The organism is Serratia sp. LS-1 (genome assembly GCF_003719595.1).
In the GTDB taxonomy this organism is placed as follows: Bacteria; Pseudomonadota; Gammaproteobacteria; order Enterobacterales; family Enterobacteriaceae; genus Serratia; species Serratia ureilytica.
Genome location: NZ_CP033504.1, coordinates 511959 through 965864, shown reverse-complemented (window position 1 = coordinate 965864; position 453906 = coordinate 511959). Strand labels below are relative to the sequence as shown.

Annotated in this window: 442 protein-coding genes, 12 tRNA genes, 4 other RNA genes, 2 pseudogenes and 2 riboswitches (2 of these 462 running past the window's edge); of the genes and pseudogenes, 225 read left to right on the top strand and 235 right to left on the bottom strand. The window is 60.3% G+C overall.

The window, feature by feature from the left end:
• From EDY99_RS04740 to galU, 5 genes are all read right to left on the bottom strand, one after another.
• Positions 1 to 449: the 5' end (the start) of a polysaccharide biosynthesis tyrosine autokinase gene (locus EDY99_RS04740; RefSeq protein WP_089196806.1), read on the bottom strand. Its footprint begins 1741 nt before the window's first position; 449 of the gene's 2190 nt are visible here — the first part of the coding sequence; its start codon is at positions 447 to 449; its stop codon lies off the left edge, out of view.
• A 16-nt stretch (positions 450 to 465) separates the two neighbouring features.
• On the bottom strand, positions 466 to 900 hold the full coding sequence (locus tag EDY99_RS04735; RefSeq protein ID WP_101453337.1) for a protein tyrosine phosphatase: 435 nt from the start codon (positions 898 to 900) through the stop codon (positions 466 to 468).
• A gap of 15 nt (positions 901 to 915) precedes the next feature.
• Positions 916 to 2049 (bottom strand): polysaccharide export protein, encoded by a 1134-nt coding sequence (locus EDY99_RS04730; RefSeq protein WP_101453515.1) that lies wholly within the window; start codon positions 2047 to 2049, stop codon positions 916 to 918.
• A gap of 297 nt (positions 2050 to 2346) precedes the next feature.
• A complete protein-coding gene (locus EDY99_RS04725) occupies positions 2347 to 3240 on the bottom strand; it encodes a sugar phosphate nucleotidyltransferase (protein WP_033644230.1) in 894 nt (297 codons plus the stop codon).
• Positions 3241 to 3280: 40 nt separating this feature from the next.
• Positions 3281 to 4180 (bottom strand): UTP--glucose-1-phosphate uridylyltransferase GalU, encoded by a 900-nt coding sequence (gene galU, locus EDY99_RS04720; protein WP_101453338.1) that lies wholly within the window; start codon positions 4178 to 4180, stop codon positions 3281 to 3283.
• A gap of 644 nt (positions 4181 to 4824) precedes the next feature.
• Here galU and EDY99_RS04715 point away from each other — a divergent pair.
• Positions 4825 to 6408: a TerC family protein gene (locus tag EDY99_RS04715; protein ID WP_033642457.1), complete on the top strand. Its 1584-nt coding sequence runs from the start codon at positions 4825 to 4827 to the stop codon at positions 6406 to 6408.
• Between the two features lie 31 nt (positions 6409 to 6439).
• Here EDY99_RS04715 and dcuC read toward each other — a convergent pair whose 3' ends face one another.
• The 4 genes from dcuC to udk form a co-directional block, all read right to left on the bottom strand.
• Complete coding sequence (dcuC, locus tag EDY99_RS04710) at positions 6440 to 7792, bottom strand: anaerobic C4-dicarboxylate transporter DcuC (RefSeq protein ID WP_101453339.1); 1353 nt, start codon at positions 7790 to 7792, stop codon at positions 6440 to 6442.
• A gap of 172 nt (positions 7793 to 7964) precedes the next feature.
• Positions 7965 to 9797, bottom strand: a complete 1833-nt coding sequence (asmA, locus tag EDY99_RS04705) for an outer membrane assembly protein AsmA (RefSeq protein ID WP_046686709.1) — start codon at positions 9795 to 9797, stop codon at positions 7965 to 7967.
• A 44-nt stretch (positions 9798 to 9841) separates the two neighbouring features.
• Positions 9842 to 10423, bottom strand: a complete 582-nt coding sequence (gene dcd / locus EDY99_RS04700) for a dCTP deaminase (protein WP_019454407.1) — start codon at positions 10421 to 10423, stop codon at positions 9842 to 9844.
• 125 nt (positions 10424 to 10548) lie between these two features.
• Entirely contained in the window at positions 10549 to 11190 is a 642-nt protein-coding gene (gene udk, locus EDY99_RS04695) for a uridine kinase (RefSeq protein ID WP_033642454.1), read from the bottom strand.
• A gap of 232 nt (positions 11191 to 11422) precedes the next feature.
• Between udk and EDY99_RS04690 the strand changes: the two genes are divergently transcribed.
• Complete coding sequence (locus tag EDY99_RS04690) at positions 11423 to 12052, top strand: phosphatase PAP2 family protein (protein WP_101453341.1); 630 nt, start codon at positions 11423 to 11425, stop codon at positions 12050 to 12052.
• 45 nt (positions 12053 to 12097) lie between these two features.
• Here EDY99_RS04690 and apbC read toward each other — a convergent pair whose 3' ends face one another.
• A complete protein-coding gene (apbC, locus tag EDY99_RS04685; RefSeq protein WP_033650602.1) occupies positions 12098 to 13210 on the bottom strand; it encodes an iron-sulfur cluster carrier protein ApbC in 1113 nt (370 codons plus the stop codon).
• Positions 13211 to 13369: 159 nt separating this feature from the next.
• Here apbC and metG point away from each other — a divergent pair, with 159 nt between their 5' ends.
• From metG to sanA, 10 genes are all read left to right on the top strand, one after another.
• The gene (gene metG, locus EDY99_RS04680; RefSeq protein ID WP_046686707.1) at positions 13370 to 15397 is read left to right on the top strand and encodes a methionine--tRNA ligase; all 2028 of its coding nucleotides are present in this window, start codon (positions 13370 to 13372) and stop codon (positions 15395 to 15397) included.
• Positions 15398 to 15625: 228 nt separating this feature from the next.
• Positions 15626 to 16693 (top strand): sugar ABC transporter substrate-binding protein, encoded by a 1068-nt coding sequence (locus EDY99_RS04675; RefSeq protein ID WP_033642450.1) that lies wholly within the window; start codon positions 15626 to 15628, stop codon positions 16691 to 16693.
• Positions 16694 to 16824: 131 nt separating this feature from the next.
• Positions 16825 to 18039 carry an MFS transporter gene (locus EDY99_RS04670; protein ID WP_101453344.1) on the top strand — a complete coding sequence of 405 codons (1215 nt, stop codon included), beginning with the start codon at positions 16825 to 16827 and terminating at the stop codon, positions 18037 to 18039.
• A gap of 138 nt (positions 18040 to 18177) precedes the next feature.
• Complete coding sequence (locus EDY99_RS04665; RefSeq protein WP_033642448.1) at positions 18178 to 18585, top strand: CidA/LrgA family protein; 408 nt, start codon at positions 18178 to 18180, stop codon at positions 18583 to 18585.
• A complete protein-coding gene (locus tag EDY99_RS04660) occupies positions 18582 to 19277 on the top strand; it encodes a CidB/LrgB family autolysis modulator (RefSeq protein ID WP_033642447.1) in 696 nt (231 codons plus the stop codon). Before EDY99_RS04665 ends, EDY99_RS04660 begins: the two co-directional genes overlap by 4 nt.
• Before the next feature lie 137 nt (positions 19278 to 19414).
• Entirely contained in the window at positions 19415 to 20299 is an 885-nt protein-coding gene (cdd, locus tag EDY99_RS04655) for a cytidine deaminase (RefSeq protein WP_033650596.1), read from the top strand.
• A gap of 221 nt (positions 20300 to 20520) precedes the next feature.
• On the top strand, positions 20521 to 22218 hold the full coding sequence (locus EDY99_RS04650) for an NAD-dependent malic enzyme (RefSeq protein WP_004938945.1): 1698 nt from the start codon (positions 20521 to 20523) through the stop codon (positions 22216 to 22218).
• Positions 22219 to 22717: 499 nt separating this feature from the next.
• Positions 22718 to 24157, top strand: coding sequence for a lipopolysaccharide biosynthesis protein (locus EDY99_RS04645; protein ID WP_101453345.1), 1440 nt, complete (start codon positions 22718 to 22720; stop codon positions 24155 to 24157).
• Positions 24158 to 24352: 195 nt separating this feature from the next.
• Positions 24353 to 25294: a glycosyltransferase gene (locus tag EDY99_RS04640; RefSeq protein WP_089196797.1), complete on the top strand. Its 942-nt coding sequence runs from the start codon at positions 24353 to 24355 to the stop codon at positions 25292 to 25294.
• Between the two features lie 233 nt (positions 25295 to 25527).
• Positions 25528 to 26271 carry an outer membrane permeability protein SanA gene (sanA, locus tag EDY99_RS04635; RefSeq protein WP_004938948.1) on the top strand — a complete coding sequence of 248 codons (744 nt, stop codon included), beginning with the start codon at positions 25528 to 25530 and terminating at the stop codon, positions 26269 to 26271.
• A 919-nt stretch (positions 26272 to 27190) separates the two neighbouring features.
• Here sanA and mglC read toward each other — a convergent pair.
• The 7 genes from mglC to EDY99_RS04600 form a co-directional block, all read right to left on the bottom strand.
• Positions 27191 to 28201, bottom strand: coding sequence for a galactose/methyl galactoside ABC transporter permease MglC (gene mglC / locus EDY99_RS04630; protein WP_033642445.1), 1011 nt, complete (start codon positions 28199 to 28201; stop codon positions 27191 to 27193).
• An 11-nt stretch (positions 28202 to 28212) separates the two neighbouring features.
• Positions 28213 to 29721, bottom strand: coding sequence for a galactose/methyl galactoside ABC transporter ATP-binding protein MglA (gene mglA, locus EDY99_RS04625; protein ID WP_004938959.1), 1509 nt, complete (start codon positions 29719 to 29721; stop codon positions 28213 to 28215).
• Between the two features lie 99 nt (positions 29722 to 29820).
• Complete coding sequence (mglB, locus tag EDY99_RS04620) at positions 29821 to 30813, bottom strand: galactose/glucose ABC transporter substrate-binding protein MglB (RefSeq protein WP_033650594.1); 993 nt, start codon at positions 30811 to 30813, stop codon at positions 29821 to 29823.
• A 265-nt stretch (positions 30814 to 31078) separates the two neighbouring features.
• Positions 31079 to 32116, bottom strand: a complete 1038-nt coding sequence (galS, locus tag EDY99_RS04615; RefSeq protein ID WP_096242082.1) for an HTH-type transcriptional regulator GalS — start codon at positions 32114 to 32116, stop codon at positions 31079 to 31081.
• 127 nt (positions 32117 to 32243) lie between these two features.
• Positions 32244 to 33416: a DUF418 domain-containing protein YeiB gene (yeiB, locus tag EDY99_RS04610; RefSeq protein ID WP_123061510.1), complete on the bottom strand. Its 1173-nt coding sequence runs from the start codon at positions 33414 to 33416 to the stop codon at positions 32244 to 32246.
• 79 nt (positions 33417 to 33495) lie between these two features.
• Positions 33496 to 34161 (bottom strand): GTP cyclohydrolase I FolE, encoded by a 666-nt coding sequence (folE, locus tag EDY99_RS04605; protein WP_004938969.1) that lies wholly within the window; start codon positions 34159 to 34161, stop codon positions 33496 to 33498.
• 244 nt (positions 34162 to 34405) lie between these two features.
• Positions 34406 to 35563 carry a YbfB/YjiJ family MFS transporter gene (locus EDY99_RS04600; RefSeq protein WP_123061509.1) on the bottom strand — a complete coding sequence of 386 codons (1158 nt, stop codon included), beginning with the start codon at positions 35561 to 35563 and terminating at the stop codon, positions 34406 to 34408.
• 105 nt (positions 35564 to 35668) lie between these two features.
• Between EDY99_RS04600 and EDY99_RS04595 the strand changes: the two genes are divergently transcribed.
• The 3 genes from EDY99_RS04595 to fghA are packed head-to-tail and all read left to right on the top strand — an operon-like array spanning position 35669 to position 38601.
• Positions 35669 to 36589 carry a LysR family transcriptional regulator gene (locus EDY99_RS04595; RefSeq protein ID WP_033654969.1) on the top strand — a complete coding sequence of 307 codons (921 nt, stop codon included), beginning with the start codon at positions 35669 to 35671 and terminating at the stop codon, positions 36587 to 36589.
• A gap of 30 nt (positions 36590 to 36619) precedes the next feature.
• Positions 36620 to 37744 (top strand): S-(hydroxymethyl)glutathione dehydrogenase/class III alcohol dehydrogenase, encoded by a 1125-nt coding sequence (locus EDY99_RS04590; RefSeq protein ID WP_160880177.1) that lies wholly within the window; start codon positions 36620 to 36622, stop codon positions 37742 to 37744.
• A gap of 14 nt (positions 37745 to 37758) precedes the next feature.
• Positions 37759 to 38601 (top strand): S-formylglutathione hydrolase, encoded by an 843-nt coding sequence (gene fghA, locus EDY99_RS04585; protein WP_015377214.1) that lies wholly within the window; start codon positions 37759 to 37761, stop codon positions 38599 to 38601.
• 142 nt (positions 38602 to 38743) lie between these two features.
• On the opposite strand, the gene gsiD is transcribed toward fghA, so the two are convergent.
• From gsiD to EDY99_RS04555, 6 genes are all read right to left on the bottom strand, one after another.
• Positions 38744 to 39652, bottom strand: a complete 909-nt coding sequence (gene gsiD, locus EDY99_RS04580) for a glutathione ABC transporter permease GsiD (protein ID WP_172428001.1) — start codon at positions 39650 to 39652, stop codon at positions 38744 to 38746.
• A 9-nt stretch (positions 39653 to 39661) separates the two neighbouring features.
• The gene (gene gsiC / locus EDY99_RS04575) at positions 39662 to 40582 is read right to left on the bottom strand and encodes a glutathione ABC transporter permease GsiC (protein WP_019454429.1); all 921 of its coding nucleotides are present in this window, start codon (positions 40580 to 40582) and stop codon (positions 39662 to 39664) included.
• Between the two features lie 52 nt (positions 40583 to 40634).
• On the bottom strand, positions 40635 to 42170 hold the full coding sequence (gene gsiB, locus EDY99_RS04570; protein WP_123061508.1) for a glutathione ABC transporter substrate-binding protein GsiB: 1536 nt from the start codon (positions 42168 to 42170) through the stop codon (positions 40635 to 40637).
• Positions 42171 to 42193: 23 nt separating this feature from the next.
• Entirely contained in the window at positions 42194 to 44068 is a 1875-nt protein-coding gene (locus tag EDY99_RS04565) for a dipeptide ABC transporter ATP-binding protein (protein ID WP_096242079.1), read from the bottom strand.
• A 19-nt stretch (positions 44069 to 44087) separates the two neighbouring features.
• Positions 44088 to 45044: an isoaspartyl peptidase/L-asparaginase family protein gene (locus EDY99_RS04560; RefSeq protein ID WP_123061507.1), complete on the bottom strand. Its 957-nt coding sequence runs from the start codon at positions 45042 to 45044 to the stop codon at positions 44088 to 44090.
• 358 nt (positions 45045 to 45402) lie between these two features.
• Positions 45403 to 45939 carry a DUF924 family protein gene (locus EDY99_RS04555; protein WP_033650589.1) on the bottom strand — a complete coding sequence of 179 codons (537 nt, stop codon included), beginning with the start codon at positions 45937 to 45939 and terminating at the stop codon, positions 45403 to 45405.
• Positions 45940 to 46096: 157 nt separating this feature from the next.
• On the opposite strand from EDY99_RS04555, the gene moeA reads away from it, so the two are divergent.
• A complete protein-coding gene (moeA, locus tag EDY99_RS04550; protein ID WP_089194461.1) occupies positions 46097 to 47335 on the top strand; it encodes a molybdopterin molybdotransferase MoeA in 1239 nt (412 codons plus the stop codon).
• A 2-nt stretch (positions 47336 to 47337) separates the two neighbouring features.
• Positions 47338 to 48093 (top strand): molybdopterin-synthase adenylyltransferase MoeB, encoded by a 756-nt coding sequence (gene moeB / locus EDY99_RS04545; protein WP_033650587.1) that lies wholly within the window; start codon positions 47338 to 47340, stop codon positions 48091 to 48093.
• A 51-nt stretch (positions 48094 to 48144) separates the two neighbouring features.
• Here the strand turns inward: moeB and EDY99_RS04540 are convergent, their stop codons facing one another.
• Entirely contained in the window at positions 48145 to 49737 is a 1593-nt protein-coding gene (locus EDY99_RS04540; protein WP_089194460.1) for an ABC-F family ATPase, read from the bottom strand.
• A 180-nt stretch (positions 49738 to 49917) separates the two neighbouring features.
• Between EDY99_RS04540 and EDY99_RS04535 the strand changes: the two genes are divergently transcribed.
• From EDY99_RS04535 to EDY99_RS24485, 3 genes are all read left to right on the top strand, one after another.
• Complete coding sequence (locus tag EDY99_RS04535) at positions 49918 to 50562, top strand: hypothetical protein (protein WP_047728163.1); 645 nt, start codon at positions 49918 to 49920, stop codon at positions 50560 to 50562.
• Entirely contained in the window at positions 50559 to 50774 is a 216-nt protein-coding gene (locus tag EDY99_RS04530; RefSeq protein ID WP_060659743.1) for a hypothetical protein, read from the top strand. Before EDY99_RS04535 ends, EDY99_RS04530 begins: the two co-directional genes overlap by 4 nt.
• Before the next feature lie 692 nt (positions 50775 to 51466).
• Positions 51467 to 52375, top strand: a complete 909-nt coding sequence (locus tag EDY99_RS24485) for a hypothetical protein (protein ID WP_139120320.1) — start codon at positions 51467 to 51469, stop codon at positions 52373 to 52375.
• Between the two features lie 245 nt (positions 52376 to 52620).
• Here the strand turns inward: EDY99_RS24485 and EDY99_RS04520 are convergent, their stop codons facing one another.
• Both EDY99_RS04520 and EDY99_RS04515 read right to left on the bottom strand, forming a co-directional pair.
• The gene (locus EDY99_RS04520) at positions 52621 to 54102 is read right to left on the bottom strand and encodes a hypothetical protein (protein ID WP_206358724.1); all 1482 of its coding nucleotides are present in this window, start codon (positions 54100 to 54102) and stop codon (positions 52621 to 52623) included.
• Between the two features lie 344 nt (positions 54103 to 54446).
• Positions 54447 to 54674 (bottom strand): tautomerase family protein, encoded by a 228-nt coding sequence (locus tag EDY99_RS04515; RefSeq protein ID WP_033650586.1) that lies wholly within the window; start codon positions 54672 to 54674, stop codon positions 54447 to 54449.
• A 63-nt stretch (positions 54675 to 54737) separates the two neighbouring features.
• On the opposite strand from EDY99_RS04515, the gene EDY99_RS04510 reads away from it, so the two are divergent.
• Positions 54738 to 55205 (top strand): helix-turn-helix domain-containing protein, encoded by a 468-nt coding sequence (locus EDY99_RS04510; RefSeq protein ID WP_060659744.1) that lies wholly within the window; start codon positions 54738 to 54740, stop codon positions 55203 to 55205.
• A gap of 58 nt (positions 55206 to 55263) precedes the next feature.
• Positions 55264 to 55695 (top strand): hypothetical protein, encoded by a 432-nt coding sequence (locus EDY99_RS04505; RefSeq protein ID WP_033637706.1) that lies wholly within the window; start codon positions 55264 to 55266, stop codon positions 55693 to 55695.
• Here EDY99_RS04505 and cynR read toward each other — a convergent pair.
• Positions 55619 to 56569 (bottom strand): transcriptional regulator CynR, encoded by a 951-nt coding sequence (gene cynR, locus EDY99_RS04500; protein ID WP_123061505.1) that lies wholly within the window; start codon positions 56567 to 56569, stop codon positions 55619 to 55621. The two genes, EDY99_RS04505 and cynR, sit on opposite strands and share 77 nt — an antisense overlap.
• Positions 56570 to 56680: 111 nt before the next feature.
• Here cynR and EDY99_RS04495 point away from each other — a divergent pair, with 111 nt between their 5' ends.
• From EDY99_RS04495 to EDY99_RS04480, 4 genes are all read left to right on the top strand, one after another.
• Positions 56681 to 57334 carry a carbonic anhydrase gene (locus EDY99_RS04495; protein WP_123061504.1) on the top strand — a complete coding sequence of 218 codons (654 nt, stop codon included), beginning with the start codon at positions 56681 to 56683 and terminating at the stop codon, positions 57332 to 57334.
• Between the two features lie 19 nt (positions 57335 to 57353).
• A complete protein-coding gene (gene cynS / locus EDY99_RS04490; protein WP_033650583.1) occupies positions 57354 to 57824 on the top strand; it encodes a cyanase in 471 nt (156 codons plus the stop codon).
• 233 nt (positions 57825 to 58057) lie between these two features.
• The gene (locus EDY99_RS04485) at positions 58058 to 58315 is read left to right on the top strand and encodes a YjhX family toxin (RefSeq protein WP_004939031.1); all 258 of its coding nucleotides are present in this window, start codon (positions 58058 to 58060) and stop codon (positions 58313 to 58315) included.
• A 62-nt stretch (positions 58316 to 58377) separates the two neighbouring features.
• Positions 58378 to 58884 carry a GNAT family N-acetyltransferase gene (locus tag EDY99_RS04480; RefSeq protein WP_123061503.1) on the top strand — a complete coding sequence of 169 codons (507 nt, stop codon included), beginning with the start codon at positions 58378 to 58380 and terminating at the stop codon, positions 58882 to 58884.
• 32 nt (positions 58885 to 58916) lie between these two features.
• On the opposite strand, the gene EDY99_RS04475 is transcribed toward EDY99_RS04480, so the two are convergent.
• Together EDY99_RS04475 and EDY99_RS04470 are read right to left on the bottom strand one after the other, a co-directional pair.
• Positions 58917 to 59414 carry an ATP-binding protein gene (locus tag EDY99_RS04475; RefSeq protein WP_123061502.1) on the bottom strand — a complete coding sequence of 166 codons (498 nt, stop codon included), beginning with the start codon at positions 59412 to 59414 and terminating at the stop codon, positions 58917 to 58919.
• A gap of 169 nt (positions 59415 to 59583) precedes the next feature.
• The gene (locus EDY99_RS04470; RefSeq protein ID WP_103101879.1) at positions 59584 to 60480 is read right to left on the bottom strand and encodes a LysR family transcriptional regulator; all 897 of its coding nucleotides are present in this window, start codon (positions 60478 to 60480) and stop codon (positions 59584 to 59586) included.
• A 132-nt stretch (positions 60481 to 60612) separates the two neighbouring features.
• Between EDY99_RS04470 and EDY99_RS04465 the strand changes: the two genes are divergently transcribed.
• Positions 60613 to 61344, top strand: a complete 732-nt coding sequence (locus EDY99_RS04465; protein WP_123061501.1) for an isochorismatase family protein — start codon at positions 60613 to 60615, stop codon at positions 61342 to 61344.
• A gap of 35 nt (positions 61345 to 61379) precedes the next feature.
• Here the strand turns inward: EDY99_RS04465 and EDY99_RS04460 are convergent, their stop codons facing one another.
• The gene (locus EDY99_RS04460; RefSeq protein ID WP_060440380.1) at positions 61380 to 61727 is read right to left on the bottom strand and encodes an antibiotic biosynthesis monooxygenase; all 348 of its coding nucleotides are present in this window, start codon (positions 61725 to 61727) and stop codon (positions 61380 to 61382) included.
• A 175-nt stretch (positions 61728 to 61902) separates the two neighbouring features.
• Here EDY99_RS04460 and EDY99_RS04455 point away from each other — a divergent pair, with 175 nt between their 5' ends.
• The 5 genes from EDY99_RS04455 (at position 61903) to EDY99_RS04435 (ending at position 67632) form a co-directional block, all read left to right on the top strand.
• The gene (locus EDY99_RS04455; RefSeq protein WP_047572153.1) at positions 61903 to 62586 is read left to right on the top strand and encodes a helix-turn-helix transcriptional regulator; all 684 of its coding nucleotides are present in this window, start codon (positions 61903 to 61905) and stop codon (positions 62584 to 62586) included.
• Positions 62587 to 62660: 74 nt separating this feature from the next.
• The gene (locus tag EDY99_RS04450) at positions 62661 to 63368 is read left to right on the top strand and encodes a glutathione S-transferase N-terminal domain-containing protein (RefSeq protein WP_033642416.1); all 708 of its coding nucleotides are present in this window, start codon (positions 62661 to 62663) and stop codon (positions 63366 to 63368) included.
• A 131-nt stretch (positions 63369 to 63499) separates the two neighbouring features.
• On the top strand, positions 63500 to 64927 hold the full coding sequence (phoA, locus tag EDY99_RS04445) for an alkaline phosphatase (RefSeq protein ID WP_116286514.1): 1428 nt from the start codon (positions 63500 to 63502) through the stop codon (positions 64925 to 64927).
• Between the two features lie 460 nt (positions 64928 to 65387).
• The gene (locus tag EDY99_RS04440; protein ID WP_096242074.1) at positions 65388 to 66968 is read left to right on the top strand and encodes a malate:quinone oxidoreductase; all 1581 of its coding nucleotides are present in this window, start codon (positions 65388 to 65390) and stop codon (positions 66966 to 66968) included.
• A 205-nt stretch (positions 66969 to 67173) separates the two neighbouring features.
• A complete protein-coding gene (locus EDY99_RS04435; protein WP_046686691.1) occupies positions 67174 to 67632 on the top strand; it encodes a helix-turn-helix domain-containing protein in 459 nt (152 codons plus the stop codon).
• A 74-nt stretch (positions 67633 to 67706) separates the two neighbouring features.
• Here EDY99_RS04435 and EDY99_RS04430 read toward each other — a convergent pair whose 3' ends face one another.
• The 4 genes from EDY99_RS04430 to EDY99_RS04415 form a co-directional block, all read right to left on the bottom strand.
• A complete protein-coding gene (locus EDY99_RS04430; protein WP_033642412.1) occupies positions 67707 to 68747 on the bottom strand; it encodes a fimbrial protein in 1041 nt (346 codons plus the stop codon).
• An 11-nt stretch (positions 68748 to 68758) separates the two neighbouring features.
• Positions 68759 to 71374, bottom strand: a complete 2616-nt coding sequence (locus EDY99_RS04425; protein WP_123061500.1) for a fimbria/pilus outer membrane usher protein — start codon at positions 71372 to 71374, stop codon at positions 68759 to 68761.
• Positions 71375 to 71401: 27 nt separating this feature from the next.
• Positions 71402 to 72085: a molecular chaperone gene (locus tag EDY99_RS04420; protein ID WP_123061499.1), complete on the bottom strand. Its 684-nt coding sequence runs from the start codon at positions 72083 to 72085 to the stop codon at positions 71402 to 71404.
• Between the two features lie 66 nt (positions 72086 to 72151).
• On the bottom strand, positions 72152 to 72679 hold the full coding sequence (locus EDY99_RS04415; protein WP_004939088.1) for a fimbrial protein: 528 nt from the start codon (positions 72677 to 72679) through the stop codon (positions 72152 to 72154).
• A gap of 514 nt (positions 72680 to 73193) precedes the next feature.
• On the opposite strand from EDY99_RS04415, the gene EDY99_RS04410 reads away from it, so the two are divergent.
• The 3 genes from EDY99_RS04410 to EDY99_RS04400 all read left to right on the top strand — a co-directional run bounded on the left by EDY99_RS04410 (position 73194) and on the right by EDY99_RS04400 (position 76332).
• Entirely contained in the window at positions 73194 to 73910 is a 717-nt protein-coding gene (locus tag EDY99_RS04410) for an EAL domain-containing protein (RefSeq protein WP_016928483.1), read from the top strand.
• Positions 73911 to 73931: 21 nt separating this feature from the next.
• Entirely contained in the window at positions 73932 to 74522 is a 591-nt protein-coding gene (locus tag EDY99_RS04405) for a LuxR family transcriptional regulator (protein WP_004939094.1), read from the top strand.
• A 184-nt stretch (positions 74523 to 74706) separates the two neighbouring features.
• On the top strand, positions 74707 to 76332 hold the full coding sequence (locus EDY99_RS04400; RefSeq protein WP_004939096.1) for an FMN-binding glutamate synthase family protein: 1626 nt from the start codon (positions 74707 to 74709) through the stop codon (positions 76330 to 76332).
• Between the two features lie 109 nt (positions 76333 to 76441).
• Here the strand turns inward: EDY99_RS04400 and betA are convergent, their stop codons facing one another.
• The 3 genes from betA to betI all read right to left on the bottom strand — a co-directional run bounded on the left by betA (position 76442) and on the right by betI (position 80336).
• Entirely contained in the window at positions 76442 to 78109 is a 1668-nt protein-coding gene (gene betA, locus EDY99_RS04395; protein ID WP_004939099.1) for a choline dehydrogenase, read from the bottom strand.
• A 137-nt stretch (positions 78110 to 78246) separates the two neighbouring features.
• Positions 78247 to 79719, bottom strand: a complete 1473-nt coding sequence (gene betB / locus EDY99_RS04390; RefSeq protein ID WP_016928486.1) for a betaine-aldehyde dehydrogenase — start codon at positions 79717 to 79719, stop codon at positions 78247 to 78249.
• A 14-nt stretch (positions 79720 to 79733) separates the two neighbouring features.
• The gene (betI, locus tag EDY99_RS04385; protein ID WP_033642409.1) at positions 79734 to 80336 is read right to left on the bottom strand and encodes a transcriptional regulator BetI; all 603 of its coding nucleotides are present in this window, start codon (positions 80334 to 80336) and stop codon (positions 79734 to 79736) included.
• A gap of 400 nt (positions 80337 to 80736) precedes the next feature.
• On the opposite strand from betI, the gene EDY99_RS04380 reads away from it, so the two are divergent.
• Positions 80737 to 82776: a choline transporter gene (locus EDY99_RS04380; protein WP_004939112.1), complete on the top strand. Its 2040-nt coding sequence runs from the start codon at positions 80737 to 80739 to the stop codon at positions 82774 to 82776.
• A 44-nt stretch (positions 82777 to 82820) separates the two neighbouring features.
• On the opposite strand, the gene EDY99_RS04375 is transcribed toward EDY99_RS04380, so the two are convergent.
• The 4 genes from EDY99_RS04375 to EDY99_RS04360 form a co-directional block, all read right to left on the bottom strand.
• Positions 82821 to 83291 carry a YkgB family protein gene (locus EDY99_RS04375; protein WP_004939115.1) on the bottom strand — a complete coding sequence of 157 codons (471 nt, stop codon included), beginning with the start codon at positions 83289 to 83291 and terminating at the stop codon, positions 82821 to 82823.
• A gap of 64 nt (positions 83292 to 83355) precedes the next feature.
• Complete coding sequence (locus tag EDY99_RS04370; RefSeq protein ID WP_033637682.1) at positions 83356 to 83646, bottom strand: pentapeptide MXKDX repeat protein; 291 nt, start codon at positions 83644 to 83646, stop codon at positions 83356 to 83358.
• Positions 83647 to 83705: 59 nt separating this feature from the next.
• A complete protein-coding gene (locus tag EDY99_RS04365; RefSeq protein WP_103101880.1) occupies positions 83706 to 84482 on the bottom strand; it encodes a molybdopterin-dependent oxidoreductase in 777 nt (258 codons plus the stop codon).
• 10 nt (positions 84483 to 84492) lie between these two features.
• On the bottom strand, positions 84493 to 85104 hold the full coding sequence (locus EDY99_RS04360; RefSeq protein WP_047572162.1) for a cytochrome b/b6 domain-containing protein: 612 nt from the start codon (positions 85102 to 85104) through the stop codon (positions 84493 to 84495).
• Between the two features lie 151 nt (positions 85105 to 85255).
• Between EDY99_RS04360 and EDY99_RS04355 the strand changes: the two genes are divergently transcribed.
• Both EDY99_RS04355 and EDY99_RS04350 read left to right on the top strand, forming a co-directional pair.
• Complete coding sequence (locus tag EDY99_RS04355; protein ID WP_016928494.1) at positions 85256 to 85969, top strand: response regulator transcription factor; 714 nt, start codon at positions 85256 to 85258, stop codon at positions 85967 to 85969.
• 3 nt (positions 85970 to 85972) lie between these two features.
• Complete coding sequence (locus EDY99_RS04350; RefSeq protein WP_123061498.1) at positions 85973 to 87439, top strand: ATP-binding protein; 1467 nt, start codon at positions 85973 to 85975, stop codon at positions 87437 to 87439.
• Positions 87440 to 87452: 13 nt separating this feature from the next.
• Here EDY99_RS04350 and EDY99_RS04345 read toward each other — a convergent pair whose 3' ends face one another.
• Both EDY99_RS04345 and EDY99_RS04340 read right to left on the bottom strand, forming a co-directional pair.
• Complete coding sequence (locus EDY99_RS04345) at positions 87453 to 88871, bottom strand: heavy metal sensor histidine kinase (RefSeq protein ID WP_122017029.1); 1419 nt, start codon at positions 88869 to 88871, stop codon at positions 87453 to 87455.
• Positions 88868 to 89539 (bottom strand): heavy metal response regulator transcription factor, encoded by a 672-nt coding sequence (locus EDY99_RS04340; protein ID WP_047025026.1) that lies wholly within the window; start codon positions 89537 to 89539, stop codon positions 88868 to 88870. Before EDY99_RS04340 ends, EDY99_RS04345 begins: the two co-directional genes overlap by 4 nt.
• A gap of 140 nt (positions 89540 to 89679) precedes the next feature.
• Here EDY99_RS04340 and EDY99_RS04335 point away from each other — a divergent pair, with 140 nt between their 5' ends.
• The 4 genes from EDY99_RS04335 to EDY99_RS04320 all read left to right on the top strand — a co-directional run bounded on the left by EDY99_RS04335 (position 89680) and on the right by EDY99_RS04320 (position 92335).
• Entirely contained in the window at positions 89680 to 90306 is a 627-nt protein-coding gene (locus EDY99_RS04335; RefSeq protein WP_046686683.1) for a hypothetical protein, read from the top strand.
• 13 nt (positions 90307 to 90319) lie between these two features.
• Positions 90320 to 90925 (top strand): cytochrome b/b6 domain-containing protein, encoded by a 606-nt coding sequence (locus EDY99_RS04330; protein ID WP_123061497.1) that lies wholly within the window; start codon positions 90320 to 90322, stop codon positions 90923 to 90925.
• Positions 90918 to 91685: a molybdopterin-dependent oxidoreductase gene (locus EDY99_RS04325; RefSeq protein ID WP_033650565.1), complete on the top strand. Its 768-nt coding sequence runs from the start codon at positions 90918 to 90920 to the stop codon at positions 91683 to 91685. Before EDY99_RS04330 ends, EDY99_RS04325 begins: the two co-directional genes overlap by 8 nt.
• A 122-nt stretch (positions 91686 to 91807) precedes the next feature.
• Positions 91808 to 92335 carry a hypothetical protein gene (locus EDY99_RS04320; RefSeq protein ID WP_101453356.1) on the top strand — a complete coding sequence of 176 codons (528 nt, stop codon included), beginning with the start codon at positions 91808 to 91810 and terminating at the stop codon, positions 92333 to 92335.
• A gap of 149 nt (positions 92336 to 92484) precedes the next feature.
• Here EDY99_RS04320 and ygbI read toward each other — a convergent pair whose 3' ends face one another.
• A complete protein-coding gene (gene ygbI, locus EDY99_RS04315) occupies positions 92485 to 93261 on the bottom strand; it encodes a DNA-binding transcriptional repressor YgbI (protein ID WP_033642400.1) in 777 nt (258 codons plus the stop codon).
• 283 nt (positions 93262 to 93544) lie between these two features.
• Here ygbI and ltnD point away from each other — a divergent pair, with 283 nt between their 5' ends.
• The 6 genes from ltnD to EDY99_RS04285 all read left to right on the top strand — a co-directional run bounded on the left by ltnD (position 93545) and on the right by EDY99_RS04285 (position 99198).
• Positions 93545 to 94459 carry an L-threonate dehydrogenase gene (gene ltnD, locus EDY99_RS04310; RefSeq protein ID WP_033642399.1) on the top strand — a complete coding sequence of 305 codons (915 nt, stop codon included), beginning with the start codon at positions 93545 to 93547 and terminating at the stop codon, positions 94457 to 94459.
• Entirely contained in the window at positions 94459 to 95718 is a 1260-nt protein-coding gene (otnK, locus tag EDY99_RS04305) for a 3-oxo-tetronate kinase (protein WP_123061496.1), read from the top strand. The genes ltnD and otnK overlap by 1 nt, the downstream gene beginning before the upstream one ends.
• Positions 95715 to 96347 (top strand): aldolase, encoded by a 633-nt coding sequence (locus tag EDY99_RS04300; protein ID WP_089191378.1) that lies wholly within the window; start codon positions 95715 to 95717, stop codon positions 96345 to 96347. The genes otnK and EDY99_RS04300 overlap by 4 nt, the downstream gene beginning before the upstream one ends.
• Positions 96348 to 96350: 3 nt before the next feature.
• Positions 96351 to 97127, top strand: coding sequence for a 2-oxo-tetronate isomerase (gene otnI, locus EDY99_RS04295; RefSeq protein WP_089191377.1), 777 nt, complete (start codon positions 96351 to 96353; stop codon positions 97125 to 97127).
• 106 nt (positions 97128 to 97233) lie between these two features.
• Positions 97234 to 98604: a GntP family transporter gene (locus EDY99_RS04290; protein ID WP_033642396.1), complete on the top strand. Its 1371-nt coding sequence runs from the start codon at positions 97234 to 97236 to the stop codon at positions 98602 to 98604.
• A 63-nt stretch (positions 98605 to 98667) separates the two neighbouring features.
• Positions 98668 to 99198: a GNAT family N-acetyltransferase gene (locus EDY99_RS04285; protein WP_033650561.1), complete on the top strand. Its 531-nt coding sequence runs from the start codon at positions 98668 to 98670 to the stop codon at positions 99196 to 99198.
• A 4-nt stretch (positions 99199 to 99202) separates the two neighbouring features.
• Here EDY99_RS04285 and EDY99_RS04280 read toward each other — a convergent pair whose 3' ends face one another.
• Entirely contained in the window at positions 99203 to 100075 is an 873-nt protein-coding gene (locus EDY99_RS04280; protein ID WP_123061495.1) for a LysR family transcriptional regulator, read from the bottom strand.
• Between the two features lie 91 nt (positions 100076 to 100166).
• Here EDY99_RS04280 and EDY99_RS04275 point away from each other — a divergent pair, with 91 nt between their 5' ends.
• On the top strand, positions 100167 to 101150 hold the full coding sequence (locus tag EDY99_RS04275) for a nitrilase family protein (RefSeq protein ID WP_046686678.1): 984 nt from the start codon (positions 100167 to 100169) through the stop codon (positions 101148 to 101150).
• A gap of 85 nt (positions 101151 to 101235) precedes the next feature.
• Here the strand turns inward: EDY99_RS04275 and ompX are convergent, their stop codons facing one another.
• Positions 101236 to 101754: an outer membrane protein OmpX gene (gene ompX, locus EDY99_RS04270; RefSeq protein WP_019454480.1), complete on the bottom strand. Its 519-nt coding sequence runs from the start codon at positions 101752 to 101754 to the stop codon at positions 101236 to 101238.
• A 400-nt stretch (positions 101755 to 102154) separates the two neighbouring features.
• Between ompX and rhtA the strand changes: the two genes are divergently transcribed.
• Together rhtA and nanQ are read left to right on the top strand one after the other, a co-directional pair.
• Positions 102155 to 103042 carry a threonine/homoserine exporter RhtA gene (gene rhtA / locus EDY99_RS04265; protein WP_033650558.1) on the top strand — a complete coding sequence of 296 codons (888 nt, stop codon included), beginning with the start codon at positions 102155 to 102157 and terminating at the stop codon, positions 103040 to 103042.
• Between the two features lie 132 nt (positions 103043 to 103174).
• A complete protein-coding gene (nanQ, locus tag EDY99_RS04260) occupies positions 103175 to 103642 on the top strand; it encodes an N-acetylneuraminate anomerase (protein ID WP_033642391.1) in 468 nt (155 codons plus the stop codon).
• Here the strand turns inward: nanQ and EDY99_RS04255 are convergent.
• Positions 103624 to 104175: a shikimate kinase gene (locus tag EDY99_RS04255; protein WP_123061494.1), complete on the bottom strand. Its 552-nt coding sequence runs from the start codon at positions 104173 to 104175 to the stop codon at positions 103624 to 103626. The two genes, nanQ and EDY99_RS04255, sit on opposite strands and share 19 nt — an antisense overlap.
• Before the next feature lie 357 nt (positions 104176 to 104532).
• On the opposite strand from EDY99_RS04255, the gene dps reads away from it, so the two are divergent.
• The 6 genes from dps (at position 104533) to ybiO (ending at position 110384) form a co-directional block, all read left to right on the top strand.
• Positions 104533 to 105036, top strand: a complete 504-nt coding sequence (gene dps, locus EDY99_RS04250) for a DNA starvation/stationary phase protection protein Dps (protein ID WP_016928514.1) — start codon at positions 104533 to 104535, stop codon at positions 105034 to 105036.
• A gap of 142 nt (positions 105037 to 105178) precedes the next feature.
• Positions 105179 to 105445: a DksA/TraR family C4-type zinc finger protein gene (locus EDY99_RS04245; protein WP_033650555.1), complete on the top strand. Its 267-nt coding sequence runs from the start codon at positions 105179 to 105181 to the stop codon at positions 105443 to 105445.
• 339 nt (positions 105446 to 105784) lie between these two features.
• The gene (glnH, locus tag EDY99_RS04240) at positions 105785 to 106528 is read left to right on the top strand and encodes a glutamine ABC transporter substrate-binding protein GlnH (protein ID WP_016928516.1); all 744 of its coding nucleotides are present in this window, start codon (positions 105785 to 105787) and stop codon (positions 106526 to 106528) included.
• A gap of 103 nt (positions 106529 to 106631) precedes the next feature.
• Positions 106632 to 107291, top strand: a complete 660-nt coding sequence (glnP, locus tag EDY99_RS04235; RefSeq protein ID WP_004939229.1) for a glutamine ABC transporter permease GlnP — start codon at positions 106632 to 106634, stop codon at positions 107289 to 107291.
• On the top strand, positions 107288 to 108010 hold the full coding sequence (gene glnQ / locus EDY99_RS04230) for a glutamine ABC transporter ATP-binding protein GlnQ (protein WP_004939230.1): 723 nt from the start codon (positions 107288 to 107290) through the stop codon (positions 108008 to 108010). The genes glnP and glnQ overlap by 4 nt, the downstream gene beginning before the upstream one ends.
• Before the next feature lie 154 nt (positions 108011 to 108164).
• Positions 108165 to 110384, top strand: coding sequence for a mechanosensitive channel protein (gene ybiO, locus EDY99_RS04225; protein ID WP_069100746.1), 2220 nt, complete (start codon positions 108165 to 108167; stop codon positions 110382 to 110384).
• Positions 110385 to 110386: 2 nt separating this feature from the next.
• On the opposite strand, the gene EDY99_RS04220 is transcribed toward ybiO, so the two are convergent.
• The 5 genes from EDY99_RS04220 to rlmF form a co-directional block, all read right to left on the bottom strand.
• On the bottom strand, positions 110387 to 111397 hold the full coding sequence (locus EDY99_RS04220; RefSeq protein ID WP_089196784.1) for a S9 family peptidase: 1011 nt from the start codon (positions 111395 to 111397) through the stop codon (positions 110387 to 110389).
• Positions 111385 to 112023 (bottom strand): N-acetyltransferase, encoded by a 639-nt coding sequence (locus tag EDY99_RS04215; protein WP_101453361.1) that lies wholly within the window; start codon positions 112021 to 112023, stop codon positions 111385 to 111387. Before EDY99_RS04215 ends, EDY99_RS04220 begins: the two co-directional genes overlap by 13 nt.
• An 11-nt stretch (positions 112024 to 112034) precedes the next feature.
• A complete protein-coding gene (locus EDY99_RS04210) occupies positions 112035 to 112604 on the bottom strand; it encodes a TetR/AcrR family transcriptional regulator (protein WP_033642384.1) in 570 nt (189 codons plus the stop codon).
• Between the two features lie 182 nt (positions 112605 to 112786).
• Positions 112787 to 114091 (bottom strand): PAS domain-containing methyl-accepting chemotaxis protein, encoded by a 1305-nt coding sequence (locus EDY99_RS04205; protein WP_033642383.1) that lies wholly within the window; start codon positions 114089 to 114091, stop codon positions 112787 to 112789.
• 295 nt (positions 114092 to 114386) lie between these two features.
• Complete coding sequence (rlmF, locus tag EDY99_RS04200; RefSeq protein WP_176588932.1) at positions 114387 to 115352, bottom strand: 23S rRNA (adenine(1618)-N(6))-methyltransferase RlmF; 966 nt, start codon at positions 115350 to 115352, stop codon at positions 114387 to 114389.
• 118 nt (positions 115353 to 115470) lie between these two features.
• On the opposite strand from rlmF, the gene EDY99_RS04195 reads away from it, so the two are divergent.
• Positions 115471 to 116100, top strand: a complete 630-nt coding sequence (locus tag EDY99_RS04195) for a flavin reductase family protein (RefSeq protein WP_033642382.1) — start codon at positions 115471 to 115473, stop codon at positions 116098 to 116100.
• Between the two features lie 166 nt (positions 116101 to 116266).
• Positions 116267 to 116527 (top strand): YdgH/BhsA/McbA-like domain containing protein, encoded by a 261-nt coding sequence (locus EDY99_RS04190; protein WP_015377148.1) that lies wholly within the window; start codon positions 116267 to 116269, stop codon positions 116525 to 116527.
• 67 nt (positions 116528 to 116594) lie between these two features.
• On the opposite strand, the gene EDY99_RS04185 is transcribed toward EDY99_RS04190, so the two are convergent.
• The gene (locus tag EDY99_RS04185) at positions 116595 to 117011 is read right to left on the bottom strand and encodes a putative T6SS immunity periplasmic lipoprotein (RefSeq protein ID WP_123061493.1); all 417 of its coding nucleotides are present in this window, start codon (positions 117009 to 117011) and stop codon (positions 116595 to 116597) included.
• Positions 117012 to 117275: 264 nt separating this feature from the next.
• Here EDY99_RS04185 and EDY99_RS04180 point away from each other — a divergent pair, with 264 nt between their 5' ends.
• Positions 117276 to 117911 (top strand): carbonic anhydrase, encoded by a 636-nt coding sequence (locus EDY99_RS04180; RefSeq protein WP_004939270.1) that lies wholly within the window; start codon positions 117276 to 117278, stop codon positions 117909 to 117911.
• Positions 117912 to 117973: 62 nt separating this feature from the next.
• Here the strand turns inward: EDY99_RS04180 and EDY99_RS04175 are convergent, their stop codons facing one another.
• The 4 genes from EDY99_RS04175 to EDY99_RS04160 are packed head-to-tail and all read right to left on the bottom strand — an operon-like array spanning position 117974 to position 122986.
• The gene (locus EDY99_RS04175) at positions 117974 to 119830 is read right to left on the bottom strand and encodes a M3 family metallopeptidase (protein ID WP_123061492.1); all 1857 of its coding nucleotides are present in this window, start codon (positions 119828 to 119830) and stop codon (positions 117974 to 117976) included.
• A 46-nt stretch (positions 119831 to 119876) separates the two neighbouring features.
• A complete protein-coding gene (gene ybiB, locus EDY99_RS04170) occupies positions 119877 to 120836 on the bottom strand; it encodes a DNA-binding protein YbiB (protein ID WP_123061491.1) in 960 nt (319 codons plus the stop codon).
• Between the two features lie 38 nt (positions 120837 to 120874).
• Positions 120875 to 121504, bottom strand: coding sequence for an FMN-binding negative transcriptional regulator (locus EDY99_RS04165; protein WP_123061490.1), 630 nt, complete (start codon positions 121502 to 121504; stop codon positions 120875 to 120877).
• A gap of 57 nt (positions 121505 to 121561) precedes the next feature.
• Positions 121562 to 122986: an MFS transporter gene (locus EDY99_RS04160; RefSeq protein WP_123061489.1), complete on the bottom strand. Its 1425-nt coding sequence runs from the start codon at positions 122984 to 122986 to the stop codon at positions 121562 to 121564.
• A gap of 99 nt (positions 122987 to 123085) precedes the next feature.
• On the opposite strand from EDY99_RS04160, the gene EDY99_RS04155 reads away from it, so the two are divergent.
• A complete protein-coding gene (locus tag EDY99_RS04155; RefSeq protein WP_123061488.1) occupies positions 123086 to 123925 on the top strand; it encodes a helix-turn-helix transcriptional regulator in 840 nt (279 codons plus the stop codon).
• On the opposite strand, the gene EDY99_RS04150 is transcribed toward EDY99_RS04155, so the two are convergent.
• The 4 genes from EDY99_RS04150 to prpB all read right to left on the bottom strand — a co-directional run bounded on the left by EDY99_RS04150 (position 123922) and on the right by prpB (position 128220).
• Positions 123922 to 124551, bottom strand: coding sequence for a LysE family translocator (locus tag EDY99_RS04150; protein ID WP_123061487.1), 630 nt, complete (start codon positions 124549 to 124551; stop codon positions 123922 to 123924). The genes EDY99_RS04155 and EDY99_RS04150 overlap by 4 nt on opposite strands.
• A gap of 79 nt (positions 124552 to 124630) precedes the next feature.
• On the bottom strand, positions 124631 to 126082 hold the full coding sequence (locus tag EDY99_RS04145; RefSeq protein WP_123062158.1) for a bifunctional 2-methylcitrate dehydratase/aconitate hydratase: 1452 nt from the start codon (positions 126080 to 126082) through the stop codon (positions 124631 to 124633).
• Between the two features lie 50 nt (positions 126083 to 126132).
• Positions 126133 to 127296 (bottom strand): 2-methylcitrate synthase, encoded by a 1164-nt coding sequence (prpC, locus tag EDY99_RS04140; RefSeq protein ID WP_089194445.1) that lies wholly within the window; start codon positions 127294 to 127296, stop codon positions 126133 to 126135.
• 33 nt (positions 127297 to 127329) lie between these two features.
• Positions 127330 to 128220, bottom strand: a complete 891-nt coding sequence (gene prpB, locus EDY99_RS04135) for a methylisocitrate lyase (RefSeq protein WP_043137053.1) — start codon at positions 128218 to 128220, stop codon at positions 127330 to 127332.
• 244 nt (positions 128221 to 128464) lie between these two features.
• On the opposite strand from prpB, the gene prpR reads away from it, so the two are divergent.
• A complete protein-coding gene (prpR, locus tag EDY99_RS04130; protein ID WP_123061486.1) occupies positions 128465 to 130066 on the top strand; it encodes a propionate catabolism operon regulatory protein PrpR in 1602 nt (533 codons plus the stop codon).
• 3 nt (positions 130067 to 130069) lie between these two features.
• Here the strand turns inward: prpR and EDY99_RS04125 are convergent, their stop codons facing one another.
• The gene (locus tag EDY99_RS04125; protein ID WP_033642373.1) at positions 130070 to 130978 is read right to left on the bottom strand and encodes a DMT family transporter; all 909 of its coding nucleotides are present in this window, start codon (positions 130976 to 130978) and stop codon (positions 130070 to 130072) included.
• 136 nt (positions 130979 to 131114) lie between these two features.
• On the opposite strand from EDY99_RS04125, the gene EDY99_RS04120 reads away from it, so the two are divergent.
• Positions 131115 to 131549 (top strand): Lrp/AsnC family transcriptional regulator, encoded by a 435-nt coding sequence (locus EDY99_RS04120; RefSeq protein WP_042783967.1) that lies wholly within the window; start codon positions 131115 to 131117, stop codon positions 131547 to 131549.
• On the opposite strand, the gene dinG is transcribed toward EDY99_RS04120, so the two are convergent.
• From dinG to EDY99_RS04100, 4 genes are all read right to left on the bottom strand, one after another.
• Positions 131550 to 133748 carry an ATP-dependent DNA helicase DinG gene (gene dinG, locus EDY99_RS04115; RefSeq protein WP_033642371.1) on the bottom strand — a complete coding sequence of 733 codons (2199 nt, stop codon included), beginning with the start codon at positions 133746 to 133748 and terminating at the stop codon, positions 131550 to 131552.
• A 66-nt stretch (positions 133749 to 133814) separates the two neighbouring features.
• Positions 133815 to 134207: a tautomerase family protein gene (locus tag EDY99_RS04110; protein WP_123061485.1), complete on the bottom strand. Its 393-nt coding sequence runs from the start codon at positions 134205 to 134207 to the stop codon at positions 133815 to 133817.
• The gene (locus EDY99_RS04105) at positions 134197 to 134529 is read right to left on the bottom strand and encodes a carboxymuconolactone decarboxylase family protein (RefSeq protein WP_033640942.1); all 333 of its coding nucleotides are present in this window, start codon (positions 134527 to 134529) and stop codon (positions 134197 to 134199) included. The genes EDY99_RS04110 and EDY99_RS04105 overlap by 11 nt, the downstream gene beginning before the upstream one ends.
• 124 nt (positions 134530 to 134653) lie before the next feature.
• On the bottom strand, positions 134654 to 135310 hold the full coding sequence (locus tag EDY99_RS04100; protein ID WP_033642370.1) for a glutathione S-transferase family protein: 657 nt from the start codon (positions 135308 to 135310) through the stop codon (positions 134654 to 134656).
• Positions 135311 to 135550: 240 nt separating this feature from the next.
• Here EDY99_RS04100 and ompC point away from each other — a divergent pair, with 240 nt between their 5' ends.
• From ompC to EDY99_RS04085, 3 genes are all read left to right on the top strand, one after another.
• The gene (gene ompC, locus EDY99_RS04095; protein WP_033637639.1) at positions 135551 to 136648 is read left to right on the top strand and encodes a porin OmpC; all 1098 of its coding nucleotides are present in this window, start codon (positions 135551 to 135553) and stop codon (positions 136646 to 136648) included.
• Between the two features lie 179 nt (positions 136649 to 136827).
• The gene (locus EDY99_RS04090) at positions 136828 to 137676 is read left to right on the top strand and encodes a GNAT family N-acetyltransferase (protein WP_123061484.1); all 849 of its coding nucleotides are present in this window, start codon (positions 136828 to 136830) and stop codon (positions 137674 to 137676) included.
• Positions 137677 to 137691: 15 nt separating this feature from the next.
• A complete protein-coding gene (locus tag EDY99_RS04085; RefSeq protein WP_123061483.1) occupies positions 137692 to 138522 on the top strand; it encodes a 5'-nucleotidase, lipoprotein e(P4) family in 831 nt (276 codons plus the stop codon).
• Positions 138523 to 138525: 3 nt separating this feature from the next.
• On the opposite strand, the gene EDY99_RS04080 is transcribed toward EDY99_RS04085, so the two are convergent.
• From EDY99_RS04080 to EDY99_RS04055, 6 genes are all read right to left on the bottom strand, one after another.
• Positions 138526 to 139044, bottom strand: a complete 519-nt coding sequence (locus EDY99_RS04080) for a GNAT family N-acetyltransferase (protein ID WP_089194439.1) — start codon at positions 139042 to 139044, stop codon at positions 138526 to 138528.
• A gap of 2 nt (positions 139045 to 139046) precedes the next feature.
• Positions 139047 to 139616, bottom strand: coding sequence for a helix-turn-helix domain-containing protein (locus tag EDY99_RS04075; RefSeq protein ID WP_033642366.1), 570 nt, complete (start codon positions 139614 to 139616; stop codon positions 139047 to 139049).
• Between the two features lie 69 nt (positions 139617 to 139685).
• On the bottom strand, positions 139686 to 139997 hold the full coding sequence (locus EDY99_RS04070; RefSeq protein WP_123061482.1) for an AzlD domain-containing protein: 312 nt from the start codon (positions 139995 to 139997) through the stop codon (positions 139686 to 139688).
• Positions 139994 to 140704, bottom strand: a complete 711-nt coding sequence (locus EDY99_RS04065; RefSeq protein ID WP_087762164.1) for an AzlC family ABC transporter permease — start codon at positions 140702 to 140704, stop codon at positions 139994 to 139996. The genes EDY99_RS04070 and EDY99_RS04065 overlap by 4 nt, the downstream gene beginning before the upstream one ends.
• A gap of 71 nt (positions 140705 to 140775) precedes the next feature.
• Positions 140776 to 141624: an AraC family transcriptional regulator gene (locus tag EDY99_RS04060; protein WP_049200955.1), complete on the bottom strand. Its 849-nt coding sequence runs from the start codon at positions 141622 to 141624 to the stop codon at positions 140776 to 140778.
• A 30-nt stretch (positions 141625 to 141654) separates the two neighbouring features.
• Positions 141655 to 143109 (bottom strand): MFS transporter, encoded by a 1455-nt coding sequence (locus EDY99_RS04055; RefSeq protein WP_123061481.1) that lies wholly within the window; start codon positions 143107 to 143109, stop codon positions 141655 to 141657.
• A gap of 103 nt (positions 143110 to 143212) precedes the next feature.
• On the opposite strand from EDY99_RS04055, the gene EDY99_RS04050 reads away from it, so the two are divergent.
• From EDY99_RS04050 to EDY99_RS24480, 4 genes are all read left to right on the top strand, one after another.
• Positions 143213 to 143866, top strand: a complete 654-nt coding sequence (locus EDY99_RS04050; RefSeq protein ID WP_033642364.1) for a metalloregulator ArsR/SmtB family transcription factor — start codon at positions 143213 to 143215, stop codon at positions 143864 to 143866.
• Between the two features lie 177 nt (positions 143867 to 144043).
• Complete coding sequence (locus EDY99_RS04045; RefSeq protein WP_123061480.1) at positions 144044 to 144538, top strand: DUF2878 domain-containing protein; 495 nt, start codon at positions 144044 to 144046, stop codon at positions 144536 to 144538.
• A gap of 108 nt (positions 144539 to 144646) precedes the next feature.
• Positions 144647 to 145570 (top strand): drug/metabolite exporter YedA, encoded by a 924-nt coding sequence (yedA, locus tag EDY99_RS04040; RefSeq protein ID WP_122137158.1) that lies wholly within the window; start codon positions 144647 to 144649, stop codon positions 145568 to 145570.
• A 103-nt stretch (positions 145571 to 145673) separates the two neighbouring features.
• Positions 145674 to 145850: a hypothetical protein gene (locus EDY99_RS24480; protein WP_162997235.1), complete on the top strand. Its 177-nt coding sequence runs from the start codon at positions 145674 to 145676 to the stop codon at positions 145848 to 145850.
• Here EDY99_RS24480 and EDY99_RS04035 read toward each other — a convergent pair.
• Positions 145838 to 146749, bottom strand: coding sequence for a LysR family transcriptional regulator (locus tag EDY99_RS04035; protein WP_033642361.1), 912 nt, complete (start codon positions 146747 to 146749; stop codon positions 145838 to 145840). The two genes, EDY99_RS24480 and EDY99_RS04035, sit on opposite strands and share 13 nt — an antisense overlap.
• 98 nt (positions 146750 to 146847) lie before the next feature.
• Between EDY99_RS04035 and EDY99_RS04030 the strand changes: the two genes are divergently transcribed.
• From EDY99_RS04030 to EDY99_RS04020, 3 genes are all read left to right on the top strand, one after another.
• Positions 146848 to 147177, top strand: a complete 330-nt coding sequence (locus tag EDY99_RS04030; RefSeq protein ID WP_046686656.1) for a DUF6516 family protein — start codon at positions 146848 to 146850, stop codon at positions 147175 to 147177.
• Positions 147178 to 147211: 34 nt separating this feature from the next.
• A complete protein-coding gene (locus EDY99_RS04025; protein WP_004939357.1) occupies positions 147212 to 147592 on the top strand; it encodes a MarR family transcriptional regulator in 381 nt (126 codons plus the stop codon).
• Positions 147593 to 147697: 105 nt separating this feature from the next.
• Complete coding sequence (locus EDY99_RS04020; RefSeq protein WP_046686655.1) at positions 147698 to 148417, top strand: SDR family oxidoreductase; 720 nt, start codon at positions 147698 to 147700, stop codon at positions 148415 to 148417.
• A gap of 6 nt (positions 148418 to 148423) precedes the next feature.
• Here EDY99_RS04020 and EDY99_RS04015 read toward each other — a convergent pair whose 3' ends face one another.
• The 8 genes from EDY99_RS04015 to EDY99_RS03980 all read right to left on the bottom strand — a co-directional run bounded on the left by EDY99_RS04015 (position 148424) and on the right by EDY99_RS03980 (position 156404).
• A complete protein-coding gene (locus tag EDY99_RS04015; RefSeq protein WP_080273377.1) occupies positions 148424 to 149185 on the bottom strand; it encodes a phosphate/phosphite/phosphonate ABC transporter substrate-binding protein in 762 nt (253 codons plus the stop codon).
• A 28-nt stretch (positions 149186 to 149213) separates the two neighbouring features.
• Positions 149214 to 149987 (bottom strand): ABC transporter permease, encoded by a 774-nt coding sequence (locus tag EDY99_RS04010; protein ID WP_046896907.1) that lies wholly within the window; start codon positions 149985 to 149987, stop codon positions 149214 to 149216.
• Positions 149984 to 150919, bottom strand: coding sequence for an ABC transporter ATP-binding protein (locus EDY99_RS04005; RefSeq protein WP_123061479.1), 936 nt, complete (start codon positions 150917 to 150919; stop codon positions 149984 to 149986). Before EDY99_RS04005 ends, EDY99_RS04010 begins: the two co-directional genes overlap by 4 nt.
• Positions 150916 to 152076, bottom strand: coding sequence for an ABC transporter permease (locus EDY99_RS04000; RefSeq protein ID WP_101453372.1), 1161 nt, complete (start codon positions 152074 to 152076; stop codon positions 150916 to 150918). Before EDY99_RS04000 ends, EDY99_RS04005 begins: the two co-directional genes overlap by 4 nt.
• A gap of 61 nt (positions 152077 to 152137) precedes the next feature.
• Positions 152138 to 153067, bottom strand: a complete 930-nt coding sequence (locus tag EDY99_RS03995) for an ABC transporter substrate-binding protein (RefSeq protein ID WP_033650522.1) — start codon at positions 153065 to 153067, stop codon at positions 152138 to 152140.
• Positions 153068 to 153080: 13 nt separating this feature from the next.
• The gene (locus EDY99_RS03990; protein WP_117187672.1) at positions 153081 to 154139 is read right to left on the bottom strand and encodes a fatty acid desaturase; all 1059 of its coding nucleotides are present in this window, start codon (positions 154137 to 154139) and stop codon (positions 153081 to 153083) included.
• A gap of 937 nt (positions 154140 to 155076) precedes the next feature.
• Complete coding sequence (locus tag EDY99_RS03985) at positions 155077 to 155451, bottom strand: cell envelope integrity TolA C-terminal domain-containing protein (RefSeq protein WP_123061478.1); 375 nt, start codon at positions 155449 to 155451, stop codon at positions 155077 to 155079.
• A gap of 41 nt (positions 155452 to 155492) precedes the next feature.
• Entirely contained in the window at positions 155493 to 156404 is a 912-nt protein-coding gene (locus EDY99_RS03980) for a LysR substrate-binding domain-containing protein (RefSeq protein ID WP_042783950.1), read from the bottom strand.
• A 140-nt stretch (positions 156405 to 156544) separates the two neighbouring features.
• On the opposite strand from EDY99_RS03980, the gene EDY99_RS03975 reads away from it, so the two are divergent.
• The 3 genes from EDY99_RS03975 to EDY99_RS03965 are packed head-to-tail and all read left to right on the top strand — an operon-like array spanning position 156545 to position 159676.
• Positions 156545 to 157189: a hydrolase gene (locus tag EDY99_RS03975; protein WP_004939390.1), complete on the top strand. Its 645-nt coding sequence runs from the start codon at positions 156545 to 156547 to the stop codon at positions 157187 to 157189.
• A gap of 48 nt (positions 157190 to 157237) precedes the next feature.
• Positions 157238 to 157783 (top strand): antibiotic biosynthesis monooxygenase, encoded by a 546-nt coding sequence (locus EDY99_RS03970; protein WP_033642349.1) that lies wholly within the window; start codon positions 157238 to 157240, stop codon positions 157781 to 157783.
• A 21-nt stretch (positions 157784 to 157804) separates the two neighbouring features.
• On the top strand, positions 157805 to 159676 hold the full coding sequence (locus EDY99_RS03965; RefSeq protein WP_033642348.1) for an amidohydrolase: 1872 nt from the start codon (positions 157805 to 157807) through the stop codon (positions 159674 to 159676).
• A gap of 101 nt (positions 159677 to 159777) precedes the next feature.
• Here EDY99_RS03965 and EDY99_RS03960 read toward each other — a convergent pair whose 3' ends face one another.
• The 3 genes from EDY99_RS03960 to EDY99_RS03950 all read right to left on the bottom strand — a co-directional run bounded on the left by EDY99_RS03960 (position 159778) and on the right by EDY99_RS03950 (position 161952).
• A complete protein-coding gene (locus tag EDY99_RS03960) occupies positions 159778 to 160908 on the bottom strand; it encodes a Gfo/Idh/MocA family protein (RefSeq protein WP_033642347.1) in 1131 nt (376 codons plus the stop codon).
• 228 nt (positions 160909 to 161136) lie between these two features.
• A complete protein-coding gene (locus tag EDY99_RS03955; RefSeq protein ID WP_123061477.1) occupies positions 161137 to 161760 on the bottom strand; it encodes a glutathione S-transferase family protein in 624 nt (207 codons plus the stop codon).
• Positions 161761 to 161769: 9 nt separating this feature from the next.
• Positions 161770 to 161952 carry a DUF1127 domain-containing protein gene (locus EDY99_RS03950; protein WP_123061476.1) on the bottom strand — a complete coding sequence of 61 codons (183 nt, stop codon included), beginning with the start codon at positions 161950 to 161952 and terminating at the stop codon, positions 161770 to 161772.
• A gap of 179 nt (positions 161953 to 162131) precedes the next feature.
• On the opposite strand from EDY99_RS03950, the gene EDY99_RS03945 reads away from it, so the two are divergent.
• The 3 genes from EDY99_RS03945 (at position 162132) to EDY99_RS03935 (ending at position 165337) form a co-directional block, all read left to right on the top strand.
• Entirely contained in the window at positions 162132 to 163568 is a 1437-nt protein-coding gene (locus EDY99_RS03945; protein WP_089194428.1) for a PLP-dependent aminotransferase family protein, read from the top strand.
• An 81-nt stretch (positions 163569 to 163649) separates the two neighbouring features.
• Positions 163650 to 164675, top strand: coding sequence for an AraC family transcriptional regulator (locus EDY99_RS03940; protein WP_033642344.1), 1026 nt, complete (start codon positions 163650 to 163652; stop codon positions 164673 to 164675).
• Positions 164672 to 165337: an epimerase gene (locus EDY99_RS03935; RefSeq protein ID WP_046686650.1), complete on the top strand. Its 666-nt coding sequence runs from the start codon at positions 164672 to 164674 to the stop codon at positions 165335 to 165337. The genes EDY99_RS03940 and EDY99_RS03935 overlap by 4 nt, the downstream gene beginning before the upstream one ends.
• Positions 165338 to 165347: 10 nt before the next feature.
• Here the strand turns inward: EDY99_RS03935 and EDY99_RS03930 are convergent, their stop codons facing one another.
• Entirely contained in the window at positions 165348 to 165770 is a 423-nt protein-coding gene (locus EDY99_RS03930; protein ID WP_033642342.1) for an NUDIX hydrolase, read from the bottom strand.
• 107 nt (positions 165771 to 165877) lie between these two features.
• Between EDY99_RS03930 and sseA the strand changes: the two genes are divergently transcribed.
• Positions 165878 to 166723: a 3-mercaptopyruvate sulfurtransferase gene (gene sseA / locus EDY99_RS03925; protein ID WP_033652690.1), complete on the top strand. Its 846-nt coding sequence runs from the start codon at positions 165878 to 165880 to the stop codon at positions 166721 to 166723.
• Here sseA and EDY99_RS03920 read toward each other — a convergent pair.
• The gene (locus EDY99_RS03920) at positions 166720 to 167589 is read right to left on the bottom strand and encodes a LysR substrate-binding domain-containing protein (protein WP_033642340.1); all 870 of its coding nucleotides are present in this window, start codon (positions 167587 to 167589) and stop codon (positions 166720 to 166722) included. The genes sseA and EDY99_RS03920 overlap by 4 nt on opposite strands.
• Before the next feature lie 280 nt (positions 167590 to 167869).
• Between EDY99_RS03920 and EDY99_RS03915 the strand changes: the two genes are divergently transcribed.
• The 4 genes from EDY99_RS03915 to EDY99_RS03900 all read left to right on the top strand — a co-directional run bounded on the left by EDY99_RS03915 (position 167870) and on the right by EDY99_RS03900 (position 170278).
• Complete coding sequence (locus tag EDY99_RS03915) at positions 167870 to 169105, top strand: FAD-dependent oxidoreductase (RefSeq protein ID WP_033652678.1); 1236 nt, start codon at positions 167870 to 167872, stop codon at positions 169103 to 169105.
• Between the two features lie 68 nt (positions 169106 to 169173).
• On the top strand, positions 169174 to 169434 hold the full coding sequence (locus EDY99_RS03910; RefSeq protein ID WP_016928576.1) for a type II toxin-antitoxin system Phd/YefM family antitoxin: 261 nt from the start codon (positions 169174 to 169176) through the stop codon (positions 169432 to 169434).
• Positions 169394 to 169741 (top strand): type II toxin-antitoxin system RelE/ParE family toxin, encoded by a 348-nt coding sequence (locus tag EDY99_RS03905; protein ID WP_080273376.1) that lies wholly within the window; start codon positions 169394 to 169396, stop codon positions 169739 to 169741. Before EDY99_RS03910 ends, EDY99_RS03905 begins: the two co-directional genes overlap by 41 nt.
• A gap of 24 nt (positions 169742 to 169765) precedes the next feature.
• Positions 169766 to 170278 carry a GNAT family N-acetyltransferase gene (locus tag EDY99_RS03900; RefSeq protein WP_033642337.1) on the top strand — a complete coding sequence of 171 codons (513 nt, stop codon included), beginning with the start codon at positions 169766 to 169768 and terminating at the stop codon, positions 170276 to 170278.
• A 22-nt stretch (positions 170279 to 170300) separates the two neighbouring features.
• On the opposite strand, the gene EDY99_RS03895 is transcribed toward EDY99_RS03900, so the two are convergent.
• Positions 170301 to 170813, bottom strand: coding sequence for a DUF2165 family protein (locus EDY99_RS03895; RefSeq protein WP_033642336.1), 513 nt, complete (start codon positions 170811 to 170813; stop codon positions 170301 to 170303).
• A gap of 134 nt (positions 170814 to 170947) precedes the next feature.
• Here EDY99_RS03895 and EDY99_RS03890 point away from each other — a divergent pair, with 134 nt between their 5' ends.
• On the top strand, positions 170948 to 171211 hold the full coding sequence (locus EDY99_RS03890; RefSeq protein ID WP_004939442.1) for a type II toxin-antitoxin system ParD family antitoxin: 264 nt from the start codon (positions 170948 to 170950) through the stop codon (positions 171209 to 171211).
• Positions 171196 to 171495 carry a type II toxin-antitoxin system RelE/ParE family toxin gene (locus tag EDY99_RS03885; protein WP_033642335.1) on the top strand — a complete coding sequence of 100 codons (300 nt, stop codon included), beginning with the start codon at positions 171196 to 171198 and terminating at the stop codon, positions 171493 to 171495. Before EDY99_RS03890 ends, EDY99_RS03885 begins: the two co-directional genes overlap by 16 nt.
• Positions 171496 to 171502: 7 nt before the next feature.
• On the opposite strand, the gene urtE is transcribed toward EDY99_RS03885, so the two are convergent.
• The 15 genes from urtE to trpS form a co-directional block, all read right to left on the bottom strand.
• Positions 171503 to 172201, bottom strand: a complete 699-nt coding sequence (gene urtE, locus EDY99_RS03880) for an urea ABC transporter ATP-binding subunit UrtE (protein ID WP_033642334.1) — start codon at positions 172199 to 172201, stop codon at positions 171503 to 171505.
• A 12-nt stretch (positions 172202 to 172213) separates the two neighbouring features.
• A complete protein-coding gene (urtD, locus tag EDY99_RS03875) occupies positions 172214 to 173020 on the bottom strand; it encodes an urea ABC transporter ATP-binding protein UrtD (RefSeq protein WP_015377102.1) in 807 nt (268 codons plus the stop codon).
• A complete protein-coding gene (urtC, locus tag EDY99_RS03870) occupies positions 173017 to 174093 on the bottom strand; it encodes an urea ABC transporter permease subunit UrtC (RefSeq protein ID WP_033642333.1) in 1077 nt (358 codons plus the stop codon). The genes urtD and urtC overlap by 4 nt, the downstream gene beginning before the upstream one ends.
• A complete protein-coding gene (gene urtB / locus EDY99_RS03865; RefSeq protein ID WP_123061475.1) occupies positions 174093 to 175673 on the bottom strand; it encodes an urea ABC transporter permease subunit UrtB in 1581 nt (526 codons plus the stop codon). The genes urtC and urtB overlap by 1 nt, the downstream gene beginning before the upstream one ends.
• 56 nt (positions 175674 to 175729) lie before the next feature.
• A complete protein-coding gene (urtA, locus tag EDY99_RS03860; RefSeq protein WP_025302020.1) occupies positions 175730 to 176998 on the bottom strand; it encodes an urea ABC transporter substrate-binding protein in 1269 nt (422 codons plus the stop codon).
• Positions 176999 to 177033: 35 nt separating this feature from the next.
• A complete protein-coding gene (locus EDY99_RS03855) occupies positions 177034 to 177744 on the bottom strand; it encodes a GntR family transcriptional regulator (protein ID WP_033644224.1) in 711 nt (236 codons plus the stop codon).
• A 14-nt stretch (positions 177745 to 177758) separates the two neighbouring features.
• Positions 177759 to 181379 (bottom strand): urea carboxylase, encoded by a 3621-nt coding sequence (gene uca / locus EDY99_RS03850; protein ID WP_123062157.1) that lies wholly within the window; start codon positions 181377 to 181379, stop codon positions 177759 to 177761.
• Between the two features lie 2 nt (positions 181380 to 181381).
• Positions 181382 to 183211: an allophanate hydrolase gene (gene atzF / locus EDY99_RS03845; protein ID WP_123061474.1), complete on the bottom strand. Its 1830-nt coding sequence runs from the start codon at positions 183209 to 183211 to the stop codon at positions 181382 to 181384.
• Positions 183212 to 183464: 253 nt separating this feature from the next.
• Positions 183465 to 186608: a right-handed parallel beta-helix repeat-containing protein gene (locus tag EDY99_RS03840; RefSeq protein WP_046686642.1), complete on the bottom strand. Its 3144-nt coding sequence runs from the start codon at positions 186606 to 186608 to the stop codon at positions 183465 to 183467.
• A gap of 191 nt (positions 186609 to 186799) precedes the next feature.
• Positions 186800 to 187264, bottom strand: a complete 465-nt coding sequence (locus EDY99_RS03835) for a DUF1456 family protein (protein WP_089196763.1) — start codon at positions 187262 to 187264, stop codon at positions 186800 to 186802.
• Between the two features lie 231 nt (positions 187265 to 187495).
• Positions 187496 to 188395, bottom strand: coding sequence for a phosphonate ABC transporter, permease protein PhnE (gene phnE / locus EDY99_RS03830; RefSeq protein WP_033642327.1), 900 nt, complete (start codon positions 188393 to 188395; stop codon positions 187496 to 187498).
• Complete coding sequence (phnE, locus tag EDY99_RS03825; RefSeq protein ID WP_021503954.1) at positions 188392 to 189255, bottom strand: phosphonate ABC transporter, permease protein PhnE; 864 nt, start codon at positions 189253 to 189255, stop codon at positions 188392 to 188394. Before phnE (EDY99_RS03825) ends, phnE (EDY99_RS03830) begins: the two co-directional genes overlap by 4 nt.
• 78 nt (positions 189256 to 189333) lie before the next feature.
• Positions 189334 to 190266: a phosphonate ABC transporter substrate-binding protein gene (gene phnD / locus EDY99_RS03820; protein ID WP_004939482.1), complete on the bottom strand. Its 933-nt coding sequence runs from the start codon at positions 190264 to 190266 to the stop codon at positions 189334 to 189336.
• Between the two features lie 41 nt (positions 190267 to 190307).
• Positions 190308 to 191141, bottom strand: a complete 834-nt coding sequence (gene phnC / locus EDY99_RS03815; RefSeq protein WP_019454697.1) for a phosphonate ABC transporter ATP-binding protein — start codon at positions 191139 to 191141, stop codon at positions 190308 to 190310.
• Positions 191142 to 191258: 117 nt separating this feature from the next.
• The gene (gene trpS, locus EDY99_RS03810; protein ID WP_046686640.1) at positions 191259 to 192266 is read right to left on the bottom strand and encodes a tryptophan--tRNA ligase; all 1008 of its coding nucleotides are present in this window, start codon (positions 192264 to 192266) and stop codon (positions 191259 to 191261) included.
• A 290-nt stretch (positions 192267 to 192556) separates the two neighbouring features.
• Between trpS and EDY99_RS03805 the strand changes: the two genes are divergently transcribed.
• On the top strand, positions 192557 to 193432 hold the full coding sequence (locus EDY99_RS03805) for an NAD(P)-dependent oxidoreductase (protein WP_033642322.1): 876 nt from the start codon (positions 192557 to 192559) through the stop codon (positions 193430 to 193432).
• 32 nt (positions 193433 to 193464) lie between these two features.
• On the opposite strand, the gene EDY99_RS03800 is transcribed toward EDY99_RS03805, so the two are convergent.
• From EDY99_RS03800 to EDY99_RS03790, 3 genes are all read right to left on the bottom strand, one after another.
• A complete protein-coding gene (locus EDY99_RS03800) occupies positions 193465 to 193992 on the bottom strand; it encodes a cysteine hydrolase family protein (RefSeq protein WP_042783932.1) in 528 nt (175 codons plus the stop codon).
• A 34-nt stretch (positions 193993 to 194026) separates the two neighbouring features.
• Positions 194027 to 195130 (bottom strand): suppressor of fused domain protein, encoded by a 1104-nt coding sequence (locus tag EDY99_RS03795; RefSeq protein ID WP_033652667.1) that lies wholly within the window; start codon positions 195128 to 195130, stop codon positions 194027 to 194029.
• Between the two features lie 163 nt (positions 195131 to 195293).
• Positions 195294 to 196166 carry an oxygenase MpaB family protein gene (locus EDY99_RS03790; protein WP_123061473.1) on the bottom strand — a complete coding sequence of 291 codons (873 nt, stop codon included), beginning with the start codon at positions 196164 to 196166 and terminating at the stop codon, positions 195294 to 195296.
• Between the two features lie 242 nt (positions 196167 to 196408).
• On the opposite strand from EDY99_RS03790, the gene EDY99_RS03785 reads away from it, so the two are divergent.
• The 4 genes from EDY99_RS03785 to EDY99_RS03770 all read left to right on the top strand — a co-directional run bounded on the left by EDY99_RS03785 (position 196409) and on the right by EDY99_RS03770 (position 199643).
• Positions 196409 to 196852, top strand: a complete 444-nt coding sequence (locus EDY99_RS03785; RefSeq protein ID WP_033642318.1) for an acetyltransferase — start codon at positions 196409 to 196411, stop codon at positions 196850 to 196852.
• Positions 196853 to 197118: 266 nt separating this feature from the next.
• Complete coding sequence (locus EDY99_RS03780; protein ID WP_033642317.1) at positions 197119 to 198144, top strand: methionine ABC transporter ATP-binding protein; 1026 nt, start codon at positions 197119 to 197121, stop codon at positions 198142 to 198144.
• Entirely contained in the window at positions 198137 to 198805 is a 669-nt protein-coding gene (locus EDY99_RS03775; protein WP_033642316.1) for a methionine ABC transporter permease, read from the top strand. Before EDY99_RS03780 ends, EDY99_RS03775 begins: the two co-directional genes overlap by 8 nt.
• A gap of 19 nt (positions 198806 to 198824) precedes the next feature.
• Positions 198825 to 199643: a MetQ/NlpA family ABC transporter substrate-binding protein gene (locus EDY99_RS03770; protein WP_033652662.1), complete on the top strand. Its 819-nt coding sequence runs from the start codon at positions 198825 to 198827 to the stop codon at positions 199641 to 199643.
• A 738-nt stretch (positions 199644 to 200381) separates the two neighbouring features.
• On the opposite strand, the gene EDY99_RS03765 is transcribed toward EDY99_RS03770, so the two are convergent.
• Entirely contained in the window at positions 200382 to 201026 is a 645-nt protein-coding gene (locus tag EDY99_RS03765) for a TetR/AcrR family transcriptional regulator (protein ID WP_033642313.1), read from the bottom strand.
• A gap of 176 nt (positions 201027 to 201202) precedes the next feature.
• Between EDY99_RS03765 and EDY99_RS03760 the strand changes: the two genes are divergently transcribed.
• The 3 genes from EDY99_RS03760 to dapF all read left to right on the top strand — a co-directional run bounded on the left by EDY99_RS03760 (position 201203) and on the right by dapF (position 202900).
• The gene (locus EDY99_RS03760) at positions 201203 to 201460 is read left to right on the top strand and encodes a DUF1471 domain-containing protein (protein WP_033642312.1); all 258 of its coding nucleotides are present in this window, start codon (positions 201203 to 201205) and stop codon (positions 201458 to 201460) included.
• A 193-nt stretch (positions 201461 to 201653) separates the two neighbouring features.
• On the top strand, positions 201654 to 201911 hold the full coding sequence (locus tag EDY99_RS03755) for a YdgH/BhsA/McbA-like domain containing protein (RefSeq protein WP_042783929.1): 258 nt from the start codon (positions 201654 to 201656) through the stop codon (positions 201909 to 201911).
• Between the two features lie 113 nt (positions 201912 to 202024).
• A complete protein-coding gene (gene dapF, locus EDY99_RS03750; protein ID WP_069100137.1) occupies positions 202025 to 202900 on the top strand; it encodes a diaminopimelate epimerase in 876 nt (291 codons plus the stop codon).
• Here the strand turns inward: dapF and EDY99_RS03745 are convergent.
• Both EDY99_RS03745 and EDY99_RS03740 read right to left on the bottom strand, forming a co-directional pair.
• The gene (locus tag EDY99_RS03745; protein WP_123061472.1) at positions 202875 to 204173 is read right to left on the bottom strand and encodes an SLC13 family permease; all 1299 of its coding nucleotides are present in this window, start codon (positions 204171 to 204173) and stop codon (positions 202875 to 202877) included. The two genes, dapF and EDY99_RS03745, sit on opposite strands and share 26 nt — an antisense overlap.
• Positions 204174 to 204258: 85 nt before the next feature.
• Entirely contained in the window at positions 204259 to 205164 is a 906-nt protein-coding gene (locus EDY99_RS03740) for a helix-turn-helix domain-containing GNAT family N-acetyltransferase (protein WP_123061471.1), read from the bottom strand.
• Positions 205165 to 205645: 481 nt separating this feature from the next.
• Here EDY99_RS03740 and EDY99_RS03735 point away from each other — a divergent pair, with 481 nt between their 5' ends.
• From EDY99_RS03735 to EDY99_RS03715, 5 genes are all read left to right on the top strand, one after another.
• Positions 205646 to 206317, top strand: a complete 672-nt coding sequence (locus tag EDY99_RS03735; protein WP_033642307.1) for a CsgG/HfaB family protein — start codon at positions 205646 to 205648, stop codon at positions 206315 to 206317.
• 18 nt (positions 206318 to 206335) lie between these two features.
• Positions 206336 to 206692 carry a DUF4810 domain-containing protein gene (locus EDY99_RS03730; protein ID WP_046686634.1) on the top strand — a complete coding sequence of 119 codons (357 nt, stop codon included), beginning with the start codon at positions 206336 to 206338 and terminating at the stop codon, positions 206690 to 206692.
• The gene (locus EDY99_RS03725) at positions 206689 to 207345 is read left to right on the top strand and encodes a DUF799 domain-containing protein (RefSeq protein WP_103101869.1); all 657 of its coding nucleotides are present in this window, start codon (positions 206689 to 206691) and stop codon (positions 207343 to 207345) included. The genes EDY99_RS03730 and EDY99_RS03725 overlap by 4 nt, the downstream gene beginning before the upstream one ends.
• Before the next feature lie 112 nt (positions 207346 to 207457).
• Positions 207458 to 208948, top strand: coding sequence for an alpha-amylase (gene amyA, locus EDY99_RS03720; RefSeq protein WP_033642305.1), 1491 nt, complete (start codon positions 207458 to 207460; stop codon positions 208946 to 208948).
• Between the two features lie 120 nt (positions 208949 to 209068).
• The gene (locus tag EDY99_RS03715; RefSeq protein ID WP_033642304.1) at positions 209069 to 209917 is read left to right on the top strand and encodes a PA4780 family RIO1-like protein kinase; all 849 of its coding nucleotides are present in this window, start codon (positions 209069 to 209071) and stop codon (positions 209915 to 209917) included.
• 8 nt (positions 209918 to 209925) lie between these two features.
• Here the strand turns inward: EDY99_RS03715 and EDY99_RS03710 are convergent, their stop codons facing one another.
• Positions 209926 to 210144: a hypothetical protein gene (locus tag EDY99_RS03710; RefSeq protein ID WP_033642303.1), complete on the bottom strand. Its 219-nt coding sequence runs from the start codon at positions 210142 to 210144 to the stop codon at positions 209926 to 209928.
• A gap of 69 nt (positions 210145 to 210213) precedes the next feature.
• Here EDY99_RS03710 and EDY99_RS03705 point away from each other — a divergent pair, with 69 nt between their 5' ends.
• Positions 210214 to 211041, top strand: a complete 828-nt coding sequence (locus EDY99_RS03705) for an AraC family transcriptional regulator (protein WP_101453389.1) — start codon at positions 210214 to 210216, stop codon at positions 211039 to 211041.
• On the opposite strand, the gene EDY99_RS03700 is transcribed toward EDY99_RS03705, so the two are convergent.
• From EDY99_RS03700 to lsrG, 3 genes are all read right to left on the bottom strand, one after another.
• Positions 211017 to 211610, bottom strand: coding sequence for a LysE family translocator (locus EDY99_RS03700; RefSeq protein WP_033642301.1), 594 nt, complete (start codon positions 211608 to 211610; stop codon positions 211017 to 211019). The two genes, EDY99_RS03705 and EDY99_RS03700, sit on opposite strands and share 25 nt — an antisense overlap.
• A gap of 82 nt (positions 211611 to 211692) precedes the next feature.
• A complete protein-coding gene (locus EDY99_RS03695; RefSeq protein ID WP_033642300.1) occupies positions 211693 to 212598 on the bottom strand; it encodes an EamA family transporter in 906 nt (301 codons plus the stop codon).
• 87 nt (positions 212599 to 212685) lie between these two features.
• Complete coding sequence (gene lsrG, locus EDY99_RS03690; RefSeq protein WP_033642299.1) at positions 212686 to 212979, bottom strand: (4S)-4-hydroxy-5-phosphonooxypentane-2,3-dione isomerase; 294 nt, start codon at positions 212977 to 212979, stop codon at positions 212686 to 212688.
• 193 nt (positions 212980 to 213172) lie between these two features.
• Between lsrG and lsrK the strand changes: the two genes are divergently transcribed.
• From lsrK to EDY99_RS03655, 7 genes are all read left to right on the top strand, one after another.
• A complete protein-coding gene (gene lsrK / locus EDY99_RS03685) occupies positions 213173 to 214738 on the top strand; it encodes an autoinducer-2 kinase (protein ID WP_164489255.1) in 1566 nt (521 codons plus the stop codon).
• Positions 214739 to 214957: 219 nt separating this feature from the next.
• Positions 214958 to 216142, top strand: coding sequence for an MFS transporter (locus EDY99_RS03680; RefSeq protein WP_033652404.1), 1185 nt, complete (start codon positions 214958 to 214960; stop codon positions 216140 to 216142).
• Between the two features lie 59 nt (positions 216143 to 216201).
• A complete protein-coding gene (locus EDY99_RS03675) occupies positions 216202 to 217095 on the top strand; it encodes a LysR family transcriptional regulator (RefSeq protein WP_033652403.1) in 894 nt (297 codons plus the stop codon).
• A 56-nt stretch (positions 217096 to 217151) separates the two neighbouring features.
• The gene (locus tag EDY99_RS03670) at positions 217152 to 217613 is read left to right on the top strand and encodes a GNAT family N-acetyltransferase (protein ID WP_033652401.1); all 462 of its coding nucleotides are present in this window, start codon (positions 217152 to 217154) and stop codon (positions 217611 to 217613) included.
• Between the two features lie 54 nt (positions 217614 to 217667).
• A complete protein-coding gene (yajD, locus tag EDY99_RS03665; protein ID WP_004939576.1) occupies positions 217668 to 218009 on the top strand; it encodes an HNH nuclease YajD in 342 nt (113 codons plus the stop codon).
• 271 nt (positions 218010 to 218280) lie between these two features.
• Complete coding sequence (locus EDY99_RS03660) at positions 218281 to 218916, top strand: AAA family ATPase (RefSeq protein WP_033642295.1); 636 nt, start codon at positions 218281 to 218283, stop codon at positions 218914 to 218916.
• Positions 218913 to 219215, top strand: coding sequence for a hypothetical protein (locus EDY99_RS03655; RefSeq protein ID WP_033642294.1), 303 nt, complete (start codon positions 218913 to 218915; stop codon positions 219213 to 219215). Before EDY99_RS03660 ends, EDY99_RS03655 begins: the two co-directional genes overlap by 4 nt.
• A 38-nt stretch (positions 219216 to 219253) precedes the next feature.
• Here EDY99_RS03655 and EDY99_RS03650 read toward each other — a convergent pair whose 3' ends face one another.
• The 5 genes from EDY99_RS03650 to EDY99_RS03630 form a co-directional block, all read right to left on the bottom strand.
• Positions 219254 to 221497: a molybdopterin cofactor-binding domain-containing protein gene (locus EDY99_RS03650; protein ID WP_123061470.1), complete on the bottom strand. Its 2244-nt coding sequence runs from the start codon at positions 221495 to 221497 to the stop codon at positions 219254 to 219256.
• Positions 221498 to 221499: 2 nt separating this feature from the next.
• Positions 221500 to 221952, bottom strand: a complete 453-nt coding sequence (locus EDY99_RS03645; protein WP_033642292.1) for a (2Fe-2S)-binding protein — start codon at positions 221950 to 221952, stop codon at positions 221500 to 221502.
• A 16-nt stretch (positions 221953 to 221968) separates the two neighbouring features.
• The gene (locus EDY99_RS03640; protein ID WP_123061469.1) at positions 221969 to 223300 is read right to left on the bottom strand and encodes a cytochrome c; all 1332 of its coding nucleotides are present in this window, start codon (positions 223298 to 223300) and stop codon (positions 221969 to 221971) included.
• On the bottom strand, positions 223297 to 223821 hold the full coding sequence (locus tag EDY99_RS03635) for a MarR family winged helix-turn-helix transcriptional regulator (RefSeq protein ID WP_080273375.1): 525 nt from the start codon (positions 223819 to 223821) through the stop codon (positions 223297 to 223299). The genes EDY99_RS03640 and EDY99_RS03635 overlap by 4 nt, the downstream gene beginning before the upstream one ends.
• Before the next feature lie 168 nt (positions 223822 to 223989).
• Positions 223990 to 224745, bottom strand: a complete 756-nt coding sequence (locus EDY99_RS03630; RefSeq protein ID WP_033642291.1) for a CDP-diacylglycerol diphosphatase — start codon at positions 224743 to 224745, stop codon at positions 223990 to 223992.
• A gap of 238 nt (positions 224746 to 224983) precedes the next feature.
• On the opposite strand from EDY99_RS03630, the gene EDY99_RS03625 reads away from it, so the two are divergent.
• Positions 224984 to 225784: an alpha/beta fold hydrolase gene (locus tag EDY99_RS03625; RefSeq protein WP_080280887.1), complete on the top strand. Its 801-nt coding sequence runs from the start codon at positions 224984 to 224986 to the stop codon at positions 225782 to 225784.
• Positions 225785 to 225825: 41 nt separating this feature from the next.
• Here the strand turns inward: EDY99_RS03625 and EDY99_RS03620 are convergent, their stop codons facing one another.
• The 3 genes from EDY99_RS03620 to EDY99_RS24470 are packed head-to-tail and all read right to left on the bottom strand — an operon-like array spanning position 225826 to position 227900.
• A complete protein-coding gene (locus tag EDY99_RS03620; protein WP_164489254.1) occupies positions 225826 to 226428 on the bottom strand; it encodes a LuxR C-terminal-related transcriptional regulator in 603 nt (200 codons plus the stop codon).
• The gene (locus EDY99_RS24475) at positions 226425 to 227711 is read right to left on the bottom strand and encodes an O-antigen ligase (protein WP_164489253.1); all 1287 of its coding nucleotides are present in this window, start codon (positions 227709 to 227711) and stop codon (positions 226425 to 226427) included. Before EDY99_RS24475 ends, EDY99_RS03620 begins: the two co-directional genes overlap by 4 nt.
• Before the next feature lie 36 nt (positions 227712 to 227747).
• Positions 227748 to 227900, bottom strand: a complete 153-nt coding sequence (locus EDY99_RS24470) for a hypothetical protein (RefSeq protein WP_154219866.1) — start codon at positions 227898 to 227900, stop codon at positions 227748 to 227750.
• Positions 227901 to 228263: 363 nt separating this feature from the next.
• On the opposite strand from EDY99_RS24470, the gene EDY99_RS03615 reads away from it, so the two are divergent.
• On the top strand, positions 228264 to 229067 hold the full coding sequence (locus EDY99_RS03615; protein WP_052133738.1) for a winged helix-turn-helix domain-containing protein: 804 nt from the start codon (positions 228264 to 228266) through the stop codon (positions 229065 to 229067).
• Positions 229064 to 229579 carry a hypothetical protein gene (locus EDY99_RS03610; protein WP_047572247.1) on the top strand — a complete coding sequence of 172 codons (516 nt, stop codon included), beginning with the start codon at positions 229064 to 229066 and terminating at the stop codon, positions 229577 to 229579. The genes EDY99_RS03615 and EDY99_RS03610 overlap by 4 nt, the downstream gene beginning before the upstream one ends.
• Before the next feature lie 55 nt (positions 229580 to 229634).
• Here the strand turns inward: EDY99_RS03610 and EDY99_RS03605 are convergent, their stop codons facing one another.
• From EDY99_RS03605 to EDY99_RS03595, 3 genes are all read right to left on the bottom strand, one after another.
• Positions 229635 to 230558: a PEP phosphonomutase gene (locus EDY99_RS03605; protein ID WP_042783918.1), complete on the bottom strand. Its 924-nt coding sequence runs from the start codon at positions 230556 to 230558 to the stop codon at positions 229635 to 229637.
• Between the two features lie 75 nt (positions 230559 to 230633).
• Positions 230634 to 232931, bottom strand: a complete 2298-nt coding sequence (gene bglX / locus EDY99_RS03600) for a beta-glucosidase BglX (protein WP_047572248.1) — start codon at positions 232929 to 232931, stop codon at positions 230634 to 230636.
• Between the two features lie 112 nt (positions 232932 to 233043).
• On the bottom strand, positions 233044 to 233964 hold the full coding sequence (locus tag EDY99_RS03595) for a LysR substrate-binding domain-containing protein (protein WP_047572250.1): 921 nt from the start codon (positions 233962 to 233964) through the stop codon (positions 233044 to 233046).
• A gap of 118 nt (positions 233965 to 234082) precedes the next feature.
• Here EDY99_RS03595 and EDY99_RS03590 point away from each other — a divergent pair, with 118 nt between their 5' ends.
• Positions 234083 to 235237: a pyridoxal phosphate-dependent aminotransferase gene (locus EDY99_RS03590; RefSeq protein ID WP_123061467.1), complete on the top strand. Its 1155-nt coding sequence runs from the start codon at positions 234083 to 234085 to the stop codon at positions 235235 to 235237.
• 34 nt (positions 235238 to 235271) lie between these two features.
• Positions 235272 to 236051, top strand: coding sequence for an ABC transporter substrate-binding protein (locus tag EDY99_RS03585; RefSeq protein WP_033633826.1), 780 nt, complete (start codon positions 235272 to 235274; stop codon positions 236049 to 236051).
• A gap of 34 nt (positions 236052 to 236085) precedes the next feature.
• On the opposite strand, the gene ddlA is transcribed toward EDY99_RS03585, so the two are convergent.
• Positions 236086 to 237189, bottom strand: coding sequence for a D-alanine--D-alanine ligase (ddlA, locus tag EDY99_RS03580; protein ID WP_015377061.1), 1104 nt, complete (start codon positions 237187 to 237189; stop codon positions 236086 to 236088).
• Positions 237190 to 237357: 168 nt separating this feature from the next.
• On the opposite strand from ddlA, the gene EDY99_RS03575 reads away from it, so the two are divergent.
• The 5 genes from EDY99_RS03575 (at position 237358) to EDY99_RS03555 (ending at position 242359) form a co-directional block, all read left to right on the top strand.
• The gene (locus tag EDY99_RS03575) at positions 237358 to 237561 is read left to right on the top strand and encodes a ParD-like family protein (RefSeq protein WP_006324220.1); all 204 of its coding nucleotides are present in this window, start codon (positions 237358 to 237360) and stop codon (positions 237559 to 237561) included.
• A complete protein-coding gene (map, locus tag EDY99_RS03570) occupies positions 237558 to 238352 on the top strand; it encodes a type I methionyl aminopeptidase (protein ID WP_033642282.1) in 795 nt (264 codons plus the stop codon). The genes EDY99_RS03575 and map overlap by 4 nt, the downstream gene beginning before the upstream one ends.
• Positions 238353 to 238478: 126 nt before the next feature.
• On the top strand, positions 238479 to 240185 hold the full coding sequence (gene dld, locus EDY99_RS03565) for a D-lactate dehydrogenase (RefSeq protein ID WP_033642281.1): 1707 nt from the start codon (positions 238479 to 238481) through the stop codon (positions 240183 to 240185).
• A 219-nt stretch (positions 240186 to 240404) separates the two neighbouring features.
• Complete coding sequence (locus EDY99_RS03560) at positions 240405 to 240830, top strand: PAS domain-containing protein (RefSeq protein ID WP_089194411.1); 426 nt, start codon at positions 240405 to 240407, stop codon at positions 240828 to 240830.
• Positions 240831 to 240835: 5 nt separating this feature from the next.
• Positions 240836 to 242359, top strand: coding sequence for a sulfite reductase flavoprotein subunit alpha (locus tag EDY99_RS03555; protein WP_123061466.1), 1524 nt, complete (start codon positions 240836 to 240838; stop codon positions 242357 to 242359).
• A gap of 13 nt (positions 242360 to 242372) precedes the next feature.
• On the opposite strand, the gene EDY99_RS03550 is transcribed toward EDY99_RS03555, so the two are convergent.
• From EDY99_RS03550 to EDY99_RS03540, 3 genes are read right to left on the bottom strand one after another with little or no spacing between them, the layout of a single operon-like run.
• A complete protein-coding gene (locus tag EDY99_RS03550) occupies positions 242373 to 243380 on the bottom strand; it encodes an iron ABC transporter permease (RefSeq protein ID WP_033652390.1) in 1008 nt (335 codons plus the stop codon).
• Positions 243377 to 244333: an ABC transporter substrate-binding protein gene (locus EDY99_RS03545; RefSeq protein ID WP_096242031.1), complete on the bottom strand. Its 957-nt coding sequence runs from the start codon at positions 244331 to 244333 to the stop codon at positions 243377 to 243379. The genes EDY99_RS03550 and EDY99_RS03545 overlap by 4 nt, the downstream gene beginning before the upstream one ends.
• Before the next feature lie 16 nt (positions 244334 to 244349).
• Complete coding sequence (locus tag EDY99_RS03540) at positions 244350 to 245132, bottom strand: ABC transporter ATP-binding protein (RefSeq protein WP_180995579.1); 783 nt, start codon at positions 245130 to 245132, stop codon at positions 244350 to 244352.
• 546 nt (positions 245133 to 245678) lie between these two features.
• On the opposite strand from EDY99_RS03540, the gene EDY99_RS03535 reads away from it, so the two are divergent.
• Positions 245679 to 246530 carry a DMT family transporter gene (locus tag EDY99_RS03535; RefSeq protein WP_033642276.1) on the top strand — a complete coding sequence of 284 codons (852 nt, stop codon included), beginning with the start codon at positions 245679 to 245681 and terminating at the stop codon, positions 246528 to 246530.
• A gap of 62 nt (positions 246531 to 246592) precedes the next feature.
• Here EDY99_RS03535 and EDY99_RS03530 read toward each other — a convergent pair whose 3' ends face one another.
• Positions 246593 to 247183, bottom strand: coding sequence for a Yip1 family protein (locus tag EDY99_RS03530; RefSeq protein ID WP_019453944.1), 591 nt, complete (start codon positions 247181 to 247183; stop codon positions 246593 to 246595).
• A gap of 204 nt (positions 247184 to 247387) precedes the next feature.
• Between EDY99_RS03530 and EDY99_RS03525 the strand changes: the two genes are divergently transcribed.
• From EDY99_RS03525 to EDY99_RS03505, 5 genes are all read left to right on the top strand, one after another.
• Positions 247388 to 247855, top strand: coding sequence for an acyltransferase (locus tag EDY99_RS03525; RefSeq protein WP_033642275.1), 468 nt, complete (start codon positions 247388 to 247390; stop codon positions 247853 to 247855).
• Entirely contained in the window at positions 247855 to 248397 is a 543-nt protein-coding gene (locus EDY99_RS03520; protein ID WP_033642274.1) for a GNAT family N-acetyltransferase, read from the top strand. The genes EDY99_RS03525 and EDY99_RS03520 overlap by 1 nt, the downstream gene beginning before the upstream one ends.
• A 104-nt stretch (positions 248398 to 248501) precedes the next feature.
• Complete coding sequence (locus EDY99_RS03515) at positions 248502 to 249353, top strand: DUF1460 domain-containing protein (protein ID WP_033642273.1); 852 nt, start codon at positions 248502 to 248504, stop codon at positions 249351 to 249353.
• A gap of 130 nt (positions 249354 to 249483) precedes the next feature.
• Entirely contained in the window at positions 249484 to 250296 is an 813-nt protein-coding gene (locus EDY99_RS03510) for a MetQ/NlpA family lipoprotein (RefSeq protein WP_033642272.1), read from the top strand.
• Positions 250297 to 250450: 154 nt separating this feature from the next.
• A complete protein-coding gene (locus tag EDY99_RS03505) occupies positions 250451 to 250993 on the top strand; it encodes a GNAT family N-acetyltransferase (RefSeq protein WP_072055787.1) in 543 nt (180 codons plus the stop codon).
• 229 nt (positions 250994 to 251222) lie between these two features.
• On the opposite strand, the gene EDY99_RS03500 is transcribed toward EDY99_RS03505, so the two are convergent.
• The 3 genes from EDY99_RS03500 to EDY99_RS03490 form a co-directional block, all read right to left on the bottom strand.
• Positions 251223 to 252143 (bottom strand): DUF808 domain-containing protein, encoded by a 921-nt coding sequence (locus EDY99_RS03500; RefSeq protein WP_047572268.1) that lies wholly within the window; start codon positions 252141 to 252143, stop codon positions 251223 to 251225.
• Between the two features lie 120 nt (positions 252144 to 252263).
• Positions 252264 to 253229, bottom strand: a complete 966-nt coding sequence (locus EDY99_RS03495; RefSeq protein ID WP_230079615.1) for an alpha/beta fold hydrolase — start codon at positions 253227 to 253229, stop codon at positions 252264 to 252266.
• 83 nt (positions 253230 to 253312) lie between these two features.
• Positions 253313 to 253717, bottom strand: coding sequence for a VOC family protein (locus EDY99_RS03490; RefSeq protein ID WP_033652382.1), 405 nt, complete (start codon positions 253715 to 253717; stop codon positions 253313 to 253315).
• 76 nt (positions 253718 to 253793) lie between these two features.
• Here EDY99_RS03490 and EDY99_RS03485 point away from each other — a divergent pair, with 76 nt between their 5' ends.
• Entirely contained in the window at positions 253794 to 254249 is a 456-nt protein-coding gene (locus tag EDY99_RS03485) for a GNAT family N-acetyltransferase (RefSeq protein WP_046686614.1), read from the top strand.
• Positions 254250 to 254283: 34 nt separating this feature from the next.
• Here EDY99_RS03485 and pbpG read toward each other — a convergent pair whose 3' ends face one another.
• The 3 genes from pbpG to EDY99_RS03470 all read right to left on the bottom strand — a co-directional run bounded on the left by pbpG (position 254284) and on the right by EDY99_RS03470 (position 257458).
• The gene (gene pbpG / locus EDY99_RS03480) at positions 254284 to 255213 is read right to left on the bottom strand and encodes a D-alanyl-D-alanine endopeptidase (RefSeq protein ID WP_033652380.1); all 930 of its coding nucleotides are present in this window, start codon (positions 255211 to 255213) and stop codon (positions 254284 to 254286) included.
• Positions 255214 to 255364: 151 nt separating this feature from the next.
• Entirely contained in the window at positions 255365 to 256468 is a 1104-nt protein-coding gene (locus EDY99_RS03475) for an adenosylhomocysteinase (protein ID WP_033642267.1), read from the bottom strand.
• A gap of 45 nt (positions 256469 to 256513) precedes the next feature.
• The gene (locus EDY99_RS03470; protein ID WP_033642266.1) at positions 256514 to 257458 is read right to left on the bottom strand and encodes a GlxA family transcriptional regulator; all 945 of its coding nucleotides are present in this window, start codon (positions 257456 to 257458) and stop codon (positions 256514 to 256516) included.
• Positions 257459 to 257549: 91 nt separating this feature from the next.
• Between EDY99_RS03470 and EDY99_RS03465 the strand changes: the two genes are divergently transcribed.
• A complete protein-coding gene (locus tag EDY99_RS03465) occupies positions 257550 to 258227 on the top strand; it encodes a DJ-1/PfpI family protein (RefSeq protein WP_033642265.1) in 678 nt (225 codons plus the stop codon).
• A gap of 50 nt (positions 258228 to 258277) precedes the next feature.
• Complete coding sequence (locus tag EDY99_RS03460) at positions 258278 to 258841, top strand: DedA family protein (RefSeq protein WP_015377041.1); 564 nt, start codon at positions 258278 to 258280, stop codon at positions 258839 to 258841.
• Between the two features lie 16 nt (positions 258842 to 258857).
• Here EDY99_RS03460 and EDY99_RS03455 read toward each other — a convergent pair whose 3' ends face one another.
• The gene (locus tag EDY99_RS03455; RefSeq protein ID WP_033642264.1) at positions 258858 to 259751 is read right to left on the bottom strand and encodes a LysR family transcriptional regulator; all 894 of its coding nucleotides are present in this window, start codon (positions 259749 to 259751) and stop codon (positions 258858 to 258860) included.
• A 112-nt stretch (positions 259752 to 259863) separates the two neighbouring features.
• Between EDY99_RS03455 and EDY99_RS03450 the strand changes: the two genes are divergently transcribed.
• Positions 259864 to 260301, top strand: coding sequence for a PACE efflux transporter (locus tag EDY99_RS03450; RefSeq protein WP_033642263.1), 438 nt, complete (start codon positions 259864 to 259866; stop codon positions 260299 to 260301).
• 432 nt (positions 260302 to 260733) lie between these two features.
• The gene (gene ansP / locus EDY99_RS03445) at positions 260734 to 262200 is read left to right on the top strand and encodes an L-asparagine permease (RefSeq protein WP_033642262.1); all 1467 of its coding nucleotides are present in this window, start codon (positions 260734 to 260736) and stop codon (positions 262198 to 262200) included.
• Positions 262201 to 262237: 37 nt separating this feature from the next.
• Here ansP and EDY99_RS03440 read toward each other — a convergent pair whose 3' ends face one another.
• The gene (locus tag EDY99_RS03440) at positions 262238 to 263017 is read right to left on the bottom strand and encodes a 2OG-Fe(II) oxygenase (protein WP_060659808.1); all 780 of its coding nucleotides are present in this window, start codon (positions 263015 to 263017) and stop codon (positions 262238 to 262240) included.
• A gap of 117 nt (positions 263018 to 263134) precedes the next feature.
• Here EDY99_RS03440 and EDY99_RS03435 point away from each other — a divergent pair, with 117 nt between their 5' ends.
• Together EDY99_RS03435 and EDY99_RS03430 are read left to right on the top strand one after the other, a co-directional pair.
• Positions 263135 to 264034, top strand: coding sequence for a LysR substrate-binding domain-containing protein (locus EDY99_RS03435; RefSeq protein WP_123061465.1), 900 nt, complete (start codon positions 263135 to 263137; stop codon positions 264032 to 264034).
• A 200-nt stretch (positions 264035 to 264234) separates the two neighbouring features.
• A complete protein-coding gene (locus EDY99_RS03430) occupies positions 264235 to 266055 on the top strand; it encodes a hypothetical protein (RefSeq protein ID WP_047572275.1) in 1821 nt (606 codons plus the stop codon).
• A 31-nt stretch (positions 266056 to 266086) separates the two neighbouring features.
• Here EDY99_RS03430 and EDY99_RS24465 read toward each other — a convergent pair whose 3' ends face one another.
• Both EDY99_RS24465 and EDY99_RS03425 read right to left on the bottom strand, forming a co-directional pair.
• Positions 266087 to 266230, bottom strand: coding sequence for a hypothetical protein (locus EDY99_RS24465; protein WP_154219865.1), 144 nt, complete (start codon positions 266228 to 266230; stop codon positions 266087 to 266089).
• A 66-nt stretch (positions 266231 to 266296) separates the two neighbouring features.
• Complete coding sequence (locus tag EDY99_RS03425) at positions 266297 to 267148, bottom strand: ATP-grasp fold amidoligase family protein (RefSeq protein WP_046686608.1); 852 nt, start codon at positions 267146 to 267148, stop codon at positions 266297 to 266299.
• 155 nt (positions 267149 to 267303) lie between these two features.
• Between EDY99_RS03425 and EDY99_RS03420 the strand changes: the two genes are divergently transcribed.
• The 9 genes from EDY99_RS03420 to EDY99_RS03380 all read left to right on the top strand — a co-directional run bounded on the left by EDY99_RS03420 (position 267304) and on the right by EDY99_RS03380 (position 277875).
• Positions 267304 to 268593 carry an oligosaccharide flippase family protein gene (locus EDY99_RS03420; RefSeq protein WP_033642257.1) on the top strand — a complete coding sequence of 430 codons (1290 nt, stop codon included), beginning with the start codon at positions 267304 to 267306 and terminating at the stop codon, positions 268591 to 268593.
• Positions 268594 to 268682: 89 nt separating this feature from the next.
• Positions 268683 to 269447, top strand: coding sequence for an arylamine N-acetyltransferase (locus tag EDY99_RS03415; protein ID WP_046686606.1), 765 nt, complete (start codon positions 268683 to 268685; stop codon positions 269445 to 269447).
• A gap of 123 nt (positions 269448 to 269570) precedes the next feature.
• Entirely contained in the window at positions 269571 to 270200 is a 630-nt protein-coding gene (locus EDY99_RS03410) for a response regulator transcription factor (RefSeq protein WP_033642255.1), read from the top strand.
• The gene (locus EDY99_RS03405) at positions 270200 to 271741 is read left to right on the top strand and encodes an MASE1 domain-containing protein (RefSeq protein ID WP_060659811.1); all 1542 of its coding nucleotides are present in this window, start codon (positions 270200 to 270202) and stop codon (positions 271739 to 271741) included. Before EDY99_RS03410 ends, EDY99_RS03405 begins: the two co-directional genes overlap by 1 nt.
• A 60-nt stretch (positions 271742 to 271801) precedes the next feature.
• Entirely contained in the window at positions 271802 to 273130 is a 1329-nt protein-coding gene (gene uhpC / locus EDY99_RS03400; protein WP_226772964.1) for an MFS transporter family glucose-6-phosphate receptor UhpC, read from the top strand.
• On the top strand, positions 273127 to 274158 hold the full coding sequence (locus tag EDY99_RS03395) for an ABC transporter substrate-binding protein (RefSeq protein ID WP_033642252.1): 1032 nt from the start codon (positions 273127 to 273129) through the stop codon (positions 274156 to 274158). Before uhpC ends, EDY99_RS03395 begins: the two co-directional genes overlap by 4 nt.
• Positions 274159 to 274225: 67 nt before the next feature.
• Positions 274226 to 276304 (top strand): iron ABC transporter permease, encoded by a 2079-nt coding sequence (locus EDY99_RS03390; RefSeq protein WP_123061464.1) that lies wholly within the window; start codon positions 274226 to 274228, stop codon positions 276302 to 276304.
• Between the two features lie 11 nt (positions 276305 to 276315).
• Positions 276316 to 277362, top strand: a complete 1047-nt coding sequence (gene fbpC / locus EDY99_RS03385) for a ferric ABC transporter ATP-binding protein (RefSeq protein ID WP_033642250.1) — start codon at positions 276316 to 276318, stop codon at positions 277360 to 277362.
• A gap of 246 nt (positions 277363 to 277608) precedes the next feature.
• Entirely contained in the window at positions 277609 to 277875 is a 267-nt protein-coding gene (locus tag EDY99_RS03380; protein ID WP_033642249.1) for a hypothetical protein, read from the top strand.
• Positions 277876 to 277916: 41 nt separating this feature from the next.
• On the opposite strand, the gene dusC is transcribed toward EDY99_RS03380, so the two are convergent.
• From dusC to rhlE, 3 genes are all read right to left on the bottom strand, one after another.
• Entirely contained in the window at positions 277917 to 278849 is a 933-nt protein-coding gene (dusC, locus tag EDY99_RS03375) for a tRNA dihydrouridine(16) synthase DusC (protein WP_033652368.1), read from the bottom strand.
• Between the two features lie 84 nt (positions 278850 to 278933).
• Positions 278934 to 279893 carry a D-2-hydroxyacid dehydrogenase family protein gene (locus tag EDY99_RS03370; RefSeq protein ID WP_123061463.1) on the bottom strand — a complete coding sequence of 320 codons (960 nt, stop codon included), beginning with the start codon at positions 279891 to 279893 and terminating at the stop codon, positions 278934 to 278936.
• Between the two features lie 114 nt (positions 279894 to 280007).
• On the bottom strand, positions 280008 to 281363 hold the full coding sequence (gene rhlE, locus EDY99_RS03365) for an ATP-dependent RNA helicase RhlE (RefSeq protein WP_123061462.1): 1356 nt from the start codon (positions 281361 to 281363) through the stop codon (positions 280008 to 280010).
• 297 nt (positions 281364 to 281660) lie between these two features.
• On the opposite strand from rhlE, the gene cecR reads away from it, so the two are divergent.
• Genes cecR through EDY99_RS03340 form a run of 5 tightly spaced genes read left to right on the top strand, consistent with a single transcriptional unit; the run spans position 281661 to position 287379 of the window.
• Complete coding sequence (gene cecR, locus EDY99_RS03360; RefSeq protein WP_123061461.1) at positions 281661 to 282359, top strand: transcriptional regulator CecR; 699 nt, start codon at positions 281661 to 281663, stop codon at positions 282357 to 282359.
• A gap of 18 nt (positions 282360 to 282377) precedes the next feature.
• On the top strand, positions 282378 to 283364 hold the full coding sequence (hlyD, locus tag EDY99_RS03355; RefSeq protein WP_033642244.1) for a secretion protein HlyD: 987 nt from the start codon (positions 282378 to 282380) through the stop codon (positions 283362 to 283364).
• 8 nt (positions 283365 to 283372) lie between these two features.
• Positions 283373 to 285109 carry an ATP-binding cassette domain-containing protein gene (locus EDY99_RS03350; protein ID WP_122016864.1) on the top strand — a complete coding sequence of 579 codons (1737 nt, stop codon included), beginning with the start codon at positions 283373 to 283375 and terminating at the stop codon, positions 285107 to 285109.
• Positions 285106 to 286260 (top strand): ABC transporter permease, encoded by a 1155-nt coding sequence (locus tag EDY99_RS03345; RefSeq protein ID WP_123061460.1) that lies wholly within the window; start codon positions 285106 to 285108, stop codon positions 286258 to 286260. The genes EDY99_RS03350 and EDY99_RS03345 overlap by 4 nt, the downstream gene beginning before the upstream one ends.
• Positions 286261 to 286272: 12 nt before the next feature.
• Positions 286273 to 287379: an ABC transporter permease gene (locus EDY99_RS03340; protein ID WP_033652362.1), complete on the top strand. Its 1107-nt coding sequence runs from the start codon at positions 286273 to 286275 to the stop codon at positions 287377 to 287379.
• Positions 287380 to 287449: 70 nt separating this feature from the next.
• On the opposite strand, the gene EDY99_RS03335 is transcribed toward EDY99_RS03340, so the two are convergent.
• From EDY99_RS03335 to moaA, 6 genes are all read right to left on the bottom strand, one after another.
• Positions 287450 to 288160 carry a Bax inhibitor-1/YccA family protein gene (locus EDY99_RS03335; RefSeq protein WP_004939761.1) on the bottom strand — a complete coding sequence of 237 codons (711 nt, stop codon included), beginning with the start codon at positions 288158 to 288160 and terminating at the stop codon, positions 287450 to 287452.
• A gap of 130 nt (positions 288161 to 288290) precedes the next feature.
• The gene (gene moaE / locus EDY99_RS03330) at positions 288291 to 288758 is read right to left on the bottom strand and encodes a molybdopterin synthase catalytic subunit MoaE (RefSeq protein WP_033642239.1); all 468 of its coding nucleotides are present in this window, start codon (positions 288756 to 288758) and stop codon (positions 288291 to 288293) included.
• A gap of 2 nt (positions 288759 to 288760) precedes the next feature.
• Positions 288761 to 289006, bottom strand: a complete 246-nt coding sequence (gene moaD, locus EDY99_RS03325) for a molybdopterin synthase sulfur carrier subunit (protein ID WP_004939768.1) — start codon at positions 289004 to 289006, stop codon at positions 288761 to 288763.
• On the bottom strand, positions 289003 to 289482 hold the full coding sequence (moaC, locus tag EDY99_RS03320; protein ID WP_025301929.1) for a cyclic pyranopterin monophosphate synthase MoaC: 480 nt from the start codon (positions 289480 to 289482) through the stop codon (positions 289003 to 289005). The genes moaD and moaC overlap by 4 nt, the downstream gene beginning before the upstream one ends.
• Positions 289483 to 289485: 3 nt before the next feature.
• Entirely contained in the window at positions 289486 to 290001 is a 516-nt protein-coding gene (moaB, locus tag EDY99_RS03315) for a molybdenum cofactor biosynthesis protein B (protein ID WP_033642238.1), read from the bottom strand.
• A 24-nt stretch (positions 290002 to 290025) separates the two neighbouring features.
• Positions 290026 to 291012, bottom strand: a complete 987-nt coding sequence (gene moaA / locus EDY99_RS03310; protein ID WP_016928681.1) for a GTP 3',8-cyclase MoaA — start codon at positions 291010 to 291012, stop codon at positions 290026 to 290028.
• Positions 290999 to 291143, bottom strand: a riboswitch (molybdenum cofactor riboswitch). Its footprint overlaps the gene before it by 14 nt.
• A 336-nt stretch (positions 291144 to 291479) precedes the next feature.
• Here moaA and yvcK point away from each other — a divergent pair.
• The gene (gene yvcK, locus EDY99_RS03305) at positions 291480 to 292397 is read left to right on the top strand and encodes a uridine diphosphate-N-acetylglucosamine-binding protein YvcK (protein WP_089196741.1); all 918 of its coding nucleotides are present in this window, start codon (positions 291480 to 291482) and stop codon (positions 292395 to 292397) included.
• Positions 292398 to 292403: 6 nt separating this feature from the next.
• Here yvcK and EDY99_RS03300 read toward each other — a convergent pair whose 3' ends face one another.
• The 3 genes from EDY99_RS03300 to EDY99_RS24885 all read right to left on the bottom strand — a co-directional run bounded on the left by EDY99_RS03300 (position 292404) and on the right by EDY99_RS24885 (position 295443).
• The gene (locus EDY99_RS03300) at positions 292404 to 292670 is read right to left on the bottom strand and encodes a VF530 family DNA-binding protein (RefSeq protein ID WP_004939783.1); all 267 of its coding nucleotides are present in this window, start codon (positions 292668 to 292670) and stop codon (positions 292404 to 292406) included.
• Positions 292671 to 292770: 100 nt separating this feature from the next.
• Complete coding sequence (gene uvrB, locus EDY99_RS03295; RefSeq protein ID WP_033642236.1) at positions 292771 to 294783, bottom strand: excinuclease ABC subunit UvrB; 2013 nt, start codon at positions 294781 to 294783, stop codon at positions 292771 to 292773.
• Between the two features lie 531 nt (positions 294784 to 295314).
• Positions 295315 to 295443, bottom strand: coding sequence for a hypothetical protein (locus EDY99_RS24885; RefSeq protein ID WP_255326645.1), 129 nt, complete (start codon positions 295441 to 295443; stop codon positions 295315 to 295317).
• Between the two features lie 453 nt (positions 295444 to 295896).
• Here EDY99_RS24885 and EDY99_RS03290 point away from each other — a divergent pair, with 453 nt between their 5' ends.
• Both EDY99_RS03290 and EDY99_RS03285 read left to right on the top strand, forming a co-directional pair.
• Positions 295897 to 296607, top strand: a complete 711-nt coding sequence (locus EDY99_RS03290) for an ATP-binding cassette domain-containing protein (protein WP_033642235.1) — start codon at positions 295897 to 295899, stop codon at positions 296605 to 296607.
• A 129-nt stretch (positions 296608 to 296736) separates the two neighbouring features.
• The gene (locus tag EDY99_RS03285; protein WP_047025675.1) at positions 296737 to 298371 is read left to right on the top strand and encodes a hypothetical protein; all 1635 of its coding nucleotides are present in this window, start codon (positions 296737 to 296739) and stop codon (positions 298369 to 298371) included.
• Between the two features lie 53 nt (positions 298372 to 298424).
• On the opposite strand, the gene bioD is transcribed toward EDY99_RS03285, so the two are convergent.
• Genes bioD through bioB form a run of 4 tightly spaced genes read right to left on the bottom strand, consistent with a single transcriptional unit; the run spans position 298425 to position 302037 of the window.
• Positions 298425 to 299105: a dethiobiotin synthase gene (gene bioD / locus EDY99_RS03280; RefSeq protein WP_060659819.1), complete on the bottom strand. Its 681-nt coding sequence runs from the start codon at positions 299103 to 299105 to the stop codon at positions 298425 to 298427.
• Complete coding sequence (gene bioC, locus EDY99_RS03275; protein WP_033652357.1) at positions 299098 to 299865, bottom strand: malonyl-ACP O-methyltransferase BioC; 768 nt, start codon at positions 299863 to 299865, stop codon at positions 299098 to 299100. Before bioC ends, bioD begins: the two co-directional genes overlap by 8 nt.
• Positions 299849 to 301000 carry an 8-amino-7-oxononanoate synthase gene (gene bioF / locus EDY99_RS03270; protein ID WP_060659821.1) on the bottom strand — a complete coding sequence of 384 codons (1152 nt, stop codon included), beginning with the start codon at positions 300998 to 301000 and terminating at the stop codon, positions 299849 to 299851. Before bioF ends, bioC begins: the two co-directional genes overlap by 17 nt.
• Entirely contained in the window at positions 301000 to 302037 is a 1038-nt protein-coding gene (gene bioB, locus EDY99_RS03265; RefSeq protein WP_033652413.1) for a biotin synthase BioB, read from the bottom strand. Before bioB ends, bioF begins: the two co-directional genes overlap by 1 nt.
• Positions 302038 to 302125: 88 nt before the next feature.
• On the opposite strand from bioB, the gene bioA reads away from it, so the two are divergent.
• Positions 302126 to 303400, top strand: a complete 1275-nt coding sequence (gene bioA, locus EDY99_RS03260; protein ID WP_042783879.1) for an adenosylmethionine--8-amino-7-oxononanoate transaminase — start codon at positions 302126 to 302128, stop codon at positions 303398 to 303400.
• Positions 303401 to 303404: 4 nt separating this feature from the next.
• On the opposite strand, the gene EDY99_RS03255 is transcribed toward bioA, so the two are convergent.
• Positions 303405 to 303806 carry a YkvA family protein gene (locus tag EDY99_RS03255; protein WP_047025679.1) on the bottom strand — a complete coding sequence of 134 codons (402 nt, stop codon included), beginning with the start codon at positions 303804 to 303806 and terminating at the stop codon, positions 303405 to 303407.
• Between the two features lie 2 nt (positions 303807 to 303808).
• Positions 303809 to 304084 (bottom strand): metal/formaldehyde-sensitive transcriptional repressor, encoded by a 276-nt coding sequence (locus EDY99_RS03250; RefSeq protein WP_025301915.1) that lies wholly within the window; start codon positions 304082 to 304084, stop codon positions 303809 to 303811.
• Positions 304085 to 304162: 78 nt separating this feature from the next.
• Between EDY99_RS03250 and dmeF the strand changes: the two genes are divergently transcribed.
• Complete coding sequence (gene dmeF / locus EDY99_RS03245) at positions 304163 to 305131, top strand: CDF family Co(II)/Ni(II) efflux transporter DmeF (protein WP_123061459.1); 969 nt, start codon at positions 304163 to 304165, stop codon at positions 305129 to 305131.
• A gap of 32 nt (positions 305132 to 305163) precedes the next feature.
• Positions 305164 to 305646 (top strand): kinase inhibitor, encoded by a 483-nt coding sequence (locus EDY99_RS03240; protein ID WP_042783877.1) that lies wholly within the window; start codon positions 305164 to 305166, stop codon positions 305644 to 305646.
• 64 nt (positions 305647 to 305710) lie between these two features.
• Here the strand turns inward: EDY99_RS03240 and pgl are convergent, their stop codons facing one another.
• Entirely contained in the window at positions 305711 to 306706 is a 996-nt protein-coding gene (gene pgl / locus EDY99_RS03235; RefSeq protein WP_046896812.1) for a 6-phosphogluconolactonase, read from the bottom strand.
• Between the two features lie 178 nt (positions 306707 to 306884).
• On the opposite strand from pgl, the gene EDY99_RS03230 reads away from it, so the two are divergent.
• Complete coding sequence (locus EDY99_RS03230; RefSeq protein WP_033652412.1) at positions 306885 to 307703, top strand: pyridoxal phosphatase; 819 nt, start codon at positions 306885 to 306887, stop codon at positions 307701 to 307703.
• A 31-nt stretch (positions 307704 to 307734) separates the two neighbouring features.
• Here EDY99_RS03230 and modC read toward each other — a convergent pair whose 3' ends face one another.
• The 9 genes from modC to EDY99_RS03185 all read right to left on the bottom strand — a co-directional run bounded on the left by modC (position 307735) and on the right by EDY99_RS03185 (position 316463).
• Complete coding sequence (gene modC / locus EDY99_RS03225; RefSeq protein ID WP_016928697.1) at positions 307735 to 308802, bottom strand: molybdenum ABC transporter ATP-binding protein ModC; 1068 nt, start codon at positions 308800 to 308802, stop codon at positions 307735 to 307737.
• Positions 308803 to 309492 carry a molybdate ABC transporter permease subunit gene (gene modB / locus EDY99_RS03220; protein WP_015377003.1) on the bottom strand — a complete coding sequence of 230 codons (690 nt, stop codon included), beginning with the start codon at positions 309490 to 309492 and terminating at the stop codon, positions 308803 to 308805.
• A complete protein-coding gene (gene modA, locus EDY99_RS03215; protein ID WP_089185634.1) occupies positions 309489 to 310262 on the bottom strand; it encodes a molybdate ABC transporter substrate-binding protein in 774 nt (257 codons plus the stop codon). Before modA ends, modB begins: the two co-directional genes overlap by 4 nt.
• 158 nt (positions 310263 to 310420) lie before the next feature.
• The gene (locus EDY99_RS03210) at positions 310421 to 310570 is read right to left on the bottom strand and encodes an AcrZ family multidrug efflux pump-associated protein (protein ID WP_004939813.1); all 150 of its coding nucleotides are present in this window, start codon (positions 310568 to 310570) and stop codon (positions 310421 to 310423) included.
• A 146-nt stretch (positions 310571 to 310716) separates the two neighbouring features.
• Positions 310717 to 311505: an ABC transporter ATP-binding protein gene (locus EDY99_RS03205; RefSeq protein ID WP_123061458.1), complete on the bottom strand. Its 789-nt coding sequence runs from the start codon at positions 311503 to 311505 to the stop codon at positions 310717 to 310719.
• Entirely contained in the window at positions 311502 to 312527 is a 1026-nt protein-coding gene (locus EDY99_RS03200) for an iron ABC transporter permease (RefSeq protein WP_069100584.1), read from the bottom strand. Before EDY99_RS03200 ends, EDY99_RS03205 begins: the two co-directional genes overlap by 4 nt.
• A gap of 1 nt (position 312528) precedes the next feature.
• Positions 312529 to 313302, bottom strand: coding sequence for a trans-aconitate 2-methyltransferase (locus tag EDY99_RS03195; RefSeq protein WP_123061457.1), 774 nt, complete (start codon positions 313300 to 313302; stop codon positions 312529 to 312531).
• A gap of 1 nt (position 313303) precedes the next feature.
• Positions 313304 to 314299, bottom strand: coding sequence for an ABC transporter substrate-binding protein (locus EDY99_RS03190; protein ID WP_123061456.1), 996 nt, complete (start codon positions 314297 to 314299; stop codon positions 313304 to 313306).
• Between the two features lie 4 nt (positions 314300 to 314303).
• Entirely contained in the window at positions 314304 to 316463 is a 2160-nt protein-coding gene (locus tag EDY99_RS03185) for a TonB-dependent siderophore receptor (RefSeq protein ID WP_123061455.1), read from the bottom strand.
• Positions 316464 to 316652: 189 nt separating this feature from the next.
• Between EDY99_RS03185 and modE the strand changes: the two genes are divergently transcribed.
• From modE to gpmA, 9 genes are all read left to right on the top strand, one after another.
• A complete protein-coding gene (modE, locus tag EDY99_RS03180; RefSeq protein ID WP_123061454.1) occupies positions 316653 to 317444 on the top strand; it encodes a molybdenum-dependent transcriptional regulator in 792 nt (263 codons plus the stop codon).
• Between the two features lie 90 nt (positions 317445 to 317534).
• Positions 317535 to 319022 (top strand): molybdate ABC transporter ATP-binding protein ModF, encoded by a 1488-nt coding sequence (gene modF / locus EDY99_RS03175; RefSeq protein ID WP_123062155.1) that lies wholly within the window; start codon positions 317535 to 317537, stop codon positions 319020 to 319022.
• Between the two features lie 95 nt (positions 319023 to 319117).
• The gene (locus EDY99_RS03170) at positions 319118 to 319690 is read left to right on the top strand and encodes a cysteine hydrolase family protein (protein WP_033642216.1); all 573 of its coding nucleotides are present in this window, start codon (positions 319118 to 319120) and stop codon (positions 319688 to 319690) included.
• 167 nt (positions 319691 to 319857) lie between these two features.
• Positions 319858 to 320676: a CPBP family intramembrane glutamic endopeptidase gene (locus EDY99_RS03165; protein ID WP_123061453.1), complete on the top strand. Its 819-nt coding sequence runs from the start codon at positions 319858 to 319860 to the stop codon at positions 320674 to 320676.
• A gap of 284 nt (positions 320677 to 320960) precedes the next feature.
• Positions 320961 to 322013: a galactose-1-phosphate uridylyltransferase gene (gene galT / locus EDY99_RS03160; protein ID WP_123061452.1), complete on the top strand. Its 1053-nt coding sequence runs from the start codon at positions 320961 to 320963 to the stop codon at positions 322011 to 322013.
• Complete coding sequence (gene galK / locus EDY99_RS03155; RefSeq protein WP_123061451.1) at positions 322010 to 323161, top strand: galactokinase; 1152 nt, start codon at positions 322010 to 322012, stop codon at positions 323159 to 323161. Before galT ends, galK begins: the two co-directional genes overlap by 4 nt.
• Positions 323155 to 324198: a galactose-1-epimerase gene (gene galM / locus EDY99_RS03150; protein ID WP_033642212.1), complete on the top strand. Its 1044-nt coding sequence runs from the start codon at positions 323155 to 323157 to the stop codon at positions 324196 to 324198. The genes galK and galM overlap by 7 nt, the downstream gene beginning before the upstream one ends.
• Before the next feature lie 197 nt (positions 324199 to 324395).
• Positions 324396 to 324743 carry a PsiF family protein gene (locus EDY99_RS03145; RefSeq protein ID WP_033642211.1) on the top strand — a complete coding sequence of 116 codons (348 nt, stop codon included), beginning with the start codon at positions 324396 to 324398 and terminating at the stop codon, positions 324741 to 324743.
• Between the two features lie 216 nt (positions 324744 to 324959).
• Positions 324960 to 325712 carry a 2,3-diphosphoglycerate-dependent phosphoglycerate mutase gene (gene gpmA / locus EDY99_RS03140; RefSeq protein WP_004939834.1) on the top strand — a complete coding sequence of 251 codons (753 nt, stop codon included), beginning with the start codon at positions 324960 to 324962 and terminating at the stop codon, positions 325710 to 325712.
• 46 nt (positions 325713 to 325758) lie between these two features.
• Here the strand turns inward: gpmA and EDY99_RS03135 are convergent, their stop codons facing one another.
• The 3 genes from EDY99_RS03135 to aroG all read right to left on the bottom strand — a co-directional run bounded on the left by EDY99_RS03135 (position 325759) and on the right by aroG (position 329306).
• On the bottom strand, positions 325759 to 326796 hold the full coding sequence (locus EDY99_RS03135) for a M48 family metallopeptidase (RefSeq protein WP_046686585.1): 1038 nt from the start codon (positions 326794 to 326796) through the stop codon (positions 325759 to 325761).
• Positions 326797 to 326803: 7 nt separating this feature from the next.
• A complete protein-coding gene (locus EDY99_RS03130) occupies positions 326804 to 327994 on the bottom strand; it encodes a YjgN family protein (protein ID WP_033642207.1) in 1191 nt (396 codons plus the stop codon).
• A 259-nt stretch (positions 327995 to 328253) separates the two neighbouring features.
• Positions 328254 to 329306 (bottom strand): 3-deoxy-7-phosphoheptulonate synthase AroG, encoded by a 1053-nt coding sequence (gene aroG / locus EDY99_RS03125; protein WP_025301893.1) that lies wholly within the window; start codon positions 329304 to 329306, stop codon positions 328254 to 328256.
• 212 nt (positions 329307 to 329518) lie between these two features.
• On the opposite strand from aroG, the gene EDY99_RS03120 reads away from it, so the two are divergent.
• Genes EDY99_RS03120 through zitB form a run of 3 tightly spaced genes read left to right on the top strand, consistent with a single transcriptional unit; the run spans position 329519 to position 334283 of the window.
• The gene (locus tag EDY99_RS03120; RefSeq protein ID WP_033642206.1) at positions 329519 to 330124 is read left to right on the top strand and encodes a response regulator transcription factor; all 606 of its coding nucleotides are present in this window, start codon (positions 329519 to 329521) and stop codon (positions 330122 to 330124) included.
• On the top strand, positions 330121 to 333321 hold the full coding sequence (locus EDY99_RS03115) for a transporter substrate-binding domain-containing protein (RefSeq protein WP_047572329.1): 3201 nt from the start codon (positions 330121 to 330123) through the stop codon (positions 333319 to 333321). Before EDY99_RS03120 ends, EDY99_RS03115 begins: the two co-directional genes overlap by 4 nt.
• Positions 333321 to 334283: a CDF family zinc transporter ZitB gene (zitB, locus tag EDY99_RS03110; RefSeq protein ID WP_033652340.1), complete on the top strand. Its 963-nt coding sequence runs from the start codon at positions 333321 to 333323 to the stop codon at positions 334281 to 334283. Before EDY99_RS03115 ends, zitB begins: the two co-directional genes overlap by 1 nt.
• 35 nt (positions 334284 to 334318) lie before the next feature.
• On the opposite strand, the gene pnuC is transcribed toward zitB, so the two are convergent.
• The 23 genes from pnuC to cydA form a co-directional block, all read right to left on the bottom strand.
• The gene (gene pnuC, locus EDY99_RS03105; protein ID WP_033652339.1) at positions 334319 to 335044 is read right to left on the bottom strand and encodes a nicotinamide riboside transporter PnuC; all 726 of its coding nucleotides are present in this window, start codon (positions 335042 to 335044) and stop codon (positions 334319 to 334321) included.
• Positions 335045 to 335064: 20 nt separating this feature from the next.
• Entirely contained in the window at positions 335065 to 336126 is a 1062-nt protein-coding gene (gene nadA / locus EDY99_RS03100; protein WP_033642201.1) for a quinolinate synthase NadA, read from the bottom strand.
• Between the two features lie 321 nt (positions 336127 to 336447).
• Positions 336448 to 336570, bottom strand: a non-coding RNA gene (locus EDY99_RS03095) — RtT sRNA.
• 74 nt (positions 336571 to 336644) lie between these two features.
• Positions 336645 to 336769: non-coding RNA, RtT sRNA (locus EDY99_RS03090), on the bottom strand.
• 76 nt (positions 336770 to 336845) lie between these two features.
• Positions 336846 to 336921, bottom strand: a tRNA-Lys gene (locus tag EDY99_RS03085).
• A gap of 6 nt (positions 336922 to 336927) precedes the next feature.
• Positions 336928 to 337003, bottom strand: a tRNA-Val gene (locus tag EDY99_RS03080).
• 45 nt (positions 337004 to 337048) lie between these two features.
• Positions 337049 to 337158, bottom strand: a non-coding RNA gene (locus EDY99_RS03075) — RtT sRNA.
• A gap of 13 nt (positions 337159 to 337171) precedes the next feature.
• A tRNA-Lys gene (locus tag EDY99_RS03070) sits at positions 337172 to 337247 on the bottom strand.
• A 152-nt stretch (positions 337248 to 337399) separates the two neighbouring features.
• Positions 337400 to 337524: non-coding RNA, RtT sRNA (locus tag EDY99_RS03065), on the bottom strand.
• Positions 337525 to 337539: 15 nt separating this feature from the next.
• A tRNA-Lys gene (locus tag EDY99_RS03060) sits at positions 337540 to 337615 on the bottom strand.
• Positions 337616 to 337622: 7 nt separating this feature from the next.
• Positions 337623 to 337698 (bottom strand) — tRNA-Val (locus EDY99_RS03055).
• Positions 337699 to 337727: 29 nt separating this feature from the next.
• Positions 337728 to 337803: transfer RNA gene (locus EDY99_RS03050), tRNA-Lys, on the bottom strand.
• A 178-nt stretch (positions 337804 to 337981) separates the two neighbouring features.
• A complete protein-coding gene (gene cpoB / locus EDY99_RS03045) occupies positions 337982 to 338776 on the bottom strand; it encodes a cell division protein CpoB (RefSeq protein WP_004939852.1) in 795 nt (264 codons plus the stop codon).
• 9 nt (positions 338777 to 338785) lie between these two features.
• A complete protein-coding gene (gene pal, locus EDY99_RS03040) occupies positions 338786 to 339301 on the bottom strand; it encodes a peptidoglycan-associated lipoprotein Pal (protein ID WP_004939853.1) in 516 nt (171 codons plus the stop codon).
• Positions 339302 to 339345: 44 nt separating this feature from the next.
• The gene (tolB, locus tag EDY99_RS03035) at positions 339346 to 340638 is read right to left on the bottom strand and encodes a Tol-Pal system beta propeller repeat protein TolB (RefSeq protein ID WP_004939856.1); all 1293 of its coding nucleotides are present in this window, start codon (positions 340636 to 340638) and stop codon (positions 339346 to 339348) included.
• A 132-nt stretch (positions 340639 to 340770) separates the two neighbouring features.
• Complete coding sequence (gene tolA, locus EDY99_RS03030; RefSeq protein WP_123061450.1) at positions 340771 to 341997, bottom strand: cell envelope integrity protein TolA; 1227 nt, start codon at positions 341995 to 341997, stop codon at positions 340771 to 340773.
• A gap of 81 nt (positions 341998 to 342078) precedes the next feature.
• Positions 342079 to 342507 carry a colicin uptake protein TolR gene (gene tolR / locus EDY99_RS03025; protein WP_004939859.1) on the bottom strand — a complete coding sequence of 143 codons (429 nt, stop codon included), beginning with the start codon at positions 342505 to 342507 and terminating at the stop codon, positions 342079 to 342081.
• A 12-nt stretch (positions 342508 to 342519) separates the two neighbouring features.
• A complete protein-coding gene (tolQ, locus tag EDY99_RS03020) occupies positions 342520 to 343203 on the bottom strand; it encodes a Tol-Pal system protein TolQ (RefSeq protein ID WP_004939862.1) in 684 nt (227 codons plus the stop codon).
• A complete protein-coding gene (ybgC, locus tag EDY99_RS03015; RefSeq protein WP_004939863.1) occupies positions 343200 to 343604 on the bottom strand; it encodes a tol-pal system-associated acyl-CoA thioesterase in 405 nt (134 codons plus the stop codon). The genes tolQ and ybgC overlap by 4 nt, the downstream gene beginning before the upstream one ends.
• Before the next feature lie 130 nt (positions 343605 to 343734).
• Positions 343735 to 344031: a cyd operon protein YbgE gene (ybgE, locus tag EDY99_RS03010; RefSeq protein WP_004939866.1), complete on the bottom strand. Its 297-nt coding sequence runs from the start codon at positions 344029 to 344031 to the stop codon at positions 343735 to 343737.
• The gene (cydX, locus tag EDY99_RS03005; RefSeq protein ID WP_004939868.1) at positions 344031 to 344144 is read right to left on the bottom strand and encodes a cytochrome bd-I oxidase subunit CydX; all 114 of its coding nucleotides are present in this window, start codon (positions 344142 to 344144) and stop codon (positions 344031 to 344033) included. The genes ybgE and cydX overlap by 1 nt, the downstream gene beginning before the upstream one ends.
• Before the next feature lie 17 nt (positions 344145 to 344161).
• Positions 344162 to 345301: a cytochrome d ubiquinol oxidase subunit II gene (gene cydB, locus EDY99_RS03000; RefSeq protein ID WP_015376980.1), complete on the bottom strand. Its 1140-nt coding sequence runs from the start codon at positions 345299 to 345301 to the stop codon at positions 344162 to 344164.
• A gap of 14 nt (positions 345302 to 345315) precedes the next feature.
• Positions 345316 to 346884 carry a cytochrome ubiquinol oxidase subunit I gene (gene cydA, locus EDY99_RS02995; protein WP_004939873.1) on the bottom strand — a complete coding sequence of 523 codons (1569 nt, stop codon included), beginning with the start codon at positions 346882 to 346884 and terminating at the stop codon, positions 345316 to 345318.
• Between the two features lie 684 nt (positions 346885 to 347568).
• On the opposite strand from cydA, the gene EDY99_RS02990 reads away from it, so the two are divergent.
• Positions 347569 to 349467 (top strand): bifunctional UDP-sugar hydrolase/5'-nucleotidase, encoded by a 1899-nt coding sequence (locus tag EDY99_RS02990; RefSeq protein ID WP_123061449.1) that lies wholly within the window; start codon positions 347569 to 347571, stop codon positions 349465 to 349467.
• Positions 349468 to 349539: 72 nt separating this feature from the next.
• Here the strand turns inward: EDY99_RS02990 and sucD are convergent, their stop codons facing one another.
• The 8 genes from sucD to sdhC form a co-directional block, all read right to left on the bottom strand.
• Positions 349540 to 350412 (bottom strand): succinate--CoA ligase subunit alpha, encoded by an 873-nt coding sequence (gene sucD / locus EDY99_RS02985; protein ID WP_004939878.1) that lies wholly within the window; start codon positions 350410 to 350412, stop codon positions 349540 to 349542.
• Positions 350412 to 351578, bottom strand: coding sequence for an ADP-forming succinate--CoA ligase subunit beta (sucC, locus tag EDY99_RS02980; protein ID WP_015376978.1), 1167 nt, complete (start codon positions 351576 to 351578; stop codon positions 350412 to 350414). The genes sucD and sucC overlap by 1 nt, the downstream gene beginning before the upstream one ends.
• 122 nt (positions 351579 to 351700) lie before the next feature.
• On the bottom strand, positions 351701 to 352915 hold the full coding sequence (odhB, locus tag EDY99_RS02975) for a 2-oxoglutarate dehydrogenase complex dihydrolipoyllysine-residue succinyltransferase (protein WP_033642197.1): 1215 nt from the start codon (positions 352913 to 352915) through the stop codon (positions 351701 to 351703).
• Positions 352916 to 352979: 64 nt separating this feature from the next.
• Positions 352980 to 355787 (bottom strand): 2-oxoglutarate dehydrogenase E1 component, encoded by a 2808-nt coding sequence (gene sucA / locus EDY99_RS02970; protein ID WP_033644215.1) that lies wholly within the window; start codon positions 355785 to 355787, stop codon positions 352980 to 352982.
• A 275-nt stretch (positions 355788 to 356062) separates the two neighbouring features.
• Positions 356063 to 356779, bottom strand: a complete 717-nt coding sequence (locus EDY99_RS02965) for a succinate dehydrogenase iron-sulfur subunit (RefSeq protein WP_015376975.1) — start codon at positions 356777 to 356779, stop codon at positions 356063 to 356065.
• 16 nt (positions 356780 to 356795) lie between these two features.
• Entirely contained in the window at positions 356796 to 358562 is a 1767-nt protein-coding gene (sdhA, locus tag EDY99_RS02960) for a succinate dehydrogenase flavoprotein subunit (protein WP_015376974.1), read from the bottom strand.
• The gene (gene sdhD, locus EDY99_RS02955) at positions 358563 to 358910 is read right to left on the bottom strand and encodes a succinate dehydrogenase membrane anchor subunit (protein ID WP_004939891.1); all 348 of its coding nucleotides are present in this window, start codon (positions 358908 to 358910) and stop codon (positions 358563 to 358565) included.
• Complete coding sequence (gene sdhC / locus EDY99_RS02950; protein ID WP_004939893.1) at positions 358904 to 359293, bottom strand: succinate dehydrogenase cytochrome b556 subunit; 390 nt, start codon at positions 359291 to 359293, stop codon at positions 358904 to 358906. Before sdhC ends, sdhD begins: the two co-directional genes overlap by 7 nt.
• 729 nt (positions 359294 to 360022) lie before the next feature.
• On the opposite strand from sdhC, the gene EDY99_RS02945 reads away from it, so the two are divergent.
• Positions 360023 to 361315 carry a citrate synthase gene (locus EDY99_RS02945; protein WP_033642196.1) on the top strand — a complete coding sequence of 431 codons (1293 nt, stop codon included), beginning with the start codon at positions 360023 to 360025 and terminating at the stop codon, positions 361313 to 361315.
• Between the two features lie 58 nt (positions 361316 to 361373).
• Here EDY99_RS02945 and nei read toward each other — a convergent pair whose 3' ends face one another.
• From nei to EDY99_RS02885, 12 genes are all read right to left on the bottom strand, one after another.
• Positions 361374 to 362165 carry an endonuclease VIII gene (gene nei, locus EDY99_RS02940; protein WP_123061448.1) on the bottom strand — a complete coding sequence of 264 codons (792 nt, stop codon included), beginning with the start codon at positions 362163 to 362165 and terminating at the stop codon, positions 361374 to 361376.
• Between the two features lie 54 nt (positions 362166 to 362219).
• On the bottom strand, positions 362220 to 362864 hold the full coding sequence (gene pcp, locus EDY99_RS02935; RefSeq protein WP_016928732.1) for a pyroglutamyl-peptidase I: 645 nt from the start codon (positions 362862 to 362864) through the stop codon (positions 362220 to 362222).
• A gap of 8 nt (positions 362865 to 362872) precedes the next feature.
• Positions 362873 to 363892 carry a DUF979 domain-containing protein gene (locus tag EDY99_RS02930; protein WP_033642193.1) on the bottom strand — a complete coding sequence of 340 codons (1020 nt, stop codon included), beginning with the start codon at positions 363890 to 363892 and terminating at the stop codon, positions 362873 to 362875.
• A complete protein-coding gene (locus EDY99_RS02925) occupies positions 363889 to 364620 on the bottom strand; it encodes a DUF969 domain-containing protein (RefSeq protein WP_016928734.1) in 732 nt (243 codons plus the stop codon). Before EDY99_RS02925 ends, EDY99_RS02930 begins: the two co-directional genes overlap by 4 nt.
• 54 nt (positions 364621 to 364674) lie before the next feature.
• On the bottom strand, positions 364675 to 365415 hold the full coding sequence (gene pxpA / locus EDY99_RS02920) for a 5-oxoprolinase subunit PxpA (protein ID WP_004939906.1): 741 nt from the start codon (positions 365413 to 365415) through the stop codon (positions 364675 to 364677).
• Complete coding sequence (gene pxpC / locus EDY99_RS02915) at positions 365405 to 366337, bottom strand: 5-oxoprolinase subunit PxpC (protein WP_123061447.1); 933 nt, start codon at positions 366335 to 366337, stop codon at positions 365405 to 365407. The genes pxpA and pxpC overlap by 11 nt, the downstream gene beginning before the upstream one ends.
• Positions 366331 to 366987 (bottom strand): 5-oxoprolinase subunit PxpB, encoded by a 657-nt coding sequence (gene pxpB, locus EDY99_RS02910; RefSeq protein ID WP_096242011.1) that lies wholly within the window; start codon positions 366985 to 366987, stop codon positions 366331 to 366333. Before pxpB ends, pxpC begins: the two co-directional genes overlap by 7 nt.
• Before the next feature lie 159 nt (positions 366988 to 367146).
• Positions 367147 to 367890, bottom strand: a complete 744-nt coding sequence (locus tag EDY99_RS02905; protein ID WP_016928738.1) for a type 2 GTP cyclohydrolase I — start codon at positions 367888 to 367890, stop codon at positions 367147 to 367149.
• An 18-nt stretch (positions 367891 to 367908) separates the two neighbouring features.
• Positions 367909 to 368889 (bottom strand): MBL fold metallo-hydrolase, encoded by a 981-nt coding sequence (locus EDY99_RS02900; RefSeq protein WP_123061446.1) that lies wholly within the window; start codon positions 368887 to 368889, stop codon positions 367909 to 367911.
• A gap of 22 nt (positions 368890 to 368911) precedes the next feature.
• Positions 368912 to 370342 (bottom strand): deoxyribodipyrimidine photo-lyase, encoded by a 1431-nt coding sequence (phrB, locus tag EDY99_RS02895; protein ID WP_123061445.1) that lies wholly within the window; start codon positions 370340 to 370342, stop codon positions 368912 to 368914.
• 16 nt (positions 370343 to 370358) lie between these two features.
• The gene (locus tag EDY99_RS02890; RefSeq protein WP_033651168.1) at positions 370359 to 371315 is read right to left on the bottom strand and encodes a DUF523 and DUF1722 domain-containing protein; all 957 of its coding nucleotides are present in this window, start codon (positions 371313 to 371315) and stop codon (positions 370359 to 370361) included.
• Positions 371316 to 371457: 142 nt separating this feature from the next.
• Entirely contained in the window at positions 371458 to 371667 is a 210-nt protein-coding gene (locus tag EDY99_RS02885) for a YbfA family protein (protein ID WP_004939916.1), read from the bottom strand.
• A 441-nt stretch (positions 371668 to 372108) separates the two neighbouring features.
• On the opposite strand from EDY99_RS02885, the gene EDY99_RS02880 reads away from it, so the two are divergent.
• The 6 genes from EDY99_RS02880 (at position 372109) to kdpE (ending at position 380046) form a co-directional block, all read left to right on the top strand.
• On the top strand, positions 372109 to 372198 hold the full coding sequence (locus tag EDY99_RS02880) for a K(+)-transporting ATPase subunit F (RefSeq protein WP_016928742.1): 90 nt from the start codon (positions 372109 to 372111) through the stop codon (positions 372196 to 372198).
• Positions 372198 to 373886, top strand: coding sequence for a potassium-transporting ATPase subunit KdpA (gene kdpA, locus EDY99_RS02875; protein WP_033642186.1), 1689 nt, complete (start codon positions 372198 to 372200; stop codon positions 373884 to 373886). Before EDY99_RS02880 ends, kdpA begins: the two co-directional genes overlap by 1 nt.
• A 26-nt stretch (positions 373887 to 373912) precedes the next feature.
• On the top strand, positions 373913 to 375982 hold the full coding sequence (kdpB, locus tag EDY99_RS02870) for a potassium-transporting ATPase subunit KdpB (protein ID WP_033642184.1): 2070 nt from the start codon (positions 373913 to 373915) through the stop codon (positions 375980 to 375982).
• An 18-nt stretch (positions 375983 to 376000) separates the two neighbouring features.
• Positions 376001 to 376570 (top strand): potassium-transporting ATPase subunit KdpC, encoded by a 570-nt coding sequence (kdpC, locus tag EDY99_RS02865; RefSeq protein ID WP_089197673.1) that lies wholly within the window; start codon positions 376001 to 376003, stop codon positions 376568 to 376570.
• A gap of 73 nt (positions 376571 to 376643) precedes the next feature.
• The gene (kdpD, locus tag EDY99_RS02860; RefSeq protein ID WP_042783854.1) at positions 376644 to 379340 is read left to right on the top strand and encodes a two-component system sensor histidine kinase KdpD; all 2697 of its coding nucleotides are present in this window, start codon (positions 376644 to 376646) and stop codon (positions 379338 to 379340) included.
• Between the two features lie 16 nt (positions 379341 to 379356).
• Positions 379357 to 380046 carry a two-component system response regulator KdpE gene (kdpE, locus tag EDY99_RS02855; RefSeq protein ID WP_033637458.1) on the top strand — a complete coding sequence of 230 codons (690 nt, stop codon included), beginning with the start codon at positions 379357 to 379359 and terminating at the stop codon, positions 380044 to 380046.
• A 27-nt stretch (positions 380047 to 380073) separates the two neighbouring features.
• Here the strand turns inward: kdpE and EDY99_RS02850 are convergent, their stop codons facing one another.
• The 4 genes from EDY99_RS02850 to seqA form a co-directional block, all read right to left on the bottom strand.
• Positions 380074 to 380373, bottom strand: coding sequence for a DUF3861 domain-containing protein (locus EDY99_RS02850; protein WP_033642181.1), 300 nt, complete (start codon positions 380371 to 380373; stop codon positions 380074 to 380076).
• Positions 380373 to 381011: a PadR family transcriptional regulator gene (locus EDY99_RS02845; RefSeq protein WP_033642180.1), complete on the bottom strand. Its 639-nt coding sequence runs from the start codon at positions 381009 to 381011 to the stop codon at positions 380373 to 380375. The genes EDY99_RS02850 and EDY99_RS02845 overlap by 1 nt, the downstream gene beginning before the upstream one ends.
• Before the next feature lie 191 nt (positions 381012 to 381202).
• Entirely contained in the window at positions 381203 to 382846 is a 1644-nt protein-coding gene (gene pgm / locus EDY99_RS02840; RefSeq protein ID WP_047025831.1) for a phosphoglucomutase (alpha-D-glucose-1,6-bisphosphate-dependent), read from the bottom strand.
• A gap of 77 nt (positions 382847 to 382923) precedes the next feature.
• On the bottom strand, positions 382924 to 383466 hold the full coding sequence (gene seqA, locus EDY99_RS02835; protein WP_047025699.1) for a replication initiation negative regulator SeqA: 543 nt from the start codon (positions 383464 to 383466) through the stop codon (positions 382924 to 382926).
• Between the two features lie 224 nt (positions 383467 to 383690).
• On the opposite strand from seqA, the gene ybfF reads away from it, so the two are divergent.
• The 4 genes from ybfF (at position 383691) to fur (ending at position 386588) form a co-directional block, all read left to right on the top strand.
• Entirely contained in the window at positions 383691 to 384464 is a 774-nt protein-coding gene (gene ybfF / locus EDY99_RS02830) for an esterase (protein WP_080273370.1), read from the top strand.
• Between the two features lie 256 nt (positions 384465 to 384720).
• The gene (ybfE, locus tag EDY99_RS02825) at positions 384721 to 385008 is read left to right on the top strand and encodes a LexA regulated protein (RefSeq protein ID WP_004939936.1); all 288 of its coding nucleotides are present in this window, start codon (positions 384721 to 384723) and stop codon (positions 385006 to 385008) included.
• 264 nt (positions 385009 to 385272) lie between these two features.
• Positions 385273 to 385812 (top strand): flavodoxin FldA, encoded by a 540-nt coding sequence (gene fldA / locus EDY99_RS02820; protein ID WP_004939938.1) that lies wholly within the window; start codon positions 385273 to 385275, stop codon positions 385810 to 385812.
• Positions 385813 to 386141: 329 nt separating this feature from the next.
• Positions 386142 to 386588 (top strand): ferric iron uptake transcriptional regulator, encoded by a 447-nt coding sequence (gene fur / locus EDY99_RS02815; RefSeq protein ID WP_019454058.1) that lies wholly within the window; start codon positions 386142 to 386144, stop codon positions 386586 to 386588.
• A 250-nt stretch (positions 386589 to 386838) separates the two neighbouring features.
• Here the strand turns inward: fur and EDY99_RS02810 are convergent, their stop codons facing one another.
• The 5 genes from EDY99_RS02810 to nagE all read right to left on the bottom strand — a co-directional run bounded on the left by EDY99_RS02810 (position 386839) and on the right by nagE (position 395803).
• Positions 386839 to 389496 carry a beta-N-acetylhexosaminidase gene (locus tag EDY99_RS02810; protein WP_047572350.1) on the bottom strand — a complete coding sequence of 886 codons (2658 nt, stop codon included), beginning with the start codon at positions 389494 to 389496 and terminating at the stop codon, positions 386839 to 386841.
• Positions 389497 to 389509: 13 nt separating this feature from the next.
• Positions 389510 to 389836 carry a ChiQ/YbfN family lipoprotein gene (gene chiQ / locus EDY99_RS02805; protein WP_046686572.1) on the bottom strand — a complete coding sequence of 109 codons (327 nt, stop codon included), beginning with the start codon at positions 389834 to 389836 and terminating at the stop codon, positions 389510 to 389512.
• A gap of 45 nt (positions 389837 to 389881) precedes the next feature.
• Entirely contained in the window at positions 389882 to 391285 is a 1404-nt protein-coding gene (locus tag EDY99_RS02800; RefSeq protein WP_033642176.1) for an OprD family outer membrane porin, read from the bottom strand.
• 576 nt (positions 391286 to 391861) lie between these two features.
• Entirely contained in the window at positions 391862 to 393526 is a 1665-nt protein-coding gene (glnS, locus tag EDY99_RS02795) for a glutamine--tRNA ligase (protein WP_033642175.1), read from the bottom strand.
• A gap of 240 nt (positions 393527 to 393766) precedes the next feature.
• Positions 393767 to 395803: an N-acetylglucosamine-specific PTS transporter subunit IIBC gene (gene nagE, locus EDY99_RS02790; protein WP_033642174.1), complete on the bottom strand. Its 2037-nt coding sequence runs from the start codon at positions 395801 to 395803 to the stop codon at positions 393767 to 393769.
• Positions 395804 to 396137: 334 nt separating this feature from the next.
• Here nagE and nagB point away from each other — a divergent pair, with 334 nt between their 5' ends.
• From nagB to EDY99_RS02730, 12 genes are all read left to right on the top strand, one after another.
• A complete protein-coding gene (gene nagB / locus EDY99_RS02785) occupies positions 396138 to 396938 on the top strand; it encodes a glucosamine-6-phosphate deaminase (RefSeq protein ID WP_004939952.1) in 801 nt (266 codons plus the stop codon).
• An 18-nt stretch (positions 396939 to 396956) separates the two neighbouring features.
• Positions 396957 to 398096: an N-acetylglucosamine-6-phosphate deacetylase gene (gene nagA, locus EDY99_RS02780; protein ID WP_033642173.1), complete on the top strand. Its 1140-nt coding sequence runs from the start codon at positions 396957 to 396959 to the stop codon at positions 398094 to 398096.
• Positions 398097 to 398123: 27 nt separating this feature from the next.
• Positions 398124 to 399344: an N-acetylglucosamine repressor gene (locus tag EDY99_RS02775; RefSeq protein ID WP_019454064.1), complete on the top strand. Its 1221-nt coding sequence runs from the start codon at positions 398124 to 398126 to the stop codon at positions 399342 to 399344.
• A 67-nt stretch (positions 399345 to 399411) separates the two neighbouring features.
• Positions 399412 to 400164, top strand: a complete 753-nt coding sequence (locus EDY99_RS02770; RefSeq protein ID WP_004939957.1) for an HAD-IIA family hydrolase — start codon at positions 399412 to 399414, stop codon at positions 400162 to 400164.
• 190 nt (positions 400165 to 400354) lie between these two features.
• The gene (locus tag EDY99_RS02765) at positions 400355 to 401797 is read left to right on the top strand and encodes a glycosyl hydrolase family 18 protein (RefSeq protein WP_033642172.1); all 1443 of its coding nucleotides are present in this window, start codon (positions 400355 to 400357) and stop codon (positions 401795 to 401797) included.
• A 283-nt stretch (positions 401798 to 402080) separates the two neighbouring features.
• Positions 402081 to 403745: an asparagine synthase B gene (asnB, locus tag EDY99_RS02760; protein WP_033642171.1), complete on the top strand. Its 1665-nt coding sequence runs from the start codon at positions 402081 to 402083 to the stop codon at positions 403743 to 403745.
• A 218-nt stretch (positions 403746 to 403963) separates the two neighbouring features.
• Positions 403964 to 404040 (top strand) — tRNA-Met (locus EDY99_RS02755).
• A gap of 16 nt (positions 404041 to 404056) precedes the next feature.
• A tRNA-Leu gene (locus EDY99_RS02750) sits at positions 404057 to 404141 on the top strand.
• 30 nt (positions 404142 to 404171) lie between these two features.
• Positions 404172 to 404246, top strand: a tRNA-Gln gene (locus tag EDY99_RS02745).
• A gap of 44 nt (positions 404247 to 404290) precedes the next feature.
• Positions 404291 to 404365, top strand: a tRNA-Gln gene (locus EDY99_RS02740).
• A 41-nt stretch (positions 404366 to 404406) separates the two neighbouring features.
• Positions 404407 to 404483: transfer RNA gene (locus tag EDY99_RS02735), tRNA-Met, on the top strand.
• Positions 404484 to 404487: 4 nt separating this feature from the next.
• Positions 404488 to 404562: transfer RNA gene (locus EDY99_RS02730), tRNA-Gln, on the top strand.
• Between the two features lie 88 nt (positions 404563 to 404650).
• Here the strand turns inward: EDY99_RS02730 and ubiF are convergent.
• Positions 404651 to 405832, bottom strand: a complete 1182-nt coding sequence (gene ubiF, locus EDY99_RS02725; RefSeq protein ID WP_033642170.1) for a 3-demethoxyubiquinol 3-hydroxylase — start codon at positions 405830 to 405832, stop codon at positions 404651 to 404653.
• 197 nt (positions 405833 to 406029) lie between these two features.
• Between ubiF and miaB the strand changes: the two genes are divergently transcribed.
• From miaB to EDY99_RS02665, 12 genes are all read left to right on the top strand, one after another.
• Positions 406030 to 407454, top strand: coding sequence for a tRNA (N6-isopentenyl adenosine(37)-C2)-methylthiotransferase MiaB (gene miaB / locus EDY99_RS02720; RefSeq protein WP_033642169.1), 1425 nt, complete (start codon positions 406030 to 406032; stop codon positions 407452 to 407454).
• 119 nt (positions 407455 to 407573) lie between these two features.
• The gene (locus tag EDY99_RS02715) at positions 407574 to 407909 is read left to right on the top strand and encodes a zinc ribbon domain-containing protein YjdM (protein WP_004939967.1); all 336 of its coding nucleotides are present in this window, start codon (positions 407574 to 407576) and stop codon (positions 407907 to 407909) included.
• A gap of 258 nt (positions 407910 to 408167) precedes the next feature.
• Positions 408168 to 409199 (top strand): PhoH family protein, encoded by a 1032-nt coding sequence (locus tag EDY99_RS02710; RefSeq protein WP_170853105.1) that lies wholly within the window; start codon positions 408168 to 408170, stop codon positions 409197 to 409199.
• Positions 409196 to 409669, top strand: a complete 474-nt coding sequence (ybeY, locus tag EDY99_RS02705; RefSeq protein WP_004939970.1) for an rRNA maturation RNase YbeY — start codon at positions 409196 to 409198, stop codon at positions 409667 to 409669. The genes EDY99_RS02710 and ybeY overlap by 4 nt, the downstream gene beginning before the upstream one ends.
• Positions 409670 to 409753: 84 nt before the next feature.
• A complete protein-coding gene (gene corC, locus EDY99_RS02700; protein WP_025301851.1) occupies positions 409754 to 410632 on the top strand; it encodes a CNNM family magnesium/cobalt transport protein CorC in 879 nt (292 codons plus the stop codon).
• A gap of 7 nt (positions 410633 to 410639) precedes the next feature.
• Positions 410640 to 412169 carry an apolipoprotein N-acyltransferase gene (lnt, locus tag EDY99_RS02695; RefSeq protein WP_123061444.1) on the top strand — a complete coding sequence of 510 codons (1530 nt, stop codon included), beginning with the start codon at positions 410640 to 410642 and terminating at the stop codon, positions 412167 to 412169.
• A gap of 395 nt (positions 412170 to 412564) precedes the next feature.
• The gene (locus EDY99_RS02690) at positions 412565 to 413461 is read left to right on the top strand and encodes an amino acid ABC transporter substrate-binding protein (RefSeq protein ID WP_033642166.1); all 897 of its coding nucleotides are present in this window, start codon (positions 412565 to 412567) and stop codon (positions 413459 to 413461) included.
• Positions 413462 to 413677: 216 nt separating this feature from the next.
• Positions 413678 to 414418 carry an amino acid ABC transporter permease gene (locus EDY99_RS02685; protein ID WP_004939979.1) on the top strand — a complete coding sequence of 247 codons (741 nt, stop codon included), beginning with the start codon at positions 413678 to 413680 and terminating at the stop codon, positions 414416 to 414418.
• Complete coding sequence (gene gltK / locus EDY99_RS02680) at positions 414418 to 415092, top strand: glutamate/aspartate ABC transporter permease GltK (protein WP_015376945.1); 675 nt, start codon at positions 414418 to 414420, stop codon at positions 415090 to 415092. Before EDY99_RS02685 ends, gltK begins: the two co-directional genes overlap by 1 nt.
• Positions 415092 to 415817: an amino acid ABC transporter ATP-binding protein gene (locus tag EDY99_RS02675; RefSeq protein ID WP_004939983.1), complete on the top strand. Its 726-nt coding sequence runs from the start codon at positions 415092 to 415094 to the stop codon at positions 415815 to 415817. Before gltK ends, EDY99_RS02675 begins: the two co-directional genes overlap by 1 nt.
• A 113-nt stretch (positions 415818 to 415930) precedes the next feature.
• Positions 415931 to 416863: a pyrimidine-specific ribonucleoside hydrolase RihA gene (gene rihA / locus EDY99_RS02670; RefSeq protein ID WP_033642165.1), complete on the top strand. Its 933-nt coding sequence runs from the start codon at positions 415931 to 415933 to the stop codon at positions 416861 to 416863.
• A gap of 147 nt (positions 416864 to 417010) precedes the next feature.
• The gene (locus EDY99_RS02665) at positions 417011 to 417715 is read left to right on the top strand and encodes an FMN-dependent NADH-azoreductase (RefSeq protein ID WP_123061443.1); all 705 of its coding nucleotides are present in this window, start codon (positions 417011 to 417013) and stop codon (positions 417713 to 417715) included.
• Between the two features lie 40 nt (positions 417716 to 417755).
• Here EDY99_RS02665 and EDY99_RS02660 read toward each other — a convergent pair whose 3' ends face one another.
• Positions 417756 to 418238 carry a zinc ribbon-containing protein gene (locus EDY99_RS02660; protein ID WP_025301844.1) on the bottom strand — a complete coding sequence of 161 codons (483 nt, stop codon included), beginning with the start codon at positions 418236 to 418238 and terminating at the stop codon, positions 417756 to 417758.
• A 285-nt stretch (positions 418239 to 418523) separates the two neighbouring features.
• On the opposite strand from EDY99_RS02660, the gene leuS reads away from it, so the two are divergent.
• From leuS to lipA, 13 genes are all read left to right on the top strand, one after another.
• Positions 418524 to 421106 (top strand): leucine--tRNA ligase, encoded by a 2583-nt coding sequence (gene leuS, locus EDY99_RS02655; RefSeq protein ID WP_042783845.1) that lies wholly within the window; start codon positions 418524 to 418526, stop codon positions 421104 to 421106.
• A gap of 14 nt (positions 421107 to 421120) precedes the next feature.
• A complete protein-coding gene (gene lptE / locus EDY99_RS02650; protein WP_049242706.1) occupies positions 421121 to 421681 on the top strand; it encodes an LPS assembly lipoprotein LptE in 561 nt (186 codons plus the stop codon).
• Complete coding sequence (holA, locus tag EDY99_RS02645; protein ID WP_047572366.1) at positions 421678 to 422712, top strand: DNA polymerase III subunit delta; 1035 nt, start codon at positions 421678 to 421680, stop codon at positions 422710 to 422712. The genes lptE and holA overlap by 4 nt, the downstream gene beginning before the upstream one ends.
• The gene (nadD, locus tag EDY99_RS02640) at positions 422702 to 423364 is read left to right on the top strand and encodes a nicotinate-nucleotide adenylyltransferase (RefSeq protein WP_015376938.1); all 663 of its coding nucleotides are present in this window, start codon (positions 422702 to 422704) and stop codon (positions 423362 to 423364) included. Before holA ends, nadD begins: the two co-directional genes overlap by 11 nt.
• Before the next feature lie 194 nt (positions 423365 to 423558).
• On the top strand, positions 423559 to 423876 hold the full coding sequence (rsfS, locus tag EDY99_RS02635) for a ribosome silencing factor (protein WP_004940001.1): 318 nt from the start codon (positions 423559 to 423561) through the stop codon (positions 423874 to 423876).
• A 3-nt stretch (positions 423877 to 423879) separates the two neighbouring features.
• Positions 423880 to 424350 (top strand): 23S rRNA (pseudouridine(1915)-N(3))-methyltransferase RlmH, encoded by a 471-nt coding sequence (rlmH, locus tag EDY99_RS02630; protein ID WP_004940002.1) that lies wholly within the window; start codon positions 423880 to 423882, stop codon positions 424348 to 424350.
• Between the two features lie 38 nt (positions 424351 to 424388).
• Positions 424389 to 426284, top strand: a complete 1896-nt coding sequence (mrdA, locus tag EDY99_RS02625; protein ID WP_033642160.1) for a peptidoglycan DD-transpeptidase MrdA — start codon at positions 424389 to 424391, stop codon at positions 426282 to 426284.
• An 8-nt stretch (positions 426285 to 426292) separates the two neighbouring features.
• Positions 426293 to 427405, top strand: coding sequence for a peptidoglycan glycosyltransferase MrdB (gene mrdB, locus EDY99_RS02620; RefSeq protein WP_004940006.1), 1113 nt, complete (start codon positions 426293 to 426295; stop codon positions 427403 to 427405).
• A 10-nt stretch (positions 427406 to 427415) separates the two neighbouring features.
• On the top strand, positions 427416 to 428501 hold the full coding sequence (gene rlpA, locus EDY99_RS02615; protein ID WP_033642159.1) for an endolytic peptidoglycan transglycosylase RlpA: 1086 nt from the start codon (positions 427416 to 427418) through the stop codon (positions 428499 to 428501).
• Positions 428502 to 428681: 180 nt separating this feature from the next.
• Positions 428682 to 429893, top strand: coding sequence for a D-alanyl-D-alanine carboxypeptidase DacA (gene dacA / locus EDY99_RS02610; protein WP_004940010.1), 1212 nt, complete (start codon positions 428682 to 428684; stop codon positions 429891 to 429893).
• A gap of 104 nt (positions 429894 to 429997) precedes the next feature.
• Positions 429998 to 430264, top strand: coding sequence for a DUF493 family protein YbeD (gene ybeD / locus EDY99_RS02605; RefSeq protein ID WP_004940012.1), 267 nt, complete (start codon positions 429998 to 430000; stop codon positions 430262 to 430264).
• 134 nt (positions 430265 to 430398) lie between these two features.
• The gene (gene lipB, locus EDY99_RS02600; RefSeq protein WP_033651147.1) at positions 430399 to 431067 is read left to right on the top strand and encodes a lipoyl(octanoyl) transferase LipB; all 669 of its coding nucleotides are present in this window, start codon (positions 430399 to 430401) and stop codon (positions 431065 to 431067) included.
• Complete coding sequence (gene lipA / locus EDY99_RS02595) at positions 431060 to 432025, top strand: lipoyl synthase (RefSeq protein WP_004940018.1); 966 nt, start codon at positions 431060 to 431062, stop codon at positions 432023 to 432025. Before lipB ends, lipA begins: the two co-directional genes overlap by 8 nt.
• A gap of 93 nt (positions 432026 to 432118) precedes the next feature.
• Here lipA and tatA read toward each other — a convergent pair whose 3' ends face one another.
• Positions 432119 to 432334, bottom strand: a complete 216-nt coding sequence (tatA, locus tag EDY99_RS02590; protein WP_004940019.1) for a Sec-independent protein translocase subunit TatA — start codon at positions 432332 to 432334, stop codon at positions 432119 to 432121.
• 218 nt (positions 432335 to 432552) lie between these two features.
• On the opposite strand from tatA, the gene EDY99_RS02585 reads away from it, so the two are divergent.
• Positions 432553 to 433620 (top strand): diguanylate cyclase, encoded by a 1068-nt coding sequence (locus EDY99_RS02585; protein ID WP_123061442.1) that lies wholly within the window; start codon positions 432553 to 432555, stop codon positions 433618 to 433620.
• 1 nt (position 433621) lies between these two features.
• Here EDY99_RS02585 and EDY99_RS02580 read toward each other — a convergent pair whose 3' ends face one another.
• The gene (locus EDY99_RS02580) at positions 433622 to 434050 is read right to left on the bottom strand and encodes a GNAT family N-acetyltransferase (RefSeq protein WP_033651145.1); all 429 of its coding nucleotides are present in this window, start codon (positions 434048 to 434050) and stop codon (positions 433622 to 433624) included.
• 83 nt (positions 434051 to 434133) lie between these two features.
• A riboswitch (Fluoride riboswitch) is annotated at positions 434134 to 434196 on the top strand.
• 78 nt (positions 434197 to 434274) lie between these two features.
• On the opposite strand from EDY99_RS02580, the gene crcB reads away from it, so the two are divergent.
• The 3 genes from crcB to EDY99_RS02565 all read left to right on the top strand — a co-directional run bounded on the left by crcB (position 434275) and on the right by EDY99_RS02565 (position 436741).
• Positions 434275 to 434658, top strand: a complete 384-nt coding sequence (crcB, locus tag EDY99_RS02575; protein WP_004940022.1) for a fluoride efflux transporter CrcB — start codon at positions 434275 to 434277, stop codon at positions 434656 to 434658.
• A 289-nt stretch (positions 434659 to 434947) separates the two neighbouring features.
• On the top strand, positions 434948 to 435544 hold the full coding sequence (locus EDY99_RS02570; RefSeq protein ID WP_033642155.1) for a TetR/AcrR family transcriptional regulator: 597 nt from the start codon (positions 434948 to 434950) through the stop codon (positions 435542 to 435544).
• Positions 435545 to 435550: 6 nt separating this feature from the next.
• Positions 435551 to 436741 (top strand): multidrug effflux MFS transporter, encoded by a 1191-nt coding sequence (locus EDY99_RS02565; protein ID WP_089194379.1) that lies wholly within the window; start codon positions 435551 to 435553, stop codon positions 436739 to 436741.
• 57 nt (positions 436742 to 436798) lie between these two features.
• On the opposite strand, the gene cspE is transcribed toward EDY99_RS02565, so the two are convergent.
• Positions 436799 to 437008 carry a transcription antiterminator/RNA stability regulator CspE gene (cspE, locus tag EDY99_RS02560; RefSeq protein WP_004940030.1) on the bottom strand — a complete coding sequence of 70 codons (210 nt, stop codon included), beginning with the start codon at positions 437006 to 437008 and terminating at the stop codon, positions 436799 to 436801.
• A 345-nt stretch (positions 437009 to 437353) separates the two neighbouring features.
• Between cspE and EDY99_RS02555 the strand changes: the two genes are divergently transcribed.
• The 6 genes from EDY99_RS02555 (at position 437354) to EDY99_RS02530 (ending at position 443270) form a co-directional block, all read left to right on the top strand.
• Entirely contained in the window at positions 437354 to 438517 is a 1164-nt protein-coding gene (locus EDY99_RS02555) for a M20 peptidase aminoacylase family protein (RefSeq protein WP_033651144.1), read from the top strand.
• Between the two features lie 188 nt (positions 438518 to 438705).
• The gene (locus EDY99_RS02550) at positions 438706 to 440031 is read left to right on the top strand and encodes an LLM class flavin-dependent oxidoreductase (RefSeq protein WP_042783837.1); all 1326 of its coding nucleotides are present in this window, start codon (positions 438706 to 438708) and stop codon (positions 440029 to 440031) included.
• 26 nt (positions 440032 to 440057) lie between these two features.
• Complete coding sequence (locus tag EDY99_RS02545; RefSeq protein WP_123061441.1) at positions 440058 to 440978, top strand: ABC transporter substrate-binding protein; 921 nt, start codon at positions 440058 to 440060, stop codon at positions 440976 to 440978.
• Positions 440979 to 440987: 9 nt separating this feature from the next.
• Complete coding sequence (locus tag EDY99_RS02540; protein WP_033642150.1) at positions 440988 to 441515, top strand: GNAT family N-acetyltransferase; 528 nt, start codon at positions 440988 to 440990, stop codon at positions 441513 to 441515.
• A 30-nt stretch (positions 441516 to 441545) separates the two neighbouring features.
• Positions 441546 to 442433 (top strand): amino acid ABC transporter permease, encoded by an 888-nt coding sequence (locus tag EDY99_RS02535; protein ID WP_004940038.1) that lies wholly within the window; start codon positions 441546 to 441548, stop codon positions 442431 to 442433.
• A 9-nt stretch (positions 442434 to 442442) separates the two neighbouring features.
• Positions 442443 to 443270, top strand: a complete 828-nt coding sequence (locus EDY99_RS02530; RefSeq protein WP_015376924.1) for an amino acid ABC transporter ATP-binding protein — start codon at positions 442443 to 442445, stop codon at positions 443268 to 443270.
• 36 nt (positions 443271 to 443306) lie between these two features.
• On the opposite strand, the gene EDY99_RS02525 is transcribed toward EDY99_RS02530, so the two are convergent.
• Positions 443307 to 443816, bottom strand: coding sequence for a VOC family protein (locus EDY99_RS02525; RefSeq protein WP_015376923.1), 510 nt, complete (start codon positions 443814 to 443816; stop codon positions 443307 to 443309).
• A 167-nt stretch (positions 443817 to 443983) separates the two neighbouring features.
• Between EDY99_RS02525 and EDY99_RS02520 the strand changes: the two genes are divergently transcribed.
• Both EDY99_RS02520 and EDY99_RS24745 read left to right on the top strand, forming a co-directional pair.
• A complete protein-coding gene (locus EDY99_RS02520; protein WP_004940042.1) occupies positions 443984 to 444463 on the top strand; it encodes a cold-shock protein in 480 nt (159 codons plus the stop codon).
• 81 nt (positions 444464 to 444544) lie between these two features.
• Entirely contained in the window at positions 444545 to 444706 is a 162-nt protein-coding gene (locus EDY99_RS24745; protein ID WP_015376921.1) for a YnfU family zinc-binding protein, read from the top strand.
• A 6-nt stretch (positions 444707 to 444712) separates the two neighbouring features.
• Here the strand turns inward: EDY99_RS24745 and EDY99_RS02515 are convergent, their stop codons facing one another.
• The 7 genes and pseudogenes from EDY99_RS02515 to EDY99_RS02490 form a co-directional block, all read right to left on the bottom strand.
• Positions 444713 to 446173 carry a GGDEF domain-containing protein gene (locus EDY99_RS02515; RefSeq protein WP_169539422.1) on the bottom strand — a complete coding sequence of 487 codons (1461 nt, stop codon included), beginning with the start codon at positions 446171 to 446173 and terminating at the stop codon, positions 444713 to 444715.
• A gap of 591 nt (positions 446174 to 446764) precedes the next feature.
• Positions 446765 to 447316, bottom strand: a complete 552-nt coding sequence (locus EDY99_RS02510) for a flavodoxin family protein (RefSeq protein WP_123061440.1) — start codon at positions 447314 to 447316, stop codon at positions 446765 to 446767.
• A 326-nt stretch (positions 447317 to 447642) separates the two neighbouring features.
• Entirely contained in the window at positions 447643 to 449175 is a 1533-nt protein-coding gene (locus EDY99_RS02505) for a glycosyltransferase family 39 protein (protein ID WP_069100253.1), read from the bottom strand.
• 125 nt (positions 449176 to 449300) lie between these two features.
• On the bottom strand, positions 449301 to 449444 hold the full coding sequence (locus tag EDY99_RS24460) for a hypothetical protein (protein WP_162837200.1): 144 nt from the start codon (positions 449442 to 449444) through the stop codon (positions 449301 to 449303).
• Positions 449445 to 449636: 192 nt separating this feature from the next.
• Positions 449637 to 450491 (bottom strand): annotated as a pseudogene (puuE, locus tag EDY99_RS02500) (allantoinase PuuE); the annotation flags it as partial.
• A pseudogene (locus EDY99_RS02495) lies at positions 450460 to 451327 on the bottom strand (aspartate/glutamate racemase family protein); the annotation flags it as partial. The pseudogenes EDY99_RS02495 and puuE, both read right to left, overlap by 32 nt.
• Positions 451327 to 452043, bottom strand: coding sequence for a GntR family transcriptional regulator (locus EDY99_RS02490; protein WP_033651130.1), 717 nt, complete (start codon positions 452041 to 452043; stop codon positions 451327 to 451329). The gene EDY99_RS02490 and the pseudogene EDY99_RS02495, both read right to left, overlap by 1 nt.
• Before the next feature lie 133 nt (positions 452044 to 452176).
• On the opposite strand from EDY99_RS02490, the gene EDY99_RS02485 reads away from it, so the two are divergent.
• Positions 452177 to 453673, top strand: a complete 1497-nt coding sequence (locus EDY99_RS02485) for an NCS1 family nucleobase:cation symporter-1 (RefSeq protein ID WP_033642144.1) — start codon at positions 452177 to 452179, stop codon at positions 453671 to 453673.
• A 177-nt stretch (positions 453674 to 453850) separates the two neighbouring features.
• On the opposite strand, the gene EDY99_RS02480 is transcribed toward EDY99_RS02485, so the two are convergent.
• Positions 453851 to 453906, bottom strand: the 3' portion of a protein-coding gene (locus EDY99_RS02480) for an O-antigen ligase (protein ID WP_123061439.1). Its footprint extends 1192 nt past the window's final position; the window shows 56 of its 1248 coding nt (coding positions 1193-1248); its start codon lies beyond the right edge, outside the window; its stop codon occupies positions 453851 to 453853.

The following is a 453906-nucleotide window of genomic DNA, read 5'->3' as shown; positions in this document are numbered from 1 at the left end:
TTAGCATTTTCGTTGGCAGGCAAATAGAGTCGGCTAATGTCTAATTTACCGGCTTTTTCTCCATTTAAACGAGACCAACCTTTGCCAAAGACAGGGAAATAATCTTGTTCTACGCTCGCCTGCAAGTTCAATTCATCGACTGCTTTCCCCAAAATCATTCGTGATTGCAATAAAGCAATTTCTGGCGCAGATTGAGGCTGGCTATCTGGCAAAATTTGACTGAGGCTATTTAAAATCGCATTTCCCTGCTTCTGTTCAACTTGAAGCATTGCATCAGCGCGATAAATGGGTGTAGAGAAAAGGCTATACAGAACACCGAGCGATAAAAGAAAAGACGTGACTGTAACAATCAACCATCTATTATCAATTAGTTCTCCGACAAGGCGCCCCATATCGATACTTTCTGATTTCTCGGTTCCCGAATGAGTTACTTTAATTTTTTCTGACATTGGTAATCCTGAATAGCTATCGGCTTAAGGCGTCAGCCCATTTTTTGGCTGATTCATCAAGAAGCTTAAATACAAATTCGAAAGCCTCATGGCTTTGGCGATAAGGGTCAGCAATTTCACGCTGGCCTAGCCAATGGCCAAATAACATGGTTTTCCCCCTAACCTCAGGGACCAATCGGCATACGGCATCAATATGCCCCTTTTCCATTACAAGAATCAGGTCATACTCACGGCACAGAGATGAGGTAAGCTGCTTCCCCTGGTGCCCATCCAAAGAAAGCCCATGACGTTGAGCAATATCGGCGGCTGTCGCATCCGCAGGTTTATCCACTAAGGCCCCAAGCCCTGCGGAGGTTATTTTTTTATCTGGCAACATTTTTTTTAGCAACCGCTCCCCCGTGGGGGAACGGCATATGTTACCTACACAAACCACTAAAATTGAATCAAACATTTTAGTTAGCCTCAACTACCAGTTATGGATACGCTGAGTACCTTCGGTAAGACTGTTATAACCAGAGATAGTCGGCAGCAATTGAGTGACTACGCGGTTCCAGCGTGCGAGCGGTGCAGTAGTGACATAAACAATATCGTAAGGTTGCAACTGGAATTCTGTCCCCATAACCATTGCCGTGGCATCCGAGGCATTTAGCTGATAGATATTCGCGAGTTTTTTACCTTCAGCACCACGCAGCGGACGAATAACAAATACCCCCGTCGCATCGGCAAAGTTCTGATCCATACCTTCCGCATTGCCGAGCGCTTCAGTCAAGGTCATACCGCTTCGATCCATTTTCAAGGTGGCTTGCTTTTTAACCTCACCCATAACGAAAACTTTCAGATCGTCATTTCGCGGAACGTAGAGGATATCACCAGGGTAAAGCAGATGGTTTTGTGTCAAATCCCCACGTTGCATCAACGCCTGCAGAGAAATACGCTGTTCTCTGCCATTGTGCGTTAACACCACGTTACGCCAATCCGCATTTTCGGAGAGCCCACCCGCGGCATTGATCGCATCCATAATAGTCAATGGCACGTTCGTAATAGGTTGCTGACCAGATTTGGCGACTTCACCAGTGACATAAGTTTTTTGCGAGCGGAAAGCGGCAATGCTGACATCAACCTGCGGGCTTTCGATATATTGCGCCAACCTGTTGGCAATTTCGATCCGAACCTGCGCCATGGTCTTGCCGACAACTTTCACTTTGCCGATATAAGGATAAAAAATGGTTCCATCGGAATTCACCCAGTTACCGGTATCACTGGCACTGCGATATTGCCCAGCAGGTGTAGTTAACTCAGGGTGGTCCCAAACCGTGACCATTAAAACATCGCCGATACCGATTCGGTATTCATAGTTCTGCAATTCACGCTCAAGTGAAGCGTTAGTTTGTGCAACAACAGGTTTGGGTCGCATTTTTTCAACCAAGCCTGGTGTCATTGGGTAAATATTAACCAGCTCATCGAGATCAAAATCGCTATCTTGCTGTTTTACGACGTCTTTACCACTGGTTGAAAGATGAGAGCCCGGCACGATAGTACAGCCGCTGACCACACTGATAGATACCAGAAGCGGTATCAGTTTCCATTGTTTTTTTGCCATCGAGTTATCATCACTTTCAAAGTAAAAAATGCATGTAATGCCAAGTCCCAGGCCAACCATGGCGCCTACCGCGGCACTCAGCGAAATGAGTTATCAATGCTCCCATGAGTACATCCTAAAACGCACTTTCATTGAGCAAGTGTTGAATTCAGATTTGTTAGACTGAAAGCCTAGGAGCATTATTGCATAGTTCTTAAATAAAAAGAGCAGCATAAGCACCGTCGTTTTTGCCTAAACATAGCAGAGGCCGGTCGGATATCGCTCCAGACCAGCCATCATGAGAGTAATTGATAAACACTACAGAGAGAGTTGTTCAGCCCACTCACGGAAGGCCTTACCCTGCGTTGGATGACGCAAGCCATATGTCACGAATGCCCGCAAGTAACCCATCTTTTCACCGCAGTTAAACGACTCGCCAACCAACTCTGTGGCTTCTACCGTCTGATGTTTCAACAATTCGGCAATCGCGTCCGTCAACTGAATGCGTCCCCAGGCACCCGGCTCGGTTTTTTCCAAAATGGGCCAGATAGTGGCTGAAAGCACGTAGCGCCCAACGGCTGAATAGTTGGACTTCAGTTGAACATCGCTGTCCGGTTTTTCGATAATCGCGGTAATGGGTGAAGATTCGCCAGGCTGCAACACATTGTTCTGGCACGCCACAACGGAGTAATTGCGCAAAACGCGCTCATCCACAGGCTGTATCAGCACCTGGCTCAATCCCGTCTCTTCAAAGCGGGAAATGAGATGCGCCAGGTTATCTTTTTTCAGATCGGCTTTAGCATCGTCAAGCAACACATCCGGCAACAGCACCACGAAAGGAGAGTCTCCGATCAATGGCTTGGCGCAAAGTACCGCATGACCCAGCCCTTTAGGTTGCCCTTGCCGAATATGCATCAACGTTACGCCTTTCGGCGTTATCGATTGGACTTCATCCAACAACTGGCGCTTAACGCGAGCCTCAAGCATCGCTTCCAATTCAAAGGACGTATCGAAATGGTTTTCTATTGCATTTTTAGATGAATGCGTAACCAGAATGATCTCTTTGATACCTGCCGCTACGCACTCATTAACAATGTATTGAATCAAAGGCTTATCGACGATCGGCAACATCTCTTTAGGAATCGCTTTAGTCGCCGGTAGCATATGCATACCCAAGCCAGCGACAGGAATGACAGCTTTCAACTTCGTCATGCTCGTCCTCTTCAATCTTGTGAACGTACTCAGCCACATGTTAGTTGTTATTCAAGGCCAGCTTCAACCATCGCGAGAAATCTTCACCTTCTGTGGCATGGCGTAGACCGTATTGCACAAAGGCCTTCATATAACCCAGTTTATCGCCGCAGTCGTGTGATTTACCGCTCATATGGAAGGCTTCCACTACTTGCTCATCCATCAGCATGGCGATAGCGTCGGTCAACTGGATCTCATCGCCCGCGCCTGGAGGCGTCTTCTCGAGCAGCGGCCAAATAGCAGCGGAAAGCACGTAGCGCCCCACAACCGCCAGGTTAGATGGCGCTTCCTCGCGTGCGGGTTTTTCCACCACTGCCGACATCGGCGCACTTTCGCCTGCAACCAGTGCTACTCCCGCACAATCCACTACGCCATATTTTGACACATCCTGCTCTGGTACCGGTTCAACCATGATTTGGCTGCACCCTGTAGCCTCAAAGCGTTGGATCATTTTAGCCAGGTTTTCTGTACGAAGATCCGCGGTTGCATCATCCAACAACACATCTGGCAACAAGACGACAAAAGGGGAATCCCCTACCATGGGTTTCGCGCACAATACCGCATGCCCAAGCCCTTTCGCTTGCCCCTGACGCACCTGCATCACGGTCACATCCGGCGGGCAAATATTTTGCACTTCAGCCAGCAGCTGGCGTTTTACACGCGCTTCCAGCACGGCTTCCAACTCGAAAGAAGTGTCAAAATGGTTTTCAATCGCATTTTTCGAAGAGTGGGTAACCAGCACGATATCCTTAATGCCGGCAGCGACACACTCACCGACAATATATTGGATAAGTGGCTTATCGACCACCGGCAACATTTCTTTAGGGATCGCCTTGGTTGCCGGCAACATACGAGTTCCTAAACCCGCCACTGGGATCACAGCTTTCAGTCTTTTCTGCATTTCCACTTCCACAAGCAATTAGCTGATTTATATAGTATAAATCACACATTTTAGGCAAAGCATGGCAACGCAAACTATTCGAGCAGACACGCTACCGCCCTTGGCTTATAGCTGCCAAAACGCTGTTATGAAAAATTCCTGCACGCAATCCAATGAACGCTAAGCACGCTTCTGTGCATGACAAAGAGCTCGCATCACACGTTGGTATTTCGCAGCTTGAAGAACAACGAGAATCTATGCCCTTATAACCAAAAAACGCGAGTTATCTTCGCTTATATGGCTAAGATTCTTATACTATTGACTTGCTGATACAAGCCTTAGATACCCGTGGCTAGGTGTTTTCAGAATAAGACTACTAACGCGCTGGAGCTATGCAAATAATAACATAAGAAGCCTATTTCAATACGTTGATATTATTGAATTTTAAAGCATGTGTCTTTTATGAACAACCCAGTTAGCGTTCTCATACACAGTTTCTCCGTGATGCCAAGTACACCTGAATGTGCTTTGAATTATTAGGTGTTTTTTCTACCTAAATAACCTGTTTCCAACCATCTCCCCGGATTAGAGTTGAATTTTGCCGCCTCAGCGCCCATCATTCCCGTGCGGCATAAGCCGTAGAACTTACAGGTGAAATTGGGCGTATGGAATGGATCGCTGATCCAACAATTTGGGCCGGCCTGGCCACATTGGTCGTGCTGGAAATCGTTCTGGGTATAGACAACCTTGTCTTCATCGCCATTCTGGCGGATAAACTACCAAAACAACAAAGAGATAAGGCTCGTGTCGTCGGTCTGTTGCTGGCGCTGGTGATGCGTCTGGCGTTGCTCGCCTCCATCTCGTGGCTGGCGACGCTGACCAAACCGATGTTCATCGTCGCAGAACACCCCTTCAGCGGCCGCGATCTGATCATGCTGGTCGGCGGCATATTCCTGCTGTTCAAAGCCACCATGGAGCTGAACGAGCGGCTGGAGGGCAAGGATGAAGAGCAGCATGGCACACGCAAAGGCGCGCGTTTCTGGCCGGTGGTGGCGCAGATCGTGGTGCTGGATGCCGTCTTCTCGCTCGACTCGGTGATCACCGCGGTCGGCATGGTCGACCACCTGGCGGTGATGATGATCGCGGTCTGTATCGCCATCGGCCTGATGCTACTGGCCAGCAAACCGCTGACGCGCTTCGTCAACGCTCACCCGACTATCGTCATTCTGTGCCTGAGCTTCCTGCTGATGATCGGTTTCAGCCTGGTGGCGGAGGGCTTCGGCTACCACATTCCGAAAGGCTATCTCTACGCGGCGATCGGCTTCTCGGTGATGATCGAAGCATTGAACCAACTGGCGCAGTTCAACCGCCGTCGTTTCCTGTCGAAGGTGCGGCCGCTGCGCGAGCGTACCGCCGAGGCGGTGCTGCGCATGCTGAGCGGCAAACATGAAGAAGCCGAGGTCGACAGTCATTCCGCCAATCTGCTGGCCGACAGCGACAGCGAAAACGGCGAGATCTTCAATCAGCAAGAGCGGCGCATGATCGAACGCGTGCTGGGCATGGCGCAGCGCACGGTCAGCAGCATCATGACCTCGCGTCACGACGTCGAATACCTTGAGCTGAACGATCCGCAGGAGAAGCTGACGCAATTGCTGGAGCGCAATCAACACACGCGCATCGTGGTGGTAGAAAGCAGCGCCAGCGATGAGCCGTTGGGCGTTATCCACACTATCGACGTCCTCAAACAGCAGCTGGCGCAGGCGCCGCTGGATCTGCGCGCGCTGATACGCCAACCGTTGATCTTCCCGGAGCAGCTCACACTGTTGAGCGCCCTTGAGCAATTCCGCCAGGCACAGACGCACTTTGCGTTTGTGGTCGATGAGTTCGGTTCCGTCGAAGGCATCGTCACCCTGACGGACGTGATGGAAACCATCGCCGGCAACCTGCCGGAGGCCGGCGAAGAGGTGGATGCACGCCACGACATTCAGCAAAACGAGGATGGCAGTTGGACCGCCAACGGCTATATGCCGCTGGAAGATCTGGTGTTGTACCTGCCGATGCCGCTGGAAGAAAAGCGTGAATACCACACGCTGGCGGGGCTGCTGATGGAACACAGCCAGCGCGTGCCGCAAGAAGGCGAACAAATCACGATCGGTGACTACCTGTTTGAGCCGTTGGAGGTCAACAGCCACCGTATCCTGAAAGTGAAGATCACCCCGCCTCCCCCACCGGAGGACTACGAGGTTTAACATTGAGGCCGGGCATTGCCCGGCCTTGGTTTTACTGGGGAACCAGCAACTCCGTCGCCACGATCACCACCACCAGCCCGACAATCACCGGCACCGAAGTGCGCTTCACCACGTCGAACGGTGAGATTTTCGCCATGCCGGAGACCGCCACCACCACGCCGGAGACCGGCGACAGCGTGCGGCCGAGATTAGACGCCTGCAGCATCGGGATCACCAGATAAGCCGGGTTAACGCCCATTTGAGCCGCCAGTTTCGGGATCAGTTCGACAAACGCATAGAACGGCGCATTGCCGGAGCCGGTGGTCATGGCCGCCAGCATGGTGATCACCACCAGCACCAACATCATGATCAAACCGCCGGTGCCGAACGACTGCGCCAGCCCGATCAACCCGCTGATAAAGCCGACAGTGCTCAACCCTTGCGCGAAGACCCCGGCGGCCACCAACAGCATGACCACGCTGGCGAATGCGTCCGCCATGCCGCGATAAGCCACTTCCAGGCCGCTGAATACCTGTTTCGCGCTGAAACTGCGCACGAACTCAATCAATGCCGCCAACAGTATGCACCCCACCAGCACGGTAATGATGTGCAGCTCAGGTCCCCATTTGCCGTCGAAAATCAGCACGCCGAGGATCGGTGTAAACGGCAATATCGCGTAAAATCCCGGCGCATGGGTTTTGATTTCGCTGACGTCCATGATGTGATGCTGTTCATTGTTCTTTCTGTCGAGATAACGCTGCCAGAAAAAATGCGCCACAGCCATGCAGACAATGGCGGCAATCGAGATAGGCAGCGTGGTTTTGAACGCGAAGTCCACCAGCGGCATCTCCGCCGCTTTGGCCGCCAGCACCACGTCGCCGGAGGTCGGTGCCAGAATAATCGCCGCCGGCGAAGCGCAAATGGCAGCCGCCGCGCCGCGGCTGATGCCCACGTTCACCATCAACGGGAACAGCGTCGCCATCAGCAGCACGCCGAGGCCAGTGGCGGAAGAGACCGCCAGCGACATCAGGCAAGCGACAAAATACGCCGCCACCATCAGCAGATAAGGCGAATTGATCATCTGCAACGGGCGTGAGGCCAGCTTGACCACCACGTCGTTGGCGCCGATATGCGTCATGTAGGCGGCAAAGCCGCACAGCATCATGATCATCATGCCGAGATCGCCGCCGCGGCTCATCAGCAAAATCTTGACGTATTCGATCATGTCGGTCGCGCGCCAGCCGGTTGAGGCGGCGCCTGACGGCAACAGCGTTTTCCCCATCAGGGCGCTGATGCCGAGCAGCAGCAACCCTCCCACCAACAAGACGCCGGTAGCGGAATATCCCTTGATAATGTAACGGCCCACGCCCGCCGCGACCGCGGCGCCAATAAGGAGCTCTATCATGTTTCCTCAACTCGTCATTTTTCGCGCTCAAGCGCACAGTAATAGCAAAACTGGCCCTTACTCTGCACAAACTGAGCAGAGGTCTTCATGACCTTCATCAAGGTAACGGAGAGAAATTATCGCGGGAACCTCGATATTGACGCGGGCCACACTGTGGCCCGCATCGGAGGGATTACAGCTTGTCGAGCAGCTTTTTCAGATCCTGACCTTCGCGCGAATCCTTGTTCTTTTCAGCCCATTTGTTCAGCGCATCTTTAGCCCGATCCTGCAGCGTTTTACGCAACACCTGATCGACCTGCAGTTGATAGTTGAGCTGTTGCCACGGCCCATAGACCCGCAGCGGGATCGGCGTTTTTTGCAGTTGCTCGATCAGCTCGCCGCGCCCTTGCCATCCGCCGGTGACGCGCACGTTAAGCGCCATATCGCACTGTTTGCCCGGCATATCGATGCTGCCGGCGCCGGTCAGCGCCAGCAAAGGAGAATCCGCCGTCAGACCGCTGAGCTTGATCGTGCCCTGATTCAGACTGGCCTGCGCCGAGACGTTTTTGACCTCGGTATAACGCTGATAGCTGTCTTGCCCGCGCACGCTGTTATCGTTGCGCGCCACAGCCTGCTGGATCAGCTGCTGAATGTTCAGGCCATGCAGCTGCGCATCCTGCATCGCCAGCTGCGCCGTACCGCGCCAGCGGCGCTCAAATGACTGTGAAGAGAGGCGATCGCCGGTCAAATCCCCTTTCATGCTGAATTTGCCGGTCAACATCTGAGGCATGTCGAAGGCTTTGAGCACCGTGCCCAGTTCAACCTGGTTCAGCGCCGGCTGCACGCTGATCACCGGTTTATTGCCGCGCGCGTCCAGCGAGCCCGGCAAGGAGAAATCACCGCCGGCCAATTGTCCGGCGAGTTTATGCAGCGTCAGCAGTCCGCGTTGGTTGTCCGCCACGACGGCCAACTGAGTGACGTTCATACCGCGATAGGTCAACTGCGCGGCCTGCAGATTCAACTGCGCATTGAAATCGCGCAGCGCCTCTAAATTCTGCTGCCGATCGTCAACCTGGCTGGCGATCACCGGCGCGGAAGTCACAGCGGGTTGTTCGGCGGTATTGGTGCTGGATTGCCAGCCGGAGAGCGCATCGAGATCGAGGTTAGCCGAATTGAGGTTCACCACATAGCCGGGCACCGCCCCCAGCGTGGCGCTGATATCGCCGGTCAATTGGCTGTTATTGGCACTGACGCTCAGCTGGCTGACGGCAATCTGCGCCGGCGTCTGCTGATAGACCACCTGCGCATTGCCCTCTCCCTGAATACCGCCGTTCGGAATATCCGCACCCGCCAGTTGATAATTGAACTGGGTGACTTTGGCGCCAATCTGGCGAGGGAACTGCTGCAAGTCGACATCGGCCGCCATGCTGAAGGTCAGGTCGCGCTGATCGCGATTGACCCGGCTGGAAAGTTCCAGCTGCGCCTGTCGCGTCTGCGTTTGTTGCAGGGTGAGATTGATATCCCGGACATTAATTTGCTCATTGTCGGCGCGCTGCCAAATCAGCAGACTGTCCACGACCCGCAGATTATCGATATCGAACTTCCAGGCCGCATCTGCCGCGTCTGTGCCAGTGCCGGCCGGCGCGATCGGGGCATCCATCTGCGAATGCTCTTCGCTATCGGGCGTGAGGAGAATGACGGCGTTTTTCAGCATCACCTGTTTCACAAACAGCTGATGCGACAGCAGAGGCAACAGTTTGACATCGAGGCGCATATTTTCCGCGCTCACTACCGGCGCTTTCGCGCCCGGCGCGGTCAGCGTCATGCGCCCGGCCAAAATGCTGAGCTGCGGCCAGATATGCCAGCGCAGGTCGCCTTCGAGCGTCAGCTGATAGCCGCTCTTCTGCTCGACCTTTTTGACCATGTAACCGCGAAAATCATTCGGATTGACCAGCAGTACCAGCGCGGACATCCCCGCCACCACAACCACCAGTAAAATCGCCAATGTCGTCAGTAATCTTCTCATGCCACCCTCTTGTCAGCGCCACACCGACGGTGCATCCCGCGCCGTTAGTCCTTGTCGATTCGACTGGCTACTGCGCCCTGCTGATCGCGATATTTTGCGTCCTGCCGGCTGTTGTATGGCCGGGCCGCCGGGCCGGACAACGGTTCAAAGCTCAAGGCCCCGATCAGCATGCCCGGCCGCAGCGCCAGCGGCAGCTTGCCGGAGTTGTAAAATTCCAGCACGATGCGTCCGTGCCAGCCCGGATCGATACGGTGCGCAGTGACGTGCACCATCAACCCGAGGCGCGCCAGAGAAGAACGGCCATCGAGCCACCCCACCAGATCGTCCGGCAGCGTCACGGATTCGAACGTCACCGCCAGGGCCAGCTCGCCGGGATGAAGGAAAAACGCCTCGCCTTCCGGCAGGACAATCTCGTCGCTCATCACGCGATCCAACGCAGCGCTGACTTCGTCTTTCGGCCCGCTGAGATCGATAAAAGGCGCGGTATGGCCGCTGAATACGCGGAACTGGTTGCCCAAACGGACATCTACTGTGGCCCCGTTGATGCGTTCGAGCGGCGGACGTGGGGAAATCACCAGTTTCTCGCTATCCAGCCAGGCTTCTATATCGCGGTCGCACAGTCTCATGTCTCTCTTCTCCATCAAAACGCGTAACTAAACAAAAATTGCCACACAACGGGCGAAAGGTCTACGCCGGGGTGCAAATAGTTGGCCGCCGGCCGGAAATACACATTTCCGGCCATTAAGCGGCATTATTCAAAGAATTGGCTGATTTTGGCTTTCAGAATATCGATCGCGATGCGGTTTTTGCCGCCGCGCGGGACGATGATATCGGCGTATTGTTTGGAAGGTTCGATAAACTGCAGGAACATCGGGCGCACGGTCTTCTGGTATTGCGCCATCACCGAATCCATCGAGCGGCCGCGCTCGTTGACATCGCGCTTCATGCGGCGCATCAGGCAGATATCCAGCGGCGTGTCGACGAAGATCGAGAAATTCATCTCCTGGCGCAAGCGGATATCCGTCAGCAGCAAGATCCCTTCCAGAATAATGACTTTTTTAGGTTTCAGGTGGACGGTTTCTTTCTTGCGCGTGTGCTCGGTGTAGCTGTACAGCGGCAGTTCGATCGCTTTGCCGGCCTTCAGCATCTGCAAATGCTGGAACAGCAGGTTGTGATCCATGGCGCTCGGGTGGTCATAGTTGGTTTTGACCCGTTCTTCCATGGTCAGGTGACTCTGGTCTTTATAGTAACTGTCTTCTGGAATAACGCCGATGTGCTCATCGCCGACCTGCTCGCGGAGTTCGCGGTACAACGTGCTGGCAATAAGGCTTTTTCCGGAGGCAGATGCGCCAGCTATACCAATAATGACGCACTGATGCGGATTGTCAGTCATAAAATTAAAGACCTGATTTCGTAATGTGAAGGGAGGGAACTAAAACGCGACAATTATAGGGAGTCGTCGGGGTTTGCGCCACTGTATATTGCGCGACGGCGGGCGAATTCAGGCGATCGCGCCCTACCGGCGATATGACATTTTAAGAATCTCACGGCTAGGGCAATGCCCCGCAACAGGTTACACTCCTGCGCTGACTTAGGGACCCCGTAGTCTTTCATCGGAGAATGATGTGCTGGATTGGTATTTTTTGACTTTTTTCGGCGACAGCATGCTGCTGCTGCCCTGCGCGCTGATTCTGTTTTTGTTGCTGATCGTGTTTTCCGCCACCCGCGTTGCAGGCTGGCAATGGGCGCTGATTTTCGGTTTCACCGGCGGGCTGGTCTGCCTGTCCAAGTTGGCCTTTATGGGCTGGGGCATTGGTAGCGCAAGTTATGACTTCACCGGATTCAGCGGCCATTCGGCCCTCGCGGCAAGCATCTGGCCGCCATTGCTTTGGACGTTGACCGGTCGCTTTTCCCACCCCATTCGTAGCATCGCTTTACTGACCGGGTGGATATTGCCTTTAACCATCGGCGTGTCGCGCCTGGAAATCCGCGTGCATTCGGTATCCGAAGTCATCAGCGGGCTGATTTTAGGCTACCTGGCCAGCGCGCTGTTTTTATGGCTGCAGCGAGGGAAAGCGCGACCACAGCTTGCCTGGCCGCATTTGGTCATCGCGCTGGCCTTGCCGTTGGCGCTGATGGGGCAGCGGCAGCCGGCCCCCACTCAGGGATTGCTGGAACATATCGCCAAAACGCTGGCGCAGATCGAACGCCCTTATACCCGTGCCGACCTGCACAAGCCTACCCCTACCCCATAAAAAAACCCGGCGTTTAAGCCGGGTTCTTGCATTGCGATAGGCTGATTACAGCGCGCGGAACGCAATCTCCGTCGGGATCGCCTCGCCCTGCCAATACATCTGCGCAGCCACGCGGCCGGCCAATTGACGATACATGTCGGCGAATTCGCTGTCCGGGCGGCTGATCACCGTCGGCGTACCGCGATCCAGATCTTCACGCAGCGAGATATGCAGCGGCATCTGCCCCAGCAGACGGCTGTTATATTTCTGCACCAGCTTCTCGGCGCCGCCGGTGCCAAAGATCGGCTCATGGTGGCCGCAGTTGCTGCAGATATGCACGCTCATGTTCTCGACAATGCCCAGTACCGGCACATGCACTTTCTCGAACATTACGATGCCTTTGGCGGCATCCAACAAGGCGATATCCTGCGGCGTGGTGACCACCAGCGCGCCGGTCACCGGAATGTTCTGCGACAGCGTCAGTTGGATGTCACCGGTGCCCGGCGGCATGTCCAGCACCAGGTAATCCAGATCCGGCCACAGCGTATCCTGCAGCAGCTGCATCAACGCCTTGCTGGCCATCGGGCCGCGCCACACCATGGCGTTGTCGTCGGTCACCAGATAACCGATGGAGTTGGTCGCCAGCCCGTGCGCCATGATCGGCGCCATATGCTGACCGTCCGGCGAGGTCGGCCGCTCGTGTTCGGTGCCCAGCATATTGGGGATCGACGGGCCGTAAATGTCGGCGTCCAGAATGCCGACCTTGGCCCCTTCGGCGGCCAGCGCCAGCGCCAGGTTGACGGCGGTGCTGGATTTCCCCACTCCGCCTTTGCCGGAGCTGACGGCGATGATGTTGCGCACGCCTTTGATCCCGGCCTGCGCGTTGGCGCGCTTCAGCGTCGTGATATCGTGTTTCAGCTTCCAATCGATGGCGCCGGCGCCGGTCACGCGCAGCAGCTCAGGGCCGACGCTCGCCTGCAGCGCTTCAAAGCCGCTCTGCCAGGCAAAGGGCATCGTCAGTTCGATATGCAGTACATCGTCCAGCAACGCGCAGTGATGGATAGCCTTCAATGCGGTCAGGTTGTTTTTCAACGTCGGGTGTTCAAAGGCGGCCAGTACACCGGTCACCAGGGCGCGCAGAACTTCGGGGTTGGTCTGCTCAGGGGATTTTGCGTTCATCCCGGCTCCTTGATTTTGAATGGGTAGCTTCCGGCTAAGCATACCAGAACTGCGCGGCGGCTGGCGCGTATAACCTGTAAGAAACCGCCCTAGCAGCGAAGGGCGCGATCGGTTAACATCGAAGGCCCTTTTATTCATTACAGAAAGCAAGTTCTCACTATGGCTCAAGTCGCGAAAAAATTATTGGTGACGTGCGCGCTACCGTACGCAAATGGTTCCATCCATCTCGGCCACATGCTCGAGCACATCCAGGCGGATATCTGGGTGCGTTACCAACGAATGCGCGGCCACGAAGTGCATTTCATCTGCGCGGACGACGCGCACGGCACGCCGATCATGCTGAAAGCGCAGCAACTGGGCGTTAAACCGGAAGAAATGATCGCGGAGATGAGCCAGGAGCACCAACAGGATTTCGCCGGCTTTGGCATCAGCTATGACAACTATCATTCGACCCATAGCGATGAAAACCGTGAGCTGTCCACCCTGATTTACAGCCGCTTGAAAGAAAACGGGTTTATCAAGAACCGCACCATTTCTCAGCTGTACGATCCAGAGAAAGGCATGTTCCTGCCGGATCGTTTCGTGAAAGGCACCTGCCCGAAATGCAAATCGCCAGACCAGTACGGCGACAACTGCGAAGTGTGCGGCGCCACCTACAGCCCGACGGAACTGATCGATCCGAAGTCCGTGGTTTCCGGCGCGACGCCGGTGATGCGCGACTCCGAGCACTTCTTCTTCGACCTGCCGGCCTTCAGCGAAATGCTGCAGGCGTGGACGCGCTCCGGCGCGCTGCAGGAGCAGGTAGCGAACAAGATGCAGGAGTGGTTCGAATCCGGCCTGCAGCAGTGGGACATCTCCCGCGATGCGCCTTACTTCGGCTTCGAAATCCCGGATGCGCCGGGCAAATACTTCTACGTCTGGCTGGACGCGCCGATCGGCTACATGGGCTCCTTCAAGAACCTGTGCGACAAGCGCGGCGATCTGGACTTCGACGAGTTCTGGCGCAAAGACTCCACCACCGAGCTGTACCACTTTATCGGCAAGGACATCGTCTACTTCCACAGCCTGTTCTGGCCGGCGATGCTGGAAGGCAGCCAGTTCCGCAAACCGAGCAACCTGTTCGTGCACGGTTACGTGACGGTGAACGGCGCCAAGATGTCCAAGTCGCGCGGCACCTTCATCAAGGCCGGCACCTACCTGCAGCACCTCGACGCCGACTGCCTGCGCTATTACTACGCCGCCAAGCTCTCTTCACGCATTGACGACATCGATCTCAATCTGGAAGACTTCGTGCAGCGCGTCAACGCCGACATCGTCAACAAGGTGGTGAACCTGGCTTCGCGCAACGCCGGCTTTATCAACAAGCGCTTCGGCGGCAAGCTGGCCGACACCCTGGCCGATCCGGCGCTGTACCAGACCTTCGTCGACGCGGCACAGAGCATCGCCGAAGCCTACGCCGCCCGCGAGTTCAGCCGCGCAATCCGCGAAATCATGGCGCTGGCCGATCTGGCCAACCGCTATGTGGATGAGCAGGCGCCGTGGGTGGTGGCGAAGGAAGAAGGCCGCGACGCCGATCTGCAGGCCATCTGCTCGATGGGCATCAACCTGTTCCGCGTGCTGATGACTTACCTTAAGCCGGTGCTGCCTTCGCTGACCGAACGCGCCGAAGCGTTCCTCAACGCCGAGCTGAGCTGGGACGCGATCCCGCAGCCGCTGCTGGGCCATCAGGTGAACGCGTTCAAAGCGCTGTTCAACCGCATCGATCTGGACAAGGTCAACGAGATGGTCAGCGCCTCGAAAGAAGACATGGCCGCCGCCAAGCCGGTGACCGGCCCGCTGGCTGACGATCCAATCCAGGAAACCATCACCTTCGACGACTTCGCCAAGGTCGACATGCGTATCGCCCTGATCAAGAGCGCCGACTTTGTCGAGGGCTCCGACAAGCTGCTGAAGCTGCAGCTGGATCTGGGCGGCGAATCGCGCCAAATCTTCTCCGGCATTCGCTCCGCTTACCCGGACCCGAAAGCGCTGGAAGGCCGTCTGACCATCATGGTCGCCAACCTGGCGCCGCGTAAAATGCGCTTCGGCGTGTCAGAAGGCATGGTGATGGCGGCAGGCCCTGGCGGGAAAGAGATCTTCCTGCTGAGCCCGGACAGCGGCGCGCAGCCTGGCATGCAGGTCAAGTAATCGCGCAGATGCGCGGCGTAGGGAGGGTCGAGCTTGCTCGGCCCTTTTTTTTTTATTGCCCCAACCCCCACGTTATAAGCATGAAGAAAAAGTCATAACCGCCCTGATTCCCCTGCCCGCCGCATCCGGCTATGATGCTCCGAAACCCAAAATAGACGTCCAGACAGAAAGACTGCTATAACAGACCTTCACCGGGATCGTTTCCCTGCTTTTTTGGAGCCTATAATAATGAAAAACCTCAAGACTTCGCTGCTCGCCCTCAGTCTGTTGTCCGCCCTGCCGCTGCAGGCGGCGGAAAACGCCACCGTACCCGCCGCCATCGCTCAGCATCAGGGGCCGGTGCGCATCGCGGTGATCCGCAACCTCGGATCCGACGACAACACCACGCAATTTTTGGCGGGCGCCATTCAGGAAGGGCGCAAGCTGGGCTTTAAGGTGGATACCTTCCTCAGCAATGGCGACGACGCGCGCTTCCAGGACTTCGTCAATCAGGCTATCAGCCAGAAATATGACGGCATCATTCTCTCGCAGGGGCGAGCCCCCTATTCCACCGACCTGGTCAAGCGCATCGCGGCGGCCGGCATCGCCGTCGCGGCTTTCGATACCGACGTCAGCGGCAGCGTTCCCGGCGTCACCGTCTCGCAGCAGGACGACGCTTCACTGGCCAATGCCTCCTTCGGCCAACTGGTGAAGGATTTCAACGGCCAGGCCAATATTGTCAAACTGTGGGTGGCCGGCTTCCCGCCGATGGAACGCCGTCAGGCCGCTTATCAGCAGTTGCTGAAACAGCATCCGGGCATTCATGAGCTGGAATCGATCGGCGCGGTCTCATCCGACGTGCAGGGCGATACCGCCAATAAGGTGGGCGCGGTGCTGGCGAAATACCCGAAAGGCAAGATCGACGCCATCTGGGGCACGTGGGACGCCTTTACCCAAGGAGCTTACAAGGCGTTGAAAGAGAACGGCCGCACCGAAATCAAGCTGTACAGCATCGATATCTCCAATCAGGATTTACAGCTGATGCGCGAGGCCGGCAGCCCGTGGCAGGTCAGCGTGGCGGTGGATCCGAAGCTGATCGGCGCGGTCAACCTGCGCCTGGTGGCCAACAAGATCGCCGGGGAAAGCACGCCGGACAACTATCAGTTCAAAGCGGCGATCATTCCGCAGGCGCTGCTGCTGGCGCAACCGGGGCCGGTCAACGTCGCCGGCCTGGCGAAGATCATCCCCGGCTGGGGCAGCAGCAGCGATTTCGTTCAGCCGTGGTTCGCCACGCTGCAGGCCGAACACGGTAAATAATGCTGTTTTTCACGAGGCTGCCGACGCAGCCTCTGTTTTTCAGATAAATATCGGCAGCCCCCTTCCGTCCCCGCCAAAATGCGCTATGTTATCTGCATCGCCCAATAACTGTATGCATAAACAGGTTTCAAATGAAGGGATTCCCCTCGCTGATCAACGTACTGCTGGCCAGTTCGCTGGTGTTGACCATCGGCCGCGGCGTCACGCTGCCGTTCATCACCATCTACCTCACCGAGCACTTCCAGCTGTTGCCGAAAAGCGTGGGCGTGATCCTGGGCGTCAGCCTCACCCTCGGCATCATCGCCAGCCTGTACGGCGGTTATCTGGTGGACAAATTCAGCAAAAACCGCCTGATCCTGCTGTCGATTTTATTGTTCGCGCTGAGTTTCTTCGCCATTCCCTGGATCCCGCGTCCCGGCGGCGTGATCGTGGTGCTGGCGATCCTGCATACCTGTTATTCGGTGCTGAGCATCACCATTAAGGCCTGTTTCGCCGATTGGCTGCCGGTCGAGCAGCGCATCAAGGCTTTCTCAATCAACTACACGCTGGTCAACGTCGGCTGGGCGATCGGCTCTGCGCTCGGCGTTCTGGTGGCCGGGCTGAGTCCGCTGCTGCCGTTCTACCTGTCAGGCGGCCTGGCGCTGGCGACGGTGACGGCGCTGAGCCTGCGCTTGCGCGGTGGTGAACAGCGCCCGGCACCCAGCGCCGCCGCACCGGCCGCGCTGGCCAATTTCCGCCAAACGCTGGCCATCTTGCGCAGCGATCGGCGGCTGATCTACTTCACCCTCGGCAGCACGCTGGGCGCGGTGGTGTTCGGCCAGTTCACGGGTTATTTGTCGCAGTACCTGATCACCGTCTCCAGCGCCGAGTTCGCCTACAAAATCATCGGGTTGGTGATGATCGTCAACGCCGGTATCGTCATCGCCCTGCAATACCTGCTCAGCCGCGGCATGCGCCAGGAAAATATGCTGCGCTGGCTGGCGCTGGGCACGCTGTTTTTCATCGTCGGGCTGCTCGGTTTTATGGTGGCCGGCCAGGCGATCTGGCTATGGCTGGCGGCGATGGCGGTGTTTACCTTAGGCGAGATCATCGTTATCCCGGTGGAATACATGTTCATCGACTTTATCGCGCCGCCGCACCTGAAAGGCAGCTACTATGGCGTACAGAACCTCAGCGCATTGGGCGGCGCCATCAACCCGGTGCTGTGCGGGGTCATGCTCAGCTACGCCGCGCCGCCGCTGATGTTCGTGATGCTGATCGCCGCCGCGCTGCTCAGCCTGCTGTTTTTCTTCCTCGGCCATCGTTTGGCGGAACGTTCTGCGGCAACGGCCGAAGACGCGCGCTGACCCTGCCTGCAACTCTCAAAGCAGGATGTCAACCCGCCGATCGCGCATGGCAGGCATAGCGAGAATTCATAGTGCGATCTGTGGCGTGGCTCACAGTTTAATTGTATGATGAATGCATCGGTTAAACGGGAAAAAACAATGGCCAACGTGCTCACACTGTGCTGGAAATACCTCAGGGCCCTGCTCCTCATCTACCTGTGTCTGTTCGTCGGCAACGCAGTGGCGGCGCTGCTGCCGTTCGCCATTCCCGGCAGCATCATCGGCATGCTCTTGCTGTTCGCGCTGCTCTCCACCCAGATCCTGCCGGCCAAATGGGTTAAACCCGGCTGTCATTTGCTGATCCGCTACATGGTGCTGCTGTTCGTGCCGATCGGCGTCGGCGTGATGAAATATTACGACCAGATCGTCGCGCATCTGGGCCCGCTGGTCATTTCTTGCCTGATCAGCACGCTGATGGTGCTGGTGGTGGTCGGCTATACCTCACACTATTTTCACCGCGAGCGCCGCATTGCCGGCAAGCCCGACGACACGGAGGGCAACTCATGATCCACGAAATCTGGTGGTCGCTGCCGCTGACGCTGGCGGTCTATTTCGCCGCGCGCTGGCTGGCGCGCAAGTTGAACATGCCGCTGCTCAATCCGCTGCTGGTTTCCATGGCGGTGATCATCCCACTGCTGCTGCTCAGCGGCATTTCCTATGAGCGCTACTTCCAGGGCAGCAGGATCCTCAACGATCTGCTGCAGCCGGCGGTCGTCGCGCTGGCCTTCCCGCTGTATGAGCAGTTGCACCAAATCCGCGCGCGCTGGAAGTCGATTATCACGGTGTGCTTCATCGGCAGCCTGACCGCCATGATCAGCGGCGGCGCCATCGCCCTGTGGTTGGGCGCCACGCCGGAAATCGCCGCCTCTATCTTGCCGAAATCGGTCACTACGCCGATCGCGATGGCCGTCGCGGACTCGCTCGGCGGCATTCCGGCGATCAGCGCGGTTTGCGTTATTTTCGTCGGCATCCTCGGCGCCGTGTTCGGCCACACGCTGTTCAACCTGTTGAAAATCACGACGCCCTCGGCGCGTGGCCTGGCGATGGGCACGGCTTCCCACGCGCTGGGCACCGCGCGCTGCGCGGAGATGGACTATCAGGAGGGCGCCTTCGGCTCGCTGGCGCTGGTGATCTGCGGCATCATCACCTCGCTGCTGGCGCCATTTGTGTTTCCGGTGCTGTTGCATCTGTTCGGTTGATCAGGGTGAAACTTGCGATACATCTCGCATTTACGCCTTTTATTGCATTGATTTCATCATTTAAGAGATATTGATCACACTTTAATGTGTCTGGCCTGCCTAGAATGTGATCCCGTTAACCTGTAGAGAGACCTTCCATGCATCCGCGTTTTCACACCGCTTTCAGCGCACTGCCCGCGACACTGCAATCCGCCCTGCAGCCCTATCTGGACGCGTCCGACTTTCCGGCGATGTTCACGGCCGAGCAAGCGGCGGCGATCCGCTCAGGCTGCGGGTTGGACGATGACGCGCTGGCATTCGCGCTGCTGCCGCTGGCGGCGGCCTGCTCGTTAACCCCGATATCGCATTTCCACGTCGGCGCCATCGCGCGCGGGCAAAGCGGCAATCTCTATTTCGGCGCCAATATGGAATTCAGCGGCGCGCCGCTGCAGCAATCCGTACATGCGGAACAAAGCGCAGTGACTCACGCCTGGCTGCGCGGCGAAAAAGCGCTGGCCTCGATCACCGTCAACTATACGCCGTGCGGCCACTGCCGCCAGTTTATGAATGAGCTGAACAGCGGCGGCGCGCTGCAAATCCGTTTGCCTGGCCGCGCGCCGGCCACGCTGGCGGACTATCTGCCGGACGCCTTCGGCCCGAAAGATCTGGATGTCGCTTCACTGCTCATGGACGAGGTCAATCACGGGCATCAACTGCCGCTGAACGATGCGCTGACGCAAGCGGCGCTGGCGGCGGCCAACCGGAGCCACGCGCCGTACAGCAACGCCCACAGCGGCGTGGCGCTGGAAACGGCAGACGGCAGCCTCTACGCCGGCCGGTATGCGGAAAACGCCGCTTTTAACCCGAGTCTGCCGCCGCTGCAGGCTGCGCTGATCCTGCTGAACCTCTCCGGCGGCGACTGCCGGGCTATCCGTCGCGCCGTCCTGGCCGAACCGCAGGACGCGAGCATCAGCCAGTGGGATGCCACCCGCGTCACTCTGGCGGCGCTGGGTTGCCAAAACGTCAGCCGCGCCGCCTTCTAAGCGCACGACGGCGGGGCCATCCGGTTCCGCCGTTAACAGCACCGCCCGCCAAATACAATGCCCCGACGCCGCCAGAGACACTTTCTTTAGTTAAAAAATCATTTGATTGTCGATAATTACGCCAACCTGGTTCATCATCGGGCAACAAATGCTGTACATCTTCTCTTTATCTTTTAGGATCGTCGGCAATACAGTTATCTGATACGTGAAGAGTAAAACTGATGGAACTAGAATACGAAAGCAAACGCCCGCTCTATATCCCTTACGCCGGCCCGATTCTGCTGGAATTTCCGCTGCTGAACAAAGGCAGCGCTTTCACCGAGGAAGAACGTAGCCACTTCAACCTGCACGGCCTGCTGCCGGAAGCGGTGGAGACCATCGAAGAACAGGTGGAACGCGCCTACCGTCAGTATCAGGATTTCAAGAACGATAACGATAAGCACATCTACCTGCGCAACATCCAGGACACCAACGAAACCCTGTTCTATCGCCTGCTGGACTCGCACCTGAGCGAGATGATGCCAATCATCTACACCCCGACCGTCGGCGAGGCCTGTGAGCACTTCTCCGATATCTACCGCCGCGCGCGCGGGCTGTTCATCTCCTACCCGAACCGCGATCGCATCGATGACATGCTGCAAAACGCCACCAAGCAGAACGTCAAGGTGATCGTGGTGACCGACGGCGAACGCATTCTCGGCCTGGGCGACCAGGGCATCGGCGGCATGGGCATTCCCATCGGCAAGCTGTCGCTGTATACCGCCTGCGGCGGCATCAGTCCGGCCTATACCCTGCCGGTAGTGTTGGACGTCGGCACCAACAACCCGCAGCGCCTCAACGATCCGCTGTACATGGGCTGGCGCCATCCGCGCATCTCCGGCGAGGAATACCACGCCTTCGTCGAAGAGTTTATTCAGGCGGTCAAACGCCGCTGGCCGAACGTGCTGCTGCAGTTCGAAGACTTCGCGCAGAACAACGCCACCCCGCTGCTGAACCGCTACCGCGACGAGATCTGCTGCTTTAACGACGACATCCAGGGCACCGCCGCGGTCACCCTCGGCAGCCTGATCGCCGCCAGCCGCGCCGCCGGCAGCCAGCTGCGCGATCAGACCGTCACCTTCCTCGGCGCCGGTTCCGCCGGCTGCGGCATCGCCGAGCAGATCATCGCGCAGATGAAGTCCGAGGGGTTGAGCGAAGACGAAGCGCGCGCCCGCGTATTCATGGTTGACCGTTTCGGCCTGCTGACCGACAAACTGCCGAACCTGCTCGACTTCCAGAGCAAGCTGGTGCAGAAGAGCGACAACCTGGCCGGTTGGGAAACCGCCAGCGACGCCATCTCGCTGCTGGACGTGGTGCGCAACGCCAAGCCGACCATTCTGATCGGCGTTTCCGGCCAGCCAGGGCTGTTTACCGAAGAGCTGATCCGCGAGATGCACAAGCACTGCGAACGTCCTATCGTGATGCCGCTGTCCAACCCGACCTCGCGCGTGGAAGCCCGTCCGGAAGACATCATCAACTGGACCGACGGCGCCGCCCTGGTCGCGACCGGCAGCCCGTTTGCGCCGGTAAGCTACAAAGAGCAGCTGTACCCGATCGCCCAGTGCAACAACTCCTACATCTTCCCGGGCATCGGTTTGGGCGTGCTGGCCTCCGGCGCCACCCGCGTCACCGACGCCATGCTGATGGCCGCCAGCCGCGCGCTGGCGGATTGTTCGCCGCTGGCGACCGACGGCCACGGCGCGCTGCTGCCGAATATCGACGATATTCAGGGCGTATCCAAGTGCATCGCCATGGAAGTGGGCAAAGCGGCGCAGCTGCAGGGTGTGGCGATCGTCACCTCCGAAGACGCACTGTCGAAAGCCATCGAGCACAACTTCTGGCGGCCGCAGTACCGCAGCTATAAGCGCACCTCGTTCTGAATTATCCAGGCCTATCGTAGCCTTCCCTGCGTCTGCAACGATAGGCCTGAAATTTTCTTAGCCATAGCGGTCCGGCCAGGACTTTCTTATCAAGGCACATTGCACGAATACCGAGGTAGTGATTGCCACAATCCACCAATCACTACCCTTCTGTGTACCGAGCATTAAGGCTGCAATGCTGGCGACCTCATGGCTATGGATACATTTTCACCACCTTACAAGCAAACTTCACGACTCGATTCTGAAGTCGCCCTTCGCCAATCTCAACCTATTCTGATAATGCTCTCTGCTCCTATAGAATCCTTGAAAAATGTGACTTGCTATGTCTAAATACCCCATAAATTATTTTTTAGGGCATACTATTTTGAAAAATAAAACAGTACTTATCATCTTGAAGAGATTTCGTATTTTCAATTAATTTTTTATTGGCGGGGCACTTTTTTATTGTTTTTTAATATGAACATTATTTTCAGGGTTTGAATTAGCATTAAGGTTTTTTATGAGCGCATTAAGTAATGCAAAGTGGGTAACTCTGTCACAAATGGGTAAGGTTTTCACCCAGTTAATGAGCATGCTCGTTCTGGCAAGGCTGATTCCCCCCGGGGAATTCGGTTTAATGGCCATGGCTTATGTCGTGATTAACTTTTCCCTTTTGATCAGGGATTTGGGCACCTCTGCGGCCATCATTCAACATCGTGATTTAAAGAACAGCACAATTAACGCTATTTTTGGTCTCAACATTACAATGGGGACAATCATAGCCATTGTAATTGTAATTTTCTCACCGCTAATTGCACATTTATTTAAAGAACCACGATTAGTCGAGGTATTGCTTCTCTTGTCCATTTCATTTCCTATTGCCAGTAGCGGTTCTACCCACCTGGCGTTATTGGAAAGAAATTCAAAGTTTATGACAACTTCTTTGATTGAGTTGTCCGCAGGTATTATTTCTCTCATCGCTGCGATTATACTTGCATATATGGGGGCTGGCGTATATAGTCTTGTCGTATCAAACTTACTGACGGCAATTATATCAACAACCCTACTTTGGATAAAAAGCGATTGGCGACCAAGCCTAAAGAAAATTTTTAACAGAGAAGAGTTGAAATTAATTTTCTCCTTTAGCGGTAATCTTACACTATTCAATTTTGTCAATTACTTCTCCAGAAATGCCGACAGCATGCTTATTGGTCGTTATATGAGTGCTAGTGTTCTCGGCTCTTATTCTCTGGCTTACAGAATCATGCTATTTCCACTTCAAAACCTAACTTTCATTGCGTCCCGCTCACTGTTCCCTATAATGAGTCGTCAGCAAGACAATGAAGCAGAAGTCAAAAAGCTGTTTCTGAAATCAATCGATGTAATTACATTCCTTGTTTTTCCTCTGATGGTAGGTCTGGCAACGCTAAGAGAACCGTTCTTTAATATTGTTTTCGGACCAGAGTGGGCATTGAGTGCCACAATTATGCTCTGGTTGGCACCGACAGGAATTGTTCAGTCTCTGACCAGTTCTACCGGTGCAGTTTTAATGTCTAAAGGGCGCGCAGGGATATTGTTGATGTTAGGTTTCCTTGGCTCTTTCCTACTATTAAGTGCATTCATCATCGGTGTACAATACGACATTATTACACTCACTATGCTGTATTTCGTTGCTAACGTAATAAACTTCATTCCGGCAATGTCTATCACAATGCGGCTATTAGGGGGTAACCTGTTTGAGGTTATTGTCAGACTCATTGGACCAGGAATTTGTTCAGGGATCATGTTTGCAGCACTCTACTGGCTGTTACACCTCTCCCACTTAAACATTGAGATAAATAGCATATTTTCATTGATTTGCGTATCATTGTTTGGTGCAGTTATATACTTCGTCACATCAATATTTTTCTTACGCGATAGAATTAATTATTTCAAAAAGGCTGTACTAAAAAAAGTATAAACTCACAGGGCCGGGGAACAACTCCCGGCCCTGTTGACGACAGAAAGTAGAATTGGCCAGTCATCTCATTATAACAAATGCGTCATTAATTCTCGGATCTTCCCCACAAATTTTAATCAATGCGTTTTTTTTGTTTAAAAAAATTTCTAATCGTGTTAGTCTAATTAAAACTAATCCCGATTGAGTTTAATCAATATGAACCCTAAAGTTAGCATTATTATAGCGAGCTATAATACAGACAAATACATTGTTGAGTGTGTGAACTCTGCGCTTGGGCAGGATTACGAAAACATTGAAGTCATCGTTGTCAATGATGGATCAACTGATACCACTGAAGAGTTATTATCCGAACTTGCTCACAATAACGCTAAACTGAAAATTTTGACGCAAAAAAACCAGGGACAGTCAGTCGCCAGGAACAATGGGCTAACACTGGCTACAGGCGAGTTCGTCATTTTTCTCGATAGTGATGATGCCATTGATAACTCATTGATATCAAAATGTATCTCGGCACTTAATGCGACTAAGAGCGATATTGTTTTCTTTAATGGTGAAAGTTTTTACGATAGTGCAGATGATGAGCTTACGGCAGGTTTTGCTCCTAAGTACATTAGAAATACCCGCTTGTGTGAAGAGGCGATGGATAGCCATACTTTTTTCAAAAGGTCATGGAAATTAAATAACTATACGGTAAGCCCGTGCATGTTCATTTCCAGAACGCAACTTGTAAAGGATAATCCTTTTTATCCGGGCATCGTGCATGAAGATAATTTATTTACTACTAAGATCCTTCTATCACAGAAATCCAAAATTATTTGTATAAACGATATTCTTTACAGAAGACGTATACGCCCTAATTCAGTCATGACATCAAAGAAGAGCGAACGAAATGCGATTGGTTATTTAACTGTGGCGAAAAAAATGACCGCACTGCGCTCTCAAACGGATGATGAATTGAACGCTTGCTTAAATAGTTTTATTTCTCATTGTGTTAGCTCATCACTCAATGATGCTAAGGCCTGCTTCAAACGTTTACCTAAAGAGCTGAAGAAAGAGTATCTGGAAGTCATCAAAGATATTGGTTTGATGAATGTCAGGAAAAAAACCTTAGCCAAGTTTATTTTATCTTACTTTTAAAACATCACTAAAAGTTAACCCTGAGCGCTGAGTTTCAGGTTTTTTTTTCATTTTTATCTACCAACTCCGTCTGTGTGTCCCCCTTTCAACCAGAGCCGATCAATTTTTTTCAGCCCGAACCGCCGAAAAATGCGGCGACGCGCGTGCTTCAGGCGGTTCGCGTCTTGCGTCGGTCGGTCAGGTAAAGTAGCCTTGATCCATCTTTTTCAGCCCGGCGCGCGTAAGGCAACAACATGTGGAAACGCCTGATAATCAGCCTGTTCATCATCATTGCGGTGTTGATGGGCTCGGCTATTGCGCTCGATCGCTGGATCAGCTGGAAAACCGCGCCTTACGTCTACGACGAACTGCAGGAATTGCCGCATCGCCAGGTCGGCGTAGTGCTCGGCACCGCCAAGTATTATCGCACCGGCGTGATCAACCAGTATTACCGTTACCGCATTCAGGGAGCGATCAACGCCTATAACAGCGGCAAGGTAAAATACCTGCTGCTGAGCGGCGACAATGCCCAGCAAAGCTATAACGAACCGATGACCATGCGCCGCGATCTGATCGCCGCCGGCGTGGCGCCGAGCGATATCGTGCTGGATTACGCCGGCTTCCGCACCCTGGATTCCATCGTGCGCACCCGCAAGGTGTTCGACACCAACGATTTCATCATCATCACCCAGCGCTTCCACTGCGAGCGCGCGCTGTTTATCGCCCTGCACATGGGCATTCAGGCGCAGTGTTACGCGGTGCCGTCGCCAAAGGACATGATGACGGTGCGCGCCCGCGAGATCTTCGCCCGTCTGGGCGCGCTGACCGATCTGTACATCCTCAAGCGCGAGCCGCGCTTCCTCGGCCCGCTGATCCCGATCTCCGCCATGCACACCGTGCCGGAAGACGCCCAGGGTTATCCCGCCGTCTCGCCGGAACAGTTGGTGGAGCTGGAGCACAAGCTGAAAGAAGAGAAGCAGAAAGCCAAACAGCCTTGACGCGGCAAACGCCCAAAAAAGCCGGAAAAATAGGCCTAATGCCGGTCACTTAAGCGTGACTGGTATTTTTTATCCAGTCTCTTTACGTGACGTGCAGGATGAATTGCCGTAAATCCCCCGAATTTCTCTGTTACTACAATGAACGGCAATTGGAGGGGCCGAAGGCGCGGCCCCTCCACCCGCGCCCTTGCTTAACACCGTCTGTCCGCTGTGCGGAAATTACTCGGCCCACCCTGGGCCTCGCCCCTTCGGGGCCGCTGCAAGCAGCGTTCAAATCTGCTCCCGGCAGATTTGTCCTCGCCGCGTCTGCATTGTCGGGCGGGTCGGCTGCGACAAACGTCCCTGTTAGTCTCGCCTCAACCGGCCTTCCCTGGCCGGTTGCCCCTGACAACGCCGTCTTGCTCGGCAGCCGGTGATGCGCGCCTAAGGTCAACACCCGAGCTGGCAGCTACCGGGCAACCTGTCCCTTATGAGGTTATGACAGAGAAGCGAAATCGGAGATGAGCACGGTATTGGACGCCCTTGAAGACGCCGAACGCAGGCATAGTGCATTAGGAGAAACCGCCATGGACGGCGGTTTCAGGTGAGACAGGCAGGGACGCCTGTCGCAACCGGCCTCAATGCGCTATGGCGGAGAGAGGACAAATCTGCCTGGAGCAGATTTGAACGCTGCTTGCAGCGGCCCCGAAGGGGCGAAGCCCAGGGATGGGCTGAGTAACGTTGGCAAAGCCAACCGTCTGATAGGGCAAAGGCGCGGGTTGCCAGGGGCCGCGCCTTCGGCCCCTGGCTCGGTCGAGGTGCTGGAGCCTCATGATGCACCTCTCATTTATCGACCGAAAACGACTCGAGTACTTCAAAAAAACGCTAACTGACCAGCATTAGGCAATAGGCCGGCCTTGTCGTCTGTGCTGCGGTAGCTCTACTTCTTCTTGGCGTATTTCAACGAGTCCAGCGCCACAGCGAAGATGATGATGCTGCCCTTGATGATGTACTGCCAGTACGGGTTGATGCCGATATAGGTCAGGCCGTAGTTGATGACGGTAAAGATGATCACCCCGGTCACCACACCCCACACCGTACCCACCCCGCCGGCAAACGAGACGCCCCCCACCACGCAGGCGGCGATGGCGTCCAGCTCATACATAAAGCCGAGGTTGTTGGTGGCGCTGCCGATGCGCCCCGCTTCCAGCAAGCCGCCGAAGGCATAGAACACGCCGGACAGCGCATAGATCATGATCAGGTTCAGCGGCACGTTGACGCCGGACACTTTGGCCGCTTCCGGGTTGCCGCCGATGGCGAAGATGTTCTTGCCGAAGCGGGTCTTGGTCCACAGGATCCAGACGAAAATGATGGCAATCAGCGCATAGAAGGTGATGTACGACAGCTTGAAGTCGCCGAAGCGCAAGAAGCCCTGGGCAAAGGTGGAGAACTTCGGATCGAAGCCGGCGACCGGCGACGCGCCGACCGAATCGTAATACAGCGAGTTGATGCCGTAGACGATGATCATGGTGCCCAACGTGGTGATGAACGGCGTCACGTTGAGGTAGGCGATAATCAGGCCGTTAACCAGGCCGATCACCGCGCCGACCGCACACACCAGCAGGATGACCACGGGAATCGACCAGGTTTCCATGTGCGGGAACACTTTGTTGACGTTATCCATCGACTGCAGCAGCGTGGCCGCCACCACCGCCGCCAGCCCCACCTGCCGCCCGGCGGACAGGTCGGTGCCCTGGGTCACGATCAGCCCCGCCACGCCCAGCGCGATGATGATGCGCACCGAAGACTGCGTCAGGATATTGCTCAGGTTCATCAGGCTGAGGAAAGTGGGGTCCTGAATGATGATGATGGCCAACAACACCAGCAACACCACGTAAATGCCGCCTTCCTTGAAATAGGTAAATAAGGTTTTTTTATTTAGCGCGTTCATAATTCGAATCCTTAAAGGTGCAGGGAGGCGAGACGTAAGATTTCATTCTGCGAGGTCTGCTTGGTATTAACGATGCCCGCAACCTGGCCGTTGCTCATCACCAAAATGCGGTCGGTGATCCCCAAAAGCTCCGGCATTTCGGACGAGACGATAATGATCCCCTTGCCCTTCTTCGCCAGCTCGGTCATCAGCTGATAGATCTCGAACTTGGCGCCCACGTCGATGCCGCGCGTCGGTTCATCCAGCATCAGGATCTCCGGCTGCGTCAGTAGCCAGCGGCCGATGATCACCTTCTGCTGATTGCCGCCGGACAGCGAGCCGATATGGGTGTGATGCCCCGGCGTTTTCACCCGCATGGCGTCGATCACCCACTGGGTGTCACTCTTCATCCGCGCGTTGTCCAGCAGGCCGAGCTTGTTTTTATAATTGCGGATGTTGGAGATCAGCGAGTTGAAACCCACGTCGAGGTAGGCGTAAATCCCAGTGGATCGCCGCTCTTCGGTCACCAGCGCGAAACCGTGGTTAATCGCTTCGTTGGCGCTGTGGTTGTCGATCGCCTTGCCGTGCAGCTTGATAGTGCCCGCCACCTTCTCGCGAATGCCGAACAGCGTCTCGACGATGTCGGTGCGTTTGGCGCCCACCAGCCCGGCGATGCCGAGGATCTCGCCCTGGTGCAGATCGAAGGACACATCGCGGATCGAAGGCTGCCGCAGCGACGTCAGGTTCTTCACCTCGAGGATCACCTCACCCGGCGTGTTCTGCCTGTCGGGGAAACGCTGGCTCAGCGAGCGGCCGACCATCATGGCGATGATCTTGTCCATATCCAGCCCTTCCAGCGGCTGGGTGGCGATCCACTGGCCGTCGCGCAGCACCGTTATCTCGTCACACAGCTGGAAGATCTCTTCCATCTTGTGCGAGATATAGACGATGCCGCAGCCGCGCTCTTTCAGCTTGCGGATGATGGTGAACAGGTGATTGACCTCTTTCTCCGTCAACGAAGAGGTCGGTTCGTCCATGATGACGATCTTGGCGTCATAGGAAAACGCTTTGGCGATCTCGATCATCTGCATCTGCGACACCGACAGGTTGCCCACCTTTTCGCGCGGGTTGATGTCGATATCCAGCTCGTCGAAGATCGCCTGAGTGTCTTTGAACATCTTGTCCTGATCGACGAACAGGCCTTTGGTCGGGTAGCGTCCCAGCCACATGTTGTCCATCACGGTGCGCTGCAGCACCAGGTTCAGCTCCTGATGCACCATGGAAACGCCGTGCTCCAGCGCTTCCTTCGAGCTCTTGAAGTCGATTTCCCGGCCCTGAAATACAATGCTGCCGCTGTCTTTTTTGTAAATGCCGAACAGGCATTTCAACAACGTCGATTTCCCCGCGCCGTTCTCTCCCATCAGGGCGTGAATGGAGTGCGGACGGACGCGTAAATTGACATTGTCCAAGGCTTTGACGCCGGGAAATGACTTACAAATATCCGTCATTTCCAGCAAAAATTCGCGTGAGCTATCGGCCATAAATACACCTGGCTTAACGATCTTGCAGTCGTAAACATCCCCGCCGGCGGTATCCCTGGTGTTGGCGCCGCAGACGGGGTCTTAGCGGGATCTCAATTCTTATTTAATGAACTGAGACAGGTTGTCTTTATCTACGCCGACGTAAGGGATACGCACGACTTTATTTTCGATTTTATATTGGGTGCCTTCGGTGGCCGGTTTGCCCGCCGCCAGGTTTTTCGCCAGCTCGAAGGTGGCCTTCGCCTGATTGTCGGCGTCATTCAGCACCGTGCCCGCCATCGCGCCGGATTTCACCAGCGCCAGCGCTTCAGGCAGCGCATCCACGCCGAACACCGGAATACTGGTCTTGTTGTGCGCTTTCAGCGCTTCCACCGCGCCCATCGCCATGGCGTCGTTGTTGGCGATCACCACTTCGATCTTGTTGGCGTTCGGGCCGGAGAGCCAGGCGTCCATCTTGTCTTTCGCCTGCGCGGTATCCCACATCGCGGTATCCAACTGCAGCTGTTGGGTCTTGATGCCTTTCTCGTTCAGCGTTTTCACCACGTAGGTGGTGCGCGCTTCGGCATCCGGGTGGCCCGGCTCGCCCTTCAGCAGCACGAATTGGATCTGGCCGTCTTTGTTCAGATCCCAGGCCGGATTGGCTTTCCAGTGTTTGGCGATCAGTTCGCCCTGGATCACGCCGGACTCTTTGGAATCGGTGCCGACGTAATACGCCTTGTCATAGCTGTCCAGCGCTTTGCGGGAAGGTTCTTTGTTGTAGAACACCACCGGGATATCGTTTGCGCGCGCCTTATCGATAACCACCGGCGCCGCGGCCGGGTCGACCAGGTTGATCGCCAGCGCTTTCACGCCCTTGGCCAGCAGCACGTCGATCTGATCGTTCTGTTTGGACTGATCGTTCTGCGAGTCATTCATCAACAGGGTAACGTCCGGTGAAGCCTTGGCGTCTTTCTCGATCGCTTTGCGCACCACCGACATGAAGTTGTCGTCGTATTTGTAAATCGTGACGCCAATACGGGTATCAGCATGGGCTGCGGCGCCAAACATCATGGCAGCGGCCATGGCGGCCAGGGTGAAAACCTTCTTATTCATTGTCAATCTCCGGTTCTGTGTAGGGTATTACTCGTCTTTGAGCCAATGGTCACCGGCAGTGCGCGCACCCCAGGCCAGGCGATTTCCACTCAACACCTGTCGTCCGTGGATCTTGTTATTTCCGAGAAATGCTGTGTCAGCGCGAGATAAACGGTTACAGCGGCAAGGGCCTTTGCGCCTGAAAACGCCTAGAGCATAGACGGCGTGATGTTAATATTCTGTGAATTTTCTCACAGTTTGAAAACGGTTACACAAGATTAAATCGTCAGAGAGTGACCGTCGCCTCACTTTGCCAGGGGGCGACAGAATGGCGCCGCACCAGCGTCGGCATGAACAGATGGCTCGCCTGCGGCTCCGCCAGGCCTGCTGCGCCCTGTAATGCCAGCTCGGTCGCCAACGTGGCCATCGAAACGATCGGGTAACGCACCGTGGTGAGTTTGGGGCTGGTGTAGCGCGCGATGGGAATGTCGTCGAAGCCGATCAGCGAAAAATGCTGCGGCACCGTGATACCGTTTTCTTTCAGCACCGCCATGGCGCCGGCGGCCATGGCGTCGTTGTAGGCAAACACCGCGCTCAGCTGTAAGTTGCGCCCCAGCAGCTCGACCATCGCCGCCTCGCCGCCCTGCAGATCCGGCGAACCGTACGCGCGCCAGCTGTCGGGCTTCGCCAGCCCGGCGGCGGCCATCGCCTGCGCATAGCCTTGCTGACGCAGCGGCCCGTCTTCGATCGGGTGATTGGAGCCCAGATAACCGATGCGCCGATGGCCCTGCGAGAGCAGAAGACGCATCGCCATGTCAGCGCCGCAGACATTGTCCAGCCCAACGCAGCGCGGCTCATAGCCGGGGATAATCCGATTGATCAGCACCATGCCCGGCACCTGCTCCAGAAAGCCGATCAGTTCGGCGTCGCTCAAGGCTTTGGCGTGAACAATCAGGGCGTTACAGCGCTGACGGATCAGCACTTCGATCGCATGGCGCTCTTTGTCCGCCTGATGATAACTGTTGCCGATCAGCAGATACTTGTGGTGTTTCTGCGCCACCGTGTCTACCGCTTTCACCAGCGCGCCGAAGAACGGATCGGACACGTCCATCACCACCACGCCCAGCGTATCGCTGCTTTGGGTCGCCAGCGCCTGTGCATTGGCGTTGGGGCGGTAGCCCAGTTCCGCCACCGCCTGCAGCACCTGTTCGCGCGTCTCTTTGCTGGTCAGCGCGCTGTGATTGAGCACGCGAGACACGGTCGCCACGGAGACGCCGGCGCGTTTCGCCACGTCGCGAATAGTGATCGGATGAACTGGAGGCATGCGGGATCCTGAAATCGGGGTAGTGGCCGGTGGCGCTATCCTACCCCGATTGACCCGCAGCGCTGCGTGAATTACGTCACAGGAAAGAAAACGTTTACATACATTTTTTTAACCTGCCGATGGGCGCTCACTTCAGCGCTTTGGATTCCGTTTCACCGGCGGCCATCTGCGTCAATTTGCGCCACAGCCATTCCATCGGCCCCTGTTCGAAGTAACGCAGCCACAGTGCGGAAAAGACCAGGTTGACCCACCAGACCAGCGGCACAAACGCCAACAGCTGCAGCCGGTCGAACTGCTCATAGAGGCCAAAGCGATAAAACAGCGTAGTGCAGATCAGCGTTTGCAACAGGTAGTTGCTCAGCGCCATGCGCCCCACCTGGCTCAGCCAGTGGGCGATGCGCAGGCGCGACAGCGCGGGCCAGAAACCGTAACACAGCGCCAGATAGCCCAGCGCCTGCAGCGGCGCGCCCAGCTCGCGCGGCACCTGCAGCAGGAAACCGCTCCAGCGATAGTCCCAGTGCACCTGCCATTGCAGCACCACCGCCGGCAGTTGGATCAGCACGGACAGCGGCAATAGCCACGCCGCCTGCCGCAGGTAATAGCCGGAGGAATAGCTGCCGCGCAGCCAGCCGCTGCGCATTAGCCCGGCGCCGAACAGCATCAGCCCCGCCAGCTCCCAGCCATACTGCGCGCCGATGGCCAGCAGGCTGGACGAGAGCAGATCGGCGCGGCTGCGCCAGGCTTCGAAACCGCCCTGCAGCTTCCAGAACTTCTCGTACTGCAACTCCGCCACGCCCGGCTGCCAGAAGCTGCCCGGTTCACCGTGCGAGACAAAACCGAGCAGCAGCAGCACCGCCACGCCGATCAGGTAGAGCACCACGCCGGTTTTCAGCAGTTGGAATGTGTCTTTGGCTTCGCGGATCATGCGCCAGCACACCAGGCCGATCAGCCCGTAGGCCAGCAGAATGTCGCCGTCCCACAGGAAGATGGCGTGCGCGAGGCCGAACAGCACCAGCCATGACAGCCGCGCGCGGATCCAGCTTTTGCCGCGTCGCAGCAGCATTTGCAGCCCGGCGCCGAACAGCAGTGCGAACATCGCCAGGAACTTGGCCTGGGCGAAGAGATCCAGCAGCGCCCAGGTCCAGGCGTCGCGCGATGACGGCATCCCCAGATAGGCCGGATTGAGGTAGGCGGCCTTCGGCAAGCCGAAGGCGCTGATGTTCAGCAATAAGATGCCGAGGATGGCGATGCCGCGCACGCAGTCCAGCGTGGCGATGCGCGGCAGAGGATGACTGTTCATTTTTTATCGCTGTCTTCCGCTCATGAAAAAGGCGCCCGCAGGCGCCTGTTGTCGTTTTGCGAGTCGCCCCGCAACGCCATCACCCCTGGTGATGGCGCACCGCGCGCAGGAACTCCTGGCGGGTATTTTGGCTGGACTTGAACAGCCCCCCCAACGAGGTGGTGGTGGTGGCGCTGGTCGCGTCGCGAATGCCGCGCGCTTTGACACAATAATGGACCGCATCGATCGATACCGCCACGTTATTGGTGCCGAGCAGGGTCTGCAGCGCGACCAGGATCTGCTGGGTCAGGCGCTCTTGCACCTGCGGGCGCTGGGAGAAGAACTGCACAATGCGGTTGATCTTCGACAGACCGATCACCGAGTCTTTCGGGATATAGGCCACGGTGGCCTTGCCGTCAATGGTGACGAAGTGGTGTTCACAGGTGCTGGTCAGCGTGATATCGCGCACCGTCACCATCTCATCCACCTTCATTTTGTTCTCGATGACGGTGATTTTCGGGAAGTTGGCGTAGTCCAGACCGGAGAAGATCTCGTCGACATACATTTTGGCGATGCGATGCGGCGTTTCCGCCAGGCTGTCGTCAGACAGATCGAGATTCAGCAGCTGCATGATTTCGGTCATGTGCTCTTTGATGCGACGCTTGCGCGTTTCGCGATCCAGCACTTCCCCGCGCAGCGGTGTCTCCAGACCACGCTCTTCCAGTGCAGCATGCACCAGCGCGGCTTCTTTACTTAATGATGTCATGTATTTGTTCTCCTGCGGACGGAACCCGCCGGCGGCCTGATAGGGCGTGCGGCCGGCGAATTGCTTGCTCTCGTGACGGCAGAGTTTTCGTGGTGGATAACGTGAACCCGGTCAAGATTTTGCCCCCACTGTAGATGAGAGCGCGGCGATTATCCAGTGATAGTGCTTCATCCAGAGGTGAAATCTTCGCATTTAGCACAATCAGGCCGGCTGCGGGTCTCCACGCTTTTTGTATGGATTTTAATCACCGAGTCGCCGTTTTTTGCGCCAACCGCCGCGCCGGGGTATTCACCGCCAGCCCTCCGGCCACCAACAGCGCTATCACCGCCACATACAGCGCCGGTTCCAACCGATGGGTCAAGGCGGTCGACAGCGCCGACAGCATCGGTCCAACCAGCTGGCCGATCGCATAACCGGTGGTCAGCAATCCGGCCATGTAGCGCGCATGGCGCGGCGCCAGTTCACGGCCGTGCTGCAGGGCAAGCTGCACCACGCAGAGGAAACCGCCGCCGGTCAGCAACGCCCCGAGCGCCAGGCCGGCCACGCCCGGCACCACTTCGGCGCTCAGTACGCCGAGCGCCTGTACCCACAGCGTGATCGCCAACCGGGTTTGGGTAGTCAGCCGATGGCGGGTCACAATGCCGATAACGATCCCCAGCACCGCCGCGCCGCCGAACACCGGCCAGACGAACTGTGCGAACAGGCTGTCGGGAAAACGCGCCGCCGCCATCTGCGACAAGAAGGTCGCCGGCAGGATATAGCCGAAGCCGGCCAGGCTGTAGCTCCACACCAGACGCTTGAGCGCCGGCGTCAGCAGCAGCGGCTCCGGGGCCACGTCCGGGCGATGCAGCTCGCCGCTGCGCGGCAGAAAGGCGCTAATCCCCCCGACCAGCACCAGCGCCAGCCCGCCATACACCAGCCAGGCCTGCGCCGCCGTCAGCCCCAGCGCGTTGATGCCCACCGCCAGCATGCCGCTGAGGAAGATGCCGGCGCCCGGCCCGGCGAACACCGCCGCGCTCAGCGCCGGCCGGCCGTAGTGCGCCAACCGCTCGTTGGTCCAGGCCGCCACCAGCACCATCGCCCAGCCGCTGGCCCAGCCGATGACGAAGCGCAGCGCGCCGTGGGTCCATTCATCCTGCGCCAACGCCGACAGCAGCGTCAGCGCCATCGCACCCCATACGCCCAGCCACAGGCGCCGCTCGACGTGGCGCGTGGCGCGCATCGCGTCGTAGGCGCCGCACAGGTATCCCAAATAGTTGATCGCCGCCACCAGCGCAGCGCCGGTCAGGCTGAACTGGTGGTCAGCGATCATCAGTGGCACCTGAGGGGTGAAAGCGAAGCGGCCAATGCCCATCGCCACGATCAGCGCGGCAAACCCGCTCAAGGCAATACGTAAAGCCATACCGGTATCCAAAAGGTTAAAAGAAAGTTGCCAGTATCATGCCGCAGTATTAAAATCACAAAAACTGAATAATAGTTATCAAGTTCATCACGAAACGAGAATATTATGGATCTGACTCAGCTTCGCATGTTCTGCTGCGTAGCGGAAACCGGCTCGGTCGCCCGCGCCGCCGAGCAGCTGCACCGCGTGCCGTCGAATCTGACCACCCGGCTGCGCCAGCTCGAGCAGGAGCTGGGCGCCGATCTGTTTATCCGCGAAAAACAGCGCCTGCGCCTGTCGCCGATGGGCCATAACTTTCTGTGCTACGCCAATCGCATCCTGGCGCTGAGCGACGAGGCGATGAGCATCACCCATGCCGGCGAACCGGCGGGCAACTTTGCTCTCGGCTCGATGGAGAGCACCGCCGCCACCCGCCTGCCCTCGCTGCTGGCAGCTTACCACCAGCGTTTCTCGCAGGTGTCTCTGTCGCTGACTACCGGCACCTCCGGCGAAATCGCCGATCGGGTGCGCGCCGGCACGCTGGCGGCAGCGCTGGTCGACGGCCCGGTGCCCTATGACGAGCTAAACGGCTGCATCGCCTATCCTGAACATATGGTGGTGATCTCCTGTCTCGATCACGCGCCGATCCACAGCGCCAAAGACGCCAACGGCGAAACGCTGTTCGCCTTTCGCGCCAGCTGTTCCTACCGCCTGCGGCTGGAGGCCTGGTTCAAGCGCGAAGGCGCGCGGCCGGGGCAGATCATGGAGATCCAGTCCTATCACGCCATGCTGGCCTGCGTCGCCAGCGGCGCCGGGCTGGCGATGATCCCGCATTCGGTGCTCAGCCTGCTGCCGGGCCATGAGCGGGTTCGGGTTCACCCCCTGCCGCCGGACGTGGCCGACACCGCCACCTGGCTGCTGTGGCGCCGCGACGCGTTCGGGCCGAACGTGCGCGCGCTGAAAGAATTGATTATTGAACAGACGGAAACCGCCGCTGTTGATGAAAGCACCCCCAACGATTTATCAGACGTTGTCGATATCGCCTGATTTAAAAAGAAAACCACTGAGGAGACTATGATGGAGATGATCAAAACCCGCGCCGCCGTTGCCTGGGGCCCGAACCAGCCGCTGAAGATCGAAGAAGTCGAGCTGATGCCACCGCAAAAAGGCGAAGTGCTGGTGCGGATCGTCGCCACCGGCGTTTGTCACACCGACGCCTACACCCTGTCCGGCAAAGATCCGGAAGGCGTGTTCCCGGCGATCCTCGGCCACGAGGGCGGCGGCGTGGTGGAAGCGGTCGGTGAAGGCGTCACCAGCGTGGCGGTCGGCGATCACGTGATCCCGCTCTACACCCCGGAGTGCGGCGAGTGCAAATTCTGTAAATCCGGCAAGACCAACCTGTGCCAGGCGATCCGCTCCACTCAGGGCAAAGGCCTGATGCCGGACGGCACCACCCGCTTTTTCAAGGACGGCAAGCCGATCTTCCACTACATGGGCACCTCCACCTTCTCCGAATACACCGTGGTGCCGGAAATTTCACTGGCGAAAATCAACAAGGAAGCGCCGCTGGAGGAAGTGTGCCTGCTGGGCTGCGGCGTCACTACCGGCATGGGCGCGGTGATGAACACCGCCAAAGTGCAACCGGGCGACACCGTGGCGATCTTCGGCCTGGGCGGCATCGGCCTGTCGGCGATCATCGGCGCGCAGATGGCCGGCGCGGGCCGCATCATCGGCATCGACATCAACACCAGCAAGTTCGATCTGGCGCGCAAGCTGGGCGCTACCGATCTGATCAACCCGAAAGACTATGACAAACCGATTCAGGAGGTGATCGTCGAGCTGACCGACGGCGGCGTCGACTTTTCCTTCGAGTGCATCGGCAACGTCAACGTGATGCGTTCCGCGCTGGAGTGCTGCCACAAGGGCTGGGGTGAATCGGTGATCATCGGCGTCGCGGGCGCCGGCGAAGAGATCTCGACCCGGCCGTTCCAGCTGGTCACCGGCCGCGTCTGGCGCGGTTCGGCATTCGGCGGCGTCAAGGGCCGTTCGCAGCTGCCGGGCATCGTCGAGCGCTATCTGGACGGCGAATTCGCGCTGAACGACTTTATCACCCACACCATGGGGCTGGAGCAGATCAACGAAGCGTTCGATTTGATGCACGAAGGCAAATCGATCCGTTCCGTCATCCACTTCGACAAATAAGCCAGGAGGCAGAGATGACGTTGTCATTGGAACTTCTCGAAGAGCACCGCATGTTCGGCGGCTGGCAACAGCGTTACCGCCACGCGGCGCAGAGCCTGAATTGCAACATGACATTCAGCATCTACCTGCCGCCGCCGCGCGATGACAACCCGCCGCCGGTGTTGTACTGGCTGTCGGGGCTGACCTGCAACGACGAGAACTTCACGTTGAAAGCCGGCGCGCAGCGCATCGCCGCCGAGCTGGGCCTGGTGCTGGTGATGCCGGATACCAGCCCGCGCGGCGACGAGGTGCCGAACGACGAAGGCTACGATCTGGGCCAGGGTGCCGGGTTCTACCTGAACGCCACCCAGGCGCCGTGGGATCGTCACTTCCGCATGTACGACTACATCAGCGCCGAACTGCCGGCGCTGATCGAACAGCACTTCAGCGTCAGCGATCGTCAGTCGATCTTCGGCCACTCGATGGGCGGCCACGGCGCGCTGATGATGGCGTTTCGCAATCCGCAGCGCTTCCGCTCGGTATCAGCCTTCGCGCCGATCGTCAACCCGTGCCAGGTGCCGTGGGGCCGCAAGGCGTTCACCGCCTATCTGGGCAGCGACGAGAGCCAGTGGCTGCAGTACGACAGCTGCCATCTGCTGGCCAGCGGCGCGGAAAAAATGCCGGTCCTTATCGATCAGGGCGATGACGACCAGTTCCTGGCCGATCAGCTGCAGCCGGCGCGGCTGGCCGAACTGGCGCGCCAGCGCGACTGGCCGCTGACGCTGCGCATTCAGCCGGGGTACGATCACAGCTACTTCACCATCGCCACCTTCGTGGAAGATCACCTGCGTTTCCACGCCGAGCACCTGTTCCGCTGATAAAAAAATCCGGGCGGTTTAACCGCCCGTATTTCTTCAAAAACCAGCAATCATCTTCGTGCTAACAATACAGCTTATTGAACGGATAATGGCACTGAGACGTCATTTGAGCCCGTTCAAATATGCGCCATACGTTAAACCATCACTCCTTCAATTTCGGATCCAATGCGTCGCGCAATCCGTCGCCCAACAGGTTGAAGGCCAGCACGGTGATGAATATCGCCAGGCTGGGGAAGATCGCCACGTGCGGCGCGATCACCATATCGGCGCGCGCCTCGTTGAGCATCGCCCCCCACTCCGGCGTCGGCGGCTGGGCGCCCAGGCCCAGAAACGACAGGCTGGCGGCGGTGATGATCGAGGTGCCGATGCGCAGGGTGAAATAGACCACGATCGAAGACAGGGTGCCCGGCAGAATGTGCCGCAGGATGATGGTCCAGTCCGAGGCGCCGATGCTGCGCGCCGATTCGATATAGGTCAGGTGCTTCAGCACCAGCGTATTGCCGCGCACCAGGCGGGCGAAGGCCGGAATGCTGAAGATCGCCACCGCGACGATCACGTTGGCCATGCCGCTGCCCATGATCGCCACCACGCCGATCGCCAGCAGAATGCCGGGAAACGCGAACAGCACGTCGCAGACGCGCATGGTGAGGCGATCCCACCAGCCCTCATAGTAACCGGCCAGCAGCCCCAGCAGGGTGCCGATCGCCCCGCCCGCCAGCACCGAGAACACCCCGGCCGCCAGCGAAATACGCGTGCCCATCAGGATGCGGCTGAAGATATCGCGCCCGAGGGAGTCGACGCCCAGCCAATGCATCAGCGAAGGCCCCTCATTCAGCCGGTCGTAATCGAAGTAATTTTCCGCATCGAACGGCGCCAGATAAGGCGCCAGCAGCGCCGCCGCAATCAGCAGCAGCACCAACAGGCCGGCGACCAGCGCCGCCCGCTGGCGGCGAAAACGCCGCCAAAATTCGCCCCACGGCGTGCGTACCGCGTTAGGGTCGATAAGCGGCATCGCCTTCAATGCGGCGCTGCGCCGCCAATGCTTAATCATGCCGCGTCCTCATTGGTAACGAATCGCCGGGTTGATCGCCGCGTACAGCATATCCACCAGCAGGTTGATCAGGATGAACTCCAGCGAGAACAACAGCACCTCGGCCTGGATCACCGGGTAATCGCGCATCTCCACCGAGTCCACTAGCAAGCGCCCCAGCCCCGGCCAGTTGAACACCTTCTCCACCACGATCGAACCGCCGAGCAGGAAACCGAACTGCAGCCCCATCATGGTCACCACCGGGATCATCGCGTTGCGCAGGCCGTGCTTCATCACCACCACGCTTTCCCGCACGCCCTTGGCGCGCGCGGTGCGCATGTAGTCCTCCTGCAACACCTCGACGAACGAAGCGCGGGTGAAGCGCGCCATCACCGCCGCCACCGCCGCCCCCAGGGTTACCGAAGGCAGAATGTAGTGCCGCCAGCTGTCGGCGCCCACCGTCGGCAGCCACCCCAGCTCGACCGAGAACACCTGCATCAACAGCATGCCGAGCGCAAAGGCCGGGAACGAGATCCCCGACACCGCCAGGGTCATGCCGAGACGATCCGGCCAACGGTTACGCCACACCGCCGACACTACCCCGATCGCCAAACCGAACGCCACCGCCCACAGCATGCTGGCGACGGTCAGCCAGAAGGTCGGCATAAAACGCGAGGCGATCTCTTCGCTCACCGGGCGTTTGGACACCATAGAGATGCCGAAGTCGCCCCGCAGCGCGTTGACGAAGAAGTGCGCAAACTGCTGCGGCAGCGGCTTATCCAGCCCCAGATCCTTGCGCACCAGCTGCACCACCGCCTCGTCGGCCTCCGGCCCCGCCGCCAGCCGCGCCGGATCGCCCGGCAGCAGGTGGACGAACAGGAACACCAGCACCGCCACAATCAACAGCGTCGGGATCAGGCCCAGCAGTCGTTTCAGAAAATAATTGAGCATCTCATTCCTTCCCCCGCCCGCCGCCGTCTGGCCGCAGGCGGGGATGGGCGCCTTATTTCAGATCGGCGTTATCAAAGTTGAACGAGGTATCCGGCATCACGTAGAAGCCGCTCAGCTGTTTGCTGTTGGCCGACAACAGACGTTCGGTCGCCAGGAAGATCCAGGGCGCGTCGGCCCAGATGCGATCCTGCGCGTCCTGATACAATTTCTGCTTCTCGGCGCGATCGGTGGTCGCCAGCGCGTCGGTCAGATCCTTGTCCACCTGCGGGTTGCTGTAGAACGCAGTGTTGAACTGCTTCGGCGGCGCCGCCTGGGTAGAGAACAGCGGCGACAGCGCCCAGTCCGCTTCCCCGGTCGAGGCCGACCAGCCGGTGTAGAACAGCCGCACGCCGGTGTCTTTCACCCCGACGCTCTCCACCTGCGCCGCGCGCTGCCCGGCATCCATCGCCGTCACCGTCACTTTCACCCCCACCTGCGCCAGTTGCTGTTGGGTGAACTGCAGCACTTTCTGCGCGGTGCTGTGGTTGTGGGACGACCACAGCGTGGTGGTGAAGCCGTTCGGGTAGCCGGCCTCTTTCAGCAGCTCGCGCGCCTTGGCCGGATCGTACGGCCACGGTTTATAGCGGGCGGCGAAGTCGATGGCCGGCGGCACCGGGCCTTCCGCCGGCACCGCGTAACCGGCGAACGCCACCTTGATCAGCGCGTCCTTATTGATGGCGTAGTTCAGCGCCTGGCGCACCTTCGGGTTGTCGAACGGCTTTTGGGTGACGTTCATGCTGATGTAACGCTGCAGAATGGACGGCGCGGCCACCACGTCCAGCTTGGCGTTGCCTTCCAGCACCTTGGCCTGCTCGTAAGGGATCGGGAAGGCGAAGGTCGCCTCGCCAGTCTGCAGCATCGCCGCGCGGGTGTTGTTATCCACCACCGGGCGCCAGGTGATGCTGTCGAGCTTCGGCAGCCCCGGCTGCCAGTAGCCGTCGAACTTCTTCACCTTGACGAAGTCGGTCTGGTTCCAGGTCACGAACTGATACGGCCCGGTGCCCACCGGGTGGAAACCGATCTCTTTGCCGTATTGCTTCAGCGCCGCCGGCGAGATGATCGCCGCCGCCGGGTGCGCCAGATTGTTGACGAACGCCGAGAACGGCGCCTTCAGCACGATCTTCACCGTATTGGCGTCCACCGCTTCGGTTTTGTCGATCATCTTGAACAGGTTGTAGCGCTTGAGGTGGCTGTCCGGGTTGCTGGCGCGATCGAGGTTGGCCTTCACCGCTTCGGCGTTGAACGCGGTGCCGTCGTGGAATTTAATGCCCTGGCGCAGTTTGACGGTATAGGTCAGGCCGTCTTTGCTGACCTCATAGCTTTCCGCCAGCACGTTCACCAGCTTCATGTCCTTGTCGAAGCCGAACAGCCCCTGATAGAAAGACTTGGCCACCGCCTGCGACAGCGTGTCGTTGGCGTCGTAAGGATCGAGGGTGGTGAAGTTGGAAGCCACGGCGATCACCGCGTCCTTCGCTGCCCAGACAGGGCTAGTTCCCGCCGCCAGCAGTACGGCGGCCAACAGCGCATTGCGTTTGAATGTGTGCTTCATGTCGCTTGTCTCTCCTGAGGTCTTTAAAAAGCACCGGCGATCGGGTGGCGGGCGACAAAGTGCCCGGCGCCAACCTGCACCAGCGGTGCGGTAACGGGTTCATCGCCCAGCGCGCGCACTGGGCTGGGGATCTCATCAGCCGGCAGCGGCTGCCGTTTGTGGGCGTGAGCGGGATCGGCCACCGGCACCGCCGCCATCAGCTTGCGGGTATAGGGGTGCTGCGGGTTGTCGAACACCGCCTGCCGCGGGCCGATCTCGACAATTTGCCCGAGGTACATCACCGCTACCCGGTGGCTGATGCGCTCCACCACCGCCATGTCGTGTGAAATAAACAGAAAAGCGATGCCGAACTCGCGCTGCAGATCGAGCAGCAGATTGACGATCTGCGCCTGAATCGATACGTCCAGCGCCGAGACCGCCTCGTCGGCGATCACCACTTTCGGGTTCAGCGCCAGCGCGCGCGCGATGCAGATGCGCTGGCGTTGGCCGCCGGAAAATTCGTGCGGATAGCGGCGCGCATGCTCCGGCTGCAGACCGACGCGTTCCAGTAGCCAGGCCACCCGCCTTTCCGCCTCACGGCCGCGCATCACGTTGTGCACCAACAGCGGCTCCATGATGGAGAAACCGACCGTCAGGCGCGGATCGAGCGAGGCGTAAGGATCTTGAAAGATGAACTGAATATCGCGCCGCAGGTGCTGCAGCGCCGGCCCCTTCAACCGATCGATTCGCCGCCCGGCGAAGGTGATGGTGCCGCTCTGGCTGTCCACCAGCTTCAGCAAAGAGCGCCCGGTGGTGGACTTGCCGCAGCCGGACTCGCCCACCAGCCCCAGCGTCTCGCCGGGGTAAAGATCGAAACTGACGTTTTCTACCGCGTGCACCCGGCGAGTGACCCGATTGAACAACCCGCCGCGCAGATCAAAACGCGTGACCAGATGCTCTACCCGCAGGATCGGCGCAGCGTCTGGCGGCACAGTATCCTGCGGCGCTTCATCGCCCTCGCCATCCGGCAGCGGAAACTTCGCCGGCAGCGGCCGATCGGCCATCGCCCCCAGCTTCGGCACTGCCGCCAGCAGCGCCCGGGTATAGGCATGTTGCGGCGCGGCAAACAGCTCGCGCACCCGATTTTGTTCCACCTGCTCACCGCGGCGCATCACCAGCACCCGATCGGCGATCTCCGCCACCACGCCCATGTCGTGAGTGATGAAGATCACCCCCATCTGCATCTCCTGTTGCAGCACGCGGATCAGCTGCAGGATCTGCGCCTGAATGGTGACGTCGAGGGCGGTGGTGGGCTCATCGGCAATCAACAGCGCCGGCTTGCAGGAGAGCGCCATGGCGATCATCACCCGCTGGCGCATACCGCCGGAAAGCTGATGCGGGTAGCGCCCCAATACCTCTTTAGCCTCCGGAATACGCACCAGATCGAGCATGCGCAGCGCCTCCTGGCGCGCGCTGCGGTGGTCCATGTCCTGATGCAAACGCAGCGATTCGGCGATCTGCTCGCCGACCGGAAATACCGGATTGAGCGAGGTCATCGGCTCCTGGAAGATCATCGCCATGTCGGCGCCGCGAACCGTGCGCAGCGTGTGCTGCGAGGCGCGCGCCAAATCGAGCAGCGCGCCGTCGCGCCGGCGCAGCGTCATAGCGCCGCTGACGATACGCCCGCCGCCCTGCTCCACCAGCCGCATCAGCCCCAGCGAAGTGACCGATTTGCCGGAGCCGGACTCGCCGACGATCGCCAGCGTCTCGCCGCGATCGAGATCGAACGACAGGTTGCGCACCGCGTCTACGGCGCCGTCCGCTTGAGGAAAGCTGATGCTCAGATCGCGCACCGTCAGCACCCGCTGCGGCGGCAATGACAGCCCGTCGCCGGCGGGCCGGAATGAAACGTCGGTCATACACCCTCCCGGTGAACGCTTAGCGATAAATCCCGACGGACGGCGCATCGCCGACATAGCCAAAACCGCGGTACATCCCCTCGCTGTTGAACGGCAGCGCGATATTGCCGTGGCGATCGACGGCGATCATGCCGCCGCTGCCGCCCAGCGCCGGAAGCTTCTCCATCACCACCCGATCGCTGGCCTCTTGCAGGCTGAGCCCGCCGTATTCGATCAGGGCGGAGACGTCATAGGCCGCCACGCCGCGCATGAAGATTTCACCGGTGCCGGTGCTGGAGACCGCCACGGTGGCGTTGTTGGCATAGCAGCCGGCGCCGATAATCGGCGTGTCGCCTACCCGCCCGGCCTGCTTGTTGGTCATGCCGCCGGTGGAGGTGGCGGCGGCGAGATTGCCCAGCGCATCCAGCGCCACCGCGCCGACGGTGCCGAATTTGCGATCGGGATCGAGCGGCTCGCCGGCCTGCGCCGCACCGTCGTGATCGAGCAATACCCGGCCCTGCTCCGCCTGGGCCCGGTGCAGCTGATCGAAACGTTCCTGAGTAAAGAAGAAATCGGGGGTGACCAGTTCCAGGCCGTGGGCCGCGGCAAACTTCTCGGCGCCTTCGGCGGCAAACAGCACGTGTTCGCTGTTTTCCAGCACCGCGCGCGCCGCCAGCACCGGGTTGCGGATGCGGCTGACGCCGGCGACGGCGCCGGCATCGCAGGTGCGGCCGTCCATCACGCAGGCGTCCAGCTCGTGGGTGCCCTGATGGGTGAACACCGATCCTTTACCGGCGTTGAACAGCGGGCACTCTTCGAGCAGCCGCACCGCTTCGGTCACCGCGTCCAGCGCGCTGCCGCCCTGTGCCAATATCGCCTGACCGGCGGCCACGATCTCGGACAGCGCCTGAATATACTGCCGTTCCTTTTCCGCACTCAGCGCCGCCCGGGTAATTGCGCCCGCGCCGCCATGAATGGCAATCACTGGTTTGCTCATTTGCCTGACACCCTGTGTTAATCCCGCCGTAGCACAGCGAATAAGCTGAGCGCGGTATCATTATTATTCAGTCTTTTTTCGATGCTATTTAGCCCGACTGTGGAAGTACAGCATAACGTCCATGCCCCACTTTTAGCGTAGCGCGCTTAGACCGTTTCGCACCTTGAAATAGCTTATTGGAATAAAAACAGCAGGTTATAAAAAGCAGCAAACCGCTGAGAGTGCGGCTAGGATTATTGGTAATTTCGCGAGAGGAAATAGCGGCATGGGGTCATGAAATAAACGTTCACGCTGAATAATCATTATTTCGACGCCCGGCCTGCCGTTTTTTTCCCGGCCGGGCGAAGATACTCCGCGATTAAAAACCGGAACCGGGTTGCTGTAAAAAGGCCTCTTCTTCCGGCGTGCTGATGCGCCCCAATATCGCATTGCGATGCGGGTAACGGCCGAAACGATCGATGATCGCCTTATGACGCAGTTCGAATTCCAGCTGATCGCCGTTATTGAGCTCGGTATACAACACCAGCGCCTGTTGGTGAATCAGCGGCGATTCCGAATGCATGAACGGCAGATAAAGGAAGCCGCGCTGCTCGCGGCTCAGCCGTTCGCACTCGCCGCTGCGGATCGCCTCCTGCGCCAGAATCAACGCCATGCCGTCGCAGGCGAACGACTGCGGCGTGCCGCGGAACAGGTTGCGGCTGAACTGATCGAGCACGATCACCTCCGCCAGCCGCCCTTCGATGGTGTCGCGCCAGTGAGCCAGCTCTCCCGCCGCCGCCGCCCGCCAGATTTCGCCGAAGCGGCTGTGCAGCAGACGATCGAAATCATCGTCCTTTTTGAACCACATCACCGGTTCGATCTCGTCGAACCAGAACTCGATAACCTGTTTATGCATCATGATCCTCCTCTGTTTTACGCAGTTTATACCCGATCGCCCCAGCGCCGCAGTGCGAAAGATGGCGGGCATAACCCGTTCTCCCCCCCGGCGTTCTCTGCCATAATACCCGCACTTTGTCGCTATCATTGCGCACCCTGATTACGGAGTTCCCCTTATGGATCATTGCCATACTTCCGATCTCATCTCCCTGGAGCAAGCGCTGGAAAAAATGCTCGGGCAGATCGCCCCGCTGCAACAGACCGAATCCGTCGCCCTGACCGCCGCCGCCGGCCGCATCACCGCCGCGCCGGTGGTCTCGCCCCTCGACGTGCCGCCGTTCGCCAACTCGGCGATGGACGGCTATGCGGTGCGCCTCGCCGATCTGGCGGCCAATGCGCCGCTGCCGGTCGCCGGGAAAGCCTTCGCCGGCGCGCCGTTCGACGGTGAATGGCCGGCCAACAGCTGCGTGCGCATCATGACCGGCGCGCCGATCCCGGCCGGGGCGGACGCGGTGATCATGCAAGAGCAGGCCGAAGTGAGCGACCAGGGCGTGCGTTTTACCGCCCCGGTAGAAGCCGGCCAGAATATCCGTTTGGCGGGTGAAGACATTCGCCAAGGCGCCAGCGTGTTGCCGGCCGGCGTGAAGCTGGGCGCCGCGCAGCTGCCGCTGCTGGCCTCGCTCGGGGTCGCCGAAGTGCAGGTGATGCGTAAGCTGAAGGTGGCGGTGTTCTCCACCGGCGACGAACTGCAGCCGGTCGGCCAGCCGCTGCAGGCGGGCCAGATCTATGACACCAACCGCTTCGCGGTGCGCCTGATGCTGGAGCAGCTGGGCTGCGACGTGCTCGATCTCGGCATTATCCGCGACGATCGCGATGCGCTGCGCGCCGCCTTCGAACAAGCGGACAGCCAGGCCGACGTAGTGATCAGCAGCGGCGGCGTCTCGGTCGGCGAAGCCGACTACACCAAACAGATGCTCGACGAGCTGGGCCAGGTCAGCTTCTGGAAGCTGGCGATCAAACCCGGCAAACCGTTCGCCTTCGGCAAACTGGGCCACGCCTGGTTCTGCGGCCTGCCGGGCAACCCGGTTTCCGCCGCCCTGACCTTCTACCAACTGGTGCAACCGCTGCTGGCGAAGCTGGCCGGCCACAGCGACTGGCGCCTGCCGCCGCGCTTGCGCGCGCGGGCGCTGACGCCGCTGAAGAAATCGCCGGGCCGCCTCGATTTTCAGCGCGGCGTGTTCAGCAGCAACGCCGCGGGCGAACTGGAGGTGAGCACCACCGGCCACCAGGGCTCGCACGTCTTCAGCTCCTACAGCCAGGGCAACTGTTTCATCGTGCTGGAGCGCGAACGCGGTTCGGTGGCGGCGGGTGAAACGGTGGAGATTGAGCCTTTCAACGCCCTGCTGAGGAGCTGAACATGTTGCCGGAATTGACCGACGCCGAAGCGCTGCGCTACAACCGCCAGATCGTGCTGCGCGGCTTTGACTTCGACGGCCAGGAGAAGCTGAAGGCCGCCCGCGTGCTGATCGCCGGGCTGGGCGGGCTGGGCTGCGCCGCCGCGCCTTATCTGGCGGCAGCCGGGGTCGGCCATCTGGTGCTGGTGGATTTCGACACCGTCTCGCTCTCCAATCTGCAGCGCCAGATCCTGCACCGCGACGATCGCATCGGCCAGAGCAAAGTCGCCTCCGCCAGGCAGGAACTGAGCGCCATCAATCCGCATATCCGCATCGACGCCATCGACGGTCGTCTGGAAGACGATGCGGTTGCAGCAGAGATCGCCGCCTGCGATCTGGTGCTGGACTGCACCGATAATGTGGCGGCGCGCGACGCGCTGAACCGCCTGTGCCACGCGCAGCAGAGGCCGCTGGTTTCCGGCGCGGCGATCCGCATGGAGGGCCAGCTCAGCGTGTTCACCTATCAGCCGGGCGAGCCCTGCTACCGCTGCCTGAGCCGGTTGTTCGGCGACAGCGCCCTCACCTGCGTCGAAGCGGGCGTGATGGCGCCGCTGGTCGGCACTATCGGCACCCTGCAGGCGATGGAAGCCATCAAGCTGTTGGCCGACTATGGTCAACCGCTGCGCGGCAAGCTGTTGATGTTCGATGCAATGAGCATGCAGTTCCGCGAGATGAAACTGCCGAAGGATCCGCACTGCGAGGTGTGCGGCGGGGCATGACGGATAAAAAAAGGGCGGGATAATTCCCGCCCTGATGCGTTACCGCAAGGGTTACACGATGCCCTGGCTGCGCAGATAGTCTTCGTAGTTGCCGGTAAAGTCGATCACCTTGTTCGGGGTGATTTCCAGAATCCGGGTCGCCAGCGAGCTGACGAACTCACGGTCGTGGGAGACGAAGATCAGCGTGCCTTCGTACATCTCCAGCGCCATGTTCAGCGATTCGATGGATTCCATATCCAGGTGGTTGGTCGGTTCGTCCATCACCAGAATATTCGGGCGCTGCATCATCAGCTTGCCGAACAGCATGCGGCCTTTTTCACCACCGGACAGCACCTTCACTTTCTTCTTGATGTCGTCCTGGCTGAACAGCAAACGGCCCAGCACGCTGCGCACCGCCTGCTCGTCGTCTTTTTCCTGCTTCCACTGGCTCATCCAGTCGAACACGGTCAGGGTGTCGTCGAACTCGTATTCGTGATCCTGCGCGTAGTAACCGATACGGGCGTTTTCCGACCACTTGACGGTGCCGCTGTCCGGCTGTGCGTCGCCCACCAGCGTTTTCAGCAGGGTGGTTTTACCGATGCCGTTGGCGCCCAGCACCGCGACCTTCTCGCCCACTTCCACCATCAGGTTCAGCTTGCTGAACAGCGGGCCGTCATCGAAGCCCTTGGTGAGCGCTTCCACTTCCAGCGCGTTACGGAACAGCTTCTTGTCCTGCTCGAAGCGGATGAACGGGTTCTGGCGGCTGGAAGCTTTCACCTCTTCCAGCTGGATCTTGTCGATCTGGCGAGCGCGCGAGGTGGCCTGCTTGGATTTGGAGGCGTTGGCGCTGAAGCGGCTGACGAACGATTGCAGCTCATTGATCTGCGCCTTCTTCTTGGCGTTGTCCGCCAGCAGACGCTCGCGCGCCTGGGTGGCGGCGGTCATGTATTCGTCGTAGTTGCCCGGGTAAACGCGCAGTTCGCCGTAGTCCAGATCCGCCATGTGGGTGCAGACCATGTTCAGGAAGTGACGGTCGTGCGAGATGATGATCATGGTGCTGTTGCGCTCGTTGAGCACGTTTTCCAGCCAGCGAATGGTGTCGATGTCCAGGTTGTTGGTCGGTTCGTCGAGCAGCAGGATTTCCGGATCGGAGAACAGCGCCTGCGCCAGCAACACGCGCAGCTTCCAGCCCGGCGCGATTTCGCTCATCGGGCCATAGTGCTGCTCAACCGGAATACCCACGCCGAGCAACAGTTCGCCGGCGCGCGCTTCGGCGCTGTAGCCGTCCATTTCGCCGTAGGCCACTTCCAGATCGGCCACTTTATAGCCGTCTTCTTCGCTCATCTCCGCCAATGCGTAGATGCGGTCGCGCTCTTCCTTCACCGCCCACAGTTCGGTGTGGCCCATGATCACGGTATCCAGCACGCTGTACTGCTCAAAGGCGAACTGATCCTGACGCAGTTTACCCAGGCGCTCGTTCGGATCGAGGAACACGTTGCCGCCGCTCGGTGCCAGATCGCCGCCGAGGATTTTCATAAAGGTGGACTTGCCGCAGCCGTTGGCGCCGATCAGGCCGTAACGGTTGCCGCCGCCGAATTTGACAGAGATGTTTTCAAACAACGGCTTACTGCCGAACTGCATGGTGATGTTGTTAGTGCTTAACACAGCGCTCGCTCTTTATACATAGGGAATGTGATTTGGCGCGCATTATGCCACAACGGGGTGCAGAGATCGCGGGAAGTTTCGGTGACATTTTGAGCGGCGAGTTCACACCGTTTGCCGGTGGGCATTGGCTTGCGTACAAGAAGTCTGCTAGATTCGCGCTTCATATTGAAAAGGATTTCTATGAAAAGCGCAAAGCAGATAGCCAACGACATGGCGGATGCCATAAACATTGACAGCAATTTAGTGCGCGGGTTTGCACAAGGTTTTATCAGCGTACCGGTCGATTTCTACTACCTGGGCTACGACTATATTGATACTGAAAACAGATGGTTAAACTCGCAAGATAAAGAGCGATTTATCAGACTCATCAAGTCAGGCCTAGCCAATAAAGCGAGCATCGAAAAAGTGGCTCATATCTTCATCGAAAACTTCGCCAGTAAGGTCAAGTTTGAAGATGTTAAGGACATGACCATAAGAACATCAGGCAAACTCATCGGCAAATTCGCATTTAATCAGTTAGCCACCGCAAACATGGGATATATATTCTCTAAACAAATCATTCCACGACTTGTCTCGGGTGTTGCCGTTGGCTCAATTCTCACCGCAGGGGCAAGCATATCGCGCTCTGTCTATACATCACGCGACTTGAGGGCAAGAAACTCGCGGATGTATGATCAACTCAGACGCCTGGGAAACCTCGATCTGCTGTACTTTCTGTTAGAAAACAAAGTCCGACCATTCGAGGATGCCGTCTCGGTTTGGGAAAGAGATCGAAAGAAATTCAACCAAATTTGTCAGTACTTTTTTGCAAAGGTTAACGTATGAAGAACTTTATGCTGGCGGCTTTATCCAGAATTATTCAGGGCATTGGATGCGGCGTTGTGGCCCTCTCGCTGTTAGCCATTGCCTGGTTCATGTTTTACTCCGACGACCATTTGAAGTATCTGTGGGTTGCGATATCAATAGTGGGAGTTTTCTTAGGGTATGTCATTTTTAGATTTGCAGTTAAAAAAGTGTACGATGAAAGCCCTGAGTGAACGGTGTAATTTAAATTAAATAAGGACAGTTATCATATTGCTTTTAACGCTGATTACTGCCCCTCTAGCCGATGAGCTGTAATTAATTCAGCTACATTCTGCACGCAAACTACTATTTCTTTCGACGTATGTACCCCTGATAATCGGATGAGTCAAAGCTACCAAAGTCGCGGAAACCATTGAAATCTATCTGTGTACCATTGTTATAAAAAGGGGGGGGGCTAATGGGTTGCTTCTTGTTGCACTCATATTGGTTGTAATACTCGCCAAGGGACTTGCGGATAGCATGCCAAAATTTATGCAGAAAATACTAATTAAATAGGAAAGCGCATTTACTAAAAACAATCAAACAAATTGATATGGTTATTAATAATAAAAATTGTAACTAATGGCATGACCAGTGTTCTGATAAACAACAGACATGATGCTTGTTAGATGAAAAATTAAATTTAAATCAAATTTGGTCTACGTGTTAGAGAGTTACGCAATGAGCATGTCTGGTCACAGGAAGAGTTCGTTGATAAGTGTGAACCAGATCGCAATTATATAAGTGGGATTGAGCATCGGGTTAGGAATCTTACCTTAGAAGTGATAAATTTACTTTCTATCATTTTGTCCATAACAATAAAAGATTTTTTGATTCATTTTAAAATCACACTAGTGGAAAATGAAATTAATTTGAGGAATATTTTATGAAACAGCAATCTCTTTCCATTACACCTATAGCAATAAAAGAAGTAGATAATATTAGCATGGGCATTCTCCCAAATGGAGAAACATTCTTATCTCTTCAAGGGCTAGCTAGATTTTGTGGTATGGCTCCGAGCTCAATAATTCAATTAGCACAAGACTGGGAAAAAGGAGAAGCTCAAGGGCGCCAAAGAGGAAGGCAATTAGAAGAGCTAATAAAAGAATGGACGGAAACTGAACAAGCCCCAGATAGTTTATATGTACAATTGAGTAGTAATAACTCCATAACAGGGACTATTCACGCTGTTCCAGAACAAATCGTTATGGCCATAACCGACTATTATGCTCACTTTGCACAAGTAAAAAAAGATGAAGCCATAATAAATTATCGAAAAGCAGCCAAATTTGGCTTACGCAAATATATATATGAGCGCCTAAGTTATAAAGAAACAGACGCCATATCAAAGAGCTGGTCATTATTTCAAGAGCGAATCTTATTAAATGAGACTCCACGTGGGTATTTCACGATGTTTGATGAGGCAACAGCGATAATAGCCTCACTAATAAGAAACAACATTATTGTAGATGATTCAATTATGCCAGATGGTAGTTTAGGAAGCCATTGGGGGCGTTATTGGAGAGCAAATTCCCTCTCAGAAAAATATGGGGAACAAATAAAAATAAGACATAACTTTCCTGAATCTTATAGGCAGTTAGACCCGGAAATAAATGCATACCCTCACAGTGCACTTTCAGAATTTAGAGGATGGTTTGAAGACGTGTATTTACCTGAAAAATATCCTGAGTATGTGAGAAGAAAAGTCAAGGATGGAAAAATAATGCTTGAGTCTATCCCAGTCTTACTATCAGCAGTAATGCCTCCCGAGGTTTCTGAAAAAAGATTACGTTAGAAGTCAAATGTCAGAGCTCATTATCGTTATATATGGGCTCTGACAATTCCATACGGACAATATATGAGATTAATCAACCCATACCTCTCAGAAGGATAATAAAAAGATCGTTTTAACACATTTAGCTTTGTTAACTTAGCAACTAAACTAGTAGTCATACCCACTGATTAAAAATAGATTTTGGCTCATTGTATGAATAATTAGCCTCTGAAAAGGTCGGTGTTATAGAAGTCCGGTTGAACCTATCAAGCATCCTTTATATCTTTATCATGGTGACTAATGACTATTGTAACTGAACCTAGAACATCAAACGCTTGATGGTGTCCATAGAAACCTTTTTCCTCTGAATAAAATATATGACTGATATCTGAAAATGAGTTAATATCTACTGGATTATTTGCGTTTGGATTATGAAACATTATCAATCCCTCAGACCAAGACTCTTCATAATCTGGATCGTCAACATCTTTTGAGAATGGTATAGGATAAATGGCGTCTGGATCCGGATTATACAAATACCCATTCCTTATCATCTTAACACCATTGCTCCCCAGCCCTGCCAGTTTACCCATTCTATTAAATTTTGGTATTGTCGCTTGATTACTAAACAATACAGCACTTATATTTTCAGCATGTTCCTGGTAAAAAAAACCTGAAGGGATTTCTTTGCCATCCCATACATGTTTTTCAACTTTCTCTAACGTAGCTTTTCCACCAACAATACGATTTCTTATTCCGTATAAATAATCAGAAAGCGCAGTTCTAGACCAAGTCATTGCATTATCATTGTGATAATCATGAATCGCCAATATAAGAGGGTTACCAGAGACATGCTCTTTCTCCCAATATTTCTTACATAACTTACTATACAAAGGGCTTCCAAATTTTATCGGCATGAAATTGTCAAGACGCTCTTGAATTTCTTCATGACTTTGAGGCGCCGGTAAATCTGGTCGCTGTGAGTTAGTTGATGGGTTAGCCGTCACGGCTTCAATGAAATACTTCTTACCAAAATCATTAACTTCGAAATCAGGTGCAGCATGATTATTTTCAATGGCAAGCCCTGCATTATGAATATACATATGCAAATAAAGCTCCCAAAGTTTCGCCTGGAAGTTTACCGATTGAAATTCTCGCTCATAGTGACCATCATTATCAATAAATGAATTGACAATTTCAGAAATAATATTTCTTGCAGCTTCAAACCTAATTTCATTTTTTAATATCTTATAGCCTCTATGCTGCTCACTTTCTGGTATAACATCTGTGAATAAATTAAACCCAACATCTACCTCATCATTTTGCGGATACACATCCTTGATGTTACCCTTATAACTTTCGGAAATTTTTAATGCTAGAGCTTTTCTTGCCTCTATTGCTGTCCGATAAAACCCAGAACAAATATCAATGCAACGGAATAGCTTCCTTGCATCCCTACCCAGTATGATAAAACCATAATCCTCATCAGTTACATCCATTATCACAACACCAAGCAACTTATTATCAAATAATGAGTACCATTCAACTTCATGAGCAGTAAATCTGACTAGTGGCATTCGACAATAGCAGTAAGCATCAAATTGACGTCTTGTCAGACGTTTTCCGTAAGTAAAAATATCTTTCTTTTTGTTATATTTTTCAATTACCCCCTCTCGCATCTCCCTGGCCCTTTTGCTTCTAGCCTTGAGTTTTTGCTTTCTTTTTTCTTTTTTTGATTTCATTTTCACCAATCACTCCATTGTTAATTTACATTATTATGTTTCTAAATTATGGATTTTTTGTTTCATGAAGTATAACTCATCAATCAAGTAATTGACCAATCAAACATCTTAAAGAATATACTTAATGATACATGATTGTGTCATTGGTTTGTTTTTGTATTGATATGGTTTTTTACATACGAAACAACACTGTGATGTAATTAGTGCTTAACACAGCGCTCGCTCTTTATACATAGGGAATGTGATTTGGCGCGCATTATGCCACAACGGGGTGCAGAGATCGCGGGAAGTTTCGGTGACATTTTGAGCGCCTGCGGCATCCGATCCTTTTCGCAGGCGGCATAGCTGAATTAACGCGGCGGGAACTTCGCGGCAATCATCGCCGCCGTCGGCTGTACGCCGCCCAGGCTCCATTGTTCGGGCGCATGTTCATCGATTCGGACCCAAACCGACTGCCTGAACGCCGGATCGCCTCGCCCTTCTATCTCTACCAGCAGTTCGGTAATGCGGGACAGCAATTCGCTTTTTTGCCGTTCATCCAGCATGCCTTTCACCGTTTGCACATTAACAAATGGCATTATACTCTCCTTGAATATAGTTAAGTCTAAAAACAAGACTTAGATTAGCGAAGGAAAATGCCCATGTCAAAATCTCCCGATCTCCCTACCGTTTCTCTTGCCCTGTGCGGGCTGGCGCAGGCCGCGGATCTGCTTGGCGATCGCTGGACGTTGCTGATCCTGCGCGAGTCATTCTACGGCGTCCGCCGTTTTGAAGAGCTGCGCGAGAATATCGGCGCTTCACGCCAGGCGTTGAGCAACCGTCTGAATGCCATGGTAGAACAAGAACTGTTGGCCAAACGCGCTTACCGGGAGCCGGGCGAGCGCGAACGACATGAATATGTCTTGACGGACAAGGGGCGCAGCCTGGGGCCCATCCTGGTTGCGCTGATGGCGTGGGGCCACCGGCATATTCTGCATGACACCCCCCACGTTCAACTGGTGGATAAACGCAGCGGGCTGCCGGTGCAGCTGGCATTTATCGATGCGCAGGCGCACGTAGTGCCTGAAGACGCGCTGCAAATGTCGGCCGTTGAGCTCCCCCCAGCCTGACTTACCCATTCTGGTCTACGCTTGATACCAGACTGATTTAGGACAAGGATGCTGAACCATGCCACACCTCTATAACACCGCGCTGCTGATCGGCGCCGCGCTGAGCGCCATCGCCGCGCTGCTGCATATCTGGGTGATCGCCGCCGGGCCGCGCGGCTACCGGCTATGCGGCGCCGGCGATCGCTTCATTAAGGCGGCGGAAGCGGGTAAAAAGTTCCCGGCCGTCGTCACCGCCGGTATCGCGCTGGTGCTGTTTATTTGGTCGCTGTATGCGCTTTCCGGCGCGGGCCTGATCGCGCCGCTGCCGCTGCTGCGGCCCGCGCTGTTTATCATTACCTTCATCTACCTGCTGCGCGGCGTCGCCGGCCCCTTCGCCCTGCGCGATACCGGCCGCAGCCAGCGCTTTATCGTCGTCAGCTCGCTGATTTGCCTCGGCTTCGGGCTGGTGCATCTGCTGGGGATGACGCAGCGCTGGGGGGCGTTGGCGTAACGCCCTGTTCCTGCAAGACGGCAATAAACGCCTGCGCGGCGGCGCTGCGGTAAGCGCCTTTGCGCTGCAGCCACACCGCCTGCCGCACCGGCATGGCGTTGGCCAATGCCACTTTTTTCAACTGCCGATTCTCGCGCGCAATGGCGGCCGGCAGCAGCGTGGCGAGCAGCCCGCGCCGCACGATCTCGACGATGGCGCCCAGCGCGTTGGCCTCCACCGCCACCTGCGGCCGAAATCCCAGCTGCGTGCAGTAGCGATCGATAAACTGCCGCGTGGCGAAGTCGCCGCTCAGCAAGGCCAGCGGCAGATGTTGCCACTCCGCCAGCGTCAGCGGCCGACGCCGCGCCGCCAGGGGATGTTCGGCGCCGACCATCAGCTCCAGCGTCTCGCTGAACAACGGCATCGCTTCCACGTCCGCCGACTGCGCCATCTCAAAGGCGATCCCCAGATCCAGCCGATCCTGCGCCAACAGCGCCTCGATCCGCTCTTGCGCCATCTCCTCAATGCTCAGCGTAATCCCCGGGTAACGGCGATAGAACGCATCGATCGTCGGCCCCACCAGATAGGCAGTGAACGTCGGGGTCATCGCCAGCCGCAAATGGCCGCGTGCCAGCGTCGCCACGTCATGGATCGCCCGCGCGCCGGCGTCCAGATCCTGCAGCGCCAGCCGCGCATAGCGCATCCAGGCCTCACCGGCGTCGGTCAGCTGCACCCTTCTGCCGCTGCGATCGAACAGCGGCGCTCCCAGCGCATCCTCCAACTGTTTGATCTGTTGGGAGAGCGTCGGTTGCGAGACGTGCAGCGCTTCGGCGGCGCGGGTGAAATTGCCCTGTTCGGCAACGGCCAGAAAATATCGGATATGTCGCAGCAGCATAGCGCCCCAGCTATTAGTAAAACCTATAGCCAGCATTATAAATGGGTCTTAGACCCTATAGCCAGAAGCGTTCATCATGCCGTCATCGCTTACCCCCCAGGGAGAAAGACAATGAAAGAGGTGATTGAAGGCTTCCTGAAGTTTCAGCGCGAAGCCTTTGTTGAACGCACGGCGCTGTTTCAGCGGCTGGCAACCCGCCAAAATCCGCGCACGCTGTTTATTTCGTGTTCCGACAGCCGCCTGGTGCCGGAGCTGGTCACCCAGCGCGAGCCGGGCGATCTGTTCGTTATCCGCAACGCCGGTAACATCGTGCCGTCTTTCGGCCCCGAACCCGGCGGGGTGACCGCCTCGGTCGAGTACGCCGTCGCCGCGCTGGGCGTGGAAGATATCGTGATCTGCGGCCATTCCGACTGCGGCGCGATGACCGCCATCGCCACCTGCCAGTGTCTGGATCACCTGCCGACTGTCGCCGGCTGGCTGCGTTACGCCGATTCCGCCAAGGCGGTCAATCAGGCTTATCCGCACGCCTGCGACGAAGCGCGGGTCGCGTCGATGGTGCGCGAGAACGTCATCGCCCAGCTCAACAACATCAAAACGCATCCTTCCGTCGCGCTGGCGCTGGATCAGGGCCGCCTGGCGTTGCACGGCTGGGTCTATGACATCGCCAGCGGCGCTATCGAGGCGCTGGACGGTGAAACCCGCCGCTTCGTGCCGCTCGCCATCCATCCCGAGGTGACCGCCACGCCGGCGATCGCCCGTTTTTAAGCCCACAAAAGGAGCCAACATGACACACTCTCTGCACAACGCCGCCCCGCGCGAAGCGCTCACCGACACCATCATGGCCGCCAAGATCCGCCATAACCTGACGTTCGAAGCGCTGGCCGAGGGCACCGGTCTCAGTCTGGCGTTCGTCACCGCCGCACTGCTGGGGCAGCATGCGCTGCCGGAACCGGCGGCGCGCACGGTGGCGGCCAAGCTGGGGCTGGATGAAGAAGCGGTGCAACTGCTGCAAACCATCCCGCTGCGCGGCAGCATTCCCGGCGGCGTGCCGACCGACCCGACCATTTATCGTTTCTATGAAATGCTGCAGGTCTACGGCTCCACGCTGAAAGCGCTGGTGCACGAGCAGTTTGGCGACGGCATCATCAGCGCCATCAACTTCAAGCTGGATATCAAGAAGGTGCCCGATCCGGACGGCGGCGAACGCGCGGTGATCACCCTGGACGGCAAATACCTGCCGACCAAGCCTTTCTGATTGGCCTTGCGCCGGCGGCCCGCGTCGCCGGCAAATTGACAGCCAACCGGCCATTGGCTACATTAACTGCGCTGAAACGCCGCCCTGGCGTTTTTCACTGCCCGAGGCCTGTATGTTGGAGATTGTAACCACCCGATAGTCGCTTCCTTGCCGCATGGCGAGGGACTCTGACGTATCCGACGCGCGTTTGCGCGGGGATGCGCGTATCTGGGGTTATTACAGGATCTCCCAACATGAACATTTCCAAAGCGGAACAACGCGTGCTGCACGTGTTGGCCAAAGGCGGCTATATCGCCTTCACCCGCAACGACGCCGGTCGCGTCACCCACGTTGAATGCTACACCCGCGAAGGGCTCGGCCTGGCCGACTGCTCGCTGGCCGTCTTCACCAAGCTCAAAACCAAACGCCTGATCCTCTCTCGCCAGGGGCGCCCTTATCGCGTCACCTTCGCCGGGCTCAAGGCCGTGCGGGCGCAGCTGGATAACCGTTAATCATCGATACCGGCCGGGCAGGCAGCCCGGTCGGCATAGCCTTATTTAATCAGGATACAACCATGAACATCACGTTACGCCACGAAACGCCGGCCGACGTCGGCGCCATCGCCACCCTCACCGCCGCCGCATTCTTGCATGCCGAGCACAGCAGCCACACCGAGCAGTTTATCGTCAATGCGCTGCGCGCGGCGGGAGCCCTCACCCTGTCGCTGGTCGCCGAACGCAATGGCACACCGATCGGGCACGCGTCCGTCTCGCCGATCGCACTCAGCAACGGCGCCGCCGGGTGGTACGGGCTGGCGCCGGTGTCGGTGCTGCCGGCCTGTCAGGGCCAGGGGATCGGCAGCCGGCTGATCCGCCGGCTGCTGGCCGAGCTGCAGGAACGCGGCGCCGCAGGCTGCGTAGTGCTGGGCGATCCGAACTACTACGGCCGCTTCGGCTTCCAGGCACAAAGCACGCTGACCCTGCCGGGCGTGCCGCAAGACTACTTCCGCGCCGTCGCCTTCCAGGGCGCGCTGCCGTGCGCGGAGGTCACCTTCCACAACGCGTTTAACGCCGAAGCCTAACCCTGTTGCCGGCGCCGTCATGGCGCCGGTTTTCAGTCCCGTTCGCCATAACGCAAGACGGTCATCCCTTCCTCTTCCGCCGGGGGAACAAAATACTGCGCCAGATGCTCAAACTCCGCCTCACTCAGTGTAAACGGGTGCTCGCCGCGCGCGTTTCTCAGCGTTATCCGGCTCAGGCACTGCGCATGGCTGACGTCGAGAAAGTGCAGGCAGTGCACGACGCCGGCCTCCTCCGCCAAGGCTTTGGCCCAGCGCCGCCTGTCCGGCGTATTCATCGGGAAATCGAGCGCCACGGACCAACCGCCGCGCAGCAGCTGAACGAGGTGCCCGCCCAGCGCCCGCCGCAACCGATCGGAACAGCGCGCGTAGTCTTGCAGGTTGGCCATCTCCTGTTCATACAGCGTCGCCAGCCACGCATCTTCACTCAGCAACAGCGTTTGCGGCTGCTGGGCCAAACGCTGCGCCAACGTCGATTTGCCTGCGCCGGCCTTGCCGCACATCAGGTGTAAAACTGCAGGGTAGGTTTTCATGACGTTCTCCGGTCGTTGCCGGAAGGGGATAAAAAAACCCGCCTGCCGGCGGGTTTTTATTGGCGACACACGCGCTATCCCACCCTCTGGAGAAGGGTGATAATAATTTTCGCGAATGGGCGGTAGGATTTTTTCATAGCTAATGAATATGACAACCCGTGCAGCGTTGTCAATTCGCCGTCATCAATCCCTGTTCTCGCACAAACTCGGTGAATAAACTCACTTTCTGCTGCACATGCCGGCGCGTCGGGTAAACCGCGAAGACCTGATGCGCTTCGGCAATCTGTTCAGGGAACAGCCGCACCAGCCTACCGGCGGCGATTTCGGGATCCGCCACGAACGACGGCAGCGAACCGATGCCCAGTCCCGCCACCAGCATGTCCCGCAGCATCAGGCTGTTGTTGGCGATCAATCGGGGAGTGAACGTCACGCTCAGGCTCTCCTCGCCGGCGGTGAACTGCCACTGCCCCGGCCTTTCCGCCAGGGAATAGGCCAGACAGCTGTGACACGGCAAGTCATTCGGCGTTTGCGGCACGCCGTGCTGCGCCAAATAGCCGGGTGCGGCGCAAATTCGCTGGTGCACTTCACCCAGTGCCCGGGCACTGAGGGAAGAATCCGGCAGCCGTCGGCGAATGCGCAAGGAAATGTCGAAACCGGCCGCCACCACGTCCAATACCCTGTCGTCCAGCGTCAGTTCCACCTGCAGCTGCGGGTAGCGTTGCATAAACGGCGGCAGCAGCGGCGACAGCACCGTCAGGCCGAACGAGAGCGGCGCATTGACCCGCAGCGTGCCGGAGACCTGCTGCGCACTGGCTGCAACCGTCTGCTCCAGCGCGTCAAACTCGCCAAGCAACCGACAGGCTTCCTGGTAATAGAGCTGCCCGGCTTCGGTCAGGCTCATGCTGCGGGTGGTGCGCACCAGCAACAATGTCCCCAACCGGTTCTCCAACTGCTTAATCTGCTTGCTCAACGCCGCCGGCGTGATCGCCAAATCCTCCGCCGCCTTATAAAAACTGTTGCGCTCAACCACGCGGCGAAAGGCGCGCATCGTCAGTAACACGTCCACATTATGTCCTATTGGTCAATTATAAATTCAATAAAACACAGATTATTAACCTCAACAACCTCAGTAGACTTTATTCAACCGCTTCCCTGAGTGGGAAGTGAATTTAATCTACTGATAATCATGGAGTTAATAATGAAAAAGACCCTGTTCGCCCTGATACTCGGCCTGAGCGCCGCCGCCGCCCCCGTCGCCGCGTTGGCGCAATCCCCCGCCGCCGACAGCCGCCAGGCGGGTTATGTGCAGCCGCTGACGGCCGAGAACAGTCTGCTGCTGCTGGTCGATCTGCAGGACATGTTCGGCATGACCATTTCCTCTATCGACCAAACCAACCTGGTGAATAACGCCACCGGTATCGCCAAGGCCGCCAAGGTGTTCAACGTGCCGACCATTCTGGCCTCGGCCAACGCCAAAAGCTTCGCCGGGCCGGTATTCCAGCAGGTGACGCAGGCACGTCCGGATCTGCAGGTGTACGATCGCACCGCCATCAACGTCTGGCAGGATCGGCGCGTAGTGGATCTGATTAAACAATCCGGCCGCAAGAAAATCATCATCGGCGGATTGTGGACCGCCAGCTGCGTGATGCTGCCGGCGCTGTCCGCCCTGGGCGAGGGATATGAGGTTTATATTCTGTCGGACGTCACCGGCGACATTACGCCAGACAGCCAAAACAACGCCATGCAGCGCCTGATACAGGCGGGCGCCACGCCCATCAACTGGGTGGCGTTGATGCTGGAATGGCAGCAGGACTGGAGCCGCAAAGCCACGGCGGGAGGCGTATTGCAGATCGCCCGCGACCACGGCGCTGCCTGGGGGATGGGCGCCAGCTACGCCGGGGCGATGAAGGTGGGCAGCGAAGCGAAATAACGGACGAAGAAAGCCCGCCGGCGGCGGGCTTTTTCTCAGGTGCGGTGATAGCCACGGCTATCCTGCGGCGCCTGATCGCGTCTCTCCAACCCGTAGTCCCGCACCACCTCCGCCACCCGCAGCCGATACTGCGCCAGCACCTCGCCACGGCCGCGCGCCTGCGCCGCCCGGTGCTGCTCGAGATTGCGCCACTGCTGCACCGCTGCCTCGTCGCGCCAGAAGGAGAGCGACAGCAGGCGCGCAGGATCGGCCAGGCTTTGAAAGCGCTCGATGGAAATGAATCCGTCGATCTGCGCCAGCAGCGGCTTCAGCTCTGCCGCCAGCGCCAGATAGGTATCACGCTGCCCGTCGGCGGCCTGCAGTTCAAAAATCACGGCGATCATTATCTTCTCCTCTCAACGGTAAAATTACGGTACGTGCGCAGGGTAAGAATGGCGCCACTGCACCGGTTTCAACGCCCGCTCATCAATATCCAGCGAATACGGCCGCACAGCACCAAAGTGCGATGACCACAGGCTAGCAATGGACGCACAGCCATACTTCGTCTAACCTCGAAGTATGTATAACATCGAGATAGAAGATCGTTTAGCGGCGCTGAGCGCCGCCATCGCCGACCGCACCCGGGCGCGCATGCTGTGCCTGTTGATGGACGGGCGCGCCTACACCGCCACCGAGCTCAGCGCGGCGGTCGAGGTCGCTCCGTCTACCGCCAGCGCACATCTGGCGAAGCTGCTGGAGCAGCAGTTGATTGCCTGTGTCAAACAGGGGCGCTATCGCTATTTCCGACTGGCCGGGCAACCGGTGGCCGCAGCGCTGGAAGGCCTGATGGCGCTGGCGGGCGTGCCGCGCCCGTCGGTGAAAAGCCGCACGCCCACCTCGCTGCAATATGCTCGCACCTGCTACGACCATATGGCGGGCGAGGTGGCGGTGAAGCTGCACGATCGGCTGCATGCGCTGAACTGGCTGACCGGCGAGGCAGACTACCGGTTAAGCGACATCGGTCAGGCCGCGCTGGCGCGGCTGGGCGTCGATTGCTCCCCCGCGCCCACCCGCCGCCGCTTCGCCTGCGGCTGCCTGGATTGGAGCGAACGCCGATCTCACCTCGGCGGCGCGCTGGGCGCCGCGCTGTTAGCCGCCTTTATCCAACGCGGCTGGATCCTTCGCCGGCTCGACAGCCGCGAGCTGCAGCTGACCCCCGCCGGTAAAAAAGCGCTGGCCGCGCATTTTGACCTCACGGTGTAACCCGGCGACAGGGTAGTTTTACTGCAATACTCTAGGGGTACGCTTAAGCGACCCCGCCAACCCGAGGAGTTTCCATGCTCGATTCCACCCAATTCCCGATCGTCAAACGCTGGCCGGCTCAGCATCCAGAACGGCTGCAGCTCTACTCTCTGCCGACGCCGAACGGCGTCAAAGTCTCCATCATGCTGGAGGAGATCGGCCTGCCTTATGAAGCGCACCTGATCGACATCGGCAACAACGAAACCTGGACGCCGGAATTCCTGGCGCTGAACCCGAACGGCAAGATCCCGGCGATCATCGATCCCGACGGCCCCGGCGGCCGGCCGCTGCCGCTGTTCGAATCCGGCGCCATTCTGCTCTACCTGGCGGAAAAGAGCGGCCGTTTCCTGCCGCAGGACCCGGCGCAGCGTTACGAAACCATTCAATGGGTGTTCTTCCAGATGGCCGCCGTCGGCCCGATGTTCGGCCAGCTCGGTTTCTTCCATAAATTCGCCGGGCGCGAATATGAAGACAAGCGGCCGCTGGAGCGCTACAAAAACGAATCGAAACGCCTGCTCGGCGTGCTGGAAACGCGACTTGAAGGCCGCGACTGGATCATGGGCGCGGAGTACACCATCGCCGATATCTCGCTGCTGGGTTGGGTGCGCAACCTGATCGGCTTCTATGAGGCGCGCGAACTGGTGGAGTTCGACAGTTTCCCTCGCGTCGCGCAGTGGCTGGAGCGCGGTCTGGCGCGCCCGGCGGTGCAGCGTGGGCTCGCTATCCCGGCGCGCGCGGCCTGATCGTCAAACGGGATGGCCGCCGGGCCGTCCCGCCTTCCGCTGTCATAAAATTGTCATCCCTCTGCTCTACTCTCCTTTCGTAACAATTTGATGTTATTTACATTGTTGTATTACGACAAGGAGCTTACCCCATGCAACCTGCTGTATCCCTGATCGCCGGCGCCGTACTGTCCGCCCTGCTCTGTTCCTCCGCCATCGCGGCGGAAACCTCGGCCAATGCCGATGGCCTGACCGATCGCGCCGCGCGCGGCAACCTCGTCGAACCGGGCGGCGCCCGCCGTCTGGCCGGCGATCAGACCGCCGCGCTGAAGGCGTCGCTGTCGGACAAAACGGCGAAAAACGTGATCCTGCTGATCGGCGACGGCATGGGGGATTCCGAGATCACCGCCGCGCGCAACTACGCCGAAGGCGCAGGCGGTTACTTCAAGGGCATCGACGCCCTGCCGCTGACAGGACAATACACCCATTACTCGCTGGACAGGAAAACCCACAAGCCGGACTACGTGACCGACTCCGCCGCCTCCGCCACCGCCTGGGCCACCGGGGTGAAAACCTATAACGGCGCGCTCGGCGTGGACGTGAACGGCAAGGATCAACCGACGCTGCTGGAGATCGCCAAGGCGGCCGGCAAGGCCACCGGCAACGTCTCCACCGCCGAGTTGCAAGACGCCACGCCGGCGGCGCTGGTCTCGCACGTCATCTCACGCAAGTGCTACGGCCCGGAGGAAACCAGCGAGAAATGCGCCGCTAACGCACTGGAAAACGGCGGCCGCGGCTCCATCACCGAACAACTGCTGAAAACCCGCGCCGACGTCACGCTGGGCGGCGGCGCGAAATCGTTCAACCAGCTGGCGAAAAGCGGCGAATGGCAAGGAAAATCGCTGAAGGACCAGGCGGCGGCGCAGGGTTATCAGTGGGTGAGCAACGCCGACGAACTGCAGGCCGTTACCCTCGCCAACCAGCAAAAACCGCTGCTGGGGCTGTTCGCCGACGGCAATATGCCGGTGCGTTGGCTGGGGCCGAAAGCCAGCTACCACGGCAACCTCGACAAACCGGCAGTGACCTGCGAAAACAACCCGGCGCGCACCGCCGCCACGCCAACGCTGGCGGCGATGACCGAAAAAGCGATCGCGCTGTTGAAAGACAACCCGAACGGCTTCTTCCTGCAGGTCGAGGGCGCGTCGATCGATAAACAGGATCACGCCGCCAACCCGTGCGGGCAGATTGGCGAAACCGTCGATCTGGACGAAGCGGTACAAAAAGCGCTGGCCTTCGCCCGCGCCGACGGCAACACGCTGGTGATCGTCACCGCCGACCACGCGCACGCCAGCCAGATCGTCTCCGCCGACGCCAAAGCGCCGGGCCTGACCCAAAAGCTGACCACCAAGGACGGCGCACCGATGACCCTCAGCTACGGCAACTCTGAAGAGGAATCTCAGGGGCACACCGGCACCCAGCTGCGCGTCGCGGCCTACGGCCCGCACGCCGCCAACGTAGTGGGCCTGACCGATCAGACCGATCTGTTCTTCACCATGCGCGATGCGATGGGCATCAAGTAACCGCCCCCTGAACGATGGCCGCCCGCCACGGCGGCCATTTATTATTGGTTACTGCTAGGTATTTGCAATTTAACCGCAATTATTGTGTGATAACGAAATAACGTCTAATTACGCGACAATTAGCCCCTGAAAATAACGCGGTTATACGGCCTTTCTTCCCTCTCTGTTTATTCCTGCGACAGCAACCGGCCGTTTTTTGCTTATATTCATTTTTTTTAGTTACAAAAGTAGTTTTTAACATTCTCGCAAACAATAATACCCCGCCAGTAACGTGAACCGATCAATTTGCATCCGGACGGCCTGCAATAGTTCACTTTTCGTTAAAAACCCTATTAACAAAAAGGCATTATTGCTGCCTATCGGCTTTCGCCGGGCGGTCGGCTTCATTATTTCCAGGGTAACTCCCGCTAAATTCTTTCACCTGCAATGAGTAGAATTTACACACAAGAGATTTAATTCAATGAGAAAATTACTCGTCCTGATTTTCAGTCTCAGCCTGTTTGGCGTTACGCAACAGGCGGCGGCTGAAGAGAAGAATAAAACCGTCGACGTGGTTCTGATCGGCGGCGGCATCATGAGCGCCACCTTGGGTACCTATCTGCATGAGCTGGAGCCGACCTGGACCATCGACATGTACGAGCGCATGAACGGCGTAGCGGAAGAGAGTTCCAACGGCTGGAACAACGCCGGTACCGGGCACTCCGCCTTCAGCGAAATGAACTACACGCCGGAAAAAGCCGATGGCACCATCGACATCAGCAAGGCGGTGAAGGTCAACGAGTCTTTCGAAATCTCTCGCCAGTTCTGGTCTTATCAGGTGAAAAACAATGTCCTGAAAGATCCGAAATCTTTCATTAACAGCGTGCCGCACATGAGCTTCGTGTGGGGCGACGACAACGTCAACTTCCTGCGTAAACGCTATGCGGCGCTGCAGCACAGCACCCTGTTCCGCGGCATGGAATACTCCGAAGATCCTGCGCAGATCAAGCAGTGGGCGCCACTGGTGATGAACGGCCGCGATCCGGCGCAGAAAATCGCCGCGACCCGCATGCCGCTGGGTACCGACGTCAACTTCGGCGTGATCACCCACCAGCTGGTTGACGCGCTGAGCGCCAGCGACAAGTTCAAGCTGAACCTGAGCCACGAAGTGCGCGACATCAAGCGCAACGCCGACCAGACCTGGAGCGTGACCGTTGCCGATCTGAACCGCGACGGCAAAGAAACCACCGTTAACGCCAAGTTCGTGTTCATCGGCGCAGGCGGCGCGTCCCTGACCCTGCTGCAGAAATCCGGCATCCCTGAAGCCGACGGCTACGGCGGCTTCCCGGTCGGCGGCCAGTTCCTGGTCACCACCAACCCGGCGATCGCCAACCAGCACCTGGCCAAAGTGTATGGCCTGGCCAGCGTAGGTTCACCGCCGATGTCCGTGCCTCACCTGGATACCCGCATGCTGGACGGCAAGCGCGTGCTGTTGTTCGGGCCGTTCGCCACCTTCTCCAGCAAGTTCCTGAAGAACGGTTCACTGTTCGATCTGATGCACTCGCTGAGCACCTCGAACCTGATGCCGATGACCCACGTCGGTCTGGATAACTTCGATCTGGTGAAATACCTGGTCGGCCAGCTGATGATGAACGACGACGACCGCTTCGCCGCGCTGAAAGAGTACTTCCCGGACGCCAAGCAGGAAGACTGGAAGCTGTGGACCGCGGGCCAACGCGTGCAGATCATCAAGAAAGATGCGGATAAAGGCGGCGTGCTGCAGTTCGGCACCGAAGTCGTCAGTTCTGAAGACGGCAGCATCGCCGCTCTGCTGGGCGCTTCGCCGGGTGCTTCTACCGCTGCGCCGATCATGCTGCATCTGATGGAAACCGTGTTCAAAGACAAAGTGGCGACGCCGGAATGGCAGAGCAAGCTGAAAGAGATCATCCCGTCTTACGGCCACAAGCTGAACGGCGATATCGAGATGACCAACAAGATCCGCGGTTACACCAGCAGCGTGCTGGGTCTGAACTACATTGAAGTGAAACCGGAAACTAACTGATTCCCCGTGGTTTCCTGCTGACAAGGCCGCTTTATGCGGCCTTTTTTCTATACCCCTGCCGCTCAAAGAGCATTTTTGGCCACCTATTTACCCCCGGTTTACCCTTGCGTAACGGCGTAGTCACGCCTATTATCAAAGTATATTCTTGGATAATTAAGCTAAGTCACTGTGACCTGAATGTCGTTTTTGCGGGAGAACTAAAACCATGGATCGCGTCAATATCATTCACGATTTACTAGACTGGATTGAAACTCATCTGGACCAACCGCTGCTGCTGGATAACGTCGCCGCCAAGTCAGGCTACTCCAAATGGCACCTGCAGCGCATGTTCCGCAGCACCACCGGCCACGCGCTCGGCAGCTATATCCGCGAGCGGCGCCTGTCGCAGGCGGCGCAGGCGCTGCGCTCCACCCCACGCCCGATCCTGGATATCGCCCTGCAATACCACTTCGATTCTCAGCCGTCGTTCTCGCGCGCCTTCAAGAAACAGTTCGGCAAGACCCCGGCGGTGTATCGCCGCACCACCCGCTGGGACGTCGCGGAGTGGCCGGCGCAGCCGGCGCAGACGCAGACTGAGCAACACCGCGACGCCCCCGCCTTACCGCGCTGGTTTGCCGGCAAACTGCCGGAAGGCGTATGCACCAGCTGGATGGGGCTGCGTTAATCCTCATGGTAAAGGCACAAAAAAGGGTTCAGTTCGCGAGAACTGAACCCTTTCTTTATTGACGAGACACCGAATTATTTGAAGGTGACGTCAATATTCGCCGATGCGCTGAACGGCCCCACTTTCGGGTTGGTGCTCAACCATTTCAGGCTGGCCATAAAGTTCTTTTCAACGATGGTGCCGTTGACCAGGCCCAGATCGACCGGACTGTTCATCATGATCGGCGTATTCGGCGTCGCCGCCTGCGAGATCAAAATCCCGAAACCGCTGTCGCTGGTCGGCAGGATCACGCTGTTATCCTGCAGTGGATAGGTGGTGCTGAAGCTGGCCTGCAGCGTCTCCCCCTGGCAGTCCTGTCCGGTCGTCGGATCGGACATATTGGCGGCCACCGAGAACGGTACCTGTTTCTCGATTTTACCCACCACCGCATTCTGACGCGGGATAGTACCGAAATTCACCGTCGAACCGTTGTTGGCCACCACGGTGATTTTTGGGTTGCAGGAAATAAACTGAATGTTGCCCAGCCCGGAAATGTAGGCGTTAAAGTTACTGTTCGGCGTGCCGTTCAAGCCGCCGACGCCATCAACCTGAAATACCGAGTACGAGTTGTTGTCGTTGATCTTGCCGCCGGCCGGCGGCGCCTTGCCGGTTGCTTTAATGTAGATGGCGTAAGACACGGTTACCGTCAGCGATCTGGCCGGAGACAAACAACGGCTACCCGAACGGCGACATTCCGTGCCGGGACCGACGTCCTGACGTGCGCCTTTAGTCGGTTTGACATCAATCCCCTGATAAGTGACACCCACTTCGATCGAATTATGGATCTGACTCATCCGGGACTGCGGATCCCAGTACAGGTAGGCGTTCTCCCCTTTCGGGTTGTTCCAGTCATCCGTACATTGGAAGGTCGAAGTAAAAGTCTGCGAACGCCACAGCAACGCGCCCGGCGCGGTGTTGGCGGTCGACACCTTGATGGCTTTATCCAGCACGATATCCTGGCGAATGCTGCCGTTCTGCTTACAAGACAGCGCATAGCTGCTCTGAGAAAACGCGCCCAGCGTGACCAGCAGCCCAGCCGCCAACCCGAGATTCTTGTGCTTTAACAAAGAAGACATATCCTTTCCTTTTACGGTTTTCCGCAGGTCAGCGAAAGTTCCTGATAACCCATCAGCTGTTCGGTCGCCGCTTTCAATTCCGGCACCACCAGTGAGCAGCTTTCGCCCGCGTCGTTGCCCCATTTCACCAGCAGGCGATCCCCTGCGGAAGCCCCTGAAATATAAATATCGCCGTTGGTACCGACAGTACCGTTGTTCTTGCCGTCCGCACTGAAGACGTTGGCGCCAATCGGCGGTACGCTGCCGTCGGCCATCTTGCTGTGCACCAACAGGCTTTGGCCCGTGTGCGTTTCAAACTTCACGCGGGTGATTGCGCCGTAAGTCGGCACCACGTCTCGCGCCGCCATCGGGATATCCAGGCCGTTGCCGATATCTTCGGTGCGCAGCGCCACGCGGTTATGACGGTATGGCGACGCCGAGGTCATTACCGCGTAACCGAAGCGGTCGATGGCGACGCCCGGTTGGTTTTCGATGCGAACGCCTTTGGCGTCTTTGGCTTCCACCAGCACAAAGGTGTTCTGCAGCGGCTGGGTCAACGTCACGCCGCCGGAGTGTGCGACGATGCCGCCCGCCACGCCCAACGAAGATTGTTGATAATCTTTGCTGTAGCTGTAACCGGCATTGATGTTCCCCATGCTGCCCTGGTAACCGACGTTGGCCGAGCTGGTTTGGCCCGAATAACGATCATGGCCGCTTTGCACCGCATAGTTCAAGCGGTTGTCATCCAGCGCGGTACCGCTCAGGCCGGCGCTGTAGGTATTGCCGCTCTGCTTGCTGTGGCCGGCGTTGAAGCTGGCGGTCATATCCGACGAATCCTTGCTGAAGAAGCTGAACGGAATCGATACGGTCAGGTTGACGCTGCGATCTTTATAGCCGTAGTTGCTGCGGCTGTCCTGATAGAAGACGCCATAGCTGATATTTTTATAGCTGCTGTTGAAACCGGTCTGAACGGTGCGGTCTTCGCCGGATCCGCCCCAGTAAGACTGGTTGCTGAGGTTGGCGTACAGCGTCGAATTACCGGCGATGCGCTGGTTGACAGACAGCTCAACGCGCTGGCGTTTGTTGTTGAACCGGCTGGTATAATAACTGCGACGGCGCGACTCCGCCCAGTCCGGCACGCCCAGGTTGCGATCGTTTTGATCGTGGTAATCGTTACGGTAATAGCCGTTCTCATAGCGTTCGCGCTCGGCAACCGCATCGGAGAAATCATAATAGCCGGAGGTCGAGTAACGGTAACCGGCAATGCGGAATTCCGTCCCCCAATCGTTGAGCGACTTGGAATACAGGAAACGGAAACTTTCCCCTTGCTTGTCATCGCCGTTCACCAGGTTGGTGTCGGAATAGGACATATCAAAGGAAACGGCCCCCCAGTTCCCCAGGTTTTTACCCAGGCCCACAACCGCTGAACGGTAGTTTTCCGCCACCAGCACGCCGCCGTAAGGCGTGATGTCATACGACATGCCGTGCGACAAGGTACCTTGTACAAACTTGGGCTGATAGCGGCTGGTGCCGTCGTGGTATTTACCGGCGGTCAGCTGATAGTTCCAAATCCCTTCGCGCAGCATGTTCGGCACCGAGGAGAATGGCACGACGAATGAGGTTCTCGAACCGTTGGCTTCGATGACCGTCACATCCAGGTTACCGCTCAAGGTGCTTGGGAAAATGTCCGTCAGCGCAAACGGCCCTGGCGGCACGTTGGTACTGTAAATGGTATAGCCGTTCTGACGCACTTCAACGCGCGCGTTGGTCGTCGCCACACCGCGCACCACCGGCGCATAGCCGCGCTGGCTTTCCGGCAGCATGTCGTCGGCGCTGGACATCTGCACACCGCGGAACTGAATGCTGTCGAAAACATTGTTATTGGTGTTGGTCTGGCCGATCACCAGACGGCTGCGCAGAGAAACGATGTCCGTTTCCGCCCAGCTGGAAATGTTCTTCCAATGCGTACCGGCGCCCGACTGTTGGTTCAACGTCGAGTTGTTGCGCAGGCGCCAATTGCCGATATTGAGGCCGTTGTTGAGACTCAAAAAGTAATAGTCTGAGGTCTTGTCGTTCTGGTTGTTGCCGTAGCGGTTATGAGTGCCGCTAAAGTTATAGTTAACAAAGCCGGCATTGATGCCACGATCGTAAACTTTCGGTGAAATGGCGCCTTGCGGACGCGGGATCAGAAACACCTGCGGCACTTCCAGATCCATACGCTGTACGGCGGCGTCATAGTTCAGCTTGGCGCCGGAGATCTGCTGCGGCAATGCGTAGCATTGCTCGGCACCTGCGGTGGTCAGATCGCCAGGCAGCTTTACGCCGTAATCCTGATAGTCCGCCGCCGTCAGGCACGGGGCGACAGGAGAGTCCTTGGATTCTTTCTTGAACTCGATTTCACGATGATCGATACGCTGCCCGTTGAGATAGATATCAAACGGATATTTACCCGGCAGAATATCATCCCCGCTGGCCAACGACGCCACCTGGGCGATATTGTCATCGCCATGGATGAAGGAAGTGTTGAACTGCTCCTCCGCCATGGCCATATGTGAGAATGAAAAAGGCACAGCAGAAAAATAAATTACACCATTAATCAGCTTCACCAAACGTTTTGGCGCGAGGGTTGTTATTCTTTTGTGTGCCATTTCTTTCATTCCTTGAAGTGCTTCAAATCAATTCAGTGCGACGTTTTTAATCTCGGTGTGACCGCCATAGTCGTTGATATAGGTAAACGACATATTGCTGGCTGATTGCGCCCCCTGAGGCAGGGAAATACGCAGACTGTCGTGTGGCTTGACCATGTCGGCGTTCACTTTCCAGCTTTTACCGCCGCTCTTGAGGTTCAATACGCCCAGCGTGACGAACAGCGGGCCATCGTTGGTCACGACCAAGTTGCCGCCCTGGCGCGTCCATTTCAGCGCTTCTGCCTGCTGCTGCAGGTTGGTTTTCAACGAATCCGGGCGGTAGAACAGCTTGATACGGGTACGGATCGCCACCTGCAGCACGTTATCTTGCTTAGGCGTTGGCGGAATTTCCTGTACGTTAACCCAGAGCAGAGATTCTCTGTCCTGCGGCAAACCGCTGCCGGAATAAATAAAACGCAAAATGGCGTCTTTCTTGGCAGCCAGCTTCAAAATGGTTGGTGTCACCACGATCGGCAAATTCTTAGGCATCTGGCTTGCGTCGCCAGTATCCAGCCAGGTTTGCACCATGTAGGTATCGTCGCTGTCATTGCTGATTGAGAGCGATGCGGATTTACTTGCACTGTTATAGATGACACGCGTCGCATCAACCTGAATGCCGGCAAAGGCATTAACAGAGAATGCGAATAAAATACCAGTCAGAATTTTTTTCATCGGAATGTCTCAACTCTCAAAATTTAGCCATCCTTGGCCAATAACTCTATCTATCCTGCCAGCGAATTATTTGTATTCGATGGTGAAGGTAGCGTTAGAGTTTGCCTGACCGGCAGTTACCAGATCCTGGAAGGATTTGTAACGAGCGCGCAGGTTGAAAGTCGCAGCGCCTGGGTTATCGCCATCAGCAGCAACAGTTACGGTAGCTGGGGTAGCCACTTCCTGAGAGATTGGCAGAGTAGAACCGTTGTTATCCAGAATTTCAACGCCAACGCCAGTTGCGCCGCCAGTTACAGCCAACAGCTCTGGGTGGCCAGCTGGAGTGTTACCGTCGAAACGCAGGGTGTAGTTACCCGCTTCACATTTCTCCAGGCTAATATCGAAAGCTTTAGCACCGCTGGTAGAACCGGCAGTTGGGAAAGCGGTGGTAGGATATTTACCCAGGTAAACTTCTTTATTCTGGTCTTTATCAACAACTTTACAGGTGGACTGTACAATTTCACCGGTGAATTTAACGTTGCCGTTTGCTGCCATTGCGTTGGAAGCAGTTGCAGACAATACCAGGGCAGCCAAAGGCAATAATACTTTTTTCATTTCCAGCTCCATAGAACAATAAAATAATCGATTCAGTGGCGGGCTTATATATATATTGCCGCCACTGAGCATACACTCAGCGATAGCACTCCCTTGCTGAAAAGGAGCGTTGCCTCGATGAACTCATTGCCGGACGAAATATAGACTAAGCATATTCTTAATGTTAAATCGTTTAAAACATTCATAAGCCCCCTCTTGATAGGAATAAACTATCGGCGGATACCTATCGATCGATGTTGACGATTCATATGAATAGGAATAATCTGTGTTTGGGAAAGCTGCAGAGTTCAACATTTTGCGTTAAGGCCTGAAAATCAGAATATTATCCCGAATATTTACATTTAGTAACAGATTGCGACGTTTGGACTTTGGCACGAATTCCGCGTTAAATGGTCTGTCGACACGTTTCGGCCATCCTGACGCTTTAAATAAGAAATTTACCAAAAAATACGGAGTAACTTTCTTTTTAATCATTTAAAATCAACAAGTTAAATATCAATCCAAGGATTGGGAAATGAGCGGTTCTTTCAGAGAGAAAAATAACGGCATTAATTATGTTTTCCAGCCAATGTTCGCGAAATCGGGACAATTGCTGGCCGTTGAATGCCTGTCTCGCTTTACGTTTAATAGCGAATATGCCCATTTTTCTCCTGAACAGTTCTTTCGCCATGCCGACAGCGCTACCCGGATTGAGATTTTGATGGATCAGATAAATCTGATCGATAAATACAAACACTGGTTTCATGAAAACCAAGTGATAGCCACTTTGAATGTTGACGATTATTCCCTGCAATCGCTGGCGAATACTCACTTTGCCGAAAGAATTAATGCCCTGCGCTGTATTCATTTTGAGATCAGCGAGAATTCAACCCGGCTGGTGAAAGATCGCGTGCACGGCGATCCGTCATTGAATAGTTATTCATTTTGGCTCGATGATTTTGGTTCTGGCTATGCGGGTTTTTCCGCGTTGTACAACAGCCAGTTCCGCTTCGTTAAGCTCGATCGTTTTCTGCTTTGGGACTTTATGAAAAAGTCCGGCGGCGAGGGCTTGATGCGCGCGTTACTGCGCTTCTTTTACCTTAATCATTACAAGGTAATTATCGAAGGAGTTGAAACTCCCGAACACAAGAAATGGCTGGATGAAATGCCATATTACGCACTGCAGGGAAAGCTGTGGAAGGAATCCAGCATCAAGGATTTGAACTCGCTTCTTACAGCTGAATACTTTTAACTCGGTATTGGTGTTTGCCCTATGTCTAAAAACAACGTTCTTGTGATTAGTGAGTGTAAGTACAGCTATGTTGGCCTGTCGGTGCTGTTGAAGAAACACTACGGCGCGTACGATATCCGCCTGTTTTCCGATTTCATGCACGGCGGCGCCAAAGCGGAAAAGATCACCAAGCACGATATCGCGCTGATTTTCACCTCGCAAAACCTGGAGCAGAGCGTCAACGTGATCGAAAGCCTGGTGTCCCTGCACCAGCAGTACAACAGCAAAACGCGCCTGTTGGTGTTCTATGACGACGAGCGCGTGGTGAAACTGCTGTCGATCCTGGGGATTTCCGTCGAGTTGGTCTCCACCCGCATTCCGCTTTATTCGCTGCAGGAAAAAATCCAGCGGCTGCTGGAAAGCAAAGAGCCGGGCGGTATCCGGGTGCAGAAAACCCGCGAGCTAAGCCCGGCGGAAAGCGACGTGATCTTCAATCTGCTGCGCGGCGACAGCCTGCTGCATATCGCGGAAAAACGCGGCACGCACCCGAAAACCATCTTCTCGCAGAAATACAGCGCGATGAAAAAGCTGCGGCTGCGTAGCATGAGCACCATCTTCGTCGCCGGCAAATAACACGCCCTGGTTTGTTGCGCGGTACGCCGCGCGGCAACCCGCCCCCTCGCCGAGTTAAATTAATGTAACAACCGGCGACAAAGCAGCAACAGACACACAACATCCTCTCCTGTTGGCTACGATTTGCACACGGATTATCCGTGAGTCATGTCGTGTGGATTAAAAATAAACATCAGGAGATGTTATGAAGTCGTCCTTATTCAGCCGCTATACCTGCTTTGTGCTGAGCATCTTGCTCACCCTGGTTTTCTTGATCATGATGCACAACCATCCGTGGTTCTGGCTGCCGGCCCTGGCCTGCGGTTGCCTGATGGTGCTGGGTATCTACGATCTCACGCAGCAGCGCCACGCCATTTGCCGCAACTACCCGATCATCGGCCGCCTGCGCTTCTTCTTCGAGTTCATCCGCCCGGAACTGCGCCAGTATTTCCTCGAGCAGGACAATGAAGAAATCCCATTTTCGCGCACCCAGCGCACGTTGGTGTATCGCCGGGCGAAAAACGAGATGGGCGACAAGCCGTTCGGCACCCTGCTGGACGTGTACCAAACCGGCTATGAGTGCATCGGCCACTCCATGCGGCCGGTGGAAGCCGCCGATCCCACCAGTTTTCGCATCACCATCGGCGGCGCCGATTGCCGCCAGCCCTACTCCGCGTCAATCTTCAACATTTCGGCCATGAGCTTCGGCGCGCTCTCCGCCAACGCCATTCGCGCGCTCAACCTCGGCGCGGCCAAAGGCAACTTCTACCACGACACCGGTGAGGGCAGCATCAGCCGCTATCACCGCGAAAACAACGGCGATCTGGTGTGGGAGCTGGGCAGCGGCTATTTCGGCTGCCGCACCGCCGACGGCCATTTCGATCCGCGCCGCTTTGCCGAACAGGCGCAAAGCCCGCAGGTGAAAATGATTGAAATCAAGCTCAGCCAGGGCGCCAAACCGGGCCACGGCGGCATTCTGCCGGCAAAAAAGGTGGATGCGGAAATCGCCGCCACCCGCGGCGTGCCGGAAGGCGTCGATTGCATCTCACCGGCCTCGCACAGCGCCTTCACCACCCCACTGGAAATGATGCAGTTCATCCAGCAGCTGCGCGAGCTGTCAGGCGGCAAACCGGTCGGTTTCAAGCTGTGCATCGGCCACCCGTGGGAGTTCGTCGCCATCGTCAAGGCGATGCTGCACACCCGCATTCTGCCGGACTTCATCGTGGTGGACGGCAAGGAAGGCGGCACCGGCGCCGCCCCGCTCGAACTCTCCAACTATATGGGCATGCCGCTGCGCGAAGGGCTGCTGTTCGTGCATAACACGCTGGTGGGCTGCGGCCTGCGCGACCAAATCAAGATTGGCGCCAGCGGCAAGATCATCAGCGCCTTTGACATCGCCAGCGTGCTGGTGCTCGGCGCCGACTGGGTGAATTCGGCGCGCGGCTTTATGTTCGCCGTCGGCTGCATCCAGTCGCAAAGCTGCCACACCAACCACTGCCCGACCGGCGTCGCGACGCAAGATCCGCTGCGTCAGAAGGCGTTGGTGGTGCCGAACAAGGCGGAGCGCGTCTATCACTTCCATCAAAATACGGTGAAAGCGCTGGCGGACATGCTGGCGGCGGCCGGCGTCAGCCGCCCGGAGCAGCTGACCTCGCACCATATGCTGCGCCGCATCACGCCGACCGAGATCAAGGTGTACGCCGATATCTATTACTACCTGGAGCCGGGCGCGCTGCTGCAGCCGGAGATCAAAAGCGAGTTCTACGCCCGCATGTGGCGCATGGCGACGCCCAACAGTTTCGATCAGGCAATCTCGCTGCCGGCGGCATGATGGAATAAGGAATAAAAAGAGAGTTGCCCCCTCGCCTTGGGGAAGAGCATATGGAGAGGGGTTGCTTGCTACGGCGGCCCTCCCCCTCAACGGCGAGAGGGCGTGTCGGTTACTGCTTGCGCACCGGCGCATCGCCGGCGACGTAGTAGTCGGCGGTGCTGCGCGGCAACGGCGCGCGCTGGCGAATGCGGTCGGCGATCTTTTCGGCGATCATGATGGTGGTGGCGTTCAGGTTGCCGGTAATGATCAGCGGCATAATCGACGCATCCACCACCCGCAATCCTTCCATGCCGTGCACCCGGCCCTGGCCGTCGACCACCGCCATCTCGTCTTCGCCCATCTTGCACGAGCAGGACGGGTGGAAGGCGGTTTCGGCGTGCTCGCGCACGAAGGCGTCCAGCTGCTCGTCGGTCTGCACCTCCGGCCCTGGGCTGATCTCGCGGCCGCGGTATTCGTCCAGGGCAGGCTGCGCCATGATTTCGCGCGTGATGCGGATAGCATCGCGGAACTCCTGCCAATCCTGTTCGGTCGACATGTAGTTGAACAGAATGCTCGGGTGCTGGCGCGGATCCTTCGACTTCACCTGCACCCGGCCGCGGCTCGGCGAACGCATCGAACCGACGTGGGCCTGGAAGCCATGCTCTTTCACCGCGTTGCTGCCGTTATAGTTAATCGCCACCGGCAGGAAGTGATACTGAATGTTCGGCCAGGCAAACTCTGCACGGCTGCGGATGAAACCGCCGGCCTCGAACTGGTTGCTGGCGCCGACGCCGGTGCCGTTGAACAGCCATTCCGCGCCGATTTTCGGCTGATTGAACCATTGCAACGCCGGGTACAGCGACACCGGTTTCTTACAGGCGTACTGCAGATACATCTCCAGGTGGTCCTGCAGGTTCTCTCCGACGCCCGGCAGATCGTGCACCACGTTGATGTCCAGACTTTTCAGCAGCGCCGCCGGGCCGACGCCCGAACGCTGCAGAATTTGCGGCGAGGCGATGGCGCCGGCGCACAGCAGCACTTCGCGGCGCGCTTTGGCATGGGTCAGCTGATTGCTGTCGCCCTGCAGATAGTTAACGCCCACTGCGCGCTTGCCATCGAACACGATGTGGTCGGTCAGCGCATGGGTGACGATCTTCAGGTTCGGCCGTGAACGGGCCTGATCCAGATAACCGCGGGCGGTGCTGGCGCGGCGCCCTTTCGGCGTCACGGTGCGGTCCATCGGGCCGAACCCTTCCTGCTGATAGCCGTTCAGATCGTCGGTGCGCGGATAGCCCGCCTGCACGCCTGCTTCCACCATGGCGTGGAACAGTTCGTTGTTACCGGCCTTCGGCGTGGTGACGCTCACCGGGCCATCGCCGCCGTGGTAATCGTTCGGGCCGATATCGCGCGTTTCCGCCTTGCGGAAATACGGCAGGCAGTCCAGATAGGTCCAGTCTTCCAGACCCGGCGCCTTGGCCCAGTTGTCGAAGTCCATCGCGTTGCCGCGAATGTAACACATGCCGTTGATCAGGGATGAACCGCCCAGCCCTTTGCCGCGGCCGCATTCCATTCGGCGGTTGTTCATGTGCGGCTCAGGATCGGTTTCATACGCCCAGTTATAGCGGCGGCCCTGCAGCGGAAACGCCAGCGCGGCCGGCATCTGGGTACGGAAATCCATCCGGTAATCCGGGCCGCCGGCTTCCAGCAGCAGGACGCTGACGTCGGCGTCCTCGGTCAATCGGGTGGCTAACACGTTGCCGGCTGAACCGGCACCGATAATGATGTAGTCAAATTCCATTCATTATCTCCTTACTTTATAGAGGCCTGGTCAGGCAAAGACGCGAAGCGCGGCTCGGCAACAGGCTGTGTATTTGGGCGCTCTAGAGATTGTCGGCCGCAGCCAACGCGGCTGCGGCTCGAAAGACGACGGGAAGATCAGAATACCGAGGCGTATTCGCCCAGCTCGACCTGCACCGATTTGATCTGGGTGTAGTGTTCCAGCGTCGTCAGGCCGTTCTCGCGGCCGACGCCGGACTGCTTGTAGCCGCCGACCGGCATTTCCGCCGCCGACTCGCCCCAGGTGTTGATCCAGCAAATGCCGGCTTCCAACTGGTGGATCACGCGGTGCGCGCGGGCCAGATCGTGGGTCACCACACCCGCGGCCAGGCCGAAGGTGGTGTCGTTGGCGCGGCGCACCACTTCCTCTTCGCTCTGGTAGCTGAGGATGCTCATCACCGGCCCGAAGATCTCCTCGCGCACGATTTCCATATCGTCGCGGCAGTCGCTGAACACCGTCGGCGCCACATAAGCGCCCTTGCCGAATTCGCCGTGGGTGACGCGTTCGCCGCCGCACAGCAGGCGCGCGCCGCTGTTTTTGCCGCTCTCGATAAAGCGCAGCACCGATTCCATGTGCGCGAAGCTGACCAGCGGCCCGAAGTTGGTTTGCGGATCGGTCGGGTCACCGAGGCGAATGCGCTTCACGCGTTCGAGGATTTTCGCCTCAAACTGCGCCTGCAGCGCCGCCGGCACGAAGACGCGGGTGCCGTTGGTGCACACCTGGCCGGAACTGTAGAAGTTGGCCATCATGGCGATATCGGCGGCGCGATCCAGATCGGCGTCGTCGAAGATAATCAGCGGCGACTTGCCGCCCAGCTCCATGGTGACTTCCTTCAGCGTCGAACCCGACGCGTTGGCCATCACCTTCTTGCCGGTTTTCACCCCGCCGGTGAAAGAGACTTTGGCGATGCCCGGATGGTCGGTCAGGTACTGCCCCACCTCCGCGCCGCTGCCGGTCACCACGTTGAACACGCCGTCCGGCAGGCCGGCTTCGGTGTAGATTTCCGCCAGCTTCAACGCCGTCAATGACGTGACCTCACTCGGCTTGAAGATCATCGCGTTGCCCGCCGCCAGCGCCGGCGCGGACTTCCACAGCGCGATTTGAATCGGGTAGTTCCAGGCGCCGATGCCGGCCACCACGCCCAGCGGCTCGCGGCGGGTGTAGACGAACGAGGTATCGCGCAGCGGGATCTGCTCGCCTTCAATGGCCGGGATCAGGCCGGCGTAGTACTCCAGCACGTCAGCGCCGGTGACGATATCCACCGCGGTGGTTTCCGACATCGCTTTGCCGGTATCCAGCGTTTCCAGCGCCGCCAGTTCATCGTTGCGCTCGCGCAGAATATCCACCGCGCGACGCAGGATGCGCGAACGCGCCATCGCCGTCATCGCCGCCCACACCTTCTGCCCGCTGGCCGCGCTGGCCACCGCACGATCGACGTCTTCAGCGCCGGCGGACTGGACTTCAGCCAGAACTTCGCCGTTCGCCGGGTTAATGGCGTTGAAGGTTTTTCCAGCGGTGCTGTCTACATAGGCGCCATGAATATAGAGCTTCTGCAAGCCAAAACGGGACATAGGATCTCCTTGAGTTATCCTCCGGGCGGCGTTTGCCCCCGGAGTTGGAACGTGATGTATTCGGTCGTGAGCGCCAGCGCCTGCGCCTGATTGAACGCGGAGCCGCGCAGCGCGCTGCGCAGCCACAGCCCATCGATCAGCGCCGCCAGCCCCTTGGCCGCCAACCGCGCCTGCGGCTGCGGCATAACGCGGCGAAACTCGGCGCACAGGTTGGAATAGAGCCGACGGCCGTTCACCTGTTGCAAGCGGTTGAGCTGCGGCTGGTACAGACTGCTGGCCCAAAAGGCCAGCCAGGTCTTCATCGCCGCGCTGTTGATCTGGCTGTCGTCGAAGTTGCCGGCGACGATCGCCTGCAGCCGCGCCGCCGGGCTGTTGTCGGTCAGCGCCTGCAGCCGCAGCTTCACCGCCTCGCCCAGATGGCTGATCAGATAGCGCATCGTGGCTTCCAGCAGGCCGTTCTTATCCTTGAAATAATGGCTGATGATGCCGTTGGAAACGCCGGCCCGCCGCGCGATCTGCGCGATGGTGGCGTCATGCATTCCCACTTCGTTTACCGCGGCGAGCGTGGCATCAATCAACTGCTGCCTTCTGATTGGCTGCATTCCTACCTTTGGCATATTTCGACTCTCACAAAACCGACTTCGGCCTTATCTCAGCGGGCAAATTTCACTGCCGTTTCGCCCGTGATTCAGGTCATCATGAGGACTATTAAACTTTTTTTTGATTGAACGTTCAATAAAAATTGCATATATTTTATTGCCGCCTGGTTAAAAAAATGTATTTTCTGGTTGTGGAACTGGCTGATTTTTGTGAGGTAATTAACGAATCTGACCAAAATCAGTGGCTGTAAGCGGTTCCCGCCGCGAAGCGCTCCGGTGCTTCATAAGCAGGCGAAAGCGGCATCGTTCAGGCCATTCCCATGGGGATGGCCGCCGCCTTCATTCGCCCGTTTTCCGGATGCGCCAACGCGCCCCAGAATGCGGAGCGGCACGATTTTACTCAGTTCAGAGGATGACGATGACAACACGCGAAACCTCCTCCAAACCGCAGCAGGACCGCCTCAACCCTGTGGTTTTCTTCACCTCGGCGGGGCTGATCCTGGCCTTCTCGCTGATGACCATCTTTTTCACCGACTTCTCCGGGCAGTGGATCACCCGCACGCTGAATTGGGTGTCGACCACCTTCGGTTGGTACTACCTGCTGGCGGCGACGCTGTACATCGTGTTCGTGGTATTTATCGCCGCCTCGCGCTTCGGTTCCATCAAGCTCGGGCCGGAACAGTCCAAACCGGAGTTCAGCCTGATGAGTTGGGCGGCGATGCTGTTCGCCGCCGGCATCGGCATCGATCTGATGTTCTTCTCGGTCGCCGAGCCGGTGACCCAGTACATGATGCCGCCGGAAGGCGACGCGCAAACGCTGGAGGCCGCCCGCCAGGCGATGGTCTGGACGCTGTTCCACTACGGCCTGACCGGCTGGTCGATGTATGCGCTGATGGGCATCGCCCTCGGCTACTTCAGCTATCGCTACAATCTGCCGCTGACCATTCGCTCGGCGCTGTACCCGATCTTCGGTAAACGCATCAACGGCCCGATCGGCCACAGCGTGGACATCGCCGCGGTGCTCGGCACCATCTTCGGCATCGCCACCACGCTGGGCATTGGCGTGGTGCAGCTCAACTACGGCCTCAAGGTGCTGTTCGAGATCCCGGAAAACCTGACGGTGCAGGGCTCGCTGATCCTGCTGTCGGTGATCATGGCCACCATCTCGGTCACCTCGGGGGTCAACAAGGGCATCCGCATCCTGTCCGAGCTGAACGTGCTGCTGGCGCTGGGCCTGATCCTGTTCGTGCTGTTCTTCGGCGACACCGAGTTCCTGCTCAACGCGCTGGTGCTTAACGTCGGCGATTACGTCAACCGCTTTATGGGCATGACGCTCAACAGCTTCGCCTTCGATCGGCCGGTGGAGTGGATGAACAACTGGACGCTGTTCTTCTGGGCCTGGTGGGTGGCGTGGTCGCCGTTCGTCGGCCTGTTCCTGGCGCGCATCTCGCGCGGGCGCACCATTCGCCAGTTCGTGGTCGGCACGCTGATCATTCCGTTCGTGTTCACCCTGCTGTGGCTGTCTATCTTCGGCAACAGCGCGCTGTACCAGATCATCCACGGCAACGCCGAGTTCGCGCAGGAAGTGATGCAGTTCCCGGAGCGCGGCTTCTACAGCCTACTGGCGCAATACCCCGGCTTCACCTTCAGCGCCTCGGTGGCCACCATCACCGGCCTGCTGTTCTACGTCACCTCGGCGGACTCCGGCTCGCTGGTGCTGGGTAACTTCACCTCGCGCCTGGCCGACATCAATAATGATGCGCCGAACTGGCTACGGATTTTCTGGTCGGTGGCCATCGGCCTGCTGACCATCGGCATGCTGATGACCGACGGCGTGCCGGCGCTGCAGAAAACCACGGTGATCATGGGCCTGCCGTTCAGCTTCGTGATCTTCTTCGTGATGGCCGGGCTGTACAAATCGCTGCGGGTGGAGGACTACCGCAAGGCCAGCGCGCTCAGCACCCTGGCGCCGGTGCCGGTCTCCAGCCACGACGTGCTCAACTGGAAACAGCGTCTGTCGCGGGTGATGAACTACCCGGGCACGCAGTACACGCAGAAAATGTTGGATAAGGTTTGCCGTCCGGCGATGCAGGACGTGGCGCGCGAGCTGGAGTTGCGCGGCGCGAAAGTGGAGTTCAGCGAAGTGCCGCCGACCGAAGACGAACGCCTGAACCACCTGGAGCTGCTGGTGCACCTGGGCGAGGAACAGAACTTTATCTATCAGATCTGGCCGATGCGCTACTCGGTGCCGGGCTTCACCTACCGTGCCCGCTCCGGCAAGTCGCACTACTACCGGCTGGAAACCTTCCTGATGGAAGGCACCCAGGGCAACGACCTGATGGACTACAGCAAGGAACAGGTGATTGGCGATATTCTCGACCAGTACGAGAAGCACCTGAACTTCCTGCACATTCATCGCGAAGCGCCGGGGGGCACCCTGACCTTCCCGGATATGTGACGGCCGAGAAATATCCAGAGGGCGTAGCCAGGCTACGCCCTTTTTTATGCCTGCTCGGCCGGCAAATCGGCCTTCAGCAGCACCAGGGAGCCGGCCAGCAACACCAGATCCTTGATTAAAAAGCTGGTGGCCCCGGCCATGGCGGGAAAACCGCCGGCGGAGGGCTCCCAGGCGCCCGGCGTGGAAAAGATCAGCGTCAGCGTGGTCAGGTAGGTCACCGTCGATCCGATCGCCCCCAGCAAACCCAGACGCCGCGACCAGAACCCCGCCAGCAGCAGTAAACCGAAGCTCCATTCGGCGACGCCCAATGCATAACTGGCGCCGCGAATGCCGAACGCCTGATGCATCCAGCTCAGCAGCGGGCTGTTGCCGATCAGCGGCACCAGCCCCTGCGCCTCGTAATCAAACCATTTGGCGTAGCCGAAGGCGGCGAAGATCACCACCAGCGCCGCGCGCATAAAGATAACGTCCCCGTTCGAGCGCCGAAAGCGCCGCAGCCATGTCGCCAACATCATCCTCTCTCCTTATGTTGCCCGCAGCCGCCGCGGTTTGCCGCTTGCGGCCGCGGGGTGAGGCGGCTTAGTGCCCCATCGCATCCTTTTTCATCTCGTCTTTCTTCATGCCGTCTTTGGCCATACCGTCTTTCGCCATGCCATCCTTCTTCATGGCGTCTTTGCCCATTTTGTCTTTCTTCATGCAGTCCTTGCCCATGCACTCTTTCTTCATCCCATCTTTCGCCATGCCGTCGTGCGACATCTGGCTCATGCCGTCCTTTTTCATCGCGTCTTTACTCATGCCGTCCGCGGCGTTGGCGCCGGCCACGCCCAGCATCAGCGCGCTGCACATCATCATTGCGAATAACTTTTTCATGGTATTTCCTTCCGTCATGTCAAAGGCACCGGAGTGCCGGAGAATGGCCGGCGGCCGCCTCAGCTGCCGCCAAACCAGTTGTAACCCTGGTCTTCCCAGTAACCGCCCGGGAAGCGGTTGGTGACCTCGATCACCTGAATGTGCTTCGGATTCTTGTAGCCCAGCTTGGTCGGCATGCGCAGCTTCATCGGATAGCCGTACTTGCGCGGCAAGGTCTGGCCATCGTAGGTCAGCGCGATAATCGTCTGCGGATGCAGCGCGGTGGCCATGTCGATACTGGTGTAATAGTCGTCGGCGCATTTAAAGCTAACGTAGCGGGCGCTCAGATCCGCGCCGATTACCTTAAGAAAGTTGGCGAACGGCACGCCGCCCCACTTGCCGATGGCGCTCCAACCCTCGACGCAAATATGACGCGTCACCTGGCTAACCTGCGCCATCCGATGCAGCTGCGGCAGGCTCCAGGCGCGCTTGTCCTGCACCAACCCCGCCACTTCCAGCCGATAGTCGTCGCCGTTGATGTCGGGCGCGTCCTCCTCGGCGTAAAAGGCGTTGAACGGGAATGGCCGGGTGATCATCGACTCCGGGTAGACCGGCGCCAGGCGATCGCTGTTGAACAGCCAGCCCTGCACCCGATCGTTGAGGCGCGAAATGCGGCTCAGCGCCTGCTCGACGTTGGCGTTGCCGCTGAGATCGCAGCCGGTAAGCATAGCGATACCGCCCAGCGTCAGGCCGTTGCGCAGAAAGCGGCGGCGGGACGACGCGGTCAACAAGCGCTGCGCTTCTTTGACGATCGCCTGCCCTTCAACGATCGTCATGATCTGTTTATCCTTTTTCATCGTGAACTCCTTAACGTCCGCGCAGCATGGCCAGCAGCGTGCGGGGCACCAGCGCCACCATCACCAGATGGATCGCGACGAAGGCCACCAGCGCCGACATGGCGAAAAAGTGGATATAGCGCGCCGCCTCATAGCCGCCGAGCAGCGTGCGCAGCAGCGGAAACTGCACCGATTTCCACAGCACCAGTCCGGACAGCGCGCTCAGCACTCCGAGAACCATCACCGACAGATAGGCCACGCGCTGTACCATGTTGTAGTGGCGCAGGTCGGCGTGCTGCAGCCTGCCGCGCAACGCCGCGCCGACATCGGCGAGAAACTGCTTCGGGCTGAGCGGCCAATATTTGCGTTTGAAGCGCCCGCTGGCGAGGTTCAACAGCAGGTAACACAGCCCGTTGACGCCAAACAGCCACATGCCGGCGAAGTGCCACTGCAGCGCGCCGCCCAGCCAGCCGCCGAGCGTCAGCTCGTTGAAAAAGCTGAAGTTGAACAGCGGCGAAGCGTTGTAGATGCGCCAACCGCTGGTCACCATGATCAGCATCGCCAGCGCATTCAGCCAATGCGTTAACCGCAGCCACAGCGGATGTACGGTCTGTCGTTGTTCCGGGGTGAGAGTGAGGCTCATAACGATTCCTGCCAGCTAACGATGCGATGCACCGAGTATTCCCCGGATTTGTTCCCCAAGACCTCACGCAAAGTTAAATAAAATGTGATAACTCCGCCGGTGGCGGTTGTGTAGACTTCAGAGAGAATCGGGCTAATCAGCGGTAATGAGAATGGACAAGCCAAAACGAATTTTGATCGTCGAGGACGACGGCGACATCGCCGAGCTGCTGCAGCTGCATCTGCGTGACGAGGGTTACGCCATCAGCCACGCCGCCGACGGCAATCAGGGCATGGCGATGCTGGAACAGGGCGGCTGGGACGCCTTGATCCTCGATCTGATGCTGCCGGGCGTAGACGGATTGGAGATTTGCCGCCGGGCGCGCACCATGACGCGCTACACGCCGATCATCATCACCAGCGCGCGCTCCAGCGAGGTGCACCGCGTGCTGGGGCTGGAGCTGGGCGCCGACGACTATCTGGCCAAACCCTTTTCCATGCTGGAGCTGGTGGCGCGGGTCAAGGCGCTGTTTCGCCGCCAGGAAGCGATGAGCCGCAACCTGCGCATGGACGCCGGCGCGCTCAGCTTCAACGATCTGACCATCGATCCCATCGCCCGCGAAGTGCGCCTGCACCAACAGCCGATCGAGCTGACGCCGCGCGAATTCGACCTGCTGTACTTTTTCGCCCGCCACCCGGGCCAGGTGTTCTCGCGCCTCAGCCTGTTGAATCAGGTCTGGGGCTATCAGCACGAGGGGTATGAGCACACCGTCAACACCCATATCAACCGGCTGCGCATCAAGATCGAGCGCAACCCGGCAGAACCCGAGCGCATCCTCACGGTGTGGGGCATGGGCTATAAATTCGCGGCCGCGCCGCAAGAGTGAGCCATGAAAAACCTTACGTTAGCGCAACGCCTCACGATTATCTTCGCGCTGCTGATCGTCATCGGCTGCGCCTTTTCCGGCTGGATGCAGGTGCGCAGCAATACCCAGTACAGCCAGGCGGTGATCCAGCGCCTGTCCGGCAACCTGGCGCAGCATATCGCCGACAGCAATCCGCTGCTGGGGGTGAACGGGCCGGATCCGCAGGCGGTGCATACCCTGTTCGATCAGCTGATGGCGGTGAACCCCAGCGTTGAGGTTTATCTGCTCGACAACCAGGGCGCAATCATCGGCAACGCCGCGCCGGCCGGGCATCTGAAGCGGCAGCGGGTCGCGCTGGCGCCGCTGCAGGCGCTGCTCGATGGCGCGCAGATGCCGGTGTATGGCGACGATCCGCGCAGCGCGGACGGACGCAAGGTGTTCAGCGTTGCGCCGCTGAAGGTCGACGGCCGGGTCGAGGGCTATCTGTATGTGGTCTTGCTCGGTGAAGAGTACACGGCGTTGGCCAGCAACGCCCAGTTCAACTCGGCGGCCAGAATGGCGCTGTGGACCTCCGGGGTGATGGTGCTGTTCAGCCTGCTGGCCGGCGGTTTCGCGTTCTACTGGGTCACTCGCCCCATCCGGCGCCTGACCCGTCAGGTCAATGCGCTGGACAGCGGCGGCATTGAGGCAGTGCAGGCCTACGCGGCGCTACCGGCGGTGCCGGCCGGGCGCGACGAGGTCAGCCAGCTGCAACAGGCCTTCCACCGCATGGCGCAGCGCCTCGCCGAACAGTGGCAAACGCTGGCGCAGCAGGATCGGCTGCGGCGCGAATTCATCGCCAACGTCTCACACGATCTGCGCACTCCGCTCACCTCGCTGCACGGCTATCTGGAAACGCTGTCGGTCAAGGCCGCCACCCTAAGCGACACCGAGCGGCGGCGCTATCTGGAGATCGCGCTGGCGCAGAGCCGCAAGGTGGGCAAGCTGGCGCAGGAGTTGTTCGAACTGGCGCGGCTGGAATATGGCGTGGTGAAACCGCAGAAAGAACCCTTCTCCCTCAGCGAGCTGCTGCAGGACGTGTTCCAGAAGTTCGAGCTGGCGGCGGAGGCGCGCAACCAGCGGCTGCACGCCGACATCGCCCCCGGCGTGCCGCCGGTGTTCGCCGATCTCAGCATGATTGAGCGGGTGCTGACCAACCTGTTGGACAACGCCATTCGCCATACGCCGCCCGGCGGCGACATCGGCGTGCGGCTGTGGCGGCAGGAAGACCAGGTGATGGTGCAGGTCAGCGACAGCGGCCCCGGCATTCCGCAGACGCTGCGCGCCGATCTGTTCGTGCGGCCGTCTATCCTGAGCGGCGCCCGACGCCCCGCCGGCGGGCTGGGGTTAATGATCGTGCGGCGCATTCTGCAACTGCACGACAGCGACATTCAGCTGATCGAACAACCACAAAGCGGCGCCTGCTTCCGCTTTGCCATTCCGCCGCGTTAATCCGGCATATCGGTTATTGCGCTAGCGGGAACCGCAGGCTGAAAATGAGGCTGGCGACAGGCGCGCGCTCGATACATTCGGCGCGCACCTCACCGCCGTGCAGCGTCATGATGGCGCGCACGATGGACAGCCCGAGGCCGCTGGCGTGGCTGCCGGCGCTGCGCGCGGGATCGGCGCGGTAGAAACGATCGAACAGCTTTTCCAGATGCGCCGGCGCGATCGGCGGCCCCTGATTGATGACCTGCACCCACCAGGCATCGGCGCGCCGTTCAGCCCGCAACACGATCAGGCTGTTTTCGTCGGCATAACGCACCGCGTTGGCCACCAGGTTGCTCAGCGCCCGCTGGAACAACATCGCGTCCGCCTTCAGCTCTCCTTCCCCTTCGCAGCTCAGCGCGATGCCGCGTTCTTCCGCCAGCCCTTCGAAATAATCCGCCACCCGCCGCAGCTCGGCCGCCACCTCCAGACGACTGTAGTTCAGCGCAGACTGCGCCTCACCGGCGCGCGCCAGAAACAGGATGTTTTCCACCATGCGCGAAATACGCTCCAGCTCGTCCATATTGTTCGACAATAGGGTTTCGTACTCCTCCACGCTGCGGGGTTGATACAGCGCCACCTGACACTGGCCCATCAACGCGCCCACCGGCGTGCGGATCTCATGGGCCAGATCGGCGGAAAACTGCGTCAGCCGCTGATAGCCTTCATTCAACCGATCGAGCATCGCATTGAACGACCGGGTCAGCTGCTGCAACTCCTTCGGCGCCCCCTGTTCGCTGAGGCGAGTGGACAATGTATTGGGCGCGATCTCGGACGCCTGCGCCGCCATGCGCCATAGCGGCTTCAATCCCCGGCGCATGACCCCATAGCCCAGCAGCGCAATCAGCAGGAAAGCCACAATGACCGCCGCGACAATGCGCCACAGGTAACGCGCCAGCATCTTCTGCTCGTTGACCATCACGTGCGCGGCGGAGATCTGCAGCAAACTGCCGTCTTCCAGACGCACCATCGCCGATGCCGCGCGCAGCGGCACCCCCTGCGCCGTTTCCCCGCCGCGCACGGCGGCCAGCGTCTGCGCCTGTTCGGGCGGCGTCGGCGCGATCGGCGGCAGGGCCACCCTGGCCGGATTCACATTGATGAGCGGTTTTTGCCCCGGAATTTGGAAAATCAACACGTCCTGTTCATTGCCCAGCATATTTTCGAACAGGCCGTTATTGGCGGTCAGGCGCGCCAAAGGAAAGCGCTGCCCCAGTAAATGGCGGAAATACTCTACGCGCCCGGTCACCTGCAGATCGCTGCGGAGCGTCATTTCCTGGCGCATCGCGCCGAACAGATACCAGCCCGCCCCGCTCACCACGCAGGCGGCCACCAGCGCGAACAGCATGGCGGTACGCAGCGTCAGCGACACCGGCCGACGTGAAGCGCGGGCGTTCACGAGCGCGGCTCGCAAACATAGCCGATGCCGCGCACGCTGTGGATCAGCTTGACGTCGAACGGCCGGTCGATTTTGGCGCGCAGGCGTTTGATGGCCACGTCAACCACATTGGTGTCGCTGTCGAAATTCATGTCCCACACCTGAGAGGCGATCTGCGTGCGCGACAGCACTTCGCCTTCGCGCCGCACCAGCAGATGCAGCAGCATGAATTCTTTATTGGTCAACGGGATCACCTGATCCTGGCGCACCGCCCGGCGGCGCAATACGTCCAACTGCAGATCGGCGATGGCGTAATGATCGGCTTCGCGCGCCGGCCCGCGGCGCAGCAAGGTGCGCAAACGCAGCACCAGCTCGGTAAAGGAAAACGGTTTGATAAGATAGTCGTCCGCGCCCAGCTCCAGACCGTGGATGCGATCCTGCACGCCATCGCGGGCGGTGAGAAACAGGATCGGCACGTCGCTTTTCTTGCGCAATACCTCGATGATCTGCCAGCCATCCAGCCCCGGCAGCATGACATCGAGCACGATCGCATCGTAGTCCTGCTCCAACGCGCGAAACAGCCCGTCGGTGCCGTTGCGCGCCAAATCGACGCTGTAGCCCGCTTCCCCCAGCCCTTTCTTCAGGTAATCCCCTGTGCCGATATCGTCTTCAACTACCAGTATTCGCATGCTCGCCACCTCGTTACGTCTGCAAAAATACTAGCAGCTTCGGCGGACAAACTTGATGACATTAATGTCATCAAACGGCCATGGCGCTGACCCAGTAGGTCAACCATGCTTAACCGGCAAACTCATTTCAGGAGAACGTTATGATTACCCGTCATCGTATAGCCGGTTTACTGTTGTCCACGTTACTGCTTTCCAGCGGATTGGCCGCCGCCGCCCAAACGCCGGGCAAGGTGATTGCGCCGCTGCGCGGCACCATCACGCAAGTTGCCGACGGCAATCTGCAGCTGACCGACCGCAAGGGCGAGACACTCAGCGTCAAGCTGAACGATCAAACTAAAGTGCTCAGCGTTTCCAAAGCCACGCTGGACGATATCAAACCGGACAGCTTTATCGGCACCGCCGCCGTGCCGCAGCCGGACGGCACGCTCAAGGCACTGGAAGTGCACGTGTTCGCCGCCAGCCTGCGCGGCACCGGCGAAGGGCATTCGGCCTGGGAATCCGCCGACGGCAAAGTGGATACCATGACTAACGGCACCGTCGGTAAACTGGTGAAATCCAACGGCCGCACCCTGACCGTCACTTACGGTAACCAGCAGAAAACCGTCGTCGTGCCGGAAGACGTGCCGATCGTGACGCTGGATCCGGGCGATCTGAGCCTGCTGAAACCGGGCGTGCACATTGTGCTGTTCTCCGCCGTCAACGATAAGGGCGAACGCATCGCCACCCGCATTTCCGCCGGCAAAGACGGCACCGTGCCGCCGATGTAACCGGAGGAATGCCATGAAGACCAACGCGTCGCCGCCGGTGCATCGCTGGCCGGTTCGAATCACTCATTGGATCAACCTGTTCGCCATGGTGTGCATGTTCATGAGCGGTTGGGAAATCTACAACGCCTCGCCGCTGTTCGATTTCCGCTTTCCGCCGCAGATGACGCTCGGCGGTTGGCTGGGCGGCGCGATTGGTTGGCATTTGGCGGTGATGTGGCTATTGGCGCTCAACGCCGTCTGCTATCTGCTGTGGAGCCTGTTCAGCGGCCATTTTCGCCACGATCTGTTGCCGCTTCGCGCCGACGCGCTGCGGCAGGATATCTGGCTGGCGATGACGCTGCGCCTGCGCCACCGGCATGGCCGCTACAACGCCATTCAGAAACTGATGTACCTCGGCGTACTGGCGCTCGGCCTATTACTGGTGCTGTCTGGCCTGGCGATTTGGAAACCGGTTCAGCTGCAGGGATTGGTCGCGCTGTTTGGCGGCTTCGACTTCGCGCGCTACGTGCATTTCTTCGCCATGGCCGGCATCGGCCTGTTTGTGGTGATCCACGTATTTATGGTGGCTGTCGTGCCTAAAACCCTGTGGGCGATGATAACGGGTGGCAAACATGAATGAGAAAAAACAGCGGGCAACCGCGCCGACGCTGGAACCGGACCAAAAAAAGCAGCTGGTCAATCTGCAACGCCGGCTGATGTTGCGCTCCGGGCTGACGCTGGGCGGCATCGCCATGCTGACCGGGTGTAATCTGCAAGACGGCGATCGGGTGGATAAGGTGCTGTGGGCCATGTCGCGCTGGAACGACCGGGTGCAGGCCTGGCTGTTCAGCGGCCAGCGGTTGGCGCAAACTTACCGGCCGGACCAGATCACTCACCCTTTCCCCTTTAACGCATTTTACCCGGAATACAACGTCCCCGAGATCGATCTCGCCGGCTACCGGCTTGAGGTCGCGGGGAAAGTGGAGAAAAAAGCGCCCTGGACGCTGGAACAGCTGCAGCGGCTGCCACAGCAAAGTCAGATCACGCGTCTGATCTGCATTGAGGGCTGGAGCGCCATTGGTCAATGGGGCGGCGTGCCGCTGCGCACCTTTCTGCAGCACGTCGGCGCGGATCTGAATGCCGGTTACGTCGGCTTCAAATGCGCCGATCGCTACTACGCCAGCCTCGACATGGCCACCGCGCTGCACCCGCAGACCATCCTGGCGTTGGATTTCGGCGGCAAGGCGCTGCCGGCGGACTACGGCTACCCGCTGCGGCTACGCGTGCCGACCAAGCTGGGGTTCAAAAACGCCAAACATATCGCCGCGATCTTCGTCAGCGACGTCAATCCGGGCGGCTATTGGGAGGATCAGGGCTACAACTGGTTCAGCGGCATTTAGTTTTGCGCGGCGCTGCGCACAACCTTCATCGGCGGCTGGAGGATCGTCTCCGCCGCGGTTAATAATCTGTTCGTCACAAAGGGGATAACTATAGGAAAAATAATAGTAAAAAGGATTTTATCATGGATATTGATGTGAGGGAGTCACACACTGGAATAGCAGACACATACAGATATCAGATTGCCGTCAGAAAAGGTGATGGTAAATCGGCCATCTATCATTTGGATTTCAAGAGAATTGGGCAAAACATGCACCATTGGTTTGCCCCAGTGTATGTGGACACTGCTATCCTCAATAATGCTTTCTCTCTGGAATTTTATGATGTTAAGGCGTTGAGCGACGTAAACAGGCATCGGCGCTCAGCTTTCGATACCTATACTGCAATGCATTATACCCTTCTCCAACGCGAACGCTTATTCGTTGTTGGCATCGGGGAAACTCTTCTCAAGTTTGCCTATCAGTATCATGCCAGGATCATCTTAAGTGCACCGTTAAGGCCAGCATTAGCTAAAATTTATGATTTTTTGTTGAAAAAATACGCGCACAAAGGGCATTATTTATACAAAATAGAGTTTATAAAGGACGGCCTCTATGTCATCGAAATCCCACGTAGCCCCCATAGCATCCCATACTTGCCAACAGCACGTTAAGGAACAGCGCCTGAAAGAGATGCAAGCCTTCCACGAAGAGTGGTGGGAACAAAGGCGCCGCGAATGGCGTGAACGCGGCGGCGTTGAAGCCAGTGAACCGCCCGCACGTAGCATCGATACCGAACTTTCATCCTGATTCCGGTTCGTTCTTATTCTTCTTCTTCTTTTTCCGCCGTCAGCAATGCAATCCCCGCTTGCTCAATGGCCTCCCGCGCGGCGGCGGGCAACCCCTCATCGGTAATGATGGCGTCAAAGGCGGCGATCGGCAGCGCCAGATAGGTGGCGACTTTGCCGTATTTGGACGTATCGCTGAGCAGAATGCGGCGGCGGCTGGCCTCGACGATGGCCTTCTTCACCATCACCTTATCTTCGTTCGGCGTCGACAGGCCGCGCATGCTCCACGAAGAGGCGGAGATGAACGCCAGATCGATAAACAGACCGCGCAGCGCCTGCGCCGCCGCCTCGCCGACGCAGGAGCGGTTTTCCCGGCACACGGTGCCGCCGGTGTGGATGATTCGGCACTGGCTATGCTCTATCAGAAACCCGGCGATGACAAAGTCGTTGGTCACCACCGTCAAATCGTCACGTTCTCCGATCTGTTTCGCCAGCGCCAGCGTGGTGGTGCCAGCATCCAGATAGATACAGCTATTGGCGGGAATTTGCCGCGCCGCCAGCCGACCGATGGCGATTTTCTGCCGGCCGAACATCCCCTCTTTGGTCTGGTGAGAAGGTTCGCTCGCCACCCGTTCCGGCGCCTGCACACCGCCCGAGACCGACTGCACCGCCCCCTGCTCTTCCAGCTTTTGCACGTCACGGCGGATCGTCATATGTGACACCCCCAGCCGTTCGGTCAGCTCGGCGATGCTGACGACGCCGCGTTCGGATACCAGCGCAAGAATTTGTTGATGGCGTTCTACAGGTATCACGGTTCCCTCTCGTTGCTGCGGTGATAATAATTGTGATTTTACGTCAATTTTCGTTCGCCGATAGCCCTTATTTCTCGCAGCGTGACGGCCAGCGCAGTTAGGCCAGCCAAACATAAACTTATTTAAAAACATAATAGTAATGTTGATTTAGGCCAGAAATCGCACGAAAAATCCGTTTCACGCATTGTTAATTATTGTGATAACGATCGCGGATAATCGACCGACAAGCGCTTACATTTAACACAACAAAACAAATTATCACTAAAATTAACAGGAGTGCAGTATGACACACCCAGGGAATTATGCCGTTTGCGTCATCGGGCTGGGGGCGATGGGCATGGGCGCCGCGCGTTCATGCCTCCGCGCCGGATTGACCACCTACGGCGCCGATCTCAATCCGCAGGCGCTGGCGGCGCTGCAACAGGCCGGCGCGAAACAAACGGCCCCCAGCGCGCGCGACTTCGCCGCCGAGCTGGACGCCGTGTTGCTGCTGGTGGTAAACGCCGCGCAGGTGAAGCAAATCCTGTTCGGCGAGCAAGGCCTGGCGCCGCAGCTCAAGCCGGGCACGGCGGTGATGGTGTCTTCGACCATTTCCGCCGATGACGCCAAACAGATCGAGCAACGGCTGCTGGACTACGGCCTGGCGATGCTGGACGCGCCGGTTTCCGGCGGGGCGGCCAAGGCGGAAGAAGGCCAAATGACGGTGATGGCCGCTGGCGCCGACGCCACCTTCGCGCGCCTGCAACCCGTGCTGGACGCCATCGCCGGCAAGGTTTACCGCATCGGCGAAACCATCGGCCTGGGCGCGACGGTAAAAATCATCCACCAGCTGTTGGCCGGGGTGCACATCGCCGCCGGGGCGGAAGCCATGGCGCTGGCCGCTCGCGCCAACATCCCGCTGGACGTCATGTATGACGTCGTCACCCACGCCGCCGGCAACTCCTGGATGTTCGAAAATCGCATGCGCCACGTGGTCGACGGCGACTATACGCCCAAATCGGCGGTGGATATCTTCGTCAAGGATCTGGGGCTGGTGGCGGATACCGCCAAGGCGCTGCATTTCCCGCTGCCGCTGGCCTCCACCGCCTTCACCATGTTTACCGCCGCCAGCAACGCCGGCTACGGTAAAGAAGATGACAGCGCGGTAATCAAAATCTTTGCCGGCATCGATCTGCCGCAGAAAAAGGAGACGCTCTGATGCAGCTCGGCGTAATCGCGGATGATTTTACCGGCGCGACCGACATCGCCAGTTTTCTGGTGCAAAACGGCCTGCCGACGGTGCAGTTGAACGGTGTGCCGCAGGACGAAACGCCGGTCGGTGCTCAGGCGGTCGTCATCAGCCTGAAATCGCGCTCCTGCCCGGCAGAACAGGCGATCGAACAGGCATTGCAAGCGCTGACCTGGCTGCAAAAACAGGGCTGCCGCCAGTTCTACTTCAAATACTGCTCCACCTTCGACAGCACCGCACAGGGCAATATCGGCCCGGTGACCGACGCCCTGCTCGCCGCGCTGGGGGAAAATTTCACGGTTGTTTCCCCGGCGCTGCCGGTAAACGGCCGCACGGTCTATCAGGGCTACCTGTTCGTCGGGGAACAGCTGCTGTCTGAGTCCGGCATGCGTCATCACCCAGTCACGCCGATGACCGACAGCAACCTGCTTCGCCTGATGGAATCCCAGGCCGCCGGACGCTGTGGGCTGGTGACGGCGGCGGAAATGGATCGCGGCGCCGAGGCAGTCAGCGAGAAGCTGCAGCAATTGGCGCAGGAAGGCGTGCGCTACGCGGTGCTGGACACGCTCAACGAACGGCATCTGCTTACCCAGGGCGAAGCGTTGAAAACGATGAAGCTGGTGACCGGCGGTTCGGGCCTGGCGATCGGCCTGGCGCGGCAATGGGCGCAGAACGGCGAACGTTCGGCAGAGGCGGCCGGCGCGCCGCAGGGGGAAAAGGCGGCGGTGCTGTCTGGCTCCTGCTCCGTCATGACTAACCGGCAGGTGGCGCACTATCGCGAACGCGCGGCGGCGCAGGCCATCGATATCGACCGTTGCTTCGATCCCCAGACGCGCGCCGCCTACGCCGTCGAGTTGGCGCACTGGGCGCAGCGCCATGCCGGAGAAACGCTTGCCCCGCTGATCTACGCCACTGCATCGCCGGAGTCGCTGCAGCAAACGCAACAACGGCATGGCGCCGCCGCCAGCGAGGCGGTGGAAGCCTTGTTCGCCGAGCTGGTGGTGCAACTGCGCCAGTTGGGATTCAGCCGCTTTATCGTCGCCGGCGGCGAAACCTCCGGCGTGGTCACGCAGGCGCTGGGTATTCGCGGCTTCCATATCGGCCCCAGCATTTCCCCCGGCGTTCCCTGGGTGCGTGCCAGCGATCGAGCCATTTCCCTGGCGCTGAAATCGGGTAATTTTGGCGATGAAGCCTTCTTCGCGCGCGCGCAAACGGAGTTCCCGGTATGAGCATGACGATTGAACAGCAGGCGCGTGAAGAGATGGTGCGCCTGGGCGCCTCGTTTTTCCAACGCGGCTACGCCACCGGCTCCGCCGGCAACCTCTCGCTGTTGCTGCCGGACGGCGCGCTGCTGGCGACGCCGACCGGCTCCTGTCTCGGCGAGCTGCAGGCCGATCGCCTGTCTAAAGTGAGCCTGAACGGCGACTGGCTCTCCGGCGACAAACCGTCGAAAGAGATCAGCTTTCATCGGGCGCTCTATCTGAACAACCCCGAATGCAAAGCGGTCGTGCACTTGCATTGCACCTACCTCACGGCGCTCTCTTGCCTGCAGGGGCTGGACGCCGACAACGCCATCAAACCGTTCACCCCCTATGTGGTGATGCGCGTCGGCAAGGTGCCGGTGGTGCCTTACTACCGGCCCGGCGACGAAAGGCTGGCACAGGATCTGGCCCGCCTGGCGCCGACCCACCGCGCCTTTTTGCTGGCTAACCACGGGCCGGTGGTGACGGGTAAAGACCTGCGAGCGGCGGCGGACAATACCGAAGAGATGGAAGATGCGGCTCGGCTGATCTTCACCCTCGGCGATCGTCCGATCCGCTATTTGACCGCTGATGAAATTGCCGAATTACGGAGCTGAACCATGCCTAAATTTGCCGCCAATTTGTCGATGATGTTTACCGAGGTGCCGTTCCTCGATCGCTTTGCCGCCGCTGCCGCACAGGGCTTCAGCGCGGTGGAATTCCTGTTCCCTTACGAGCATCCCGCCGATCTGTTGGCCGAGAAACTGCGCGAACACGGCCTGCAACAGGTGCTGTTCAACACCGCGCCCGGCGATGCCGCCGCCGGCGAATGGGGGCTGGCGGCGCTGCCGGGCCGCGAGCGGGATGCGCGCGCCGATATCGATCGCGCGCTGGCCTATGCCATCGCCCTTTCCTGCCCCTGCGTGCACCTGATGGCCGGCGTGGTGCCCGCGGGCGCGGATCGACGGCGTTATCTCGACACCTTTATCGCCAATGCGCGCTATGCCGCCGACGCTTTTGCGCCGCACGGCGTCAAGGTGCTGCTCGAGGCGCTCAGCCCGCCGGTCAAACCCAACTACCTGTTCGCCAGTCAGCATCAGGCGGCGGAAGCGGTGGCGGCGATCGAAAGACCGAACGTGTTCATCCAGTTCGATTTTTTTCACGCGCAGTTGGTGGACGGCAATATCAGCGGGCTGCTGGAGACGCTGGCCGGGCGCTACGCGCATATCCAGATAGCCTCGGTGCCGGATCGTCATGAGCCCGACGAAGGCGAACTGAATTACCCGTGGCTGTTCGACAAGCTGGATGCGCTCGGCTATCAGGGCTGGATCGGTTGCGAATACCGCCCGCGCGGCGACACCGCCGCCGGGCTCGGCTGGCTGAAGCCTTACCGCTAAAGCCGCACGCCGACACCAGGAAATCGATTTTATAACAATGAAACGCACCCGTATCGCCACGCGGCGATCGCGGTGCCCAACGCTTACCCAACGAAAGGCTTTTTTCATGTCTACCTCTCTGCTGTTGCTGATTGCCGTACTCGGCGTGGTGCTGCTGTTATTGATGGTGATTAAGGCGAAGGTGCAACCCTTTGTCGCGCTGTTGGTGGTCAGTTTGCTGGTGGCGCTGGCCAGCGGCATTCCGACCGGCGAAGTGATGAAAGTGATGACCGCCGGAATGGGCGGCGTGCTCGGCTCGGTGACCATCATCATCGGTCTGGGGGCGATGCTCGGCCGCATGATCGAACAATCGGGCGGCGCCGAGTCGCTGGCGCAGCGTTTCAGCCAGGGTCTGGGGCCGAAACATACCGTCGCGGCGCTGACCCTCGCCGCGTTTATTCTCGGCATTCCGGTGTTCTTCGACGTCGGCTTTATCATTCTGGCGCCGATTATCTATGGCTTCGCCAAGGTCGCCAAAGTGTCGCCGCTCAAGTTCGGCCTGCCGATGGCCGGCGTGATGTTGACGGTACACGTCGCGCTGCCGCCGCACCCCGGCCCGGTCGCCGCCGCCGGCTTGCTCAACGCCGACATCGGCTGGCTGACCATTATCGGCCTCGCGATCTGTATTCCGGTCGGCGTTATCGGCTATTTCGCCGCCAACTACCTCAACCGCAAAACCTATCCGTTATCGATAGAGGTGCTGGAACAGCTGCAGCTGGCGGCGCCGGAGCCGCGTCCGGAAGATCACGCGCCGCTCAGCGATCGCATCAACCCGCCCGGCGCCGGCCTGGTGGCGGCGCTGATCGTCATCCCGATCGCCATCATCATGCTCGGCACCGTCTCCGCCACCCTGCTGCCGGCCGGCTCGGCGCTGCGCGACGCGCTGTCGCTGCTGGGCTCGCCGGCGGTGGCGCTGATGATCGCCCTGCTGTTGGCCTTCTATTTCCTGGCGCTGCGCCGCGGCTGGAGCCTGCAACACGCCGGCGACGTGATGGGGGCCGCGCTGCCGACCGCCGCGGTGGTGATCCTGGTAACCGGCGCGGGCGGCGTGTTCGGCAAGGTGCTGGTGGAGTCCGGCGTCGGCAAGGCGCTGGCGGAAGTGCTGACGGCCATCGGCCTGCCGCTGGTGCCCGCCGCGTTTATCATTTCGCTGGCGCTGCGCGCCTCGCAGGGTTCCGCCACCGTGGCGATCCTGACCACCGGCGGCCTGTTGTCGGAAGCGGTCAGCGGCTTGAATCAGCTGCAGCTGGTGCTGGTAACCCTGGCGACCTGTTTCGGCGGGCTCGGGCTTTCGCACGTCAACGACTCCGGTTTTTGGATCGTCACGCGCTATCTGGGGCTGTCGGTGGCCGATGGCCTGAAGACCTGGACGGTGTTGACCACCCTGCTCGGCCTGAGCGGCTTCCTGTTCACCTGGCTGTTGTGGCTGGCGGCGTGATTTCTCTGGCATACTGAACGCCGTTGTTTTTCATCGCCTTTCATCCTGTGCAGGAGCAGCAACATGACCGTAATCAACACCGCGCCCACGCTTATCACCGAACGCCTGCGGCTGGACGCGCACACGCTGGACGACTTCGACTCGCTGGCCGCGCTGTGGGCCGACCCGCTGGTGGTGCGCTATATCGGCGGCACCCCACGCGACCGGGAAGACTCCTGGGGGCGCCTGATGCGCTACGTTGGCCACTGGGCGCTGTTGGGATACGGGTATTGGGCGGTGCGTGACAAGCAGAGCGGCGAGTACCTCGGCAGCATCGGCTTCTCTAACTTCCTGCGCGACATCACCCCGGCGCTCGATGCGCCGGAGATGGGCTGGACGCTGGTGAGTTCGGCGCACGGCAAAGGCTATGCCACCGAGGCGCTGCGGGCGGCGCTGGCCTGGGGGAAAACGCACCTGCCGGGGGAAAAAACCGTCTGCATCATCTCACCTGAAAACCAGGCTTCGCTGGCGTTGGCGAAAAAGGTCGGCTTCAGCGAAAGCCACCGCAGCGAGTACCATCAAAACCCGATCGTGGTGATGCACTGCCCGCTTTGAATGCCTAAGCGCGTTGCACCGCCAACGCCGTCTGAATGAAGTTGTCCCGCAGCGCGTCGGTGCGCTGCGGATCCCAGGCGATACCGACCTGCCACTCCGTCTCCTCGCCGCTCAGAGGTAAAATGTCGATGCCGGCCGGCGCGATATGCGTGATGCTGTGCGGCAGCAGCGCGACGCCGACGCCGGCGGCAACCAACGCCAACAGCGTCTGGATGTCGCCGGCCTGCTGCACCACGTTCGGCGTCAACCGGTGAGCGGCGATAAACCGCAGCGACTGATCGCTCAGCCCGCGCCCGCGTTTAGGGGTCAATTGCAACAGCGGCAGCTGATTGAAACGCGCCATCAGATCGTCGGCGCGCAGCGCCAGTGCGCCCGGCGCGGCCAGCACCAACCTATCGCTCAGCAATGCCACACCGCACAGCGGCGTATTGACCGGCAAGCGCACGAACCCCGCCTGCAACTCTCCCTGCAGCAACAGCTGATACTGCCGCTCCGACGGCAGATCTTCGAGGCCAATCGCCACCTCGGGAAACCGTTGGCGAAAGGCGGCCACCAGCTGCGGCGCCAGATGAAAACTGGACAGGCCAAACCCCAGCGCCAGCCGCCCCGCTTCCCCGAGCGCCACCCGCCGCGCGCGCCGCTGAAACTGGTGATACTGCTCCACCAGCGCCTGCGCCTCCGGGTAAAGCCGCCGCCCGCCGGCAGTGAGCACCGCCCCTTGTCGGCCGCGCTCGAACAGCCGAACGTCAAGCTGGGCTTCCAGCGCCTGAATTTGCTTGCTCAGCGCCGGTTGGCTGATGCACAGCAGGCTCGCCGCCTGCCGATAGTTGCCCTGCTCCGCCAGCGCCACCAGGGCGCGCAGTTGTTTTATATCCATTCCATTAGGTTATCAAATAAGGAATTTAATTGATTATACAGTAATCAATTCGCCTGCTGTAATCAATGCAGACCCCAACCGGAGAGATCCCATGACCACCTCATTACGCGCCGCCACGGTGCAATTCCAGCATCGCGCCAATGACAAGAATTACAACCTGTCGACCATGGAACGCTTTATCGCGGAAGCGGCCGAACAACAGATACAGCTGTTGGCCTTCCCGGAAATGTGCGTCACCGGCTATTGGCACGTGCGCCATCTGTCCGACGCCGAAGTGCGGGCGCTGGCGGAACCGATCGTGAGCAGCCCTTCGCTGGCGCGCATTCGCCCGCTGGCTGAGCGTTACAACATGGCGATTGGCGTCGGGCTGATCGAGCTGGGCGATGACGGCCGGTGTTACAACGCCTATGCCGTTTGTCTGCCGGACGGCGAACTGCATGTGCACCGCAAACTGCATGCCTTCGAGCACCCGGCTATCGCCAGCGGCGACCGCTATACGGTGTTCGATACCCCCTGGGGCGTACGCGTGGGCGTATTAATCTGCTGGGACAATAATCTGGTGGAGAATGTGCGCGCAACGGCGCTGCTGGGCGCGGACGTGCTGATCGCCCCGCACCAGACCGGCGGCACCCATTCGCGCAGCCCGCACGGCATGAAGCCGATCCCGCAGGCGCTGTGGCAGCGGCGCGTGGAAGATCCGCAGGCGATAGAAGCCGCCTTTCGCGGCGAACACGGCCGCGGCTGGCTGATGCGCTGGCTGCCGTCGCGCGCTCACGACAACGGGCTGTTCTTGCTGTTCAGCAACGGCGTGGGCCGAGATGACGATGAAATACGCACCGGCAACGCGATGATCCTCGATCCTTACGGCCGGATCGTGGCGGAGACCTGGGCGGCGGAAGACCGGATGGTCAGCGCCGAGCTCGATCTGACGCTAATCCCGCTCAGCACCGGTCGCCGCTGGATCTACGGGCGGCGCCCCGAGCTGTACGGGTTGTTGACCGAGCCGCAAGGCTACGAGCGCGATGCCCGCAGCGCGCGCTTTTCGACGCAGCCGACGGGGCGCGGCGGTGAATGACAGATAAAAAAAATCCGCCCGGAGGCGGATTTTTTATGGGGCGGCAAACAAGGCCGCAGGTTCATGCCCGCAGGCACGAACACACTTAGAAGCGGTAGCCTACGCCAACGTTCCAGGTGCCAACGTCAACGCTGCGAATGCGGTTCTGCTCGTAACCGACATCCAGGGCAACGTTCTCGATTGGATTGAACTGCAGACCGGCGCCGTAGGTGAAGCCGTAGTCAGCGGTGTCGTGACGAGAAGTGCCGTTCTGAGCGTTGGTAGTGAATTTACCGTAACCCAGGCCAACCAGACCGTAGATGCTCGCCCAGTCATTGATGCGGTATGCTGGACCGGCAGAGATAGAGTTGTACTGAGCTTTGTTATAGAAACCGTCCTGAGAACCGTCCTTTTCCAGGTGGGTAAAGGAACCGATTACGCCCAGTGGGTTGTTGTCGAACTCGTAACGGTATTTCAGGTTGAAACCGTCGGCTTTGTTAGCAACGCCTTGGAAATCACCCTGCGCATAGCCAGCGGATACGGTGCTCTGACCAGCGAATGCGGTACCTGCGCTAACTGCTAATACGCAAGCTGCTACTGCGGAAAGACATGCAATTTTTTTCATAACCACCTCAAACGCGTTTTATTATTAAGTACATCCATTTGTTCATGCTTTGAAAATATAACAAAAATTAGCGTGAAACTCTGCCTTGAAATGAGTGTCTAATGCTTTATATCGTGTAACAGAAGATTTCAAGAACAGTGTATCTTCTTCTTTTCGCTCTATTTTCGGCCGTATTCTACGACTTTCTGTGACAAAAATCACCTATTTAATATCCAGATAATTCTTAAGAAAAAGCGCACTTTTTGACCAAATCCGCCACATCTCATCCGAGGATCGGCGGATTTCACCGCGATGCGCGCTTTTCTCAGACAGATTTTCGCCATTTCATTTACACTGCTCGCATCCCCGTTTCGACCGTTTTCTCAAGGCTGAGGAACGGCGCATAAAAGGCCCGTTAAGGATGTCGTTATCTACTGCCGGCAGAGCGCCCTCCGCGCTGCTGCCCATTTGTCTGTTAATCATCGCCATGGTGTCGATCCAGAGCGGCGCTTCGTTGGCCAAAAGCCTGTTCCCGATCGTGGGCGCGGAAGGCATCACGACGCTGCGTCTTTTCATTGGCACCCTGATTCTGTTCATCATCTTCCGCCCGTGGCGCATGCGCATCGCCGCCGGCAGCCGCTTGCCGCTGTTGATTTACGGCCTGTCGCTCGGCGCGATGAACTACCTGTTCTACCTGTCGTTGCGCACCGTGCCGCTCGGCATCGCCGTGGCGCTGGAGTTTACTGGCCCGCTGGCGGTGGCCATGTTCTCGTCGCGGCGGCCGATTGACTTCCTTTGGGTGGCGTTGGCGATCGCCGGGCTGTGGTTCCTGCTGCCGCTTGGCCACGGCGTAGGCGGAATCGACCCGTTCGGTGCCGCCTGCGCGCTCGGCGCCGGCGCCTGCTGGGCGGTCTATATCATCTTCGGCCAGAAGGCCGGCGGCGATCACGGCCCCGGCACGGTGGCGCTCGGCTCGCTGATCGCCGCGTTGGTGTTCTGCCCGATCGGCGCCTGGCAAACCGGCAGCGTGCTGTTCAACGTTGAGATTCTGCCGATAGCGCTGGCGGTGGCGATCCTCTCCACCGCGCTGCCTTATTCGCTGGAGATCATCGCGCTGCCCAAAATTCCGGCGCGCACCTTCGGCACCTTGATGAGCCTGGAACCGGCGATGGCGGCGTTATCCGGCATGCTGTTCCTCGGCGAACACCTGAGCGGCGTGCAATGGCTGGCGCTGGCGGCGATCATCGCCGCCTCCATGGGCTCCGCCCTCACCATTCGCCCCAAACCTCGCCTCGAAAGCCTTTCCTGATGACCCGACTCGCCTGCAGACCGCAACGTCGGAATGCAGGCGGGTTAACTGTTTTCCTCGTGACAAGTCGGCATACTTCCCCTTAGCCTGTATCGCAGGCTCTTTGGACTTTCGCTCACATGGAGAATAACAGTGATTCACAACAGCCTGTTCAACCCACGCTTCGGCCGCGGACTCGCGCCGGCGCTGGTTTCAACCCTGACCGAATTGCGCCGATGCGACCTGCCAGAACTGGCGCTGGGGCATCACCCGATCGACGGCGACAACATCTTTATGGACGTGATGACGCTGACCACCGCGCCGGCGGCGGAAAAGCGCGCCGAAATGCATCAGGAATACATTGCGCTGCATCTGCTGATCAGCGGTGAAGAGCGCATCGAATACGGTCTGGCGGGCAACGGACATCGCGAACAACCCCACGCGGAAAATAGCGATCTGCTGCTGCTGGACATCAAACGCCACCCGCAAACGCTGCACATGACGCACGGCATGTTCGCCCTCTTTTTCCAGATGGAGCCGCACAAGACCGGCTGCGTGTGGCAGCGGCCACAGCAAATCAAGAAAGCGGTGGTGAGGATCCATCACCGTCTGCTGCTGTGAACCTGCGGCAGCGCCCGTAGAAAATCGGCGGCCTGGCGGGGAGAACGCAGGCGCACGAAACGGCGTCCGGCGTCGGGACGAGCCATCTCCGCCAGGTATTTTCGCCGGTTCTTCGAGTAAGTGCGGATCGTCCAGAGCACGATCGACTCGCGGCTGAAGAAAGAACGGCGGAAGCTTTCCCGATTGCCGGTGCCCGGCCACAGCTCGCTTTTGCCGGCCGCGCGTCGGCACGCGCGGCGCACGGCCTGCCACAGCGTGCGGCCGAAACCGTAGTCCAGCCACAGAATATAATCGACCTCGCGCCACTTGATCGGCTGCGTGCGGCTGTAATTGCCGTCCAGCACCCAGCCATCCCCCGCTTCGGCCAGCGTCTGTTCAAGCCGCACCAGGAACGCGTCATCAGGCGTTCCCTGCCATTCGGGCCGCCAATACAGCCTGTCCATCTCGATATAGGGCACGCCAAGCCGTTCCGCCAGTTGACGTGCCAGGGTGCTTTTACCGCTGCCGCTGGTGCCGACGACGTTAATTTTCATTATTCGCCTATAAAGAGAGAGGATAATTGCCCTACTGTAGCGGCATCAATTACCGCTATCAATATGAATGGATGAGAAATTAACACTACGATAACAAAGCGGATATTTAGCCGAAGCCCGCAGGCGAAAAAATAAAATAACCAGGGTAAATTTTCACAGCCATAAACAATAAATCAGCGAATGATAAATAATTATATTTTTCATGGTGTTGCATTAATTAAAAATTCAACCAGATCCATTATTCGTAGGCTAACCCTATTTGTGCAATAGCCATTTTCGTCCGGCAAAAATAAACAGCCCTGCTATAATTGATCCCGTAACGAAATAGGACAACGACTAATCAAGAGGATATCTGATATGAGTACCGCTAAACTGGTGAAAACGAAATCTTCTGATCTGCTGTATACCCGTAACGATCTGGACGAAAAAATCAAACTGGCCGCCATCAAGGCGCTGAACCATCAGGTCGTGCAATTCATCGATCTTTCGTTGATCACCAAACAGGCGCACTGGAACATGCGTGGCGCGAACTTTATCGCGGTTCATGAAATGCTGGACGGCTTCCGCACCGCCATCATCGAGCACCAGGACACCTTCGCCGAGCGCGTGGTGCAGCTGGGCGGCGTGGCGCTGGGTACCGTACAGGTGGTGAACGATCGCACGCCGCTGAAAAGCTATCCGACCAATATCCACAGCGTGCAAGAACACCTGAAAGCGCTGGCCGATCGCTACGGCGCGGTGGCGAATGACATCCGTAAGGCCATTACCGAAGTGGAAGACGAAGACACCGCCGACATGTTCACCGCCGCCTCGCGCGATCTGGACAAGTTCCTGTGGTTCATCGAATCCAACATCGAATAACGCCGCAGCGCGTTGCAGACCGCCCGTCGTGCCGGGCAGAACAGGCTGGGCTTCGCCCGGCCTGTTTTCTTTTGCGCGGCCGTTGAATTGTGCAAAAAACGGCCCATATTAAACGGTAGGTTTCCCTTGTCAGGAGGTCATGATGGCCAGCGGCTGGGCGGCGGACGGCGCCGTACAAGATCAGATTGATTCTACCGTCGACGATGCGGTGCAGCGCGCGCGTGATGCACTCGGGCATGGCGAGAGCGAACGCTATTGCCAGGAATGCGGAGAACCGATCCCCGAGGCGCGCCGCAAGGCGCTGAAGGGGGTGCGTTTTTGTGTCGCCTGCCAGGCCGAACAAGACAAAAAACACGCGGCCAGCAGCCTGTACAACCGGCGCGGCAGCAAAGACAGCCAGTTGCGCTAGCATTATCTGCTCCCCTTTTTCCCCCTCTCGCAGTCACGCTTGCACCGTCAATGGATCATGAAAGTTAGAGTTAGTTATCAATATTGAAGCAAAAACGTTAAAGAACGGTTGTTTCACAGCCAAAATTTGGTTAATGATAGCCCCGTGCACCAAGATAATTCTTACGCACCATTTCGGTGCCTCATTGTGGTGCATAACCATAACTATTCGCCGTCACGGCACAACATCACGCAGTAACTCTTTGTTTTTATATTAGTTGAAAACATGGCACGATTTTTTCATGGCACCAACTGCAATATAAAAAATGGGTAATCCGCAACCTGTACAGGAATTCCTCTCATGAAGTCGATTTTTAAAGTCTCCCTGGCCGCACTCTCCCTGGCCTTTGCCGTAAGTTCCCACGCAGCAGACAAACTGGTGGTCGCCACCGACACCGCTTTCGTTCCTTTTGAGTTCAAGCAAGGCGACAAATACGTCGGCTTCGACATCGACCTGTGGGCCGCCGTCGCCAAAGAGCTGAAGCTGGACTACACCCTGAAACCGATGGACTTCGGCGGCATCATTCCGGCGCTGCAGACCAAAAACGTCGATCTGGCGCTGGCCGGCATCACCATCACCGATGAGCGCAAGAAAGCCATCGACTTCTCAGACGGTTACTACAAAAGCGGCCTGCTGGTCATGGTCAATGCCGACAACAACAGCGTGAAAGGCATCGACGATCTGAACGGTAAAGTGGTGGCGGTGAAGAGCGGCACCGGCTCGGTGGATTACGCCAAGCAGCACATCAAAACCAAGGATCTGCGTCAGTTCCCGAACATTGACAACGCCTATATGGAACTGGGCACCAAGCGCGCCGACGCGGTGCTGCACGACACGCCAAACATCTTATACTTCATCAAGACGGCCGGCGCCGGCAAGTTCAAAACCGTCGGCGATTCGCTGGAAGCACAGCAGTATGGTATCGCCTTCCCTAAAGGCAGCGATGCGCTGCGCGAGAAGGTGAACGGCGCGCTGAAAACCCTGCGCGAGAACGGCACCTATAACGAAATCTACAAGAAGTGGTTCGGCACCGAACCTAAGTAAGCGGTGAACTTGGCACGCTATTAACTTAAGCACAGGGGGTCGCTTAACCCCCTGCGCTTCGTTGTATCTGATACCCACGTTTGGGATCACCGGGAGAAATATCATGCAGTTCGACTGGAGCGCCATCTGGCCCGCCATTCCTATCTTGTTAGAGGGCGCCAAAATGACCCTGTGGATTTCGGTCCTCGGTCTGATTGGCGGCCTGATCATCGGCCTCGTCGCCGGCTTTGCCCGCACCTACGGCGGATGGATCGCCAACCACATCGCGTTGGTGTTTATCGAAGTGATCCGCGGCACGCCGATCGTGGTGCAGGTGATGTTCATCTACTTCGCCCTGCCGATGGCGTTCACCGATTTGCGCATCGATCCGTTCACCGCGGCGGTGGTGACCATCATGATCAACTCCGGCGCCTACATCGCGGAAATCACCCGCGGCGCGGTGCTGTCTATCCATAACGGTTTCCGCGAAGCCGGGCTGGCGCTCGGCCTGTCGCGCCGCGAAACCATCCGCTACGTCATTATGCCGCTGGCGCTGCGCCGCATGCTGCCGCCGCTGGGCAACCAGTGGATCATCAGCATCAAAGATACCTCGCTGTTCATCGTGATCGGCGTGGCGGAGCTGACCCGTCAGGGTCAGGAAATTATTGCCGGTAACTTCCGCGCGCTGGAAATCTGGAGCGCCGTGGCGGTTATCTACCTGATTATTACTCTGGTGCTGAGCTTCGTGCTGCGTCGTCTGGAAAGAAGGATGAAAATCCTGTGATTGAATTTAAAAACGTCTCCAAGCATTTTGGCCAAACCCAGGTGCTGCACAACATCGATTTGAAGATCGACAAAGGCGAAGTGGTGGTGATCATCGGACCGTCCGGCTCCGGCAAGTCCACCCTGCTGCGCTGCATCAACAAGCTGGAAGAAGTGACCAGCGGCGATCTGATCGTCGATGGCCTGAAAGCCAACGATCCGAAAGTAGACGATCGGTTGATCCGCCAGGAAGCCGGCATGGTATTCCAGCAGTTCTACCTGTTCCCGCACCTGACGGCGCTGGAAAACGTCGCCTTCGGCCCGATCCGCGTGCGCGGCGCGAAGAAGTCCGATGCGGAAAAGCTGGCGCGCGAGCTGCTGGCCAAGGTCGGTCTGGCGGAGCGCGCCCACCACTACCCGTCCGAACTGTCGGGCGGCCAGCAGCAGCGCGTGGCGATCGCGCGCGCGCTGGCGGTGAAGCCGAAAATGATGCTGTTCGACGAGCCGACCTCCGCGCTCGATCCGGAGCTGCGCCACGAAGTACTTAAGGTGATGCAAGACCTGGCCGAGGAAGGCATGACGATGGTTATCGTCACCCACGAAGTCGGCTTTGCCGAAAAAGTGGCGTCGCGCCTGATCTTTATCGACAAGGGCCGGATTGCCGAAGACGGCAACCCGCACGATCTGATCAACCATCCGCCGAGCCCGCGTCTGCAGGAATTCCTGCAGCACGTTTCCTGATCCTGGCGGTTTAACGGCGGGCGCGCCACGCGCCCGCCGCTTTCATTCCGCACGCTCTCCCACGCCCCATCGCGTTTCCTTTCCTACTATATTGATTGTTTTTCATCGTATTGCTCTGACATCCGCCGATCACAGAACGCCAAAGAGAGGAACCATGCCGCCAAACGCAGACTCCCGACGAGGTTCTCATCTGCGAGAACACCTGCTTTTCCTGCTGCTGCTGTTGACCCTGAGCGTCTTCGCACCACCGGCGCTGGCGCAAAATGCGCCGCCTGCGCCCGCCGACAAGAGCGAGCAGCAGAAAGCCGCCTACGCCGCGCTGGCCGATCTGCTGCAAGACGACCAAGCGCGCGCGGAACTCATCGACCACCTGAAACAGACCGCCGGCGACGCTGCGGCCGCCGCGCCGACAACGCCGGAGGAATCGACGCCCGCTACGCTGAGCGACAGCCTGAACTCGCTGGCGCAGGAAGGCATCGGCACCTTTAACCAGAAGCTCGGCGCGCTGCAAAAGCTGATCGATTCCGGCCCGAAGCGCGTTTTCAATCCCGCCGGCTTTTTCCGCGCGCTGGGCTACTTTCTGCTGACGGTGGCGGTCACCTTTGCGCTGTTCCACCTGATCCGCCGGCTGATCGCGCCGCTGTACAAGCGCATGGGCAGTTGGGGGCACAACGCCAGGCTGCAGCGCGGCCCGTGGTATAAGCGCCCCGCCGCCATTCTCGGCGCTTTCGCCATCGATCTGCTGGTGCTGCTGCTGGCGCTGGCGGCAGGCAACCTGTTTGCCCGCCACGTCCACGCCGACAGCGCCACCATTCTGCGGCTGCAGACCCTGTTTCTCAGCGCCTTCGCGGTAATTGAATTTTTCAAGGCGGTGCTGCGGCTGATTTTCGCCCCCAGCTTCGACTATCTGCGCCCGTTCCCCTTCAGCGATCGGAGCGCACGCTATTGGAACACCCGCCTCGCCTGGCTCAGCGGCCTGATCGGCTATGGCCTGATGGTGGTGGTGCCGGTGGTGGCGGTGCAGATCAGCTATTCGGCCGCCGCCGCCGTCAACCTGGTGGTAATGCTGGCGCTGACGCTATACGCCATTTGGCTGATCCTGCACAACCGCAAACCGATACAGCAACAGATCAACCTGCTGGCCGAACGGTCGATGGCGTTTTTCAGCGTGATTCTGCGCGGGCTGGGGCATGTCTGGCACCTGCTGGCGATCGCCTATTTTCTGGTGCTGTTCGTGCTGTCCCAGTTCGACATCGGCAACAGCCTGCGCTTTATGATGAGCGCCACGGTAAAAAGCCTGCTGGTGGTCGGTGTCGGCGCTCTGCTGTCCGGCATGCTGACCCGCTGGATTTTCCGCCGCATTTCGCTGCCGACCGACGTCAATTTGCGCTATCCGATGCTCGAGCGGCGCATCAACTCTTACATCCCCAACGGGTTGAAGATACTGCGGGTGATGGTGGTGCTGGCAGTGACGCTGTTTCTGCTCGATGCCTGGCATCTGATCAACCTGTATCAATGGGCGGGCAGCGAAAATGGCCAGCGGACGCTCGGCGGGCTGGTGCATATTCTGCTGATCCTGTTGATCGCCGTGTTCAGCTGGACGCTGATGGCCAGCATCATCGAGCACCGCCTGGCGCTGGAGCTGAGCAACGGCGTGCGGCCGAGCGCGCGCGAACGCACGCTGCTGACGCTGTTTCGCAACGTGTTGGCTATCGTTATCAGCACCATCACCGTGATGATCGTGCTGTCGCAGGTCGGACTGAACATCGCGCCGCTGCTGGCGGGCGCCGGCGCGCTGGGGCTGGCCATCAGCTTCGGCGCCCAGACGCTGGTGAAAGACGTGATCACCGGCGTGTTCATCCAGTTTGAAAACGGCATGAACACCGGCGAATACGTGACCGTCAGCGGCATCACCGGCACCGTGGAGCGCATGACCATCCGCTCGATCGGCCTGCGCGACGACTACGGCGTCTATCACATCGTGCCGTACTCTTCGATCACCACGTTGGCCAACTATGCGCGTGAGTTCGGGGTATACCGCGCCAATTACACCGTCAGCCGCGACGAGGACATCGATCGGGTCAATGAGGTGCTGCATCAGGCCATCGAGGCGCTGAAGCAGGATGAACAGGTGAAGCATTTCCTGATTGGCGAGCCGGTCTTCAACGGCGTGGTGGCGCTGGGCGATCGCTCGTTCACCACCCGCGTGACGGTGCGCACGCAGGCGCTGAAACAGTGGGTGGTGCAATACGCCCTCGACCGGCTGGTGAAAATCCATTTCGATCGGGCCGGCATCGGCATGCCGCAGCAGGCGATGCAGATTTCCCGCGCGCCGCAGCCGCATGACGAGCAGGCGCCGCCCGCGGCGATCTGAGGTTAGCGCCCGCGCCCGCAGGGCTGAGCGGCCAGGAAGGCCGCCACGTCCTGCCGGTAGGCATCGTATTGCACCGAGCGCGGGGCAAACAGGCCCACCACGTTGATCAGCCACGGATGGCGCGCGAACAGCGGCTTGACCATCACATGATCGGCCTCGTCGATGCGCGTCACCGTCAGCAGCGAGGCTGGGATCGTTTGCCGATACACGCGCTCGGTTTCGTCCGCGTCCACGTTGACGTCGCGCCCGCCCAGGATCAGGTGCACCGGCGTGGCGAAATGCCGCAATCCCGCCGTCGCGTCGCTGGCCATGTTGGCGCGAATAAAGCGCCAGCGGTCGGCGCTCAATGCAGCGGCGGCGCCAGACTCACGGCGGTACTGTTCGTAACCGTCCGGCTGTTCGAGCAATGTTTGGATGTGGCGCCAGTGCGCCTCGCGCGCGGCGATCGACGCTTCATCGTCCCCTGCCGCCGCCATCGCCGCCCGGGTGTTGTAGCGCCCCTGCCGCAGCCAGTTGATCGCCGGCGCCACCGCGAGCGTAAACGCGATGTCGGGGCGCAAACGCGCCACCTCCGGCATCACCCACCCCGCCTGACTGGTGCCCCACAGCCCCACGCAGCGCGCATCGAAGCGCCCGTCCCGCCGGGCCCAGTCGATGATATCGACGGTTTCCCGCGCGCGATCCGCCATGGTCTGATGCAGCCAGTTGCCGCCGGAGCCGCCCACGCCCGGCTTATCGAAGGATAAAACCGCATAGCCCTGCTGCGCCATCGTCTCCCAAATGCCGTAATAGCCTTCGTCGCGGCTGGCGTTGGCCGGTCCATCGCCGTGCACGAACACCACGACGCCGGGCTTCACCGGCGCATGCTCCGGCAGCACCAGCGTGCCGGTCAGCCGATTGCCGCCGGCGGTCACCACGACCGGTTCGGTGACAAAGCGAAAGTCGTTGACGTAAATCACCCAGCCGAGCACCGGCAAGAGCAGCGCCACGAGACACAGCCCTATTCTGCGCACGTCGCCTCCCCGCTGCGTTTCTCCATCAACACCCAATCGGCCTGGCCGAACAGCAAGCCCAGCGAGGCGTAATGTTCTTCGCGCCGCACCTGAAAACCGCAGCGCTGATACAGACGCTGCGCATCGACGTTGCGCCGGCTGACGTGCAGGCTCAGGCGCCGGCCTGCGCCTTGTTCGGCGGCGTAGTCGTTCATCCACTGCAGCAGTCGCCTGCCCACGCCTTTGCCGCGCTGACTCTCGGCCACCGCCAGGTAGGAAAGATACAGCTCATCGGCCGCCGGGGTGTGCTGCAACACCGCAATTTGCAGATACATACGCCAAACGTTCAGCCAGCCATAGCGGCGACACAGCCGCCAAATCGGCAAGGCGTGCGGACGCAGCCCGGCGCGGTTCTCGCCATCGATGGCATTCAGGGCAAAGGCCGCCACCACCTGTTCATCCTGTTTCACCACGAAGCTGCGCTCCCGGCTGCCGCTTTGCTTCCAACTCCACAGCCGATAGAACAGACGCCACTGAAGGTGGGCGCTCAGACGGCGCGCGCGCTGGAATTTGTCGCAGAACGCGGCGTAGATCAACGCCGCCGTTTGCAGGCGGTCAGCGTTGCGATAAGGCTCAATGTGCAACATATCAACCTCGACTAGGGTTGGCGGTAGAGCAGCTGTTCCAACAGCCGCACCGGCGTGATCGCCTCCGGCGAAGGCGACGCGAAGATCGCCTGCCGCCAGGCCTGGCTTTCGATCACGTCCAGCACCAGCTGCGCGAGCGGCAAGGGCGCTATCGCCGGCGCGATCTCGCCGATTTGCTGAGCCTCGGCGATCGTCGTCGCCAGCGCCTCAATCAACTGCCGCTGGTTGGCGCTGAACGGCTCGGCCAATGCCGGGTTACGCGCCACTTCAGCCACAATCTCCGCCGACAGTTGCACATTGTCCGGTTCGGCGACAAAAGCGTGATAGGCGGTGAAAAAGGCCGACAGCGCCTGTTTCGGCCGCTTTTTCTCGGCCCGCAATGCGGCGGCGAACTCGGCGAATACGCCGTTTTCCAGCAGCGCGATCTCGCCGATCAGCGCCTCCTTGCCGGAAAAATGGTTATAGAGGTTGCCCACGCTGACGCCCGCCGCCTGGGCGATATCCCGCATGCTGGTCTGGTGAAATCCCTTATGGGTAAAGCTGTGCAGCGCAGCGTCGACAATCTTTTCTCGGTTTCCCATCGGCAGCTCCCGAAACGGTGAAGGGGCGCTGGGCGCCGTAAATTGACACAAATAAATGAACGAACATTCGTTCACATTTAAGGATAGCATAGGCCGGTAAAATTGAACCGCGGCTCAACGGCGCAGAGATCGGTGGGAAGAGACAAACGCCGCCCCGCTTTCAGGGGCGGCGCCCGGCAAACTCAGTGCAGCGCGTCGCCCTGCTTCACCGACGTAAACGCCTGCATCAGTTTCACGACGTCATGCATGCCGATGTTGACCTGATTGATCACTTCTCCGGCGTCATGGGTCAATGCCACACCGCCGCCGGCCTGTTCCACGCAGGTCGCCATGCCGGCGATCGCCGCCGCCACGCCTTGCTGGATAGACTTGGTCATGCGTTCGATCTCGGTCGCCGCCTTGCGCGACTGTTCCGCCAGCGTGCGCACCTCGTTGGCCACCACCGCAAAACCGCGCCCGTGCTCACCGGCGTGGGCGGCTTCGATGGAGGCGTTAATCGCCAGCAGATTGGTTTGCGAGGCAATTTTACGAATGGCTTCGACGATGGTGCCGATCTGCTGAGAGCACTTGCCAAGCTCGGTGACCACGTCCGACGTTTCGCGCGCCGCCGCTTCGACCTGCTGCATGCCCTTCACCGCCTGCTGCACGATGACCGCGCCCTGCGCCGCCTGCCGGTCGGTATCGAGCGACAGATGATGCGCGTTGCGCACCATCTCTTCTTCATGCTGCTGCTGTTGCATCAGCCGGGTGATGTCCTGGGCGATCTTCACCACTTTCACCACCTGGCCGTCGTTGTCGAGGATCGGGTTATAGCTGGCCTCCAGCCAGACCCGTTCGCCGCGCCGGTTGACGCGCTCAAAACGCCCGGTGATGAACTCGCCGCGCGCCAGGCGCTGCCAATGCCGCCGATAGTCGTCGGAAGCGGCGAACGCCGGTGGGCACAGCACCGCATGCGACTGCCCGCACGCTTCTTCCAGCCGATAGCCCATCAGCGCCAGCATATTGTCGTTGGCGCTGACAATGTCGCCCTGCGGCGTGAAAGAAATCATCGCCATCGAGCGATTCAGCGCCGCCAGCAGGCTGCGGTGTTCCTGCGCCTGGGTCACTCGCTCGGTCACTTCGCTGGCGATCTTGACGATTTCCACCACCTTACCCTGTTTATTCAGCACCGGCGCATAGGTGCCCTGCAGCCACACCGCCTCGCCGTTTTTCGCGATGCGCTTTATCGTGTCCGTGATGGGTTGCCCTTTATTCAGCGTCTCCCAATGTTCGCGATATAACGGGCTGGCGACATAGTTCGGATCGCAGAAAATACGATGATGCCGGCCTATCACATCATCGCGTTGAAATCCGAGCGTGCTGAGAAAGAGATCGTTGGCGCGCAATACCGTACCGTCGGGCGAGAATACAATCATGGGAACGGCGTGTTCTATCGCGCTCAGCTCGGCGCCTTTGTGGGTAGTTAACTGACTGAATTGTAACAGCATAGGGTGTAGTCCTTGTGGCAGATGATCGCGCTTTTCTTATTTTGTCTGGCCACATGCCGCGCCCACACGCAGACGTGCCATCGCGGAAGGAGCGGGCAGCGCCGATCCTTCTGGTTATTGCTCTTAACCGGATTAAATTTATTTATTCAGTAAAGTAATTATTCGAATTTAAATAAACCAACAACCTAAGATTTTTATTATGAATAACTGTATTGAGAATAACGTAAGTGATGAAAATTGAAAGGTAAAATGCGGATTTTTGTCGGCGCCGGCAGGATAACCGGCGCCGGGAAGATTAACGCCAGCGTTCAGCTACCCAGGCGGCCTGTTGCTCGGCGTCATGGAAGGTCCAGGCGACGAAGCGGCTGATCTTCTGCCCTTGCGCCATCTCGATGGTGCGCACCTCGGCCGCCCCCGCCACTTTCAGCGCATGGTAGATGGCCGGCAACGTGGTGTTTTTCGAGATAAGCGAGGTGAACCACAGGCAGTTATTGGCCTTGCTGACGCTCTCTTCCACCATCTTGCGCACAAAGGCTTCTTCGCCGCCTTCGCACCACAGCTCGTTGTTCTTGCCGCCGAAGTTTTGCACCGGCTTGTCGGCCACTTCCCCTTTGCCCAATTTATGCAGCTTGCGGCGGGTGCTGGCGCGCGCTTCCTGCTCGGACGCGTGGAACGGCGGGTTGCACAGGGTCGCGTCGAATTTCTCGGCCGCGCCGATGATGCCGCTAAAAATCAGCTCAGGCTGTTTTTGCAGCCGCAGACGCACGCTGTTGCGCAGCGTCGGGTTCATTTCGACGATCATTTTGGCTGCGTTCAGCGACACCGGATCGATTTCGGAGCCGGTGAAACGCCAGCCGTATTCGCGCAGGCCGACGATCGGGTAAATGCAGTTGGCGCCGACGCCGACGTCGAGGATCGCCACGCCCTTGCCGCGCGGGACCTCGCCGCCGTTGCTGGTCGCCAGCAGATCCGCCAGGTGGTGCAGATAGTCGGCGCGGCCGGGGATCGGCGGGCACAGGTAATCAGCCGGAATATCCCAGTGTTCGATGCCGTAAAAGTGTTGCAGCAACGCACGGTTGAGCATTTTCACCGCCGCCGGATCGGCGAAATCCACCGAGACATCGCCCCAGGCGTTCGGTTTTACGAACGGCGCCAGCGCCGGGCAGCTGGCGATCAGCGCCGGGAAGTCGTAGCGCGAACGATGACGGTTGCGCGGATGCAGGCCGCTTTTCTGCTGCGGGAAGGTTTTCTTTTTTTCCACCGTGACGGGCTCTCTTGAAGGTATTTCCGGCGCGTAAGATAACACATCCGGCCCGGAATGGCGCAGCGGCGGGAAACCCGGCACAATGAAAGCTTCATCGATTGCCACAGGGGCCCCCATGAGCCGTGAATCTCGTTATTATTATGAACCCGCCGCCGGCCACGGCCTGCCGCACGATCCGCTGAACGCCATCGTCGGCCCGCGCCCCATCGGCTGGATCTCTTCCCGCAGCGCCGCCGGCTTGCGTAATCTGGCGCCCTACAGCTTTTTCAACTGCTTCAACTACCGCCCGCCCATCATCGGTTTCGCCAGCACCGGCTGGAAAGACAGCGTGGCGAATATCGTGGAAACCGGCGAGTTCGTCTGGAACCTGGCGACACGCCCGTTGGCGGAAGCGATGAACAACAGTTCCATCAACCTGCCGCGCGGTGAGGACGAATTCGCCTTCGCCGGCGTCACGCCGCTGCCCGGGCGCCGGGTCAAAGCCGAGCGCGTGGCCGAAAGCCCGGTGAACTTCGAATGCCGCCTGACCCAATGCATTCAGTTGCAAACCGCCGCCGGGGAACAGGTGGAGACCTGGCTGGTGTTGGGCGAAGTGGTGGCGGTGCATCTCGATCCGGCGCTGCTGGATGAACACGGCGTTTACCAGACCGCCGCCGCCGAACCGATCCTGCGCGCCGGCGGCCCGAGCGCCTACTACGGCATTTCCGAGCAGCACCGTTTCGATCTGACGCGCCCGACGCGCTGATCGTCTCCCCCGTTTATACAGAAGATGAACGGGGGAATTAACAATCAAAAAATCTGAATAAAACCGTCAACACTCTCCGATTTCATCACGTCTTCTCCTGCGCAATAATCTTCCCATCGAAAGGTACTCCCTTTCTCCCTAATCCGCTTTGACAGGAATGACGAACATGAAAACCATCAAAACTTTTGCTGCTGCTATCGCTCTGGCTACCGTTTCTTTCACCACTTTCGCCGCTGAACACGTCAGCGCGCAGGATGCCGCCCAATTCGAAAAAGCCGGCGTGATCGTCGCCAGCGGCGCAACAGACCTGAGCAGCCTGAAATCCCAGTTGGCCGCCAAAGCCGATGCGGCGGGCGCCAAGGCTTTCACCATCACCTCCACCAGCGGCAATAACCTGATGCACGCCACCGCGGTTATCTACAAATAATCGCCGCCCAGACGTCAAAAAGCCCGCCGGCTATCCCCCCGGCGGGCTTTTTTTATGTTCAAGTACATTAGCGCTGAATGGGTAAGACAGTGAGTTTTTTGCCGTCCGCTTTGTCAGCAACCAATGTAAATTCAGTCCAATATTTGCGCGGTGCCTCATTTGACGCATTGCCGACCGTCGCAATCTCAACCGAATAGCTATGCCCAATCTTGAACCCGTCGAAAGCCTCCGTCAGGCATTCGCCAGGCATGACCGCTATCGGCTGCTGGCCCGGCGCAACCGACGTGGACCATTCCGCCTTCCCTCCGGCCCCCGGTTGATAAATTCCGATGCCCACCAGCTCGCGTTTTCCGTCAATATCGTCCGGCACACTAATGCATACGCGATTGTTTTTAACGCTAACGTTTGCCGGATAGAACCAGGGACGTTCCTGCACACAGCCGCTCAGCAATGCCAGCACCAATAAAAAAGTCAGTTTTTTCATTTCATTGCCTTTGGGTTACGCGGCTCTTGGATGAACAACCGTAACACGGTTTCATAGCGAGTTTTAAATAGATACGACAGCTATTTTCCTATCGTCCGCTTCGTCAGCCCCCACGCGTAAACGAGCCGGAAAATTCTGTCGCCAACAGGCAGAAACCCTGTATTCAATGGGGTTTGCACACACATTTTTTTACCTGCCCATAGCTGGACTAACGGGAGAGGATGATTATCATGTTACGCAGACTACAGATGCAGAGAGCGTTGTATGCAACATATCATTGAAGGTTTCCTCAGTTTCCAGAAAGAGATTTTCCCGCAGCGCAAGGAACTGTTCCGCAGCCTTGCCTCCAGCCAAAATCCCAAAGCGCTGTTTATCTCATGCTCTGACAGCCGTTTAGTGCCCGAGCTGGTCACACAGCAAGAACCTGGGCAGCTTTTCGTTATCCGTAACGCCGGCAACATCGTCCCTTCCTTCGGCCCGGAGCCGGGCGGCGTCTCTGCCACCATCGAGTATGCAGTGGTGGCGTTGGGGGTTACCGATATCGTGATTTGTGGCCACTCGAACTGCGGCGCCATGAAAGCGATAGCCTCCTGCCAGTGCCTCGATCCCATGCCTGCCGTGGCCCACTGGCTGCACTATGCCGATGCGGCAAAAGCGGTGGTCGAGAAGAAAACGTGGAATAGCGAAACAGACAAAGTTAACGCTATGGTCGAAGAGAACGTTATTGCTCAGCTAAATAATATCAAAACCCACCCTTCTGTGGCGGTGGGTCTGCGCAACAGCGGGCTGCGCCTGCACGGCTGGGTGTACGACATCGAAAGCGGCGAAATTCGCACGCTGGATAGAAACACCAAGAGCTTCGTGTCTTTGGCCGATAATCCCGACGTCTATTTCGAATAAAATAGCGTCCGGTTTAGCCATTAAATAAAATCCACGCCGCGGCGTGGATTTTATTATCCGCCTTAAGCCAAGCGCGCCTCTATCGCCGCAGCGAAGTCGCGGCACATCCGTTCGTCACCCTCAGCGTTGTCCGCCAATACCGTCTCGCCATCCACCACCCGGATGTGCGCCTGCAAATCGAAATCTGCCGGCGGCTGCGGGCGCTTGGCCGCGGCGGCCATCGTCTGCTGCGCCTCGTGCCACGCCTGCGCCACCGTCTGGTTGCAGGCCTGCGCCAGAGAGTCCGGATTAAACCCTTCGCCGGTCAGGCTGCGCAGCGTGTCGTCATGGCTGACGCTGTTGCCCGGCAACCAGTAGTGTTGCGCCAGATCCGGGCCGATGGCCGGGTTGTCCGTCAGGTAACCGTCGCGCTGCAGGAAGAAGTGACGGGTTTGCTCCACCGCCATCATCGCCAGCAGATAACCCTGATAGGAACAGGCGGACTCCAGCGACAGCAGGTGCGGGATCGCCAGCGTCGGGCGCGGGCTGCCGCTGATGCCGAGGATCTTTTGCTCGACCTCGCGCGCCAGTGCGGTGATGGCTTCCGGCGTGCGTTGCTCGTCATCCCACTGGTACAGCGCCCACTCGAAGTACGGCACCAGCAGGATGTGGCGCTCGTTGAACGCGCGCATCGGCTGGCGCGCCGCGATGCCGGCTTCGATCAGCGCATCGGGCACCGCTTCGCCGGCGGCGTTTTTCGCATAGCGTTTCAGCCAGTCGGCGTCGTCCAGCAGGCTGTCGCAGAACATCGACTGGGTTTCGGCATAGGCCATCGAGGTCGGCGGGAACTCCTGCGAGAAGCACGGCGCATTCTGGCGAATGTTGGCGAAGTGCGCCGCATGGCCGCCCTCGTGGAACAGCGTGTTGAGCCCATAAGCCCCGCTGCCCACCTGCCCCGGCTGCGCCAGGCTGGTGAAGTTGATGCGCGCCGGCACCCATTCCCCCTGACGTACAAACGGCGGCACCGGGCCGTGCATAAAGCCGTTCTCATACTTGCCTTTGCGCACCAGCAGATCGAGATTCATCTCGGCGCCGCCAAAACCGATGTGCAGACGTTTGAAGCTGTCGACCCAGCGTTCCAGCGAACGAGAAAACGGGAAGTAAGGATCCAGTTGACGGGTGACGTCGCCGGCGCTGGCAAAGCGCACATTCCACGGCTCCAGCGCCTGGCTGCCCTTGTCAGCCGCCAGCTGTTGCAGGCTGCGCGCGTTGGCCTCGCGGGTTTCCCGCTCGAAGCGATCCAGAATGGCGAACAGCTGCTCCGGCGTCATGCGCTCGGTTTTGTTCACCTTATAGTCGAAATAGTTGCGATAGCCCATCTGGCGCGCAAAGCGGTTGCGCAGGCCAATCAGCTCCGGCAGGCCGTTATGCAGCAGCCATTGCTCCAGGTCGCGCAGCGCCTGCTGCGAGCTGCGGCGGTAGTCTTCGTTCGGGTTGGTTGCCTGGTTGGTCAACAGTTCGCCGAGCGAGGCCGCCACCCGCCGCCCGTCGGCGTTCAGGTGCGTGACCTGATAGCCCTTGCGGCGCGAGTAAAGATCGGACTCGGCGTGAATGATCTGATCCAACAGCGCCTGCGCCTGCGGATCTTCGATGGCGTTGCAGTCGAAGAAACGCAGCCAACCTTGCAGGCCGTGGATCAGCGCATCGCGCTGCGCCTCCTGCGGCAGCGCTTCCAATCCGGCCAGCAGGCTGCGGATCTCGGCCAGCCGGCGCGGTTCGGCGACGAAGCGCTTATAGGCGCTTTCCGCGGCGGAAAAGCGCGCCGACACGTCTTCACCGCCGGTGCCCATGTAGTTTTGCCAGAACAGCTCTTCTTTGGCGCGGTGAACGTCGAGGTAATCCTGGTTCAATTGATTGAAGTAATCGAGAGCCTGTTGCATAACCGTCCTTCTCAGCCGATGAGGAAATATCCCAGTATAGCCGCGCTTAGGCCTGACGCAGACGCTGCAGCCCCTGCTCCAGCGTCTCGCTCTCGCCGGCGGCCACCAGGCAACAGGCGACCTGCCGCTGGATGGCCTGCGGGATCGCCACCTCGCCCGCCAGACAGCGTTCAGTCCAGCGCGCGGTGGTTTCAGCGTCTTTCGCCGCCGGCAATGCCGGTGTTTCATCCGGCAAGGTGCGCTCCAGCAGCACCTGCTGTTCGCCGCCGACGATGTGGTGAATTTGCGGGCAGCGCAGCGGGTTGGCGTAGGCCTCGCCTTCCGTGCCGTGCATCAGCAACCCGCGGGCGCCGATCTGGCGGAAAAACGACGCCACCCGGCCAACATACTCCGGATGTGAGACGCTGGCGAGGCGCAACGCATCCTGTTCGCCAAACGGCGTCGCCAGCTTGGCCAGCGTATGGGCGCTGTTGCGCACCCCCATGCGCCAACGCAATCCGAGCTGCCGCGCCAACGGCGCCGACAGCGTGGAAACCGGCATGAATACCGCCTCGCCGTTATCGAGACGCCGCTGGGCGTGAGCGGCCTGTTCCGACCACGGCAGCCCCAGGGCGCGGAAAATCTCGGCGCTGGTCACGCGGGTACTGTCGTCCAGCACGCCATGCACCACCACCGGCAGGCCCACTTTCGCGAGCAGCAGCGCCAGCAGCGGCGTCAGGTTGGCCTGCTTGCGCGCGCCATTGTAGCTCGGCAGCACCACCGGCAATGGCCGCCCCTGCGGCGCCTGCAGCAGCAACACCTGCTGCTGCATCGCCTGGTAGAAGCCCAGCATCTCCTCTTCGGCCTCACCCTTGATGCGCAGCGCGATCAGAATGCCGCCCAGCTCCAGCTCGGGGACCGCCCCGGCCAGCATCGCCTGATACAGCTCAAAGGCGGTCTGCCGATCCAGATCGCGCGCATGATTTTTGCCGCGGCCTATTTCTTTGATAATTTTGGTGTAATCCATCCGAAGGTTCCCTCAGCTCACTCTTCGGTTAGCATACCCTATCCGCGCCGCCGCTCAACCTCCTCAGCCAGCCGCCGCTGCGCGTCATCGCCCTCGCGCAGCCCGGCGATCACCCCGCCGGCGTCGTCGGCGCTGCGGTTTTGGCTCATCTTCCATTTGCCTTCGCGCCGGGTGACGGCGATCTCGATACCGACGATGCCTTTAAGCTGCGCGGCGATGTAGTTGGCCGGCGCATCATCGAGCCGCCAGGGCGCCGGGCGGCGCCCTTCCTGCTGCGCGGTCAGATCGATCAGTTGGCGGCGCAGCCAGGCCGGATCGTCCATCACCGTCGGTACGCCATACAGCTGCACCATGCTGTAATTCCAGGTCGGCACCACCTTGCCGGTCTGGCGCTTGCTCGGGTACCAGCCGGGCGACACATAACCTTCCACGCCCTGAAAAATTACCAGGCATTCCGCCGCGTGCTGCAGCCGCCGCCAGTGCGCGTTGGCGCGCGACAGGTGCGCCCGCAGCCGCAGCTGCCCCTGCTCGACATCAGCCACAAACGGCAGCGGGTCGGCCGTCAATCCGTGCTCGCCGTGGCTGACCAACAGCCCCAGCGGGTGGGCGCGGATCAACGCCAGTTGGGCATCCAGATCGTCTTCGCGAAATGCGGCGGGTTGAAACATCAGTGCGGCTCCTTATCGCTCTCTCATGATGACAACAGTAAAGCACCCGCCGGCGGCCTACTTAAGATCCGCTTTCTGGCTATTTCGAGTGATCCGCTTTAACAACAGCAGGGCCACGCCCATCGCCAACAGATTAAATACCATGGCGCCGGCAAAGGCCTGGGCATAGCGCTCCACCTCGCCGCCGCTCGCCAACAGCGGCACAAAACCGACGCCGCTGACCACGATGCCCAACGCGCCTCCCACCTGCTGCACGGTGGCGACCAGACCCGCCGCCATCCCCGCCTGCCGCTCCTGCGCCAAACCCAGCACCAGATTCAGCAGCGGCGTCATGCTCAGCGCCTGACCGAACCCCAGCACCACCAACCCCGGCAGCAACCGCAGCGGATGCGCCAGCGCCTCACCCCACAGCGCCTGCGCCATCAATAGCGCCAACCCGGCGGCGTAAATCGCCACGCCCACGCTCAGCACGCCGTTGCCCCACCGCTGCGCCAGCCGGGGCGCCAGCATCGACGCCAACATAAAGGCCGCGCTGGCCGGGGCGAACAGGCTGCCCGCCTGAAAAGGCGTCAGCCCCGCCCCCGCCTGCAGCAGCAGCGCGAAACACAAGAAAAACGAGGAAGCGGTGGCATAAATCGCCAGCACCACCGCCATACCCGGCGCGAAACCCGCCTGGCGGAACAGCGCCGGATCGAGCACCGCATCGTCACCGCGCTGCGCCAGACGCCGCTCCCAACGCAGGAAGCCCCACAGCGTCAGCATCGCCAACGCCAACATCGGCGCTATCCACCACGGCCAGCCGCGCGCCGGCCCCTCCAGCAGCGGCAGCAGCAACAGCGACAGGCCGGTCGCCGCCAGCCACAGGCCAACGCCGTCCAGCCGCTGCGCCTGCGCCACCCGCGATTCGGGAATGCACCGCACCGCCCACAGCGCCAGTGCGCCGATCGGCAAATTGATCAAAAAGATCATGCGCCAGCCGCTGCCGAACAGGTTGGCCTCGATGATAAATCCGCCGAGGATCTGGCCGAAGATCGCCGCCAATCCCAACGTCATGCCCAGCCAGGCGAAGGCGCGCCGTCGCTGTTGCGGCGCGTACAGCACCCGCATCAAGGCGTAAATTTGCGGGAACAACAGCGCCGCCGTCGCCCCCTGCAGAATACGCGCGGCGATCAGCAGGCCGAGCGATCCCGCCAGCCCGCACAGCAGAGAGCTCAACGTGAATCCCAGCATGCCGAGGCTGAACAAGCGCCGACGCCCGAAGCGATCGCCCAGGCGCCCACCGGCGATCAACAGTACCCCAAACGCCAGCTCGTAACCGGCGACGATCAAACCAACACCGGCAAAATCGGCGGCGAACTGCCGCTGGATCACCGGCGCCGCCACGTTGACCACAAACAGATCGAACACCGTGACGAAGCCGCCCAACAGCAGTACCGGCAGGCCGGGCAGCCCTCGCCGCTCACCAGATAATGAATGTTCCATACCACCTCCAGAGATTATGATGGCCGCAGTATGGAACAAGGTTTAAACTGTTACTATATAGCCACTTATACTATTACTGACAGCAACAGGACGGCCGCCATGCCCCCACGCACCCTCGAACGCACCCGCCACGAACTGGGGGATTTTCTGCGGCAAAAACGAGAACAACTGTCGCCGGAGGCGGTCGGTTTGCCGAGCGGCAGCCGCCGCCGCACGCCGGGATTGCGGCGCGAGGAGGTCGCAGCGCTGGCCGGCGTCGGCCTCACCTGGTACACCTGGCTGGAGCAAGGCAGGGAAATCAATGCGTCGGTGACGTTTTTGGAAAATCTGGCGCGGGTGCTGCAGCTCGACGCCGCCGGCCGCTACCACCTGTTCTTATTGGCGCATCAGCGCCCGCCGGTGCCGGTTGGGCATCAATGGTGCCAGGTTTCGCCGTTGGTGCGGCGCCTGCTGGACGATTTGACGCTACGGCCGGCCTACGTCATGAACCTGAGTTGGGACATCATCGCCTGGAATCCGGCGGCACAGCGGCTGTTCGCCATCGGCGAGCGCCCGGCGGAAGAGCGCAACATGCTGTGGATGCTGTTTGCCGATCCGCAGCTCAATGAGCGCCTGCTGGAGTGGCAGGCGCAGGCGCCGCAAATCCTGGCCAGCTTCCGCCGCGACTACGCCCGCGCGCCGGAGGATGAGGTGATGCACCAACGGGTACAGGCGCTGGAGCGGGTATCGCCGCCGTTCCGCCAGCTCTGGCGGCAGCACGATATCCACGGGCGCTGTCAGGGGCGGCGCAGCTTCATCGTCCCGGCAATCGGCCCGGTCACCTTTGACCACGCCTCTTTTATCGTCGACGAAGAGAATCACCTGCGGCTGGTGATGTACAGCGCGCTGCCGGGCGAACCGGCCAGCGCGGCGTTTGAAGCGCTGCTGCGCGAGGGTTAACGACGGCTGTCGAAAATGAGTTTGCAGGCCAGCCCGGCAAACACCCCGCTCAGCAGGTAGTTCGGCCAGCGGGCGCTGAAACGGCGGCCGGCGAAGCGGCTTTTCATGCCGCTGACCGCCAGGATCACCCCGCCGTTAATCAGCAACCCCACCAGATTCAGCACCGTCGCCAGCGCCAGCATCTGCACCACCACCGAGCCGGCGTGCGGATCGATAAACTGCGGGAACAGCGCCAGCACGAACAGCGCCATTTTCGGGTTGAGGATGTTGGTGAACAGCCCCTGACGGAAAATGCGCGCCGTCGGCACCGCCAGTAACCCGGAAGAAGCCTGCAAACTGCTGCCGGATCGCAGCGTTTTCCACGCCAGGTAGAGCAGATAGGCGGCGCCCAATATTCTCACCGCGTCGTAAGCCAGCGGCACCGCGACGAACAGTTGCGACAACCCCAGCGCTGCCGCCAGCGCGTGGCAGTAAGTGCCGAGCTGAATGCCCGCCAGCGAAGCGAAACCGGCGCGCCGCCCCTGGCTGACGCTGCGCGAAGCGATCAGCAGCATATCCGGGCCGGGGGTCAGCGCCAGCGCCACGCAGGCACCGGAAAACAACAACAGCGTTGCGGCATCAATCATGAATCACCTGATAAGAAGATGGACGGGAATGGAGCGTCCATCATAGCGACGCCGACGTGGCTTGTCAGCGCCGCTTACCTCAGATCACCCACAAATCGAGATACTCGTTGACCGGCATCTGCGCCAGCCGCTGCCGGTCCAGCGACACCTCGAGAATGCGCTGCTGCTGCAGAGCCGGAAACTGGCGCGCCAGGTTGATTTTGAACTTCTCGATCAACAGCGGGATACCCTCTTCGCGCCGCCGCGCATGGCCGATGGGGTACTCCACAGCCACCTCATCCAGACGGCTGCCGTCGGCGAACTCCACCGTCAGCGCATTGGCTATCGAGCGTTTTTCCGGATCGTGATAATCGCGCGTGAAGGCGGGATCTTCATGGCAATGTATCTTGCTACGCAATGCGTCGATGCGCGGATCCTCGGCCACCCGATCCTCGTAGTCCGCCGCCGTCAACCGCCCGAACAGCAGCGGGATCGCCACCATATACTGAATGCAGTGATCGCGATCCGCCGGGTTATCCAGCGGCCCCTGCTTGTCGATGATGCGCAGGCAGGCCTCGTGGGTGCGGATGCTCACCCTGGCGATGTCGGCGGCGGTTTTGCCGGCGGCCTGCATCTGGCGGTGCAGCGTCATGGCCGCCTCCACGGCGGTCTGGGCATGGAACTCCGCCGGGAACGAAATTTTAAACAGCACGTTCTCCATCACATACGCGCCGTACGGCCGCTGGAAGCGGAAAGGTTTGCCGTTGAACGAGACGTCGTAGAATCCCCAGGTCGGCGCCGTGAGCGCCGAGGGATAGCCCATCTCACCGGTGGCGGCCATCAGCGCCAGCCGCACCGCGCGGGCGGTCGCATCCCCCGCCGCCCAGGATTTGCGGGTGCCGGCGTTCGGCGCGTGGCGGTAGGTGCGCAGCGACTGCCCGTCCACCCACGCCAGCGACACCGCGTTCAGGATCGCCTCGCGGCTCAGGCCGAGCAGCTGCGCCACCACCGCGGTGGACGCCACCTTCACCAGCAACACGTGATCCAACCCTACCCGGTTGAAGGCGTTTTCCAGCGCCAGGCAGCCCTGGATCTCATGCGCCTTGATCATGGCGATCAGCACCTGCCGCATGGTCAGCGGCGCTTTGCCCGCCGCCACCGCCTGGCGAGAGAGCCAATCGGCCACCGCCAGGATCCCGCCCAGGTTGTCCGACGGGTGGCCCCACTCCGCCGCCAGCCAGGTGTCGTTAAAGTCGAGCCAGCGGATCATGGTGCCGATATTGAACGCCGCCTGCACCGGATCCAGCTGGAAACGGGTGCCGGGCACCCGGCTGCCGTTCAGCACCTCGGCGCCCGGCATCACCGGCCCCATCAGTTTCTTGCAGGCCGGGTAGCTCAGCGCCTCCAGCCCGCAGCCGAGGGTATCGAGCAGGCAATAATGGGCGGTGCGGTACGCCGCCGGGGTATCGACGGCCTCTTTCATCACATAATCGACGATATCGACCATTTCGCGATCGAATGGCGGACGGCGGGTATTGGCAGACTCAAGCATCATGATTCCCAAAGGCTCCAGAGTGAAAACGACACGATAACGACCGGCGCTCAGCGCTGATCCAGCGGTACGAAGGCTCGCGCTTCCGGCCCGGTATAGTTGGCGGACGGGCGAATGATTTTGTTGTCCTGCCGTTGCTCGATGATGTGCGCCGACCAGCCGCTGACGCGCGCCATGACGAACAGCGGCGTGAACATTTCGGTGGGCACCCCCAGTTGGTGGTAAGACACCGCCGAGAACCAGTCGAGGTTGGGGAACATGTTTTTGGTGTCGCGCATTACGCTTTCCAGCCGGTCGGCGATGTCATACAGCTTCATCGCACCCGCTTCCTGCGACAGGCGCAGCGCGATCTCTTTGATCACCTGATGGCGCGGATCGGAGACGGTATACACCGGGTGCCCGAAGCCGATCACCACCTCTTTGTTGTCGATGCGGCGGCGAATGTCGGCTTCCGCTTCGTCCGGCGTTTCATAGCGTTGCTGGATCTCCAGCGACACCTCGTTGGCGCCGCCGTGCTTCGGCCCGCGCAGCGCGCCAATGGCGCCGACGATCGCCGAATAGAGATCGGATCCGGTGCCGGCGATCACCCGGCCGGCGAAGGTCGAGGCGTTGAACTCATGCTCGGCGTACAGGATCAATGATGCGTGCATCGCCTGCTCCCAGCTGGCGGAAGGCGCTGCGCCGTGCAGCAGGTGCAGGAAGTGGCCGCCGATGGAATCGTCGTCGGTCTCCGGCTGAATGCGCTCGCCGTTGTGGCTGTAGTGATACCAGTAGAGCAGCATCGATCCCAACGACGCCAGCAGCCGGTCGGCGATGTCGCGCGCGCCGGCCGCGCCGTGCTGCTCTTTTTCCGGCAGCGTGCAGCCGAGGGCCGAAACGCCGGTGCGCATCACGTCCATCGGGTGAGACGCCGCCGGCAGCGCCTCCAGCACCGTGCGCACGCTGGCGGGCAGGCCGCGCAGCGCTTTGAGCCGCTGCTTGTAGGCATGAAGTTCGTCGCGGTTGGGCAACTTGCCGTGGATCAGCAGATGGGCGACCTCTTCAAACTCGCAGTGGCGCGCGAGGTCGAGAATGTCGTAACCGCGGTAGTGCAGATCGTTGCCGCTGCGCCCTACGGAACACAGCGCGGTATTCCCGGCGGGCACGCCGGATAACGCCACGGATTTTTTCGGCTTAACGCCAGTCGGGCTTTGCGGGGGGATCGCTTGGCTCATACTGTCCTCATTTGGCTTCTGCGTGAATGGCGCCTATTCGTCGCGTTGGCGAGCGAACAGAGCGTCGAGTTTCTCTTCGAACAAATAGTAGTTGATGCTTTCATACAGCTCGTTGCGGGTCTGCATGGTGTCGATGACGTTTTTCTGCGTGCCCTCTTCGCGCAGGGCGCGGTACACCCGCTCCGCCGCCCGATTCATCGCCCGGAAGGCCGACAGCGGATACAGCGCCATATCCACCCGGGCGCTGCGCAGCTCCTCGGTAGTGAACAGCGGCGTCGCGCCGAATTCGGTGATGTTGGCGAGGATCGGCACCTGCGTCGCTTCGGCGAAGCGGCGGTACATGCCCAGCTCGGTAATCGCTTCCGGGAACAGCATGTCGGCCCCGGCCGCCACGTAAGCCTGAGCGCGCTCGATGGCCGCCTCCAGCCCCTCCACCGCCAGCGCATCGGTGCGCGCCATGATCACGAAGTCCGGATCGCTGCGCGCATCTACCGCCGCCTTGATGCGATCCACCATCTCTTCGGTGGAGACGATGGCCTTATTGGGCCGATGGCCGCAGCGCTTGGCGCCGACCTGATCTTCGATATGCAGCGCCGCCGCCCCGGCCTTGCTCACCGAGCGCACCGTGCGGGCGACGTTGAACGCCGATGCGCCGAAACCGCTGTCGACATCCACCAGCAGCGGCAGCGGGCAGACATCGGTGATGCGGCGAATATCGGTCAACACATCGTCCAGCGTCGAAATACCCAGGTCCGGCAGCCCCAGCGAACCGGCCGCCACGCCGCCGCCGGAAAGATAGATGGCCTGGAACCCCGCCCGCTGGGCCAGCAGGGCATGGTTGGCGTTGATCGCGCCGGCGATTTGCAGGGGTTTTTCTTTACTCAGGGCCTGACGAAAGGCGAGCCCGGGTGAGCGCAGCGTCATGTCGTTCTCTCCGATTAGCTAGATGGAACAGACAGAGCAAGAGGCGGGCCAGGTTGCACTTTGGCGAGGAAAAAATTAAAAGCGATAAAAATAAGTGAGTTATAAAATTCGCATCGCCATTGGGCAGACCAAGCGATAAAAAACGTTTCAGTTAACGTTTCAATCTCGGTTTCAGTCGGCATATTTGAAACATGACTGAAACAAGGCTACACCTAATGCAGCCACTTCCATTCGGTAACCCACCATGAGCGATCACATCACGCCGTCCCGCACGCCGGACAAACCGGTGATCTGGACCGTCTCCATCACCCGCCTGTTCGATCTGTTCCGGGATATCAGCCTCGAGTTCGACCACCTGGCGACCATCACCCCGATCCATCTCGGCTTCGAGGAGGCGGTGCAGCATATCCGCGCTCGCCTGGCTAGCGAGCCTTGCGACGCCATCATCGCCGCCGGCTCCAACGGCGCTTACCTGAAAAGCCGCCTGTCGGTGCCGGTCATTTTGGTCAAGCCCGGCGGCTTCGATCTGCTGCAGGCGCTGAGCCAGGCGCGCAGAACCGCCGATCGGATCGGCGTCATCACCTACAAAACGCCCCTGCCCGCGCTGCTGGAGTTCCAACAAACCTTCGATCTGCCGCTGGAGCAGCGCAGTTACGTCACCGAAGAGGACGCGCGCGGCCAGATCGCCGAGCTGAAAGCCGCCGGCATTCAGGCGGTGGTCGGCGCCGGCCTCATCAGCGATCTGGCGGAAGAGGCCGGGCTCACCGCCATTTTTCTCTATTCCGCCGCCACCCTGCGCGCCGCCTTCAGCGACGCGCTGGACGTGACGCGCCTGATGCTGGGCGGCGCCAAACGCGGCGGCGACTACGCCGCGCGCGATACCCTGCAGCCGCGCTATGGGCTGAGCGATTTACAGGGCGATTCCCCGCAGATGGAACAGACCCGGCGCACCATCATGCTGTACGCCCGCTCGCCGGCGGCGGTGTTGATCGAAGGCGAAACCGGCACCGGCAAAGAGCTGGCGGCGCAGGCGATCCACCGCGAATACTTTTCCCGGCGCGGCGCGCCGTCCAGGGGCGCGACACCGCCGTTCGTCGCCATCAACTGCGGCGCCATCGCCGAATCGCTGCTGGAGGCGGAGCTGTTCGGCTATGAAGAAGGCGCCTTCACCGGTTCACGGCGCGGCGGCCGACGCGGGCTGCTGGAAACCGCCAACGGCGGCACCCTGTTTCTGGATGAGATCGGCGAAATGCCGCTGCACCTGCAAACCCGGCTGCTGCGGGCGCTGGAAGAAAAAACCATCACTCGGGTCGGCGGGCAACAGCCGGTAAAGGTCGACTTTCGCGTCATCAGCGCCACCCACACCCGCCTGGAGCAGGCGATTCAACAGGGCGATTTTCGCGCCGATCTGTTTTACCGCCTGAGCGCCCTGCGGCTGCAGCTGCCGCCACTGCGGGCGCGCGGCGACGATATCGCGATGCTGGCGGAACACTTTCTGAAACAGTCGCTGGCGGCGCTCGACGTGCCGCTGACAGAGCCGCTGCGCGCCGCCCTGGCCGGGTGTTACGCCGCGCTGGGTCATTACGCCTGGCCCGGTAACCTGCGCGAGCTGCGCAACATGATGGAGCGGGTGGCGCTGATGCTGAGCACCGGCGTCGCGCCGAGCGGCGAGACCCTGCAGTGGCTGCTGCCGGAGCTGGCGACGGTCTCGCCGCCCGATCCGCCGGCGGCGCCCATCTCCGCCCACGAAGCCCTGGCGCGGTGCGGAGGCGACCACGCCGCCGCCGCCCGGTTGCTCGGGATCAGCCGCACCACTTTATGGCGCCGGCTGAAAAAACCGAACTGAGCATCAGCCGGCGCGCCGGCCGTCCGAGGCCGGCAGCAGTCGCGCTCGCCGCTCGCCCAGCAGGTTCATGCCCGCCGCCGCCAGCAGGATGATCGCCGTCCCCAGCAGTTGCCATGCCGACAGCCGGTGGCCAAACGCCAGGCGATCCACCAGCATGGCGGCGATCGGGTAGATGAACGACAGCGAGCCGATCAGGTGAGTCGGCAGCTTCTGCAACGCGCCGTACATCAGCACGTACATCAGGCCGGTATGCAACACGCCGAGCGTCGCCAGCATCCCCCACTGCCCCACGCTGGCCGACGCATGAAAATCCACCAGCGGCAGCAGCATCACCGCCCCCACCGTTACCTGGATCAGCGCAATAAGATGGGGCGGCGTGCCCTTCAGCCGCTTGGCCGCCAGCGCCATCAGGGCGTAGAAAAACGCCGCGCCGAGCGCCAGCGCGATGCCCGCCAGATAATGGCTCTGCTCCCCCGCCTGCCGCGGCTGTGCCAGCACCACCAGCATCATGCCGCCGAACGCCAGCCCCAGCCACAGCAGCTTGCGGGCGGTCAGCCGTTCCCCCAGAAACAGCGCCCCCAGCCCCACCAGCATAAACGGCTGGGTGTTATACACCGCGGTGGCGATGGAGATAGAGGCATAGGAATAGGCGGCGAACAGCAGCAGCCAGTTGATCACCAGCGCGACGCCGCCGGCGATCGCCAGCAGCAGCGTGGCGCGCGTCAGCGCATCGCGGCGCAGCTGGCCCAGCGCGCCGCACACCGCCAGCAGCACCAGCGCCCCCACCGCGCAGCGCCAAAACACCACGTTGACCACCGGCTGGCCGGACATCAGCACAAACCAGCCGATGGAGCCGGAAATCAGCATCGCCGCCGCCATCTCCAGCGAGCCGCGTTTTATCTCTGCATTCATTCTGCGTTCCTCAAAGCTTGCCCAGAGACATAGCTTGCGGCTTCGCAGGGCGGCTTTCCATAGCATAAAAAAGGCAGATATGCTTAACTGCCTTTTTATCGCAGCTACAATCAAGAAAACACCTAACGGAGGCGTTATGGATGATATCGATCGCCAAATCCTGACCATTCTGGCGGAAGATGCGCGCGCATCGTTGAAGACGCTGAGCGCGCAGGTGGGCCTGTCGTCGCCGAGCACGTCGGAAAGACTGCGGCGGCTGGAGGAAAGCGGCGTGATCCAGGGCTATACCCTGAACGTCAATCTGCAGGCGGTGGGTTACGCCTTTCAGTCGCTGGTGCGCATCAAGCCGCTGCCGGGCATGCTGAAGAAGGTCGAACAGCTGATTCAGGCGATCCCGGAAGTGGTCGAATGCGATAAGGTGACCGGCGAAGACTGCTTTATCGTGCGGCTGGTGGCGCACTCGATGGAACAGCTCGACCACACCCTCGATCGGCTGGCCGAGCACGCGCAGAGCAACACCTCGATCGTGAAAACCACGCCGGTCAAGCGCCGCCTGCCGCCGCTGCTCTGATCAACGCCGCCGTTTGCGGGCGAACGGGTTGCCGCGCTTCTTCTCTTTTTTAGCCGCGTCGGCGGCGGATTTCAGCGCCGCCAGATGCGCCTTGTCGGCCTCCGGCACCGCGCGCTGCTCAATCGGGAACACCGGCAACGACGCCAACAGCCGCGAACCGTAGTTTTTGGTCAACAGCCGGCGATCGTAGATCACGATCTCGCCGTAACATTGGTTGCTGCGGATCAGGCGGCCGACCTGCTGGATCAGGTTGAACGAGGCGCTCGGCAGGCTCTGCACTTCGAACGGATAACGCTTCAGCGATTTCAGCCACTCGCCTTCGGTGATGATCACCGGGCTGTCGATCGGCGGGAACGCGATTTTGTGAATATGCACCTGGGTCAGCAGTTCGCCTTTCAGATCCAGCCCTTCGGCGAACGATTGCAGCCCCACCAGCACGCTGGCGACGCCCTTCTCCACCCGCTTGCGGTGCTCTTCCACCAGCCGGTAGCGCGGCTGGTCGCCCTGCACCAGCAGCATCAGCCGCAGATCGGTCACGTAGCTGAGGAAAGTCTGCATCGCCCGGTGGCTGCTGAACAGGATCAGCATGCCTTTGTGCTTGCCGCTCGCCTGCTCGGCGCGGAAAAACCGCGCCATTTCCTCAAGGTGCTCCGCCTCATTGGCGAGCGCCGGTTCGTAGCGCATCTGCGGAATGACAATCTTGCCCTGTTCGACGTGATTGAACGGCGATGAGAGCGTTTCGAAGCGATCGCCGGCCTTCTCGCTCAGCCCGCTCATCTCTTGCAAACGCGCGAAGCTGTTCAGTGAACGCAGCGTGGCCGAGGTGACCACCACGTGCGGCACCTTGCGCCACAGCAGCTTTTCCAGCTGATCGCTGACGCGAATGCCGACGCAGTGCAAATACAGATGGGTGACGTTATCGCGCAGTTCGCGCGTGACCCATTTGGAGATCGGCGCGTTGGACGACTTGTCGAGCGCCGCCAGCCGCCACAGCTTGCTCATCGCCTCCAGATAGCCCAGCGTGCGGCTCATCTGAATGATCGAGCGGTGCAGACGCATGATGTCGTGCTTGCCGGTCTGTTCGGTAAGATCGTTAAGCACGAACTCCGCCAGCCCGCGCAGCGCATCGGTCAGTTTAAACAGCCGCGCGCAGCTCTCCACCATCTCCGCGGGCAGCTCGCCCATTTCAAAACGGTGCTCGGCCGCCACGCTGTCGCCGGGCAGATAGGCGCTGACCTGATGCTCGAAGATCTGCACCAGCTCACGCAGCTCCTCGCAATGGTTCTTCAGCCGTTCGCTGTTGGCCAGCCCCGGCGGATTCTTCGGCCGGTACTGCGTCATGCACTGCTCGACCTGACGGACGATCATGTCCAGCTGCAGGTTGGTCGACAGCGCGGTGATTTCCCCGTCGATCTCCAGCGCATCGCGCGCCACCTCCGGCAAATGGTGGCCTTCGTCCAGCACCAGCAGCAATTCTTTCGGGTTCGGCAGCACCGATTCCGTCTCCAGCGCCGCCATCACCAGCGCGTGGTTGGCCACCACCACGTCGGCGCTCTCGATCTCTTTGCGGGCGATATAAAACGGGCATTCGCGAATGTAATGGCAGTTGCGCCCCAGGCAGTTGGCCTTGTCGGTGCTCAGCTTGGCCCACAGCGGATCGTCGATGCTCTGCTGATAGTGATCGCGCAGCCCGTCCCACTCGAAACGGGCCAACGCCTTGGTCAGTTTCTGGCACAGCGCCTGCTCTTCGCCGCTGGACGGCGCCAGCTCGTCGTCGAGGAACAGCGTCAGATCGCCCTGTTGGCTAACGTCGGTGCTCATCGCCGCCAGGTTGCGCGGGCAGACGTAACGCCCGCGGCCAAAGGCGCCGGTAAATTTCAGATCGGGGATAATCTTCTTCAGCAGCGGCAAATCTTTGCTGTAGATCTGATCCTGCAGCGCCACGTTGGCGGTGCTGACCACCAGCGGCTTGCTCTCCGCCCGCCCGACGGCGATGCCCGGGATCAGGTAAGACAGCGTTTTGCCGACGCCGGTCGGCGCCTCGATCGCCAGATGGCGCGGGTAGTCGCCGGCCAGCGTCTTCGCCACTTCGGCGATCATCTGGCGCTGGGGCGCGCGGGAAATAAAATCCGGTATTTGCTGCTGCAGGGCTTTGTACCACTGGCCAATCTGATCTTTAACTGCGGAGGAGAGCGCCATTCAACTCTTATCTAAACGAAATGATGGCGCTATTGTCCCACAGACCGCCGGCGACGTCAGCCCGAGTTACGCCTGCGGATCGATCATTGAGGCGCGCCCGCCGCCGAACGACCACTCGTCCAACTGGGTGGTGGCGATCACCACCATCACATCCTCGGGGTTCAGCCGCAGGTTCTCCGCCAGCAGCGTCGCCAACCGCCGGTAAAAACGCCGCTTGGTGTCGCTGTCGCGCGGCCGCCCGGCGGTGATGTAAAACAGCACGAAATCCGCGCTGCGCGGCCCGCCGAGATAGTCGCGATCGTAGATAAGCTCGCCGGGGCGGTATTGATCGATCGCCTGAAACCTGTCCGTCGGCGGCACCTCGAAGGCCTCCACCAGCGCCTGATGCAGGCTGTCGGACAAGGTTTGCAGATAGTCGGCGGACTTGCCCTGATGCAGGGCGATGCGGCTAAACGGCATGGGGCGCCTCCGGTTCCAGCTCGCGCAGGCGCGCCACGGCCGACGCCGCCGCGGGCCAGCCGGCGTAGAACGCCAGGTGGGTGATGAGCTCAGCCAGCTGCTGATGCGCCACGCCGTTGCGCTGAGCCAGTTGCAGGTGAAACGGCAGCTGTTCCACGCGGTTAAGCGCCACCAGCGCGGCGACGGTGATCAGGCTGCGTTCGCGCGGGCTCAGCGCCGGCCGCTGCCAAACATCGTCAAACAAGACGCTGTCGCTGAGCTGCGCCAGCTTGGGGGCGATATCGCCGAACGCCTGTTGCCCGGCCTGGGATTTTGATGGCATCACACTCTCCTGTCAGTTGCGGATAGCCTTACGCTACCCGCCAGCGAGGCGAGTGAAAATCGGGATTTTCGGCAGTCTCGGTTCAGAAAAACGGGAGGGTTCCCCGCCGGGCGGCGGGGCGATGTCACGGTTCCAGCGGGGCAACGCCGTCGAAATGGGCGCTCAGCAGCACATTCAGCTCCGGCCGCTGTTCCACCCGTTCGGCAATGGCGTACAGTCGCGGGCAGTGTTGCCGGAACCACGCGCGGCCCGGCCGCCAGTTGCACATCACCGCCACGTACAGATCCAGCGCGCTGAAGCTCTTGCCGAGAAACCACGGGCCAGACGCTCCTGCGGCGGCGTTCAACTGCCGCAATAAACGCTCGCGATAATCCATCACTGCGTTTTTCAGCTGTTCCGCCCCTTCCGTTTTCGGCTGCCAGCGCTGCGGATGGTCGGCATAGGTGAAAGTGGGATAAATCTCCGCGTTGATGAACAACAGCCAGCGCAAAAAGCGCGGCAACAGCGGCGAGCCGCCGGGCGGCGCCAATTCGGCGTGCGGCGCGCGATCGTGCAGCAGCAGGATAATCGCCGCGCTCTCCGTCATCACTTCGTCATCAGGCAGCACCAGAGTGGGGACCTGACCGAGCGGGTTCAACGCCAACAGGCGATCCCGCTCCGGGCCCTCCTGGGTGTAATCCACTTCCTCGTAGCCCCAGGGGAACGCGGTCAGCACCAACGCGGCGGCCACGATGGTCGAGCCACACCCCTGCGTACCGAACAATGTATAAGTATCGTGCATGATTCCTCCGGAAACCGATCAGGCTATCGGTAACTGTAGACCAGCCGCCGACCGTCGGTTGCAGAAAAAATTCACCCTTTGCGCGACTTTTTTAATCGTTCGACATGAAAATGAATTTTTTGTCATAAATAGATCACATTACTACGGTAAAAATTCTCCGCCGCCAACAACCGGACGGCACAGTAAAGCAGCAATGCAACTGATGATAGCGTCTTTTAATCGAATAAAGCAGGGTAACCCATGAAACGTAATCTTCTGGCCGTTATTATTCCGGCACTTTTACTTGCGCAAGCGGCACAGGCAGCAGAAATCTACAATAAAGACGGCAACAAACTCGATTTTTACGGTCGTGTGAAAGCCCTGCATTATTTCTCCGATGATGCCGGCAACGATGGCGATAAAACCTACGTCCGTATCGGCTTTAAAGGCGCGACTCAGATTAACGATATGCTGACCGGTTACGGCCAGTGGGAATATCAGATCGCCGCTAACCATTCTGAATCCGACGGCACCAAAGACACTAAAACGCGTCTGGGCTTCGCCGGTCTGAAATATAAAGACCTTGGTTCTTTCGACTACGGTCGCAACTACGGCATTATTTACGACGTCGGCGCCTGGACGGATATGCTGCCTGAATTCGGCGACGACGCGTACGTCAAAACCGACAACTTCATGAACGGCCGCACCAACGGCGTCGCCACCTACCGCAATAACAACTTCTTCGGTCTGGTCGACGGCCTGAAATTCGCCGTCCAGTATCAGGGCAAGAACGAAAACGACGGCCGCTCCGCCAGCAAGGCTAACGGCGACGGCTGGGGTCTTTCCTCCAGCTATGAAATCATCGACGGCCTGAGCGTGGGCGCCGCCTATGCCTCTTCCAACCGCACCGCCAGTCAGAAAGCGGGCACCTTCGGTAAAGGCGACAAGGCCGATATCTGGGCCGCCGGTCTGAAGTATGACAACAACGATGTCTACCTGGCCGCGACCTACTCGGAAAGCCGCAACATCGCGCCAATTTCCGGCACCGCCACCATCAATAACCGCTCCACTTCCGTCAGCGGCTTCGCCAATAAAGCCGAAGGCCTGGAACTGGTTGCGCAATATCAGTTCGACTTCGGTCTGCGTCCATCGCTGGGCTACGTTCAGCAGAAGGGCAAAGATATTGAAGGCATCGGCGATACCGACCTGGTGAAATATATCGACGTCGGCGCGTACTACTATTTCAACAAGAACATGTCGACCTATGTGGATTATAAAATCAACCAGCTCGACAGCAATAATAAGCTGGGTCTGAAAGACGACAACGTGATTGCCGTCGCCCTGACCTATCAGTTCTGATGTGATGAATGAATAACCACCACTGCAAACTTTAGCGTCACTTGATACCCAGAGTTTTATTTCGCCGGGCGGCTGCGTCCGGCTTTTTTGTTTTTATTTTCCCCGCCGGCGAATGCCCCCGCTTGCCTTGCCAAACAAACGGGTCTACATGTATAGCTTTCCCCCGAGCGGAATCAGCCATGCATAACGACGGTCGGTTTAACTATCACAACGCCGTGCGCTACAGCAGCGACGAACTGGCGAACATCCTCAACCACTGTTTTGAAAACTACATCGTGCGTTTCGTCCTCGACGGGCCGACCTTCGCCGCCCGCTTCGGCGCCGAAGATCTCAGCCTGAACGACAGCCTGATCGTCACCCATCGCAATGAACCGGTGGCGGTGGCGCTGATCGCCCGCCGCGGCCGGCACAGCCGGATCGCGGCCTTTTCCGTACGCCCCGAGATGCGCGGCCAGGGGCTGGGTAAGGCGCTGATGCAGCGGGTAGTAGCGGATGCCCGTCAGCGCGGCGATCATCGGCTGTCGCTGGAAGTGATCGAAGGCAACGACGCCGCGCTGGCGCTGTACCACCGCGCCGGGCTGCGCATCGTGCGCACCCTGACCGGCCATCAGGCGCCGGCGGCCGTGCCGCCAGGCAATGCGGTGCTGCAGGCGGTCGATCCGCTTACCGTCAGCCATCGCCTGACGGCGGAAGGCGCCACCGACCTGCCCTGGCTGATCGCCCCCGAATCGCTGTTCAAACTGCCGGGCAAACCGCGCGCTTATACCCTCGAACGCCAAGCCTACGCCGTGGTGATGCCCGGCGCCGAGCACTGCTGGCTGCGCCTGATCTACGTGCCGCCGCAGCATCGCGGCCAGGGGCATGCCCGCGCCTTGCTGGCCGCTCTGCAAGCGCAGTTCGCCCCTTTGCCGCTGACCGCCAACGTTTTTGTGCCCGAGGTGGCCGCCCCCTTCTTTACGCATCTTGGCTGGCGGCAGGATCCCCTGCGTCAGTTCGAGATGGATATGCTGCTGGACAGTCCACAATAAAAAAGAGAGATAACAATGGCAGGAAAACAGGTACGCACACTCACCCTCGGCGCGGCGATGGGCGTCGCGCTGCTGGCCTTGACCGGTTGCGCGCAGCCGCCGCACGCCGACGCGCAGGCCCAGCAGCGGTTGGCGGATCAATCGGTGCTGGCGGTCAACTGGTTCCAACAGTCCGGCGAATACCAGGCGCTGGCGCATCAGGCGTTCAACAGCGCGCAGCGCGCCTTCGATCAGGCCAGGGCCGCGCCAGGCCGTAAAAAGGCGGTGGTGGTCGATCTGGATGAAACCATGCTGGATAACAGCGCCTACTCCGGCTGGCAGGCGCAGCAGGGCAGACCGTACGACGGCGCCACCTGGGCCAAATGGACGCAGGCCGAACAGGCCGCCGCGGTACCGGGCGCGGTGTCGTTCGCCCGCTACGTTAACACCCATCAGGGGACGATGTTCTACGTGTCGAACCGCAAGCAGAGCGACTACGCCGCCACGGTGGCCAACATGCAGAAGCTCGGTTTCACCGGCCTGTCGGAAAAAACCGTGCTGCTCAGCACCGACACCGCCAATAAGCAGGCGCGCTTCGACGCCATCAAACAAGCCGGCTATGACATCGTGGTGTACGCAGGCGACAACCTGAACGACTTCGGCGCCGCGACTTACCATAAGGACAATGCGCAGCGCCGGGCGTTCGTCAGCGAGAACCAGGGCAAGTTCGGCACCGAATTCATCGTGCTGCCCAACCCGCTGTACGGCGACTGGGAAAGCGGCCTGGCTCGCGACTACAACAAGCTGACGCCGCAACAGAAGCTGCAGGTGCGCCAGCAGGCGATCAAGGCCTGGCGCGGGCGCTAACCCTCACAGCAGTTTGTACATATAGCAGGTGGCCTCCAACGCCCCGCCGTCGCTGGCGCGGGCGTATTGCGGGATGTCGCCCGCCGCCTCGAACCCCAATTGACGGTACAGCCCCTGCGCCGCGCTGCCGCTCAGGGTATCCAGCACCAACAGGCTGCGGCGATGACGCGCCGCCAGCGCCTGCACTTCCTGCATCAACAGCCGGGCGACGCCCTGCCGCCGCGCCTGCGGGTGCACCATCAGCTTGACCACTTCCGCCCGGTGGCGGCCGTTGTCCGGCATCGCCAACAGCAGCTGCACGGTGCCGACCGGCCGGCCGTTCGCGAGCGCCACCAGCATCGCACGCTCTCTCCGCGCGATGGCCGGCAGCACCCCCTGCCAAAACGCCTGCGCCTGCGTCAGCGTAAAGGGCATGACAAAACCGATGCTGGCGCCGTGCGCCACGCTGGCGTGCAGCATTTCGGCCAATTCGGCAATGGCGCTTTGCGCCGCGCCGGCGTCCCACTGTTGCAATTCAATCATGGCTATGGCCTGCAAATAACGAGGGTGTAATGGGCCGGCTCATCGCCGGGGACATGGAAACGGGAGGCGCCGAACAGGCGGTAGCGCAGGCAGTCGCCGGATGATAACCGGAAAACGCGCCCTTCCAGCGTCAACTCCAGCTGCCCGGACAGCAGCCAGAGATGGTGCTCCAGCGCCGGAATCGACGGCAGGTCGTAATCGATCTGCGCGCCGGCATCAAGCCGGGCTTCGATAAATTCAGCCTTATACAACGCAGCGGGGGGAGAAACAGAGCGACGGTGAAAACCGCTGGCGCGATCGACCCACACCGGTTGCTGCTGCGGCCGCAACAGCTCCGGCGGCTCGTCTTCGATCTCGCTCAGCAGGCGCGACATGGTCAACCCATAGGCGGCGCACAGCCGGTTCAGCAACGACGCCGTCGGGCTGGTCTCGGCGCGCTCCACCCGCGAGAGCGTCGCCCGGCTAAGGCCAGTGCGCTGCGCCAGCTCCTCCAGCGACCACGCCCGTTGCTGGCGCAAATCCGCCAGCCGCTGCGCCAACCTCAGGTCGGCATTGTCCAGACCGTTATCCATCGTTCACACTCCGCTTGAAAATCCCATATAAGAGAAATAATCTCAAATTAGAGATATGGCAAGCGAATTTTAAAAAATGCCGCGCAGCGCGATAAATATCAGCAGGCTCAGCAACACCACCGCCAGCATGTTGCGCAGAAAGAACGCCAATATCACCGCAAACACCGCCCCCCACAGGTAAGGGTTATCCGGCGCGGCGCGCAGCTGGTCGCCGCTGAAGGCGATAATCGGCCCGCAAATGGCCGTCAGCACCGCCGGCACGGAAAAGCTCAGCAGGGTTTTGACGCGCGGCGATAACCGCAGTGGCAATCCCGGCGCCAAAAAGCCGTAGCGGTTGAAGAACACCACCAGCCCCATCAAGACTATCGTCAGCCAGATCATCGGCGCCCCCCGCTGCACAGCAGCCCGACCAGCATCGCCGCCACGGTGGCGATCACCAGTGCGCCCGGCGTCTGGAAATAGTGCAACACAATGGAAAGCAGCAGCGCGGTCAGCACGCAGGCCAACACCGGCAGGCTGCGCACCAGCGGCACCACGATGGCGATAAAGGTGGCGGCGATGGAAAAATCCAGCCCATAACCGTCCAGATCCCCGGCGCTGCCGGCGGCTACGATGCCGAGCAGCGTGGAGAGAAACCAGCACAGGTAAAAGGTCAGCCCGGCGCCCAGCGCATACCAGCGGTCGAAACGCGCCGGCGCCTGTTCGCCGGTCAGCGCAAACAGTTCATCGGTGAGCAAGAATCCCAGGGCCAGCCGCCAGCGTAACGGCAGCGGCGCAATGCGCTCCCGCAGCCGCAGCGCATAGAGAAAATGCTGGGCGGTGACGAAAAAGGTCGACAGCAGGATCGCCAGCAGCCCGGCGCCGCCCTTGATCATGCCCATCGCCACCAGCTGCGCCGCCCCGGCGAACACGATAGCCGACATGCCCAGCCCTTGCGCCGGCGTCAGGCCGCTTTGCAGGGCCATCGAGCCCGCCAGTACGCCCCACGGTACCACCGCCAGGCACAGCGGCAAGATCGCCACCCCACCCTGCAGCGCGGGGCGCAGGCGGGCAGACGGCGGCGTGATGAGGGGGATTGAATCAGTCATGGGCTTCTCCTTCGGTTGAAGAAGCCAGCTTACGGCGCAGGCGCACACGGGTATTGCACCCGATTGCCCGGTTATTTCAGCGATTTGACGTAGTCGCCCGGCGTGATGCCCATCGACTTGCGAAAATGGCGGTGGAAATGGCTTTGATCGTGAAAACCGCAGCTCAGCGCGCTGTCCAGCACGCTGCTGCCGGCCTTCAGCATGCCGCGCGCTTTACGCAGCCGCGCCTGAATTTGATAGGCGTGCGGCGGCAGACCGGTGGCCTGCTGAAACTGCCGCAGCAGGTAATAAGGGCTGAGCGCCACTCGCTCCGCCAGCTCCAGCAGCGAAATGTCCGCCTCGGGGAAATCGTCGAGAAAGGCTTTCACCCGCGCCACCTGGCTTTGCGCCCGGCTCTGCGGCGTGGGATCGATGCGGCTTTTGCCGTGCCGCAGCATCAGCCAGGTCAGCGCCGAGAACACCATGGTCTCTTTCATCAGCCGGTTCTCATCGCTGCGCAGCAGGCTGAACGCCATCCGCAGCTGGCCGGCCAGGCCGACGTCGTGCACCACCGGGTTGGGGAAATAAGGCGTCGCGCCGGCGCCGGTTTTCAGATCGCGCGACAAAAACGCCAGCAGCTCCGGCGTCGGGTACATCGCCTGATACGACCATCCCTCTTCGGTGGCGGAGCTGCCGGTGTGGATGTCGTCGGCGTTGACCAGAATGATGCTGCCCAGCGGCGCCACGTGTTCGCCACCGGTGCGGTAGAAACGCTGGGCGCCGTCGTCGATGACGCCCACGCAGAAGCCTTCATGGCTGTGTCGCGAGAAGGTTTGGCGGCGGTAGGTGGCCTGCAGCACTTCCAGCCCGCCGAGATCGTCGACGTGCATGAAATGGGCCTGTTCCCGGGATGCTTTGCGCGCTGCGCCTTCCACCTTCATCTTGCCTACCTCCGCTGAATGAGCGCCATTCTAGCATTCGCGCGAGGGCGGGGTTTGTACAAAATTGCCCGTCTCGGCGGCCGGCGGCGCGATCGCGGCGCAGCGCCAGGCGCTGAATACCGCCAGCAGCGGCGCCAGCGCGAACGCCAGGAACAGCCAACGCGCCGCCGATGCCGCGCCCGCCGCGCCGCCCGGATCGTTCAGCCCCGCCAGGTTGGCGATCATCCCCGCCAGCGCCGCGCCGAATGCGGTGGCGAACAGCTGCACCGTGGTGATCGAGGCGCCGGCGATGTCTTTGTCCGCTTCAGGCGCCACCTGCAAAATGCGCGTCAGCAGATGCGGCCAGCCGAAGCCGATGCCGAATCCCACCAGCGACAACGCGATGACGATCGGGGTCAGCGCCTGCCAGTGACCGTCGGAGGGCGTCGGCATCAGGATCGCCAGCGCCAGCAGGCCCACCAGCACGAACAGCGGCCCGCTGACGATCGCCCGGCGAATGCCCGCCCCGCGCCAGCCGGAGCTGAGGATTTCGGACAACGTCCAGCCGGCGGCCATGGTCGCGGCGATATAGCCGGAGATCAGCGGCGACTGGCCGTGCAGCAACTGCAGGAAATAGGGCACGAAGATTTCGCTGGTCATGCCGATCACCAGCAACGACACCGTAATATAGAGCGCCGCCAACGATGAGCCGCGCCGCAGCGCACCGTGCGGCAACAGGCGCGCGAGCGCGCGCGCCTCGCGCTTCATCAGCCAGGCCATCAGCGCCAGCGAAAGCGCGATGCCCGCCAGGTTGATCCAGACGCTGTGCGCCAGGCTGCCGGCGGACACCACCAGCACCGCCACGGTCAGCAACAGCAGCTGCGCGGTCGGCAGCGGCGCGGCCGCCTGCTGCGCCTGGCCCTTGGGCAGGATCAGGAAGGTAAACGCGGCGTACAGCGCCATGATCGGCAGCAGAATGCCGAAGGCCCAACGCCAGGCGTGCAACTCGGCGAAAATGCCGCCTACCGCCGGGCCGACCAGCGTGGCGATGCCCCACATCGCCGAGATAAGCGCCATGGCGCGCGGCCACAATCGCTGCTCGAACACCAGATTGATCATCGCGTAGGAGAGCGCAAAGATCAGCCCGCCGCCGAACCCCTGCACCGTGCGGCCGATCAGCATCACCGGCATGCTCGGCGCCAGCGCGCACAGCCCCGCTCCGGCGATGAAAAACAGCGAAGCGACCAGATAGGCGTTGCGCGCGCCGTAGCCGCTGAGCAAGCGGGCCGACAGCGCGGAGCCAAGGATCGACGCCACCACGAACAGCGTGGTGTTCCAGGCATAGAGATCCAGACCGCCAATATCCTGCACCACCGAGGGCAGAATGGTGGTGGCGACCAGAATATTGATGGCATGCAGCGCCACGCCAAGCGAGAGCGCGATCGCACTGGCCGCATTTTTGCCAGAGAAAAGGTCGCTCCAGCGGCTATCGTCATGGGTTATCACGGTTGTTGTCCTGTTTTCAGAGGAATGGCATTGAGTTGGTCATGAGATTGCGTTAAATTTAACAAGAGTTATCTTGGAATAAGTTAGGGCGAGGCGGAGAAATATGTCAAGAATAAACTTGGAAAATGGCGGCAGCACCGCACAATCGGTCAGTGACCGCTTGCTGACGCTATTGAAGACCCGCGGCCCGCAGCAAGCCTCAGACGCAGGAAAAGTGCTCGGCACCACCGGTGAAGCGGCCCGCCAGCAGTTCGTCAAGCTGGCGAAAGAGGGGCTGGTCGAAGCGATCGCGGAAACGCGCGGCGTGGGCCGCCCGGTGCAGCTGTGGCATTTGACTGCCGCCGGTAACGCACGCTTTCCGGACACCCATGCGGATCTGACGGTGCAGCTGCTGCGCACCGTGCGTGACAAGCTGGGTGAACAGGCGATCGACCTGCTGATCGAGACCCGTGAGCAGGAAAACCGCATCAACTACAAGCAGGCGATGATCGGCGCCACCGATCTGCGCGAACGCGTGGCGCGTCTCACCGAGATCCGCTGCCGCGAAGGGTATATGGCCGAATGGCGTCAGGAGGAAGACGGCGCCTATCTGCTGGTGGAAAACCACTGCCCGATCTGCGCCGCCGCCACCGTCTGCCAGGGCTTCTGCCGCGCTGAGCTGAGCATCTTCACCGAAGTGCTGCAGGCGCAGGTGGAGCGCGCCGAACACATTCTGGCCGGCTCTCGCCGCTGCGCCTACCGGATTTCTCTCTTGTAACACCGGTTTTTGCCCGCGTTTTCAACCGGTACAGATTATTCTGCTTGTGCACCCCGCACCTTCCCTTCTAAGGTTGAATTATCGAATATTCAGGCAAACAACGGGCCCCGCGCCCGTTCTGACACCTCCGTCGGCGCGCTGCGCACGGCGGCAGAGTAACCCCACGGGAGTTGAACGATGAAGAAGCCGCATGCCGGATTCTGGCTGGCGACGCTGGGGCTGGGCGTCTGCTGGCTGCTGGCGCTGCTGACTCGCGATCGGCTCAACGGCATACTGCTGGCCGGTGCGGCGCTGGCGCTGATCTTTACCCCCGCCGCCCGCCGCAAGGGCGCCGCCCTGGCCGCCTTGGGCGGCATCGGCATGGATGGTCTATGGAGCTACAGCGGCGTGCTGCATTACAGCGGGCAACACGGCCTGCCGCTCTGGAGCATCGCGCTGTGGATCGGCTTCGGCTGCTGGTGGTATTGGCTGTTGGACGTGGTCAGAGCGGCGCCCTGGCCGCTGGCGGTATTGGGCGCCGCCCTCGGCCCCTTCGCCTACGCCGTGTCCTGGAAACTGGACGCCCTGCTGCCCGGCGTGCCGCCGGAGTTCATGCTGCTGCTGCTGGCCATCGGCTGGTCGATTTATCTGCCGGCCGTCAGTTGGCGGCAGTGGAAACAGCAAGGCCATTGAACGGCTTTCGGCCGCCGGAAAAATAATGCCGCAGGCCATTGCTTATCGGTTGCCCGATCGGGTTTACTGAGCGTTCTAATAATAATCATTCCCGCAAAATACAATCCTATGCTTAGCCAACAAAGCCGTAGCGTCCTGCCGTTGATCGGGGCGTTGTTCACGTTATATATCGTTTGGGGTTCCACCTATTTCGTCATTCGTCTGGGCGTCGAACAGTGGCCGCCGCTGATGATGGCCGGGATTCGCTTTCTGATAGCCGGCATCGTACTGTTCAGTTTCCTGGCCTGGCGCGGCCACGCGCTGCCGACGCCGAAGCAATGGCTGGCCGCCGGCGCCATCGGCATTCTGCTGCTGGCGGTGGGCAACGGCCTGGTGACGGTGGCGGAACACCAACACGTGCCGTCCGGCATCGCGGCGGTGATGGTAGCGACGGTGCCGCTGTTCACCCTCTGCTTCAGCCTGCTGTGGGGCATGCGCAACACCAAGCTGGAATGGGCCGGCATCGCGCTCGGGTTGGTGGGCATCGTGCTGCTTAATACCGGCAACAACCTGGTGGGCAATCCGACCGGCGCGCTGCTGATTTTGCTGGCGTCGGCCAGCTGGGCCTTCGGATCGGTGTTGGGATCGCGCATCTCGCTGCCGGCCGGGCCGATGGCCGGCGCGGCGGAGATGCTGGTCGCCGGCGTGGTGTTATTGGCAGCCAGCCAGCTGAGCGGCGAGCGCCTCGTTCAGATGCCGAGCACCGGCGGCTTTCTGGCGCTGGGCTATCTGATCGTCTTCGGTTCGATGCTGGCGATCAGCGCCTATATGTTCTTATTGAAGAACGTGCGCCCGGCGGTCGCCACCAGCTATGCCTACGTCAACCCGGTGGTGGCGGTGCTGCTCGGCATCAGTTTTGCCGGTGAATCGCTGGCGCCGCGCGAGTGGCTGGCGCTGGTGATCATCGTGGCGGCGGTGGTGCTGGTGACGCTGGGAAAATACCTGTTCGCCCGCCCGGCCAACGTACAGGCCATCGACTGCGAACGGCGGTGATCACAAAGGGCGGTCTGCGGGCCGCCGTTAAAAACGATTCTTGTTTCACCCGGCGAAGGGGCTATAATTCCCGCTGTTCCAAGCAACCTGCGAAATTATTCCTATGCTGAAAAAAGCGTTCGTCATCGTCATCGCCCTGTGCGCCTTCGGTTCTCTGGGCGGCGTATTCCTCGCCGGGCTGAACATCTACACCCGTTCCACCACCCCGCACGAAGAAAGCGCGCCTTCCGGGGATACCGCCGCCACGCCGGCGCAAACCGAAACCCTTCAGGCCAAGTGATCGTCCATCCAACGCTGGCAGCGCTGCTGTAAAAAGCGCTGCAGCTGCCTGACGCGTTCCGACACCTGCGAACGATGCGGGCAGACCAGATTGATCGGCACCGCGTCGCTGCGCCATTCCGGCAACAGTTGCACCAGCCGCCCGGCGTGAATGTCGGCCGCCACGTCGATCGCCGACTTGCGCACCACGCCGTGCCCCGCCAGCGCCCAGCGCCGCGCCACCTCGCCGTCATCGGTAAAATAGCTGCCGTTCAGCGGCACTTCGACCCCCTCCTCACCGCGCCACAGCCGCCATTCCACCTGCCGTTTGCCGCTGGGCTGATACACCAGAATGCTGTGCCGAACCAGATCGGCCGGCGTTTGCGGCGCGCCGTGACGCCGCAGGTAATCCGGGCTGGCGCAGATCAACCGCCGATGCTGCGGCAAGATCGGCAGCGCCACCAGCGAAGAGTCGGCCAGCGGCCCGAAGCGCAACGCCACATCCACCGGTTCGCGGAACAGGTCGGCCTGCCGATCGTTGATCAGAAGCTGCAGTTGAATATGCGGATGCTGCAGGCGGAACTCATCCAGCCAGCAGAGCAGCAAATTGCGGCCAAAATCCGACGGCGCGGAAATCTGCAGCACCCCGGACAGCCCCTGATGCTTCTCGCGGATCGCCTGCTCTCCTTCGGCTAACGCGCCCAGCGCCAGGCGCGCGCTGTCGAGATAGCGAGCCCCCTCCTCCGTCAACCTCAGGCTGCGGGTGGAACGCACCAGCAGCCGCGCGCCCAACTGCTGCTCCAGCCTTTTCACCGCAATGCTGGCCGCCGCCGGCGTCATATCCAGCGCGCGCGCCGCGGCGGAAAAACTGCCGCCGTCCACCGTGCGGACAAACACCTCGAGATCGACAAATGAGGTCATGTATTTCCCTTCTTAGAGAGCCGGATTCACGGCGTATCGGATTGACGATAAAACGCCCAATTGTTATGATTAGATCATAATAAATGGAGCTTTGATCAATGGATGAACACAACGGACTGGACTACATCCTTAGCCTGCATGGCACGCGGGTCAATCGTGAGGATGGCTATTGGTGGAAAATCGAGGCTTGGACGGTGACCCAAACGGCCTTTATCCCTCACGGCATCCGTTACAATTTGACCTTGCATGATAACCACAATACCCGGGTTTTTGGCATAGACAACGCGCATACCATTAAAACACCCCGCAAAGGTAAATTTTCGGGCCGCGTCGTTTACGATCACCAACATGACTCCCCGACGGACAAAGGCTCACCATACGAGTTTCATTCCGCCTATCAGTTGGTGGAAGATTTTTTACCCGGATAGACGAAGTCATACGCAAGAGAGAAAACCGAGGTTGATGATGAAAGCACTGATTGGCGTGATGCCTGAAGAACTGATTCGCAAGCGCACACTGGCGATCGCAAAAGGGGAATATCAGCCACAGGAACGTGAGCCCAAAGTGTGGTTTACGTCAATGATTGCGCTGGCCCAGGTGCTCAGCAACGAGAATATTGCCCTGCTGCGTCTGATCGACACTGCCCGCCCCGAGACCATCAGCCAGTTGGCCGAACTGTCGGGGCGCCAGGTCAGCAATCTGTCCACCACGCTGAAAACGCTGAGCGGGCACGGCCTGGTGGCACTGGAAAAACAGGGGCGTTCAGTGAAACCCCGAGCGCTGTTTACCGATTTCGAAATCATCGTGGATCAGAAGCTAAACGCCCGCTTTAGCGCCGCATGATCTTTAAAAAATATTAATAAGAGTTTGTCAGCAAGGCCGATTGTTAGGTGATTTTCAATCAGGAAAGATAGATCCCGTTGAAACTTACTAAAAAGAGGCCTTAACATGACAATTCCTGACTCCCCCCTGAAACGACAAAAGCTGGTGATCCTGGGCGGCACCAGCGGCATTGGCGCCGCGGTGGCCTACGCAGCGGCGGCGCGCGGCGCTGAAGTGGTGCTGGCTTCGCGCCGCCTTCCCCACGCCGGGGAGAAAAACGACGCGCTGCATCTGATGCAGGCCGATCTGACCGATGAAGCGTCGCTGCATGCGCTGTTTGCCGCCGTCGGCGCTTTCGACCATCTGGTGATCACCGCCGGGCCGCTGGTGCAGGCGAAACCGCTGGCGGAGACTGCTTTTGAGCAGGCGCAGGCCGACTTCAACGTCAAATTCTGGGGCAGCTTGCGCGCGGTGCAGGCCGCGCTGCCGACGCTGGCGCCGCAGGGCTCCATCACCCTGACCTCCGGCCAGCTGTCGCGCAAATATCTCGGTGGCCAGTTGGTCAAAACCGCCATCAACGCCGCGCTGGAGGCGGTCGGCAAACAATTGGCGAAGGAACTGGCGCCGCGGCGGGTGAACGTGGTCAGCCCCGGCATTACCGCCACCGAAGCCTACGACGGCATGAGCGCCGCGCAGCGTCAGGCGCTGTTCGAACGCGTGAGCGACAGCCTACCGGTCGGCCGGATCGGCCAGGCGGCCGACGTCGCGGCGGGTTACCTGCTGGCGATGGAGAACGGTTTCGTCACCGGCAGCGTGATCGATATCGACGGCGGCGGCCTGCTGTAACGACGGCTAGAGCGCCGTTACGCCCTGTGCGGCTGCCTGCTGCTCCAGCACGGTGATAATCTGGTAAGCCGAGCGCGGCACCAGGCTGAAATCGCCGATCAGCAGGCGGTCGCTGACCGCCTCATCCAGCATCGCTCGGGCGCCGGCGCGCAGGATGTCCACCTGTTCCGGCGGCGTGCCGGCTGCGGTGATCAGCGGCAAACCCGGCACCGCCGCCGTGCGGCCAATGATTTTCAGCCCCTCCAGCGCCTGCGGCTGCGCGCGGCGCAGCAGTTCCATGCTGATGGAATCGATGGCGGCGATATCCGCCTGCCCGCTGCGGATCAGTTTCAGCGACTGATAATGCGCCCCGGAGGCGATAGCCGCACCGAAGAATTTCCCGTCCTGCGCCAGCGGCGCGATTAGCGCGCGCAAGCCGTTGTAGCCGGACTGGGAATCGGTGCTGTTATACGCCACCGTCCGGCCGCGAAAATCCGCCAGCCGTTCGCCGGAGTCGCCCGCGCGCACCACCAGCCAGCTGCGGTAATTAGGCCCGTCGCACCCTTCCACCCGATAATGATAGGTTCCGATCAGCTGCACCTGCGGCAGGCTGCTGACCAACGGATAACCACAGGTTTGGCTGAGCAAGAGATCCTCGCGCCGCCAATGCTGCGCCAAATCGTCCGGCCAACTGAGCCGTTCCGGCGCCGCCGGCAGCCCCAGCCGCAGCAGCTTGCCGCGCAAGACCTGCCAGAAAGCGTCGGCCTGCTCCCGGCCAACGCCGTACATCGGTAGAGACACCTGCATCATTTCCCCCTTACCCCGCCGGAGTGGCCGCCAGCGTCTGCTGACGCCAGGCGGTGAGATAACGCACCCAACGTTCGAACAGCATATCGGTGATAATAGCCAACAACGCCACAACCGCCGCGCCCTGGATCACATAGGCGGTGTTAAACCCGGTTAGGCCGATGATGATCGGCGAACCGAGCGTTTTGGTACCGACGGTGGAAGCGATGGCCGCCGTGCCGATGTTGATGATCACCGACGTGCGGATCCCGGCGACAATCACCGGCGCCGCCAGCGGCAGTTCAACCCGCCACAGTATTTGCCAGGCGCTCATCCCCACGCCGCGGGCGATCTCGCGCGTGGCGGGCGGCACCGATTCGATGCCCGCCAGCGTGCCCTGCAGGATCGGTAGCAAGCCGTACAGCACCAGCGCGATGATCGCCGGCTGCTCGCTGAAGCCCATCACCGGCACCGCCACCGCCAACACCGCCACCGGCGGGAAGGTCTGCCCCACCGCCACCACCGTTTCCAGCAGCGAACGAAACTCCCGGCCGCCGCGTCGGGTCACGGCGACGCCCGCCGCCACGCCGAGAGCCACCGCAATCAGGCTGGAGATCGCCACCAGCGACAGGTGCGCCCCCACCAGCGCGATAAAGCTGTCCTGCTGATAAATGGGCCGGTCCAGATCGGGGAACCAGGCGGCAAACAGACCGCGCAGATGATCCATACCAAACACCAGCGCCAACAGCAGCGCCAGCGTCCAGGGCAGCGGATCGCGCAGCAGGCGCCAGAGACGCCCGCTCATGACAGCGCCTGCCCGGCGATCAGATCGTGGAAGTGCAGAACCCCCAACGCTTCGCCCCGTTCATCCACCACCGGCAGGCAGTCGCTGCCGCGCGCCACGAACACCGACAGCGCCTCGCGCAGGCTCATGGCAGCGGCGATCGGTTCGCCCCCGGCGACACCGGGCCGCACCCGCTCCGCCACCGTCCCCAGCGACAGCAGCTTGATGCCGCGATCGCTGCGCCCGAAGAAGTCACGCACGAAGTCGTTGGCCGGGGCGGTCAACAGCGTCAGCGGCGTGCCCTGTTGCACCACCCGCCCCTGATCGAGCAGCACCAGGCGATCCGCCAGGTTCAACGCCTCGTCGATGTCGTGCGTCACCAGCACAATGGTGCGGCCCGAGATCTGATGAATGCGGGCGATCTCCGCCTGCAGCGCCGCGCGGGTGACCGGATCCAACGCGCCGAACGGTTCGTCCATCAACAACACCTCGGGATCGGCGGCGAGCGCGCGCGCCACTCCGACCCGCTGCTGCTGCCCGCCGGAAAGCTGGTGCGGGTAGCGACGGCGAAACAGATCCGGTTCCAGGTGCAGCAGCTCCAGCAACTCGGTAACCCGATCGCGAATGCGCGCGCGCGGCCATTTCAGCAGCTGCGGCACGGTGCCGATGTTCTCCTCCACCGTCCAATGTGGAAACAGGCCGATCGATTGGATCGCATAGCCCATGCGCCGCCGCAGATCCTGCGGTTTAAACGACTGGATCTCTTCGCCGGCAAAGAGAATCTTGCCCCGATCGTGTTCGATCAGGCGGTTGATCATTTTTAACGTCGTGGACTTGCCGGAACCCGAGGTGCCGATCAACACGGTGAATTCGCCCTCGGCGATGTGCAGCGTGAGATCGTCCACCGCCGGCTTGCCCTGAAAAATTTTGCTGACTTGCTCAAAGTGAATCATCGGCGCGATACGTCCAGGATTGAAACCCAAAATTTAAACAGCGAATCGACGATGACCGCCATCATGACCACCGGGATCACCCCCAGCAGAACCAGATCCAGCGCGCTGCTGAGCAGCCCCTGAAACACGATGGCGCCAAAGCCGCCGGCGCCGATCAGCGCCGCCACCACCGCCATGCCGACGGTTTGCACCGCCAGGATTCGCACGCCGGTCAGGAACAGCGGCAACGCCAACGGCAGTTGCACGCGCAGGAAGATCTGCCCGCGCGTCAGCCCCATGCCGGTGGCGGATTCAATCACCCCGGCCGGCACGCTCTGCAGCCCCGCCACCACGCTGCGCACCAGCGGCAACAGCGCGTACAGCACCAGCGCCACGATCGCCGGCGCCATGCCGATGCCGCTGACGCCGTGTTCCGCCAGCCAGGGCACCGCCGCCGCCAGCCCCGCCAGCGGCGCGATCAGCAGGCCGAACAGCGCGATGGAAGGCACGGTCTGGATAATGTTCAGCGCGGAAAAGATCGGCCTCTGCCAGCGCTCGGAGCGAAAACACAGCACCCCGAGCGGCACGCCGATCGCCAGCGCCGGCGCCATCGTCGCCAGCAGAATGGTCAGGTGCTGCAGCAGCGCGGCGTCAAACACCTCCTGGCGATTGTGGTACTCCTTCAGCAGCGACAGCTGATCGAGCTGATGGCCGAACAGCAGCAGCGCCGGCGGCACCAGCACCAGCGCGTTGCCGAGCATTCGCCGCAGATGCGACGCGGTGAGACGCGTCATGGCGTCGGCGGCGATCAGCAGGCTCAGCGCCATCGTCAGCCAGGCACCGCTGCCCCAAGAGGTGCGCGCCAGGCGCGATCCCTCCTGCGCCAGGCGTTCGGCGGCCTGTCCGCCGATCCAAAAGACCAGCGTCAGCACCCCGCAGGCGGCCAGCGCCGTCAACAGCGCACGCCCCCGGGTCGGCGGCAACAGGCTGAGGATCGCCAACGCCGCCAGCGGCAACAGCAGCCACAGCGCCGGGCCGTGCAACAGGGAGAATAAGGACAGGCTTTTACCCGACAGCAGACGATTGGGGGCATAACTGAGGAACGGCAGGCCGAAGGCGGCCAGCAGCAACAGCATGAACAGCGTTAACAACACGCGATGTTTTACGGCAATAGTCAAAGAAACTCTCCGGCGCCATCGGTTTTCCCCCTCTCCCGTAGCAAGAGGGGGCACCTCGGCGTTATCCCTTAACAAATCCTTTCTCTTTCAGGTAAGCGGCCGCCACCTGTTTGGCGTCCTGGCCTTCCACTGCGATCTGCGCGTTGAGCTTTTGCAGCGTCGGCCCGTCCAGCGAGGCGAACACCGGCTTCAGCAGTTCAGGCAGATTGGCGTGCGCTTTCAGCGCCGCTTCGCGCACGATCGGCGCCGGCGCGTAGATGGGTTGTACGCCTTTCGGGTCCGCCAGCGTCTGCAACCCCAGCGCCGCCACCGGGCCATCGGTGCCGTAGGCCATCGCCGCGTTGACGCCGGAGGTCTGCTCCGCCGCCGCCTTGATGGTCACCGCCGTGTCGCCGCCGGCCAATGACAGCAGCTGATCCTGATTCAGCTTGAAACCGTAGGCGTTCTGGAACGCCGGCAGCGCATCCGGCCGCTCGATAAACTCCGCCGAGGCCGCCAGCTTGAACTTGCCCCCGCCGTTAATCCACTTGCCGAGATCCGCCAGCGTTTTGAGATGGTTGGCGTCCGCCACGTCCTGCCGAATGGCGATAGTCCAGGTATTGTTGGCCGGCGCCGCGTCCAACCAGACGATTTTGTTTTTGTCGTAGTCGAGCTGCTTCACCTTCTCGAAGCCAGCCTGGGCGTTCTTCCATGCCGGATCTTTCTCATCGGAGAAGAAAAACGCGCCGTTGCCGGTGTACTCCGGGTAAATGTCGATCTCGCCGGAGGTAATGGCGCCGCGCAGCACCTTGGTAGTGCCGAGCTGCAGTTTATTGGTGGTTTTGATGCCGTTGGCTTCCAGCACCTGCACGATGATGTTGCCGAGCAGCGAACCTTCGGTATCGATCTTGGAGCCGACGCGTACCGAGTCGGCCGCCTGCGCCAGGCCGCCGGTGGCCAGCAGAGCCAGCGCGATGGCAAAGGAACGTCCGCGTGATAAGGTGATTGCCATACTTTTCCTCTGGTTATATGTTTTCCGGCTCATGGGCCAGTTCGGTTGGAAAATCCTGAGAAACGCGCTTCCAGCGCGCAATAAAGTTTTTCTTCGGCCGGGCACCGCGTTCCTCCCGCCGTTCGCCGGCGCTCAGCGGATGCACGCCGACGTCGATCGGCGTCAGCGCGTAATCGCGCAGCCACTCGCCGTAGCCTTGCGCGACAAATCCCTGGCTGCGGCGCTGATACGCTTCGCGCTCCGCCAGGTAGACTTCGCGCAGGCCATACCAGGGCAGGCCGGGCAGATCGTGATGCACTAAATGGTAGTTCAGATTGAGAAACAACAGCCGCCACGGCCAGCCCGCCTCATTAATAATAGAACGTGCCTGCGGTGCGTCCACGGCGCGATGCTCAAAAAACGATCTCACCTTGGTCAGCGCCAGCGCCGGATAGCTGATGGCCAACAGGTAAAACGCCGTACCGATACCCTGCGCCTGCAGCCAGTGCAGCAGCGCCGCCAACAACGACAGGTGCACCAGCCACATCGCCCATACGCGCCATGCGCCACCGGCAAGCGCCTTCACCGCCGCGGCCAGGGTCGCGGCAATATCCAGCGCCGGGCCGAGGAGCACCCGGCCGATCAGCGTATTGCGCACCGCGGCCAGCAGCGGCAACAGGCGGGGATAACGCCGCCACTGCGCGGCGCTGAAGTAGTAGCTTTCGGGATCTTCGTGCGGATCGGTCAGGTGTTCATTGCGATGGTGGCGCAGATGCGAATCGCGATACAGCCCATAGGGATACCACACCGCCAGCGGCAACAGGCCGAACAGCTGATTGACGCGCGGCCGGCGCGTCGGATGGCCGTGGATCAGCTCATGCTGCAGCGACATATACCCGGTGGTCAGCAGGATCAGCAGCGGCGTGCCAAGCCACGGGCCCAGCGCCTGCCAATAATGCGCCACGCCAAACCAGCCACCGTACACCGCCGCCATGATCCCCCAGGTGGGCAGTTCCAGCCGCCAGTACCAACGCTGATAAAGCCGCCGGATCCGGTCGCGTTGTTCGGGGTGCAAATAGTGGGCGTGGGACATGCTGCGGCTCGCGGTTGGGGATTTCTCCCCAGTATCCGTGAGCCGCAGTGACGTTCAAAATAACGAAAATGGCAAAGCTAAGTGAAAATTCAGCGGGTTGCGTACGCGTCAAAGCGAAAAAACGGGCCGCGCAGGCGGTGATATCAGTCAGTTAAACCTGACTGGCATTTTTTATCCCATCTTTGTGTGTTTTGTGTAGCCTGAATTGCCGTAAATGTCCCGCATTTATTTGCGGCCAATATGAACGGCAATTGGAGGGGCCGAAGGCGCGGCCCCTCCACCCGCGCCCTTGCTTAACACCGTCTGTCCGCTGTGCGGAAATTACTCGGCCCACCCTTGGCCTCGCCCCTTCGGGGCCGCTGCAAGCAGCGTTCAAATCTGCTCCCGGCAGATTTGTCCTCGCCGCGTCTGCATTGTCGGGCGGGTCGGCTGCGACAAACGTCCCTGTTAGTCTCGCCTCAACCGGCCTTCCCTGGCCGGTTGCCCCTGACTATGCCGTCTTGCTCGGCAGCCGGTGATGCGCGCCTAAGGTCAACACCCGAGCTGGCAGCTACCGGGCAACCTGTCCCTTATGAGGTTATGACAGAGAAGAGAAATCGGAGATGAGCACGGTATTGGACGCCCTTGAAGACGCCGAACGCAGGCATAGCGCATTAGGAGAAACCGCCATGGACGGCGGTTTCAGGTGAGACAGGCAGGGACGCCTGTCGCAACCGGCCTCAATGCGCTATGGCGGAGAGAGGCAGTTGGCAAAGCCAACCGTCTGACAGGGCAAAGGCGCGGGTTGCCAGGGGCCGCGCCTTCGGCCCCTGGCTCGGTCGAGGCGCAGGAGCCTCATGATGCACCTCTCATTTATCGACCGAAAACGTCACGAGTACTTCAAAAAACGCTAACTGACAAGCATTAGCCGCGCAGGCAGCCCGTCGGTCACATCCCTTTAGGGAACGAAATCGAGCACCACGGCGTTGAACAACGCGTATTCAGTGGCGCTGGCCATCGGCGGAAACTGCGCGCGCTGCACCGCCTCGTTGGCCGCCGCGCACAGCGGCGCATCGCCTCTTACGATCTTGCTGCTCGCCAGTTTCCCGTCCGGCCGCAGACGGATGCTGATGGTGCAGCGTTGGCCGCGCGCATGCTCCGGCAAACGCAGCTCGCGGCTCACCGCGTTATGCACCCGCACCGGATAGCTGAGCGGCGCCGCAACCGGCGCCTCGGCCTGCGGCGACGGCAAGGGGGTGCCGGCCTGACGCCCGGCGCCCGCGCCGCAGCCGCTCAACAGTAACAGCGCCAACAGGCTTAGTGTCTTTTTCATTCCCTATGTCCTTATTGGGGATTAATCTTTATCGAGCGCCCTTACTGCGCCGCTGGGTAAGCCTCACCGTCATCCGCGTAACGCTGCAGCCGCTCGCGCCACCACTTGGCCGCCAGGCCGCTGGCGCTTTCCCGCCAGCCGAAGTAGGCGATGTCGCTGCAACGTTCCGATTCGACGCGTTTCGCCACCAGTTCGCCGCTGTTCAGGTAAGGTTCCGCCAAGGCGCGCGGCAGATAGCCGCAGCCCAGCCCGGCCAACTGCGCCTGCAGCTTGGCGTCGAAGCCGAAGACCGTCAGCGTGTCTTGCTCTTCCAGCAGGTTCAGGCTCTGCGGCGCGTTGACGCGCGAGGTATCGCGCACCACCACCGCCCGGTGCTGACGGATCTCATCCTTCGGCAACGGTTCCGGCAGCGCGGCCAGCGGATGCTGCGGCGCGACGGCGAACACGTAATCCAGCTGCCCCAGGCGGCTGAACGCATAGCCCACCCGCGACGGCGGCTCGCAGATGGCGCCGATGATAATGTCGGCGCAGCCGTAAACCAGCGACTCCCAGGAGCCGGCCAGCACCTCGTGGCTGAAGCGCAGCCGGGTATGGTGATGCTGCCGGTAGAACTCTTCTATCAGCGGCAACAAACGGGCAAACGGGAAGGAGGCGTCGATCCCGAGCGTGATCTCGCTTTCCCAGCCGTTTTCGACATAGCGCGCCTGCTGTTCCAGATCCTGCGCCGCGCGCAGCAGCACCCGCCCTTTTTCCAGCATCAGCTTGCCGGTATCGGTGAACTTCGCCCGATGGCCGGAGCGATCGAGCAGGGTGATGTCGAGATCGTTCTCGAGCTTTTGCACCATATAGCTCAGTGCCGAAGGGGTTTTAAACAGTGCGGCGGCCGCGGCGGCGAAAGATCCGTGCCGGTCCAGCGCATCCAAAATCAGCAGCGCTTCCAGGTTTAATCTCATGTTTTCTCCCGTGTATAAAAAAACTCAACAAGTCGGCAAAAATTCTGCGGTATCTTTGAAATCGCCCTCTGCCTACCATGGGTTTTATCGGCGTTACACTCATCAGATGTTCAACCGAAATATCACTGGGAAGGTAAATTATGTCCAAGTTTCAACTGCTTGATAAAGACAACTCCGCACTGATTTTTATCGATCATCAACCGCAAATGGCCTTCGGCGTGGCTAATATTGATCGTCAGCAACTGAAAAACAACGTTGTTGGTTTGGCGAAGGCAGGCAAGATTTTCAACGTTCCTACCCTTTTCACCTCGGTCGAAACCGAAAGCTTCAGCGGCTATATCTGGCCGGAGCTGCTGGCGGTACACCCTGAAATCACCCCGATTGAACGCACCTCGATGAACTCCTGGGAAGACGCGGCCTTCGTCAAAGCCGTGGAAGCCACCGGCCGCAAAAAGCTGGTGATCTCCGCGCTGTGGACCGAAGTGTGCCTGACCTTCCCGGCGCTGATGGCGCTGGAAGCCGGCTATGAAGTGTATGTGGTGACCGACACCTCCGGCGGCACCTCCGTCGATGCGCACGAGCGCTCGATCGATCGCATGGTGCAGGCCGGCGCCGTACCGGTGACCTGGCAGCAGGTGCTGCTGGAGTACCAACGCGACTGGGCGCGCAAAGACACCTACGACGCGGTGATGGCGCTGGTGCGCGAACACAGCGGCGCGTACGGCATGGGCGTCGACTACGCTTACACCATGGTGCACCACGCACCGGCCCGCACGGTGAAATAATTCCCCCTGCCCCGGCCCCGCGCCGGGGTATTTTCAGGAGTCGGTTTTATGGCCCATCCGCAGCATGTCACGCTGGTGATCACCCACCGTTTGGCGCCGGGGAACGAGCAGGCCTATGAGGCCTGGCTGAACCGCATCATGCCGGACGCCGCGGGCTTCACCGGCCATCTGGGCGTCAACATCATCCGCCCATCCGACAGCGAACAGGCCTATACGGTGCTGGTCCGCTTCGACAATGTCGATAATCTCTACCGCTGGCTCAACTCGCCGCTGCGCAAGCAATACATCGAAGAAGTCACTCCGCTGTTGCTGGAGAATGACCATATCGAGATCCGCCCCGGCGCGGAGTTCTGGTTTACCCCGCCCAACCCCGGCGTGCGCCAACCGCCCCAGTGGAAGCAGTTCATCATCACCCTGCTGGTGATCTTCCCTTCCACCAATCTGGTGCCCTGGTTTTGGGGGCTGGCGCTGCCGCAGTTGAACGGCACGCTGCTCGGCCATTTTCTCAATGACGCCACCGTGGTCGCCCTGGTGGTGTACCTGTGGATGCCCATCGTGACTCGCGTTTTTCATCAATGGCTGATCCGCCGCTAGGCGGTTCGCCGGGAGAATGTTATGAACCACCACGCTTCATTGATCCTCACCAACGGCAAATTTCACACCGTTGACCGCCAAAACCTCACCGCGCAGGCGGTCGCCATTCGCGACGGCAAGTTTCTGGCGGTCGGCAGCGAAGGCGAAGTCATGCAACACGCCGGGCCGGAAACCCAGGTGATCGATCTGCACGGCCACACCGCCATTCCGGGCCTGAACGACTCGCACCTGCACCTGATCCGCGGCGGCCTGAACTACAACCTGGAGCTGCGCTGGGAAGGCGTGCCTTCGCTGGCCGACGCGCTGCGCATGTTGAAAGAGCAGGCGCTGCGCACGCCGAGCCCGCAATGGGTGCGGGTGGTCGGCGGCTGGACCGAGTTCCAGTTTGCCGAACGCCGCATGCCGACGCTGGACGAAATCAACCAGGCGGCGCCGGACACGCCGGTATTTATTCTGCATTTATACGATCGCGCGTTGCTCAACCGCGCGGCGCTGAAAGTGGTCGGCTACACCAAAGACACGCCGAACCCGCCGGGCGGCGAGATCCAGCGCGACGCCAACGGCAACCCGACCGGCATGCTGATCGCCAAACCCAACGCCATGATCCTGTACGCCACGCTGGCGAAAGGGCCGAAGCTGCCGTTGGAACAGCAGGTCAACTCCACCCGCCAGTTTATGCGTGAGCTGAACCGCCTCGGCCTCACCAGCGCCATCGACGCCGGCGGCGGTTTCCAGAACTACCCGGAGGATTATCAGGTGATCGCCGAGCTGCACGAGAAAAAGCAGCTGACCATCCGCATCGCCTATAACCTGTTCACCCAGCGGCCGAAGCAGGAACTGGAAGACTTCGAGCTGTGGACCGACATGCTCAAACCGGGCCAGGGCACCGACTTCTATCGCCACAACGGCGCCGGCGAGATGCTGGTGTTTTCCGCCGCCGACTTCGAAGACTTCCTGCAGCCGCGCCCGGATCTGCCGCCGGGCACCGAAGACGAGCTGGAGCGAGTGGTGCGCCATCTGGTTGAGCACCGCTGGCCGTTCCGCCTGCACGCCACCTATGACGAATCCATCAGCCGCATGCTGGACGTGTTCGAGAAGGTGAACCGCGATATTCCGTTCAACGGCCTGCACTGGCTGTTCGACCACGCCGAAACCATTACCGAACGCAATATCGAGCGCGTCAAGGCGCTGGGCGGCGGCATTGCGGTCCAGCACCGCATGGCGTTCCAGGGGGAATATTTCGCCGACCGCTACGGCATCGAAGCCACCAAACATACGCCGCCGGTAGCGAAAATGTTGGCGGCCGAGCTGCCGGTCGGGCTGGGCACCGACGCCACCCGCGTCGCCAGCTACAACCCGTGGACGGCGCTGTACTGGCTGGTCTCCGGCCGCACCGTCGGCGGCATGGCGATGTACGACGACAGCGCCCGGCTGGATCGCGAAACGGCGCTGATGCTGTGGACCCAGGGCAGCGCCTGGTTCTCCACCGAACAGGGCAAGAAAGGCCAGATCAAGGTCGGCCAACTGGCGGATTTGGCGGTGCTGTCGCAGGACTACTTCAGCGTGCCGGAAGAGCAGATCAAAGGCATCGAGTCGGTAATGACGGTGGTGGACGGCAAGGTGGTCTACGCCGCCGGCAGCTTCTCGCCGCTGGCGCCGCCGCCGCTGCCGGTGCTGCCGGAGTGGTCGCCGGTCACCCAGGTGCCGGGCCATTACCGCTCCGCGCCGCCGTCGGCGGCGGCCCGCGTCGGGGTAGTGAGCCAGGCGCACCAATGCTGCGGCCCGTGCGGCGTGCACGCGCACCAGCATGACATCGCGCGCCGCTCCAGCATCCCGGTGTCGGACGAGAATGCCTTCTGGGGCGCGTTCGGCTGTTCGTGTTTCTCGTTCTAAGTTATCAAGCCAGTAACTTATTATAAAATTAATTTAATAAGCTATTAAGCTAACAACATAATAAATTAATGGCGCTGTCCGCGGAGAGCGCCATTTCCTTTTCAATCGCGGTTGATCTCCAGCCAGCGCCGCTGCTCGGCGGAGGCGGCTATCGCGTCCAGCACGCACGACACCTTCCAGCCCTCTTCAAAGTCCGGCCACATGCGATCGCCCGCGGCGATGCCGTTGACCAGATCGCGGATCTCCACCGTCTTCTGATCGTTAAAACCAATGCCGTGCCCAGCGCTGATGCAAAACGCCGCATAGTCCGGGTGCTTCGGCCCCACCAGCAACGTCTTGAACCCCTGCCGCTCCGCCGGTTCATCGTGCCGATACAGCTTCAGTTCGGCCATCCGTTCCTGGGTATAACTCAGCGTGCCTTTGGTGCCGGTAACCACATAGGTCAGCCCCATCTTGCGCCCGCAGGCGATGCGCGACGTTTCGATAGTGCCCATCGCCCCGCCGGCGAAACGCAGCAGCGCACTGGCCTGATCTTCGTTTTCCACCGGATGCATACGCGACGGGTCTTGCGGATCCGGCCGCTGTTTGATCACGGTCTGCATATCGCCAGAGACCGCCACGATATCGCCCACCAGGTAGTGCGCCATATTGACGATGTGCGCCGCCAGATCCCCCAACGCGCCCAGCCCGGCGCTGGCGCGGCGGCAGTGCCAGTCGATCGGCGTGCGCGGGTCGGCCAGGTAATCCTCATTGTGGGTGCCGTAAAAATGCACCACCTCGCCGATTTCGCCGTTGGCGATGATCTCGCGCGCCAGCTGGCTGGTGGGGTTTTTCATGTAGTTGAAACCGACCAGCGTTTTCACCCCCTTGGCGCGGGCGGCCTGCACCATCTCCGCCGCGTCGGCGGCGTCCAGCGCCAGCGGTTTTTCCGAATACACGTGCTTGCCGTGGCGGATCGCCGCCAGCGCCATCTCTTTGTGCAAGAAGTTGGGGGCGCAGATGTCCACCACGTCGATCGCCGGATCGGCCACCAGCTGCCGCCAGTCGCCGGTCGAACGCGCAAAGCCGAACTCGGCCGCGCGCTGCGCCGCCAGCTCGGGCGTCACCTCCGCCAGCATCTCCAGCACCAGATCCCCTTTAAGGGGAAATACCGTGGGGGCCTGCGCATAAGCGATAGCGTGACAACGCCCGATATAGCCGGTGCCGATTAACCCAACGCGTACCTGTTTCATCATCCTCTCCCGTGACCGAAATCTTGCCTGAAACCCGGCGCCCTGAGTGAAACGCGCCAGCTGATAACGGTTTTATATGGAATATAAATTTCAATAACAAGCGCACGGAAAAAGAAAGTTCGGATTCGTGATGTCGTTCATGAAACGTTGACAGGATGATGCAAAAAGGAAAATCCGAACGCGGCGTTGCCGTATCCGGATAAGGTAAAATGAATCATTTATTTCATATTACGGTAAACCGTTGGCACCGTGCTGAACGTAGCCAGGGCGTTGCAGCAGGCGCTGCTGATAGGCCGCCAGCGCCGCATACTCCGGCCGCTCGAACGGCGTCATCAGCCAGCGATTGAACGACAGCCCCAGCACTACGTCCGCCAGCGTGAAGGCGGCGCCGGCGGCGTAAGGGCCGTGCTGCGCCAAATGCGCATCCAGCAAGCCCATCAGCCGATTCCACTCGCGCTCGGCGGCGGCCAGGCTGGCGGCATCCTGGTAATCCGCATGCCCGCGCACGCGCGACATGAACACATAGCGCCAGGCGCCGTTCAGATCGGTGGCCTGCCAGTCCATCCACATCTCCACCGCCGCGCGCGCGCCGGGTTCCTGCGGCAGCAGATCGCGGCGCCCTTCCCGCCCCGCCAGATAGCGGCAAATGGTGTTCGATTCCCACAGCACCCGTGCGCCGTCGATCAGCACCGGCACCAGGCCGTTGGGATTGAGCGCCAAAAACTCGGGTTCCTGCGTGGAGCGAAAGCCGCTGCCCCAGTCTTCCCGTTCCAGCGTCAGCCCCAGCTCATGGCTGGTCCACAGCACCTTGCGCACGTTGATCGATGAGGCTTTGCCCAATAATTTCAGCATCCGCTTTCCTTATTCTCTCCAGAACGGTTTATACCCTTCCCGCCAGGCATCCGCCCGCGTCAGGCCGATATCCGCCAGTTGCCTGTCGTTCAGCAGCAGTAACTCTCTGCGCGTTCTGCGACGCAACAAATACCAACGCCAGCGTGACCAGCCTACCCGTCGCCACGTCGTCATGCCATCAAACAGAGCCATCTTATATTCCCCCTGATGTTTTCGCCTTGTTGTGATGATGCGCGCCGGGCAAAAAACAATACAGATGCACGTTAGCGTTATTTTTTTCATACAGCTGCATACCAAAATGCGCTGAATGGTTTACTTTTGAGGCATCTGTACCGGTTTTTCGGTTACTTTTCCTGATGAGGGATATCTGTATGACACGCTACGCCACGCTGGCCGCCATTCTCAGCCAACGCATTCAGCAAGGGCTGTATCCGGTCGGCCACCGCTTGCCTTCGGTGCGCGCGCTGAGCCTGGAACACGGCGTCAGCATCAGCACGGTGCAACAAGCCTACCGCCTGCTGGAAGAACGGCGCCTGGTGGAAGCGCGACCGAAATCGGGCTACTTCGTGCATGCGCAGCGCACGCAGGCCGAGCTGCCCGCCATGACGGCGCCGACGCAGCGGCCGGTGGACATTTCGCAATGGGAACAGGTGCTGGAACTGGTGCGCACCCGGCCGCGCGAGGGCCTGATCCAACTGGGGCGCGGCATGCCGGACATCGCCGAGCCGACGATGAAACCGCTGATCGTCGCCCTGCGCAACGCCGCCCGTCACGGCGACTTGCGCAGCCTGTATTACGACAGCATCCAGGGCGTGACCGCGCTGCGCGAACAGGTCGCTCGCCTGCTGCTGGATTCCGGCTGCCAAATCGGCGCCGATCAGTTGCTGATCACCACCGGCTGTCAGGAAGCGATCTCCGCCGGGCTGCGCGCCGTTTGCCAACCCGGCGACATCGTGGCGGTCGATTCCCCCTGTTTCCACGGCACCATGCAAACGCTGAAGGGATTGGGCATCAAAGCGCTGGAAATCCCCACCGATCCGCTGACCGGCGTGAGCCTGGCGGCACTGGAGATGGCGCTGGAACAGTGGCCGGTCAAGGCCGTCCTGCTGACGCCCAACTGCAACAACCCGCTGGGCTACATCATGCCCGACGCCCATAAACAGCGGCTGCTGACGCTGGCGCAGCGCCACGACGCGGCGATCATCGAGGATGACGTTTACGGCGACATCGCCTATCACTACCCGCGGCCGCGCACCATCAAATCGTTCGACGAAGATGGCCGCGTGCTGCTGTGCAGCTCGTTTTCCAAAACGTTGGCGCCGGGGCTGCGCGTGGGCTGGATCGCGCCCGGCCGCTATCTGGAGCGGGTGCTGCACATGAAGTTCATCGGCTCCGGCGCCACCGCCACGCAGCCGCAGCTGGCGATCGCCGACTTCATCCGCGGCGGGCACTATCTGAAGCACCTGCGGCGCATGCGCGCCCGCTACCAGCAAAACCGCGACCGCATGACCGATCTGATCCTGAAATACTTCCCGGCCGGCACCCGCGTCAGCCGGCCGCGCGGCGGTTTTATGCTGTGGATCGAACTGGACGAGGCGTTCGACACCCTGCGGCTGAACCGCCATCTTGAACAGCAAGGCGTGCAAATCGCCGTCGGCAGCATTTTTTCCGCCGCCGGCAAGTATCGCAACTGTCTGCGCATCAACTATGCGCCGACGCTGACGACGGAGATCGAACAGGCGGTACAACGGGTCGGCGCCACCATCCAGGCGCTGATGCCGAGCAACAGTTTGGCGCAATCGGATTAAATCTTGACGCGATCGGATTATCGGCGCACGGACAGGCTGTTTTAGAGTAATGCCTTCTCTTACCACTGGCAGGCAACAACCATGAGCAGCGATCAAATTCCGGTTTCCAATGCGTTGGCGGTGCGCCTCGCGGCGCAAGGCGTCGATCTCGAACGGGTCGGTCAGTTGGCCGGCTTGCCCGCCGGGCTGCTCAGCGAGCGGCGCGTAAAAGTGCGGTTGACCACCCACCAGTTCTTCGCCGTCTGGCGCGCCCTCGCCCAACTGAGCGACGATCCCGCCTTTGGTCTGCGGCTGGGCGGCGACGTCGCGCCGGAGCATTACGATATCGCGTCAGTCGCCGCACTGCACTCCGCCACGATGGGCGAGGCCCTGCGTAAAGTCGCGCGCTACAAACGGTTGGTGTGCCCGGAAGAACTGATGCTGGAGGAAGATGGCGACAGCGTTCGGCTGCATACGCGTTGGACGATGATTGAGGACCATACGCCGGAATTGCTGATAGACACCATGTTCGCCTCTATCACCACCCTGTGCCGCCGTGGCACCGGTTTACCGCTGCAGCCCAAGGCGCTTGAAGTGACCCGCCGTCGCGATCCCCACTCACCGCTGCTGCGCCACTTCGGCTGCCCGGTGCGATTCGACGCGCCGCTGGACGTGCTGGTATTTGACCGTGCGCTGATGCAGCAGCCGCTTATCACCCACGACCAGGACATGCTGGCGCTGCTGCTGCCGGAGCTGGAGGCCGAGTTGGCCGAAGCGCGCGCCGAGCAAGACTTGCCCACACAGGTGATGACGATCCTCGGCCGCAGCATGCGCGGCCAGCGCCCCAGCGTCAACAGCGTGGCCGCGGAGCTCTATCTCAGCCCACGCACGCTGCAGCGCCGTCTGCAACGGCACGGCTACAGCTACCAGCAGTTGTTGGACAAAACCCGCCACCGCACCGCCTGCCGCTTGTTGGCGGAGACCGATCTTGAGCCAGGGGAAATCGCCTTTGTGCTGGGATTCGAAGAGCTGAATTCGTTCAGCCGCGCCTTTATTCAGTGGGAAGCGCTGACGCCCAGCCGCTGGCGCATGCAGCGCACCGCCGGCCAGTGGGAGAACAGAGCATGAAAGTGATTATCTTCGGCGCCAGCGGCATGGTGGGCCAGGGCGCGTTGCGGGAATGCCTGCGCGATCCGCGCGTCAGCGAGGTGCTCAGCATCGGCCGTCGTCCGGTGGCGCAGAGCCACGCCAAGCTGCGCCAGCTCTCCCTGCCCGATCTGCGTGATCTGTCGGCGCTGGAGCCGCAGCTCGCCGGCTATGACGCCTGTTTCTTCTGCCTGGGGATTTCGTCCGCCGGCCTGAGCGAAGCCGAATATCGCGCGGTGACTTACGATCTGACGCTGGCCGCCGCCCGCCCGCTGGCGAGGCTGAATCCGACGATGGTCTTCCTCTACGTTTCCGGCGTCGGCACCGACAGCAGCGAACGCGGCCGCAGCATGTGGGCCAGGGTCAAGGGCGCCACCGAAAACGCGCTGCTGGCGCTGCCGTTCCACGCGGTGATGTTCCGCCCCGGCGCCATTGTGCCGCTGCACGGCATTCGCTCCAAAGTCCGCACATACGATCTGATTTATCGGCTGTTCAAGCCGCTGTGGCTCGGCGCATTGCGACTGTTTCCCGCGCAGGTGAGCAGCACCGAACGAATCGGGCTGGCGATGCTGGCGGTGGCGCGCCGGGAAACGGCCTTGCGCATCCTGGAGCCGCCGCAGATCAATCAACTGGCGACGCGCTGAAATACCGTCATCAACCGCGCCGCCGCCAATACTCCGCCACCCGGCGGCGCAGATGCTCGATGCCCTGCGGATGCTCAATAAACTGCGCCACCGGCATCATCCGCCAGCGCTGGCCTTCGTCGCCGAAGCGAATGGCGGCGATCTGCGCCGGGGCGATCTCGCCGGCCATAAACCAGGTCGGCGGGGAGCCGGGCAAAATGCCGGCGTAGCGCCGCCGCCAGACAACCTGGTGTTCGGCGATCGCCACGCCGAACTCTTCCCGCGTTTCCCGCTGCACACACTGCAGCGGCGTTTCGCCGTTTTCCCGCCCGCCGCCGGGCAGATCCCACTGACCGGGCCACGGAATGCCCGGCTTGTCGTCCCGTTGGTAAACCAGCAAGAGACCGTCGCACAGCAGCGCGATCTTGGCCCCGCCAAACGCCTCGTCCGTCATGATTTCTCCGCTCCCGGCCCCATCGCTTTTGACTGAACATCATACTTCATCCCCGCGCGGCCTGGTGTATAGTGAAAATCCGTTTTCACAACAGGCGAACAATGACGATGAACTCTCCGTTTCTGGTGACTCCCCAATGGCTTGCGCAACATATCAACGATGAAAATCTGGTGGTGATCGACGTTCGGATGTCGCCGGTCGGGCTGACGCCGAAAAAAGACATGCTTGCCGAGTTCGAACGCGGCCATATCCCCGGCGCGGTCTATTTTGATATCGACGACGTGGCGGACAAAAACACCGCGCTGCCGCACATGTTGCCGACGGCGGCGGAATTCGCCGCGGCGGCGGGCCAATTGGGCATCAGCGAGCGCGATACCCTGGTGATTTACGATGAGGGCAACCAGTTCTCCGCACCGCGCGGCTGGTGGACTTTCCGCAATTTCGGCGCCGAGCGCGTTTATGTGCTGGATGAAGGGCTGAACGGCTGGACCGCGCTGGGGCAAGCGTTGGAAACCGGCCCGGCGCAGCCTGCCCCGCAGACGTTCAACGCCCGGTTCAACGCCGACGCGGTGGTGGATATGCGGCAAGTGGAGCAAGCGTTAGGCACGCCGGTGCAAATTCTCGACGCGCGCGCCGCGCCGCGCTTTTATGCCGAAGCGCCAGAGCCGCGCCCCGGGCTGCATCGCGGCCATATTCCCGGCAGCATCAACATTCCGTACGGCGAGCTGCTGGAAAACGGCCGCTTCAAATCATTGGAGGCGCTGCGCCAAACCTTCAGCGACAAGGGGGTGGACATCAACGGCCCAATCATCACCAGCTGCGGCTCCGGCGTGACGGCGGCGGTGCTGGCGTTTGGCCTGCTGTCGCTCGGCGCGCCGCAGGTCAAGCTGTATGACGGCGCCTGGAGCGAATGGGGCCAGCTGAGTGGCAAGCAGCCTATCGCCCAAGATTAAGTTTCGATCCGCTCGACCACGATCTGCGCCAGCCGCTGCACGGCGGCCGAAGGCTGATCCTCGGCGCGGTGCAGCACCACGCCGAGTTGGCCGAGAGCGGGCAGCAGATCGGGGGCCAGCGGCGACAGGCCGGGCGGCAAGCCCGCCGCCGTGCGCACCGTAACGCCCAACCCGGCGCTCACCGCCGCCCACACGCCGTTCAGGCTGCGGCTGCTAAAGGCGATGCGCCAGGGTATGCCGGCGCGATCCAGCGCCTGCGTCGCCGCGCTGCGCATCAGACAGGGTGCGTCGAACATCACCAACGGCAGCGGCTCATCCCCTTCTCGCCAGGGCGCCAGCGCGAAGCCGGGCGACGCGATCCAGTGCAACTGCCGCTGCCCCAGCGCCTGATGAAACGGCGTGCTCAGACCGCCATCCCACGCCAGCGACAGATCCAGCTGGCCTTTCAGCACCCAGTCGATCAGCTCGGCATTACGCGCGATGCGCGCCTCGATCCTCACCTTTGGATTGGCGCGCGCGAAGCTGCCCAACACCTGCGGCAGAAACGTCTCGCCGAAATCCTCCTGCAGCCCCAACCGCACCGTGCCCTGCAGATCCAGCCCACGCACCGCGGCGGCGGCTTCGTCATTAAGCTCCAGCAGACGGCGCGCGTAGCCAAGCAGAGTTTCCCCCGTCTCGGTCATCACCATGCCGCGCCCGGCCTTGCGCAGGATCGGCGCGCCAACCTGCTGTTCCAGTTTTTTCAGGTGGGCGCTGACCGCCGACGTCGAACGCCCCAGCCGTTCAGCCGCCTTGGCGAAGCTGCCCAGCTCGACGCCGGTGACGAAGCTGCGCAAATCCTCGAGATCGAACGTTATCCGCCCCATGCTGACCATCCTGATTTTCTGAACCATCAATCAAAATAATACCGATTTTACTGATAAAGATGGCGTGTCACGCGCTCCGGGTCAATGTCTTTCCGGAGAATCCTTATACTCGCGATGCAATACCGTTTTACCCTGCCCGCCGGTTCCGCCCCTCTGTCCGCTCCCTTTGACCACACTGCGCTGCGGGTTGACAGCTCAATGTGATATTGATAATCATTATCAATATTGCATATTCATTTGCGGCTCGCGGGATGCGGGTCGCTCTCCGGGGTCAACCGTCATGTCGTCATCACCAATCACACCTTACGCCACCACCTGCTGCATCGTGGGAGGCGGCCCCGCCGGGCTGATGCTCGGCTATCTGCTGGCGCGGGCGGGGATCGACGTGACGGTGCTGGAGAAGCACGCCGATTTCCTGCGCGATTTTCGCGGTGACACCATTCACCCGTCGACGCTGGAAGTCATGCATCAACTGGGCCTGCTCGACGAGCTGCTGACGCTGCCGCATCAGCGCGCGGAATCTCTGCACGCCGAAGTCGCCGGACGCGACATCAAGCTGGCGGATTTCACCCGCCTGCCGACGCGCTGCAAATTTATCGCCTTTATGCCGCAGTGGGAGTTCCTCAACTTTTTGGCCCAGCAGGCCGCCGCCTTCCCCAACTTCAGGCTGCTGACCTCAACGCAGGTTCACCAGCTGCTGTACGACCGCGGCCAGGTGTGCGGCGTGCTGGCCGACACGCCAGAAGGCCCGATCCGCGTGCGCAGCCAGTTGGTGGTCGGCACCGACGGCCGCAACTCGGTGGTGCGCGAACAGGCGGCGCTCAGCAGCCGATCCTTCGGCGCGCCGCGCGACGTATTGTGGATGAAGCTCAGCAAGCAGCCGGGCGATCCGGCCTGGTCGATGGGCCACACCGGGCCGAAACAGAACTTCATCATGATCGATCGCGGCGACTACTGGCAGTGCGGTTACTCTATCGACAAAGGCAGCTTCGATGCGATCCGCCGCAGCGGGCTGGAGAAATTTTTGCTGCACCTCGCCGAGGTGGCGCCGTTCCAGGACGATCGCCTGCAGGAGATCGTCGAGTGGGATCAGGTCAAACTGCTGAGCATTCGCATCGATCGTCTGGATCGCTGGGCCAAACCGGGAGTGCTGTGCATCGGCGACGCCGCGCACGCCATGTCGCCGATCGGCGGCGTGGGCGTCAACCTGGCGATTCAGGACGCGGTGGCCGCCGCCAACGCCCTGATCCCGCCGCTGCGCCAGCATCGGCTGCAGCTGAAGCATCTGCTGAGCGTGCAGCGCCGGCGCGAATTCCCCACTCGCGCCATCCAGTTTTTGCAGATCAAAATGAGCCAGCGCAAGCCGGGCGAACGCCGCGCGGCGGGCGGCTCGCGCTTGATCGCCCGCGTCGGCAACAGCCGCTGGCTGCCGCGCCTGTTCGGCCGCATCATCGGCCTGGGTTTTCGCCGTGAAACACCGCGGCATCTGTCCAACGAAACCTGCCCGCCGGAATAGCATTGGTGATTTTTTCATCGCGCCGTATAATGGTTAAATCGAACGATTTAATTAACTGGAGCGATTAAATGTACGCACTCACCGCGAACGAGGCCAAAACCCAATTCGGCGATTTGCTGCTCAAGGCGCAGCGTGAACCGGTGCAAATCAATCGCAACGGCAAACCGGTCGCCGTCGTCATGTCTGTAGAAGATTACCAGGCGCTGGAAGATCTCAAATTAAGCGCACTGCAGCAAAAAATCGCGCAGGCTACCGCCGAGGAAGACGCCGGTAAGGCGGTAGACGGCGATGCCTTCTTCAACCGTCTGCTCACCGATGAAACAGACTGAGATACCCGCGTTTCGCCTCACCCCGCAGGCCCAACAAGATCTGCTGGCTATTCGTCATTTCACCATCGAGCACTGGGGCCAAGCGCAATCTCGCCGCTATCTTGAGCAGTTGAGAGAGGTCATGCATCATTTGGCAGATATGCCGGAAGCGGGTAAAGCTCACTTCCACGATCTGGGCGAAGAGATACGCAGTTTTCCTTACGCCAGCCATAGGATCTACTACCGCAACCGCCCTGCCGGCATCACCGTTCTCGCCATTCTGCATCAGGCGATGGTGCCTCACCGCCATCTGGAACAACGGCTGTAATTTTTCTTACTCAAAGGGGCACTGATGTTCACCGTTCGTCAGGCATTGCTGGAAGATTTAACGCAAGTGCGCGATATCGGCATCCGCACCTACCGCGCCCACTTCGGTGAGCTGTGGCGCTACCCGCACGAGCTGGAGGCCTTTCTGGCGGAGGATTTTTCCGTCTCCGCGCTGGAACGGACGCTGCGCGATCCCGACGTGTGCTGGCTGTTGGCCCATGAGGATGACGCCCTCGTCGGCTATGCGCGGGTGAACTTCGACAGCCTGCTGGCACCAACCGAGCACATCGGCGCAGAGCTGCAGAAAATCTATTTTCTGCCGGGCCATGCCGGCAACGGCTATGGCCAGCGCCTGTACGAACAGGTGCAGCAGCGGGCTATCGACCGTCGGCAAAAAACGCTGTGGCTGGAAGTGCTGCAACGCAACACCCGCGCCCAACGTTTTTATCAGCGTCAAGGATTGAGCATTTGTGGCGAGACCTGCTACACCAGCGCCCAGGGCTCGATAGGCATTTGGTATATGAGCAAGGCGCTGTAACCGCGCCCCGCTCCGCCGTCGTTTAGCGCGGCTCCCGCTGCAGCATCAGGAACAGCAAGGCAAACGCATTGGGCGCCAGGTAGATCAGCGCCCCCAGCTGCACCGCCAGCGGATCCTTCTTGGCCTGCCAGGCCATAAACCAGTCGCCGGCGACCACCATAAAGCCGACGCCCCACACCGTTATCGCGCAAAGCGCCCCCAGCATCGCCCAGGCTTTGCCCTTGGCGAAGGCGGCGTAAGGGCCTTTCAATCGCCCGATCATCAGCGCCACGCCCGCCGCCGCGAATAGGCCGGCCAGCGTTTCCAGCGCGGTGATGACCGCCAACCCCAACATGCAGGCCCAGTCGGCGCTGATCGCGCGCCACATCAGCCCCGGCGTTTGATAAGTATCCTGCATGGCGAGCAGTGGCCCCACCGCATTGCGCGCGGTGCCGGCGAAATCCGCCGTATTGTTCAACAGACTGAACAGCCCCCACAGGGCCGGAAACAGGGACAGGACGATGCAACCGAGGCGTGACACAGTGATTTCGTTCATGGTTATCCTTAATGAATAAACGGGTGGCTCCCGTCCTCATGACGGGACCGCTATTGAGATCCTGATAGTTTGACGTGCACAATGTAAGAACTAATCTTACAATGACGCAGCATAGCCGAAAGTGAGGAGGAACAATGGGCAGAACACTAACGGTAGATCTGGGTGACGAACTGCGTAGCTTCGTCGAAGACCTGGTGGCCAGCGGCGATTACCGAACGCCCAGCGAAGTCATCCGCGAATCCGTGCGCACTTTGCGCGAACGTACCGCCGCCTCAAAACTGGAAGAGCTTAGGCGCTTGATCGCCGAAGGAGAGAACAGCGGCGAAGCCGTCGAATGGGATCGTGATGTGTTCATGGAAAGAATACGGAGCAAAGCAAAAGGATGCGCAGGAGAGTAACCGTTCGTCCAAAAGCGTTGGACGATATGGAAGAGATCTATTTTTACGGGTTGGCGCACTTTGGCTTGCAGGTGGCCGAAGATTATCTGCGCCGCCTGCATCAGGCTTTCGATAACCTTAGCCACCACCAACTCGGCAAAAACATCGATGCAATCGGCCCCGGCCTATGGGTATTGCCCGTCGCCAACCACCTGATTTATTCTCGACAGCACAGGCGGGAGGTGAATATCATCAGAGTGCTGCATCATTCCCGCGATCCGCTCAGCCAATCCTTTTTCAGCTGACCCAACGTTAAATCGCCACCAGCCCGCGTACGCCGTCCTGTTCCATAGCGCTGCCGGCGCCGCGCTGCACGATGCTGCCGCGCGACATCACCAGATAGCTGTCCGCCAGGTCGGCGGCGAAGTCATAGAACTGCTCCACCAGCAGGATCGCCATATCGCCCCGCGCCGCCAGCTGTTTGATCACCGCGCCGATCTCCTTGATCACCGAAGGTTGGATCCCTTCCGTCGGTTCGTCGAGGATCAACAGCTGCGGCCGGCAGGCCAGCGCCCGGCCGATCGCCAGCTGCTGTTGCTGCCCGCCGGAAAGATCGCCGCCGCGCCGATCCTTCATTTGCCGCAGCACCGGAAACAGTTCATAGATCGGATCCGGCACCGCGCGCGCGTCGGCGCCGGAAAAACGCGCCAGCCCCATCAGCAGATTTTCCTCCACCGTCAGGCGCGGAAAAATCTCCCGCCCCTGCGGCACATAGGCGATGCCCGCCTGCACCCGCTGATGCGGCTTTTTACCGGTGATGGTTTCGCCCCGCCAACGGACGCTGCCGCTGCGCGCCGGGATCAGCCCCATCAGGCATTTCAGCAGCGTGGTCTTGCCCACGCCATTGCGCCCCAGCAGGCAGGTCACCTCGCCGATGCGCGCCTCGAACGACAGGCCGCGCAGAATGTGGCTGCCGCCGTAATACTGATTCAATTCCTCTACCTGCAGCATGATTACGCCTCCTCAGCGCCCCAGATATACCTCAATCACCCGTTCATCGGCCTGCACCTGCGCCAGCGATCCTTCCGCCAGCACCTGTCCCTGATGCAGCACCGTCACGCGATCGGCAATGGTTTCCACAAACCCCATGTCGTGCTCCACCACCATCAGCGAATGCTTGCCCGCCAGCTCGCGGAACAGTTCGGCGGTGTAGTCGGTTTCAGCGTCGGTCATGCCGGCCGCCGGCTCGTCGAGCAACAGCAGGTGCGGTTCCTGCACCAGCAGCATGCCGATCTCGAGAAACTGTTTCTGCCCGTGGGACAGCAGCCCGGCGGGCCGGTGGCGCTCGTGCCCCAGCCGCAGGGTCTTCAGCATCTCGTCGATGCGGTCTCGCTGTTCGCTGCTTAAACGGGCGCGCAGGCAGGCCCATACCGACTTGCGGGTTTTCTGGGCGATCTCCAGATTTTCGAACACCGTCAGCGCCTCGAACACCGTCGGTTTTTGAAACTTGCGGCCGATGCCGGCATGGGCGATCTGCATCGGCGCCAGCCGGGTCAGATCGACGGTCTGGTCGTAAAACACCCTGCCGCTGTCCGGCCGGGTTTTGCCGGTGATCACATCCATCAGCGTGGTCTTGCCGGCGCCGTTGGGGCCGATCACGCAGCGCAGTTCGCCGACGCCAATGCGCAGCGACAGATCGGTCAGCGCGCGAAAACCGTCGAAGCTGACGTTGACGTTGTCGAGCTGCAACACCGGATCGGTTTGCTGCCGGTATTTGTCCGCCGGCAGCGGATGGGTAAACAGTTCGTCGGTCACTTGCATCGCCTTCATGAGGATTTCCTCCGACGCAGCAGGCCAATCACCCCTTTGGGCAGAAACAACGTGACGACGATAAACATCAGGCCGAGGAAAAACTGCCAGTATTCGGGAATGGCCATGGTGAACCAGCTCTTGGCGCCGTTGACGATGCCGGCGCCGAGCAGCGGCCCCACCAGGGTGCCGCGCCCGCCGAGGGCGACCCAAATGGCGGCCTCGATCGAGTTGGTCGGCGACATTTCGCCGGGGTTGATGATGCCGACCTGCGGCACATAGAGCGCGCCGGCCAGCCCGCACAGCACCGCCGACAGCGTCCAGACGAACAGCTTGAAGCCCTTCGGATCGTAGCCGCAGAAGGTCAGGCGGTTTTCCGCATCGCGCACCGCGGTCAGCACCCGGCCGAACTTGCTGCGCGCCAGCGCAAAGCCGATGGCCAGGCTGGCGGCCAGCAGCAGCACCGTCGCCAGGAACAGCGCCACCCGCGTGCCGGCGGCGGTGATGGGAAAGCCGAGCAGCGTGGTGAAACCGGTAAAGCCGTTATTGCCGCCGAAACCGGTCTCGTTGCGAAAGAACAGCAGCATGCCGGCATAGGTCAGCGCCTGGGTCATGATCGAGAAGTACACCCCTTTGATTTTCGAGCGAAAGGCGAAGTAGCCGAACAGGAAAGCCAACAGGCCCGGCACCAGCACGATCAGGCACAGCGCCCAGGCGAAATGCTGGGTGCCGCTCCAGAACCACGGCAGCTCGTTCCAGGAGAGGAACGCCATAAACGCCGGCAGCCCGTCTCCCGCCGCCTGCCGCATCAGGTACATGCCCATGGCGTAGCCGCCGAGCGCGAAGAACAGCCCGTGGCCGAGCGACAGCAGCCCGGCATAGCCCCACACCAGATCGAGCGCCACCGCCACCACCGCGTAGCACAGGATCTTGCCCGCCAGCGTCAGGGTATAGGTGGACACCGCCAGCGGATGACCCGCCGGCAACAACGTCATGAACGGCATGACCAGCAGCGCCAGCAACGCCAGCCCGCCGATGCTCAACGCCAGCCGGGGCGCTTTCTGCACGCCGGTTACGGTCAATGGTTGGCTCATCAGTCAATCACCCTGCCCTTAAGGGCGAACAGCCCCTGCGGACGCTTTTGAATAAACAGAACGATCAGCACCAGGATCAGGATCTTGCCCAACACGGCGCCGATCTGCGGCTCGAGGATCTTGTTGACGATGCCGAGGCCGAAGGCCGCCGCCACCGTCCCCGCCAGCTGGCCGACGCCGCCGAGCACCACCACCAGGAACGAATCGATGATGTAACCTTGCCCCAGCTCCGGCCCGACGTTGCCCAACTGCGACAGCGCCACCCCGCCAAGCCCGGCGATGCCGGATCCCAACCCGAAGGCCAGCATGTCCACCCGCCCGGTGGGCACGCCGCAGCAGGCCGCCATCGCGCGGTTTTGCGTCACCGCGCGCACGTTCATGCCGAGCCGGGTTTTGTTCAGCAGCAGCCAGGTCAACGCCAGCACCAGCAGCACGAACGCGATCACCGCGATGCGGTTCCACGGCAACACCAGGTTCGGCAACAGCTGCACGCCGCCCGACAGCCACGCCGGGTTGGCGACCTCGACGTTCTGCGCGCCGAACAGCACCCGCACCAGTTGGATCAGCACCAGGCTGATGCCCCAGGTGGCCAGCAGGGTTTCCAGCGGTCGGCCGTACAGGTGGCGGATCACCGTGCGCTCCAGCAGCATACCGATCCCGGCGGTGATGGCGAACGCCACCGGCAGCGCCGCCAGCGGGTAGAGCGCCAGCCACTGCGGCGCAAATTGCTGAAACAACCCCTGCACCAGATAGGCGGAATAGGCGCCGAGCATCAGCATTTCGCCGTGCGCCATATTGATGACGCCGAGCAGGCCGTAGGTGATCGCCAGGCCAAGCGCCGCCAGCAGCAGGATCGAACCGAGCGACAGGCCGCTGAACGCCTGGCCGAGCAGATCGCCGATCATCAGGCGGTGCTGCACGCGCTGCAGGCTGCGCTGCGCCTCGGCGCGCACCGCGGCGTCCGGCTCATTGGCCGCGTCGGTCAAGGCTTGCAGCCGCGCGCGGGTTTCCGGCTCGCCCGATTCCCCCAGCAGCCGCACCGCATTGAAGCGCACCTGCGGGCTGGCGTCGGCCAATTGCAGGTTCGCCAGCGCAATGCTCAGCGCGTCGCGTACCTGCGGGTCTTTCTCCTGCGCCAGCCGCCGGGTCAACAGCGGCAACTGCTCGCCCTGCGCCTCGCGCTGCAGCGCGGTCGCCGCCTGCAGCCGCACCGCCGCGTCCGCGCTAACCAACCGCTGCGCCGACAACGCGTTGGCGATCAGAATGCGCAGCCGGTTGTTCAGCCACACCTTCTTCGGCTCGCCAACCGGGGCCGCCTCACCTTCAAGCGGCAGATAGCGGTCGCCCTGGCGGATAAAGGCGCGTTTCGCCCCGTCGATCACCATGGTTTCCTGCTGCAGCCCCTGCAGCAACGGCAGGCGCGCGGCGTCCGGCTCGGCCGCCCACGCCTGCAGCAGTTTAGCCTGCTGCGCGCGAGTGGCCGCCGCGAACTCATCGGCCGGTCCGGCCTGCGCCAGCAGGGGCCAGACGCACAACAGCCACAGCCCGGCGCGCAGAGAGGATAAAAACGGAGATTGCATCAGCTGCCTCTTCTGTTGGACCGGCGCGCGTCGAGCCGCGCCGGCGCTGAGTGACGTTACTTGCCGCCTTTCACCGGGTAATCCGGTTTTTTGTCGTTGCCGGCGATATAGGGACTCCACGGCTGCGCGCGCACCGGCGCTTCGGTCTGCCACACCACGTTGAACTGGCCGTTGCCCTCGATCTCGCCGATCATCACCGGCTTGTGCAGGTGGTGATTGGTCTTGTCCATAGTCAGCGTGAAGCCCGACGGCGCGGCGAAGGTTTGCCCGGCCATCGCCGCGCGCACCTTATCGACGTCGGTGGTGCCGGCCTTTTCCACTGCCTGCGCCCACATGTGGAGGCCGACGTAGGTGGCCTCCATCGGATCGTTGGTGACCGCAGTGGCGTAATTCGGCAGATTGTGCGCCTTGGCGTAGGCTTTCCACTGGCTGACAAACTGTTTGTTGGTCGGGTTATCCAGCGATTCGAAGTAGTTCCAGGCCGCCAGGTTGCCCACCAGCGGCTTGGTGTCGATGCCGCGCAGCTCTTCCTCGCCGACCGAGAAGGCGATCACCGGCACGTCGGTGGCCTTGACGCCCTGGTTGGCGAGTTCTTTGTAGAACGGCACGTTGGAATCGCCGTTAATGGTGGAAATCACCGCGGTGTTGCCGCCGGCGGCGAACTTCTTGATGTTGGCGACGATGGTCTGGTAATCGCTGTAGCCGAACGGCGTATAGACCTCTTCGATATCCTTGTCCTGCACGCCTTTGCTGTGCAGGAAGGCGCGCAGGATCTTGTTGGTGGTGCGCGGATAGACGTAATCGGTGCCCAACAGGAAGAAGCGCTTGGCGCCGCCGCCGTCCTCGCTCAGCAGGTATTCCACCGCCGGGATCGCCTGCTGGTTCGGCGCCGCGCCGGTGTAGAACACGTTCGGCGACATCTCTTCGCCTTCGTATTGCACCGGATAGAACAGCAGGCCGTTCAGCTCCTCAAACACCGGCAGCACCGACTTGCGCGACACCGAAGTCCAGCAGCCAAACACCGCCGCCACCTTGTCCTGGCTCAGCAGCTGGCGCGCCTTTTCGGCGAACAGCGGCCAGTTGGAGGCCGGATCCACCACCACCGGCTCCAGCTTTTTGCCGAGCACCCCACCTTTGGCGTTGATCTCGTCGATGGTCATCAGCGCCACATCCTTCAGCGGCGTCTCGGAAATCGCCATGGTGCCGGAGAGCGAACTCAGAATGCCGACCTTGATGGTGTCGGCGGCCTGCGCGCTCCAGGCCAGGCCCAGGCCGACAGCGGCGGCGGACAGCGCAAAAGCTTTGATAAAACGACGACGTTGCATAGTTCAAACTCCTGATGTGTATGAAATCAAAATCGTTACGCCGAGCGCGCAGGCTGCTGAGCCCGCGCCTGGTGCAACATGTGCAGCGTTATTTTTCGCACTTCTGCCTTGCTGACGGCGATGTGCTCGCCGAGCAGCGTTTGCGCCGCCCCGCTTTGCCGCTGCAGGATCGCTTGCAAAATGGCGGCGTGCTCGCGGTAGGTGGCGTCCACCCGCGCCTGCTGGGTGAAATCCAGCCGGCGAATGATGCGGATCTTTTCGGTCAGTTCGCGGTGAATGCGCGCCATTTCGCCGTTGCCCGCCGCGGCCACCAACGCCTGATGAAACTGCTCATCGTGCTGCGACACCGCCTTGCCGTCCGCCAGGCGCGGCGCTTCGGTCCAAAAACGGCTCAGCGCCGCCAGCGCGTCCGGCGTTTCCCCGGCCGGGCGTTCGCACAGCCGTTTCACCGCCTCTTGCTCCAGCACGATGCGCAGGTCGTACAGCTCTTCGAAGTAGGCGAAGTCGAACGGCCGCACCTGCCAACCGCTGCGAAACAACACCTCGACATAGCCTTCGCGCTCCAGCCGAAACAGCGCCTGACGCACCGGCGTGCGGCTGGCCGCCATGCGCTGCGCCACGTCGCTTTCGCTGAAGCGATCGCCCGGCAGCAGGCGAAACTCGAAGATGTCGGCCTTGAGCTGCAGATAAATGCGCTCCGCCAACCCTTCCGGGCGCGCCTTGTGCTCTCCGTTGGTGATTTGCATCATCGCTCCTCCGTTCAGACCGCCTTTTCCAGCCATAGCAGGGCGTCGCCCGGCCCGACCGGCCGCCCCTGCCGGCAACTGATGCGTTTAACGATCCCGGCGCGCGGCGCGGTGACCGCCAGCTCCATTTTCATCGCCTCGACCACGATCAGCGGCTGCCCGGCCGCCACCGCCTGCCCCGGTTCCACCAGGATCTTCCACACGCTGCCGTTCAGATCGGCGCTGACCAGATCGCCGTCGATGGCGTCTTCTTCCTCCGGCGGCAACAGCTGCGCCTCGGCCTCGTCGTCATCGCTGCGCCAGCGCGCCACTTCGGCGCTGAACGCCTGCTGCTGGCGATGCTGGAAGTCGGCGATCGCCTCGGCGTTGTCGGCCAGGAAATCGGTGTAGGCGGCGAAGTCGAATTCGCTCTCTTCGATGCGCACCTGCATGCGCCCTTCGCGGAACGCTTCGCGCTGCTCATCCAGTTCTTGCTCGCTGACCGGGTAGAAGCGCACCTGATCGAAGAAGCGCAGCAGCCAGGGCTCACCGGCGGTGAACTGCGGGTTTTTGAGGAATTTGTTCCAGATCGGCAGCGTGCGCCCCACCAGTTGGTAACCGCCCGGCGAGTCCATGCCGTAGATGCACATGTACATGCCGCCGATGCCGACCGTTCCTTCGGCGGTGTGGGTGCGCGCCGGGTTATATTTGGAGCTCAGCAGGCGATGGCGCGGATCGAGCGGCACCGCGCAGGGCGCGCCGAGGTAAACGTCTCCCAGACCGAGGATCAGGTAGCTGGCGTCGAACAGAATGTCGCGTACCTGTTCGCGTCGGCTCAGGCCGTTGATGCGCTGGATAAAATCGACGTTGTTCGGCAGCCAGGGCGCCGAAGCGCGCACCGTCTGCTGATAGCGATCCACCGCGCCCAGCGTGGCCGAATCCTCGAACGCCATCGGCAGCCACACGGTGCGCGTCGGCACCTTCAGGCGGCTGACGTCCCCCAGCGCCCGTTCGCGCGCCAGCAGGCGCTGCAGCAGGTCGACCTGGCTAATCTGCCGGCTGTCGTAGCGGATCTGCAGCGAACGCACGCCCGGCGCCAGCTCTGCCACGCCCGGTATCGCCTCCTCTCGCAGCGACTGCATCAGCAGATGGATGCGCAGCCGCAGCGCCAGATCGAGCACGTTGTCGCCGTACTCCATCAGGATGTAGCCGTCCCCCGCCTGGCGATACGCCACCGCCGGGCGCCCTTCCGCCGCCGGCAGCGCCGCCAGCACCGCGGCGGAAACGGTCTCCGCCGGGGCCAGATCCGGCGGCGGCAGGGTGATGGCCTTCACCGCCGCCAGCGCTTCGATGCTGCCAAGCTGCGCCTGTTCCAGCGACTGCGCCTGGCGAAAGCCGATCGGATGGAACCGGATGCGGTCGCCCGGCTTCACCTGCCCCACTTTCCACAGCTCGGCCTTGGCGATGGTCACCGGGCAGACGAAGCCGCCGAGGCTGGGCCCGTCGCGGGTCAGGATCACCGGGAAATCGCCGGTGAAGTTGATAGCGCCGATGGCGTACTCGCAATCGTGCACGTTGGAAGGATGCAAACCGGCCTCGCCGCCGTCCTCCCGCGCCCACTCGGGCTTCGGCCCCGACAGGCGCACCCCGAGGCGGTTGGAGTTGTAATGCACCTGCCAGTCGGTGGCGAAAAAGGCCTCTATCGATTCAGCGGTGAAAAAGTCCGGCGCCCCGTGCGGCCCGTACAGCACGCCGATGTGCCACTGGTCGCCGTAGTGCGGGATCAGGCTGTCGTCCATCGCCTGCGGCGCGGCGATCGGCGCCGGCGTGGTGCTGGCCGCCAGCGCCGGTTGGGCGATCGCCAGCATGTCCGCCACGCGCAAGGTGCGCCCGGCGTGGCCGCCGAACTGGCCCAGCGCGAAGGTGGAGCGGCTGCCGAGATACACCGGCACGTCAAAGCCGTTGCGTACCGCCAGATAGGTGCGGCAGCCTTGCGTGGCGCGCCCCAGCGTCAATACCTGCCCGGCCCGCACCGCGATCGGCCGCCAGTAGGCGACCGCCTCGCCATCCAGATCGGCCGGGCAGCTCGCGCCCGTCAGCGCGATGGTGGCGTCGCAGTGAAAGCGCAGCGTCGGCCCCTGCAGGGTAAACTCCAGCCCGGCGGCCGCCGGGTGGTTGCCGACGATGCGGTTGGCCAGCCGAAACGCGAAGTCGTCCATCGGGCCGGACGGCGGCACGCCGATGTCCCAATAACCGAGGCGGCCGGGATAATCCTGCACGCTGCTGTAGGTGCCGGGTTGCAGCACTTCGAGGCAGTGCGGCTGGAAACGCACATCGTCCAGCAGGCGCGTCCAGACGTCGCCGCGCTGAAATTGCGGCGTGGCGATCACCTGCCGCAGATAGTCGAGGTTGGTGGCGATGCCGTGCAAACGGGTCGCCGCCAGCGCCACGCGCAGTTTTTCCAGCGCCTGCGCCCGATCCGCGCCGTGCACGATCAGCTTGGCGATCATCGGGTCGTAAAACGCCGACACTTCGCTGCCGGTCGCCACCCAACCGTCGAGGCGCACGTCGTCAGGGAAATGCACCTCGGTCAGCACGCCGGGGCTGGGCTGGAAGTTTTTCAGCGGATCTTCGGCGTAGAGGCGCACCTCAATCGCCGCGCCCTGCGGCGCGCGTTGCAACGCCGCCCAATCCAGCGCGTCGCCCGCCGCCACCTGCAGCATGCATGCGATCAGATCCAGGCCGGTGACCATTTCGGTGACCGGGTGCTCGACCTGTAAGCGGGTGTTCACCTCCAGGAAATAAAACTCGTCGCGCGCGGCGTCATAGATAAACTCTACGGTGCCAGCGCTGCGGTAATTCACCGACTCGCCCAGCGCCACCGCCGCCCGGTGCAGCGCCTGGCGGGTCGCCGCCGGCAGGTGTGGCGCCGGGGTTTCCTCCACCACCTTTTGGTTGCGCCGCTGCAGCGAACAGTCGCGCTCGCCGAGCGCCGCCACCCGCCCCTGGCCGTCGCCGAAAATCTGCACCTCGACGTGGCGCGCCCGATCGACGAAGCGTTCGATAAAGGCGCCGGCGTCGCGGAAGAACTGCTCTCCCAGCCGTTTGACGCTGTCGTACGCGTCGCGCAGCGCCGCCTCGTCGTCACAGCGCGTCAGGCCGATGCCGCCGCCGCCGGCGGTGCTTTTCAGCATCACCGGGTAGCCGATGCGCGCGGCGGCGGCGACCGCCTGCTCAACGCTCTCCAGCAAGCCGGTGCCCGGCGTCATCGGCACCCCGGCCAACGCCGCCAGCTCGCGCGCCCGGTGCTTGAGGCCGAACTCGCGCATCTGCGCCGCCGTCGGGCCGATAAAGGCGATGCCCGCTGCTTCGCAGGCGTCGGCAAACTCGGCGCTCTCGGACAAAAAGCCGTAGCCGGGGTAGATCGCCTGCGCGCCGGTGGCCGCTGCCGCCGCGAGGATCTTGTCGATGCGCAGGTAGCTGTCGGCGGCCTTGTCGCCGCCGAGCGCCACCGCCCCGTCGGCCTCGGCGACGTGCGGCGCATTGCGGTCGGCGTCGGAATAGACCGCCACGCTGGTGACGCCCAGGCGTTTCAGGGTGCGAATGGCGCGGCAGGCGATTTCGCCGCGGTTAGCGATCAGTACGGTAGTAAACATGTTCATGCCCCCTTAACGCTGGCGAGATAGTCGCGCCAGCCGCCAAACTCAGTGATATCCGTCGCGTCTTCCAGCGCCCAGGCTTCGCAGATAAACCCCTTCACCCGCCGGCCGTCCGCCAGCAGCAGCGTGCCGATGCCCAATGGCGCCGGGATTTCCGCCACAAACTCGCCGAAACGGGCCAGCGGAATGTCCCACAGCTCAACGCGGATCGCCGCCCCCTGCGCCGCGCGCGCCAGCCCCGGCTTCGGCGGCTCGGTATCGGCCAGCGCATACAGGCGATAGCAGGGGGCGGTAGCGGTTTGCTCCACCTGCACCGCGTCGCGCTGTGTCAGCTGGACGTTGAGCGGCATGCCGCTAAGGTGAGCGCCCACTACCGCCAGACGCACGTGCCCTGTGGACGGCGCAGGCACAGGCTGCGGCGGCAATGCCCGACCGATAGCGCCGAGCGGTAAGGCGCTTTGCCGTTGCCAGCGCAGGCCAAACGCCGCCAGCGCCCGGTCATGCCAGGCGGGCGCAATCAGGGTGATGCCCGCCGGCAGACCGTCTTCGCGCAGCGGCCCCGGCAGCGCCAGCGCGCTCAGATCGGCCAGGTTGGTGAAATTGGTGTAAGTGCCGAATTGCGAATTGAACAGCACCGGCTCCTGCGCCATCTCCGCCAGGGTGCGGATAGTGGGCGCGGTCGGCACCACCAGCGCGTCGAACGGCGCCAGCCGCTGGGCGATTTGCCGCGCCAGCTCGGCGCGCAGGTATTCCGCCTTGTAGGCGTCGCAGGCGCTGTAGCCGAGGCCGTTGCCGACGATGCCGCGCACCACCGGGTCGATAGCCTGCGGGCTCGCTTCCAGCACCTGCTCAATCGCCACGGTGCGCTCCGCCACCCAGGGGCCGTAATACAGCTGTTCCGCCAGGGTGCGAAACGGCGCGAAATCGAGGGGTTCCAGCGTGGCGCCGCCCGCCTGCAGCTGTGCCAGCGCTCGGTGAAACGCCCGCTCAGCCTGAACGTCACCGAAAAACTCCAGCTGGGCGGGGATGGCGAAACGCGGCGCGGCGGGAATATCCGCCGGCGCGGTATGCGGATCGGGGCGGGAATACGGATCTGCCGCGTCAAAGCCGCTCGCCAGTTCCGCCACCTGCGCCGCATCGGCCACCGTCAGCGCGAAGACCGACACTGTATCGTTCAACCGGCAGGCCGGCACCACGCCGCGGTTGGACAACCGGCCCTTGGTCGGCTTCAGCCCGACGATGTTGTTGAACCCGGCGGGCACGCGCCCCGAACCGGCGGTGTCGGTGCCCAGCGCGAACGGCACCAGGCCGCGCGCCACCACCGAGGCGGAGCCGGAGCTGGAACCGCCGCTGACGTAGCGGCTGTCGAAGCTGTTGACCACTGCGCCATACGGTGAGCGAGTGCCTACCAACCCGGTAGCGAACTGGTCGAGGTTGGTTTTACCAAGGGCGATCGCCCCGGCGGCGCGCAGGTGGGCGACCACGGTGGCGTCCGCCGCGGCCTGATAGGTGAACGCCGGGCAGGCGGCGCTGGTCGGCCAGCCGCCAACGTCGATATTGTCTTTGATGGCGAAGGGCACGCCGAACAGCGGCAGGCGGCTGAGATCGCCGGCGACCGCCTCGAGCCTCTGTGCCAGCTGCCGGTACTGCTGCTCGCGCTGCGCCGGCGTGGCGAGATACAGCCAGGCGTTATCGTCTGGGTTCAGCCCGGCGACCAGCGTTTCGATCGTCGCACTGACGCAGGCAAGGCGTTCGCCCGCCGGGCGGGTTTGGTAATGGTGTTGCCATTCACTGAGGGTAAAACCGCACGCTACAACAGGTTCGCTCATCGACTGAATTCCATCTGGTACACAAGATGGGATTCAACAGAGCAACCGGCGTGCCAATTTTTAATCTCATGATTTCAATAAATTATAATTAAAACTTATGACAGCAGCGGCAAACAGGCTGCACCAGCGGCGCGCAGCGGGAGAACAAAAAGAGTGCAATGGCGGGATGACGCAGAGGAAAAACCGGGGCGACGACACTCGCCGCCCCGCAGGCCGATGGGGATAGGTCAGCCGTCAGCCGCAAGCTCAGTACCTACCATGTGGTGAGCGCTACCCTTCTCCAGGTATTGGCCGCCGTGCAAACATAAAAGAACGTGGAGTCTGCCGACCATTGGCCTATTTTACCGGGCGCAACGGCCGAAGCGGGGACAGCAACTCTGACACCTACAGGATCTCCGTTCACGTTCGCTGAATCATAAATATTCAACACTTTTATGTGGCCGGAGGAGAATTGGTTATTCGGCCCACCAATAGGATAAGCGCCGTTACCGGCCGGATAGATGCCATTATCCGCAACCGTTAACTGCTTGGTGTACAACCCGCTCCATTTAAATGAGGGTTGTCCTAAGGCGGTCGCGATATCCTTCTGCGGCGAAAAATCCGCCGGGGAGATGGATACGCCGCTGCTGGTCGTATTGTTATTAGCGCCAAGCGTAAACTTAGGTGAAAAACTAATTAAAGAAGCCCCGTCCTGAGCCAACCTGACGCCCGGTTCAAACCCCTGAAGGTTATTGCCTGGAGAAATGCCGCCAAAGTAATGGTAGCTGGTACTCCCTCCTTTGGCGGCATAGAACAGGTTATCGGAGCCGTCCTTGATACCATGGAAAATGGCCGGATAAGCGCCATGGCTGGCCCTGTCCGCCAAGGACCACGGAAGTTGCCTAGGAGCCATATCGGCGATTGCCGCGTTGGCGAATCTTGTCGTATTGCTCAGCATGTTATCAAACACAAATGCCGCCGCGATGCCGTTTACCGGTTCTGCAGCCACATTGTAAGTGGTATTACCCACGTTATAGAAACCGCCCCGACATTCAAAGGTGCTTCCATCACTCTGAAGAATAGTTTCACCTTCGCAAGTAAACTGCCCCAGGATGTTATCGGTGTTGGTTCGGGTGAGTTTGATCGCCGTAGCGCCGACGCCGCCGAACAGGTGGATATAGCAGAAACCGTTGTACCACGTTACGCTGTTGGCGTTTCCTCTCAACTCCAGCCCCACGCCGGCATCCGTATTTGTGCCACCATCGCCCGGATTGCCGGAGACCTTGATCTGACATTGAATTTCATGGAACCCCACGCCGTGGAAGGAGCTATCCCCGCCATTGCTTTCCATCAAGATGTTCGACAAGCCACGGTGGAACCGGCAAGAGTGAAAACTGACGAACTCGGTAAACGCACCGGCATAGCCGTTCAACAGATGTAAGTTCACAAAAAACTTCATAATCAGCAATCTTTCATGCCGCATGAAACAGGAACCATTGATCCGATAGCCGGTGCCCGTATATAACGCGCCCTTGGCCGGCGTAATCGTCACATCGCTGATATATCTGTTGGTATGGATCCCGGAACCGCCTTTCGACTCAAAACACGCATGATCATTAGACGTCGGCTTAAAGAAGAATTTCGTACTAATCCAATTTTCACCCTCTATCGCAATGCCTTTATCTCCGGTGTAGTTTTCTCCCCCTAAATTTAAGGTATCTGTAATGTAATAGTTGCCGGCAGGAACATAGAGCTTCTTGCAGCCTTGGCTAATCGCATAAGCGATAGCCTGTTTAAACGCCTGCGTATCATCCGTACCAACGCCAGCTGTATCATTCCAATCGCCCTTCGCGCCGAACATCTGAGGGGTAATGTGGGGCACGCCTTCATTCGGGAAGGAATACTGAATGAGTTGATTGCCCGTTACCCCTGCAAGCGTAGAGAGAATCGGTTTAAAAGCGCAATCCCAGACGTTCTTGCCAATGAGAGTCGTTTCGTCAAATGCCCCGCCTAACTCCAGCGCCCGAGCGGGAGAAGCAAGTTTAATCACATTCCCTTCAATAATGGCGTTTTTCCCATTCAAGAAACGGATATAACCAAACCCAGAGTCCGTGACCCGATTGCCGGAAAACACCGTACGGTCGCCGTACAGCTTGATCCATACCTGGCTGCTGGTCCATCCGGAGTTGGTTATCTTGTTGCCGGTCATCACGCAGCTATTGGTGAACAGGGCAACCTTGCAATTATTGATAATATTGCCTGAGAGGGTCGCCTCCGTTGCGGCAATGCCATTGAAGGCCGAGGAATTGGAGGTGCCGCAGAAATTTAAAAAATTATCTGCGATAACGGACTCAGCGACAGAAATATCGTTATTGCCGTGATAGTCGATGCCATTCTCAACGGTATCTTCAACGTGATTCCCGATAATTCGTGAACTATTCGTAGGGATTTTGGTGGGGTTATTCACTAAGGAATAGTCGATCTGAATGCCGAACCTTTCGATCGTTTTGATGTAGTTATTAGAGATATTAATGTCACTGATTCCACCCAGCGAGATGCCATAGCTGGTATTAACAATATGGTTATTGGCAACGGTCAGGTTAGTGAATGAATGAGGCGTACCGGTCACTTCATTATTCAATGTCACCCCGCCCCCTCTTTGCGTATGCCCGGCCCCAGCAGGTTTAGCGGGTTTATGTCCATCATGAATATGATTGTTCACAATCAAGATGTCATAAGCATTTCGGTTCACGCCCGTTTTCAGCAAGATCCCGTCACCTTGGTGATTCGTCAGTTCGTTATTCTGGATTGTAATATGGCGTCCGCCACGAACGGCGATAGGTTCTTCACCCAGATCTTTAAGTAAATTGTTCTCAAGGGTAACTGACGTACAGTCAGAAAGGCCCAAAGCATCGGTATGCATGCTGATGACGCAATTTCTCACGGTGAAGTTTTCACAACGGGTGAAAGCCATGCCGGTACACGCGCGAGTGGCATACCACCAAATAGGATCTGCATCTTTCTGAGTCACCTTTCTCGTGATCCTCAGATCTTCCACGATGAAATTCGACTGTTCCACGGTATTAAAAATGTTGATTTGAGGCGTATCGTCATCCAGGTGAATTTCACCACCGCCATAAATATGGCAGTTGCTGGGGATCTGTAGAGACTGCCAAGCCGAACCCAACGTCAACCGATAGACATTCGCCATTCTGACCTGGCGTTTTTTCATCGAGTTAGCGGCGTCAATCGCCACTTTAGCGAACATGGCGCTAACAGCGTCTCGATCGTCAGCCAGGCCATCGCCTACGGCGCCGAACTGCTCAGGGGTATACTCAGCGAATTCGCCGCCGTCATTGACCTGAGCGGCGACATTTTTTGCGTTGAGCTGCGGATCTTCTTTTGACATTTGAGCCATTGAATTACTCCTCTGGATTTTACGTTTCAATCGACATTGAATTGAACGAACCCTAAAAAAGTAACCGGATGGGCGGCACGCCCTCCATCGATGGCGGGTGGCTGAGGGCCAGTACAACAAAGGTAGGAGGGAGGAGACAAAAAAAAGGCGCAACCTTGCGATTGCGCCTGATGTTCGGTGAACGCTGCGCGTTACTCGCCGCGAACGCGCTGCGCCAACCCTTTGAGGAAGTAGCGCAGCATCTGATCGCCGCACGGGCGGTAATTCTTGGTGCCCTCTTTGCGGAACAGCGCGCTCAGCTCCGGCTTGGAGATGCGGAAGTCCACCGCGGTGAAGATCTGGTGCATGTCGGTATCTTTCAGCTCGAACGCCACGCGCAGCTTTTTCAGCACCAGGTTATTGGTGATCGGCAGTTCAACCGCCGGCGCCGGGAACTTGTCGTCCTTGCCGCGCTTGAAGAACACCAGGCCGTTGAGGAAGTGCGCCATCACTTCGTCCGGGCACTTCTCGTAGCCCGGCTCGCCTTCTTTGATCACGTAAGCGTCCATCGCCGACACCGCCATCTCGAAATCGTCCAGTTTGATAATCTCGACCATTTTGGCGTTGTTAATGCTCAGCATATAGCGCACGCTGCGCAGCACGTCGTTGTTCATCATGGGATTGCATTGCCTTTACTTGTCTAACGGGGACGTGCGCATTGTAAAAAAATGCCCCATACCCAAAATAGTTGGAGTTGCATCGCGGCGGCAAATTTGTAAGCCCCCGGAGCATAGTTAACTATGTGACCGGGGCGCGCAAATGCAGCCAACAAAGAGGCAGCTCCAAGTATGACGGGTATGGCCGCACACCTTGAATGTGCGGCAGTATAGGGATCGGCAAGGGGTTTCTCAATCGATTTGGCTTTTTTGCTGATACAGCGGGATATCTTCGCCGATGATGTACTTGTTGCGCAGCATCGACGAGACCTTGTCCATGATCATCACCACCACCACCAGGATCAGGGTGATGAACATCACTACGTCCCAGTTCCACAGCCGCATATTCTCCGCATACACCAGGCCGATGCCGCCGGCACCGACGAAGCCCAGCACCGCCGCTGAGCGGGTGTTGGACTCGATCTGGTACAGGCTGAGCGCCAGGAAGGTGGGGAACGACTGGGTGAAAATGCCGTAACGGTGCTTCTGCAACCCGTTGGCGCCCACCGCCGTCAGGCCGCGGCTGGGGGACTTGTCCACCGCCTCATGGCCTTCGGCGTACAGTTTACCCAGCAGCCCGACGTCCTGCATCACGATAGCCAGCACCCCGGCGAGCGGCCCCATGCCGACGGCGCGCACGAAGATCAGCCCCCAGATCGCCATGTCGATGCCGCGCAGCACGTCCAGCAAGCGGCGCACCAGCACCGAAATTGGCCGCAGCAGCGGCGTCGACATCACGTTGCGCGCGGCGAAGAACGACAGCGGCAGCGCGATCAGCGACGCGGTGATGGTGCCGGCGAACACGATGGCGATGGTGATGCCGATCTGCTGGAAGTAGTACATGAACGGCCAGTTGGCGAAGTCATGCCAGACGAACATGCGCAGGAAATAGCGCCCCAGCTGCTGGCAGCCGTTGATAAACTGCGGCCAGCTAATGCCGAAGACCAGGAAGAAGAACACGTAGTACAGCACGATCGCCAAGGCGATCAGGCCGACGGTGCGCAGGTAGCGCCCCTGCTGCGCGAAGATCGCCGGATGCTGCTGTTTCAACTGGCGCAGCGTTTCCGCCGATGCCGGAGTGCCCGCTGTCATTTTGCCCCCTCCACCACGCGCTTGCGCAGCTCGCCCGACACGTAGTCGAGCACGGAAACCACCACGATGATCAGCAGCAGCGTCATGCTGACCTGATCGTAACGGTCGAGTTTAATGTTGGTCATCAGCTCCTGGCCGATGCCGCCCGCCCCCACCAGCCCCAAAATGGTCGACTGACGGAAGTTGATCTCCAGCCGCATGAAGCTGTAGGAGAGAAACACCGGCTTCACCTGCGGCCACAGGCCGAAGCGCATGCGCTGCAGCGGCGTGGCGCCGCAGGCCGCCAGCCCGCGCACCGGTTTGTTGGAGGCGGTTTCGATCGATTCGTAGAACAGCTTGGTCAGGCTGCCGATGGTGTGCAGCGCCAGCGCCAGAAAGCCGGGAATGGCGCCGATGCCGAACGCCATCACGAACATCACCGCCCACGCCAGCTCCGGCATGGTGCGCAAGAACGCCACCAGCGTGCGGATCGCGAGCCGCACCGAGGCCGGAGTATAGGTATTGCCGGCCGCCAGAAATGCCAGCACGGTCGCCACCAGCACCGAGAAAATGGTCGCCGCCAGCGCCAGCTGCAGGGTCTCCCAGATCAGCGGCAGCTGAATGTTCAGGCGATAGCCCCAGTAGGCCAGCGAGCCTTCGGTACGCCCATCGGCGAACAGCAGGTGCCAGTGCAGCGTCGGCACGGTTTCGGCCAGGTAGTCGAAGAAGTGCGGAATAGACACCCAGACGGTGTGCAGGTTGAACTCGGCGAGGTTGCCGGCGCCCAGGTACAGCACCACCAGCCCGAGCGACCACAGCAGCGCTTCGCGCTTTTGCTTGCTGCGGATCCGTTGGTAATAGTGTGCGAAATCGGTATTCAAAAGAGGTCTTCCATCTTGATGGAACAAGGGGTTCAGCATGCTGAACCCCTTCATTCGGACGGCCGAGGCAGCCGGGAATTAACGGTCGCCTTTGGTCAGCTCGCGCTTCATATCGATGATGGTCTGGTATTCCGCCAGGGTGGTGTCGCCGATGTGCTGTTTGCCGCCCATCGCTTTGATAAAGCACGCGTGATCGTCTTTATCCAGCTTCTTGATGGCGGTGACCACTTTGGCCTTGAAGTCGGCCGGCAGCGAGTTGCTCACCAGGATCGGGCCGTTCGGGATCAGCGGCGACTGCCAGATGATGCGGATCTGTTTCATCAGGTCCGGATGATCCATGCGGATCATGCGGGTGAACGCGCCGCTGGTGTAGCCGGTGTTGTAGTCGCCGATCATCGACGCCCAGGTCACCGCGCCTTCGAACTGGCCGTTCAGCACGCCGAGGATGTCCTGTTCGTGGCCGCCGGAGAAGGTGACACTGGAGAAGGTGTTGTTGTATTTATTGTCGACCGTGCCGCCGAACAGTTTTTTAAACGCCTGGTTCGGGATCAGGAAGCCGGAGGTGGAATCCGGATCGGCGAAGCCGATGGCCTTGCCCTTCAGGTCTTCCAGTTTCTGGTACGGGCTGCCGGCCTTCACTACCACCACCGAGTGGTAGCCGCGCGACTGGTCGACGTCGTCAACCGCGATGCCGACGATGTCCACCGCTTTCGGATCCTTGATGTAAACCGAAGCGAACGACGACGGCGACATGCTGAGCACCAGGTCAATCTTGCCGCCCAGCAGGCCCTGGATCACGCCGGAATAGTCGGACGAATTGCGCAGCTTGGTATCGACGTTCAACTCTTTATCCAGGAACTGCTTCACGCACTGGTTATCGCCGATCTGCTGGGTGGCGTTCTGGCCGCCGAGAATGCCCAGGTTCAGCTCTTTCGGCGCATCCGCTGCGGCAGCATTAAATACCATCATCGCGCCGGCCATCAGGGTGGTCAGACTCAATACTTTTTTCATTAGGTGTGCCTTGTGTGTAAAGGGTAAAGGTCAAAAGTGCTTCAATGGATCTGATTGGCTTCCTCGCCATACAGCTGGTGCAGGATCCGTTCGTTCAGTTGCGAAGGATGCCCGTCAAACACGATCTTCCCGTGGGCAATGCCGATCACCCGCGAGCAATACTCTTTCACCAGTTCGACCGAGTGCAGGTTCACCATCACCGCGATGCCGTCTTCGCTGATTTTCTGCAGCGCGTCCATGATGCGGCGGGTGTTTTTCGGATCGAGCGACGCCACCGGCTCATCGGCCAGCAGGATTTGCGGGTTTTGCATCAGCGCGCGGCAGATGGCGACGCGCTGCATCTGGCCGCCGGAGAGGTGCTCGGCGCGCTGCAGCGCGTGCGGCAGCATGTTGAGCCACTGCAACAGCTCGATGGCGCGAGCGCGGTCGGCGTCATCGAACAGTTTGAAGAAGGATTTCAGGGTGGAGGTGTGGCTCAGGCGCCCCAGCAGTACGTTGGTCATCACGTCCAGCCGCGGCACCAGGCAGAAGTCCTGGAAGATCATGCCGCAGCGCGCGCGCCATTGGCGCATCTGGCGGCCGGCAAGCTGGGCGATATCCTGCGCCACGCCATCGTCTTCGAAGTGCAGCATCTCGCCGCAGCTGGAAGGAATGGTGCCGTTGAGGGTATGCAGCAGCGTGGACTTGCCTGCGCCGGAGCGGCCGATCACCGCCACGAATTCGCCGGCGTGCAGATCGAAATTGATGTCATCCAGCACGCGCTGCTGCGCTTTGTAGGCCTTGCCGAGCCCCTTTACCGATAACACTTTGCGGGATGCGGCGGCGTGCTGCCCTGGAAAGTCGTGCTGTGCCAATTTTAACAGTGCCTGAGCCATATGATTTCTCTGGTTTCAGTGGCTAATCATTATGGGCACCTATTAACGGATAAGTTTATGACAGTGGGATGATCGTTTTATGGCCGGGGCGTGACGCGTGCCGCCCCGGCGTTCGCCTCACGCCAGGGTGAAGAAGTCCAGCCCCAGCGCCGTCTTGACCTGTTGCAGCGTCTGTTGGCTGACCTGATGCGCGCGGCGGGTACCGTGCTGCAGGATGCGCGTCAGCTCGCCTTTATCGGCGATGAATTCGGCGCGGCGGGTGCGGATCGGCTCAAGCAGGCTCTGCAGGCAATCCTCCAGCAGCCGTTTGATTTTCACGTCCCCCAACCCGCCGCGCCGATAGTGCGCCTTCAGATCCGCCACCAGCGCGGCGTCTTCGCAGAAGGCGTCCAGGTAGGTGAACACCATGTTGCCCTCCACCCGGCCGGGATCGCTGACGTTGAGATGGCCGGGGTCGGTGAACATACTCATCACCGCCTTATGCACCTCGTCGGCGCCGGCGCCAAGCTGGATGGCGTTGCCGCGCGATTTCGACATCTTGCCCTGCCCGTCCAGCCCCGGCAGACGCCCGACGTTGCTCAACAGCGGCTGGCACTCCGTTAATATCGGTTGGCCGACGATGTGGTTGAAACGCCGCACGATCTCATTGGTTTGCTCCAGCATCGGCAGCTGATCCTCGCCGACCGGCACGTGGGTGGCGCCAAAGGCGGTGATGTCCGCCGCCTGGCTGACCGGATAAATCAAAAAACCGGCCGGCAGGCTGCGGGCGAAATCCTTCTCGGCGATTTCGTTTTTCACCGTCGGGTTGCGCTCCAGCCGCGCCACGCTGACCAGGTTGAGGTAGTACATCGTCAGCTCGGCCAACGCCGGCAGCGCCGACTGCAGGCAGATCGTGGTCTTATGCGGATCGATGCCCACCGCCAGATAGTCGGCCACGACGTTGAGCACGTTGGCGCTGATTTTTTGCGGGTTGTTGCCGTTGTCGGTCAGGCCCTGCAGATCCGCCACCATCACCGTTTGGTTATGCTGGTGCTGCAGTTCGACGCGCTGGCGCAGCGAGCCGACGAAGTGGCCTAAATGCAGTGGGCCGGTGGCGCGATCGCCGGTAAGAATGGTGTAGCTCATGACAGTGCTCCTGAAGGTCTGTAGACCGCCGGATCAACGCCACAAAAAATAATGCCGCCAAACCGGCGGCATTAAAAAGAGATGTGAATACTCGTGCCGCCTCAGAAGAGGCGCCACCATGACTGATTGTGGGTGGAGTGCATCGATATATTCATGCCATCAAGGTATACCCGCAGCGGCAGCGCGTCAATAGCCCGCCGCCGGCGCGTAAGACGGCGTTACACTCCGGCATTTGCGTTCCTGGCCTGGCGCGCTAGGGTAAAACCTTCAACCTGAAAAAGGAGCGCATGATGAAGATCGGATTTGCCGGACTGGGTGGGATGGGCAGCGCCATGGCGGCTAACCTGGTGAAGGCGGGATTTGCGTTGACGGTATGGAACCGTTCGCCGCAGGCGGCGCAGCCGCTGGTGAGTGCCGGCGCGCAGCAGGCCGAACGGCCGGAGCAGCTGGCCGATGCCGACGTGCTGATCACCATGCTGGCCGACGATGCCGCCACGCAACAGGTGGTGGTGGACAGCGGATTGCTGCAGCGGATGAAACCGGGCGCGCTGCATATCAACATGGCAACCATCTCGGTCGAACTCGCCCAGCGTTTGACGGCACTGCATGCGGAACACGGCATCGGCTATCTCGCCGCGCCGGTGCTGGGACGGGTCGACGTGGCCGCCGCCGGCAAGCTGAATATTCTGGCGGCCGGCGATAGCGAGCTACTGAAGCAAGCGCAGCCGCTGTTCGATGCCCTCGGCCAGAAAACCTGGCACTTCGGCGCCGATCCGGCGCAGGCCAACGTGGTCAAAATCGCCACCAACTTTACCCTGGCCAGCGCCATTGAAGCGATGGCGGAAGGCAGCGCGCTGGTGCGCAACTACGGCGTTTCCGGCGCCGACTACCTGCAGATGCTGAGCGGTACCGTCTTCGCCGCCCCGGCCTATCAGGGCTATGGCGCGCTGATCGCCGCCGAGAAGTATTCACCCGCCGGATTCCGCTTGGCGCTGGGGCTGAAGGACGTCGGGCTGGCGCTGGCCGCCGGCGCCGACAGCCATACGCCGATGCCGTTCGCCGGGGTGCTGAAAGACAATTTCCTCGACGCGATGGCGCAGGGGGATGCGGATCTGGACTGGGCGGCGCTGGCCAAGGTAGCGGCGCGACGAGCGGGCCTGAAATAACGAACGGGGGCGTTGGCCCCCGTTTTCCGTACTCAGAACACGATGTCCGCCGCGGGCACGGCGCGGATCGGCACGCCGAAGCTGTCGATATTCGACAACGTCTCGTTATGGTGGGTACGGATCAGCAAACCATCGGCATAGGATTTGTCGTGGCAGGTATGCGCATCCGCCGCCAACGTCACCGGATAACCGTGCGCCGCCGCGCTGCGCACCGTGGTATCGATGCAAAACGGCGTGGAGTAGCCGCAAACCACCAACTGCGATACGCCGTTGGCGATCAGTAACGCGCCGAGCGAAGTGCGCAGGAACGAGTCCGGCGTGGTTTTATCCACCCGATGGTCGCCCGGCGCCACCTTCAGCGCCGCGAGCACTTGCCAGGCGGCGCTGCCGTGCGGCAGTTCGTCGTCCGGCGTATGGTGCTGAATCACGATCACCGGCACACCCGCCCGGCGGGCGCGCTCGCTCAGTTGGTTGATGCGCGCAACGGTGCCCGCGGCATCCGCCGGCGGCGGCGTAAACAACCCTTCCTGCACATCGATAATCAACAGCGCGCTGGTCATGGCGGCTCCCGAAGAGAAGACAAGACAAGTCGCGTCAGCACACCGGCTGGCGCGGGCGGAAAATATGGTCGACGCCCTGCTCGCGCAGCCTGTGCACCAGATCGTGCCCGCCGTTCGGCGTGGCGTGCGCCAGCTGGCGCTCGGCGGTAAACACCGGGCTGGCCCAGAACAGGTTCACCGGGTCGCCATACTGCTGAGGCAACGTCAGGTGCGCGTGATGCGGGTAGAAGGACGACGATAAAATATAGCCTTCATAGCCCAACGGCGCCACGTCGGACTCCAGCGTATGCCCTTCGCCGATCCAGGTCAGCCGCGCCCAAGGGGCGTGAGCGAAACCGGCCAGCGCGCTGGCCATCTGCACCGCGTTGTCTTCGGTCATGTATTGGCTGTCGATGGCGATCGCCATCTCCATGCGGCGATAGCGCGAAGCCTCATCGTTGAACAGGATCTCCACCCACGGCATCGGCCGAATGCTGACGCCCATGGTGAGGAAGTAATAGATGCCGTCGCGCTCGTGCTGAGTGATGGCCATCGGCGGCCACTTGCCCTGATCGATGGCGTAGTATTTTACCGAAGGGCCGAAATGCTGCTCATAGCGCGCCTGAAAATCGCGCTGCATCTTCGGCCACGGATTGCCCTCTTCACGCTGCCAGCTGCGCCAAAACTGGCGGGTGCTTTCCGCCTGCGCATATTGCGTGTTGGTCGAGGCCGAACCGAGCGGATAGGCCAACGGGCTCTCCTTGATGCAGCTGGCCGAATAGCACACCGAATGGTCGATATACAGGCTCCAGCCGGGGATCACCGCCAGCAGTTGGCCGTAATACCACAGGGCCGCGCCGTCGTCGCTTTCGCTCCACACCACCATCAGCCCTTCCGGGTTCAGCGGCGCTTCCCCTTCCAGGTTGCGGCAAAATTCCGCCGCCAGCATCGGCGGTTGCCCCTGCTCCAGCGCGGCGCGATCTTCCTGCAACGGCGCGGCGGCCAGATTGCGCAGCCAGCAGGCGCGCACCTGATAGCGATCGCTGTAGGCTTCGGCGGGATAGATGTAAAAATAGGCTGCCCTGCTCCCTTGCTGAACCACCGCGACCAGCGTCTGGTTCTCATTGCTGACTTCAGCAAGTACGTATGACTCGTTCATATCACCTCAATAGGGTCAGGGCGCGGCAGAATCGGCTGCGCGCAAAAAATGGAATGTGGCTTTGCCCTCAAGTGTAAAACGCATTACTGGCCGGATCACCCGTAAAAGTCTCAAAAACGGCCGTAAACGAAGATAAACAAAGGTTAATTATAGCGGCTGCGGCTCATGACGCCTGAGTGATGCGCCGCACCGCGCGCTGATAGGAACCGTTGCGCATCGACGCGCCCAGCACTTTGCCGAGGCCTGCAGCCCCCGTTCGCACCAGCCGCCGCCGCAACGCGCCCGGATGAAAGCCGAACTGCCGCTGCGCCCAATCGGGCAACAGATCGATGCCCGCCTGCATCACCACCCCGCCGAGCGGGCGCGCCAACGCGCTCAGCGCCGGCGCCTTCAGCAGAATGCGCGCCACCTCTTGGGTGCGTTCGTCACAGACCAGCTGCGGCCGCATCGCCTGCAGATAGTCGTCTACTTCCGCGCAGGACTGAGGGATAGCGGTCGCCCCCAGCGCGGCGGCCACGCGCGCCGCTTCGCGATAGTATTGATCCTGCAAATCGCGGGAAAGATGCGGGTTGCGGTAGCGCAGGTGGCTGGCCAGAAAACGGCTGCTCTCCGCCACGTGCACCCAGGTCAGCAGCGCCGGATCGCTGGCGGCATAGGGCGTGCCGTCGCTGCCGACGCCGGTCACCCGCAGGTGGATGGCTTTGACTTTGGCGATCAGCCGCTCCGCCTCGGCGGTCGGGCCGAAGGTGGTGACCGACACGAACTGGCTGGTGCGGCGCAGGCGGCCAATCATATCGTCGCGGAAGTTGGAGTGATCCCATACGCCGGCCAGCGCCAACGGGTGCAGCATTTGCAACAGCAAGGCGCTGACGCCGCCGCACAGCATCGGGGTGAAATCGCGGTGTACCTGCCAGATGACAGACTGCGGGCCGAACAGCCCCGGATCGCCGGGCGGATTCTCAAAATCGACGCCGCCGAGCGCCAACCCGGTCAGGCTGAGCACCTGTTTTTCTATCGCTGCGCGTACCGCTTCCATCCTGCCGCCCTCTTGCTCATTCAGCGGCCAGTGTATCACGCGGCGAGCGCCTCATTGCGCCCTGCGGCGGTTGAAAGCTTTAACTTACTGAATTACAGTTGTTATACCGCTTGCAACCAGGCGGGCCTATTCGATCCACTGCAGAGGCGCTTTGCAGGGCGTTAACCCACGTTAATTCGGCACTAACCCCACAAAACCTCTATCTAGTTTCTTTTCCTTCAACTTAGATAGCAGAGAGTTCGATGATTACCATCAGAGCACGCGCGGCGGAAGACAACGCGCAATTGGCAGATATCTGGCTGCGTTCGGTGCGCGCCACTCACCACTTTTTAACCGAAGACAACATCGCACAGCTGTTCCCGCTGGTGCTGAACGACTACCTGCCGGCGGTCAACGTTTGGGTGGCCGAAGAGCAGCCGGGGCATCCCTGCGGCTTTATCGGTCTGAACGGCAACAAGGTGGAGATGCTGTTTATCGATGCCGATCAGCGCGGCAAAGGCGTGGGCAAAGCGCTGCTGACCCACGCGGAAACGCTGCACGATGAGCTGCAGCTGGACGTGAACGAGCAAAATCCGCAGGCCAGCGGCTTCTACCGCCACTACGGTTTTGTCATCACCGGCCGCTCACCGCTCGACGGCCAGGGCAACCCGTTCCCGCTGCTGCACATGAAGCTGGAAAAACGCTAGTCCGCCCCCGCCGGCCGCCCTGCGGCCGGTTTTCTCCCCCTTCTCTCGCCCGCCGCCTAATATATCAAATCAGAATAAGTAATAGATTTTACATTCTTCCTGTCACTATCAACCCTCGGTAGGATTGCCCGGTATTCACCCGCAACAGAGGTTCCGTCCGTCACTTCCCGCCGGGTTGTGCCCCGCCGAAAAGCCGAACGATCCTTGTCCGGCGCGACGCGCCCCGGACGGAATGCTGTGATGTATCAATAAGGATCCGCTTCGCTATGATCGTTCTTTCGAACGTTTGCAAAACTTTTGACAGCGCACAGGGCCGCGTCGTGGCGGTTGACGACGTCAGCCTGGCGATAGAAGCCGGGCAAATTTACGGCATCATCGGCTACAGCGGCGCCGGCAAAAGCACGCTGATCCGCCTGCTCAACGGCTTGGAAAAGCCCACCAGCGGCCGCATTGACGTGGGCGGATTCGATATCGCCCGCGCCAAAGGCAGCCACCTGCGCCAGGCGCGGCTGAAAATCAGCATGGTGTTCCAACACTTCAACCTGCTGTGGTCGCGCACCGTCAGCCAAAACATCGCTTTTTCCATGCAGATAGCCGGCGTCCCCAAGGCGCAGATTGCCCCGCGCGTGGCGGAACTGATCGCGCTGGTTGGCCTGCAGGGGCGCGAAAACGCCTACCCGTCGCAGCTCAGCGGCGGCCAGAAACAGCGCGTCGGTATCGCCCGCGCGCTGGCCAATAACCCGAGCGTGCTGCTGTGCGACGAGGCCACCTCGGCGCTCGATCCGCAAACCACCGACGCCATTCTCGACCTGCTGCTGGCCATCAATCGCCAGCTGAAATTGACCATCGTGCTGATCACCCACGAAATGCACGTGGTGCGCAAAATCTGCCACCGCGTGGCGGTAATGGAAAACGGCCGCATCGTCGAAGAGGGGCCGGTGCTCGAGGTGTTCACCCGGCCACAGCAGCCGATCACCCGGCAGTTCGTCAAACAGGTGTCGCAGTATGCGGACACGGCTGAGAGCTTCAACCCGCAGCTCACCGCCCACCTGCCGGGGGCGATCTTCAAGCTGACCTTCGTCGGCGAACAAACTCATCAGGCGGTAATCGCCGAGGTGATTCGGCGCTACCCACTCACCGTCAACATTCTGCACGGCAAGATCAGCCACACCCTCAACGGTTCGTTCGGCGAACTGTACATCCACGCCGAAGGCAACGAACAACACGTCGCCGACATGCTCAGCCTGCTGAACGAAAGAGACATCGCCGTCGAGGTTATCCAACATGATTGAATCCCTGTTCCCCCACCTGCGTCTGGACCAACTGTGGGACGCCACCTGGGAAACGCTGTACATGACCGGCATCGCCGGTTTGGCCACGCTGGTGCTGGGCATCGTGCTCGGCGTGCTGCTGTTTTTAACCTCGAAGGGGCAGTTGCTGCAAAACCGCACGGTCTACACCCTGATCTCCGTGCTGGTCAACGTCTTCCGTTCCATTCCGTTCATCATTCTGATCGTGCTGCTGATCCCGTTCACCAAGTCGCTGATCGGCACCATTCTCGGTGCGGACGCCGCCCTGCCGGCGCTGATCGTCGGCGCTGCGCCGTTCTACGCCCGGCTGGTGGAGATCGCGCTGCGCGAGGTCGACAAAGGGGTAATCGAAGCGGCGCGCTCGATGGGCGCCAAAAACCGCACCCTGATTTTCCGCGTCTTGCTGCCGGAGAGCTCGCCGGCGCTGGTTTCCGGCATCACCGTTACCCTGATCGCGCTGGTGAGCTACACCGCGATGGCCGGGGTGATCGGCGCCGGCGGCCTGGGCAACCTGGCCTATCTGGAAGGCTTCCAACGCAACCACAGTGACGTGACGCTGGTGGCGACGCTGACGATCCTGCTGATCGTTTTCGTCATTCAGTTCATTGGCGACACCCTGACAAGAACGCTCGATAAACGTTAATTAACCAAGGAAAACGATGATGAAAAAGCACCTACTGATGTTGGCTTTCGCCTCTGTCGCCACCCTCGCCTCTTACGGCGCCGCCGCGGCGACCAAGCTGGTGGTTGGCGCCTCCAACGTGCCGCACGCCGAGATCCTCGAACAGGCCAAACCGATACTGGCGAAGGAAGGCATCGATCTGCAGATCAAGCGCTTCCAGGACTACATCCTGCCGAACACCGCGCTGGCCAGCCACGACATCGACGCCAACTACTTCCAGCACGTGCCTTACCTGAACTCGGTGCTGAAAGACCACGCCGACGACAAGAGCTACGACTTCGTCAGCGCCGGCGCGATCCATATTGAGCCTATCGGCATCTACTCGAAGAAGTACAAGAGCCTGAAAGATCTGCCGGAAAACGGCAAAATCATCATGCGCGACGCGGTGGCGGAAGAAGGCCGCATTCTGTCAATCTTTGAACGGGAAGGCGTGATCAAGCTGAAGCCAGGGGTGAGCAAGGTGGATGCACGCATCGCCGACGTGGTGGAAAACCCGAAACACCTGAAGTTCCAGGCTAACGTTGAAGGCGCGCTGCTGCCGCAGATGTACAACAACAACGAAGGTGACGCCGTGGTGATCAACGCCAACTACGCCATCGACGCCGGGCTGAATCCGACCAAGGATCCGATCGCGGTCGAAAGCGGCGAAAACAACCCGTACGCCAACATCATCACCGTGCACAAAGCCGACGTGAACAAGCCGGAGATCGTGGCGCTGGTGAAAGTGCTGCACTCCAAGCCGATTCAAGACTTTATCCGCGAGAAATACCAGGGCGCGGTGATCCCGGTCAACCAGTGACGCTGTATACGGCCCGGTAAAAACCGTAATGCTGGTCAGTTAGCGTTTTTATGCAGGCGTTCGTGAAATTTTCGGTCGATAAAAGTGAGATGCCCCATGTGGCTCCCACACCTCGACCGAGCCAGGGGCCGAAGGCGCGGCCCCTGGCAACCCGCGCCTTTGCCCTGTCAGACGGTTGGCTTTGCCAACTCCCCTCCCTCCGCCATAGCGCATTGAGGCCGGTTGCGACAGGCGTCCCTGCCTGTCTCACCTGAAACCGCCGTCCATGGCGGTTTCGCCTAATGCGCTACGTCTGCGTTCGGCGTCTTCAAGGGCGCCCAACACCGTGCTCATCTCCAACTTCTCTACCACAACCTCATAAGCGACAGATTTCCCGGTAGCTGCCAGCTCAGGTGTTGACCTTGGGCGCGCATCACCGGCTGCCGAGCAAGACGGCGTTGTCAGGGGCAACCGGCCAGGGAAGGCCGGTTGAGGCGAGACTAACAGGGACGTTTGTCGCAGCCGACCCGCCAGACAATGCAGGCGCGGCGAGGGTATCCGCATAGCGGACAGACGGTGTTAAGCAAAGGCGCGGGTGGAGGGGCCGCGCCATCGGCCCCTCCAATTGCCGTTCATGTTGGCCATAGAGAAATGCAGGACATTTACGGCAATTCCCCTGCACAGAACGCCCAGAAGCTGGATAAAAAAATGCCACTCAGGATTAACTGATCAGCATTGCGGTAAAAACCGGGCCTGTTTCTACACCTTATTGCCAATCTGGCTGAGCCGCGGCCACACCAGCATCAGCGCCTCCAGCAACCGCAACAGATCGTCCCGGCTTGCCCCTTCTCGCGCCTGCACCGACATGCCTTCAATGGTGCAAATCACGTATTTCGCCAGCAGCGCGGTATCGGTTTTCGCCAGCAGCTCGCCCTGTTGCACCTTGCGATCGAAGCAGGCCTTCAGCGCCGCTTCCTGCGCATGATGCTTTTTGCGCAGCATCTGGGCGACGTCGTCGGAAGCGGACGACAGCGCAGCGGAGGCGCACACCATAAAGCAGCCGGAGGGGGTATCGGGATCGGTGAAGACCTGAACCGAAGAACGCACGTAAGCCTCGACGATCTCGGCCACCGGCACATCCTGTTCCAACAGCTGGTTGGTGCAGGTGGTGTATTTTTGCAGATAGCGCTCCACCGCCGCGCGGAACATCCCTTCTTTGTTGCCGAACTCGGCATATAGCGTCGGCGCCTTGGCGCCGGTCACTTCCACCAGATCGGCCAGCGAGGTGGCTTCATACCCGTGCCGCCAGAACAGATCGAGTGCGCTTTCCAACGCCCGGTCGCGATCAAATTGTTTGGGTCTGCCACGGCTTTTCTTGCCGCAGACCGCTTCATTGATGCTCATCGTTCCTCTCCTATCCCGCTCCACAGCAGGCTTAGCACAAATAACTTAACGATCATTATAAAAAAATATTGCGCCCTCGTCGAGAACCGATTAGCATTTAGTTATCGATCGTTAATAAAAATTAGCGAACCGGATTAAAACCCTCTATAGACCGTTATCGAAAAGGAATTAACATCATGAAAAGCTTAAAACTAACCTTAGCCGCCCTCACTCTGGCCAGCGTTTCCTTCGGCAGCTTCGCCGCCGATTTGGTCACTAGCCAACCGGCCGACCAGCAAAAAGTGGGCGTCATCACCGTCAGCGGCGCGTCCGATTTGACCTCGCTGGAAAACAGCCTGGCCGCCAAAGCCGATCAGGCCGGCGCCAAATCCTTCCGCATCACCAGCGCCGGCGGCAACAACCAGCTGCATGGCACTGCAGAAATCTATCAATAACAAAGCATTAAGCCTGTGGACTGCATATCCTTATTGCTCACAGCGCCAGGGCGTAAAAAAAATTAATTAACGAGCATTAAAAAAATACTTGCAATCCGTCAAACCGGCATCTAACATTAAATTATCGATCGTTAATTAATTTAACGACCTTACAAAACAAACATCGTAAAGAACACTGATAGGAAATAAGACCATGAAAAACCTGAAAATGACCATCGCAGCCATCGCACTGGCTTCCGCCTCCTTCGGCAGCTTCGCCGCTGAACTGGTGAACGCGCAACCCGCCGACCTGCAAAAAGCCGGCGTCGTTACCGTCAGCGGCGCGTCCGACCTGAGCAGCCTGGAAAACAAACTGGCGGCCAAAGCCGACGCGGCGGGCGCCAAATCCTTCCAGATCATCGCCACTACCGGTGACAACAAACTGCACGGCACCGCGATCATCTACAATTAATGGCCGGATCGGCAATCGTGCAAAAGGGCGGCTCAGGCCGCCTTTTGTTTGCTTTAACGCCAACGTTCTGTTGTAAGCTGTAGCGACCTCTTCCCGCTGAGCCGAGCAACGCCATGACTCCCCTGCTGTTTCACAAATATCACGGTCTGGGCAACGACTACCTGGTATGCCACCGTTCGGTCGCCGATCGCCTGAGCCAGGAACAAATCCGCCTGCTGTGCCACCCGCATTACGGCATCGGTTCCGACGGCCTGCTGATCGACAGCGGCGACGCCGTCAATCCCACCCTGCGCATCATCAACCCGGACGGCTCCGAAGCGGAGAAAAGCGGCAACGGCTTGCGTATCTACGCGCGGTATCTGTTCGACAGCAAGCGCGTGGCGCATCAGCCGTTTCTGGTGCACACCGCCGGCGGCGACGTGCGTTGCCAGGTGGCGGAAGACGCGCATCAGATAACCGTGGAGATGGGGCGCGCCAATTTCAGCCCGGCGGCGCTGCCGGCCTTGATCGATCTGCCGGAGGCGCTGAACTATCCGCTGCCCCTGAAGGAGGAGACGTTAAGTGTTTCGCTGGTGTCGATGGGCAACCCGCACTGCGTGGTGCCGGTGGAAAAACTGGATCTGGCGCAGGTGCATCGGCTCGGACCGCAGATTGAGCGCCATCCGCTGTTCCCGAAACGCACCAATGTACAACTGGTGGAAGTGGTCGATCGCCAGACGCTGCGCATCGGCATCTGGGAGCGCGGCGCCGGCTTTACCCTCGCCTCCGGCAGCAGCAGCTGCGCCGCCGCCAGCGTGATGCGCAAGTTGGGACGAGTCGGCGATCGGGTTAGTGTGCGGATGCCGGGCGGCGAACTGCAGATCGCCTTCAGCGGCGATTTTCAGGTCAGCATGCGCGGACCGGTGCATAAAATCGCCACCCTGACGCTGGACGAAGACTGCTTTGCCGGCGGCGCGGGGCTGTTTACGGGATCCACCCCAGCAGCCTGAACCACAGATAGTCCAACGGCACCAGCAGCGCAAAGCTGAGCGCGGCCAACAGCAGGCACAGCTTTAGCCCTTCGCGCGCCGGCACTTTGCCCATCCCCATCGCCACCACGATCGGCGAGGCCTGATACGGCAACAGCGGCGTGGCGTAACCGATCACCTGGGTCATCAGCACCGTCAGCAGCGGCAAGCCGCTGCCTGCGGACAACGCCTGCGCCAGCGGGGTAAACAGCGCCGGCACGCCGTTGGCGGTCACCACGAAATTCAACAGCGCGGTGATCCCCACCAGTGAACCGAATGCGGTAAACGGCTTGCCGTGCAGATCCGGCATCATCGCCAGCAGCGCGCCGCCCAACCGATCGCCGAGCCCCGAGTGGCTGACCAATGCGGTCAGCCCCAGGATCCCCGCCACGTAAATACAGGTGCGCACGTTGACCCCGGCGGCGAACTGCTCGCCGTTGAGAAAACCGATGCGCGGCAACAGGCAGAAGCAGGCCGCCGCCAACCCTATCCAGGCCGGGGCGATGCCGTGCCAGCTGTCGGTCATCCACAGCAGCACCGTAATGCCCAACAGCGCGATCAGCCGCCACTCGGCGGCGCTGAGCGGCGTTTGCCCCGCCTCGGCCGCCACCGGCTGCGACCGGGCACGGAACAGGACGCAGATGCACAGCGTCAGCAGCGCGCCTTTGGCCAACCCGAGCACCGGAGCGTGCAACAGCAGATAAGAGAGATAAGCGAAGTGGCTGCCGTAGGCGCTTTCCGCCGCACCGCTCATCACCAGGTTAGGCACGTTGGCCGGCAGGATGCTGGCGGAAAGCTGGAAGGTGCCGAACCCCACCGCCAGCGCCAAACCAATGCGGCCGCGCGAGCCTTCCGCCAGGCCGGCGCGCTCGGCCAACGCCATGACGATCGGCATCAGCAGCGTAATCCGCCCCATGTTGGAGGGCATGACAAACGCTAACGCGTAGCTTATCGCCACCACGCCGCCCACCAGGCGCGGCCAGGAACCGGCCAGATGCGGCAAGAGTCGGTTGGCCAGGCGATCCGCCAAGCCGGTGCTGCGGATGGCGGTGCCCAACACGAAACCGCTGAGCACCAGCCAGAATGCGGAAGACGCGAAACCGGAAAAGGTCACCGCGGCGGGCGCCAGCTGCAATACCATCACCGCCGCAAAGAACAGCAACGCGACCAAATACTCCGGCAAACGGGCGCTGGCCCATAGCGCGATGACCACCAGCGTGACCAGCGCAGACAGCGCCATGGGATCCCCCAACATAATTCTCCTCCCTGATAAAACGTTGTGATTGTTATCAAACGGTTAACAGGGTGACACAAGGCGCGGGCGTTAACCTTGAAACCGCTCACATATCGTCGTTCTGCAGATTTTTCAGCATGCACACATTGCAGCCGTGGTGGCCGGTATTGCCGCGCCGTTCCGTCAGCAGCGTGAAACCCAGCGCGTAATACAACCCGATCGCCTCTTTCAATTGTTCGGTGGTTTCCAGATAGCAATAGCGATACCCTGCCGCCCGGGCCGCCTTCAGCGCCTGCACCACCATATAGCGCGCCATGCCCAACCCGCGCGCGCCGGGTTTGAAGAACAGTTTTTGCAGTTCGCAATAGCCGGGCTCTTCGCCGGCCAGCGGCGCCATGCCGACGCCCCCCACCACCTGCCCGTCCCGCTCCAGCACCCAGTAGCGGCCGCTGTTGTCGCGATACAGGCCGGTCAGCCGATCGAGATCGGGATCGTGCAGGCTGACGCCTTCCATCTTGTCCATGCCGTACTCGCGAAACACCTCGCGAATGATCGCCGCCATCGCCGCATCGTCGCGCGCGGCGATCGGCCGCACCCGCAGGTTGGCGTCGCGCTGTTTGCGCGCGCTGCGCAGCGCCGCGGTCATCTTTTTCATCGCCGCAGTGGTGCTCGCCAGCTCATCGTCGTCCAACTGCGCCAGCGCCGCCTGCATAAAGCCGTCAGCGTCGCTCTCGATGCCGGCCAGCGCCTTGCCGCCCTGTTTACTCAGCCGATGCAGGTTGTGCCGCCTGTCATCCGGATGATCCACCGTTTCTATCACGCCGGCGGCCACCAGGCTGCGCAGCGCCCGGCTGGCGCTGGCCTTGTCGATGCACAGCCGGGCCGCCAGCTCGGTGACGCCCAGCGGCTGCTCGCTGACTTCGATCATCAGATGGATCTGCAGCGGCGAAAAGCGCGAGCCGTTGCTCTGCTTGTTCAACATGCCGAATTCTCTGACCAAATTGCGCGCCAATGCTCTGAAATCCCTGATGTTCACAATTGATATCCCCAATTAGCTACCGATAAAAAATGAGATTTAGTTGATAGTGTTACCTAATTCTCACTACCTTAACGGATCATCAAACCGCCATGAACCCCGGTATAACAGAGGAGCTGATGCAAAACGTTACATTACCCAATACAGTAAACTGATTAATTCAAAAAAATCAGAATAAAAATTCATTAATTTAATGTTGATAAAACAATAAACCAGTTAAAAAACATACAATCGTGAAAAAATCTGCGGATAAGAGAAAAAATCGATATCAATCCATTGCATTACAATAGGTTACAACAATGTTAATAGCGGCATTAATGCCGATATCTTGTTGTAATTTGTTACATATTCATGGCAGGATCGCGGCGCTTCCATAACAGCGACAACGCTCGTTATGGAAACATCGGGCGCGGGTTGCTCCCGCGCCGTTTTATGCTCATGGAGAGATCGCATGCCAATGAAAAAATCACTCGCCGTCTGTTCCGTCGCCCTTTCCGTCACTTTGCTGGCGGGCTGCGCGACCGAATCCTCCCGCTCTTTGGAAGTGCCGAAAGTGGCTTCCTACAACACCACTTATCAGGGCCCACGCAGCCCTATCGCCGTCGGTAAATTCGACAACCGCTCCAGCTACATGAATGGCATCTTCTCCGATGGCGTCGATCGGCTGGGCAATCAGTCCAAGACTATCCTGATCACGCATTTGCAGCAGACTGGCCGTTTCAACGTGCTGGATCGCGCCAACATGGAAGAGTTGAAAACTGAAGCCGGCATTAAAGGGAAAGCACAAACGCTGAAAGGCGCCAACTATGTGATTACCGGCGATGTCACTGAATTCGGCCGCAAAGAAGTCGGCGATCATCAGCTGTGGGGCATTTTGGGCCGTGGTAAATCACAGGTCGCTTACGCCAAAGTTAATCTGAACGTCGTGAACGTACAGACCTCAGAAGTCGTCTATTCCTCTCAGGGCGCCGGTGAATACGAACTGTCCAATCGCGAAATCATCGGTTTCGGGGGCACCGCCAGCTACGACTCCACCCTTAACGGCAAGGTGCTGGATCTGGCCGTGCGTGAAGCCGTCAATAACCTGGTTACCGGTCTCGAAAACGGCGCATGGCGCCCTGCTAACTAACGGACTAGAAGCAGAAAGATGATAACTAAAAAAATGGGCGGGGCGCTGTTTGCAGCGACCCTGTTGGCCGGCTGCGCCGCGCCGAAAACGCTTTACAATTGGGATGGCTACCAAACTTCTCTTTATCAATACTACCAGCAGGATGGGCAAAGCCCTGAGCAGCAGATCGCTACGCTGAAAGAGATCGTCGAGAAATCCCGCGCCAAGGATAAAGCCGTACCGCCGGGGCTGCATGCGCAACTGGGGCTGCTGTACAGCAAAACCGGCAACGACGGACAAGCCATGAGTGAATTCAACACGGAAAAAGCGCTGTTCCCGGAATCGGCATCGTTTATGAATTTCCTGATGGCCAAGGATAAGGGGAGCTTTAAATGAAGCGTGTACTCACTTTCCTCAGCGTTACCGCCATCCTGTTGCTGAGCGGCTGTGCTAAGCAAACGCCTTATGACTATGCGGCATTCCATGAGAGCAAGCCGAAGTCGATCCTGGTCTTGCCGCCGGTTAATCAGTCGCCGGATGTCAAAGCCAGCCACAGCGTGCTCGCCAGTGCAACCTTACCGCTGGCCGAGGCCGGTTACTATGTGTTGCCGGTCGCTGTAGTGGAGGAAACCTTCCTGCAAAACGGTCTAACCAACGCCAACGACATCCGCGCCGTCAGTCCGAAAAAACTGCACCAGATTTTCGGCGCCGACACCGTGCTGTACCTGGAGGTCACGCAATACGGTACCAGCTACATGGTGATCAGCAGCGAAACTCGCGTTACCGTAGCCGCTCGCCTGGTTGACCTGCGCAACGGCAAACAGCTGTGGGCCGGCACCGCCACCGCATCCAGCAACGAAGGCAACAACAATTCAGGTGGCCTGCTGGGCATGGTGATCAGCGCCGCGATTTCACAAATCGCGGATACCATCAGCGACAAAGGGTTCGACATTGGTGCCATCGCCAACACTCGCCTCCTGTCGGCAACAGGTCAGAACGGCGCCATTCTTTATGGCCCGCGCTCACCTCATTACGCCAGCCAGCGTTAAGCAGTCTCTCGGGCGGCCTTCTCGGGCCGCCTATGCCAAACTTGTCCCTTTTGCCAAAAGTAGCCCATGCTTTAACTGCTCCTTTCCTTCTGGCTAACCGGGACGCTGGCTCATGACGAAAAAAACCACCCTGCTGCAATTCTTCCACTGGTACTACCCCGACGGCGGCAAACTGTGGCAGGAGGCCGCCGAACGCGCCCCGCACCTCGCCGAACTGGGCATTACCGATCTGTGGCTGCCGCCCGCCTACAAAGGCGCTTCCGGCGGTTACTCCGTCGGTTACGACACCTACGATCTGTTCGATCTGGGCGAGTTTGACCAGAAAGGCAGCGTGGCCACCAAATACGGCGACAAGGCGGCGCTCGAACACGCCGCCACTGCGCTGCGCGAACACGGCGTGGGGGTGCTCTACGACGTGGTGTTCAACCACAAGCTCGGCGCGGACGAGAAAGAACGGGTGCACGTGTTCAAGGTGGACGCCAACAACCGCAACGACATTGACGACCAGGGCTTCGACGCGCTGGCCTATACCCGCTTTACCTTCCCCGGCCGCCAGGGCGCGCATTCCGAGTTTATCTGGGATTACAAATGCTTCAGCGGCGTCGATTACGTTGAGCAGCCGGACGATAAAGGGGTGTTTAAAATCGCCAACGACTACGGCGACGACGGCTGGAACGATCAGGTCGACGACGAGAAAGGCAACTACGACTACCTGATGGGCGCCGACGTGGAGTTCCGCAATACCGCCGTGACGGAGGAGCTCAAATACTGGGCGCGCTGGCTGCTGGACACGCTGCCGTGCGACGGCTTCCGCCTCGACGCCGCCAAACACATTCCCGCCTGGTTCTTCAAAGAGTGGGCGGATCACGTGCGCGACAGCGCGCAGCGCGATCTGTTTATCGTCGCCGAATACTGGTCGCACGATCTCAGCGCGCTGCAACAATACATCGAGTTGGTGGACGGCAAAGTGATGCTGTTCGACGTGGCGCTGCACCTGAAGTTTCATCAGGCGTCAAAACAGGGCGACGGCTTCGACATGGCGCAGATCTTCACCGATACCCTGACCGCCGCCGATCCGGCCCACGCGGTGACGCTGGTCGCCAACCACGATACCCAGCCGCTGCAATCGCTGGAGGCGCCGGTGGAACCCTGGTTCAAACCGCTGGCCTACGCGCTGATCCTGCTGCGCGAACAGGGCGTGCCCTGCGTGTTTTACCCCGACCTTTATGGCGCCAGTTACCGCGATAAAGGGCGTGACGGCGGCGAGTACCAGATTGACATGCCGGCGATCCCGGAGCTGGAGAAGCTGATTGCCGCCCGCCAGCGCTTCGCCAACGGCCCGCAAACCGACTACTTCGACGACAGCCACTGCGTGGCCTTCAGCCGCGCCGGCACCGCCGACGCCCCCGGCTGCGTGGTGGTGTTGACCAACGGCGGCGAAAGCGGCAAGACGGTCGCGCTCGGCGCCGATCTGGCGCGCACCGCCTGGCGCGATTTCCTCGGTAACCGCCAGGAGGAAATCACCACCGACGACCAGGGCAGCGCCCATTTCCCGGTCAACGCCGGCAGCGTCAGCGTCTGGGTGCCGACAGGCAGCCTGTGAACGCCCGCCGCCGCGCAATGATGCCGCGGCGGCAAAACTAATGTTTGCCTTTCGGGTCTAACTTACGCTATCAACTGCGCAAGCCATTCACACCGGAGCCTAAATAGGGTACAAGGCTGCATGAAAATTCCAAAACGACTCCAGCCGCTGGTGGATGACGGATTAATCGACGAAGTCATCCGCCGTTTGAAAAGCGGCAAAGAAGCCGACGTGTTTATCGTGCGCTGCGGCGATGAGATCCGCTGCGCCAAAGTGTACAAAGAAGCCGAGAAGCGCAACTTCAAGCAGGCCGTGCACTACCAGGAGGGGCGCAAGGTGCGCAACAGCCGCGACGCGCGCGCCATGAGCAAAGGCTCCAAATTCGGCCGTCAGCAACAGGAAGAAGCCTGGCAGAACACCGAAGTGGACGCGCTGTATCTGCTGGCCAGGGCCGGGGTGCGGGTGCCGCAGCCGGACATCTGCCTGGACGGCGTGCTGCTGATGGAGCTGATCACCGACGAGGAAGGCCTGGTGGCGCCGCGTCTGAGCGATGTCATCCTGACGCCGGAACAGGCGCGCGCCGATCATGCTCTGATGATGAACTACGCGGTGCGCATGCTGTGCGCCGGCTTGGTGCACGGCGATCTGTCGGAATTCAACGTGCTGATGGATAAAGACGGGCCGGTGATCATCGATCTGCCGCAGGTGGTGGACGCCGCCGCCAACAACCACGCCAAAAGCATGTTCGAGCGCGATATCGACAATCTGGCGGAATATTACGGCCAATTTGCGCCGGAGCTGCGCGACAGCCAATATGCCAAAGAGATCTGGGCGCTGTATCAGGAAGGCACGCTGACGCCGGACAGCGTCCTCAGCGGCCGATTCAGCGAAATTCAGAAGCGCGCCGACGTCGGCTCGGTGCTGGAAGAGATCCAGGCCGCCAGCGAGGAACATCAGCGCCGCCTCATGGCGCGCAACGCGGAAGAGTAACGCCCGCGCTACTCGACGCGAAACACGTCCGGCCGCTGCGGGGTCGCGGCTTCGTGATAGATATCCCCCAGATAGCCGGCGATCTCCTCTTCGCGCAGATCCGCCGGCAACACGATATCGTAGCTGGGGGCATATTTGCGCTCCGGCAGCGTCACGCGGAACAGCCGCCATTCGTCCCCGATACGCTTCACGCCTACCAGGCGGCCGAACACGTTAAAAATCATCATCCGCCATTCCCCTTTTCGTCGCTTTCAGGCTATAACACTGTGATGCCGCCGCAGTGAAAAGGAAAGCGCATGAGTGAAAAAACGCCCCAGTTCTGGCGCGACCCGCAGTTGCCTTTTGTCGAAGCGCGCGCCATCAATGATGGCCGCAAAGTGTGCTACAGCCTGCACAGCCACGAATTCTTTTCCATCGGCGCCATCACCGGCGGCGTCAGCACCTATGTCAACGGCGAGCGGCGCATGCAGGTCGGCGCCGGCGATGTGGTGATCATCAATCCGCAGCAGGCGCATGCCTGCAACCCGATCGCCGACCGCCGTTGGTCATACATCATGTTCTATCTCGATCTCGCCTGGCTCGGCGCGCTGCAGCAGGAAATGATGGGCGGCGACGGCGACCGCTTTGTCCCCTTCAGCCGGCCGCTCAGCCGCGATCCGGCGCTGTTCAACGGGCTGAACCAACTGTACGCGCTGCTGACGAACGCGCAGTGCGGCGCGCTGGAAAAACAGATCGCCCTGGTGGAGTATTTCAGCGCCCTGCAGCTCGCGCTGGGCAGCGGCCGCCAGCCGGAGACGCCGCCGCACCCCCGACTGGAAGCGGCGGCGGCGTTTATCGACGCGCACTGCACTCAGTCGCTGACGCTGGAAGACATTTGCCGTGCCGCCGCGCTCTCGCCCTCCTACCTGATCCGCGCCTTCCGCCAGCGCTACGGCATGACGCCGCACGCCTATCTGGTCAATCGCCGCGTGCAGCACGGCCATCGGCTATTGAAAAGCGGCCTGCCGATCGCCGCAGCCGCCAGCGAAAGCGGCTTTGCCGATCAGGCGCACTTCCAGCGCACCTTCAAACAGCTGCTGGCCGCGACACCCGGCCAGTATCAAAAACCCTCCGCCAACAGATAGCAGGCGCTGGCCGCCAGCAACGCCGCCATCGCGCGATTGAAACGCTGTACGTTGCGCGCCTGCCTGAGCAGGCCGCGCAACATCGCGCCAACGTAAGCCCAGCAGGCCACCGAAGCATAGCAAATCACGAAGTAGAGCCCGGCGAACTGCCACAGCAACCGGATGTCGCCGTCGCCGACAAACGCCCCGAGGCTGGCCACCGACGCCAGCCATGCCTTGGGGTTCAGCCATTGCATCAGCGCGCCGTACCAACAGGAAGGCGCCTGCGCCTCGCCGTTGCCCAGCCTGCCGTCGTCAAACGCCAGCCGGTAGGCCATAAACAGCAGGAAGGCCACGCCGGCCCATTGGATCAAGCGGGTCAACGCCGGCCACAGGATCAGCAGTTGGTGCATGCCCAAACCCAGCAGCACCAGCAACAGGGTAAACCCCAGCGTGGCGCCGAACACGTGACGCTGGGTCGCGCCAAAGCCGAACTGCGCCCCGGCGCTCAATGCGACGATGTTGACCGGGCCGGGCGTGATGGAGGCCGCCAGCGCAAATGCGGCCATGGAAAGGTAGATATTATTCATGAGGGCACCTGAGGAAAAATTCACAGGCGCCAGAATGCCGGGCCGCGCCGACAACGTATTGAACAGAATTGCCCTGTTAGGTTTAGCGCACCGCGACGGCCCGTCGGCGCGGCAACCCGAAGGTATTGACCGCCATGCCGGCCAGCACCAGCAACGCGCCGCCGAACTGCGCCGGCGACAGCGCTTCGTCCAGCAGCAGCCAGGCGGCGAACAGCCCGACCAGCGGCACCAGCAGCGTCAGCGGCGCGACGCGCCAGGTTTCGTAGCGCCCCAGCAGGCTGCCCCATACCGAATAACCGAACAGCGTGGCGGCGAACGCCAGATAGGCAACCGCCAGCCAGGTGCCGACCTGCACATGGCTCAGGCTGGCCAACACCGCCTGCGGGCCGTCGAACAGCCAGCTGCAAATCAGGAACGGCAGTACCGGGATCGGCGCGCTCCACACCACCAGCGACAAAATGTTGCGCTGCGGGAAACCGGCCAGGATCTTCTTGTTGGTCAGGTTGCCCAGCGCCCAGGAGAACGCCGCCGCCAGGGTCAGCAGCAGGCCCGCCAGGGGGACCGCGCCGCTGCCCGGCTTATGCAGGCTGGCCTGCGCCAGCGCCAGCATGCCGCCGCTGGCGATGGCGATGCCGACGAAATGATTCACGCGCAGCTTTTCGCCCATCAGCACGACGCCTAACAGCAGGGTGAAGAACACCTGCGCCTGCAACACCAGCGAGGCCAACCCCGCCGGCATGCCCACCTTGATGGCGACAAACAGAAAGGCAAACTGCGCGAAGCTCATGGTCATGCCGTAGAGCAACAGCCATTTCCACGGGATGGTCGGGCGCGGGATAAAGAAGATCGCCGGCAACGCCACCAGTAAAAAACGCATCCCGGCCAACAGGAACGGCGGCATCCCCTGCAGGCCGAACTTGATTACCACGAAATTCACGCCCCAGATCACCACCACCAACAGCGCCAACAGCCGATCGCGCAATGTCATCCTCGCCCCGCTTATCCCATTGAAAATTCGCTTTGCCTTGCAGGTTACAACCAAACCGGGCGCATGGACACCGGCAAACGCCGGCGTTTATTCCGGCATCAGGCCGATGAAGGTGGTTTTCTTGCGCGGGCCGGTCATCAGCGCTTCCAGCTTCTCCACGCACTGCAGATAGTGTGGGGTCTGCTTGTGCGCCGCCACCGCCTGCTCGTCGCGATAGGCTTCGTAGATGTAAAACCGCGTCGGAATATGCTCATCCTGCAGCACGTCGAAACGCAGGTTGCCCGGCTCTTCGATCGCCCCCAGATGATTGGCGCGGAAAACGTCGATAAATTCGTCGATCTTATCCTGTTTAACGTTGATCTCTACCAATGTGACGTGCATGACAGCTCCTTGTTTAAACGGCGCGCCGCAGCATGGCGCTTTCCAACCATAGGTTTATTCCCGTCGATTGCCCTGCCGCAACGGTAATTTTGCCGCCTGGCTCACAAATCGCACCGGCGATGCCCACCCCGCCCCCGGCGAGGGAAGACGGCGGCATCTATAGTTACTATTCCTCCCCCTGAGAGCATAGGCTATGGATAACTACTTGATGGCGCTGGACGCAGGAACAGGCAGCATCCGCGCGGTGATCTTCGATCTGGCGGGCAATCAGATCGCGCACGGCCAGGCCGAGTGGCAACACCTCGCGGTGCCGGGCGTACCCGGCTCGATGGAATTCGATCTCAACCGCAACTGGCCGTTGGCCTGCCAGTGCATCCGCCAGGCGTTGCAGCGCGCGGGGCTGAGCGCGCAGGCGATCCGTGCGGTAGCCTGCTGTTCGATGCGTGAAGGCATCGTTCTGTACGATCGCAACGGCGTGCCGATCTGGGCCTGCGCCAATGTCGATGCGCGCGCCAGCCATGAAGTCAGCGAACTGAAAGAGTTGCACAACCACGGCTTCGAACGTGAGGTCTACCAGTACTCCGGCCAGACGCTGGCGCTGAGCGCCATGCCGCGCCTGCTGTGGCTGGCGCACCACCGGCCGGACATCTATCGCCAGGCGGCGACGCTGACCATGATCAGCGACTGGCTGGCCTACATGCTGAGCGGCGAGCTGGCGGTCGATCCTTCCAACGCCGGCACTACCGGCATGCTGGATCTGACCAGCCGCGACTGGCGGCCGGCGCTGCTCGATATGGCCGGGCTGCGCGCCGATATTCTGTCGCCGGTGAAAGAGACCGGCGTCGTGCTGGGGCGCGTCACCGAGCAGGCGGCCCAGGAGAGCGGGCTGCTGCGCGGCACCCCGGTGGTGATGGGCGGCGGCGACGTGCAGCTCGGCAGCCTGGGGCTCGGCATCGTGCGCGCCGGGCAGACGGCGGTGCTCGGCGGCACCTTCTGGCAGCAAATCGTCAACCTGCCGGAACCGGCCATCGATCCGGAAATGAACATCCGCATTAACCCTCACGTCATTCCCGGCATGGCGCAGGCGGAATCCATCAGCTTCTTTACCGGCCTGACCATGCGCTGGTTCCGCGACGCTTTCTGCGCCGAAGAGAAACTGCTGGCGCAGCGACTGGGGATCGACGCTTACAGCCTGCTGGAAGAGATGGCGGCCAGGGTGCCGCCGGGCGCCTACGGCGTGATGCCGATCTTTTCCGACGCCATGCATTTCAAAACCTGGTATCACGCGGCGCCGTCGTTCATCAACATGTCTATCGATCCTGAACGCTGCAACAAACAGACGCTGTTCCGCGCGCTGGAGGAGAATGCCGCCATCGTCTCAGCCTGTAATCTGGAGCAGATCGCCGCCTTCTCCGGCGTGCAGGCCCGCTCGCTGGTGTTCGCCGGCGGCGGTGCGAAGGGCAAACTGTGGAGCCAGATCCTCAGCGACGTCACCGGCCTGACGGTGCGGGTGCCGGTGGTGAAAGAAGCCACCGCGCTGGGCTGCGCGATCGCCGCCGGGGTCGGCGCCGGGCTTTACGCGTCGCTGGCCGAAACCGGCGAGCAGCTGGTGCGCTGGGAGCGCGAGCATCAGCCGGATCTCACCAACCATGCGCGGTATCAGGAACAGAAAGAAAACTGGCGGCGGGTCTACGCCGATCAGCTGACGCTGGTGGATAGCGGCCTGACCACCTCATTGTGGAAAGCGCCGGGGCTCTAGCGCCGCGCGCGGCCCGGTCATAACCTTATACCGTTTTATTCCTTTCCCCTCGGCGCGGCGCAAGCCGCGTTTTAACTCGCTGCCGTCATTGTTCCCCCTCAGAAACAGTGTAACCACCGCAGATGGATTTATCTGCGCCTTCAGCCTGCCGTAGATTGTGACTTTGATCACGCCGCGCCCCGAGCGCGGCCTGCGCATTCACCTGAGAAGAGCGGCATTATGCTGAATAATAAAGATAACCCTGCATCATCCCCGTGGCCGGCGATCTTCTCGCTGACGGTCGCCTGTTTTGTCATGGTCACCACCGAGTTTTTGCCGATCGGCCTGCTGACCAACATCGCCCCTTCGCTCGGCGTCAGCACCGGCACCGCCGGGCTGATGGTGACCATGCCCGGCATCGTGGCGGCGGTGGCCGCGCCGGTATTGAGTCTGGCTTCCGGCCGGCTGGACAGACGCCTGCTGATGCTGGGGCTGTCGTTGCTGCTGATGGTGTCCAACCTGGTGGCGGCGCTGGCCGTCAATTTCCCGATGATGCTGCTGGGCCGCGTGCTGCTGGGCATCTGCGTCGGCGGCTTCTGGTCGTTCGCCGCCAACTACGGCCGCCATCTGGTGCCGGAAGCCAGCCAGGGCCGCGCCACTGCGCTGATCCTCAGCGGCATTTCGGTCGGCGCGGTATGCGGCGTACCGGCCGGGGCGCTGATCGGCGATCTGTTCGGCTGGCGCGCCGCCTTCTTCGGCGGTGCGGCGCTGGCAGTCGGCGTACTGTTGGCGCAGTTGCGTTTGCTCACGTCGGTACCGCCTTCCCGACCGGTCACGCCGCGCGATCTGGTGCTGCCGCTGCGCCTGCCGATGGCGCGCATCGGCCTGATCGCCATCGTGCTGCTGTTCATCGGCCACTTCGCCGCCTATACCTATCTGCGGCCCCTGCTGCAGCAGGTGTTCGTGCTCAGCCCATCGGCGATCTCGCTGCAGCTGTTGGCCTATGGCGCCATCGGCCTGCTGGGCACCTTTCTCGGCGAGCGTCTGGCGGAACACAGCCTGCGCGCCACCTTCATACTGATCGCCGCCATGCTGGCGGGCATTTTGATCGTTTCGCCGCTGCTCAGCGGCCTCGCCGGCGCCACTTTGATGGTGCTGGTTTGGGGGCTGGCCTTTGGCGCCGTGCCGGTCTGCGCCACCAACTGGATGTTCGCCGCCGTGCCGCAGGCGCCGGAAGCCGGTCAGGCGCTGTTGGTGTGCGTCATCCAGATCGCGCTGGCCTCCGGCGCACTGCTGGGCGGCGAGGTGGTGGACTGGCAGGGCGTCAGCAGCGCCATGCTGTTCGGCGGCGCGCTGATCCTCTCCGCCACGCTGGTATTCGGCCTCAGCTTGCGCTCCGGCGCGATTGGCGCTAAACAGTGTTAATCATTATCTATCTGCAGAAACATGCCCCGGCCACCGCCGGGGCATGGCGTTGAGAACCTATGGACCATCATTTGCTCGCTATCCGGGTATTTAACCGCGTCGTGGAAACCGGCGGCTTTACCCGCGCCGCCGATTCGCTGGGCATGCCGAAAGCGACGGTCACCAAGCTGATCCAAAATCTGGAGGATCACCTGCAGACCAAACTGTTCCAGCGCACCACCCGTAGCGTGTCGGTCACCCGCGAAGGCGAATGCTATTACCAGAATACGGTGAAATGGCTGGCGGATTTGGAGCAGATGGAGGGCTGTCTGACCGAGTCGCAGAATTCTCCGCAGGGCGTGCTGCGCATCGATACAGGCAGCGGCACCGCCCGCCAACTGCTGTTGCCGGCGCTGCCCGGCTTTTTGGAACGCTACCCGCAAATCCAGATCGATCTCAGCATCGGCGATCGCGTTATCGATTTGATCAGCGACAGCGCTGACTGCGTGATCCGCAGCGGTCCGTTGGCCGATTCCAGCCTGATCGCCCGGCGTCTGTTCGATCTTGACTGGGTCAGCTGCGCCACCCCGGCCTATCTGGCGCGCCACGGCACCCCGCGCCACCCGTGCGATCTGGAACAGGGTTTTCCGATGGTGCACTACCGCCATCCGGTCAACGACCGCATCCATCCGCAACGCTATGTCGAGCGCGGCAAAGAGATCGCCATCCAACAGCGCTACCCGGTCAGCATCAATGAAGGCAACGCGCTGCTGGCGGCGAGCCTGGCCGGCTTGGGCATCATCCAGATCTATCGGTTTATGGCGCAGCCGCACCTCGAGCGCGGCGAACTGGTCAGCCTGCTGCACGACTGGCAGCCGCCGCCGGAGCAGATGTACGTGGTCTACCCGTCCAATCGCCACCTCAGCGGCAAGCTGCGGGCGTTCATCGACTGGGCGGTGGAGACGTTTCATTAACCGGCCGCTTAGGCAGGAGCGGCTTTTTTCCCGACTTTAAAAAAAATAGGCACATCATGCATATCGAACCGCTGCTCGCCCATCGCCGGCGCATTGAGGAACTGGCCGCGTTGCTGCACCAGGAATGGGGCGCCTTTGCGCAGTGGAGCAGCCGCGATACCATCAGCCGGCGGCTGGCTGAACGCTGCGCACCCGAGAGCCAAGGCGTCGTGTTGCTGGCGCTGTCGCCACAGCAACAGATCGTCGGCACCGCCAGTTTGACGCTATATGAATTGACAGATAAACCGGAGCGCCAATACTGGCTGAGCGAAGTCTTTACCCACCCGCAGCACCGCGGCCAAGGCATTGCCCGCAACCTGATCGCGCGCTGCATCGAGCACGGCCGAATCCAGGGCATCAGCGAACTGTATCTGTATACGCCCGACCAGCAGACGCTGTATCAGAAACTCGGCTGGCGCCCTCTGGAGCAACGCCAGGTCGCCGGTGAAACCGTCACGGTGATGAGCCGCACGTTGTAGCCGCACGCACTGTGGTATTATTTACCGCATAGTGATTCACGACGGACGACCACCATGGCCTATATCCCCAAAAACTATGCGAAGCTGGAAACCGGCTACCGCGAAAAAGCGCTGAAACTGTTCCCCTGGGTATGCGGGCGCTGCTCGCGCGAATTCGTTTATTCCAACCTGCGCGAGCTGACGGTGCACCACATCGATCACGATCACAGCAACAACCCGGAAGACGGCAGCAACTGGGAAATGTTGTGTCTGTATTGCCACGACCACGAACACTCGAAATACACCGAGGCCGATCAATACGGTTCGACGGTGGTGGCCGGTGAAGATGCGCAAAAAGATATCGGCGTCGCCACCCACAACCCGTTCGCCAACCTGAAGGCGATGATGAAGAAGTAACGCCATCGACAGCTTAATGAGCCACTAACTTATTAAGCTGTTAAATTAACAAAAGACTCTTCCGTTCCGCCACTTCCCAGAGAATTCCTACTTACCCATCCGGTCCATTCACCGCAAAATAAGCTGCGCAGTTAACAACATACTGGCTTGGCAAGCCGCCGCAGTTGGTGCATATTGTTCGCGAGTTGTTCTTGTTAACCTGTTTGATTATCAACCTAATAAGCACATTAACTTAATAAGTTACCTGCTTAATAACTTGAGAGATGGCAGCATGATTGTTCTGATTGGCTCGCAAAAAGGCGGCGTCGGCAAATCGACGAAAGCAGTGAATATCGCCGGGTATCTGATTCTTAAGCAAGGCAAGTCGGCGATCATCGTCGATGCCGACGACCAGAAATCGATCATGACCTGGTACAACGACCGTCAGAACGTCGAGGGGCTGCCGCACATTCCGGTGGTGGCCGCGTCGGGTAAAATCAAGGAAACGCTGCTGGAGCTCGATCGCCATTACGACTACGTGATCGTCGATACCGCCGGCCGCGACAGCGCCGAACTGCGCTCCGGCCTGCTGGCCGCCGATCTGTTCCTCTCGCCGCTGCGCCCTTCGCAGATGGATCTCGACACCATCGGCTATCTGTCGGAGATGTTCTCCACCGCGCAGGAATACAACGAGAAGGTCAAAGGCTACATCGTATTGAACATGTGCCCGACCAATATCTTCATTAATGAAGCCAACGAAGCGGCGCAGGTGCTGAGTGAATACCCGGAGTTCACCCTGGTGAGCAATCGCCTGTGCGACCGCAAGATTTACCGCGACGCCTGGGGTGAAGCCATCACCGTGCACGAAGCGAACAATGAAAAGGCGCAGACCGAAATTGAATGCCTGGTGAAAGAGGTGATCCTGTGAAGAAACGCACCCCCACCCACCGCATGTCGGAAGACGAATTCATCAACAGCGCCACCTCGCATACGTTGCCGGTTGCGGCTCCCGCGCCGGAAGCCAAGCCGGCCGGCCGCAAGCGTACTTATAAGGCGATCTCCGTCAGCCTGACGGACAACCACATTGAGGCTATCGATGAAGTGATCGTGCAGGCGGCGCGCAACGGCATCGTGCGTATCACCCGCTCCGACATCATCAAACTGGCGATCGACGGATTGGCGGAGAAAAGCGAAGCGCAACTGCTAGCGCTGCTGAAAAAGCTCTGACCGCACGGCAGCCGCCGGCTGATCGAGCCGGCGGGCCGTTACACCGACGAGAACTCGCGTGGGAACGGCATAGTACGATAGGTTTTGCCGGTGGCCTTATGCAGCGCGCTGGCCATCGCCGGGGCGACCACCGCAGTCGACACTTCCCCGCATCCCTGCGGCGCACGCGCGCTGTCGAGTATCACGACCTCCACCTTGGGCATTTCGGCGATCGCGAGCAGCGGATAGCGATCGAAATTCCCTTCCACCACGCCGCCCCGTTCAAAATGCAGCTCGCTGTGCAGACAGGTGGTCAGCGCAAAGCCGATGCCGCCCTCTACGTTGGCGCGCACCAGGTTCGGGTTTATCACCTTGCCACAGTCAATCGCACATACCGCGCGCAGCACCCGTAGTCGCCCCTCCTGAATGGCGATTTCAACCACCAAACCGACGTAGGTGGTGAAAGCATTATTGCGGCCGACCCAAATATTGCACGCCATACCGCGAGAAACGCCCGACGGCGGTTCATGCTGCCAACCGGCCGCCGTGGCGGTGGCGTCCAGGACGCGCAACGCTTCCGGGCTGTCCTGCAACAGATGCCGCCGATACGAATACTCGTCCCGGTTGGCCTTATGGCTGAGTTCGCTGATAAAGCTTTCCAAAAAGAACAGACTGGCGACACTGCCGACACCGCGAAGATAGCTCAGGGAAATCGGCTGTTCGACGATGCCGGCCTCCACCTTCAGATGAGGGATGCGATACGGCGTGCTGTAAACGCACTCCACCATACTTTCATCCCATCCCCCGGCCTCGTTGACCGTTTCGCGCCGCATTTGCCAGAAGAGCGACTGCCCGGCATAGCGCGCCCACAGCGCCTGCGGGTAGCCGTTTTCATCCAACAGCGCCCGATAATGGCTGATGCAGGCCGGACGATAGTATTCATGTCGCATGTCGATCTCGCGCGGATAGATCACTTTGACCGGTTTCCCCACCGCCCGGGAGGCGGCGGTAGCATGCATCACGGCATCCGGCAGATATTTGCGCCCAAAGCTGCCCCCCAGATAGGTCGTATTCACCACCACATCCGTCGGCTTCAGCCCGAACATTTTCGCCAGAACGTTGCGCACCATGTCCTGCCCCTGGAAGGGGCCCCAGGTTTCGATACGGCCCTCGCCGTAATGGCTGGTGGCATTGCAAGGCTCCAGGGTGGCGTGCGCCACATAAGGTGCGCTGTAACGCGCCTCATGCAAGCGCGAACCTTGTTCAACGCCACGAATCAACGCCGACGCCTCGCCGCGATCGACCGCCGGCACCAGCGTATCGCCATCCAGCATCGCCAGATTCTCTGCCGCAATCGCGCTATCGGTCAGCGCTTTTCCTGCGCCCGGCAGCCAGTCGACCTCCAGCAAATCAGCCGCCTTTTTGGCCTGCCAGTAACTCGCCGCCACCACGATCACCGTATTGAGCGACATATCATGATCCAATCCGACCATGTTGTTCATCGACCACTGCCGGGTCAGCACCAGATCCACCACGCCCGGCATGGCCCGAATCTGTCGTTCATTACGCACGGCGACCAGCTTTCCGCTAAGGTCGGGCACCATCCAGGGGACGCCGATCAGCATCTCCGGCAAGTCGATATCAATACCGTAAATCGCACTGCCATCTACTTTCTCCGGCGTATCGACCCGCAACAGCGGCTTGCCAATGACACTCTCTCGCTCTTGCGCCTCACTCTTTAAAGCAGGCTGCGGATCCAACGGCAGTTCGGCGGCATAGCGCACCAAATCGCCATAGGCGACCTTGCGCTTCCCGCCTTTCTCAAGCACCCAGCCTTTCTCCGTGCGGCACTGCGATGGTGAAAGCGCGAAATGTTTTGCGCCGGCCCGCAGAAAGAAATCTCTCGCCTGTGCGCCGGCCAGCCGGGCACGCTGATAAAATTTGGTCATGGAGGTTGAGGCGGCGACAAACTGCGCGAAAGCCTCGCCCCCGGCAACCTGACGGTAAGCGTCACGGCCGGTGACGAATTTCACCGTCACCTGCGCCCAATCGGCATCCATCTCCGCCGCCACCACTTCGGCCAGGCCGGTGTAAATCCCCTGCCCAACCTCACATTGCGACACGCCGATGACGATGCGCCCATCGCGGTCGATCCAGATCCAATCGTTCAATTCATGCTGACTGTCCGGTGGCGCCACGTCTTGTGAAACCACGGCCGCCAGGCTGCGCGTCGATATCGGCAGCAACATGGCGGCCACTGCCAACGCGCTGCCTTTTATCAAGGTTCTGCGGGTGATCGCCATACTCAGGGTTCTCCCTTGTCGGCGGCGCGGTGCACCGCCGCACGGATACGGTGGTAAGTGGCGCAGCGGCACAGATTGGTCAGGCCCGTATCTATCTGCCGATCGTCCGGCCTCGGGTGTTCCGCCAGCAGCGCGCTGACCGCCATGATCATGCCTGATTGGCAGTAGCCGCACTGCGGCACGTCCTCCGCAATCCAGGCCTGCTGCACCGGATGACGGCGATCGATGGACAGCCCTTCGATGGTGGTCACCTGCCGATCGCGCACCAATTGCAGCGGATAACAGCATGAACGCACAGCCTTACCGTCGACATGTACCGTACAAGCGCCACAGGCGCCGATACCGCAGCCGAACTTGGTGCCGGTTAATTTAAAATGTTCTCGGATCACCCACAGCAGCGGCGTATCCGGCTCGCCGTTAAATTCGACCGCCTGGCCGTTCAGATTGAACTTCATGCCATCCTCTCTTGGATCAGTGCTTCACCCGACGTTTCACCCACGCCCCAATGACGATCAATACCAGCAATACGCCGCCCCAGAACACATAATGCAATGACGTAATCAACAGCGGTTTTTCACCGCCCGCCCGCTGCAGAGCCACTTGCTCCGGCGTTATCCTGACCGCCGGATTGCCGAATTGCTGCAATACGTAATTGCCCAATTCAGCCAGTTGCCGGTCATCCAGACTATCGGCGAACCCCGGCATCCAGGTCTGCAGCGTCTCCCCCTGACGCTGCACGCCATACAGCATCACCATGATCAGGTTATTGGCCCGTTCGCTGCCTACGGTGGTGTTGTGCGTCAAAGAAGGGAAATGGCCGTCATAAGCCCCCTCGCCGCCCAGACGATGGCAGCTGGCGCAGGAAACGGCATACAGCGCCTGTCCGGCGGCACGGCCTTTACCGCCCCCCTGATATTGATAGGCCGCTTTCGTTCCTTGTACGGTGACGATCGGCGGCGTTTGTTTAAGCCAATCGGCGATGGCGCCGAGGTCGTCGTCACTCAGGAAACGCAGGCTATGCTCCACCGCCTCCGCCATGCCGCCGGCAGCCTGAGCTTTGTCATTGCGGCCGGTACGCAGATACTGCACCAATTCTTTCTGGCTCCAGCCGCCGATGCCGCTCACGGGATCCGAGGTGATATTCGGTGCGATCCAACCGCCGGCTTCTCCTCCTGCCAGATAGCGATCGCCGCGTTCCGCCATCATCCCGTTACGTGGGCTGTGACACGCCGAGCAATGCCCCAACACATCCACCAGATAGCGGCCACGCGCCTTCCTCTCGTCTGCATCGACGGGCGTCTTTTTCAGAAACAGCCAGTTCCAGCCGTGGATCGCATAACGCCAGGAAAAAGGGAACGTCAGTTGGGTCTCAGGCACCGCACGATCGACCGGTGCGACACCGGCCATAAAATAGCGATACAGCGCGTGCAGATCGTCATCACTCAGCCCCCGATAAGCGGTATAAGGCATGGCGGGATACAAGGGTTGGCCGTCCCGCCGAATGCCCTGCGTTAACGCGCGGCGAAACTCTTGTTCACTGTAGTCGCCAATGCCGGTTCCTTTGGCGGGCGTGATATTGCTGGCGATGATGTCGCCCATCGGCGACGCGATGGCATAACCGCCGACATAGGGGGCGTCCTGTTGATTGCTGCCGCGGTGACAAGCCGCGCAATCTGCGGCGGTAGCCAGATATTTTCCCCGTGCGATGACCTGTTGGTCATTCTGGCTGGCGAAGACCGAGCAGGAGAAGATCCCCAACGCGATAACGCACAGCTGTTGTGCTCTCCGCCAGCGGCCGTTCACGCTTCACCTTCCGGCTTCATCGCCCCCGCTCGCTCCTCCGCCAGAAGAGCAAACTCGTCCGGCAACAGATTTTCCTGTTCGAGCATCGCTATCGCGTTATGCTTGATGCCAAACAATACGCGGTAAAAAGCCTCCAGATCGTTGGCCGAAATGCCGTTGAGCAGTTTTTGCCGCGCTTGCTGGCTGGAATGATCCAACTGCGCCAGCATCTCCTGCCCGGCCTCGGTCATTCTCACCCCTTTGGCGCGCTTATCTTCGGACAGAGCATCGCGAGCGATAAGCCGATTTTTTTCCAGAAACAGCAGCGCGCGCGACATCGTCGAGACTTCGGCGTTCAAATGCTGCGAAACGTCTTTCAACGTGCAGCCATCCCCCAGATCGGCAATCGCACTCAGCGCCAGCCAATGCGGGCGCGTCAGATTGGTCATTTTCACCGACTGGTCCATCGCCGTGCGCCACAGGCGATTGGTCACATCCAGATGGATGCCCAGTGCAGCAGGAAGTTTACGTGGTTGTGACATGTCGGGTTACTCTCGATTATTTATTTGCTTGTGCAAACAAATAGTAGATCAAACATGAGAACAGGATCAAGCAGAGGAGGGAGAATAAAATAAAAGCGAGTTAATACATTTGGTTAGTTTGTATCGCACGGTGTACGCTCCCCAACGACGGGGAGCGATAAGAAAAACTCAGTTCCCCGCGACCTCGCACCGGTAGTCCTGAATTTCACCGGCCGACCCCAGGTTGAGATCGGTCAACTTCAAACGGTTTGCCAACAGCAGCATCTCGCCCTGCGGGCTGACCGCCAGCGCCAGGCCGTAATTGCCGATGCTGTCGCCCTGTTCGACCACGTAGTTTTGCAACAAGCGGAAAGGATCCTCCTGGGTTAAATCGGTGCCCGCCAATTTTCTGGCCAGATATTGATGGCCGACCAATTTCACCGCCAGCGGCCGCCACTGTTGATCTAATTGCTCAGCCTGTTCCCCCAGCGCGTTATAGACATCCTGGCGCAAGCAGGCAACGTGAATATGCAACTGATTTTGAGAGCGGCCATATTTCGAATTGACCGCCAGAGAAACCCATGCGTCTTTTAACGGTTTACCCAGCTCGCTGGATATATGTTCGCGGTTATTCCAGGCCTGGGCGAAATAAGGCGGCGTTCGATCCGCTTGCAATATCGGGCTCTCGATGCCGCTGACCTTTTCGGTCGGCATCACCAGATCGTGGTAAGGGCCCTTGCTGTCCTTAAACAGCACATATCCTTCGGTTAAATCCACCTTTAAGCAGGGCGCAGGATCGTGGTTCTGCTGCTGATTGGGCACGCACTGTTGGCTGACTATCTGCCACAGCGCATTCGGATTGCCGCGCCCGAAGAACCACCATAGCACCGCCGCCAGCAGCAAAATGACAAGCAAAATAATTAATAGTCTGAAAAGTCTTTTCATCGCGACTCCCTGTTTATCTATTCCATACCGAAAGGAGCGCCAGCATAAACCAAGGCTCCGGCATCGACCAGAATATTATCCTTAATGTCACCTTTTATTGACGTCTTGTTAGCAATGGATAATTAAAAATAAGCCTCCACCTGAGTAATTTAAGGTAAATTAATACCGTGGGTTGAATATGAGTGTGATATAAGCAGCCGGGACTCTTTTTATATAAGGAACCGATAAGATGCCAACGATGGGCAAATCCCTGCATTATCTCGACGTAGGTTCAGGCTTTCCATTGCTGCTGGGCCACAGCTATCTGTTCGATCTGAATATGTGGGCGCCGCAGTTCGAAGCGCTGGCTAAACGCTACCGCCTGATCGTACCGGATCTCTGGGGCCACGGCGATTCACCGGCGCTGCCACCCGGGCGAAACAGCCTGTCGGATATCGCCGCCGATCATTTGGCGCTGATGGATCATTTGGATATTGAAGAGTTCGGCATCGTCGGCCTGTCCGTCGGCGGCATGTGGGGCGCCGAACTGGCGGCGCTGGCGCCGGAGCGGGTGAAAGTGCTGGCGCTGCTGGACAGCTACCTGGGCGACGAAACTCCAGAGGCACGGCAGCGCTATATGGGCATGCTGGCCGCCGTGGAACAGGCCGGCGCCATCACGCCGCCGCTGCTGGAATATATCGCCGCGCAGTTCTATTCCGACGAAGTGCCCGCTGCGCTGTCGCAGCCGTTGCTGGCCCATCTGCAAAGCCTGCCCGCCGAGCGCCTGCGCGAAAGCATCGTGCCGCTGGGCCGGATGATCTTCGGCCGCCCCGACAAGCTGGCGCTGCTGGAACACATCACCGCCGCCAGCATCGTCATCACCGGCGCGCAGGATAAGCCGCGCCCACCGGCGGAAGGCCAGCGCATGGCGGATCTTCTCGGCTGCCGACATGTGCTGATCCCCAACGCCGGGCATATCAGCAACAAGGAAAATCCGGCGGCGGTCAATGAAACGCTGCTGGCGTTTCTGGCCGAAAGCACCACGCCGCTGTTTTGGTAAGTCGCTCCGGGCCGCCAGGCCCGGACCTGCCATGCCATCGCTCAGACGACGTGGCTATCGCCATTTCCCTGACCGAATCCCCCCAGACGCAACCAGCGGTAAAGCTCCGCATCGCGCTGAAAATGCATCTTTCTCATCACCGCCCGTTTATGCGTGCTCACCGTCTTGATGCTGACCCGAAGCCGACGGGCAATGGCGGTCGGCGTCATTTCCCAACTCAGGTAACGCATCACTTGTTTTTCCTGCGGCGTCAATGGCAACGGCTGGCACCAGGCGCAACAAGAAAAACCGCAGGCGCCGCCGGCTCGGCCTTTTATCACCCGCGCTACCGTGTGCAACAGCTTTGCGACGCCTTCATTGCGGTACACCCTGCCCGCTTCCCTCAGGCACCCCGAAATGGCGCGAATGCGGGCTTCTCTGAGATCGTAAACGGCGAGATAAAGGGCGTGAGGAGCATGGGGAGGATGGCAAAAACGCGCCATGTCGCCTTTGGCGATCGCCTGGAACACAAGGTCGGCATTCATCGGCTCGCTGCAGCGCGCCTCGATGCCACGTTCACTAAAATAGTCGCTCAACGCCCGATACGCCCCGGCGACAAAAAAGCAGTCGATATCCAGGAAGGCGATATTGATGACCGTGTTCACGCCGTTTCCCTCCGCGCGAAAACAAACCGGCAAAACCGGCCGGCATTGAGCCTGCTGCGCCCATCCAACGTAACGAGCAGCAGCGTCAAAACCGCCCATTGGATGAGCGACAGCCCGAACGGGTAGGAAAACTGCGCGCACAGCAGCAAGGGAATGCCGCTCGTCGCCAACGCGGCCTCTTCCCCGGCGGCCGGGCTGTGCAAGCGGGCGGCGATGCGCTCCCGTCGCCATGTTTGGTGCACCAGCGCCGCCACGCCCGCCAGCAGGCACAGCATGCCCGCCAACGCAACGACGCCGCCTTCTATCCACCACAGCAGGAGCTCATTATAGGGTTGCCGCGCTGCGCCTGCCCGCGCCACCGCGGGCAGCGCATGGGCCTGTAAATGCTCAAAGCCATGCTCGAATCGGCCATAGCCCCATCCCAACCAGGGCCGCTCTACCACCAGCGCCAGCGAGTCAAGCAGCGTATCGCAGCACGGCGCGGCATTCGACAAACGAACGCCGGCGTTCAATTCATCCGCCAATATCGCCAGGCAGAATCCCAATGCCGTCATCAGCAGCGCGAGCACGCAATGCAGCGGGTATCTGCGCACAAACATCAGGGTCAACAGCGCGGCACCCAATAGCACGCTGAGACAAACGGTCTGCGATGCCCCCCAGCCCAGCGCGGCGGATAAACCGATCAAGAGCGGCAGCAAGAGTAAAATACGCCATCGCTCGTTATCTCGGCGCAACATGCGGAACCGAGGCAACACCGTCAGACCCCATCCCGCCAATAATCCGCTCGCCAATAAACTGCTCGCGGCATCCGGCCAACGCCCCCCGCTGCCGGCATAGCCCGCCGCCGCCTCGGCCGGGGAGGAAAAAAGCCAAATGCCTCCCACGGCTGCGGCTAATACCAGCGTATAGATAAACGCAATACGCACGTGTTGCATGACCCGATATTGCAATAGGATAAAGTAAATAATCCAACTGCCAAACAGGCAGGCCATTCGCCCGACGGTAAGCACGCCCCACTCGGCACGAGAATAAAAAAGGGGCAGCAGCAATATCACCGCGCCCAGCGCAAAGAAAAAACACGCGGAGGTCATCCCCCACGCTTTTCGCAAAAAAAGGAGCGCGCCGCCGACGCCCAATAAAGCAAACAGCACACCCCCAATCACAAGAGAATATGGAAACGTCAGCGAGAAATAGTTCATATCATAGTGATAAATATAGCCACCCAACAAAATCAATACGCTGACATAGACCATCACCATGAACTTTAAACATGGAATAGACATAATAATTTCATCCCAAAATATCTATCTGAAAAACCATCAGAAAAGGCTAAGCCATTTTTCAATTGCAATAAAAGAAATGCCTGTCAGCAACACCAGCCCGGTAACTATCGCCATCACAATCCCGACAGATTGAATAGCTTCAAAAAGCTTTCGCCTGTAGCGTAAAAGCGTCCAGTTTCTTTTAAACATACCTTTTCCTCTTGGCCATTCAGGCTTCAAGCAAAGAAAGCCCGCAATTTAAACGTGGATTACCGGCAAAATCCTGTCGCATTCCCCAGCGAGTTCCATAGTATCGCCGCAGCCAAAATCAAGATATATGTATTAAATTTAACCATAAAAACAGTTTTTAATTCCTACAAATAATAAAAATAAGGAATTAAAAACCAAAACAAAGAAAACCTAATATTATAAAACTGGCGACACCCGTACGTTTGAACTTTCGCCAAAAATTTCACAACATGAAAAAATCGCCATCATCTTGACGGGTGAAAAATAATAGATAACTCTGTCCTCGCTAAATTTCGCCGTCGCTATAAGGGCAAGCAGCACATTATGGAATACGTCATTAATCAGATGATTATTTTCTCACCTGCCGAACGCGCATTGTTCATCATCAATGAACGGGAATCTTTTATGCCGTTATCTAACCCTGCCACCCGCTTGTTGTTAGAGTTGGTTACCCATCATAAAGAGATGCTCACCCGCAGGCATTTGATGCAGCGGGTCTGGGAAGATAATGGCTTTGTGGGTTCAAACAATAATCTGAATGGTTGTATCAGTGAGATAAGAAAAGCGTTTGAGTCGCTGGCGCTGGATCCGCAAATCATTATTACCATCCCCAAACTGGGGTTCATTCTTGAAGCGGAAATTACCTCATGCGAAAACATGCGCTCACCGGAAAACCAAAAAGCGGTTATTCCCACCCTGTTGACCCGGGCCGGCGCACTGTTAAAACGGCGTGGGAATATCTGCCAGGCAAATAAAGCGCCCCTTGCCGCAGCATTGATGATGATTGCGTGCTTTAGCCTCGTCTGCGCTTTATTGTGGTTCAACCGGCCGGTTCACGCGTTCAAAAACGCCAGGGTCGATTTTTTTTATCACCATGAGCAGTGCAACGTTTTTACGTTGGAAACCGCCGCGCTGAACGACCGGCGTGAAACGCAAGCGCAAATTGCCGCTGCATTGAAAGCTGAAGCGACCGACTGCGGCACAGCGCCCGCCGATCTGTTCTACACCAAAATCGCCAACCCCAATCTTCCTTTTCAGGTCACCTTCATCGCCATCTGCAATCTGGCGCAACCCGGTCAATATGGCCGGTGCCGCACGATCAAAAACACCGACGGTATGACGCCATGAACAAAAAAACACGCTTTATCGTCGGCTTGTTATTGCTGATGGCACCCCTGGCAAGCCAGGTCGCCCAGCTGTCGCACCATCCTAAAACCTTACTGCGTTGCGAAGCGGAGATCACCGCGCGCAACCGCTATGGCCCAGCCATGGAGCCCGCCGCGGTTTTAAAAGCAAAGATGTATTTTTTCCTCTACCACAACGGCACTGGCTTTATCAGGCTCAATGGTTTTATCGAGCGGCAAGAAAAGACCTATGTGCTGAACCGCGAACTTCACTATGTGTATGACACCCCCGGCGACGAGGCGGCTGAAGAGGATGGCAGCGGCGATGGGTACACGCTGCGATTCGCCGCCGACCGTAAACATGCCGGAGATACGGTTCCCGCCCCCCTTTGGGCAACCTTTTTGCAGTCGGAAGATCCCCGAATCTCCTACCATGTCGCCGTCGAACACGTACTCGGCAATCTGTATGTGGTCAGTACGCTTCAAAGCCCGACCTTTGTCTGCCGGCGTTATTAGGCTATGCGTTGCGAGTGTTGCCTATCGGAAGAAAAGCCCGCAAGCGGCAGCCATTTCAGCGGTTAATTGAACGCGCCATGCGGCTGTAGGTGTGGCGCACGCCGCGAATCGCCACGCTGTAGGCGAAGATGTTTTCCGGCAGCGCCAGCCCCAAATAGCCGGTATCGCCGATATGGTGCAGATCCGCGCCGGCCATTTTGCTCATCAGCGCAATCTGCCGCACGGTCTGCACGTCGGCCCCCTCTTGCGAGGTGCCGATCGCTGTCATCGCCAGCGCCCCCTGCCGCTGGGCAAAGGCGATCAGCGCCGCCACTTTCTCCTGCGACATGCCGGGAATGGTGCCCGGCGCCGGCAATAGCACGATGTCCGCACCGTTCTCCACGAACAGCGCGATGTCCTGCTCGCCGATCAGTTGGCTGCCGCTTTCGCGCACGATACCGGCGCCGTGCATTTTGCCGGTCACCAGCACCATCTCGTCGCCCACTTCATCGCGTATCGCTTTCAGCGCGGCGGCGATCGCCTGATTGCTGACGCCGTTGTTCGGATTGCCGGTCAGCACCAGCATGCGCGCGCCGAGCTGATACAGCTTGCGCGCATTCTCGGCGGTGGCGGCGCGGCCCGCCGTCATCTGCCAAAAGTCGTTATGTTCGCTGGCGAAAGCCGGATCGACGGCCTCCAGGTTCACCCCGATCACCCGCCCGGTCAGGCGCTGCAGCGTGCGCAGCGCCTCCTGCGGCGGCACGTCGGCGGGCAGGCCCGCGATATGCGGACGATCGACGTCGAACAGGTTCAACAGCAGCAGGTCGGCGCCCTGGCTGGCCGCCAGTTCGGCGTTGGTGACGTTATTGAGCAGCGGCTGAGTGACCGCGATGGTTTCGCTGACCAAGATGCGCCCTTCGCTGGCGCGGATGGCGTAGAGCAGATCGGCTTTGCCGATATCGGCCAGATCGCTGGCGCTGCAGTCCAGATAGCGTTTCATGAGGCAAGCTCCGGTGACGTTAGCGGAAAGGGATGGATGCCCCCTCTCCCACCGCAGTGAAAGAGGGGGAAAAGGTTACTTCAGCGTAAAGCTTTGCGTCTGCACGTTGTCGGAATCCAGGCCGACGAACACGTTAAATTTGCCCGGCTCCGCCCCCCACTTCAGGCTGGCGTTGTAGAACTTCAGATCGTCTTCGCTAATCGGCAGCTCAACCTGCTGCGACTGACCGGCCTTCAGCGTCACTTTCTTGAAGTTGCGCAGCTCTTTCACCGGGCGGCTGACCGACGCGGTGACGTCCTGCAGATACAGCTGCACCACCGTGGCGCCGTCGTACTTGCCGGTATTCTTCAGCGTGACGCTGGCGGTTAACTTGCCGTTGCGCGCCATCGTCGGGCTGGATAACTTCAGATCCGACAGGCTGAAGGTGGTGTAGCTCAAACCGTAACCGAACGGATACAGCGGGCCGTTCGGCGAATCGAAGTAGCGCGAGGTGTACTTGCCCGGGTTCTCCTTGCCGAACGGCCGGCCGGTGTTCAGGTGGTTGTAGTACATCGGGATCTGGCCGACCGAGCGCGGGAAGGTCATCGGCAGCTTGCCCGACGGGTTGTAATCGCCGAACAGCACGTCCGCCACCGCGTTGCCGCCCTCGGTGCCGCTGTACCAGGTTTCCAGCATCGCGTCCGCCTGCTCGCTCTCCCAGCTCAATGCCAGTGGGCGGCCGTTCATCAGCACCAGCACCAGCGGCTTGCCGGTGGCTTTCAGCGCGGCGATCAGATCGCGTTGGCTCTGCGGGATCGTGATGTCGGCGCGGCTGGAGGCCTCGTGCGCCATGCCCTGCGATTCCCCCACCACCGCCACCACCACGTCGGCCTTGTTCGCCGCCTGCACCGCTTCGTCGATCATCTGCTGCGGCGAACGGGTATCGAACGCCACCGCCGGCTCATACTCGTTCAGATAGTCGATGATGCCTTTATCCTGCGTGACGTTGGCGCCCTTGGCGTACAGAATGCGCGCCTTGTCGCCCACCGCCCGCTCCAGCCCCTCGCGCAGGGTGACCGACTGCTTGACCACCCCGGCGGCTGACCAACTGCCCATCACGTCGCGCTGGCTGTCGGCCATCGGCCCGACCAGCGCGATGGTCGCCTGCTTGCTCAGCGGCAGCGTCTGCTTATCGTTCTTCAGCAGCACCATCGTCTTGCGCGCCACCACCCGCGCTTCGGCGCGGTGCAGACGGCTTTCGGCGTTGGTGTCCTGCGGATCGGAACCCGCCGGGCCCAGATGCACGTAAGGATTGGTGAACAGCCCCATGTCGTATTTGGTGTTCAGCACGTCGCGGCAGGCGCGGTCGATATCGCTTTCAGACACCAGTCCGTCCTTCACCAGACCCGGCAGGTATTTGTCGTAGAACTCGTCGCTCATGCTCATGTCGACGCCGGAGGTGATCGCCAGGCGCACCGCGTCGCGCGCGTCGGCGGCCACGCCGTGCTTAATCAGTTCCTTAATCGCGCCGTGGTCGCTGATGGTGATGCCTTTAAAGCCCCACTGCTCGCGCAGCAGATCTTTCAGCAGCCACGGGTTGGCGGTGGCCGGCACGCCGTTCACCGAGTTGAGCGACACCATCACTCCACCGCTGCCGGCGTCCACCGCCGCTTTGTAAGGCGGCAGATAGTCCTGATGCATGCGCAGCGGGCTCATGTCGACGGTGTTGTAATCGCGGCCGCCTTCGACGGCGCCGTACAATGCAAAGTGCTTGACGCTGGCCATCACCGAACCGGGTTTGGCCGGATCGCCGTTCTGGAAACCGTCGACCATCACCTTGGCGATTTTCGAGACCAGCCAAGTGTCTTCGCCGAAGCCTTCGGAGACCCGGCCCCAGCGCGGATCGCGGGTGATATCGACCATCGGCGCGAAGGTCATGTTCAGGCCGTCGTCGCTGGCCTCTTGCGCCGCGACCCGGGCGCTGAGCGCGATGGCTTCCAGATCGAAGCTGGCCGCCAGCCCCAGGCTGATCGGGAACACGGTGCGCTGGCCGTGCACCACGTCATAGGCAAAGAACAATGGGATTTTCAGGCGGCTGAGCTGCATCGCCTGATCCTGCATCACCCGGATATCCGGTCGGGTGACAGTATTGAAGATGGCGCCGATCTGCCCTTTGCGGATCCCCTCGCGGATCGCTTCTTTCGGGTTATCCGGCCCGACGCTGATCAGCCGCAGCTGGCCAATCTTCTCTTCCAGCGTCATCTGCTTCATCAAATTGGACACGAAGGCGTCGCGCTGCTGGGCGTGAATGCCCTGCGTTATCGGCGTTTCCTGCGCAAAAGCCGGGCTGAGGGCCAGACCGGACAACATACTCACCACACAAAGCCATTTCATCTTGTTTTATCTCAGGCGTGTTTCCGCCGCCAACGCCGCGGAGTTTAATCGGAGTGAAGAAACAGTTTGCCACACTCTGTTTCATCGCCAAGGGAATTCGCATCGCTAATGTTTACAAAGCATTACAGGTTATCGGCAGGTAATTCTGCAGCCGGGCGCGGCTGTCGGCGGCCTCCGCCGCCAGAAAATCGATCAGCGCGGTTAACGTCGGCGGCGCCACCGTGCGTTCAGGATAGACCAAATAATAGGCCGCGCCGCTGCTGACGCAGAGCGGGAACGGCGTTACGATGCGCTGCGCCTGAATATCCTCCTCCAGCAGGCACAGATCGCCGATGGCGATGCCGAATCCCTGCAGCGCGGCGCTCATCGCCAGATCGAGGGTATCGAAATGCTGGGCCTTGCCGGACGGCAACACATCGGCGCCCGCCGCCTTCAGCCAGCGCAGCCAGTCGCGCCGATCGCGCGTCGGGTGCAGCAGGGTTTTGTCCGTCAAGTCCGTCAACCGGGCTGCCGGCGGCAGGAACGTCGGCGTGCAGACCGGCGTGAGGATTTCATCGAACAGCAAGTGCGCGGTCAGCTTTTTACCCGGCGGCCGGCCGAATACCACCGCGGCGTCAAACTGCTCGGTACTGAAATCCAGGCCGTGCGACACCGAGGCGGTCAGCTCGATATGCATGTCCGGCCGTTCATTTTGCAGGCGAATGATGCGCGGCAGCACCCAGCGCATGGCGCAGGTCGGGCATTTGATGCGCAGCGCCCCCGGCGGAGCGGCGGCCCGCGTCAGGGCTTCATCCAACTGCCCCAGCGCCTGCTGTACCGGCGCCAGCAGCTGCGCGCCCTGCGGCGTCAGCGCCAAACCGCGCGCCTGACGGCTGAACAGCGGATAGCCCAAGCGCTGTTCCAGCCCGAGAATTTGCCGGCTGACCGCCCCCTGCGTCAGGTGCAGCTGCCGGGCGGCATGGGTAAAGTTGAGGCGTTGCGCCACCACCACAAAGGTTTTCAATACGTCGAGCGACGGCAGGGATATCGGCATAGCGTGCCTCGATTAGGTATGATCGTAGTGCATGGCAAGTATGACAAACTTTCCCTTGTCCGCCTACGCCGCCTGATGCTTAATCGCTCAACACTTCCCTGTTTGCCTGGAGCCCATCATGCAGAGCGCCTGCTCATCCCGCTCGAAGCTGCCGGACGTCGGCACCACCATCTTCACCGTTATTGGCCAACTCAGCGCCGAACATCAGGCCCTCAACCTGTCGCAGGGCGCGCCCAACTTCGCCGGTGACCCGCAGCTGATCGAGGCAACGGCACAAGCCATGCGCGCAGGTCATAACCAATACGCGCCGATGAGCGGCGTGGCGGCGTTACGTGCTGCTCTGGCGGAAAAAGCTGAACGATTGTATGGCGCGCGCTATGACGCCGACGAAGAAATCACGGTGATCGCCAGCGCCAGCGAAGGGCTGTACTCGGCGATCAGCGCACTGGTGCATCCCGGCGACGAGGTGATCTATTTCGAACCGGCGTTCGACAGCTATGCGCCGATCGTGCGCCTGCAGGGCGCCACGCCGGTGGCGATCAAACTGTCGCTGCAGGACTTTCGCGTCGACTGGGACGAAGTGGCCGCCGCCATCAACGGCAAAACGCGCATGATCATCGTCAACACGCCGCACAACCCGACCGGCGCGGTGTTCGACGCGCAGGATATCGACCGCCTGACCACCCTGACCCGCAACACCGACATCGTGATCCTGTCCGACGAGGTCTACGAGCATGTGGTGTTCGACGGCGATATTCACCACAGCATGGCGCGCTACCCGCAGTTGGCGGAACGCAGCGTGATCGTGTCGTCGTTCGGTAAAACCTACCACGTCACCGGCTGGCGCGTCGGCTATTGCCTGGCGCCGGCGGCGTTGATGGACGAGATCCGCAAGGTGCACCAGTTCATGGTGTTCTCCGCCGATACGCCAATGCAGCACGCCTTCGCCGCCGCGCTCGCCAACCCGCAGAGTTACCTGGGGCTGGCGGCGTTTTACCAGCAAAAGCGCGATCTGCTGGCCAGCGCCCTGCAGGATTCGCGCTTTGAGCTGCTGCCCAGCCGCGGCAGCTTCTTCATGCTGGCCCGCTTTAGCGGCTTCAGTCACGAAAGCGACAATGATTTCGCCGTGCGCTTGATCCGCGAAGCGAAGGTGGCGACGATCCCGCTGTCGGCGTTCTACAGCGACGGCACCGATACCGGCCTTATTCGGCTGAGTTTTTCCAAAGATAACGAGACCCTGCTGGAAGGCGCGCGCCGCCTGAACCAGGTGTAATTTTTTGTCCGACCATGGGAAAGGGGCACTGCCTATGAAAGCTTTGAAAACGCTGTTCGCCGCCGGATGCCTGCTGGCCGCCGGCTCTTCTCTGGCGGCGGAAAACAGCCTGCGCTTCGGTCTGGAAGCGCTGTATCCGCCGTTCGAATCCAAATCCGCCAGCGGCAAACTGGAAGGGTTCGACATTGAACTGGGCGACGCGGTGTGCGCCGCCGCGCAGTTGCAATGCAGCTGGGTGGAAACCTCGTTCGACAGCCTGATCCCGGCGCTGCAGGCGCGCAAGTTCGACGCCATCAACTCGGCGATGAACGTGACCGAACAGCGGCGCCAGGCGATCGCCTTTACCGACGCCATCTATCAGGTGCCGAACCGCCTGATCGCCAAGGCCGACAGCGGCCTGCTGCCGGACGCCAAAGCGCTGGCGGGCAAACACGTGGGCGTGCTGCAAGGCTCGATTCAGGAGATTTACGCCAAAACCCATTGGGCGCCGGCGGGCGTGGATGTGGTGTCTTACCAGGATCAGAATCAGGTGTATCTCGATCTGGCGGCCGGTCGGCTCGACGCCACGCTGGTGATGGCGCCCTCGGGGCAAAGCGGCTTCCTGTCACAGCCGGACGGCAAAGGCTTCGCCTTCGTCGGCGAGGCGGTGCGCGACGACAAGATCCTCGGTGAAGGCATCGCCTTCGGCCTGCGCAAAGGAGATGAGGCGCTGAAGAAGAAACTGGATGCCGCCATCGCCAAAGTGAAACAACAAGGCACGGTGACGGCGCTGTCGAAGAAGTATTTCGGCGATATCGACGTGACGGTGAAGTGATGGACGGGGGCGGCACCGCCGCCCCCTGCCGCGTTTAGCGATCGAACACCGAACTGTTCAGCGCGCGATCCTGCTGGTGGCGCTCCAGCGCCAATTCGATCAGGCGCGTGATCAGCGCCTGGTAGCTGACGCCGCTGGCAGCCCACAGCTTGGGATACATGCTGATGTTGGTGAAGCCCGGCAGCGTGTTAATCTCGTTGATCACCACCTGGTTATCCGGCGTCAGGAACACATCCACCCGCGCCAACCCGAAGCACTCCAGCGCGCGGAACGCCTTCAGCGCCACCTCACGGATGTGGTCGCTCACTTCCGGCGCGATCGCCGCCGGCACCACCACCTGAGCGCCCTGCTCATTGATGTATTTGGTGTCGTAGGAGTAGAAAGCGTCGCTCAGCACGATCTCGCCGCACACGCTGGCCTGCGGATCGTCGTTCCCCAGCACCGCGCACTCGATCTCGCGGCCGACGATCGCCGACTCCACCAGTACTTTATGATCGAAACTGAAGGCCAGTGCCACCGCCGCGTCAAACTCGGCGCGGTTCTCCACCTTGCTGACCCCGACCGACGAGCCCTGGTTGGCCGGCTTGACGAACAGCGGCAGGCCGAGGCGCTCGCTCAGTTGCTCAAACGTGAACCCGGCGCGGTTGGCGCGCGTCAGGGTGACGAACGGCGCCACCGCCAGCCCGGCGTCGCGCAGCAGGCGCTTGGTCACGTCTTTGTCCATGCTGACCGCCGAGCCGAGCACGCCGGCGCCGACGAACGGCATATTGGCCATGCGCAGCAGCCCCTGCAGCGAGCCGTCTTCCCCCAGCGTGCCGTGCACGATCGGGAAGATGACGTCGAGCTGGCCCAGCGCGCCGGCGCTGCCCGCTTCGATCAGCTGCTGTTTTTCCTGGCCCGGGATCAGCGCCACGTTCTTGTTCGAGCGGTTCAGCGCGATCAGCGCCGGGTTCTCGGCGTTGAGCAGGTAGTTGGAGGCGTCGTTGATGTGCCACTGCCCCTGTTTGTCGATCCCCAGCAGCGTGACGTCAAACTTCTCTTTGTCGATTGCATCCACAATGTTTTTGGCCGACTGCAGCGACACCTCATGCTCTGCCGATTTACCGCCAAAAATCACCCCAACACGTAGTTTAGTCACGCCTTAAATCCTTCTGAAAAATCATGGCAAAAAAGTCGTTCATCACAATAAACGCATTGCCTGGCGGCGGCAATCGTTGTTACCAGAATCTTCTTACGCCACAGAATGCCACATCGCGACCATCCAAAACGTATACACTTCGTATATCGTTCATTTATGGAGACGCCGATGGGCATCGTAAAAATTTCGGACGCGCTGCATGACGATCTGCGCCTCGCCAGCCTGACCATGACGCGTTCGATCAACGCGCAGGCCGAGTACTGGATCAAGATCGGCATGCTGGCGGAGTTCCATCCGGAACTGACCTACCCGCAACTGGTAAAAAAAATGATGAAAGATAATGCGCTGACGCTGAAGGAGATTGTCGGGTGAAACAGATTGTGATTAAAACGCCGGAAGAGATTGCCAAAATGCGCCATTCCGGCGCTCTGCTGGCTAAAGTGTTTGCTATGCTCGATGAGGTCATCGTCGAAGGTATCTCCACCATGGAGATCAACGACCGCGCCGAGGCATTTATCGTCGAAGAACTGAAGTCGCGCCCGGCCAGCAAGGGGCAGTATGATTTCCCCTATGTGCTCAACACCTCCGTAGACGACGTGGTATGCCACGGGGTGCCGTCGGCCAGCAAAATCCTGCGTTCCGGCATGATTGTCAACGTGGACATCACGCTGGAAAACGGCGGCTACATCGCCGACTCCAGCAAGATGTACTGCATCGGCCAGGTGACGCCGCTGGCTAAACGGTTGGTGAACAACGTCTATGAATCGATGTGGCAGGGCATTCGCGCGGTGAAACCGGGCGCCACCCTCGGCGATATCGGCCACGCCATCCAGCGCCACGCCGAGCAGGCCGGCTACAGCATCGTGCGGGAGTATTGCGGCCACGGCATCGGCCGCGACATGCACGAAGAGCCGGCGGTGCTGCACTACGGCCAACCCGGCAGCGGCATGGCGCTGCAGGAAGGCATGGTGTTCACCATCGAGCCGATGATCAATCAGGGTGACCGCCGCATCAAGCAGAAGAAAGACGGCTGGACGGTGGTGACGCGCGACAAAAAACTGTCGGCGCAGTGGGAACACACCGTAGCGGTCACCGCCGACGGCGTGGAAATCCTGACGCTGCGCGACGAAGAGCGTCGGGCCGGTTACGCCGAACGCTACTAAATCCTCAAGCCATTAGCTTAATAAGCTAATGGCTTGATAAGTTATTTAATTGATAGCCTCTTAGCTGACTGCGCGGCACTCCGGCGCCGCGGTTAAAGCGACGGGGATGACAGGGAGACAGGCAGCATGCAGTCAGGCAATCAGGCGTTTCTCAACCAGCTTAAGGACATCGTCGGCGGCCCGCAGTTGTTGACCGGCGATCGCAACACCGAGCGGTATCGCAAAGGGTTCCGCTCCGGCGAAGGCCAGGCGCTGGCGGTGGTGTTTCCCACCAGCCTGCTGCAGCTGTGGCGCATTTTGCAGGCCTGCGTGGCCGCCGACAAAATCGTCATCATGCAGGCCGCCAATACCGGCCTGACCGAAGGGTCAACCCCCAGCGGCAACGACTATGATCGCGACATCGTCATCGTCAGCACCCTGCGCCTCGACCATATTCAGGTGCTGGACAACGGCAAGCAGGTGGTCGGCTTCCCCGGCAGCACCCTGCACCACCTCGAGAAATTGCTCAAACCCTACGGCCGCGAACCGCATTCGGTGATCGGCTCTTCCTGCATCGGCGCCTCGGTGATCGGCGGCGTGTGCAACAACTCCGGCGGCTCGCTGGTGAAACGCGGCCCGGCCTATACCGAAATGGCGCTGTACGCCCAGCTCGGGGAAGACGGCCAGCTGCGCCTGGTCAACCATCTGGGCATCCGGCTTGGCGACACGCCGGAAGAGATCCTCACCCGGCTGGAAAAAGGCGACTATCGCCCGAGCGACGTCGAATACGGCGAGCTGCGCGCCTCGGATAACGAGTACGCCAGCCGGGTGCGCGACGTCGACGCCAACACCCCTTCCCGCTTCAACGCCGACAAACGCCGCCTGTACGAAGCCTCCGGCTGCGCCGGCAAACTGGCGGTGTTCGCGGTGCGGCTCGACACCTTCGAGAAAGAGGGCAAAGAGCAGGTGTTCTATATCGGCACCAACGACACCGCGGTGCTGACCGAACTGCGCCGCCACATGCTGAGCAAATTCGAAAACCTGCCGGTGGCCGGTGAATACATGCACCGCGATATCTTCGACATCGCCGAGGTGTACGGCAAAGACACCTTCATGATGATCGACAAGCTCGGCACCGATCAGATGCCGCGCTTCTTCACCCTGAAGGGCCGAATGGACGCCAGCCTCAACAAGCTGCCGCTGCTGCCGCACAACCTGACCGATCGGCTGATGCAGGGCCTGAGCCATCTGGCGCCGAGCCACCTGCCGAAACGCATGAAGGAATACCGCGAACGTTTCGAACACCATCTGCTGCTGAAGATGGCCGGCCCCGGCGTGGAAGAGGCCCAGCGCTACCTGACCGACTATTTCGCCCAGGCCGAAGGTGCCTTCTTCGCCTGCACGCCTGACGAGGGCAAAAAGGCTTTCCTGCACCGCTTCGCCGCCGCCGGCGCCGCCGTGCGCTACCACGCGGTGCACGCCGACAAGGTGGAGGATATTCTGGCGCTGGACATCGCCCTGCGCCGCAACGACACCGACTGGTTCGAAACCCTGCCGCCGGAAATCGACAGCCAGCTGGTGCATAAGCTGTATTACGGCCACTTTATGTGCCACGTCTTCCATCAGGACTACGTAGTGAAAAAAGGCGTGGACAGCCACGCGCTGAAGGAAAAGATGCTCGAGATCCTCAACCGGCGCGGCGCCGAGTACCCGGCGGAGCATAACGTTGGCCACCTGTACCACGCCAAGGCGGATCTGCAGGCGTTCTACCGCACCGCCGATCCGACCAACAGCTTCAACCCCGGCATCGGCAAAACCAGCAAACGCAAAGGCTGGGCCGAAGACCCCCGCTAAGACCGCCCGATAGGCCCGCCGCCGCACCCGGCGCGGGCTTCCTCCCCCCAGCCTGCCTCATCGCGATCTTTCTGCGTCCTTAAAGATGCATTTTTATTGCAACTTATAAAATTCCCGATTACCATTCATCGCAAATGAGAATCAATTACAAAACTGTCATGACGGATACATGACGTCCGCCGTGGCATTCACCGCGAACTTAATGAGAAGGAACCTACCATGAGTCAGACCCTCGATTCCGCCCGGCTGTTGGCCGCGCTCGATAAAGTGATGGTGATCTCCACCACCGATCTGCAGGGCACCATCACCTACGTCAACGACCTGTTCTGCCAGCTGACCGGTTTTTCCCGGGAAGAGCTGGTGGGCCAACCCCACAGCATCGTGCGTCACCCTTCCGTGCCGAAAGCCGTTTACAAAGCGATGTGGGACACCATCAAGGCGGGCGGCATCTGGACCGGCATCATCCCGAACGTCGGCAAGGGCGGCGTGCTGTACGTGGTCGACACCACGGTGCAACCGCTGTATGACGCCCAGGGCAATATCGAGGCCTATATCAGCATCCGCCGCGTGATCAACGATCTGATGACCGACTTCGAATCGGTGGAATTCGCCAAAGAACAGTTCGACAACCACTACGACAAGTAACCGCCATGGCCGACCTCATCGAACGCATCCTGATTGGTTACGGTTCGGAGTCGGGCAACGCCCGGGCGCTGGCGATGCGCCTGGGCGAGCAAAGCAGCCTGCAACCCTACCGCCCCGTCGTGAAAGAACTCAACGCCATCCAGCCCGCCGATGTGGGCGAGCGTGATGCCCTGCTGATCGTCTCAAGCTCATTTGGCGACGGCGAACCGCCCGCCAACGCCGAGCGTTTCTCCGACGCGCTGGCGCAATGGCCGGATCCCTCCCGGTTGCGCTACGCCATCTTCGGTCTCGGCGACACCGCGTATCCGCATTTCTGCGGGTTTACCCAGGCGCTGGATACGCGCCTGACGCAATACGGCGCCCGCGCCATCGTCAATCGCGTCGACGCCGACGTTAACGTCGAACCGTTCTTTGCGACCTGGCTGACGACGCTGGATAAGGTGCTGGCCGGCGATGCCCAGGCGGGTCGCGACTTGCATCTGCGCGTGACCGCCTACGGTGAAGACCATGCGTTCAGCGCCGCCCTCCTCGAACGACGTCCGCTCAGCGCTCGCACGCCGCAGGCCTGGCACCTGCGGCTGAGTATCGCCGGCAGCGGCATCGTTTACCGGGCGGGAGATACCGTCTATCTGTTGCCGGAAAACGACGAAGGATTATTGACCCGGCTGGCAGACTGGTTCGGCAGGCCGGAGGCCGCCGACGCGCTGCGCCGCCGGGAGCTGCGCCAGCTCAGCAAAACGACGCTGCGCGAACTGGCGCAGTTGGCCGACAGCGAAGATCTCAAAGGCTTGCTGAAGATCCGCCAGCGCAAATCCCTGGAGAGTTATCTATACGGCGCCGATCTGCTGGACGTGCTGCACGATTTTTGCCCGCCGCACGCGATCACGCTGGAGAACCTGTTGGCGCTGCTGCCCATTTGCCTGCCGCGCGCCTACTCCATCGCTTCGGCAACGCGGGAAGAGAGCCTCGATCTGTGCGTGCGCGACGTGCGTTATGAACGCGGCGGCCGCACGCGGCGCGGCACGGCGACCGGCTGGCTGCTCAAACACCCCGGCCCTTTCCGCCTCTTCTGCCGCGCCAACCCCGGCTTTTACCTGCCGCGCGACACCGCCTTGCCGGTGCTGCTTATCGGTACCGGTACCGGCATCGCACCGTTGATTGGCTTACTGCGCGAAATGGCCGCCCAGGGCGAACGGCGTGAAACCGTCCTGATCTTCGGTGAGAAAAGGCGCGATGAAGACTTCCTGTATGGCGAGGAGTTGGTCACGCTGAACGCGACGGGCGTACTCACACGGCTCATCACGGCATTCTCGCGCGACGCCGCCGACAAGTATTACGTGCAACACGCCATCGACGATCACGCCGATGCCGTCAGCGGCCTGCTGCAACGGGGCGCGCATGTCTACCTGTGCGGCAATCGCCAGTATCTGGAACATGCCGTGGCGACGGCGCTGGAGCAAGCCTGCGGGGCGGAAAACCTGTGGCAGACGCTGATTGAGCAGCAGCGGCTGCACCTGGAGCTCTATTGAGACAGGGCGGCGTTCACCGCTCCGCGCGCAGCAGCAAGGAGACGATGAACGCGCCCCCCAGCCCCGCCGTAATGATGCCGATGGGCAGCTCCTGATTGGGGATCAGGCTGCGGCTGAGCATGTCGCCGCCGGTCAGCAGCATCGCCCCCAGCAGGCCGCACATCGGCACGGACAAGCGGTGGCGCACACCTACCAGGCGCCGGGCCAGATAAGGCACCATCAGCCCGACAAAACCGATCACACCCGTCAGCGAAACGAGAAACGCTGTAGACAATGCGCAGCACAAAAAGGTCTCGGTGCGCAGGCGCGCCACGTTGACTCCCATCGAATGGGCGGTTTGCTCACCCGCCAGCAGCGCGTCCAGCGCCCGCCAACGCAGCGCCGTAAACCCGGCCAGCAGCGCGAAACTCACCAGCGGAATGAACAAATTATCCCAACGCGCCAACCCCAAGCCGCCCAGCGACCAGAACAACACTGAACCGGCCGCCCGCTGATCGCCGGAAAAAACCAGATAGCTGGTGAGCGCGCTGAACAAAAATGAGACCGCCAGGCCGCAGACGATAAGCTGCTCGGCGCGCCTGACCCGGCTGACGCGAAACAGGATCATCACCGCCAACGCGGACAGAATGCCGCCGACGAAAGCGGACAGCGGCAACGTCAGCGCGCCCAGCGCATCGCCGAAGCGCGTGATGACCAGCACCGCGCCGGCGGCGGCGCCGGAGGAGAGCCCAAACAAAAAAGGATCGGCCAGCTCATTGCGGGTGGTGGTCTGCAGCAGCGCGCCGGTCATCGCCAGCCCGGCGCCGGTCAACGCCGCCAACAAGGCCCGAGGCACGCGCAGTTGCACGACGATAGTGTCCAGCATGCCGGAAAGCGGCGCCGAACCTATCCCTAACGCCGCCAACGCCTGCCGCCATGACAGCGCGACGCTGCCCAATTGCAGGCTCCAGACCATTAATCCGCACAACGTCAACAGCGCCAGCGGCGCGAGCACCATAAACCGCCGTGTCGGCGAGTTCATTCAGCCTCCGGCGCGTACAGCGCCCGCGCCAACTTTTCCACCGCGCCGATGTTGGCCGGCCCCGGCGTCAGCTCCGCATACTGCAGTTTCAGATAACGATGGTGCCGTACCGCAGGTGTCAACTTCATCAACGGATGAGACTCGAGGAAACGCCGCAGCGTCTCGGCGCCTGACCCGGTCTGGTAATCCAGCAGAATGATGAAGTCGGGTTCCGCCGCCGCCACCGCCTCCCAGGATGCCGTCGTCCAGCTCGCCGCCAAACCGTCCATCACGTTGCGGCCGCCCGCCGCTTCGACGATCGCCGTCGGCATGGCGTATTTACCGCTGGTAAAAGGCTTCTCTTCTCCCGAGTCATACACGAACACCTTGAGCGGCGCCTGCCCCGCCGGTCTGGCGGGCAGCGCGGCTAACCGGCGGCGCCAGCCCTCAACCAGCGCGGCGGCCTCTCGCTGCTTGCCGAAAATCTTGCCGAGCTTCAGCTCATCGTCATACAGCAGGTTCATATCGGCCTTCTGCGGCCGGCCGCCGGCCTGTACGCAGCTCTCGCTCAGCACCAGCGTTTTGATGCCGAACGGCGCGAGCGTCTCCGGCGTGACGTCGCCGCCGATCTTCATGCCGTAATTCCAACCGGCGAAGAAAAAGTCCGGCTGCGCCGCCAGCAACGTTTCCAGAGCGGGATACTTCGGCGCCAGTTCGGGAATGGCGCCCATCGCCGCCTTGAAATCAGGCGTCAATTTGTACCAGCCGGTGATGCCGGTCAGCCCGACGATCCGATCCTGCAGATGAAGCGCAAAGGCCATCTCGGCCATATTGATGTCGTTGATGACGGCGCGCTGCGGCGCCTGATTGAAGGTGATCGGCTTCCCGCAGCTTTCTACGGTGACGGGAAATTTTTCAGCCGCTGCCGCTCCGCCGGCCAACAGCAGGAGCAAGGGGAATACGCGTATGTTCATGTTTCTCTCTGGTTTATCAAGCGCAATGGGGAACTTCAAAAATACGCAGCGTTTTCCCGCTGACGGGATGCGCCACGCTGAAACTGTGCATGCCGAACACCGGCAAAATTACCGGGGTTTGCAACACCGCCGCGGGCGAGCCGCAGGCCACCTGGCGGCTTTCGTTGAGCACCAGGATCCGATCGGCGAACGCCTCCGCCACGGGCAGGTCATGCAGCACCGCAATCACGGCGATGGCTTTATGTTTTACTAACGACAGCAGCGCCGAACGCCCGGGAGGATCGAGGTGATTGGTCGGCTCATCCAACAACAACAGGTCGGGAGTCTGCGCCAACGCCCGGGCCAACGCAGCGCGCTGACGCTGGCCGCCCGAGAGCCGCCCCAACGGATGGTGCCTGAGCGGCGCCAGGCCGGTTTCCCCGATGATCTCGTCAACGATGCGTTTTCCCGCCGCGGGCCGTTCGCCATGCGGCAAACGCCCTAACGCCACATAGTCCTCCAGCGACAGCCGCAAATCCGGCAGATCGTTTTGCGCCAGAAAGGCGATGCTTCTGGCGCGTTCCGCCGCCGACAAGCCGGACAAAGCGCGCCCTCGCCAGTAAATCTCGCCGCTGTCCGGCCGCGTTTCGCCGATCAGCGTGCGCAACAGGCTGGATTTGCCGCTGCCGTTAGGGCCGATCACCGCCAGCTTCTCTCCGGCGCGCAGCGTGAAATGGATGTTGTAGAGTATCGAGGCCCCGCCGTGGCCGGTCAGGCTAACCCCATCAACATGGAGGATGTCGTGAGCTGAATTCATCATGCGTTAATTGTTATATTATAACATATCAATATTTTTATCACGAATGCGCGCCCTCTGCAAAAACGAATCGTAAAGTCTCTCGCCGCACGCATGACGGGAAACGGCGGCGGGGAGCCTACCCCCTTGCGCCTCGCGCTGGCGCTAAAACTGCGTTTTTGCAGCAACATAGCACACCTTTAATTTAATGATAATGATTTTCATTATCATTTATGATTCTGTGATTTTCGGTTGCACGCCACGCTGAACTTGGCTATGTTTGAAGCGATTGGTTTCATTCACGGTTTTCTGGAACTCACATGACCTACCTGGCGCACAGCACAGATCCGACAAACGCGACCGTTCCGGCCGTCGTTTTGCTGTGTGCTTCCTCCGCTCCACCCGCCGTTTTCTCTGTCGTTTCCGCGGTTGCCGCTTACCCGCCACGCCTTGTGGTCGTGCGCTAAGCCACACCGACTTTTTACCTCCGGCTTATGTTGATTTGTTGCGTTCAGGCGTAGACCGCCGCGCGCGCCGGAGCCTGTAATTTTCACGACAGGTGAAATTGATATGCGATTACCTTCTCTCTGGGCCAATGCCGGCCTGGCTACGCTGTTCGTCCTGCTTTGGAGCAGCGGCGCGATCTTCTCCCGTTGGGGGTTGGAGCACGCCTCCGCCTTCGCTTTTCTGTTCTTCCGCTGCGCCATCGCGCTGGCGGTGCTGTTGGCCATCGGCCTGTGGCAGCGCCAGTGCCTGCCCGCCGCCGGCACCCGTCGGCGCGTCGCGTTGATCGGCGTGCTGATGATCGGCAGCTATCAGATCTGCTATCTGCTGGCCCTCGAACGGGGCATTACCCCCGGCGTGCTGGCCACGCTGCTTGGCGTACAGCCGATCCTGACCCAGTTCATTACCGAACGGCGCTGCGCCGGGCTGCGCGCGCTCGGGTTGGCGCTGGCGTTGGCGGGGCTGACGCTGGTGGTGTACCAAAGCCTGATGGTGGCCCATTTCTCGCTGAGCGGCATGCTGTTCGCCTTTATCGCCTTGGGCTGCATGACCGCCGGCACCCTGCTGCAAAAGGGCATGACGCAGCCGCCGCTGGCGGTGTTGCCGCTGCAGTATGCCGTCGGGCTGTTGATGTGTGCGTTGGCGCTGCCGTTTGAGCCGCTGCGGGTCGAATGGCGGCCTGAGTTCGTGCTGCCGCTGCTGTGGATGGCGGTGGTGATCTCGGTGCTGGCGACGTTCTTGCTGTATCGGCTGATCCAGCGCGGCAACCTGGTGCAGGTGACCAGCCTGTTCTACCTGATCCCGGCGGTCACCGCTCTGCTGGATTATCTGCTGCTCGGCCACGCGCTGGCCGCGCTGAGCCTGCTGGGCATGGCGGGCATCGTGCTCGGCGTGATGCTGGTTTTCCGCCGCGCATAGCCTAAAAACAAAAGCCCCCGCGCCGTTCCACCGGCGCGGGGGCGATAACAACAACCGTTAACTCAGAACAACCAGGAACCGTACCCCCACAGCAGCACCGTCACCCCAAGCAGCAGCTCGAGCAACAGAATGCCGATGGCGAAGGTCGAGCTGGAGAAGATGAACCCTTCCTTACTGTCGATATTCAGGAAGTGCGGGATCCCCAGATTCAGCAGATAGCCCGAATAGCACAGGCCGATAATGCCGACAAACAGACACAGCCAGACGACCGGATAAAGCGCCACTACCCCGCTGAGGAACATCGGGGTCGCCACGTAGCCGGCGAACACCATGCAGCGGTGCAGGCTTGGGCGCGATTCATAACGCCGCGCCATCCAGTGAATGACTTTCCCCATGGCCGCTACGCCTGCCAGCATCAGCAGGTAGAACGCCACGGCGGTATAAAACGCGGTAAACATGTCGAGCCTGATGGCATGTCCCTCGCCGGAGAGCCAGCCCAACTGGGTGGTGCCGATAAAGGCGCAGACCACCGGGATTGCTGCCAAGAGCAACACGTGATGGGTGTATAGGTGCGAGACGCTTTCATTCTCGCTTTTGATCTGTTCGAACTCGGCGCTGGGATGCGCCAGAAGTCCCCAAACATGACTGACCATGAGACACCTCCTATCTCGCCGTAGGCCGCGATCGGCGAACGAATTTCACACCTCTGACGGACAGCTACCCGTGCGAGGATTGCGGCCACGGGGCTCTCTCCCCTGTACTAATTATAGTCTTTTGGCGAAAAAACGTGCGGAAAGCGAAAGGCGCGGCGCTTTGTCTTATACTCCCCCCATTAAACCCAGGCTGTGAGGAAGGTTATGTCATCCGCTATCATCACCCGCCAGGCGGGGATCGTCGACGTCGACGCCGGGCGCAACGTCACCGTGGTAGAACCCTGCAATCTTTACGGCTGCCGGCTCGGCGACGATGTCTTCGTCGGCCCGTTCGTCGAGATCCAGCGCCACGTCAGCATCGGCGCGCGCAGTAAAATTCAGTCGCACAGCTTTATCTGCGAATACGTTACCCTCGGCGAAGCGTGCTTTGTCGGCCACGGCGTCACCTTCGCCAACGATCTGTTCAAAGACGGCGCGCCCAACGCCGATCCGGCCAGCTGGGGGCGCACCTGCATCGGCGATCGGGTGTCCATCGGTTCCGGCGCCACGATCCTGGCGGTGACGATCTGTAGCGACGCGGTGATCGGCGCCGGGGCGGTCGTGACCCGCGACATCACCCGCAAGGGGATCTACGCCGGCAACCCGGCGCGTCTGCTGCGGGAGCTGCCGTAATGAACCCGACCATCCGCATCGCGGCCATTGAGACGTTGCCCGACGATTATCTGGCCCGCGGCGATTTCAGCTTCACCATCGCCTGTTACGCCCTGCCGCAGTTCGACAGCCCGGTGGACAGCTGGCCAACCCGCCCGGTGGCGCCGTTTCGCAAACGCTATCCCCTGGCGCCGTTCGCCAACGAAGACAGCGTGACCTTCCTGGCTTATCGCCAGAACGACGCCGTTGGCCACATCACGCTGAGCAAAAACTGGAACGGCTACACCCTGATCGACGAGATCGCCGTCAGCGCTGACGCGCGCCGCCAAGGCATCGCCGGGGCGCTGCTGGACTGCGCCAAACAGTGGGCGCGGCAGCAGGAAACCTCAGGTATGATGCTCGAAACGCAGAACAACAACCTGGCGGCCTGCCGCTGCTACCAGCACTATGGGTTTATCCTCGGCGGCATCGATCGCTTGCTGTACCGCGCCGAACCGGAGATCGCCGATCACGAAATCGCGCTGTTCTGGTATTTGCCGTTCAATAGCGAAATCGGTTACTGATTTATCGATTGCCATTGAGGTTATGTTTACTTTTTAACCCCTACCATCGGATGAGAACTGTTATCACTTACTCTGATAAACCAGCGACACCCATGGAGGGCCGTATGAACAAGAACAAGGCTGTTTTACTGATGTTAGCTATCGCCATGAGCGGATGCGCCGATCGCCCCACCGCCGTCACCCCCGCAACGCCGCCGACCGACGCCGCCGTTTCGCCGCCGAACCTGCAACCGCAGATGGATGACAGCACCCGCAGCAAGCTGCGTGAGATCCTCGCACTGCGCGCCGGTTGGCCCGCCGCGCAGCCGCATGGCCGCACCGTCGATTTGATTTCGCGCGAATTCCTCGGCACGCCCTATCTCGCCAACCGCCTGATCGGTTCGCAGAGCACGCCCGAGCAGTTGGTGATCGACTTCCGCGGGCTGGATTGCTTCACCTACATCGATTATGTCGAAGCGCTCAGCACCGCCCGCAGCGAAGCCGAGTTCGTTCAGCGCCTGGTGGACATCCGCTATGTCGACGGCAAAATCGCCTTCCCGCAGCGCAAACACTTCTTCACCGACTGGGCGCAGCGGCCGAAAAAAGTGGCCGAAGACATCACCGCCCAGCTCAGCCCGCACGCCGTCAGCCTCGTGAAAAACCTCAATCAGAAAGCCGACGGCGGCAGCTACCTGCCCGGCTTGCCCGTCGTGCAGCGCAGCGTGACCTACATTCCCAGCGACCGCGTCGACGACAAGGTGCTGGCTCAGCTGCGCACCGGCGACTACATCGGCATTTACACCAACCTCGCCGGGCTGGACGTGACCCATACCGGCATCTTCGTCATGACCGACAACGGCCCGGTGCTGCGCAACGCCTCATCGCGCAAGGCCAACATGCAGGTCGTCGATTCACCCTTTATGGATTATGTGATGGCCACGCCGGGCATCGTGGTGCTGCGTTCGCTCAGCCGATAATCCCCCATCGCATAACGGCTATAAGCTATAGCCGTTTATGCTGAACGAGCGTTTGACTTCATCGGCGGTTCAGGCTTAGCTGTAAGAACAAAAACCAACTGATTTTATTGTTCTTTTCAGGGAGAGTTCGATGACCTTACGCTGGCGTATCACCCCTCTGGCGGCGGCCTTCGCCGCCGTCTTGGCGCTTCAGGGCTGCGATCAAAAAACCGACCAAAACCATATCAAAGTCGGCGTCATCAACGGCGCGGAACAAGACGTGGCAGAAGTCGCCAGGCAGGTGGCGAAAGAGAAATACGGGCTGGACGTCGAACTGGTCGGTTTCAGCGGCTCGCTGCTGCCGAACGACGCCACCGACAAAGGCGAACTGGACGCCAATGTGTTCCAGCACCGCCCGTTCCTCGAACAGCAAAACAAAGATCACGGCTATAAGCTGGTGGCGGTCGGCAATACCTTCGTCTTCCCGATGGCCGGCTACTCCAAAAAGATAAAATCGCTGAAAGAGTTGCCGGACGGGGCGGTGATCGCCATTCCGCTCGATCCGACCAACCTGGGACGCGCCCTGCTGCTGCTGGAAAAAACCGGGCTGATTAGCCTGAAGCCTGGCAAAGGATTGCTGCCTACCGCGCTGGACATCAGCGCCAACCCGCATCATTACCAGATCATGGAGCTGGAAGGCGCGCAGTTGCCGCATGTGCTGGACGATCCGAAGGTCACCGTCGCCGTCATCAGCACCACCTACATCAACCAAACCGGCCTGTCGCCGACCAAAGACGGCATCTTCATCGAGGATAAAGACTCGCCGTACACCAACATCATCGTCACGCGCGAAGACAACAAGGACGCGCCGAACGTGCAGAACTTCATCAAAGCCTATGAATCGGATGAAGTGGCCAAAGCCGCCGAAAAAATCTTCAACGGCGGCGCGGTGAAAGGCTGGTAATGCCAGGCAAACCGCCTCCGGGGCTCTCCCCAAAGAGCCCCTTCCCGCTCATCATCGCCTTTTCTTATCTCACCATAAGAAAACCCGATTTATCCCGGCGGCGAGCAGCGCGCATAATGGCGTTTATCCGCTGATTTTCAAGGTAAACAGACACGTGACAACGCTCTCCGCCCCCGTACTCAGCCTTCTTGACGCCACACCGGACGATATGGCCGCCGTGCTGCGTATTTACACCCAGCACGTGCTGTACGGCGCGGCCTCATTTGAAGAGCAGCCGCCGACGCTGGCGGAAATGCAGTTGCGCCTGAGCAAGGTGCGGGAGGCCGGCCTGCCCTGGCTGGTGGCGAAAAGCGCAGGTGTCATTGTGGGTTACTGTTATGCCACGCCTTATCGCCCCCGGCCGGCTTACCGCTTTACCGTGGAAGACTCGGTGTACATCGCCGAAGGGCAACAGGGTAAAGGCATCGGCAGCGCGCTTCTGAGCGCCTTGATCGCCCGCTGCGAACAAGGCCCCTGGCGCCAGATGCTGGCGATCGTCGGCGATTCCGCCGCCAACCGCGGCTCATTGGCCTTGCATCAGTCACTCGGCTTCACCAGTGCAGGGACGTTAAAAGCGGTGGGGTTCAAGCTGGGGGAATGGCGTGACACGCAGATTATGCAGCGCGCGCTGGGCGCGGGCGACAAGCGGCGCCCGTGAAGGCATGACGACGCACGATAGAGAGATAGCGTCTATAGTGAAGAATGATTTCATTAAGTTAGCGCCAATCGCGCCCCACCTTTAACCGGTAAGGAAGAAGCCAATGAAAATTATTCTGTGGATTGTCGCCATCATCTTCATCGTGGGTTTGTTGACGATTACCGGCGTTCTCAAACTGATCTTTTAATCCGTCTGATACGTCCCGCCCCTCCCGGGGCGAGACTTTTCATCAAGCCTTGAAACGCGCGCGCACGGCACCCAGCGCCGACACCACCGCCAGCACGACACCGCCGGCCACCAGCCCGAACGCCACGTTCAACAGCGCCGGGATCACCCCCTGCAAAAGATGGCCAAACGTCGGCACCACAGTGGTGTACGAGGCCCAGTCTTCGAACAGATGATGCACCGGCGGCAAACCGTGGGTCAGAATACCGCCACCGACCATAAACATGGCGACAGTGCCGACGATCGACAGCGTTTTCATCAAATAAGGCGCGGCGCGCACGATGCCGCCGCCGAGGGAGCGCGCCACCGCGCTGCGTTTGCGGCTCAGATACAGCCCCAGATCGTCCAGGCGGACGATGCCGGCGACAATGCCGTACACACCGAGCGTCATCACGACGGCGATGCCGCACAAGACGATCACCTGCTGGCTAAAGGTGGCGCCGGCGACCGTGCCCAAGGTGATGGCGATAATCTCGGCGGACAGCACAAAATCGGTGCGTATCGCCCCCTTCACCTTGCGCTTTTCATAGGCCGTGGCGTCCTCATTGGCGCCGGGCCCGTCCGATGTCTCCTCCTGCGCCGCCTTGCCGGGGCTCAGGCTGTGGAACACCTTTTCGAACCCTTCGTAACACAGGTAGGCACCGCCCACCATCAGCAGCGGCGTAATCGCCCAGGGCGCGAAGGCGCTGATCAGCAGCGCCAACGGCACCAGGATCGCCTTGTTGATCAGCGAGCCTTTGGCGACGCTCCACACCACCGGCAGCTCGCGGTCGGCTTTAACGCCGGTGACCTGCTGCGCGTTGAGCGCCAGGTCGTCCCCCAGCACCCCGGCGGTTTTTTTCGCCGCCATCTTGCTCATTAAAGAGACATCGTCCAGCAATGAGGCGATGTCGTCGATGAGAGTGAGTAAGCTACTTCCTGCCAAAATGATTCATCCTTTTACATTCACATTTATTATTTGTTTAGCATAGCGGTTAAGCGCCATGCAGGGATATAGGATGAGAGAGGAAAACGCCAGGCCAGCAATGGCCGCCCCGCGCCGACGTTAAACCCCCTCGCCCGCCGGCCCCTCATCGGATCCGGTAGCGGCCGCACGCGAGATATGTTGAAGGACAAGGGGATGGGCATCAAATACGCACGATAAATGCGTGCTGCCTTCAAGCAAACCAAAGGCGGTTTGGGCGTTGCCATGCTGTTTGACGAAGCGCTGCATCGCTTGCGCATTGAACAACTCATCCTGCGCTGCCGCCAGCAGCAAGGTCGGTAATCGCAGCGCCGCCAGTTGCCTGGCCGGGGCGCGAGGCGTCAACGCGTTAGCCATATTGACGCTGTATTGGCAGACAAAATCGGGGGCGGCGGCCAGCACAGCCGGGGGAAAATTCAGGCTGACCGCCCGAACGTGCCCAAACCAGCGCCCGCCGCTGAGCGCATTGGCGACAAACGGCCATTGTCGCACCTGCGCAAAACGGGCCGTCGCCGCCAGATCGCGGGCCATCCCGGAAAATGGCCCCAGCTCGGGCGCCAGCATGATCAGGCTGTCCGCCTGCTGTTCGCCAGGGTAACGGGTCAGGTAGTTGAGCAACATGCCGGCGCCGCTCGAATGGCCCAGCAGGTGCCTGCGCGCCAACGGAAACCGGCGGCGCATTTCCACCAGGATGACATCGACATCGCGCCAAATACGCTCAGGCCGCTCAACCGTCCCCCGCTCTCCCGTGGAATCGCCATGTCCACGGATATCCACCAGACACACCGCGAGCGTTGGCTCGGCGGCCAGCTGGCGCGCAAGAATGTCATACCCGGCGGCGCTGTTAACCCCGCCGCCGTGATAAACCACGATCGCGTCTTCACTCTCGGCTGCGTGCCGATACAGACGATAGCTCAACCCCTCGACGCAACCGGACGACATGTCCACATGCCCGCCCGGCCACTCGCCGTAAGACTTCGCTTGCTCAACATAGCGGTCAAAATCAATCAAAGCGCACCTTTCCATGATGTTGTCGGTATTGCCCACGGCAGAGAGCCCTGCCGCCATGGCGATAAGCATATGAAACAACAGTAGGCGCTACCATCCCTTTTGCACGCCGCGCGCTGAGCTCAGGGCAGATCGCCCGCCGGCACATTGAGCTGCCAGGAAAGGCCGAAACGATCGTTGAGCCAGCCGAAACGGGCGCTGAAGCCGTAGTCATCGAGCGGCATCAGCACCTTGCCGCCCTCCGCCAGCCGGTGGAACGCCCGCTCCAACGCTTCTTCGTTAGGCAGGTTGATGAACAGCGACACCGCCGGGGTAAAGCTGAAGTCATGGCTGATCGGGCTATCGGTAAACACCAGGTTCTGCCGATCAAAATCGATGGACGCATGCTTGATCAACCGCCGGCCGTCCGGCGTCGGATCGTAATGCTGCACCTGCATGAGCCGAAAACGCTCGAACACCTGGCTGTAGAGATCGATCGCCCGCTGCGCCTCTCCCTGGAACATGACAAAGGTCGAAACCTGACTCATAACATCCCCTCCGGCAAACGTTGTGGTATTAATGGAGGATAGCGGATTACCGTTGAAGCGGCGGAAAGGAGCAACCATGAGCATCATTCATCGCCTGGCGCAGCCGGACGATCTCAACGGCCTGTTAGCCTTATATCGCGAGCTGCGCCCGCAGGACGCGCCGCTGCGCGCCGACGATGCGCGCCGTACCCTGCAACGCCTGTTGGACGATCCGGCGATCCGTCTGGTGGTGGCGGCGAAAGAAGAACACCCGATCGCCACCTGCATGCTGGCGCTGATCCCGGGGCTGGCGCATCAGGCGCAGCCGTTCGGCGTCATCGAACACGTGGTGACGGCGGAGCCCTACCGCGGCCACGGCGTAGCGCTCGCCATGATCGAATACGCGCTGCAGCTGGCCTGGCGCAAAGGCTGTTACAAGGTGATGCTGTTGTCGGGGCAGCAACGCACCGGCGCGCACCAGCTCTACCTGAAAGCGGGCTTCGACGGCGATCGCGAGCGGGGATTTGTCATCAGACGGCCCGAGGGCCGATAGCGGCCCGCCGCAAACGGGCGGACCGCCAGGCGGGTTATTCGCTGTCGTTCTTCGCCAGACGGGCGTCTTTTTGGCGGCGATAGTCACGGGCGGCGGCCGGGATCGGCGTCACCTTGCCGGTTTCAATCCAGCTGCGCAGACGGTTGGCGTCGGCGAAGTGGGTGTATTTGCCGAAGGCGTCCAGCACCACCAGCGACACCGAGCGGTTGCCGATCACGGTACGCATCGCCAGGCAGTGCCCCGCCTGGTTGGTGAAGCCGGTCTTGGTCAGTTGAATGTTCCATTTCGGGTTGTACACCAGGTGGTTGGTGTTGCGGAACGGCAGCGTGTAGTTGGGATCCTTGAAGCTGGCCATGCGTTCGGTGGTGGTGCTGAGCTGGCCGATCAACGGATATTGCTTGGTGGCGATCAGCAGTTTGGTCAGATCGCGCGCCGTCGACACGTTATGAATAGAGAGCCCGGTCGGTTCCACATAATGGGTATTGGTCATGCCGAGCGCCCTGGCCTTGGCGTTCATCGCTTTGATGAAGGCGTTGTAGCCGCCCGGATAGTGGTGCGCCAGGCTGGCGGCCGCGCGGTTTTCCGACGACATCAGCGCCAGCAGCAGCATATCCTTGCGGCTGATTTCGCTGTTCAGCCGCACCCGCGAATACACCCCTTTCATCTCCGGCGTCTGGTGGATGTCCACCGACAGCATCTCGTCGAGCGGCAGGTGCGCGTCCAGCGTGACCATGGCGGTCATCAGCTTGGTGATCGAGGCGATCGGCACCACCTCATCCGGGTTGCGCGCGTACATCACCTTATGGGTTTGCATATCGACGACCATCGCGCTGCCGGAAGCCAGCTCCGGCTGGGCGGCGTGCAGGGCGGCGGCGTTATCGCTGGCCAGCGCGCGCGGCGCAAAGCCCGCGCCCGTCTGTAAAGCGAGCAGAGTCAGAACCAAAACACGTATTTTCACAGGCATTACTCTGAAATGGGGGCTTGAACTCAGCGAATTATATGTGAGGGTTCAGCGCTTGGCACTGGGATTGTAAGGCGGATTTGTGACAAATTCTGTCGGCCGAAAATCGGTACAGCCCGCGGGCGCTCTGGGATGAACGCCCGCGGGGAAAAAGTTACAGTGCCGGCTGCCACGCCGACTGCGGCAACAGGTACAGCCCCGGCGTTTGCCGCGCTCCCGCGCCGACGATATGGCCGATGCCGGCCGCCATCACCGCCAGCGTGACGTCGAAGGCGTTAAGGCTGTCGCCATAGCCGGCGGTCAGGTTGAACATCGAGCCGTTGGCCAGCAAATAGACCGTCTTTTCATTCAGTTGGTAAGCATTCACATAAGGCATCGGCTCGTGGTGCGGCAGGCTCTTGAGGAAGCCGACATCGATCTCTTCGGCCACGTGGCCGACGTTGAGGATAAATACGCCGTCCTGCGCCTGTTGCAGATGCTGCGCCGAGAGCACGTTTTTCGCGCCGGTCGCGGTGGCGATAACGTCCGCCTGCGCGACCGCGCTCGCCAGATCCACCACCTGCCAGCCGTCATAACGCGCCTGCAGCGCACGCGCCGGATCGATTTCCGCCACCATCACCTGGCCGCCGTAGGCTCTGGCCGCGGCCGCCGTGCCCTGCCCGACCAGGCCGTAACCGATCACCAGCACGCGCTTCTCGTGCAGCGTCAAATGGGTGGTCTGGAAGAAGGTATGCCAGGCGGTCAGCCCAACCATGTGCCGGTTATGCAGCCCTTCTTTCACCGGCAGATCGTCCCAGTTGAAGATCGGGTAGCGCGGCGCCACGCCGTTCAACCGGCTGATGCCTGATCCGGTGGCCTCCAGCCCGGCGACGATCTGCGGGCCGTTCGGCGATTGGTGCAGACGGGTGGTCAGATCCGCTCCCATTTCGCACAGGTGAGTCGGCCGCCAGGCCAGCGCGCGATCGAAAGATTCCGACCATTCGCCGGCGTTCATATCGCGCCAGGCGTAAGCCTGCGCGCCCCGCCGTTCCAACCAGGCCACCACGTCGTTCTGTACCGTGGTGGGATTGCAGGTGGTCAGAAAGATCGCCGCGCCCTTGTCCAGCAGGCCGGCCACCAGCGGCGCCATTTTCAGATCCAGGTGCATATTGCACGCCAACCGCACCCCGTGCAGGTCCGGCAACGCCGCCACCGCCGCCCGGGTGCGCGGCATATGACGCATCGCCCAGCTCAATTCGCTCTCAAAATCCTGATACATCCGTTGCTCCTCTGATGCGCCCCGCCGCCAGGCGTGGCAAAAAAGTTATCCCGCGCGGCCAAGCCGGCGGATCGCCTGCGGAGACAGGCCAAATACGCGGATAAACGCCCGCCTCATACGCTCCGGATCGCTGAACCCCACCGAGCGGGCGATCGCCTCCAGCGGTTCGGCGCTCTCTTCAATACGCCCTCTGGCCGCCTCTACCCGCAGCTGCTCGATCACCTTGGCCGGCGTCTGCCCGGTTTCGGCGCGGAACAGCCGGCCGAATTGCCGCTCGCTCAGGCAGGCGGCGTCGGCCAGATCCGCCACCGACAGCGGCAGATGCAAATGCTCGCGCGCGTACGACAGCGCGGTGCGCATGCGATCCGACGACGGATTCAGCGCCAGCAGCAGCGAGTACTGCGACTGCCCGCCGGGGCGGCGGTGATAGACCACCAGCTGCCGCGCCACGGCCGCCGCCAGGGTGGCGCCCAGATCGTCTTCGATCAGCGCCAACGCCAGATCGATGCCGGCGCTGATGCCGGCCGAGGTCCAGATATCCCCGTCGCGAATGAAGATGCGGTTGCTGTCGACGCGAATGCGCGGGTAGTTCTGCTGCAGCCGCGCCGCGTGATACCAGTGAGTGGTGGCGCGCTTGCCGTCCAGCAGCCCGCAGGCCGCCAGAATAAACGCGCCGGTACATACGCTGGCGATGCGCCGCGCTCGTCGGCTTTGGTTGGCCAGGAACGCCGCCAGCGCCGGTGATTGCGCCGCCATCACGTTGCCGCTGCCGCCGGCCACCACCAACGTATCGAAACGCTCGTCGCCGCACGGCTGCGTGGCGATTTCCACCCCGGCCGAGCTGGCGACCATGCCGCCCTGCGGCGAGATCGCCACACAGCGGTAGGCCGGCGGGTCGGTGAACTGGCTGACGTTATCGAACGCCGCCAGCGGCCCGGCAAAGTCCAGCAGGTTAAAACCGGGAAAAACCACAAAACCGATCGTTTTCATGATGGCGCTTTTTGAGGGTTATCTGTCATATCAGCCAAAAACAGGGCGGCTATTATGACCCAGGTCCAACGATAAAAATGAGGCGAATATCATGTCTGAATCACTCGTGATTGTATTTCCCATCTATCAAGGCGTCACCCAGCTCGACTTCACGGGCCCCTTGCAGTTCCTGCGCCGCATGCCGGGCGCGGAAATCGTCGTCGCCTCGGTAGACGGCGCGGATGTCGAGTCGGAAGGCTTGCACTTCACCCAGCTGCGCCCGCTGCCGGAGATCGCGCGCTGCGACGTGCTGTGCGTGCCGGGCGGCAGCGGCTGCACCCAGGCGCTGCAAGATGAGGCCTTCATGCAGCAGATCCGTCGGCTGGGCGCCGATGCCCGCTACCTGACCTCGGTGTGCACCGGTTCGCTGATCCTGGCCGCCGCCGGTCTGCTGCAAGGCAAACGCGCCGCCTGTCACTGGTCGATGCGCGACAGCCTGAAGCTGTTCGGCGCCGTGCCGAGCTCAGCGCGCGTGGAGCGCGACGGCAATGTGATCAGCGGCGGCGGCGTCACCGCCGGCATCGATTTCGCGCTGGCGCTGATCGCCGAACTGCACGGCGAAGAGACCGCCCAAATGATCCAGCTCTATCTGGAATACGCCCCGGCGCCGCCGTTCGAGGGCGGCACGCCGGAACTGGCCCCGCCGCACATTTACGCCAGGGTACAGGCGCAGATGGCGGAGAGCCTGCAGCGGCGCAGAGCGTTGGTGGCCCAGATCGCCCAAGGTTAGCAATCGGGCGTATACTTGCCCTGATGCGTCAGCCACATAAGGAGTAAGGAATGACCGATTTAGCCCACTATATTACGGACTACGGTTACTGGGCGTTGTTTATCGGCTGCCTGGCGGAAGGGGAAACCATCACGCTGCTGGGCGGCATCGCCGCTCATGAAGGGCTGTTGCACTGGCCGTGGGTGATCGCAGTGGTGGCGCTGGGCGGCATGATGGGAGACCAGCTGCTGTACTTCGCCGGCCGCCGGTTTGAAGGCCGCGTCATCTCGCGGCTCAAGGGACAGGAAAAGCGCATCGCGCGCGCCAGAAGGCTGATCGCCCGCCACCCGATGCTGTTCGTTATCGGGGTGCGTTTCATGTACGGTTTCCGCATCATCGGCCCGGTGTTGATCGGCGCCAGCCGCCTGCCGCCGTCGCGCTTCGTGCCGTTGAACATCCTCGGCGCCATTTTATGGGCGACGATCTTCGTCATGCTCGGTTATTTTGGCGGCCAGGCGATCGAACGCTTCGTTACCGGCTTCGACAAAAAGCTCTCCAGCCTGCTGTTTGTCGCGCTGGCGATCGCCGCCATCCTGCTGGTGCGTTTCTGGTGGCGTAAACGCCACCCGGAGTAAGCAAACGCAGCGGGCGTCAGCTTTCCTGCGGCGCCTCGCGCATCAGCGCGACCAGTTCGCGCGCCGCTTTGTCCAACGGGCGATTCTTAAGCCAGATCAAATGCATCGGCAAGCGCAGCTCGTTCTTGGTGTTTTTGAACTTCAGCCGCACCAACCGCCCCTGCGCCAGCAGCGGCTCGGCCAACGACAGCGGAAAATTGCCCCACCCCAGGCCCGCTTCCACCATGTTCAGCGCCATCGGCAGGCTGTCGGTGCGCCAGTAAGCCTCCGCCACCTGGGGACGCAGATCGCCGATCGGCAGATCGCGGCTGGCCACCATGATCTGCCGCACGTTGACCAGATCCTCGAGAAACAGCTCGCCCGCCGCGCCGTCCAGCGCCGGGTGCTGCGGCGACAGCATCGCCACCAGCGATTCCGCGCCCACGAAGTGGAACTGTTCCGCGCTGTTGACGTTCAGCCCGCCGAACGCCAGACAAACGCCGATGCGCCCCTCGTGCAGCATGTGCAACACGTCGTCCTGCGGCGCGCTGAGCACTTCGATGTTCAGCAGCGGATAACGCTGCGACAGCGTTTTCACCGCCGCCAGCAGGCCGGCGCCGTTGATATCCGACGCCACGCCGATCGAAAGCCGGCTCTCCAGCCCCTGGGACAGTTCGATGGCATGCACCTGCAGCTGCTTGAGCTGCCCGGCGATCAGGCGGGCGTGCGGCGCCAGGGCCAACGCCAGCGCGGTCGGCGTCGGTTCACGGTGAGAACGGTCGAACAAGGCGAAACCGAGTTCCGCCTCCATGTTGGCGATGGCCATGCTGACGGCGGAGGGCACGCGCCGCAGCGCGCGGGCGGCGGCGGAAAACGAGCCGCGATCGAGCACCGCCAAAAACAGTTCGATGTTGTCGCTGGAAAAATTCATTGTTCAACCTGTCAGATTAACTGACAACTCCTGACTTTTTCTATCAATGTGATTGACGTTATCTTAGCCGCCGTCGCCACAGAGGCAACTAAAAACAGATCGGGAGAAAACGATGCAAGGCGTCAAACGCAAACTGGTGTATGTCACCGCTTATGAAATCATCGGCATGGCGATCTCGGCGTTGGGGCTGGCGCTGCTGTCGGGCCATGCGCCAAGCAGCACCGGGCCGCTGGCAGTGGTGATCACCACCATCGCGGTAAGCTGGAACTTTATTTACAACTATGTATTCGAGTGGTGGGAAAGCCGCCAGGTGTCGCGCGCCCGCACGCTCAAACGCCGCATTTTGCACGCCGTCGGCTTTCAGTTGACGCTGGTAGTGTATCTGATCCCGCTGATCGCCTGGTGGATGGGCATCACGCTGTGGCAGGCGCTGCTGCTGGATATGGCGTTGATCGTCATCATTCCCTGTTATACCTTCGTGTTCAATTGGGCATTCGACAAGCTGTTCGGCCTGCCCGCATCGGCTCTGCCGGCCAGCGAATCGGCCTAAGACTCGTTACGCGCCCACCGACCCGCTGCTGATGCCATTTTCTGCGCGGGTCGCCATTTCCTTTCCCCTTATTTCTCACCGCGAAATATAAGAACAACACCCTGTAATTTGCACGGTAATTATTATTTTGTGATTTTAATCACTTTTTATTCCTCGATATTTCCGTCTTGATAAAACATCACATCTTTTTGAATAATATATCCTTTTATATTTGGATTAAAAAATAAACACACTTGTTCACGTTTTATGCACAGTATTTTTTGCCACCATTACGGAGAAAAGGTAGCATGCTTCGCCGTTATTTTAATGATGGCTGTATACACAATAAACAGCGGAATGATGCCACGACCTCATTCTCATGACGATTGGTCATAGCAATCGTTTGCTCTCGGTAAGAGCAGGGTTAACATAGACAGGTAAACAGGACGGATAATGCACTCACAAAAACAGTCTGCGGATGAAAAACACGCCGCCAGAAGACGCTGGCTAGACTCTCATGAATCCGGTTATCACAAAAGCATGGGCAACCGGCAAATCCAAATGATCGCCATCGGCGGCTCCATCGGCACCGGCTTGTTCCTCGGTACCGGCGGCCGTCTCGAACTGGCCGGGCCGGCGCTGGCGCTGGTCTATCTGGTGTGCGGGATCTTCTCTTTCTTCATCCTGCGCGCACTGGGCGAACTGGTGCTGCATCGCCCTTCCAGCGGCAGCTTCGTTTCTTACGCTCGCGAGTTCCTCGGTGAAAAAGCCTCTTACGTCGCCGGTTGGATGTATTTCCTCAACTGGGCGATGACCGGCATCGTCGACATCACCGCCGTGGCGCTGTACATGCACTATTGGGGCACCTTCGCCGACGTGCCGCAGTGGCTGTTCGCCCTCGGCGCGCTCGGCATCGTCGCCACCATGAACATGATCGGCGTGAAGTGGTTCGCCGAGATGGAGTTCTGGTTCGCGCTGATCAAGGTCGCCGCCATCGCGCTGTTCCTGATTGTCGGCGTTGTCTTCCTCGGCACCGGCACGCCGGTGGCCGGCCACACCACCGGCATGCACCTGATCACCGAAAACGGCGGCATGTTCCCGCACGGCCTGCTGCCTGCGCTGGTGCTGGTGCAAGGGGTGATCTTCGCCTTCGCCGGCATCGAGCTTATCGGCACCGCCGCCGGCGAGTGTAAAGATCCGGCCAAAATGATGCCTAAAGCGATCAATAGCGTGATCTGGCGTATCGGTCTGTTCTACGTCGGCTCCGTGGTGCTGCTGGTGCTGCTGCTGCCGTGGAACGCCTATCAGGCCGGCCAAAGCCCGTTCGTCACCTTCTTCAGCAAGCTGGGCGTGCCTTACATCGGCACCATCATGAACATCGTGGTGTTGACCGCCGCGCTGTCCAGCCTCAACTCCGGCCTCTACTCCACCGGCCGCATCCTGCGTTCGCTGGCGATGGGCGGCTCCGCGCCGAAGCTGATGGCCAAAATGAGCAGCCAGCAGGTACCTTACGCCGGCATCCTGGTCACCTGCGGCATCTACGTAATCGGCGTGGTGCTCAACTATCTGGTGCCGTCGCAGGTGTTCGAGATCGTGCTGAACATCGCCTCGCTGGGCATCATCGCCTCCTGGGCGTTTATCATCGTTTGCCAGATGCGCCTGCGCAAAGCCGTGCGCGAAGGCCGCGCTCAGCCGGTGTCGTTCAGAATGCCGGGCGCGCCGTTCACTTCGTGGCTGACGCTGGCGTTCCTGCTGATCGTGGTGGTAATGATGGCCTTCGACTACCCGAACGGCACCTGGACCATCGCCACCATTCCGGTGTTGGCGGTGCTGCTGACGCTGGGCTGGTTCGGCCTGCGCAAACGCGCGCAGGAAGTGAAGCTGGAACAGCAGGCTCACGAAGAGCAGAACCCGCACTGAATCGACAAACCGCCCTCCGGGGCGGTTTTTTTATCCGCTATAACCGCCCGTAGAACGTCATTCTGGCGCTTTCCGACAGCATCACGTCCGGCTGCGCATTGTAGGCCAGCACCACCAGCATGCGCGTGGTGTCGCCTTCGGTCGGCGTCACCCGGTGCATGGCGTTGCGCCCGCGAAACAGCACCAAATCCCCCTCCTCCATCGCCAGCCGTTTGACCTCCCGCTCGCCGTCCAGCACCTGCGTGACCCCGGCATAGTTCATCTCGCCGCGATCGGCGTCGCGCAGGTTCTCCACGTATTCGAAGCGCCCGCCCGCCTGCGGTTTCTGGATCAAGAGCGTGATGGCGAACGAGGAGTTGTCAAAATGCCAGCCCAGCTCCTGGCCAGTGTGGGCGTAATGCAGGTTGATCGACGACAGCCGATCGGCGTAGGGATACAGCTGCGCCTCGTCAAGCACCGCACAGAGGAACGCGCGAAACGCCGGAGCGTCGTACAACGCGCGCAGCGGCGACTGCGGCGGAATATCCTCGTCGGTAATGCAGCCCTTGGACGACACCACCAGCCGGTTGCGCGCATGGTCGGCCGGCAGCGCGTCGTCCTGTGGCCGTAGATACACGTTGTGTTTGCTGGTGGCGTAAAACGCCGCATGGTGCTGTTCGGCGCCTTCCAGCCGCACCGTCGCCAGCGCGGCTTCGCGCAGAAATCCCGGCAGCACCAGCGCGCCGGCGCGCGCCAGCGTTTGCCGGCAGCGGACGCGGAACGCGGCGTCGTCGATGGGATAGGCGGACAGATCGATAATATCGGCAAGTTGCGGCATGACGTTCCCCTCGTGTGCGAAAGCCGGATGCCTCCCACTGTAGCGAATGCCGCATTGCCGCCATAACAAAAATACGTTATGGATAAGCTAACGAATTCTTAGCGATAAGCCCTGCTCATGCACTCACCGTCCCGTGTGCGCTTGCCCAAGCTGAGCGCCATTCTGGCGTTCGAAACCGCCGCTCGCACCGGCAGCCTGGCCCGTGCGGCGGATGCGCTGGCGCTGACCGCCGCCGCCGTCAGCCAACAGATCCGCCAGCTCGAACAACATCTGGGCATCACGCTGTTCATTCGCGCTAAAAGCGGTGTCACGCTGACCGAACAGGGCGCGGACTACCTGGCCTACGTGCAGGAGGCGTTTGAAACGCTGCGCGTGGCGCAGCAACACGTCGAACGCCAGCGCGGCAAACAGGCGCTGACGGTGTTCGCCCTGCCGGCGCTGGCGTCTAAATGGCTGAATCCAGCGCTGGGCGACTGGCTGGCGCAGTGCCCCGACGGCGATCTGCGGCTGCACGCGACCCATGCGGCGGTCGATTTCGCCCATTCGGCGGCGGATTTCGCGCTGTGCTTCGGCGATCAGGATTACCCGCTGCTGGAAAAGGTGCAGCTGTTTCAGGATCGGGTGCAGCCGGTATGCAGCCCGGCGCTGCGCGATCGCGGCGACTGGGCGCAGCTGCCGCTGATCCACGTCGACTGGGGCAAGGAGAGCCAGTTTCTGCCGGGCTGGCACGAATGGTTCACCGCCGCCGATCGGTCGCCGCCGCCGCGCCGCGGGCTGACCTATAACCTGACTTCACTGGCCATCGACGCCGCCGTGCAAGGGCGCGGGGTGCTGCTCGGCCAGCGGCGGCTGATCGCCCGTGAACTGGCGGAAGGCCGGCTGGTCACCCTGGCCGAACCGGCGCTGCCACTCAGCAAGCCCTACTACGTAGTTTACCCGCCGCGCACGCTGGAAAAACCCGGCGCCGCAGCGTTTTTGGGCTGGCTGCAAGCACTCGCCCTCGCCGCCAGCACCTAAAATCCGCAACGTGATGTTTGCTGGCGTCAGACACAACCCTGGACGCTTAATGCCCTCGCCTTAGCCTGTTAATTTATTCCTGCCGACCGGGATCATGAACGGGCTCCCTCTTCGGTCACAATGCCACTTACTTAAGCCTCCGCCTCTGCAACTGCCACATATTGCATCGGCCTCTTATCGTACCAAATGAGGGTTATTCCATGATTTCATTAAATGATTATGCCAATCTGCGCAACTATGCCGGCAGCGAAACCGCAGTGATGCTCGAAAACCGCTACCACCATGGCGTATTTACCCGAGACGACGCGGATTCCACCAGTCAGGATAACGGTGTTACCCTGCTCGTCGACGCGCAAAACCGCCGCTGGAAGCGCATCATCAATGACGGCGATTACAGCATCGATTGGTGGCACCTGCCGGGCGATGAGCTGGATTACTCTCTGACCATCACCCGCGCTTGCAACTTCTTGCAGGTCAAAGGCGAAGAGTGGTGGCAACTGCCGATCCCGACGACCCCTGCGGGGATTACTCTGGTCGGCCCCGGCGGCGTACGCCCTTGTAAAACCACCGCCAACCTGAAGCTATGGAAAAACGCCGTCGATTTTAAGGGCACCATTCTTGATTTCAGCAGCGCGGCCAATATCGAGTGCGTACGCGTGCAATACTCTTTGGGTGCGCCGGCGATTTACAACCTGCGCATCGTCGGAGCGCCCGGCGCGGCGGCCAATCTGCGCGGCCTGTGCGTCTACAGCGATGCCTCGAACATGCACGGCCTGCCGGCCTGCCAACTGCTGGTGCAAAACGTCTGGCTGACTAACCTGCACAAGGGCATCGTCTTCGGCAACAACGCCTATATTCAGAGCTGGCACAGCATCATGGTGCGCGGTTGTGTGTGGCCAATTTGGTCGGAAACCACCGCCAACGCCGGCGAAAAAATCGTCTTCTACAAATGCCTGTTCGGCGACAGCCGAAACTACTATCAGGGCGTGCATACTTTGGCCTTCCGAGATTGCTCTTTCGATTACAGCGGCTTTAACAATGAAACCGAACAGTTGGCCAATACCGATTACGGCTTGTTTGATCTCAAAGGCGGCACGCTTGACTTTAAAAACTGCCACTTCGAATGGGGCAACGCCAACTGCCGCAACTATCGACCGGTATTTACCAGCGACAACGGCGGCACGGTAAAAATCAAAGACAGCCAATGGCACAGCGTGATGACTAACAACACCGATACCGGCAGCAAGGTGCCTTATCAATACGTTGAATATTTCTACTTCGATAAATCCAGCGATCTGAGCGGGAAATGTTATATCGATGGGTTCGATCTGGTGAACGCCGACATTAAAAAAGGCTGGTCCAACAACCACATCGAAATGAAAAAGATCGTCGCGCCTGGCTATGTCAACATGTGGCGTCTGCTCTATCTGGGCGATGGCGTCAACCATCTGCCGGAACCCACCTGGAAAGAGAGCAGTGCGCTGGCGCTGAATAATGTCTACGCCTTCGGCGGCGCACGCGTTTCGCAAACGGAAACCGCCGATTTGGCAGTAACGCTGCAAAACGGCGTGCTCACCGCCACCACCAAAACGGCGACAACGGCCGACAAGCGCATCGAGATCTACTTCCCGATCGCGAAAAACGATCTGGTGCTGTGGCGCGCCACGTTGGCAAACCTAAAAGGCCAGAACAGCCTTGATGTCACAATCGGCACCTACCAAGGAAAGTATGTGCTGAACGGCGATGCCGGCGTCACCACCTTGCTGGAAAAAGTCTGTCAGTGGGGCCGCACCGGCACAGTCACCCCGACCACTTCAGCAACGATGACCTCGGATCGCATTACCGCGCTCGACGTTGCCGAGTATTTGCCGCTGCCTGAGGGCTACGTTAATTACGCCCGCATCGCCATCGTGCTGAAAAACTTTGTCGGCAGCGCCGCTCAGCCAACCTCGGTGGACATTACCAAACTGCTGTGTCAAAAGATCGATATCGTCTCCCGCAACCCGCATAAATCCTGGTAACTGCACAGGCCCCATCAGGGGCCTGTTTTTGTTAATGCGCGGAATAACCGCCGTCGATGCTGTAAAACGCGCCGGTGGCTTTCCCGCTATTTCTTTCCTGTCCTGTTTTCAACGCATCCAACTTGGGATGCGCTTCATGACTGAAGATCGCCTGCGCCACGAAACGACACTGCATTCGAAGAGGAACGCCACGGCGTTTTTGGGCTGGCTGCGGGAGCTGGCCCAACGCTCGGCATAGCGTTCAGGTTTTGGCCATCAGCTCGCCCAGCAGCAGGTTGGTGGCGCGCGGTTGGTACACTTCATTGCCTGCACCGGGGGTGAGCGTCAGCTCGCCGATATAGAGCCTGTCTTGCGTCAGGTAGAAATCGACCCGGCAGTAGTCCAGATCGGCGGCAACGGCTTGGGCGACCTCAATCATCTCATCCCAAAAGTCAGGCTTCGCGTGCAACGTGTTGATCTGGGGAATATCTTTCTGGGTAAAAAAGCAGTGATGCGCATGGCGGTCCAAAAACTCCAGCGACGTCGGCTCCGGGCCGCCCCGCAGCAACTCCACGAACAGATAAGGCTGGCTGCCGTTAAAAACATGCACTTTATAGTCGATCAATTCACCGTCGCGTTCGATGTCCAACAGGTTTTCAACCACAATTTGCAGTGGGATCTTCGCATAGTGCTTCTCACGAAAGCGCTTCCAATACGTTATTTTTGACCATTTCTTGAGAGTGCTTGCAATCTCATCATAACTCACTCGCGCTTTATCTCTGACAATCTTAACTTGCTGCGAGGCATTATTTGTTTTGATAACAAAAGATTGAGGCAACGACAAATAGTCTTGCTCAGTGAAGTTCTCCGTTATCATGATGACCGGCGTTAGGTATTTTTCCGAAACGCGACTGGATATATAATCCCTCACCGCCACCTTGTCCGCCAACAGGCTGAACTCTTCGCGCGGGTAGCGCATTCTGTGGTAAATCCTTTCGGAAAAACTTTTAGGATTCAAAAAGTTGACAAAGCTTCCGTGAGCAAAATAATGCGACAGCTGATAATAAATAAAGTCAGGCGAAACCTTATAGAGGTATTTTACGAATTTTCTCATTCCGTTGATTCATCCATTAATCCAACATAACAAAAGACCCAGCTAAAGTTTAAATGCAATTGACTTCAATTGTAAAATATAAAAAAAGCCTTGGTGATTATTAAAGGATAAAAAACGGAATAATCCTATATCATAAGGTATTCAGGGAAGCGTCAGTGAAACTAAAGATCATAGACTTCAGCATAATAAGAAACGCTTCCTGGATGATAGCGGAAAAGACGGTATCAATCCTCGGCGTTATATTCATCACCGCCTACATGGCCAAATATATTGGGCCGGAAAGCTTCGGAAAGATTACCTTTGCCACGGCGATTTTCGCCATTACCCAAACGTTGGCGCTGCTGGGGTCGGACACCATCCTCTTCAAACGCATTAGCCGTAATCCGCGCTCCGGCGCAGCGCTGATGTTCTCCACCAACCGGCTGAGGCAAGCCTGTTTCCTGGCCTTTTCTGCGATCATCTTGCTTTATACCGGGCTGCGGGAAGACTTCACGACCTTTTACTTTTGCGCCGCCACATTCCTGGCCTCGTTTTTTTCACTCAAAGACGTCTTCGCCATTTACCATGACGCCCGGCTGGAATCGCGTTTCAATACCCTGGCCAACGTGGCCGGCTTAGCCAGCGCATTGTTGGCTCGCTGGCTGATCGTGTTTTTTGATCTGCACCTGTACTTTCTGGCCATCCCTATCGTGATGGTGTACCTCATCCCCTATCTGATCCGTCATCACCTTTATCATCGCCGCCATCCGGGCTTTTCGGCCCCCGGCCGTATTCGGCGCAAATATGTGCGCTATCTGCTCGCCAGCGGCCTGCCGTTGGCGGTATCCAATGTTTCCATCGCCATCTATACCCGGCTGGCGCAGCTGTTTTTGATGTGGTTCGTTTCCGCCGCAGTGCTGGGCATTTACTCGGTCGCCATTACCCTGGCGACCGCCTGGATGTTCGTTACCGATGCCGTCATCACCTCGTTCTTCGCGAAAATATTCGCCTATCGGCGCGAAGACGCGATGCGCGCCGCGGCCAAACTGAATGGGTTGGTGCTGGCCATCGCCTTAGCCATCGTCGCCGGGATCGTTTGGCTGGGCAAACCGGTCATCGCACTGTTGTACGGCGAGCAATACCTGGCGGCCTATGCCGCCATGGGGGTGTTGGCCGTCGCCACCCTGCTCTCCGCCCTGGGGACCGTGGCCTATAAATACATCGTGCTGTTTTCCGGTTACAGCTTCCTTTCCCGCAAAATGTTGTTGGTGTTTATCATTAACATTCCTCTGTCATACGGCCTGATTCGGCAATACGGCATGATGGGCGCCGCTTACAGCACCTTGCTGACCGAACTGCTGTCATTGACCGTACTCAACTATCTCTTTCAGCGGGGTGCCGTACTGAAAATGCATCTGCGCTCACTGAACCCGGCGCTTTACCTAAGACGCCCGTCGGGAAAGTAATCCGGCTGCCGTGGCGCAGCACGTAATGCGCTCACAAACGCCGCAAAGCCCGCTATTTTATGCCTACTTTTTCTCATGCGAGACTCCCTGTGGATACCCAACGCTACCTGCAGCATATCGGCTTTACCGGTGCCGCCCGCCCAGACCTCCCCACGTTGCAACAGCTGCACCATCGCCACATGCTGAGCGTCCCGTTCGAGAACCTGAGCATTATTTATCATCAGGGCATTCAACTGGCGCCGGAGGCGCTGTTCAGCAAGGTGGTCGAGCGTAACCGCGGCGGTTTCTGTTATGAGCTGAACACGCTGTTCGCCCTGCTGCTGCGAGAGCTCGGCTTCAAGGTGAGCTTCATCTCCGGCGAGATCCGCGCGCGCGACGGCCATTTCGGCCCGCCCTACGACCACCTGGCGCTGCGGGTGGATCTGGAAGATCAAGCATGGCTGGTAGACGTCGGTTTCGGCGATTCCTTCCTGACGCCGCTCAAAATCGTCGTTGCCGAGCCGCAACCGCAGGCCAGCGGCACCTTCCACCTGGAGCAGGAAGGCGAGTATTACCTGCTGGAGCGCCGCAACGGCGACCAACGCTCGCATGCCAAAACCCTGTATCGCTTTACCGTTCAGCCGCGCGAATTGCATGAGTTCGACGAGATGTGCCACTTCCACAGCACTTCGCCGCAGTCGCATTTCACCCAACGCCTGGTGTGCTCACGGCCGACGGAACACGGCCGGGTGACCCTCAGCGACATGAAGCTGATCGTGACTGAAGATCACCAGCGCCACGAAACGACGCTGCATTCGGAAGAGGAACGCCGCGCCGCGCTGTGGCAGCATTTCGCCATCGATGTGGATCGTTGACGGCGCGGGCGACGCCCTTTTATTACGATTCTGTTACATCGATTGCATAACCGCGCTTGGCTGATTGCCAGCATCGCGGCGGCAGGCATCATAGGATCATGATTCGGCAACAGAGTGCGAAAAATGATCCGTGTGATACTGGTCGATGACCATGTGGTGGTGCGCTCCGGCTTTGCGCAATTGCTCAGCCTCGAAGCAGACATCGACGTGGCGGGGCAATACAGCAGCGCGGCGGCGGCCTGGCCGGCGCTGCTGCGCGACGACGTCAGCGTCGCGGTGATGGACATCGCCATGCCGGATGAAAACGGCCTGAGCCTGTTGAAACGCCTGCGGGCGCAGAAGCCGCAGTTTCGCGCGATCATACTCAGCATTTATGACTCCCCCACCTTCGTGCAGAGCGCGCTGGATGCCGGCGCCAGCGGTTATCTGACTAAACGCTGCGGGCCGGAAGAGCTGGTGCAGGCGGTGCGCTCCGTCGATATGGGCGGCCATTACCTGTGCGCCGACGCGCTGCGGGCGCTGCGCGGCGGCGAGCAGCCGGCCACGGCGCTGGAAGTGCTGACCCCGCGCGAGCGCGAAATCTTCGAGCTGCTGGTCAAAGGCGACAGCGTAAAGGAGATCGCTTTCAAGCTCGATCTCAGCCATAAAACGGTACACGTACATCGCGCCAACGTCCTGGGCAAGCTGCAGTGCAACAGCACCATCGAGCTGGTGCATTTCGCCCTCGATCATCAGCTGCTGGCGGGGCATTGATGTCACTCCGCTCACGGCGCTGGGTTATCTCGCTGTTTATCCTGTTGGCCTGGGGCAGCGGCTGGCTGATGCTGTGGACGCTCGGTTTCTATCTGACCCACAACGGCAATCAGGCGGCGCTGTTTCTGCCCCACGGCGTCTATCTCGCGCTGCTGATCTTGCTGGGGCGGCGCTATTGGCCCGCCCTGATAGCGCCGCCGGTGCTGCTGCTGTTCTGGCTGCACGGCGAACGCCTGCTGAGCGGCTACGGCCTGCTGGCCGCCCCGTTCATCACCCTGATCCCGGCTCTTCTCGCGCAACGGGTCTGGCGCCGTTTTCCGCTCTACTGGCAACGGCTGACGCTGCTGCTGGCCGCAGTGACCGCCGCCTCGCTGCTCAATACCGCCCTGCTGTCGCCTTTCGCGCAGAGCCCGGCGATGCTGCTCGGCCTGGCGTCGTTTACCGGCGGTGTTTTGTTGACCCCGTTCGTCTACCTGATCTTTGAATTTCTGCGCCAGCAGCACCGCTACCATCTGCTGGGGCTGGACACCGCCAACCCGCCGCTGCGCGCGTCCTTAATCATCTGGTGCAGCCTGTTTTTCGTTATCGGCATCGGTACGCAGATGGTGCTGTCGCCGGAAATCGAGCGCCTGCTGCTGATCGTGGTGTTTTTGCCGAACGTGGTGATGGCGTGGAAGTTCGGTTGGCAGGGCGGCGTGCTGTCCGGCCTGCTCGGCAGCATGATGATCACCCTCGCCCGGCAGGTCGGCGTGGGGTTCGGCAATCTGGTCGAGCTGGAAATCTTTCTGGCGACGCAGGCGCTGCTCGGTATCGGCCTGGGTATCGCCATCAGCCGCCAGCAACACCTGGCGCAAAACCTGCACCACTATCGCCGACGCCTGGAAGAAGAGCTGGCGGCACGGCGGGCGCTGACCGAAAAACTGATCCACACCGAAGAAGACACGCGAAAGAACCTGGCGCGCGAGCTGCACGATGAAATCGGCCAGAACATCACCGCCATTCAAATTCAGTCGCAGCTGGTCAAGCGGGCGCGCGATCCGGCGCAAACCCAGGCCGCCGCGAACCAGATAGGCGATCTCGCCCGGCGCATTCATCACTCCACGCGCCAGCTACTGCGCCAACTTCGCCCGCCCGCGCTGGACGAGCTGGCGTTCAAAGACGCGCTTCACCACCTGCTGAGCGAATTCGCCTTTAGCGAGCGGGGCATCCGTTGCCGTTTCGACTACCGCCTGACCGACACGCCCGCCGGCGAGACGGTGCGCTTCACCCTCTACCGGCTGCTGCAAGAGCTGCTCAACAACGTGTGCAAACACGCCGAGGCCAGCGAAGTCGCCATCGTTTTGTATCAGCAAGGCGCCATGTTGCACCTCGAGGTACGGGACAACGGCGTCGGCATCCATGCGGGCAACGCGCCGGGCTTCGGCATTCAGGGAATGCGCGAACGGGTCAGCGCGCTCGGCGGCGAACTGACGCTGGAAACGCAGCGCGGCACCCGGGTAATTGTTAACCTGCCCACAAATTTGCAACAAACCGCCGACTAACTAGGAAAAAGTCTTAGCCACTCCGGACTTTATCTCATCCCCTTTCCTTTTCACCTTCTTATAGTCAGCACCAGGGAGGCGGCTATGCAAGCACGCTCAGCATCTGAAATCGATCATCGTTACCGCGCGCTGCGCCCGCGGCTGCTGCTGTACATGGTCATCGGGTACGCCGCCTTCTACCTGACGCGCAAAAGCGTGAATTACGTGCTGCCGGCGCTGCAAACGGATTTGGGGCTGGATAAAGGAGACATCGGCCTGCTCGGCTCGCTGTTTTATCTGAGCTACGGCCTGTCGAAATTCGTCGCCGGGTTGTGGCACGACGGCCATGGGCAGCGCGGGTTTATGGGGATCGGCCTGTTCGCCACCGGTTTGCTGAACGTGGCGTTCGCCTTCGGTGAATCGCTGACGCTGCTGCTGGCGGTCTGGGCGCTGAACGGCTTCTTTCAGGGCTGGGGCTGGCCGCCCTGCGCGCGGCTGCTGACCCACTGGTATTCGCGCAACGAGCGCGGCTTCTGGTGGGGCTGCTGGAATATGTCGATCAACCTCGGTGGCGCAATTGTGCCGCTGATCAGCGCCTTCGCCGCCCAGCGCTGGGGCTGGCAGGCGGCGATGTTGATCCCGGGTGCCGTCAGCATGGTGCTGGGCATCTGGCTCACGCGGCAGCTGACAGGCACGCCGCAGGAAGAAGGCCTGCCGTCGGTCGGCCAGTGGCGCCACGATCCGCTGGAGCTGCGCCAGGAACAGCAAAGCCCGCCGATGGGGCTGTGGCGGATGCTGCGCACCACGATGCTGAAGAACCCGATGATCTGGTTGCTCGGCGTCTCTTACGTGCTGGTCTACCTGATCCGCATTGCGTTGAACGACTGGGGCAACCTGTGGCTGACGGAAAGCCACGGCGTCAACCTGCTCAGCGCCAATGCGACAGTGATGCTGTTCGAGATAGGCGGCCTGCTCGGCGCGCTGTTCGCCGGCTGGGGCTCGGATGTGCTGTTCGGCGGGCAGCGCGCGCCGATGATTTTGCTGTTCACGCTCGGGCTGATGGTTTCCGTCGCCGCGCTGTGGCTGGCGCCGGTGCATCACTACGCGCTGCTGGCGGGCTGTTTCTTTACGGTGGGCTTTTTTGTCTTCGGCCCACAGATGCTGATTGGCCTCGCCGCCGTGGAATGCGGGCACAAAGGCGCCGCGGGCTCCATCACCGGCTTTCTCGGCCTGTTCGCCTATCTGGGGGCGGCGCTGGCGGGCTGGCCGCTGTCGCGGGTCATCGAAGGCTACGGCTGGTCAGGCATGTTCAGTTTGCTGTCGATCGCCGCCGTTCTTATGGGTTTATTGCTGATGCCGCTGCTGATGGCGAGCGTTACCACCTCTACCGAGAGAAGGATAAAACAATGAAAAAAACGTGGGTCACTACCCTGATAGCGTCCGGCATCGCGCTGGCGACCCTGAGCAGCGCCGCGCACGCCAAGGGCCGCCTGGTGGTCTACTGTAGCGCCACCAATGAAATGTGCGAAGCGGAAACCAAAGCCTTCGGCGAGAAATATGACGTGAAAACCGCGTTCATCCGCAACGGTTCCGGCAGCACGCTGGCAAAAGTGGACGCCGAGAAGAAGAACCCGCAGGCGGACGTCTGGTACGGCGGCACGCTCGATCCGCAATCCCAGGCCGGTGAAATGGGGCTGCTGCAGCCGTACAAATCGCCGAATCTCGACCAGGTGATGACGCAATTCCGCGATCCGGCCAAGCTGAAAGGCAACTACTCCTCGGCGGTCTACGTCGGCATTCTCGGCTTTGGCGTCAATACCCAGCGCCTGAAAGAGAAAAATCTGCCGGTGCCCAAGTGCTGGAAAGACCTGACCAAGCCGGAATACAAAGGCGAGATTCAAATCGCCGATCCGCAAAGCTCCGGCACCGCCTACACCGCGCTGGCGACCTTTGCCCAGCTGTGGGGAGACGATCAGGCGTTCGCTTACCTCAAACAGCTGAACGCCAACGTCTCGCAGTACACCAAGTCCGGCATTGCCCCGGCGCGCAACGCCGCCCGCGGCGAAACGGCGATCGGCATCGGTTTCCTGCATGATTACTCGCTCGAAAAGGAACAGGGCGCGCCGCTTGAGCTTATCTCGCCGTGTGAAGGCACCGGCTACGAAATCGGCGGCGTCAGCATCCTCAAAGGCGCGCGCAACCTCGACAACGCCAAGCTGTTCGTGGATTGGGTGTTGTCGAAAGAGGCGCAGGAGCTGGCGTGGAAGCAAGGCAAGTCCTATCAGATCCTGACCAACACCACCGCCGATACCTCGCCGAACTCGCTGAAGCTCGACGACCTGAAGCTGATCAACTACGACATGGACAAGTACGGTTCGACCGAGGTCCGCAAGGCGCTGATCAATAAATGGGTCAGCGAAGTCAAGATGGGTAAATAAGCCCACATTCTGCGCCTGTTGCCGGGTAAGCTTCACGGCTTGCCCGGCCTGAACATCCGGGAAACTTATGTCACATACACATGCACTCCATCTCGTGAAAAAACGAGATGCGATATCCCTTTGGGTTTTGCTTGGCTGGCTGGCGTTCGCCCTGCTGCCGAGCTGGAGCCTGGATTACGGCCTGCTGGAGTCCACCGGCGAAGAGATCCTCGCGGCCTACGGCTGGTCACACCGCAATATCAGCTGGCTTTGGTGCCTGCTGCCAAGCCTGCTGCTGCTGCGCCCTTACGCTGCGGCGAGCCGTGAGCAGCGGCGCCGCCACGCGTTCGATGCCGGCTGGGCGCTGCTGTGCATGGCCTTTATCGTTGTCAGCGCCACGGTGGCGGGACGCGGTTTAGGCTACGCCACCCTGGTGCAGTTGACCGCGCTGGGCGCCATCATGACGCTGGCGCTGACCCGCCTCGACTGGCTGGGCGGCGACCGTTTCGTTATCGGCGCGCTGGTCACCATCGTGGCGCTGATCGGCGTCTTCATCGTCTGGCCGAGCATCGCGATTTTCATTCCGATGTTCACCGACCAGACGGGCGCTTTCGCGCCGCTGGCCTTTATGAACGTGCTGTCGCAGGCGCATATCATTCAGGTGATCCTCAACTCCATCGCCCTGTCGATCGCGGTGGGCGCCGGCTGCACCTTTTTCGGCCTGGTGCTGGCGATTTACACTACCCGCATCGCCAAGCGCAGCGCCATTATCGGCCGCATCTTCTCCATCTTGCCCATCGTCACGCCGCCGTTCGTCGTCGGCCTGGGCGTCACGCTGATGATGGGGCGCTCCGGCTACGTCACCGAGTGGATGGTGGCCTGGTTCGGTTTGACCAACACCAACTGGCTGTACGGCTTTACCGGCATCTGGCTGGCGCAGGTGCTGGCGTTCACCCCGATGGCGTTTATGATCCTCGACGGCGCGATCAAGACCATTCATCCTTCGCTGGAAGAAGCCTCCTACACCCTGCGCGCCAGCCGCTGGCAAACCTTTAACGGCGTGTTCGTGCCGCTGCTGAAACCGGCGCTGGCCAACGCGTTTTTGATCGTGGTGGTGCAATCGCTGGCTGATTTCAGCAACCCGCTGGTGCTCGGCGGCAACTTCGACGTGCTGGCGACGCAAATCTATTTTTACATCACCGGTTCGCAGCTTGATTATCAGGCCGCCAGCACCCTCGGCGCCTTCCTGCTGCTGTTCTCACTGCTGGTGTTCTGCATCCAGTATATGTGGATCGGCAAACGTTCCTACGTCACCGTGTCCGGCAAATCGTATCGCGGCGACGTGCAGCCGCTACCGGTCACGCTGGTGTGGGGCGTGATCGCGCTGCTGGCGGTGTGGGTAGCCTTTAACGCCCTGATTTACGGCAGCATTTTCTACGGCAGCTTCACCGTCAACTGGGGAGTGGATTACACGCTGACGCTGGATAACTTCATCAAACTGTTCGGCCAGGGCATGAGCGACGGCGCGTGGCCTTCGCTGCTCGACACGCTGCTGTACGCCGGGATCGCCGCGCCGATCACCGCCGCGTTCGGCCTGCTGATCGCCTGGATCGTGGTGCGCCAACAGTTCAAGGGCAAAAAGACCATCGAGTTCACCACCATGCTGTGCTTTGCGGTGCCGGGTACCGTGGCCGGCGTCTCTTACATTCTCGCCTTTAACGGCGCGCCGGTGTACCTCACCGGGACGGCCGCCATCGTGATTATTTCGATGGTGATGCGCAACGTGCCGGTGGGCATTCGCGCCGGGATCGCCGGGCTGGGCCAGATAGACAAATCGCTGGACGAAGCCTCGCTCAGCCTGCGCGCCGGCTCGCTGCGCACCATCACGCACATCCTGCTGCCGCTGCTGCGCCCGGCGATCCTGTCGGCGCTGATCTACAGCTTCGTGCGCGCCATCACCACCGTCAGCGCCATCGTCTTCCTGGTCACCCCCGATACCCGCGTGGCCACCGCCTACATCCTCAACCGCGTGGAAGACGGCGAATACGGCGTGGCGATCGCCTACGGTTCAATTCTGATCGTGGTGATGCTGGCGATTATTTTCCTCTTTGACTGGCTGATCGGCGAGGCACGCATCTCCCGTTCAAAAGCCAAAAACCAGGCGTAATGGAGCCCATGATGAGCCAGAAAAATTTCGTTGAACTGCGTAACGTCTCCAAACGGTTCGGCAGCAACACGGTAATCGATAACATCACGCTCACCATCCCACGGGGGCAAATGGTGACGCTGCTCGGCCCTTCCGGCTGCGGCAAGACCACCATTTTGCGCCTGGTCGCCGGGCTGGAAAAACCGAGCGACGGGCAGATATTCATTGATGGTGAAGACGTCACCCATCGTTCCATCCAGCAGCGTGACATCTGCATGGTATTCCAGTCTTATGCCCTGTTCCCGCACATGTCGCTGGGGGAGAACGTCGGCTATGGCCTGAAGATGCTCGGCATTCCGCGCGCCGAAGTGAAAGCGCGCGTGCAGGAAGCGCTGGCGATGGTGGACTTGGCGGGGTTCGACGATCGCTATGTCGATCAGATCTCCGGCGGCCAACAGCAGCGCGTGGCGCTGGCGCGCGCGCTGATCCTCAAGCCGAAAGTGCTGCTGTTCGACGAGCCGTTGAGCAACCTCGACGCCAACCTGCGCCGCAGCATGCGCGAAAAGATCCGCGAGCTGCAAAAGCAGTTTGATATCACGTCGCTGTACGTCACCCACGATCAGAGCGAGGCTTTTGCAGTCTCCGACACCGTACTGGTGATGAACAAGGGGCATATCATGCAGATGGGCTCGCCGCAGGATCTCTATCGGCAGCCCGCCTCGCGCTTTATGGCGAGCTTTATGGGGGACGCCAACCTGTTCCCGGCCAGCTTCAGCGCCGATCATGTCGATATCAGCGGCTATCGCCTGCCGCGCCCGGCGCATTTTGCCGCCCAGGGCGCCGGCACGGTGGGCGTGCGGCCGGAAGCGATCACGCTGAGCGAGCATGGCGATGAAAGCCAGCGCTGCGAGATCCAGCATGTCGCCTACATGGGGCCGCAGTATGAGGTGACGGTGGCGTGGCACGGGCAACAGATTTTGCTGCAGGTTAACGCCACCCGCCTGCAACCGAACGTCGGCGAGCAGTATTATCTGGAAATTCACCCCTACGGCATGTTTATGCTGGCGGACGCGGCATAGTCGGCCTCACGCTTAAGGGGTAGAATAACGGCCATCCCATACGGGATGGCCGAAAATAATCGCCAAAAACACCGTATTTATCTATTTTTACAATTCCACCCAAGTCCTTGTTCAGCCGAAAAATAAATATAGCCACACCCACTCAAAAATAACCACCCAGACCACTCAGGGTGATATTTTTATTTAAATAGGGTAAGCTTGATCCCGCAGTCGAAATTATTTAACGGCCAACTCAAGGAGAAATTCATGAGCAACAATGCAAATGCACAGGCGCAGCTGGATAATTTACGCAATGTCGCTTCCCAGCTGAAGGAAATGCGCCACTACGCGCAGTCGAATATCGAGACGCTCTCCGCACACTGGCTGGCCTTCGATCAGGGGGAATGCAAAAATAAGGCATTCGCCGAAGCCATTAACGACCTATTGAATAAACAGGGCGCCTGTCTGGAAGGACTGGAAAAAACCATTCAGGATATCGAGATAGAATTAAACCGTCTTGATAAAGCCGCCTGATAATGCCGATTTAAATAAACCCGCCACGCGCGGGTTTATTTTCAGCTGCGGCAGATGACGCGCGCAATATCCCCGGACGTCGTCAGCGCGCGTATTTCGCTGAACAGTTCAGTTGCTTCATCATATTCTTTACGCAAATAACCCAGCCACTGTTTAATGCGCGCCACGTGATACAGGCCGGTGTCGCCCTGCTTTTCCAGATGGACGTATTTTTGCAGCAGCTCAACCACCTGCGGCCAGGGCATGCGCGGTTCGTTATATTTCACCACCCGGCTCAGGTTCGGCACGTTGAGCGCGCCGCGCCCCAGCATGATGGCGTCGCAGCCGGTCGTCTGCAGGCAATCCTGCGCGCTCTGGTAATCCCAGATCTCGCCGTTGGCGACAACCGGGATGCTCAGCCGCTGACGGATCTCGCCGATCGCCGCCCAGTTGATGCGATCCGCCTTGTAGCCGTCCTCTTTGGTGCGGCCGTGCACCGTCAGTTCGCTGGCGCCCGCCTGCTGCACCGCATCGGCTATTTCAAAGCTGCGATTGGAAGAGTCCCAGCCCAAGCGCACCTTCACCGTGACCGGCAGATGGGCCGGCACCGCCGCGCGCATCGCTTTGGCGCCCTGGTAGATCAATTCCGGATCTTTGAGCAGCGTCGCCCCGCCGCCGCTGCCGTTAACCAGCTTGGACGGGCAGCCGCAGTTGAGATCGACGCCGTAAGAGCCCAATTCCACCGCGCGCGCGGCGTTCTCCGCCAGCCACTGCGGGTACTGCCCCAGCAGCTGTACCCGCACCAGTGTGCCCGACGGCGTGCGGCTGGCGTGACGCAGCTCCGGGCACAGCCGATAGAACGACTTGGCCGGCAGCAGCTGATCGACCACGCGCAAAAATTCGGTGATGCACAGATCGTAGTCGTTCACTTCGGTGAGTAACTCACGCACCAAAGAGTCGAGAACGCCCTCCATCGGAGCCAATAATACGCGCATGACCAATCCCAGCTAAAAAAAGACCCGCAATGATACGGGTGAATGCCCGCGCCAGACAAGCCTCTGCGGGCATTAAAAACGCCATCAGCCCAGCCGACGGATCGGTTGACCGGCGAGAAACGCCGCAATGTCCTCGACCGCCTCGGTGAAGTAGGCGCGGTAGTTATCGTCCGCCACGTAACCCACATGCGGCGTCGCCAGCACGTTGGGCAGTTGACGAAACACATCGTCGGCCGGCAGCGGCTCCGTCTCGAACACGTCCAGCCCGGCGCCGGCGATCTTCCGCTGTTGCAGCACGTCCACCAATGCCGCCCGATCGACGATCGCCGCACGCGAGGTGTTGATCAGGTAAGCGGTGGGCTTCATTGCTGCCAATTCGTCGCGCCCCACCAGCCCGCGGCTGCGATCGCTCAGCACCAGGTGAATGGAGACAAAATCGCTCTGCTCGAACAGCGCCCGTTTGGACGGTGCCAGCAGGGCGCCCTCCTGCGCTGCCCGTTCCGCCGTCAGGTTCTGGCTCCAGGCCAGCACCCGCATGCCGAACGTCTGTGCCACCTTGGCCATTTGGCCGCCGATCTTGCCCAGCCCCAGCAGCCCCAGCGTCTTCCCCTGCAGCGTGACGCCGAGATCCCGCTGCCATGGGCCGTTGTTTTTCAGCCCGGCGCTTTCCGGCACGATATGCTTGGCCAGCCCGAGCAGCAGCGCCCAGGTCAACTCCATCGGCGCCGCCGACCCGCTGCGGGTGCCGCACACCACCACGCCGCGCTCGGCGGCGGCGGCCAAATCGATAGCGGCATTGCGCATGCCGGAGGTGATCAGCAGCTTCAGCTGCGGCAACCGCGCCAGCAGCGAGGCGGTTATCGGCGTGCGCTCGCGCATGATGACCAGAATGTCGCATTCCTGCAGATGCACCGCCAGCTCCGCCTCATCGGTAAAGTGCGCGCTGATGGCGGACACCTCCACCCGATCGGCCAGCGCCGACCAGTCCGCCATCTTGAGCGCCACCTGCTGGTAATCATCGAGAATTGCGCACTTCAATTTCATCTCCGTCTCCTGGAATGTAGGGGTAGCCACCGTCCAGCCTAGTACGAAAATGCCGTTCCGCCAGGCAAAAAAAAAAGCCGCCCATACAGGCGGCTTGCTTTTGCGCAATCGGGCTTATTCGGCCGGTTTGCGACTGCGCGGGCGACGCGAGGCCGGCGCGCCGGAACGGCGCTGGCCGTCACCCTGCGGGCGAGCGTTGCCGTTACCGTTGCCACGGTTTTCACGCTGGCCGCCGTTGGCGTTACCGCTGCGCTGACCGCCGCCGTTGCCGCGCGGCGCGCCGCGTCCGCCGCCCTGGCGGCCGTTGATGATCGGCTCGGCCTTGATGGTCGGATCCGGCTCGTAGCCCGGCAGCGCAATGCGCGGAATTTCACGCTTCAGCAGACGCTCGATGTCGCGCAGCAGCTTGTGTTCATCCACGCACACCAGCGAGATGGCTTCGCCGGTACGCTCCGCGCGGCCGGTGCGGCCGATGCGGTGCACGTAGTCTTCCGGCACGTTAGGCAGCTCGTAGTTCACCACGTGCGGCAACTGGTCGATATCCAGACCGCGCGCCGCAATGTCGGTCGCCACCAGCACGCGGATGCGGCCGTCTTTAAAATCGGCCAGCGCACGGGTACGGGCGCCCTGGCTCTTGTTGCCGTGGATCGCCGCGGCGGTGATGCCGTCTTTGTTCAGCTGTTCCGCCAGGTGGTTGGCGCCGTGCTTGGTGCGGGTAAAGACCAGCACCTGTTTCCAGTCGCCTTCGCCGATCATCTGCGACAGCAGTTCCCGCTTACGCTTCTTGTCGACGAAGTGCACGCTCTGCTCGATCTGCTCGGACGCGGTATTGCGGCGAGCCACTTCCACCGAGGCCGGGTTATGCAGCAGTTTGTTGGCCAGCGCCTTGATGTCGTCGGAGAAGGTGGCGGAGAACAGCAGGTTCTGGCGCTTGGCCGGCAGCTTGGCCAGCACGCGGCGGATGTCGTGGATAAAGCCCATGTCCAGCATGCGGTCCGCTTCGTCCAGCACCAGAATTTCGATTTTGGACAGGTCAACCGCGTTCTGATGTTCCAAATCCAGCAAACGGCCCGGCGTTGCCACCAGGATATCGACGCCGCCGCGCAGCTTCATCATCTGCGGGTTGATGCTCACGCCGCCAAACACCACCAGCGAACGCAGGCGCAGGTGTTTGCTGTAGGCATCGACGTTTTCGCCGATCTGCGCCGCCAGCTCACGGGTTGGCGTCAGGATCAGCGCGCGCACCGGGCGACGGCCCTTGACCGGATGGTCATGCTTGCTCAGCAGCTGCAACAGCGGCAGGGTAAAACCGGCGGTTTTACCGGTGCCGGTCTGGGCGCTGGCCATCAGGTCACGACCTTCCAGCACGACAGGGATAGCCTGACGCTGAATTGGCGTCGGTTCGCGATAGCCCTGTTCTTCAACAGCGCGCACAATTTCAGCACTTAAGCCGAGGGTTTCAAATGACATAAAGAGAAAAACTCCAGATCCCCCCTAACCTAACAGTGTTCGGTGCAGTTTCCTGGGAGGATGATCAGACGGGGCATTAAGCATGACCACGAGGGATTGGCACAAACTGCAGTGCACCAGGCGGCGATTGTAACAGAAGTCGCGCAATAAAAAGTACTTTTACGCACCCAGAGCACAATCTGCCGTAAATTCAGCATTGTCTGAAGCCGATCACATAACTCATTGTGATTAGCGGTTGCGTTTTAAACAATCTGGCATAAAGTTAATCATATGATTGATTAACTTTGAGCGTGCCCCATGCCAGCTTCCGTCCCTCATCAGGCCGCCGGCCGAGCGCGCGGCGAGCAAACGCGCCGGCAGCTGCTCGCCGCAGCGACCGAACTGTTCGGCGAATGCGGCCTGGAAGGCGCCACCACCCGCGACATCGCCCAACGGGCTGGCCAGAATATCGCCGCCATCACCTATTACTTCAGCTCCAAAGAGGGGCTGTACCTGGCCGTGGCGCAGTCGCTCGCCGATTTCATCCAGCAGGCGTTCGCCCCGCTGGCCGAGGAGGTCGATCGCTTTGGGCAGCAGCCTGCCGCACAGCGATCGCCCGACGCGGCGCTGCGTTTGCTGCAGCGTGGCCTGCTGGCCTTCAGCGAGCTGATGACCCAGCCGCACACGCTGAATCTGAGCAAAATCATGTCGCGCGAACAGCTCGCCCCAACCGACGCCTATCCGCTGATCCACCGCCAAGTGATCGCGCCGATGCACGAACGGCTGTGCCGCCTGCTGTCGGCCGCCACCGGCATCGACGAACGCGCCGCCCGCCTCGTGTTGCATACCCATGCGCTGATTGGCGAGGTGCTGTCGTTCCGCGTAGCGCGGGAGACCATCCGCCGTCAGGCCGGCTGGCAAGAGATTGGTGAGGGCGAAGCGGCGCAAATCGCGGCGGTGCTGAGCGAGCATATCGAGATTTTAGTTATTGGGCTGCGCCAACGTCACGGCGCGTAAATTCAGGCAGGGAGTGTTATGAACAAAAAACGCAGTGCCTTGATCGTGTTGTTGATTCTGCTGATCGCGGCCGTCGCTTACGGGGTATGGCATTACCAACAGCAGCAGGAGCGGCCGCTGACGCTGTACGGCAACGTCGATATCCGCACGGTCAACCTCGGCTTTCGCGTCGACGGCCGCCTGGCGTCGCTGACGGTGGATGAAGGCGATACCGTTCAGCCGGGCCAGCTGCTCGGCAAACTGGACGATGCTCCCTACCGCAACGCGCTGCAACAGGCCGAAGCCAACGTCGGCAGCGCGCGCGCCAAACTGTCGCTGCTGCAGGCCGGCTATCGCAGCGAAGAGATAGCCCAGGTGCAGTCAGAAATGGCGCAGCGCCAGTCCGCTTTCGCCTACGCCGACAGTTTCCTGAAGCGCCAGCAAGGGCTGTGGGCGAAAAACGCCACCTCCGCCGACGCGCTGGAGGATGCGCGCACCGCCCGCAACCAGGCGCTGGCCAACCTGCAAGCGGCGAAAGACAAACTGTCGCAATACCGCAGCGGCAACCGCCCGCAAGAAATTGAACAGGCCAAGGCCGAGGTGGCGCAAAGCGAAGCGGCGTTGGCGCAGGCGCAATTGAACCTGCAAGACGCCACGCTGCTCTCCCCTTCCGCCGGCACGGTGCTGACCCGTGCGGTAGAGCCGGGCACCATGCTCGGCGCCGGCGGCACGGTGTTCACCCTGTCGTTGACCCGGCCGGTGTGGGTGCGCGCCTACGTCAACGAAACCAGCCTGAACCAGGCTGTGCCCGGCACCGAGCTGGAGATCTACACCGACGGCCGCCCCGGCAAGCCTTACCACGGCAAGATCGGTTTCGTCTCGCCGACCGCGGAATTCACGCCGAAAAGCGTTGAAACGCCGGATCTGCGCACCGATCTGGTGTACCGCCTGCGGGTGATCGTCACCGACGCCGACGATGCGCTGCGTCAGGGCATGCCGGTCACCCTGCGCTTCGCCAAACCCTGAGGCCGGCCATGGAACAGGCGCACACCATCGAGTTGGTAGGGCTGGAAAAGCGCTTCCCGTCGCTTGAGAAACCGGCGGTCGCCAGCCTGACCACCACCCTGCGCAGCGGCGCGGTCATCGGGCTGGTCGGCCCGGACGGCGCCGGCAAAACCACCCTGCTGCGCATGCTGGCCGGGCTGCTGAAGCCAAGCAGCGGCAAACTGCGGGTCGCCGGGCTGGATCCGATCGGCCAGGATCGCCAACTGCATGCGATCCTCGGCTACATGCCGCAGAAATTCGGGCTGTATGAGGATCTGACGGTGATAGAGAACCTGACGCTGTACGCCGATCTGCGCGGCGTCACCGGCGATCTTCGCCGCCAGACCTTCGAACGGCTGCTGAAATTCACCGATCTGACCCGCTTCACCGGGCGTCTGGCGGGCAAGCTGTCCGGCGGCATGAAGCAAAAACTGGGACTGGCCTGCACGCTGGTGGGCGAACCCCAGGTGCTGCTGCTGGACGAACCGGGCGTCGGCGTCGATCCGATCTCGCGCCGCGAGCTGTGGCGCATGGTGCACGAGCTGGCCAATGACGGCATGTTGATCCTGTGGAGCACCTCTTATCTCGACGAGGCCGAGCAGTGTCGCGAAGTGCTGCTGCTCAACGAGGGCGAGCTGCTGTTCAGCGGCGCGCCGCAGGATCTGACCCAGCGCATGGCCGGACGCACGGTATTGATCGCCGCGCCGCCCGGCAGCCATCGATCGTTGCTGCAGCGGGCGATCTGCCTGCCGGCGGTCACCGACGGCGTGATCCAGGGCAAGTACCTGCGCCTGATCCTGAAAGAAGGCGAAGATCATCGGCAGCTGCTGCAGACGCTGGATCTGCCGGACGCCGAACTGGACGAAGCGGATCCGCGCTTCGAGGATGCGTTTATCGATCTGCTCGGCGGCGGCCCCAACCATCGCTCGGCGCTGGCGGAGATCATGCCGACCGTTGACGGCAAAGGCGGTGAAACGGTGATCGAAGCGGTGCAGTTGACCAAGAAATTCGGCGATTTCGCCGCCACCGATCACGTCGATTTTCAGGTACGGCGCGGCGAAATCTTCGGCCTGCTCGGCCCGAACGGCGCCGGCAAGTCCACCACCTTCAAAATGATGTGCGGCCTGCTGGTGCCGTCCGGCGGCAAGGCGCTGGTGCTGGGGATGGATCTGAAGACCAGTTCCGGCAAGGCGCGCCAACGCCTCGGCTACATGGCGCAAAAATTCTCGCTGTATGGCAACCTGACGGTGGCGCAGAACCTGAAGTTCTTCTCCGGGGTCTACGGCCTAAGCGGCAAGGCGCAGCGCGACAAAATCGACGAGATGTCCCGCGCCTTCAACTTCGCGCCGATCCTCGATCAGACGCCGGATGCCCTGCCGCTCGGCTTCAAGCAACGCCTGGCGCTGGCCTGCGCGCTGATGCACGAACCGGATATTCTGTTCCTCGACGAACCGACCTCCGGTGTCGATCCGCTGACGCGGCGCGAGTTCTGGCTGCACATCAACGGCATGGTCGACAAGGGCGTCACGGTGATGGTGACCACCCACTTTATGGACGAGGCGGAATACTGCGACCGCATCGGCCTGGTGTATCGCGGCAAGATCATCGCCGCCGGCACGCCGGACGATCTCAAACAACAGGTAGCGCGCGACGACAACCCCAACCCCTCGATGGAACAGGCGTTTATCGAACTGGTGCAGGGCTACGACGAGGAGGAACCGCGGTGAGCGACAACCGAGCCCCAATCGACGACGGCGGCTTCTCCTGGCGCCGACTGCGCGCGCTGTGCCTGAAGGAGACGCGGCAAATACTGCGCGATCCCAGCAGCGGCCTGATCGCCTTCGTTATCCCGCTGATGCTGCTGTTTATCTTCGGCTACGGCATCAACCTGGACTCCAGCAAGCTGCATCTGGGCATTCTGATGGAGCAACAGAGCGAAGACGCGCGCGATCTGGCCCAGGCGTTCGCCGGTTCGCCCTATATCGAACCGACCATCAGCGACAACCGCCACCAGTTGATCCAGCAGATGCAGGCCGGCACGATCCGCGGCCTGGTGGTGATCCCGGTGGATTTCGACCAGCGCATGGCGCGCCCGCACGACAGCGCCCCCATCCAGGTGATCACCGACGGCAGCGAGCCGAATACCGCCAACTTCGTGCAGGGCTATGCCCAGGGCGTATGGCAAGTTTGGCAGCAGCAGCGCGCCGCCGATCGGGGGAGCAACGACAAGCCGCTGATTGACGTGCAGATGCGCTACTGGTTCAACCCGGCGGCCATCAGCCGGCACTACATCATTCCCGGCGCCATCACCATCATCATGACGGTGATCGGCGCCATTCTCACCTCGCTGGTGATCGCCCGCGAATGGGAGCGCGGCACCATGGAAGCCCTGCTCTCCACCCAGGTGACGCGCAGCGAGCTGCTGCTCTCCAAGCTGATCCCGTATTACTTCCTCGGCATGATCGCCATGGCGCTGTGCATGGCGGTGGCGGTCTGGGTGCTCGGCGTACCCTATCGCGGTTCGCTGCCGATCCTGCTGCTGATCAGCAGCCTGTTCCTCGCCAGCACCCTCGGCATGGGCCTGCTGATCTCCACCCTCACCCGCAACCAGTTCAACGCGGCGATGGTGGCGCTGAACGCCGCCTTCCTGCCGTCGATCATGCTGTCCGGCTTCATCTTCCAGATCGACAGCATGCCGGCCATCGTACGCGCGGTGACCTACATCATTCCGGCGCGCTACTTCGTCAGCACGCTGCAAACGCTGTTCCTGGCGGGCAACGTCGGCACCGTGCTGGCGATCAATCTGTTGTTCCTGATCGCTTCCGCCGTGGTGTTCATCGGCCTGACGGCCTGGAAAACCCAGCGCCGGCTGGATTGAGGAGAAAGAGCGATGTTTCATCGTCTGTTGACGCTCATCATCAAGGAAATGCAGGCGCTGCTGCGCGATCCGCAAACCCGCGCCATTTTAATCATGCCAGTGATCCTGCAGGTGCTGCTGTTCCCGTTCGCCGCGACGCTGGAAGTCACCAACGCCACCATCGCGGTCTACAGCGAGGACAGCGGCCAGGCCTCGGTAGAGCTGACCCAACGCTTCGCCAAGGCCAAAGCCTTCTCCCATGTCCTGCTGCTGCGCAATCCGCAGGAGATAAAGACCACCATCGACAACCAGCGGGCGCTGCTGCTGATCCGCTTCCCGGCGCAGTTCTCGCGCGATATCGCCACCGGCAATACCGCGCCGCTGCAGCTGCTGCTCGACGGGCGCAACTCCAACAGCGCGCAGATCGCCGCCAACTACGTGCAGCAGATCGTGCAGGAATATCAGAACGAGCTGCTCGGCAACCGCGCGAAACCCAACAACAGCGAACTGGTGGTACGCAACTGGTATAACCCGAATCTGGACTACAAATGGTTCGTGGTGCCGTCGCTGATCGCCATGATCACCACCATCGGCGTGCTGATCGTCACCTCGCTGTCGGTGGCGCGCGAACGTGAACAGGGCACGCTGGAACAACTGCTGGTCTCGCCGCTCACCACCTGGCAGATCTTTATCGGCAAGGCGGTGCCGGCGCTGATCGTCGCCAGCTTCCAGGCCAGCATCGTGCTGTTGATCGGCATCTTCCTGTATCAGATCCCGTTCGCCGGATCGCTGCTGCTGTTCTACGCCACCATGTTGATCTACGGGCTGTCGCTGGTCGGTTTCGGCCTGCTGATCTCGTCGCTGTGCGCCACTCAGCAGCAGGCGTTTATCGGCGTGTTCGTGTTCATGATGCCGGCGATCCTGCTCTCGGGGTATGTCTCGCCGGTGGAGAATATGCCGGTGTGGCTGCAGGATCTGACCTGGGTGAATCCGATACGCCACTTCACCGACATCACCAAGCAGATCTACCTGAAGGACGCCAGCTTCAGCATTATCTGGCGCAGCCTGTGGCCGCTGCTGGTGATCACTGCCACCACCGGCAGCGCCGCCTACGCGCTGTTCCGCCGCAAGATCGCATAAAAAAAGCTCTGCATGTCACATGCAGAGCTTTTTGATCGCCAAATACCCTAAGGCATGAAAGACGACGGATTTAGCGGCGGTTGCCGAAAATGCGCAGCAACATCAGGAACAGGTTGATGAAGTCGAGATACAGCGTCAGCGCGCCGACGATGGCGTACTTGCGGAAGCCGTCTTTATCATCGGCGTTCAGCTGCTCGCCCATCGCCTTGAGTTTCTGCGTGTCGTACGCGGTCAGGCCGACGAACACCACCACTCCGATGTAGGTAATCGCCCACATCAGCGCGGTGCTTTTCAGCCAGATGTTCACCAGCGAAGCCAGCACGATGCCGATCAGCGCCATGAACAACATGCTGCCGAAGCCGCTCAGATCGCGCTTGGTGGTGTAGCCGTACAGGCTCATCGCGCCGAACATGCCGGCGGTGACGACGAAAGTGCTGGCGATCGAGCTGTAGGTGTACGCGATAAAGATGCTCGACAGCGTCAGCCCGGTCAGCGCCGAGTACAGCATGAACAGCGAGGTGGCCACCGCGCCGCTCAGGCGGTTGACCATGCCGGAAATCACGAACACCAGCGCCAACTGGGCGATGATCAGACCGAAGAAGGTGATCTGACTGGAGAAGATGAAGTTGAGGATCGCGGGCGTATTGGCCGCATACCAGGAAACGAACGCCGTCAGCAGCAGACCGCAGGTCATCCAGCCGTAAACCTGCGCCATGTAGGCCTGAATGCCGCTGTTGGCACGTTCGACGATTGAACCATTAGAGCGTGGATATCGGTCCATGACGGTTACCTTTTGCGTTGTAAACAAGATTCCGAAGCCCCGTAAACGGGGCTTCGCCTGCTATAAGCGTACCACAGAATAGGCCGCGCGAAAGCGGCAAAGGTCTTGATTTGTTTCCGCTGTTGAGGCGTTATTTAGCCGCGTCATGCCAGCGCTGCGCGGCCTGACGATCGCTGTCGCGAGCGTCCACCCAACGATCGCCCTGGCCGGTCGCTTCGCGCTTCCAGAACGGTGCGCGGGTCTTCAGGTAGTCCATGATGAACTCGCTGGCGGCGAACGCCATGCCGCGGTGCGCGCCGGTCACGCCGACGAACACGATCTCATCGCCGGGATACAGCGCGCCGACGCGGTGGATCACCGTCACGCGCTGCAACGGCCAACGGCTGCGCGCCTCGGCCACGATCTCCGCCAGCGCCTTCTCGGTCATGCCGGGGTAGTGTTCCAGCGTCAGCGCGCTGACGTCGTCCCCGAGGTTATGGTTGCGCACCTTGCCGGTGAAGGTCACCACCGCGCCGTCGGCGTCGCACTGCGCCAGCCACTGATACTCGTCGCCGACGTTGAACGGCGCTTCGCCCACGCGAATGCGGGTGTTTTCCATGCTTACCCCCCGGTAACCGGCGGGAAGAAGGCCACTTCATCGCCGGCGCGCAGCGGGTGATCCGCCGCCACCAGCGACTGATTGACCGCCGCCAGCAGTTTGCCGGACTCCAGCGCCAGCGCCCAGCGATCGCCGCGCGCGCACAGCGCCTGACGCAGCGCCTCGACGGTCGGGTAATCCGCCGGCATCGACAGCGCGCCGGTGCCCACCAGTTCGCGCACCTGCGCGAAGAAAAGAATATCGATCATGCGTTCACCTTAAAATCACCGGATTTGCCGCCGCTTTTCGCCAGCAGGCGCACCGGGCCGATCACCATGTCTTTCTGTACCGCTTTGCACATGTCATAGATGGTCAATGCCGCCACCGAGGCGGCGGTCAGCGCTTCCATCTCGACGCCGGTTTTGCCGGTCAGCCGGCAGCAGGTTTCAATGCGCACCCGGCTGTGCTCCGTTTGCGCCTCCAGCTGCACTTCGACCTTGCTCAACATCAGCGGGTGGCACAGCGGGATCAGTTCCCAGGTGCGTTTGGCCGCCTGAATGCCGGCGATGCGCGCCGTGGCGAACACGTCGCCCTTGTGATGGCTGCCGTCGACGATCATCGCCAGCGTGGCGGGCAGCATGTCGACGAAGGCTTCGGCGCGCGCCTCGCGCACCGTTTCGGCCTTGGCGGAAACGTCAACCATATGGGCTTCGCCGGCGGCGTTAATGTGGGTTAGCTGTGTCATGACTCAGGGCTTCTTCAAATGGGGCTGGAAGTTGCACGGGCGATGGCGCGCGTCCAACTGCTCTTCGATAATCCGCTCCCAGGCGGTGCGGCAGGCGCGGGTGGAGCCCGGCATGGCGAAAATCACCGTGCGGTTGGCCAGGCCGGCCAGCGCGCGCGACTGGATCGTCGCGGTACCGATCTCTTCGTACGACACCATGCGGAACAGTTCGCCGAACCCTTCCACCTCTCTGTCGAACAGTGGCAACAGCGCTTCCGGCGTGTTGTCGCGCGCGGTAAAACCGGTGCCGCCGGTGATCAGCACCGCCTGCACGTTGTCATCGGCGATCCACGCGGAAACCCGTGCGCGGATCTGGTAAATGTCATCTTTGACGATGGCGCGATCCACCACCTGATGGCCGGCTTCCTGCGCCGCTTCCTGCAGATATTGGCCGGAGGTGTCTTCCGCCGCGCCGCGGCTGTCGGACACGGTCAGGATGGCGATATGCGCCGGAATAAACTCGCTGCTCGCATGGCTCATGGTTCAATAAGCTCCTATTGGCTGTCAGCCGCCGATAAACGACAGGTTCTGGGTGATCCCGCTGTTGCCCTGATGCAGGAAATGGGTCTGCTTCTTGCTCAGCAGCCCGCTCTGAATGCGCGCCTTCAGCGCGTCGAGCTGGCCGTCGTCCGCCAGCAGATCGCGCAGGGGCACCCCCTGCTCGCCGAACAGGCACAGATGCAGATTGCCGATGGAAGAAACGCGCAGCCGGTTGCAGCTGGCGCAGAAGTCTTTTTCATACGGCATGATAAGACCCACCTCACCCTGGTAGTCCGGGTGGCTGAACACCTGCGCCGGGCCGTCGCTGCGGCCACGCGCCTGGCGCTGCCAACCCTGCTGCTCCAGCTGCAGGCGAATCACTTCGCCGGAAACGTGGTGTTTGCGAAACAGTTCGCCCCCCTCGCCGGTTTCCATCAGTTCGATAAAGCGCAGCTGGATCGGCCGATCCTTGATCCAGGCGAGAAACGCGCCGAGTTGCTGGTGATTGACGTCGCGCATCAGCACGGCGTTGACCTTGACCTTGCTGAAACCGGCGCTGAAGGCGGCGTCGATGCCGTCCATCACCTGGCGGAACTTGTCCTGACCGGTAATGGCGTGAAACTGGCGGGGATCCAGACTGTCGATGCTGACATTGATCGCCGTCAGACCGGCGTCACGCCAGGCGGCGACGTCGCGCGCCAGACGGTAGCCGTTGGTGGTGACCGCCAACGTGCGGATGGCCGGATTTTCCCGCACGGCGGCGATGATCTCGGTAAAGTCGCGGCGCAGCGAAGGCTCGCCGCCGGTCAGGCGCACCTTTTCGGTGCCCAGTTCGGCGAACGCGCGGCTGACGCGGCGGATTTCATCCAGCGACAGGAAGCTTTTCGGGCTGCCGCTCGGCTTGTAGCCGTCGGGCAGACAGTAGGTGCAACGAAAGTTGCACACGTCGGTGATCGACAAGCGCAGGTAATAGAACTTGCGCTCATAAGCATCAATGAGTTGCGGTACCATAACACCTTTCCAAAGTCGGGAGATGCGAGCGTTTCCCCTCTGCACCCTGGTGGCTGACTTCGCCACGGCCCAAGCGCCATATCGTTCCGGATGAACAACGTAGGCGCAGGGGCTAGGAGTTTGATTTCTCTTCCCGCTACCTTGAGTAGCCGGAATGAAACCGTGGTTTTCAGCAGAATTCTAGCGCTAATCGGCAACGATAGCCAACGCGTTAATTCGCTATATAACTGTCTATACAGCGTTTTTAGACGCCGCGTAATCGGGTAAACCATGATAAACATCGCTTACGCGGGCGAATTGACCAGAATCACGCAAATGGCACTCTTTATCCCCTAAATAATGGGCGTCGCCTCCCGACGGCAAGCCCGCTCCCCCCAGAGGCAACGTCAAGGATAACGGGTATATCGCGTTTTTACGCCGGATCCGCTACCTTATGCGGGCAGTTCAGCCCCTTTGTAAGGAAATTTATGCGTAATCGTACCCTGGCCGATCTCGACCGCGTGGTGGCGTTGGGCGGCGGACACGGCCTGGGCCGTGTGATGTCGGCCCTGTCGTCCTTAGGCTCCCGCCTGACCGGCATCGTTACCACCACCGACAACGGCGGTTCCACCGGCCGCATCCGCCGTTCGGAAGGCGGCATTGCCTGGGGCGATACCCGCAACTGTCTCAACCAGCTGATCACCGAGCCGAGCGTCGCCTCGGCGATGTTCGAATACCGCTTCAGCGGCAACGGCGAACTGGCCGGCCATAACCTCGGCAACCTGATGTTGAAAGCGCTGGATCACCTGAGCGTGCGCCCGCTGGAAGCGATCAACCTGGTGCGCAGCCTGTTGAAGGTGGACGCGGCGTTGATCCCGATGTCGGAACAGCCGGTGGATTTGATGGCGCACGATCACGAAGGCAACCATGTTTACGGTGAAGTGAATGTCGATCAACTGGCCCATATGCCGCAGGAGCTGATGCTGTCTCCCCCGGTCAACGCCACGCGCGAAGCGCTGGACGCCATCGCGCAGGCCGACGTGATCCTGATCGGACCGGGCAGTTTTCTCACCAGCCTGATGCCGCTGCTGCTGCTGGACGATCTCACCCAGGCGCTGCGCCGCAGCAGCGCCAGCATGATTTATATCGGCAACCTCGGCCGCGAGCTGAGCGTGGCCGCCGCGGCGCTGTCATTAAAGGATAAGCTGGCGCTGATGGAAGAGAAGATCGGCCGCCGGATGATCGATGCGCTGATCGTCAGCCCGGCGGTAGACACCAGTGAAGTGCAGGATCGGGTGGTGATTCAGCAACCGCTGGAAGCGAGCGACATCCCTTATCGCCACGATCGCCAGCTGCTGCGCCAGGCGCTGGATCAAGCGCTGGTAGAGCTGGCCGACCGCCGTTGACCGAATTTAACCGTCTCGCCCGCGCAGCCAGGGATTATCGCTGGCTGGGGCGGGATGGCTGACCATATCGATATACAGATCTTCCACCTCTTTACGCGCCCAGGGCGTGCGACGCAAAAATTTCAGACTGGACTTGATGCTCGGATCGCTGCGGAAGCAGTTGATGCGAATGCGCGCGCCCAGCTCGGACCAACCGTAGTGATCCACCAGTTTATTCAGCAGTTGCTCCAGCGTCACGCCGTGCAGCGGGTCTTTAGACTGGTGTTGGCTCATGTTCGGTACTCTTCGTGGTCAAATCGGGCCGCACACCATAACAGCTTTGACGCGGCCGACAAGGAATTTTGACGCCCACAGCGCGGGCGCCGTCCAACGGTCAGGAAATCGCGATGAACTGCTCGCGCAGCTGGTGGATCTCGTCGCGCAACGCAGCCGCCTGCTCGAACTCCAGATTTTGCGCATGGGTATACATCTGCGCTTCCAGATCGCGGATTTTCTGATCCAGCGCTTTCGGCGTGAGGTTCTGCAGCTGAGCGCCGCTGTCCGCCGCCTTGCCCCTGCCTTTACCCTTGGCGCGGTTGACCGGCTGGCCAATCTGCAGAATGTCGCCGATCTTCTTGTTCAGCCCCTGCGGCACGATGCCGTTGGCTTCGTTGTAAGCCTGCTGCTTGGCGCGCCGCCGCTCGGTTTCACCGATCGCTTTGGCCATCGAATCGGTGATGCGATCGCCATACAGGATCGCCTTGCCGTTCAGGTTACGCGCCGCGCGGCCGATGGTCTGGATCAGCGAACGTTCGGAACGCAGGAAGCCTTCCTTGTCGGCGTCCAGAATCGCCACCAGCGACACCTCAGGCATGTCGAGCCCCTCACGCAGCAGGTTGATGCCCACCAGCACGTCAAACTCGCCCAGACGCAGGTCACGAATGATTTCGACGCGTTCCACGGTGTCGATATCCGAGTGCAGGTAGCGCACGCGCTCGCCATGCTCTTCCAGGTATTCGGTCAGGTCTTCCGCCATGCGTTTGGTCAGGGTGGTCACCAGCACGCGCTCGTTGATCGCCGCGCGCTTGCGGATCTCGGAGAGCAGATCGTCCACCTGAGTAGCGACCGGCCGCACTTCCACGATCGGATCCAGCAGCCCGGTCGGGCGCACCACCTGGTCGATCAGATCGCCGCCGGATTTCTCCAGCTCATATTTGCCCGGCGTGGCGGAGACATAGATGGTCTGCGGCGCCAGCGCCTCGAACTCCTCGAAGCGCAGCGGGCGGTTGTCCAGCGCCGACGGCAGGCGGAAACCGTACTCCACCAGCGTTTCCTTGCGCGCGCGGTCGCCCTTGAACATCGCGCCGATTTGCGGAATGGTGACGTGGGATTCGTCGACCACCAGCAGGCCGTCCGCCGGCAGGTAATCGAACAGCGTCGGCGGCGGCTCGCCCTCGGCGCGCCCGGAAAGGTAGCGCGAGTAGTTTTCGATGCCCGAGCAGTAACCCAGCTCGTTCATCATCTCCAGATCGAACTGGGTGCGCTGCGTCAGGCGCTGCTCTTCCAGCAGCTTGTTGTTGGCCAACAGCACCTTGCGGCGGTCCGCCAGATCGACCTTGATCTCTTCCATCGCCTGAATGATCCGCTCGCGCGGCGTCACGTAGTGCGACTTCGGGTAGATGGTAAAACGCGGCACCACCTGCTCAATCTGCCCGGTCAGCGGATCGAACAGCGACAGCCGCTCCACTTCGTCGTCGAACAGCTCAACGCGCAGCGCCAGCTCGTCCGACTCCGCCGGGAAGATGTCGATCACCTCGCCGCGCACGCGGAAGGTGGCGCGCTGGAAAGCCTGATCGTTGCGGGAATACTGCAGCTCCGCCAGCCGGCGCAAAATGGAGCGCTGATCGATGATCATGCCCTTGGTCAGATGCAGCATCATCTTCAGGTAAAGATCCGGATCGCCCAGGCCGTAGATCGCCGACACCGACGCCACCACCACCACGTCGCGCCGCTCCAGCAGCGCCTTGGTGGCGGAAAGGCGCATCTGCTCGATGTGCTCATTCACCGAAGCGTCTTTTTCAATGAAGGTGTCGGAGCTGGGCACGTAGGCTTCCGGCTGGTAGTAGTCGTAGTAGGAGACGAAGTACTCCACCGCATTCTCCGGGAAAAACTCTTTCATCTCGCCGTACAGCTGCGCCGCCAACGTCTTGTTCGGCGCCAGCACCATGGTCGGCCGATTCAGATCGGCTATCACGTTGGCGATGGTGAACGTTTTGCCCGAGCCGGTTACCCCCAGCAGCGTCTGGTGCGCCAGGCCGTCTTCCAACCCCTCTTCCAGTTTGCGGATGGCTTCCGGCTGATCGCCGGCCGGTTTGAAATCAGAATGCAGTTTGAAAAGTTTACTCATTGCTCGGCTACCCTGTGGAGATGCGCGCGCTCAGGCGGCCAGCCGGCTCTACGCCGGACGTGGCCCCTAATTATGGAAAGTGTCGGCGATTTGCGCCAGTGCCCATGATACTGGATATAAAACCAGCTTCAAGCGGATTCGTCGCTGCGCCCGGCAGCGCGGCAACGCCGTTGCACCGTGAGGTTACAGCGGGGTGACATTTTTATTGTCAATAACAGATTTATCCCCAGAACTTGCCGAAAATTAACTTATTGATAGCACCGCGGCGAAAAATCACACATAGAAACCCGATCAATGCCCTGGCGTCTTGATTTTAGTTAATTTATTGATAATTAATAGTTTTAATAAAAAGACGAGATTGCGGACAAAGCGAACAGAACCCGCGTCGGCTCTCGCTTTACAGCGTTTTTCTAAATCTAATGCACAAGGTTATCCACAGGAATAGTGGATAACTCTCACCGCCCCGCCCGTGGCGGGAGTTACAGAAAGAAAGCTTTTCGCCCTTTACACTCGCCAAAATGGCTTTTTTAGTTATTTTTTCATAAAAATATCGCTTTGTTTATGCCGATTAATACTAAAAATCCCCATTGCCAAAATCGCATTGCCCCCTTTCACGCCGATCGCGCTTGACGGCGGCGCAACGCCTTGCACCACGCCCACGCCGGAGAGCACCACAAGAGTGCAAAAAACGTCCGGGTTAACTTCCCGGCGTATTTTCAGGCCGCCGCGGCAGAGCGCGTCGGGCCTGACAGGCGGTTAACAAAGCGATAACACTCCCTCTTTTCGGCCAGTGGCAAAACTGGCCTGGGAGTTGCTTTATCTTCCCGCGTGCGAACGAGGCGCGACAGCATAATGCGCTGCCGAATGCGGCGTGCAACCGCCGCCTGGCTATGCCTCGTAAAAGCGCGAGAACGACACCAAGTCGTCATAAACGTCGTTTTTCACGACATATTGACTGTCTTTCCGTCCACCGCAGACATTGCTCAGGTGAATCGGAGGGACGGCATTTTGTTCCGGACATTGCCACACTCGGGAAATCAACCGCCAATGCGGCCTTTGCAGCACCCCACCAACGAGTGGAACGGGCGCCTATGTCTATGAGGAGAATGCCACATGCTGAGTCTGAGATCGGTCAATCAATTTTACGGGCAAAATCATACCCTGTGGGACATCAACCTGGAGCTGCCGCGCGGCCAGTGCACCGTGCTGCTCGGGCGCAACGGCGTGGGCAAGACCACGCTGGTCAACTGCATCATGGGGCATTTGCCGGTGGTGAGCGGCAGCATGACCTGGCAGCCGGCGGATCAGCCGCCGCAAAACCTGCTGCTGCAACCGATGGAGCGCCGCGCCGCACTCGGCATCAGCCACGTCCCGCAAGGGCGGCAACTCTTCTCGCAGCTGAGCGTGGAAGAGAATCTGCAAGTGGCGCAGATGGCCGTGCGCGGCGCCCCTTACCGCATTCCGCCGCTGATCTACAGCCTGTTTCCCAATTTGCGCCAGATGCGCACCCGCCGCGCCGGCGATCTGTGCGAAGGCGCTCAACGCCAGTTGGCGATTGGTCGTGCGCTGGCGCAGGAGCCGGCACTGCTGATCCTCGACGAACCGACGACGGGCGTACCGCCCTCGATCGCCGCCGACATCGGCAACGTGATCCGCAGGCTCAACTATGAGTTGGGCATGACCATTTTGCTGGTAGAGCATCAGCTGCCGTTCGTGCGCCGGGTGGCGGATCGTTTTTGTCTGCTCGATAGCGGGCGCACCGTGGCGCACGGCGCGCTGGCGCAGCTGGATGAGGCGCTGATCGGCGCCGGGCTGGCGGAGTGAGTGCTCGGGTTAGCGATTAGGTTGCTGTTGTATCAGTCACGGCCGGTCTGCGCCCAATAGGCATGGGCCGGCCATCTTTTCATACTCGATAGGGGTCACACCGACACCATAATATCGAGGGATGTAAGCATGACAGACAACAACGCGGCATTTATTCAATACGCGGATTTGCGCAACAAAAACTGGAGCCTGCAGGAACGTCTTAATATTGAAGGCATTTACGTCAGTTCGCGCGACGAACTGGTCGGCGCACAAGACTTTATCATCAAAACGTTAAAACGCCCTGCGATTGTCAGATTCGCCGCGCCTTTTGCCCTTTGGACGGCGCCTAAAACCGATATCAATGTCGGATTCGTCTATATCGACGGCAACGGTGTCAACGTCACTACCGAGATCCCCAACGGCACGGAAAGCGACCATAACTATTTCCTGCGCTGCTATACCAGCAACGGCGCGCTGGATAGCAACGTTCCTATTCGCCCGGCGCCTATCATGAAAGATTTCACCGTAAAGGGCATCGGCGCCAGGATTAACAACAGCAAAGATGAAACGACGATCGAATACACCTATATCGACGGCGTCCGTTTCGATTCGCCTGAAGGCCCGCTGGGCAACTTTTCCGTCAATAACGTCTATATTTCCGGCTTCTACTACGGCCTGTACTACGGTACCAATGCCTATATCGCCCACCACTACGCCTGTGAAGTCATTCGCTGTTTTGAGTGCCTGCATATGCCTTCAACGAACAGCGGCGCCCAAAACTTCGGTGAAGGCATCAACTTCTTCGGTGGCACCCTCGGCAATTCCCAGGGGCTGGCCGTTCGCAACGCTAACCCCAACGGCGCCTTCCGCCTGTTCGGCACTTCGATCGACTATGCCGGCTCGATTGCCGACGTTGAGGCCGGTAGCATTGAATTGCATGGCTGCCATATGGAATTCAACAACGGTAATAGTCCGCTCACGGAAATTCCCTTCCGTTGCAGCGCCAATCAAAATGCATCGCTGTTGATTCACGGCGGCGAAATCATCGTCGCCGGCGGCCGACTGGCGCAAGCGTCGCTGTTTTACGCCGAGGCCGGCAGTAGCGGGATTATCGTCGACAGCGTGAAGTTCTATGGCGTACGAACCGCCAGCGGCCGCTATTTCAGCGGTACCGGCGACTTTGTCATCGTCAATAGCCGACTGGATGGCGGTGGGGGTGGCGCCGGGATCCAGACGCTGGTCGGCGCCGTGAATAACAAGTTAAAAGACGGTGAGTTCGCCTTTTCCGCTAAGCCGTTTGGCTGGGAAGTGACAGGCGGCACGATCAGCGAGCCCTTTACCTCAGACGCAGTGACTATCAGTATCGAAGCTGGCGCGGGCGTCAACGGCAGCAATGCCCTGAAAGTGACCAAGTTGGGCAACGCCAATACCAACGCCGGAGTGAGAGTGATCGTGCCCGCCGCGCAATATGAGCAGCTGGGCGCCTGTTTTACCCTGAAAACGGTCAACGGCGGTACCGGCAATCTGTTCGCGACGCTGCAATATGCCTGTATCCAGGACCATGCGGACAACGGCGTCTCGCTCATCGCCAAAGCCGCGCCGGCAGCCTGGGACGCCGCCTTGAAAGCCGATGCTTACGCCGAGTACACCGAATATCGTTTCAACGCCAATCGACGAAAAGTCCCGGTCTGGGCGACCCATGTCATCCTGACGTTCAACCTGTTTGCCCTGGCGAAAAATGGCGTGCTTTATCTCGATAACGCCTGTATTACCGCTATGTAAAAGCCAACGCCGGGTCATAAGACCCGGCGTTGTGATTCATCAGCCAGAACCTCTCACTGCGCCAGCAAGCTGATATCCAGATACTGCCCCAGCGGCGCCCGTTCGGCCTGCGGCAGGTGCGGGATTTCGCCCAGCAGCGGCGCGGGCAGCATACGGCGCAGCGTAGCCAGGTATTCCTGATGCCGCCGCCCCGGCGGCGCCACGTCGTTGGCGATCCAACCGGCCAGCTTCAGCCCGGCCTGTTGCACCGCCTGGGCCGTCAGCACCGCGTGGTTGATGCAGCCCAGCTTGATGCCCACCACCAGGATCACCGGCAGTTGCTCTTGCCGCACCCAGTCGGCGAAGGTGTACTCCGCCGACAACGGGGTAAACCACCCGCCGGCCCCCTCGACCAGCACCCAGTCGGCGCGCAGCTCCAGCCGGCGCAGGCCGTTGGACAGCCGCGCCGCGTCGATCGGCCGGCCTTCATCGGCGCTGACGATATGCGGCGAGGTCGGTTCGGCAAATACGTAAGGGTTCACTTCGTCGTAATCCAGCGCCACACCGCTGTTGGCCTGCAGCGCCAGCGCGTCGCCGTTGCGCAGCCCCTCGGCGGTCATCTCGCTGCCGGAGGCCACCGGCTTATAGCCGGCGCTGCGGTAGCCCGCCCGGTTGGCGGCCTGCAGCAAGGCGCTGCTGGCGACGGTTTTCCCCACTTCGGTGTCGGTGCCGGTCACGAACCAACGTTTACTCACGATAAATCACTCCATAAGCCAGATGATAGCTGAGCGGGAACTGCCCCTGCCGGCACGGGTAAGCCGCCTGCAGCGCGGCGAGGCGGCCGCGCGACATCAGGCCGCCCTCGCGCCCCTGATGCAAATGCGTCGCCCCGATGCCCTTGAGCGAACGCATCAGCGTCATCACGTCCGGGTAGTTCAGGATACGCAACTCCGTCACCAGTTCGTGTCGATAGGCGGCGCAGGCGGTGCGGATCTGCGTCAACGGCAAAAAGGCGTTCACGTGACGTTCGCCGTCCACCTGTTGCCAGGCGTCCCCCAATTCCTGCAGCGAGCCCGCCGCCAGCGTGGAAAACAGGATCACGCCGCCGGGACGGGTCACGCGATACAGCTCTGCCAGCGCGGCAGGCAGATCGCTGCACCACTGCACCACCAGGCTGCTGAAACAGATGTCCATCGCCGCATCGGGCAGCGGCACCTGTTCGATATCGCCCAGCAGATAATGATGCGCCGCCTGCCGTTGGCGGGCGACGTCCAGCATGCCCGGCGCCAAATCGAGCGCGGTCACCCGTTTGCCGCGCTCACGCCACATACGGCTGAAATAGCCGGTGCCGCAGCCGGCGTCCAGCAGCTGTTCGCCCGGGTGGGAACTCCCCATCCCCAGTAAGCGCTCGCCAACGTCACGCTGCAGCTCGGCGGCGGCGTCGTAGCTGCCGGCCGCGCGGCTGAAGGCCGAGGCGACCGCCTGTTTGTTCACTGTGTCATTGGCTGACGTCATTCAGTACCTCCAGCAGGCGATCGATATCCTGCGGCTGATGCGCCGCCGTCAGGGTAATGCGCAGCCGCGCGCCGCCCGGCGGCACCGTCGGCGGGCGGATGGCGCTCACCCACAGGCCGCACTCGCGCAGGCGGGTCGCCAGATCGAGCGCGCGCTGATTATCCCCCACCAGCAGCGGCTGGATGGCGGTGTCGGAATCTGTCAGGGTCAGCGCCAGCGGCGCCGCGCCCTGACGGAAACGCCGAATGTTGTCCTGCAGCCGGGCGCGCAGGTCATCGCCCTCTCGAATGCAGACCAGCGCCGCCTGCAGCGCGCAGGCCTGTGCCGGCGGCATCGCGGTGCTGTAGATCAGATGGCGGGCGAACTGCAGCAGATACTCGGCGGTCGCCTCATCGCACAGCACCGCCGCGCCGCTGACGCCGAACGCCTTGCCGAAGGTCGCCACCAGCAGTTCAGGGCGCACGCCCTGCTGCCAGCAGCTGCCGCGGCCTTGTTCGCCGCGCACGCCGATGCCGTGGGCGTCGTCCACCATCAGCCAGGCGCCCGCCGCACGGGTTAAGCGATGCAGCTCTGCCAACGGCGCGCCGTCGCCATCCATGCTGAACACCCCTTCGGTGACCGCCAGCCGCTGCCCGTCGCAGGGTTTGGCCAGCAGATCCGCCAAGGCCTGCGGTTGATTGTGCTGGAACCGGCGCAGCTCGGCCGGCGACTGCGCCGCCGCCTCCAGCAGCGAGGCGTGGCTGAGACGATCGGCCAAAATGCGATCGCCCTTTTGCATCAACGCCGCCAGCACCGCCTGGTTGGCGGCGTAGCCGGAGATGAACAGCAGCGCGCGCGGATAGCCGAGCCACGCCGCCAGTTGCTCTTCCAGCGCCTGATGCGCTGCGCTAAAACCGGTCACGTGGCCCGAACCGCCGCTGCCGACGCCGTAACGCTGCGCGCCCTGCTGCCAGGCGGCGATCACCCGCGTATCCTGGCTCAGCCCCAGGTAGTCGTTGCCCGAGAAGTTCAGATAGAGACGATCGCCGAGCCGGATCTGGCGGCCGTTGCCGCCCTCGGTGGTCTGTCGCCGGCGGTAGGCGGCGTTCAGGCGCCGCTCAGCCAGCGCCTGCTCGATGCGTTGCTGCCAGCTCATCACGGCGCCGCGTTGTAAAACTCGGCGGTATCGGCGTTCAGCAGTTGCTTGGCCAGCACCTGCTGTTGCTGGTTGTCGCCGTGTTCGGTTGCGGTCTGCTGCGGGTTGAGCCCCAGCTTGCGGAACAGCTGCAGGTCTTTGTCTTCTTCCGGATTCGGCGTGGTCAGCAGCTTGCAACCGTAGAAGATCGAGTTGGCGCCGGCCATGAAGCACATCGCCTGCGTCTGTTCGTTCATCTGTTCGCGGCCTGCGGAGAGACGGACATAAGAAGATGGCATCATGATGCGCGCCACCGCGATGGTGCGGATGAAATCAAACGGATCGACGTCATCGTTATCCGCCAGCGGCGTGCCTTTCACCTTCACCAACATGTTGATCGGCACGCTCTCCGGTGGTTTTGGCAGGTTGGCCAGCTGCACCAGCAGCCCGGCGCGATCGCGCACCGTTTCACCCAGCCCGACGATGCCGCCGGAGCACACTTTGATGCCGGCGTCGCGCACCTTGTCGAGCGTATCCAGGCGCTCCTGGTAGCTGCGGGTGGTGATGATGTTGCCGTAGAACTCTGGCGAGGTGTCGAGGTTATGGTTGTAGTAATCCAGCCCGGCCTCCGCCAGCCGCTCGGCCTGGGTGCCATCCAGCGTGCCCAGCGTCATGCAGGTTTCCATGCCCATCGCTTTCACGCCCTGCACCATTTGCTGCAGATAAGGCATATCGCGCTCGTGCGGGTTCTTCCACGCCGCGCCCATGCAAAAACGGGTCGAACCGTTCGCCTTGGCCTTGCGTGCCGATTCCAGCACCTGCTCGACCTGCATCAGCCGCTCCGACTCCAGGCCGGTCTTGTAGCGTGAGCTCTGCGGGCAGTATTTGCAGTCTTCCGGGCAAGCGCCGGTCTTGATCGACAGCAGCGTGCTGACCTGCACCTGACGCGGGTCGAAGTGCTGGCGGTGTACGGTTTGCGCTTCGAACAGCAGTTCCAGCAGCGGTTTATCAAACAGGGCCTGGGCTTGCCCTACTGTCCAGTGAATGCGGTCGGCCATCATGGCGTCTCCAAAACGAAAAAGTGTCGCCAGTTTAAATATTGTGGATATACTGTCAACCAATCTTAACCCAATTTGGTTTACAACAATGTCTGTCACCGCTTCCGACCTGGCGTTTGACCAACGCCATATCTGGCACCCCTACACCTCCATGAGCCGCCCGTTACCCTGTTACCCGATCGAATCGGCCAGCGGCGTCGAACTGCAGCTGGCGGACGGCCGGAGTCTGGTGGACGGCATGTCCTCCTGGTGGGCGGCGATCCACGGTTACAACCATCCGCGCCTGAATCAGGCCGCCAGCCAGCAGTTGGAGAAGATGTCGCACGTGATGTTCGGCGGCATTACCCATCCGGCCGCCATCTCGTTGTGCCGTCGGCTGGTGGAAATGACGCCGGAAGCACTGCAGTGCGTGTTCCTGGCGGACTCTGGTTCGGTGGCGGTAGAAGTGTCGCTGAAAATGGCGCTGCAGTACTGGCAGGCGCGCGGCGAGCGCCGGCAGCGCATCCTGACGCTGCGCCACGGCTATCACGGCGATACCTTCGGCGCGATGTCGGTCTGCGATCCGGACAACTCGATGCACAGCCTCTATCAGGGGTATCTGGCGCCGCACCTGTTCGCCACCGCGCCGCAGTGCCGCTTCGACGAGGAATGGCGTGAAGAGGATATCGCGCCGTTCGCCGCGCTGCTGGAGCAGCACGCCGGTGAAGTGGCGGCGGTGATTCTGGAACCGGTGGTGCAAGGCGCCGGCGGCATGCGCATCTACCATCCGACCTATCTCAAGCGGGTGCGCGAGCTGTGCGATCGCCATCAGGTGCTGCTGATCGCCGACGAGATCGCCACCGGTTTCGGCCGCACCGGCAAGCTGTTCGCCTGCGAGCACGCGCAGGTGGTGCCGGACATTCTCTGTCTGGGCAAGGCGCTGACCGGCGGCTATATGACCCTTTCCGCCACCTTGACTACCCGCCATGTGGCGGAGACCATCAGCAACGGCGCGGCCGGCTGCTTTATGCACGGGCCGACCTTTATGGGCAATCCGCTGGCCTGCGCCGTGGCGGACGCCAGTCTGGCGCTGCTGGCGGAAAATCGCTGGCAGGCGCAGGTGAGCGCCATCGAAACCCAGTTGAAGCGGGAACTGTTGCCGTTGGCGGCGCTGCCGAAGGTGGCCGACGTGCGGGTGCTGGGCGCGATTGGGGTGGTGGAGATGCGCGAACCGGTGGATGTCGCCGAGCTGCAGCGCGGGTTCGTCGAGCGCGGGGTATGGATCCGGCCGTTCGGCAAGCTGATTTACCTGATGCCGCCTTACATCATCGAAGCGGACCAGCTCAGCCGCCTGACCGCCGCCGTCGCCGCCGCCGCGCGTTAATGCCTTACCAATGCTGGTCCAGATAGCGGGCCAGCAATCCCAAACACAGCAGCCACAGTACAATGATCATCGCCGCCGCCATGCGGCCGGTGGGATTATCGACGCGCTTTTGCGCCTTCTCGCGCAGCTCGGCCATCAGCGGTTTGGGGATCAGCCGCACCGCCAACATGATGCCCAACGGCACGATGATCACATCGTCCAGATAGCCCAGCACCGGAATAAAATCCGGGATCAGATCGATCGGTGAGATCGCATAGCCGGCCACCAGCAGCGCGATCAGCTTGGCGTACCACGGGGTGCGCTTATCACGGGCGGCCAGCCACAGCGCGTAGATATCGCGCTTGATGCCTTTGGCCCAACGGCGCAGCCAGCCGAACCACGGCGTGCGTTTTTTCAGTGAAATCATGATTACTTCATATAAGAACGTAAAACGGTCATCAATTGCTCGATGTCCTGCTCGCGCTGCTGCGGCGTAGCGTCCGCGGCAGCCAGATGTTCGCGCACATGCCCTTCCAGCACCTGCGCCATCAGGCCGTTGACCGCGCCGCGCACCGCCGCGATCTGCTGCAGAACAGCCGAACATTCGCCGCCGCTCTCCAGCGCGCGCTCCAGCGCTTCGGCCTGCCCTTTAATGCGGCGCACCCGCGCCAACAGCTTCTTTTGATCTCTGTGGGTATGGCTCATCATTTCCGCCTGATTGTTATTTACTATACTGGGGTATAGTATATTTCAGCACACTATCTTTTGCTGAGGAACTTCACCATGACGTCTCACGCGCCCGTTTTGCACCGCGAGCACAGCCACGTTTTTGACGATGGTAACCCATTGGCCGAAAGAAACACCAGATGGGCGGTGATACTCACCGCCAGTATGATGGCTATCGAGATCGCCGGCGGCTGGCTGTTTAACTCGATGGCATTGCTGGCCGACGGCTGGCACATGAGTTCGCACGCGCTGGCCCTGGGCCTGTCGGTGCTGGCTTACGGCGCCGCACGCCGGCTGGCCAAGGATCGCCGCTTTAGCCTCGGCACCTGGAAGATCGAAGTGCTGGCCGGTTACACCAGCGCGGTGTTGTTGGTGCTGGTGGCGGCGCTGATGCTGTTTCAGTCTGGGCAGCGGCTGCTGAATCCCAGCCCGATTCATTACAACGAAGCCATCGCCATCGGCGCGATCGGGCTGGCCGTCAACCTGCTCTGCGCCTGGCTGTTGCGCGGTGGCGGCCACCATCATCATCACGGGGATGACCACGATGACCATCATCATGACCTCAACCTGCGCTCCGCCTATATCCACGTCATCGCCGACGCCGCCACCTCGGTGTTGGCCCTCGTCGCGCTGTTCGGCGGCAAGCTTTGGGGCGCCGCCTGGCTCGATCCTTTGATGGGCATCGTCGGCGCGGTGATGGTGGCCGCCTGGGCCTATAGCCTGATGCGCGATAGCGGAAAGATTTTGCTGGATGCCGAAATGGACGCCCCGGTGGCGCAAGAGATCCGCCAGGCCCTGGCCGCTTCCGGCCACGCGCTCACGCTGACCGATTTGCATGTAGGCCGCATCGGCAAAGGAAAATATCATTGCGTCCTCGCCCTGAGCAGCGCCGATCGCGCCCTCACCGCCGATCGGGTGCGCCAACTGTTGGCCGCGCGTCCCGAACTGGTGCATGTCACCGTCGAGATCAACCGTCCGCCTCTGGCGCAAGGGGTTGTATTGTTCCACCGAAAAGATCTAGCTTAAGGGTCCGCGTTTATCGACAACTGGGAGTCATTATGGCTTTTCGTTTGTACAGCAACGATCTGCAGGACGGCGGCACAATGCCGCAGACGCAGGTCTTCAACGGCATGGGCTACCGCGGCGATAACCTGTCGCCGCACCTGGCCTGGGACGGCGTGCCCGCCGGCACCAAAAGCTTCGTCGTCACCCTGTACGATCCCGATGCCCCGACCGGCTCCGGCTGGTGGCACTGGGTGGTGGCCAATATTCCGGCCGACGTGCGCGAGCTGCCGCAGGGCGCAGGCTCCGGCAAAGCGCCGTTGCCGAGCGCCGCGCTGCAAACCCGTACCGACTTCGGCTCGGCCGGTTACGGCGGCGCCGCGCCGCCGAATGGCGAACGCCACCGCTATCAGTTCACCGTGCATGCGCTGGACGTGGAAAGCATTGAGGTGGATGAAGGCTCCAGCGGCGCGTTGGTGGGCTTTAACGTGCATTTCCACAGCCTCGGCAGCGCCACGCTGACGGTGATGTTCAACTGATTGATCTCCGCCCATAAAAAAGCGCGGCTCAACCGAACCGCGCTTTTCTGCTCTGCCCGCCGAATTACTTCGCCAGCACGCTTACCCACATCGGGCCTTTGCCCACCGGATAACGCGCCAACATAGTCAGCTGACCGCTGGCCTGATCAATTTCATGCACCGCGATGTGATCGGACTTCTGGCCGGACGAAATCACGAAGCGGCCGCTGTGATCGATATTGAAACCGCGCGGTTGCGCTTCGGTCGGATAATAGCCGACCACGCTCAACGTGCCGCCGTCTTCGGAGACGCTGAAGAGGGTCAGAATGCTGGCGGTGCGATCGCTGGTGTACAGGAAGCGGCCGTTCGGCGTGATATGAATGTCCGCCGCCCAGCGGGTGCCGTCGAAATCGTCCGGCATGATATCCAGCGTTTGCGTCACGGTGTATTTGCCGCCGTTTTCCGAAATGGCCAGCACGTCCACCGTGCCGTTCAGCTCGTTGACGCAATAAGCGAACTTGTCGTTGTGGTGGAACGCCATATGGCGCGGACCGGCGCCGGCGGCGATATCCACCGCGTCCTGCGCGTGCGGCGTCAGCTGGCCCGCCAGGCTCAGGTTGAACAGACGGATGCGGTCTTCTTTCAGACACGGCACCAGCACCAGCTGGTTGGTCGGATCGATGTTGGCGGAGTGCGGCGCGCTCAGGCCGTCGATCTGTTGGATCGGCGCCGTGACCACGCCGTCGTGGCCGATCGGGCTGATGCTGGCGCAGTTGCCGCTGTAGGAAGCGGAGAACAGGTAACGCCCCTGCAAATCGGTGGAGATATGGGTCGGGCTGCCCGGCAGCGGCGCCATGCCGGCCTGCTGCAGCGTGCCGTCCGCCTCGATGCGGTAGCTGACGATGCCGAACGCCGGACGCACGCCGACGTACAGGTGAGTCTTGTCCGGATGAAGGGTCATCGGCTGCACCTGGCCCGGCACGTCAACGGTTTGCAGCAGCGCCAGCGCGCCGGCGTCGTCCAACTGCCAGACGTGGATCTGCTGGCTCTCCGGGCTGGCGACATAAACGATTTGCTTCATGTGTTCTCCTTGCAAAGGGTAAAAGAGGAACCGGTTTCAGGCCGTTCGCTTGTCCCTAGCTTACCGCACATCCGTCGCATGGCAACCCTGCTTAGCACCGGAAGCTCACGCGGTTTTCTCCATTGGCTATCCGGTGTACCATCGGATTAATTTTATGGCTAACGATAACGAGAACCCTATGAGCTACCGCGTCATCGCCCTCGATCTTGACGGCACCCTGCTGGACAATCAAAAACGCATCTTACCGCAGTCGCTGGAAGCGCTGGCGCAGGCGCGCGCCGCCGGCGTCCAGGTGGTGGTGGTCACCGGCCGCCATCACGTCGCCATCCATCCGTTCTACCAGGCGCTGCAGATTGACACGCCGGCCATCTGCTGCAACGGCACTTACCTGTATGATTTTCAGCAGAAAAAAGTGCTGGCCGCCGATCCCTTGGCGAAGGAGCAGGCCAAACAGGTGCTGCAGATGCTCAAACAGACCGACATTCACGGGCTGATGTACGTTGACGACGCCATGCTGTATCAGGAACCGAGCGGCCACGTGACTCGCTCGCTGGCCTGGGCCGAAACCCTGCCTGCGGCGCAGCGCCCGACGCTGCTGCAGGTCGGCAGCCTGGCGCAGGCGGCCGACGACGCGCAGGCGATCTGGAAATTCGCCACCTCGCACGCCGATATTCCGGCGCTGCGCGAGTTTGCCGACACGGTGGAAAAAGAGCTGGGGTTGGCGTGCGAATGGTCCTGGCACGATCAGGTGGATATCGCCAAAGGCGGCAACAGCAAAGGCAAACGCCTGCGCCAATGGGTGGAGTCGCAGGGGCTGAGCATGGATCAGGTGGTGGCGTTCGGCGACAACTACAACGACATCAGCATGCTGGAAGCGGTCGGTTTGGGCGTGGCGATGGGCAACGCCGATGACGCGATCAAGGAACGCGCCGATCTGGTGATCGCCGATAACCTGCAGCCGGGCATCGCCGAGGTGATCCGCACCCGCGTGCTGTAGTCTTTTCGCCCTCCCGCCGGGAGGGCCCGCCTTAACGGCTCTCGCGGCTGATCGACACGCTTTTCACCTGCGCGTACAGCCACTGCCCGGGGCGGATCGCCAGTTCGTCTCGCGCCCAGGGCGTGATGCGCGCCCACAGCACGTGTTCCCCAACCGCCAGCTTCACTTCCACCTGCCCGTCCACGTCCAGACACTCGCTGACCTTGGCCGGCAAGACGTTGCGAATGCTGCTGTTGACCGGCGGTTGCAGCACCAGCGAGACGTCGGCGGCGTTGATGCGAATGCGCAGCTGGGTGCCCAGTTCGGCGTCGATACCGCTGACCCACAGCCTTTGATCGCCGAGCGCCAGCGCGGTCATGGCATAGCGTTGATGATGCTCAATCACGCTGACGCGCAGCACGCTGCTCTGATCTTCACGCTGCAGCCACGGCCGCAGCGCGCTGCTGGCCCAGACGGCTTCCAGCCCGCCGAACGCGCGCACCTCGCCGCGATCCAGCACCATCACCTGCTCGGCCAGGCGCAGGATCTCGTCCAGGCTATGGCTGACGTAGAGGATAGGGATGTTGACGTCCTGCGCCAACCGCTCCAGATACGGCAGCAGCTCGCGTTTGCGCGGCAGATCGAGCGAGGCCAGCGGCTCGTCCATCAGCAGCAGTTCCGGCGCGGTCAGCAGCGCGCGGCCGATCGCCACCCGCTGTTTTTCACCGCCGGAGAGCGTCAGCGGCAGCCGATTAAGCAGCGGCCCGATGCCCAGCAGCTCGACAATGGTATTGAACTGCGCGCGCATGCCGGCCGCCATGCCGTACTGCAGGTTACCGCGCACCCGATAATGCGGGAACAGCCGCGCATCCTGAAACACGTAGCCGATGCGGCGCTTTTCCGGCGGCAGGCAAAGGCCCGCGGCGGTATCCACCAGCGTGCGGCCATTGAGCGCGATGCGCCCCTGCTGCAAACGGGTCAGGCCGCCGATGGCGTTGATCAATGAAGTTTTACCCGCGCCGGACAGGCCGAAAATCGCGGTGATGCCCTGCGCCGGCAAATCGGCGCGGACGTTGAGATTGAGGTCGCCCAGCTGCTGCGAGAAATCCAGCTCCAGCATTTACACCCCCATCCGTTTGCGGCCCCAGCGGGCCAGCCATTCGGACACCATCAGCGAAGCCAGCGACAGCACGATGGCGATCACGCACAGACGCGCGGCGGCGGCCTCCGCCCCCGGCGTTTCGATCAGCGTATACATCGCCAGCGGAATGGTGCGGGTTTCACCGGGAATGTTGGAGACGAAGGTGATGGTGGCGCCGAACTCCCCCAGCGAACGGGCAAAGGCCAGCACCACGCCGACAATGACGCCGGGCAGCGACAGCGGCAGCGTGATGGTGAAAAACACCCGCCACGGGTTGGCGCCCAGCGTGCGCGCCGCCTGCTCCAGCCGGGTATCCACCGCCTCCAGCGCCAGCCGGATGGCGCGCACCATCAGCGGAAACGCCACCACCGCCGATGCCAGCGCGGCGCCGCGCCAGCTAAAGCTGAAGCTGAAGCCGAACCAGTCGTACAGCCACTCGCCGATGACGCCGCGCCGCCCCATGGCGATCAGCAGCAAATAGCCGACCACCACCGGGGGCAGCACCAGGGGCAGGTGAATGACGCCGTCCAGCAGTGCCTTGCCGGGAAAGCGGCAACGCACCAGCACCCAGGCCATCAGAATGCCGAACGGCAGGCTGCAGACCACCGCCAAACCGGAGACTTTCAGGCTCAGCTCAACCGCCTGCCACTCGTACTCACTCAGAATCATTTACGCGGGGTGAATCCATAATGTTCAAAAATAGCGGCCGCTTCCGGGCCCTTCAGATAGGTATAGAAAGCGCTGACCGTCGGATTTTGACGATCTTTCACAATCGCCATCGGATATTCAACCGGTTTGTGGCTGTCTTTCGGGAATACGCCTACCACTTTCACCTTGTCGCTGGCGACCGCGTCGGAGCCGTAGACGATGCCGAGCGGCGCTTCACCGCGCTCCACCAGCGCCATCGCGCTGCGCACGTTGTTGGCGCGCGCCAGTTTCGGCTCCAGCGCACTCCAGGCGCCCAGGTGTTCCAGCGCCTCTTTGGCGTAGATACCGGCCGGCACGTGATCCGGATCGCCCACCGCCAGACGGCCGCCGTTGAGCAGCTTGGTCCAGTCGGTCTGCTTGTCGATGGCGATCTTATCTTGCTTATCGCTCTTGGCGGCGATCAGCACCAGTTCGTTGCCCAGCAGCGTATAGCGGGTGTCTTTCACCATCTGCTGCTTGTCGATGGCGTAATCCATCCACTGTTGATCGGCGGAGATGAACAGATCGGCCGGGGCGCCCTGCTCAATTTGGCGCGCCAGCGTCGAAGAGGACGCAAAGGAGGAAACCACCTGCACATCCTTGCCTTTTTGATACTGGGTGGCGATGTCCTGCAGCGCGTTGGTCAGCGACGCGGCGGCGAACACGGTGATCTTTTCCGCCGCCGAAGCCTGTGCCACCAGGCCCGATGCCAACACGATCCCGCCAACCCATTTGGTCCATTGCTGTTTCATTGTTTTTCTCCGCAAGTTAACGTGCATTATCACTCTTCGTTATATAAAAAATAATATAACGTTGCGCGAAAGCTTGTCATGCGGTTTATCGGCAAAGCGTGAGATAACTTGAGGAATGCCCGCCGGGCGATGCCGACGGGTATCGGGATGGGGAACGGTCAGTGCTGGGTGCGGTTTTCTTTCGAACGGCCCACTTTGGAGAAGACGTTGAACACTTCGCCAAAACCGTAGATCAAGCCGAGAATGAGCGCCATGACCACCGGCACCATGACCACGGCAAACAACAGACTTTTCAATAATTCCAACATGATAGCCTCGCTTAACTGCCCATTGAGCGGCAAATGCCTTTCACCGCATATCGGGTTATTCTAACCCAAAAAAATCGGTAAAACCGGAGTTATTTTAGCCAGCGGGGCGAAATTGTGATCGGCTAAACGTGCCCTTTCCACCGGGCTCATGCCGGTGCGGGGTAATAGATCAGCGGCGGCGCATAGCCGGCGGGCGCCGCCAGCCGGGCCTCCACCCCGTACACCGCGCGAATGTTCTCCGGCGTCAGCGCCTGCCGCGGCGCACCTGCCGCACAGACCCTGCCCCGCTGCAGCAGCGCCACCCGATCGCAATAGCAGGCGGCCAGATTCAGATCGTGCAGCGTTACCACCACGCTGAGCTTCAGCCGCCGCAGCAAGGCCATAAACTGCTGCTGATGGGCGATATCCAGATGGTTGGCGGGCTCATCCAGCAGCAGCCACGGCGTTTGCTGCGCCAACGCGCGCGCCAGGTGCACCCGCTGCCGTTCGCCGCCGGACAGCCGCTGCCAATCGCGATCGGCCAGGTGGCTGATGCCCACTTGCTCCATCGCCTGCCCGGCGAGACGGCGATCTTCGGGGCCGAAACCGCGCCAGCGGCCGATATGGGCCAGGCGCCCCAGCAGCACCGCCTCCTTCACCGGCAGCGCGAAGGCGCCGGGGGCGGATTGCTCGAGAAAGGCGATGCGCCTGGCGCGCTCCCGCGCGGAAAACGCGGCGATTTCGCGCCCTTCCAGCCAAACGCGGCCGCCGGCGGCGGGCTGCAGCCCGGCCAGCAGCTTGAGCAACGTGGATTTACCGCTGCCGTTGACGCCGAGCACGCCGGTGATCTCACCGGGCAAAGCGCAGAAACTGAGGTTTTCCAACACCGTGCGCGTGCCCGCTCGCCAACTTACCCCCTCGGCGCACAGGCCAGAACGCGTTTTTTCAACCGTCATGTATTGACCTTCCGATACAGCAACAGCAGGAATACCGGCACTCCCAACAGCGCCGTCAACACGCCGACCGGCAACTCGCGCGGAGCAAACAGCGTTCTGGCCAGGGTGTCCGCCGCCACGGCGAACAACGCGCCGCACAGCGCGCTGGCCGGCAACAGCAGACGATGCCGCGAGCCGACCAGCCGCCGGGCGACGTGCGGCACCGTCAGCCCGATAAACCCCACCGCGCCGCTGAACGCGACGATCGCCGCCGTCAGCGCGGTGGTCACCACATACAGCAGCAGTTTCAGCGGGGCCACCGCCACCCCCAGCGAAGCGGCGGTCACGCCGCCGAACGCCAGCGCGTCCAGCTCCCCCGCCCGCAGCCAACAAAGCAGCAGCGTCGCCGCCAGCGCCAGCCCGCACAGCCCTACCTGTGGCCAGCGTGCGTCGCTGAACGATCCCAGCAGCCAGAACATCACGCCGCGCGTGGCGTTGGCGTCCGCCTGCCAGAGGGTGATCAGCGAAGTCAGTGCGGAGAGCAGCTGCGTCACCGCCACCCCGGCCAGAATAAACAGCGTGGACTCCCCCTGCAGCGAACGCCCGGCCAGCAACATCACCAGCGCAAATGCCCCCAGCGCGCCGATAAACGCCCCGCCGGACACCGACAGCAGGCCGCCCCCCAATCCCAATACCAGCACCGTTACCGCCCCCACGCCGGCGCCGGAGGAGATGCCCAGCACCCAAGGATCGGCCAGCGGATTGCGGGTCAGCGACTGCAGCACGGTGCCCGCCAACGCCAGCCCGGCGCCGGCTAGCGCCGCCAGCAGCGCGCGCGGCATCCGCAACGACCAGATGATGCGCTGATACACCTCGGCATCGGTCTGCGCACCGCCGCTCACCCCGAGCACGATGCGCCAGGCGTCATGCCACGCGATCGGCGCAGGCCCCGACAAGGTGGCGCCCAGCAGAGCCAGCGGCAGCGCCGCCGCCAGCAGCACCAGCCAGCCGGCCTCACGGCCGGGCAGTAACCGCCGACTCATGCTATTTCCAGCCTGCGATCACATAGTCGTCTAATAGCTGCCACACCGTCGCCGCCTCGCTGAAACCGGCTTGTCTGAGGGCCGCGAGCTGGAAATCCACCGGCGTCGGCGGCGGCACCGGGCGGCCGGCGAACAGCGCCTCACGCTCGGCCTGATAAGCGGCCAACGCCGGCAATTGCAGCGCGCTCGCGAACCAGCGATCCCAATCCTCGACGCCGTTGTCCCAGGCGCGCTGTTGGGTCTGCTCATCGTGCCGCTCGGCCAACGCTTTCAGCCGTGGCTGACGGTGGTCATAGCGCTGATGATCGGCATTGAGGAACACGCCGCCGTCGGCCAGCAGCCCGGCGACGTTACGGTACAGCGCCAGCTGCTGCTCCGGCATCAGCCAGTGCAGCGCCGTGCTGGACACCGCCGCCTGCGGTGCAGGGCCAGACAGCGCGGAAAAACAGGCTGGATCCGCCAGATCGGCCTGCAGAATGCGGATCCGATCGCCATACTCCGCCAGCGCGCCGCGCGCCACCGCCAGCAGCAGCGGATCGAGATCGATGGCGGTTACCCTGGCCTGCGGAAAGCGCTGCAAAATGCGCAGGCTCAGCGATCCCGGGCCACAGGCCAGATCCACCACGTGAAAATCCTGGCCGGCGGCCAGCGCCAGCACCTCGAGCTGGGCGTTAAAACGCGCTTCCCGCTCGGCGATGTAGGCCGCCTGCTGACGATCCCAGGCGTCCAGCAGTGAAGAAAGCGAAGAAGATAGAGATGATGAAACGGCAGTCATATCAAGGTTCCTTGTTGGAAAACGTCGGGGTCTGCGGCGGCAAGGCCTCCAGGCCCCGAATCAAACGGCCCAGCGCCGCCACGGTGCGGGCGGAAGGGTCCATGTCGTAACCGGGGAGGATCACGTAACGCCGCTGACGCACGGCGCGCAGCGTCGCGGTCAGCGGGTGATGCTCCAGAAAGGCGATCTTGTCGGCCGCGCTGTCGCCGAAGCCGCCGCGCGGCAGATCGCCAAGCACGATCGCATCCGGATCGCGGGCGGCGATAACCTCCCAGGACACCGTCGGCCACAGCTCGGGCCGATCGCCGAACAGGTTCTCGCTGCCGACGCTGCGGCTCAGCAAACCTGGTGCGCCGCAGCAGCCCGCCACGTAGGGCGTCTGCGTGCCGGCATACCACCACAGCAGACGCAAATGCGGCAGCGGCGCGCGCTGCGCCTCAAACGCCTGCAGTTGCCCGCGCAGCCGCGCGATCGGCGCTTCACCGGCGCGGCTGACGTTGAAAATGCGCGCCAGCTCCCGCAGCTCGGTGAAGATGTCTTCAAACGTCAGCGCGGCGGCGATCGCGCTTTGCTGGCCGCTGCAGGCGCCGGGAGAGAGATAAGTGCCGATGCCCCATTCCGCCAGCCGCGCCCGATCGGGCGTTTCCGGGCTGTGCAGCCAGTAATAGCTGGCCGAATAGACAAAATCCGGCCGCATCAGCAGCAACGCTTCCGCCGTGGGCGGCGCCGGGCTGACGGGCACCCGCAGCGCATCGACCGACGCCGTCGGCGCGGGATCGCGCGCGCGGTCATACCCGACCACGCCGATTGCGCGGCCAGCCAGTCCTAGCGCCAGCAGGTTTTCCAGCGCCGGATTGGCATAAACCAGCACCCGCTGCGGCGGCTGCGGGTAATCGCGCATGACCCCGCAATTTTGCAGGCCGACGGCCTCAGCGTGCAGCGGCACGCCCCCGCCCAATCCCAGGGCGCACAACAACGGATAGAGCGATCGTTTCACGCCGTCAGAACCTGACCGACACGAAGGTTTCATAGCTGCGCGGCGGCGCGATCAGCGCCTGATCCGGGTAGGTGCGCTGATAGGCGTACAGCTGGTTGGTGGCGTTGCGAATGCGGAAACCAACATCGACGATCGGCGTCAGCTGATAGTCCGCCGCCAGATCGAGCGTGGTGTACGCGCGCATCTTACGCTGGTTGGCGTCGTCGTTATAACTGCTGCCGACGTAGCGCAGCGAAGAAGCCAGCCCCAGGCGCGCCGTCGCCTGATAATGCACGCTGAGGTTGGCGGTCCAGTCCGGGATATAGGCCGGGCGATTGCCGTTGTAGCTGCGCAGCGGGCTACCGCCGCGATAGTCGTCGTAGCGGGCGTGCGTGTAGGTGGCATTGCCGGCCAGCTCCCAGCGTTCGTCGGGACGCAGCACCACGCCAAGCTCGATGCCACGCGACGTCTGCCTGCCTACCGCGTTCAACGCATCCGGCCGCTGCACGTCGGGCACAAACAGGTTGTCCTTGCGCAGTTCGTACAGCGCCAGCGTCGCCTCGCCCTTGTTATCCCAAAACACCCCTTTGGCACCGGCCTCCCACTGACGCGCTCGCGTCAGCGGCAGATCGGTCTGCGCCGGGCTGAGGAAGAACAAATCGTTGCCCGGCTCCTGGCCGGTGGTGTAGTTGGCGTAGAGCGTGAGGTTATCGGTCAATGCATAGCTGGGGCCCAGGCTCCAGGTGCTGAAAACATAGGAGTGCGCGCGGCTCTCTTCCTGCGGCCCCTGGAAGCGCCAGTCCATGTTCATATGGTTGTAGCGCAGCTGGCCCAGCAACGCTAAACGCTCGGTCAGGCTGAAGCGATCCTCGAGAAAGGCGGCGTACTGGTTCTGGGTAACGTGGCGCACCGGCGCGCGTTGGCGGTCGGTACCCTGGGCGAACGGCTCTCTGGGCGGCGCGCCGAGCGGTACGTCTTCGGAGCCAGGGAAACCGTTCGAGTAGTACTGAAAATGCCGCTTGCTCAGATCGAAGCCGACCAGCAACCGGTTATCGAAACCGGCGATGGCGCGATCGAACACCAGCGAACTGCGGTTGCCGATCAGATCGTCGTCGTGCGCCAGGGCGCCGAAGGAGTCGCGGTTGACGTCGCCGGGCCGGGCCGCCGCCGCGACGCGGAAACGCTCGACGTTGCGCCATTCGCGAAAGCCGCTGTAGTAATAGAATTGGTTATGCCATTCCACTTCGGGCGTCATAAACCAGTCCAGACTGGCCTGAAATGCGGTGGCGTTGCTCTGGATGCGGCTGTCGGTCAGGTTGTTGTAATTGATGTCGCGCAGCTCGCCGGCAATGCGCCCGTCCAGCAGCGGCGTGCCGTAGTAAGGGTTGTTGGTGCGGTTGAGCATGCGGTCCAGGCTAAGCGTCAACAGCGCATCGTCCGTCAGCTTAAACAGCAGCGAGCCGGAAACCCGCTTCTGCCGATCGCGTTCATACTGCACGTTGCTGCCGCTGTCGTTGCCGCTGACGTCCAACCGGTACGCCACCGCATCGTCCACCAGCGCGCCGCCGGCCCCCAGATGCAGACGCTGGCTGCGGTAGCTGCCGAAGCCATAATCGAGCTCGAGCGGCTGGCGGCTGAAGGTCGGCCGCCGCGAGATCAGGTTGACGCTGCCGCCCGCGGCGCTCAGGCCGTTCAAGGCCGATCCCGGCCCGCGCAGTACCTCGATGCTGTCGTAATGCGCCGGATCGCCCAGCTGCAGCGTGCTGCCGGGCATCTCCACGCCGTTATACAACCAGGCGATAGGCCGGAAACCGCGCGCGGAAAAGTTATTGGACAACGTTGGCGAAGCGACGCCGGACAGACCGGTGGCATGCTCGACGGCGGCGGCCAGCGAGCGGTCGCCCCGCTGTTGGATCGCTCTTGCGCTGATGATATCGACGCTGCGCGGCGTTTCCCGAGCGGTCAGCCCGAGCTGCGAAGCGCTGCGGCTCACGGCGCTCAACGCATCGTAGCGCCCGGCGGGGGCCGCCGCCTCCACGGTGAGCTGTTCTTCGCACCCCGTGGCATTGCGGGCTTTATCGCAGTCGGCAGCGAAAGCCAGCGGCGCCGTCAGTGCGCCGCCGACCCAAGCGGCAAGGCATAAAGATTTTCTGGGCGTGACAAGACGCCGGCGTGTCGTACTCATGTGGAGCATCCCTGTGGTGAAATAAAAACCGGCCGTAAGCCGGCGTAAAGCCTTATCGTTTTTCTGTTATGTTATATTATAACAACAAAGCAATGCCAGTCTTTATTGCCCCGCGCTCCACCGCACTGCGTTTGGCGCTTTGCCGCCAAATCGGCGACAATAAGATTTTTGCCGCCGACAGGATGCGCTATGCAGGCCGAAATTCTTCTGACTCTCAAACTCCAGCAAAAGCTGTTCGCCGATCCGCGCCGCATCGCGCTGCTGAAACAGGTGCAGCACACCGGCTCCATCAGCCAGGGCGCCAAACTGGCGGGCATCAGCTATAAAAGCGCCTGGGACGCCATCAATGAAATGAACCAGCTGGCGGAACAAACGGTGGTGGAACGCGCCACCGGCGGTAAAGGTGGCGGCGGCGCGCAGCTGACGCACTATGGCCAGCGGTTGATCCAGCTGTATGACCTGCTGGGCCAGGTGCAGCAAAAAGCTTTCGACGTGTTGCAGCAGGACGATCTGCCGCTCGACAGCCTGCTGGCGGCCATCTCGCGCTTCTCGCTGCAAACCAGCGCGCGCAATCAGTTTTTCGGCACCGTGATCGAACGCGACCACCAGCAGGTACAGCAGCATCTGGCGATCCTGCTGAACGACGGCAGCACTCGCCTGACGGCGGCCATTACCCAGCAAAGCGCCGATCGGCTGCAGCTGACGCCCGGCAAAGAGGTGCTGGCGCTGATCAAGGCGCCCTGGGTGCGTCTGAGCGTCGATGCGGCCGATAACGCCGACGCGGATAATGCGCTGGCGGGCGTGGTGGCTGGCATTCAGCCAGGCGCCGAACACAGCGAGGTGCTGGTGACGCTGGCGGGCGGCGAAACCCTGTGCGCCACCCTGACGACGGCGGAGCTGCAGCGCCTGCAGCTGAGCGTCGGCGACGCCGTACACGCCCTGTTCAACGCCGATCGGGTGATTGTCGCCACGTTGTGTTAAGCGCAACGTGATGTTGCGTTTTTGTTGATTGACATCACCCGGCAATGCGCCTATTTCTAAGGCAAATAATTGCAAAAAAAGGAACAGGTGATGTCGTCGTTGCACATTTCGCAAGGTTCATTCCGCTTGAGCGATACCCGCACCCTGACGCTGGAAGCGCTGGCGATCCAGGCCGGTGAAAGCTGGGCCTTCGTCGGCGCCAACGGCAGCGGCAAATCCGCCCTGGCGCGCGCGCTGGCCGACGAACTGGTTCTGCTGCGCGGCGAACGCCGCAGCGACTTTCAGCATGCGGTGCGCATCTCCTTCGAACAGTTGCAAAAGATGGTCAGCGACGAGTGGCAACGCAACAATACCGATCTGCTCAGCGCGGACGAAGACGACACCGGCCGTACCGCGGCGGAGATCATTCAGGAAGAGGTGAAAGACGCCGCGCGCTGTGAGCGACTGGCCGCGCAGTTCGGCATTACCGCCCTGCTGACGCGCCGCTTCAAATACCTGTCTACCGGCGAAACGCGTAAAACCCTGCTGTGCCGCGCGCTGATGCCGCAGCCCGACCTGCTGATCCTCGATGAACCCTTCGACGGGCTGGACGTGCACTCGCGCGCGCAGCTCGCCGCGTTGCTGAGCGAGCTTTCCGCCCAGGGCCAAACCGTGGTGCTGGTGCTCAACCGTTTCGACGAAATACCGGATTTTGTCCGGCAGGTGGGCGTGCTGGCGGACTGCACCCTGACCAACCGCGGGCCGCGCAGCCAGGTGATGGCGGACGCGCTAGTGGCGCAGCTGGCGCACAGCGAAAATCTCAGCGGGCTGGCGCTGCCGGAAACGGAGGATCCGACGCAAAAAGAGGCCCTGCCGGCGGATCGTCCGCTGATCGTCCTGCGTGACGGCGTGGTCAGTTATAACGATCGGCCGATCCTCAATCATCTCGACTGGCAGGTTAACCCTGGTGAACACTGGCAGATCGTCGGTCCGAACGGCGCCGGCAAATCCACCCTGCTCAGTTTAATCACCGGCGATCACCCGCAGGGCTACAGCAACGATCTGACGCTGTTCGGCCGCCGCCGCGGCAGCGGGGAAACCATCTGGGAAATCAAACGCCATATCGGCTACGTCAGCAGCAGCCTGCATCTGGATTATCGCGTCAACACCAGCGTGCGCAACGTGGTGCTGTCGGGGTTCTTCGATTCGATCGGCATTTATCAGGCGGTCTCGGATCGCCAGCGGCAGCTGACCGAGCAATGGCTGGCGCTGCTCGGGCTCGACGGCGCGCGCGGTGACGCCCCGTTCCACAGCCTTTCCTGGGGCCAACAGCGGTTGGCGCTGATCGCCCGCGCGCTGGTGAAGCACCCGGCGCTGCTGATCCTCGACGAGCCGCTGCAAGGGTTGGATCCGCTCAATCGCCAGCTGGTGCGCCGCTTCATCGACGTGCTGATCGGCCAGGGCGCCACGCAGTTGCTGTTCGTTTCGCACCATGCCGAAGATGCGCCGCAGTGCATCACCCACCGCCTCAGCTTCGTGCCCGACGGCGAGGGCGGCTACGGCTATCAACACCAGCGGCTGGAGGCGACCTCCGCCTGAAACGCGGCGTAAACATATCCGGCAACACTTCACCGCAGCACATCACATTTGGCCTTTTATCATAGAAAGAAAGAAGGCCATTTTCTGGAGACGCCATGTCCGCTGCGTTGATTATCATCGACCTGATCGAGGATCTTATCGGGCCCAAAGGCCGCGCCAACCACTGCCGTGAACAGGTGGCGGCGACCCACCTGCTCGCCAACGTCAATGCCGCCGCGGCCTATGCGCGGGTGCGAAAAATCCCGGTAATTTGGGTGCGGGTGGGATTCGCCGACGATTATCATGACATCCCGCCTCACTCGCCGCTGTTCAACCATCTCAAGCAGATCGGCGCGCTGCGGCTAAACGGCCCGGGATGCCGCTGGGTGCCCGAACTGCACCGGGAAGAGACCGATCTGCAGTTTGAAAAAACGGCGGTTAGCGCCTTCTCCGGTAACAATTTGTTAGCCTGGCTGCGGCAACATCGGTGCCACCATTTGCTGCTGGCGGGCATCAGCACGCCGCTCGCCATCGAAAGCACCGCGCGTCAGGCGCACGACGCCGGCTTTCAGGTGACCGTATTGCACGATCTGTGCGCAGCCCCTACGCAGGAGATCCACCAGCAGAGTCTGGATACCCTGCAAAATCTGGCCGAAATCACCCGTTCGCAGGCCTGGATGAGAGGTTAACCTGCATCGCCGCCGGTTGTGTCGGCCGGCATAATGCACGAATGCATCACTGCCCCGACCTTTAGCGTCATTCTGGTGTGCTACTATCCGCTTTAGCGCTCAATTTCGCCATCATCGCACGCCGCAAAGGCGCTGAGCGCCGTGTACATATTTTAAAGGGACATATTATGTGGGGCGTACTGGCTGCTTCGTTATTTTTCTTGCCGTTTAACCGGCTGATAGCCTGGGTGATCCTGGCCGCCTCGGCGGGCATGGGGCTTTATCATGGGGTGCTGACGCCACTCAGCCTGGGTTGCCTGTTGGCCATCGTGGCGCTGGCGGGTCTACGTCATTATTTTCGCGCGCAGCGTAATCTGGCGATCGCGCTCGAAGGGTTGGTGATCGCCGGCTGCGTGGCGCTGTTCTTGCATCTGGTGCCTGGCATCCACAACCAGCTGATGATCGACGGCGAAAAGGCCGGCCCGCTCAGCGCGCCGTTCACCATGTATTACAACTTCGACAAGGCGATGGTGCCGTTCCTGCTGTTCGCCTGCTTGCCCACATTGTTTTCCGCCGAACGCGGCGGCAACGGCGGCAAGGCGGGCTGGATTGCGCTGCTGCTGGCCGTGCCGGCGCTGTTGCTGCTGGCGGTGTCGCTGGGCGGCTTAAAAATCGAGCTGCATGCGCCCGCCTGGATCCTGCCCTTCGTTATGGCGAACCTGTTCTTCGTCTGCATGGCCGAAGAAGCGCTGTTTCGCGGCTACCTGCAGCAGCGCCTCAGCCAGTGGCTGGGGGCCTGGCCGGCGCTGATCGTCGCCTCCCTGGTGTTCGGCGCCGCGCATCTGGCGGGCGGTACGCTGATGGTGATCTTCGCGACCCTCGCCGGGGTGATCTACGGCCTGGCGTGGATGTGGAGCGGCCGTCTGTGGGTGCCGATTCTGTTCCATTTCGGGCTTAATCTGACCCATCTGCTGTTCTTCACCTACCCGCTGTATCAGCATCCCTAACGTCTGACGCCGGCAGAGAGCGCTTCTCTGCCGGTGGCTGGATGAAAACGCTATCACAAGCGCCTCACCGCCCCGCCATCAACCGCTTTGCATGCTGCTTTACGCCGCCTGTCCGGCGCTTTGCACCGAAGTGTAAACGATTCCATTTTTCGCGTTGGATCACCTTTTTATCGCTGTAGTCATGCTATCTTTTTGCGCATTGACCACTCCCTGTTCAGCAATGGGCGTATCAAGACGGTAATTGGAAGCGATTACACCCTCGTCGACGCCAAGAAAGGAACCGTATGACGGAATTTAACCCTATCGACCATCCGCACCGCCGCTTTAACCCGCTGAGCGGCCAGTGGGTGCTGGTCTCACCGCACCGCGCCAAGCGCCCCTGGCAGGGCCAACAGGAGAGCGTCCCCACGGCAACGCTGCCGACGCACGATCCCGACTGTTTCCTGTGCCCGGGCAATGCGCGCGTCACCGGCGGTCGCAATCCGGAATATCGCGGCACCTATGTCTTTACCAACGATTTCGCCGCGCTGATGAGCGATACGCCGCCGGCGCCCGACAGCCACGATCCGCTGATGCGCAGCCAGAGCGCGCGCGGCGTCAGCCGGGTTATCTGTTTCTCTCCCGATCACAGCAAGACCCTGCCCGAACTGACGCTGCCGGCGCTGGAGCAGGTGGTCACCGCCTGGCAGGCGCAAACCGAGGAGCTGGGCAAGCACTACCCCTGGGTGCAACTGTTCGAAAACAAAGGCGCGGCGATGGGCTGCTCCAACCCGCACCCGCACGGGCAGGTCTGGGCCAACAGTTTTCTGCCGAACGAGGCCGAACGCGAAGATCGCCTGCAACACGACTATTTCCGGGAACATGCCTCCCCGCTGCTGCTGGACTATGCGCAGCGCGAGCTGGCCGCAGGCGAACGCATCGTGGTGAACACCGAACACTGGCTGGCGGTGGTGCCCTACTGGGCCGCCTGGCCGTTTGAAACGCTGCTGCTGCCGAAAACGGCGGTGCAGCGCATCACCGATCTCAGCGCGGCGCAAAGCCGCGATCTGGCGCTGGCGCTGAAGAAGCTGACCAGCCGCTACGACAACCTGTTCCAGTGCTCGTTCCCCTATTCGATGGGATGGCACGGCGCGCCGTTCAATGGCGCCGACAACCGGCACTGGCAGCTGCACGCCCATTTCTATCCGCCGCTGCTGCGTTCAGCCAGCGTGCGCAAATTTATGGTCGGTTACGAGATGCTGGCGGAAACCCAGCGTGACCTGACCGCCGAACAGGCCGCAGAGCGTCTGCGCGCCGTCAGCGATATTCATTACCGTGAAGCCGGAGCCCAAGCATGAGCCTGAAACCGCTTACCCATTCCCTGTTTACCGAACACTTCGGCTATGCGCCGGCGTTGACCATCCAGGCGCCGGGGCGGGTGAACCTGATCGGCGAGCACACCGATTACAATGACGGCTTCGTGCTGCCCTGCGCCATTGATTACCAAACCGTTATCGCCTGCGCCAAACGCGACGACCGCCAGATCCGCGTGCTGGCCGCCGATTATCAGAATCAGCAGGATCAATTCTCGCTCGACGATCCGATCGTCAGCCATCCCGACCAGCGCTGGTCCGACTATGTCCGCGGCGTGGTGAAGCACCTTCAGCGCCGTAACGCCGATTTCGGCGGCGCGGATCTGGTGATCGCCGGCAATGTGCCACAGGGCGCGGGGCTCAGCTCCTCCGCCGCGCTGGAAGTGGCGGTGGGCCAGGCGCTGCAGGCGCTCTATCAGCTGCCGCTGGACGGCGTCGCGCTGGCGCTGAACGGCCAGGAGGCGGAGAACCAATTCGTCGGCTGCAACTGCGGTATCATGGACCAGCTGATCTCCGCGCTCGGCCGGCGCGACAGCGCTCTGCTGATCGACTGCCGCTCGCTGGAGACCCGCGCGGTGCCGATGCCGGACAGCGTGGCGGTGGTGATCATCAACTCCAATGTACAACGCGGGCTGGTGGACAGCGAATACAACACCCGCCGCAAACAGTGCGAAGAAGCGGCGCGTTTCTTCGGCGTCAAGGCGCTGCGCGACGTCAGCCCCGAACAGTTTGCAGCGCGTCAACATGAGTTGGATCCGTTGGTGGCCAAACGCGCGCGCCATGTCATCAGCGAGAATGCCCGCACGCTGGCGGCGGCCGATGCGCTGACGGCCGGCGATCTGCAACGCATGGGCCGGCTGATGGCGGAGTCTCACGCCTCGATGCGTGACGACTTTGAAATCACCGTGCCGCCAATCGATCGGTTGGTCGAGATTGTCAAAGCGATCCTCGGCCCGCGCGGCGGCGTGCGCATGACCGGAGGCGGCTTTGGCGGCTGCATCGTCGCGCTGATGCCGCAGGACCTCGTGGAAACGGTGCGCGCCGCCGTGGCGCACGAGTATCCGCTGCAAACCGGCGGATTGCGGGAAACGTTTTACGTCTGCCAGGCTTCGCAGGGGGCCGGCACATGCTGACGGTGAGCACGGAAGCGGCGCCCGATGGGCAGCCTTACCAACTGACGCGGCTGCAAAACGCCGGCGGCATGACCGTCACCCTGATGGACTGGGGCGCCACCTGGTTGTCCGCGGTATTGCCGCTCACATCCGGCGAAAAACGCGAGCTGCTGCTCGGCTGCCGCAGCGCCGCGGACTATCAACGTCAGGGCGCCTATCTGGGCGCCACCGTTGGCCGTTACGCCAACCGCATCGCCAATGCCAGCCTGCCCATCGTCGGTAAATCCCATGCGCTGCTCGCCAATCAGGGCGCGCACCAGTTGCACGGCGGCCCCGACGGTTTTCATGCCCGCCGCTGGCGCCGGGTACAGCAGGATGCGCACCAGGTCTGCTATGCGCTGCATTCAGCGGATGGCGATCAGGGCTTCCCCGGCAATCTCGACGTGCAGGTTTGCTACCGCCTGACCCCCGATAATCGTCTGGAAATCAGCTATCTGGCGCAGGTCGATCGCCCCTGCCCGGTCAACCTGACCAACCACGCCTATTTCAATCTGGACGGCCCCGGCACCGACGCCCGCGCCCAACGGCTGCAGCTGTTCGCCGATCGCTATCTGCCCGTCGACGCCGAGGGCATTCCCTGCGCCGAGCTGACGCCGGTGGACGGCAGCGGCATGGATTTTCGTCAACCGAAAACGCTGCTGCAGGATTTCCTGCGCGATCGCGACCAACAGCGGGTCAACGGCTACGATCACGCCTTTCTGTTGCACCGCATCTGCGGCGCGCTGGAAAGCCCGGCGGCCCATTTATGGTCCGCCGACGGGCAGGTGCAAATGAGCGTGTTCACCGACGCACCTGCGCTGCAACTCTACAGCGGCAATTTTCTGGCCGGCACGCCGGCGCGCGACGGCGGCAGCTATGCCAACCATGCCGGCGTGGCGCTGGAAAGCGAGTTTTTGCCGGACAGCCCGCACCATCCCGAGTGGCCGCAGCCGGATTGCTGGCTGCAGCCGGGGAGCCGCTACCGCAGCGCCACGCATTATCAGTTTTATCCTATCTAACCCGCCATGCCCCTCGCCGTACGGCCGGGGGCGATTTGTTATAAATGCTTACCTTTTAGCCCTATCCCCCCGCCGGCGCCCACCTTCCCTTATTCCAAAGCGCGCACTACACTCAGGCTACCGTGATAAGCACAACGCCTTGTGCAACGTCACAATTTTCGGCCGATGGCGGCCAATCAATAGCTGAAGGAACACCTATGCGTCTGATTACTGCACTTCCATTGCTGGCGGGCTTAATGCTGAGCACCAATCTGATGGCGGCCGACGCGACGACGGCGACGAAAACGCCTTCGCCGGCGCAGGCGGCCCAACAGAAACGCATGACCGATTGCAACCAGCAGGCATCCACCAAGTCGCTGAAAGGCGCGGACCGCTCCACCTTTATGAGCACCTGTCTGAAATCCGAAGGCGCCGCTGCAACGGGCAAAACCCTGACGCCGCAGCAGCAGAAGATGAAAAGCTGCAACGCCGACGCCAAGACCAAGGATCTGAAGGGCGACGCGCGTAAAACCTTCATGAGCAACTGCCTGAAAAAATCGGCCTGATTTTCCCTCTGCCACGGCGCGTCCGAAGCGATTCCGACGCGCCGTTTCTCCCCCTTCCGCCCCAGCCTGAACGATTCAGCTTTTTCCTTTCTCCAGCCCTTACTTTGCGGCAAGAAATTGGCTATGGTTAGACACTATCGATTGCCGAGCCCCGGCCCGCGGCAATATAATGATTTTCGTTATCATTGAAATGTCAGATTATTAAGGAGTTAAGCTATGGCTGTAACTAAGCTGGTTCTGGTGCGTCACGGCGAAAGCCAGTGGAACCAAGAAAACCGCTTCACCGGTTGGTATGATGTTGATCTGTCCGACAAGGGCCGCACCGAAGCGAAAGCAGCAGGCAAGCTGTTGAAAGAAGAAGGTTTCACTTTCGACTTCGCTTACACCTCCGTACTGAAGCGCGCGATCCACACCCTGTGGAACATCCTCGACGAGCTGGATCAGGCCTGGTTGCCAACCGAAAAATCCTGGAAGCTGAACGAACGTCACTACGGCGCGCTGCAGGGTCTGAACAAAGCCGAAACCGCTGAAAAATACGGCGACGAGCAGGTGAAGCAATGGCGTCGCGGCTTCGCGGTGACCCCGCCGGAGCTGACCAAAGAAGACGAACGTTATCCTGGCCACGATCCGCGTTACGCCTCGCTGACCGAGCAAGAGCTGCCGCTGACCGAAAGCCTGGCGCTGACCATCGATCGCGTTATCCCTTACTGGGACGAAGAGATCCTGCCACGCATCAAGAGCGGCGAGCGCGTGATCGTTGCGGCGCACGGCAACTCGCTGCGCGCGCTGGTGAAATACCTGGATAACCTGAGCGAAGACGAAATCCTCGAGCTGAACATCCCAACCGGCGTGCCGTTGGTGTATGAGTTCGACGAGAACTTCAAGCCAACCAAACGTTACTACCTGGGTAACGCCGATGAGATCGCTGCAAAAGCGGCGGCCGTGGCGAACCAGGGTAAAGCGAAGTAATTTCGCCGGTTCACGAAAAAGCCCCCGGTTTTCACCGGGGGCTTTTTTATTTCTGCTGCGCCATCGCCTCATTTACCGCATCCAGCCGTTCCTGCATCGCCGGATGAGTGCTGAGCCAGGCAGGCAGCGCCCAGTCATCGGTCTTTTCTCGTTCAGGCGCCTGCGCCAACGCGCGGTAGATCGCCGCCATTTCCGCCAGCGAACGCCCCTGGCGCTGCATTTCCGCTATCGCAAACGCATCCGCCTCACGCTCCATCCCGCGAGAAAACTGCATCTCATTTACGAAGGATGCGGACTGCAGCAACGTGTCGCCGATGCCGCTGACGTCACCCGTCATCCACATCAGCGTCAATGCCACCAGTGACGAGCGCACCAACATGCGCATCGGATGGCGATAAGCGTGATGCCCCATTTCGTGCAGCATCACCGCCGCCAAGCCATCGTCGTTTTTCGACAAGGTGACCAGGCTATCGCTGAGCACCAGCGTGCCGTCCGGCAACATAAAGGCGTTCGGCGCGCCGGGCGCCGCCATCAACTTCAGCGAGAGCGGCGTGCGCTCTTGGCGCATGTCAGCCGGCATCACCTGCCGGAACAGCTGCTGCAGCGCCCGTTGCCGTTCGGCCGGCAGTGCCGAGGGCGCGAAGCCACTCTGCTCCAAGAACGTCTGCGTATGTTCGCCCAGCTTCTGTTCCACCGAGGTGGGGATGCGCATGGCGATCTCGCTGCTCGCCCACGGCAGCACCACGTAAACGTAAGTCACTACCGCCAGCAGCGTCATCAGCAGCGCCAGGGCGACGCCGCGTTTATGGCGTTCCAGGCGATGCACCCAACCCGGCGAACGGCGCTGATAGAACCAGCGGCGAAAGGCCGCGTCGTCATCGGGCACAAAACGCCCGCCGCCCTTGAAGGTAAGCGTCAGCGGAATATTGCCCAGCGCGGCAGAAACGGTGATGTCCGTCAGCGGGATGTAACGCTGTTCATCCTGCCGCTGCAACGTCACGCCTTCGCCGCTTTCGTTCACCAGCAGACGAGCCGCCTCACGTGCGGCCCGCCCCGGCAACTGATAAGCGCCTTCAAGGATCATCGGCGCCTCAGAAGCTGCCGCCCAGATCCAGCGCCTGCACCGCTTCTTCGGCCACCGCGCTGTTGGCGGTTTCCTGATGCGCCGTAATGTCCAGCAGCGCCAGATCGCCTTCAACCGCCGTGCACGCCGCCAGATAACGGGCATGACGCACTTCCGCCACCGGCGCCGCCAAACCGAGCGAGAACAGGGTAATCAGGGTATTGGTGATCAACAATCCCATGTACGGCAGCGTTTTCATTGAGGAATGCAGCTTGATGTCGCCGTTCAGCCTTGCCTGGTTAAACAGGTAGTTGCGTTGGGCGACAACTTGGTAGCTGCTGGCCACCAGGGCGCCGATCAGCAGCACCACCATCATCAGCAGAAGGCTGCTGATATTGTCCAGCACCAGCACATCGATGGCTTCGTTGGTCAACATGCCCATCAACACCATCTGATAGAGGGTAAAGAAGAACGAACCGATGCACACCAGCGCGACCAACATGAACGGCAGGAATATGAGCAGGCCGATCAAGGCAAATTTGATAAAGGCCGATTTCTTCAGTTCGGCAATAAACGGCGTGTTCCCGAAAAACAGGTTATTAACGTACAAATCATGCTGCAGTGCGCTAATAATGCCGTTTACCGCCGCAAATGCCGGCACGGCCAAAATCAGCGTCAGCACCAGCATAAATGCGATGGCGTTGATGCTGCCAAGACCGCTGCCAATGCCGAGCAAGACGATCAGACCGACATACAGTCCGATAATCAGCAATAACGGGCAGAATAGCAAAGCCCAATAGGCGCGCCCGGTGCGGCAGACATAATTAAAGCGCACGCCGCGATAGCTCGACATAATCGCATTGTAGCGCCAGCTGCGGATAACGATCCACGGCAACAGGGCAAGCAATACCAGCAGCGCCAACAGCCCCAGCAATGGCGTCACCGCCAGCAGGAAATAAAATACGATGATGCCGCCGATCACCAACAGCCGTCCTTTCAGAATTTGCAGCGGCTGCGCATGATAATCGAAACGATCGCCGTCCAATTCCGTGTTGCCGTAAAAATAGCGACGACGACGCACCGTCGCCCAGGCGGAATAGATGCCCAGGGTCAGAGCGGTCAATAACGCGTTGACTAACCAAATAGCGAAGTACTCACCACCTTTCCCATGGAATTTAATCCGGTGCAGCCCCAGCGGCTGCGAGGTATTGTTTGTCATAATTCTTTCATCCTGAAAGGAATAAGGTCATACCACTCCCCACTTATTAGGCCTGCGGGGTTTATGGAATAAAAAAGCGTCTTATATAAGCACAATGCCGAGAGCGGTGACAATTATTCTTTTATTAAATAGGAATAATGCGAATACGGCCGCTTAAAGATTTAATAAGCCTATTGACTGTAGGCCTTAAATTGACAGGAGATATAAAATTTTAAGGTAAATAGAAAAAGGGCCCGCTGGCGAGCCCCTCTTTACGCGATTAACCGCGGCGCGCTTTCACCGCCGCCGCCAGATCGCGCAGCACGGTTTCGGTATCCTGCCAGCCGATGCAGCCGTCGGTGACGCTCTTGCCGTAAACCAGCGGCTCGCCGCTTTCGAGGCTCTGGTTGCCTTCCACCAGGTGGCTTTCGATCATTACACCGATAATCGCTTTTTCACCGCCGCCAATTTGCCCGCAAACATCGGCGCTCACGTCCATCTGTTTTTTGAACTGTTTGCTGCTGTTGGCATGGCTGAAGTCGATCATCACCTGCGCCGGCAGCCCCGCTTTGCTCAGACCAGCTTTGACGTCCTTCACATGCGCCGCGCTGTAGTTTGGCTCTTTGCCGCCGCGCAGGATAATGTGGCAGTCACCGTTGCCGCTGGTGTTAACGATCGCCGAGTGGCCCCATTTGGTCACCGACAGGAAGCAGTGCGGCGCGCCGGCGGCGTTGATGGCGTCGATCGCCACCTTGATGGTGCCGTCGGTGCCGTTCTTGAAGCCGACCGGGCACGAGAGACCAGAGGCCAGTTCACGGTGCACCTGCGATTCCGTGGTGCGCGCGCCGATGGCGCCCCAGCTCATCAAATCCGCCAGGTACTGCGGCGTGATCATGTCGAGGAATTCGCCGGCGGCCGGCAACCCGCTGTCGTTGATCTCCACCAGCAGCTTGCGCGCCAGGCGCAGGCCGTCGTTGATGTTGAAGCTGTTGTCCATTTGCGGATCGTTGATCAGGCCTTTCCAGCCCACGGTGGTGCGCGGTTTTTCGAAGTACACGCGCATCACCACTTCCAGCTCGCCGCTCAGTTCTTCACGCAGCGCCAGCAGGCGCCCCGCGTACTCTTTGGCGGCTTGGGTATCATGGATGGAGCAAGGGCCAATCACCACCAGCAGGCGATCGTCGCTGCCGCGGAGGATATTGTGAATTGCGCTGCGGGCCTGGGACACCGTCTTTGCCGCGCGTTCAGTGGCCGGGAATTTCTCCAGCAAAGCCACCGGCGGCAGGAGTTCCTTAATATCATTAATGCGTAAATCGTCGTTTTGGTAATTCATAGCTTTTCCATTCGGTATCGTGGGGTATTTCGCAGTGCGTAACGGTGTAGATCCCAACAATCTAGCCTGTGAGAATGGCGCTGTAAATCACCTTTGCCCCCCGCCGCTGGAACCGCCAAATTAACAGCAGATTGTGCTGTTTCATCTGGCGAGCGCAGAGCCTCCTTTTTCGCTATGCTAGCGATCAGAATATAAAGTGACCCGAGTTGAACATGCCCTCTCTGCTATTAGTTGATGACCACCCGGTGGTTCATGTCGCACTGGAAGCGGCGCTAATGAAATCATCCCGCCCCTACCGCCTGCAGGCGGCGCAGGATGACGTACAGGCGCTGGCCCTGCTGGCCGAGGCCGCTTTCGGCCTGGTGATCCTGGATATCGGCCTGCCGCAGGTCGACGGGCTGCAGCTGTTGAAAAAAATCCGCCGCCGCTATCCGCAACAAAAGATCCTGATCTATACCGCGCAGGAAGCCGATGTCTATGCGCGCATGGCGCATGCCGCCGGCGCCGACGGTTTCGTCAATAAAGGCAGCTCGCTGGCGGAGTTGGTGCAGGCGATCGAACAGGTGCTGGACGGTGAAATCAGCTTCCCCGCCGCCGCGCTGGCCGAAGAGGCGCCGACGGCGGACGGCGGGCTGCTCACCCCTAAGGAGCTCGAGGTGCTGGGCTTGCTGAGCCAGGGGCTGTCCAACCTGCAGATCGCCGACCGGCTGCACATCAGCAACAAGACTGTCAGCACGCACAAAAAAAACATCCAGCGCAAAACCGGCGCCGGCAACCTGCTGGAACTGGTGGCGGTGTTTAAAGAGCTGGCGCCATGATGCGCCGCGCCCTGCTGCTGCTGATCCTGTGGTGCGGCCTGGCGCAGGCGGCGGAGCCGGTGCGCTATCAGCTGGTCAGCAACCTGAATACCCCCGAGAATATGCTGATCGTCGGCGAGAAAAATCCCTGGCGCGATCGCACGCTGCGCGTCGGTATCATCAGTGAGAACACCAGCCCGTACAACATCATCGTGGACGACGATCTGTATGGGCTGAACGCCGACTACCTCGGCTATATCCAGCAGGTGACCGGCATCCGCTTCGCCATTTACGGCTTCGCCGATCTGACCCAGCTGGAACAGGCGCTGCACGACGGCAAGGTCGACCTGCTGTACGGCATCCCGCAGAGCGAAGCGCTGCACGGGCTGGAGATCTCCCAGCCTTACTACATCAGCAACCTGCGCGTATTGCGCGATCGCAGCAACGATAGGCCGGTGATGCTCAATTCCGCCAACGCCCGCGTCGCGATCGGCGCGCTGACCGACATGCAGTCCGGCGGCGCCCTGCAGGCGGTGGCGTCGCAGATCCAGCGCTACGACAACAACCTGCAGGCGGTCTATTCGCTGCTCAACGGCAGCAGCGACTACTTTATCGCCGACGAGGCCAGCGCCAGCTTTATCATCGACCAGCTGCAGCTCGGCCAGCTCTATCAAATTGAAAGCAACGAGAACCTGGGCAACCTGTCCTTCGTGTTCGCCGCCGCCGATCCGCGCCTGATAGACACGCTGGACACCGCCATCGCCGACGCGCCGATGGAACTGATGAATGCCCTGCAGAGCCGCTGGAGCAAAAAGATCCCCAGCTACCTCGATACCGGCAATGCCGATCTGACGACGATGGAGAAGAATTGGGTGGCGAGCCACCGCGTGGTTTACTACGCCGCCATCGAGAACAACTTCCCGTTCGCCTACCGCGGTTCCGACGGCCAGCCGCGCGGCTACGCCATCGATATTCTCAACATCATCGCGCAAAACACCGGGCTGCGTTTCGCGCCGCTGTGGGCGCGCAACGCCGAGCAGGCCGATCAGCTGGTGCAATCCGGCCAGGCCAGCTTCCGCGCCGCCCTGCCGCTGGCGCGCGGCGTCAAGGCGCGCTATGGCGCCAGCATGCCGATCCACCGTTCGCTGTGGGGCGTTTACGTCGGCCAGTATGCCAACGGCGTCTCGACCTGGAGCGATCTGGCCGGCAAGCGCATCGGCGTGCTGCAGGGCGATTTGGCGCAGGGGCTGGTGCCGGAACAGGAACAGACCGTCAGCTTCGCCGACAGCAAGTCGATGTACGACGCGCTGGCCAACGGCCAGTTGGATGCGCTGGTGGATAACGTCATTTCCGCCAACTTTTTGGCGCTGTCGCGCTATTCCGGCGCCATCAAACTGGCCTTCGCCGCCAACAACATCCCCTATCCGGTAGCGTTCGGCGTACGCCGCGATCAGCCGCTGCTGCTGGCGATCCTCGATAAGAACCTGATGCAGATCCCGGCGGATACCCTGCAATCGCTGCGCGACGAGTGGATCGTCGACCGCAGCAACCTTATCGACGCGGTGAACGACAACCGCATGCCGCCGCAGACCACCTGGCTGCTGGCGCTGTTGGCCGCCGCCACCGTGTTGCTGTTGGCGCTGACGCTGCGCCGTTTCATGCTGCAGCGCCGTGAAAAACGCGAACGCGAGGAGCTCGAGCAGGCGCGCCGCCGCGCCGAAGCGGAAAACCGCATGAAGAGCAAATTCCTCGCCACCGTCAGCCATGAACTGCGCACGCCGATGCACGCCATCCTTGGCCTGCTGGAACTGGAACTCAAACGCCAACCTGCGCCGGAAGGCCTGCCGGTGATTTACAGTTCGGCCTCATCGCTGCTCAACCTGCTCAACGACCTGCAGGATCACGCCCGACTGGAAACCGGGTCGTTGACGTTGGCGCCAAAACCGGTGGCGCTGCGCCCCTGGGTCGCGCGCATTGACGCCCTTTACCGGCCACTTATCGGCGAACGGCCGTTGACGTTGAAGGTGACGGCAGATCCGGCGCTGCCGGAGGCGGTGGTCATTGATGGTGAGCGTTTACTTCAGGTGGCTAACAACCTGATAAACAATGCGATAAAGTTCACGACGCGCGGAACCATTCAGGTCGAGGTCGGCTGGCGCGCGCAGGATGAACGACGGGGAGAGTTGCAGTTAACGGTGAACGACAGCGGCTGCGGCATCGCCGCCGATGAGGTAGGCAAGCTGTTTCAACCGTTTTACCGCGCGCGCGGCGCGCAACGCATCTCGGTGCAAGGTACCGGTTTGGGCCTGTCTATCTGCAAAGAAATCGTCGAACAGATGGGCGGCCGCATAGAGCTGCACTCGCAGCCGGGCATCGGCACCCGCGTCGAGGTAGTGATACCGGTCGAGCTGAGCGGCGACGCGCCGGCTGGCGCCCAGGAGGAGCACACCTTTGCTCTGCCGTCTTCCGCCTTGCGTACCGCGCTGATCGACGATCATCCCACCAATTTGTTGCTGCTGGAACGCCAACTGCGCCACTTCGGGCAGCAACCCGCCCGCTTCGAACAAGGCTATGCGCTGCTGAAGGCCCAGCGACGGCAGCCGTTTGACCTGTTGTTTATCGACTATAACATGCCGCGCCCGGACGGCCTGACGCTGGCCAGGCTGATCCGGCGCGACGAACAGCAGCTGCAGCGCCCGCCTTGCCGCATCGTGCTCTGTTCGGCGGACGTGCAGGAGTTTACCCGCATCCCGCCGGGGCTGGTGGCGATCGATCACTTCCTGACCAAGCCGATTTCGCTGACGGCGATCGGCCAGGTATTGGCTCAGCAACCGCAGGCTCAGGAAGAAAAGTCAGTCCTTACTGACCTACGGCAAACGCTGGCCGAAATGGCGGGCGGCGATCGCGCCATGCTGCAGCGGCTGGCGCAGACGCTCGGCGATACGCTGCGGCAAGACCGGCAGCGGCTCGCGGACGCCGTCGCCGCGAACGACTGGCCTCGCCTGGAGCAGGCGGCACACCGCATCAAGGGCAGCCTGCTGATGCTGCAGTTGCCGGAAGCCGCGCAGCTATGCCAACAGCTGGTGGATACCGCACGTCGGGGCGAGCTTGCCGCCGCCGCTTATACTAAATTAAAGGCGTTAGTGGCGCAGATAGAACCGGAGCTGGACGCTCTGCTCGCCGCCGCCCCCACTTTCGCTATGCATAAGGATGAATAATGTCGGACACTCCACACGTACACCTGCCGAAAGACAGTAATAGTAAACGCCTACTGACCGCTTTTTTAGTCACCGCCGTCTTTATGGTGGCCGAGGTGGTCGGCGGCCTGTTGTCCGGCTCGCTGGCGCTGTTGGCCGACGCCGGCCATATGTTGACCGACGCCGCCGCGCTGCTGGTGGCGCTGATGGCGGTGCACTTCTCCCAGCGCAAACCCAACGCGCGCCACACCTTCGGCTACCTGCGCCTGACCACGCTGGCGGCCTTCCTCAACGCCGCGGCGCTGCTGGTGATCGTGGTATTCATCCTGTGGGAGGCGATACGGCGTTTCTTCGAACCGCAGCCGGTGATGGGTACCCCGATGCTGATCATCGCCATAGCGGGGCTGCTGGCGAACCTGTTCGCCTTCTGGCTGCTGCATCGCGGCAGCGAAGAGAAAAATATCAACGTGCGCGCCGCCGCGCTGCATGTGCTGGGCGACCTGCTCGGCTCGGTGGGCGCTATCGTCGCGGCCATCGTTATTCTCGCCACCGGCTGGACGCCGATTGACCCGATCCTGTCGGTGCTGGTCTCCTGTCTGGTGCTGCGCAGCGCCTGGCGGCTGCTGAAGGAGAGCTTCCACGAGCTGCTGGAAGGCACGCCGCAGGAGGTCGATATCGCCAAGCTGCAAAAAGACCTGTGCCTGAACATCCCGGAAGTGCGCAATATCCACCACGTACACGTCTGGCAGATCGGCGAACAGAAGCTGATGACGCTGCATGCGCAGGTGATCCCGCCACATGACCACGATGGGCTGTTGCAACGCATCCAGGCTTATCTATTGCAACACTACAAGATCGGCCACGTGACCATTCAGATGGAGTACCGGCACTGCGAGACGCCGGACTGCGGTATCAATCGGGCGCCGGAGCCGAGTGAACACTCACATGCCGAAGCGCATTCGCACCTGGGGCATCGCCACTAAGCCAGGAGGGCGCCATCACGGCGCCCTCTGCGTTGTTACGGAGCGGAAGATAACGGATTGGAATGGTTGCGCCCGGCGCTCTTGATCCACAGCCAGGAGCCGTTCAGCGCGATCAGCGTCAGAATGACGTACTCCAGCGCCATCGCGTAAACGCCCTGGTAAGCGAAGATCGCCACGCTGATGACATCGATCACCACCCACAGCAGCCAGTTTTCCACGTACTTGCGCGTCATCAGGATCATCGCCACGATGGACAGCACCATCATCGCCGAATCCCAGAACGGGAAGGCGTCCGGCTGCAGCGTCGGCATCTGTACGTTCAGCCCCAGCCCTTGCATCACCGCCACCGCAATCTGCGTCAGCCAGGCGAACACGCGGTCGATGTTAAAGGTCATCAGGCCAATGCCGATGACGCACACCGCCGCCCAAGCCAGTGCTTTCGGCAGCGGCAGCCAGCGGATCTGCAGCTCAGCCTGATTATCCTGCGTCTGGCGGCTCCAGGCATACCAACCGTAAATATTGGCGCCGAAGAAAAACAGCTGCAGCAGCAGGCTGGCGTACAGCTGGATCTGGAAGAAAATCACCGCGAACAGCGTGACGTTGATCAGACCGAACAGGTAGTTGACGATTTTTTCCTTGCTGGCGTACCAGATGCACAGCAATCCGAACAGGGTGCCGATGGCTTCGATCCACGACAGATCGTAACCGCCCGCGCCAAGCGGAATGTGCACCAGAATATTGCTGGTACTGAAGAAGCTCATGAGGTCATCCTTTTAAACGGTTAAGCGTTGCCTTTAACCTGCATCTTAAGCTGAGCGGCGAAATCCAGCATGCGGTTCAGCGGCACCAGCGCCTTTTCACGCAACGCAGCGTCCACGTGGATCTCATGCTGTGCGCCCCCCTGCTCCAGACCTTCGGCAATCGCCTTCAGGCCATTCATCGCCATCCACGGGCAATGCGCGCAGCTGCGGCAGGTCGCGCCTTCTCCGGCGGTCGGCGCTTCGAACAGCTCCTTGTCCGGACAGGCCTGCTGCATCTTGTAAAAGATACCGCGATCGGTGGCAACGATCAGCTGTTGATGCGGCAATGTTTTCGCCGCCTGAATCAACTGGCTGGTAGACCCCACCGCATCCGCCAGCTCGACCACCGCCTGAGGCGATTCGGGATGCACCAGGATAGCCGCCTGCGGATAGAGCGCCTTCATGCGCCGCAGTGCCTGGGTCTTGAACTCGTCATGGACAATGCAGGCGCCTTGCCAGCACAGCACGTCGGCGCCGGTCTGCTTCTGCACGTAGCTGCCGAGATGGCGATCCGGCGCCCAGATAATTTTCTCGCCCAGGCTATCCAGATGCTCGATCAGTTCGACGGCGATGCTGGAGGTCACCACCCAGTCGGCGCGCGCTTTGACCGCCGCCGAGGTGTTCGCATAGACCACCACGGTGCGATCGGGATGGCGGTCGCAAAACGCATGGAACTCCTCTTCCGGGCAACCCAGGTCAAGCGAACATTCGGCAAACAGGGTCGGCATCAGCACCTGTTTTTCCGGGCTGAGGATCTTGGCGGTCTCCCCCATGAAGCGCACGCCGGCCACCAACAACGTGGAAGCCGGATGGGCGCTGCCGAAGCGCGCCATTTCCAGCGAATCCGCCACGCAGCCACCGGTTTCTTCCGCCAGCGCCTGGATTTCCGGATCGGTATAGTAGTGGGCGACCATCACCGCATTGCGCTGCTTGAGCAAGGTTTTGATCTTTTCGCGATAAAAGGCTTTTTCCGCTACGTCCAGCGGTACCGGTTTGGGCGGGAAAGGATACACCGCCGCGTTGACATCAAACATTTCACTCATCGCTGCAATCTCATGCTAGGCTGGGCGCCTGCCATTTGAATATCGCCTGCCGCAACGCCCTTCGTTTTATATACTAAACAAAATACCTAAAATTGCGCGAAAAGTCCGCTGATATTTTCAAATTTGCGCACTTAGTGTTTAATAGATTAAAAACACTGGAATGAGCCGCGCAGAACACAGCGGATAATGGCCTGGCGAAGACGCATAACGCCCAGGGAAGACCCGGATGCCGATTGGCGCAGAGTTGAAACGAGAAAGCAGGGATTCAGGTTGGGGTGCTGCAGAGGCGAAAAAAGCGCCAAAAGGCGCTTTTTTCTGAATGGGTGGGTCGTGCAGGATTGATTCGGCCTGTGGCCTCACCCTGCGGGCAACGCTGCGCGTTGTCGTATCGCTGCGCGATGCTCGAACCTCTACGGTTCTCATCCTGCACAACTCGGTAAACTCTGTTGGCAAGAGGATAAGTCAGGTTTGGGTGTTACAGAAACGAAAAAAGCGCCAAAAGGCGCTTTTTTCTGAATTGGTGGGTCGTGCAGGATTGATTCGGCCTGTGGCCTCACCCTGCGGGCAACGCTGCGCGTTGTCGTATCGCTGCGCGATGCTCGAACCTGAACGCAGGATCTCACCCGCACGACTCAGTGGGCTATGTCAGCAAGAAGATAAAGGCAGAGCCAGGTAGGCGCAGATGCGAAAAAAGCGCCAAAAGGCGCTTTTTTCTGAATTGGTGGGTCGTGCAGGATTCGAACCTGCGACCAATTGATTAAAAGTCAACTGCTCTACCAACTGAGCTAACGACCCGCAGTGTGGTGGGTGATGACGGGCTCGAACCGCCGACCCCCTCCGTGTAAAGGAGATGCTCTACCAACTGAGCTAATCACCCACTGCTGTGGTACTGCTATTTTTCACATCTTGTCCACTCAAAGAATGGTGGGTCGTGTAGGATAACTCGCCCTTCGGGCCACCACCGGAGTGATGTTGTCTCGCTTCGCGAGACTCGAACCTTTACGGTTCTCATCCTGACGATTTAACACCTTGCTCTATTAAAGAGTGGTGGGTCGTGCAGGATTCGAACCTGCGACCAATTGATTAAAAGTCAACTGCTCTACCAACTGAGCTAACGACCCACTGATGTGGTTTACTGCTGATGGCGAATAGGTTATTGGAACCGACTCGCGGAAAACAAGGATGGGGATGTTCAGGACAACTCGACGGGTACTCGACTCGGACCTTTACTTTGCCACATCAAACCGATTCTGAAGCTGCCATTCTTAAAGAATGGTGGGTCGTGCAGGATAACTCGGCCTTTGGCCTCGCCCTTGCGGGCCATCACCGGAGTGATGTTGTCTCGCTTCGCGAGACTCGAACCTTTACGGTTCTCATCCTTTACGATTCTCTATCGCAGCCATTCTTAAAGAATGGTGGGTCGTGCAGGATTCGAACCTGCGACCAATTGATTAAAAGTCAACTGCTCTACCAACTGAGCTAACGACCCATAACAGTGGTGGGTGATGACGGGCTCGAACCGCCGACCCCCTCCGTGTAAAGGAGATGCTCTACCAACTGAGCTAATCACCCACTGTTGTGGTTACTGCTACTTCAGAAATTGGTGGGTCGTGCAGGATTCGAACCTGCGACCAATTGATTAAAAGTCAACTGCTCTACCAACTGAGCTAACGACCCAATTTCCCTGCCGCTTTAACATCTTGCAAGATGTCTTGGCAACGGCGGCATATATTACTAATTTATCTTGGCAGCGCAACCTAAATTTTTTACCGATGCGTTCAACTGCTTGTTCTTCACGCGAATGAGCCCAGAAATCGGTCAAATCGACTAACTTCTGGGCTCATTTTTCTAACCGTTAACCGCCTACGCGACTTTTCGCCTGCTTGGCCGCCGCACTGGTTGGGTATTGTTTAATCACCTGCTGGAACACGGCCTTGGCTTTATCGGCCTGCCCTTTTTCCTGCATGATGATACCCACCTTGTACATGGCGTCCGGCGCCTTCGGTGATTTAGCGTAATTCTTCACCACCACCGCAAAATAATAGGCCGCATCGTCTTTTTTACCCTTGTTGTAGAACAACTGGCCCAGCCAATAGTTGGCGTTGGGCTGGTAAGTAGACTTCGGGTACTGTTTTACGAAGGACTGAAAGGCGGAAATCGCCTGGTCATACTGTTTTTTTTCCAGCGCCAGAGAAACAGCGGCGTTGTAGTCGCTGTTCTCATCACCGCCGCTCGGCGTTGCAGAAGCGGCTGCAGGCGCGCTGCTGCCCGCATCGGAAGATGCGCCTGCGGCTGCCCCGCCGGCAGCGCCCGCTGCCGCAGAGGCGCTCTGAGCGCCGCCCTGGCTGAGGCTATCCATCTGTTGATAGATTTGCTTCTGGCGTTCAACGACCTGATTCAACTGATACTGGCTTTCCTGGATTTGCCCACGGAGAGAATCAATGTCGCGTTGATTGTCAGAGAGTTGTTGCTGGAGTTGGTTTAAAAGCTGGCCTTGAGCATTGCTGATGCGCTCAAGCGAGGTGACGCGGTCTTCGACCGAGCCGGAGCCGACATTACTGATTGGCGCTTGGGCAGTAGCGGCCCAAGGGGCCGCTACGCCAACCAGTAACGACAGACTCAACAGGTGACGTCTGAAGTTACTGTTCATGCGATTCTCTTAGTAAACCAGAACGGCACGACGGTTTTTAGCATAAGCCGCTTCGTCGTGGCCCAGTACTGCTGGTTTTTCTTTACCGTAAGAAACGATAGAGATCTGGTCAGCGGAAACGCCTTTACCCTGCAGGTACATTTTAACGGCGTTAGCACGACGCTCACCCAGAGCGATGTTGTATTCCGGCGTGCCGCGTTCGTCAGCGTGGCCTTCAACGGTCACTTTGTAAGACGGGTTGTTACGCAGGAATGCAGCGTGCGCGTCCAGCATCTGAGCGAATTCGGAGCTTACGTCATACTTGTCCAGGCCGAAGTAAACGATGTTGTTCTTCTGCAGTTCTTGCATCTGCAGACGAGCTTGTTCTTCGGAAGACAGGTTGCTGCTGCCGTTTTCCATACCAGTGCCGGCGCCAGCGCCCATACCAGATTGGTCGTTGTTCGCGCTTTTGTTAGAACTACAAGCTGCTACAGCCAGAACTGGCAGTGCCAGCAGAAGCCCTTTCAGCACTTTGTTCAGTTGCATTTCTTTGATCCTTTTATAGTTTGCCATACATATTTACACATGCATCACAGATACGGCGACCAGGCAGGGAATTTGACCTGTCCATCAGTTGCCGGAAGACGCGCTTTGAAACGCCCATCAGTTGACACCAACTGCAACACGGAGCCCATACCTTGCGTGGAGCTATAGATCACCATGGTGCCGTTTGGCGCAATACTAGGCGTTTCATCCAGGAAGGTGCCGGTCAAAACCTGAACGGCGCCCGATCCAAGATCTTGTTTGGCGATGTGTTGTGCACCACTGTTGGTGCTCACCATCACCAGGAATTTACCGTCGGAGCTGACTTCAGAATCCTGGTTCTGAGATCCTTCCCACGTCAGACGCTGTGCGGCACCGCCGCTGGCGCTGATTTTATAAATCTGCGGACGCCCGCCCTGGTCGGAGGTAAACGCCAGCGACTGGCCATCCGGGAACCAGGTCGGTTCGGTGTTGTTGTTGCGGCCATCGGTCAGCTGCGTGATCTGGCCGGAGCCGAGGTTCATCACGTACAGGTTCAGGCTGCCGCTCTTGGACAGCGCGAAGGCCAGCTTGCTGCCGTCCGGCGAGAACGCCGGCGCACCGTTGTGGCGCGGGAACGAGGCGATCTGGCGGATTGCGCCGTTAGCCAGGGTCTGTACCACCAGCGCGGAACGGCCGCTCTCGAAGGTCACGTAAGCCAATTTGCTGCCGTCCGGCGACCAGGCCGGCGACATCAGCGGCTCAGGCGAACGGTGCACCGTGAACTGGTTGTAACCGTCGTAATCCGCTACGCGCAGCTCGTACGGGAATTTCCCGCCGTTGGTCTGCACCACGTAGGCGATACGGGTGCGGAACGCGCCCTTGATGCCGGTCAGCTTCTCGAACACTTCGTCGCTGGCGGTATGGGCAGAATAACGCAACCACTGTTTGGTCACTTTATACTGGTTCTGCGCCAATACGGTGCCCGGCGAACCCGAGGTGTCCACCAACTGGTAGGAGATCAGGTAGCTGCCGTCGGCGCCAGGTTGAACCTGACCGACCACTACGGCGTCGATGCCCAATGCAGTCCAGGCCGCCGGCGTCACTTCAGACGCGGAGGTCGGTTGCTGCGGCATGCGCGCCACGTCGATCGGGTTGAATTTGCCGCTGTTGCGCAGATCCGCGCCGACAATCTTGCCGATATCTTCCGGCGGCGTGCCTGGGCCCGCCCATTTAAACGGCACCACGCCAATCGGACGAGCGGAGTCGACCCCTTGGGTGATTTCAATGCGAACTTCCGCGTGCAACACGGACGCCCACAGAATTAAAAAACCTAGCGCTACTCGAAATGCCTGCTTCATCTCATCTCCCTTATCCAGGCGGGATGCCTGCGATAAATTAGCAGAATTTTAACAAACCAACTTACGTAAAACTACATAATCCCTGTTGGTTACCTTAGTACATCCCTGTGATAACACTCACTCAATCAACCGTTATTGCGGTTTGAATTCAAGGATAGAATTCTTAAAGTGCTGATAAACGGCATCGCTCGGCGGCTTAGGTATGTGCGCCAACTTGGCGGCAGAGACCGCGGCCTGACACAAAGCAGGATCGCCGCCCGCCGCTTGTACGCTTATCAGCAGGCCGTCCGGCGCCAGCTTGATACGCAGGTCGCAGGTTTTGCCGGCGAACGAGCTGGCGTCATAGAACTTGCTCTGAATCGCCCCTTGGATCTGCCCCATATAACCGCTGATATCCGCCCCGCTGGCGCCCGCCGTTTTGGCATTGTCCTGCCCGGCCGGTTTACCGTCACCCTTCGATTTGGCACCGCCGCCTTTCGGCGCGTTCTTGCCATCCGCCAGGCCGCCAAACAGATCGCTAACTTCCTCCGATTGTTTCGCAGCCTCGGCGGCGGCCTTCTTCTTGGCGTCCGCAGCGGCTTTTTTGGCGGCAGCGGCTTTCTCGGCCGCCGCTTTCTTCTCTGCCTCGGCAGCAGCCTTCTTCTCGGCTTCCGCTGCGGCTTTTTTCTCGGCTTCAGCAGCCGCTTTCTTCTCCGCGGCCTCTGCAGCTTTCTTTTCTGCCGCAGCGGCGGCGGCTTTCTTCGCCTCTTCCGCCTGTTTCTTGGCGGCGGCGGCAGCGGCCGCTTCTTTCTTGGCTTCCGCTTCGGCTTTCTTCTGCGCGTCCGCCTGCGCCTTGGCGACCTTGTCCGCTTCGGCCTTCGCCTTGGCGGCGGCGGCTTCGGCGACCTTCTGTTGCTCTTGGGCCTTCGCAGCGGCGGCTTCCGCCGCTTTTTGCTGCTCGGCGGCCTGCTTCTGCTGCTCCGCCGCCTTCTGCTGTTGCTCAGCCTGCGCCTTGGCGTTCTGCGCGGCTTTCTCCTGCGCCGCCAAACGCTCTTTCTCCAGCTCTTTCAGGCGCTGCTGTTGCTCCGCCTGCTTCTGCTGAAGCTCTTCGGCCTGTTGCTCCGCTTTTTTCTGGCGCTGCTTCTCGGCACGCTGCGCATCGTTGCTCTGCTGCTGCTGGCGGTTGTACTGCTCCACCACGGCGCCGGGATCGACCATCACCGCGCCCACCACGGTGCCATCACCGCCACCGCCGGCGCCCATGTCGACCTTTTCCTGCAGCGATCCCCAAATCAGCAGGGCAATCAATATGAAGTGCAGAACGACCGAAACAATAACGGCGCGGTTCAGCTTATCGTTTTGCTCAGTTGCCTTTACCAAAATAGATTCCCAAAAACTGGTGTTGCTTATACGGGGTTCCTGGGCCGCAGCGCAGGAACCGGGTTGCCGTTCGCCTTACGGTCAGATCGGCTGGGTCATCAGCCCCACGGAAGCCACGCCCGCCTGATGGAGAATATTCAATGCCTTGATAATCTCATCGTAAGGGACTTCCTTCGCACCGCCGATCAAAAAGACCGTTTTCGGGTTAGCCGCCAAACGCGACTTGGCTTCGGCCGCGACTTGTTCAGGCGGCAGCAGCTCCATACGGTTGTGATCCACCACGAGGGTGTATTGACCTACGCCGGAAACCTCGAGGATCACCGGCGGATTGTCATCGCTGGACACCGTTTTGGAATCGGTGGCGTCCGGCAGGTCAACCTCCACGCTCTGCGTGATGATTGGCGCGGTTGCCATAAAGATCAGCAGCAGCACCAGCAACACGTCGAGCAGCGGAACGATGTTAATTTCGGACTTCAGCTCGCGCCGACTACGTCCACGTACTCTCGCCATGCTACCTCCTACTTATTTGCTGTCGCTGGAGAAGGCCTGACGATGCAGAATAGCGGTGAACTCTTCCATAAAGTTGTCGTAATTCTGCTCAAGCTTGTTGACGCGCTGGTTGAGACGGTTATAGGCCATTACCGCCGGGATGGCGGCGAACAGACCGATCGCGGTGGCGATCAGCGCTTCGGCGATACCCGGCGCCACCATCTGCAGCGTGGCTTGCTTCACCGCGCCCAGCGCGATAAAGGCGTGCATGATCCCCCACACGGTGCCGAACAGACCGATGTACGGACTGATCGAACCGACGGTGCCGAGGAACGGAATATGGGTTTCCAGCGTTTCCAGCTCGCGGTTCATCGAAATGCGCATCGCACGCGACGCTCCTTCGATCACCGACTCCGGCGCATGGTTGTTGGCGCGGTGCAGGCGGGCGAACTCTTTGAAGCCGGAATGGAAGATCTGCTCGGAACCGGTCAGGCTATCGCGACGCGCCTGACTTTCCTGGTACAGACGGGAAAGCTCGATACCGGACCAGAATTTGTCTTCAAAGGCTTCGGCGTCACGCGTCGCCGCATTGAGGATGCGGGTGCGCTGAATGATGATCGCCCAAGAGGCTACCGAGAAGCATATCAAAATCAACATGATAAGCTTAACCAGCAGGCTCGCCTTCAAGAATAAATCTAGGATGTTCATGTCAGTCACTGCTTAAACTCCGCGACAATAGACTTAGGAAGCGCTCTTGGCTTCATTTGGTGTGGATCAATACAGGCAATCAGGACATCTGCCTGGCTCAGTAGGGCCCCGTCAGAATTGACAATGCGTTGAGCAAACGTGAGAGAAGCCCCGCGCAGAGAGGTGATTTCACTCTGGACCTCCAGTTGCTCGTCGAGACGAGCCGGAGCCAGATAATCCACCGTCATGCGCCGGACGACAAAAGCGACTTGTTCACTGAGCAGCTGCTGTTGATGAAAGTTGTGCTGACGCAGCATCTCTGTGCGCGCTCTTTCAAAAAAGGCGACGTAGCGGGCGTGATAGACCACACCACTGGCATCGGTATCCTCGTAGTAAACGCGAACCGGCCATCGAAACAACGTATTACTCACTCTACTTCCCAGCAATGCAATTTAACGCTGCTACTATACGCAAGACAGATCGGGTTGGGAATGGGTTACAAGATGGGAATGAAAATAATTATGGGCCGTGAGGGCCCATAACGTGGGGACATCGGGGAGATTATAAAGAAACGTAAAGTAATCCTGCGCACAAGATCACAATTGCAGGAAGCGGCGCGAAAAAAGCGCGCCAGACGCTGCGCTGCGGGCGGAATCCGAAGCCGTGGATCACTCCGGCGCATACGGCCCAAATCAGCAACAGCCCTTCCCAAATCTCCAGCGAGCTGGTTTTGGCGGCGAAACGCGTCGGATCCCAGAACACGCACCCCGCCAAAATCAACGCCAGCACCAGGGAAAGGGCCCGAACCGGGCCCTTGTCGGTGACAGCGTACAGCTTGTCAATCACGGACGAGCTCATTACTTACCGTCTTGCTGAGCTTTGGTCGCTTCGCTCTGCTCAAGCGCCAGCGCCGTGATGATGCCGAAGGCGCAGGCAAGAAGCGTTCCGAGAATCCAGGCAAAATACCACATGGTTTAGCTCCTTATCCTTAGTACAGCGAATGCTTGTTGTTTTCGATGTAGTTCTTGTCGAGACGACCGAACATTTTGTAGTACGACCAGCTGGTGTACGCCAAAACGATAGGCACGAAGATCGCCGCCACGACGGTCATCACTTTCAGCGTCAACAGGCTCGACGTCGCGTCCCACATGGTCAGGCTGACGTTAGGCACGGTGCTGGACGGCATCACGAACGGGAACATGGTGACCCCGGCAGTGAGGATGACGCAGGCGATGGTCAGCGACGAGGTGACGAACGCCAGCGCGCCTTTCTCCAGACGCGAGAACAGGATTGTGAACAACGGCAGCACTACGCCCAGTGCAGGCAAGGCCCACAGCAGCGGATACTTGTTGAAGTTGATCAGCCATGCGCCGGCCTGATGCGCCACTTCTTTACGCAGCGGGTTGGATTCCGCCATGGTGTCCAGCGCCGAAGTGATCACGTAGCCGTCGATGCCTTTAACCAGCCACACACCCGCCAGCAGGAAGCATACCGCCATGATCAGCGTCGCGATCTGCGCTGCGGCGCGTGACCGCAGGTGGATCTCGCCGGTGGTGCGCATCTGCAGGTAGGTCGCGCCCTGAGTGACCAGCATGGTCAGACTGACCACGCCTGCCAACAGACCGAACGGATTCAGCAGTTGGAAGAAGTTGCCGGTGTAGAACAGACGCAGGTACTCGTCCACATGGAACGGCACGCCCTGCAGCAGGTTGCCGAACGCCACGCCGAACACCAACGCAGGCACGAAGGAACCGATGAAGATGCCCCAGTCCCACATGTTGCGCCAGCGGCTGCTCTCCAGCTTGGAACGGTAGTCAAAACCGACCGGGCGGAAGAACAACGCCGCCAGCACCAGGATCATGGCGACGTAGAAGCCCGAGAAGGCCGCTGCGTAGACCATCGGCCAGGCGGCGAACAGCGCGCCGCCGGCGGTGATCAGCCACACCTGGTTACCGTCCCAGTGAGGGGCGATGGAGTTGATCATCACCCGGCGCTCGGTATCGGTTTTACCGATGATGCGCACCAGGATGCCGACGCCCATGTCGAAACCGTCGGTGACGGCGAAGCCGATCAGCAGTACGCCAACCAGCACCCACCAGATAAATCGCAGTACTTCATAGTCAAACATACGTGGACTCCTGTTTAGCGCGCTTCCTGCACGGCGGCAGTCGGTTGTTCAAAGTGGTAGCGGCCGGTTTTCAGGCTGCTTGGACCCAGACGCGCAAACTTGAACATCAGGTACATTTCAGCCACCAGGAACAGGGTGTACAAGCCGCAAATCAGCCCCATCGAGAACAGAATGTCGCCCGCGGTCAGCGAAGAGTTGGCGACTGCGGTCGGCAGCACCTCACCAATCGCCCACGGTTGACGGCCGTATTCCGCCACGAACCAGCCGGCTTCCACCGCGATCCACGGCAGCGGCAAGCCATACAGCGCCGCACGCAACAGCCATTTTTTCTGGCCGATGCGGCCGCGCACCACGCTCAGGAAGGACAGACCGATAATCAGCAGCATCAGCACGCCACAGGCCACCATGATGCGGAAGGCGAAGTACAGCGGCGCCACGCGTGGAATGGAGTCCTTGGTCGCCTGCTGGATCTGCGCTTCCGTCGCGTCGCTGACGTTCGGGGTATAACGCTTCAGCAGCATGCCGTAGCCCAGGTCTTGCTTGGTTTTGTTGAATTCCGCACGCACCGCAGGATCGGTATTGCCGCCGCGCAGCTCTTCCAGCAGCTGGTAGGCTTTCATGCCGTTGCGGATGCGCACTTCATGTTGCGCCAGCAGATCTTTCAGGCCGGTGACCTGAGTGTCGGTGGAACGCGTGGCGATCAGGCCAAGCGCATACGGGATCTGAATAGAGAAGGAGTTTTCCATCTTGTCCTGATCGGGGATGCCGAACAGGGTGAAGGACGCCGGCGCCGGCTGGGTATCCCACTCCGCTTCGATGGCGGCCAGTTTGGTTTTCTGTACGTCGCCCATTTCGTAACCGGATTCGTCACCCAGCACGATCACCGACAGCACCGCAGCCATGCCGAAGCTGGCGGCGATGGCGAAGGAGCGTTTGGCGAAAGCGATGTCGCGGCCCTTCAGCAGGTAGTAAGCGCTGATGCCCAGCACGAACATGGCGCCGGTGGTGTAGCCTGCAGCCACGGTGTGAACGAATTTCACCTGCGCAACCGGGTTAAGCACCAACTCGGAGAAGCTGACCATCTCCATGCGCATGGTTTCGAAGTTGAAATCCGACGCGATCGGGTTCTGCATCCAGCCGTTGGCGACCAGGATCCACAGCGCGGACAGGTTGGAGCCGAGGGCCACGAACCAGGTTACCGCCATGTGCTGCACCTTGCTCAGACGATCCCAGCCGAAGAAGAACAGGCCGACCAGCGTCGATTCAAGGAAGAACGCCATCAGACCTTCGATAGCCAGAGGGGCCCCGAAGATATCGCCGACGTAATGAGAGAAATATGACCAGTTAGTCCCGAACTGGAACTCCATGGTCAAACCGGTGGCCACACCCAGAGCAAAGTTAATCGCAAATAACTTTCCCCAGAATTTGGTCATGTCTTTATAGATTTGTTTGCCAGACAGGACATATACCGTTTCCATAATTGCCAGCAAGAACGCCATACCGAGCGTTAATGGGACAAATAAGAAATGGTACATCGCCGTTAAAGCAAACTGTAAGCGCGACAGTTCGACAATATCAAACATCTTGACTCCTTGCTCCTCGCAGGAAGACTCCGACACGCGGTTATCGGCACGCTTCTTTCAAAGCCGCCAGTAACGCCCCGCAGTGAATGCCCTTAAACACAACAAATTTGATCCAGCTTCTCCGCTTTCAACCGCACACTCGGCCAATAGCCCGCACGGGCCGTCGACAAGCACGCCACTGAAAACCGACAACGGGTAACAAATGCAACAAGATCAACCATCCATAATCACAACATGGATGATACTCGCCCAATCCCACACAATAAATAGGTTTTTACGTGACGTGGGTTGGACTTTTGGTTACAGGTCAAATCTTAGCCGAAAGAGGTACTTCGGCCTAATTTGATCTGAGACAATTTAAGCCTATCCGCATATTATTTCCATATTCATCAGCACATTTCGCATAATTTTCTTAGGGTCATGTTGCGCAATGGTTTAATTGTTTTTTAATGATATTTTTGTGTTAAATAAATGTAATTCAAAAGAGCCGCCATTGTATTATTACGCACTTATTATGCGACATAATTAACCTTTTATTTCCAATAAGCCGTGACAGTGATAGCAGTCACAAAACAACAAATCTCTCTCCAATATTAGTCTATTTCTCGCAATGGGATCGTAAAGGTTGCGATTTTGTAGCAAAATGACCACTTATGTTAAAATTGCATTGAGTGACAATAACTTATGAAAAAAATCATCTTTGCCTCTGTCTTGGGACTCTCGGGAAACGCCATGGCCGCCGAAACGGTAAATATCACCCTGTTGGGCACCTCCGATCTGCACGGCACTTTCGTGCCCTGGGACTACGCCAGCGACACGGAAAACCTGGCGGGCAGCCTGAGCCAGATAGCCACCCAGGTCAAAAAGGTGCGCGCCGAACAGCCCAACCTGATTCTGGTGGACGCCGGCGACACCATCCAGGGCAACTTCGTCGAAACCTTCAAACAGGAGGCCGTCAGCCCGATGATGCTGGGCCTCAACGCGCTTGACTACGACGTTTGGGTGATGGGCAACCACGAATTCGACTTCGGTCTGCCGGCGCTGGCCACGCCGCTCAAACAGTTTAAAGGCGCGGCGCTGGCGGGCAACATCGTCTGGGACAACGGCAAACCTTATCTGCCGGCCTATACCATCCTCGAACGCCAGGGCGTGAAGATCGGCATCATCGGCATGGACACGCCGATGACTGCGGAATTCGCCAAGGGCACCGATCGTATCAAAGGACTGAACTTCACCGATCCGGTACAGGCGGTGAAACAGGTCATCAGGCAGATCGACGGCCAGGTCGACGCGATCGTGCTGGTCGCGCATATGGGCATCGACAACGAGAACCAGCGCCCCGGCACCGGCGTGGCGGACATCGCCAACGCCAACCCGGAGCTGGCGGCGATCGTCGCCGGCCACATGCATGTGAAAATCGACAAAGCGGTGGTGAACGGCGTCATCATCACGGAGCCGGATAAGTACGGTCGCGCGCTGTCACGCATTGACCTGCAATTTGAACGCCGCGATGGCAAATTCACGCTGATCGACAAAAACAGCTACACCTATTCCATCAAGGGGCTGGCGCCGGACAGCGCCATGCAGGCTCTCTACCAGCCGTATCATGACATTTTGCGCGCCAACGCCAACCGAGTCGTGGCGAAGCTGAGCGGCAGCGATCTGGTGCCTGCCGACGAGTTCCGCGGCATTCCTCAGGTACACGTTCAGGATACCGGCATCAGTGAGTTATTCCAGCAGGCCGCCCGTCACTATGCACCGCTGGCGCAGGTGATCGCCCTGCAGATCGACAACGATCGCGCCAAACTGGATGTCGGCGACATCAAGGCCAAGGATATCGCCTTTAACTACCAATACGCCGGCGGCGAGATCACCGTTTATCAGCTCAACGGCAACGCGCTCAAACGCTACATGGAGTGGTCTGCCGATTATTTCAATCAGCTGCAGCCGGGCGACGTCACCTACAGCTTTAACCCGGCGCGGCGCTCGTCCAAATATTCCACCAACGATTTCTTCGACGGCGTCACTTACACCATCGATCTGCGTCAACCGGCCGGTTCACGCATCGTCAGTCTGCGCCTGGCAGACGGCACGCCGGTCACCGACGACATGCCGATCCGCCTGGGTATGAACAGTTACCGTATGGGCCACCTGACGCAGAAGGGCGGCGCGCTGGAGGGGCAATCCTTCCCGGTGCTGTTCGACAGCAAAGCGCAATACGGTGAAGAAGAAGGCACCATTCGCAACCTGACTCTGCGCTACCTGACGGAAGTGAAACACGGCCAGTATCAGAGCGTGCCGCCGCAGCGCTGGAAACTGGTTGGCATGGAAGGATACGAACCGCAGCGGGCGATCGTCAAACGGCTGCTCAATGAAGGCGTTATCCAGGTGCCGACCACCGACGACGGGCGCTACACCAACGTCGCCTCGATCAACGTCAAAGACGCGCTGTTCAACAATGCCGACGATTACCGCACCGCCCTCACCTCGCTGGAGCAACAGCGCCAAGCCGCCGCGGATCCGGTGCGGCAGCGCCGCCTGCAGGATCGGATCGCGCTGATCAAGGCGCTTAACGACTTCTGATCTTCACCCATAAAAAAGGCCACCCAATGGGTGGCCAAACATGTCGAGATAGTGTTATTTCGTACTCAATGCTTAGCGCTTCAGCACCGCTTTTACCGCGTCGCCGATGTCCGCCAGGCTGCGAACGGTTTTCACGCCCGCCGCTTCCAGCGCAGCAAACTTCTCGTCCGCCGTGCCCTTGCCGCCTGCGATGATGGCGCCCGCGTGGCCCATACGCTTGCCTTTCGGCGCGGTCACGCCGGCGATGTAACCCACGACCGGTTTGGTGACGTGTTCTTTGATGTAAGCTGCCGCTTCTTCTTCAGCGCTGCCGCCGATCTCACCGATCATCACGATCGCTTCGGTCTGCGGATCCTGCTGGAACATCTTCAGGATATCGATGAAGTTGGAGCCCGGGATCGGGTCGCCGCCGATGCCCACGCAGGTGGACTGGCCCAGACCGGCATCGGTGGTTTGTTTCACCGCTTCATAGGTCAGGGTACCGGAGCGGGAAACGATGCCCACTTTGCCCGGCAGGTGGATGTGGCCAGGCATGATGCCGATTTTGCACTCGCCCGGGGTGATCACGCCAGGGCAGTTCGGCCCGATCATGCGCACGCCGGCTTCGTCCAGCTTCACTTTCACGGTCAGCATGTCCAGAGTCGGGATGCCTTCGGTGATGGTGATGATCAGTTTGATGCCGGCATCGATCGCTTCCAGAATGGAGTCTTTGCAGAACGGCGCTGGAACGTAGATGACAGAGGCCGTCGCGCCGGTCGCTTCAACCGCTTCACGCACGGTGTTGAACACCGGCAGACCCAGGTGCTGAGTGCCGCCTTTGCCTGGGGTGACGCCGCCAACCATTTTGGTGCCGTAAGCGATAGCTTGTTCGGAGTGGAAAGTCCCCTGGCTACCGGTGAAGCCCTGGCAAATTACTTTGGTGTTTTTATCGATTAAGATGGACATTATTTACCCTCCACTGCTGCAACAACTTGCTGAGCCGCATCAGTCAGGCTGGTCGCAGCAATGATATTCAGACCGCTGTCCGCCAGTTTCTTGGCGCCCAGTTCGGCGTTGTTCCCTTCCAGGCGCACCACGACCGGGACGTTAACGCCCACTTCAGCCACTGCGCCGATGATGCCGTCAGCGATCAGATCGCAACGTACGATACCACCGAAGATGTTAACCAGAACCGCTTTCACCTTGTCGTCGGACAGGATGATTTTGAACGCTTCGGTCACGCGCTCTTTGGTCGCGCCGCCGCCAACGTCCAGGAAGTTGGCCGGTTCGCCGCCGTGCAGTTTAACGATGTCCATGGTGCCCATCGCCAGACCGGCGCCGTTCACCATGCAGCCGATGTTGCCGTCGAGGGCAACGTAGTTCAGCTCCCACTGAGCCGCACGGGATTCACGCTCGTCTTCCTGAGAAGGGTCACGCATTTCACGCAGTTCAGGCTGACGGAACAGGGCGTTGCCGTCGGCGCCCAGTTTGCCGTCCAGGCACACCAGATCGCCCTGCTTGGTGATCACCAGCGGGTTGATCTCAACCATCGCCAGGTCGCGCTCCAGGAACAGCGTCGCCAGACCCATGAAGATCTTGGCGAACTGGCTGACTTGCTTGCCGGTCAGGCCCAGTTTAAAGGCCAGCTCACGGCCCTGATAAGGCTGTGGACCCGCCAGCGGATCGATGGTCATTTTGTGGATCAGTTCCGGGGTTTCTTCCGCCACTTTCTCGATTTCCACGCCGCCTTCGGTAGACGCCATGAATACGATGCGACGGGTCGCGCGGTCTACAACGGCGCCCAGGTACAGCTCTTTATCGATGTCGGTCGCCGCTTCTACCAGGATCTGGTTAACCGGCTGGCCCAGCGCGTCAGTCTGGTAAGTCACCAGACGTTTGCCCAACCAGGCTTCCGCGAAGGCACGGATATCTTCTTTGCTGTTGACGACTTTAACGCCGCCCGCTTTACCGCGGCCGCCAGCATGAACCTGACATTTCACCACCCACGGGCCGGAGCCGATTTTGGATGCGGCTTCTTCTGCTTCACGCGGAGTGGTACAGGCGTAACCGGTTGGTGCCGGCATGCCATACCGAGCAAACAGCTGTTTTGCCTGATATTCGTGTAAATTCATGATGTTCTATCCATTCAGTTCTGAAGGTTTTTAGCCGGACCATTATTACGCGGTAAACCGCATGGTTTTCCGGCCACATAGCACAGAGTGCGGGCGCGGCATGCCGCACCCGGCAAGGGTTACTAGACGTCCAGCAGCAGACGAGCCGGATCTTCCAGCATCTCTTTGACCGTCACCAGATAACCGACGGATTCTTTACCGTCGATCAGGCGGTGGTCATAAGACAGCGCCAGATACATCATCGGCTGGATCACCACCTGACCATTGACCGCCATTGGGCGATCTTTGATGGCGTGCATGCCCAGGATGGCGCTCTGCGGCGGGTTGATGATCGGGGTGGACATCAGGGAGCCGAATACGCCGCCGTTGGTAATGGTGAAGTTACCGCCGGTCAGCTCTTCCACGGTCAGTTTGCCGTCGCGGCCCTTAACGGCCAGCTCTTTGATTTTCTTCTCGATGTCAGCCATACTCATGGCGTCCACATCGCGCAGTACCGGCGTCACCAGGCCGCGCGGAGTAGAAACCGCGATGCTGATGTCGAAGTAGTTGTGGTAAACCACGTCGGAACCGTCGATCGACGCGTTCACTTCCGGGAAACGCTTCAGCGCTTCAACCACCGCCTTGATGTAGAAGGACATGAAGCCCAGACGCACGCCGTGGCGTTTCTCGAAGGCTTCGCCGTACTGCTTGCGCAGATCCATGATCGGCTGCATGTTGATTTCGTTGAAGGTGGTCAACATCGCGGTGCTGTTTTTCGCTTCCAGCAGACGCTCGGCGACGCGTTTGCGCAGGCGGGTCATCGGCACGCGTTTTTCGCTGCGGCCGGCCAGAGCAGGCTGCGGCGCGGCTTCAGCTGCGGCTGGTTTGGCAGCGGCGCCGCCTTTGGCCAGGTGCGCTTCCACGTCTTCACGCGTAATGCGGCCACCCACGCCGGTGCCTTTGATGGCGCCGGCATCGAGATCGTGTTCAGCAATCAGGCGGCGAATCGCCGGGCTGAGCGCGTCATTGCTTTCTTCTTCCAGGCTCGCGGTCGCGCGCTGTGCAGGCGTGGCTTCTTTCTCCTGGCTCTTCTCAGCGGTCGGCTTGCCGGAGCTGTCGCCCGGACGGATGCGGCCGAGCAGCTGGCGAGACAGTACGGTCGCGCCCTCTTCTTCCACGATAGCATCGAGAATACCCGCTTCACTGGCCGGCACTTCCAACACCACTTTGTCGGTTTCGATTTCAACCAGGACTTCGTCACGCTGAACGCTGTCGCCCGGTTTCTTGTGCCAGGTGGCTACGGTCGCATCGGCAACCGATTCAGGAAGGTCAGGAACCAGAATATCTACGCTACTCATTTAGCTTTCCCTTAAGTTTTTTATCATCTGCTTGCCGGCCCCTCGGCCGGCAAGCGAGCGAACATTAGTCAATATTCAGCGCATCATTCACCAGAGCCTGCTGCTGCTTCTGGTGTACGGACATATAACCCACCGCCGGAGAGGCGGAGGCCGGACGTCCTGCGTAACGTAAAGAAGCCCCGAACGGCACCACTTCACGGAAGTTGTGTTGGCTGCAGTACCAGGCGCCCTGGTTCAGCGGCTCTTCCTGACACCAGACGAAGTCATGCACGTGCGAGTATTGCTCCAGCACGGCCTGCACGGCCTGATGCGGGAACGGATACAGCTGCTCGATGCGCACGATGGCCACGTCTTTCTGCTCGTTCTTGCGACGCTGTTCCAGCAGGTCGTAGTAAACCTTACCGGAGCACAGCACGACGCGCTTGACCGCTTTCGGATCCAAATCGTCGATCTCGCCGATCGCCGGCAGGAAGGTGCCATTGGCCAGCTCGTCCAGCGAAGAGACCGCCAGCGGGTGACGCAGCAGCGACTTCGGCGACATCACCACCAGCGGACGACGCATACCGCGCAGCGCCTGACGACGCAGCATGTGGTAAACCTGCGCCGGCGTGGACGGGACGCACACCTGCATGTTCTGCTCAGCGCACAGCTGCAGATAACGTTCCAGACGCGCGGAGGAGTGCTCTGGGCCCTGGCCTTCATAGCCGTGCGGCAGCAGCATCACCAGGCCGCACATACGGCCCCATTTTTGCTCACCGGAGCTGATGAACTGGTCGATAACAACCTGCGCGCCGTTGGCGAAGTCGCCGAACTGCGCTTCCCAGATGGTCAGCGTGCGCGGTTCCGCCGTGGCGTAGCCGTATTCGAACGCCAGCACCGCCTCTTCAGACAGCACGGAGTCCCAGACCTTGAATTCGCCCTGGCCGCTGTGGATATTCGCCAGCGGAACATAGACCGAACCGTTTTTCTGGTTGTGCACCACCGCGTGACGGTGGAAGAAGGTGCCGCGGCCGGCGTCTTCGCCGGAGATGCGGATTGGAATGCCTTCATCCGCCATGGTGGCGTAGGCCAGCGTTTCGGCGGCGCCCCAGTCGAACGGCTTGTTGCCCGCCGCCATCTCGGCGCGGTCAGCGTAGATTTTCGCCACGCGTGACTGCATTTCGATCGCTTCCGGCACGGTGCTGATGCGGCGGCCCAGTTCCTGCAGACGCTTCATCTCAACCTTGCTCGGGTACTCTTCGTCCCACTCGTGGTTCAGGTACGGCGACCAGGTGAAGGAGTGCAGATTCATCGGACGCCATTCTTCAACCACACAATCGCCGCGGTCGAGCGCATCACGATACAGGTTGACCATTTCCGTGGCATCTTCCAGGCTGGCCACTTTCTGTTCGGTCAGAATGTCAGCGTAGATTTTGCGCGGCGTAGGGTGTTTCTTGATCTTCTGATACATCACCGGCTGGGTGGCGCTCGGCTCATCGGCCTCGTTGTGCCCATGGCGACGGTAGCAGACCAGATCGATCATCACGTCACGCTTAAAGGTGTTACGGAAATCCAACGCCAGGCGAGTGACGAAGGCCACGGCTTCCGGATCGTCCGCGTTAACGTGGAAGATCGGCGCCTGAACCATTTTGGCGATGTCGGTGCAGTATTCGGTAGAGCGCGCATCCAGCGGGTTGGAGGTGGTGAAGCCAACCTGGTTGTTGATGACGATGCGCACGGTGCCGCCCACTTCGTAGCCGCGAGCCTGAGACATGTTCAGGGTTTCCTGAACCACGCCCTGGCCGGTAATGGCGGCGTCGCCGTGGATGGTGATCGGCAGCACCATGTTGCTGCGCGCTTCGTCCAGACGATCGCGACGGGCGCGAACCGACCCCATGACCACCGGGCTGACGATCTCCAGGTGCGACGGGTTGAACGCCAGCGCCAGGTGAACCATGCCGCCTTCGGTTTCCACGTCGGAGGAGAAGCCCTGGTGATATTTCACGTCACCGGTGCCGAGGTGTTCTTTATGCTTGCCGGCGAATTCGTCGAACAGGTCGGCCGGTTTTTTGCCCAGCACGTTGATCAGCACGTTCAGACGGCCGCGGTGGGCCATGCCCAACACCACTTCACGCGTGCCGTTCTTGCCGGCGTGGCGCACCATCTCTTTCAGCATCGGCACCAGCGCGTCGCCGCCTTCCAGCGAGAAGCGTTTGGCGCCCGGGAATTTGGCGCCCAGGTAGCGTTCCAGGCCTTCCGCAGCGGTCAGCTCGTTCAGGAAACGGCGTTTTTCGTCGGCGGTAAAGCTGGCGCGCCCCACCACCGACTCGATGCGCTGCTGGATCCAGCGTTTCTCTTCGGTGTTGGTGATGTGCATGTATTCAGCGCCGATCGAACCGCAGTAGGTCTGCTTCAGCGCGGCGTACAGATCGCCCAGCTTCATGGTTTCTTTGCCGATGGCGAAAGATCCCACGTTGAAGGTTTCCTGGAAATCGGCTTCGGTCAGGTTGTGGTAAGCGGGCTCAAGGTCAGGAACTTGCTCACGCTGCCACAGGCCGAGCGGATCGAGGTTGGCATGCTGATGTCCGCGGAAGCGGAAGGCGTTGATCAGCTGCAGTACCTTGACCTGTTTGGCGTCGGTTGCCGGATCGGTGATGGTGGTGTTGTAGCGCGCGGAGTCTTTCGCCAGGCGGCGGAAGTAGTCGCGCGTTTGAGAGTGGAGCTGATCGGGTTTGACACCCGCGGTTGGTAGCTGTTGAAAAATGGAACGCCAGCTATCTTCAACGGAACCCGGATCGGTTAAGAAATCTTCATAGAGCTGCTCTATGTAAGACTGGTTCGCGCCCGCCAGATAGGAGGAATCCAGCCAGGCCTTCATTGCGCCGTTCTGCATCATGATCCCTTAAGCTTTGAAGCTTTAGTTTTCGCCGTGGTTAACATAATTACCGTGATGAATACGGTTTGCCGTAAAACGGTTCACTCGACGTACTTGCGGCCATGACGGCCCGATACGTTCTGTTATGGACCTTGCGGTCCCTTACAAGGAACCTCTAAAAACCGGCGGAAGAACCAGGCTGCATAGCGCCGCAGCCGCGGGTCAGTTTTTAGAGGTTCCCTCCCCTATGGGATGTGCGCCGGAAAAGAGCCCGGCGCAGCATCTCATTCCGTTTATGCGCCGCGTTGCAGCAGCATGGACTTGATATGCCCGATCGCACGCGTCGGGTTCAAGCCTTTAGGACATACACTGACACAATTCATAATGCTATGGCAGCGGAAAACACTAAAAGCATCGTCCAGATCATCTAAACGTTCTTGCGTTTCCGTGTCACGGCTGTCGATCAGGAAGCGATACGCCGCCAACAGACCGGCAGGCCCGATGAACTTGTCCGGGTTCCACCAGAACGATGGGCAAGAAGTCGAGCAGCAGGCGCACAGGATGCACTCGTACAGACCGTCCAGCTTGGCGCGCTGTTCCGGCGACTGCAGGTGCTCACGCGCCGGCGGATTCTTGCCGTCGTTCAGCAGGTATGGCTTGATCTTTTCATACTGGGTGTAGAACTGCCCCATATCCACCACCAGATCGCGCACCACCGGCAGCCCCGGCAGCGGACGGATCACGATCTTGCCGTTGCCTTTGCGCAGCGACGAAACCGGAGTGATGCACGCCAGGCCGTTTTTACCGTTCATATTCAGGCCGTCGGAACCGCACACGCCTTCGCGGCATGAGCGACGGAACGACAGGGTCGGATCTTTTTCTTTCAGCTGGATCAACGCATCCAGCAGCATCATGTCACGGCCTTCTTCCGCTTCCAGGGTGTAGTCCTGCATGTGCGGCGCGTCGTCGACATCCGGATTGTAGCGATAAATGGAAAATTCGAGTTTCATCTGTCGATCTCCGCAATTAGTAAGAACGCACTTTCGGCGGGAATGCCGGGCGCAGCTTCGGTTGCATGTTCACTTCACGACGCGTCATGCTTTCCGATTGCGGCAGATACAGCGAATGGCACAGCCAGTTGGCGTCATCGCGTTCCGGGTAGTCGAAGCGGCTGTGTGCGCCACGGCTCTCGGTACGGAAGTTGGCCGACACGGCGGTGGAATACGCGGTCTCCATCAGGTTATCCAACTCCAGGCACTCGATGCGCTGGGTGTTGAACTCGCTGGAGGTATCGTCCAGGCGTGCGTTCTTCAGACGTTCACGGATCACTTTCAGTTCTTCCAGGCCCTTGGCCATCGCATCGCCTTCGCGGAATACCGAGAAGTTGTGCTGCATGCAAGACTGCAGCGCTTTGCGAATTTCGACCGGGTCTTCGCCGGAACGGGTATTGTTCCAACGGTTCAGACGATCAAGCGAAGCTTCCACGTCGGAGTCGCTGGCGTCACGGCTCACGCCCTGCTCTTCCAACGATTCCTGCAGGTGCATGCCGGCGGAACGGCCGAACACCACCAGGTCCAGCAGCGAGTTGCCACCCAGACGGTTGGCGCCGTGCACCGATACGCAGGCGATTTCGCCCACGGCGAACAACCCCGGGATCACCACGTCTTCGCCTTTCTCGTTTACGGTCAGCGCCTGACCGGTCACCTTGGTCGGAATGCCGCCCATCATATAGTGACAGGTTGGGATAACCGGGATCGGCTCTTTCACCGGATCGACGTGCGCGAAGGTGCGGGACAGCTCCAGAATGCCCGGCAGACGGGATTCCAGCACCTCTTTGCCCAGGTGATCCAGCTTCAGCTTGGCGTGCGGGCCCCAAGGACCGTCGCAGCCGCGGCCTTCGCGGATTTCGATCATGATCGAACGGGCAACCACGTCGCGCCCCGCCAGATCTTTGGCGTTCGGCGCATAACGCTCCATGAAGCGCTCGCCGTGCTTGTTCAGCAGGTAACCACCTTCGCCGCGGCAGCCTTCGGTCACCAGCACGCCCGCGCCGGCGATGCCGGTCGGGTGGAACTGCCACATTTCCATGTCCTGCACCGGCACGCCGGCGCGCAGCGCCATGCCGACACCGTCGCCGGTGTTGATGTGGGCGTTGGTGGTGGACTGGTAAATACGGCCTGCGCCGCCGGTCGCCAGCACGGTGGCCTTGGCTTTGAAGTAAACCACTTCACCGGTTTCGATGCAGATAGCCGTGGTGCCGACCACCGCGCCGTCCTGGTTTTTCACCAGATCGAGCGCATACCACTCAGAGAAAATGGTGGTGTGGTTTTTCAGGTTCTGTTGGTACAGGGTGTGCAGCAGCGCGTGGCCGGTACGGTCGGCTGCGGCGGCGGTACGCGCCGCCTGCTCGCCGCCGAAGTTCAGCGACTGGCCGCCGAACGGACGCTGATAGATGCGGCCGTCGTCCAGGCGAGAGAACGGCAGACCCATGTGTTCCAGTTCCAGAATCGCTTCCGGGCCGGTTTTACACATATATTCGATGGCGTCCTGGTCACCGATATAGTCGGAACCTTTCACCGTGTCGTACATATGCCATTCCCAGTTGTCCTCGTGGCTGTTGCCGAGCGCGACGGTAATGCCGCCCTGGGCGGACACGGTATGGGAACGGGTCGGGAAAACTTTGGACAGCAGGGCACAGGTCGAGCCCGCTTGGGAAATTTGCAGCGCGGCACGCATGCCCGCACCGCCGGCGCCGATTACGACGGCATCAAACTCTCTGACTGGCAGTTTCATTTAAGCACCCCACACTACGATTGTTCCGTACAGTAAATAGACCAGCAACGCGACCACGACAGCCAGCTGCAACACCAGGCGAACCGCCAGCGGCTTGACGTAGTCCGTCAGCACCTGCCACAGCCCGATCCAGGCGTGAACCAGAATCGACAGCAAGGTCAGCAGAGTGAACACTTTCGTAATGGAAGTGGCGAAGAAACCGCGCCAGATGTCATAAGTGAGTTCCGGAGCCGTGACGAAAAAGCCCAGGATATACAGGACGTACAGGGTGATGATGATAGCGGAAGCACGCAGCAGCAGCCAATCGTGCACGCCGTTGCGCCCTAATGCAGAAACGTTGTTTACCATACGAGGACTCCAGCCAGAACTGACAGCACGACGGTCAGACCGATCGCCACCTGGGCGGAACGGGTGCCGGCGGCCAAACTCTCTTCGATGTAGCCAAAATCCATTAACAAGTGACGGATGCCACCGCAAATGTGATAGGCCAGCGCCGTGAGGATGCCCCAGAATATGAATTTGACGATGAAGCTATTCATGATGGCGGCCGCCTGCAGGAACCCCTCTTGGGAAGAGAGTGACAGGCCCAGCAGCCAGAGGAGGATACCCACGGCAACGAAGGTAATTACGCCAGAGACTCGGTGTAAGATAGACGCTATCGCAGTTACGGGGAACCGGATCGTTTGCAGATCCAAGTTGACAGGTCGTTGTTTTTTCACGTATTTGCCCACACAGCTCTTATTATTTTCCTTCCTCCGGGCCTGGGCGGGGATCAGACAGCGTTAAGAGCCTAAAACCCTTACACGTCACGCGCTCAAACATCAACATCCTCTGTGCTCAAACGGCGCGCATTTATAACGCTGGGTGCTCCTACTTCAGGGTAATCCGGAGACCTGGCGGCAGTATAGGAGGATCACATTCTGATTACAATTCTCATACAACCGCTTTGATAACATTTCCCCCGAACAGTGATTCAGATCACGGATTTCACAATTAGTGCAAAATTAATTATCTGATTTGACAAGAGATCAACATTTCCATTACATATAGGGGCACAAACGGTCCTATGATGCGCTACGGGTCAGCAGATACACTTCCCCCCGGGTTCGAGTTATGCAACAGTGTATTTGGCGAACCTATCCCAATAGCCGTTGTTTCCCGCTCGATTTTGCCGGCGTCAAAAAGCAAATAAAGCAAATAAAAACAGTTTATTGGGATAGGTTCACATCTCTTCGAACAGCTCATAGGTAAGATTAACAGACTATAACGAATTACTCTGAATCGTTAACAACTGGTCACCCGTCTCGTTCGCCTGGTCAGCACTCTGTACCCTACCCGCGCACAGTTGCGCAGTCGCTCACAGAGTTAGCGTCCGCACCATTTTTTGCGGGCAACCTGCAGAGATTTAAGGTATTTCAGTTGTTAGTGGTTTTTAAAATAAGGCGCTAAGGAGACAGTAAATGACTGATAAGAAAGCGACGCTAACCATTAACGACAGCGAAGCTCCGATCGAACTGGGCGTATTGACACCGACACTTGGCCCTGATGTCCTCGATGTCCGCGCTCTGGGTTCCAAAGGTTATTTCACATTTGATCCCGGCTTTACCTCCACCGCTTCTTGCGAATCCAAGATTACCTTCATCGACGGCGACAAAGGCGTGCTGCTGCACCGCGGCTTCCCTATCGAACAGCTGGCGAAAGAATCTTCCTACCTGGAAGTGTGCTACATCCTGCTGTACGGCGAGACCCCGACGCCGGAAGAGTTCGAGACCTTCAAAACGACCGTAACCCGTCACACCATGATCCACGACCAGATCACCCATCTGTTCCGTGGCTTCCGTCGCGACTCGCACCCGATGGCGGTGCTGTGCGGCGTGACCGGCGCGCTGGCGGCGTTCTACCACGATGCGCTGGACGTCAACAACGAGCGTCACCGTGAAATCACCGCGTTCCGTCTGCTGTCCAAAATGCCGACCGTGGCCGCGATGTGCTACAAATACTCCCTGGGCCAGCCGTTCGTTTATCCGCGCAACGATCTGTCCTATGCCGGCAACTTCCTGCACATGATGTTCGCCACCCCGTGCGAAGAGTACGTGGTGAACCCGGTATTGGAACGCGCCATGGATCGCATCCTGATCCTGCACGCCGACCATGAGCAGAACGCCTCTACCTCGACCGTGCGCACCGCCGGCTCTTCCGGCGCCAACCCGTTCGCCTGCATCGCGGCCGGCATCGCCTCCCTGTGGGGGCCGGCGCACGGCGGCGCCAACGAAGCGGCGCTGAAAATGCTGGAAGAGATCAAGACCGTCGATCACATTCCGGAATTCATCAAGCGCGCCAAGGACAAGAACGACTCCTTCCGCCTGATGGGCTTCGGCCACCGCGTGTACAAGAACTACGATCCGCGCGCCACCGTGATGCGCGAGACCTGTCACGAAGTGCTGAAAGAGCTGAACAAGAAGGACGACAACCTGCTGCAGGTGGCGATGGAGCTGGAGCACATCGCGCTGAACGACCCGTACTTCATCGAGAAGAAACTGTACCCGAACGTCGACTTCTACTCAGGCATCATCCTGAAGGCGATGGGCATTCCTTCTTCCATGTTCACCGTGATCTTCGCCATCGCGCGCACCATCGGCTGGATCGCGCACTGGAACGAAATGCACGACGAAGGCATCAAAATTGCCCGTCCGCGTCAGCTGTACACCGGCTATGCCGAGCGTGATTTCAAATCCCAGCTGAAAACCAAGTAAGCCGCTTCCCCGGCTGAAACCGCACAGCGCCGCCCCTTCGGGCGGCGTTTTTTTTTGCTTATTTCTGGCAGCCCGGGCACCAATAAAACGGCCGCGACGACAGGTCGGTGCGCACAATCATCGCGCCGCAGCGCTCACAGGGCTCGCCGCTGCGATGAAACACCTTGAAGCGAAACAGCGCGCCGTGATGGCGGTTCTCATCCGCCTGCCCACGCGTCTGATAGGAAAGACGCGGCACCGCCAGCAGCGCCTCCGCCAGACGCCAAAGCGCTTCCGGCACCAGATCCTGCGGTTTGTGCTGCGGCGCCAGTTCGGCCTGCCACAGAATTTCGGCGCGCAGATAATTGCCCAATCCGGCGAGAAACGCCTGGTCGAGCAGCATGCCGCCCAGCTGCCTGCGGCGAAAACGCGGCGTCAGCAAACGCTCCTGCACCTCATCCACCGTCAACGACATGTCCAGCACGTCGGGGCCGATGCGTTGCAGGAACGGGTGCTGTTCTATCTCCTCGCGCGGCCCGACGGTGATGTCGGACGCGCTGTAGAGCAATATTGCGCTGCGAGCGGTTTCCAGCCGCACCCGCAGATCGCGCTTGGTCTCCGGCGTCTCTCCCGCCGCCGCCACTTTCCATACGCCGTACAGCTGGTTATGGCTGTACATCGTCAGCCCATTGGAAAAGTGGGTCAACAGCGCCTTGCCGCGCGGCTCGATGGCGACGATGCGCTCGCCGAGCAAATGCTGGCGGTAGTGCTTCAACTGGGGAAAAGCGAAATCGACGGCGGTCAGCGGCTGATCGATCACCGCCGCCGCCAGTTTGTCCGCCGCCCGGCGGATCTCCGGTCCTTCCGGCATAGACCACTCCTTGCGTAGACCCGGCGCAGCCCGATGCGCCGGGGATTCTCTTGATTAATGCGTCGCGCCGCCCACCACTTTCAGATCGTGTTCCACCTGCAAAGCGATGGAAACGGCCAGCTCCAGCGCAAACAGCACCGTCGAAGCCGCCATGCTCGGCGCGCCGGGGTGCGCCGCCGCCTGCTCAGGCAGATACGGGATATGGATAAAACCGCCCTTCACCTCGCGCTGGCCGCTCAAACGGTGCAGCAGCCCATACATCACATGGTTGCACACGTAGGTGCCGGCAGTCTGCGAAACGGCGGCCGGAATGCCGGCCTCGCGCATCGAACTCACCATCGCTTTGATCGGCAAAGTGCTGAAATAGGCCGCCGGACCGCCGGCGACGATCGGCTCATCCACCGGCTGCTGCCCCTGATTGTCGGGAATACGCGCATCGTCGACGTTGATCGCCACCCGTTCAATCGTGATATCGGTGCGGCCGCCGGCCTGGCCGATAGCCAGCACCATCACCGGCTGCACCTCGTCGATCGCCGCATTGAGCGCCTCCAGCGCGGCCCCGAACACGCACGGCAACTGGCGCGCCACGATACGCGTGCCCACCAGTTCCATATCGTTGAGCTGCTTCACCACTTCCCAGGAGGGATTGAGGCGCTCGCCGCCAAACGGCTCGAAGCCGGTAATCAATACTTTTTGCATCCTTACTCCTACAGGAACATCAGGAAATACAGCAGGAACACGTTAACCAACAGCAGCAGCACGCCGGTCGGCACCTGCGCCTTGATCACCGCATTCTTGTCCGGCAACTCCAGCAGCGCCGCCGGCACAATGTTGAAGTTCGCCGCCATCGGCGTCATCAGGGTGCCGCAATAGCCGGAGAACATGCCGATCGCCGCCATCACCGCCGGGTTGCCGCCGTGCTGCAACACCAGGATCGGAATGCCGATGCCGGCGGTAACGATCGGGAAAGCGGCGAAGGCGTTGCCCATCACCATGGTCAGCACCGCCATACCGATAGCGTAGACCGCCACGGCGATAAAACGGTTATCGACCGCCAGATATTCCTGGGTCAAATGCGAGATCGCAGTGCCAACGCCGGCGACGGTAAACAGCAGCCCCAGCGTGGCGAGGATCTGCGGCAGAATGAACGCCCAGCCGATCGAATCCAGCAGGCGCCGCGCTTCCTGTATCGGCTGCAGCGCCTTCTCATGGGTCATTGTCACCGCGATCGCCAACCCGATCAGGCAGCCGACGGTCATCGAGAACAGGGTGATCAGCGTCGCGTGGTTACCGCTGCCGAATACCGCGTTTTGCAACGCCGGCACGTTGTTGAACAGCAGCACGCCGACCACCGTCACCACCGGGATCGCCAGCGCGGGAATGAACAGCTTGTTGCCCAGGCGCTTGGCGCTCGCCTCGCGCTCCTGCGGCGTCCGCTGGTGATAGCTGCCGAGGCGCACGCCGCCGAAGCCGGCAATCAGGGCCATCACCACCACCACCGCGCCAACGATGATATGCAGCATGCGTTTTTCGTTACTGCCCTCGCCCAGTACATCGCCCAGCAGGCGATAAGTCCAGTCGCCGACCAGGAATACCAGGCCGTACAGCCCCCAAAACAGCCCGGTGGTGATGCGGCGCGGGTTGGCGCGATCGCGCAAGGACATCACCGCCACAATCAGCAGCACCGCGCCGGCCAGCCAGTAAAGGTATTGTTGCTGGAAGTTCATCGCGCTTCCCCCTTCGCCTGCAGCGCCGCCTGATTCAGCTGCGCCAGCTCGGCGCTCAGCTGTTTATCCATCCGATACAGCCGGAACGCGTGGATCAGGAAAGCGAAAATGGCGGTCGGAATGCCCCACAGCGCGATATGCAGCGGCTCGGTCTGAATGCCGCCGGACTCCAGCATAAAGTTATGCATGAAGATGATCGCACCGAAGGCGACGAAGATATCCTCGCCGAAGAACAGCCCGACGTTGTCGGTAGCGGCCGACATGGCGCGCAGGCGGTGGCGGGTGCGCTCCGGCAGCTCGCCGTAGCGGTTTTCCGTCGCCCCTTCCGCCATCGGCGCCAGCAGCGGCCGCACCATCTGCGGATGCCCGCCCAGGCTGGTCAGCCCCATCGCCGCGGTGATCTCGCGCACGAACAGGTACACGATCAGCAAACGGCCGGCGGTGGCGCTTTTGATCTTGGCGATCCACGCCTGCGCCCGCTCTTTCAGCCCGTGGCGCTCCAGCAGGCCGATCACCGCCAGCGGCAGCAGCAGGATCAGCGGCAGGTTGCGGGTGTTGAGAAAGCCCTCGCCGAGCTTTTCCAGAATGACGTCCAGCGGCATCAGCGCCGCCAGACCGGTGATGATGCCGGCGGCGATCACCACCAGCACCGGATTGAAACGCAATACAAACCCGACCACGATCGCGGCGATGCCGATCAGTGGCCAGAGATTCACGGCCTGTTCCATAGTCTTCCCTCGATATTTTCTAATAATTTTTTGTTTGTGATGTTGTGTCTTGCTTTACTGCTCTGCGCTGACGCGGATGCCCTGTTGAACAAAACTGTCCCGCAGCTTGCGCGCATACGCCAGCGCATGCTCGCCGTCCCCGTGCAGGCAGACGGTCTCCGCCTGTACGGCGGTCCAAACGCCATCGACGCTGCGCACCCGGTGATGGCGCACCATCTCCAGGGTTTGCGCCAGCGCTTGTTCGTCATCCTCGATCAATGCCCCCGGCAAACCGCGCGGCACCAGCGTGCCGTCGGCCTGATAACCGCGATCGGCGAACACCTCCTGCCGGGTGGTCAGACCGAGCCGTTGCCCGGCGCGGATCAGCTCGCTGCCGGCCAGCCCCACCAGCCGCAGCGCCGGATCGACCGCCTGCACCGCCCGGGCGATGGCTTCCGCCAGCGCCGGCTCAACCGCCGCCTGGTTGTACAGCATGCCGTGCGGCTTAACGTGCACCATCACCCCGCCCTCGGCGCGGGCGATGGCCGCCAGCGCCCCGAGCTGATACACCACCTGCGCGTACACCGTTTCCGGCGGCAGCTGCATGCGAGTGCGGCCGAAATTCTCCCGATCGGGAAAACTCGGGTGGGCGCCGATCGCCACGCCGTACTGCAATGCCCAGCGCACCGACTGACGCATGGTCTGCGCATCGCCGGCGTGGAAGCCGCAGGCGATGTTGGCCGAACTCACCAATTGCAACAGCGCCTGGTCGTTGGCGCAGCCTTCGCCGAGATCGGCGTTCAAATCAACGATCATGTAACCCCCAGGCAATCTGTCGAAGGAAAAGATCCTGCTCGGCCTTGGCGCGCTGCGCCTCGGCCAGTGAACAGAGAACGAAATGGATCGGTTCGCCGAGACGGATCTGCGCCAAATGGTAAAGATCGGCTTCGATCACGCAGGCGATGCGCGGGTAACCGCCGGTGGTTTGCGCATCGGCCATCAGCACGATCGGCTGGCCGTTGTGCGGCACCTGCACCACGCCGGGCATCAGGCCGTGCGACAGCATCTCTCTGTCGGTGGTGCGTGCCAGCGGCGTGCCGCCGTGCAGACGGTAGCCCATGCGGTTGCTCTGCGGGCTGAGCTGCCAGGCGACGCGCCAAAACGCATCTTGCGCCTCTTCGCTGAATTCGGCGTACTCCGGCCCCGGCAACGCACGGATGCGATTGGTAAACAGCAACTGCTTCACGCCACAGCGGGTTTGCGGCAGCGCGGTGGATTTGCCCAGCGGCAACCGATCGCCGTCCTTCAGATTACGCCCCTCGCACCCGCCAAAAGCGGCTTTCATGTCGGTGCTGCGCGAGCCCAGCATTTCCGGCACGGCGATACCGCCGGCGATCGCGAGATAACTGCGCATGCCGCGCTTCGGCGTGCCCAGCACCAGACGCTGCCCCTTTTTCACCGGGTAGCGCCAGCCGGTCCACAGCGGCTTACCGTCCAGCTGCGCGTCGCAGCCGGCGCCGGTCAGGGCGATCCAGCCGGGACGGGTAAACTCGGCGCTGAACTGGCCGAGCGTGATCTCCAGCCCGGCGGCCTCCGGCGCGTTGCCCACCAGCAGGTTGGCGATCTTCAGCGCCGGTTGATCCAACGCGCCGCCGGTACTGATGCCCAGACGGCGAAATCCTTCACGGCCCAAATCCTGCACCGTGGTATAGATGCCGGCGCGCAGAATAATCAGCATACGCCCTCCTTCTGCGGCACAAAGCGTACGCTATCGCCCGGGCGCAGCAGCGTCGGCGGCATTTCATGGGGATTGAACAACGCCAGCGGCGTGCGGCCGATCAGTTGCCAGCCGCCGGGCGTCGCTAGCGGATAGATGCCGGTCTGGCCGCCGCCGATACCGACAGAGCCGGCCGCCACAGCCAGACGCGGTTCGGCGCGGCGCGGCGTCGCCAGTTTTTCCGGCATGCCGCCCAAATAGGAGAAGCCCGGCTGAAAGCCGAGAAAATAGACCACGTAAGCCGCCGCCGCGTGGCATTCCACCACCTGCCGCGGCGTCATGCCGGTATGGCGCGCCACGTCATCCAGATCGGGGCCTTGCTCCCCGCCGTAGACCACCGGAATATCCACCTGACGCGACTCCGGCGTCAGGCGCTCTTTGCTTTCCCACCCCTGCTGCAGTAACGCGAGCATCGCTTCGGCGTCGGCCTGCGGCGTATGCAACAGCAGCGTCAGGTTGTTCATTCCCGGCACCACTTCCCGCACGTCAGGATGATGATTCAGCTTTTCCGCCAGCGCCCAGATGCGCTGCTGGCTCGGCAACGTCACCGGCGGTGACAGTTCAAGCACTACCGCTCTTTCACCTAAAAGGTAATAACGCGCTTGTTGCACCCTTATTCTCCTTATTATTATCGCGCTGAAAAACACACCAGTTATGCGTGACGCAGCCCCGGCTGTCAATAGAACGCAACCATAAGGAAAATAAGGAAATAGCGCGGTAAAAGGATTCAGCCGGCGCGCAGGCCGGGCTGGATCCGACGTAGAAAAAAATCAGGCGGGATTCGGGATATCGATAAAGGTCACATCAAAACCGTGGTGCTGAGCCAGCCATTCCCCCAGCGCTTTCACGCCGCCGCGCTCGGTCGCGTGGTGGCCGGCGGCAAAGAAATGCACGCCCATTTCGCGCGCGCTGTGAATGGTCTGCTCAGACACTTCACCGCTGATGAAAGCATCGACGCCGAAGCGCGCCGCGCTGTCGATAAAGCCCTGGCCGCCGCCGGTGCACCAGGCCACTCGGCGAATATGCTCAGGCGCGTTATCGCCGCAGTGCAGCACCGCGCGCCCCAGTCGGCTTTCGATGCGCTGTTGCAGCGCTTCGCCGGTCAGCGGCTGTTCGAATTCCCCGTGCGGCACCAGCGGCTCGACGTCGCCAATCACCCGAATGCCCAGCGCCTGCGCCAGCTGCGCGTTGTTGCCCAGCACCGGATGCGCGTCCAGCGGCAAGTGGTAGCCGTACAGATTGATGTCGTGGGTCAACAGCGTTTTCAGGCGGTTGCGCTTCATGCCGCGCACCGCCGGCGCCTCGTTTTTCCAGAAATAGCCGTGGTGCACGATGATCGCGTCGGCCTGATGCGCCACCGCGGCGTCCAACAGCGCCTGACAGGCGGTGACGCCGGTCACGATGCGCTGCACGTGCGGGCGCCCTTCCACCTGCAATCCATTGGGGGCATAGTCCTGAAACGCCGCGGCGTTCAGTTCCGTGTTGATCAGTTGTTCCAGATCGAGGTTACGCATTCTCTTCTCTCTTCATAGTCAAAATGTCTGCCGGTCGCCCTGCGCCATCAGGATGAATTTCACCCCCAGATCGTTGCCCTGCGCCAGCTGCTGCGCAATGGTGGCGCGCGCGTCTTCGCCCTGCTTCAGGCTCGGTTTGATGTGGCTGATCACCACCGGCAGACCGTTCAGCGAGCCTTCGCCGCCGCTGTACTGCGTCAGGTTCTTCAGCTCCTTCAGCAGCCAGGCCGGCGTCAGATGGCCGTACAGATGTTTGTCCTCCACCCCGTTAGGGTAAGAGGTTTCGATAATCATGCCCTTGAGCTTTTTCTGCTCGACAAGCGGCCCCAGCACGCGCCACACGGCATCGAGATCGCGCGACTGCTCCACCTTGTCCGGCCCGGTATCGCCGAAGTAGGCGAAGAACTCGTTGCCGTTGGAAATCAGCAGCATCGACGACGGGTAGCGATCGTGGCTGAGCGGGTACATCACGCCGGTCAACCCGGTCAGGCCGAGGGTAAAGCGCTGCTGCGGCCGCACCGTTTGCAGCCGGTAGGTGCCCAGCCGCGAACCGTTGCCGGCGTCGGTAAAGTTCGGCCAGGCCTTCCAGTTGAAGTAATGGTTGCGCAGGGTCAGCACGGTGTCCGCCTGGGCGTAAACGGTTTTTTTATTATCCTCGGGCGAGCCGACGATCAGCCCCGCCACGTGGTCCAGATGGCCGTGGCTGATGAAATAGCCGCCGATCAACTGCCGGAACACATAGCCCTGCGGCGTATAAGGCGCGGCCAGCTCGGGGGTCACCTGCGGGAAACTGCCCTTCTCCAGCCCTTTGGCGATGCCCGGCAGCAGCGAGCCGGCGTCCAGCGCCACATACTGCGGCTGATTATCGCTGCGGATCAGATAAGAGGTCAGGTTGCCGTCGCTGACGCCGCCGTCGACGCCCAGCGCCACCACGTCAAAGCCGGCGATCGCCAGCGCGGAATAGCCGCTCAGACACAGGGCCAGCACCTTTTTCATCATTACGTCGCTCCTTGCAGTTGCCTCAAGACTCTCCCCGTTTTGCCGCCTCGAACGCCGCCAGCGTCTCTACACGCGCTTGCTTGTGATCGACGATCGGCAGCGGATAGTTCAGCGGGCATCGCTGCTTTTCCGCCCAGCGATGGGGATGATGGATGTCATTGTCGGGCACATCCGCCAGTTCCGGCAACCATTTACGGATAAAAGTGCCTTGTGGATCAAAACGTTCACCCTGGGTGGTCGGGTTGAAGATGCGGAAATACGGCGCGGCGTCGGTGCCGGTGGAGGCCGCCCACTGCCAGCCGCCGTTGTTGGCCGCCAGCTCCCCGTCCAGCAATTGCGACATGAAATAGCGCTCCCCGGCGCGCCAGTCGATCAGCAGATCTTTCACCAGAAAACTGGCGCTGATCATGCGCAGCCGGTTGTGCATCCAGCCGGTGGCATTCAGTTGGCGCATGGCGGCATCAACGATCGGATAGCCGGTTTCGCCCCGCTGCCAGGCCTGCAGCTTCGCCGCGTCATCGCACCAGCTCACCTTGTCCGTCCAGGCGATAAACGGCCGATGGCGACACAGCTCGGGATAGGCCACCAGCAGATGGCGGTAGAACTCGCGCCAAATCAGCTCGTTCAGCCAGGCGAAAGCGCCGCTCTCGCGATCTTCCAGCAGCTGCGGGCATTCGGCGCGCAGGCGGTTGAAGCACTGGCGCGGCGACAGCGCACCGATCGCCAGATAGGGCGACAGGCTGCTGGTGCCGGCGAGGGCGGGCAGATCGCGCTGCCGGAGGTAATCTTGCACCTGCTCACGGCAAAAGACGCGCAGCCGCTGCAGCGCGGCCTCCTCACCGGCGGGATAATCACCCCCGATGTCCGCCGCGGGATAATCGAACGCCGCCGGCGCTTCAGGCGCAGGCAACGCGCCATCGGCACGGATCTTCGGCGCCGGCAGGCAGCTCACGTCGGACTCAGTCAGGCGCTGAATGAAGGCGTTGCGAAACGGCGTATAAACCTTGTACATCTCGCCGCCGCCGGTTAGCACGCTGCCCGGCGGCAACAGCAGACTGTCATCAAAACCGTGGCACGTTACCCGTCCATTCAACTGCTGCTCCAGCCGCGCATCGCGTCGCCGTTCATTCAGTTCGTACTGGCGGTTGTAAAATAGCGCGTCCACCTGCTCTCGCCGGCAATACTCCGCCAGCCAGTCGATCGACGCGGCAAAGTCCGTGCCGGCATGGCAATGCAGCGCAATGCCCTTTTGCGCCAGCGCCTGCTGTACCGCCCGCAGGCTGGCGTGGATCAGCGCCGCCTGCCGCGGCGCCATCTCATGTTCCCGCCACTGCTGCGGGGTGGCGATAAACACCGCCAGCACCCGGGCTTTGGGATCGCTGCAGGCAGCGTGCAGCGCTTTGTTGTCGGTGATACGCAGATCGTTACGCAACCAGACCAGATGCGTGGTCATAAAATTCCCTTGTCAATCAATGGCCGTAACGCAAACGCAGCGCCTCCGGATAAGGTTCGAAATAGCGTTGTTCCGCCAAATAACTGTCGGGGTATTCCGCCATGTAATGCTTAAGCAAGGCGATCGGCGCCAGCAGCGGCTGCATGCCCTGCCGGTAGCGGTCGATCAGGTGCGCCAGCTCCTGGCGCTGCGCCGCGCTGAGCTGGCGGCGGAAGTAACCCTGCACGTGCATCAGCACGTTGGTATGGTTGCGGCGCGTCGCCTTGTGCGCCAACAGCGCCATCAGGCGACTGCGGTACTCCACGGCGAAGTCTTCCAGCGAGTCCCAGCGATGAATGTCGGCGACGAAACGCCCCAGTTCGCGGTACGCCGGCTGCGAATGCGCCAGCAGCGACAGCTTGTAGCGGCTGTGAAACGCGATCAGCCCGCCGCGGGTCAGCCCCTGACGCCACAGCATGTTCAACTCATACAGCGCGTACACTCGCTCGATAAAGTTTTCCCGCAGCGCCGCATCCTGCAAACGCCCATCCTCTTCCACCGGCAGCCACGGCATCTGGCGCAGCAGCTCGGCGGTAAACAGCCCGACGCCGTTTTTACGCGAGTCCTTGCCGTTCTCGCTGTAGACCCGCACCCGCTCCAGGCCGCAGCTCGGCGACTTGGCGCAGACGATATAGCCGCACAGGTGCTGCAACGCGGCCACGCGCTGCGCGGAGAAACTGCGCATCTCCTCGGTCAGATCCACGCCGGCGTCGTTGCTGTAGCGCATCGCCGGCCACGGCTGCGCCTGTTTCACCAGGCGCAGCGCCGGGCGCGGCGTGGGCAGGCCGATCGCCATTTCCGGGCAAACGGGCTCAAAGCGCACATAGGGCGCCAACTGTTCCACCGCGAAGGCCAGCCGCTTGTGGCCACCGTCGAAACGCACCGCGTCGCCCAGTAAACAGGCGCTGATGCCGATAGGGATCTTGTCACTCATACCGTTCTCTCGTGGTGTTGGTCGATGGGGAAAGTGTAGAAGAATGGCTTGCCAAATACGACCTTGCGCTGGACGGCAGCGGGCTTGGGGCATAAAAAAACCCCCGCCGCAGGGCGAGGGTTGTTCGTGAGTCGGCAGTGACTCAGTAGAAGTCGCAGGACGCCAGTTCCGCCTGCTGCAGCCAGACCGGCTTATCGCTGGTTTTTGACCAGACGCGATGCAGGTAGCTGTAAAAACGCCCGCGATCGCTGCGGAACAGCATCACCGGCAGGGCCAAAATGCCCGCGATCACCACTGCGCTGCGGCGCAGGAGAATCCGATGCAGTGAATAAGCGTGATAGGTCGTAGACATGCGAACCTCCTTAAAAACGCCTGCCGTTGATTTGTCAGGGAAAACGGCGTGGGCGTATCAAATGAACAATCGGTAATTTGGTAACTGGACAAAATTTTAGCGCACTTGATGAAAGTTTACTACTCATCCGACCACTAAATCGCACAAAAAATCGCTAATCACCGCGGCGATTCGTAATTTTGTTACAACCAAGTTAATTTTTAACTTAACATTGGTTACGTTGTGGTTATTATCCGGTTCCTGCTGCCACGCCTCTGCCCTTGCTTATTCACTCATCAGGCGCAATCTCGCCGCCAACCTGCTGGTTGAAATGCTCAATTTTTGCTGAAATTTCAGCCATTTTTATACTTTTTTTACACCCGCCCGCGCGATTTTTTCATCTTCTTTCTACCCCGCTCCCTACACTGCCTCTATCAAAAACAACACCTCTGGAGGTGTCCCGTGAGTTTCAGCGTTATTGGTGGTGCGCTGTTGGTTCTGCTGCTGTTGGCCTATCTGGTCTACGCCCTGTTTAACGCGGAGGATTTCTGATGGCGGCTTCAGCCTTTTTACTGATCGCCAGTTTCCTGCTGGTGCTTCTGCTGCTGGCACGGCCGCTGGGCGGTTTTATGGCGCGCCTGATCGAAGGTGAGCCGCTGCCTGCGCTGCGCGCAGTGGAAGCCGGCGTCTGGCGCGCCTGCGGCATCCGCCCCACCGAGATGAATTGGTGGCAGTACGCGCTGGCGATCCTGGCGTTTAACCTGCTCGGCCTGGCGCTGCTGTTCGCCCTGCTGATGGCGCAGGGCTCGCTGCCGCTCAACCCGCAAGGCTTCCCTGGCCTCTCCTGGGATCTGGCGCTCAACACCGCCGTCAGCTTCGTCACCAACACCAACTGGCAAGCCTACAGCGGTGAAAGCGCCCTCAGCTATTTCAGCCAGATGGCCGGGCTGGCGGTGCAGAACTTCGTTTCCGCCTCCACCGGCATCGCCGTGGCCTTTGCGCTGATCCGCGCCTTTACCCGCCGCGCCGGCAAGACCGTCGGCAACGCCTGGGCCGATCTGTTCCGCATCACGCTGTATGTGCTGCTGCCGATCGCGCTGCTGATCGCCCTGTTCTTCGTCAGCCAGGGCACGCTGCAAAACTTCCTGCCTTACCTGCACGTCACCACGCTCGAAGGCGCGCAGCAGACGCTGCCGATGGGGCCGGTCGCCTCGCAGGAAGCGATCAAGATGCTCGGCACCAACGGCGGGGGGTTCTTCGGCGCCAACTCGGCGCACCCGTTCGAAAACCCGACCGTGCTGACCAACTTCGTGCAGATGCTGGCCATCTTCCTGATCCCTTGCGCGCTGTGCTTCTCTTTCGGACAACTGGCCGGTGAAAACCGTCAGGGCCACGCGCTGATCTGGGCGATGGCGCTGATCTTCGTGGTGGCGGTGGTGGTGGTGATGTACGCCGAGCTGGCGGGCAACCCGCACCTGAGCGCGCTGGGCGCCGACAGCAACATCAATATGGAAGGCAAAGAGTCGCGCTTCGGCATTCTCGCCACCAGCCTGTTCTCGGTGGTGACCACCGCCGCGTCCTGCGGGGCGGTCAACGCCATGCACGACTCCTTCACCGCGCTGGGCGGCATGGTGCCGATGTGGCTGATGCAGATCGGTGAAGTGGTGTTCGGCGGCGTCGGCTCCGGCCTGTACGGCATGCTGCTGTTCGTGCTGCTGACCGTATTTATCGCCGGTCTGATGATCGGCCGCACCCCGGAATATCTGGGCAAGAAGATCGACGTTTACGACATGAAGATGACCGCGCTGGCGATCCTGGTCACGCCGACGCTGGTGTTGCTGGGCAGCGCGCTGGCCATCGGCACCGACGCGGGCCGCGCCGGCATCCTCAATCCGGGCGCCCACGGCTTCAGCGAAGTGCTGTATGCCCTGTCCTCCGCCGCCAACAACAACGGCAGCGCCTTCGCCGGCTTGAGCGTCAATACGCCGTTCTACAACCTGCTGCTGGCCTTCGCCATGTTCGTCGGCCGCTTCGGGGTGATCCTGCCGGTGCTGGCGATCGCCGGTTCGCTGAGCGCCAAGCCACGCCAGCCGGCGGGCAACGGCACCCTGCCGACCTATGGGCCGCTGTTTATCGGCCTGCTGATCGGCACCGTGCTGCTGGTGGGCGCGCTGACCTTCGTGCCGGCGCTGGCGCTGGGCCCGGTGGCCGAGCATTTGCAGCTTTGGTTGGCAAACTAACAGACGTCACAGAGAGAGAATAAGAGATGACTCGCAAACAACGCGCGCTGTTTGAACCGGCTCTGGTGCGCACCGCTCTGATCGATGCGGTGAAAAAACTGGACCCTCGCGTTCAATGGCGCAACCCGGTGATGTTCGTGGTGTATATCGGCAGCCTGCTGACCACCGCCATCTGGCTGGCGATCCTCGCCGGCCAAACCGACGGTGCCGCCGCCTTTACCGGCAGCGTCTCCCTGTGGTTGTGGTTCACCGTGCTGTTCGCCAACTTCGCCGAGGCGCTGGCCGAAGGCCGCAGCAAGGCCCAGGCGGAAAGCCTGAAAGGCACCAAGAAAACCAGCTGGGCGAAAAAACTGGCCGGCCCGCGCCGCGACGGCGCCACGGAGAAAGTGGCCGCCGAGAGCCTGCGCAAAGGCGATATCGTGCTGGTGGAAGCCGGCGACACCATTCCGTGCGACGGCGAAGTGCTGGAGGGCGGCGCCTCGGTGGATGAAAGCGCCATCACCGGGGAATCCGCCCCGGTGATCCGCGAATCCGGCGGGGACTTCTCCTCGGTCACCGGCGGCACCCGCGTGCTGTCCGACTGGCTGGTGGTGCAGTGCAGCGTCAACCCGGGGGAAACCTTCCTCGATCGCATGATCGCCATGGTGGAAGGCGCCAAGCGCCGCAAAACGCCGAACGAAATCGCGCTGACCATCCTGCTGGTGGCGCTGACCATCGTGTTCGTGTTGGCTACCGCCACCCTGTTCCCGTTCTCGCAATACAGCGTCGAGGCGGCCGGCAGCGGCAGCGTGGTCACCATCACCGTGCTGGTCGCGCTGCTGGTTTGCCTGATCCCCACCACCATCGGCGGTCTGCTGTCCGCCATCGGCGTGGCCGGGATGAGCCGCATGCTCGGCGCCAACGTGATCGCCACCAGCGGCCGCGCGGTGGAAGCCGCCGGCGACGTGGACGTGCTGCTGCTGGATAAAACCGGCACCATAACGCTGGGCAACCGTCAGGCTTCGGAGTTCCTGCCGGCGCCGGGCGTGAAAGAGCAAGAGCTGGCGGACGCCGCGCAGCTGGCTTCGCTGGCGGACGAAACGCCGGAAGGCCGCAGCATCGTGGTGCTGGCCAAACAGCGCTTTAACCTGCGCGAGCGCGATCTGCAGGCGCTGAACGCCACCTTCGTGCCCTTCTCCGCCCAGACCCGCATGAGCGGCGTCAACGTGCAGGAGCGCATGATCCGCAAAGGCGCGGTGGACGCCATTCGCCGTCACGTCGAAACCAATCAGGGGCACTTCCCGCGGGCGGTGGACGATCTGGTGGAAAGCGTGGCGCGCACCGGCGGCACGCCGCTGGTGGTGGCGGAAGGCGCCCGGGTGCTGGGCGTGGTGGCGTTGAAGGATATCGTCAAGGGCGGCATCAAAGAGCGCTTCAATGAGCTGCGCAAGATGGGCATCAAAACGGTGATGATCACCGGCGATAACCCGCTGACCGCGGCGGCGATCGCCGCCGAAGCCGGGGTGGACGACTTCCTGTCGGAAGCCACGCCGGAAGCCAAACTGGCGCTGATCCGCCAATATCAGGCGGAAGGCCGTCTGGTGGCGATGACCGGCGACGGCACCAACGACGCCCCGGCGCTGGCGCAGGCCGATGTGGCGGTGGCGATGAACTCCGGCACCCAGGCCGCCAAAGAGGCGGGCAACATGGTCGATCTGGATTCCAACCCGACCAAGCTGATCGAAGTGGTGCATATCGGCAAACAGATGCTGATGACGCGCGGTTCGCTGACCACCTTCAGCATCGCCAACGACGTGGCCAAGTACTTCGCCATCATTCCGGCGGCGTTCGCGGCCACCTATCCGCAGCTGAACGCGCTGAACGTGATGCACCTGCACTCCCCCGCCTCCGCCATCATGTCGGCGGTGATCTTCAACGCCCTGGTGATCGTGTTTCTGATCCCGCTGGCGCTGAAAGGGGTGAGCTACAAACCGATGAGCGCCGCGGCTCTACTGCGCCGCAACCTGTGGCTGTACGGGGTCGGCGGTCTGCTGGTGCCGTTCGTCGGCATCAAACTGATCGATCTGATCCTGGTCGCGCTGCACGTCGCCGGTTAACCATTGAGGGAAATGAACATGACATATTTACGACCTGCGCTGGTGATGTTGATCCTGCTGACGCTGCTCACCGGCATCGCCTATCCGCTGCTGACCACCGGGCTGGCGCAGCTGCTGTTTTCGGGCGCGGCCAACGGTTCGCTGCTGTACCAGGGCGACAAAGCGGTCGGCTCCGCGCTGATCGGCCAGAACTTCACGCGCGCCGACTATTTCTGGGGCCGCCCGTCGGCGACCGGCGATTCAGCCTATAATCCACTGGCCTCCGCCGGCAGCAACCTGGCGGCCACCAACCCGGCGCTGGATAAGGCTATCGCCGAACGCGCGGCGCAGCTGCGCAAGGCCAATCCGGCCATGAGCGGCCCGATCCCGGTGGATCTGCTGACCGCCTCCGGCAGCGGGCTGGATCCGCAGATCTCGATCGCCGCGGCGCGTTATCAGCTGGCGCGGGTCGCGGCGGCGCGTCATCTGCCGCCGGAACAGGTCGCCAAACTGATCGAAGACAACACCGATCGGGCCACGCCCAACTTCATGGGCGAATCGGTGGTCAACGTGTTGAAGCTGAACCTGGCGCTGGATGCGTTGAAGTAACGCACCGTATTCAGCATAGTGATAGGGTTCGGCGTGCCGAACCCCTTTTTGCTTGGTAACACAAGGAATTGTCATGGTCGAAGAAGAACAGCAGCGTCCCGATCCCGATAGCCTGCTGGCGCTGGCCAATGAAAAACCGCGCGGCCGGTTGAAGGTATTCTTCGGCGCCTGCGCCGGCGTAGGCAAAACCTACGCCATGCTGCAGGAGGCCCAGCGTTTGCGCGCCCAGGGGCTGGACGTGCTGGTCGGCGTGGTGGAAACCCACGGCCGCAGCGAGACCGCCGCCCTGCTCGACGGCCTGGCGCTGTTGCCGCAAAAGCGCATCCAGCATCGCGGGCGACTGGTGCATGAATTCGACCTCGACGCCGCGTTGGCGCGCCATCCGGCGCTGATCCTGATGGACGAACTGGCGCACAGCAACGCCCACGGTTCGCGCCACCCCAAACGCTGGCAGGATGTGGAAGAGCTGCTGGACGCCGGCATCGACGTGCTGACTACCGTCAACGTACAACATTTGGAAAGTCTGAACGACGTGGTGGGCGGCGTGACCGGCGTGCGGGTGCGCGAAACGGTGCCCGACCACGTGTTTGACGAGGCCAGCGAAGTGGTGCTGGTCGATCTGCCGCCGGACGATCTGCGCCGACGGCTGCACGAAGGCAAAGTGTATATTCCCGGTCAGGCCGAGCGCGCCATCGAGCATTTTTTCCGTAAAGGCAACCTGATCGCCCTGCGCGAGTTGGCGCTGCGCCGCACCGCCGATCGGGTCGATGACCAGATGCGCGAGTTTCGCGACACCCAGGGGCGCGAGAAAGTGTGGCACACCCGCGACAGCATTCTGCTGTGCGTCGGCCACAACAGCGGCAACGAAAAGCTGGTGCGCATCGCCGCCCGGCTGGCGGCGCGGCTCGGCTGCCACTGGCATGCGGTCTACGTGGAAACCCCCAAGCTGCACCGGCTGCCGGAAAACCAGCGCCGCGCCATTCTGCGCGCTCTGCGGCTAGCGCAGGAGCTGGGCGCCGAAACCGCCACCCTGGCCGATCCGTCCGAAGAGCGCGCAGTGCTGCGCTACGCCCGCGAGCATAACCTCGGCAAAATCATCATCGGCCGCCGCAGCGAGCAGCGCTGGAAGCTGCGCGGCAGTTTCGCCGATCGCCTCGGCCGGCTGGGCCCGGATCTCGATCTGGTGATCGTCGCGCTGGACAGCGACGCCGCACAGCCGCCGCCGGGCAAGGAGCACGACGGCCGCAGCTTCAATGAGAAATGGCGCATGCAGCTGCGCGGCTGCGCGGTGGCGGTGGCGCTGTGCGCGCTGATCACCCTGCTCTCGCAGTGGCTGCTGCCGGGCTTCGATCAGGCCAACCTGGTGATGGTCTACCTGCTCGGCGTGGCGATCGTCGCGCTGTTCTTCGGCCGCTGGCCATCGGTGCTGGCGGCGGTGATCAACGTCGCCAGTTTCGATCTGTTCTTCGTTCAGCCCGAATGGTCGTTCGCCGTCAGCGATATGCAGTATCTGCTGACCTTCGGCGTGATGCTCGCCGTCGGCATCATCATCGGCAACCTGACCGCCGGGGTGCGTTATCAGGCCCGGGTGGCGCGCTATCGCGAGCAGCGGGCGCGCCATCTGTACGAAATGTCACGCGGGCTGAGCCGCGCGCTGACCGTGGCCGACATCGCCAACACCAGCCGTCATTTCCTCTCCAGCAGCTTCCAGGCGAAAACCGTGCTGCTGCTGCCGCAGGAAGACGGCCGGCTGCAGCAAATGATCGGCGAGGAAGGCGGGCTGCTGTCGGTAGACGAAGCCATCGCGCGCTGGAGTTTCGATAAAGGCTTGCCGGCCGGCGCCGGCACAGACACCCTGCCCGGCGTGCCTTACCAACTGCTGCCGCTCAATACCCCCAAACAGACCTTCGGCCTGTTGGCGATCGAACCCAACAACCTGCGCCAGCTGATGGTGCCGGAACAACAGCGGCTGCTGCAAACCTTCGCAGTGCTGATCGCCAGCGCGCTGGAACGGCTGCACCTGGCGCGCAGCGCCGAAGAAGCCAAGCTGGACGCCGAACGCGAACAGCTGCGCAACTCGCTGCTGGCGGCGCTGTCGCACGATCTTCGCACCCCGCTGACCGTGTTGTTCGGCCAGGCGGAAATTCTCACGCTGGACCTGGCGGCCGAAGGTTCCAATCACGCCACCCAGGCCAGCCAGATCCGCCAGCAGGTGCTGAGCACCACCCGGCTGGTGAACAACCTGCTGGATATGGCGCGCATCCAGTCCGGCGGTTTCAGCCTGCGTAAAGAGTGGCAGTCGCTGGAAGAGATCGTCGGCGCTTCGTTGCACATGCTGGAGCCGCTGCTCAGCCAGCATCCGATCGAGGTCGATCTGCCGCCGGAACAGATCCTGGTCAACTGCGACGGCAGCCTGCTGGAACGGGTGTTCACCAACCTGTTGGAAAACGCCAATAAATACGCCGGCGCCGAGGCCACCATCGGCATTCGCGCCCGCACGCTGCCCGAGTGGCTGGAAGTCGAGGTCTGGGATAACGGCCCCGGCATCCCCGCCGATCAGCTGCAGCTGATTTTCGACAAGTTTTCACGCGGCAATAAAGAGTCGGCGATCCCTGGCGTCGGCTTGGGGTTAGCGATTTGTCGTGCCATTATTGAAGTGCATGACGGCCGCATCTGGGCGGAAAACGGCGCCAACGGCGGCGCCAGCTTCCGCTTCGTGCTGCCGCTGGAAAAACCGCCCGAGATCGACGGCGACGCCTTCGATCTGTAATCAACGCAGGGGAAACGTGAGCATAACGCCAACCAACATTCTGATTGTTGAAGATGAAAAAGAGATCCGCCGCTTCGTGCGCACCGCGCTGGAGAGCGAAGGCCTGCGGGTGTTTGAAAGTGAAACGCTGCAGCGGGGGCTGATTGAGGCCGGCACGCGCAAACCGGATCTGATCATCCTGGATTTGGGGTTGCCGGATGGCGACGGGCTGAGCTACATCCGCGATCTGCGGCAGTGGAGCGCCATTCCGGTGATCGTGCTGTCGGCGCGCAACGCCGAAGAGGACAAGATCGCCGCGCTGGACGCCGGCGCCGACGACTACCTCAGCAAGCCGTTCGGCATCGGTGAGTTGCTGGCGCGGGTGCGGGTCGCGCTGCGTCGCCACTCAGCTAGCCAACAGGAAAGCCCGCTGGTGAGCTTTTCGGCGATTACCGTCGATCTGGTGAATCGCCGGGTGCTGCGCAACGACGAAGATCTGCATCTGACGCCGATCGAGTTTCGCCTGTTGGCGGAGCTGCTGGCCAACGCCGGCAAGGTGATCACCCAACGCCAGCTGTTGAGCCACGTCTGGGGGCCGAACTACGTGGAGCACAGCCACTATCTGCGCATCTACATGGGCCATTTGCGGCAGAAGCTCGAAGCCGATCCGGCCCGGCCCAAACACCTGCTGACCGAAACCGGCGTCGGCTATCGCTTCATGCCTTAACCCCGGAGGGCGCGGTTTGCCGCGCCTTTACGCCGCCGGGCCCTTCTTCAATCCGACCATAAATTCCTTAAACGCCTCGCGCAGCGGAGCGAACACCGGGTGTTTGCGGTTTTCGATCATCACTTCGGAGAACAGCTTCAACCCCACGGCGAAGGCCGCGCTCTGCTCGGGGCCGAAGTTCAGATCGTCACGCGCCCGAATGCGCTCGACGATCTCGAGAATATCGTCGTGGTTGCTCACTTCAAAACTCAGCGGCGCTTTCTCGACGGGATTGCCCTGGCGATCGCTCAGGGCTTCAACGGTAATGTTAAAACGGTGGCCGGGCATCAGTTCTTCTCCTGTTGCGAAGGTTGAATCTGCATTTCGCTTTCGATCGCCGCCACGGCGGTCAGCAACGCGGCGTTGATGCGCTCCACCTGCTGCGGCGTAAGATCGGCGCGCATCACGTTGCCGCGCAGCAGGCTGCGCAGACGGTTCATGGCGTCGTAGATGCCTTCCGCCAGGTTGCCGTGCCGATGACGCTCGCGGCCGGCGCCCGCCAGACGCGCCAGAATGACCTCAACCACCTGTTGATGCTTTTGCAGCTCGCCCTCGCCCGCCGCGGTGATGCGGTAGCTTTTGCGGCCGTTGCCGGTGGTGAGCGGTTCGAGGAAATCCTGCTCTTCCAGCAGCGTCAGCGTGGGGTAAATCACCCCCGGGCTCGGCACGTACAGGCCGGATGACGCTTCCTCGATCGCCTTGATCAATTCGTACCCGTGACTGGGCTTGCGCGCCACCAGCGCCAGCAGCACCAGGCGCAGATCGCCGTGTTCGAACAGACGATGACGCCCGCCCCGGCCGCCGCGCCCACCCCGGCCGTGCTCTTCGCCTTCGCCGCCGAAGTGATGGCGCCCGCCGCGATGACGACGGCCCTCTTCGCATTCATGGTGATGATGATGCCGGTGTAAACCTAATCGATGAAACATAAGGTGAGACCTCGCTTTAGTTGGGAACATCAATACGAGGTTGTTTAGATATATCTAAACAGCATCGATAGCGCTAATCTAGATCGATATATCTAAATGCGCAAGTGCGTGCCGTGAAAAAGATATATCTAAATAGCGCCCATAAAAAAAGCGCTGTAAAAACAGCGCTTTTTATCAATCAAGAAAAGTGATTACTTGGCGGAAGCCAGCACTTCGCTGACGATCTCGACCGCTTCGTGCTCAATCTTCTCGCGGTGCTCCGCCCCGAGGAAGCTCTCGCAGTAGATCTTGTAAGCCTCTTCGGTGCCGGAAGGACGAGCCGCGAACCAACCGTTGTCGGTCATCACTTTCAGGCCGCCGATCGACGCGCCGTTGCCCGGCGCTGCGGTCAGACGTGCGGTGATCGGGTCCCCGCCCAGCGTACTGGCCTTGACCATCTCCGGCGACAGCTTGGACAGCGCCGCTTTCTGTGCATGGGTTGCCGGCGCCTGGATGCGGTTGTAGCTTGGCGCGCCGAAGCGCTTGGCCAGATCGTCATAGTGATGCTGCGGGTTCTCACCGGTTACCGCGGTGATTTCAGCCGCCAGCAGGCACATGATGATGCCGTCTTTGTCGGTCGACCACGGCTGGCCGTTGAAGCGCAGGAACGAAGCCCCGGCGCTCTCTTCGCCGCCAAAGCCCAGGCTGCCGTCGAACAGACCGTCCACGAACCACTTGAAGCCGACCGGCACTTCCACCAGCTTGCGGCCCAGATCGGCCACCACGCGATCGATCATCGCGCTGGACACCAGCGTTTTACCTACCGCAACATCGGCGCCCCACTGCGGGCGATGCTGGAACAGGTAGTTGATGGCTACCGCCAGATAGTGGTTCGGGTTCATCAGCCCCTTCGGCGTGACGATGCCGTGGCGGTCGTAATCCGGATCGTTGGCGAACGCCAAATCGAATTTGTCGCGCAGCGCCAGCAGGCCGGCCATCGCCGACTCCGACGAGCAGTCCATGCGGATGATGCCGTCGTGATCCAGGTGCATAAAGCGGAACGTCTGATCGATGGAATCGTTCACCAGCGTCAGATCCAGCTTGTAGTGTTCCGCCACCCGCTGCCAATAGGCGATGCCGGAACCGCCGAGCGGATCCACGCCCAGCTTCAGGCCGGCGCGTTGGATGGCCGGCATGTCGACCACCTCCACCAGCCCTTCGACGTAAGGCTGCACCAGATCTTTGGCGTGCAGGTGGCCGCTGTTCCAGGCCTTGTCCAGCGACTGACGCTGCACGCCTTTCAGCTGCTGCGCCAGCAGTTCGTTGGCGCGCTTTTCGATCACTGACGTCAGGTTGGTGTCAGCCGGGCCGCCGTTCGGCGGATTGTATTTGATGCCGCCGTCTTCCGGCGGGTTGTGGGACGGCGTAATGACGATGCCGTCGGCCTGGGCACCGCCGTGGCGGTTGTGGCACAAAATGGCGTGCGATACCGCCGGCGTTGGCGTGAAGCCGTTGTTTTCCTGCACGATCACATCGACGCCGTTGGCGGTCAGCACTTCCAGCACGGAAATAAAGGCCGGCTCGGACAGTGCATGGGTGTCTTTGCCCACGTAGCACGGGCCGGTGGTGCCCTGCTGATGACGAACTTCGGCGATCGCCTGAGCGATGGCGAGGATGTGCGCTTCGTTGAAGCTGTGGCGCTGCGCGCTGCCGCGGTGGCCGGAGGTGCCAAACTTCACCGCATGTGCGGCATTGCCGGCTTCCGGTTGCAGCACATAGTACTGCGACGTCAGCTGGGCTACGTTGATCAGATCGCTTTGACGGGCGGGCTGCCCGGCACGTGGATTATTCGCCATCGACATATCTCCCTCATCCCTGTCGGTGACCGGGCAAATACGTCGCGCACGGCCATCATGACGGGCTGTTCGCTAAATTAGACGGTACCGCAAACTTTCTCGATCAGTTCCGCCGGGAACTGCATCGCCTGCATGATGTGTTCGATCATGCTGCGTTTGCGGCCGGTATTGGTATTGGTGATCACCCAGTAAGGGGTGCCCGGCACATGCTTCGGCTTGGTATGCGTGCCGTTGGCCAGCAGGGTCTGCTGATCGCCGGCGAAATAGGTGCGGGTACGGCCGGTCAACGCCTCGGTGGCGGCGGCAAAACCGGCGGCATCGAGGGTGTACAGCGTGGACAGCACCAGCATGAAACGGTTGACCGCTTTGTTCTGCTCGGCGTATTCATCCGACAGCAGCAGTTCACGCACGGCGCGTACGCGATCGCGCGGGCGCTGAACCGGCGCCGCTTTTTCCGGTTCGACGGACGGCGACGCACTGGCGGCAGGCAACGCGCGCATCGGCTGACCGGCGGTGAATTTCAACATGCGGCGTAAAATATCGGACGCGCTTTCACCGATGTGTTGCGTGTGGCTGGCAATATAACGGTAAAGCTCTTCGTCGACTTCAATAGTTTTCATCTTTATCCAATACTGTTTTTTCTACTTAGAACCTGAAGCCAGATCCTGCATTCAAGCCATGGGATTATAAGGTTAAAAGCGCTGGGGCGAACACAACAATGTGCCTCCGGACGGCAAATGCAGACTAATACCTATAGCCGGCACTGCCAAGCCCGCGCCGCGAAAATTCCGCATGATTCATCGTGCGATTCAATCATGATACCCTAATCTGAATCTCTCTCAGTATGAACTTCGCCATGAAATTACATTATCAACTGCTGGCCGCCGAGTCAGACGCGCTGCCGGTGCTGCTGATCCACGGGCTGTTCGGCAATCTGGACAACCTGGGCGTGCTGGCGCGCGATCTGCATCAGCGTCACAGCGTAATTAAGGTCGATCTGCGCAACCACGGCCTCTCCCCGCGCGCCGACGAGATGAACTACCCCGCGATGGCGCAGGATCTGCTTGAGCTGCTCGACGAACTGCGGCTTGAGAAAGCGATCGTCATCGGCCATTCGATGGGCGGCAAAGCGGCGATGGCGCTGACCGCCATCGCGCCCGAGCGCGTCGCCAAGCTGATCGTCATCGACGTCGCGCCGGTGAATTACCAGACCCGACGTCACGACGAGATTTTCGCCGCCCTGAAGGCCGTCAGCGCCGCCGGCATCACCCAGCGCCAGGCCGCCGCCCAGCTGATGCGTGATTACCTGCAGGAAGAAGGCGTCATCCAGTTCCTGCTGAAATCCTTCCACAACGGCGAATGGCGCTTCAACCTGCCGGTGCTGATTGAACGCTATGATGACATCACCGGCTGGCAGGACGTGCCGGCCTGGCCGCACCCGACCCTGTTCATTCGCGGCGGCCTGTCGCCGTACGTGCAGGACAGCTACCGTGCGGACATCGCCCGCCAGTTCCCGCAGGCCCGCGCGCACGTTGTTGCCGGCACCGGCCATTGGGTGCACGCCGAAAAACCGGAGGCGGTGCTGCGTGCCATCCACCGTTTCCTCGACGAAGCCTGAAAAATACGCTCACCTGGCGAAAAAACGCGCTAAAGATAACGGCTTAGCGCGTTTAGCCCGCAGTTAGGCATTGTCGCCGCTCCATCTGCTGGGGTAATATGGCGCGCTATAATTTTGCCGCCGCGCCAGCGCGTTCGCGAACGCCGGGTCGGGGGTGAATTTGGGTTAGGGTTTATTGGCCCGAAGTGTGTTAACCGATGCCTCCGGAAGCGTGCGAGCGCTTTTTGATGCAAACTCCCTTGCAGTACCGCTACCTATGGCAAAAGAACAAACGGATCGCACGACGCTGGATCTGTTCGCAGATGAACGCCGTCCGGGGCGCCCGAAAACCAACCCGCTTTCCCGCGATGAACAGCTTAGAATCAATAAGCGCAATCAGTTACGGCGCGATAAAGTGCGTGGATTGCGGCGCGTAGAGCTGAAAATCAACGCGGATGCGGTGGACGCCCTGAACAAACTGGCGGAACAGCGCAACATTAGCCGCAGCGAACTCATCGAGCAGATGCTGTTGGCGCAACTGGCGGAAGAACAGCCGGAACATTGATCTCTTCGGCCGCACGCGCGGCGCGGCGTTAAGGACAACGCCGGATCGACCACGCTTTTCTTCATTCTCCGGCATCGCATAAATGCGATAAAACCCCGGCGCCACTTTCTGGCATGATACGCATTTACCGGCAAGAGACTGCGCCTGTCGGCGCCCGCCCCCGTGGCGAAAGGCTCTTGTCATGGCATCATTTTAATCGGCGTCAGCGGCGGCAGTGCTGGCATCGAGTAATGCAATTACTTGAATTTAAAGGTTATACGCGATATGGCTACTGTAGGCATTTTCTTTGGCAGCGACACTGGCAATACCGAAAACATTGCCAAAATGATCCAGAAAATTCTCCAGAAACAGTTTGGCGACGACGTCTCTGAAGTGCATGACATCGCTAAAAGCAGCAAAGAAGACCTGGAAGGGTTCGATATCCTGCTGCTGGGTATCCCGACCTGGTACTACGGTGAAGCGCAGTGTGACTGGGATGATTTCTTCCCGACGCTGGAAGAAGTCGACTTCAACGGCAAACTGGTGGCGCTGTTCGGCTGCGGCGACCAGGAAGACTACGCGGAATACTTCTGTGACGCGATGGGCACCATCCGCGACATCATCGAACCGCGTGGCGCGGCCATCGTGGGCCACTGGCCGACCAAAGGCTACCACTTCGAGGCCTCCAAAGGCCTGGCGGACGACAACCACTTCATCGGTCTGGCGATCGACGAAGACCGTCAGCCGGAGCTGACCAACGAGCGTGTCGACGCCTGGGTCAAACAGATCGTCGAAGAGCTGAGCCTGGCCGATATCGTCGGCTAAACGCCGGGACTGGCGAAAGGTTGAACAAAGGCCCTGTAAAGTGCATAGTGTGCCGACAGGGCCGTCATCGGCAACAGGGATTGCTGCGATAGAAGCTACAGATTTGTAACTTCCCACCCCGTCACGGTAGACTGAGATATCGGTTTATCCCATCCATCAAGGCGTTGCATGCAAAACATGCAATAGTGCAATTATATCTTTGTTAACAACCGGCGGTTTCCATTTAGTACAACCGGTTCTATAATGAGACGCATTAACTCTTTGTGCCGACCGATGCCACAGGCGAGTACGCCTCAACTTGATTAGCATAGTAACAGGACTGAATTCGCATGACCGACAACAACATCGCATTGAAGAAGGCCGGCTTAAAAGTCACGCTTCCGCGACTCAAAATCCTGGAAGTACTGCAAAATCCGGAATGCCATCACGTCAGTGCGGAAGATTTGTACAAAAAACTGATTGATATGGGCGAAGAGATCGGGCTGGCGACGGTTTATCGCGTACTGAACCAGTTTGACGATGCGGGCATTGTGACACGTCACAATTTCGAAGGCGGCAAGTCCGTGTTCGAGCTGACCCAACAGCATCACCACGATCACCTGATTTGCCTGGATTGCGGCAAAGTGATCGAATTCAGCGACGAATCCATCGAAGTGCGCCAGCGTGACATCGCCAAGCAGCACGGCATCAAGCTCACCAACCACAGTCTGTACCTGTACGGCCACTGTGAAACCGGTGACTGTCGCGAAGACGAAACGCTGCACGACAAGAAATAAGCCCTGACCGGCTATGAAAAACCGCCTCACCTTGAGGCGGTTTTTTTTATGCCCGCCATGCAGCAGACAAAAAAATCCCCGGACCAGCCGGGGAAAATCATGTCATGAAATACCACAATTGCAGCGGCACAGCGACTCCACGTACTACTCTCACTACAACGTCCGCCCTGCGCCGACACGCGCGGGCGAACGCATTCCCCCTTCGTTATGATGCGGCCCGCCGTCAAAACTGCGGGCCGCACCGCCCTTCTTAGACCTTTTCGGCGCGGCTGTAGCGTTTGCCGTCCGGGCTGACCGAGCGCACCTGTACTTCGCCGGAGACCGCAGGTTTAGCCTTGGCATCATAGCGCTGCCACTGCTTACCGCCGTCGGTGGAGTACTCGATGCCCAACCCCGGCAGCGCGATATTCGCCTCCAGCTTGCCGCCCGCCACGCGAGCGCCCGGCACCGGCAGACGATAAGCCACGCCGCCTTTGTCCAGCTTGGCCAGTTCACGCTGGCCCAGAATATTGGCGAAGCGCAGCCAATCTTTCTCCAGCGTCTTGGTATCGACAAAGTGGGTTTCCCCGCCTTTGTATTCGCGGCCGGCGCGATAGTCCTGCTCCCAACCGGCGCGATGCCAGGCGCGCTCCGCCACCGACAGCGCGCGTGGGAAGATCATGTATTCCATCTGCGGGTCGGTGCGCTGGGTTTCGCTCCACAGCTGAGCGGACAGCCCGTAGGCGCCCGGCCACGGCTTGTCGCTCTTGGCGTTGAAGTGGTTGCCGTCTCGGTCAACCGAGGTTTCCGCGTTCTGCGGCATGTTGTCCGGCGCGAAGCTGAACACCTTGCGCTCGTCGCTGAAGCGGGTGCCCCAGTAGTAACCGCGCTCGTCCGGGTTCACCTCGTAAGGGAAGTCCATATAGACGTAGTCCGGGTTGGAGACCACCACTTCATACCCTTTGTTGGCCCAGTCGTTGACGCTGTCGAAACCGCCCCAGTACAGGGTGTCCCAGAAGTTGACCCCCACGCGCGAGGTGGCGAACGCCTTCGAACTCTCGGCGTCCTTCAGGCCGTCTTGCCAGGCCTGCATTCTGTCGATGCCGTGCGCCTTCACCAGCTTGCTGACCTCTTGGCCGAAGTAGCTCGGCAGGTGCTCCATGTCGGCCACTTTGCCCTCTTTGATCATCACCTGGCACACCTGAGACTTGGCCCACGGCTTGTCTTCATTGCTCTGGTCAATGATGCCTTTACCCGGTTCCGGTTTCGCCTTGTCGGTGTAGCCGGCGCCCAGGCGGATGTTTTTCGCTTCGTCGCCGCCAAAGTGCCAGGTCTTAATCGGCTGGCCGGCTTCTTTATGCATCTGGGCAATCTCGCCAATCACCTTGTCGACAAAGCGCTGGGAGGAATCCAGGCACGGGTTCAGGTAACTCTGACGGTTAAAGAACTGCACGGAGGTGGTATTGGAGGTATCGGTCGGATCCACCAGGCGGAACTCGTTGGCCTCCTGCTCTTTGCCGGCGGCATGCAGTTTCTTGTAGCGCGCTTCCATCGAGACCACCGCCGCGCGGGCGTGCGCCGGCATGTCGATCTCCGGGATCACCTCAATCTGGCGCGCCTGGGCGTATTTGATGATGTCGATGTAGTCCTGACGAGTGAAGAAACCGCCGTAGACATCCGGCCCCTGGCCGTACTGCGGCAGGAGGCAGGTGGTTTCGCTCAGATCGTGGCAGCGCTGGCCGCCGACTTCCGTCAACTCAGGCAAGCCGGGAATTTCGATTCGCCAACCTTCGTCATCGCTCAGGTGGAAGTGGAATTTGTTGAGCTTGTAAGCCGCCATCTGATCCAGCAGGCGCAGCACCGCATCCTTCTTATGGAAGTTGCGCGCCACGTCGAGGAAAATGCCGCGATACTGGAAGCGCGGCGCATCGCTGGCGTCGAGCGTGGCGATCTTGCCGCTGCCGTCGGTCGGCACTAACGACAGGATAGACTGCAACCCGTAGAACACCCCGGCCTGATCGAAGCCGATCACCCGCGCCTCTTTCTTGCCGATCTTCAGCTCATAAGCGCCCGGCACCGCCATCGCGCCTTTAAACTTGCCCGGCTGGATGTCGGTCTTGATCGGGTAACCGTTGGCCTGAACCGGCACGCCCAGCAGCGCGAAGCGCTGGTTGACGACATCCGCCGCCGGCTTGACCAACGTGCTCAGATCCGGCGATACCCCTTTGCGCAGATCGGCGTCCTGCGCGTGCACTTTCACCTGCATCGGCGTCGGCACGATCTGGCCGCGCAGCGCGCCGGCGGGCAGCGTCTGCAGATCGGCGTTGCTGACAAAACGCGAAGCCGGCGTCATCAGAATATTTTTGTCGTCCTTGGTGCGCTTCCACTGATCGCCGGTAAACGGCGCCACAAACTGATCCAGATTTTCGGTGTCGGTATTCGCCAGCATTTTCGGCTTGGCGTCGCCGGAAGTGGCATACCAGCGGGGCAGGAAGTCGTTTCTGAACAGCTGCCAGTATTCGGCGACCACCGGGATTTCCACCGCCTTACCGGCCGGGAAACCGCTGAATTTGGCGGTCGGCTCCAGCTTGTACAGATCGCCGGTGAGGTGAGCGATCTTGAACTGATCGTTGTCTACCCGCAGAGTCTGGCGCGGGCTGTGGAAATAAATGATCCAGTCTTTGCCGTCGATCGCCTGCCCGTCGTTGCTCAGGGTGAACAACACCCGGTTGCATGAGGCCCAGTCTGCGCCCAGCGCCGCGCAATCCACGCCGTTTTCCCCGGCGCGGTTATCCAGCATTTTCACGTTCAGCTTCAGTTGGCTCAGCTGATCCACCAGCTGTTGATCGGCCATGGCGCTCCCCATGCCGCCCAGGAATCCCATCGTTGCCGTCAAGGCGGCCAGTGCGCTCAGTTTGAATGCGTTCATCTTCTCGTCCTTCTTAATTATTGTTATCGCGAATTTCTTGCCACAGCTTGCCGCACTTGGCGTCGTAAGCCTGACCGTTGCCGCTGTGAACCGCCATAATGCAGTTCTGATAATCCATCACCCGTACCGTTTCCTGCGCGGCGAACTGCTGGTGCTGTTTCTCTTGTTTCAGCACGTTCAGCACCGCCTTGCACGGCTGCAGACGCTCCGGCGAGCCTTCCGCGGTATTGATGCAGGCGCTGTAAGCCTGTTTCAACCTGGCGTCTTCCGGCGGCGCGGCGGGTTGCGCACAGGCGCTCAGGGCCGCAGCGGCCGCCAACATCAGCATGATTTTTTTCATCGTTGAATTCCCTTAACTGCCCCGGCGGCAAGGCCGGGGAACGCATCAGAAGATGGTGAATGGCGCGATGACCATGAACTTGACGTCTTTCTCGTCCTGGAAGATGTTGCCGTAACCGCCGCCCCAGCTCGGAATGTTGGTGTGGTTGTCATACTGGGTGTAATGCAGCTTGAGCAGCGTGCCCTTGGCTCGCCCTTCCTGGATGGTGTACATCGCGTCCAGACTCCAGGCGCTCTCTTTCAGGCGCTGGCTCTGATCGTAGATCGGGTTGGTGCTCGGCTTGGCGTCCCACGCGTAAACGTAAGAGCCGCCGACCGCCATACCCGGAAGGTTCCAGTTGCTGAGGTCATACATCACGCCGGCATACACCGCTTTTTCGCCGTTGGCGTTAAAGTCGGAGCGGTTATCCCACCACACGTCCAGGCGACCGTTTGACGAGGCGTAGGTCGGGGTCATACGTTGCAGGAAGAAGCCCTGATTGCCTTCCGCCTTGACCATGGTGCCTTCCAGACGCCAGTTGAACTGGCCGGTGGTGTAACCGAAGGTCAACGCCTGCAGCCAGGCCAGGCCGTCATAAATGCTGTTCGGATCGTTCTTGTTGCTGATGCGGTCTTCCGCGCCATAGAACTGGTAACTGGTGGTCAGCGGGTTGCCCAGCAGATCGAATTTGTAAGACGCCTTGGTGAAGTACTGATTCACGTACCCCTGGGCCTGGCCGTAAGCGGCTTCCAGCACCAGATCGTTTTTGAAATCGTACTTGGCGCCCAGCGAGTGCAGGTAGGAGACGCGGGTTTTCTTGTCGTTCTGACGGAAGTCGTCCATCTCGATATGCCACGGCGCTTTGTATTTGTCGGCCCACATGTAGGAGAAGCTCAACGCGCCGGCATCGCCGTAGTCGAACTTGGCGCCGGCTTCAGCCCCCTGATAAGTGCCCGGCATAAAGCTCCAGTGCGGCGCCAGCAGGGTTTGGCCGCTCGGCTGAATATAGCCGGCGCGCGCCCAGACCGGGCCGTATTTGAATTTGGCGGCGGCTTTGTACAGGCTGATACCGCCTTTATCACCGGAGTAGTCTTCGTCGTAGGTACGGTTCTTCGAGGAGAACGCGATTTCGTTCGGGTGACCGCTGGCGCTGGATTCAGCCAGTTCGATGGCGGTAAAAGTGCCGACATCCAGACCGAACATGTCCCAGGCGTAGCCCGACGCGAAATCCAGGCTCAGGTTGGCGGTAGAGTGGGACAGGTTGGTGGTGTATTGATTGTAATCCTTGCTGTCCGGATTGAGATCTTTACGGTCACGCTCACGTTGCCAGTAATAAATGCCGCCGGTCAGCGTGGAATCCTCGATAAACCCTGCGGCTTTCGCCTCAGGCGCCATGGCAAACCCTGTTCCCAACAGCGCGCCCGCGACTGCGAGCGCCAGCGTTTTACGCTGAGCACCGTGCGTACCCATATTGAAATTCCTCTTTGACTTAACTTAAAAGTTGCAGCCGCCTGTGTTCACCACTGCCCTGCACGACTGCCAATAAAAAACCCGAACGGGTAAAAAATATTGCCGACGAGATGTTATTCCCACAGCACTAATTGCTACAGACAGACTATTTTTCGCGACGCGAATTATCAAATGAAAAATGCGGAAGATTTGTCAAAGTATGACAAGGAGCACATATCGGTGATAATTTGTTACGCTGGCATTCATGGAAGGTGTCGAATAAAAAATTCAATTAAATCAGAATAAAGACGGATACCAGGTCAACCAGAGACGATTAATGGTTTCAGCCTGACTAAATCCGTCAGTCAGGAGATAAAATTTGAGAGCGCTCTCTAAATGAAATTAATTCGCATCACGAATATATAAGTAAAGATTAAGACTACTAAGCCCAATTAAGAAAACTTATTGATTAACGCACCGCAGTTAATTAAACGCAGCCCGGAAAAACGTGGCGGGAATAGATGATTTACTCAATAGCAGGCATAAAAAAGCGCGGCCTGAGCCGCGCTGATACATTAATTTTCGAGGCGATTAAGATTAGCCTTCGATTTTCGCCCAGGTGTCACGCAGACCGACGGTGCGGTTAAACACCAGGTGCTCAGCCGAAGAGTAATGGCTGTCGGCGCAGAAGTAGCCTTCACGCTCGAACTGATAGGCTTTCTCCGGCTGTGCAGCCGCCAGACTCGGCTCAACGAAACCGTGCTTGATCACCAGCGATTCCGGGTTAATGGTGGAGAGGAAGTCCTCCGCCGCGCCCGGGTTAGGCACGCTGAACAGGCGATCGTACAGGCGAATTTCCGCCGGCAGCGCGTGCGCCGCAGACACCCAGTGGATCACGCCCTTCACCTTGCGGCCGTCGGCAGGATCTTTGCTCAGCGTTTCCGCATCGTAGCTGCAGAAGATGGTGGTGATCTCGCCGGCTTCATCTTTCTCGACGCGCTCGGCCTTGATCACGTACGCGTTGCGCAGACGCACTTCCTTACCCAACACCAGACGCTTGTACTGCTTGTTGGCTTCTTCGCGGAAGTCGGCGCGATCGATATAGATCTCACGGCTGAACGGCACATCGCGGTTGCCCATTTCCGGCTTGTTCGGGTGGTTAGGCATGCTGACCATTTCCACCGCATCGCCCATGTTCTCGATGACGATTTTCACCGGATCCAGCACCGCCATGGCGCGCGGCGCGTTCTCGTTCAGATCGTCGCGGATGCAGGATTCCAGCGCCACCATTTCGACGTTGTTGTCTTGCTTGGTTACGCCGATGCGCAGGCAGAACTCGCGGATCGAGGCGGCAGTATAACCGCGGCGGCGCAGACCGGAGACGGTCGGCATGCGCGGATCATCCCAACCTTCGACGATTTTCTCGGCCACCAGCTGGTGCAGCTTGCGCTTCGACATGATGGCGTATTCGAGGTTGAGACGCGAAAACTCGTACTGGCGCGGGTGGCAAGGAATGGTGATGTTATCCAGCACCCAATCATACAAACGGCGGTTATCCTGGAATTCCAGGGTGCACAGCGAATGGGTGATCCCTTCCAGCGCATCGGAAATGCAGTGGGTGAAATCGTACATCGGGTAGATGCACCATTTATTGCCGGTCTGGTGGTGTTCGGCGAACTTGATGCGGTACAGCACCGGATCGCGCATCACGATAAACGGCGAGGCCATATCGATCTTGGCACGCAGGCAGGCAGCGCCTTCGGCGAATTCGCCGTTGCGCATCTTCTCGAACAGCGCCAGGTTCTCTTCCACGCTGCGACCGCGGTACGGGCTGTCTTTGCCCGGCGCAGTCAGGGTGCCGCGGTATTCACGGATCTGCTCCGGCGACAGTTCGTCGACGTAGGCCAGCCCTTTGCTGATAAGCTCCACCGCATACTGGTGCAGCTGATCGAAATAGTCTGAGGAGTAACGAACGTTGCCGCTCCACTCAAAGCCCAGCCACTCCACGTCGTGCTTGATAGACTCGACGAACTCGATGTCTTCTTTCACCGGGTTGGTGTCGTCGAAACGCAGGTTGCACTGGCCCTGATAGTCCTTGGCGATGCCGAAGTTCAGGCAGATGGACTTGGCGTGGCCGATATGCAGATAGCCGTTAGGCTCCGGCGGGAAACGGGTATGTACCGACGTGTGTTTCCCCGACGCCAGATCTTCATCGACGATCTGACGGATAAAATTGGTTGGGCGGGCTTCAGCCTCACTCATTTCACTGTTCCTCAATGCAAAGCGCTACACATAACCGCCTATGATCCAACAAGCCACGTCTGGAAACAACCGTTTGTTTCATGAAAAATGCGGCGCGTTGCACCATCGGCGCGCAGCGCACCGCCGTGGGGCGAAACGGGATAAAAAAAGCGGGAAGAGATCGCTCTCTTCCCGCCAAGTCGGGGCAAACTCCGCCATGATGCGTGTTCGGCCCCAGGCACTACTCAGGTAAAAACAGCCTTATTTCTGGATCTCATACAGCTTGGTCTGACCGGCGACTACAGAGCCGCTGGCCAGCGCCGCCAGGCCGGCGTACTCGTCAGAGTTGCTGACTACCACCGGGCTTATCATCGAACGCGCATTGGCATTCAGGTAATCCAGATCCAGTTCCAGAATCGGTTGACCGGCTTTCACTTCCGCGCCCTCTTCCACCAGGCGTTTGAAGCCCTGGCCTTCCAGCGCGACGGTGTCGATCCCCATGTGCACCACGATCTCGGCGCCCTTGTCGGTTTCCAGGCAGAATGCGTGGTTGGTATTGAAGATTTTCACCACGGTGCCGTCAGCCGGCGCCACCACGATCTTGTCGGTCGGGCGAATCGCCAGGCCGTCGCCTACCGCCTTGCTGGCGAAAGCTTCGTCCGGCACCTGTTCGAGCGCCACCACTTCGCCGGTCACCGGCGCCAGCAGCGTTTCAAACGCGGCTTTCGGCGCGTTCGGCACCGCCTGCGGTTTGGCTTCCGCGGCAGGCGCCGCCGCCGGGGCCACCGCTGCCGCTACCGGGCCGGCCGCAATCACGTTGCGCATTGCGCTGGCGATAAGTTCGGCACGGGTGCCGACGATCACTTGCACGCTCTGCTTGTTCAGGCGGATAACGCCCGACGCGCCGAGGCGTTTCGCCAATGCGTCGTTCACCAGCGCGGAGTCTTTCACGTTCAAACGCAGGCGGGTGATGCAGGCGTCGATGCCGGTCAGGTTGTCGGAACCGCCGATCGCGCCGACGTAACGACGAGCCAGGGTGGTGGTTTCGTTCTCGTCTTTACCGGCGTTGCTGTCGACGTTGACGTCGTAGCCGTCGGTTTCGTCACCGGCAACCGCCAGCTCGCGGCCCGGGGTCATCAGGTTGAATTTTTTGATGGTGAAGCGGAACACCACGTAGTAGATGACGAAGAACACCAGGCCTTGCGGGATCAGCATGTACCAGTGGGTCGCCAGCGGGTTGCGAGACGACAGCACCATATCCACCAGGCCGGCGCTGAAGCCGAAACCGGCGATCCAATGCATGCTGGCGGCGATGAACACCGAGATACCGGTCAGCACGGCGTGGATCACGTACAGCACCGGCGCCACGAACATGAAGGAGAATTCCAGCGGTTCGGTAATACCGGTAAAGAAGGCGGCGAAAGCGGCCGCCAGCATGATGCCCGCCACTTTGGCTTTGTTCTCAGGACGCGCGCAGTGGTAAATGGCCAGCGCCGCCCCCGGCAGACCGAACATCATGATCGGGAAGAAGCCCGCCTGATAACGGCCGGTGATGCCGACAACCGCTTTACCGGCTTCGATCGACTGCTGGCCGCCAAGGAAGTTAGGAATATCGTTGATGCCGGCCACGTCGAACCAGAACACCGAGTTCAGCGCGTGGTGCAGGCCGACCGGGATCAGCAGGCGGTTGAAGAAGGCGTAGATGCCCGCGCCGACCGAGCCCATTTTCTGAATGTGTTCACCGAAGTTCACCAGACCGTTGAAGATCACCGGCCAAATGTACATCAGGATGAAAGCCACCAGGATCATCAGGAAGGAAATGAGGATCGGCACCAAACGGCGGCCGCTGAAGAACGACAGCGCCTTGGGCAGCTCGACGCCGCTGAAGCGGTTGTACACTTCGGCGGAGATGATGCCCACCAGAATACCGACGAACTGGTTCTGGATCTTGCCGAACGCGGCGGGCACCTGATCGAGCGGGATCTTCTGAATCATCGACACGGCGGCCGGGGAACAGAGGGTGGTCAGCACCAGGAAGCCGACGAAGCCGGTCAACGCGGCGGCGCCGTCCTTGTCTTTGGACATGCCGTAGGCCACGCCGATAGCGAACAGCACCGACATGTTGTCGATGATAGCGGAGCCGGATTTAATGAAGAAAGCGGCGAGCGCGTTGTCGCCGCCCCAACCAACAGGGTCAATCCAGTACCCGACGCCCATCAAGATGGCGGCGGCGGGCAGCGTGGCGACCGGCACCATCAGCGCCCGTCCCACCTTTTGCAAATAACTAAGAATGTTCACCTTTTCCCCCTATGTTGTCCGCGGACGGACCCTATTAGTAGTTTATTTGAAGCTCTCACTACCTTTTTAGAAACAGCGCTTGGCACGTATCACTCATGCCGAGTGTAAAAAATTTATTTTGTATCGCAAATTAAAACCTCCCTTTTTGTGATAAATATCACCAAAAAGTAGTCTTCACCTCCCAGATTGCTGGCCATCACACAAAACTTATTTTATCATTCAAAAAATCAACCGGACGGACGATTCACGCGAGAATCATAAAGCTGGGTTACGCTTACGACTCCCGCAGGCCCGTACAGTATAGCTTTAGTTTACTTATCCCAAGAGGTGTTAGATGAGACTTATCCCACTGAAAGATACCGCACAAGTCGGCAAATGGGCCGCGCGTCATATCGTTCAACGCATCAACGCATTCAAGCCAACCGCAGAGCGCCCGTTTGTTCTCGGCCTGCCCACCGGCGGCACGCCGCTGGAAGCCTACAAACATCTGATTGCGATGCACAAAGCAGGTGAAGTAAGCTTTAAGCATGTTGTGACTTTCAACATGGACGAGTACGTTGGCCTGCCGCAGGAACACCCGGAAAGCTATCACACCTTCATGTACCGCAACTTCTTTGATCACGTTGATATCCCTCGCGAAAATATCAACCTGCTGAACGGCAACGCCGCGGATGTCGACGCCGAGTGCCGCCAGTACGAAGAGAAGATCAAGTCTTACGGCAAAATTAACCTGTTCATGGGCGGCGTGGGCATCGACGGCCATATCGCGTTCAACGAGCCGGCTTCGTCCCTGGCTTCGCGCACCCGCATCAAAACGCTGACCGAAGACACCCGCATCGCCAACTCGCGCTTCTTCGGCGGTGACGTCAGCCTGGTGCCGAAATATGCGCTGACCGTCGGCGTGGGCACGCTGCTGGACGCGGAAGAAGTAATGATCCTGGTCACCGGCCACGCCAAGGCGCAGGCGCTGGAAGCCGCAGTGGAAGGCAATATCAACCACATGTGGACCATCAGCTGTCTGCAGTTGCACGCCAAAGCGGTAGTGGTGTGCGACGAACCGGCCACCATGGAGCTGAAAGTCAAAACCGTCAAATATTTCCGCGAGTTAGAAGCGGAAAGCGTTAAAAGTCTTTAATCTTTGCAGGGGGCTACGATGTTCGCTTTAACCCACGGCCGAATCTATACCGGCCACGACGTACTTGATGACCATGCAGTCATTATCGCTGATGGGCTGATCGAGAAAGTCTGCCCGGCGGCTGAATTGCCCGCCGGCATCGAAACGCGCGACCTGGGTGGCGCCATCCTGGCCCCCGGGCTTATCGACGTGCAGCTGAACGGCTGCGGCGGCGTACAGTTCAACGATTCGCTGGAAGCGATCTCGGAAGAAACGCTGGAGATCATGCAGCGCGCCAACGAGAAATCCGGCTGCACCAGCTATCTGCCGACGTTGATCACCAGCAGCGACGAATTCATGAAGCACAGCGTCGACGTGATGCGCGCTTATCTGAAAAAGCACCAAAACCAGGCATTGGGCCTGCACCTGGAAGGGCCATACCTCAGCCCGGTGAAAAAAGGCACCCACAATCCGGCGTTCATTCGCAAGCCGACCCAGGAAATGATCGATTACCTGTGCGCCAACGCCGACGTGATCACCAAGGTGACGCTGGCGCCGGAAATGGTTGAACCGCACTTTATCAAGCAGCTGACCGAGGCCGGCATCGTGGTCTCCGCCGGCCACTCGAACGCCACCTACGATCAGGCTCGCACCGGTTTCGCCGCCGGCATCAGCTTCGCCACCCACCTGTACAACGCCATGCCTTATATCACCGGCCGCGAACCGGGGCTGATGGGGGCAATCTTCGATACGCCGGAGGTCTATACCGGCATCATCGCCGACGGCCATCACGTGGCCTGGGCGAGTATCCGTAACGCCAAACGCCTGAAAGGTGATAAATTGGTCTTGGTCACCGATGCCACCGCGCCGGCGGGTGCAGATATTGACCAATTTATTTTCGCCGGTAAAACAATATACTATCGGGATGGGCTGTGCGTGGATGAGAACGGCACTCTGAGCGGTTCCGCGCTGACCATGATCGAAGCGGTGCGAAACAGCGTCGAGCATATCGGCATCGCGCTGGACGAAGCGCTGCGCATGGCGACGCTGTATCCGGCGCGCGCCATCGGCGTCGATCACCGTCTGGGCACCCTCGAAGCCGGCAAGGTGGCTAACCTGACCGCCTTCACCCGTGATTTCAAGATCACCAAAACGCTCGTTAACGGTAACGAGGTTTAATTCAATGAACAGCGAGTAAAATTATTGATGAGCACTGGCGGACAAGCACAAATAGGGAACGTTGACTTAGTCAAACAACTTAACGGCGCGGCAGTTTACCGCCTGATCGACCAGCAGGGCCCGATCTCGCGCATTCAGATTGCCGAACTCAGCCAGCTCGCCCCCGCCAGCGTCACCAAAATTACTCGCCAGCTGCTGGAGCGCGGGCTGATCAAAGAAGTCGATCAGCAGGCCTCCACCGGCGGCCGCCGCGCGATCTCCATCGTGTCGGAAACCCGTCATTTCCATACCGTCGCGGTGCGTCTCGGCCGCCACGACGCCACCATCACCCTGTATGACATGAGCGGCAAGTCGCTCAGCGAAGAACACTATCCGCTGCCGGAACGCACTCAAGAAACGCTGGAGAATGCGCTGTTCGCCGCCATCGCCCAATTCATCGACGCTAACCAGCGCCGCCTGCGCGAGCTGATCGCCATCGCGGTGATCCTGCCCGGCCTGGTGGATCCGGCGCTGGGCGTGGTGCGCTACATGCCGCACATCAGCGTCAGCAATTGGGCGCTGGTGGACAACCTGCAGCAGCGCTTTAACGTCACCAGCTTCGTCGGCCACGACATCCGCAGCCTGGCGCTGGCGGAGCACTACTTCGGCGCCACCCGCGACTGCGAAGACTCGATTCTGGTGCGCCTGCACCGCGGCACCGGCGCCGGCATCATCGTCAACGGGCAGATTTTTCTCGGCAACAACGGCAACGTCGGCGAGATCGGCCATATCCAGATCGATCCGCTGGGGGAACGCTGCCACTGCGGCAACTTCGGCTGCCTGGAAACCGTGGCCGCCAACGCCGCGATCGAACAGCGCGTGCGCCAGCTGCTGAGCCAGGGCTATCCGAGCAAACTGACGCTGGAAGACTGCGGCATCAACGCCATCTGCAAGGCCGCCAACCGCGGCGATCTGCTGGCCAGCGAAGTGATCGAACACGTAGGCCGCTATCTGGGCAAAGCGGTGGCCATCGCCATCAACCTGTTCAATCCGCAGAAGGTGGTGATCGCCGGTGAGATCACCGAAGCGGACAAGGTGCTGCTGCCGGCGATCCAGAGCTGCATCAATACCCAGGTGCTGAAGGACTTCCGCAAAAATCTGCCGGTGGTGACCTCCGAACTCAATCATCGCTCGGCGATCGGCGCTTTCGCCCTGGCCAAACGCGCGATGCTCAACGGCGTGCTCTTGCAGCGATTGCTGGAAAGCTGATCCGCCGCTTCTGGCAGGCGTGTTATCGTCACCCTTCGCCTGCCGTAATCATGAGAAACAGCGACAAATGAAAATCAAAAACGTTATATGCGATATCGACGGCGTGCTGCTGCATGACAATACGCCGGTTCCCGGCGCCGACCTGTTCCTGGCGCGCATCCAGGAACAAGGCATGCCGCTGGTGGTGCTGACCAACTACCCATCACAGACCGCACAGGATCTGGCGAACCGCTTCGCCGCCGCCGGGCTGGAAGTGCCGGAGAGCGCGTTCTACACCTCGGCGATGGCCACCGCCGATTTCCTGCGCCGTCAGGAAGGCAAAAAAGCCTATGTGGTCGGCGAAGGCGCCCTGATCCATGAGCTGTACAAAGCCGGTTTCACCATCACCGACATCAACCCGGACTTCGTGATCGTCGGAGAAACCCGCTCTTACAACTGGGACATGATGCATAAAGCCGCCTACTTCGTGAGCAACGGCGCGCGCTTTATCGCCACCAACCCGGATAGTCACGGCCACGGCTTCTCGCCGGCCTGTGGCGCGCTGTGCGCCCCCATTGAGAAGATCACCGGCCGCAAGCCGTTTTACGTCGGCAAGCCCAGCCCGTGGATCATTCGCGCCGCACTGAACAAAATGCAGGCGCACTCGGAAGAGACGGTGATCGTCGGCGATAACCTGCGCACCGACATTCTGGCGGGCTTCCAGGCCGGCTTGGAAACCGTGCTGGTGCTGTCCGGCGTCTCCACGCTGAGCGACATCGAAACCATGCCGTTCCGCCCGAGCTACGTCTACCCTTCCGTCGCCGATATCACCATCTTCTGATGCGGCCATGGCGGCCGCCCGGCCGCCATTATTTCCTTCTCCCTCAGCGTCAGTTTGAATTTAATTCGTTCATGGCCGTAAAAGGTTTCAGCCTGCCTGCGTTAAAAATCCTCATTATAACGTTACGCCCCGCCAATAGCTGATATTGCCGGCGAGCGGAAAACCCTTACCCCTAATTAATGAGGCTACCATGAGCACAAATAACACGATTAATGCCGTCGCCGCCGATGACGCGGCCATTATGCCGTCTATCGCCAATAAAAAGATCCTGATGGGTTTCTGGCACAACTGGGCCGCCGGCGCCAGTGACGGCTATCAGCAGGGCCAGTTCACCAATATGAACCTGACCGACATTCCCGCCGAGTACAACGTGGTGGCCGTCGCCTTTATGAAAGGCCAGGGCATCCCGACCTTCAAGCCTTACAACCTGTCCGATGCCGAGTTCCGCCGCCAGGTGGGCGTGCTGAACAGCCAGGGCCGCGCGGTGCTGATCTCCCTCGGCGGCGCAGACGCGCATATCGAGCTGAAAACCGGCGACGAAGACAAGCTGAAAGACGAGATTATTCGCCTGGTGGAAGTCTATGGCTTCGACGGACTGGATATCGATCTGGAACAGGCGGCGATCGGCGCCGCCAATAATAAAACCGTCTTGCCTGCGGCGCTGAAAAAAGTAAAAGACCATTACGCCGCCCAGGGGAAAAACTTTATTATCAGCATGGCGCCGGAATTCCCATACTTACGTGAAAATGGCACCTACCTGGATTATATCAGCGCCCTCGAAGGCTATTACGACTTTATCGCGCCGCAATATTATAACCAGGGTGGCGATGGCCTTTGGGTTGAAGAAATTAAAACCTGGCTGACCCAAAACGACGATACCAAGAAGGAAGACTTCCTCTACTACCTGACGGAAAGCCTGGTTACCGGCACCCGCGGCTATGCGAAGATCCCGGCGGCGAAATTCGTCATCGGCCTGCCGAGCAACAACGACGCCGCCGCCACCGGCTACGTGATCGATAAACAGGCGGTGTATAACGCTTTCTCACGTCTCGACGCCAAAAACCTGTCGATCAAGGGCCTGATGACCTGGTCAATCAACTGGGATAACGGCAAGAGCAAAGCCGGCGTCGCCTACAATTGGGAGTTCAAAACCCGCTATGCGCCGCTGATTCAGGGCGGCGTCACCCCGCCGCCGGGAAAGCCTAATGCGCCGACGGCGCTGACGGTCGCCGAGCTGGGCGCCACCTCGCTGAAACTGAGCTGGGCCGCCGCCACCGGCGCCTCACCGATCGCCAGCTACACCGTCTACCGCAACGGCAACCCGATCGGCCAAACCGCCGGTCTGTCGCTGGCCGACAGCGGTCTGACGCCGGCAACCCAGTACAGCTACTTCGTTACCGCGACCGACACCCTGGGCAATACCTCCCTGCCGAGCAGCGCGCTGGCGGTCAAAACCGCCAATGACGGTACGCCGCCCGATCCGGGCGCGCCCGAGTGGCAGAACAACCACAGCTACAAAGCCGGCGACGTCGTGAGTTATAAAGGCAAGAAATACACCTGTATTCAGGCGCACACCTCCAATGCCGGCTGGACGCCGGATGCCGCGTTCACCCTCTGGCAGCTCATCGCCTAATCGCTAATCGATTGCCGGTCAAACTGGCCGGCAATCCCGCCATCACGCTAAAAATTGCATAATCGATAATTTTTCACGCCGATAACTGAAAATCCGTTAAAAACCTCAGCTACGCAAACAACTATTTCTCAGCGCAGGGCTAAAACGCTTGCATCCTCTGCAGCTTTTGGCGCATTTTCATAACCACAGCGCAGCAAAACCGCGTTATCGCTGATAAATCGGCAATGCTGCCCATAACAGTAAAAACAACATCACAGTCATAAAAGCCCGTTAGGAGAGTTGTATGTGTTCTATTTTCGGTGTGCTCGATCTGAAGTCCGATCCCGTTGAACTGCGTAAGAAAGCGCTGGAGCTGTCACGTCTGATGCGCCACCGCGGCCCGGATTGGTCCGGCGTTTACGCCAGCGACAAAGCCATTCTGGCTCACGAACGCCTGTCGATCGTCGACGTCAACAACGGCGCTCAACCACTGTACAACGCTGCGCACACCCACGTTCTGGCGGTCAACGGCGAAATTTACAACCACCAGGCGCTGCGCCAACAGCTGAGCGACCGCTATGCCTTCCAGACCGGCTCCGACTGTGAAGTGATCCTGGCGCTGTATCAGGAGAAAGGCCCGGAGTTCCTCGACGATCTGCAAGGCATGTTCGCCTTTGCCCTGTATGACACCGAAAAAGACGCCTACCTGATCGGCCGCGATCACCTGGGCATCATCCCGCTGTATATGGGCCATGACGAACACGGCAACCTGTACGTTGCCTCGGAAATGAAAGCGCTGGTGCCGGTGTGCCGCACCATCAAGGAATTCCCGGCCGGCAGCTACCTGTGGAGCCAGGACGGCCAGATCCGCGAATACTATCGCCGCGACTGGTTCGATTACGACAGCGTCAAGGACAACGTGACCGACGCCGCCGCCCTGCGCACCGCGCTGGAAGAGTCGGTGAAAAGCCACCTGATGTCCGACGTGCCTTACGGCGTGCTGCTCTCGGGCGGGCTGGATTCCTCGGTCATTTCGGCGATCACCAAGAAGTACGCCGCGCGCCGCGTGGAAGATCAGGAACGCAGCGAAGCCTGGTGGCCGCAGCTGCACTCCTTCGCCGTCGGGCTGGAAGGCTCGCCGGATCTGCGCGCCGCGCAGGAGGTGGCCAACCATCTGGGCACCGTGCACCATGAGATCCACTTCACCGTGCAGGAAGGGCTGGACGCCATCCGCGACGTGATTTACCACATCGAAACCTATGACGTCACCACCATCCGCGCGTCGACGCCGATGTACCTGATGTCGCGCAAAATCAAGGCGATGGGCATCAAGATGGTGCTTTCCGGCGAAGGCGCGGACGAAGTGTTCGGCGGCTACCTGTACTTCCATAAGGCGCCGGACGCCCGCGAATTCCACGAAGAGACCGTACGCAAACTGCTGGCGCTGCACATGTTCGACTGCGCGCGCGCCAACAAGGCGATGTCCGCCTGGGGCGTCGAAGCCCGCGTGCCGTTCCTGGACAAGAAATTCCTCGACGTGGCAATGCGCATCAACCCGAAAGATAAAATGTGCGGCAACGGCAAAATGGAAAAACACATCGTTCGCGAATGTTTCGAGTCCTATTTGCCCGCCAGCGTGGCCTGGCGCCAGAAAGAGCAGTTCTCCGACGGCGTCGGCTACAGCTGGATCGACACGCTAAAAGAGGTGGCTGCGCAGCAAATTAGCGATCAACAGCTCGAAACCGCGCGTTTCCGCTTCCCGTACAACACGCCGACGTCGAAAGAAGGCTACCTGTACCGCGAAATCTTCGAGGAGCTGTTCCCGCTGCCGAGCGCCGCCGAATGCGTGCCGGGCGGCCCATCCGTCGCCTGCTCGTCCGCCAAGGCCATCGAGTGGGATGAATCGTTCAAGAAGATGGACGATCCTTCCGGCCGCGCCGTCGGCGTGCACCAGGCCGCCTATAAATAATCGTGCGGCATTTTCCCCGAGGCGGGCCTTTTGGCCCGCCTTTTTGTTGCCTTTTCCGCCCGCCAACTGCCTGAATTGCCGATTTTATCGCCATAATGTTCACAACCCAGACAAACGGCGCTTCCGGGCGCTTTTTCGGGAAAAAACTTGTTGACGCAAATCGGTCATATACGCATAATGCGCCCCGCAACGCCGATGAAGGCAAAGCAAAAAAAGAGGGCTACGTAGCTCAGCTGGTTAGAGCACATCACTCATAATGATGGGGTCACAGGTTCGAATCCCGTCGTAGCCACCATCTCTTTTTTGTATTTGCGGGAGTGGCGAAATTGGTAGACGCACCAGATTTAGGTTCTGGCGCCGCAAGGTGTGCGAGTTCAAGTCTCGCCTCCCGCACCATTTCTCTTCATCGTCGGCGCAGTATGTTGATGGGGTATCGCCAAGCGGTAAGGCACCGGTTTTTGATACCGGCATTCCCTGGTTCGAATCCAGGTACCCCAGCCATATTCTTTCGGGAACGGGGTTTCAACATAAGATTTGTTTGCAGGTGGGGTATCGCCAAGCGGTAAGGCACCGGTTTTTGATACCGGCATTCCCTGGTTCGAATCCAGGTACCCCAGCCATAACAAACTGCTTGCAAATCAAAGAAGTAAAAAGTAACATCGGCTACGTAGCTCAGCTGGTTAGAGCACATCACTCATAATGATGGGGTCACAGGTTCAAATCCCGTCGTAGCCACCATAATTGGGGTGTCGCCAAGCGGTAAGGCTCTGGTTTCTGATACCAGCATACCCAGGTTCGAATCCTGGCACCCCAGCCATATTTAGAAAAGCCCGCTTCGGCGGGCTTTTTGCTGTCTGCCGTTCAGCCAACCTTAAATAGGCCCAGCCACCGCTGAGCCCTGTCGGTTACAATCCCAAGGCGTACTTCAACGCATGCTCTTTCAGCTTGCCCGCCCGCTGCGCGGCCATCAGCGCCAGATTGCGCGCCACGGTCAGCGGCGCCAGGTTATTGCTGAAGGCGGTATAGAACAGATCCATGCCGCTCTGCATCAACAGATTGTCGGTACGGCGGCGGCGTTGATAGCGCAGCAGCACCGCCTCGCCGCTCCAGTCTTCTCCCTGCTCCCGCGCCTCGCTCAGCACGTTCAGCAAGGCATCCACATCGCGATACCCCAGATTGACGCCCTGCCCGGCCAGCGGGTTGATGGTATGCGCCGCATCGCCCAGCAGCGCCAGGCCCGGCAGCACGTAGCGCTGCGCATGACGGCGCGTCAACGGGAACGATCCGGCGGCATGCACCTTGACCGGGCCCAGTCGCGCCGGAAAAGCGGCGGCGATCTCGCGCTCCAGCTGCGCCGGCGGCATCGCCTGCAGTTGGCGAATGCGCTGCGGGCTGTCATACCACACCAGCGACGCCCAGCTGTCGTACAGCGGCAGGAAAGCGCGCGGCCCTGACGGGAAGAAGCGCTGCCAGGTCACATCCTGCTGCGGCGCGCCGGTATCGACGGTGATCAACATGCACGCCTGACGATACTGCCAGCCGTTGGTGCCGATCGCCGCCAGCTTGCGCACCTGCGAGTTGGCGCCGTCGGCGCCGACAACCAGCCGCGCCTGCAGCGTTTCACCGCTGTCCAGCGTCAGTTGCCAGGCCTTGTCCGCCCGCTGCAGCGATTGCAGCCTGGCGGGGCACAGCAGCGTCAAATTGGCGCACTGTGCGAACTGCTGCCACAGCGCCAGCTGCAAAATGCGGTTTTCCACCATAAAGCCCAACTCCGGCAGCCCCAGAGATAGCGCATCGAACGCCACGCGCGACGACGCCCATTCCCAGGTCTCCAGCCGGCGATACGGCACCGTGCGCATCGCCGTCACGGCGGGCCAGGCGCCGAGCTGTTTCAGCAGCCCCACCGAGGTGCAGCCGATAGCGGAAATGCGCAGGTCCGGCGGGCTTTGCGCCTCGAACGCCTGCGGCGCCTGATGTTCCAGCAACGCCACCGACCAGCCCGCCTGCGCCAGGCCCAGAGCCGCCGCCGCGCCGACCATGCCGCCGCCCACCACCACCGCGTCGTACCGATTTTGAGATGTCTTCATATTGGCTATGTTTTCTATGTGAATGCTCGCCATCCCACCCGACATGGCGTTTTGCGCAGTGTACCGGATTTTCGCTTCGGCTTCAGGTTGCATGCCATTTTCCCCCGCGCTGGTCACAACGGCGGCAAATGATTACAATACGCGCCCTGCATGTCGCGTAACGCAACTTTCGCTCCGCACTGAGTAATGGCAAGTCAATGACGAAAAAACTACATATCAAAACCTGGGGCTGCCAGATGAATGAGTACGATTCATCGAAAATGGCCGACCTGTTGAACAGCACGCACGGCTTCGAGTGGACCGACAACGCCGAGGAAGCGGACGTGCTGTTGCTGAATACCTGCTCGATCCGTGAAAAAGCGCAGGAAAAAGTTTTCGCCATGCTGGGGCGCTGGCGCTTGCTGAAAGAGAAGAACCCGTCTGTCATCATCGGCGTCGGCGGTTGCGTGGCCTCGCAAGAAGGCGAACTGATCCGCAGCCGCGCGCCTTGCGTCGACGTGGTATTCGGCCCGCAGACCCTGCACCGCCTGCCGGAAATGATCAACCACGTTCAGGGCACCCGCAGCCCGGTGGTCGATATCAGTTTCCCTGAGATCGAAAAGTTCGACCGCCTGCCGGAGCCGCGCGCCGAAGGCCCGACCGCGTTCGTGTCGATCATGGAAGGCTGCAACAAATACTGCACTTTCTGCGTGGTGCCATACACCCGCGGCGAGGAAGTGAGCCGCCCGAGCGACGACGTGCTGTTCGAAATCGCCCAACTGGCGGCGCAGGGCGTGCGCGAAGTCAACCTGCTCGGCCAAAACGTCAACGCGTACCGCGGCGCCACGCATGACGGCGATATCTGCTCGTTCGCCGAACTGCTGCGCCTGGTGGCCGCCATCGACGGCATCGATCGCATTCGCTTCACCACCAGCCACCCTATCGAGTTCACCGACGACATCATCGCGGTGTACGAAGACACGCCGGAGCTGGTCAGCTTCCTGCACCTGCCGGTGCAGAGCGGTTCGGATCGCATCCTGACCATGATGAAACGCGCCCATACCGCGCTGGAGTATAAGGCGATTATCCGCAAGCTGCGCAAGGCGCGCCCGAACATCCAGCTCAGCTCCGACTTCATCGTCGGTTTCCCGGGCGAGAGCCAGGCCGACTTCGAACAGACCATGAACCTGATCGCCGACGTCAACTTCGACGTTAGCTTCAGCTTCATCTATTCGTCGCGCCCCGGTACGCCGGCGGCGGACATGGTTGACGACGTCAGCGAAGAAGAGAAAAAACAGCGGCTGTATATTCTGCAGGATCGCATCAACCAGCAGGCGCTGCAGTTCAGCCGCCGCATGCTCGGCACCGTCCAGCGCATTCTGGTGGAAGGCACCTCGCGCAGAAGCGTGATGGAGCTGGCCGGGCGCACGGAGTGCAACCGTGTGGTAAACTTCGAAGGCACGCCCGACATGATCGGCCAGTTTGTCGACGTGGAAATTACCGAGGTGCTGACCAACACCCTGCGTGGCGCAGTGGTGCGCACCGAACAGCAGATGGATCTGCGCGTACATGAATCCCCGCAGTCGGTGATCGCCCGTACCCGCAAAGAAAACGCGCTGGGCGTCGGCATTTACCAGCCCTGACGCCGCGGCGGCTCGCATTATCGCCGCCCGTTCGCGCTACTCCTTACCGTTTCTCCGCCGGGCGTCCGCGCCCGGTGATGTTCTTTTTTTATTTTTTATTGTTGAAGAGGCGACATAACATGCAACTCCCACACTGCCCGAAGTGCAACTCCGAATACACCTACCAGGACAATGCCCTGTTCATCTGCCCTGAGTGCGCCCACGAGTGGAGCGACAGCGCCCCGGCGGAAGATCAGGACGCGCTGATCGTCAAAGACGCCAACGGCAACCTGCTGGCGGACGGCGACGCGGTCACCGTGATCAAGGACCTGAAGGTTAAAGGCAGCTCCTCGATGCTGAAGATCGGCACCAAGGTGAAAAACATTCGTCTGGTGGAAGGCGATCACAACATCGACTGCAAAATCGACGGCTTCGGCCCGATGAAACTGAAATCCGAGTTCGTGAAAAAGAACTGATTCTCGGCGGCCTTGTCCTATGATGACGCGGCGGGCTTTGCGCCCCGCCGCGTTTTTTCCTTATCTTCCCTTGAATTCCGCCGACGGCGCACAGATAGATCAGCGGTAAACTTGCGCCGTTGCGGCGCACCATGAATAATTCAAGAAAGAGAGTATTCAGGCTCGCCCTGAACGCGCGCGTCCCGGACGCGCTATGTGACATCAACCAGGCCCGATGTGACCTAGAGGAATAGTTTGAACGTCGCAACACAAGAAATTATGTTGGAGCCCGCAGACAACAAGCGTTTGCTCAGCCTGTGCGGCCCGTTTGATGACAACATCAAGCAACTCGAGCGCCGATTGGGCATCGAAATCAATCGTCGCGACAACCGCTTCAAGCTGGTCGGCAAAAACCTGTGCGTGGTCGCCGCCGCCGATATCCTGCGCCATCTGTACGTGGATACCGCGCCGATTCGCGGCGTGATCCCGGATATCGATCCGGAGCAAATCCATCTGGCGATCAAAGAGAGCCGGGTGCTGGAACAGGTGGCGGACAGCGTGCCGGATTACGGCAAGGCGGTCACCATCAAAACCAAGCGCGGCATGGTGAAACCGCGCACGCCTAACCAGGCGCAGTACATCGCCAACATTCTCGATCACGACATCACCTTCGGCATCGGCCCGGCCGGTACCGGCAAAACTTACCTGGCGGTCGCCGCCGCGGTGGATGCGCTGGAACGCCAGGAAATTCGCCGCATTCTGCTGACCCGTCCTGCGGTCGAAGCCGGCGAAAAGCTGGGCTTCCTGCCGGGCGATCTGAGCCAGAAGGTTGATCCTTATCTGCGCCCGCTGTACGACGCCCTGTTCGAAATGCTGGGCTTCGAGCGCGTGGAGAAGCTCATTGAGCGCAACGTGATCGAAGTCGCGCCGCTGGCCTATATGCGCGGCCGTACGCTGAACGATGCCTTTATCATTCTGGATGAGAGCCAGAACACCACCATCGAGCAGATGAAGATGTTCCTGACGCGCATCGGCTTCAACTCTAAGGCGGTCATCACCGGCGACGTCACCCAGATCGACCTGCCGCGCAACCAGAAATCCGGCCTGCGCCACGCGGTGGAAGTGCTGTCGGACGTGGAAGAACTGAGCTTCAACTTCTTCCACAGCGAAGACGTGGTGCGCCACCCGGTGGTGGCCCGCGTGGTCATCGCTTATGAGGCCTGGGAAGCGGCCGAACAGAAACGCAAAGACGCAATTGCCGAACAACGTAAGCGCGAGGCGCTCGCCGCCTCCGAGCAGGAGACACCATGAGTCAGGTGATTTTGGATCTGCAGATTGCCTGTGAAAGCAGCGACGGCCTGCCGGATGAAGCCACGTTCCAGCGCTGGCTGGAAGGCGTGCTGCCGCAATTTCAGGAAGAGGCCGAGGTGACCGTACGTCTGGTGGACGAAGCGGAAAGCCACGAGCTGAACCTGACCTATCGCGGCAAAGACAAGCCGACCAACGTGCTCTCTTTCCCGTTCGAGGCTCCGCCGGGCATCGAACTGCCGCTGCTCGGCGATCTGATCATCTGCCGCCAGGTGGTTGAACAGGAAGCGATTGAGCAAGGCAAGGCGCTGGAGGCCCACTGGGCGCATATGGTTGTCCACGGCAGCCTTCATCTGCTAGGGTATGACCACATCGAAGACGATGAAGCCGAAGAAATGGAGTCTTTGGAAACCGAAATCATGCACGGACTGGGCTATCCTGATCCGTACCTGGCGGAAAAAGACCCCGTCTGACGTCAGCCGTTTACCTTACAGCCCCTAACGGGGCTGTCGCTGACGCCCCTTAACTCTGACATGAGTGACAGTAACGAAAACGCCATGAGCGACGACCATTCACAAAGCAATGACAGCCCCAGTCCCAAGAAGGGGTTCTTTACTCTTATCCTTAACCAGCTGTTCCACGGCGAACCCAAAAACCGTGGCGATCTGGTCGAGCTGATCCGTGATTCCGAACAAAACGACCTGATCGATCCCGATACCCGCGACATGCTGGAAGGCGTGATGGATATCGCCGAACAGCGCGTGCGCGACATCATGATCCCTCGCTCCCAGATGGTGACGCTCAAGCGCAACCAGACGCTGGAAGAGTGCCTGGACGTGATTATCGACTCCGCCCACTCGCGCTTCCCGGTGATCAGCGAAGACAAAGATCACATCGAAGGCATCCTGATGGCCAAGGATCTGCTGCCGTTCATGCGCGCAGACTCCGAGCCGTTCAGCATCGACAAGGTGCTGCGCACCGCAGTGGTGGTGCCGGAAAGCAAGCGCGTCGACCGGATGCTGAAAGAGTTCCGCTCCCAGCGCTATCATATGGCGATTGTCATTGACGAATTCGGCGGCGTGTCCGGCCTGGTCACCATCGAAGATATCCTGGAACTGATCGTCGGCGAGATCGAAGACGAATACGACGACGAAGACGATCTGGATATCCGCCAGCTCAGCCGCCACATGTACACCGTGCGCGCGCTGGCCCCGATCGAAGACTTCAACGACGCCTTCGGCACCCATTTCAGCGACGACGAGGTCGATACCATCGGCGGTCTGGTGATGCAGGCCTTCGGCCACCTGCCGGCGCGCGGGGAAACCATTGAAATCGAAGGTTACCTATTTAAAGTTGCCATGGCCGACAGTCGACGTATTATCCAGGTTCATGTGAAAATTCCGGACGATTCTCCACCACCGAAACTGGAAGATTAAATCCAACATGGCTAAAGCCTCATTACTTGAACGCCAGCGGGTTCGCGCCCTGCTGGCGCTGTTGTCAGGTGCCGGCGGGACGCTGGCGTTCTCGCCCTACGACTTCTGGCCCGCGGCCATCGTCTCCCTGTTCGGCCTGCTGGCCGTCACCCTCAATCGCACCACCAAACAGTCCGCCCTGCTTGGCTTTGTCTGGGGCTTCGGGCTGTTCGGCAGCGGCATCAACTGGGTGTATGTCAGCATCGCTGATTTCGGCGGCATGCCCTTCGCCGTCAACGTTTTCCTGGTGGTGCTGCTCGCCGCTTACCTGTCGCTGTATACCGGGCTGTTCGCCGGGCTGCTGACGCGCCTGTGGCCGGCTACCCGCTGGTGGCGGCTGGCCATCGCCGCGCCGGCGCTGTGGCAGGTGACCGAATTCCTGCGCGGCTGGGTGCTGACCGGCTTCCCGTGGCTGCAGTTCGGCTACAGCCAGATCAACGGCCCGCTGAAAGGCATCGCGCCGCTGCTGGGCGTCGACGCCATCACCTTTGTGCTGATGGCCATCGCCGGCCTGCTGGTGTACGCCGTCAATCAGCGCCGCCTCTCGGCGGCGGTGATCGCCGCCGCGCTGCTGTTGTTGCCATGGCCGCTGCGCCAGCTGCAGTGGTTTACTCCGCAGACGGATAAAGCGGTGAATGTCGCCATGGTGCAAGGCAACATCGCTCAATCGATGAAATGGGATCCGAAAGCGCTGGTCAGCACGCTGCAAACCTATCTGGACGAAACCCGTCCCTACATGGGTAAGGCACCGATCGTTATCTGGCCGGAATCCGCCATCCCGGATTATGAAGCCAATCAGAACGGCTTCCTGACGATGATGGACGACCTGATGCGGGCGAAGAACAGCAGCCTCATCACCGGCATCGTCGACGTGCGCGCCACGCCGCAGGGCCAGCAAATCTACAACAGCGCCATCGTGCTCGGTGAACCGACGCCGTACAGGTACCCGGCCAACGATCGCTACAACAAGCACCACCTGGTGCCGTTCGGCGAGTTCGTGCCGCTGGAGACGCTGCTGCGGCCGCTGGCGCCGTTCTTCGACCTGCCGATGTCCTCCTTCAGCCGCGGCGACTACGTACAACCGCAGCTCAGCGTACGCGGCTACAACCTGACGGCGGCCATTTGCTACGAAATCGTGTTGGGCCAGCAGGTGCGCGATAACTTCCGCCCGGACACCAACTTCCTGCTGACCATCTCCAACGACGCCTGGTTCGGCCACTCCATCGGCCCATGGCAGCACTTCCAGATGGCGCGCATGCGGGCGCTGGAACTGGGCCGGCCGCTGCTGCGCAGCACCAACAACGGCGTCACCGCCGCAGTGGACGCGAACGGCGACGTGATCGCCGAGATCCCGCAGTTCACTCGTCAGGTGCTTGAAGTGAAGGTCACACCGACCACCGGCGTCACGCCTTACGCGCGTTTCGGCGCCGCGCCGCTGTGGGTGATCACCCTGTTGCTGGGCGGTTGGGCGCTGATGTTGGGCCTGCGCCGCAAATAGTCCTGTTCGCCGGGGCGCGCCCGCCGCGCCCCGCGTTTCCGTAAACGTTCCCCCACCTCGGTCAGAAAACGTCGTTAAATCAACGCGGCTGGCACACTCCTTGCTTTATCTAAGGTGACATCGCACGTCGGTTAACTTTTGCTGACGTTTTGTCGCACCCGTGCACATTTTGGAGGCGCCGAACGCACCATGCAGGTGCATCGGGGTTTGGTTGCATTGATTTGGTGCGCGCGGCGTCTCAAAAAATGAAACATTTTAGTTTCAAGATATTCACAATCGGTTATTTTTTAACGGCTATCCGTTCTAAGACTATCTTTATAACCTGAGCAATAAATAGTCGATTTAAACCTGACGCTCTTTAGTCAGAGCCACCACAACAGCAAAGGAGTTGGACCATGCAAATGCGTAAATTGGCGTTATCGTTACTGCTGCTCGGTATGGCAGGTAGCGTAGCGCACGCGGAAGACCTGACCGGTACGCTGAAGAAAATCAAAGACAACGGCGTTATCGTTGTCGGCCACCGCGAATCGTCTGTGCCCTTTTCCTACTACGACAACCAGCAAAAAGTTGTGGGCTACTCTCAGGACTACTCCAACCAAATCGTTGAAGCCGTTAAGAAAAAGCTGAATGCACCGAATCTGCAGGTGAAAATGCTGCCGATTACCTCGCAGAACCGCATCCCGCTGCTGCAAAACGGCACCTATGACTTCGAATGCGGTTCTACCACCAATAACGTAGAGCGCCAGAAACAGGCCGCCTTCTCCGACACCATCTTTGTGGTCGGCACCCGCCTGCTGGTGAAGAAAGGCTCCGACATCAAAGACTTTAAAGACCTGGCCGGCAAACCGGTGGTGGTCACCTCCGGCACCACGTCCGAAGTGTTGCTGAACAAACTGAACGACAGCGACAAAATGAACATGCGCATCATCAGCGCCAAAGACCACGGCGACTCCTTCCGCACCCTGGAAAGCGGCCGCGCGGTGGCCTTCATGATGGATGACGCCCTGCTGGCGGGCGAGCGTGCCAAAGCCAAGAAGCCGGATCAATGGGAAATCATCGGCACGCCGCAGTCGAAAGAAGCCTACGGTTGCATGCTGCGTAAAGACGATCCTGAGTTCAAGAAACTGGTCGATGACACTATCGCCCAGGCGCAAACCTCCGGTGAAGCGGCCAAGTGGTTTGATAAATGGTTCAAGCAGCCTATCCCACCGAAAAACCTCAACATGAACTTCGAGCTGTCGGACGACATGAAGCAACTGTTCAAAGCGCCTAACGACAAAGCGTTGAACTGACTCAATAGAATAAAGCCGGGGCGGCCGCCAAGCCAAACCGGCCCAGTTGATGACTGGGACAGACAGGAATGAGGGGGGCCGTTCCCCTCCCTCATTTTCCCCAAGGCGCGTCACCGATCTCCGCACACAACAAGCCAGCCCGACTGGCCGCACGGCGATCGGCGCCTATCAAGTCATCACTCTTCGGCGCCCTGCGCCCGTTTATCGGAGTTTGTTATGTCAATAGATTGGAACTGGGGTATCTTCCTGCAGCAGGCCCCGTTTGGGAACACCACTTACCTCGGCTGGATCTGGTCCGGCTTTCAGGTCACGGTGGCCCTCTCCGTCTGTGCATGGATTATCGCTTTCTTCGTCGGTTCGCTGTTCGGTATCTTGCGTACCGTGCCCAACCGCTTTCTTTCCACTCTCGGCACCTGTTACGTCGAACTGTTCCGCAACGTGCCGCTGATCGTGCAATTCTTTACCTGGTATCTGGTGATCCCCGAGCTGTTGCCGGCCAATATCGGCACCTGGTTCAAGACCGAGCTGGATCCCAACGTGCAGTTCTTCGTCTCTTCCATGCTCTGTCTGGGGCTGTTTACCGCCGCCCGCGTTTGCGAGCAAGTGCGCGCCGCCATTCAATCCCTGCCGCGCGGCCAGAAAGCCGCCGGGTTGGCGATGGGCCTGACGCTGCCGCAAACCTACCGCTACGTGCTGTTGCCGAACGCCTACCGGGTTATCGTGCCGCCGATGACCTCGGAGATGCTCAACCTGGTCAAAAACTCCGCCATCGCCTCCACCATCGGACTGGTGGACATGGCCGCACAGGCCGGCAAGCTGTTGGATTACTCCGCACACGCCTATGAATCCTTTACTGCCATTACGCTGGCTTATATCGGCATCAACGCCGTGATCATGCTGTTTATGCGTCTGGTCGAAAAGAAAGTGCAGTTGCCTGGCAACCTGGGGAGTAAATAATGTACGAATTTGACTGGGCGTCGATCGTCCCAAGCTTCCCTTATCTGCTGCAGGGCATGGCGATCACGCTGAAGATCACCGTGACCGCCATCGTGGTCGGCATTCTGTGGGGTACCGTGCTGGCGGTGATGCGTCTGTCGCCGTTCAAGCCCATCAGCTGGTTCGCCACCCTGTATGTTAACCTGTTCCGCTCGGTGCCGCTGGTGATGGTGCTGCTGTGGTTCTATCTGGTGGTTCCAAGCTTATTACAACAGGTTCTAGGCCTGTCGCCGAAAACCGATATTCGCCTGATCTCGGCTATGGTAGCCTTTTCCCTGTTTGAAGCGGCCTATTACTCGGAAATCATCCGCGCCGGTATCATCAGCATCTCGCGCGGCCAATCCTCCGCCGCGTTGGCGCTGGGCATGACGCATTGGCAATCCATGCGGCTGGTGATCCTGCCGCAGGCGTTCCGCGCCATGGTGCCACTGCTGCTGACCCAGGGCATCGTCCTGTTCCAGGATACCTCGCTGGTTTACGTACTGAGCCTGGCCGACTTCTTCCGCACCGCATCGACCATCGGCGAACGCGACGGCACCCAGGTTGAAATGATCCTGTTCGCCGGCTTTGTCTATTTTGTTATCAGCCTCGCCGCCTCGGCGCTGGTAAGCTATTTGAAGAAAAGGACTGTTTGATGATATCCCTGAAAAATGTTTCCAAGTGGTACGGTCACTTTCAAGTGTTGACCGATTGCACCACCGAAGTGAAAAAAGGCGAAGTGGTCGTCGTCTGCGGTCCTTCAGGCTCCGGCAAGTCCACCCTGATCAAAACCGTCAACGGCCTGGAGCCGATCCAGCAGGGAAGCATCCTGGTGAACGGCACGCCCGTTAACGACAAGAAAACCAACCTGGCGCAGCTGCGCGCCAAGGTCGGCATGGTGTTCCAACACTTTGAACTGTTCCCGCACCTGTCCATTATCGACAACCTGACGCTGGCGCAGGTAAAAGTGCTCAAGCGCGACAAGACCGCCTCACGCGAGAAGGGCCTGAAGCTGCTGGAACGCGTCGGCCTGTCCGCCCATGCCAACAAGTTCCCCGGTCAGCTCTCCGGCGGCCAGCAACAGCGCGTCGCCATCGCCCGCGCGCTGTGCATGGATCCGATCGCCATGCTGTTCGACGAACCGACCTCGGCGCTCGATCCGGAAATGATCAACGAAGTGCTGGACGTGATGGTCGAGCTGGCGAACGAAGGCATGACCATGATGGTGGTGACCCACGAAATGGGCTTCGCCCGCAAGGTGGCGAACCGCGTGATCTTTATGGACGAAGGCAAAATCGTCGAAGACCGCAACAAAGACGATTTCTTCAACAACCCCGAGTCCGATCGCGCCAAGGACTTCCTCGCCAAGATCCTGCACTAAGTTCTCACTATGCGCCCCGCCAGGGGCGCATCTTTTCTCCCGGCACGAAAAGCGCTTGTATCTCCTCGTTTTTGATCCGATGCTCGCCGGATAACAAACAGAGGAGAAAGAACATGCCCCGCCCTATTATCATCGATTGCGATCCCGGCCTCGACGACGCCATCGCGCTGGCTATGGCGCTGCGCTCGCCGGAGCTGGACGTCAAAGCCATCACCACCTCCGCCGGCAACCAGACGCCGGAGAAAACCCTGCATAACGCGCTGGGTCTGTTGACCCTGATGCAGCGCGAGGACATCCCTGTCGCCGCCGGCGCCGCTCGCCCGCTGATGCGCGAGCTGGTGATCGCCGACTATGTCCACGGCAAAACCGGCATGGGCAACACCCACCTGCCGACGCCGGCCCTCAAACCCGATCCCCGCGGCGCCGTCGAGCTGATCGCCGACCTGCTGCGCGCCAGCCCGCAGCCAATCACCCTGGTGGTGACCGGCCCGATGACCAACATCGCCCTGCTGTTGGCCCAGCACGCCGAGCTGAAAAGCCGTATCGAGCGCATCGTGTTTATGGGCGGCGGCATGAATGCCGGCAATACCACGCCGGTCGCGGAGTTCAATATCTTCGTCGATCCCGAAGCCGCCGAGATGGTGTTGAAATCCGGCGTGCCGCTGACCATGGCTGGGCTGAACGTCACCCATCAGGCGCTGGTGCTGCCGCAGGATATCGAGCGCATTCGTCAGATAGCCAATCCGGTCGCGCAGGCGGTGGCGGAGATGCTCGATTTTTACCTGCCGCTGTATCTCAGCCACCCGCGCGGCCTGCCTGGCGCGGCGATGCACGATCCCTGCACCATCGCCTGGCTGCTGGCGCCGCAGCTGTTTACCGGCGTTGAACGCTGGGTCGGTGTGGAAACCAAAGGGGAATACACCGTCGGCATGACGGTGGTGGACTATTTCCAGCAAACCGGCAACGCGGCCAACGTGGAAGTGCTGACCGGCATCGATCGCGCAGGCTTTATCGATCTGCTGGCCGAGCGCGTCGCGCGTTATTAATCCTCTCGGGGCGCGCTCGCGCCCTCATTCAACTTTTTTGATTTAACTCAGCGAATTTTTGCGCTATCACTGTTGATGGCTTGCCTCTACCATGCGTTTACACCGATTGACATCGTTACCAATTACACTTCGCCTGGAGATAAGCCAATGAGCCGCGTACTGGTCCTGAAATCAAGTATTCTGGGTGAATATTCCCAGTCTGGAAAATTAGTCGATTTTTTTGTTGAACAATGGCGTGAAGCTCATCCGGAAGACACTTTCACCGTGCGCGACTTGGCCAACCCAACGCTGCCGGAGCTGGATGGCGAAGTGATGGCCGGCTTTACCGCCGGCGACAAACCGTTGACGCCGCATCAGCAAAGCACCCTGGCGCTGTCCGATGAGCTGATTGCCGAGCTGAAGTCGCACGACACGCTGATCATCAGCGCCCCGATGTACAACTTCAACATCCCGACGCAGCTGAAGATCTACTTCGATCTGATCGCCCGCGCCGGTCAGACGTTCCGCTACACCTCCGCCGGCGCCGAAGGGCTGGTGACGGGCAAAAAAGCGATCGTCATCTCCAGCCGCGGCGGCATCCACGCCGACACGCCGACGGATCTGATCACCCCGTACGTGAAGCTGTTCCTGGGCTTTATCGGCATCACCGACGTTGAGTTCGTGCTGGCGGAAGGCTTCGCCTACGGCCCGGAAGCGGCGGAGAAAGCCGCCCAGGACAGCCGCCTCGCGGTCGCGCAGAAAATCCCGGCCGGCGTCGCCGTCCCGGCCAGCGCACCGGCGCCGGCAAACGTCGCCCAAGAAGCCGTCAGCGGCGGTTTCCTGAGCAACCTGCTGAAGAAACTGTTCCGTTAACGGTAAACGTCAGCGTTCCCCGCCGCGGCGGGGGACGTCATCAGGGTTCAAATGGCCGACGCTGGAACTGGTCGTGACCGCATTTCGGGCAAAGCGGCAGCACCTCCGGCGTGTAGAACGCCAGGTGGTAATGGCACTGCTCGCACACCAGATTGCCCAGCCCCACCACTTCACCGCTGTGGTACACGCCGTGGTGGCTGACATCCTTGAACACCTCGCGCCACTCCAACTGGGTTTTATCGGTAATATCCGCCAGTTCCTGCCACAGGCTCTCCTTAATCACCCGCATAAACACGCTGTCGGTAAACTCGTCCCGGCTTTCCTGATAGCTGCGGGCGAACTCTTCCAGATCGCGCCGCACCGCCTGCGTCACCTGCCGCACCTCGTCGCGCGTCAGATCTTCGGCCTCGTTCAACCGCCGCTCCGCGCTGGCCACCAGTTCGTCGATATCGCGTTCGCCGTTTTTCAGACGTTCGGTCAGCGATGCCACCAATTCGCGGTAATACTGAGCAACCTTGTTCATAGACTCTCCTCGATAAACGCTGCGCCGGACTTGGCCATGGGGATACCCTTAAGCTACTTGTTCTTATTTTAGCCGTAAATGACTGATGTCACTTGGCAAGACGCGGGATCCGCAGGTTGTGAGCCGCGTCATGGCGGCGTTTTTTTTAAATGCGCCGAGTCAGGCGCTTGGAGTTGTTGCCGGGAGGTCTTATCAGCTATGCTATGCGGATCTACGAATACTAAATGTTCATTGCGTTGCCTCTGACCGGGGCAACGGTTTACACCTACAGGACCACCGGCCGCCATGCAAGAGCAATACCGTCCAGAAGACATAGAATCGAACGTACAGCTTCACTGGCAAGAGAAGCAGACTTTCAAAGTTACCGAAGACGACAGCAAGGAAAAGTACTACTGCCTATCCATGCTGCCTTACCCGTCCGGCCGACTGCACATGGGCCACGTTCGTAACTACACTATCGGCGACGTGATCTCGCGCTATCAGCGCATGCTGGGCAAAAACGTACTGCAGCCGATCGGCTGGGATGCGTTCGGCCTGCCGGCGGAAGGCGCGGCGGTGAAAAACAACACCGCGCCGGCCCCGTGGACCTACGACAACATCGAATACATGAAGAACCAGCTGAAACTGCTGGGCTTCGGCTACGACTGGGATCGCGAAATCGCCACCTGCCAGCCGGAATACTACCGCTGGGAACAGTGGTTCTTCACCAAGCTGTATGAAAAAGGCCTGGTCTACAAGAAGACCTCGGCGGTGAACTGGTGCCCGCACGATCTGACCGTGCTGGCCAACGAACAGGTTATCGACGGCTGCTGCTGGCGCTGCGACACCAAGGTCGAGCGTAAAGAGATCCCGCAGTGGTTCATCAAAATCACCGCCTACGCCGATCAGCTGCTGAACGATCTGGACACGCTGGAAAGCTGGCCGGAGCAGGTGAAAACCATGCAGCGCAACTGGATTGGCCGCTCCGAAGGCGTGGAAATCACCTTCGACGTGGCTGGCAGCGAAGAGAAGCTGACGGTTTACACCACCCGTCCCGACACCTTCATGGGCGCCACCTACGTGGCGGTCGCCGCGGGCCACCCGCTGGCGCAACAGGGCGCACACAACAACCCGGCGCTGACCGACTTCATCGACGAATGCCGCAACACCAAAGTGGCCGAAGCCGAAATGGCGACGATGGAGAAGAAAGGCATGCCGACCGGCCTGTTCGTTGTCCATCCGCTGAGCGGCGAGAAGCTGCCGGTGTGGGTCGCCAACTTCGTGCTGATGGAATACGGCACCGGCGCCGTGATGGCGGTGCCGGCGCACGACCAGCGCGACTGGGAATTCGCCACCAAATATGATTTGCCGATCAAACCGGTGATCCTGAACCTCGACGGCAGCCAGCCTGACGTGAGCGCCGAAGCGATGACTGACAAAGGCGCGCTGTTCAACTCCGGCGAGTTTGACGGTCTGGACAACGAAGCGGGCTTTAACGCCATCGCCGACAAACTGGTCGCCAAAGGCGTCGGCCAGCGCAAGGTCAATTACCGTCTGCGCGACTGGGGCGTTTCCCGTCAGCGTTACTGGGGCGCGCCAATCCCGATGGTGACCCTGGAAGACGGCACCGTGATGCCGACGCCGGAAGATCAGCTGCCGGTGATCCTGCCGGAAGACGTGGTCATGGACGGCATCACCAGCCCGATCAAGGCCGACCCTGAGTGGGCGAAGACCACCGTCAACGGCCAGCCGGCGCTGCGCGAAACCGACACCTTCGACACCTTTATGGAGTCTTCCTGGTACTACGCGCGCTATACCTGCCCGCAGTACGACCAGGGCATGCTGGATCCGGCCGCCGCCAACTACTGGCTGCCGGTCGATCAATATATCGGCGGCATCGAGCACGCCATCATGCACCTGATGTACTTCCGCTTCTTCCACAAGCTGATGCGCGATGCGGGCCTGGTGGATTCCGATGAGCCGGCCAAGCGCCTGCTGTGTCAGGGCATGGTGCTGGCCGACGCCTTCTACTACACCGGCAACAGCGGCGAGCGCGTCTGGGTATCCCCGGTTGACGCCACCGTCGAGCGCGACGACAAAGGCCGCATCATCAAGGCCACCGATCCGCAAGGCCGTGAACTGGTCTATGCTGGCATGAGCAAAATGTCGAAGTCGAAGAACAACGGCATCGACCCGCAGGAGATGGTGGAAAAATACGGCGCGGACACCGTGCGTCTGTTCATGATGTTCGCTTCACCGGCAGAAATGACGCTGGAGTGGCAGGAATCCGGCGTGGAAGGGGCTAACCGCTTCCTGAAACGCGTATGGAAACTGGCCTACGATCACGTGGAAAAAGGCGCGGTGCAGCCGCTGGACGTGGCGTCGCTGAACGAAGAGCAGAAAGCGCTGCGCCGCGATCTGCACAAAACCATCGCCAAAGTGACCGACGATATCGGCCGCCGCCAGACCTTCAACACCGCGATCGCCGCCGTGATGGAGCTGATGAACAAACTGGCCCGCGCGCCGCAGGAGAGCGAGCAGGATCGCGCGCTGCTGCAGGAAGCGCTGCTGGCCGTCGTTCGCATGCTGTATCCGTTTACCCCGCACGTGTGCTTCGCCCTGTGGCAGGCGCTGGGCGGCGAAGGCGACGTGGACACCGCGCCATGGCCGGTTGCCGACGAGCAGGCGATGGTCGAAGACTCCAAGCTGGTGGTGGTGCAGGTGAACGGCAAGGTTCGCGCTAAAATCACCGTATCTGCCGATGCGACCGAAGAGCAAGTGCGCGCGCGCGCTGCCGAAGAGCATCTGGTGGCTAAATATCTGGACGGCGTCACGATTCGCAAAGTGATCTACGTTCCGGGCAAACTGCTTAACCTGGTTGTGGGTTAACACAAGGAGGAGTTGTGCGACAACGTATTCTGACGCTGTTGCTGGGGTTGGCGGTGCTGGTCACCGCCGGCTGCGGTTTTCACCTGCGTGGCACCACGCAGGTGCCTAATGAAATGAAAACGCTGATCCTGGACAGTTCGGATCCTTATGGGCCATTGACGCGCGCGGTGCGTGAGCAACTGCGTTTGAACGCCGTGACCATCGTCAGCGATCCGAAGCGTAAAGACGTGCCTTCTCTGCGCATCGTCGGCGCGACGGAAAGCCAGGATACCGCCTCGATCTTCCAGGACGGTAAAACCGCCGAGTATCAGCTGGTGCTGACCGTGCAGGCCCAGGTGCTGCTCCCGGGGCACGACCTGTATCCGCTGTCGGTGAAAGTGTTCCGTTCGTTCTTCGACAACCCGCTGACCGCGCTGGCCAAAGACTCCGAGCAGGAGATCATTCGCCAGGAAATGCGTGAGCAGGCGGCGCAACAGCTGGTGCGCAAACTGCTGACCGTGCACGCGGCGGAAGAAGAAAACCGGCAAAAAGCCGCTGCCGTCGGCGAACGAGCGGCAAGCCAAACCGCACAATGATCCGCATTTATCCGGAACAACTTGCCGCGCAGCTCCGAGAGGGGCTGCGCGCTTGTTATTTATTGAGCGGCAATGAACCGCTGCTGCTGCAGGAAAGCCAGGATCTGCTCCGGCAGGCCGCGCAACAGCAGCAGTTCAGCGAGCACTACAGCATTTCCCTCGACGCCCATACCGACTGGGACGCCATCTTCGGCATCTGCCAGGCGATGAGCCTGTTCGCCAGCCGCCAGACGCTGCTGCTGATTTTCCCGGAAAACGGCCCAACGGCGCCGATCGGCGAACAGCTGACCAAGCTCGCCACCCTGCTGCACGAGGATATTCTGCTGATCCTGCGCGGCCCGCGCCTCACCAAAGCGCAGGAAAACAGCGCCTGGTTCAAGGCGCTCAGCCCGCACGGCGCCCTCGTCAGTTGCCAGACGCCGGAGCAGGCACAGCTGCCGCGCTGGGTCGCCACGCGCGCCAAGGCGATGAAGCTGGAGTTGGACGACGCGGCCAATCAGCTGTTGTGCTACTGCTACGAAGGCAACCTGCTGGCGCTGTCGCAGGCGCTGGAGCGGTTGTCGCTGCTGCACCCGGACGGCAAGCTCACCCTGCCGCGCGTCGAGCAGGCGGTGAACGACGCCGCCCACTTCACGCCGTTCCACTGGCTGGACGCCTTGCTGGCCGGCAAGAGCAAGCGCGCCTGGCATATTTTGCAGCAGCTGCAGCAAGAGGACGTCGAGCCGGTGATCCTGTTGCGCACCCTGCAGCGCGAACTGCTGCTGTTGCTGACGCTGCAGCGCCGCATGGCGTCCGCGCCACTGCGCACGCTGTTCGATCAGCACAAGGTCTGGCAGAACCGCCGCCCGCTGGTGACCCAGGCGCTGCAACGCCTGTCCAGCGCCCAGCTGCAGCAAGCGGTACAGCTGCTGACGCAAATCGAGCTGACCCTCAAGCAGGACTATGGCCAGTCGGTCTGGCCGGAACTGGAAACCCTGTCGATGCTGCTGTGCGGCAAACCCCTGGCCACGAGTTTTACCGATGCCCACTAATCCGGAACACCCCACCGTATTGCACGCGCTGTTTGGCGGCACCTTTGATCCGATCCACTACGGCCATCTGCGGCCGGTGGAGGCGCTGGCCGCCGAAGTAGGCCTGAATCGCGTCACGCTGCTGCCTAACCACGTGCCGCCGCACCGCCCGCAGCCCGAGGCCAACGCACAGCAGCGCTTGAAGATGGTCGAGCTGGCGATCGCCGGCAATCCGCTGTTCGCGGTCGACGATCGCGAACTGCATCGCACCACCCCCTCCTACACCATCGAGACGCTGGAAACGATTCGTAAAGAGCGTGGCGCCGCCCAGCCGCTGGCGTTTATTATTGGCCAGGACTCGCTGCTGACGCTGCATAAATGGCATCGTTGGCAGGCGCTGTTGGACGTCTGCCATCTGCTGGTGTTGGCGCGCCCGGGCTATAACGATCGCATGGACACGCCGGAACTGCAGCAGTGGCTGGAACGTCATCGCACCGCCGACCCGGCGCTGCTCAGCCGCCGCCCGCACGGCCATATCTATCTGGCCGATACGCCGGAGCTGGAAATTTCCGCCACCGAGATCCGCCAGCGCCGCCATCAGGGCCTCAACTGCGACGATCTGCTGCCGCGCCCGGTGCAGCGCTATATCGAGTTGCAGGGTTTATATCGCTAGCGAAAGGTGCGTGATATACTGCGCCGCTATTTTTCAGGTATCCGCTGAAAACCCCGGAAACCTTAGCTGGCCGGGCAGTCACCAGTTAGCTGGCTTTCAGCGGCAGCCTGCCGAAACCTTTATCCGGTTACGCCGCGGCGCGCGCATTTTGCCCGCCGCAGCCGACTGAACAGAACACACCCGAGGGGGAACCTTTGCAAGGTAAAGCGCTCCAAGATTTCGTCATCGATAAAATCGATGACCTCAAAGGCCAAGACATTGTCGCTCTGGACGTACAGGGCAAATCCAGTATCACCGATTGCATGATCATCTGCACCGGCACGTCGACTCGCCACGTGATGTCGATCGCCAGCCACGTGGTGCAGGAATCCCGCGCCGCGGGCATGGAACTGTTTGGCATGAAAGGCCAGGAAGCCTCCGACTGGATCGTGGTCGATCTGGGCGAAGTGATCGTGCACGTGATGCAGGAAGAAAGCCGTCGCCTGTACGAGCTGGAAAAACTCTGGAGCTAAGCGGTGAAACTGCAATTGGTGGCGGTCGGCACCAAAATGCCAGACTGGGTGCAAACCGGCTTTATGGATTATCTGCACCGCTTTCCCAAAGATATGCCGTTTGAGCTGACCGAGATCCCGGCCGGCAAACGCGGCAAAAACGCCGACATCAAACGCATTCTGGACAAGGAAGGCGAACAAATGCTGGCGGCGGTGGGCAAAGGCAACCGCATCGTTACGCTGGATATCCCAGGCACGCCGTGGGAAACGCCGCAGCTGGCGCAGCAGCTTGAGCGCTGGAAGCAGGATGGCCGCAACGTCAGCTTGCTGATCGGCGGCCCGGAAGGGCTGGCGCCCGCCTGCAAAGCCGCTGCCGAGCAGAGTTGGTCGCTTTCTCCGTTGACACTGCCGCATCCTTTGGTGCGCGTCCTGGTGGCCGAAAGCCTCTACCGCGCCTGGAGTATTACTACAAATCATCCTTACCACCGGGAATAGCCGGTGGTGACCGTGACAGAGTGAAATAAAGCAGCGGGATGAAAATAGAACGTAACCCTTTTCGCGACTATACGGCTGAATCCGCCCTGTTTGTACGCCGCGCCCTGGTGGCGTTCTTGGTCATCCTGGTGCTGTCCGGCATCCTGATCGCCAACCTGTATAATCTGCAAGTGGTCCGCGTCGAGGATTACCGCACCCGCTCCAACGAAAACCGCATCAAGCTGGTGCCCATCGCGCCCAGCCGCGGCATTATCTACGATCGCAACGGCACTCCGCTGGCGCTCAACCGCACCATTTATCAGCTGGAACTGATGCCGGAAAAGGTCGACGATCTCAAAGCCACGCTGCAGGCGCTGCGCCCGGTGGTCGACTTGACCGATGACGACATCACCAATTTCGAAAAAGAGCGCAAGCGCTCGCGCCGTTTCGTCTCCATTCCGGTGAAAACCGCGCTGACCGAGGTGCAAGTCGCCCGTTTTGCGGTCAATCAGTTCCGCTTCCCGGGCGTGGAAGTGAAAGGCTACCAGCGCCGCTACTACCCCTACGGCTCCGCCCTCACCCACGTCACCGGCTATGTGTCCAAGATCAACGATCGCGACGTCGAGCGGCTGGACAAAGACGGCAAACTGGCCAACTACGCCGCCACCCACGATATCGGCAAGCTGGGCATCGAACGCTATTACGAAGACACGCTGCACGGCAAAACCGGCTATGAAGAGGTCGAGGTCAACAACCGCGGCCGGGTGATCCGCCAATTGCACGAACAGCCGCCTTCCGCCGGTCAGGACGTCTACCTGACGCTCGATCTTAACCTGCAGCGCTATATCGAACAGCTGTTGGTCGGCAGCCGCGCCGCGGTGGTGGTGAGCGATCCGCGCACCGGCGCCATCCTGGCGATGGTCTCCAACCCGAGCTACGATCCGAACCTGTTCGTCGACGGCATTTCCAGCAAGGACTATCAGGGGTTGCTGAACGATCCGAATCGCCCGCTGATCAACCGCGCTACCCAGGGGGTCTACCCGCCCGCCTCGACGGTGAAGCCTTATATCGCGGTGTCGGCGCTGAGCGCCGGGGTGATCACCAAAAACACCGTGGTGTTCGATCCCGGCTGGTGGCAATTGCCCGGCTCGGAAAAACGCTTTCGCGACTGGAAGAAATGGGGCCACGGCCGCCTGAACGTCACCAAGGCGCTGGAAGAGTCCGCAGATACCTATTTTTACCAGGTCGCTTATGACATGGGGATCGATCGGCTGTCGACCTGGCTGACCAAATTCGGTTACGGCCAGTACACCGGCATCGATCTGTCCGAAGAGCGCTCCGGCCTGATGCCGACGCGCGAATGGAAGCAGAAACGCTATAAAAAACCGTGGTATCAGGGCGACACCATTCCGGTAGGCATCGGCCAGGGTTACTGGACCGCGACGCCGATCCAGATGGCCAAGGCGCTGAACACCCTGATCAACGACGGCACCGTCAAAACGCCGCACCTGCTGCAGAGCACACGCATCAACGGCGCGCTGGTGCCGTTCAAACAGGAAGAAAACACGCAGATCGGCGATATTCACTCCGGCTTCTGGGAAATTGCCAAAGACGGCATGTACGGTGTGGCCAACCGTCCGAACGGGACGGCGCGCAAATACTTTGCGGACGCACCTTATAAAGCCGCGGCGAAATCGGGTACCGCACAGGTATTCGGCTATGAAACCTACAACGCCCACAAACTGGCGGAGCACCTGCGCGATCACAAACTGATGACCGCCTTCGCACCGTTCAACAACCCGACGGTGTCGGTTGCCATCATTCTGGAAAACGGCGGCTCCGGTCCGGCGGTGGGGACCATCACCCGCCAGATCCTCGACCACATTCTGCTGGGCGACAACAATACGCAATTGCCAAGCGAGGCCCCGCTGCCGCCTGGCGTAGAAGGTGACTAAGGTAGAACATGACTGAAAGCCAACAAAAAGGCTCGATCTGGACCAAAATCCACATCGACCCGACGTTCCTGCTGCTGATCCTGGCCCTGTTGGTCTACAGCGCCTTCGTGATGTGGAGCGCCAGCGGCCAGGACATCGGCATGATGGAGCGCAAGATCGGGCAGATCGTCATGGGGCTGATCGTGATGGCCGTCATGGCGCAGATCCCGCCGCGCGTGTACGAAAGCTGGGCGCCCTATCTGTATATCTTCTGCGTGATTTTGCTGATCCTGGTGGACGCCTTCGGGCAGATCAGTAAAGGCGCGCAGCGCTGGTTGGATCTCGGCGTAGTGCGCTTCCAGCCGTCGGAAATCGCCAAGATCGCCGTGCCGCTGATGGTGGCGCGCTTTATGAACCGCGACGTCTGCCCGCCTTCGCTGAAAAACACCGCCATCGCGCTGGTGCTGATCTTCCTGCCGACGCTGCTGGTGGCCGCGCAGCCGGATCTGGGCACCTCTATCCTGATCGCCGCTTCCGGCCTGTTCGTACTGTTCCTGTCCGGCATGAGCTGGAAGCTGATCGCCGTCGCCGCCGTCGCGCTGGCGGCCTTCATCCCGGTGCTGTGGTTCTTCCTGATGCACGGCTATCAGCGCGACCGCGTCATGATGCTGCTCGATCCGGAGAGCGACCCGCTCGGCGCCGGTTATCACATCATTCAATCCAAGATCGCCATCGGCTCCGGCGGCCTGTCCGGCAAGGGCTGGCTGCACGGCACCCAGTCACAGCTGGAGTTTCTGCCGGAGCGCCATACCGACTTTATCTTCGCCGTCCTGGCCGAAGAGCTGGGGCTGATCGGGGTACTGGTGCTGCTGGCGCTTTACCTGCTGGTGATCATCCGCGGGCTGATGATCGCCGCCAAGGCGCAAACCACCTTTGGCCGCGTCATGGTCGGCGGCTTGATGCTGATTTTGTTCGTTTATGTCTTTGTTAACATCGGTATGGTCAGTGGCATTTTGCCGGTAGTTGGCGTACCTTTGCCTCTGGTCAGTTACGGGGGTTCGGCGCTGATAGTGTTGATGGCCGGTTTCGGCATCATCATGTCGATCCACACGCATCGGAAAATGCTGTCTAAAAGTTTATAAGAGGTGAGTAATGCGTAAGGAATGGCTTTGGATCGGCGTCGCGGCGGTGTTGCTCTCCGCCTGTACCGCCCCGACCACGGAACAGCAAGCCCCTCCGCAGCCGTACAACGGCCCGGTGGTGGAAATCGGCGGCGTCGAGCCTCAATATGAACCCTATAACCCTAATAACATGCAGGATTATAAGGTTAATGGCGATACTTACCGCATCGTAAAAGATCCGCAGAACTTCTCGCAGACCGGCCTGGCGGCCTGGTATGGCGAGGAGGCCAACGGCAACACCACGGCGCTGGGCGAGCAGTTTGACCCCAACGGCCTGACGGCGGCGCATCCGACCCTGCCAATCCCAAGCTATGTGCGCGTCACTAACCTGGCCAACGGCCGTCAGCTGGTGGTGCGCGTCAACGATCGCGGGCCATATACCAAGGGCCGCATCATCGATCTGTCGAAAGCCGCCGCCGACCGCCTCAACCTGTCCAACAACACCAAGGTCAAGGTAGATTTCATCAACGTGGCGCCGGACGGCACGCTGAGCGGCCCCGGCACCATCGGCACCATCGTGGCGAAACAGAGCTACGCCCTGCCGGCGCGCCCGGATCTCGGCTCCAGCGGCATGGGCACCCCTATTCAGCAGGAGGCGCCGATCGCCAGCGGCGCGGCGGTGCGCCCGATCGATAACAGCACCCTGCGCACCGACGACAACAGCGCCCCAGCTGCCGGCGGCAATGCCGCCAACGGCCGCAGCGGTTTCCTCGGCGCGCCGAGCGCGGTGCCGGCCGGGGTGCTGGAAGGTTCCGAACCTGAAGCCGCCGCGGTGGCCGCACCGGTCGCGGCCGGCGCTGCGGCTGTCGGCACGGCTGCCGCCGCCTCTTCCGGCGGCTACGTGGTGCAGGTCGGCGCGCTGAGCAGCGCCGAACGCGCCCAGAGCTGGCAACAGAGCCTGAGCCAACAGTTTGGCGTCCCGGGCAAAGTGGCGGCCAACGGCAACGTTTACCGCGTCCAGCTTGGCCCGTTCAGCAGCCGTCAGCAGGCGGCTCAGCTGCAGCAACGCCTGGCGAGCGAAGCGCAACAACAGTCTTTCGTTACTGCTGCACCCTGAGCGTTAAGCCCGGCGGGCATTCACGGCCGATAAGCGGTTATTTAGCTGAAACATTTTCTTGCAGCTAAAAGGGCACTAACCGCAATTAGTCAGATGAATGGGTAATGCCTGCCGGGATCGCATCTGCTATAGTGTGGCTCGTTTTTTAACTTTACTTTCACGGATGTTGTAGTCCCGATCATGAAACAAGTAACTTCTTTTCGCTTAATCAAAAGCATCGCCCTCGGCACCGTTATCGCAATGAGCGCAGCCTCCGTTGCGCACGCCGATGACGTTAACATCAAAACCATGATCCCAGGTGTCCCGCAGATCGATGCGGAAGCGTACATCCTGATTGATTACAACTCCGGCAAGGTGCTGGCCGAGATGAACGCCGATGCGCGTCGCGATCCGGCCAGCCTGACCAAAATGATGACCAGCTACGTCATCGGCCAGGCGCTGAAAGCGGGCAAAATCGGCCAGGACGATCTGGTGACCGTCGGCCAGGACGCCTGGGCGACCGGCAACCCGGTGTTCAAAGGCTCCTCGCTGATGTTCCTGAAGCCGGGCGATCGCGTGCCGGTCTCCAAACTGACCCGCGGCATCAACCTGCAGTCCGGTAACGACGCCTGCGTGGCGATGGCCGACTACGTCGCCGGCAGCCAGGACGCGTTCGTCAACCTGATGAACACCTACGTCAGCAAGCTGGGCCTGCAGAATACCCACTTCCAGACGGTGCACGGCCTGGATGCGCAGGGCCAATACAGCTCGGCGCGCGACATGGCGCTGATCGGCCAGGCGCTGATCCGCGACGTGCCGGAAGAATACGCGATCTACAAAGAAAAAGAGTTCACCTTCAACAATATCCGCCAGATGAACCGCAACGGTCTGCTGTGGGATAACAGCCTGAACGTCGACGGCATCAAAACCGGCCATACCGACGCGGCGGGCTACAACCTGGTGGCTTCGGCGACCGAAGGCCAAATGCGCCTGATCTCCGCCGTGATGGGCGGCCGCACCTACAAAGGCCGTGAAGCCGAAAGCAAGAAACTGCTGACCTGGGGCTTCCGCTTCTTCGAAACCGTGGCGCCGCTGAAAGTCGGTAAAGAGTTCGCCTCCGAGCCGGTCTGGTTCGGCGATGCCGACCGCGTTGAGCTGGGCGTGGACAAAGACGTCTACCTGACCATTCCGCGCGGCCGCATGAAAGACCTGAAGGCCAGCTACGTGCTGAACACGCCGGAAATTCACGCGCCGCTGGCGAAAAACCAGGTGGTGGGCAGCATCAACTTCCAGCTGGACGGCAAAACCATCGACCAGCGTCCGCTGGTGGTGATGAACGAAGTGAAAGAAGGCGGCTTCTTCAGCCGCATCGTGGACTACATCAAACTGATGTTCCACCACTGGTTCGGTTAACGGTTGAAACGGGCGAAATCGTCCCCATATAGTGAATAACACTAACTCCCGCCCCGGCGGGAGTTATACTTTATAGATTAGCTAGCACTCTGGAGCGCACGCACATGCAAAAAACTAAACTGAACGAACTGCTCGAATTCCCTTGCTCGTTTACCTACAAGGTAATGGGCCTGGCGCAGCCTGAGCTGGTTGACCAGGTGGTTGAAGTGGTGCAGCGCCATGCGCCGGGCGATTACAACCCGCAGGTCAAGCCAAGCAGCAAAGGCAACTACCACTCCGTCTCCATCACCATCAATGCCACTCACATCGAGCAGGTCGAAACCCTGTACGAAGAGTTGGGCAACATTGAAATTGTTCGCATGGTGCTGTAATTCCAGCATAAACCCCTGCTTATCAACCCGGGATGGCGCAGCGTCTTCCCGGGTTGCGCATTTTTGGTCAGCGAAAGGCTGGTCGCAGGCCGGAGCGCCCGGTATAATGGCTTTACCACTTCTGTAACCTGACGATGACTCTTTTGCAACCAGACAAGATCATTTTGCGTCAGCTGGGGTTGCAGCCCTACGCGCCTGTATCCCAAGCCATGCATAACTTCACCGACAGTCGTACCGAGACCACGCCGGACGAGCTGTGGCTGGTGCAGCATCACCCGGTGTTCACCCAGGGTCAGGCCGGCAAAGCCGAACACGTGCTGATGCCCGGCGACATCCCGGTTGTCCAGAGCGATCGCGGCGGCCAGGTGACCTACCACGGGCCGGGTCAGCAGGTGATGTACGTGATGGTCGATCTGAAACGCAACAAGGTCGGCGTACGTCAATTGGTCACGGCGATAGAAGATACGGTTATCAACACCCTCGCCCACTTCCGCCTCACATCGCGCGCCCGTCCGGATGCGCCCGGCGTGTACGTGGGGGAGCAGAAAATCTGTTCGTTGGGTTTGCGGATCCGCAAAGGCAGCTCATTCCACGGCCTGGCCCTGAATGTGGCGATGGATCTCAGCCCCTTCCAACGCATCAACCCCTGCGGTTACGCCGGTATGCAGATGACGCAGGTCAGCGCGCTGGCGCCCGGCGTTGGCATTGAAGACATACACCCAATCCTGGTACAGGAATTTGTTCATTTACTCGGCTACCAGACGGTCGAGCTTCGTAACTGGAACCTGCACGATTATGAGTAAACCAATTCAGATGGAACGCGGCGTCAAATACCGCGATGCTGACAAAATGGCGCTGATCCCGGTCAAAACGGTGGTCACCGAACGGCAGGAGCTGTTGCGTAAACCCGAGTGGATGAAGATCAAACTGCCTGCCGACTCAACGCGCATTCAGGGCATCAAAGCCGCGATGCGCAAGAACGGCCTGCACTCCGTCTGTGAGGAAGCCTCGTGCCCTAACCTGTCCGAGTGTTTCAACCACGGTACCGCCACCTTTATGATCCTCGGCGCCATCTGCACCCGCCGCTGCCCGTTCTGCGACGTGGCCCACGGCCGCCCGATCGCGCCGGACGCCAACGAGCCGGAAAAGCTGGCGCAAACCATCGCCGACATGGCGCTGCGTTACGTGGTGATCACCTCGGTTGACCGCGACGATCTGCGCGACGGCGGCGCTCAGCACTTTGCCGACTGCATCTCCGCCATCCGCGCCAAAAGCCCGAACATCAAAATTGAAACGCTGGTGCCGGACTTCCGCGGCCGTATGGACCGCGCGCTGGAGATCCTCACCGCCACGCCGCCGGACGTATTCAACCACAACCTGGAAAACGTGCCGCGCGTCTACCGCCAGGTGCGTCCGGGCGCCAACTACGAATGGTCGCTGAAGCTGCTGGAGCGCTTTAAAGAAGCGCACCCGGATATCCCGACCAAATCCGGCCTGATGGTCGGCCTGGGCGAAACCAACGCGGAAATCATTGAAGTGATGCGCGATCTGCGTCGCCACGGCGTGACCATGCTGACGCTGGGTCAGTACCTGCAGCCGAGCCGTCACCACCTGCCGGTGCAGCGCTACGTCAGCCCTGCCGAGTTTGACGAGATGAAAGAAGAAGCGATGGCGATGGGCTTCACCCACGCCGCCTGCGGCCCGTTCGTGCGTTCGTCTTACCACGCCGATCTGCAGGCCAAAGGGATGGAAGTGAAATAACGCGTAATAGTTTGTTACGCTATAGACGGCGGAAACGCCAAAAAACGGATGTCCGCAAGGCATCCGTTTTTTATTGCGCGCAGTCAGACGGGGTTAAACGTCTTTCTTTTCGACGCTCTGCTGAGCGGACTGGCTTTCGGCGGCGTTGTTGCCGGCGGCCGGCGGCGTGCTGTCATCGCCCACGGCTTTTTTAAAGCCTTTCAGCGCCGCGCCAAGATCGGCGCCGAGCGTACGCAGTTTGCTGGTGCCGAACAGTAAAATCACCAACACCGCAATCACCAGAAGTTTGGTAATGCTGATACCTTCCATACTCACCTTCTTATCATAGAGCGCTGCGTGAACAGCGAGAAAAACTGACCTTGCCTGCGAATATTTAGCGACTTTCCTTTGGCTCGCACAACCGCAACATGTAACAGAGTGAGATCGGTCGCAGTAATGCCACAGGGCCTCTGGACGTGAATCCCAGACTATTCTTAGTTTATCACCCGCATGATACGCTGCCATGATACTCATCAGGGAGATGCCGGATGTATATTGCCCCACCCATTTTCGATGCCCGAAAATCCGGCCTCAGCTTCGCCAAACGCACCTACCTGCCCCGCGCCGTCGGTCTGGGGCTCGGCTTTATCTGCGTCTGCGCCGCGCTCTATCCCCTGGCTCCGCCCGCGGCGGTCTGGCTATTGCTGGCCTTTCACGGGTTACTCTGGCCGCATCTCGCGTACCGCCTGGCCTGCCGCGCCCAAGATCCGTTCAAAGCCGAAATTCGCAACCTGCTGATCGACTCCGCTTTCGGCGGCTTCTGGGCGGCGATGATGGCGTTCAACGCGCTGCCCGCCATCGTCATCCTGTCGATGATGAGCATGAATAACATCGCTTCAGCCGGCAAAGCGCTGTTTGTAAAAGGATTGGCCATGCAACTGGCCACTGCGGCGTTCACCGCCGCGCTGCTCGGCTTCCCGTTTCACCCCTACAGCACGCCGTTGCAGGTCTATCTGTGCCTGCCGATGATCTACCTTTACCCGACGCTGCTCGGGCTGGTGACTTACCGCACCGCCAAGCGGCTGGCGGAAAAGAAACAGGAGCTGCAGCGCATCAGCACCCGCGATGGGCTGACCGGCTTATACAACCGTCGCCACTGGGAGCATCTGCTGCATCGCCAGTTCGACAGCTGCCGTCGCTACCAGGATAACGCCACGCTGATCCTGATGGATATCGACCGCTTCAAAACCATCAACGACACCTTCGGCCATGCTTTGGGAGATGAGGCCCTGGCGGCGCTGGCGGAAGAGCTGCTGATCGGCTTGCGTAACGTGGATATCGTCGGGCGCTACGGCGGAGACGAGTTTGGCGCGGTGCTGCCGAACACCAACGCCGAGCAGGCGGAAATCGTCCTGCGACGCATCCAGCAGCGGCTGGACGCGGTCAGCTTCAAGGAGGCGCCGCAACTGCGGCTGCAGATCAGCGCCGGCATCGCCAACTACCACCCCGCGTTGGGCGGCTATCTGGACTGGCTGAAAGCGGCCGACAGCGCGCTCTATCGGGCGAAGCAAAACGGCCGCAACCGGCTGGAAACGGCAGTGCCGCCAGGGGAGTAACTTACTGACTTAATAACTTGGCAAAATACTTCGGCGCTTCAACAAAGCCTTCGCGCAGGTAAAACGCATGGGCCCGCTCGCGGCGACTGTGGCAATGAACCTCCAACCGATCGCAGCCGCGACGGTGCGCCAACGCCTCTCCCTCCGCCAACAACCGCCGCCCCACGCCCGCGCCGCGCGCCCGATCGTCGACGCAAAAATAGCTGATGCGGCCAATGTCGCCGGCCAACGCCAGCTGCGGCAGGAAATGCAGCGACAACACGCCCAGCACTTGCGCCCCGTCCGCCGCCACCAGCAGCGCCTCGTCCGGGTGCGCCAACAGTTGCTGCATGCGCTGCGTCAGAAACGCCTCGGTGCCGGGATAGCCCAACGCCGTCATCAATTCGGCGATAGCGTGCCGGTCGCCCAGACGCGCCGCTCTGATTTCCATCGGTTTTACCTCGCAGGGGGTCGATACTACAAAATAGACGGCGTTAGGTGTAACATCCATCGGGTACGGTGAAAAAGGCCGTGCGGCACGCTGGAGATGACATTCCTCCCTAACCGCCTTCACAGGCTGATGATGTCTACGTAACCTCTCGGAGAGAGGCGCGTAGCGTTACGCCTGTCCCTTTCCGAGCCCGTGAATTTCTCTGTTTGAAAGGGAGTTGCCCCATGTTGAGTTCTTTACTGGCCGTCTTTATCGGCGGCGGCGTCGGCAGCGTTTTGCGCTGGGCGGTAAGCATGAAAATGAATCCGCTGAACGCCCACATTCCGCTAGGGACGCTGATGGTCAATCTGATCGGCGGTTTTATCATCGGTCTGGCGATGGCGATTTTCACCCGCATGACACACCTGGATCCCACCTGGAAACTGCTGATCACCACCGGCTTCTGCGGCGGCCTGACCACCTTCTCCACCTTTTCGCTGGAGGTGGTGTATCTGATGCAGGACGGCCGCTTCGGCTGGGCATTGGCCAACATGTTGCTTAACCTGGCCGGCTCGCTGGCGATGACGCTGCTGGCCTTCATGCTGGTGATGTGGGTCAACGGGCGCTAAGCCCTTAATGTTTCCTTAATCTTGCATGCGCATAATCTCATCCAGAACTCCTGACTGGATGAGAAATCGCTATGTTTAGCCTGCCGAAAACCACCGCCGAAGCGATCGCCGTTGCGCTGTGCGTGCTGATCGTCGCCGCCTTTATCAACGCCTACCTGTTCGCCTAAACACCTTTTCCCCGCAACGCGCGTTCATCTTGCGTCCTCCCCATCCGTTACACTACAATTGAGAATGAACGTTCACACCCAAAATTGTGAACCCGGCTCACGCGCAGCAAAGGATCGGGCAGATGCTCTCCCCCAACGACAGTAAACAGGCCAAAGTGCAGGCGCGCCGCGATCAGATCGTCGAAGCGGCGAAAACCAGCTTCCGCCGCCACGGCTTCCATGCCGCCAGCATGGCGGAGATTGCCCAGGGCTCGCAGCTCAGCGTCGGGCAAATCTATCGCTATTTCGCCAATAAAGACGCGATTATCGAAGAGATCGTCAATCGCATCATCACCAGCAAGATGCAGCGCCTGGAAAACCTTGGCGATCACATCAACCTGATCGCCGGCACGCTGGCGGCGCGCACGCTGTTTCAGCAACCGGGCGAGAGCGAAACCGATCACATGCTGATGCTGGAAGTGACCGCCGAGGCCACGCGCAACCCGGTGGTGGCCAAACTGCTCAGCGATGCGGAGGCGCGGCTGTTTCGCCACGTGTGCCACAACCTGCAGCGGCTGTATCCCGATTTCAGCGCGGAAGAGATCGCCGCGCGGGTGGAGTTTATCGCCGTCATGAGCGAAGGCACCGGTTACCGTATCCTTACCACGCAAAAAGCCGATGCGTCCCTGCTGCGCGATCTGTATCAGCAGGCCATTTCTCACCTGTTCAGGAAATCTTAATCTCCCATGACCAAACACTTAGCCAGACAACGTCTGGTGTACGCCGTCGTGCTTGGCCTGTTGGCCGCGCTGGGGCCGCTGTGCACCGATCTCTATCTGCCCGCCCTGCCGGAAATGGCGGGCGAGCTGAATACCTCCACCGCCGCCGCGCAGCTCAGCCTGACCGCCGGGCTGCTCGGCCTGGGCGTCGGCCAGCTGATTTTTGGCCCTTACAGCGACAAACTGGGCCGTATGCGCCCGCTGCTGCTGTCGCTGATCCTGCTGCTCGGCGCTTCGCTGTGGTGCGCGCTGGCGCCCACCATTGACCAACTGCTGATCGCCCGCCTGCTCCAGGGCATCGCCGGCGCCGGCGGGGCGGTGATTTCCCGCGCCATTGCTCGCGATCTGTACGCCGGCCACGAGCTGACCCGTTTCTTCGCCCTGCTGATGCTGGTTAACGGCCTGGCGCCGATCGTCGCGCCGGTGCTGGGCGGCGTCATGCTGCAGGTGATGAACTGGCGCGGCATCTTCGGCGTGCTGGCGGCCATCGCCGTGCTGCTGTTCAGCCTGTCGGCGCTGAAGCTGCGCGAATCCCTGCCGGTCGAGCGCCGCAGCCAGGGCGGCATTCTGGCGATGCTGATGTCGCTCGGCGGGTTGCTGACCCAGCGCTATTTCATGGGCCTGTGCCTGACGCAGGGCTTCGTAATGGCCGGCATGTTCGCCTATATCGGCGCTTCGCCTTTCGTCTTGCAGCAGATCTACGGCCTCAGCCCGCAGATGTTCAGCCTGTGCTTCGCCATTAACGGCGTCGGGCTGATCATTGCGGCGCAGCTGGCCAGCCGTCTCAGTTCACGTTGGGGGGAACGCCGGGTATTGAGGGGCGGGTTAACGCTGGCGGCCGTCGCATCGCTGTTGCTGCTGTTGGCCGCCGCGCTGCATGCGCCGCTGGTCGTGTTGCTGGTGCCGCTGTTCTTCTCGGTGGCGGTGATCGGCATCGTCGGCCCGACCGCCTCGTCGCTGGCGATGCAAAGCCAGGGGGACAAAGCCGGCAGCGCGTCGGCCTTGATCGGCGTGTGCATGTTCGCGCTCGGCGCCTGCGCCGTGCCGCTCACCGGGCTGGGCGGCACCTCGGCTCTGTCGATGGCGCTGACCATCGTCGGCTGCTACGCCATCGCCATCCTGCTGTTCAGCCTGTTGGCCCGCCGCAGCGACGCATAACGCGCCCAATAAAAAACCCGCTCAATGAGCGGGTTTTAAGAAATTCAGCTACGCAGCTTAGATAGCAGTAACGTTAGCGGCAGATGGGCCTTTGGCACCGTTCGTGATTTCAAATTCTACACGCTGGCCTTCAGCAAGCGTTTTGAAACCGTTGCTAACGATGGCAGAGAAGTGAACGAAAACGTCCTTGCTACCATCTTCCGGAGTAATGAAACCGAAGCCCTTGGATTCATTAAACCACTTAACGCTACCTTTAATCTTAGACATCAAACTTACCTTTAACGTGAATGAAAGACACAAAACCTGTGTCGATTACAGTACAGCAAGCAGGCAGGATTTTGTCCACCACCGCGATCACAGAAATCCGATAAAGAGTGAAAAAATCCGTGTTGTCCGGTGTAAATGAATGACACCGGTTGCAGTAAGTTACCGTTCCAGGTCAATCCTCTCCCTGCGCCGGCGAACAACGCGCGAACGCCTAAACCTGCCCCTTCCCCCCATCGTTGACGCGCCGTGCAGACACAATCGCTATGAAATATAACCAGATGGTCTTTTTGCTTCGGCGGCCCCTGCACTAGGGTTAGGGTTTATTTCCCACTGTGAGCCAAGCCTATGACCAGCCAGTTGGCAGACAAGATCATCGCCTATCGGCGTGAACTGCACCAAAACCCGGAGCTTTCCAATCATGAATTCGCCACCACCGCCCGCCTGACCCGCTGGCTGCAAGAGGCGGGCATTCGCCTTCTGCCGTTGGCGCTGAAAACCGGCGTCGTGGCGGAGATCGGCAGCGGCCAGGGGCCGATCATCGCGCTGCGCGGCGACATCGACGCCCTGCCGATCGACGAAATCGCCGACGTGCCCTTCAGTTCGCAAAACAGCGGCGTGATGCACGCCTGCGGGCACGACTTTCACACCTCGGTGATGCTCGGCGCCGCACACCTGCTCAAAGCGCGTGAAGCCGAACTGGCGGGTACGGTGCGCATCTTCTTCCAGCCGGCGGAAGAGACCTTCAACGGCGCCCGACACCTGATCGACGCCGGCGCGCTGGATAACGTCGCGGCGATATTTGGCCTGCACAATGCGCCGGAGCTGCCCACCGGCACCTTCGCCACCCGCGCCGGGCCGTTCTACGCCAACGTCGATCGCTTCCAGATCCGCATTACCGGCAAAGGCGCCCACGCCGCCAAACCGGAACAGGGTGTCGATACCATCGTCACCGCCAGCCAGATCGTCGGCGCGCTGCAAACGCTGCCCAGCCGCAGCTTCAGCTCGCTGGAGTCGCTGGTGGTGAGCGTGACGCGCATCGAAGGCGGCAATACCTGGAACGTGCTGCCGCAAACCGTCGAGCTGGAAGGCACGGTGCGCACCCACAGCGATGCGGTGCGCCGCCAGGTGCCGGATAAAATTCGCCAGGTGATCGACGGCGTTGCCGCCGCGCTCGGCGCGCAGGCCGAACTCCACTGGCAGCCGGGGCCGCCGGCGGTGATCAACGACGCCCATTGGGCGGCGTTCAGCAAAACCGTCGCCGCCGAGGCCGGCTACCGGGTCGAAGAGGCGGAGCTGCAGATGGGCGGCGAGGATTTCGCGCTGTATCTGCATCACGTGCCGGGCGCGTTCGTCAGCATCGGCTCCGCCAGCGAATTCGGCCTGCACCATCCGCGTTTCAATCCCGATGAGCGCGCCCTCTTTCCTGCCGCCCACTATTTTTCGCTGCTGGCGGAGCGCACGCTGCAGCAATTAACCCCCGCAGCGAAAAAAGCCCTCAGCAACGCCTGAATAACGTGAAATAGTATTTCCCCGACGCCGCTGATGCCGCGCCGGGGATTATTATTTTCGCTCGCCGTGATATTTGCAGTTTTCAACATTTGAATATGCTGTTTTGTTGTTTTACATCCCGCCAGCGCTCATCAATAGTGGACGCATCAGACACCGCGCGCCTTTCGGCGCATGACAGGATAATCACGATGAGCGACAACGCGAATAATCAACGGCAATTACGGCTGGGCGCCATTCTGCACGGCGCATCGGGAAATATGTCCGCCTGGCGCCACCCGGACGCCACCGCCGACGCCAGCATCAACCTCGAATTTAATATCGCCTCGGCGAAAAAAGCCGAACAAGGGAAATTCGATTTCGTCTTCGTCGCCGATGGCTTATATATCAACGAAAAGTCCATTCCGCATTTTCTTAACCGTTTCGAGCCGTTGACCTTATTGGCCGCGCTGTCCGCCGCCACCGACAAAATTGGCCTGGTGGGCACGCTCTCCACATCCTACAGCGATCCGTTCACCGTCGCCCGCCAGTTCGCCAGCCTCGATCACCTGAGCAACGGCCGCGCGGGCTGGAACGTGGTGACGTCGCCGCTGGAAGGTTCGGCCAAAAACTTCTCGCGCGCCGAACACCCGGAGCACAGCCTGCGTTACCGCATCGCCGGCGAGTTTCTCGACGTCGCCAAAGGACTGTGGGACTCCTGGGAGGACGATGCCTTCGTGCGCAATAAGGCCAGCGGCGAATTTTTCCGCGCCGGGAAACTGCACACCCTCAATCATCAGGGGGAGTTCTTCTCGGTGCAGGGGCCGTTGAACATCGGCCGCACGCCGCAGGGCCGCCCGATCCTGTTCCAGGCCGGCGCCTCCGAAGACGGCAAACGGCTGGCGGCCAAGCACGCCGATGCGATCTTCACCCATCACGACACGCTGGAGCAGGCGCAGGATTTCTACCAGGACGTGAAGCGGCAGCTGGTGGAACAGGGGCGCGAACCGGACGACCTGCGCATCTTCCAGGGCGTGAGCGTGATCGTCGGCGACGACGATGCGGACGTCGAGCGCCAGTACCAGGAGACCGCCCGTCTGGTCAGCATCGAGAACGCCCTCAACTACCTGGGCCGCTACTTCGAACATTACGACTTTTCCCGCCATCCGTTGGACGCGCCCTTCCCGGACATCGGCGATCTGGGGCAAAACAGCTTCCGCAGCACCACCGACGCCATCAAGCGCAACGCCCGCGAGCGTAACCTCACGCTGCGCCAGGTGGCGCTGGAGGCCGCCTCGCCGCGCCCGGTGTTCAGCGGCACGCCGGAAGCGGTGGCGGACGGCCTGCAACGCTGGTTCGACGGCGAAGCCGCCGACGGCTTCATCATCAGCGGCGGTACGCCCAACGCCTTCGGGCACTTCGTCGATCGGGTGGTGCCCGTCCTGCAACGGCGCGGCCTGTTCCGCCAGGCGTACCACGGCGATACGCTGCGCGAGCACCTGGGCCTGAAGCGTCCGTTGAACAGATTCACCCAATAATAAGATCGTTTTCAGGGATACCCGCTATGCAGAAAACCGTTACCGCCGCTCTCGTGGCGGCCTTGCTGAGCCTGACCGGCGCCGCGCAGGCGGGCACCGGCATCGATTTGCAGGCCAATGAAACCCCTATCCATGCGCCGAAAAACCCGCAGGCGATCGCCAAGCTGCCGGCCGATTTCCGCTTCGTGAAGCCGGGCCGGTTCACCGTCGCGATCGCCGCGCTCAACACGCCGCCGCTGGCGCTGTTCGCCGCCGACAACCGGCGGCTTATCGGCAGCGAAGTGGATATCGCGCAGTTGGTAGCCGACAGCCTGGGCCTGGAACTGAACGTGGTGCAAACCTCGTGGGAAGACTGGCCGCTGGGGGTGGTTTCCGGCAAGTATGACGCGGCCATCACCAACGTCACCGTCACCAAAGAGCGCAAAACCCGCTTCGACTTCGCCACCTATCGCATCGACTCGCTCGGCTTTTATGTCAAAACCGGCGGCAAGATCGCGACGATCAAACAGCCTGCCGATATCGCCGGATTAAAGATCATCGTCGGCTCTGGCACCAACCAGGAAGCCATCTTGCTGGCATGGGACAAGCAGAATCGGCAGCAGGGGCTCAAACCCTTCCAGCCGATCTACGTGACCGACGATGCGGCCGCCACGCTGGCGATCCAATCCGGCCGGGCCGACGCCTATTTCGGGCCCAACGTGCTGGGCGCCTATAAAGCGGGGCTGAATGGCCGTACCCGGCTGGCGGGCACGGTGGAAGGCGGTTGGCCCAAGGCGGCGCACATCGCCGTCACCACCCGTAAAGGCAACGGGCTGGTGCAGGCGGTGAATGAAGCGCTGAACGGCGCGATCCGCGGCGGACAGTACGATCAGGTGCTCAACCGCTGGGGCGAGAGCGTCGAACGCCTTGCGCAGTCGGAAATCAACCCGCCCGGTCTGGGCGATTAGGAGCGCGCGATGACGCAAGACACTTTCATTCAGACGCTGCCGACCGATCCGCTGGTCGCCCCGGTGATCGAGGGGCTGTTCGGCGAATATCGTCAGCGCTACGGCGACTATTTTGGTGACCAGGAACCGGAACCGCTGGACCTGTACGCGCCGCCGCAGGGCGCCTTCATCGTGCTGCTGCGCGCCGGTACGCCGATCGCCATGGGTGCCTTCAAGCGCTATGACGGGCAAACCGCCGAGCTGAAGCGTATCTGGACGCGGGGCGATCTGCGCCGCCAGGGCCTGGCGCAACGGGTGTTGCAGCAGTTGGAAACGCTGGCGCTGGCGCAGGGTTATCGCCGGCTCTATCTGACCACCGGCTTTCGCCAGCCCGAAGCGGTGGGCCTGTACCTGAGCAACGGTTATCAGCCGCAGTTCGATCCCACCGTCGACAGCGAGGTTTACAGCCGCCCGCCCTACGATGGCCGCCTGCCGTTCCGCAAAAGCCTGATTGCAGAAGACGCCTGTTGTTGCGCGTCGGAAAGGAAAATCGCCTAAGGCCCCTTTATCTGTATCAGGAGACATGACATGTCCAAACAAGAAGTCTTGAAAGTGGTGCCCGCCCGCTATCCGCTGCGGCTGATCGGCGCGCTGTTTTCGCTGTTTATTCTGGCCGCCATCGTGCAATCGGTGGCGGGCAACGCGCGCTGGGAATGGGGCGTGTTCGCCGAGTGGTTCTTCGCCCCGGCGGTGCTGGCGGGGCTGGGACAGACCCTGCTGCTGACGCTGCTCGGCACGCTGTTCAGCATTCTGTTCGGCACCCTGCTGGCCCTGGCGCGGCTGTCGCGTTCTTACCTGCTGGCGTCGCTGGCCTGGGGGTATATCTGGCTGTTTCGCTCGCTGCCGCTGATCCTGGTGCTGATCATCCTGTATAACTTTTCCTATCTGTACGATGCCATCTCGCTGGGCATTCCCTTTACCTCGGTGGTGTTCGCCAGCTACCCGACCATCGATATCCTCGGCCAGTTCGCCGTGGCGGTGCTGGGTCTGACGCTGGTGCAGTCCGCCTATACCGCCGAGATCATCCGCGGCGGCATCCTGGGCGTGGATTACGGCCAGCACGAAGCGGCGGCGGCGCTGGGCCTGCCGGGCTATCGCCGCACCTTCCGCATCATTCTGCCGCAGGCGCTGCGATCCATTATTCCGACCGGATTCAACGAGATCATCAGTCTGGCGAAAGGCACCTCAATCGTTTATGTGCTGGCGCTGCCGGAGCTGTTTTACACCATCCAGGTGATCTATAACCGCACCCAGCAGGTGATACCGCTGCTGATGGTGGCCACCGTCTGGTATCTGTTCATCACCACCGCCCTGTCGGTGATCCAATACTACATCGAACGCTATTTCGCCCGGGGTGCGGTGCGCGAACTGCCGCCGACGCCCTGGCAGAAACTGGCCGGCTGGCTAAAACGTTAGGAGACCCGCATGTCTGAAGCCATTGATTATTACGCCTTGCCCGAACAGCCGGCACGCAACCTCACTCCGGTGCCGGCGCGCGGCCTGATCGAAATCAGCAACGTCAGCAAGTTCTTCGGCAAACACAAGGCGTTGGACGACGTCAGCCTGACGCTGCAGCCGGGCACCGTGACCGTGATCCTCGGGCCTTCCGGCTCCGGAAAATCGACGCTGCTGCGGGCGATCAACCATCTGGAGCGCGTCGACGAGGGCTTTATCCGCATCGACGGCGACTACGTCGGCTATCGCCGCAAGGGCAACCGGCTGTACGAGCTGAAGGAAAAGGCCATCCTCCGGCAGCGCATCAACGTCGGCTACGTGTTCCAAAACTTCAACCTGTTCCCGCATCTGACAGTGCTGGAAAACATCATCGAAGCGCCGGTGGTGCACAAGATCCACTCCCGCGAACGGGCGAAAGCGGTGGCCTATGAGCTGCTGGATACGGTCGGGCTGCGCCACAAGGCGGACGCCTACCCGCGCCACCTCTCCGGCGGCCAACAGCAGCGCATCGCCATCGCGCGCGCGCTGGCGCTGAACCCAAAGGTGATCCTGTTCGATGAGCCGACCTCCGCGCTCGATCCCGAGCTGGTCGGCGAAGTGCTGGACGTGATTAAAGGATTGGCGGATCTGGGCGTCACGCTGGTAGTGGTGACGCATGAAATTGGCTTTGCGCGCGAAGCGGCGGATCGGGTGGTGTTTATGGTCGACGGGCAGATCGTCGAGCAGGGCGATGCCAGACAGGTGCTGGCTCAGCCGCAGCACCCGCGCACCGTCAACTTCCTCAACAAAGTGCTGTGAGCGTCGGGGCGCCGATGCGCCCCGCGCAGGAGCAAGTTAGAGGCCGGCGAAACGCCGCTTTTCGGCGGCGAAATCCAGCGGGCGGATCCCCTGCTGGTTTTTGTCCTCTTCGGTCAGCAACGCCGGGGGAATAAACCAGGTCACCTCAAACAGCAGCCCGTCCGGGTCGTGACCATAAATGCTTTTGTGCACGCCGTGATCCTCTTCCAACCCGAGAATGCCGCGTTCGGCCAGCTGATGGCGAATGCGCTCCAGCTCTTCCAGGCTGTCCACTTCCCAGGCCAGATGATACAGCCCGGCCGGCGGCTCATGCTCCGCCGGCGGCTCGCCGTTGGCGCGAAACACCCCGGCGCGCTGCTGGCCCAGGTTCTTGCTGAACAACGCCAAATCGTGATCGTTGTCCGAGTCGGCGGCCTGGGTAAATACCGCCCGATCGGGGCTGTCGGACGGCTTCAGCTTGAAGCCCAATACCTGATGATAAAAGTCGGCGCTCTGCCGCACGTCGCTGACGTACAGCACGGCGTGATTGAGACGTTTGATGCCCATCGCTATTCCTTTTTGCGCATTGAATAAAGTCAGCATGAACATAGCATGTCGCTGGGAAGCCGCTAAATGCCGTTATCGCATGACTAAATGCCGCCCGCGCAATCTGTCGCTGCAAGGCATTCCGCGCTATCATAAGCGCTGTATTGAACCTTTTTGTGAGAATAGCGATGAACGGCAAGATAACGACTTTTTTTGAAGACAAAGGCTTCGGCTTTATTACCGACGAGAACGGAGAAAATCGTTATTTTCACGTGATTAAAGTGCAAAACCCGGAGCTGATTAAGAAAAACGCGGCGGTGACCTTCGAACCGACCAACAACACCAAAGGCCCGTCGGCTTATGCGGTCAAAGTGTTGGCGCCCAGCAAATACATCATCATCGCCAACGAAAGAATCAAGATCACCAGCATCAAGTCTTTCAATACCTTCACCAAGGAAGTGCCGGTCAAAGCCGACGTGGATAAAGAGAACACCGTGCTGTCAGTCGGCCTGCTGATGAACCGCATTCGCCCGCAGTCCGAAGACCAGGCGCAGGCCATGCAAACGCTGCGCATGCTGACCATCACCACCTTCCAGAACACCACCCATACCTTCTCCGAGCACGAGATCGACATGGATGAGACCATCAAGGCGCTGAAAAGCCTGTAAGCCTCTGCGTACAGAAAATAACCAACGAAATGTGTCGTCGCCTGTGTTAGCGTGAGTTTTCACCTGACACAGGCTATTGATATGTCCGATTCCAGCAGCGTCAAAGGTTTTATCAACCGCTCCACCCAAATCGTCTGCCCTAAATGCGGCTATGTTACCCGGCAAAAATGCGCGGCAATGCTGCAAGACGTGATATTGATTTGCCCTAATTGCGAAACCCGCTTCGAACCCAGGCAAGGCTGAAAACGGTTAGCGGAACAGGATATGCTCGACGCTGTTGCCGTTCACCACGTTGAACGACTCCACCCGATTACGCCCCTGCGATTTGGCGCGATACAGCGCGATATCCGCCATGTTCATCAACTGCTCCAGCGATTTCACCTCGTTCATCGCCAAACTGGCGACGCCGACGCTGATGGTGATTTTCAACGTCTGCTTGCCTTCCGCCTGCAGCTCCGTCTGCTCCACCAGCCGGCGCAGATGCTCCCCCAGCGCCACGCCCTGCGCCGCCAACGCGCGCGGCAGCATGATGGCGAACTCTTCCCCGCCCAAGCGGCCGAATAGCTGATCGTGCCGCAGCTCGCGCCGCACGATGTGCGCGAACGACGCCAGCACCTGATCGCCGGCGCTGTGGCCGTGCGTATCGTTGATCTGCTTGAAATGATCGATATCGATCAGCAGTAACGACACCGCTTCTTTGGAACGGTGCTTGTGCTCCAACAGCTCGCCCGCTTTGCGCGTCATCGCGCTGCGCGCCAGCACGCCGGTCAGGAAATCGTGGTTGGCGCTGTGCTCCAGACGCCGCATAAGCTTACGGTTGGCCGCGATGGAACTGGCGAGGATCAGCGGCCCCATCACCAGCATGGCGATACCCAATCGGGCGGACATCAGCGTGTCGAGGAAGGCATTATGGTTGTTCGGCGTTTCATACAGCACCAGGTTGGCGGAGATGCTGCTGATCTCGGACATACCGGTCAACAGCGTCAGCAACGTCACCGGGAACAGCTGGTAGCGCACCGCGCACCACAGCAGCGCCGGGATCGGGAAGGCGATCGCGCCCGGCCCGCCGATATAGACGCTGAACGCCAGCGACAGCAGCAGCGCCAGCAGCGGCAGGCAGCCTTTCAAGCGCCAACGCACCTGCATGCGTAACAGCTGTTTCAACCGCGGCGCCGCCATCAGCACCGGCAACAGCAGCAGGGTCGTCGAAAACTGTTCGCTGAACCAGGCCAGCCAGGCGACCACCACCGTGTTGTTGTACAGGCTATCGTTGCGCAGCACGGACAGCGTCGACGCCACCGCCGCACCGGCCAGGCTGGCGCTGAACATATAGAGTATCGCCTGGGGTTTACCCATGCGCCGTTGAGATTGCGGCAGCATCAGCATGATGCCGTAACCGACGACGATCAGCGACATGTTGCAGGCGTTAAGCCACAGCGCCAAAGACCAGCCCTCGCCGGTGCTGAGATCGGCGGCAACCATGCCCAGGTAGGTCGTGAGCCAGCCGAGTGGCGTGGCGTAAGCGGGTTTGCGCAGCAGCAGGCCGAGCAAAATCGCATTCACCGGCCAAAATAAAGAAAGCGAGCCAATCGGCCGGCTAAGAATGCCCACCAGGGAAAGTAAAAAGGCCAGCATGAAAAGATTGATGAGCTGAACCGTAAGCGGCAGGCCATGCCTGGCATTTATTCTGGCGTTCATCGCCTCGCCCATATTTTGCTAATAACCAGAATAATAATGTGCATACTCTCTCGCCCGGCCAGTGAGGGATAATCAACCCGGATTTCAACCAAAAAAGCCAGACAAATCAATAATAAAAAACATTAACAATTAATTAACAGACTTTTCTTAACCTAATGTGGCGGCGGCGGACTCCCCCGCATACCGTCGGAAAATAATGCTCAGCTCTGCTGACAGCATAGCGCAAAGCGTAATAGGCCGCCGACCGACGTTAATTACATTAATAAGATTGTGGTTATTGCTCGTTGAATGATATTTGAATAACTACGCGATTATTTTCCTGCAACTGGGCCGCCCGTGCAATAACAACCCAAAAAAAGCCCGCCTAAAGCGGGCTTGCTTGAACAACAGCAAATCGACAGTTACGACACAGCCATTCATTGCATGCCTGTGCTGCCATGCAGTGTAGCGGCGAAAGCTTAAGCAGACCTTAGCAACAAAAAACCCGGCCTAGGAACCGGGAATATTTGTACGAAATGCAGCGTTAGCCCAAGCAGGCTAATAACATTTCGCAGCTTACACGCCAAATGTGCAGAGAAAATGAACGCTGCACGCGGCAAGGCCTTACGCCAGTTTGGCGGCAAAGCCCGCCACGCGCTGGCCATAAAGCTTGGCGGTCGCCAGATCGCCCGACAGCATCTCATCCACGCCGGCATCCGCCGGGGTCTGCACCAGCAGCCCCACCGAACCGCCCAGGTTATTGACGTCGGTGCGCTGCGCCGATTTGGTGTTGGCCGGCAGCAGCCCCAGGCTGACCCACAGGCCGCCATGTTGCGAAGCCAGCGTTTGCAGCGCAATCAGCGTAACCTGCTTGTCGCCGTTCAGGCTGGCGCTGTTGGTAAAGCCGCCGAACACTTTGTCCTGCCACTTGCGGCCGAACCAGGCTTTGGAGCTGGCGTCGGCGAATTTCTTGAACTGCCAGGACGGGCCGCCCATATAGGTCGGTGAGCCAAAGATGATGGCGTCCGCCTCATCCAGCTTCTGCCACGCTTCATCGCTGATATCGCCTTCCTGATCGATAGCGATCAGTTCGGCCCCAGCGCCTTCCGCCACCACTTTCGCCAAACGCTCGGTATGGCCGTAGCCGGAATGAAACACCACTACTGTCTTCGCCATAGAAATTCTCCACTCATTGCACAGAGGCGCCGACGACGCCCATCTCGCGTTCAATCTAATCAAGCGCGCAACGGCTGAATACTGAATAAAACTGACGGTGTCATTCAAAAAAATCGCGCTACACGCCGCCGGGTATGCGCAGATAAAAAAAATCCCGCACAAGGCGGGATAAACTTAACAGGGATGGGGTAATACACTACAGGGAATGGATAACACACAACATCATCGGGTAGAGCTACAGTACCAATCCCAATGTATAGAACTGTCATCCCCGCGTAAGTTTGCTCGGCCAGATGTAACGCCGAATGGGAAATATGACATTCCGCTCAAGGCACCACGAATAGCCTCGACTCGAAACCGCCGCTTTTGAAGGTGCCGGTGTTGACCCACCCCGGCGGCGAACGACCGAAGTCCTGATTGAAATCCCCGCCGCTGACCAGCCAGACCCGGCGATGGCCTTTCGCTAACGCGCTGAGGTTATCGACGTAGGTCTGCGCCGCCCGATCGTGGAAAAAGGTGCCGAAACCATAGGCATTGGGCTTGCCCGAAATGCCGTTGGGCCTGGCGGGGGTATACAGCAAGGCGCGATAGCCCTTCTTGTTGTAATACACATAGCTCAGGTAGTTGAACATGTTGCTGACCACCACCGCATCGTTGGGCTGATAGTTACTGTTGATGTAGTGCACCATCACCTTGAACTCATCTTTCTCGACCGGATAGTCGTTGCGCACGCCGCAGCCGAACAGCAGGCTGAAGAACAGCAGCAAAGAGATCCCGCGCACCCGGCTTTTCGTACCGGCGATCAGCACGCCCAATACCAGCGGAATGCCGAGCGCGGCGGAATAAAGGTAGCGATCGACAAACAGCGGCGAACGCCAGGAAATGGCGAATACCAACGTCACCGGGATCAGCATGCCGCCGAGCAGCAGCAGCGCATATTTTCTCGGCATCTGGCGCCGCCACAGCAGCAGTGAACATAAGGCGACAAACATCGCCGGCAGCAGCCAGAGAATGATCGTGGGATAGTTGCTGCCATCATGCCCGGTGAGAAAACGCCAATACATCGCCGGCAGATCGCCCCAGGCAACCTGAGGGATCCAACCGACGTCGCCGCCGACCCGCAGTTCGGCAATATGCGCCAGCAGATTGAGCAGCACCAGCAGCCAGGGAATATAGGCCACGCCAATCGCCGCATTGGCCCCCCACCACGCCGGCAGCCTGATGTAACACTCGCCTTCGCGGCGGCACGACAGCGCCAACACCACCAGCCAGTGCGCGATCAGCGTGAAAATCGTGAAGTAGTGAGTATAAAAGCTCAGCGTCATCAACAGCGCATACAGCGCCAGATAGCGGCGGTTATCCGGCGTTTTCAGCCACTTCGCCAGCGCCATGGCGGCGGCGATCGCCAGCAGCCCCATCAGCGCGTACATGCGCGCCTCCTGGCTGTAACGCACCGCCATCGGCATGATCGCCATCAGCCATCCCGCGGTCAGCGCCGCCCGCTCGTTGGCCAACCAACGGGTAAAACGCATCGCCAGCGCCACCGTCATCACGCCGAACACCAGGCTCAGCGCGCGGGCCGCCATAATGCCGTCGCCAAACAGCACCATCCAGCCATGCAGCAGCAGGTAATAAAGCGGCGGGTGAACATCGAAGGAAGCATGGTACAGCAAAGCGCCCACATCATAGCGGCTGGTCAGCACGCTGGAGGCCTCGTCGCACCAAAAATACCGATCCGTTAAGGAAATAAACCGCACGATCGCCGAAAACGCCACGATCGCCAACGCGTAATGTTTGTAACCGATGCCTTTTAAGCCGTTATTGCTCAAAGAAACATTCGATACCTGTTGCAGTGACATAACCGCATTCCGCCCAAGAGAACCACACAGTGTGGAGACGCAGCGTCATCATTGCCGACGGCGGGTAAATGGCGGGTAAATCAGTGCGAAAAAATCGGCGCAATCACCGCGGCGGCGCACGGCCCTCAGCGGATTTCAACGGTGATGTCCGGGTAGGCCTTCTCCCCGTCGCTGAGGTAATGCCCCAACGCCCGGTAAGCCATGACGTACAGCACGGCGGCGCCGCACAGGCACAGCAAGGTCACGAGAAAGAATCTGGATTTGCGCACGATAGGCTCCATGGGGAAATTTTCACCTATTGTAACGCGGCAAAATAAACGAAGGTTCAATTGGCGGCGGGTCGTTTGCCCTACGGCCGCTCTGTCGATCCATCAAAGCATTGGAGCGAGCTGAGCGGCAGCGTTATTGGCCATACGAAAACATGCTGCGCAGCGGGCCGACACAGCGCAGCCTGGCATGCGTCATGTTCCCGGGTACGGATGGGTCTCGCGCCAATGGTCCGCTATCTGCTGCCGCGTACAGACCCACACCCGTTCGTGTTGCTGGATATAATCGAGAAAACGCTGCAGCGCGCGAAAACGCCCCGGCCTGCCCAGCAGACGACAGTGCATCCCCACCGACATCATCTTCGGCGCCTCCTCGCCCTCAGCGTACAGCACGTCGAAGCTGTCTTTCAGATAGGTGTAAAATTGCTCGGCGGTATTAAACCCCTGAGCGGTGGCAAAACGCATGTCGTTGGCGTCCAGCGTGTAAGGAACGATCAGGTGCGGCCGACGGCTGCCGTCGCCGCACGCCACTTCGCTCCAGAACGGCAAATCATCGCCGTAATAATCGCTGTCATAATCAAAACTGCCCTGCTCCACGACCAGTTGCCGAGTGTTGGGGCTGTCGCGCCCGGTATACCAACCGGTAGGCGCTTTGCCGAACAGGTCGGCCAGCACTTGCACCGCTTTTTGCATATGCTCGCGCTCCTCAGCGATATCCATATGTTGATAATGGATCCAGCGCCAACCATGGCTGACCACATCGTATTTCGCCGCTTTGATCGCCGCGACAATCTCCGGCTGGCGCGCCAGCGCCATCGCCACGCCGAAGACCGTCAACGGCAGGCCACGCCGGCTGAACTCGCGGTGGATCCGCCAAAAGCCCGCCCGGCTACCGTATTCGTACAGCGAATCCATCGACATATGGCGCGCCGGATAGCTGGCGGCGCCGATAATATCGGAGAGAAACTGTTCCGATCCCGCATCGCCATGCAGCACATGATTCTCCGCGCCCTCCTCGTAATTGAGCACAAACTGCACGGCAATCCGCGCGTTGCCCGGCCAGCGCGCATGCGGCGGATCTCCGGCGTAGCCTCGCAGGTCACGGGGGTAATTCTCATCGACAATGACCATTCTTCATCCCTTTAAAATAGATTTAACGACTGAAATTGACCGCTTAACGCTTTGGTTTCGGGATAGGCCAAGTCCCCTTGTTTGCTGGTCGATAACCCCAACGCCACCAGCGACTCCACCATTTTTACCGCCGCGCTGACGCCATCAATCACCGGCGCCCGCAGCTCGCGGGTCAGTTCCTGCGCCAGCGTCGCCATTCCGCCGCAGCCGAGCACAATCGCCCCGCAGCCATCCTCTTTCAGAGCACGGATGCAGCGCTCGCGCACTTTCTCCTGCGCCAGCCCGCTGCCGTCCTCCAGCGCCAGCACCGGCAAGTCAATGGCGTGCAGCGCCGCGCAATGCTGATGAAAACCGTACTGATGCAGCAGGTGGCGGGCGATAATCAGCGTGCGCGGTAACGTGGTGACGATCGAAAAACGGGTCGCCACCATCGACGCCATATGCATCGCCGCTTCCGCAATGCCGATCACCGGCCCCTGCGCCAGCTCGCGCGCGGCCAGCAATCCCGGATCGCCGAAACAGGCGATCACATGACCGTCAACGCCCTGCCGTCGCCCCGCCCTCACCTGTTCCAGCACGCCGATCGCCGCGATGGCTTCGTCAAAGTGCCCTTCAATGGACGGCACCCCGTCGCGCGGACACACCGCCAGGATCTCGGTGCCCGGCGCGGCGGCGGTGCGCGCGGCAGCGGCGATGGTGTCGGTCATCGCCTGACTGGTGTTGGGGTTGATAACCTGTATGCAAACAGAAGACATCACGGCTCCTTGTAACCGGCGAACAGCCGGGAAAAATCGGGCAGGCTGACGCCATCGCGCTCAAAGCGCAGGCTGGCGACAATATGATCAAAATGGCGCATCAGGGCGTCGCTCAGAGGCTGCAGCGCTTTATCCCGCAACAAACCGACCAACTGCTGATGATCGTCGCAACGGCACCCCTGCCGCCACGGCGCGCCCCAGGTGGCGATGACCAGGGAAGAACGCTGGCAAAGACGCGTCACCATGTCGGTGATAACCGAATTGCCCGAGATCGCCTGCAGCTGAATATGAAAATCGGCGGAATAGCGAATCGCCGCCGGGCCGTCGTAAGCCTCATGCACCTGCTGTTCCAGCTGAATAATGCGCTCCAGTGCCGCCAGATGGGGCGCCCGACAGCGGGCGATAATATCGGGAAGGTTGGCGACCTCCAGCAGCGCGCGCGTGCGGAAGATAGCCTGCGCCTCTTCCACCGTCGGGCTGGCGACATATGCACCACGTTTGGGCTTCAGGCTAACCATTTGCACAGCGGCGAGTCGTTGCAGCACCTTACGGATGCCGGTGCGGCTCACGGCAAACACGTCGGACAACGCCTCCTCCGGCAATTTGCTGCCCGGTGGCAGCTGATGCTCGACAATCGCCGTCATCAACGCCTGATAAATGGTTTCATCTTTGTCCTGCAGCGCTGGCGCGGCCTGGAGACAATGTTCAGTATTCATTCACCCACTCCGGTTTCACCTATCGATAGCAAAATCGTATACATAACGCTCGGTTTCTGTATGCAAAATCAGCCATTGTGGCCTGGATCCTGCAATAGCCTCAGCAATCCACATAACAAGAGGAGCAGGTTTCATGCCACATTCAACACACATGCATCAGGTTTCGGCCAAAGACGCGACCGCCGGCTACAGCCCGCGACTATGTAATGAAGATCTCGCGCCGACGCGCGACCAAAACTGGAGCTGGTACAACATTTTTTCATTCTGGATGTCGGACGTGCACAGCATGGGGGGCTATGTGGTCGCGGCGAGCTTTTTCACGCTCGGGTTGGCCAGTTGGCAGGTGCTGCTCTGCCTGCTGATCGGCATTTGCATCGTACAGCTGTGCGCCAACCTGGTGGCGAAGCCAAGCCAAATGGCCGGCGTGCCCTATGCAGTCATCTGCCGCCAGGCGTTTGGCGTCTTTGGCGCCAATATCCCGGCGGTGATCCGCGGGCTTATCGCTTTCGCCTGGTATGGGATCCAGACCTACCTTGCGGCCAACGCCCTGATGCTGGTGCTGCTCAAGTTCTGGCCGTCGCTGTCCACGCTCACCGGAAGCGGCTTCCTCGGCCTGTCGCTCCTGGGCTGGCTATGCTTCGCCACCATGTGGCTGCTGCAGGCGATGGTCTTTTGGCACGGCATGAACGCCATTAAGCGCTTCATCGATATCGCCGGGCCGGCAGTCTATGTGGTGATGCTGGCGCTGGCGGGCTGGATTGTATACAAGACCGGTTTTGACGGGATTTCCTTTACCCTGGCCAGCAAATCGCTGACCGCCGGGGAGCAGACCTGGCAAATGATCACCGCCACCGCGCTGGTGGTCTCCTACTTCTCCGGGCCGCTGCTCAACTTCGGCGATTTCTCCCGCTACGGCAAAAACATGGGCGAGATCCGCCGCGGCAACCGCTGGGGCCTGCCGTTCAACTTCCTGCTGTTCTCCATCGTCACCGTAGTGATTGTTTCCGGCACACAATCGCTGTTTGGCCACATGATCACCGACCCGATTGAAACCGTCAGCCGCATTGGAAACGATCTGGCGGTCGCCATTGGCCTGCTGACGATGATCACCGCCACCATTGGCATCAATATCGTGGCCAACTTCGTCTCGCCGGCCTTTGACTTTTCGAACTGTTCGCCGCAGAAAATCAGCTTCCGCACCGGCGGGATGATTGCCGCCGTTGGGTCGATTCTGCTGACGCCGTGGAATTTGTTTAATTCGCCGGAGCTTATCCACTACACCCTCGACGTGCTGGGCGCCTTTATTGGCCCATTGTTCGGCATCCTGATCGCCGATTTTTATCTGATCAAACGCGGCCAGGTATCCGTGGACGATCTGTTTGATGACACCCCGAAAGGCAAATACTGGTACCGCAACGGTTTTAACCCGAAAGCCATTGCCGCGCTGCTGCCGTCGGTGGCCATTGGCCTGATCATCAGCTTTATTCCGGCCCTGCACCAAGTGGCCAACTTCAGCTGGTTTATCGGCGTCTTCCTCGGCGCGACCGCCTACCGCTGGCTGGCCCGCGATGAGCGCACCGCCGTGGCCGGTCCGGCGTTCCGGGCGAAGGTGATGGCGCAAAAAGAGTAATTCCGCCCACAGCAAACTGCGTCGGAAGGGAAAAAAGCCATCCGCAACCGTGCCGCCTCGGCGTTAACGCCGGGGCGGCCGTTGTGAGCGAACCAGTCGGCCGCTGGCTTTTCACCGATGCGCGGAGGAGCGCTGAGCGCCGCGTTCAAGCGCGTATTTTCGAAGCACTTCAACCCCCTATCGCATCTGGGGTTGAGGCAAGTCTGCATGAAGAGACGGCGGAGTGGTGAGGG

Excerpts from the sequence above, each read along its gene's own strand:
- EDY99_RS02710 (WP_170853105.1), top strand. The coding sequence starts at position 408,168 with ATGTTGGAGCCCGCAGACAACAAGCGTTTGCTCAGCCTGTGCGGCCCG.
- EDY99_RS04430 (WP_033642412.1), bottom strand. The coding sequence starts at position 68,747 with ATGTCTTCTTTGTTAAAGCACAAGAATCTCGGGTTGGCGGCTGGGCTG.
- EDY99_RS03955 (WP_123061477.1), bottom strand. The coding sequence starts at position 161,760 with ATGCTGAAATTATTGGGCAAAGCCTCATCGATCAACGTGCGCAAGGTG.
- EDY99_RS04080 (WP_089194439.1), bottom strand. The coding sequence starts at position 139,044 with ATGATTGAATTGCAACAGTGGGACGCCGGCGCGGCGCAAAGCGCCATT.
- galU (WP_101453338.1), bottom strand. The coding sequence starts at position 4,180 with ATGCAGAAAAGACTGAAAGCTGTGATCCCAGTGGCGGGTTTAGGAACT.
- phoA (WP_116286514.1), top strand. The coding sequence starts at position 63,500 with ATGCAACCTGCTGTATCCCTGATCGCCGGCGCCGTACTGTCCGCCCTG.
- prpC (WP_089194445.1), bottom strand. The coding sequence starts at position 127,296 with ATGAGCCAAGCGATCCCCCCGCAAAGCCCGACTGGCGTTAAGCCGAAA.
- EDY99_RS03470 (WP_033642266.1), bottom strand. The coding sequence starts at position 257,458 with ATGAAAACGATCGGTTTTGTGGTTTTTCCCGGTTTTAACCTGCTGGAC.
- lipA (WP_004940018.1), top strand. The coding sequence starts at position 431,060 with ATGAGTAAACCAATTCAGATGGAACGCGGCGTCAAATACCGCGATGCT.
- EDY99_RS04025 (WP_004939357.1), top strand. The coding sequence starts at position 147,212 with ATGATGAAAGCACTGATTGGCGTGATGCCTGAAGAACTGATTCGCAAG.
- EDY99_RS03250 (WP_025301915.1), bottom strand. The coding sequence starts at position 304,084 with ATGAGCCATACCCACAGAGATCAAAAGAAGCTGTTGGCGCGGGTGCGC.
- nadD (WP_015376938.1), top strand. The coding sequence starts at position 422,702 with ATGCCCACTAATCCGGAACACCCCACCGTATTGCACGCGCTGTTTGGC.
- EDY99_RS02845 (WP_033642180.1), bottom strand. The coding sequence starts at position 381,011 with ATGTTTCATCGATTAGGTTTACACCGGCATCATCATCACCATGAATGC.
- modE (WP_123061454.1), top strand. The coding sequence starts at position 316,653 with ATGCAGGCCGAAATTCTTCTGACTCTCAAACTCCAGCAAAAGCTGTTC.
- yajD (WP_004939576.1), top strand. The coding sequence starts at position 217,668 with ATGGCCTATATCCCCAAAAACTATGCGAAGCTGGAAACCGGCTACCGC.
- bioC (WP_033652357.1), bottom strand. The coding sequence starts at position 299,865 with ATGACGTCAGCCAATGACACAGTGAACAAACAGGCGGTCGCCTCGGCC.
- EDY99_RS03985 (WP_123061478.1), bottom strand. The coding sequence starts at position 155,451 with ATGAAAAAGACACTAAGCCTGTTGGCGCTGTTACTGTTGAGCGGCTGC.
- EDY99_RS04405 (WP_004939094.1), top strand. The coding sequence starts at position 73,932 with ATGTCTAAAAACAACGTTCTTGTGATTAGTGAGTGTAAGTACAGCTAT.
- EDY99_RS02800 (WP_033642176.1), bottom strand. The coding sequence starts at position 391,285 with ATGGGTACGCACGGTGCTCAGCGTAAAACGCTGGCGCTCGCAGTCGCG.
- EDY99_RS03755 (WP_042783929.1), top strand. The coding sequence starts at position 201,654 with ATGAAAAACCTGAAAATGACCATCGCAGCCATCGCACTGGCTTCCGCC.
- urtE (WP_033642334.1), bottom strand. The coding sequence starts at position 172,201 with ATGCTGCAGGTAGAGGAATTGAATCAGTATTACGGCGGCAGCCACATT.
- kdpB (WP_033642184.1), top strand. The coding sequence starts at position 373,913 with ATGACTCGCAAACAACGCGCGCTGTTTGAACCGGCTCTGGTGCGCACC.
- EDY99_RS03710 (WP_033642303.1), bottom strand. The coding sequence starts at position 210,144 with ATGATGATTTTTAACGTGTTCGGCCGCCTGGTAGGCGTGAAGCGTATC.
- pnuC (WP_033652339.1), bottom strand. The coding sequence starts at position 335,044 with ATGAGCTTCTTCAGTACCAGCAATATTCTGGTGCACATTCCGCTTGGC.
- pal (WP_004939853.1), bottom strand. The coding sequence starts at position 339,301 with ATGCAACTGAACAAAGTGCTGAAAGGGCTTCTGCTGGCACTGCCAGTT.
- EDY99_RS02945 (WP_033642196.1), top strand. The coding sequence starts at position 360,023 with ATGACTGATAAGAAAGCGACGCTAACCATTAACGACAGCGAAGCTCCG.
- EDY99_RS04215 (WP_101453361.1), bottom strand. The coding sequence starts at position 112,023 with ATGTTGCACATTGAGCCTTATCGCAACGCTGACCGCCTGCAAACGGCG.
- EDY99_RS03895 (WP_033642336.1), bottom strand. The coding sequence starts at position 170,813 with ATGAACGAAATCACTGTGTCACGCCTCGGTTGCATCGTCCTGTCCCTG.
- EDY99_RS02775 (WP_019454064.1), top strand. The coding sequence starts at position 398,124 with ATGAGCACTGGCGGACAAGCACAAATAGGGAACGTTGACTTAGTCAAA.
- EDY99_RS04510 (WP_060659744.1), top strand. The coding sequence starts at position 54,738 with ATGTCAAAATCTCCCGATCTCCCTACCGTTTCTCTTGCCCTGTGCGGG.
- EDY99_RS02490 (WP_033651130.1), bottom strand. The coding sequence starts at position 452,043 with ATGAATACTGAACATTGTCTCCAGGCCGCGCCAGCGCTGCAGGACAAA.
- ybeY (WP_004939970.1), top strand. The coding sequence starts at position 409,196 with ATGAGTCAGGTGATTTTGGATCTGCAGATTGCCTGTGAAAGCAGCGAC.
- EDY99_RS03460 (WP_015377041.1), top strand. The coding sequence starts at position 258,278 with ATGACCGATTTAGCCCACTATATTACGGACTACGGTTACTGGGCGTTG.
- EDY99_RS03380 (WP_033642249.1), top strand. The coding sequence starts at position 277,609 with ATGAGCAACAATGCAAATGCACAGGCGCAGCTGGATAATTTACGCAAT.
- chiQ (WP_046686572.1), bottom strand. The coding sequence starts at position 389,836 with ATGAAAAAAATCATGCTGATGTTGGCGGCCGCTGCGGCCCTGAGCGCC.
- cpoB (WP_004939852.1), bottom strand. The coding sequence starts at position 338,776 with ATGAACAGTAACTTCAGACGTCACCTGTTGAGTCTGTCGTTACTGGTT.
- EDY99_RS02505 (WP_069100253.1), bottom strand. The coding sequence starts at position 449,175 with ATGTCACTGCAACAGGTATCGAATGTTTCTTTGAGCAATAACGGCTTA.
- cdd (WP_033650596.1), top strand. The coding sequence starts at position 19,415 with ATGCATCCGCGTTTTCACACCGCTTTCAGCGCACTGCCCGCGACACTG.
- ubiF (WP_033642170.1), bottom strand. The coding sequence starts at position 405,832 with ATGAAGACATCTCAAAATCGGTACGACGCGGTGGTGGTGGGCGGCGGC.
- EDY99_RS04110 (WP_123061485.1), bottom strand. The coding sequence starts at position 134,207 with ATGCCGTTTAGCCGCATCGCCCTGCATCAGGGCAAGTCCGCCGACTAT.
- EDY99_RS03945 (WP_089194428.1), top strand. The coding sequence starts at position 162,132 with ATGACACGCTACGCCACGCTGGCCGCCATTCTCAGCCAACGCATTCAG.
- EDY99_RS03210 (WP_004939813.1), bottom strand. The coding sequence starts at position 310,570 with ATGTTGGAATTATTGAAAAGTCTGTTGTTTGCCGTGGTCATGGTGCCG.
- EDY99_RS04670 (WP_101453344.1), top strand. The coding sequence starts at position 16,825 with ATGAAGGGATTCCCCTCGCTGATCAACGTACTGCTGGCCAGTTCGCTG.
- EDY99_RS04370 (WP_033637682.1), bottom strand. The coding sequence starts at position 83,646 with ATGAAAAAGTTATTCGCAATGATGATGTGCAGCGCGCTGATGCTGGGC.
- EDY99_RS03635 (WP_080273375.1), bottom strand. The coding sequence starts at position 223,821 with ATGTCACAACCACGTAAACTTCCTGCTGCACTGGGCATCCATCTGGAT.
- leuS (WP_042783845.1), top strand. The coding sequence starts at position 418,524 with ATGCAAGAGCAATACCGTCCAGAAGACATAGAATCGAACGTACAGCTT.
- dcuC (WP_101453339.1), bottom strand. The coding sequence starts at position 7,792 with ATGATAGAGCTCCTTATTGGCGCCGCGGTCGCGGCGGGCGTGGGCCGT.
- EDY99_RS03835 (WP_089196763.1), bottom strand. The coding sequence starts at position 187,264 with ATGATGAACAACGACGTGCTGCGCAGCGTGCGCTATATGCTGAGCATT.
- galK (WP_123061451.1), top strand. The coding sequence starts at position 322,010 with ATGAGCCTGAAACCGCTTACCCATTCCCTGTTTACCGAACACTTCGGC.
- lipB (WP_033651147.1), top strand. The coding sequence starts at position 430,399 with ATGACTCTTTTGCAACCAGACAAGATCATTTTGCGTCAGCTGGGGTTG.
- EDY99_RS03695 (WP_033642300.1), bottom strand. The coding sequence starts at position 212,598 with ATGACATTGCGCGATCGGCTGTTGGCGCTGTTGGTGGTGGTGATCTGG.
- EDY99_RS04060 (WP_049200955.1), bottom strand. The coding sequence starts at position 141,624 with ATGAAGGTGGAAGGCGCAGCGCGCAAAGCATCCCGGGAACAGGCCCAT.
- EDY99_RS03340 (WP_033652362.1), top strand. The coding sequence starts at position 286,273 with ATGTTTCATCGTCTGTTGACGCTCATCATCAAGGAAATGCAGGCGCTG.
- holA (WP_047572366.1), top strand. The coding sequence starts at position 421,678 with ATGATCCGCATTTATCCGGAACAACTTGCCGCGCAGCTCCGAGAGGGG.
- moaB (WP_033642238.1), bottom strand. The coding sequence starts at position 290,001 with ATGAGCCATGCGAGCAGCGAGTTTATTCCGGCGCATATCGCCATCCTG.
- EDY99_RS03490 (WP_033652382.1), bottom strand. The coding sequence starts at position 253,717 with ATGAGTCAGGTTTCGACCTTTGTCATGTTCCAGGGAGAGGCGCAGCGG.
- EDY99_RS04300 (WP_089191378.1), top strand. The coding sequence starts at position 95,715 with ATGAGCATGACGATTGAACAGCAGGCGCGTGAAGAGATGGTGCGCCTG.
- phnD (WP_004939482.1), bottom strand. The coding sequence starts at position 190,266 with ATGAAAAAAGTATTGAGTCTGACCACCCTGATGGCCGGCGCGATGATG.
- EDY99_RS04455 (WP_047572153.1), top strand. The coding sequence starts at position 61,903 with ATGTATAACATCGAGATAGAAGATCGTTTAGCGGCGCTGAGCGCCGCC.
- EDY99_RS04275 (WP_046686678.1), top strand. The coding sequence starts at position 100,167 with ATGACCACCTCATTACGCGCCGCCACGGTGCAATTCCAGCATCGCGCC.
- yvcK (WP_089196741.1), top strand. The coding sequence starts at position 291,480 with ATGCGTAATCGTACCCTGGCCGATCTCGACCGCGTGGTGGCGTTGGGC.
- EDY99_RS24470 (WP_154219866.1), bottom strand. The coding sequence starts at position 227,900 with ATGTTTAAAAGAAACTGGACGCTTTTACGCTACAGGCGAAAGCTTTTT.
- EDY99_RS24465 (WP_154219865.1), bottom strand. The coding sequence starts at position 266,230 with ATGCAGTGTCGTTTCGTGGCGCAGGCGATCTTCAGTCATGAAGCGCAT.
- EDY99_RS04160 (WP_123061489.1), bottom strand. The coding sequence starts at position 122,986 with ATGGAACATTCATTATCTGGTGAGCGGCGAGGGCTGCCCGGCCTGCCG.
- EDY99_RS04505 (WP_033637706.1), top strand. The coding sequence starts at position 55,264 with ATGCCACACCTCTATAACACCGCGCTGCTGATCGGCGCCGCGCTGAGC.
- EDY99_RS03195 (WP_123061457.1), bottom strand. The coding sequence starts at position 313,302 with ATGACTGCCGTTTCATCATCTCTATCTTCTTCGCTTTCTTCACTGCTG.
- EDY99_RS03525 (WP_033642275.1), top strand. The coding sequence starts at position 247,388 with ATGTCATCCGCTATCATCACCCGCCAGGCGGGGATCGTCGACGTCGAC.
- betA (WP_004939099.1), bottom strand. The coding sequence starts at position 78,109 with ATGGAATTTGACTACATCATTATCGGTGCCGGTTCAGCCGGCAACGTG.
- EDY99_RS02515 (WP_169539422.1), bottom strand. The coding sequence starts at position 446,173 with ATGGGCGAGGCGATGAACGCCAGAATAAATGCCAGGCATGGCCTGCCG.
- odhB (WP_033642197.1), bottom strand. The coding sequence starts at position 352,915 with ATGAGTAGCGTAGATATTCTGGTTCCTGACCTTCCTGAATCGGTTGCC.
- EDY99_RS24485 (WP_139120320.1), top strand. The coding sequence starts at position 51,467 with ATGAAACAGCAATCTCTTTCCATTACACCTATAGCAATAAAAGAAGTA.
- pxpA (WP_004939906.1), bottom strand. The coding sequence starts at position 365,415 with ATGATCGTTGATTTGAACGCCGATCTCGGCGAAGGCTGCGCCAACGAC.
- EDY99_RS02990 (WP_123061449.1), top strand. The coding sequence starts at position 347,569 with ATGAAAAAAATCATCTTTGCCTCTGTCTTGGGACTCTCGGGAAACGCC.
- EDY99_RS03590 (WP_123061467.1), top strand. The coding sequence starts at position 234,083 with ATGCAGAGCGCCTGCTCATCCCGCTCGAAGCTGCCGGACGTCGGCACC.
- EDY99_RS03290 (WP_033642235.1), top strand. The coding sequence starts at position 295,897 with ATGCTGAGTCTGAGATCGGTCAATCAATTTTACGGGCAAAATCATACC.
- EDY99_RS02565 (WP_089194379.1), top strand. The coding sequence starts at position 435,551 with ATGACCAAACACTTAGCCAGACAACGTCTGGTGTACGCCGTCGTGCTT.
- EDY99_RS02765 (WP_033642172.1), top strand. The coding sequence starts at position 400,355 with ATGAGCACAAATAACACGATTAATGCCGTCGCCGCCGATGACGCGGCC.
- EDY99_RS04035 (WP_033642361.1), bottom strand. The coding sequence starts at position 146,749 with ATGACCTCATTTGTCGATCTCGAGGTGTTTGTCCGCACGGTGGACGGC.
- EDY99_RS03885 (WP_033642335.1), top strand. The coding sequence starts at position 171,196 with ATGCGCAGGAGAGTAACCGTTCGTCCAAAAGCGTTGGACGATATGGAA.
- EDY99_RS04485 (WP_004939031.1), top strand. The coding sequence starts at position 58,058 with ATGAACATTTCCAAAGCGGAACAACGCGTGCTGCACGTGTTGGCCAAA.
- EDY99_RS04360 (WP_047572162.1), bottom strand. The coding sequence starts at position 85,104 with ATGAGCCTCACTCTCACCCCGGAACAACGACAGACCGTACATCCGCTG.
- EDY99_RS04010 (WP_046896907.1), bottom strand. The coding sequence starts at position 149,987 with ATGAGCGGGCGTCTCTGGCGCCTGCTGCGCGATCCGCTGCCCTGGACG.
- dacA (WP_004940010.1), top strand. The coding sequence starts at position 428,682 with ATGAAACAAGTAACTTCTTTTCGCTTAATCAAAAGCATCGCCCTCGGC.
- folE (WP_004938969.1), bottom strand. The coding sequence starts at position 34,161 with ATGACATCATTAAGTAAAGAAGCCGCGCTGGTGCATGCTGCACTGGAA.
- galT (WP_123061452.1), top strand. The coding sequence starts at position 320,961 with ATGACGGAATTTAACCCTATCGACCATCCGCACCGCCGCTTTAACCCG.
- EDY99_RS03650 (WP_123061470.1), bottom strand. The coding sequence starts at position 221,497 with ATGGCGATCACCCGCAGAACCTTGATAAAAGGCAGCGCGTTGGCAGTG.
- nei (WP_123061448.1), bottom strand. The coding sequence starts at position 362,165 with ATGCCGGAAGGACCGGAGATCCGCCGGGCGGCGGACAAACTGGCGGCG.
- EDY99_RS02690 (WP_033642166.1), top strand. The coding sequence starts at position 412,565 with ATGCAAATGCGTAAATTGGCGTTATCGTTACTGCTGCTCGGTATGGCA.
- seqA (WP_047025699.1), bottom strand. The coding sequence starts at position 383,466 with ATGAAAACTATTGAAGTCGACGAAGAGCTTTACCGTTATATTGCCAGC.
- EDY99_RS03455 (WP_033642264.1), bottom strand. The coding sequence starts at position 259,751 with ATGAATTTTTCCAGCGACAACATCGAACTGTTTTTGGCGGTGCTCGAT.
- sdhD (WP_004939891.1), bottom strand. The coding sequence starts at position 358,910 with ATGGTAAACAACGTTTCTGCATTAGGGCGCAACGGCGTGCACGATTGG.
- EDY99_RS04070 (WP_123061482.1), bottom strand. The coding sequence starts at position 139,997 with ATGATCTGGCTGACGATAGTCTTGATGGGGCTGGTGGTGTTCTTCAAC.
- EDY99_RS02770 (WP_004939957.1), top strand. The coding sequence starts at position 399,412 with ATGAAAATCAAAAACGTTATATGCGATATCGACGGCGTGCTGCTGCAT.
- EDY99_RS04475 (WP_123061502.1), bottom strand. The coding sequence starts at position 59,414 with ATGAAAACCTACCCTGCAGTTTTACACCTGATGTGCGGCAAGGCCGGC.
- EDY99_RS02485 (WP_033642144.1), top strand. The coding sequence starts at position 452,177 with ATGCCACATTCAACACACATGCATCAGGTTTCGGCCAAAGACGCGACC.
- EDY99_RS02675 (WP_004939983.1), top strand. The coding sequence starts at position 415,092 with ATGATATCCCTGAAAAATGTTTCCAAGTGGTACGGTCACTTTCAAGTG.
- EDY99_RS04020 (WP_046686655.1), top strand. The coding sequence starts at position 147,698 with ATGACAATTCCTGACTCCCCCCTGAAACGACAAAAGCTGGTGATCCTG.
- EDY99_RS03855 (WP_033644224.1), bottom strand. The coding sequence starts at position 177,744 with ATGCAAATCACCAACGGAGAGCACAAGGCGCGCCCGGAAGGGTTGGCG.
- EDY99_RS04205 (WP_033642383.1), bottom strand. The coding sequence starts at position 114,091 with ATGCTGTTACAATTCAGTCAGTTAACTACCCACAAAGGCGCCGAGCTG.
- nagA (WP_033642173.1), top strand. The coding sequence starts at position 396,957 with ATGTTCGCTTTAACCCACGGCCGAATCTATACCGGCCACGACGTACTT.
- cynR (WP_123061505.1), bottom strand. The coding sequence starts at position 56,569 with ATGCTGCTGCGACATATCCGATATTTTCTGGCCGTTGCCGAACAGGGC.
- ybfF (WP_080273370.1), top strand. The coding sequence starts at position 383,691 with ATGAACTTCGCCATGAAATTACATTATCAACTGCTGGCCGCCGAGTCA.
- EDY99_RS03975 (WP_004939390.1), top strand. The coding sequence starts at position 156,545 with ATGTCCAAGTTTCAACTGCTTGATAAAGACAACTCCGCACTGATTTTT.
- EDY99_RS04290 (WP_033642396.1), top strand. The coding sequence starts at position 97,234 with ATGTCTACCTCTCTGCTGTTGCTGATTGCCGTACTCGGCGTGGTGCTG.
- sucD (WP_004939878.1), bottom strand. The coding sequence starts at position 350,412 with ATGTCCATCTTAATCGATAAAAACACCAAAGTAATTTGCCAGGGCTTC.
- rlpA (WP_033642159.1), top strand. The coding sequence starts at position 427,416 with ATGCGTAAGGAATGGCTTTGGATCGGCGTCGCGGCGGTGTTGCTCTCC.
- EDY99_RS03135 (WP_046686585.1), bottom strand. The coding sequence starts at position 326,796 with ATGATCCTTGAAGGCGCTTATCAGTTGCCGGGGCGGGCCGCACGTGAG.
- moeA (WP_089194461.1), top strand. The coding sequence starts at position 46,097 with ATGGATCATTGCCATACTTCCGATCTCATCTCCCTGGAGCAAGCGCTG.
- mrdB (WP_004940006.1), top strand. The coding sequence starts at position 426,293 with ATGACTGAAAGCCAACAAAAAGGCTCGATCTGGACCAAAATCCACATC.
- EDY99_RS02900 (WP_123061446.1), bottom strand. The coding sequence starts at position 368,889 with ATGATGAAAAAGGTGCTGGCCCTGTGTCTGAGCGGCTATTCCGCGCTG.
- EDY99_RS03675 (WP_033652403.1), top strand. The coding sequence starts at position 216,202 with ATGGACCATCATTTGCTCGCTATCCGGGTATTTAACCGCGTCGTGGAA.
- EDY99_RS02890 (WP_033651168.1), bottom strand. The coding sequence starts at position 371,315 with ATGAGTGACAAGATCCCTATCGGCATCAGCGCCTGTTTACTGGGCGAC.
- EDY99_RS03965 (WP_033642348.1), top strand. The coding sequence starts at position 157,805 with ATGAACCACCACGCTTCATTGATCCTCACCAACGGCAAATTTCACACC.
- EDY99_RS04480 (WP_123061503.1), top strand. The coding sequence starts at position 58,378 with ATGAACATCACGTTACGCCACGAAACGCCGGCCGACGTCGGCGCCATC.
- EDY99_RS03510 (WP_033642272.1), top strand. The coding sequence starts at position 249,484 with ATGACCTTACGCTGGCGTATCACCCCTCTGGCGGCGGCCTTCGCCGCC.
- EDY99_RS04555 (WP_033650589.1), bottom strand. The coding sequence starts at position 45,939 with ATGCATAAACAGGTTATCGAGTTCTGGTTCGACGAGATCGAACCGGTG.
- atzF (WP_123061474.1), bottom strand. The coding sequence starts at position 183,211 with ATGAGCGAACCTGTTGTAGCGTGCGGTTTTACCCTCAGTGAATGGCAA.
- EDY99_RS04730 (WP_101453515.1), bottom strand. The coding sequence starts at position 2,049 with ATGGCAAAAAAACAATGGAAACTGATACCGCTTCTGGTATCTATCAGT.
- EDY99_RS04150 (WP_123061487.1), bottom strand. The coding sequence starts at position 124,551 with ATGATTGATGCCGCAACGCTGTTGTTGTTTTCCGGTGCCTGCGTGGCG.
- galM (WP_033642212.1), top strand. The coding sequence starts at position 323,155 with ATGCTGACGGTGAGCACGGAAGCGGCGCCCGATGGGCAGCCTTACCAA.
- gsiB (WP_123061508.1), bottom strand. The coding sequence starts at position 42,170 with ATGAAGCACACATTCAAACGCAATGCGCTGTTGGCCGCCGTACTGCTG.
- EDY99_RS04515 (WP_033650586.1), bottom strand. The coding sequence starts at position 54,674 with ATGCCATTTGTTAATGTGCAAACGGTGAAAGGCATGCTGGATGAACGG.
- ybiO (WP_069100746.1), top strand. The coding sequence starts at position 108,165 with ATGCCGCCAAACGCAGACTCCCGACGAGGTTCTCATCTGCGAGAACAC.
- sseA (WP_033652690.1), top strand. The coding sequence starts at position 165,878 with ATGAACTCTCCGTTTCTGGTGACTCCCCAATGGCTTGCGCAACATATC.
- EDY99_RS04415 (WP_004939088.1), bottom strand. The coding sequence starts at position 72,679 with ATGAAAAAAGTATTATTGCCTTTGGCTGCCCTGGTATTGTCTGCAACT.
- ybiB (WP_123061491.1), bottom strand. The coding sequence starts at position 120,836 with ATGGATTACACCAAAATTATCAAAGAAATAGGCCGCGGCAAAAATCAT.
- EDY99_RS04155 (WP_123061488.1), top strand. The coding sequence starts at position 123,086 with ATGCCCCCACGCACCCTCGAACGCACCCGCCACGAACTGGGGGATTTT.
- EDY99_RS03370 (WP_123061463.1), bottom strand. The coding sequence starts at position 279,893 with ATGAAATTGAAGTGCGCAATTCTCGATGATTACCAGCAGGTGGCGCTC.
- EDY99_RS03625 (WP_080280887.1), top strand. The coding sequence starts at position 224,984 with ATGGGCAAATCCCTGCATTATCTCGACGTAGGTTCAGGCTTTCCATTG.
- glnP (WP_004939229.1), top strand. The coding sequence starts at position 106,632 with ATGCAGTTCGACTGGAGCGCCATCTGGCCCGCCATTCCTATCTTGTTA.
- EDY99_RS03950 (WP_123061476.1), bottom strand. The coding sequence starts at position 161,952 with ATGGCTCTGTTTGATGGCATGACGACGTGGCGACGGGTAGGCTGGTCA.
- hlyD (WP_033642244.1), top strand. The coding sequence starts at position 282,378 with ATGAACAAAAAACGCAGTGCCTTGATCGTGTTGTTGATTCTGCTGATC.
- EDY99_RS03285 (WP_047025675.1), top strand. The coding sequence starts at position 296,737 with ATGACAGACAACAACGCGGCATTTATTCAATACGCGGATTTGCGCAAC.
- EDY99_RS04375 (WP_004939115.1), bottom strand. The coding sequence starts at position 83,291 with ATGATGTTGGCGACATGGCTGCGGCGCTTTCGGCGCTCGAACGGGGAC.
- phnC (WP_019454697.1), bottom strand. The coding sequence starts at position 191,141 with ATGGCTCAGGCACTGTTAAAATTGGCACAGCACGACTTTCCAGGGCAG.
- EDY99_RS03425 (WP_046686608.1), bottom strand. The coding sequence starts at position 267,148 with ATGAGAAAATTCGTAAAATACCTCTATAAGGTTTCGCCTGACTTTATT.
- glnH (WP_016928516.1), top strand. The coding sequence starts at position 105,785 with ATGAAGTCGATTTTTAAAGTCTCCCTGGCCGCACTCTCCCTGGCCTTT.
- EDY99_RS04175 (WP_123061492.1), bottom strand. The coding sequence starts at position 119,830 with ATGCAACAGGCTCTCGATTACTTCAATCAATTGAACCAGGATTACCTC.
- asmA (WP_046686709.1), bottom strand. The coding sequence starts at position 9,797 with ATGAGAAGATTACTGACGACATTGGCGATTTTACTGGTGGTTGTGGTG.
- otnK (WP_123061496.1), top strand. The coding sequence starts at position 94,459 with ATGCAGCTCGGCGTAATCGCGGATGATTTTACCGGCGCGACCGACATC.
- EDY99_RS03300 (WP_004939783.1), bottom strand. The coding sequence starts at position 292,670 with ATGAGCCAACACCAGTCTAAAGACCCGCTGCACGGCGTGACGCTGGAG.
- EDY99_RS04325 (WP_033650565.1), top strand. The coding sequence starts at position 90,918 with ATGAATGAGAAAAAACAGCGGGCAACCGCGCCGACGCTGGAACCGGAC.
- EDY99_RS03995 (WP_033650522.1), bottom strand. The coding sequence starts at position 153,067 with ATGGCAATCACCTTATCACGCGGACGTTCCTTTGCCATCGCGCTGGCT.
- EDY99_RS02930 (WP_033642193.1), bottom strand. The coding sequence starts at position 363,892 with ATGAACTTCCAGCAACAATACCTTTACTGGCTGGCCGGCGCGGTGCTG.
- EDY99_RS04180 (WP_004939270.1), top strand. The coding sequence starts at position 117,276 with ATGCAACATATCATTGAAGGTTTCCTCAGTTTCCAGAAAGAGATTTTC.
- EDY99_RS04530 (WP_060659743.1), top strand. The coding sequence starts at position 50,559 with ATGAAGAACTTTATGCTGGCGGCTTTATCCAGAATTATTCAGGGCATT.
- rihA (WP_033642165.1), top strand. The coding sequence starts at position 415,931 with ATGCCCCGCCCTATTATCATCGATTGCGATCCCGGCCTCGACGACGCC.
- ybeD (WP_004940012.1), top strand. The coding sequence starts at position 429,998 with ATGCAAAAAACTAAACTGAACGAACTGCTCGAATTCCCTTGCTCGTTT.
- corC (WP_025301851.1), top strand. The coding sequence starts at position 409,754 with ATGAGCGACGACCATTCACAAAGCAATGACAGCCCCAGTCCCAAGAAG.
- EDY99_RS24745 (WP_015376921.1), top strand. The coding sequence starts at position 444,545 with ATGTCCGATTCCAGCAGCGTCAAAGGTTTTATCAACCGCTCCACCCAA.
- sucA (WP_033644215.1), bottom strand. The coding sequence starts at position 355,787 with ATGCAGAACGGCGCAATGAAGGCCTGGCTGGATTCCTCCTATCTGGCG.
- EDY99_RS04085 (WP_123061483.1), top strand. The coding sequence starts at position 137,692 with ATGGCAGGAAAACAGGTACGCACACTCACCCTCGGCGCGGCGATGGGC.
- modC (WP_016928697.1), bottom strand. The coding sequence starts at position 308,802 with ATGCTGGAGCTGGATTTCTCGCAGCAGCTGGGCGACCTCAATCTCAAC.
- EDY99_RS03905 (WP_080273376.1), top strand. The coding sequence starts at position 169,394 with ATGCCTTCTTCAACCGTCTGCTCACCGATGAAACAGACTGAGATACCC.
- EDY99_RS04645 (WP_101453345.1), top strand. The coding sequence starts at position 22,718 with ATGAGCGCATTAAGTAATGCAAAGTGGGTAACTCTGTCACAAATGGGT.
- lsrG (WP_033642299.1), bottom strand. The coding sequence starts at position 212,979 with ATGCACGTCACATTGGTAGAGATCAACGTTAAACAGGATAAGATCGAC.
- EDY99_RS03700 (WP_033642301.1), bottom strand. The coding sequence starts at position 211,610 with ATGAATAATATCTACCTTTCCATGGCCGCATTTGCGCTGGCGGCCTCC.
- EDY99_RS03430 (WP_047572275.1), top strand. The coding sequence starts at position 264,235 with ATGATTTCATTAAATGATTATGCCAATCTGCGCAACTATGCCGGCAGC.
- EDY99_RS03555 (WP_123061466.1), top strand. The coding sequence starts at position 240,836 with ATGGCCGACCTCATCGAACGCATCCTGATTGGTTACGGTTCGGAGTCG.
- EDY99_RS03130 (WP_033642207.1), bottom strand. The coding sequence starts at position 327,994 with ATGACAAACAATACCTCGCAGCCGCTGGGGCTGCACCGGATTAAATTC.
- EDY99_RS02525 (WP_015376923.1), bottom strand. The coding sequence starts at position 443,816 with ATGGGCATCAAACGTCTCAATCACGCCGTGCTGTACGTCAGCGACGTG.
- lsrK (WP_164489255.1), top strand. The coding sequence starts at position 213,173 with ATGGATAACTACTTGATGGCGCTGGACGCAGGAACAGGCAGCATCCGC.
- EDY99_RS03610 (WP_047572247.1), top strand. The coding sequence starts at position 229,064 with ATGAACAAAAAAACACGCTTTATCGTCGGCTTGTTATTGCTGATGGCA.
- miaB (WP_033642169.1), top strand. The coding sequence starts at position 406,030 with ATGACGAAAAAACTACATATCAAAACCTGGGGCTGCCAGATGAATGAG.
- EDY99_RS04495 (WP_123061504.1), top strand. The coding sequence starts at position 56,681 with ATGAAAGAGGTGATTGAAGGCTTCCTGAAGTTTCAGCGCGAAGCCTTT.
- moaD (WP_004939768.1), bottom strand. The coding sequence starts at position 289,006 with ATGATCGATATTCTTTTCTTCGCGCAGGTGCGCGAACTGGTGGGCACC.
- EDY99_RS03485 (WP_046686614.1), top strand. The coding sequence starts at position 253,794 with ATGAGCATCATTCATCGCCTGGCGCAGCCGGACGATCTCAACGGCCTG.
- EDY99_RS04105 (WP_033640942.1), bottom strand. The coding sequence starts at position 134,529 with ATGCCATCAAAATCCCAGGCCGGGCAACAGGCGTTCGGCGATATCGCC.
- EDY99_RS03940 (WP_033642344.1), top strand. The coding sequence starts at position 163,650 with ATGAGCAGCGATCAAATTCCGGTTTCCAATGCGTTGGCGGTGCGCCTC.
- cydX (WP_004939868.1), bottom strand. The coding sequence starts at position 344,144 with ATGTGGTATTTTGCCTGGATTCTCGGAACGCTTCTTGCCTGCGCCTTC.
- EDY99_RS03120 (WP_033642206.1), top strand. The coding sequence starts at position 329,519 with ATGCCCTCTCTGCTATTAGTTGATGACCACCCGGTGGTTCATGTCGCA.
- EDY99_RS03560 (WP_089194411.1), top strand. The coding sequence starts at position 240,405 with ATGAGTCAGACCCTCGATTCCGCCCGGCTGTTGGCCGCGCTCGATAAA.
- gsiC (WP_019454429.1), bottom strand. The coding sequence starts at position 40,582 with ATGCTCAATTATTTTCTGAAACGACTGCTGGGCCTGATCCCGACGCTG.
- fbpC (WP_033642250.1), top strand. The coding sequence starts at position 276,316 with ATGAGCCAGAAAAATTTCGTTGAACTGCGTAACGTCTCCAAACGGTTC.
- EDY99_RS03410 (WP_033642255.1), top strand. The coding sequence starts at position 269,571 with ATGATCCGTGTGATACTGGTCGATGACCATGTGGTGGTGCGCTCCGGC.
- crcB (WP_004940022.1), top strand. The coding sequence starts at position 434,275 with ATGTTGAGTTCTTTACTGGCCGTCTTTATCGGCGGCGGCGTCGGCAGC.
- bioB (WP_033652413.1), bottom strand. The coding sequence starts at position 302,037 with ATGGCCGACCGCATTCACTGGACAGTAGGGCAAGCCCAGGCCCTGTTT.
- EDY99_RS02810 (WP_047572350.1), bottom strand. The coding sequence starts at position 389,496 with ATGAACGCATTCAAACTGAGCGCACTGGCCGCCTTGACGGCAACGATG.
- EDY99_RS03550 (WP_033652390.1), bottom strand. The coding sequence starts at position 243,380 with ATGAACTCGCCGACACGGCGGTTTATGGTGCTCGCGCCGCTGGCGCTG.
- asnB (WP_033642171.1), top strand. The coding sequence starts at position 402,081 with ATGTGTTCTATTTTCGGTGTGCTCGATCTGAAGTCCGATCCCGTTGAA.
- tolR (WP_004939859.1), bottom strand. The coding sequence starts at position 342,507 with ATGGCGAGAGTACGTGGACGTAGTCGGCGCGAGCTGAAGTCCGAAATT.
- kdpD (WP_042783854.1), top strand. The coding sequence starts at position 376,644 with ATGGTCGAAGAAGAACAGCAGCGTCCCGATCCCGATAGCCTGCTGGCG.
- EDY99_RS03800 (WP_042783932.1), bottom strand. The coding sequence starts at position 193,992 with ATGACCAGCGCGCTGTTGATTATCGATGTGCAGGAAGGGTTGTTTACG.
- EDY99_RS03935 (WP_046686650.1), top strand. The coding sequence starts at position 164,672 with ATGAAAGTGATTATCTTCGGCGCCAGCGGCATGGTGGGCCAGGGCGCG.
- EDY99_RS04425 (WP_123061500.1), bottom strand. The coding sequence starts at position 71,374 with ATGGCACACAAAAGAATAACAACCCTCGCGCCAAAACGTTTGGTGAAG.
- EDY99_RS02580 (WP_033651145.1), bottom strand. The coding sequence starts at position 434,050 with ATGGAAATCAGAGCGGCGCGTCTGGGCGACCGGCACGCTATCGCCGAA.
- EDY99_RS04165 (WP_123061490.1), bottom strand. The coding sequence starts at position 121,504 with ATGTTTCAACCCGCCGCATTTCGCGAAGACGATCTGGATGCCCAACTG.
- EDY99_RS03145 (WP_033642211.1), top strand. The coding sequence starts at position 324,396 with ATGCGTCTGATTACTGCACTTCCATTGCTGGCGGGCTTAATGCTGAGC.
- EDY99_RS04665 (WP_033642448.1), top strand. The coding sequence starts at position 18,178 with ATGGCCAACGTGCTCACACTGTGCTGGAAATACCTCAGGGCCCTGCTC.
- mglB (WP_033650594.1), bottom strand. The coding sequence starts at position 30,813 with ATGAATAAGAAGGTTTTCACCCTGGCCGCCATGGCCGCTGCCATGATG.
- EDY99_RS04565 (WP_096242079.1), bottom strand. The coding sequence starts at position 44,068 with ATGACCGACGTTTCATTCCGGCCCGCCGGCGACGGGCTGTCATTGCCG.
- EDY99_RS04045 (WP_123061480.1), top strand. The coding sequence starts at position 144,044 with ATGAAGAAGCCGCATGCCGGATTCTGGCTGGCGACGCTGGGGCTGGGC.
- EDY99_RS03735 (WP_033642307.1), top strand. The coding sequence starts at position 205,646 with ATGAAAAAATCACTCGCCGTCTGTTCCGTCGCCCTTTCCGTCACTTTG.
- EDY99_RS03900 (WP_033642337.1), top strand. The coding sequence starts at position 169,766 with ATGTTCACCGTTCGTCAGGCATTGCTGGAAGATTTAACGCAAGTGCGC.
- ybfE (WP_004939936.1), top strand. The coding sequence starts at position 384,721 with ATGGCAAAAGAACAAACGGATCGCACGACGCTGGATCTGTTCGCAGAT.
- EDY99_RS02715 (WP_004939967.1), top strand. The coding sequence starts at position 407,574 with ATGCAACTCCCACACTGCCCGAAGTGCAACTCCGAATACACCTACCAG.
- gltK (WP_015376945.1), top strand. The coding sequence starts at position 414,418 with ATGTACGAATTTGACTGGGCGTCGATCGTCCCAAGCTTCCCTTATCTG.
- EDY99_RS02510 (WP_123061440.1), bottom strand. The coding sequence starts at position 447,316 with ATGGCGAAGACAGTAGTGGTGTTTCATTCCGGCTACGGCCATACCGAG.
- EDY99_RS03775 (WP_033642316.1), top strand. The coding sequence starts at position 198,137 with ATGATTGAATCCCTGTTCCCCCACCTGCGTCTGGACCAACTGTGGGAC.
- EDY99_RS04440 (WP_096242074.1), top strand. The coding sequence starts at position 65,388 with ATGAGAAAATTACTCGTCCTGATTTTCAGTCTCAGCCTGTTTGGCGTT.
- EDY99_RS03440 (WP_060659808.1), bottom strand. The coding sequence starts at position 263,017 with ATGCCGCAACTTGCCGATATTATCGATCTGTCCGCCTATCCCATCGAC.
- EDY99_RS03890 (WP_004939442.1), top strand. The coding sequence starts at position 170,948 with ATGGGCAGAACACTAACGGTAGATCTGGGTGACGAACTGCGTAGCTTC.
- rhtA (WP_033650558.1), top strand. The coding sequence starts at position 102,155 with ATGTCGTTATCTACTGCCGGCAGAGCGCCCTCCGCGCTGCTGCCCATT.
- EDY99_RS03545 (WP_096242031.1), bottom strand. The coding sequence starts at position 244,333 with ATGAACATACGCGTATTCCCCTTGCTCCTGCTGTTGGCCGGCGGAGCG.
- EDY99_RS04065 (WP_087762164.1), bottom strand. The coding sequence starts at position 140,704 with ATGACTGATTCAATCCCCCTCATCACGCCGCCGTCTGCCCGCCTGCGC.
- tolB (WP_004939856.1), bottom strand. The coding sequence starts at position 340,638 with ATGAAGCAGGCATTTCGAGTAGCGCTAGGTTTTTTAATTCTGTGGGCG.
- EDY99_RS04030 (WP_046686656.1), top strand. The coding sequence starts at position 146,848 with ATGGATGAACACAACGGACTGGACTACATCCTTAGCCTGCATGGCACG.
- EDY99_RS03170 (WP_033642216.1), top strand. The coding sequence starts at position 319,118 with ATGTCCGCTGCGTTGATTATCATCGACCTGATCGAGGATCTTATCGGG.
- EDY99_RS03660 (WP_033642295.1), top strand. The coding sequence starts at position 218,281 with ATGATTGTTCTGATTGGCTCGCAAAAAGGCGGCGTCGGCAAATCGACG.
- EDY99_RS03395 (WP_033642252.1), top strand. The coding sequence starts at position 273,127 with ATGAAAAAAACGTGGGTCACTACCCTGATAGCGTCCGGCATCGCGCTG.
- EDY99_RS03645 (WP_033642292.1), bottom strand. The coding sequence starts at position 221,952 with ATGAAGTTCAATCTGAACGGCCAGGCGGTCGAATTTAACGGCGAGCCG.
- EDY99_RS04600 (WP_123061509.1), bottom strand. The coding sequence starts at position 35,563 with ATGGCTTTACGTATTGCCTTGAGCGGGTTTGCCGCGCTGATCGTGGCG.
- EDY99_RS03790 (WP_123061473.1), bottom strand. The coding sequence starts at position 196,166 with ATGGAAGCGGTACGCGCAGCGATAGAAAAACAGGTGCTCAGCCTGACC.
- EDY99_RS03715 (WP_033642304.1), top strand. The coding sequence starts at position 209,069 with ATGAAAATTCCAAAACGACTCCAGCCGCTGGTGGATGACGGATTAATC.
- EDY99_RS03575 (WP_006324220.1), top strand. The coding sequence starts at position 237,358 with ATGGGCATCGTAAAAATTTCGGACGCGCTGCATGACGATCTGCGCCTC.
- EDY99_RS04735 (WP_101453337.1), bottom strand. The coding sequence starts at position 900 with ATGTTTGATTCAATTTTAGTGGTTTGTGTAGGTAACATATGCCGTTCC.
- EDY99_RS02540 (WP_033642150.1), top strand. The coding sequence starts at position 440,988 with ATGACGCAAGACACTTTCATTCAGACGCTGCCGACCGATCCGCTGGTC.
- EDY99_RS04380 (WP_004939112.1), top strand. The coding sequence starts at position 80,737 with ATGACAACACGCGAAACCTCCTCCAAACCGCAGCAGGACCGCCTCAAC.
- fldA (WP_004939938.1), top strand. The coding sequence starts at position 385,273 with ATGGCTACTGTAGGCATTTTCTTTGGCAGCGACACTGGCAATACCGAA.
- mglC (WP_033642445.1), bottom strand. The coding sequence starts at position 28,201 with ATGAACGCGCTAAATAAAAAAACCTTATTTACCTATTTCAAGGAAGGC.
- aroG (WP_025301893.1), bottom strand. The coding sequence starts at position 329,306 with ATGAATTACCAAAACGACGATTTACGCATTAATGATATTAAGGAACTC.
- EDY99_RS02925 (WP_016928734.1), bottom strand. The coding sequence starts at position 364,620 with ATGGAACAGGCCGTGAATCTCTGGCCACTGATCGGCATCGCCGCGATC.
- EDY99_RS02520 (WP_004940042.1), top strand. The coding sequence starts at position 443,984 with ATGAACGGCAAGATAACGACTTTTTTTGAAGACAAAGGCTTCGGCTTT.
- EDY99_RS04015 (WP_080273377.1), bottom strand. The coding sequence starts at position 149,185 with ATGTACGGCGTTGGCCGGGAGCAGGCCGACGCTTTCTGGCAGGTCTTG.
- moeB (WP_033650587.1), top strand. The coding sequence starts at position 47,338 with ATGTTGCCGGAATTGACCGACGCCGAAGCGCTGCGCTACAACCGCCAG.
- EDY99_RS24475 (WP_164489253.1), bottom strand. The coding sequence starts at position 227,711 with ATGTCTATTCCATGTTTAAAGTTCATGGTGATGGTCTATGTCAGCGTA.
- EDY99_RS04210 (WP_033642384.1), bottom strand. The coding sequence starts at position 112,604 with ATGGGAAACCGAGAAAAGATTGTCGACGCTGCGCTGCACAGCTTTACC.
- EDY99_RS03920 (WP_033642340.1), bottom strand. The coding sequence starts at position 167,589 with ATGGGGCGGATAACGTTCGATCTCGAGGATTTGCGCAGCTTCGTCACC.
- EDY99_RS03970 (WP_033642349.1), top strand. The coding sequence starts at position 157,238 with ATGGCCCATCCGCAGCATGTCACGCTGGTGATCACCCACCGTTTGGCG.
- EDY99_RS24480 (WP_162997235.1), top strand. The coding sequence starts at position 145,674 with ATGCTGAAAAAAGCGTTCGTCATCGTCATCGCCCTGTGCGCCTTCGGT.
- EDY99_RS03725 (WP_103101869.1), top strand. The coding sequence starts at position 206,689 with ATGAAGCGTGTACTCACTTTCCTCAGCGTTACCGCCATCCTGTTGCTG.
- EDY99_RS02685 (WP_004939979.1), top strand. The coding sequence starts at position 413,678 with ATGTCAATAGATTGGAACTGGGGTATCTTCCTGCAGCAGGCCCCGTTT.
- EDY99_RS03980 (WP_042783950.1), bottom strand. The coding sequence starts at position 156,404 with ATGAGATTAAACCTGGAAGCGCTGCTGATTTTGGATGCGCTGGACCGG.
- EDY99_RS02665 (WP_123061443.1), top strand. The coding sequence starts at position 417,011 with ATGAGCCGCGTACTGGTCCTGAAATCAAGTATTCTGGGTGAATATTCC.
- EDY99_RS04255 (WP_123061494.1), bottom strand. The coding sequence starts at position 104,175 with ATGAAAATTAACGTCGTCGGCACCAGCGGCAGCGGTAAAAGCACCCTG.
- EDY99_RS04465 (WP_123061501.1), top strand. The coding sequence starts at position 60,613 with ATGAAAAAGACCCTGTTCGCCCTGATACTCGGCCTGAGCGCCGCCGCC.
- lnt (WP_123061444.1), top strand. The coding sequence starts at position 410,640 with ATGGCTAAAGCCTCATTACTTGAACGCCAGCGGGTTCGCGCCCTGCTG.
- ompC (WP_033637639.1), top strand. The coding sequence starts at position 135,551 with ATGAAACGTAATCTTCTGGCCGTTATTATTCCGGCACTTTTACTTGCG.
- bioF (WP_060659821.1), bottom strand. The coding sequence starts at position 301,000 with ATGAGCTGGCAGCAACGCATCGAGCAGGCGCTGGCTGAGCGGCGCCTG.
- EDY99_RS04245 (WP_033650555.1), top strand. The coding sequence starts at position 105,179 with ATGGCCAGCGGCTGGGCGGCGGACGGCGCCGTACAAGATCAGATTGAT.
- EDY99_RS02965 (WP_015376975.1), bottom strand. The coding sequence starts at position 356,779 with ATGAAACTCGAATTTTCCATTTATCGCTACAATCCGGATGTCGACGAC.
- sanA (WP_004938948.1), top strand. The coding sequence starts at position 25,528 with ATGTGGAAACGCCTGATAATCAGCCTGTTCATCATCATTGCGGTGTTG.
- EDY99_RS04125 (WP_033642373.1), bottom strand. The coding sequence starts at position 130,978 with ATGAATGCAGAGATAAAACGCGGCTCGCTGGAGATGGCGGCGGCGATG.
- phrB (WP_123061445.1), bottom strand. The coding sequence starts at position 370,342 with ATGACCACGCATCTGGTCTGGTTGCGTAACGATCTGCGTATCACCGAC.
- mglA (WP_004938959.1), bottom strand. The coding sequence starts at position 29,721 with ATGGCCGATAGCTCACGCGAATTTTTGCTGGAAATGACGGATATTTGT.
- uvrB (WP_033642236.1), bottom strand. The coding sequence starts at position 294,783 with ATGAGTAAACTTTTCAAACTGCATTCTGATTTCAAACCGGCCGGCGAT.
- EDY99_RS03960 (WP_033642347.1), bottom strand. The coding sequence starts at position 160,908 with ATGAAACAGGTACGCGTTGGGTTAATCGGCACCGGCTATATCGGGCGT.
- EDY99_RS03760 (WP_033642312.1), top strand. The coding sequence starts at position 201,203 with ATGAAAAGCTTAAAACTAACCTTAGCCGCCCTCACTCTGGCCAGCGTT.
- dapF (WP_069100137.1), top strand. The coding sequence starts at position 202,025 with ATGACTCCCCTGCTGTTTCACAAATATCACGGTCTGGGCAACGACTAC.
- EDY99_RS02545 (WP_123061441.1), top strand. The coding sequence starts at position 440,058 with ATGCAGAAAACCGTTACCGCCGCTCTCGTGGCGGCCTTGCTGAGCCTG.
- metG (WP_046686707.1), top strand. The coding sequence starts at position 13,370 with ATGGCTCAAGTCGCGAAAAAATTATTGGTGACGTGCGCGCTACCGTAC.
- cspE (WP_004940030.1), bottom strand. The coding sequence starts at position 437,008 with ATGTCTAAGATTAAAGGTAGCGTTAAGTGGTTTAATGAATCCAAGGGC.
- prpR (WP_123061486.1), top strand. The coding sequence starts at position 128,465 with ATGAGCGATCACATCACGCCGTCCCGCACGCCGGACAAACCGGTGATC.
- yedA (WP_122137158.1), top strand. The coding sequence starts at position 144,647 with ATGCTTAGCCAACAAAGCCGTAGCGTCCTGCCGTTGATCGGGGCGTTG.
- EDY99_RS04420 (WP_123061499.1), bottom strand. The coding sequence starts at position 72,085 with ATGAAAAAAATTCTGACTGGTATTTTATTCGCATTCTCTGTTAATGCC.
- pgl (WP_046896812.1), bottom strand. The coding sequence starts at position 306,706 with ATGAAGCAAATCGTTTATGTCGCCAGCCCGGAGAGCCAGCAGATCCAC.
- EDY99_RS03595 (WP_047572250.1), bottom strand. The coding sequence starts at position 233,964 with ATGCCGATATCCCTGCCGTCGCTCGACGTATTGAAAACCTTTGTGGTG.
- ompX (WP_019454480.1), bottom strand. The coding sequence starts at position 101,754 with ATGAAAAAAATTGCATGTCTTTCCGCAGTAGCAGCTTGCGTATTAGCA.
- EDY99_RS03475 (WP_033642267.1), bottom strand. The coding sequence starts at position 256,468 with ATGTATCAGGATTTTGAGAGCGAATTGAGCTGGGCGATGCGTCATATG.
- EDY99_RS03205 (WP_123061458.1), bottom strand. The coding sequence starts at position 311,505 with ATGACGGTTGAAAAAACGCGTTCTGGCCTGTGCGCCGAGGGGGTAAGT.
- EDY99_RS02535 (WP_004940038.1), top strand. The coding sequence starts at position 441,546 with ATGTCCAAACAAGAAGTCTTGAAAGTGGTGCCCGCCCGCTATCCGCTG.
- EDY99_RS04650 (WP_004938945.1), top strand. The coding sequence starts at position 20,521 with ATGGAACTAGAATACGAAAGCAAACGCCCGCTCTATATCCCTTACGCC.
- urtB (WP_123061475.1), bottom strand. The coding sequence starts at position 175,673 with ATGCAATCTCCGTTTTTATCCTCTCTGCGCGCCGGGCTGTGGCTGTTG.
- apbC (WP_033650602.1), bottom strand. The coding sequence starts at position 13,210 with ATGAACGCAAAATCCCCTGAGCAGACCAACCCCGAAGTTCTGCGCGCC.
- EDY99_RS03230 (WP_033652412.1), top strand. The coding sequence starts at position 306,885 with ATGAGCTACCGCGTCATCGCCCTCGATCTTGACGGCACCCTGCTGGAC.
- EDY99_RS03910 (WP_016928576.1), top strand. The coding sequence starts at position 169,174 with ATGTACGCACTCACCGCGAACGAGGCCAAAACCCAATTCGGCGATTTG.
- EDY99_RS04410 (WP_016928483.1), top strand. The coding sequence starts at position 73,194 with ATGAGCGGTTCTTTCAGAGAGAAAAATAACGGCATTAATTATGTTTTC.
- modA (WP_089185634.1), bottom strand. The coding sequence starts at position 310,262 with ATGAAACAGCAATGGACCAAATGGGTTGGCGGGATCGTGTTGGCATCG.
- dinG (WP_033642371.1), bottom strand. The coding sequence starts at position 133,748 with ATGGCGCTCTCCTCCGCAGTTAAAGATCAGATTGGCCAGTGGTACAAA.
- EDY99_RS04725 (WP_033644230.1), bottom strand. The coding sequence starts at position 3,240 with ATGACGAAGTTGAAAGCTGTCATTCCTGTCGCTGGCTTGGGTATGCAT.
- EDY99_RS03765 (WP_033642313.1), bottom strand. The coding sequence starts at position 201,026 with ATGAGCATCAATGAAGCGGTCTGCGGCAAGAAAAGCCGTGGCAGACCC.
- EDY99_RS03795 (WP_033652667.1), bottom strand. The coding sequence starts at position 195,130 with ATGAACGAGTCATACGTACTTGCTGAAGTCAGCAATGAGAACCAGACG.
- EDY99_RS03730 (WP_046686634.1), top strand. The coding sequence starts at position 206,336 with ATGATAACTAAAAAAATGGGCGGGGCGCTGTTTGCAGCGACCCTGTTG.
- modF (WP_123062155.1), top strand. The coding sequence starts at position 317,535 with ATGTCGTCGTTGCACATTTCGCAAGGTTCATTCCGCTTGAGCGATACC.
- uca (WP_123062157.1), bottom strand. The coding sequence starts at position 181,379 with ATGTTTACTACCGTACTGATCGCTAACCGCGGCGAAATCGCCTGCCGC.
- dps (WP_016928514.1), top strand. The coding sequence starts at position 104,533 with ATGAGTACCGCTAAACTGGTGAAAACGAAATCTTCTGATCTGCTGTAT.
- EDY99_RS04185 (WP_123061493.1), bottom strand. The coding sequence starts at position 117,011 with ATGAAAAAACTGACTTTTTTATTGGTGCTGGCATTGCTGAGCGGCTGT.
- EDY99_RS04195 (WP_033642382.1), top strand. The coding sequence starts at position 115,471 with ATGAGCCGTGAATCTCGTTATTATTATGAACCCGCCGCCGGCCACGGC.
- EDY99_RS02585 (WP_123061442.1), top strand. The coding sequence starts at position 432,553 with ATGTATATTGCCCCACCCATTTTCGATGCCCGAAAATCCGGCCTCAGC.
- EDY99_RS03390 (WP_123061464.1), top strand. The coding sequence starts at position 274,226 with ATGTCACATACACATGCACTCCATCTCGTGAAAAAACGAGATGCGATA.
- EDY99_RS03200 (WP_069100584.1), bottom strand. The coding sequence starts at position 312,527 with ATGAGTCGGCGGTTACTGCCCGGCCGTGAGGCCGGCTGGCTGGTGCTG.
- EDY99_RS04435 (WP_046686691.1), top strand. The coding sequence starts at position 67,174 with ATGGATCGCGTCAATATCATTCACGATTTACTAGACTGGATTGAAACT.
- sucC (WP_015376978.1), bottom strand. The coding sequence starts at position 351,578 with ATGAATTTACACGAATATCAGGCAAAACAGCTGTTTGCTCGGTATGGC.
- glnS (WP_033642175.1), bottom strand. The coding sequence starts at position 393,526 with ATGAGTGAGGCTGAAGCCCGCCCAACCAATTTTATCCGTCAGATCGTC.
- EDY99_RS04330 (WP_123061497.1), top strand. The coding sequence starts at position 90,320 with ATGAAGACCAACGCGTCGCCGCCGGTGCATCGCTGGCCGGTTCGAATC.
- betI (WP_033642409.1), bottom strand. The coding sequence starts at position 80,336 with ATGCCAAAGGTAGGAATGCAGCCAATCAGAAGGCAGCAGTTGATTGAT.
- EDY99_RS04675 (WP_033642450.1), top strand. The coding sequence starts at position 15,626 with ATGAAAAACCTCAAGACTTCGCTGCTCGCCCTCAGTCTGTTGTCCGCC.
- gpmA (WP_004939834.1), top strand. The coding sequence starts at position 324,960 with ATGGCTGTAACTAAGCTGGTTCTGGTGCGTCACGGCGAAAGCCAGTGG.
- EDY99_RS03450 (WP_033642263.1), top strand. The coding sequence starts at position 259,864 with ATGCAAGGCGTCAAACGCAAACTGGTGTATGTCACCGCTTATGAAATC.
- cecR (WP_123061461.1), top strand. The coding sequence starts at position 281,661 with ATGCCAGCTTCCGTCCCTCATCAGGCCGCCGGCCGAGCGCGCGGCGAG.
- zitB (WP_033652340.1), top strand. The coding sequence starts at position 333,321 with ATGTCGGACACTCCACACGTACACCTGCCGAAAGACAGTAATAGTAAA.
- EDY99_RS02530 (WP_015376924.1), top strand. The coding sequence starts at position 442,443 with ATGTCTGAAGCCATTGATTATTACGCCTTGCCCGAACAGCCGGCACGC.
- EDY99_RS04285 (WP_033650561.1), top strand. The coding sequence starts at position 98,668 with ATGACCGTAATCAACACCGCGCCCACGCTTATCACCGAACGCCTGCGG.
- cynS (WP_033650583.1), top strand. The coding sequence starts at position 57,354 with ATGACACACTCTCTGCACAACGCCGCCCCGCGCGAAGCGCTCACCGAC.
- tatA (WP_004940019.1), bottom strand. The coding sequence starts at position 432,334 with ATGGAAGGTATCAGCATTACCAAACTTCTGGTGATTGCGGTGTTGGTG.
- EDY99_RS03745 (WP_123061472.1), bottom strand. The coding sequence starts at position 204,173 with ATGTTGGGGGATCCCATGGCGCTGTCTGCGCTGGTCACGCTGGTGGTC.
- otnI (WP_089191377.1), top strand. The coding sequence starts at position 96,351 with ATGCCTAAATTTGCCGCCAATTTGTCGATGATGTTTACCGAGGTGCCG.
- EDY99_RS03805 (WP_033642322.1), top strand. The coding sequence starts at position 192,557 with ATGAAGATCGGATTTGCCGGACTGGGTGGGATGGGCAGCGCCATGGCG.
- amyA (WP_033642305.1), top strand. The coding sequence starts at position 207,458 with ATGACGAAAAAAACCACCCTGCTGCAATTCTTCCACTGGTACTACCCC.
- EDY99_RS02570 (WP_033642155.1), top strand. The coding sequence starts at position 434,948 with ATGCTCTCCCCCAACGACAGTAAACAGGCCAAAGTGCAGGCGCGCCGC.
- udk (WP_033642454.1), bottom strand. The coding sequence starts at position 11,190 with ATGACTGACAATCCGCATCAGTGCGTCATTATTGGTATAGCTGGCGCA.
- EDY99_RS03605 (WP_042783918.1), bottom strand. The coding sequence starts at position 230,558 with ATGAAACGCTATCTGGACTGCAGCGCCAGCGATCTGGCCGATATCGGC.
- dmeF (WP_123061459.1), top strand. The coding sequence starts at position 304,163 with ATGACGTCTCACGCGCCCGTTTTGCACCGCGAGCACAGCCACGTTTTT.
- EDY99_RS04450 (WP_033642416.1), top strand. The coding sequence starts at position 62,661 with ATGCTCGATTCCACCCAATTCCCGATCGTCAAACGCTGGCCGGCTCAG.
- urtC (WP_033642333.1), bottom strand. The coding sequence starts at position 174,093 with ATGAGCCAACCATTGACCGTAACCGGCGTGCAGAAAGCGCCCCGGCTG.
- EDY99_RS03405 (WP_060659811.1), top strand. The coding sequence starts at position 270,200 with ATGTCACTCCGCTCACGGCGCTGGGTTATCTCGCTGTTTATCCTGTTG.
- EDY99_RS02885 (WP_004939916.1), bottom strand. The coding sequence starts at position 371,667 with ATGTCTACGACCTATCACGCTTATTCACTGCATCGGATTCTCCTGCGC.
- EDY99_RS03915 (WP_033652678.1), top strand. The coding sequence starts at position 167,870 with ATGTCGTCATCACCAATCACACCTTACGCCACCACCTGCTGCATCGTG.
- EDY99_RS03535 (WP_033642276.1), top strand. The coding sequence starts at position 245,679 with ATGCGATTACCTTCTCTCTGGGCCAATGCCGGCCTGGCTACGCTGTTC.
- EDY99_RS04400 (WP_004939096.1), top strand. The coding sequence starts at position 74,707 with ATGAAGTCGTCCTTATTCAGCCGCTATACCTGCTTTGTGCTGAGCATC.
- fur (WP_019454058.1), top strand. The coding sequence starts at position 386,142 with ATGACCGACAACAACATCGCATTGAAGAAGGCCGGCTTAAAAGTCACG.
- moaE (WP_033642239.1), bottom strand. The coding sequence starts at position 288,758 with ATGGAAAACACCCGCATTCGCGTGGGCGAAGCGCCGTTCAACGTCGGC.
- kdpA (WP_033642186.1), top strand. The coding sequence starts at position 372,198 with ATGGCGGCTTCAGCCTTTTTACTGATCGCCAGTTTCCTGCTGGTGCTT.
- EDY99_RS03530 (WP_019453944.1), bottom strand. The coding sequence starts at position 247,183 with ATGGTCAGTCATGTTTGGGGACTTCTGGCGCATCCCAGCGCCGAGTTC.
- EDY99_RS03335 (WP_004939761.1), bottom strand. The coding sequence starts at position 288,160 with ATGGACCGATATCCACGCTCTAATGGTTCAATCGTCGAACGTGCCAAC.
- prpB (WP_043137053.1), bottom strand. The coding sequence starts at position 128,220 with ATGACGCTGCGCTCACCCGGGCTCGCCTTTCGTCAGGCCCTGAGTAAA.
- sdhA (WP_015376974.1), bottom strand. The coding sequence starts at position 358,562 with ATGAAACTGCCAGTCAGAGAGTTTGATGCCGTCGTAATCGGCGCCGGC.
- EDY99_RS03990 (WP_117187672.1), bottom strand. The coding sequence starts at position 154,139 with ATGTCCCACGCCCACTATTTGCACCCCGAACAACGCGACCGGATCCGG.
- ansP (WP_033642262.1), top strand. The coding sequence starts at position 260,734 with ATGCACTCACAAAAACAGTCTGCGGATGAAAAACACGCCGCCAGAAGA.
- EDY99_RS04005 (WP_123061479.1), bottom strand. The coding sequence starts at position 150,919 with ATGATTCACTTTGAGCAAGTCAGCAAAATTTTTCAGGGCAAGCCGGCG.
- EDY99_RS03255 (WP_047025679.1), bottom strand. The coding sequence starts at position 303,806 with ATGATTTCACTGAAAAAACGCACGCCGTGGTTCGGCTGGCTGCGCCGT.
- EDY99_RS02905 (WP_016928738.1), bottom strand. The coding sequence starts at position 367,890 with ATGCGTAACCTCGATCTGGAACAACTGATCAACACGGAACTGAACGCC.
- EDY99_RS03435 (WP_123061465.1), top strand. The coding sequence starts at position 263,135 with ATGCACTCACCGTCCCGTGTGCGCTTGCCCAAGCTGAGCGCCATTCTG.
- EDY99_RS04320 (WP_101453356.1), top strand. The coding sequence starts at position 91,808 with ATGGATATTGATGTGAGGGAGTCACACACTGGAATAGCAGACACATAC.
- EDY99_RS03515 (WP_033642273.1), top strand. The coding sequence starts at position 248,502 with ATGAACAAGAACAAGGCTGTTTTACTGATGTTAGCTATCGCCATGAGC.
- EDY99_RS03630 (WP_033642291.1), bottom strand. The coding sequence starts at position 224,745 with ATGAAAAGACTTTTCAGACTATTAATTATTTTGCTTGTCATTTTGCTG.
- pgm (WP_047025831.1), bottom strand. The coding sequence starts at position 382,846 with ATGGCGAATAATCCACGTGCCGGGCAGCCCGCCCGTCAAAGCGATCTG.
- pxpC (WP_123061447.1), bottom strand. The coding sequence starts at position 366,337 with ATGCTGATTATTCTGCGCGCCGGCATCTATACCACGGTGCAGGATTTG.
- EDY99_RS03705 (WP_101453389.1), top strand. The coding sequence starts at position 210,214 with ATGAGTGAAAAAACGCCCCAGTTCTGGCGCGACCCGCAGTTGCCTTTT.
- ltnD (WP_033642399.1), top strand. The coding sequence starts at position 93,545 with ATGACACACCCAGGGAATTATGCCGTTTGCGTCATCGGGCTGGGGGCG.
- EDY99_RS04460 (WP_060440380.1), bottom strand. The coding sequence starts at position 61,727 with ATGATCGCCGTGATTTTTGAACTGCAGGCCGCCGACGGGCAGCGTGAT.
- gsiD (WP_172428001.1), bottom strand. The coding sequence starts at position 39,652 with ATGATTAAGCATTGGCGGCGCAGCGCCGCATTGAAGGCGATGCCGCTT.
- EDY99_RS04535 (WP_047728163.1), top strand. The coding sequence starts at position 49,918 with ATGAAAAGCGCAAAGCAGATAGCCAACGACATGGCGGATGCCATAAAC.
- EDY99_RS03585 (WP_033633826.1), top strand. The coding sequence starts at position 235,272 with ATGAAAGCTTTGAAAACGCTGTTCGCCGCCGGATGCCTGCTGGCCGCC.
- betB (WP_016928486.1), bottom strand. The coding sequence starts at position 79,719 with ATGTCCCGTTTTGGCTTGCAGAAGCTCTATATTCATGGCGCCTATGTA.
- trpS (WP_046686640.1), bottom strand. The coding sequence starts at position 192,266 with ATGAGCTACACCATTCTTACCGGCGATCGCGCCACCGGCCCACTGCAT.
- EDY99_RS04090 (WP_123061484.1), top strand. The coding sequence starts at position 136,828 with ATGCATAACGACGGTCGGTTTAACTATCACAACGCCGTGCGCTACAGC.
- galS (WP_096242082.1), bottom strand. The coding sequence starts at position 32,116 with ATGCCTCCAGTTCATCCGATCACTATTCGCGACGTGGCGAAACGCGCC.
- moaA (WP_016928681.1), bottom strand. The coding sequence starts at position 291,012 with ATGGTACCGCAACTCATTGATGCTTATGAGCGCAAGTTCTATTACCTG.
- pbpG (WP_033652380.1), bottom strand. The coding sequence starts at position 255,213 with ATGCCTGTGAAAATACGTGTTTTGGTTCTGACTCTGCTCGCTTTACAG.
- EDY99_RS03350 (WP_122016864.1), top strand. The coding sequence starts at position 283,373 with ATGGAACAGGCGCACACCATCGAGTTGGTAGGGCTGGAAAAGCGCTTC.
- EDY99_RS03115 (WP_047572329.1), top strand. The coding sequence starts at position 330,121 with ATGATGCGCCGCGCCCTGCTGCTGCTGATCCTGTGGTGCGGCCTGGCG.
- mrdA (WP_033642160.1), top strand. The coding sequence starts at position 424,389 with ATGAAAATAGAACGTAACCCTTTTCGCGACTATACGGCTGAATCCGCC.
- dusC (WP_033652368.1), bottom strand. The coding sequence starts at position 278,849 with ATGCGCGTATTATTGGCTCCGATGGAGGGCGTTCTCGACTCTTTGGTG.
- EDY99_RS02850 (WP_033642181.1), bottom strand. The coding sequence starts at position 380,373 with ATGCCCGGCCACCGTTTTAACATTACCGTTGAAGCCCTGAGCGATCGC.
- pcp (WP_016928732.1), bottom strand. The coding sequence starts at position 362,864 with ATGCAAAAAGTATTGATTACCGGCTTCGAGCCGTTTGGCGGCGAGCGC.
- EDY99_RS03185 (WP_123061455.1), bottom strand. The coding sequence starts at position 316,463 with ATGAGTACGACACGCCGGCGTCTTGTCACGCCCAGAAAATCTTTATGC.
- urtD (WP_015377102.1), bottom strand. The coding sequence starts at position 173,020 with ATGAAGGCGATGCAAGTGACCGACGAACTGTTTACCCATCCGCTGCCG.
- bglX (WP_047572248.1), bottom strand. The coding sequence starts at position 232,931 with ATGAAATGGCTTTGTGTGGTGAGTATGTTGTCCGGTCTGGCCCTCAGC.
- EDY99_RS04595 (WP_033654969.1), top strand. The coding sequence starts at position 35,669 with ATGGATCTGACTCAGCTTCGCATGTTCTGCTGCGTAGCGGAAACCGGC.
- EDY99_RS04715 (WP_033642457.1), top strand. The coding sequence starts at position 4,825 with ATGGAATGGATCGCTGATCCAACAATTTGGGCCGGCCTGGCCACATTG.
- yeiB (WP_123061510.1), bottom strand. The coding sequence starts at position 33,416 with ATGAACAGTCATCCTCTGCCGCGCATCGCCACGCTGGACTGCGTGCGC.
- EDY99_RS04190 (WP_015377148.1), top strand. The coding sequence starts at position 116,267 with ATGAAAACCATCAAAACTTTTGCTGCTGCTATCGCTCTGGCTACCGTT.
- EDY99_RS04640 (WP_089196797.1), top strand. The coding sequence starts at position 24,353 with ATGAACCCTAAAGTTAGCATTATTATAGCGAGCTATAATACAGACAAA.
- EDY99_RS03780 (WP_033642317.1), top strand. The coding sequence starts at position 197,119 with ATGATCGTTCTTTCGAACGTTTGCAAAACTTTTGACAGCGCACAGGGC.
- EDY99_RS03240 (WP_042783877.1), top strand. The coding sequence starts at position 305,164 with ATGGCTTTTCGTTTGTACAGCAACGATCTGCAGGACGGCGGCACAATG.
- modB (WP_015377003.1), bottom strand. The coding sequence starts at position 309,492 with ATGATTCTGAGTGAGTACGAGTGGCAGGCGGTTGAGCTGAGCCTGAAA.
- EDY99_RS03785 (WP_033642318.1), top strand. The coding sequence starts at position 196,409 with ATGATTACCATCAGAGCACGCGCGGCGGAAGACAACGCGCAATTGGCA.
- cydB (WP_015376980.1), bottom strand. The coding sequence starts at position 345,301 with ATGTTTGACTATGAAGTACTGCGATTTATCTGGTGGGTGCTGGTTGGC.
- bioA (WP_042783879.1), top strand. The coding sequence starts at position 302,126 with ATGTCTGTCACCGCTTCCGACCTGGCGTTTGACCAACGCCATATCTGG.
- nagB (WP_004939952.1), top strand. The coding sequence starts at position 396,138 with ATGAGACTTATCCCACTGAAAGATACCGCACAAGTCGGCAAATGGGCC.
- EDY99_RS02660 (WP_025301844.1), bottom strand. The coding sequence starts at position 418,238 with ATGAACAAGGTTGCTCAGTATTACCGCGAATTGGTGGCATCGCTGACC.
- EDY99_RS03165 (WP_123061453.1), top strand. The coding sequence starts at position 319,858 with ATGTGGGGCGTACTGGCTGCTTCGTTATTTTTCTTGCCGTTTAACCGG.
- EDY99_RS03540 (WP_180995579.1), bottom strand. The coding sequence starts at position 245,132 with ATGATGAATTCAGCTCACGACATCCTCCATGTTGATGGGGTTAGCCTG.
- ybgE (WP_004939866.1), bottom strand. The coding sequence starts at position 344,031 with ATGAGCTCGTCCGTGATTGACAAGCTGTACGCTGTCACCGACAAGGGC.
- dcd (WP_019454407.1), bottom strand. The coding sequence starts at position 10,423 with ATGAGACTGTGCGACCGCGATATAGAAGCCTGGCTGGATAGCGAGAAA.
- EDY99_RS04050 (WP_033642364.1), top strand. The coding sequence starts at position 143,213 with ATGTCAAGAATAAACTTGGAAAATGGCGGCAGCACCGCACAATCGGTC.
- EDY99_RS03615 (WP_052133738.1), top strand. The coding sequence starts at position 228,264 with ATGGAATACGTCATTAATCAGATGATTATTTTCTCACCTGCCGAACGC.
- EDY99_RS04365 (WP_103101880.1), bottom strand. The coding sequence starts at position 84,482 with ATGAAAAAGGATAAACAGATCATGACGATCGTTGAAGGGCAGGCGATC.
- cydA (WP_004939873.1), bottom strand. The coding sequence starts at position 346,884 with ATGTTTGATATTGTCGAACTGTCGCGCTTACAGTTTGCTTTAACGGCG.
- dld (WP_033642281.1), top strand. The coding sequence starts at position 238,479 with ATGCAGTCAGGCAATCAGGCGTTTCTCAACCAGCTTAAGGACATCGTC.
- EDY99_RS04145 (WP_123062158.1), bottom strand. The coding sequence starts at position 126,082 with ATGCTTGAGTCTGCCAATACCCGCCGTCCGCCATTCGATCGCGAAATG.
- EDY99_RS03930 (WP_033642342.1), bottom strand. The coding sequence starts at position 165,770 with ATGACGGACGAGGCGTTTGGCGGGGCCAAGATCGCGCTGCTGTGCGAC.
- EDY99_RS03670 (WP_033652401.1), top strand. The coding sequence starts at position 217,152 with ATGCATATCGAACCGCTGCTCGCCCATCGCCGGCGCATTGAGGAACTG.
- EDY99_RS04280 (WP_123061495.1), bottom strand. The coding sequence starts at position 100,075 with ATGGATATAAAACAACTGCGCGCCCTGGTGGCGCTGGCGGAGCAGGGC.
- EDY99_RS04560 (WP_123061507.1), bottom strand. The coding sequence starts at position 45,044 with ATGAGCAAACCAGTGATTGCCATTCATGGCGGCGCGGGCGCAATTACC.
- EDY99_RS04075 (WP_033642366.1), bottom strand. The coding sequence starts at position 139,616 with ATGGATAACGGTCTGGACAATGCCGACCTGAGGTTGGCGCAGCGGCTG.
- EDY99_RS04355 (WP_016928494.1), top strand. The coding sequence starts at position 85,256 with ATGGACAAGCCAAAACGAATTTTGATCGTCGAGGACGACGGCGACATC.
- EDY99_RS04590 (WP_160880177.1), top strand. The coding sequence starts at position 36,620 with ATGGAGATGATCAAAACCCGCGCCGCCGTTGCCTGGGGCCCGAACCAG.
- EDY99_RS03770 (WP_033652662.1), top strand. The coding sequence starts at position 198,825 with ATGAAAAAGCACCTACTGATGTTGGCTTTCGCCTCTGTCGCCACCCTC.
- EDY99_RS03680 (WP_033652404.1), top strand. The coding sequence starts at position 214,958 with ATGCTGAATAATAAAGATAACCCTGCATCATCCCCGTGGCCGGCGATC.
- EDY99_RS02550 (WP_042783837.1), top strand. The coding sequence starts at position 438,706 with ATGAGCGACAACGCGAATAATCAACGGCAATTACGGCTGGGCGCCATT.
- EDY99_RS04350 (WP_123061498.1), top strand. The coding sequence starts at position 85,973 with ATGAAAAACCTTACGTTAGCGCAACGCCTCACGATTATCTTCGCGCTG.
- nadA (WP_033642201.1), bottom strand. The coding sequence starts at position 336,126 with ATGAGTGAAATGTTTGATGTCAACGCGGCGGTGTATCCTTTCCCGCCC.
- EDY99_RS04335 (WP_046686683.1), top strand. The coding sequence starts at position 89,680 with ATGATTACCCGTCATCGTATAGCCGGTTTACTGTTGTCCACGTTACTG.
- moaC (WP_025301929.1), bottom strand. The coding sequence starts at position 289,482 with ATGACACAGCTAACCCACATTAACGCCGCCGGCGAAGCCCATATGGTT.
- EDY99_RS04660 (WP_033642447.1), top strand. The coding sequence starts at position 18,582 with ATGATCCACGAAATCTGGTGGTCGCTGCCGCTGACGCTGGCGGTCTAT.
- EDY99_RS04100 (WP_033642370.1), bottom strand. The coding sequence starts at position 135,310 with ATGCACGATACTTATACATTGTTCGGTACGCAGGGGTGTGGCTCGACC.
- rhlE (WP_123061462.1), bottom strand. The coding sequence starts at position 281,363 with ATGTCATTTGAAACCCTCGGCTTAAGTGCTGAAATTGTGCGCGCTGTT.
- EDY99_RS03840 (WP_046686642.1), bottom strand. The coding sequence starts at position 186,608 with ATGGCTCAAATGTCAAAAGAAGATCCGCAGCTCAACGCAAAAAATGTC.
- EDY99_RS04120 (WP_042783967.1), top strand. The coding sequence starts at position 131,115 with ATGGATGATATCGATCGCCAAATCCTGACCATTCTGGCGGAAGATGCG.
- EDY99_RS04340 (WP_047025026.1), bottom strand. The coding sequence starts at position 89,539 with ATGCGAATACTGGTAGTTGAAGACGATATCGGCACAGGGGATTACCTG.
- fghA (WP_015377214.1), top strand. The coding sequence starts at position 37,759 with ATGACGTTGTCATTGGAACTTCTCGAAGAGCACCGCATGTTCGGCGGC.
- EDY99_RS02555 (WP_033651144.1), top strand. The coding sequence starts at position 437,354 with ATGACCAGCCAGTTGGCAGACAAGATCATCGCCTATCGGCGTGAACTG.
- EDY99_RS03520 (WP_033642274.1), top strand. The coding sequence starts at position 247,855 with ATGAACCCGACCATCCGCATCGCGGCCATTGAGACGTTGCCCGACGAT.
- urtA (WP_025302020.1), bottom strand. The coding sequence starts at position 176,998 with ATGCAACGTCGTCGTTTTATCAAAGCTTTTGCGCTGTCCGCCGCCGCT.
- phnE (WP_033642327.1), bottom strand. The coding sequence starts at position 188,395 with ATGACAGCGGGCACTCCGGCATCGGCGGAAACGCTGCGCCAGTTGAAA.
- EDY99_RS03465 (WP_033642265.1), top strand. The coding sequence starts at position 257,550 with ATGTCTGAATCACTCGTGATTGTATTTCCCATCTATCAAGGCGTCACC.
- kdpC (WP_089197673.1), top strand. The coding sequence starts at position 376,001 with ATGACATATTTACGACCTGCGCTGGTGATGTTGATCCTGCTGACGCTG.